Origin of the sequence: Terriglobus albidus (assembly GCF_025685425.1) — a bacterium.
GTDB lineage: Bacteria > Acidobacteriota > Terriglobia > Terriglobales > Acidobacteriaceae > Terriglobus > Terriglobus albidus.
The window spans coordinates 1-461,373 of record NZ_JAGTAS010000057.1 but is presented as its reverse complement, the minus strand read 5'-3'; the positions used below and the strand labels follow the sequence as shown (position 1 = coordinate 461,373).

The following is a 461,373-nucleotide window of genomic DNA, read 5'->3' as shown; positions in this document are numbered from 1 at the left end:
CGGCTGGCGAGAGTCTTGACGCGTCTGTATGCCGAAGAGATGGCGGGCCACATGGAGCCGGCGCAGTTCGGCCTGCTGCAAATGATGGAGCATATGCCGCTTTGTACGCAGGCTGGTCTTGCCCATGCTCTGTGCATGGATAAAACCACTGTCTCGCGCGACATCGCCGTGATGAAAAAACGCGGCTGGGTGGAGGGTGGACGTGGCGGATTGCGCGTCACCTCTGTCGGCCGGCGACTTCTGGCCGACACGATGCCGCATTGGCAGCGGGCACAGAAACGTCTCCGCAAAGCGCTGGGTGACGAGGAGTGGCAGGCTCTGTTTGCCGCAATGCGTGCCGTCAGCTACGAGGCTTCGGCATAGGCTGTCCGGATAGCTCCCGCCAGGCGATTGCTATCGACGTACTTCGGTTTGAGCTCGGCGGTCAGCGTGGATGTCACCTCTTCCAGAGACTTCCCTTGCCGCTTCAGCGCCGTGGTGCGGTCACGCACGGTGGTCAGCAGAGACTGATAGCCGGTGATATAACTCATGTCTCCGATCGGCCCATGGCTGGGAACTACGATGGACGGTTTCAGGGAGGCAAAGGTCTGCAGGCTGGCCAGCCACTGCTTCACGCTGGAGTCGGGGCTGGCGAATGACGGCAACCCCTTCATGGCGACGTCGCCTGAAAACAGGACCCGTTCGGCCGGTACCCAGATTGCGGTGTCTCCGCGAGTATGGTTCGGCCCCATGGCCAGAATGCGGACAGCAACGCCGCCCAGATCGAGATCGTACGATTTGTCGAAATGAATATCTGCGGTGCGGAAATTTGCTCCGGTAAGCAGTTCGGCATTCGTTGTGCTACGGGCGATGAAGGTGTTGGCCATGCTCAGGCCGTACTGGGCAATGTCCTTTTCCTGGTCGACCGAGCGAATCATCTTGGTCTGTGGAGGAAAGGCTTCGGCGCCGAGATCGTGCTCGGGATGCACGTGTGTGGTCACCAGATAAATCTGGTGTCCGGGGGCAAGCTTCTGAGCTTCGGCTGCGACGGTCTTGCCATTTCGCGGACCCATTCCGGTGTCGATGACCAGGACCGCGCGGGAACCGACGACGAAGCCGATATTCGGCACGCCCGGCGTTGTGTCTTTGTCTTCAATCGCGTAGGTATGAGTGGTCAGCTTGCGCGTTTCGCCGCTTGGAATCATCGGCGGTTTAGGCGCACCGGCCTGCGCTATGGCGAAGGAACCAGGGATGCCGCACAGGGCGATACACAGGGAAAGGGAAAAGGGCTTCACGGTGGCACACTCCTGGAACCAAGAGATGCCTGCCATGATAGCCCTTAGAGTTGACTAGAGCCTTTTTCCTGTTGCTGGGTATCCCGGAAGAAGAGTGCAGCGGCGTTTTCATTGCGGAAAACGCCCATAGATGCGGAAGCCCGACACCACACCTACAGGGAAAATGCTCTAGCTGTCCTTGCGGTAGAGCAGGTTCTTGATGGAGGCGCGCCGGGCCTCATTGACTTCGGCCTCGTAGCGGACCTGATCGGCATCCTTCGGGCCTTTGTTGGCTGCAGCCTCTTCCATCTCGAATGCGGTACAGGCTGGGCAGTGGTTCGCGAAGCCGGGCTTGTCGGGCTTCAGCTCAAATTCTTCCTCACAGAGTGCACAGATTTTTTTCGGCCAGGGCATAACGACATCCATGCTAATGGACGTACGAGCGGTGGAAAGGTTGATTGTCCCGCCATTTTGCGATGTCCGTCCCGCGGACCGGCTGCCGATTTGGACCGCATCTTTTCACCCGCGCGCCGGGGGGAGCATCCTAGGTATCTGATGACATGGTCAGTGGAGGTCAGGGGTGGCCGAATTTGATCGGGAGAATGCACTGAAGACGGCCGGCGGAGCCCTGGTGGCGTGGTGGCGTGCCACGACACTCGATGCGCTGATCGTCGGGGCACTGTGGTGGCTCGGACTTACCCTCATCGGGGTTCCGCTGGCTCCGCTGTGGGGTATGCTCGGCGGCCTGCTGCAGTTCATTCCCAACTTCGGTCCGGTACTCAGCGTCTGCGGCCCAGCGCTGGCGCTCCTCTTTACCGACAAGGATTGGTATAGCTACTGCTGGCTGCTTGGTCTTTACGGTGCGATCGCCGCTATCGATGGCCTGTTGATCCAACCCTATCTGCTGAAGCGGACGGCACGCGTCCCCTGGTGGGCAGCCTTTTTCGGGCCGATTGTGCTTGGCATCATCATCCCCTTCTGGGGAGTGTTGCTGGCTCCGCCACTGCTGGCCGTTATCTACGCGTTTCGGAAGCCGAAGGCGAACTAGGCGACTACGCACGCCTTCGTTGTCCCATTCTTCGCAGGTTTTATCGCGAGCGGAGCGAGATTGTTTTTCCTTATGACGACATGGGGAGAGAAGCAGATTTCTTCGCTCCCCATGTCGCTACGAAATGACAAACAAAAAAAGGCGGTTGCCCGCAGCGCGATACCCCACACTAAACCGCAGCGAACAAGTTCGCCGGGGACCCCATTCTTTCGCTTAGCAGCAAAGAATGGCGCAACGAGAGAGTCGACTCTCCTATTTGCTAACGTTTGCGATTCGACTCGCGGATGCGCCGGATCTCCTCCATGCGCTGCGCCAGCAGCTTTTCACGGCCGTCCTGCGTGGGATGGTAGTAGCGGCGGTTCGCGAGAGAAGGAGGCAGGCAATCCATATCGGCCACCTTACCTTCGACGTCATGGGCGTACTGATAATCCTTACCGTAATCGAGCGACTTCAGCAGTGATGTAGGAGCATTGCGAAGGTGCAGCGGCACGGGTTCAGCGGCCGTGCGCTGGATATCCTGCTGTATCGCGCCCCATGCGGTGTAGACGGCATTCGACTTTGGAGCCAGGGCGAGGTAGGTCACGGCCTGGGCGAGTGCAAGCTCACCTTCGGGAGAACCGAGGAAGTGCATGGCATCACGCGCTGAAAGGCAGAGATTGAGCGCTTCCGGCGCCGCCAGGCCGATATCTTCGACCGCCATACGGACCACCCTGCGAGCCACATACATCGGGTCCTCGCCGGCGGCGAGCATTCGGCCAAGCCAGTACAGTGACGCATCGGCGTCAGAGTTCCGCACCGACTTGTGCAGCGCCGAGATCAGGTCGTAGTGCTGTTCGCCGCTCTTGTCATAGAGCAGCACGCGCTGCTGCAGGGCATCGGTGACTAACGCCTCTGTCAGTTCATTCTGTTTACGCGAGGCTGCCAGCTTTGCGGCGACCTCCAGCGCATTCAGGGCATACCGGGCGTCTCCGCTGGAGTAGCTGGCGAGCGTAGCCATTGCCGCATTGTCTGCTGCCAGGCCCAGCTTGCCGAGGCCTCGCTCCTGGTCGTGCAGCGCACGTTGCAGCAGACTGATGATTTGCGGCTGCGTGAGCTGCTGCAGGGTGTAGACACGGCAACGGGAGAGCAGTGCAGCATTAATTTCAAAGGAAGGGTTTTCGGTTGTCGCGCCGATCAGGCGGATAGAACCGCGCTCGACGTAGGGCAGAAAGGCATCTTGCTGTGCCTTGTTGAAGCGATGAATCTCGTCGATAAAGAGGATCGTGCGCGAGCCCATCTGGGCGGCTTTCTCCGCGTCAGCCATCACCTGCTTGATCTCCTTGATGCCGGAGAGCACCGCCGAAAATTCGATGAAGGTGGCCTGCGTCACGCGTGCGATGATCTTCGCCAGTGTCGTCTTACCGACTCCGGGCGGCCCCCACAGGATGATGGAGGCGGCATCGTCCTGCTCGATCTGGGTGCGCAGCGGCTTGCCGGGGGCAAGTAGATGTTCCTGGCCGGTGAATTCATCCAGCGTGCGCGGGCGCATGCGTTCGGCCAAGGGAGCACGTGCCATGCCGGTGTCCTGCACCATCGGAGATACATCAAAGAGTCCCATGCTCTACTGCTCACCCGCGCGTTGCCGCGCTGCTTCATAGAGAAGGATGCTGCCTGCCACGGCGGCGTTCAGGCTTTCTGTCGGCCCCGGCGTCGGGATGGTAATGCGTTCATCGGCGAGACCCAGCATTGCGGCCGAAAGCCCCGCGCCTTCATTGCCCAGAAGAATGGCGCAAGGTTCTACCAGGCCCGCTTTGGTTGCCGGTATACCGTCTGCGGGGACAGCCGCGAGGATACGGACTCCGTTACGACGCAGCAGGTCGATGGTTGCTGTATCCCCGGCAATTATCGGCAGCCGCAGCGCCGACCCGGCGGAGGCACGCAGCGCTTTCTGGTTCCAGGGCGATACGGTTCCCGGAAGTGTCACCACGCCGGTGGCTCCGAAGGCCTCTGCCGTGCGGATCAGAGTGCCAAGGTTGCCTGGATCCTGAAGAGCTTCGGTAATGACGATCAGCGGCTTGCCGCCCAACAGCGCCTCGGGGGAGTATCGGGGGGGAGTAATCAAAGCGGCAACCCCCTGCGGGGTCTCTGTTGCTGAAACAAAAGCATCCTTTGCGACGGTGATGACCTCCAAGGTCGGAGGCAGAACAAAGGATGCAGGAAGGATTCGGTCTTCTCGCAGGAAGATGGACTTTATGTCCAAGCCGCTGCGAAGAGCCTCCTCCAGCAGGTGCTCGCCCTCTATACCGATATATCCGCCTGAGAGCCGGACTTGTCCATCCAGGGCGGCTCGAAGCTGTTTCAAATGGGAATTCGTTCGGCTGGTAATCAGGACAGGCATCAGATTTTAAACATTTTAAAGCCTTGGGGATGAGAGACTAGGGCAACTTTAGACGTGACATTCGACCTACTGCACTCCTCACACGGGAGATTTTTAGTGCGTTTGTAGTTCAAAAACAAAAAGAACACGTCCAAGAAGCTCATGAAGGAGCTCCATGCAAGGAAACAAACTCGCCGTCTCTGGTACGGCGATATCCCCGCGTCCTGTACCTCCCGTGAGGTGGCATGACGACAGTCCTCGCGACGCATACGAAGCGTTCTACGTGGTTCTCCCGCCTTCGGGACAGTTTCGATTCTCCGGTCAGGCTCCTGCCCGCCATCGTCTTCTTTGCTCTGGCGATTCGGCTGATCGTTGCTGTATTCACCGCCGGCGATATTGCCAAACCAACGCCCGATCACGGTGATTTTGGCGCCGAGATGGGATGGGTTGCGCGCAGCCTCTTCTTCGGCCATGGCTTCAGCGCACCCTTCCTTCCGTTGACCGGGCCCACAGCCCTGGTTCCACCTCTCTATCCGTACCTGATGGCCGGTGTCTTTCGCCTGTTCGGGCTCTATACGCTGCAGGCTGCCCATGCATTGCTGGCAATCAACAGTCTTTTCTCCGCGCTGACCTGCATTCCGGTCTATTTCAGTGTTCGTAATGTCGCAGGTCAGCGAGCGGCGCGCTGGGCTGCGTGGGGTTGGGCTCTCTATCCTTTCGCCATCTATTTCTCCGCGTCCCAGGTCTGGGACTACGCTTTAACCTCGCTGCTTTTTGCCTGCTGCTTCTGGGCGGCACAGGTGCTGCATCGTGCTCACCGGTCGATCGGCTGGGCTGCTTTCGGTGTGCTCTTCGGGATTACGCTGCTTTCAAATCCTTCAGTTTTGACTTCGCTTCCGTTTCTGCTCCTGTTTGCCGGCTGGCGTGTACGCCGCGAGGGCGGACCATGGATCCGTCGTATGGCAGTTACGGTGCTGGCCACGATCGTCGTTGTCCTGCCCTGGTCGATCCGCAATCAGCGTGTCCTGCATACGGCCGTGCCCTTGCGCGATGGTTTCTGGCTCGAGTTCTATGCTGGCAACCATGGAGACACCTCGGTTACCAATCCTCCTGCAGCGCATCCGGCAAGTGATGCCTATGAGATGAAGAAGTGGATCGAGATGGGAGAGACGGCATATCTGGCGGAAAAGCACGATCTCTCGGTACATTTCGTCCGTCAACATCCTCGCTATTTCGCGGCTGTCACTGTACGCAGAGCTCTGCGTTACTGGACCAGCTTCTGGAGCTTCGATCGTGCTTATCTGAAGCGCGAACCCTTCGATATCCCGAACTGGTTCTTTTGCACTGGTCTCACGCTGCTGATGGTGCGCGGTATCCGCCGCTGGCTGCGACAGGACTGGCGTTCGGTCATGCCGTACCTCGCGCTCATCGTGCTGTTTCCTATCCCGTATTACCTGACGCATGCTTCGATGGATTATCGTCAGCCCATCGAGCCGCAGATTCTGGCTCTCGTCATCGTAGGCCTGGTAGGAATGCAGCCACAGGAAAGCTACGTGGCCGAAGATGAGGATGCATTCGCCGTCGACGTGGAGCTTCAGCCGGCCAACTGAATCGCTTGTTATCGGTGGCAGAGGAAGGCAGAGAAGTCTTCCTCCGCCATCGCGGGATCAGCTTTTTGAATGCCTGCCGGGTTTTGCTGCGATAGTCTCCAGGTGGGCATACAACGCGGTACGGGCGTCATGAAGAGCATCGAGAGAGCGTTCCAGCCTGGTAATCATCACGCCTCCCTCCAGGGTAGAGATGAGGATGTTCGCCGTGATCTTCGGGGAAGTAGTACTCGCGATCTCCGCGCTGCGTATGCCATCTTCCACAATTCCCATCAGGCGCTGCTGCCAGCTTTGCAGCGTCTTTTTTGCCAGCTCACGCAACGCCGGGTTGCCGTCGTCACAATCTGTGGCGGTATTCAGCAAAGGGCAGCCTCCTGAAACCGGCGCCCGGACTTCAATGAAGTTATCGATGATGTGCCGCAGTTTGCCGAGGGCGGTCGGAACTTCATCCAGTCCTCGCAGACGGGCCTTCAGCACGGCATTCCAGGCGAACTTGAACGATTCCATCGCAAGCTCCTCCTTGCTGCTGAAGTGGCGATAGATGCCGCCCTTTTCCAGGCCGGTGGCCTCCATCAGCTGCGACATGGTGGCTCCCTCGTAGCCATATGCATTGAACACGGGGGCTGCCTGGGCAATGATGCGTTCGCGCGTCTGCTGGCCTTTTTTCATTTGAATCGTTCTCCTGCGCGGCTCCATCTTATCTCTACGCGAGACCGTTCGGTCTCATATTTTTGGATGCCAAAAGAGACCGATCGGTCGCATAGGGGGGATGCAGGCGTGACAGAGAACCGAAGGCAGGTGAATCCATGGGTGGTGGCGCTGACTGTAACCATTGCGACCTTCATGGAACTTCTGGATACTTCCATTGCCAATGTGGCTCTGCCGCACATCGCCGGAGGACTGGGCCGCAGCTTTGACGAGGTGACCTGGATTCTGACGACCTACCTGGTTGCCAATGCTGTCGTTCTGCCGATGTCAGCCTGGCTGAGCCGTGTCTTCGGCCGCAAGACCTACTACATGCTCTGTGTGGCGCTCTTCACGGTGACCAGCTTCTTCTGCGGTATCGCACCAAGCCTGAATGTGATCCTGATCGCGCGTGTGCTGCAGGGAATTGCAGGCGGTGGCCTTGCCCCGGTGGAGCAGGCGATTCTGGTCGACACGTTCCCGCCGGCGAAGCGGGCCAGCGCCTTTGCGCTTTATACCGTTGCCATCGTCACGGCGCCGGCAATCGGTCCCGTCCTTGGCGGATGGATCACCGATAACTTCAACTGGCGTTGGGTTTTCTTCATCAACATCCCCATTGGAGCGCTGAGTCTGTTTCTGACGGAGCGTTTTGTGCACGATCCTCCAGCCTTTGAGGAAGACCGCCGCAAGCTAAAGGCGCAGGGCGGCGGCAAGGTAGATGGCGTCGGTATTGCGCTGATCGGTATCGGCTCGGCTGCGCTTGAGCTGGTACTCGATCGTGGCCAGATCGACGACTGGTTTGGCAGCAGAACGATCACCTGGCTGTTTGCCATTGCAGTAGTTTGCTGGGGCACTGCGATCTGGTGGGAGTTGCGCACCTCAGATCCCATCGTTGAGTTCCATATGCTCGCAAACCGGAACTTCGCGATTGCCTGCGCCTTTTACTTCATCTTCGGTGTAGGCCTCTTCGCAACAACAACGATGATTCCGCAGATCCTGCAAAGCCTGTACGGATATCGTGCGCTCGACGCCGGTCTGGTGCTTGGTCCGGGAGCGCTTGTGATCACGTTTCTCGCTCCCGTCGCTGCCCAATTGGTGCAGCGCGGATTGGTGCACCCGCGCATGATGATCGGCGCCAGCCTGACTGTCGTCGCGGCTTCGATGTTCTATTACAGCCGTCTGACACTGCAGTCTGACTACTTTCATTACGCCTTTGCCCGCGCCTATCAGGGACTGGGGTATGCCTTTCTCTTCGTCCCGCTCACGGTGCTGGCGTACTCACAGCTCAGGCCTGATCAGAACAACAAAGCGTCGAGCTTGACGAATCTCTTCCGCAACTGGGGTGGAAGCTTCGGCGTCTCCTTTGTCACCACGATGAGCGAGCGGCGGCAGAACTTCCATGAGGATCGCTTGTCAGCATATTTTTCTTCATCCAGCGATGCGCTGCAGCAGAATGTGCGGCAGGTTTCAAACTATCTTCAGGTCCACGGCTACAGCGTCGCAGATGCCACGCGCGGAGCATACGCCCAGCTCTATGCACAGTTTGAGGCGCATACCCGCATGCTCGGCTTTATGGACTGCTTTCGTCTGATGGGTTGGATCACCCTTATCGCCGCTCCTTTGGTGCTTCTGGCAAAACACTTCAAGGTGGGAGGCAAGGCGCCGGCCGGGCATTGAGGCCGGGTGAAGTTCTTAAATACGAAAGAGACTCCCATGCGGGAGTCTCCTTCGTATTTTCGGAGAAGAAGCGACTTACATGTGGGAGTCGGCCGTGGTAGTCGAAGACGCAGACTCGCTGGCATGAATGTCAGCGTTGGCTTGCTTGGTGGCCTTCTTCGCTTCCGCCTTTGCATCCGTGCCGGCCGCTGCGGTGTTCTGGATGGCCTTGCCGAGGCTGACGGCGTTCGAGCCGGTCATCTGCGACTGCAGGCTGGCAAAGGGGATGTTGAGGTTCTGTGCAACGTGCATTGCCGCAACGCAGTTTCCGAGATTCTTGAAGCCTGAGCAGGCGGTCTGAAGATTGCCGCCCGGGATCGAGACACCGCTGTGGCCAAGGGCAGAGGTGAGCGACGAGTTGAGATGCGTGTTGGTCAGAACCGTATCGGGCGATTGCCGGGATGCGTTGACGTTCGCGGAAGCTGCTCCGTTCACACCAACATTGGTGTGGCCGGTACCAGCGTTGGCGCCGACCCCTGCGCCTGTACCGGCGCCAAGCCCACCGGCGCCAAGCGCACCGCCTGAGCCGACACCAGCACCCGCACCGCCGCCGAGACCTACGCCACCGCCAATGGGGTGACCGCGCTGCGCAAAAGCGGCAACACTGAAGAGAAACATGAGGGAGAGAGCAAGAGTATGCGTCCGATATGACTTGTTCATTTTTTTAGTTCCTCCAACACTGAGATCGAAATGCGAATCAGGGAAGGCCGGACGACGAGCCGGGAGATGACCGTCCAGACCGTATACCGGTCCTTTCCGGTTGACCTTGAACCAATGTGTTTGGAACACATCGGAACGGGGGGAGCCAACCTGACAGAACCAGACACAATCGGGCGGAGATAGTTGCAGTTATTTGAAAAGAACAGATCTGTAGAAAGCAATATCGGTTACGGAGGTAACAGCGACAGAGCGAAGAGTTTGCTCTGTGGCAGCGTCTGGGCGATGCGTTTTGACGTCTCACAGGCAACCGAAAAACAGTGCTTGTTGTACTCTGAATGAGTTTCAGAGGGACCGTATTGAGCGCTGACGTTGTTCGTATGCATCCGGATGAGCCGGAACCGGAGGTTGTGGCGTATGTCGCCGAACGCCTGAATCAGGGTGATGTGGTCGGTATACCGACCGATACCTTTTACGGGCTTGCCGTGGATCCCGTTAACCTTCGCGCCGTCGAGCGTATCTATGAGATTAAAAAACGCGCAAAATACAAACCGCTGAGCCTGCTTCTCTCTGAGGTTTCCCAGTCGTATGAACTGGCGCGTGATCTCGATACCGCCTTCGATCGTTTGACGGAGAAGTTCTGGCCCGGTCCTTTGACCATCATCGTGAAAGCCGGCGGTAAATTGCCTTTGCGTGTAACCGCCCATACCGGCAACGTTGCTCTGCGCGTTCCGGAGGCAGCGATTCCGCGCGCCGTTGTCGCCAAACTCGGCCTTCCGATTACAGCAACCGCGGCGAATATGTCAGGACTGCCTGAGTGCACGCACGCCAACTGTGTCCGGGAGCAGATCGGCGATCAGATTCCGCTGATTGTCGATGGTGGGCCCACGGCCCGCACGCTGCCGACGACCATTGTCGACCTCAGCGGCGGCGGTTCATCCTGGATGATTCTGCGCGAAGGCGCGGTTCCTACGCACGAGATCGCGCTTGCACTGCAACGGGCCTGATCGTCGATACTTGCCATGCTTCGTATGATGGAAGCACATGCCTGAGCGAAAACGGCACTTCTGGCGATGGTTGCTGCTCCTGGTTCTATTAGCGGCGCTCTCGTGGTGCGCCTGGGTGTATCGCCAGATTGTGCAGGTCGCGCAGGAGGACCAGGCACAACCGGCTGATGCGATTGCGGTATTTGGCGCGGCCGAGTATGGGGGCCGGCCCTCTCCTGTATTGCATGCCCGGTTGGATAAGGCTGTGGCGCTCTATCGTAGACAGATTGCCCCCATCATCGTGACACTCGGCGGAGGTACGGAGAAGGACTCCGGCCGGACTGAGGGCGGTGTCGGCCGGGATTACCTGCTTGCCCAGGGCGTTCCCTACGAACAGATCATTCCGGAGACGCGCTCCATCGATACAGAACAACAGGTGGAGGTGCTGGCGGAGTTGGCACGCACGCAAAACTGGCGGCATGTGGTGGTGGTCAGTGACGGATCGCACCTCTTTCGTATCCGCGAGCTATGCCGTCAGGCTGGCTTAAATGTGTGGACCTCGCCTCGGTCAATCTACGGACGCATCAGCCCCTGGGACTACCGGATGCGCATTGTGCATGAGATCGTCAGCTATACCGCTGTCCGGCTTCACATTCCCGCCAGCTTCGTGCATCGCTGGTGGATCGGCGCAGAGGACCTTTAAGGATACGGACTCCGGGTGCCCAATGTCCCTCGGGGACATGGGGTAATTCGAGCGAAGCTCGAACCGTTTTACCGCAGCAATCCAATCCCTACTGCAGCTGCAATCGCCGCGATCAACGTCGACAAAAAATTCACCAAATCATTCCCCAGCCAGCCCGCCCGTTCCACGGTTGCCCCAAGCAGCGTATCGAAGAAGAGGCCAAGCACTGCAGCCAGGAAGGCAACCGCCGCCACCTTCGGAGTCAGCAGGAGAGCCCACCAGCCGATCCCGGTCACAATTGCCGCTCCGGCGACACCCGCGAGGGTGCCGACCATCGAGATGGCGCCGTCTGTTCCCGGCGGGACGCGGCGAAATCCAAGCCACGGCTCTCCCCCGAAGACCTGTCCGATCTCGGAAGAGATGGTGTCAGCCGTCGCTTCCGCCAACGCTGCCACACACGCGGCCAGCGATGCGAAGTAGCTGAAGGGGTAGGGAAGCTTGAGAAATTTGCCAAGCAGCCATGCGCCAAGCCAGGTGACAATCAGAGCCGCGGTCGCCAGATTGGCGGCGACCTGCGAGGCGGTTCTCCCATGTTTCGGTTCCGCCAGGCCGGCCCGCTCTTTCTCGGTGCGCCTGACCCGCGTCGCCGCCCAGGTCAGAAGGAACAGCGCCAGTAATGGAGTCAGAGCCGAGTGCAGCAGATTGCTGTTGTAGTCACGGGTCCAGCCGATGAGATCGAAGCAGATCAGCGCTCCCATAAGGCAGCCGCCCAGCGTCGCCGACCGTAGAGCGAAGACTACCATCGCGAAGGCAACGGCAATCGAAAGTGGGCCTGCAACGAAGGCGAATCCTGCTCGTCCAAGACTGAAGACAAAGATGGAATAGCAGGTCAGCAGCAGGGAGCAGGCACAGGCTGCGGTCAGTAACTGCGACTGCAGCCGGTCACGCCATGCGGGGATGGTTTTTCCTGTGATGGAGAGTGTGGTCTGGCTCATGCACCTGTGATTTACAATCGGCTTTGAGCATATCGGACCTCGGTCTGCGTTTGGGAGATGGTTTGGCTTCAGAAGTGCGGTACGGAAAGAAAGTGCTGGCGAAGGCCGGTGCAGTGTTGGCGGCGGCGGCAGCGCTGGTTCCGTTGAGCGGTTGCGGCAATACGTATCGCGCCGTTGTGAGCTCTATCAACCCCGTTGGCCCGGCCTCGCAGCCGCAGAAGCTGCTGGCTGTGGTCTCCGATCCTGGCAGCGGACAGCCAGGTCTCATTACGGTCGTCGATTTCTCCGGCGACACGGTTCTGGCGATTGCGAACATTGCGCCGAAGCCAACGTATTTCGATCTGGCTCCGGCGAGCAACGGCGGTACAGGATACTCGCTGCACGCCAGCTCCAGCGGAACAGTGCTGAATAACTTTGACGTCTCGCCTACGTTGAAGACGAACATCGTGTACTCCACGACATTGTTTTCCAACGCGAATGCGAACTCGCTGTTTGCAACCTCCTCCGGAGCGTTCGTCAGCGAGCTTGGTCGTTCTGCCGTCGGTCAGATCGTTGGTGGTTCGCCGGCTTCGCTGCGCCAGGAGTATGACGTTGCGGCCAATCCGCAGTATGTTGTGGGTCTTACCACGGGCACGCGCTACTACGCGATCAGCCAGGGCTCCGGCGCCACGGGTTCTGTGGCTGCGATTGATACGTCGACCAATACGATCTCTACCTCGATCAACGTCGGCACCCAGCCGGTCTATGGTGTGATGACCGCCGATTCGAAGCGCGTCTTTGTGATGAACAAGGGCAGCAACACGGTTTCGGTGATCAACTCACAGGCCAATACCGCTGACGCCGCGCATCCCACCATTACGGTGGGTACTGCTCCTGTGTGGGCTGATGTTGTCAGCTCCATCAACGAGCTTCTGGTGCTCAACCAGGGTTCCACGACCAGCTCGTTAAGCGTGGTCAACGTCCCGCTCTGCAATGCCAACAGCTCGACCAGCAATCCCAACTGCGACACCAACAATCCGGTGGACGCGGCCGATTTCGGTACGGTTGTAGCGACGGTGCCGCTGGGCACCAACTGTACGCAGGTATCGGCGTTGCAGGATGGAACCCGCGCCTATGTCATGTGCAATGACGATCCCACCGCGCCTGATGCCAGCAACGGTCTTGTCTACGTCGTCAACCTGACCACGAACACCGTCACGGCGAAGGTGAAGGTGGTCGGTCATCCGAACTGGATCACCGCGGTCACCGGCACGCCGAAGGGCAAGGTCTACACCACTGCAAGCGATTCACACTTCCTCACGGTCATCGATACCAGCACCGATACGCGTTATACGACGATCGATATTCTGGGCAACGGGGTTTCAGTCCGCCGCAACGCGCAGTAACGCTCACAAGAAATCGAAAGATCAAGAAGAAGGGCGGCCGATGGCCGCCCTTCTTCTTGTCTTCAATTATTCATTTCTTGAATCATTCAATTATGGCTACATGCCGACCATGATGATCGGTAGTGTCGGCACCTGGGATCCGCCGCGGTTCTCGACGGTCACTCCGAATGCCTTCGCGTTGACCCCCTTCGGCACCTCCGGCAGCACAATGGAGGCGTTGCCGCGCTCGTCGGGCAGGAAGTTGCCGGCAGGGATCGGCGAACGGTCTGTCTCCGCGGGGATGATCCACAGCTCATAGGTCTTGTCAGGAGTCACTGGAGCGATGTTGCTGGCCAGGAAGAGCAGCATGCCACGGTCGGCGCGATAGATTACGCGTCCATTTGGTGATGGAGCGGTCTCCGCTCTGGTGAGAGTGACGCGTTGGGTCGTCTTGTCAGAAAGAGCATCCAGAATCTCGCGTGCCCTGGCCGCGTCTTCTGACAGACTTGCCATCTGCGCCGCATTCATGCGCAGGCTGCGCTGCAGCTCTTCGCGCTGGCGATAGAGATAGTAGCCGCCAAAGGCCAGTCCGGCTGCTACAGCCCATCCTGCCCAGCCAAAGATGATGGTGCCGATGCCTGCTTTACGCGGGGCTTCGTCATATTCATCGAAGCCCGACGCTCCATAGCTGGCGAAGGGAACTGAGCCGTCATGAGCGCCTGCTGGACGCAGTGCCGTTTCAGGCTGAGGCACGACTCGTTTTTCACGGCTGACCTGGGTCATCAGGCGCTGACGCGCCACGACAGGCGGCGTCTGCATCTCTGCCGTATGAGCAAAGGCTGCAAGGTCGCCCTGGATAGTTGCCAGTTCACGGCGGCACTCCTGACAGTGACGCACGTGTGCTTCAACGAGAGCCGTTTCCTCGGGCGTGAGGAATTGCATGGCGTAGAGAGCCAGGTCATCGGCCGATATATGCTTGGGCTCGATCATGCCTGGAAGCTCCTGCGCAGCGAAATCAACGCGCTGCGGATGCGGGTTTTTACGGTGCCGAGAGGATCTCCGGTCATCTCGGAGATCTCCATATGGGTCAGGCCATCGAAGAATGCCATCTCAAGCGTCTTGCGCTGCTCGGCCGGCAGGTTCTGGATCACGGTGCGTGCCTTCTCAATCAGCGCGTTGCGTTCCGCCTCGTCGGCAAGGTTGAAGCCGGAGGAAAGAATGACATCTTCGACCGAATCGGTTGGGCGCCGCCGGCGCAGCGCATCGATGGAGCGATTACGCGCCACCACAGCCAGCCACGCACCGAGCGTGCCCCGTGTCTGCTGAAAGATATCCGGATTGCGCCATATCTGCATGAACACGCCCTGCAACACATCCTCGGCGGCGCCGGGATCCCGCAGGACACGCAATGCAACCGAGTAGACAACCCGGGAGTAGCGGTCGTAGAGCGATGCCATCGCCTGTTCGTCGCCTGACTGAACAAGGGCGAGCAGGGATGCGTCATCGCGCATCTGGATTCCGGACTCGCTCTTCACTTCAGGGTCTCGATACATGAACGATTCAGCAGCTCTTACAGATTTACGTGGGTCTAACCCAGGGGTTTCATGCCATGAAAGCGCCATCAGAACGCTGTTCAAGCATGGCACATCCCGCTCATTCTACAGAGATTCCTGTACTACGCGCAGGAGTTGGCTTGAGTGTACCCTGCCAGAAGTGGCAGCCATAGCAAAACTTCGTTTGGACAAACTCTTGATGGAGCGTTCGCTCGCTCCCAGCCGCGAACGTGCGCAGGCCATGATCATGGCAGGCCGCGTGCTCGTGAATGAGCAGAAGCTTGATAAGCCGGGTGCACCTGTCGCCATCGACTCCACGATTCGCATTCTCGGCGATGATCTCCGTTATGTCAGTCGTGGTGGCCTTAAGCTCGAACACGCCTTGCAGCAGTGGAAGATCGATCTGAGTCATTTGTTTTGCCTGGACGTCGGTGTCTCTACCGGTGGATTTACTGATTGCATGCTGCAACACGGTGCGTCGCATGTTCTCGGTGTCGATACCGGCGCCGGACAGATTGCCGAGAAGCTACGCCAGGACCCGCGTGTCGATCTTCGCGAGCGTACGAATGCGCGCTTGTTGCAGCCTGGCGATCTGCCGGCCGGAATCCGTTTCTTTGCGATGGATGTCTCTTTCATCTCGGCTACGCTCGTATTACCGCCGGTGGTTGGCGCATTGAGGGCTGCTGAGGGGGGCTCGTGGAACGGAGAGGCTGTAGTTTTGGTGAAACCGCAGTTTGAAGCGGGCAGAGAAGCTGTCGGCAAAGGTGGCATCGTTCGCGATGAAACAGCGCAACGCAATGCGATCGAAAAAGTGCGGCAATGTCTCGCCGAGCTTGGAGGAGGCCATCTGGAAGTGATTGATTCCCCCATTCTGGGAGGAGAAGGGAACCGGGAGTTCCTCTTACACGTCGTCTTCGGCTCCGCGAAAGGTACACTGAGCTAGCATGCGCAGGGTTGCCCTTATCTCAAAACCGCAGAAAGCTGAGCTGGAAACCATCATGCCGGAGCTTGCCTCCTGGTTGAAGTCACGGGGCTATGAACCCGTTTTTGACGAGCAGTCCGCGGCGTACGCTCATGCTGGGAAAGGAATGCATCGTGACGAGCTGGCCGCCCTCCACCCGGAACTGGTAGTTGTGCTGGGTGGCGATGGAACACTGCTAAGCGCGGCCCGCGCCTTTGCCAAGACTGCAACTCCGATTCTGAGCGTGAACCTGGGCTCGCTTGGATTTCTGACTGAGATTCCGATTCAGGATCTCTATAAGGCGCTCGAGGCCTGGTGTGTGAACTGTTGCGAGGTTGATCAGCGGAGCATGATGCATGCCGAGCTGTGGAGAGAGGGGAAACCTTTCCACGAGTTCGAGGCGCTGAATGATGTGGTCATCTCCAAGGGCGCGATAGCGCGTATGGGTGACTTCACCATCACGCTGAACGGAAAGCTTGTGGCGACCTTCCGTGCAGACGGAATGATCGTCTCTACGCCGACTGGTTCTACGGCGTACTCGCTCGCGGCCAATGGTCCCATCGTCATGCCGGACGTCAATGCCATGATCGTCAATGCGATCTGTCCGCACCTGCTGACGATCCGCCCGATCGTGGTGCAGGGCGACTCCGAAATTCAGATCAAGGTAGAGGGCATCGCGGACCAGACGTATCTGACCGTGGACGGTCAGGAAGCTGTCGCCCTGGAGGTTGGGGACGAGCTCCACTGCCGCCGCTCGCAGCATGCCGTCCGGTTGATTCAGCAGTACGACACCGGGCTCTTTGATGTCCTGCGCACGAAACTGAAGTGGGGCGTACGTTAGAGTCGCCATTCAGGTGCTGAATTTTTCCTTTCGATGAAAACATCTGACCATCAGAATTCGGACTAATGTAGACTGAATTAGGTGGAAAAAGATGTGCCTCAGTGAGATGAAGGTGGGCCAGCACGGTCGTTTGGAGCGGGTCGATTTGCCGGAAGAAGTAGGCGATCATCTCGCTCATATGGGTTTCCTGCCCGGGGCAGGCGTCCATGTCCTGAGGCGCGCGCCCGGAGGCGATCCCACCGTCTATCGGGTTGATGGCATTGAAGTTGCATTGCGCCGTGAGACCGCCCGTCATCTCTTCATGACCCCCATCGAGAACGTTCAATGAGCTCCTGCTGTACCCCTGCGGAATCGAAAGCCGCCGTTCTGACGGCTCCTCCCCTGCCTGCGTCGCACAAGGGACAGATCCGCACAATCGCGCTCATCGGACCTCCGAACTGTGGAAAATCGACTCTGTTCAATCGTCTGACAGGACTTCGGCAGAAGGTCGGTAACTATCCGGGCGTCACCGTAGAACATCATTCCGGAAGGATGAAGGCCATCGGCCGCAGCGATCTCACCCTGATCGATCTTCCCGGGATCTACTCGCTCGCCACTTTTTCCGAAGACGCCCGCGTCGCCGTCGATGTACTGAAAGGCCAGATGCCTGGTGTTCCGGCGCCCGATGCCGTGTTGCTGGTGCTCGATTCCACTCACATGAACCGCCAGCTGATGCTGGCAGCTCCCATTCTCGCGCTCGGCCTGCCCACGCTGGTCATTCTGAACATGTCTGACGTGCTTGAGTCGCGTGGGGGCAAGGTGGATGTGCTTGCCATGGCCCGGGAGCTGGGTCACCCGGTCGCACTGATCTCCGCGGCGAAGGGTGTCGGGCTGGATCGCATTGCGGACTTCCTTAGCCAATACGGCAACTTCGAAGTGACCCGGCCCGGCGCGGTGAAGCTGCCCGTAATTCAGAGCGCTGATAGCTACCGGAAGTGGGCCACCCAGGTCAGCTCCCGTACGCAGTACCAGCAGCCCAATGCTCCTAAGTGGACGCGTCGTCTGGACCATGTGCTTTTGCATCGAGTCTGGGGACCGTTGATCTTTCTTGCGGTCGTGATCGCTGTCTTTCAGGTGGTCTTTGGCCTGGGACAACCGCTGAGCGAGGGCCTTGGGAATCTGCTGACAGGCCTGGGCGTGAAGGTTGCGGCTCTTCTGCCGGATGGCTGGATGCGCGCGCTTCTACGGGACGGTCTCTGGAACGGTGTACAGTCGGTCCTGGTCTTCCTCCCCCAGATTCTTCTGCTCTTCGCGTTTATCGGCATCCTGGAGGACTCCGGATATCTTGCCCGCGCCGCGCTGATCGCCGACCGCGTCATGCGTTCTATCGGTCTGAATGGGAAGGCTTTCATTCCGTTGCTCAGCGCGTATGCCTGCGCCGTTCCCGCGATCATGGCGACCCGCACCATTGAGAACAAGCGTGACCGCTTCGCTACCATTCTGGTTGCGCCGTTCATGACCTGTTCGGCACGCCTGCCGGTCTATACCCTAATCATCGCGGCCTTCGTTCCCGATCGGAAGCTGCTGGGTAGTTTCATCGGTTTGCGGGCCACAGTCATGCTGAGCCTGTATGTACTTGGCTTCCTGGCGGCACTGTTTACGGCCCGTGTGCTGAAGTCCTCATTGCTAAGGGCATCTTCGGCTCCGTTCATCCTGGAACTGCCACAGTACCGCTGGCCTACACTGCAGGGACTTGGCATCCGGCTCTACGATCGTGCGAAGCTCTTCCTGCGCAAGGCGGGAACCATCATTCTGGGAGTCACCTTCGCTGTGTGGGTTCTGAGTGTTCTGCCGGTACATGCCGGCCAGTTCTCTGCGCTGACGGATTCTGTCATTGGCCACGTCGGCCACTGGATCGAGCCCATCATCCGCCCACTCGGTTTCAACTGGAAGATCGGCATCGGCCTGCTCAGCTCCATCGTTGCACGTGAGGTGATTGTCGGCACGCTGGGCACGCTTTACGGTGTCGATCCGGAGACGCATGCACTTGGCTTGCAACAGGCGCTGCGCGGCGATATGACGCTGGGCGGGGCGCTGGCGCTGGTGGTCTTCTTTGCCTTTGCGCTGCAGTGCACCTCTACGATCATCATGGTCCGTCGCGAGACCAATAGCTGGCGTTGGCCTGCAATTCAGTTCACCTATATGACTGTCTTCGCATACACCGCAGCGCTGGTCACCAACCAGATCGTGAATCTGATCGCCCATTAAGCAAAACGCCCAGAGCGTATCATCAAACTCCTTCCGTCAGCGTTGCGAGCGCAAATTTGTTCAGAACAGGCGGCGGAAGGCGGTGGCGGGTCTACAGTCGGCTGACCACGAAGTCTGGGCGAATTTGCGTCCCAACCCGGAGGGCAGGGGCAGATTTTACCGATCTCTTCTGCGCTCGTCGTTCCCGTGGGCCAGCTACGGTTCTTCCCATTCCTAGAACTTGAAAAATCTGCTCCCGGCGCTGGCTCGCAGGAGTTTGATGGCACGACCTGGCTGCGCGAGGCTGTTTCGCAGCATCCTAGTTGGAGCATGAAGACCATCTTTCGCCCTGCACCGATTATCCGCCACGTCGAGCTCGACGTGGCCCATCTGGATGAGCACACTCGCAGCCGCCGGGGGCTCTTCACCGAGTGGATTGTCACCAATGGTCTTGGCGGCTATCTCTCCGGTACCGTGGGTGGCCTGAATACTCGTCGTTATCATGGCTGGTTGATCGCCGCCTTGCCCGCTCCGCATGGGCGCACGATGATGCTGAATGATCTGCGCGAGCGCCTGATCGTCGGTGGGCAATCCTATGCCCTGGACTGCGATGACCTGGTTCATAAGGACACTAGCGATCCCGTCAGTCCGTATCTCTCGGAATTCCGTCTGGAAAACGGGCTTCCGGTCTGGGTATTCCGCTGCGAAGGGAATGTGATTGAAAAACGTACCTGCATGGTGCACCTGCAGAATACGGTGTACATCACCTACACCCTGCTGGAAGGAGAGGGGGGACGCCTGGAGGTGCAGCCGGCGATGCACGTACGGTCGCATGACGGCTCGCTGGCGGGCCCACCACATGAGCAGTACCGTTGGACGGGAGTGGACGACGGTTTCGAATTGCATGTCGGCGACGATCTTCCAGTACTCAAGCTTGTCTGGAATTGCGAACATTGCAGCTTCCAGATGAAGACTGAGCGGCTCGACAAGCTTCGCTATCGCATTGAACAAGCTCGTGGTTATGACTGGGAGGGATCGCTCTGGTCTCCCGGAAGCTTCAGCGGGGAGTTGCGTCCCGGAAAATCGGCTTCCCTTACGGCATCGACTGAGGATTGGGAGAAGGTCCGGTCTCTCTCTCCTGGTGCGGCCTTTGCCACGGAATTGGAACGGAAGCGGCGCCTCCTGCGGACCGCGCCACCCGAAGCGCGGGAAGGATTTCCAGCAGAGCTGGTGTTTGCGGCAGATCAGTTTCTCATCACGCCGATGGGCCGCACTTCAGATCAGGTCCGTGCCCATGCCGTGGGAGATGAGATCCGGACCGTAATCGCCGGTTATCACTGGTTTACGGATTGGGGCCGCGACACCATGATTTCGCTGGAAGGGCTTACACTTTCCACCGGCCGCTATCGCGAGGCCGAGTACATCCTCCGGAGCTTCGGTAATTACATCCACAACGGTCTGATTCCTAACCTGTTTCCCGAGGGGAAAACCAGCGGTTTGTATCACACCGCCGATGCGACGTTATGGTTCTTCCATGCCATCGATCGCTATCTCCAGGCAACAAATGATTGGGAGACGCTTGAGTTTCTGCTGCCGAAGATGGTTGACGTCGCTGAGTGGCATCTGCGTGGCACCGATTTTGGCATCCATATCGACCAGAACGACGGTCTGTTGGTGCAAGGGCAGGATGGGTATCAGCTCACATGGATGGATGCCAAGGTCGGTGACTGGGTAGTGACGCCTCGCCGAGGCAAGGCCGTGGAGTTGAATGCGCTTTGGTACAACGCGCTTCGCCTCCTGGTGGAATGGCTGGAGGCGCTTGAGGATACCCGCGCAGACCGTGCTCGCTATCAGCAGCTAGCAACGCAGTGTCGCGACAGTTTCAATCGCCGTTTCTGGAATGGCGAGAAAGGCTGTCTCTTCGACGTGGTGGATACCTTCGAGGGAGGCGACGATGCGCAGATCCGGCCAAATCAATTGATCGCGATCTCGCTGAAATATCCCGTGCTGGATAAGTCGCGGTGGCAACCGGTCGTTGAACGCTGCATGCGGGAACTGCTTACGCCAGTCGGTCTGCGTAGCCTGGCGCGTGGTGAAAAAGACTATAAAGCTCGTTACGATGGCGACCTGCTGGCCCGGGATGCGGCATACCACCAGGGAACAGTGTGGGGGTGGCTGATCGGGCCTTTTGTGAATGCATGGATCAAGACTTTTCCGGAGCAGGCAGAGAAGGCGCAGGCGTTTCTCCATGGATTCGATCAGCACCTTTATGAAGATGGTGTGGGCACCATCAGCGAGATCTTCGATGCCGAAGAGCCCTTCACGCCACGCGGTTGTATGGCACAGGCATGGAGCGTCGCTGAGGTATTGCGGTGTGAGGTCATGCTGCGTCAGATGCGTTCGGAGAAGGACTCGCAGAAAGAACTGGAGAGCACCATCGGAGGCCGGTAACATACTTCGGCACAAAGCTTCCTGATCACCGCCGATCAGAATCTGCTTCGCTTCGATCTCGCGGCCGCGAAGAAGTGGTGCTCGGTAGGCGCTGGGCCATCTTCAGTAGACGTCCGTCGAAACAGCCCATCCGCCCACGCGGAACCAGCGATAGCCGTATGGCTCCATCTGGATGGAGTAGCGTCCATCTTCTTCCTCTTCGAGGAAGCTGTGCTCTTTCGACAGGATATTGATCAGGGGAGCGCCTGTTTCCGCTCCATCGCCGATGGTGTGTGGAGCTAAACGCAGGTCAATAGGATCGGCGCTGAAGTTGTGCAGCACGAGGGTGTGATTGCCGCGCCAGTCGTAACGGATGGCGAGAACTTCGTTACACCCGGTCTCGATGATCCGAAAGTCGCCCCAACCGATCTCGGGGGTCTCTTTGCGCACACGGATCATGCGTTCCATCCAATCCATCAGCGAGTTCGGATCGCGTCGTTGCTCGGAGACATTCACATGTTGATAGCCGTATGCGCCGTTTCGAATGGTATGTATCTTCGATCGCGGGGCCTGCGTAAAGCCGCCATGATGATCGTTGGTCCATTGCATGGCGGTGCGGGTGCTATAGCGCTCCGGTAGATCCAGGTTGTCTCCCATGCCGATCTCATCGCCATAACGCAGCACCGGGGTTCCAGGCAGGGAAAAGAGCAGGGAATAGGCGTGTTCCAGGCGTCTTCGATCTCCATGCAGCATCGGCGCCAGACGCCTGCGAATGCCGCGGCCGTAGAGTTGCATCTCTTTTTCAGGGCCAAAGGCCTGGAAGACCTTCCGTCGCTGAGCCTCGGTCAGGCGGCCGAGATCGAGTTCATCGTGGTTGCGCAGAAACGTGGCCCACTGCGCTGTTGCCGGACGAGCCTTTGTCTGCATCAGGGATCTCTGCAGCGGGCGTACGTCTGCCGTTGCCAGCGAGTAGAAGAGATGCTGGTTGACGTTGAAGTTGAACATCATCGACAGACGCTCACCGGCCTCACCAAAGTACTGCATATCCGCCGAGGGCAGTACGTTCGCTTCGGCCAGAATGATGGCGTCTCCCTTGCGCCAGCTAAGAAATGCGGCAAAGTTGCGCAGCATATCGTACTGCTCTACCGGACGGGTTACATCGGAGCCTTTGGTCGCAATGACGAAGGGAACGGCGTCCATGCGGAAGCCGGAGACGCCCAGTTGGATCCAGAAGCCCATGATCTTCAGAATCTCGGCCTGCACCGCTGGATTTGCGGTGTTCAGATCCGGCTGAAAGTCATAGAAGCGATGAAAATAAAACTCTTCGGCCATTTCATCGTAAGTCCACGTTGTCTGTTGCACGCCAGGAAAGACCATGCCGCTATTGGCATTTTTCGGCTTCTTCTTCGACCAGATGTACCAGTCGCGATAAGGAGAGTCGGGGGCGCTGCGCGCAGCTTTGAACCACGGATGCTGGTTGGAGGTGTGGTTGACGACTAAGTCGATCATCACTCGCATGCCACGCTGTGCGCAGCCATGGGCAAACTCCACGAAGTCGCCCAGCGTTCCATAACGCGGATCTACGCTGTAATAGTCCGTGATGTCGTAGCCGTCGTCTTTCTGCGGAGAGCTCTGAAAGGGCATCAGCCAGATGGCGGTAACACCCAACCCCTGCAGGTAATCCAGACATTGAATCAGGCCGCGAAAGTCGCCGATGCCATCACCATTGCCGTCCAGGAAGCTCTCGACTGAAAGGCAGTAGACAATGGCGTTCTTATACCAAAGGTCGTTAATCATCCGTTCTGGTTAGATGCCGGCTTTGCCACAAAGCGAAACGGACACCGATCGGTGTCCGTTTTCGAATCTTGATGGTGCGCCCGGAAGGAGTCGAACCTCCGACCTAATGATTCGTAGTCATTCGAGCGTGGGAGAATGTGCACCATTGAAGACCCTTTTCTTTCAAGCACTTGTAATATCCGTTCCTACTGAACGAGAGGTGTACTGTGGCGTAAATTGTGGCGTGAAGCCTCGGCTACGACTTCGGCACGGTCTCGGTTTATCTTATTGATGGCATCCCGGGCTGCAACTGCATCCGGGTGGATGTACTTCATCGTCGTGGTTCCGCGATGATGGCCACCCAGTTGTTGAACGATCTTAGGATTCCCTGTTTCCTCCATGACGTTGGTCAGTGAGGTATGGCGGGCGCTATACAGAACAAGGTGCTCGGGCAGGTTAGCATCCTTTTTCGCACGGTTGAACTGCTTATCGATGGTGGTGAGGTGGCCGGATTGACTAACCCGTCCGTTCTTACCGCTGCTTGGAAAAAGCCACTTAGCATTCTTCGGTAGAGATGCCAGTCGCTTCGCAATCGCTTCGAATACGCGATCTGTCATAGGGACCCAAGTGTCGGATTTCCTGACTTTACCTCGGCGCCGGAAAATAGCCTTCCTGAACATGTCAACGTCGCCACGTTCCAGGCTGATCCGCATCACTTCGCCGGGCCTGAAGCCCATATCGAAAACGACAAGAGCCACATCCGTCAGTGGTTGATTGGCATGATGCAACAAGGCAGCTTCTTCTAAGGGATTGAACGTGCCGGTTCGCTCGTTCTCCACCTTCTTTACCAGGTCTGGCTGGGCGAGAAGATATTTTTTCTTCTTCGCTCGGCCGAGGATGACACTGAGAGTCCGGATTGCTTTGTTGGCGTTAGATGGACCTGCGGGGAAGGAAGTCTCACTGACAATGTCTGCATCGATCTCATCGATCCGCATGCCGGCAATGTCGGTCTCCAGCAGCATGGTTACGCCGCCTTTGTAGTAATTCCTGGTTGCCTTCGACTCGTAGGTTTCGATATAGCTCCGGAACTCCTGCTCAATGAACTCCCGAAGCAGAGGGATTTTGCGGAAATGGACCGGCAGTTGCCGTTCCAGGATCTTCGTTTTTAGTTGGTCTTCAAAGAGCTCCGCTTTTTTCTGATTGCGTAGACGTGTCGACCCACGATACCGGCGTTTCCGGATCGTAAAGTCGTACCACTTGATTCCATTGCGATCAAAGATGGACAAGTCTTGCCTCCACGTTCGCTCGTGCGGAAGGGACGTGTTCACGATCGCGCATGTACTTATGTACATGGTCTTCAGAATAAAGCACCTTGCCCTCCGTTTTGGAATATTTTGGCCCGACCCCGCGATATCGCCACTGGGCCAGCGTGCCCTTTGGTGTGCGGAGAAGCTCTGCGGTTTCATCGGTTGTAAGGTAGCGCGGCACCGGCATGTACCCCCACATCGGTATACATAGGTATATAGCGAAAATCTTTTGAAATTACAAAAGAAAATTTCTTGTTGACAGGCAACCATTCCTCGCCTAAGGTTGCAGTCACCTACTTATGTATACCCACATCAAGCCATTGACTAAGAGAGAAGAAGAACTCCTCCGGGTCGCCTCCTCGTATCAGGCTTCCTATGGCTTCATGCCGACGTATGAGGAGATTGCTGAGTCGATGGACGTGGGCAAGGCTTTCGTCCAAAGCTTGGTGAATCGGCTCACAGGTAAGGGGTACATCCAGCGTCGGCACGGTGCCCGCCGTTCCTTCCGTATAAACCCGGAAGGTCCTAAGGTTCATCCCGGCACGACTCCGAGCCGCGATCGCTTCGTCCGGTGGGTAAAGAAGGTGGGACACAGCAGTCTCGCCCGCCAAATCGGGACTACTCGGTACGTTGTCCATTCATGGACAAACAGCAACGCGGACCGTCCCAAGCCGCCAAGTATGGCCTTCGCCACCAAAATGGTAGAGCTCTCAAGACAGCACCAGCTTCCAGACGGCCCGTTGACCTTCGAAGACATCTACGACGGCACCACAGGCCTCCGTGGCCAGACGCGTTCCGTCGAAGTACCTCCCCCAGCACCACAAATCACTGCAGGGGCCTCCGCCAATGCGTAGCTCTTTTTCTCATCTGCCTGCCCGGAAGATCCTGGGTACCCCGTCGTGGGAACCAGCCTACCGCCGTACACCAACCTTCCGTGATCGCCACCATGTCATTGTTGACGCCGCTCTTGCGATAGCTGGCATGCTCGTAGGCCTCGCCTGCGCCGTCATGGTCACCCTCGGTATCTGGCTGGTTACGGAGACCTTCGGCAAATGAACACCACCCGAACCGTTGGCCAAATCGTGGCGTCCCTGCCGGCAGCGATGATGCGCATGCGTAGCGGCATCCTGATCAATGCCTTTGATCCGGATCCGAACGACATTCTGGTGGAGGACATCGCCTACCACCTGTCCAACATCGCCCGTTACGGCGGAGCCAGCCGGTACGTGGTCGCTCAGCATGTCTGCCTCGGTGCTGACTATCTGGCCAGCCTCGGCGAATTCTCCATGGCTTACGAATTCCTGCACCACGACGACACCGAAGCCATCCTGGGTGACATCGTCGGACCACAGAAGCGTACAGAAGCCTTCGAGATGTACCGGATGATCGAGGACCACGTCGGCACCATCTTTGCTCACCGCTTCGGTCATGCTTTCCCGAAGAGCCGAGTGGTCGACACGATCGACAAAGCCATGCGCGTCAATGAGCAGCGGGACATCTTCGGCATCAATCCGCTGGATTGCTCAGACGGCCGCATAGCTCTCGAGCTCGGCGCACCCATTGAGATCTGGTCGCGGGAGCAAGCAGAGCAGGAATACCTTGCCCGGCACTTCCGGCTCTACCACTCCGCATCGAGGGCCAGCCTGCAGGAGGCGCTTCATGGCTAAGAAGATCGCCAAAACTCAGCTTCGTGAAATCTATGTGGGCGGCCTTCGTTCCCAGCGCTGCATCTGCGGTAAGCCGAAAGCGCGGCGTGAAGCCTTCTGCACGAAGTGCAAGGCAGCACTGCCAAAGCTGACGAAGGCCGGCATCCTCGGCGACAACGTCGACAGCGGAGCAGAGTCCTACTCGGATTCGGTGAAGTGGCTGGAAGAGAATGCTTACCTCGCTGATGGCGCCCATGCTGGGACATTCGGAGGCAAAGCGTGAGAGCGTACACCCATCTTCAGATTATTGGAGCTTCGACGGTTGTCATGCGTGCTGCGGAAAATGCCGTGCGTGAGATAGTCGCCTCGACAGGAAGGCCTCCGGTTCTGATCGACGAGAGTGACAGTGCCTTTGTTTGCTATGAAGGCAATGCTGTGATCGGTCTCGCCGTTGTCCGCTGGTGGGCGGATGAGTTGCTCGGCTACATCACTCTTGCCTGGGTGCATCCTGACTACCGCAAGCAGGGCATTTACAAGGTCCTTCATGGTGCCGTCGTGGTTGGCTGCAAAGCTATGGGATTCAAGAAAATTGGAGCCGGAGTAGCCCTTTGCAATGACGTTTCAAAATTGACCCATGAAGCGCTGGGCATGAAGCAGGTCGCCGTCATGTACGAGATGGAGGTGCCGGCATGAGGTTCTTCCCGCGTAGGCCAAAAATGGCGGAGCCGCACCAGGTGATCGAGTCGATCGAGAACCGTATCGAAGACGTCACGGCGCCGGGCGGCTACCGACTCGTACTCGAAGGTGCAGCCTATGAAGCACAGCGTCTGCGGGTATGGAACCGTGACGGCGGTAAGTGCCGGGCCTGTGGCAAGGAAGTACAGTTGCACGCCCTGAAGCGTAACGGTGTGGTCACTCAGAAGCCGGCAGAGGTCCACCATATCTACCGCCGCGGCATGGGCGGAGCAGACCGCAATGACCGACTCTTCAATCTGATCCTCTTCTGCTGGAAATGCCATGAGGCCGTAGAGCAGAGGCGAATACTGATGGAGAACATCCGTGGCATATACGTCATTTTCTGGCGTGAGGTTCGATGGCTGGCTGCCACAAAGGCAGATGCGATGGAGGTGGCGAATGGATGACGTAAAGAATCCCGACCTTCTACGTGTTGAACAGGTAGTTGCGGCTGTGATGGCTGGACTTGAGTTGGAGTTTGATATCGGGTGCCGGCTCACCTTTGTGATGAGAGACCCGCGAAGTATAGACGCGTACTTGGTAGTAACCAGAGAAAGCGATTTAGACCTCGTGATCGATACCCTCCAGCGATCCAAGGGTCAGCCATCGACCTATATGAATGGAAAGGCGGTATCGAATGGATGACGTGATTGTAGACCGCCGCCTACCGTGTGAGGTGTCTAGGGTAACCCTGAAGGAAATCCTGGACGCGGCGATAGCTGATGGTGAGCTCACCGCAGAAGAGGTCCGACAGAAATACGCGGATCTGGTTGAGGACCGCATGGTCCGGATGGGTACGAGGGTCTGATGCGCTCAACGCTTGCCCAACTCGTACTTGTAGCCCGCATGACCTCGGCTCTACGGCCAAGTTACCGGGCAGTACTGGACGCATTGTGGGAGCGTAAGCCCTTCGGGGCAGATCAAGCGATGAGCTTGGCAGATGTACAGGAGTGGTGCCGGTCACACGGAGTTGAAATCAGTGACCGGGTAGTGAAGGCAGCAGTGAAGGAGTTGATAGAGGTCTACCGGGTACCGATCGGAGCCCGCCGGCAAGCACCATGCGGCTATTACCTGATCGTCAGCCCGGAAGACATTCAGAAGGCGCTTGACCCTTTAGTGGGTGAGATTCGGTCTTTGGTTCAGAGGTGTAAGGCACTCGACCCGGACACGGTCTACATGCGCCAGTTGTACGGGCAGTTGGAAGTTGAGTTTGGCGCTACGGCGCAAGGGATGCAGCCAAGCTAATCGGCAATGGCTGCAAGAGGGGAACGGTTGGGGTATGTGTGTGCAGGGGGATCCTGCAACGGGTTCGTAGGTTACCTCATGAAACAAACCCGAGTGTTCCCGGGAACTGAATGGTCGAGGCATGGTGTGCAGGGAGATCCTGCGACGGCGTTTAGGGCTCATGAAACACCTTGGCCATTCACTCAAGGAAAGGTTCGAAGGCGATGCCGAAGTGGCGGGTTGAGTTTTACGGAGATGTCGAGGTCGAAGCGGATAGCGAGATAGAGGCGGAGATCTACGCCTCGGACAAGTTCCGTCCTGGACAGCATTGCCGGGCAGAGTTGATCGAGGGTGAAGTAGAGCCCGAGTAACCCAACAAAGTTGGCGAAGCAACACCGCTCCGTGGAGCGGACAGGTGAAGTGTGTCTCAACGTTCCACGCGGAACTTTACGTGGAACAGAACGGAGCAAGAGATGGTGGACAGAAAGAAAAAGACGTGCTCGTCATGCGGTGGAGACCGTGACCGTCCAGGTCAGGCACTGTGCCGCAAGTGCCACAAGGCCTACATGAAGGGCTGGCGCCGGAGCCATGTATCGATTTCACGGGAAGAGCTTGAGCGTCTCCGTAGGAGTGCAGCGTAATGGCACTCGGATACTGCATCCCCTGCGGGCAGAAATCAATACCAGTTAGAGCAGTTGCTCTCATCGATGGCGACCCAATGTGCGCCGGGTGTATTCGCACAGTCGGGCAGGTGCCGCGTCCGGAAGAGCCGAAGTCTGAGCCGGAGCCAAAACCGGTGGAGATGTGTACACGCGGCTGCGGTCTGCCAACACATCGCGGCCTATGTAAGGGACAGAAGCACGCACCTCGACCTGCGGCCGTAAAGGTACCGGAAATAGAGAAGCCACAAGAGCCAACACTTGTGGACGGAAAGAAGGTGAAGGTAAGGATGGACATCCTCGTCGCAAAAGAGATCGATATCACCGCGGTTCCTGATACCACTCCCACCGCGCAGCGTGCGCCACAGGGTCGTCTCGGCGAACTGCTTGAAAGGCTGAAGGGTTTGGCACTGAAGAAAGCGCTTGAGGTTCAGTGCCGCGACATCCACCACATCCGCCAAACGAAGCGGGCAATTCAGAAGTCTGCAAAGCGGGTCGGAATGCAGATCGACTGCCGCCAGGGCGTGAAAGCCCTCTACGTCTGGAAGACGGCCGAGTGGAAGGAGGCGCGATAGCCATGGCAGAAATCAACTGCAAACTCTCGCAGGCGTTGCTCCGCAAAGTAGAGCTCGCTCACAAGCTGGCATACCGCTGGGCCAAAGAGGAGATTGAGAGCGAGTGCGCCATGATTCAGACCGAGATTGGTCGCTGGTTCAACCTGGACGACTGCATCTGCGAGTCGGATGAGGCGATTGCCGAAGCTGTCGAATACCTCGAGCTGATGGGTTTGCTGGAACGGCATCCGGAACACCGCAACTTGGTGATTGTAGCGGATGCCGTTCCGGCTGCGCCGACATCGGCAAAGAACTCGTGGATTGATCCGGTGGACGAAACTGCTGCTGAAGTGAAGCGCACAGCGCTGGCTGAGGAGTTCATCTCCACATACATCGCTCCGTCCTGCCTAGACGACGATACGAAGACGCTGGTGGCTGGCAATGTCCGCGGCTTCTTCTCGTGGATCCGCTATCGGGGAGCGTTCGTTGATCGCTTTTACCGCCAGGTGCTCGTGTCGCAGTGGTGCCGGAATGCATTTGGAGTTGAAGCGGCGACCCACCTCCCGCAGCGTGGTATTCGCTTGCTCGAAGAGTCGTGCGAGGCTGCCCAGGCAGCAGGCGTGGACATCTTCATGGCTCATCGCTTGGTGGATTATGTGTGGTCCCGTCCGGTGGGCGAACTTTCGCAGGAATTGGGCGGAGTTGGGGTAACACTCCTGGCGATCGCGGCAGCCGCTGGTATGAGCGCAGATGACTGCGAGGCAAGGGAAGTGTCCCGTGTGCTGGCGAAGCCACTGGAACACTTCGCGAAGCGAAACGCAGAGAAGAACGCCGCCGGCTTCAATGCTGTACCCCTTCAGCCTTAGACCTCAAGAGTTGTAGCACCCCAAACGAAAGGAAGTACCTGCCATGCCTACGCAGCACCATGACGGTTTGCCGGATAGGCTAACTCTCTCCAACATCGCGGACGGCGCGCTGTACGAGTTGCTCGATCGAGAGCTCAAGCGCGTTGCCGAGAACATCAACGATCCCAACACCTCCGAGAAACAGAAGCGGAGAATCACTGTCAATCTCGAGTTTGCTCCGTATCCGGACCGCACTGGTGCTGCTGTGAGCACCAGCATCAAGTCCACCCTGGCTGGCGTGAAGGCCGTGGAGTCGACGATGTACATCGCCAAGAAGAACGGCGAGTGGCTCACCTTCCCGAAGAACACGAAACAGACGGAGATTCAGTTCGGCATGGCCGACGCCGTCACGGCGGACGAAGCCACCAAGGCGAACTAAGCAACACGGGCCCCTCACCCATAACCCGCAACGCGCCGCGTGCGCAGAAAGAGCAAGAGCATGGCAGACGTAACAGCAGAGTTTGTACAGAAGATTCTCGACCTGGCACCAGTCGAGCGGTTCACCATCCATGGACTGGAATACTCCGACACCAAGTTGAATCTGGTGGCTCCGCCCACCATCGACAACATCGCCATTGGCACTCTGAAAGGTTTTGTTGACCTGCTGGAGGCGGACTTCGAAGGCTTCCAGAAAGATGCGGTGCTGATCCACGTTGTCTCTCACGACAAGGTGCGGTTCATCGCGAAAGGCAGCGATGGCTATGGTCGCCGGCAGACGTTCATTGAAGCCACGGCGCAGAAGGGGGAGAAGGAGTTCAAGTTCGACACGTATTACTCCGTCGAAGACTTCAATATCTCTCTCCGCGCCCTCTTCGTGCAGTCTCCGGAGCTGGACGATCTGATTTCACTGGCGTCGAAGATCACACAGGCCGACGAGAACCGGATCGACGATGACGGTATCTCTCAGAAGGTGACGGCCAAGACAGGTGTTGGCCCGCTGGTTGGAGAGCGTGTCATCAAGCCCACCGTGAAACTGAAGCCTTACCGGACCTTCCGTGAGGTCGATCAGCCTGCCAGTGAGTATGTCTTTCGCGTAAAGCAGATGACCAACGGTGCCATTGGCTGCGCGCTCTTTGAGGCAGACGGAGGCACCTGGAAGTTGACGGCAATATCCACCATCGCCGACTGGCTTACCAACCGCATCAAGGGCTCCACCACACCTGACCTCAGCAGCATCCCGGTCATCGCGTAACCATCGCGGCCCGGACACAAACCGGGCCGCTTCACATCGCAAGGGATCTATGGCTACCAAAGACACCAGCCTGTTTGTGAAGCGAGATGCGACATTCTCGCCATGCCGCCGGTACCGCTACACGTTGACGATTGTGTGGGACGACTCCAAGCCGTTGGCCGCGTTTATCGGCTTGAATCCTTCCACGGCCGACGAGGTGCAAGATGATCCGACGATACGCCGTTGCCGGGACTTCGCCGCGCTGTGGGGTTGTGGCGGCATGGTGATGCTGAACCTCTTCGCATTCCGCGCCACAGATCCCAACGTTATGAAGGCCGAGAGGGAACCGATAGGCGAAGGGAACACATTAGTCGAGTTGGTCACAAAGTTTGGTGTTACCGGCCCACTGGTCGCCGCATGGGGTAAGCACGGCCGTCATCTTGACCGCGGTGCGCAGGTGAAGACTCTGTTCTCGCTCACTGGACGTGATCTGCAATGTCTCGGGCTGAATAAGGATGGCTCTCCAAAGCACCCGCTGTACTTGGCGAAGGTGACCAAGCTGCAGCCCCTGGAGGTAGTCCTTTGAGACAGCTATCTCCGTTTGTGCCATTCCTTGTCGAGTGTAACGTCATCGATCTCCGCACTCTTGAGAACGGCGTACACGATACCGACAGACACACCAGTTGGCGTTTCTGCCCGTTCAGCCAAACCCATGTTATAGGCATCGAAACCTCCCACACCCCGGTTTGGGTACCACTTGAACCATTCCCGCTTGGTTCCATCAAGGGCGATGGCCTGCAATTCCGCGCCGGGCGGATTGCTCTGCACTTCCCCGAGTTTGAGCGCGACTTCAATTTCCATGGCGGAAGCCTATCACCCCAGAGGGCGAAATGAGCAATATCGAGTGGACAGGAGAGACCTGGAATCCTATCGCCGGCTGCACGCCGATTAGCCCCGGCTGTGTGAACTGCTACGCCAAGAAGATGGCCCATCGCTTGGCGCTAATGGGGCAAACGAAGTATCAGGGCCTAACGATTCTCCAGGGAAAACACGCGTACTGGACGGGAAAGATAGCGGAAGACCGCAAAGACAAGCTCGTGGGACCGCTGGCGCGGAAGAAGCGGACCATCTACTTCGTGAACTCTATGTCTGACCTTTTTCATGAGAGCGTCACGGATGAGCAGATCGATCGCATCTTCGCGGTGATGGCGTTGACTCCTCAGCACACGTATCAGGTGCTGACAAAGCGGGCCGATCGGATGCTGAAGTATCTGAGCCTCGAAAATCCCAGATACACCGCCCGTAGGGTGTTTGATGCGGCGGAGAAGATCAACCCGCGGCAAGGGTACCGTTTCGACTGTGATATCTACTGGCCCCTGGATAATGTCTGGCTGGGCGTATCGGTTGAGAACCAGCACTATGCCAATCTTCGCATTCCAGATCTGTTGCGGACCCCAGCGGCGGTACGGTTCATATCGGCCGAACCACTGATTGAGCAGATCAACCTAGACGAAATAGAGTTGCCATCCCAGTACAACCTCACAATTACAGTGCCGGGAACTATCAGTGCCCTTACACGGGACCATGAGGATCGTTTCTACCAGGCACCATCCTCCCTTGACTGGGTCATCGTCGGCGGGGAAAGCGGGGTTGGAGCTCGCCCGTTCAATGTTGAGTGGGCATACCGCATCGTGCAGCAGTGCAAGTCGGCAGGTGTGCCGGTGTTTGTGAAGCAGATGGGGGCCAAACCATATCAGACGCATGGCGAGAAGCCCTACGGGTTATGGAGTGGCATCCGCACAAAGCCTGTGCGCCTAGAAGATCGACTCTGCCACACAATCGGCCTGAAGCATCGGAAAGGTGGCTTGATGTCGGAGTGGCCGGAAGCGTTCCGTGTTCGGCAGATGCCGGAGGTAGCTCGTGGCTGACGCCCTAAGTCTCCCGCACAACCTTTCTCGCGTCCTTATCGTGCCGCATGCCGGCGAAGGTGACATGCCGCAGGTGCTCACTCTCCGTCCATTCCAGGAACTCAATCTGAGCGACAGCCTCGGGCCTGAGCCAGACACATTCCTTCATCTTGGCAGCGGTGAGACCATCACCCCATCTTCCAGCAGCCTTCTCCGGCAGGTTGGTGAATGGACAGACGTCAGTGCGAAGCCCCTTGAGCTCAGCAAAGACCTGCCGGCGGCTGGCCGGGACAAAGCCATTGCGAACCCGGCCGCAGTAACGCAGTTTCCCGCCTCTGTAGAAGCCAATGACGAGAGCATCAATGCCGTAGTCGCCGGGAGTGTATCCTCCGATGACAAACTCCTGCGCCAGGGTGATGCGCTTCTTCTGCCATGCGCCAGTGCGCAAGCCTGCCTCGTAGGTGCTGGAGAGTCGTTTTGCGACCACGCCTTCAAGAGAGTGTTTCCGAACAAGGTCCAGGACTATGGCGAGAGGGAGACGCAGTCCTTCAGAGAGTTGAAGGTGGCCCGTGGATTTGATGAGACTCTCGAGCCCCGCCCGCCGTTCACCAAGCTTACGTTTGAGAAGCGGGCTGTAGTCCAGATACAGCAGGTCGAAGGCGTAGAAGACGGTCGGAGCGTTCACACTTCCCCGATTCTGAAGCAACTGGAAGCTGGGAATACCTTTGTCAGTCAAAGCACAGAGCTCACCGTCGATCACACAGCCGAAGGGCAGGCTTTCAGCTGCTCTAACAATGTCGGGGAACTGACTGGTCAGGATCTTTGCGTTCCGAGAGAGGATTCGAACGCCTCTGCTGTCGTGACTGATCTGAGCCCGGTATCCGTCCAGCTTGACCTCGTAAAGCCAGTCGTCTCCCTCGGGGAGGGAAGCAGCGGGCATGCACTCCATGGGAGGAGTGAACGGGATGAGGTATCCGGCCATCGTTGGGTCGATGCGGCAAAGGTAGCACAGCGCTTCCGTGAAACTCCGATTGATGTGCTGCGGGAGCTCATTGGCCATATGCAGGCTGATGAGCTCCAGGTGAAGGTGTCGGCGGACGTTACCGGCGGCCTACGCGGTGATTCTGTCCGCCTGGTGCTGACCGTGTCAGAGAAAGAGCGGGTGCGCTGATGCCGTCATGCAACGCGCTTGCCCAGCGCCCTACGGACGGCATCAGCCGAGACGCCATGCAGCTGTACGAGATGACGCAGCCTGTCTTCGGTAACGCCGAGTTCTTTGGTCCAGTAGCGAACCTCCCAGTCTTCATTGACGTTGATCCGGGTTCGGTCCTGTGGGCCTCGATCTTTGAGATTGTCTGCCATAAATCACCTCGACTACTGGGATGGATGGCAAGTTGTGAGGGTTGGCTAAACCTGGTCCTCTGTGTTCGCAAATCGTTAGATAGAATCCGGTTCAGCGGCAAGCTGCGCTGGATTGGAGGTGAGTTTTAGATGGGCGATACGGAAATAACTATGACGTTCTCGCAGTTGGAACTGGACGACATCTTCGGGCTGTTGGTTGATGAATTGGCTACCAAAAAGGATGAAGCATCCCGCTCTCTGGCTGAAGAGCATCGGTTTCATTTATTGCTAGATAAGCTTCATGGCAATGTTTCGACAGGTGCGCAACTGTACTTCGACGAACGCTTCGGAGGTGCTAAGTGAGCAGCTCCGCAGATATCTGGATGCCCCTCTATATAGGGGACTATCTGGCTGATACGCAGCACCTCACTGCCGAGGAGAGCGGGGCATATCTGCACTTGCTCATGCACTCCTGGAAGAATGGGCCGCTGCCGGCGAGCCTAGATGTTCTCCGGCGCATTGCGAAGGTAGAGAAAGATGCTTGGAGCAATGCTTGGAGCACTCTCCAAGCATTCTTCAAGCAATGCCCGGACGGTACTTACATACAGGAACGGCTGGAAAAAGAGCGGGCTGAGTGGAACTCAAAGAAGCTGAAATCCGCCGAAAAAGCGCAAAAAGCGGCCAATACTAGATGGAAAAATGCTCCAAGCATTGCTCCAAGCAATACACAAGCAATGCCCGAGCAATGCCCTTCACCATCACCTTTACCAGTAAATCTCCCTCCTAACGGGGGAGATTTACCGCACGCGCGCGGGGCGCGTGAAGAACTCCCCCCTTCGCAACCGCTTCCGGCCATCAAGCCGCCAGAGCAACGCACCCAAGCTGAGACCGACAGCCTTGAGCCGCCGCAGGTAGCCCACGCTCTGGCAGAGAAACTATCCATCCCGCTTGTGGGCTCCACGCACCACGTTGTCTCCGAGGCTGTGCGCCTGTTCGCCGCCGAGACGAAGACGACACCGCACGCGGCCGGCATGGTGATCTACCGCGCCGCCCTGGAAGCGAGAAAGCGAGCGGTGGAGGTAAACCGGTTCTGGTTCGAGGACGGCAAGTGGCGCACACCAACAGCAAGCGGAGAGCCGATAGTCGGCATGCGACTGGCCAAGCCATCGGCAGAGGAAACCGCCGAGAGAATGGCACGCCAGGCCGCAAACGAACGCGTGCTTGAGGGAGCCGATCGCGCAGCTGGTCTATCCGCATGGCAGCAGGTGAGCGCGGCATTGCGGCAAGAGGCAAACGCCCAGAGCTTCGCAACTTGGGTGAAGCCCCTGCGGCCAGAGGGCGTGAAGGAAGGCCGGTTGATACTCCGTGGTCCAAACGAGCACTTCGGGCATGTTCCGCAGCAGTTCAACTTCGAGCGGTTCCTGCCGCAGGGTGTCACGGCAGTGCAAATGATCTTCGGGGAGGCAAGCGCATGATCTTAGCGGGATTCGCAGCTATCGCGGTTACAACGGCTTTTCTTTTGATGATTCTGAATCCGTCCGAACGACCACCTACTTCTAGGCAAAGAAGGAGATGCCCCTTATGTCTCCGAACAGATTGCATCGCCGGAGATTGGGACGCGGAATGCCGTTGGAGGGAGAGCGCATGAGACCGAAAAAGAATGTCCTGCTGTTCCACCCAAACCCAGCAGAGGCCGGCAGGCTTCAATTCATCTTTGAGACGCGCCTCTTCGTGCTCATGACGCTGGTCTCCGATGTAGCCACACTCGCGAGCTTCCTGCGGCGTGAGTATGACTCCGAGTACCACTGGCTTGTCATGGTCTACCGGGAAGGCGCCGACCTTTCCGCGCATGTCGAGCTCATTGCCAACCGGCCGGAGACGCTGAAGCTTCTGGAAGTCTTGCCCGAGCCGTGCGCGTTTGAACTCCCGACCAGGCCGGACCGGGTAGCCGTTTCAAGGGACATGGCTGGCATTCAGCTGGCAATGAACACACTACTGGCGCGTAAGCGTGGACCAAAGAAGCCGATCCTTATGCCGGTGCCACCACCAACAGCAGCGATCGAGGAAAGGGCAACAGCGTAATGGCGGCAAAGGGACAGATAGCAATAATTAAGTTGGACGAGGGTACGTATTACGACCTGCGGAAGCTGGCGCAGTTGGCGACGAACGCCACGGCAAAGCGTCAGCGGTGGGTGCGGGATGTCGAGACGCATGTCCTTCACCGGCTGACGACAGGAATCTTGGAGCAGACCAATGAACAGTTCCGGGAACAGAACAAGCGCAAGCTGGCCGCCGAAGGCTTGACGCAGCAATTCGGTAATGGCGCGCCCGGAAAATCGCGGCAATAACTTATTTCGATTTTGAGAGTTTGTTCACTGTGTCTACAAATCTGCGCCGATCCGATATCTCCGCCTGTAGGTTCTCAAAGACGTAGGTAAAAACCGTCCGTATCTCATCAGCGATCGCAATACATTCCAGCTCGCTCAATCCATGTAAGCCCTTGCTCACATATCTGAAAAGAAGATCCAAAGGGTTGACATCCCCAACTCGGAGGTTTTTAGGGAATACAGAACCTGCGATTTTTAGCTTTGTTTCATACGGCGTGTACTTGTCGGCATCGATAGCCTTCCGCATCTTTGCCACTGTTTCAGATTTAACGTGGTGTGCCTCAGCGAAGGCGGCAGCGACTTCGATCAGTTCGTTCGTTTTATCTTCCACAATACGGCGCATGTATCCAACAGCTGCCAACCCAAAGCCAGAGTTTCGGCATATCATCGCCTTTCGATATAACTCGACGGCATCTTCACCAAGATTTTTCTCGAGCTTTTGGGGAATAACGATACGAGGAGCAGGGAACTGTCCCACCTTCATAACGTCGGTGAGCACGGGGATAGTTGGAACCTTGAAGCCGCGGGAGAAAGATGACGGTACTGTTGCTACTGGTCGTTCTTCCTTACCTATTTCCCTATAGACAACTGTCAATGTCATCTTTCTGCACCGAAAACAGTGATAAGCGACGGATTTGATCGTTTCGTCTGGCGGGGTCCCGCGACTCGCTCCCGAGCCCAGCGGAGTCTCTGAATAGACCAAGAACCAATCAGTTGTAGCTTTGCACTCACCGGAACAGTGGAAGGCAATTCTGTCTGGAACCTTGAATTCCTCGGTCTTCACGGTGACAAAAAGAGGGGAGGTCGTCAAAAACTCCTCCGGGGACAAGCGTTTCGGATTCTCAGTTTCCTGGGTGCTAGGTTTTTGCTTGTTTCGATCTTCAGTCATGGGATGGCAAATAGTATGCCGCGTGGAAGGCCGTAACAGCAATCTCCCTGGGACCAGGCAAAGACCATCCGTATGCGGAAAGGTGGGGCGAGCTAGTGATGTCTCCGCGGTGGTTCATCACCCGGGACACGCTTCACGCTGATGCCGCGCTCGAGATCAAATTCCCAGTAGTCCCGATCTATCGGATCTAGTGTCTGCCAGAAGGCATTGGCATCTTCCAACAGGTACCGCACATACTCGCGGTCGGACATGCCTTCCTTGCGAAGGAGCCTCTCAGCCACCATTGCGTTAGCCTTTGCGGTGTTATGAATCATCTGCATTGGGCCGGGGACCTGGCCGAGAGGTAAACCGAACATTTCGTCGAGCACTTCATCCCACACCTGCGCGGGGATACCGAATGGCTTCAAGGGCTCATAGACAGTCGCGTAGGTTTCGACAGTTCCGGGCTTACGCTCTTTCTTTGGTTGCAGACTCTCGAAGGTTTCCCGGCACGTCGGGCAGTACACCATGTGAACCTGAAGGAGCGCCCACTCCTCTTCTGAAAGCTGCTCTACCGGAACGGAACAGAAGTCTAAGAACGATTTGTGCATCGCTTCAGTGACCATCGTTGCCTCCTGCGGGTGGTGTGAGCATCTCAGGTCCATTGTTACGCACGTTGTTCACTGCGGGATTGGCCTCGTGCATCTCCATTCCCTCCGACTCATAAGGTCGGAGCAGGTCCAAGGGAAGCTGCTCCGTCTCTCCGCGGTCGAGCCAGCGATCATAGTCCCGCCGGTGAAGAATGACTGGCATACGGGAGTGAATCTGTGCCATGAGCTCGTTTGCATCCGTCGTCACAATGGCGAACGACTGGAGCCAGTGATCCTCTGCATCCTTCCAGGCATCCCAGAGGCCTGCAAAGGCGAACATGCTGGCGTCCGTGGTCTCAAAGACATATGGCTGCCGCGGCTTCGGAGCGTTCTCTGGCCACTCATAAAACGCTGATGCCGGAATAAGACAACGGCGTTTTTTGAAGGGTTCGCGCCAAGTCTTAGATTTCGTGATGCTCTCTGCCCGGGCGTTGATCGTACTCAGCCCTTTGATATCTGCCAGATCCTTTGTGAAGAAGGGAATCAGGCCCCACCGAGCCAGAACAATCTCTCGCTCACCCGTATCTCGGTTCTCGCGGATGATGGGCTGGTGAGTGGTCGGCGCGACGTTATAGTCGGCATCTGGCATGGGGAGTTCGCCCGCCGGCTTCGCATTGAAGGCCTCGGCGATTTTCTGTTTCCCGGATTTCCTCACATAACGGCCACACATAGGACGGTAGCTACTCCTCCTTGAATGGTGGTGGATATTTGCGTTGCAACTCTTCAATTTGCTCCGCCGCTCCGTCTGCGATCCATGTGGTTCGAATCCTCGTCTCTTCTGGAGAAAAACGCGAAGACTGATAGACTTCCTGTTCTACGGTCTTCAGCCGATCCGGAGGGATCGCAGCTTCCGTTTTGCCGGAGAACATGTCCGATGTCTTTCCTTTTACCCATCCATTGGGTGTCAGATGGTACTCCCAGATAAATCGATCGACTGCCATTTAGACCTCACAATTCATTGCAGTGCGGACATTGTCCGACGTGGCGAGTATAAGCATTCCAGAGTGGATCTGCTGCAATGAACTCGTCTACCTGGTCAGCCCATGCCAGTAAGCGCAAGACGTGCGCGGCAATCTCCGGATGGGCATCGGAGAAGTGCTTCAGGAGCTCCATGCCGGTATCGCACGCCGGCAGCTCCTCGATCGACCATTGATCGTTGAATTGGTTCTGCGTCATTTCTTCTCCAGCTTATCTGGGACTTTACGGAACACTCGATTGAAGATCTCGTGTGCTAGATCCACGGATTCATCAATGGCGTGGCTGGTGGGAAGCACCCGGACGTTCACCTGCTTTTCCCTAGCCAATCTAATGCCAGCAATCAGGCAGGCGCCGAGGTAGATCATGCCTCGGTTGATTCTCGGAAGGTGGGCATCCGGATCGAACACGAATTCATTATAGGCGAAGTAAAAGCGAAAATTAAAATAGTGAAAAATCCACGGATGAGTGATATAAGTTTCGTCATATGAAGAGCTTGGATGAGATTCTCAACAATTTCGAAACGTCCCATGCTGAACTGACAAAAGCACGCGCACAAGAAAAGGAGGCGAGGGAGCGAAAGCTAGATCGCTTCGAGTGGGCTCTCCAATCCCTCCAAACGAATATTGCTAACGCGGTAAAAGGCCGTACGGCAGGTGGACATGGATTCGCAACCAACCCGCCACCGAACTGGTATGTGAGCCTAAACTATCTCGCTCTCAAGATAACCTCACACGATGCTGGTAACGCGATCGCAAGAGTCGCGGTTGAGAGCACTATTCGCCAACCCGCTGCATCATCCACTAAAAGCATATTTCTGACTTATGACGGCGACCAATGGGACTTTCAGGATCATGAATATCCTGGGCCTCTACCGTCCGGCGAAATGGCGAATGTGTTGATTGAGCACTTTCTGACCTGCTATTTGGAAATCCAAAGCCAACGGCCGCTTTCGTAAGCCTGTCTTTTCACAAAAGACAATAGTTTCAGGCTGATGCGCTACCTAGTATGGCGGCATGCAGCTTGGGATCAGTGCCGACACAAAGGGGTTTGAGCAGACTCTGGAAGGCTGGGAACGTGACAAGTTCCCAGCCGCCACTGCTAAGGCCCTGAATGGTGTTGCCGTGCTGGTTCGCCGGGCTGACCGGGCAACGATGGGCGTCAGCTTCGATCGGCCGACCCCATACACAATGAACTCGGCCTACTTCCAGGCCGCGACAAAGACAAACCTCACAGCGACCGTCAACCTGAAGAGTGTCGCCAGCAAGGGTGTGCCGCCATCGACCTATCTCCTGCCGCAGGTGGAAGGCGGCAGCCGTGCCGCCAAGCCTAGTGAGATCGCATTCCGTCGTAAAGGCATCCTGCCCGGCGGGATGTTTTGGGTGCCAGGCTCAGGCGCCAAACTCAATCGATATGGCAACATTCAGCCGTCGCTGATCACACAGATCATGAGCGCGACTGGTTCGCATTGGAAGGCTGGCTACGACGCCAACCGCACGACGCGATCGATGCAGCGCAATAAAAAGCAGATTGATATCTTCGTTGGCCGGCCAGGTGGTGGGCATGGACCTTTGGGCGTGTGGCAGCGCATGGCTGATGGTGAGCTCAAGCCGCTGCTCATCTTTGTAGACCATGCCGACTATAAGGTGCGCCTACCATTCGGCCAGATCGCACGCGAGGTCTATCAGGCCAACTTCGCACGCCTACTGAATGAGGCGATGCGTGACATGCTGATCCTTAGTCCGTCGCTCGGTGGTGGCCAGTGATCACCATTGTTCCCTGCGAATTGGCTGAGGCGAATGCGTTTGTCTCACAACATCATCGCCATCATGGACCACGCGTCGGTCACAAGTTCAGCATTGCGGCGGAGTGTGATGGAAAGGTGATTGGCGTTGCTATCGTCGGCAGGCCAAACGCAAGAGCGTTGCAGGACGGATTCACTCTTGAGGTCACGCGCTTAGCCACGGACGGTACTAAGAATGCATGCTCAAAGCTATATGCGGCTGCATGGCGTGCTGCCAGAGCAATGGGCTATCGCAGGCTGATCACCTATATCTATGCCTGTGAGCCTGGCACAACACTCACAGCATCTGGGTGGAAGCTCGTAGGTCAGGTGACAGGTAGATCATGGAGTTGCCCATCACGCCCGCGAGTGGATACAGCACCGTTGCAGGACAAGCTTCGATATGAGGTGAGCGTATGAGCACCTCGCCAATAGAGAAGGTGTCCATGGACAGACGTGTCCGTGGACGGGCGCCTTGCCTAATAATCGGGGGTCCTTCCGGCGACCGCTCGATTTCGGGTAATTCGAACCCCGACATACGTCTAGACGAGAACCAAAAAAGTGAGGCTTTAGTTTAGTTTCGCGAGTTGTGAATGATGGAAAAGTCAGCAAAACACGGATCGGAACGGCGCCATGGCGGCCAAAAAGAGGAGCGCTAAGGGTGAGAAAAAGGATGCGCCGAAGCTCGTTTCTGTACGAGATCTGTGTTGGCTGCTTGCTGGTCAGGATCAACCCCCGCTCAGCGAGATGCGAATCTCTCAACTCGTCGCCGAAGGTATGCCGAAAGCTGCCCGAGGGCAATACGACCCAATCGTCTGCATGCACTGGTACCTTGGCCGGCTCCGCCCATCGGTTCAGCGAAAGCAAACAGAGGGAACTGATGGAAAGCCTCGCAATCTATCGGATGAGCGTGCCCGCCTTACAGCCGCACAAGCCGATCAGGCCGAGATGGATCTCGCGGAGCGACGCGGACAGACTGTACCGCTCTCGCTATACCGGGAAAAACTCACAACCTGGGCTTCCGTGGTCACGCAACGTCTCGCCGCGCTCCCCACGAAACTCCCCGACAAACTCGAGGGAGAGCCGCGGAAGCGGATGCGCCAGATCCTTGAGGGTGAGATCGACAAGGCGCTCACGGACATAGCCGATGGAATCCCAGCTTCAATCCGAGACCGAGCAAACGATAGCGACGCTCGAAGAAAACCTCGCAGCCGTTGATGCCGAGATCGGCGCACTCTTCCGGCCAGCGAAGAAGATGCTCGTGTCGCAATGGGCCGAAGCTAACCGCATCCTGCCGAAGGGCACGACGGCGAGGCCTGGACCTTATGAGGCTCATTCCTTCCAGCGAGGGATCATGGATGCCATCTGTGATGACGACGTGGAGAAGGTTAGCTGCCTGAAGAGCACGCAGGTCGGTTGGACCGAGATCATGCTCAACATCATCGGCTGGAAGATCGACACCAAGCCTGGTCCGATGATGTACGTCCTCCCTCGCGATAGTGACGCAAAGGACAAGTCTAAGAAGACGATTCAGCCGATGATCGACGCCTGCAAGTCCCTGGCTTCGAAGGTCTTCAAGAATCTATCCCGGAAGGGAGGAAACACCCAACTCCTGAAGCAGTTCTTCGGCGGCTTCCTGAAGATCGCCGGCGCGAATGCCGGCAACATGCGTTCTGACCCGGTCGAGTTGCAGCTGTTTGACGAGGTGGACGGATACGACCAGGTCAACAAGGAAGGTAGTTTCTTCGATATTGCCGAACGGCGCCTCGATACCTTCGAACGCTGCCAGGTGGTTATTGGGTCCACCCCTGCGCTGCCGGCTAAGCTTTCCCCAGCTGCGAAGTCATATGAGGCGTCAGATCAGTCGATGTTTTATGTCCCCTGCCCGTATTGCGGGGAAGAGCAGCCTCTGCTCTGGTTGGATCCGGACACGAAGCAGTCAAACTTCTCATGGGAACTCGATAAGAATGGGAAGCCTATCAAAGAATCCGTACAGTTCCACTGCCGTAACTGCAAGGTGGGTATCAAAGAGCACCAGAAGCAGGCCATTCTCCGGGGTGGTCGATGGATTCCAAAGTACCCCGAGAGAACTACCCACCGCGGCTTTTACATCAACGCAATCTACAGCCCCTGGAAGGACCTCTGGCACAATCTTGTCGCTGAGTGGATCGATGCCCAAGGTGTGCCGGATAAGCTTCGGGCATTCTGGAACCTACGTTTGGGGCTTCCTTTCGAGGAAGCCATCGACACCATTGAGCCGGACGGGCTATTAGCCAGGCGTGAACAGTACGATCCGGACGGCAAGGGCATACAGGTTCCGATGGGCGTGGCCTTTATTGTCTGCACAGTCGACGTGCAGAAGAATCGCATCGAGGCCAAGGTCACCGGCTTCGGCCCGGCGACGTCAACAGGTAACGCCGGTATGACCGGCAATGACGTAGAAGAGTGGCACATTGCACACGAGATCTTCTGGGGTGCCCCGGGCCTGAAACCGGAGGATGCCGAGAATGAGGATGTGGTGAACGTATGGGAGGATCTCGATGCCTTTCGACTTCGTTCCTGGAAGCACGCATCGGGCGCTGAGCTCCGGCCGGTAGTTACGTTTGTCGATAGCGGCGCCTATTCGGATGCTGTCGCTGCCTACGTCATGCCGCGGCAAGACAACCGCAATCGCGTCTATGCCTGTAAAGGTGTGGACTTCCTGAGCCGTCCAGGACTGGTTGATGAGAGCATAGGAAAGAAGCACAAGATGCGGTTGTTCCGGGTAGGCACTCACGCCGCGAAGGAGCGCATCATGTCCCGCCTGCAGGTGAATCGGCCGGGCGCCAACTACATGCACTTTCCGATGGATTGCACGGAGGAGTTCTTCAAGCAACTGACTTCCGAGTGCAAGGTGCGCATTTATGACAAGAGGACACGGAAGTCACGTTTTGTCTGGGCCCTCAACTATGAACGGAACGAAGTACTTGATATGGAGGTATATGCCCACGCCGCCCGCGTTGCCTTGCAGACGATCATCGACCCCACCACTTATGGTGACCTCCTAGCACTTCATGCCAAAGTTTGTGAGGGTGGAGCGGTACCGGCCAGCATCGTCCCCGTCGCATCGCGCCGCGTTGTTCGTTCGTCTGCAGTACAGGTCTAGACCCCTGTCTTTTCACAAAAGACAATTGTTTGGATTTCGACGCGGCCATAACTTCGCGTCATGGCCGGAATCACTCTCGAACAGGCTCAGGCTCAGCTCGATGCTGCTTTGGCAGGGCGGGCAGAGCTCACCGGCGTGCAGGAAACCCAAGTTTCCAGTACTACGGGAGGTCGGAAGACTATCTACCGTACATTGGCGGATGCCAACGCTGATGTTTTGTTCTGGGATCGCAAAGTAAAAGAGCTCAGCAGGGTGGGCATCCAGACCTTCCGGGCGGTGCCGTGTGGCTAAGAACATCGCCAGGGTCGAGCCGAATCTGCTCGACAAGTTCATTACCATCTTGAATCCTGCAGCTGGTCTAAAGCGATGGCAGTATCGCCGGCATCTTGCTCTATCGGGCGCCTATACCGGAGCCCGCTATGATCGTCGCGCCATTCGTGACTGGTATGTGGCGAACGGATCAGCCGACGCCGATACATTGCACGACCTTCACATTCTGCGTGTCCGTTGCCGGGATCTTCGTCGCAATAACGCGATCGCCGGCGGTGCAATCGACAATCTCGTTCGTGACGTAGTCGGTACCGGACTATCGGTCCACCCGAAGCCTGATTTCAAAGCTCTGGGCATGAACGAGGATGAGGCCTCTACCTGGGCAGAGAAGACCAGCCGCGAATTTGAGCTCTGGGCGGGTTCGAAGGATTGCGATATTACGCGAACCGAGAACTTCTACCAGCAACAGAAGTTGGCAATGCGGTCAACGCTTGAAAGCGGTGACACCTTCATTCTTTTACCCTCCGTCGCGGTCCCCGGCGGCCTCTATAAGACTCGTATCCAGATTATTGAGGCTGACCGCGTCGACTCGCCCAACGGTGAAGGCGTTCCTGTCAGCTATCAAGCATCGGCGGATTCCACTGCCACCGAGAGCAGCCCCATCTTCGGCGGAGTCGAGTGTGATGCCAATGGCGCTCCGGTGGCGTACATCATTTACGACGAGCACCCCGGCGCCCTTGGCTATACAGGAAATCGGAACAAATGGAAGCGATATGCGGCATTCGGAACCCGTACCGGCCGTCGTACCGTTCTCCATCTTTTCAACCGCGAGAGGCCGGATCAGAAGCGGGGGGTTCCATATCTGGCGACGATCGTTGAGTTGCTGAAGCAGCTGGGTCGCTATACCGATGCCGAAATTATGGCCGCGGTTGTGACCTCGATGTATACGGTCTTCATTGAGAGTGAGGCCCCGCAGCACCAGGTAAGTGAGCCCTCGAAGCCGGGCAAAGCCAACGACATCGAGCTTGGTGCCGGCCTGATCAATGTCCTCGCTCCTGGAGAGAAGGTGTCGTTCCCGAATGCGATGCGGCCGAACGCTGCATTCGATCCCTTCGTTCTGGCCATCCTTCGGCAGATCGGAATGCGTCTCGGCATCCCCTATGAAGTGCTCATCAAGCACTTTACAGCTTCATATTCCGCGGCTCGCGCCGCACTGCTGGAGTTCTGGAAGCTCGTAAAGGACTTCCGCAACTTTCTCGCCACCAATTTCTGCGAGCCAGTCTATGAGACGTGGCTTGATGAAGCGGTCGCTCTGGGCGTGATTTCGGCACCCGGCTATTTCACCGATGCGCGTATCCGCAAGGCCTATCAGCGTTGCGAGTGCGTCGGTGATGCTCCTGGTCAGATTGATCCGGTCAAGGAAACTGAGGCTTCGAAGCTAAAGGTTAGCGAGGGATTCTCGACGATCGAACGCGAAGCAATGAAGCTGGAAGGTGTTTCTTGGCTTGAGCTTCACAATCAGCGGCGTCGGGAGCATGCAATGCGGGTGGAGGCTGGTCTCGAGCCTGCTATCGCGAACGCGACAGCTACCGAAGCCGTAAATCCGCCGACAACGAAGCCGGAGCCCAATCCTGACGCTCCTGATAACGAAGCTCCGGAGGCCGCGTAATGGGTAAAGTCCGCATTTTCAGCCCGTATGAGAAGCCGCTGGCGCTGACGCCATGGAAGCTTACGCAGATCTGCGATGTCTGGGACCGTCATCAGGCTGGCGTCAAGATCGATGCCTCGTCTCTCAAAGCGGAGTTCGGGTCAGAAGCGGAGGACCTACCGACACGTTTCTTTGCGGCTGGCGCGAACATCACACGCCGTACTGCAGATGAGACCGGCGGAGCGGGTTATGTGATTCGCGATGGCGTGGCGCTTATCGCTATCGAAGGCGTCCTCGGTAAGCGGATGGACATCTTTATGTGGTTCTCGGGCGGTACAAGCACCGAGGATCTTCAGAAAGATGTCATTGCCGCGGTGAATGACTCAGCTGTGACTGCGATCTGCTACGTCGTCGACTCGCCCGGAGGCGATGTTGATGGAACGCAGTTGGCCGCGAATGTGATTCAGGCGGCGGCGGAAAAAAAGCCGTCCGCCGCCTGGGTTACAGGCCTCGGCGCATCCGCAGCCTACTGGCTTGCCTCGCAAACGAGCGTCATCTATCTAGCCGACGACACGACGACCGTGGGATCGATCGGTGTGGTCTACCAACATGTGGACCGCAGCGGTGCTGACCAGCAGCGGGGCGTAAAGCGGACCGAGATCACCGCTGGCAAGTACAAACGCATTGCCTCTGATACTGGGCCACTCACCCAGGAAGGCACGGATTACATCAAGGAAGGCGTTGACCACGTCTACAGCGTGTTCGTGGACAACGTTGCCGATGGCCGCGGCGTTAGCTCGGATCAGGTACTGACCGATATGGCTGATGGCCGGGTGTTCATGGGCCAGAAAGCCATTGACGCTGGTCTCGCCGATGGCATCGCCACGCTCGATCAGGTGATCACCATGCTGAACGACGGCAAGGTGCAGAAGGTAAGCAATACGGCGGCTTCGGCCTCCGAAACTCTCAACACAGGAGAAGCTGCAATGCAATACACGCAGGAGCAGTATGACGCGGCCGTAAAGACGGCACGCGAGGAAGGTCATGCCGCTGGCGTGGCTGAAGGAACAAAGAATGGCGCGGCAGCCGAACTTGCTCGTATCAAGGGTGTCTCTGAGCAGGCTCTTCCTGGCCACCAGACATTGATTCAGACCCTTATGTTCGACGGCCAGACATCCGCCGGCGAGGCCGCCATCAAGGTCAATGCCGCGGAGCGTGAAGCCCGTAAGAAGGCTGGTGAGGACATGCATAACGACGCTCCCACGCCTGCACCTGGCGCCGTCGTTCCCACGGTCACCGCTCCGGCTCCGGAACAGCCCAGTACTCCCGAGAATGCCGACGCAAAGGATCCGCAGGTTCTGGCGGACAAAGCCTCTGCCTACCAGGCCGAGCAGGCCAAGGCAGGTAACAAGATCAGCCTTTCTGAGGCTGTCGAGCATGTCTCGAAGCAGAAGTAACCCGGCAGTACAGCAGTAAAAATCACGATTTGGAGAAGCAGAAATGAACCAAAACACGATGATTCCCAAGACGGCAACAGCGTCGGTCGGAAAGTACAGGATCGTGAAGCCGGGTACCAATAACGGTGAAGCCGTCCTTGCTTCCGCAGCCACAGACAAGATCGTTGGCGTCAGTGACAACCTCGATGTTGTCAGTGGCGACCGTTACGACGTTGTTGTCGCTGGCTATGCTCCCGTCACCTATGGCGGGACGATTGCCGCCGGAGATCCACTCACAAGCGATGCCAACGGGGCAGCTGTCACCGCGGCTCCGGCGGTAGGCAGCAATGTTCGCCTTATCGGCTTTGCCCATTTTGCCGGTGTAGCCGGCGACGTGTGGCCCATTCAGGTTGCTCCCAGCGTAATGCAGGGATAAACAACGGCGCGGCCCCGAAAGGGGCCAAGCACTTCAACAAGAGAGGTCTCGACAAAGTATGTCGGTTACGTATCCCACACTTCCGGCGCCGTTTATTACCGATGTTCAACACACGGCGATCGCCATCGCTTACAAGAATCCGGCTTTTATCGCAGAGTCGGTTGTGCCAACCGTTACGGTGGATGCTCCAACGTTCACCTGGAATCAGTTCAACCAGAAGGATCGCTTCACTCTGCCTGCCGAGGGTATCGAAGTAAGCCGTCGCGGTCTGGTCCCCGAGGTTGATTTTTCGGCAGTCGAGCAATCCGCGGTTACGAAGGATTATGCCCTTGACGGTGCCGTTCCTCGCCGTGACCAGATGGCCAAGCCCAGCATGAATGCTCTCAACCGCACCACGGAGCAGACGGCTGAGCTTCGCGATCTGGCCCGCGAGAAGCGCACCTCTGACATGGTCTTCAATACCGCCAGCTATGCCAGTGGCAACTCCACCACCCTGAGCGGTACTTCGCAGTGGTCGGATAAGACCAATTCCGATCCCATCCTGGCGATGCTGACTGTGATGGACAGCATGCTTGTTCGTCCCAATCAGTTGGTCCTCGGCCATCTGGTTGCGACCCAGCTTCGCACGCACCCGAAGATCGTTCAGGCCTTCAACGGTACCACCGGGCAGTACGGCCAAGTGCCCCTCGCGTTCATCCAGGAGCTTTTGGAGATCGACGAGATCGTTGTCGGACGGAGCGTCTATAACGCCGCCAACAAGGGCCAGAGCACAAACCTGACTCGCCTGTGGGGCAAGCATGCCGCTCTGCTCTATAAAAACCCCATCACGGCCTCCACCGAGGATTTCACCTTTGCCGTTTCCGCACAGTGGGGCCGCGGTCTTGCCGGTCGCTACTTCGACGAGAAGAAGGGTGCATACGGTAGCGATATCGTGCGCGTCGTCGAGTCCCGCAAGGAACTCGTTCTGGCCAATGACTGCGGCTACTTCTTCCAGAACGCTATCGCCTAACCCCAACCCGGTGGTGGAGTTCCACCACCACCGGGAACACCATTCCCGCTTACGGCGGTGAGAAACGAGACCAAAGGTCATGGAAGAACAGATCAAAGAATACCGGGTGCTCTCCCGAATCGATGGCGATCGGCGTTACGAAGCGGGCGACACAATCAAGCTGAGCGACAAGGATGCCGCTCCATTACTTGCCACTCAGGGGCCGTGCATCGAGCCTCTCGATGGTGCCGTAGCTGGCGATACCACCGGCGGTACGGATCAGGGTGCACCTGTGGACCTCCAGAGCCTGAAAATGCCGGAGCTGAAAGCAATGGCGACAGGCTACGGTCTGACGTTCGCTGGCAACATCTCCAAGGTTGACCTGATTGCCCTCATTGAAGCTTACGAGGAAAAGCAGGCCGCCAATGAAGAGGCTGGCGATACCACCGGCGGTACGGATCAGGGTGCACCTGTGGACCTCCAGAGCCTGAAAATGCCGGAGCTGAAAGCAATGGCGACAGGCTACGGTCTGACGTTCGCTGGCAACATCTCCAAGGTTGACCTGATTGCCCTCATTGAAGCTTACGAGGAAAAGCAGGCCGCCAATGAAGAGGCTGGCGATGCCACCGGCGGTAACGATCAGGGTGCACAGCAGTAATGACTCTCGACCAGGAGATCGATATCGGGCTCGCCGTCACCGGGGACTTCATCCTCGTTGACGGTGACCCGGATCCTGCACCCTGCCAGGTGCAGGAGTTCGACGAGGTGCAGACCGCCGAGTCTCCATCTCCTGGTCTGATCATCTCTGCAAAGTCCGCGCTTGTAAGGCGGTCGCGGTTTCCGGCGATCGCTGAAGGCACAAACGTAACGGTTACACCCAACGGCATGGCACCAGCGCAACACGGGATTCTCGAAGTACGGAAGATTCAGGACGGCAGAGTGTTGGAGCTCTGGTTAGGCAAAGCAAATGGCTGATTCGATCAAGAAACAAATCCGCCAAGCACTGATGGCCCGTTTGTATGCCGCTGGTGCGCCGGCGGGCATTACGTCTGACACGGTTCTCGCGCAGCGTACACGGCCAAAGGCGATTACATCATTGCCTTCCTACTCCATCTTCTTTGCTCATGAAGCAGACCCTAAGCCCGTTGGCCATCCCCGTCAGCCAGTGCGTCTCGATCGCGTAATGACCATCGTGGTGCGTATCGCTGTCGTTGGTGAAGACGATGCGATCGATGTGCACGAGCAGTGGGTGGTGAAGCAGTTAGCCAGCGCCTGGCGCCTGGTTTCCGCTCAGTATCAGCACGGTCTGATTATGAGCATTACCGAGGGCGCTTCGAAGTGGAACGCCGTCGAGGATGCTTCAGCCACCATAACCGAGTTGGACAAACAGTGGCACGTCGAGTACTCCACGTTGCCTGACGACATTACGAAAACGGGGAGGGACTGATGGCAAAGGCAAGTCGTGCACAAGGTGACATCATCCTGTTTCATTGCCCCGGCTGTAAGTGTGGCCACGGAATACCTGTGGATCCGCACCCGAAGGCTTGGGCATGGAATGGAAGCCTGGAATCTCCAACCTTCTCCCCTTCCATACACGTTATTCCCTGCGAAGGCGTGATCGGATGCCATTCGTTCGTCACCGATGGCAACATCCAATTTCTCCCAGACTGTCAGCATGAACTCGCGGGACAGACGATTCCGCTTCCGGAGTTTGACTAGCCATGACCATTGAACGCAAAGCCCTGATCGTTCTCAGCATCGTTCTCGCGGTACTCGCGGTGATAGCCGGCCGCAGCATCTGGGTACAGCATGACGAGCTCATGAAGGCAGACCAGACCGTTGCCCTGCGGGATCAGCAAATTGAGGTACTGAAAGGGGCAATTGCCAGCCGTGATGCGGCTGATGAGGACCAACAAGCCGCTGCGCATAAGGCTCAGGCGGCAGTCCAGACTTCCACCGATGCGGTGAAAGTCATCACGAAGCTGGTGACAGTGCCTGGTGCCCCAGTGGATGTGCCGCAATCAGTCGTTGCCCAAAAAGAAGAGATCGCCGATGTGGTCCGCGAAAGGCTTCCTGAGTCGCCTGACTATGTCGTGCAAACCGCGGCTGTTGCGGAGGAGACGGCGAAGAGGCTAATTCAGTGCGAGGCAGACCGGAAGAGCCTACAGGCCTGTAAGGCGGACAAAGCTGACCTTCTGGATATGTTCGGGCTGGAGAAGCAGAACGCCAACATGTATCAGAAGGTGGCAAAGGGCGGCAGTGTGGCCAAACACACTTGGGACATCGCGAAGTGCGCATTGGTATCGGGCGGCGGTGCATGGGCGGCCTACAGCCTAGGCAAAGATTCACGCTCTGCGGCGATCGGCGGCGCAGCGGGCGCAGTAGCTTGCAAGTTTATTTTTTGACACACCACAGCGAGGGAGAGACGCATGACCACAGCAGCAGATTCAACAAAAACTTTCATCGGATCCGGGAAGCTATATTTTGACCGGTTCGACGCCGCCGGCAATCCGACCGGCCTGCGCTTCCTCGGCAATGCGAGGAAGCTAACCATCACCCCCAGCGTTGACTCCGTCGATGTTGTCGACTACACCAAGAACTCCCGTGGTGTGCTTGCCAGCATCACAAAGTCTCAAACACATGCGATCGAGTTCGAGCTCATGGAAGTTACGGGCAAAAACCTTGCACTTGGTATGAACGGCTCATCGACAGCCTTCACCCAGACCGGCGGTACCGTCACGGACGAAGTGTTGGCCTCTACGACCCTAGCAGGCAAGCCACAGCCTGTGGTAGATATCATCCTGCAGACGGCCCAACGCAACATCTCTGTTGTGACCGTAAAGGCGACAACCAGCACGACACCGACGACGCTTGTACTCGGTACGGACTATGAAATCGAGGATGCAAGCACCGGCCTCATCCGTATCCTTCCCGGCGCCACGCTGCCCGGTGGCGTCACAGGAATCACGGCAAGCTACACCGCCGCCGCTGTGCTCTCGTCTGCCGGTAAGAACCGCGTAGCGGGATCGACGGTACCGCAAAGCACGGGCCGCATTGTCTTCCTCGGAGATCCTGTCTCCGGTGTTGCGCAGGATCTGGAAGCATGGCGCGTCCGCATCGCCCCTTCAGCGGCGATCGACATGATCTCCGACGACCCCACAAACCTTACACTCAGCGGCACCATTCAGAACGATGCGGTGAACCACGCAAGTGAACCTTACTACCGTCTGACCGACCGCTAAACCAAGTTTCGTGCGTTGCCTCCACGTACCGCCCGGGCCGGGAGACCCGGGCGTCTTTTTTGAGAAAGGAACCACATGCAGACCATTGTTGTTCGTGGCCGCAAGTACAAACACATTGGCGAGAGCACGCTCCGCCACGACATCTTCACCGAAGCCCAGATGCTGAAAGCCGGCGTAAGCCGTATGGAGTTGATGCCAGGCGAGTCGGCCGACGAGTTCGCACAGCGGCTGTTGCGAACCGCCTACGCCAATACAGATATCTTCCTGCTGTTGGGCTGCCTACTCATCCCGGAAGAAATGAAGTCCCTGGACTGGACAGAGGAGACGGCGAAGGAAACAGCATTATTTCTCGGTGCTGTGGTCGACAAGGAAGACAAGCTGACGGTGCGGGCCCAGGTGGTGTCCGCCTTCCAGGGTTTTATCGAAGCCGGGCTCGTGTCTTTGACGCTTTCCGCGAGTGCTTCATTGGCGGAGACGGCGGCGCCCGGCGTACAGACAGAGGCCTGAAGGATGTCTATGGCGACTGGTGGGAGGTGGTCTTTGCTCTCGCCGGTGCCGACGCGGAGAAAGCCCGCCGGATTCTGGATTGGCCACTGCGGGAAGTGTTGATGAGCTTCCTTTGCCTATTGAAGCAGAAGGCTGAGGAGGCGCATGCTCTGAACCTACAGGTATGGGCGGCGAAGACAGCGTTCGCTGGCAAAGTGAAGGCTCCGGAAATCCCTAGCATATTGGGGAAATAGTCTGCGATCATTGGTGATGTGAGCAATCCCTGGAAACCGGCACTGATTCTGACAGGAATCTATTCTGGGTCTTTCATCATGATGATGGTGGCCGGCTTTGGTGGTGGCCATGGAGCCTTGGACTTGCCGATAGGCATATTGGCAATGCCGTGGATCTTCTTGCTGTCTTTGCTCCCTGAATCGTTTTTGACCAACGACCTCGTGCACCTAATCATTTTCCCGTACGTGATGAACATGATCGTGGTCTACAGTATCCGGGCGATCATTATCTTGTGGAGTGATCCAGAAGAATCCTACTAGCCTGGATTGCGATATCCCTGTCTTTTCACAAAAGACAATTTCCCTGAGAAATCACAACGTTTAGCTTCGGGCCATGGCCACTGGTCCCGATATTTCCGTACGTCTGTCCGCCCAGGGCGTCTCTGATGTCATCAACGCTTTCAAGCGTGTGCGGCAGGAAGGTAAGGATATGGGCTCGGCGCTATCTGGGATAGGGTCGAGCCTAAAAGAACTTATCCCGGCCGTTTCGGTAGGTGCTGCGGTCGGCGCGTTTACGCAGCTCGTCCTGAAGGTACGCGAGAACGAGGAGAATATTGGGAAGATGGCGGAAAAAACAGGTGCTTCTGTAGAGAAGCTATCTGTTTTGGCCATGGTCGCGCATGACAGTGAAGTTGGAATAGATGAACTGAGTGCAGGTATGGTGAAGCTAGCCAAAGCTCAGGTGGCGGCGGCTGATGGTTCTGCCAAAGAAAAGAAAGTCTTCAGCGACCTCGGGATTTCCCTCAAGGACTTGAGAACGTTGGATCCAGCAGGCCTATTCGTAAAGGTTTCGGCCTCCCTCGACAAGCTTCCCGCTGGAGCTCAAAAGACGGCGGACACGCTTGTGTTGTTTGGTAAGGCAGGTGCTGGCCTTATTCCAATGCTAGACAGTCTTGGCGATAAATTTGGCGAGGCTGACGACAAGGCGAAGCGTCTCGGTATCAGACTTTCGCAGGACATGGTCGATTCTGCGCGTGCGGCGCAGGACTCGATTCATGAATTAGAGGACATCGCAGCCGGCGCTGCTACCCAGTTCAACAAGGGTTTCATGCCGGAGTTTACTCATGCCGTGGAACAGTTTGCGGAGTCAGTCTCCGCCGCTGGTACGAATGGCTTTGAGGCGATGGGTCAGATCCTCGGTCGTACAGTCACAGGCATTGTCGATCTATTCCGTGCTGCAGCCGCTATCATCGCCGGCATCTTGCAGACCGATCTCCAGATCATTCTGGGTACGGTTGACGTGGTCAACAGTGCGATCGATGGATTCAAGCGGAAGGGATTCACTGGCGCCGTCGAAGGTGTAAAGACCGCCGGCTCAAACAATCTTGGCATCATCGGGTCTATCTGGAAGGAGACCGGATCCGACCTCAATAAATATTGGAATGACACAGTAAATCCTAAGTTCTCCGCGCCCATAGCACGACCAAAGTCTGGTGGCGGCGGTGCCACCGGTACTGGAACTTCGACAGAGGAAGCAGCTAAGGCGGCAAAGGCATATTCCGACCTGTTGCAGGCGCGTGCGGATAATGAGCTCGCCATTTTGAAGGCGCAGAGTGCTGCGGAAGAGGCTTCAGACAAGCGTAAGTACGACCTGGGGATCATGACCCTGGATCAGTACTATGACGCCCGCGAAAAGCGCATCAATCAGGCTGCCGAGGCCGAGACCTCCATCATTGATGACAAAATCCTGGCGGCGGCCAAGCTTCCCGAACAGACCGAAGAGCAGCGCCTCAAAAAGCAGCAGGAGTTCGAGAAGATCAATGCGCAGTATGCTCAGATCTCTATCAAGCGTGAATCGGACATTGCCGCGGCAGAAGATGAGCGCGCAAAGGCCCGTCACGATGCCAATCTGAGGGAGTTGCAGGAGCAGCAGCAGCTAGCGCAGATGGCTGGCGATAAGAGCACAGCTCAACAGAAAGCTCTCGAGATCGAAATTCAGCAGTACACGGAGCTCCTGCAGAAGCAGGGTAAGAGTGCCGACGAGATCGCCCGCGCAACCGAGGAATACCAGAAACGTGCATCCGCAAAGATTTCATTCGGAAATGCCTCTGAGGCTGGTTCGATTGGACTTTCGAGCCTCGGTTCTGATGTGCAGACTATCGAGGCACAAGCGGGCTCTGGCGTCATCTCCCAAGCTCAGGCCACCGCTCAGATTGTCGCGCTGGAGAGGCAGCGGTTGGAGGGTCTGAAGCAGATCGGTGCCGAGATGGCGCATGAAGCGGAACTCTCTGGGGATCCGCAGTTGATCGAACAGGCCCGGCAATACAACGCTCAGCTCACGCAAATGGAGTTGAGCCTGAAGAATGTCACCACCGCCGCAACCTACTTCTCCAATGCCATGCTTCAGAGCATCGGAAGCTTCGCCGACAGCTTCGGCGATGCGATTGCCAGTGCAGAGTCTTTCGGTGAAGCGTTTGGCTCGATCGCGCAGGACTTCGAAAAGCTAATCTCGCGCATGATTACCCGATTGTTCCTCTTCTACACCTTGGAATCCATCCTTGGATGGGTGGCGCCTGGCTCTTCCTGGCTGTCTGCCCTGGATAAGGCTGGACCGTTCGGATTCGATGAGGGTGGCTGGACGGGCGGCAAGCGTGGACAGGTCGCCGGTATCGTCCATGGTGAAGAGTTCGTCGTGAAGGCTGGCCCCGCGGCGGCAAACCGCGCTCTCCTCGAGGCGATGAACGCCGGTAGAACTGTGCCAGCCTTTGCCACGCCGCAGAGCTACGCAAGCACGAGCGACAACACGGCAGCAGGAGATGGCTCTGGAGTCTCGGTCGGCAGCAATGTTGTCGTGCAGGTGATCGACGGCAGTGGCCAGAAGGTGACCACCAGCAAGTCTACTCAGTCCGATGGCTCCCAACTTATCAAGGTAGTCCTGGGAGAAGTCGCTAAGGACATCGCCAACAATGGTGTCATCGGCAAGACTGCCCAAACTACATTCGGCCTCACGCGGCAGGGGAGGTAAGCAATGCCTGACTATCCACGCTGGCCGGAGGAACTCCCACAGGTACCTTTCGGTGACACGCCGCCAGAGTATAAGCCTCAGAGCAACGTCATTAGCACGGCCCAGGAAGCAGGTCCCGCGAAGCGGCGTCGGCGCTTCACTGGCCGTATCTATGACGTGACGGTCGGACCTATCGACATCACCAGCGCACAGCGCGATCGCCTGGACCAGTTCGTCTCTGACGAGATCTGCGATGTGAAGCCGTTCCTCTGGACAGACTTCCGGAGGCCAGCCACTGACACACAGGATGCAATCTACCGGCTCCCTGAAGGTATGGCCTCGATTACGCAGAAGTGGAAGGGAACGGACCAGTCTGGCGTGGAGTGGTGGACGGTAACCATCCAGATGGAGATGAAGACCGTATGAGCCGTAACCTAAGCCCGCGTGCGCTTCAGTCGATGCTTGCGGAGGAGACTGAAGAGGTCTACCTGATGTGCGAGACGTTGAGTCATTCCTCGTTTGAGGATGACTACCGCCTGGTGATGAACAACGAATGCATCCAGCGGGCTGCCGGCGAGTTCCAGCCTTTCGCATTTCAACTGAATCTGCCCGCAGAGCAAGACGACTCTGCCCCGCAAGTACAGCAGACAATCGACGCCGTCGACACTGAGATCCTGAATGCCATCCGCACGCTTCCGGCTGGCGAGCGCGTCAATGCCAAGGTTGAGATCGTCCTCGCATCGCAGCCGGACACGGTAGAGGTCGGCCCTATTGACTTCAAGATCTTGCAGGCAGACGCGGATGCTTCGCAGGTCACCGCCACGCTGGGGTTCGATGATGACTTCCTCAATGCATCTTTCCCCGCAGTGCAGTACACGCCCAGCAATTCCCCAGGGATCTTCGCATGATCCAGATTCCAGCATGGGTGGATGAGTACGTCGGCAAGCCATTCCAGGAGAAGGGCCGCGGCCCTGGCTATGACTGCTGGGGTCTGGTGCGCGAAGTGTTGGCGCTGGAGTTCTCCGTCCTCGGACTTCCCGACTACGTCGGCGCCTACTCTTCCGCCTTCGACAAAGAGTCCGTTGCCGCCGCGATCGAGAAGGGCTTGTTGGACGGCTGGAACCAAGTTGAGAAGCCGCAGGCTGGGGACCTCGTGATTCTGCGCTTGGCAGGAAAGCCATGGCACTGCGGAGTCATGGTCTCAGAGATCGACATGCTGCACATTGTCGCCGGAACGAATGCCTGCCGTGAGCGGTTGGACAGCCTGACATGGCGAAACCGGATAGAGGGGTACTACCGCTATGCCCGCTGAACTGATTGAGATGCCGAAGTCGCAGGTCCTGGTGAAAGCGCGACCGCACGTCATGAAGATGGACACCTATGAATGCTATTTCCCTCAGGGATCCACGATCAGGGAGATGGTCGGTCCAAATGCCCGGGCGTGCCGGGTGGAGATCGGCGGCATTGTGATTCCTGAGGAGATGTGGGCAAACGTGCGACCCACGCCAAAGGTTGCTGTGGTCATCACGCGTTTCCCGGAAGGCGGATCCGCGAAGACGATCTTTCGATTGGTCGCGTTTGCGGCGCTTGCCATAGCGGTTCCGGTGTTGGCGAGTGCTTTGTCGGGTGTGACGCTGCCAGCACTGTTGGGCGGGATAACACTCTCACCGACAGCAGCATTCGCAGTAGCTGGAGGCATTGGTGTCCTCGGCATGCTGACCTTCAACGCCCTGATACCGCCCCAGAATCCCGGCGCCGGGACATCTGGTGAGTCTACAGACCTGCTGAAGTCCATCACCGGCACTCAGAACCAGTTGAACCCTTTCGGCTCCATCCCTGTGGTTTTGGGGACCGTGAAGATGTTCCCGCCATACGCTTCAAAGCCTTTCACGGAGCTCAGCGGCGATGATCAGTATCTCCGGGTGTTATTCGACCTCGGCCAGGGAGACCCGATCCCTTCGGATATGAAGATCGGCAATACCGATCTTGCCGATTACACCGACGTTGAGACAGAGATTGGCGAGAACCCGTCATTGTTTCCGGCTGACGTAGAAGAGACATCCCTCGGAGTTACTCTCAATACGGACGGCAACACTGCAACCCGTGGCGGGCCGACCGGAGCCGTTGAGAGCTCTCTCGACCTTGCCTTCGCTAGCGGCCTGTTTGGCCTGGATAGCACCGGCAACGTGTTGAGCACCACATGCCGCGTGAAGATTGAGTACACCCTGCATGGCGGTAGCTCGTGGAACACCGTAGGCCCGTCGACAACCGGACTCACACTCAGTAGCTCTGCGGCAGTGGCGAATGTCGACGGTACGATCCATGTCACCAATGCCGCACGCAAGGCGGTGCGCATCGGTGTGCGCTGGAAACATCCGATTGGGCAGTATGACTTCCGTGTGACCCGCGTGGATACCAATTGGGGCGGTGCTGATGCAGATGCGCGTGTCGGTGACCTTACTTGGACAGTAGTGCGGGCCATCCGCTCTGGCAGGGTATCCACGACTGGTACGAAGAAGCTGGCACTCCGGATCAAGGCGAACGATCAGCTCAACGGCACGATCAACCAGTTTTCCTGCATCGTTTCGCAGCCCATACCGGTATGGAACCCTGAGGCCAGCGCATGGGATACACAGGTATCCAGCAACCCCGCATGGCTCTATCGGTGGATTATGCGCGATTGCCCGGCGACAAAGAAGAAGGTGCCCGACTCCAGAATCGATGACGAGTTCATCAAGGCCTTTGGCGCGGAATGCGATGCCGCTGGCTTCGGCTTCAATAGTGTTATCGACCAGCCGACGACGATGTTGGCACTGGCGAAAGACATCCTTGCCGCCGGCCGCGGCGCCTTCAATACCCGCGACGGGAAATACTCCGTTGTGCGAGACATCGACCAGTCGACCCGTGGCCAGGTGTTTACGCCTCGGAACTCGTGGGGCTTCAAGTTCTCGCGTACCTTTACCGATGCCGTCCATGCACTACGGGTGCAATTCATCAATCCAGAGGCGGACTGGGCACAGGATGAGCGAATCGTTTACGACGACGGCTATGGAGATGCCCTGATGGTCGCCGCCGATCCTACGCTCATTCTTGCCACCAACTTCGAGACGTTGCAGATCCGGGGATGCACCGATGCTGACCAGGCGTGGCGGCTCGGGCGGTACCATCTCGCGGATGCCCGTCTGAGGCCAACCACATATACGCTCAATGTGGATCCGGAGTACCTGGTCTGCAATCGTGGAGACCGCGTCGGTTATGCCAGCGACGTTATCAAGGTGGGAAAGGCCTATGGCCGAGTTCTGGACGCCGACTATGTCGACCCGGCCGTCGAGAATCCCATAGCTGCGGGTTTCAGCGTGGATGTGCAGGTGACGCCGGAGGACGGAAACGACTACGGCGTCACCATCCGTCACAGTGATGGCTCGCAGGTCACAAAGCGGGTCACGTTTACCAACTTTGGAGAGAGGACGAACTACTTCCAGTTGACCGATGGGCCTATCGCTGGAATCGCAACCGGGGACCTGGTGATCTTCGGTGTCATGGGTAGCATGGTGCTCGATCTGCAGGTGGTGAAGATTGAGCCGGGACAGGAGCTTACGGCCGTGCTGACGCTTCGGGACGATGCGCCGGCGGTACGCACAGCTGCCGCTGGAGTGGTACCGTCGTGGACTTCACAGATCAATGGACAGCCGTGGGACGAACCGCCGGCGGCTCCCAGCGATGTAACGGCCACATCCTCGCAGGCATTGTCGCCTTATGACGATGGCGGCATCACGAAACCAGTAATGATGATTGCTGTCTACGGTCCATGGTCTGGAACCCGATCGACAGGACATACAACCGTTGACCATATCGAGATTCGTTACCGTCAAGCGGACCCGGTAGGGCCATGGACGCTGATCACTTTGCCGTACGGAGAGCGGAGCACGACGATCCCTGATGTAGCGCGCGCAAAGGACTATCAGATTGAGGCTCGAGCCGTTGCAGCATCAGGGGCTGCTAGCCCCTGGACGAGCGCTGACCATACGACGGCTCTGGCAACGCTGGCACCTGATACGCCCACCGGAGTCTCCATAGTCACTGGATATCAATCTGCCGGTATCCAGTGGTCTCCTGTGCCTCAGGCCGATGTCACATACGAGGTCGGAATTTACACCACGACAACCGGCGATCCCGCGCCGACTGACGAAGACTATAGCTATTTTGGCGTGGGCGGAGCACTGCAATGGATGACGAATGTTCAGCCTGGTACCACCACATACTTCCGGGTCCGAGCCCGCACCTATTCGGGAGCCGTATCTGATCCGACTGTCCCAGTCTCATGGGATGAGCCGCCGGTAGGTCCATAAAGCCTGTCTTTTCACAAAAGACAATTGTTTGAGCCAGCCATGAGCCCTAACTTCGGCTCATGGCTGACACGCCTCTCACTGAGATATCTGCGGATGATGTGAAGAGCATAAGAGACCTTATCGGGCTCTTGCTTCGTATGCACCGCGAGAACCTGGACGACCGCGCAAAGGACCGCGAGGCTGTAACCCGCGAGATGAAAGCCCAGCGCGATGAGCTGATGGCACTTTTGACAAAGCGCGAAGCTGAGCACGTCGAGTTGAAGCAACGCGTCGAGACTGAATCAACGCTGCTGCGGTTTGTGGCGGGCGACGGGTCGGAAGGCAATCAGGGATGGATTGGTGAGATCCGCAGCCAGGTGGAGCAGTTGAAGCAGTTTCGCTGGCAGCTTATAGCCGGCGGCGCAACACTTCTGCTCGTCCTGGACAAAGTGTGGCCACTCGTGAAAGGTCACTGATGGCAAACGTCCAGGCCGCAATCGAATTTGTTCTGAAACAGGAAGACGAAAAGCTCTCGGGCATCGTCACCAAAGCAAATGCTGACAAGGGCGGAATGACCCGGTTCGGTATTTCGGCGAAGTATCACCCAGATCTGGTGAGGGCCGGCTTCTATCAGTGCCATCGTGATGAAGCTCTAGGGACGGCGATCGAGGTTTACCGCAAGGAATACGCGGAGCCGATCATGCTCGACAAGGTCTGGTCCGACGTTATGGCGTGCGCGATGCTCTCATTTTCCATCCTGGAGAACTGCCCGCCAGCGATCATGCGCTTACAGGAGTCTCTGAACGAACTCGGTTCTATGTTGAAAACCGATGGCTCCATGGGACCCAAGACGCTGGCGGCGCTGAATGCGGCTTCGCCTTCGAAGCTACTCCCGCTCTATGTCGAACGTAATCGGCAGTTCCTCATCGGCATCACCGTTTCAGATCCCACCCAATTGAAGTGGAAGAACGGATGGCTGAATCGGTGCAATAAAGTCCTAAAGCTCATTGAAAGGCCTACAGTCCAATGAACGAGATACTTTCTCAGGTGCAGAATACGAAGCTGTGGCAGGTGTTCAAGAGTCTTGCCATCCAAGGCGGTGCCAGTTCCACTAAGTGGGTGTTCCTGCGTACAGCAGAGGTGGTAAGCGTTGCATTCCTCGCCCTCGTCGCATCGGTTGCGCGGCAAATCTGGCTCGGGCATTGGCCTGATCTTCAGACGTGGGCTGGTATCACAGGTCTTGCAAGTATGCTCTTCGGATTCGCAGCTAAGGCCCAGAACCACAAGGCAGTCCTTGACTCACAGTCCGCCACCGGGAAACCTGCTGTTGTGGAGGAGGGCGTATTGTCGTCGAAGACTATCGTAGGTCTGCTGTTTGTTGCCCTGATGCTGTTGCCCGGGATGGCGCATGGCCAGACGATGACCGATGTGGCAACGACGCTGCCATGCATCGCTGACGGGTCCGGATCGGTGATGCAGTCTGGTAAGTTCTCTATCCGCGCCACAGATGGCAATGACAACCCCGTACCGTTCCGCGCCGGCGGCAGCGGCGCAATTCAGGCGGTGAATGAAGAGGTCACCCGGGCGATCGTCAACGGGCAGCTGGCAAGTCTGAGGGTGGGAGACGGCCTAGCCGGTTCGCCCAGGATCGTCTATCGCGTCGTCATCACGAATAACAAGACTAAGCAGGTAACCACCTACCGCAAAGTGCCGGTCACCGGAGCCACGTTCAATTGGTGCGACTACAACCCAGCGCAGAACCTGCAGTTCGTATCTACGACCACGGTGGCAGGTCCGAAAGGGGATAAGGGAGACCCTGGATGCGTTGTAGGCTCGACCGGGTGCCAGGTATTCGACTACGTCGATGTCTGCGCTACGGCGGCGTGTGACGGAACCACGGATGATACAGGGGCCGTGCAAGCATTGGTCAGCAGTAGCAGTTACCTCCGAGTGCAGTTCCCGGCCGGGAAGACGGTCTATATGGGGCCGGTAGATGTTTCAACCGCTCACACCATCCGGGTCGATGGAATGGTGAAGTTGAAGAGTGGAACCTACTCGTCTCTTGCAGGCCTCTTCCAGGTCACGGGTGTTTCCAATGTCACTATCACCGGAGAAGGAACTCTCGACGGTAATGGACAGTCGGCTAACGTGGCCGTCGTCTATGGCCACGGCGCCACGAACCTGAATACCAGCAATTTCAAGGTCATCAACGCCGGGGAAGGAATCAGGTGCTATGCCTGTACCAACTTCAAAGCCAAAGGCCACACGCTGACGAGCACCCATGCCAATGCAATCAAGTGCGAGAGCTATGACGGCGCCAGCCGCGGCTGTGACATCGAAGACAACACGATCGAGATCACGGCAACACAGAATGGCATTTTCGTTTGGGGTGACACTGGCTATGCGATGTCGGATGTGAAGGTTTGTGGAAACAAGATCCACAACGCAGGCGATATCGGGATTGAGATCAGCCGTGCCAACTCGGTAACGCTGTGCAACAACCGGGTGTTGGCCGATACGCCTGGCAGCTCCACGGCGTACTACTTCCGCGGGACCACTGGTCTTACGAGCTCTGGCAACTATGGCAACGGAACTAACAACGGCTGGGTGGCGCAGCAGGTCACTGGCTCGGACTCAGACCCGCAGCCGGCCGACATAACGAGCAGCGCGGATGTCATGGAGCACGTAAGCGGTAAAGGCTTCATGGCCGATAAGAGTCTCAATGTGACCATCACAGGTGCCACATCTCAGTACAACGGTACAGGGTTCTTTGTGACGCAGAGTAAAGGCGTGAAGATCTTCGGCGGGACAGCTCATCACAACCAGATGGACGGAATCTCGGCGGAGGATACCGACTACCTGCAGATCGACGGCGGCATGTACTACGACAACGTCCAGGTCGGAACAACCGGCGATCTCAGCGCAATCCGTTTCGCGAAGAATACCGGCAATGGAGTTCGCTACTCCTCCATAAAAAACACCACGCTCTGGGATGATCAGACGACCAAGACGCAGAACTACTGCGCAGCCTTCGAGGGCACAGACTCCGTTACGATGGAGGGCAATTACTGTCCGTCCTCGAAGTCTGGCCTCGTGACGTACTCGACAGGCGATACGGCCAACCCGAACTTGTCGACCACGAACAATCCCCAAACGATTTCGCAGCGGGCCAAACAGGGAAGCGTGAGCCAGGGAAGCCTCTCAATGGATGCGACTGGCGCCGGTTCTGGTTTTGATTTCCCAGGTGGTTCGGACCCTGCAGTCGGCATCTCTGTCCCGATCGCTACTGTCGGCGACTTCGTACTTGTCTCTAGTAGCCAACCGCTAATTGGTGTCCAGGCACAGGGCTATGTATCTCAGAATGGCATTGTGAAGATCCGGATTCAGAACTACACCGCAGGTGCTCTGGTATACCCGGCGGCCACCTGGAAGGTTCAGGTAATCAAGACGCCGTTCTTCCAATGAGCTCCTGTCTTTTCACAAAAGACAATTGTTTGAGTTTCTGATCGGTCCTACTTTCGGACCATGGCCGATCAGAAATTCGACATTGGACCGTTCACCGCTATCAACCAAGTAGTGATTCAATCTTTGGTCGGTTCTGCGGCGACCTTTATCGGAACGCCGGCGGCGTTTCCTATCCATCACACATTTCAGCCCAGGGTCAGCGGGAGCCCCGCAAACTGCCGGTATCAGATCTGCGGCACAACGAAGTACATCTCTGAGAATCCTGTGTTCCCTGATGACTTCGCGTTGCTGAATGACGAGATCGATGCGCTCGCCTCTGACGGTGGCGTGATCCATCTCAACTACCGGGCATGGGCAACGATCGCCATCAAGGTCACCGCTTTGGACGGAGGAACGTCTCCGAGGCTTGTTGTTGGTTATTTGGGGGTACGGAAGGCGTGAAGAATCTTGTTTCCTGGCTGCTCGTCTATTGCCTGGTGTTAGCGCCAGGCGCTGCTATGGCTCAAACTGCCACCCCGCAATCTGTCGGCTTCTCAGGCGGAGGAGGCACAACGATTACCTGCTCTGGCGGCGGCGCTAATCGTCTCGTCTACTACACCGGCTCCGGAGTGGCATGCGCAACCGTTCCAACAGCGGCGCAAGTGCTCCTCTTCAATGCGTCCGGGGTGCCGACTCCGACCACAATTAGCGGTGATGTGAGTCTTTCAAATACCGGTACTGCAACTCTCACAAAATCGACGCTCCGCAATGTATCTGGATCAACAGACACGCTCCTGTCGAGCGACTGTACGGCGATCGGAAATACGGTTGCCTATACGAATGCCGGCAATGTGGCAGTGACCTTGCCGCAACCTGGAGCATCCTTTCCGGCCGGCTGCCAAGTACGTTTGAAGAATGTGACCGCGTCGGGCTATAACCTGACTCTTACTCCCACAAGCAGCACTATTGATGGCAAGACTTCCGCGCAGATCGCCTTTCCATCAGATGGATGGATTGTCTCCGATGGCACCAACTGGCGGACCATGGGAGCGAACGCGCTTGGCTGCGCAGGCCTCAATTGCTATTACGGCATGCCGCGGTTTAGGTCTGCAATTGAGAGAGTGCGGCGTGGGGTTGGCAATGCCAAGATCGGATTCCTCGGTGATTCGCTGTTTTTCGGAACCGGAGCAGATACAGGCCTTCCCACTTCTGTCTCGACCGATACGATCACCAATAACCTGCCCGTCAACCTCTGCACGATCATATCGAAGGACCTCAACGTTCCATGCCAATGGCAGAGTTGGTTTGGACAGGGAAACTCCACAGGTATCGGCTATGCCAACAAGGATCCGCGTATCTCTGTCGGATCGTCATGGACAGCGGATAATGGTTTGGCGCGTAGCTTTGGTGGTGTCCCTTGGGTGGCCACTACGTCGACAAACGCTCTCACGTTTACGCCCGCAACCAACTATGACACCGTCGAAGTGTATTACATTCAGCAGCCGGGGGGCGGCATTCTGAACGTGGTTATCAACGGCGTAACAACGCCGATCAATACTGCCGGAACGGCAGGTCTGGCTAAAACAACCATCACAACGACACTCGGAACGAACGTGATCGCCCATACCTGGGCGAGCGGCGGTCCGGTAGATCTTGTTGGTGAAGTCGCCTATGATTCCACTACGCCTTCCGTCCTTGTTCTGATGGCTGGCATGGGCGGATCAAAGGAGTCGGACTGGGCTGCGCAGACTTCTGCGTGGAGCACCGGCAATGCGGCACCCTACATCGTGGCTAATGCTGATCTGTGGCTCCATGAGGGTGGTGACAATGACGCGCTGGCCTCCGTAACACCGTCAACATTTGCTTCGCAGGCTCAGACGATCGTTTCCGCGATCCTCTCCGCCGGATCTGATGTTGCTCTGGTAACGCCAGTGCCACCGAATCCAGCTCAGATCACAACATCAACGATGAGCGCGCTGATGACGTCCTTCCGTGGCGTTGCAACGGCTAACTCGAACAACTATTCGTCGGGAACCCTTCCGTTCTCGGACACGATCACCTCCTGGGGATCATATTCGGCATCGAACGGCATTGGCCTGATGTCGGATGGTCTGCATCCGAATGCCCCCGGCTATAAGATGTGGGCTCCGAAGCTCGCCGCAGATATCTTCGGAATCAGCACCGTCTCTGGTAGCCGGACTTCCGTGGATTGGTTCTTGAGCCCGCACACGAGCGGGTCCAATCTGATCTCAAATATCACGCAATTCGTTCCGACCGTGAAATCCGGAGCGTATTCCCTTACATGCCGTGATGGATGGGTCTTTGACAATACCGGAACTGTGACTCTGCCGAACCTCGGCAGTGCATATAACGGATGTCACGGCGTAGTCCAGAATTATGGCGCCGGAGTGATCAACCTTTCGGTCGTCGGAACGAATGTCAATGTGCCGGCGCAGTTGGGAGTCAATTCGTCGATCCAAGTTGGCTACCAAGCTGGGAGCTGGTACTGGCTAGGTGGCAACATGACACTGACAGGTACAAGCGCCAGTATTGGGGGTTCCTCTCTTCCGGCCGGTACCTGTACGGCTGAGACGGTGGTCAGCGTCGTCGGTGTGAACGCATTTACTCAGGTCCCAATCGCAACGCCCACCACCTATGGCGCTCCGGGTGATGGCATGCGAGCTGAGGCTGTCATCAAGGCGTCTGGCCAGGTCGGTCTGAAGGTCTGCAACTACACTTCAGGCGCTCTTACGCCGACTGCCTCCACATACGCTGTCCGCGTTCTACAGTAACCACCCACAGTGAGGAGGTTCCATGATCAACCCGAGCCCTATCGATATGATCCCCCTCCGGTTAGAGGGGTATGCGGGTGACGCACTATGCCCGTGCAGATATTTACGGAAGTACGTCTGTACTGATGGTAGTGTCCCCGCATCAAAGGTAGGTGAAAAGCTCGGGCGTGATGCGGCAGGCCCCAGCAATGGGAACGCATGGGGGTAATCACGATGGCCGTGATTCCATGCGCCCTGCCGCTATCGGCCAGGATGGCAGTGCGGTATGATGGCCGCCATGAAACCATGGATAATTTTTTGCGTTGTCCTGGGACTCTCTGCGCCAGCATTTGCCATTCGTGATGGCCATAAAGTTTCTGATTCGATCGACAAGTACTCCGGTAGCAGGATCGTTAGTCTGACCGGAGTCCCTTCAAAAGCCTGCCCTGGTGATAACTCTCTCGTGTATGGAGGGGATGTTGTCACCCTCGAGTTCGTTTTTACCCAGAATAAAGACGGCTCTTCAGCCTACAGCGTTGTTACCAGGGTAGTCACTGACGTTCCCGTAATGATGATGCCCGGCGATACGATGGACATGCTTATAGACAATAGGCCGATCCAGCTGAAGGTCTCGGAGTCGACGCACACCGAACCGTTCAAGCTAGATCCCTTGGGTCAGATGTTATTCGGCGGACCCCGCGGTAAAACAGGGCTGATATATGAAATCACCACCTTCGCGCTAGACTCGAAGGAAATTGATGCCATAGGCGGCGCTGCCTCTCTTCAATTCCGAACCAATGGAACTACGAAACGAGAGCGCTGCGTTGGTGGAAAGAATTTGAAATCAATCCTGGAGCTCCAGCAGGCCATAGGTGGGCAGCACAAATGAAAAGCTTGCTAGCTGCAGCCCTTATGTTCTCAGCCGCCGCTCCGCTCACTGCTCAAGAGGGAACAAGCATCCTCACGTTGTTTCGGGACGGGCAATCGTCGTTAGGGCTAAAGTACAACGATGCGGACCGGGCTACCGGCTTTATGCGTTGGCCGATATTCGTGGATGGGAAGAAGGTGATGACCCTTCATCCCGGTCGCTTCGTTTCTCTTGTGATCCCATCAGGAAAGCACGTTCTTAGCTTTGGGTACGTAGATTCGATCGAGATCGATTCAGAGGCTGGAAAGCGTACCTTTGTGAGGCCGTTCATTGCTTTCACTGGCGGCCGCCTGGCCGGACAAACCCATCTTGCCGTAGTTCCATGCGCCGATGCATTGGAAAAGGGAAGGTCCACTGGACCAGCTAAAGGTAAGGATGTGGATTGGCCAGACACTCTTACCGAGGTGAGATTCCCAACAAGGTGTGAATAGGATCAATTTGGGATATCTCGCGTAACGACATCCAGCAGCGAGCTAGGTGTGACTCCAAGTGCTGCGGATATTTTCACCAGAGCCCTTATCCCCATTTCCATCTCTCCGCGCTCGTAATATCCGATTGAGACTTCTGGGACGCCCGACGCCTCTGCAAGGTCGATCTGCCTCCAGCCCTTTTCTTTCCTCAATTGCCGGATCCGCTCGCCTAGCGAGACGCAGATGTCACTTGCCATCTACCCACATTAGGGCGTAGGCTCTGTGTCAAATCTATAGAAAAGTATAGCTGCTATTGTCGGGGAGTGTGCGCCTTGTACGGCTACTCAGCGGAGAACTTCCCCCGCTTGACCCAGGACTTCAGCCCCACCTTGCCATCAATCTCGCGGAGCTCGCTCTCGTCTGGGTGTGAGAGGTGCCATCTAAATGAGTCCTTAAGATTTAGCTCCCTGCGTGGCTTCGCCGCCTGGAATCCTGATTGAAGAAGAGTCTCAATGATGAATTCCTTTGACTGTGGCTTTCCAGTCATCCGGAGATAAGCCTTGATGGCGTCGTAAGCGTTGTCGGTGATTGGAAGGCCAGCGACTGGCTGACTGATCTCAACATGCTGCTTTTTGTAGGCAGATAGAGCCGCCTGGGCAAGCAGAAGCTGCTTCGTCTCTTCCGGCGCCACTCTTTCAAGTGCGCTGACCGCGTTGCGAACATGCTCCTCGAGTATGTCGCCGAGGCTCTGAACTGTCTTAGGCATCGAAATAACGCTCGTAGATAAAGCTAAATGGCCTTGGTCGGTAGATCAAGGACGGTGTCAGTCCGAGAGGCGATGACTGCGGACAACCTGATGGCATACTCCAAGTGAATTGACGGGATCGTAAGCGGATAGCGAACTACCGTGTTTACTGTTTTGGTAATGAACATCATGAATCCTGATACCAGGATCAAAATGCCCAGGGAGTAGTACGCGGCTTTGACATCGTCGTCTATCTTGGCCGTGTATCCCTTGCGCTTTAGAACGGCCTCCATGGTCTCAAGGCGGCATGCCGCATCATGGTGTAGGTCAACGATGCCCTGGAAGCCGCCGATGGACTGCCAAAGAATCGCTCGTTTAGCCTCGTCGTCCTCTAACCATGCCTGGAGACTATTGTTTGCAAAGACGATCGTTTCTGCGAGAGTGAGGTCTGCGTGCCGAACGTCTTTGATCGCATCTTCGCCCCGCCTCTTCAGGCGCCGGCGCGAGGTCATGAACCAGGCAATGATGATCAGGAATACAAGTCCGATCAAACTAAAAAATGCCAGCATATGGATAATCGATCCCCGTCACAACTCTTCAGGTAGGGATACCCTCGAGTGCTACTTCGTCGGCGTCAGAGACATCGGTGGCCTCTGATTCTTCCGATCGCTGGTTGTGGTTGTAGGAGAAAGCGTAGAGCCATAGGGCGAAGATGACGCAATCCATGATCTGGATTGCGATGCGGGTGATATCCCGCGAGTGTAGGTTTACGTTTGGAAGCAGCGCACCTGAGACGAGGCTCTCCAGCATCCCAAGTGTGAAACCACCCAATGTCCAGACCGTGAATTTGTCCCACCTGAACGCCATGGCGGAGCCGATGGCTAACAAGCACATTAGGAGCATCGCCTCACTCGTTACCAATCCCCGCTCGGCGGCGAAGGTAATCCGAAGGATCTTGTTTTGATAGCGGGATGGTACTTGTATCGCTACATACCAGCAAACGCTGGAGGCAGAGAGAAGGAGCACCATAAACGCTGTTCTGAAATTCTGGTTCAGGTATTTGATGCCGGTCAGAACCGGATCGAGCAGGGAAGCGAGTGCCCAGCATTCAAGCCCGAAGATTGCGAGCCGTCCATACCAGTAGAAGTAGAAGTACAGATGTGAGTGGGTAGCGCGATCGATGAAGAGAAGAGCGATATTCCAGGTGAAGTGGACTGCCAGATATATGGAAAGAGGTAGAGACCGCGTCTTCGATCGGATAGAGGTTAGAAGGGCGGCCGCCTCGACAACACAAGAGACCGCCCATAACTTGCGAATGAGGAGCTCGGGGTCGATCAAGCCGCACCCCTATTCCGGCTAAACTTTACTGGCAGTTTGGATCCGGGCAGAGCGGAGGATCGGTATCCCCGCCAGGTCCACCGTTCATCTGCATATGGGCTACCGTCTTGGCAGATGCCTTCGACGAGTGAGAGGAAGCGATGAATAGGCCCATGAGGCAGGCAAGAGCAACCAGACAAAGAAGGCGGAGTGAACGCATCGGAACGTATCCCTGAGCGCAGTAGCGCTGGGACCACGGTAGCCCGTTCAGCCTGGCCGTGAAAGGCTGAAATCACGTCACTTGTGTGCATTATTGGGAGAAAACTATCACACAGGTTTACAGGCAGGCAATCGATTTTCTTGCTCATCACTGTGCCGTAACGATTGTGACGTGAGAAAAAGGACTGTGTCACAAATGTGCCACAACCACTGTAAATCGGTGTAATTTCCTGTAACTTTTGGTGGGCAGACGCGCTGCCCCTTCCGCACGAGCGATTGTTGTAAATCGTTGTTGTTGAAGGGGCTTCGCTAGGAGATTGATGGTGCGCCCGGAAGGAGTCGAACCTCCGACCTAATGATTCGTAGTCATTCGCTCTATCCAGCTGAGCTACGGGCGCATCCCGCACGCTGTCATGCAACCAGCGGCAACTTTTCTAAGATAACACAGATCGTTGTCACCCGCGACCTGCAGTGTGGATTAGAGCATTTCCACTGTTGCTGGGTATCCCTGAAGAGGAGTTCAGCGGCCCCTCATTGCGGAAAACGCCCATAGATGTGGAACCCCTGCACTGCACCTACAGTAAAAATCCTCTATGCCTTTGCCGGGGCAGCCGCCGGTTGTGCCGGGGGCGGAGGTGGCGGCGCGGGAAGCACCAGCGTCTCCGGCTCTGCAATCTGCAGGCCGGCGCGGCGCAGTAACTGACGGACAACCGGCTCGCCGAAGCGCGTCGCGTCATACTCCACGCGCACTGTCTTCGCGGCTTCATCGATGGTCAGGCGGCGAATGCCATAGACCTCACGCAAGTTGTTCAGGGCCAGAACCGCGGCCTCAGTAGGAGGCACGCTGTAGCGGTAAAGAGCGTCGACCGTGGTCATATCTTCAGGGTACAGGTGCGCGTCGCGAGGTTCAAGCAGGATGGCAGGCGTTCTCACCCCAGATCATCACAGTTTGGACAGGTAGTCGATCATCTCCGGATTGGTCCAGTCCTGTGCCCCGATCAGTTTGCGGCGGATCACTCCTTTGCGGTCGATGATGTAGGTCTCCGGAAAACGATAGGAACCGTACAGAGCATTCGACGTCTGCTGCGCGTCGCGTACTGTCAGGAACAAGATGCGATGCTTGTCGAGGAAACGCTTGTAGGCTTCTCCGTCCTGATCGGTAGAGACAGCGAGTACCTGGATATTCGGCATCTGCTGCTGCAGCGCCTGTAATGACGGCATCTCTTCCACGCAAGGCCCGCACCACGACGCCCAGAAGTTCAGGACTACCACCTTGCCGCGGAAGTTCGATAGCTTCGCGGAGTGGTCGCTGTCAGTAACGGTGAAATCGGGAGCTACTCCGCCAATCTGCCCAGGTTTTACATTGCGCTCACAGGCGGTGAGCAGGAGCGACGAGGCGAGCAGGGCTGAGGCAAGAAGCTTCATAACGGGTTGCTTCCTATAATACGAGTGCTGGGGAGAGATGATGGAACTTACCGTGATGGTGCCGGCGCGGAACGAAGAAGCCTGTCTGGAAGCCTGTCTGCGCTCGCTCACGGCTCAAAGCGAACCTGGTTTTGAGCTTGGCCGCCACTGGGAGCTGATTGTCGTCGACGATGGTTCCACGGATGCCACGCACAGCATTGCGGAGAGCTTTGCCGGTGTGACGGTCATGAATGCTCCGCCCCTTGAGAGCAAGCTGGGCCGCAAAGGGATGACCGGCAAGAACAACGCTCTGTGGGCCGCGGCACAGCAGGCAAAAGGCAAATGGCTGTTGTTTACGGATGCGGATACCCGGCACGCCTCCGGCAGCCTGGGCCGGGCAATGCGCGAAGCAGAGAAGTATGAGGCATCGCTGCTCTCTTATTCGCCGAAACAGATTGCTACGGGTTTCTGGCAGAGGGCGCTGATGCCGTTGATCTTTTCGGAGCTCTCGATCGCATATCCGCCGAAGAAGGTCTCCGATCCAGCAAGCCGCATCGCGGCCGCCAATGGGCAGTTCCTCCTGATTGATCGCGAGACCTACTTTGCCGTGGGCGGCCATCAGGCGGTCGGCGACAAGGTGCTGGAGGACGTAGAACTGGCCTGGAAGGTTAAAGCCTCGCGGCGACGCCTCCGTTTCCGCTATGGCGGCGAAGCGCTGGAGACGCAGATGTACCGCACCCTGCCGGCGATGATCGAGGGCTGGACGAAGAACCTGGCCATCTTGTTCCTGCAGCCGCTGGCGCTGGCTGGTTTTCGCCTGATCGATTTTGGCCTGTTGCTCAGCCTGCCGGTGTTGATGATCGTCCTGCCGCAGCACCTGTTATTGCTCTGGTGGCAGTGGGCGGCTCTTGGTCTGTTGTGGATTCGTGTGCTGTGGCGCTATCTCGCGCGTGTCCGTAAGAGCGAGTTTCCCTGGATCGACTGCGTGCTCAGTATTGCTGCTCTTCCGATGCTCGCCTGGCTGCTGTGGCGAAGCTGGATGCAGGTGAAGCTGAAGCATGAAGTGTCCTGGAAGGGCAGAGTGTACAAGGCCTGAACCCACTGGTTCCCCAATCATCGCGGTAGCGATGATTGGGATTCGGGCGAAGTTTGAACCAGTTTTTTATTTGTCATTTCGTAGCGACCGGAGGTCGCGGAGAAATCTGCTTTTCTGCCGATTTTTCTTTGGTGCCTTTCCTTCGGATTACTTTTCATCAGCCCGGAGGAGATCGGTAGAGAAGCAGATTTCTCCGCTTCGCTGCGAAATGACAAAAAGGGGCAACAGCGATCTCCTCAGTGCTCGGTAGACATATTTTCGACACCTGAACTATATTGGTCGGCGCGACGCAGGTCCTGTATCGCAGCCACTTCAAATGTTCAGGAAAGCCCATCCGATGACGTTTCTTGCTACCCGCCGTCAGGTTCTCCGCGGTCTTGCCGCCAGCGCCTTTGTCTCTGTCGTTCCCCGCGCTCATGGGCTTTTCTTCGATTGGCAAAGACGGAACGGTCCTATCAAGATCACCGATGTCGAGATCTTCGAGATCCGCGGGTCCTACTCCGTTCCGGCGGGAGTGAACGGGCAACAGCAGGTGAGTCCTCTCGATGTCTACGACGACCTCCGGCCGCCGGTCTACGCCGACCATCCCACCGGGAAGGATCGTATTGCTAAGCCTTCGGCGATGTATATCCGCATCAAGACTGACCAGGGGCTCGAAGGTCTGTACGGTCCCATCGAAGAGGACGCCGCGGTCATCGTTCAGCGCGACCTGCGGAAGTTTCTTATTGGCAAAGACCCATTAGCCGGAGAGCTGTTGTGGGACGAGATGTATCGTTCCAACCGTCAGTCGCGGGCCTCCATCTTTATGATGGCCATCAGCGCCTGCGACATCTGCCTGTGGGATCTTCGCGGCCGCTACTTTGGCGTTCCAGTCTATCGGCTGCTTGGCGGTCCTACACGCAGCTCGGTTGAGTACTACGCTTCGTGCCTCGGTTTCTCGCTGGAGCCAGAGGCAGTTCGTACGCGAGCAGCGGCTCTCAAGAAAGAGGGCTATCGCAACATGAAGTGGTTCATGGCGTATGGGCCCGGCGCAGGGCCGGAAGGCATGCGTAAGAATATCGAGCTGGTGAAGGTTCTGCGTGAGGCTGTGGGAGACGATGTCGAGATCATGTTCGACTGCTACAGCGGCTGGGACATGACCTATGCCCTCGAATGGGCTCGCCAGGTGGAGCAGTATCGCCCGCGGTGGGTGGAAGAGATCACCATGCCGAACAAGATTGAAACCTTCGCCCAGGTGCGCCGTAAGATCAACTTCCCGGTCGCCTCAGGGGAGCACTTTTATACCCGCTGGGACGTCGAGCGTTACCTGCAGGCCGAGGCCATCGATGTGGTTCAGGCCGACCCCGAATGGTGCGGCGGCGTTTCGGAGCTGGTAAAGATCGGGACCCTGGCTGCATTGCACGACGTTCCCGTTCTGCCACATGGCCACTGCCTCCACGCTGCGCTTCATGTCATCGCGAGCCAGCCTCCCATGACCTTCCCGCTGGGCGAGTACCTGGTCAATAAGATGGCGCATTTCTATCACTTCGAGAAGAATCCGCTTTTCCCGCACAACGCCAGGATCGCTCTTCCGCAGGGACCGGGTTTTAACATCGAGCTCGATCCAGCCAAGATCGAGTCCCAGAAGACCATGGAGTGGGAGTAGGTTTCTGTACCTCCGGGGCTTTCGACTCATCTAAACTGAATAGATGGTTCAGTTAACCCGTAAAGCCGAGTTCTCCGCGTCCCATTTCTACTGGGTCGATTCCTGGTCACCGGAAGAGAATCAGCGTGTCTTCGGTAAGTGTGCCAACCGCAATGGCCACGGGCATAACTACACACTGGAGGTGACGGTTCAGGGAAAGGTGGATCCCGTCACCGGTTTTGTCGTTGACCTGAAGCAGTTGAAGGACATCCTCGAAAAAGAGGTCGTTGGTGTTTATGACCATCGCCATCTGAACCACGAAGTCCCCGAGTTTCGGACAATGCAGCCGACCAGCGAGAACATTGCCATCGCCGTTTGGCGGCGTCTCGAAGGGAAGATTCCCGGGGCAGATCTGGTGAAGGTTCGTGTCTACGAGATGGAAGACCTGTACGCCGACTATATGGGGGAAGCATGAAAGCCTACCTTGGTCGCCGCTATCGCTTCAGCGCTTCACACCGTCTCCACGTGGACGGCTTCAGTGACGAGCGTAACCGTGAGGTCTTCGGGAAGTGCAATAACCCCTTTGGCCATGGACATAATTATTGGCTGGAGGTCGTTCTCAGTGGAACGGTCGACCCGACGACAGGCATGCTCTGCAACCTGGTTGAAATCGATGAGTTCGCTCACCAGCGTCTGATCGCGAAGTTCGATCATCAGAACCTGAATACCCTGCCGGAGTTTGATGCTCTGGTTCCTTCTACCGAGAATCTGGCCATTGTCATCTGGGAGATTCTGAAGGGTTTCACCGCGGCAAAGGTAGAGAAGATTCGTATCGAAGAAACGCCCAACAACTCTTTTGAGTACAGTGGCGAGTAGGGAAGCACTATGAGCACATTGACAGACAGGCCGCTCAGCGAAGCCTCCACGGAAGAGATCTACCGTGAGCTTTTGCTGCGCTATGACGAAGACCCCACTCGCGACGGTCTGCTGAAGACGCCGGAACGCATGGAGAAGGCGATGGCCTTCCTGACGAAGGGGTACAAGCAGGATCCCACGGAGATTCTCCGCGGGGCGCTCTTCGACGTGGACTACGACGAGATGGTGATCGTCAAGGACATCGAGTTCTATTCGCTGTGCGAGCATCACCTGCTGCCGTTTTTCGGGAAGGCGCACATCGCCTACATTCCCAATGGCAAGGTCATCGGCCTTAGCAAGATGCCTCGTCTCGTGGACGTTTTCTCGCGCCGTCTGCAGGTGCAGGAGCGTCTCACCCGTCAGATCGCCGATGCTATTGTCGATGCTATTCGTCCGCAGGGTGTGGCGGTCATTATGGAAGCGTCGCACCTGTGCATGATGATGCGCGGTGTCGAGAAGCAGAATTCAGCGACCGTTACCTCCGCCATGTTGGGCGTATTCAAAGAGCAGCAGCAGACGCGCAACGAATTTCTCTCGCTGGTCCGCTCAGGTAAGTTGTAGAACGTGAACGGACTTTTAGTACTGGATAAACCCGCGGGGATGACCTCGCATGACGTTGTCAATCGTGTTCGCCGCGCGACGGGCGAGAAATCCATTGGCCATCTCGGAACGCTTGATCCGATGGCTACCGGCGTTCTTCCGCTTCTTCTGGGAAAGTGGACCCGTCTGGCGCAGTTCTTTTCCAGCGCCGAGAAGGCCTATACCGGCGCGATCCGGTTCGGCTTTGGGACGGATACATACGACGTGGAAGGCGAGCCGGCAGCGTTACCGCAGCCGTTGACGCAAACCCTCGAAGAGCTGCGCGATCTGGCGTCGCGTTTCCGTGGCGAGATCGAGCAGATGCCGCCGCCCTTCTCTGCAAAGAAGATCAACGGCGTGCCGGCGCACAAACTGGCACGTGCCGGCAAAGAGGTTCCGGTGAAGGCGGCCCGCGTTACGGTGAATCGGTTTGAGCTCACCGAAATGGAAGGAGAGACCGTCGGTTTTGTCGCGGAGGTCTCCGCCGGTGGCTATATCCGCTCGCTGGCGCACGATCTGGGGAGATTGGCAGGTTGCGGTGCGCATCTGACAGAACTCCGCCGTACTCGCGCCGGCGTGTTTACTCTCGATCAGACGATGTCTTTGGAGACGATGGAAATGCTCGCTTCACGAGGTGAGTTGGAAGCAGCTCTGCCGCATCCGCGCACCGTCTTAGCAGAGATGCCGTCGGTGACAGCCGATCTTGCAACAGCAGGTCGTCTGCGCAATGGTATGGCTGTGAATCTGCCGGAGTTCTCCAGTGCTCCCCTGGTGAAGATCTTCGAAGGTCAGCGCCATCTGATTGCGATAGGCAAACGTATCGCAGGGACATTAATGCAGCCGATCGTTGTGATTGGCTGAGGCCACATTTCCTATAGATGATGGACGACGGCGCTGGTCCACTGTTCCGCCGCATAATGCTTGGCGGCGACGTCGTCTTCGGCGATACCGAGCCGATTGCACGACTCGATCATCCTGCCCCAATCGCCGCGCTCGTACGCAACCGCAAGTGAAAGCGCATGCGCATGAGCCTCTTCGATTGCTGGGTCGGTCAGTGCTGCAATCACCTCTTCCCGCAAAGGAAGATTGGCGGCTGCATCTTTAACGTCCATCTCTAACATGGGCAGGACCGCAGAGAGCATACCCATCAAATAGAGCTCTTCACGAGGGCTGTTCAGATCTGTCGCCAGCAGCTCACAGAAACGTGCCCGCTGGACACAGCGTTCCATTGCCTCGATCCCAGATCCTCCCGTGAGTTCGGCGGCCAGCGTGGTACGGACGATTCTGCGGCTTTCCTCTTCGCCGATCAGCATAATGGCATGTCGCAAATCTGTAACGGTACGGCGCAGACCGACGGCAGCGGAGTTAACGTAGCGGAGCAACCGATAGCAGATGGCCGGTTCAGAGCGCAGAATATGAAGAAAGTTTTCCAGGTTCAGGCTCGGCTTGCAGATTTCAGCCAGCAACTGCAGTTGATGAATGGACTTTCCCGGACCGCGCCGTGCAGTCATGAGGGGTTTCATGAAGAAATAGCCCTGGAAGAAATCAAACCCTTCCGCAACAGCTACCTTCAATTGATCGGCGTCCTCGATCCTTTCGGCGACAAAGCGCATGCCGCCTGGCTTCAGCCGCTTGATCGTCTTTTTTCTATCCTCGGGGATGGTCTGGGAGAAATCGATTTTGACATATTGCACAAGCGGAAGAAACGGTTCCCATTGCTCGCGGAAATCATAGTCGTCCAACGCCAGTGCGAATCCCTGACTGCGGTAGTAGCGGCACGCTTCCAGAACCTCCTCGTCCGCCTCGACGTTCTCCAGAATCTCAAGAACGGTTCCTTTGGGCAGCAGCGTAGCGCATCGGCTTATCAGCAGTGCGCGAGTGCAGTTAACAAACGGTTTGGCTTCACCTACTAACGATTCGAATCCGTGGGTAACGGCCCAATCCACGATGCTGTTTGAGGCCGCTTCGCCATCACCGCTAAAACGGTTCTCCCACGTGGCGCGGAACAACAGCTCATACCCAATTGTCTTGCGCGCCGCTGTCATGATCGGCTGCTTGGCCAGGAAACGCATTGAGCCGTCTGCCGCTGCGGCAGGCGCCTGCATGGTTGCTGCGGGGCCCTGAGGTGTGATGTTGCGAACTGGCGCCGAGAGTTGCACAGTACCTTTCGTGACCATGGCCGATAAGGTGTTACTGCGACTTTATCGGCCCACTCACGGTGTGCTTTAGCGCACTCTCTGAATAGGGAGAAAAGGTAACAAGTCAGGTAGTTACGATAACGGCTAGAGCGTTTTCTGCAATGAAAACGCCACTGGACTCCTCTTCCGGATACCAGCAACAGGGAAAATGCTCTATCGGCGGCAACGTCTCGTTCTTTACTGAAAAAAGTTATCGTTTCAAGTTCGGTTCCACAAGGGGAAGAACATTCTTCACGATCAACTGGCTGCCAAGAGCTGTTGGATGGATCCCATCCCGCTGAATCGCACCCCGGATCCCGTATACATCCTTATAGAGGAACGGGAAGAGCGTGAGTCTGTACTTCGTCGCCATCAATGCATAGGTCTCGTTGAACTGGTCGATGTAGACCTTGCCGTACTGCGGCGGCAGAGTAATGCCCAGCAGGATGACCTTCGCCCCGGTGGCTGTCAGTTTCGCCAGAATGCCGTCAAAGTTTGCTCGCGTACTGGGAATAGGGATGCCCCGCAACCCGTCGTTGCCGCCGAGTTCTACCAGGATCACGGCAGGATGCAGTGCAATGGCGTCTTCCACACGGGCAAGTGCGTCTTTTGTGGTGTCACCAGAGATGCCCTGGTTGACGACATGGTACTTGTACCCCTTTTCATCCAGAGCTTTCTGCAGGTAATCCGGGTAACTTTCGCCGGCATCAAGGTTATAGCCGGCAGTAATTGAGTCGCCGAAGCATAAAATCACAGGACGTTCGTCTTTGGTAGTTGAGGTTGCCGCCGGGGAGGGGTTCTGGGCCATTGGCTTGGCCGGGCGGGTGTCGCGGGAGTAGTCTTCGGCGCGCCTGGCGCCATCGCTGGTTTTGCATCCGGTAAGGGTGAGCGACAGGGCGAGGGACAGGGCGATCCGCGACAGGTTCACGCAAGCAGTGTAGCGAATTGGGGAGAGCGAATTGAACGAAGCCATGATCGAGGTAACCAATCTGACGCGGTCTATCCGCAACGGCCGGCGGACTGTCGAAATTCTGAAGGGCATCGACTTTGACGTCGCCCACGGCGAGTTTGTCGCCATCATGGGATCTTCCGGCTCCGGAAAAAGCACGCTGCTCGGCCTGCTGGCCGGTCTGGACACGCCTACGACCGGCGATGTAAAGATCGCCGGAGAGAGCATCAGCTACCTGCCCGAAGATCGGCTCGCCCAGGTGCGAGGCAAAAAGATAGGCTTTGTCTTCCAGTCTTATCAACTCATTCCAACGCTCACCGCGCTGGAAAACGTGCTTCTGCCCTACGAGCTCAATTTAGGCTCTGAAGGTCTTGCCCGCGCGAAGGAGCTTCTTTCCAGCGTCGGTCTTGAAGCCCGCATGGACCACTATCCGGTTCAGCTTTCCGGAGGAGAACAGCAGCGCGTGGCTATTGCTCGTGCATTCATGCTGCGACCGCCGGTGGTGTTGGCTGACGAACCGACCGGCAATCTGGACTCGGCCAACGGGACCCACGTGTTGGAGCTGCTGCTGGAGATGAACCGCACCTCGGGCACCACCCTGGTGATGGTGACGCACGACCCCAATATCGCCGCTCTCGCCGGGCGACGCATTCTCCTTAAGGATGGTCTTATCGTCGCCGATGAGCGAAAGGCGGTCGAGTAGATGCCGTCACTCAGTTGGACCTCCGCCCGCCGTATCGCCTGGCGTGAGATGCGCTCGTCGAAGGGAAAGTTCGCCTTCGTCATTCTCTCGGTTGCAGTCGGTGTTGCCGCGCTTACCGGCGTTCGCGGCTTCAGCGGCGCCTTCCGCACAGAGCTGCTCGTGCGCGCACGCTCCATCATGGCGGCTGATCTGGCTGCCCGCATGTTCGCCCAGCCGACTCCTAAAGAGCAGGAAGGCCTGCAGGCGATGGAGCGTGAGGGGCTACGTCTGACGACCGTCACCGAGATGGTGGCGATGGCTTCCGCCGAGCACTCGCTCGACCCTCTCCTGGTCTCGCTCAAGGCGATCGACCCTGCTGTTTACCCGTTCTATGGAACAGTGGATCTTGCGCCGAAGGCCATGCTCCGCAATGTACTGCATGACAACACGATCGTCGTCGCCGAAGACCTTCTGATCCGTCTGAATCTCAAGGTTGGGGATCGCGTGAAGATCGGCGACGGTCTGTTCGCCATCGCAGGTGTTGTGACGAATGAGCCGGACCGCCTTTCGGGATCGTTCGCGGCGGGTCCGCGTGTCATCATCACGCGTAAGGGATTGGAAGATGCCGGTTTGATCGCCGAAGGGAACCGGTCGAATGAGCGCTTTCTCTTCGAGCTCCCGGCACGAAGCTCCGAGCAGCAGGTCGCGGCCTGGAAGGAGCGCCTGGTCGCGTTGCTGCCTGAAGCACAGGTCACTGACTACCGCGAGACCAATCCCGCGCTGACGCAGGGGCTGGACCGGGCCACCGGCATTCTGAGTCTGATGAGCCTGGTCGCCCTTGTCCTTGGAGCCATTGGTGTTGCCATGGCCATGCGTGCCCATCTGCAGCAGCGCATGGACACCATCGCCATCATGAAGTCGCTCGGCGCCGGGTCTTCGCAGATCATGCGTATCTATCTGCTGCAGACGATTTTGCTTGGTGCGCTCGGCGGTCTGCTTGGTGTCACCATGGGCACTGCTGTGCAGCGATTCCTGCCGGTACTGCTGCGCCGCCTCATTAATGTCGAACCGCCCTTCACACTCGATTGGCGTGCCGTTGGCACCGGACTGGCCGCCGGTCTGCTGACGACCCTGCTATTCACGTTGCCGCCTCTGCTGGATATCCGCAAGGTGCGCCCCATCCTGATCCTTCGCCGCGCGGTGGAGCAGACCGATGAACCGATTCATAAGGCGTTCTGGGGGCGATTGCTCTCGAACTGGGCGCAGCTTCTAGCCACCCTCGTGATCCTGCTCGGCCTCGCCCTCATTGCCGCCACCTTGAGCGATTCAGCGCAGACCGGTAGGACCTTCGCCGCCGGTCTTGGCGGGGTTCTGGTCGCTCTTCTCGCTGCAGCCGCGATCTTACTTGCTGTTCTGCGCCGCTTTCTGCGCGGAGCCGGACTAAGATTGCCCTCGGCCATTCGCCACGGTCTGGCCAATCTCTATCGCCCCGGCAATCCATCGGCGGCTCTGCTCGCCGCTGTCGGTCTGGGTGTCATGCAGATTACAACTGTCTTTCTCATGCAGCAGGCGGTGGTCCGCGAGCTACGTATTGTCTCTTCGCCGAAGATCCCAAATATCTTTCTGGTCGATATCGCCAACGCCGAGGTTGAAGGCGTACGCAAGGTGTTGACCAGCCAGCCCGGAGTTACGGCTGAACCGGAGCTGATCCCGGTCATCAGCTCGCGCATCACCAACGTGAACGGCGTTGCGGCGAAGGACCTGCGGCTGACCAATTTCCCGAAGCGGATGCTCCAGTCGATCCAACTCACCTGGTCCGACGAACTTCCGCCCGGCACGACGGTACTGCAGGGAGAATGGTGGAAGCCCGGAACTACGGAGCCGCAGGTGGCAATCGGGCAACGTATGAGTCAGCGCCTCGGTGTCAACCTGGGCAGCCACATTGTTTTCTCGGCACAGGACAAGCCGATTGATGCCGTCGTGGCTGCAATTATTAAGTCCGACGGTCAGCATGCGTACTCCCGTGCAGAGTTCATTCTGCCAAAGGCTCCTCTGCAGGGCTTCCCGGTCGTCTGGTATGGCGGCGCACATGTCGATCCGAAGAAAGTTGGGCAGCTCGAACGCGCTATGTTCACCGCCTACCCCACGGTTACGGTGATCGATGTGGCGCAGGCGCTTGAGACCATCCGCCAGGTCGTATTGCAGATCACCGTGGTGATTCAGTTCCTCTCGGCGTTTTCCATCTTTGCGGGCATGGTGATTCTGGCGTCCTCGATTGCAGGCACACGCTACCGCCGCATCCGCGAGGTCGTTGTACTCAAGACGTTGGGAGCGACCCGCTCGCGCATCGCGACGGTCTTCTCAATCGAGTTCGCCGTTTTGGGCCTGGTCGCCGGTTTCACGGGAGTCATTTTTGCCACGGTGGTCGCCCGGTTTATGCAGCGCCAGATGAATATCGAGTTTCATCTTCCCTGGATCACCGATCTTGCCATGATGGCGGGCACCGCAGTCATGGCAGTGGCTACCGGCTGGATCGCCAGCCACCGAGTACTCGGCCAGAAACCGCTGGAAGTCCTACGCGAAGAGTAGACGCTGTTGACAGGTCTCCTTTTTGTATGTCATTTCGTAGCGACCGGAGCAAGCGGAGAAATCTGCTTCTCTCCCACAGAATTTGGGGCGCAAAATCTCACCCATTCCAATGGATGGGCAACCTAGTATGCGTGCCCGAACCACCCTCTTCTGAAACTATTTCGATATCGAAGCATCTATTCCTCTGTATGAAAATCGGAATTGACAGCTTCGTGGACTACACGCCGGATGCCGGCGGCAATCTCGTTCCTGCGCCGCAGCGCATGGCGGATCTGATGGAAGAGATCGCGCTCGCTGACAGAGTCGGGCTCGCTGCCTTTGGTATTGGCGAGCATCACCGGCCCGACTATCTGGCCAGCTCGCCCTCGACTATCCTTGCGGCGGCTGCAGCCGTCACCAAACAGATCCGTCTGCAGAGTTCAGTCACAGTGCTGAGTTCGGACGATCCGGTACGCGTCTTCCAACAGTTCGCCACCGTTGACCTCATCTCGAACGGACGGGCGGAGATCGTTGTCGGCCGCGGCTCGTTTACCGAGTCTTACCCGCTCTTCGGCTTCGATCTCAAACACTACGACGAGCTCTTTGCCGAGAAGCTGGATCTGCTATTGAAGCTGCGTGAGCAGGCCAACATCACCTGGGAAGGGAAGCATCGTTCGTCGCTCCACGGTGAAGGAGTCTATCCGCGCCCGGTGCAGCAGAAGCTTCCGGTCTGGCTCGGAGTTGGTGGAACGCCACAGTCATTCGCCCGTGCCGGCGTGCTGGGGCTACCGCTGATGGTGGCGATCATCGGCGGGGAACCACACAGATTCCGTCCATTGATCGATCTCTACCGCAAGATCTATCTCCAGGCAGGACATCCAGAGCAAGACATGAAGATTGGGCTGCATGTGCTTGGATTCCTTGCGGATACAGATCAGAGGGCTGGGGACACAATGTTTCCCGTCTGGCAGCGCCAGTTCTCCAAGATTGGAGCAGAACGCGGTTGGGGAGCACCGCAGACTCGCGCTCAGTTCGACGGCAACACCGCGCCGACAGGAGCGTTCTTCGTGGGAAGTCCTGATACGGTTGCGGCCAAACTGAAGTATGTGAACGAGGCGTTGGGCGGTGTGGACCGCGTGAATATCCAGCTGACCTCCGGCACATTGCCGCATCAGGATGTGATGCATGCGATCGAACTGCTTGGCTCAGCGGCTGACGCTGCAACGAAATAAGCAGGAACAGGAAGGGCGCCGTTCTTCGGCGCCCTTCAGGAATCTCAACTATCCCTCTGAAAAGGAGGGAGATTTGACCTGAAGCCTTCGAGGCCATACACTGACTTAGGTGAGTGGTGGCGCGGTAATAAGCGCGACTCTCCCGGCCAATCTAAGTATTGCCCTCTCGTTCAATGGTAGGACAGTCGGCTCTGAACCGATCAATCGGGGTTCGAATCCCTGGGGGGCAACCAATACCTTACTTCATAGGACCTTAGTCCCCTCCGCGGGACCTTCGGAATGTTTGTTTTCAGCGGTTTATGCAAATCTTGGTGCGAGAATGAGCGCCGATATTTAAGACCCAAACTGCATTTAAGACAATAAGACGACAATCGCCTGACAAACTTCTGACAAGCGCCTCGCGAAAGAGCGTATACATCCGTATACACAAGTTGTCTTTTTCAGACCGTGGAGGCCGCTGGCGTTGAGCCAGAGTGACTGGCCGGCCGCCGACGGGAGCGTTGGCATCACGTCCTCAAAGACGATGGACGACGCAGAAGCAGCTGGAAGAGCAATCGATGTTGTTCCAACTTCTTCCTGTTTTTCAGCTCGGAGGAAACAGGGCACCCCATGCACTGATGTTTGGAGCAAGTTTGCTCGTTCGCACTCTGTAGTGCGGAGGTGAAAACATGAGAGTCATTGACGTACTTCGTGTCTCTGCAGCGGCTGCAGTACTGACGGTCGCTGTGTGGGCGCCCTTGCATGCAAAGCACGTCCAAAAGGAGTCTCAATTTCTTGGAAGCGCCCAAGACAATTCAAAAGAATTGATTAATCAGGGCCGCCAGATCTTTCGATTCGATACATACGGTGACGAGGTGTTCTGGACTGGCCAATTACACATTGAACAAGCTGTTTCGCAACTGACGCCAGTGACTGCGCTCGGGCTCGGGCTGAAAGTCGATTCGGAGGCGCTGTCTCCTTCGGTTGGCGAGGCCATCAAACAGGGGAAGATCAATCTCAATGATCCTGCTGTAACGATTGCGCTTATCAAGCAGAACGCGGTGCTTGGTGTGGTTGGAACTTTTAGCAACAACACGCTCGAGAAAGTAGGGTTCACGTGTGCGCTTTGCCATTCAACCGTGGACGACTCTGTTGTACCGGGAATTGGGAAGCGAATCGACGGATTAGGGAATCGTGACCTGAACGTGGGCGCGATCGTAGCTGCGGCTCCAAATCTGCAGCCTGTCGTCAATCTGCTCCAGCTTGCACCACAGGACGCGGGCATCACAGTCCAGGACGTGCGCACTGTACTCAACAGTTGGGGACCGGGCAAATTCGATGCCGAGCTGTTTCTGGATGGCAAAGCCTTTAATCCAGAGCAGATGACCAACGGCATGATAACGGCAAACATGGTATCGGGAGCCACGCTGATGCCCAATGCGCGTGGACTCTCCGGTCATAATCTGCACACGTGGACCGGCGGTTGGGGCACGGTGACTTACTGGAATGCGTTTGTTGCGGTAAACGAGCTGCACGGAATCGGAACCTTCTTTGATGAGTGGTTTGATGATGCGATTCAGTTTCCGATTGCCGCTGCCGCCAAGCTAGGCCATGTGTCGGTCGATCCTGATAGCGATCAGGTAACGGGAAAGCTAGCCGCGCTGCATTTCTATCAACTTGCCTTACCGTCTGTGCAACCTCGTCCGGAATCGATTTTGATGCGGCAGCGGCAGCGCGCGGTGATGAACTATTTAGCGGAAAAGCGAACTGCAATAGCTGCCATCATGAGCCACTCTGGACTGAACCGGGCTGGAATCAGCACACCGCGCAGGAAATGAAGATCGACAGCTTCGAAGCAGATCGCGCTCCGGGGCACGCGTATCAGACGATGAACCTCGCAGGCATCTTTGTCCGCGAAAAAGGGCTCTTCATGTTTCCACAGAACAGAGGGCGCTTTTACCACGATGGACGATTCCGCACGCTTCGGGATGTAGTCAATAGCTATAACGACCGGTTCGGATTGGGACTCACAGAACAAGAGAAGGATGATCTTGTCGAATACTTGAAGTCGCTTTAGAGCATTTTCACTGTTGCTGGTATCCCGGAAGAGGAGTGCAGCGACCTTTCATTGCGGAAAACGCCCATGGTTGCGGAAACCGTACACTACACCTAAAAGGGAAAATGCTCTATTGCGTTCCCTGACGGGCTGCGGCTTTGGCGGCTCCCTGGAGCGCTCTTCGGCGGCCGGGGGCATTCACCAACGCGGTCGCGAATGCTTCGGAAGCTGCCTTCGGGTCAGTCTCCAAAAGCAGTTCTCCTAACTGCTCCCGAGCGGGAATGATCGGCCCCGGAGTTACTGGGAGTTTCTCAATTCCATCCTCCTCGTCGGCCGCACTGCGTAATATGGCAATGGCTTTTTCGGGCTCATTCGCTGCCTGCGTGGACCAGCCCATGACCTCACGTTTCATGATGTCGACCTGGGTTGCCCAGTATAGGTTTCCGGATGACCGGAGCCGGTCTTCGAGCTGTCGCAGTGTCTCGGCTTCCTGGTCAGCGGCGCGAGCATTGCCGGTATGAGCAAAACCCAGCCCGCGTGCCCAGACCGCAGTAGCCACAACATACGGTTGAGCACTTTCCGACGGGTTACGGATGTTTTCCGCATCGCTCCACTTCTGACGTTCGATGATGTAGCGGATCGGCATCGCGGTTGCAGCGTATCCGATTTTGAAATCGCCTATACGCAAGTTGTCCATTTTTTGAAGCTGCTTGATTACCAGGGCTGCGTCCTCGTCGTCTCCCTTCTGCAAGTAGGCGTATACCAGGTAGTCCATGGCGTGGAGCGCTTCGCCGGTGTCACCCTGATGCAGAGCGGCGTCTCTCGCGTCCAGGTTGGATGTGATGGAGTCGCTCCATAGACCAAGACGGGTAAAGATGTGAGACGGCATATGGAGCGCATGCGGCGCCGAGGGAGCAATGTGGGCATAGGTTTTCGCTGCAGCGAGCCCTCTTGGCGCGAGCTCCTGGTTGTCGCAGGCGTGGATGAAGTAGTGGGGAATTCCCGGATGATCCGGGAATGAGCGAAAGAGCGGTTCCAGTAAACTGGCCGCCTCCTTTTGCTTTACATGTTCCCGATCGTACGGAGACGCATTCGAAACGAGTGCGAGTGCATAAAAGATCTGTGTTTCAACATCTTTGGGCATGGAACTGGCAAGCTGGCGCATCGCGGCCTCATAGCGCAATGCTCGTGTGCTGTAGGGAACGGTAGAAGCATCCTGGAAGACGAGATTCAGGGCCTGGATGAAACCGCGCTCGCGCTCGGAGGTTCCTCCGAGCCGGAGAGCCTGATTCAGCTCCTGCCGGGCAGCTGCAGTATCCTCCGACGAAGGAGGTAGATCCCAGAGTTGGTGGTAGTGCGTCATCGCCTTGCCCCAATGGGCCATGGCGCAATGGGGGTCTTGCTGAGCGACGCTTTGGAATGCTTCACCAGCCTCTTTATAGGTAAACGAATGCAGGAGAGCGACTCCGCGGTTGAATTGGGCCTGTACTTCAGGTCTGCAGGAGACAGGAAAGGATACGATACCCAGCTTTTCGGGGGAGGGGTGATCGTGCAGCTCCTGAGCGGCTGCAAAAGCCAGCGGCAGGAAAGCCAAAATCAGGGCCGTTTTCATCGTGTCGGCCTCCGGGAGTTTTATAACCGTACTCTGTTTGCCGGGATTTTGCGAAGAGTTTTGCTATCGGAAGCGTTGAAAAAAAGGTCCTTCACGATCACCCCTGCGAACAGGTTCCTTGGCGACTCGGTTCAGGATGACAAAATTTATGACAAGAGCTTCTGAGACACCACACTGGGAACTCTTTCACGCTTCAAGCGGTGGCCCGATCTTTGACATCCGCTGAGGTGGCGAGTCTGGCACAGTGAGCGCAACAGAAGAACTGCGAACCAACTTCAACTCCGTGCCCAATGACGCGGCAACGGCATTGTTCGCAAATGGGTGCGAGTAGCTGAATTGCGCATTCAAAGCTATCGAAGGTGTGTCGTGCCCCTGCGGCTTCGATCGTGAAGGCTTTGTCGTATTCATTTCCACAAACTTCGCAAGTTGCCATAGTGGTCCTCCTTCAGTGAGGAATGTCCTTGTCGACGTTCGAAATTCTTGCGATGGTCTTCAACCGTATTTGATTCGGGGGGCGGCGACGATCAACTTGGGTCCCATGTCGAGACTGGACTCGCTTTTGGCCGCGCGAGGGACACGCTTGATATGCTTTCCGTCTCCCGCTGTGTGGGTCTTGCAGGGGACAAGCTAGGCCGGAATAGGCGGATTGGTGGTTGAGATGCGAAAGATACAGAGCACGTTTGTTTGAAATGTGAGTAGCAGCCTTAGACTGGCGACTGATCCGCTGTACTGTCCGGCCAGAATCACCAGGGAAATCGGCCAACCAGAGCATTTTCCCCTGTAGGTGTAGCGTAGGGCTTCCGCATTTATGGGCGTTTTCCGCAATGAACGCCCGCTGTATTCCTCTTACGCTCCCCAACCTTTGTCTCTTCGGGGCGGTGAGGCGTCGACCGTTTGCACTTGGCGCAATTTGGTCTGAAGGTCGCAGGGCAACCCCTGAAAACAAGCTGCCTTCTCTAGAGCAGACAGTCGGCGTTCAAAACCGAGTGTCGACCTGGCGCTTGTCGCTTGCCAGAACCTCAGTGAACGATCTCACCGAAATTCGGAGTCGAGCCATGTCTGAGATGTTTGCCATCGTCACCGGTGCCTCCAGCGGCATCGGACTTTCTCTTGCCAAAGAGCTTGCTTCGCGCGGATATGACCTTGTGGTGTGTTCGGCAGGGCCAAGGCTCGCGGAGGCAACGGCCGCGATTCGCAGCTACGGCACGGAAGTCGTGGAATTCAATGCGGATCTCGCAACCCGCGAAGGCGTGGACGCCTTCTGGAACAAAGTGGTATCCGTAGGCCGGCCCGTTGACGTCGCCTGTCTTAATGCCGGCATCGGTGTGGGTGGGCAGTTCTGGGAGACGGATCTGGAAGAAGAGCTGAGGATGGTTTCCTTGAACTGCACTGGAGCCGTACAGCTTGCGAAATACATCATTCGGCAGATGCATGAGCTGAACGCCGGCAAGATCCTGTTCACGTCATCCATCGCAGGTGAGATGGTGGCGCCTCGCGAGGCGGTCTATGCCGCGACCAAGGCCTTCTTGCTCTCGTTTGCGCACAGCCTGCGCTATGAGCTTCGGGATACCAATGTCACGGTAACCGCACTGCAGCCTGGACCGACAAATACGGACTTCTTTCATCGCGCGGGCATGGACGATACCCAGGTAGGAACGGAGGGTAAGAATCAGAGTCAGCCGGACGACGTCGCCCGCGAGGGGCTTGATGCCCTGTTCGATGGAAAAGACCACGTCTATTCCCACTCATTGACCACGAAATTGGAAGGAGCGGTCGCGAACTTCGTTCCTGGAGCGGTGAAGGGAGCGATGCACGAGAAACAGGCAAAGCCGCAGAGCGAAAAATAGCGCAATTTTCAGATCACATTTTCAGCCAGGAGCGACACATGGTGAACTTCAACGAAAAGCCGAATGCCGAGCCTTTGCCGCGCCAGAGCGGCGCCTCGATCATCCTGGATGGACGATATCTGCCGCCGCCCGAGGATAAGGACGGCAAGCTATGGGTACGTACCAGCGCCCTGGTGCAGGGTTCGCCCCAGGATCTATATGCCCTTTGGCGAAAGACGGAGCTTGCGCCTCTTTGGCAGGAAGAGATCGAAGAGGTAGTTCTCACGGGAGAGACAACCTCCCGTTGGACCATGCGATCTGATGACACCGTCATCACATGGGACTCCGAGATCCTTGCTGATGAACCGGGTGAACGAATTGCCTGGCGGTCCATCGGCGGCGACTCGGATAACGCCGGAGAGGTGATCTTTGAGAAGGCTCCCGGCGGACGTGGCACCTATGTCATCGTGCTGCAGGAGTTTCGCATGAGTAAGCTCACCAGCGCGTGGGAGACTTTGTCCGGCCGTAATCCAAAGCAGGCTGTGATTGAAAACCTGCGGCACTTCAAAGCGCTTGCCGAGGCCGGAGAAATCCCGCGATCGCAGGAGGCGCCGCATGGGAAACGGGGATTGATCGCCCGCTTCAAACGATCCCTCTATGGGGAGAATGTCACGACTCCTCCGGGAACGAAGGTGGCTTGAATAGATCTGACACGAGGTGGAGTGATGAAGGCTATTTGTTGGATGGGAAAGTATAAGGTCGAGACGCAAACCGTACCCGATCCGTCGATCATCAATCCGCGCGATGCCATCATTCGCATTACGCGTACAGCAATCTGCGGTTCAGATCTGCATCTCTATGACGGCTTCATTCCCACGATGGAGTCGGGCGATATCATGGGCCACGAGTTCATGGGAATTGTTGAAGACGTCGGAAGCGGAGTTGGTAACCTCCGGCGCGGTGATCGTGTGGTTGTACCCTTTACCATCGCATGTGGAAACTGTTTCTTTTGCAGGAAGAAGATCTGGTCCGCCTGTGACAACTCCAATCCCAATGCGCATCTGATGGAAGCTGCTTACGGTTATTCCGGGTCGGGACTCTTCGGATATTCGCACATGATGGGAGGTTACGCCGGAGGACAGGCACAATATGCGCGTGTTCCGTTTGCGGACGTAGGTCCTTTGAAAATCGAAAGTGATCTCAGCGATGAGAAGGTTCTCTTTCTCTCCGACATTCTTCCCACAGGCTATATGGCGGCCGAAAATGCACAGATTCAGCCTGGAGACACGGTTGCTGTATGGGGATGCGGCCCCGTCGGGCAGTTTACGATTGCCAGTGCTTTTATGCTCGGAGCTGGACGGGTGATTGCGATTGACCGATATGAGGAACGACTGGCTCTGGCTCGTGCTCTCGGCGCGATTACGGTGAACTATGCGGATGAGGACGTCAGCGTCCTGACCGCGATCAAAGACCTGACCGGCGGCACCGGTCCGGATTCCTGCATCGATGCAGTGGGTTTGGAAGGGCATTCCGCGGAGTTGCAAGGCATCTACGACACGATCAAGACAGCGTTTCTCATGGAGACGGATCGTCCGGTAGTGCTTCGGCAGGCCATTCAGGCCGTACGCAAGGGAGGAACGGTCTCGATTCCGGGTGTCTATGGCGGGCTTCTGGACAAGGTTCCGTTTGGAGCCGCGTTTGGAAAGGGCATCACCATGAAGATGGGCCAGACCAACATGCACACATATATGAAGCCCCTGCTGGAACGAATTGAAAAGGGGCAGATCGATCCGACCTATATCATTAGCCACCGCATCTCGTTGGAGGAGGCCCCTGAGATGTACAAGGTTTGGCGAGATAAACAGGAAAACGTCACTAAGATCGTCATCGACCCCTGGTTGGACCGGGCAGCGTGATGGCATGGTGCTGAGACGCAGCGGCAGCCTCAGCACCCTAAACCTCGTACAGTTGGAAGGCTTCAGTGCGAAGGACTCCTATCCGCTGAATGCCTCCGCTCCCGCTTCCGCGACGGCTTGGTCCTGTTTCCCCATGCCTCCGCTGACGCCGATTGCGCCGACTACGCGCCCGTCGCGTTTCAGAGGAACACCGCCGGCGAAGATCATGACGCGTCCCTGATTGGAAGCGTGAATGCCGAAGAACTGATCTCCGGACTGAGAGAGTTCGCCAAGAGCTTTGGTTTCGATATCGAAGGCGCGTGCCGTCCATGCCTTGTTAATGGCGATGTCGACCGAGCCGAGCCAGGCGTTTTCCATCCTTTCGAACAACAGAAGATTGCCGCCTGTGTCGACAACCGCAATATTCATCGGCATACCGATCTCCTGAGCTTTTTGCTCGGCGGCCGCAACGATGGCTTTTGCTTCCAGAAGTGTAACGCTCATAAGTGTTCTCTCCGCGGTAGTGTGGGTGTATGGATCTTTCAGTGGAGCCGCTCCAGATAGGCGGCGATCCTGTCAGCATCCTGCTGCGTGAGATGCATCTCAGGCATAGCTGAACCCGGATGTACAGACTGTGGATGTTGTAGCCAGTAAGAAAGGTTTTGCGGATTGTTTGGAAGAATTCCGGCGATATAGGTTCTATTGCCGAACCGGTCCAGAGGGGGACCGACATAGGAGTGGGCGCCGGCCACACCTGGAATGGTATGACATGAGGTGCATCCATAGGAGCGCATCGACGTCTCCGCCTGCCGGTCAGAGCTGGAATGGCAACCTGCGAGGAGGGAAGCACAGGTAATGAGAAAGAGAACATTTTTCATGCAGCCTCCTTCCGGGCAGAAGCAGGAGCCATCGAGGTATGGAGGAGCCGTCTATCTGAAGTGTGAAGCCACTTCGCGAACAGGAGAACCCCTATCGCTATGAAGACGAGTCCGGACGGAACCCACATCAGCAGGCCGCCTAACTGCTGGTCTTCGAGAGCGGTAAGATGCCAGATCTGCGTGCGTTCTGTGTAGATGGGGTACCAGAGGACCGTTGAGAAAGTAAGCAACGCCCCCAGTGCACTGCAGTGAACGGCGGTGCCGAAGGTATAAAGCGTGGCCATGCCATAGCTCATGGAAGATCGGCCTGCACCATACAGGGCCGACCAGAAGATCAGACCAGTCAGAAAAAAAGTCAGATGTTGTACAGCGTGAATCACGTCGGAACGCACGGTTGCCTGGTAAAGCGCAGGGATATGCCATCCCCACAGGGCGGCCGCGTGAATCAGCCATGCGGAGAGCGGAGCCGTGAGAAGGCAGACCAATGGATTGCGCTCGATACCAGAGATGAGAGCTCCAACACGTTTGCGATGCATGCGTGGCAAGGCATACAGAAAGGTCACCGAGCAGTGAGAGGCGGCAATGAGCGGGGCTGCAATCAGGATAAGAATCTCGTGCTGCAGCATGTGTGCACTGAACAAAGCATCGCCTAGCTGATGGAGAGGCGAGACGAGGGCGAACACCAGTGAGAGCCAGCCAGAAGCGAAGGCAAGGTGACGCCAACGAAGAATCGAATGATTACGGCGGCGCAGCGCTCCCCTGAGATACCAGCTCCCCATGAGGAGCAGAGGCAGGATGATGGATAGCTCGAAGGTCCAATGGTGGAGCGCCCAAAGATCATCAGGAGCAGGCAGAGCCTCTGCGCTGTTGCCGTCTGCGTCGTGCATAGCGTGCAGCAGAAATACGAACGCGCCGATGGAGGATGCAGGCATCACAGGTCACAGGCTCCCAGGATGAGTGTCGAGAGGGTCCCTGCAAGGCCAAGCAGGGCGAAACCGGCTGCAAACCACAAGCCGAGACAACGAAGGAAGAGCCGTGAACTGCGTAGCGTGACGGGCGGATCATCGGATCCTGCCTCGATCCGTGCGCGTGTCGGAGACAGCATCAGAGCCGCTAAACCACAAACGCCGAGAGACAGCACATTGACCAGCATCACCAGATGCCGGTTATGTACGTTGCAGTCATACGTGCTGACGATATATCCGACCACGATATTCACTCCTCCGGCCAAGGGAGGAAGGAGCATGCCGGTCCAGAGGCGGAGGTTGAGGCCTTCGTCTTCAGAATGGCGCAGGATATTGACTGGGCTTGGCATGGTTCAGCTCCTCAGCCAACGCGGAGCCCAATAGAGCACCAGGTAAATGGGTATCCAGGTGAGCACGACAAAATACCAGTAGCTGGCATTCTCTTCAGCATCGACGAATCGCTTGCCCTCAATGTGAGGCGAGTAAAAAAGCACGGTCAGGACGATAGTTTCCACCCAATCGGTAAGCAGATGGGTAATATGAAGTCCCATGAGGAACCACACGGCAGAACCATAGGCCGTCTGGCTCCAATCACAGTTGAGGTGACGAAGCTCCAGGTAGCGAACGCCCAGGTTTGCCATACCCACGAAAGTCGCGATAACGAGTCCGAGCCGGACAGCACCGAGATCACCTTTATGTGCGCGGCGCCGATACCACTCCGTCGGGATCACGCTCAGGATGAAGATGAAGGTATTAACTGTGCCCCATGTAAGGTCCGGCGGAAGAACTCCTGGAGGCCAGTCCTGGGAACGCGAGTGCAGATAGAAGTATGCCGCGATGACCAGAGCAAAGACGCCGGCCTCGATCGCCATCATGCCCATCGTCCCCCACCACGTGAGACTTCTGTCGGCAAAGGTTACGTTTGGCAGCATCGAGACATCAAGAGTTTGCCGACCGCGCGTTAGCTCTTCTGCCATATGTCCCTCCTTCTCCGGCGTTCCGACTCCTCCCTCGTGGGCCAGAACCATCCAATGAGAGCAATGGCGAGCGGAATGGCTCCAATCGAAACGGCGATAGGACGGAAGATACTGCCGATAAAGAGGGCAGTGGTGACAACAGCTGCTATAAATGGCCAGATACTTGGCTCGGGCAACTCGTCGCGCCCGTCCGGCTCGGCATCATGAATGCGGGTGGTAACAATCTCGCGTACATCCTCGTGAAGGCCAGAGATGACAGGCTGATCCGGCAACGCATCCCACAGCGCTTCACTCCCGTTGACCGTAGGCAGGTTCAGAAAGTTATAGGCACGAGGCGGAGAATCTGTTGCCCACTCCAGACCGCCTGCCTGCCATGGATTCGGCGGTGCGGCTTCTCCGCGGCGAAGAGACGTCCAGACATTCCACAAGAAGAGAGAGACGCCGGCAAACAGCAAAAGGTAACCGCAGGACTGGATCTGATTGAGTACAGTCCAGCCGGCATCTGCGGGATAGGTGTAGACGCGACGCGGCATTCCTCGCAAACCGAGGATATGCATCGGGAAGAAAGTAATGTTGAACCCGATGGTGAAGAGCCAGAAGCTCCACATACCGATTCGTTCGGAGAGCATACGGCCGGTAATCTTTGGGAACCAGTAAGCGAAGGCGCCAAACAGGGGAAAAACGGCCCCTCCAATAAGCACATAGTGGAAGTGGGCGACAACGAAGTACGTGTCATGAACCTGGAGATCGACCGGAACAGAGGCCACGAAGATACCGGTCATGCCGCCGATGATGAAGACAAAAAAGAAGCCAAGCACCCACCACATAGGTGTTTTGAGCACCGGCTTTCCGGTCACGATGGTTGCCAGCCAGCAGAAGATCTGGGCCCCGGCTGGAATGGCAATCATCATGCTGGCGGCGGTGAAGAAGGCTTCGCTCATCTGTGGAATGCCTGTGGCAAACATGTGATGCACCCACAACCCGAAGGCAACAAAGCCGGTGGCGATAAGCGAGAGCACCAGCGCCATATAACCGAAGACATGGCGACGAGAGAAAGTGGCGACAATGGTGGAGACGATAGCCGTGCCCGGTAGAAAGATAATGTAGACCTCCGGATGACCGAACCACCAGAAGAGGTGTTGAAAGAGCAGGACGTCGCCACCGACGGCTGGATTGAAGAATTGTGTCGAGGCGGTACGGTCCAGCAGAAGCATGGTGCTTGAGACAACGACCCCAGGCATTGCGAAGATCACCATGAATGCGACGACGACCTGGCCCCAAACGAAGATGGGGATACGGTTCAGCGACATTCCCGGAGCACGGAGTTTGAAGACGGTGACGATCACCTCGACGGCGACTGCAAGGGCAGAGACCTCGGTAAAGGTAATGAGCTGCGCCCAGATATCTGCTCGCTTGCCGGCACCGTAATCGGGTCCGGAGAGCGGAACATAGGCAAACCATCCACGGTCGGGACCTGAGTTCACAAAGAAGAAAGCGAAAAGCATCAGCCCGCCGAAGAGAAAGAGGTAATAGCTGAAGGCATTCAGGCGAGGGAACGCGATGTTGCGAGTGCCCACCATAAGAGGGACGAAGTAAACAGCAAGAGCCTCGAACATCATGGGCACAGCAAAGAGAAACATCATGATGCTGCCGTGCATGGTGAAGATCTGGTTGTAGAGGTCGGGGCTCATGAGGTGGGATTCAGGAAAAGCAAGCTGCAGGCGCATCGCGCCTGCGAGCAGGCCTCCGGCAAGGAAGAAGGCAAACGCGGTCACCATATACCGTTTGCCAATGGTGGTGTGATGAACCGCCTTGAACCAGCCAATAAATCCCTTCGGCTCTGCCCAGATGCGCTCCAAATTGCGAGCGCGTTCGGCTTCCTCAGCAGTGGAGATTGTCTGTTCGATCAATGCAGCTCTCTGCTCACTCATCGCAAGGTCTCCAGATAGGCAAGCAGGTCGTTCAGGTCAGAAGAGGGCATGGGATTTGGCGGCATGCGTACCCCAGGCTTGATGCTTTGCGCATTGCTGATCCAGCCCGCGAGATTGCCACGCGTGTTCTTTAATGTCCCCGCGGCAATCATGGAGCGACTTGCAAGATGCGTAAGGTCGGGGCCCACGGTTGCGCCCGCCGTCGTTCCGCGGATGGTATGGCACATCACGCACGCGTGCGTGAGAAAGACCTCGCGGCCATGAATGGCTTGCGATGAGGCAGGTTCTGGGGCCGGAGAGAGTTGTTGCTCGTACCAGCGGTCAAAGTCTTCGCGTGATTGCGCCACAATGTCGAAGGCCATGTGCGCGTGTTGCAGGCCACAGAATTCAGCACACTGGCCACGCCATGTTCCGGGCTGATCGACCTGAATCGTGAGGTCATTCTCATAGCCAGGGAGCAAATCTTTTTTCCCATGAATATTAGGCGCCCAGAAGCTATGGATGACATCACGCGAGGTTGCATGGATGGTAACAACCGCTCCGACTGGCACATGGATTTCGTTGGCCGTACGAACCATGCGATATGGCTGTTCGTTGATTGGATATTCCACCTCCCACCACCACTGGTGACCGTAGACATCGATCTTGATCGCCTGTGCCTGGGCCAGTACAGCGGTGCTGTGACTGGTGTAGAAGCTTGAGACCATCATCACCAGCAACAGGATGATCGTGAGCCCCAGGGCCGCTCCGACGATCCAGGTTGCCTTACGCTCGATCTCCGGATCTTCAACCAGCGTGTGCGGCACGAAGCCCTCGCGTGCATGGTTGCGGACGACTCCATAGGCAAGCACCGCGATGACGATGACGTAGACGATGGATGTAATGGAGAAGATCAACAGCAGATTGTGTTCAATGTGCCTCGCCTGTGGTCCGACAGGCGAAAGCGGGGTCTGGTGGCCAGGGAACATCGGCGAGATGAATGAGAAGATCATCGCGATGGCTCCGAGACGACAGGCTGAGGATGCTCCGCGCCTGGATGCTCCTGCGGACGCGATTGTTCGGGAACAACCATCGGCATGTGATCAGAACGCGAGGGAGCAACATCAGAGGGAAGTTGTCCACTCATCGATCTCACATAGGCGGCGATCTCCCATACCTGATAGTCAGGAATCTTTCCGGCGTAGCTCGGCATTCCATTGGGGCGGCCCTGCACGATAGTGGAGTGGATCTGTTCGAGAGAGCTGCCGTAGATCCACTCCGAGTCCATCAACGCCGGACCAATGGCGCCACCGCCATTTGCATGGCAGCCGACGCAGTTGTAGGCCTGATAGAAGCGCTTACCTTCTGCGACGGCGTAAGCGCTTTCAGCAATAGGATTGGGCTGATTTCCTTTGGGCGGCTGTTGACCGGCGGCGACCTCGCTGAGAACGGTACCGTTGGCCGGCTGTGAACCGGCTGCTCCGGGATCGAAGACCCGCTGCTCGCGCTTGCACCCGGTCAGCAGACTGCCGAGAAGCAGGATGGAAACGAGCATAGGCCTCATAGCCCACCTTCCTTCTCTTCGAGTTGAGGCACGTGATACGAGTTCAAGATGTGCCGGATCTCGGATAAGTTCTTTTCGATAGCCCGGTTCAGAGCGTCAGCGAGTTGCAGGTCGGAGGAATGGACTGCGATAGCAATGTCATACCGGAAGGGAATGCCATCTTCGATCGCTGGGCTTACAGCATGCAGTGAAAGCGGGACGTGCTCACGCGACGCGTAATATCCGGCCACAGGTCCCCAGACAACTGCAAACCCGACCTTGCGGGAAGCTACAGCGTGGACAATCTCGCCCGCTTCAGATCCAAACGATCGATATCCGACGAGCTGCGAGGCATGCCCATAATGGATGAGCGGAAGCGAAGGTGGAGAGAAATCCTCGTCCAGAATCTGCAGACCAATGCGCTGTGATCCGATGGAAGGATCGCTGAAGCTGGAAAGCTGCCAATGATCTGCGGTACGGGTCACGAAGACATAGCTTGACTGGTAATACGGTCGCGTCTGACGGACTCGCTTAAGCCCATCAGGAGTTCCCATCAATAAATCGCAATCGCCATGATTGAAGCGTTCGCGAAGAAACCCTCGCCTCGCCCGTGCCCATACGAATTCGGGTTGGCGGCCAAGATCCCGAATCAGAAGTTCTGCGATGCGATTGTCGAAGCCCGTACGCGCTTGATTGGAAAATGGAAGATTATCGGGATCTGCGCATACACGCAGAACCCGTTGCGCATGGCATACCGGCGGCAGTGCAAGAGCAGCGATGAGAACACTACGGAAGAGAGAAAACATACAGTGTCCCTCCTGCCGTAACCTCGTTGCGGATGTTGGGAAGCGCCTTTCCCCACCCGTTGGCCGCAGTTCCATCGCGGGTATCGAGCTGGCCGGCAACGATAGAGCCCGGCCAGCCGCCGATCCCCGAGAGGATCGCAATATATTGCTTTCCATCAGGGCCGCGGTAGCTCACCGGCTGACCGATAATGCCGGAGTCAGTCTTGAACTGCCAAAGGATATTCCCAGTCTTTGCGTCGGCCGCTTTGAACCATCCATCCATGGTGCCGAAGAAGACCAGGCCTCCGGCGGTGGTGACGGTCCCGCTCCAGATCGGGTATTTGTCTTTGATTGTCCAGACAGCTTTACCGGCGATCGGATCCCACGCAGTAAGCTCGCCCATGTGGCCACCTGGACCCGCGTAATACTGCACAGAAGACCCGACATATGGAGTTCCGGCGATATAGCTGACCTCTGTCCCTTCTTCATCCATACACATGTTCTGGTGGGGGATATAAAGAAGACCCGTCTGCGGCGAGAAAGACGAGGGTTGCCAGTCCTTCGCTCCGGGAGCGTCAGGGCAGATATTCCGTACCACCTGTCCGGTTCTGGGTGCTTTGTCAGGAATCCGCTGCAGAGCTCCCGTCCGAAGATCGACGCCGGTCGTGGTGTTCGTATAGGCGAATGGATTCGCAGAGAGCACCTGTCCGGTTGCCCGGTCGATCACGTAGACATGCCCATTGCGGTCAGGACGGAGGAGCACTTTTCGAAGCTGTCCCTGCCAGGGAAGATCGACAAGCACATCTTCATTGATGCCGTCCCAGTCAAAAAGATCATGCGGAGACATCTGATAGAACCAGACCGCCTCGCCCGTATCGGGATCGCGTGCGAACATGCCGGCGGTCCACTTGTTGTCGCCGGGCCTGACCTCTGGATTCCACGGACCCGGATTGGCAGTTCCGTAGTAGATCAGGTTGAGCTGAGGGTCATAAGAGAGAAATCCCCATACGGTTCCACCACCGATCCGCCAGGCGTCTGGAGGCCAGGTCTTTACACCGAGGTCGGAGCCTTTGTCTGTCGCGTAGTAGGGATGAAAGCGAGAGCCGATAAGCACTTCGTTATCGGGCCCTGTGCTGTAGGCCTTCCAGGCAAGTTTGCCGCTGGAGGTATCAAGCGCCGCAAGCCATCCCCGAACCCCGAACTCTCCTCCGGAGTTGCCGACAAAGACATGATTGCGCACGACCATCGGCGCCATCGTGATGGTCTCGCCATTGTTGAGATCGGCGAGATGCGTTCTCCAGAGCTGTTCTCCGGTATCGGCATTCAGAGCGATGGTGTACCCGTCGAGCGTATTGAAAAAGAGCTTTCCGTTGTCGAAGACGGCGCCGCGAGTCACCCAATCGCAACATGCTTCGCCCTTCGCGGCCGGCGAAGGATGGGGCTCATATTTCCATTTCAGAGGTGCGCCAGGCTTGGTGAGGTCCAGTGCGTAAAGCACATTTGGCCACGGCGTAGCGAGATACATCGTGTTATTCGCCACAATGGGAGCGGCTTCCTGGCCATGAGGCACTGTCGTCGCAAACGTCCAGGAGACGCGAAGCTGTGCGACATTTTGCGCCGTAATCTGCGAAAGGGAGCTGTAGCGGGTATTAGCGAAGTCCTTGGTCGCGCGGACCCATTGACCATCGTCCTTTTCCATCTCCGCGGTGTAGGGGTGTATCGAACCGCCTGTGGAAGCAGACGTCGAGGAGGATTGTTTGTGGCAGCCCAGCATGAACCAGAAGCCAAGGATGCCAAACAGTACAAGCCAGAGGGTTCTCGATCCCGTACTTTTCATTGTCAATCCACTCGCCGGTGAACCTGTGTTCTTCGTGAGACAACGATCTTCGTGTCTTTATTCGAACAATGCTGATGGCGGGCGGAGTAGAAGAGTTGCCCGCTTCCTCTCTGACGGCCTTCTATGGCACATCACGGCGTCCTCCTGACTTCGTGGATCGAAGACACACATACGGAGGCATGACCAGGTAGAAGCGAGGATCATCCATCGTGAGCACGATGGGGCTCTGGGACATGAGGGAGACTTCGGAGGACTCCCAGCGTTTTGGGAGACGAGCGGTTAATTGAGAGTGACGATACCGCGTGAGATCGCGTATCGAGTCAGTTCCGCAGTCGTGCGGATTCCCAGTTCATTCATGAGGGCGCTTTTATGAAACTCCACGGTCTTCGAAGAGATATTGAGTGATGCTGAGATCTCTTTGACGGATTTTCCCTCGGCGACAAGTTGCAATACCTCGCGCTGACGGGGCGTGAGCGTGTCAGGAAAGATATCGGATGCCTGACGGAGATCCTGCAGTGAGAGCGAAGGCAATGACGCCTTCAACAGCGATGTAACGTACGGCTTTCCGGCCGCGGCCCGACGCACTGCAGCGAGAATCTCTGTAGATGCCGATTGCTTTGCACAGTATCCAATACCACCGGCGCGAAAGGCCGCCCGGAGGTATTGGACATCGATTTGCTGCGTTACAAAAACAATCTGGGCTGAAGGAACCAGCTTTCGGAGCCGGCGGGCGGCTTCGATACCATTCAGCTCAGGCATCGCGATGTCCAGCAGTACAATATCCGGTTGAAGGCGGATCGCGTCCGTCAGTACCGACCTTCCATTCGACGAAATACCAACGACCTCGTACTCTGCATTGAGGAGCTGGCGAAGGCCTTCCGCGACCAGCGGGTGGTCGTCAGCGATCAGAATTCGGATTCTTCGCAAGGTGGGCTCCATTAGGAACGGTTACGGTAATTGAGACGCCCTCTCCGAGAGACGAGAGTATTTCAAAGCTGCCTCCCGCGATGCGGGCCCGCTCCTTCATTGAAATCAAACCAAGGCCATGCAAAGGGTATTCAGATTCCTGATCGAATCCGATTCCGAAATCTCGCACCGATAAGCGGATAGTGTGATCCTCACCGGTCAACATTACCTTAACGTGAGTCGGTCCGGCATGTTTGCCTACATTCCGAAGTGCTTCCTGCGTAATCCGATAGAGTGAGGTGCTGATAACCTGGTCGAGCTTTTCCGGAATATCCGATTCTGCGAACGTAGCCGGCATCTTTTCCCGCTCGCGAAAGTCGTCGACCAAAGCACGTACGGCAGCGGCAAGCCCGAGGTGGTTCAGGATGGAAGGATGCAGGCGGTGAGAGATGGTACGGATATCGTCGTTCAGTGCATGAAGCTGATCGTGGAGCGATGCCAGGTCCCGCTTTTCTTCCGGATTATTGGTTCGGCCTCGCCACGTATCACAAAGAATCTCCAGCGCTGAAAGCCGCTGGCTGATATCGTCGTGTAACTCACGGGCCACATACTGCCGTTCTTCTTCCTGTACCGAGAAGAGATGGGCCGCCAGCTCTGAAAGTTGTTCGCGTGCCTGCAATAACGTCTTTCCAGTCACTTCGACCTCGTTCTGAAGAGCTTCCTGCTGCTGGTTGAGTGCACGCTCAGCCTCTTTGTGGAGAGTGACATCTTCCAGCGTGAGTAAAAGAATCCGATCACCATCGGTTGATAGAGCCTGTGCTTTGATACTGATGGTCTTTCGCTGGGCGGTCGTGGATTCGTGTTCCAGTTCAATCGCGGTCCCTGCTGCGGATTTTGCGAGCTCGTGCAACTGCTCCGTAAGGCCATTGACACCCCAGAAGAGGTTAGCCAGATCAGGAAACGACCTTCCGATGAGGTCGCTATCCTTCATCTGTGTCAGCTCACGGAATGAGTTATTTACACTCCTGACGGTGCAATCGGCTTTGAGCACCACTACCGGGACGGGCACGCTTTGGACGACCGTATTGGCGAAATCGCGTGCTTCACGGAGCTCTTGCTGGCTGCTTCGGAGCTGATCAATATCGACCAGAAGAACCACCAGGCCTTCAATTTTGTTGTCCGTGGTGCGATAGGGGCGAACCCGCAGCAGATACCAACGGCCCTCGCGATCCTGTACTTCCACTTCGCGGGTTCCTAATGTATCAAGCACATCGAGCAGAATCGGTTCGATGTCGTCGATCGAGAGCTGGAGACGAAGCTCTGAGATCGAGCGGCCGATGTCGGAGGCCCGGACATTGAGGAGTCGCTCCATCGGCGGAGTGAACTGGCGGATGTGCAGGTTCTCCGTCAACATGAGCAAGGGCATATTGACGCTGGTCAGCAGGTTGGTGAGGTCATTGCCGGTCTGGGTTAGAACGGCATTCCGCTGCTGCAGCTCCTCATTGACAGTCTGCAGCTCCTCGTTCGCGGACTGCAGCTCTTCTTTGGTCGTTTCCAGCTCTTCGTTAGTGCTCTGGAGTTCTTCGTTGGCTGACTGAATCTCTTCGTTTGCCGAGACGAGCTCCTGATTGCGGGCATCTCGCTCTTCGATCAGTGACTGCAAATGAAACCGCGTCGAAGTCAGATCTTGACGCAGTTGCGCGATCAGTTTTTCCTTATCGTCGATCGACAACACCGGAAGTGCAGCCTGGTGGAAGGCCTCCGATTTGGATTTTGCTTCCGGAGTAGAAAACAGAATCAGAAAGCAGCGTGTTCTCGCTGTTGCGCTGGTAATTGGCAAGACATCGAGCTGCAATAACATCTCGGTGCCCTCCTCACTTCGCATCGGAATGGTGCTCGAGACAGGGATGTTTTCCTGAATGGAACGTTCCGTTGCCACCTTGACCTCTGCGGAGATATCTTCTCGAAGCACCCGCGAGAGGTTCCAGCTCACGGCGCCTGAGGCCAGTTCGACGAAGGGAGCTGTCTGTCCCCGTGCCTGCAGAACGTTCAGTCGATCATCGACGATCAGACCCGGAGGGCCGTAACGCGCGAGGACGATGCGATCGGCGGCTCGCTGTAGCTCCAATTCCGTCCAGCCCTCATTCATGAAAGAGCCGATGGACTCACGCATACCCATCGAGATATTGGTTACGGAAAACGCCTGGGTCAGGCTGTAAGGCCGCTGGGAGGAACCTCCGACTTTGGAGTAGATCTTGTATTTCCGGTCGACGGCATTAAACAGATCCGTGTAATCGCGCAGACTTTCCGACATGCCCAAGAGCATGTACCCATCCGGCTCGAGCGCATAGTGAAAGGTCGACATGACCTGTTTTTGCAGCGTCTGATTGAAATAGATCATGACATTCCGGCAGCTCAGGAAGTCGATGTGCGAGAAGGGTGGATCAATACACAGATTCTGGCGGGCGAAGATGCAGCAATCCCGCACTCGTTTGGAGACCTGATATCCGCTATCCACTTTGGTGAAGAAACGGCGCAGGCGCTCTGGCGAGATCTCCGCAGCGAGCGTCTCCGGGTAGATTGCCGTACGCGCCTGCTCAATCGAGTGTTCGCTGGCATCGGTGCCGAAGATCTGAACCGCGGTATCCATGCCGTGGGAGGTAAGGTATTCGAGCAATGTAATCGCCAGGGAATAGGCTTCTTCGCCTGTGGAGCATCCCGCGCACCAGATGCGCACCGGCTTCTCCGGCGAGCGATTCTGAAAGAAAGTTGGCAGGATATTGGTGCTGAGGGACAGCCAGAAATCCGGATCTCGGAAGAAGCGCGTCACGCTGATAAGGACATCTTCCTGCAGGACGCGCAGTTCGTCAGTCCGTATTTGAAGAAACCGGAGATATTCCGCGAGTGTTTCGATACGCAGCAGGATCATGCGCCTGGCAATGCGGCGGCGGATGGTCTCCGGCTTATATTGCCGGAGCTCGAGTCCAGACTGGCTGCGAAGCAGCTGGAGAATGCGGTTGTAACTCTGTTCGTCGGTGGGTGGCGCCTCGCCGGTCTCCAGGGATCGGACCTCGGGGCGGAAGAACTGGTGGGCCAAACGGGCCAGCTCTATGCCTAACTGCGCCGGCGGGACAATGAGGTCGACGTGGTCTGCCGCAATGGAGCTGAGCGGCATACTGCCCTGTTGCGCGGTTTCAGGCGACTGCACCAGGGCGATACCGCCTTCCCCTTTGATGGCCTTTAACCCCAGGGCTCCGTCGGAGTCTGCGCCTGAGAGCACCACTCCTATCGCGTGATTTCGCTGGTCTGCGGCGATCGAATAGAAAAACGCATCGATCGGCAGATGATGCCGTTCCCGGAGACGCTGCCTTTCGTGCAAATGGATCACACCATGCCGTAACTGCGCGACCTGATTCGGCGGCAGAACGTAGACGTGGTTGGGTTCCATCTTCTGCCCGCTATGCATGGCCTGGACCGGCATCTCAGTGTGCCGGGACAGGATTTCCGGCATGAAGCTCGGCTGGTCGGGGGCGAGATGGGAGATCACGGCGAACGCCATGCCCGTATCTTCGGGAAGGTTTTCGAAGAGTGAGACAAATGCCTGCAGTCCGCCGGCTGAGGCGCCCATGGCAACGACCGGGTACGGCAATGCCGGAGCCTGCTGCTCCTCACTGTTCTCAACGACCACGCTTACCTGAGGACCGCTTTCGCTGTCGCTGCTCGTGGCTTCGTCGGGGCCATCACTTACCTGCAAGGTATCCTGAACGAGTTCCAGATCCAGGTTCTGATCCTGCTCCGCGTGAGGGGCTTTTTCGTGAGCTGGTGTGCGCTGGGAGGTGTCTGCCATAAGAAATTCCTTTTGCTGTCAATAAATAGTAGAGGCAGGAAGGCACGGATTGCTGGCGTCACGTGACGCGTGCGTCCAAGGGACGTCCCTAGTCCTGCCAGCGTCATTAGAAGTGTATGCTCATTCGACCTCGGTGTGCGGACCACCATCAGGACGAGGATGTTTTCTTCGGTTTCGCCTTAGAGACGGAGTTGCTCAATTCCCGGAGAAGGCGAGTGACAGCCTCACCCGCATCCAGGTTTTCAAGGACGATGGGTATGACTCCGCGGCTGCGTAGAACCGCTTCCTGTGGGAGATCGTGCTGGTTCATCACAATGTAGGATAGTGGCCGCTGGTTGCCGTAAACGGAGTTTCTCCAGAGCTCCTGCAGGCGAAAAAGCAAATAGCGTGTATTGATGTCGTGAAGGCTGTAACCGATAAAGAGTATTGGACGGGCCAGACTGTCTGATCGTAGCCGCAGATCCAGCGGGCTCTCAAAGAGCATACGCTGGAAATAGCTCGACTCTGTGAGGACCAGCGACTCGTCATCTTCGAAGTCGCCGTGGAACTTGATAATCTCCGTCGCACCGGCTGCATGCTGAGTCAGGTCCGCCACGTTGGCTATCTTGTGAAACGGCTTTTTATATTGTTCGAAGGCCCGTTCCAGCCAACGGTCATAATTGGTGGTGTAGATGGTCGAGAACCCGATCTCTACAATGAGCCGGTGCAGCTCAGAATCTGCAATCGAAACGCTGTTAGGGTGCCAGGTGAGGTCCATCCAGCTTCTCAGAGGACCAAGTTTGCCATGTTTGAGAAGATACGCTTCCGCGATGATGGGATAGTCAGGGTATGCTAGCGCCGGTTGTTCTGTCCCGAGTTCCTGCGCCAGGTGCTTTACCAGTGCGGTAAAGTCCGGCAGGCCGAGATTCTGTGACGCGCCTCCGCCGACAAAAAGAATGAGTCGTTTCTGTTGCACGGCTTCGATGAGTGGTTCGAGTCCTTCCAGAAGCGAAGTTCCTGGTGAAGCGCGGCGCACAGTCTCTCCTCTCCCTCTGCATTCGGTACCGGTTCGATGCCAGATTGCAGGAAAGATGTTGCCGGATCAGTGGGGCGTCCGGATCGGTGGGGCGCATAAAGGCTACTAATTCGTGCCGGAGCCAAAGGAATGCACGTTTCCTGCATCCAAAGGTCCTCAGGACGTGACCGCATGTCATACAAGCTAGAAGAAGGTACTCCGACCCGGCTAGGGGCGTTATGGGATGGCGATGGAGTGAACTTCGCCTTGTTTTCTGCCAACGCGAGCAAAGTTGAACTCTGCCTGTTTTCGGAAGATGGGAAGACTGAGCTTGAGCGCATTGAGCTGCCCGAACACACGAACGAGATCTGGCACGGATACCTCCGTGGCGCCGGTTTCGGACAGCGTTATGGGTACAGAGTGTACGGTCCCTATGAGCCCACATCCGGATACCGTTTCAATCACCACAAGCTGCTTCTCGATCCGTATGCCTATGCGCATATCGGTGAGGTGGTGTGGAATCCCGCGATCTTTGGCTACAAAGTGGAATCGGGCGACGATTTGACGTTTGACGAGCGCGACTCGGCGCCATATGTCCCGAAGTGTATTGTCGTAGATCCCAACTTCGACTTCAGCGGAGAACGTCGCCGCAAGCGTATTGGATGGAGCGAGACCCTCATCTATGAGGCTCACGTGCGCGGACTCACCAGGAGATATCCCGGTATGCCGGAAGAGATCCAGGGAACATATGCCGGCGCCGCGGATCCGCAGGTGATTGCATATCTGCGGTCGCTGGGAATTACCTCGGTCGAGTTTCTCCCGATCCATACCTTTGTTGACGATAACTACCTGCTGGAGAAAGGACTCCGTAATTACTGGGGATACAACACCATTGGTTTTTTCGCACCGGATCCGCGTTATGCCTCCAATCGGCCAGACACGCTCAAAGAGTTCAAGGAGATGGTGGCCCGTTACCACGAGAATGGCCTCGAGGTCATTCTGGATGTGGTCTATAACCACACTGCCGAAGGCAACGAGAAAGGGCCCACCCTTTCGTTTAAAGGTATCGACAACGCCAGCTACTACCGCCTGGTGCCGGATCAGCGGCGGTACTATCTCAATGAGACGGGGACGGGAAACACGGTAAACGTGAGCCATCCCCGCGTCCTGCAAATGGTCATGGACTCGCTCCGTTATTGGGTCGAACAGACAAATGTCGATGGCTTCCGGTTCGATCTGGGTACGGTGCTGGGAAGGGAAGCGACGGGATTCGATTCCGAGGGCGGCTTTCTCAAGGTTTGTTCGCAGGATCCGGTACTTGCGTCCGTCAAGCTGATCGCTGAGCCATGGGACTGCGGTCCTGGGGGATATCAAGTCGGTGGTTTTCCTCCGGGATGGGCGGAATGGAATGATCTCTTCCGCGATACAGTACGGGATTTCTGGCGCGGAGAGGCAACGGCAGGAAAGATTGCTCCTCGCCTTACCGCTTCGGGGGACCTGTTTAATCACGGCGGCAGGCGGCCATGGGCCACAGTTAACTTCATAACAGCGCACGATGGATTCACCCTGAACGACCTTGTGACCTTCAATGACAAGCACAACGAAGCCAATGGCGAAAACAACCAGGATGGCAGCAACGATAACCATTCCTGGAACTGCGGCGTTGAAGGGCCGACGGAAGACCAGAAGATCAAAGATTTGCGACTGCGGCAGATGAAGAATCTGCTCGCCACGCTGTTCTTCGGGCAGGGAACGCCGATGCTTCTCGCCGGAGATGAGTTCGGTCGTACACAGCAGGGTAATAACAATGCCTATTGCCAGGACAATGAGATCTCCTGGATCGATTGGGAGATGCGAGACAAAAATCAGCAACTCCTGGAATTTGCAAAGTACGTCATCGGTCTGAGAAAAAAGTTTCCAGCTCTTCGTCGCCCGAGGTTCTATGTCGGGCAATATGACGAGGCCTTTGGCAGCAAAGATCTGCAGTGGCTTCACCCAAATGGTCAGGAGATGCAGGCTGAGCATTGGGATGACGCCGGCATGAAGTGTGTCGGCATGCTGCTGGATGGTCGAAGCAGGACCACAGGATTACAAATGGGGAGTGATAGCACGACGCTATTGCTGATTCTGAATGGGAGTGCCGATGCTGTCCCGTTCAGGCTGCCCGAGTGCGGCAGGAAAGGCTGGAATCTGTTGGTCGATACGAATCTCACAGTCACCGCCGGGCAAAGCACCCACGCACCCGGTACGGAATACGAGGTGACGGCACGTTCGCTCCTGCTGTTCTCTACTGAGCCGCAGGAACACTGAGAGGAACAGTGCTTCCGCGGAGCTGGGACTGCATCGTGGTAGGATCCGGGCCGAATGGGCTCAGCGCGGCAGCAGTGCTGGCACAGGCTGGCTATAGCGTGCTTGTTCTGGAAGCAGCGGAGGAACTTGGCGGAGGCGTCAAAACTCTTCCGCTTACCGTGCCCGGCTTTGCGCATGACGTCTGTTCTTCCATCTTCCCGCTCGCTGTCAGTTCACCTGCGTTTCGCGCCATGCCTCTGGAGAGCTTCGGATTAGAGTGGGTGCATCCGGAGGCTCCCCTTGCCCATCCCCTTGAGGGGGGACGGGCTGTTGTGCTGGAGCGGTCGCTGGAGGCAACTGCCAGGTCTCTCGAGGAGGATGCCGACGCTTACCGGAAGCTCCTTGGCACAACGGCAGAGAACTGGGACCGGTTGATTGGCATTATGATGGGCCAATCCGGCAGCTTGAAGACGCCCGGTGGACTGTTTCGTTTTGGCGCGTGGTCCACCCGTTCACAGACTCGTCTTATAGAGACGTTTCGCGCCGAACCGGCCAGGGCGCTGCTTACCGGCATCGCAGCTCATGCGAATCTTCCGATGACCGCTTCGCTCAGTGCCGGTTTTGGACTGCTTCTGGCTGCAAGCGGACATGGAGCAGGCTGGCCATTTCCTCGCGGGGGAGCAGGAAAGCTTGCCGCCGCACTCGTTGGCTATTTGAAGAAGTTCGGCGTCGCATTGCAGACAGGTTCCCGGGTTAACTCCGTCGATGAATTGCCGAAGTCGCGCCTTGTGCTTTGCGATCTTTCTCCGCGTGAACTGCTGCGCATCGCCGGTCACCGTTTCCCTGAGGGGTTTCGCCGGAAGCTGGCTGGATATACATACGGTCCAGGAGCCTTCAAGATGGACTGGGCACTTGACGCGCCTATTCCCTGGGAAGCCCCATCCTGCCGGCGGGCCGGGACGGTACACCTGGGCGGCTCTGCGGAAGAGATTCTGGCTTCAGAAGAAGCCGTGCAGCAGGGAAAGATCCCGGAACGGCCATTTGTCATCGCAGCACAGCATTCCCTCTTTGATTCTTCCAGAGCTCCGGAAGGGAAGCATACGGCCTGGGGATATTGTCATGTGCCGAACGGTTCCAATACTGATATGGCGGATCGTATCGAAACACAGATCGAACGCTTCGCTCCTGGGTTCAGAGATCGGATCCTGCGGCGCTCTGTTCGCGACCCAACCCTTCTGGAAGCGGATAATCCGAACTTCGTTGGCGGGGACATCGGATGCGGGCTCCATTCAGTGCGGCAGATGATTGCACGGCCATCATGGAGGGGCTATCTGACTCCCGATCCATCGATCTTGATCTGCTCGGCGGCAACGCTGCCCGGAACCGGCGTCCATGGAATGTGCGGCTACTTTGCCGCCCAGTTTGCCCGTCTGCGACTGCGCAGCAAATGAGTTATGACGCAGATATACCGTTGTCAACAAAATGGTGCGGCACCGCTTACTAAGGCTGTTCACGATTCCAGAATCATCTTCCATTCGGTGTCCAGGAAGATGGGTATCCAGGAAGGATGGGTGTCCCGGAGGAGCGAGCAGCGGCATTTTCATTGCGGAAAGCGCCCATAGGTGCGGAACCATACTCTAGACCTACAGGGAATGCTCTATCCGTCTCGTCTGTCATTTAGTGACAAAACTAGGTATATCCCTAGTCGAAACACTCGATTCTGAGGCGTATAAAATAAATGAACTCAAGGCTTGTAAGTTTTAATAAGTTATTGCTATAAAGATCGCGCTCTGAAGCACGTACACCAAAATTTCTCCCTACTGTAAAGGTGTCAGACGATGAGTCAGATTCTTAGCTCTTGGAAAGAGATCGCCTCTTTCTTTGGAAAGGGCGTTCGAACCGTACAACGTTGGGAACACAACCTTGGATTACCCGTCCATCGTCCCGAAGGTGCATCCCAGAACATTGTTTTAGCGCACCCTGATGAGCTTTCAGCATGGCTGAATGCCGGGCATAAACATGCCATGAAAACAGTCCTTCTGGTGGAAGCTGATCCCACGCAACGGACATTCATCGAAAGTTTTCTTTCGCTTTCGGGCTACGATGTGACCGCTTGCCAAGGTGCGGAAGAGGCAATGACCAAGTTGAATGAGCTGGAGCGGCTTGATCTCCTCTTGACCGGCCTGGACATCCCCGGAATGGACGGGATGGATCTGGTAAGACGTATTTGCGAAGCTCGCCAGCAGCTTTCCGCTATTGTCATGAGCACCGATACCGCACGGATCGAATCTCTCCGCCAGGACAAATCGAGCCGCTGTGAATTCCTCTGCAAGCCTTTTAATTTCACGGAATTACAGAAAACGATCGACTTGTGTCTGGGAGATAGTTCGCAAACCTCTGTCCGGAGGGTCCTGCACTTCCCCTCAGAGAATGCCTCTGGTCTTAGAACTGCACAGGCATCGTAACTCGAGCGCCTTTGGCACCCCATCCTGGGCGTCACCTTACGACATTCGCCCGTTTCCGAGAGCTTCGCCACAACCATCAAAAGGTATTTACCTTCCTAGGCAAAAGTAGAGCAATGAAGGAATGTATGCCTTCGTGGCGCTCAAGGAAGGTTGCGCGATGGTGGATTCGATCGTTCTCTGGAACGAGCCCAATAACTTATCTCACTGGAACTTCCATCTTGATCCGGACTGGCGGATCTATGCCGAGACAGTGCGATGCGCTTCGGAGGCTATCAGGGAGATTGCTCCAGATTTGCCGGTCGTCCTGGGAGGGGTGTCTTCCTGCGACGTCGACTTCCTTCGCCTGATGAAATCGTATGGCACTCTGCAGCATGTTGATGCTGTCGGTGTCCATGGCTTTCCATTGGATTGGAATCACTGGCGGATTGAAGAATGGCCGCAGAGGCTTCTGGAAGCCGGAGAGGTCAGCGAGCTACCTGTGTGGGTCACCGAGGTCGGCGCTTCCACCTTCGGTGCGGAAGAGATCGGCACCTTTGGGCTGAAGCGGACTCTGCAGCTACTACATGGCGCCGCAAGAGTCTATTGGTACTCTCTTTTTGATCTGCCTCCATCCTGGCCGGCGGAGACGCGGCACAAAGAGGCCGAAGGGTCCGCATACTACCGCCATTACTATCTCGGGCTATTACGTCACGACGGTTCTCCGAAGCCGATGCTCGAGGCATTTCCGGCAGATGGAAGCATTGGGATCTGCCAGTGGTTTCACTTTGAAGATCCGCGGCTGGAGAATGCCGTTCATTGGATGCATCGCCTCGGCGTGCGTCATTTGCGGACAGGCTTGAGCTGGGCGGATTTCTATCGACCGAATGCGGTTGCGTGGTTCGATCGCATGATGGAGGCGCTGGCGCCATTTGAGGTGGCTGTGACGTTGTGCTTCACACCTGGCCATCTCGGACTGGAAGAGCACCATACGAGCCCACCCAGAGACCCTCGGCAATTCGCTGAATTCGCGGCCTGGGCAGTAGAGCGCTATTGCCTTGCATCACCGGAAAAATCACCTGTCGAGGAGGCATTGGCACGCGCATGAGCAAACATGTGTTGATTACGGGAGGGGCGGGATTTGTTGGCTCGCATTTGGCAGACGGCCTGCTTCAGGCAGGGCATAGAGTGCGTGTGCTGGATAACCTGACTCCACAGGTCCACTTGGGAGGAGTTCCGGAGTATCTTTCGCGGAATGTGGAACTAATTCGGGACGATGTGCGAGATGCAGATGCGATTCGGCGAGCGCTGCGGGGAATCGATGTTGTATATCACTTTGCAGCCGCCGTCGGCGTAGGACAGTCGATGTATGAAATCAGCCGCTACATGAGCATCAATACACAGGGAACGGCCGAGTTACTGCAGGCCATTCTTGATTCCAAGCAAACATTGGAAAAGGTTGTGGTCGCTTCGTCGATGTCGATCTATGGCGAGGGGCGTTACAAATGCCTCGAGTGCGGCATGGATGCAGCGCCGCGGGTTCGATCCATCGATCAGCTGAGGTCTGGGGCATGGAACCCCCGCTGCTATCTTTGCCATGCGGTACTGACACCGGTTCCGACCAATGAGAGCAAGCCATCCGAGATCAATTCGATGTATGCCCTTTCAAAGCGTGATCAGGAAGAGATGTGCCTCATCTTCGGAAGAACGTACGGTGTTCCAGTGACCGCATTGCGGTTCTTCAATATCTACGGGACGCGCCAGGCGCTCTCAAATCCTTATACCGGAGTTGCTGCCGTCTTTGCTTCGCGCATGCTCAATGGCAAACAGCCGCTCATTTTTGAAGATGGTGAACAGATGCGTGATTTCGTGCACGTTCAGGACATCGTGAGAGCGAATATGCTCGCCATGGAAAGGCCCGAGTCCAACGATCACGTGATCAATATCGGTTGTGGTGTCCCGATTACGATTCGGCAGGTAGCAGAAAAACTCGCCCATGCTCTGGGTAGAGAGATCCTGCCGACGGTATCTCACAAATATCGAGCCGGTGACATTCGCCATTGTTTTGCCGACATCTCGAAGGCGAGGAAATTACTGGGCTACGAGCCGAAGATCTCGCACGAGTGTGGCTTTGCGGAACTTGCGGCGTGGCTGGCGCACCAGGAGCCTGAGGACCGCGCCGACAAGATGTTGACCGAGCTGGCTGCATTCGGGCTGACGGCATAAGACTAACTGCTGCGGTAACAGAGAAAGGCAGTAAGGGATGTCAAAACTATCCTCAAGACCGGTATTGATCACTGGTGGCGCCGGCTTCATCGGCTGCAATCTGGCGGAGCGTCTGCTGACAGAAACCGATCTCACTGTTCGTATCTTTGACAATCTGTCTCGTTCAGGTACGGAACGCAACCTTAAATGGCTCCGAGCGATTGCTCCCCAGGGAAGGCTGGAATTCGTTCATGCCGATATTCGCAATCAGCACGCGGTGACGGAGGCTGTTCACGGCGTTGGAGAGATCTATCACTTCGCCGCTCAGGTCGCCGTAACCTCATCGATCGATGATCCGGAAACCGACTTCGCGATCAACGCCCAGGGAACATTTCACCTCCTTGAGGCGGCACGGCGCTCAAAGATGAGCCCGCTTCTATTGTTTACCTCAACCAATAAAGTCTATGGAGCCCTGCGCAACGTGCCCGTAGAACGCCGCGGCTCCCGCTACTGTGCCGCCATCCCAGGATTCTGCGGAGTGAACGAGGAGCAGCCCCTGGACTTTCATTCGCCGTACGGCTGCTCCAAAGGCGCGGCGGATCAGTACGTGCGTGACTATGCCCGTATCTTCGGGATTCCTGCTGTTGTTTTCCGCATGTCGTGTATTGCCGGGAAGCGCCAGTTTGGCAATGAGGATCAGGGCTGGGTCGCACATTTTCTTTATTCCGCACTGACAGGCAGCCCAATCGCTATTTACGGCGATGGTTGCCAGGTGCGCGATGTGCTTGATGTGAGTGATCTTGTGAATGCGATGTGTGCTGTTCGGCTGCATCGCGACCGATGTGCGGGCGAAGTCTACAACGTCGGCGGGGGACCATCCCGTGCGATCTCTCTAAGAGAGCTGATCGCGCAATTGGAGAAGATTACAGGAAGTCGCCTGCGTCTCGACTATCGGGCTACCCGTGCCGGTGATCAGCCCCTTTATGTTTCCGATACCTCCCGACTCTCGCGAGACACAGGGTGGAGGGCACGGGCATCACTGGAAAAAACGCTTCGCGATATTCATCTCTTCTGGAAGGAGCATCTCTCTCCCGCTCCATCGGAACTGCCAAATCTACCGTTCGAGGTGAAGGTGGCATGAAGTTTGCTCTGGTAAATCCGCAATGGTCCTTCGCCGGTTCAACCTACTTTGGTTGTGCCGAGCCGCATTTTCCGCTTGAGCTGCTTTCGGCTCAGGAGAATCTCCGCCAGGCTGGACATGAGGCTTTGCTGATTGATGCGAACATGGAGTTGCTGAATCCGTGCGAGGTACGCACACGTCTCGACCGGTTCAACGAGGACTTCCTGGTAGTACCATCAGCACCTTCATATCTGTTCTGGCGTTGCCCTCAACCGGAACTCAGAGTGCCGCGCACCTGGATCGCAGAGCTGCGGAAAGAGTCCACAACGGTGCTGATTGGACCGCACGGTTCGGCAACACCCACGAGTGCAATGTCCAAAACCGGGGTGGAGATCATCCTGCGGGGAGAGCCGGATGAGACGCTTCCACTGCTGGCCTCCATGCCGTGGGAGATGGTACCCGGGTGCTGCTGGCGCGACGAGCTGGGACGTATGCGCATGGCCGAAGGGCTTGGTGTGACAAATATGAAAGACCTTCCGGCTCTCGACTACGCGGCGTATCCCGTGGAGCGGCACCATCATCTTCACCACGTCTTTCGCGGCAATGGAGGAGACCACCTCAAGCTTGGCGCCGAAGTCGAGTTCGCCCGTGGCTGTCCTTATTCCTGTAGCTTCTGCAACAAGACCCTGTTTCGCAATAAATTCCGTGAACGCGATCTGGCCGCCGTCCTTGCAGAAATAGATCAGCTCATTGGCCGGGGCGTGGATTACATCTACTTCATCGACGAGATCTTCGGTGTGGGCAAGCAGGTACGCCACCTACTGGAGGAACTTTCCACGCGGCCGCTCGCGATCGGCTTCCAGACTCGTATCGATCTTTGGGACGAGGAATCTCTGGATCTGCTCCAGCGAGCTCACTGTGTCTCTTTTGAATGCGGTATCGAATCCATTACTGAGGAGGGAAGGGACGAGCTCAATAAGAACTGCCGGCTTTCCACCGAACATATTCAGCAGCTCCTGGTCTGTGCCAGGAAACACATCCCCTGGGTTCAGGCGAATCTCATTGCAACGACGAAAGACGATCCTGCGGCCGTCCAGAAGTTTCAGGCATACTTGAAATCCGCGGGAGTGTGGGTCAGCGAACCTGTCCCGATGTTTCCGTTCCCCGGAAGTCCCCAATACGTCCATACGTTTGGAGCTCCTCCTGACGACGGCGCCTGGGAGCGAGCACATGCCTTCTATCTGCAGAACTTTGCGGACCGCGGCTATAGCGACATCCAGGAACAACGGCCTCTATCGCTGAGGGAGCTCGAATGCGCATCCTGATGACTACCGATACGGTCGGCGGCGTCTGGACATTTACTCGGGAATTAGTGCAGGGATATCTTGAGGCGGGCTGTGAAGTTCTCCTCGTCAGCTTTGGCGGCCGGCCGTCTGCTCTGCAGATGGTGACATGCGAAGAACTTCTCCATAAAAGCCATCGTCGTTTTCGCTACATCCCGTCGGAACTTCCGCTGGAGTGGATGACGGAAAACGGTTTGGTTCAGGATCAAGCATTCCCTTTATTGCGATCTCTGGCGGAGGACTTTGGTCCGCAGGTAATTCATAGCAGTCAATACTGCTTCGGCGGGCTCTCGGACATGGTTCCAACGATAGTAACCGCGCATAGCGATGTATTGAGCTGGGCAGCAGCTTGCCGAAAAGAGGAGCTTCCCGCTAGCGCCTGGCTGCACAACTATATGCATTTAGTCGAGCACGGTCTAAAAAAGGCTACCGCGATTGTGGCGCCCACGTACTGGATGGCACAAGAGTTGGAGCGCCGATTTGGATATGGTTCCGAAGCCGAAGTAATCACAAACGGACGTTTGCTTGAGTGCGACTGCGCTGGCCCTAAAGCAATGCAGATGATAACAGTGGGCAGGATATGGGACGAAGCAAAAGGAATTCATACTTTGAACGACGTCACTTTTCCTATCCCCTATGTGATCGCTGGATCAAGGCAGCATGAGAGCAACCGGCTGCAACGTATTCCGGGAGGCGCCACCGTATTGGGCCCGATCTCCGCGATGGAGATCATAAAGCTGTTTTCAATGAGTTCCATTTATCTTTGCAGCTCGATCTATGAACCCTTCGGGTTGGCTCCGCTGGAGGCCGCTCTTTGTGGGTGCGCGCTTTTACTGAGAGATATTCCAAGTTTGCGTGAAGTGTGGCAGGATGCGGCTACGTACTTTTCAGACCCCTCCGAGCTGCCCGCGCTCGTCAGCGAATTGTCGAGCGACATCGAGAAGCTCCAGAAGTTGCAAGATGCAGCGCGAAACAGAGCACAGCTATTCAACCGGGAGCAGATGGTGAGGGGTTATCTCCAGCTGTTCAACAAGTTCGTTTCAGCAGCGCAGGGTATTCGCCATGCAGCGTAAATTCCGCATCGCGTATTTCGCGCATTCAATCCGCTCGGACTGGAATAACGGCAATGCCCATTTCCTTCGGGGGCTGATCCGGGAGTTGATAGCCCTCGGTCATGAAGTAGTGGCGTACGAATTGTCGGAGAACTGGTCGATCCAGAATCTTGTTCTGGAGAGCAAGGGACGCAGGTCCGTGAATGACTTCCACCATCGATTTCCAGAGATCGTCGTGCGGCTCTATAGCGATCAAACCCTCAAGGATGATGCTCACTGGAAGCATGAATTGAGGGATACGGAGATCGTGATCGTGCACGAGTGGAACTCTCCTGCCCTTACACAGATGCTACTGGCGCTTCGTAATGAGCTAAGGTTCAAGCTGCTGTTTCATGACACTCATCATCGCGCCTCTTCTGATCCTGAACAGATTCACTTGTTGGGTGTTAGCCGGTTTGATGGTGTCCTGGCATTTGGTGAAAGTCTTCAGCATCTCTATATCGAGACGCTCGGGATGAGAAATACCTGGATCCTTCACGAAGCAGCGGACACGAGCGTATTCCATCCACTCTGTTGCCCGGAAAAGAAACATGATCTCGTATGGATCGGCAATTGGGGCGATGATGAGCGGTCGCAGGAGATCTGTGAATTCCTGGTCCGTCCAATATCCGAGCTGCAGCTGGTTTCACCGGTGGTCTTCGGTGTGAGGTATCCGGAACGGGGAATCTTCGCGCTTGAAAACGCCGGAATCACATTTGGGGGATACCTTCCAAACCTGGATGCGCCGGAGGTCTTTTCTGAGTCGCGGCTGACGGTCCACATTCCTCGCCGGCACTATGCAACTGCCATGTACGGCATTCCCACGATTCGGGTGTTTGAGGCCTTAGCCTGCGGCATTCCCTTGATATCAGCCCCCTGGCAGGATATCGAACATCTGTTCCGGCCAGGCGATTTCCATTTCGTGCGAAACGGCGAGGAGATGCGCAAAACGATGGCACACCTGTTGAATGATTCCGCTGCGGCAGAAGAACAAGCCTTGAGAGGTCTGGAGACGGTGTTACAGCGTCACACGTGCAGGCATCGCGCTGAAGAACTGACGGCAATCTGCGAGGAGGTCTCGCGATGAAGATCTTCGCCGTAGGTTCCAGCATTTTATCGTCCTACTGGAATGGGGCGGCCACGTACTATCGCGGGATCTATAAATATCTGGCGAAGCGCGGTCATGAGATTGTCTTCGCGGAACCCGATGCATTTGGTCGCCAGCAACATCTCGATGAGGGAGATTTTTCCTATGTCCGCTCGATCGTGTACCAACCTGGAACGGAAGAAGAGGTGATAGATAACAGCAGTGATGCAGATATCGTCATCAAGCATAGCGGAGTCGGGACTCATGATGTGATTCTTGAGAGATTGGTCGCGAATCTCGCCGAGTACAAGCCATCGTTTTTCTGGGATGTCGATTCTCCAGCTACGATCGCTCGTCTCACAGCCGATCCTGCGGATCCGTTTCTTACTCTGATCCCGTGCTTCGATGCCATACTCAGCTACGGCGGCGGACCGGAGAGTTGTTCGGGCTATTCGAGCTTTGGCGCGCAAGCCTATTACAACGTTTATAACGCGCTCGATCCCGAGACTCACTATCCTGTTCCTCCAGTCCGGTCCTATGACTGTGATCTCGTCTTTCTCGGCAATCGCCTTCCCGACCGGGAAAAGCGAGTGGATGAATTATTTCTAACTGCGGCGGAGCAGGCTCCGGAAAAGCGGTTTGTTCTTGGAGGTGAGGGCTGGGCGGATAAGACAATCCCTCAAAACGTCCGCTGGATCGGCCACGTCCCCACCGAAATGCACAATGCAGTTAACTGCTCTGCTGGGTTTGTCATGAATATCAACCGGTCTTCCATGGCGTCGTTTGGATTCTCGCCCCCAACCCGCATGTTTGAAGGTGCGGGCGCCGGAGCCTGCATGATCTGCGACGACTGGAAAGGGATCGACGACTGTTTCGAACCAGGGAAAGAAGTTCTTGTCGTACAGACGGCAAGCGATGTCGTGAAGGCGCTTCGTGAGACCTCTCCGGTGGAAAGACGGCAGATAGGGAAGGCAGCGCTGCAGCGAGCCTTGCGGCAACATACCTATGCCAGGAGAGCGCAACAGGTAGAGAAAATCTTTAGGGAACATCTGCATCAAAGATCTCAGACGATCAGAAAGGTCCCGGCATGAAGATCGTAATCTTTGGTCTGACAATTACATCGTCCTGGGGAAACGGTCACGCGACGACATATCGTTCTCTTGTGAGAGCCCTTGCGGCGCGTGGTCACACAGTGCATTTCGTGGAGAAAGATGTCGAATGGTACCGGAGCAACCGCGATACGGCGGAGTTTCCATGGTGCACCGTTCATCTCTACAGAAGCTGGCAAAGATCGCGTCGCCGATTGCTCCAGCTTGCCCGCGATGCGGACAGCGTCATTGTTGGCTCATACTTTCCAGATGCAATCGTTGCGACTCAGGCTCTGCTGGAGCATGACTGCCGGCCGCTGCTCTTTTACGACATCGATACGCCAATTACAATCGCCCGGCTTCGTGCATACGGCAGGACTGATTATCTTGAGGCAACGTATGTCCCGGCCTACGATGCATATCTGTCGTTTTCGGGAGGGCCAATCACGAATGAGATAGAACGCAGGTTCAAGTCTCCCAGGGCGATTCCTTTTTACTGCTCGGTCGATCCTGAGATTCATCGCCCCCGGAAGACCAGGGAGAGGTTTCGCTGTGATCTGAGCTATCTCGGGACCTATGCGTCCGATAGACAGCAGAAGCTCTCTGCCTGGCTTGATGGAACCGCCAGATCAATGACGGATATGAAGTTCATCGTTGCGGGGCCTCAGTATCCGACGACCCTTGAGTGGTCCAAGAACGTACGACATATCAACCACGTAGCGCCCGCGCAACATCCCGCGTTTTATTCCTCTTCGCGGTTTACACTGAATCTCACGCGAAAGGAGATGATAACGGCAGGCTATTCTCCGTCGGTACGTCTCTTTGAAGCAGCCGCGTGTGGCGCGGTCATCATCTCCGACAGATGGCACGGTATCGAGGAGTTCTTTACACCCGCGCGGGAGATACTGCTGGTCGATAACGAGAGGGAGGTCGTCGATGTTCTGGCCAGCCTCTCTGAGGAAGAACGGTTGCGCATCGGCAGGGATGCGCGAGATCGCATTCTGAGCGAGCACACTTCTCTGCATCGTGTTCTTCAGTTTGAACGGATCATTGAGGACTGTTCTGCGGGCAAGTCTCATCCCATCAGGTCAGAAAACGAATTCAGGCAGATCTCGGGGCTACAGGCAGCAAGCTCTACGGCGGAAAAGATGCCAGTCGCTACCGCTAATACAGGGACGTGATGATACTTCGCTGCTTCGATATCGGCAGGTGTATCGCCTACGATGAGGATCGACGTGTCTTTCCCCATGTCTTCCCGTACTCGTGCGAGTGCCTCCGCGAACACGTCCCTGCGAATCTCGTGACGATCGCTCCAGGCGGCGAATTGAAAGTACTCGAATAGTCCTGCGGATCGCAGTTTGATTGTCCCAATCGCTTCGAGATTACCGGTAGCCACTCCGAGATAGGCCCTGCGGCTCCGAAGGTGTAGAAGCGCTTTGTGGATGGCTTTATGCGGTCGGGCGCATACCTGCTCGATTCGCGCATTCACATAGGTGGCCATCTGGCTTCGCATCTCCGCTAGTCGATCTCTCCACATCTCATCCGGCAGACCCCCTTGTCGCAGAGCGTCACGAAGGATGCCTATGTCGGTATTTCCATGGGTGGTTACTCCGTCAAGATTCATGGGACGGCCTGCGATAGTTGTGAGCACATCGCAGAACGCGAAATAGTGGACCGCGTCTACACATTCGAGTAGTGTTCCATCGATATCGAACAGGTAAGCGTCGAAACGATCCCAATTCTCTCTCATGCGGCCATGATCTCCTTCCTTCGATCTCGGAGCGCAGCTTCCACGGCCCTGATCACTGGCTCCCACGTCCCTGGGCGATGTTGGCGAAACAAACGGACGGAGGAATACCAGGGGCAATCGGAGCGGGAAACCAGCCAACGCCAGTCGGCTGCATGTTGCAACAGCACCCACGTAGGGATATCGAGGGCGCCGGCCAGATGGGCAACTAGTGTATCCACGGTGATGACGAGATCGAGGTGAGAGATTACCGAGGCGAGCGAGAGCAGTCCATGCTCGCAAGCGCGGCAGTCTCGTAGGCGGCCCTGAAAGGGAAGCTCGCTCCACTGACGCCTTGCGGGGCCCCCCTGCAAGTTCCAGAACTCAAGACCATCCATCTCAAATACCGGCAGAAGCTGATGCAATGGGATGCTTCTTGCGCTGTCCCACGAGCCCGCCTGCCACACGACACCGATACGTGGTCTTCGCCTGGGGCCTAGTTCGAATAGGGCCGACTCGATGGCCTTGTGTGGCAGAGGAAGATAAGGCGCTGGAGGAATAGAATCCACTGTGGACCGAAAGAGGTAGGAGAGTTCCGTCACCTCCACCTGCACATCCCAGTAAGGTTCTGGCTGATGCGGGGTAATCCAGGAGATCACATTGTTGTCACCCGCCACGCAGGCTGCGAGTTCCATCAGTTCTGGAGGGGTTTGGACGATGACGTTTTTTGCCCGCATACGCAAAGGGGCGATATAGCGGAGTTGCTGTACCGCATCTCCCAGGCCGTGCAAACACCGTACGATGACCCGCTGCTCCCGAATATCCTGTCCTTGCCAGAAGCGATGCGGGTCCGGGATACCCCGGGAACGAATGGCGTCGCTCTCTTCCCATGCGTGTTCGAACTCACCCAGAAGCATCCACGCGAACCAGCGACCGCAGGCACATCGATCGGGATCAGCACCCATACGCTCCGCCAATGTGAAGCAGGCGAGCGCATCATCCAGCGATCGCAGCTCCAGATACTGCTCTGCAAGCTTGAGCGTGGAATGGATGATGTTCATCGAGTCACATCTTTCGCAGGAAAGACACAGTGCGGTCCGTCGGGTGGGACAGGAATCTCCCGCCGGCTACATACATAAACCTCCTCTTCGGGGTGACTAAGGATATTGAAGCCTGCCGAGCGTAACATCGCCTCAACGCACGCACGATTCGGAACCCACCAGTTTGTCGGGTCATGGGCGTAACTATGCTCAATGAAATGCATCCGCGGATAATCAGGGCGATCGAACAGGCCGGTTTCGGAGAAATCGTAATCCTTTGCTGTCTGGACGATCTCATTGCTCCCTCGCTGAAGACTTTGAAAAACGAGAAGATCTTTTGCGGCGAATTCGTGAATCAGATCCAGAGCAAGCAAAGGATGACGAAGATGATAAAAAACTCCCATAAACAGGACGAGATCGAAGCGTTCCTGAAGAAGAGCGATATCCCAGACGGATAGATTTTGGAAGTCGATATCGACATCTTCTATCTCAGCGGCGAGCTTCGCCTGCTCCAGATAGCGCTCGTCAGAATCGATGCCCAGAACGCGAGCTGCGCCACGACGTTTCATCTCCAGCGAGTAGAATCCCGCATTGCACCCGATATCGAGCACTGACTTACCACTCAGGTCTTCCGGGATCGCTGCACGGAACCTCTCCCACTTCACGCTCGGATAGTCGCCAAGAAAATGAGCGGGAGCTGTTTCTACGCCCGCGAGGCGAAGGTTATGGAACCACGGAGCAAGCTCAGAGATCTTCGATTGAATCGTTTGCTGTGTCTCGTTGTTCATCGCCACCGGTAACTCAGCTCGTGGAAAGGCTTGTTTGAGCTAAGTGCATCTTCAGACGTAGCGAAGGGTGCATCTGTTGGTCAGCCGCCAAAACGTGTGTACGTCAGATTGCGTCACAAATCTCATGGCGCCAGCCTAATCCAGCCATTTGTTTTATGTCGCACGTCTGCTTCGCTTTTTTCGGCAGGTTCTATATAGATCCATCTACTTCCCGCATCTGAGTACTGTGTATCGGCGCTCGGAAGTGTGCCGGATATTCAATCTCACCTGCAGGAAACGGCCCATGCGGATCATCATATTCGGGCTAACCGTCTCATCATCGTGGGGGAACGGCCATGCCTCACTGTGGCGGGGAATGCTGACAGCACTCGCCCGCCAGGGACACGAGGTCGTCTTCTTCGAGAAAATTGTGAGTTACTATGCCGATACTCAGGATGCATGGCCAATTCCAACTGGTGTTGAGTTGCGATTTTATGATGACCTTGACGATATAGCAGAGAAGCTGCCGGCCGAGATGCATCGTGCCGATGTTGCGATGGTTACCAGCTACTGTCCTTCGGGCGCCGAAGTTTGTCATCTGGTTATGGAGCACGCCAAAGGGTTGACCGTTTTCTACGATATGGATACTCCGGTTACGTTGCAGAGTTTGCGCCGGGGTTCAAAAATGTTCTATCTGCCTGAAGAGGGACTTGGAGCCTTCGATCTGGTCTTGAGTTTTACTGGCGGCAGAGCTCTCACCGATCTTCGATCGCGGCTCGGCGCAAAGCGGGTGCAGCCTTTATATGGCTGGGTCGACGGCCGCTTCTATCACCAGGTTCAGCCCTGCGCTGAATATTCCTCGGCTCTCAATTATTTAGGGACATATGCGGCGGACCGTCAGGAGGCGTTGCAGGAACTGCTGCTGAAACCTGCGCAGCGATGCCCCGGTCAGCGGTTCTTTATCGCAGGCGCCCAATATCCGGCCGATTTTCCCTGGGCGGCAAATATCCATTTCGTACGGCATCTTCCACCTGATCTTCACCCAGCATTTTTCTGTTCCGGACGCGCTACCTTGAATGTCACACGCGGTGCGATGAAAGAGTTTGGATACTGCCCGTCGGGAAGACTGTTTGAAGCCGCTGCCTGTGGCGTGCCGATTGTGACAGATGTATGGGAAGGGCTAGAAGAGTTTTTTAGACCCGGCATAGAAATTCTTCCGGTCGAAACATCCCAGCAGGTAACCGAGATGCTTGAGATGAGTGACCGCGAGCTCCGACAAATTGCTGGTGCCGCGCAGACGCGTGTCATGGAAAACCATACGGCTGAGAGCAGGGCATGCCAGTTGATTCATATCTTTGAGGACTGTCACGGTACCACCGCCAAGTCTTCCATAGCTGCGTGAATAGAGGTGAGAGATGTGGGGCATTATTCCAGCCGCAGGCAGTGGCAGCCGCATTCAACCACTGGCCTTTTCGAAGGAACTCCTTCCTGTGGGTAGCAAAATGCATAATGGGCGCGAATCTCCCAAAGCCGTAAGCGAATATCTCGTAGAACGAATGATTCTCGCCGGAGCCACAAAACTTTGCTTTGTGATATCCCCAGGGAAGGCAGATATTCTCTCTTATTTTGGGTCACGAGTATGGGGAGTCGATATTGCTTATGTCGTGCAGCAGACTCCAAACGGACTTTGCGATGCTGTATTTCGTGCCGCTCCCCTGGTGTCTCCCGATGAACCCGTGGTGATCGGCCTCCCCGATACGATCTGGTATCCCATGGACGCGCTCGCATCCTTGCCAGATGATAAGTTTTCTCTCCTCCTGTTCCCGGTGGATGACGCGAGTCCCTTCGACGCGGTCATCACCGATCTTGAAAACCGTGTCACATGTATCGAAGTCAAGCACCCCACACCCGGCTCCAACTGGATTTGGGGTGCGATGAAGATCCCTGGCCATATCTTTCACACCTTGCATCAGTTGTGGTGTAAAGCCGAGCGTCGCGATGAGTATTTTGGAACACTGCTAAATGCCTGGATCACTCTGGGAGGAGAAGTCTTCGGTTCCCACACGGGTGAGGAATATGTAGACACGGGAACACTGGATGGCTATCAACGCGCTCAGTTCATGTTGAACCAGAAGCGGGAACCCGATAGCGTTCCACTCAATTCTTCTATCCTGCATCACGCAGCCGGATAGGTCTCCTTGATCTGTTGCGGGGCTGGCAACGTAACGAATTTATGGACATCTAAATCATTTTCCCTGTTGCTGGGTATTCCGGAAGTGACGTGCAGTGGCGTTTTCATTGCGGAAAATGCCTGGAGATGCGGAAGCCTACTCTACACCTACAGGGAAAATGCTTTAGTCGCATTTTCCCTGTAGCGGGGTATCCCGGAAGAGGATTGCAGCGGCGTTTTCATTGCGGAAAACGCCCATAGATTCGGGAGCCCTACGCTACACCTACAGGGAAAATGCTCTAACGCGCGCAGAACGACGATCTCATTTAGGAAGAAGGTGCTCAAATATGCCGCTATCGCACACAACACAGAATCATGACGAAATTCGCAAATGGGCCGAAGCCCGGGGTGCTGTTCCAGCCGAAGTTAGCTCAACGGAATCAGAAGGAGAGCCGGGAATTCTTCGGTTTATGTTCAGGAAGGCTAAGAATAGAAAAGACGACAACCTGAAGGAGATTTCGTGGGACGCGTTCTTTGAGAAGTTTGATGAAAGTGGCCTCACCCTTGTGTACCAGGAAAAGACGGCAACTGGAAAATCCAGCAATTTCAATAAGCTGGTGCGCGCCGATGCGAAGACAAGATCGAAATCCTCGCGCGCTGCATGAGCTTTCTTCTGACGGCTCGATGCGTTTCGGATACCACGCCATCTTTGCAGATGCAGCGTCGCTGACTTGTTCCCCGTAAATTATGCGGCCTCAGTTGATTCTCGCAACGGCCAAGATGCCATTCAAACCATTGCAGGGGATAGACGTGCGGCTTCTTTCCGCTTCAATGAACCCACGGACGGTAGCCAGTGACTTTCAAACCAATACGATAGATTGCGTCACTCGTCGTCAGGTAGAGTGTCTTACCGTCTTGGCCGCCCCACGCCACATTGGCGGTTGGCTTTTCGGTGAGGATCGTTCCCAGGTGCTTGCCTTCTGGTGTGATGATCCATACGCCGCCCGGACCGGTCGCGAATAGATTTCCTTGCGAATCCACCTTCATGCCATCTGAAGTTCCTGTGCCTTTTGCTGATGAGGCGTCCAGAAACACCGTGCCTTGTCCCACTGTACCGTCGCTCTTCAGCGGATACCGCATCCACTTCTTTTGCTGTGAGTCAGCGACATAAAGCCACTTGTTATCCGGTGAGATCGCGATGCCATTCGGCCGCGGTAAATCGCCGATCAGCAACTGCAGCTTCGCGCGATTCGGAGCCGATCCAGCTTTGACTGCTGTTGCGTTCGGAATGCGATACACGCCATTCACCTTTAGCTTCTTCGACGGGTCATCATCCTGCTGCGTCGGAAGACCGTAAGGCGGATCTGTGAAATAAAGCGAGCCATCCGGACCATACACAACATCGTTCGGGCTGTTGAGAGGCTTGCCCTCGTAGCTGTCGGCCAGAATTGTCTTTGTCCCCTTGGGGTCCATCGTCTCGAACCGAAGAATGTTACGTGCCGCATGGCCTGCCACGGTCAGGTGCAGCTTGTCATCGAGCGTCATCCCATTTGTCCCCGGCTCCGTGCCGCCAAAGGGCTCTTTAGCTATATAACCGCTCGGTTGCAGCCAGATCGTAACCTTGCCATCCGGGGCCATCTGCCGAATGCTGTTGCTCGGAATATCCGCAAACATTAGCATGCCCGGCGGTACCCACACCGGCCCCTCGGTCCATGTGAATCCCGTGGCCATTTTTTCGAGCCTGGCTCCGTCAGGGATAATCGTGGATAATTCCGGACTTAGCTGTTCGATATCTGCGGTAGTCTTCGTCGACTCCAAAGGAGCCTGCATCGTTGTTTGCCTGCCCTTGCAGCCGGCTTGAGAGAGCGTCAACAGTGACGCCGCGCCGAGAGTCAGGGCGCACATGCAACGGTTCATAGCGAAGACCTCCTTCAATGTCCCAACGATTGTAGCGATTCTTGCGAGGAGTGTTCGCCAGGTTACCGGAAATATGTGCGAAAAAGGAATTTCTAAGTGAACACCGCAGGTTTCCCAGGTAGGAGTTGTACCCCAGGATTTAGAGGAATTGTGGGCGTTGTCGTTAGATCATTTTCTCTGTAGGGTAGTCCAAAGCCTCCGCATCATGGGCGTGTCCGCAATGAAAATGTCGCTGCACGCTCTTCCGGGTTAGCGGGCAACAGGGCTATAGCGCAATCTCTCCTGTGCTGTCGCCTATCTGATGAGCGTCGACGCCAAGTCGACGCACAACCGTGAGAAGAACATTGGCCATTGGCGTATCGGCAGGGCAGACCACGTGCCGATTTCCTTGCAGCGCTCCGTTCGCCTTGCCCGCAAGAAATAGAGGAAGGAACCGATGCTCATGCACATGCGAGTCGCCCATCGGGCTTCCGTAGAGTACAAGGGAGTGATCGAGGAGGTTGCCGTCCCCATCTTTTGTCCATCGCAAATTGTCGATAAATTGGGCGGCTTTGCCGACATGATATTGATTCAGCCTGGCGAACTCCTCTATCTTCTCAGGGGATTCACGGTGATGCGAGAGTGTGTGAAACGGAGTTGTAACGCCACTCTCGGGGAAGATGCGCTGGCTCCGGTCGGCGCCCATCTTGAACGTAATCACGCGGGTCAGGTCACAGGTAAGGGCAAGAAGCTGGAGATCGAACATCAGGTCGACATGATCGTTGAAGGAGTCAGGTACGCTGAGAGGTTCGCTGCTCTGAGTCTTCGGAGCCGTTGCATTGCGACGTTCAATCTCCTGAATGCGCTTCTCAATCGCACGGACATCATCCAGATAGTCGGCCAGGGTCGTCCGGTCTCGAACACCAAGCCGCCGCTTGGCACTCCTGACGGCATCGGAGAGCGAATCGAGGATGCTGGCTGCTGTATTGGTCCCAGTCGCTTGTCCGTTCCCCGCGTCTGGCGCGAACATGCTGTTAAATACACGTCGAGGAGAACGTTCCATGGGCAACGGAGTTGTAGGAGATGCCCAGCTGATGGTGTGCGTGTAGCTGCAGCTGTAGCCATAGCCGCACTCTCCTGCGACGGAGTTGTCTTCAATACAAAGTTGCATCGAGGGTAGCCAGGTATCGCGGCCGACCGCCCTCGCGTAGATTTGATCGATAGAAGGTCCGGCATGAATGTCTCCGCCTGCGGTTCTCCTGGGATGCGCGGCGGTCAGAAAGACAGCAGAGGACCGGGCATGATCCGCCATCGGCCCGTCTTCTTCCGGCACGAGTGACATCGCATTGTGCAGCTCTGTATTGCTGACGACGGTGATGTAGTCACGTAGCGGTTCGAGCGGCTGCAATGACTTCGTGAAAGCGAAGTCTCTTCCTTCCTGAGCCGGCGACCAGTAGTTCATGGATCGCCCAATGGCAGTGCTTCCGGCAGCGCCGTGCACCATCTCAATTGCTATAAACCGCGCCTTCGGTGCTGCGGCGGTCAGGTGCAGTGGCGTTTGAGCAGGAACCATCGCGTCCAGAAAGGGAAGGCCCAGGGTGACACCCAATCCCTGCAGGACGGTCCGCCGCGAGAGGTAATTTCTGGTGATGAACATTGTCTTTGTTCCTCCTCTTGCCTGTAGTGAAGTTGCCACCGGCGAGCTTATTGATCGCCGCTTTGACGCCTTTCTACAGGATCATCCTCCTCTCAAATCATGATGTCGCAAAGAGGTAGGTACGGCATAAAATGCGGATTATGCGTCATCCTTTGCTTGTGAAGGAAAATGATCCTGGCCCGGGCATTGCCATTGCCACGCATGAGCGAGAGTACCCACGCAACTCGCACATCGCGCTCCATTCTCATGGCGCGGACCAACTTGTCTATGCAAGCCGTGGAGTGATGGAGATTGCTTCCGGGCAGAATTTCTGGCTATTGCCGCCCCACTTCGGTCTCTGGATTCCTGCATACACGCCGCATAGCATTCGAATGCCTGAGCATGTTTCCATGCGCACACTCTATCTGCGTCCCGGACTCCATACAGCGTGGGCTACCTGCACGACGTTCCATGTAGTCCCGTTTCTTCGCGAGCTGATTTTTCAGATTGTCGGCATGGGGAGAATTCGAGTACGCAGCCGTTTGGAGTGCGCCTATCGGGACATACTCATAGCCCAGCTAAAGCGTTCGACTCCAATTCCGACCGGTATTGCTCTTCCGCGAGATACACGAGCTCTTGCTGTCGCAGAGCAAGTACTCAACGGGCTGGAAGACCGGCATTCGGTAGCGGCAATGTGCGCCTCGGTGGGTATAGGCGTCAGAACCCTGCAGCGGGTGTATCAGCGTGAGGTGGGGTTGGATTTCGAATCCTGGCGAAGGCAGGTCCGTTTGATGAAGGCCGTCCAGTTACTGGTGTCCGGCCTGAGCATCAAAGAGGTCTCTTATGCCGTGGGGTACCAGGAGCCAAGTACTTTTATCGATTTGTTTCGCTCCGTCTTTGGACGCACACCGAAGTCCTGGACCCGGGAACTGGCTGCATTGTCATCTCGATTCGAGTTCTCTCCGGGGTCATCGGTTGATGTCGCTCGTGATAGTGAATAACTGGGCGAAGAGTCGTAGCTCAACCCAGTTGGGTCGTGTGTCTTGTAGACTTGCTGCGGAGGAGAAGTATGAATCGACGGCAACTCTTGACTTCCATGACTGCATTGACCGGAACGGCTATGATCCCCGACGTTCTGGCGCAATCTGGACCGCAGATTACTCATGTGGATACCAAGACCAACGGTCCATTGCTTCAGAGCAGCGTTGTGAAGGTAGAGAGCCTGCAGCCGGAGGGCGCCGCACCCGGCGCGAAGGCTTACGTGCACTTCAATGGGCCGACAAAACAGCTTGTGGCACTAGCCTCCGGCCTTGTGACCTTGGAGCCAGGAGCGCAGCCACATCCCCCGCACCAACATCCCGAAGAAGAGATCATGATTGTGGGTGAGGGAACAGGTGAATTCTTCCTCAATGGAGTGGCTTCACAGGTAAAGGCAGGCGATATGGTCTTCGCCGAATCCAATGTGCTGCATGGTGTTCGGAACACTGGTCAAACGCGCATGACGTTTTATTTCATCAAGCTTATGGGTAAGACCACTTCCTGATGCGCCACCGGAAATCGTTGATCGGCATTCACTGCTGCCTCGCGGGGTTCTTGCTGCGGGAAGCGCCCAGACGTAGGTATTTTGACCGAGTTCGCCTTCAGGGAGACCACCTATGATGACTCTATCCTCATGGGCACCCTTCCTTTCTGCATTCGCTCTCTCGCGGCCGGAGCCCTGGCCCTCATACTTCCTATTGCCGTCGCGCAGACTCCGAAGAGCTATGACTGTAAGCGCACGGCAAAACCGCTGGTCATCGATGGCAGACTGGATGACCGCGCCTGGAAGTCAGCTTCCTGGAGCACTGATTTTGTAGATATTGAAGGCGATGCCAAGCCGCTCCCGCGTTTTCGTACGCGTATGAAGATGTTGTGGGATGACACCTATCTCTACATTGGCGCCGAGATGGAAGAGCCCGACATCAAAGCGAAACTGACTGAACATGATTCGGTCATCTTTCATGACAACGATTTCGAGCTGTTTCTGAAGCCTCTCACCGGCTTGCCCGGCTACTTTGAGTTTGAGATTAATGCGCTGAATACTTCCTGGGACCTGTTCCTTAACAAGCCCTACCGGCACGGCGGCAAGGCCGATAACTCCTGGAATATCCCGGGCCTGAAAACAGCGGTTTCGTTGAAAGGCACCCTGAACAAGAGCGATGACACCGACAAAGGATGGACTGTCGAGATCGCCATTCCATGGGTGGCATTCACGTCACGGCTTCCGGTAGAGCCGCCTAAGCCAGGCACGGAATGGCGCGTCAACTTCAGCCGTGTGGAGTGGAAAGCAGGCCAGTCCAGTGAGGACAACTGGGTGTGGTCTCCGCAGGGAGCGGTAAACATGCACATTCCAGAGATGTGGGGTTACCTTAGATTCCGGTAACCATCTATCCCATCACTAGACATCTAAACCGCTGAAAATGCTCGTTCGTCTTCTTCGCGGCCAATTTACGATTTACGCATCCGTCAAGCATCAACGCCGATTTGCGAACTGCACGTTGAGCTGGCAGCTACCCTGATGTTCACCGCATCTCATCGCGCATGATGGCCCCTGGAAGTTCGATGGCGCGATCTGATTTGCTGGAGGTGCTGTGCCGCTCCACCGCAATAGAGCATAAGCATGGTGCCGATCCGCGAGCTTTGCTTGTGTTCGCCCATCCAGATGATGAGACCATAGGGCTGGGTGCACGCCTTGAGAATTTTTTGTCATCACGCTTGATCCATGTCACCGATGGAGCTCCCCGCAACGAACAGCACTATAGGGACTGTGGATTTGCGACGCGTGAAGAGTACAGAACAGCCAGGCAACATGAGCTGAACCAAGCGTTACGAGTAGCAGGCGTCGCCAAAATGCACCATGAATGCCTTGAAGTGCCTGATCAGGAAGCAAGTCTGCACCTGGTCGACTTAACCGGGAAGATCCTGTGGCTGCTGCGGCAGGATAAGCCGGAAGTGCTTTTTACCCATCCGTATGAGGGAGGGCATCCCGACCACGATGCCTGCGCATTCGTAGTTCACTGTGCAATACAACAAATGCGGAACGAAGGATATAGATATCCGGTCATTGTGGAGCCCGCTTTTTATCATCAGGGCCCGCATGGTATCGAGACAGGCTGTTTTCTCCCCGACGGAAACGATACTCCGGAGGTGCTTTATCGTCTGACTTCTGACGAACGGCAGCACAAACGCGAGCTATTTGCGTGCTTTGCAACGCAACAGGAAACTCTGAAGTATTTTCCTCTACAACATGAGGCCTTCCGTATTGCGCCCGAGTATGACTTCGCTGAGCCTCCTCATCGGGGCCGCGTGTTTTATGACCAGTTTTCCTGGGGTATGACGCCCCGGCACTTCTGCGAATTGGCTCAGGCTGCCCGACGAGAACTCAACCATGTCATGGAAGTTACATGCCACTCACTGTATTAAGCATCGCCTATCCGTTTGCTCCTGTACACGCGGCTGCGGTTGGAGGGGCGGAAAAGATTCTGAGTGATCTGGACCGCGCCTTGGTACAAAACGGACACTGCTCGATCGTTGTGGCATCAGAAGGCTCCGAAGTCCGTGGAACACTGGTCCCGGCCCCATTGCCGGGAGCTTTCACCGAGGACGATCGCTCCAGGTGCTGTAAGCAGTTTCAGTCCGCAATTGACCATGCCCTTTCTACATATCAGATTGACGTGATTCATATGCATGGGATCGATTTTCATGCCTACACCGTGCCTGATGAGGTGCCGACACTTGTAACGCTGCATATGCCTGTTTCCTGGTATCCGGCGGAGATATGGATGAAAAGGCGGAATCTCCAGTTCTGCTGCGTCTCCGAATGGCAAAGACGGAGCTGTCCACCTGAGCTACGCAATTGCATCGTGATTCCTAATGGAGTGGATCTGCCTCCAGTGGACCTGGAGGCTCAAAAGGCTGATTTTGCGCTCGCTATGGGGCGTATTTGCCCAGAGAAGAATCAGCATGCAGCCCTGCAGGCAGGCACGCTGGCAGGAACATGCGTGCTGCTGGCTGGGCAAGTGTATCCATATGAGGCCCACCGCCTTTATTACGAGTCCGAAATTCGGCCACGCTTGAACGGGGCTACCGGGCCGAGGCATAGGATGCTGGGTCCTGTTGAATCCGAGAACCGCCAGCGACTGCTGGCCGAGGCGGAGTGCTTGCTTCACCCCACTCTCGCGCCCGAGACGAGTTCCCTTGTGGCTTTGGAAGCGCTCGCCGCCGGCACTCCCGTGATCGCGTATCCATCCGGCGCACTTCGGTCCATTGTCCAGGATGGCGTGACAGGCTTCCTGGTTAATAACCCGGAAGAGATGGCTGAGGCAGTGCATCGCGTCTCTTCCATCTCACGCTATGTATGCAGGCGAGCGGCCGAGCGCTTCGGGAGCGGACGAATGGTACAGGTTTATCTGGAAGTCTATAAATCGATGGCAAAGAATCGCCGCGCGGAGCAGCTCTGTGCATGAAATTTTGCGCAGCACCGAAGAGTTGGAGGCCTTTGCCCCGGAATGGGAGAGCCTATGGAAGGCAGACCCGCAGGCTACACCATTCCAGAGTCCCGCATGGTTGATACCGTGGTGGAGAGAGTTTGGTCAGCCCGGCCTGCGCTGCCTTTGTATCCATGTAAATGGAAACTGTGAAGGGTTTCTTCCGTTCTATATCTATCCCAATGCAGAAGAGCGCCAACTTCTTCTCCTCGGAGCGGGAACGAGTGATTACCTGGACGGTGTCTTTTCTTCTTTATGCAAAGTGGAAGATGTGCGGCAGGCTCTCGAGCGACTCATGGTGGATCAAGACTGGGATGTAATGATACCCACTCAGTTGAGGCCGGAATCGAAACTGCTGCAGGCAATGTCTCGACTCGTGGCTGCGGGAAGATTCGATGGGGAAAGCTGCGGCCGCATGCCTGCAGTCGCCATAGCGGAGTTGCCGCGGAAGATTCGGAGCAACGTCAGGTATTACCTGAACCGTGCGATGCGTGAAGGTTCTGTGGAGTTCATAAGTGCGGATCGGGAAACGTGCGCCGATACCTTTGAAGATATGCGGCAGATGCACACCGCACGCTGGCAGGGAAGCGGGCTTCCCGGAGTGCTGGCAGACGAACGCGTGCTCGCATGGCATTCCCAGGCGCTTCCTTTGCTGGCAGCAGCGGGAGTCTTACAACTATGCACCTTGAAGTTGAACGGTGAATCTCTGGCTATCTTGTACTCCCTGATAGATCCGCCAACACGATCCGAACGATGCCAATACTTCTACCTGACGGCATATTCCATTGAGCACGCAGCTCTTAGGCCTGGCACGTTACTGCTGGCCTTAGCCATAAAGCAGGCCGCCGGTCAGGGGGTGCAGACGATCGATATGCTCCGCGGAGAAGAGGAATACAAGACACTCTGGCACCTGGAACGAAATCCAACCTATGGTTTTGTTCTTCGCAGGGATGCTGAAGAACCAGCAACAGCGGGGAACGCCAGGCGGTTCTATGACGGTTTCTAATTCTGATCGTTTGGCGATTCGTTGGACTATTGGCAATGTACATGCGCGCGGGTTTGAGATGCTGCGTCTCTCCGTCGCATGCGCCGCGCGGCTATTTGGTCCTGGCGCCCGGTACGTGGTTTGTGTTAACAGCGTACCCCTGCCCGAAGCCCAGCAGCGAACAGCTGGTCTTCCGGCGGACGTGGAATGGCGCGAGACGACACTTCTTGACGCGCCCAAGGTTCTCCTGCAGCACACGAAAGAAAGTTTGATGGAAGGGATGGGGTGGAAGCTGGTTCCGCTACGCACTCATCCTGAACGATACGAACTCGCCCTGGATAACGACTGTATCCTCTGGACAATGACGCGAGGTATCCAGGCGTGGCTCGACACGGTGGATGGATATCTGTTTGCCGAAGATGTGGACCGCTGTCTCGGCAGCTTTGATGCGCTATGTCCCCCGGGTTCTTTTAACGCAGGAATTCGTGGACTGCCACCGTACCACGATCTACAGAGTTCGCTCGCTGCGGTATTGGAAGAGGTGGAACATCGTTCCGGAAGCCGCGCCGACCTGACTTCTGAGATCGAAGAGCAGGGGCTGCAGGCGGCAGCCATGCTGCGCAATAGCCCTTTATACCTGGTGAAGACTTCTGAGGTTAGTATCTGTTCTCCATTCTGGCCTCGTTCGCCGGAGCTTGGCCGCTGTGGCGCCCACTTCGTTGGCATGAATGCCAAGCATCTTCCTTGGAGTTACTATGACCGGCCGGCGGACGAATGGCTCGCAGAACACTGGGAGCGATGTCGCCCGGCACTGTATCAGAAGGCCGGACTCCCATTACCCTGAATTCCTTGCAGCTATAACGCCCCTGAATTTTGCCCCACGGAAGAGGTGGAAATTGATATGAACTCTTTCTCTCCGGCGGTATTTGGGGGCAACGGGCTGATCATTGCCTCTCTCTAAATAGCATCCTTCCGGGTGACGTAGACGTTTTCCGGTATTGAGCCGCCGCTACTTCCAAAATTGCCGATGTGGCGTTCTCGTATCACCTCTCGGAAGCCGGTTATGACATTCGCGAACCACATCGGCCGGGCAGCTCAGTAGAGGAGACGTTTCGATATGCCGGAGTATCCAGCGAGTCTTTGGAACGCGATAGGCAAGCTGCCGGGGAGTTTCAGTTTCAGGAAAGGAGATTGTTGATGATCACGATAGTCACAAAGCGAACGTGCAGCAGGTTTCTCCTGTGCACGATGTCCACGCTGCTGGCAAGTACGATCGCTATCGGCCAGAACCAACCCGGTGCTTCCGGCCAGCAACAGCCCAACATGCCTAATCAGCAGCCTATGAATTCAGGAGGGATGGGGCCTGATGCCAACTCCATGAATCAGCAGGCGACGACTGACAAGGACTTCGTCAAGAAGGCGCTTGAAGGTGGAACCGCCGAGGTGGAATTGGGACAATTGGCACAGCAAAAGTCGCAAAGCGAAGATGTAAGGCAATTTGGTCAGAAGATGGTAGACGACCATACACAGCTTGGTGACCAGATAAAACCGATAGCGCAGCAGATGGGAGTCAAAGAGCCTAAGGAGCCATCAAAAAAGGATAAGCAACTCATTGCGCGGCTCGGAGCGCTTTCCGGCAGTCAGTTCGATGAAGCCTACATCCAGGCAATGGTGAAAGATCACAAACAAGACCTGAAAGAATTCAAAGATGAAGCACAGTTGACGCAGGATCCAAACGTTAAGCAAGTTGCGCGTCAGGGCACGGGCGTAATCTCCCAGCACCTGCGTCTCATTGAGCAGATCGCACAAAACCACAATGTCGCAGTCGACGGTAAGTCGAAAGCGTCCAGCAGTGCAAAATAAAGACGATGGAGTTCTGGGCGATACGACAGGAGAATTGCTCTAGGCTGGGCTGGAGGGCACGGCGTTGCTCTCCAGCAGCCGTATCTCAATCGAGTTCACGGCCATGACGACTACATCAATGGGCGCCGTCGTTCGCAAACTATTTATTGTTTTCCAGTGACCGAATCGGAGTTAAGCCTTGCAAGAAGATCTTGCGGGTGGACAGGTTTGGATAGCAGTTCCAGATCGTATCCCGCTCCCTTCGCTTCCTTGAGCAGGTTGTTTGTGGCGGCCTGGCCGGAGAACAAAAGAACCTTACACTCAGGAAACTTTTGGCGAAATTGGATCGCCAACTCGATGCCATTCATGTCCGGCATGACGACGTCGGTCAACAGAAGGTTGGGAGGCAATGCCTCAGCAGCGGCTAAAGCCTCTTTTGCAGACCCGAATGCCCGGGCATCGAAGCCATTCTGGGTGAGAATGATCGCGAGCGTCGTGGCAATTACGTGCTCGTCATCAACGACGTAAATTCGCTGTCTATTTCCAAGGCGATCTTCCATAGCGTTCGAAGCAAACCACTCCATAGCCGTGGCCTACTTGGACCCCCAGAGAGAGGGCGACTTTGTAAACTATGGCCCGGACGTGTATCACTTTTAACGTATCGAATGGCGGCATTGCAAGAGGGCAGATGAGAACACCCTTAAATAAAGCATCGAAATCGACTCTATCAATGCCGGCTGGGGCGTGCACTTGCAATTTCCAGTTCTGTGAACTGTGCGGTGGCTGACAGTTCAGAGAGTCGATTAACCTGGGTTCCTTAAATCAGAGCGATCAGGCTCAGGCTGGAGGCATTTTCCCTAATCAGAGCGATCAGGCTCAGGCTGGAGCATTTTCCCTGTAGGTGTAGTCCAGGGCATCCGCATCTATGGGCGTTTTCCGCCATGAAAACGCCGCTGCACGCCCCTTCCGGGATACCCAGCAACAGGGAAAACGCTCTAGAATATCCATATCGGACCAGATCTCTACCTCCCGGTTTCTCCCCGAACCCGATAGTGTATGTCTGCATCGTTCCCCGTTGCGAAATGACGGTATGGGCCTTTTAAATTCGGACCAGCGAAAACTAGAACTCGTCGTCCAGTCAGGGCTACTGCTAGCCAAAAACCTTGACCTGCAAGCGATCGTGCAAGCTGCAACCGACGCAGGGCTGGAATTATGTGGCGCTCAGTTTGGCGCTCTTTTCTACAACGTCATTGACGATCAAGGGGAGCGTTATTCCCTCTATACGCTTTCGGGCGTCGCCCGAGAGAAGTTCGCAAAGTTTCCGATGCCCCGCAACACCGACGTGTTCGCGGCTACCTTCGAGGGGACCGGGATCGTTCGCTCCGCCGACATCACCAAAGATCCTCGTTATGGGCACAATGCCCCATTCAAAGGAATGCCGGACGGGCATCTGCCCGTTCGCAGCTATCTCGCTGTTCCGGTCAAGGCGAGCTCCGGCGAAGTCCTAGGAGGTCTCTTCTATGGGCACGAACAGGTAGGAATCTTCGAGCGGGACTGCGAAGATCTGCTCGGTGCCGTCGCTGCTCAGGCCGCCGCTGCTATTGAGAATGTAAGGCTTCGCGAGCAACTTACTCGGAAGATCGCGGATCTGGAAAAATCGAAACTTAACCTCATGAACGTGGCAGGCCACGTAGCGGCCCTCGCCGCTATCGTGGAATCGTCCGATGACGTGATCCTGAGTAAAGATCTGCAAGGCCGCATCACAAGCTGGAATCAGGCAGCGGCGCAAATCTTGGGTTTCACTAAGGAGGAGATGATAGGAAGGCCGATCTTTGACCTCGTCCCTGAGCATCTCCACGAAGAGGAAAAGGCCATTCTCGGCCGCATCCGCAATGGCGAGAAGCTTGAAAACTATGAAACGCTTCGCTTGACGAAAGACGGGCGCACTCTGCACGTGGATCTAGGTATCTCTCCCATTCGTGACAGCTCCGGCGCAGTCGTCGGTGCATCTTCCATCGTGCGCGATCTGACCCGCCGGAAAAATATAGAGAAAGCTTTGATCCAGGCTGAGAAGCTGGCGGCTGCGGGGCGAATGGCCGCTACGATCGCTCACGAGATCAATAATCCTCTTGAAGCGGTGCTGAATCTTGTCTTCCTCATCAGATCGAACGCCGCGAATTCTTCTCAGGTTCTCGCCTATGCGGAGGATGCAGAGACAGAGCTAGTACGCATTGCCCATCTCGCCCGGCAGACGTTGGGCTTCTACCGAGAGCACTCGGCCGTAGCTCTGATCTCGATCTCGACTCTCGTGGCAGATGTGCTCCGCATCTATGGGCCTCGCTGCAAAACTATTGGAATACGCGTGAAAACCAGTCTGAACTCGGAAGCCAGGCTGGTGCTGCGTACCGGGGAGATGATGCAGGCCATCTCGAATCTCATCATTAATGCAATCTACGCCATGCCGGATGGTGGAGATCTCAACGTCACCGTGGATGACCTGGTGCAGGAAGATGGACCCGCCGTCCGTCTTTCCATTAAGGACACTGGCTGCGGGATTCCTTACCACGATCATGCGCGCATCTTCGAACCGTTTTTCACGACGAGGCATACCATCGGCACAGGGATCGGGCTGTTTATCGCCAGGCAATTTGTGGAAGGACATGGCGGAACGATCGAGTTTGAAACCTCAACTGATCCTTCCGAGCATGGAACCTGCTTCTCCATTGTTCTGCCACAGCAGACGGTATATGCCGATGTTTTGCCGGAATCGCAATTGAAGACCTCTGCACGATCCTGAAGATGGGCTGCAATTCCAAATGTCACGGCGGAGTCATGCAAGCGTTTATGGTAGCGAGCTTTATCAGCGGTTAAGCCGCTCATAAAGCACAACAGCATCGTTATGTTGTTCGTCTTTTGCCGCGTATACCAGCGTCACCACTCCGTCCCTGGCCTTTTCTCTGATCTGATCGATTTCTACTCGTTTTTCGCGTAGTTCCGCCAGGTAGCGAGAGCGGAACTCTTTCCATTTGGCTGGATCATGGCCGAACCATGTCCTCAACTCCGGGCTCGGAGCAATCTCTTTCAACCAAAGGTCAATATGGGCCTTTGCCTTGGATAACCCTCGTGGCCACAGGCGATCGATAAGGATGCGGAATCCGTCGGACGGGGCAGCCGGTTCATAGGCTCGTTTAATCTGAATATTCATGGCCTTCTTGATTGGATCGTCTAAATCACAGCTGGGTGGCCCACGCCTTTTTGTTTTCATCACGGACGGGTGGCCCATATCTCGGCATTGCCGAGATGTGGGTTTGCAGAAATCTAATGACGAGATAACGTTGCGACCAATGCCGAAGCTCCATTCCATGTAATCTGCACGCCGATGCAAAGAAGTATGAATGCCACTACCCGCAAGATACCGTGGGCGGTTGAGGCCGGGATTCGCTTCGTGAGTTTCGCGGCATGTGCATAGCACACAAACACCAGCAGGCTGACCGCGACAATTGCAAGGAAAAGCGCCAGATGGGCAAGGATGACCGCGCTATCGGGGCCCTCGGAAAACCTGGCGCTGAGGGTGAGCAGAACGACCAGCGTTCCGGGGCCGGAGGTGACTGGAAAGGTGAATGGGTAGAACGCCTTTTCTTCCAGGCTGTGCAGTTGGTTTTCAGGCATGATGTGGGCTTCTTCCTGTTTATCCTTTGCCGCGGCCTCGGAGTCCTTCTCGTTGAGAACAGACCACCCAATGGCGGCAATCACGAGACCGCCCGAGACCTGCACGATCGGGAGAGAGATTCCAAAGAACTTCAGGATGGTCGAGCCCAGGAGTTCGAAGATCCCAAGGAAGATCACATTATTGAGCGCAATCTTCCGCGCGAGACTTTTGTAGACCGGTTTAGGCGCGTCGCCGGCAAGGCCGAGAAAGACCAAAGCTGAGCCCAGTGGGTTGATAAGCGGCAACAGGGCACTGAATGCCAATAAAAATGAGTGCCAAACCAGCATGCCTTCCACTCCTTGTGATCGATTGCCAGCCGCTACGAAGTCTAAATCAGAAAAATCCCTGGTAAACGCCCGCTTCATCCGAGTGGATTGTTGTGCCTCAAAGATGAGAGGATTTGAGTGCTTCGATAACGAGAAAATTGGCATGCAAAACAGCTCCCTGAACAGGCCCTGGCAAACTATTGCCGTAACGATGCTCGGATTCGTTCCCGGTGTTCTCCTGGCGCAATCCGCAAAGCCGCACACTGATAAGGCGCACACAACCTGGCGGGAGTATGGCGGCGCCGCGGATGGCGCTCAGTACTCAGCCCTGCGGCAGGTCAATCGCACCAATGTGAAGCAGTTGCAGGTGGCTTGGAAGTATTCCACCAGCGACAATCGCAAGTATCTTTTCAATCCTCTTGTGATTGACGGCGTGATGTATGTGCTGGCGAAAGAGAACTCCATCGTTGCGCTGGATGCAGCTACGGGCAAAGAGCTGTGGGTGCATCCCACGGATCCGAAGGCGACCCTGCTTACGTACCGCGGCCTGAACTACTGGGAGAGTGCTGACCGATCGGACCGCCGGCTTCTTTTTGCCGTGAACAACTCTCTGCAGGCGATCGACGCGCGCACGGGCAAGAGCATCACGACCTTCGGTAAGAACGGTTGCGTCGATCTGCGAGAGGGGTTGGGGCGCGATCCGCATACGCTGACGCTGGTGCAGTCGGTCAATCCTGGCCGGGTCTACGAGAATCTGCTCATTCTGGGTTCTGCCACGAATGAGGAGTACAACTCGGCGCCGGGCGATGTGCGCGCCTATGACGTGCTGACGGGCAAGATGGCGTGGATCTTCCATACGATTCCGCATCCAGGGGAAGCAGGTTACGAAACCTGGCCGAAGGATGCCTGGAAGACGGCCGGCGGAGCCAATGCCTGGCAAGGCATGGCGCTGGATGAGAAACGTGGCATTGTCTATGTGCCTACGGCCAGTCCGAAGTACAACTTCTATGGCGCAAACCGGCTCGGCAAGAACCTCTATGGTGATTCGCTGCTCGCCTTGAACGCGCGTACCGGGAAGCTTGTCTGGTACTACCAGATGGTCCATCACGACATATGGGACTATGACAATGCCACCACGCCCATGCTGACCACGGTGAAGCATGACGGCAAGATGGTCGATGTTGTTGCGCAGCCGGGCAAGACGGGGTTTCTGTGGGTCTTCGATCGGGCAACCGGCAAGCCGCTGTGGCCTATTGAAGAACGGCCGCAGATGAAGTCCGACATGCCTGGCGAGGAGACCTGGCCGACGCAGCCGTTTCCAACCAAGCCGTTGCCTTTTGCACGGCAGAGCTTTACTGCGGACGAGATCAATCCTTACCTCGATGCTGATGAGCGCGATACATTTCGCAAACAGATGCTGGAGGCGAAGAATCACGGCCTCTTTACGCCACCGGCGACACAAAATACCGTGCAGATGCCAGGCAATAATGGCGGAGCGAACTTTGGCGGCGCGGCGGCTGATCCTGCCGGGATGGTCTATGTCGTTTCGAAAGATCTGCCCGCAATGTTGAAGCTTGAGCTGTCGAATGATGTGGATCGGTCCGGACCTCCGGTAGCGCAGGGCCGCGATCTTTATAAAGCAAATTGCAGCATCTGCCATGGTGCGGATCGTGCGGGAAAACCGCCCCTCATCCCGTCACTGGCCGACGTCAGGACGCGGCTATCAGACGAGCAGATTCGCGAAGTCATGCAGTACGGGAAAGGGCAGATGCCGGCGTTTGCAAAAATTTCGGAAGTGGATGCGGGCAACGTCCTCGCCTATCTTGCGCAGCCGGATCTCGCGCCCGCCGTGGATGTGGATGCTTCAAAGCCGAAGGTTGTGGATCCGACGACGGCGCACTATCGCAGCGGGTTTGGATTCATGGTGGGACGGAATGGTCTTCCGGCGATTGCTCCTCCCTGGACGTCACTTACTGCATACGATCTGAACACGGGCGATATCCGCTGGAAGATCGCGCTTGGCGAAGTGCCTGAACTTGCAGAAAAGGGCATAAAGGACACCGGCTCGCAGATGCCGAAGGTCGGCCCGGTTGTGACAGCGGGCGGCCTTATCTTCACGGGCACGCGCGATCATAAAGTGCGTGCACTGGATTCATCCAGTGGCAAGGTCCTCTGGGAAGCTACTGTTGATGAGGCTCTTGAAGGTATCCCGGCTGTCTATGAGATCGGCGGGCGGCAATACATCGTTTTCTGTGCCGCCGCTGCGTCAACATACTTTGGCACAACGACTCCGAAGATCGTGCATGGTTCTTATGTAGCCTTTGCTCTCCCCAAGGTCGAGAACGCGCCGAAATAGGCGCTCCATGGACGGGTAGCCCACTTCTTGGCGCCGCCGAGAGGTGGGTTACAGCATACTGACGACCACGGATTTCGATGCAAATGCCGGATGGCTGACCGTGAGTTGAACAGATCCGTGTTGCCCAGGCACGCCTCGAACCCAAACTGCTCCTACCGCACCCGAGTCGGTGAGATCGAAAGTTGTATCGCCGACCATCTTGCCCGGGCCATTAAGTGTCACAGTGATCACTCCATCGGCAACGGGCCGTGCGTTCCCGAACTCATCTTCTACGCCGAAAGCGACCCGTGTGCTGTCGATTCCATCTCCTGCAATTGCGGCATCGTCGGCTGTAACCCATAACCGGTCGTGAGTGCGGTCTCCGGTGAAGGAACGCGACACAACCCGTTTCCCCCGGATATACCCATCGATCCGCAACACGGACGTTCCTGCTTGTTCCCAGGGGAGATCCGTGATGAAGGGCGGGTAGGCAGTCTTCGGATAGTTTGTAATATCGGGTTGTAGCGTTGCCTGATGTTGATCGTTCAGGAAGACTCGGAGCTCGTTGCAGTTTGAAAAAATCGCCGCCGGTCCCGTACTCACATGCAGTCTGGCGTCCCAATAAAAGCTGGGTTCAAGGACCACCCGTTTCGCCGGATCGACCTGCGCCATGTAAAAGGAGGCGCCCAGTTTCGGAATCCGGAAAGTATCGACAACGCCGGGACACTTGACCCCGTTGTAGGCATTCATCGGGCTGGCGTAGTCATAGGCGCACCATGCAATCACTCCGGCATTTCGCGGATCTCTTGCCGCACGATCATGAGCCTGGGCGTGAAGCAATGCCTGCGCATTCTGCTCCTCCGGGATACCTGCCCGCCGGTATCGCCTAAGGAAATTTTTGGCTGTACCGTAGGAATACTGTCCAACCGCCTCGGCAAGCATGTAGGGCACCCCCGGCAGGGCCGGATCGATACCTACGCTGCCGTCGGAAGCGGCATGATAGTCGTCGAAGGCAAACGTGTCCTCATGCCAATGTTCCTTCCAATCGGAACGGGATGACGGCGTCATACTGCCCGACGTCGGCCGCGTGGGATCGAGCTGCTTCGCAAGATCGTGCGTGCGTTGATAGAACGCGGGATCGTTCGCCGACTCGTTAATGCGAGTGCCCCAGATGATGATGGAAGGGTGATGACGGTCTCTCCGAATCATCTCCTCAACGTTTCGAAGCGCAACATCCTTCCATGCCGCATCGCCGAGATACTGCCAGCCAGGGATCTCTTCCCAGACCAGAAGTCCCAGTTCATCGCAGGCGTCGAGAAACGCAGGAGACTGCGGATAATGTGAGCAGCGAACCATGTTGCAGTTGAGAATATTGCGAAGGTAGGCTGCATCCCGCCGCATGGAGCGTTCCGAGGCGGCAAATCCGACGTACGGAAACAGTTCATGACGGTCCAGACCGAAGATTCGGGTTTTCTTTCCGTTCAGATAAAAGCCGTCAAGCTCGAAGCGTGCATCCCGAAATCCGAAACGAATCGACCTGGTGTGTACCGTTCGGCCCTTGATGAGAAGGGAGGTCTCCAGTCGATAGAGGCTGGGAGTGTCGGGACTCCAAAGTTTGATTCCATGGAGCGGCTCCATTACCAGTGTCGCTATCTCTATGCCGGCAACTAGTTTTTGAGGCTGCCTCTGGGAATGAACAAGCTTGCTTTCATCGAAGAGTCTGGCGGCGAGGATCGCATCGGAGGTCGTGTCCGCGTCCACGCTGACTAGAACTTCGAGAGTTGGGGAATCACTCAAGACCGCTTTGGATTGTGCCCAAAGGTCTGTAATCGCAGTTCGCGGCTGCGTCCGTAGTGTGATGCGGCCGTTGATGCCGCCTGGAAGATAGTAGTCTACGGAGGCGACTCCCTTCGGAGATCCGGAAGGCGGAACATTCAACCATCTTGAATCAAGCTGGATCTCAATCTGATTTGTCCCGGTGCGTACTGCGTCTGTAATCTCGCACTCGAAGGGAGTGAAACCTCCTTCGTGAGATCCGACCGGGCGCCCATTCACTATCACCTGTGCGCTGGCCAACGCGCGCTCGACGGAAAGAAAAAGCCGTTCTTTTGACAAGAGATTCGGCAGGGTTACGTTTCGCCGGTACACCCACACTTTTTCCCAGGAAGACGATTGCCATTGATGCCAGGATAGAGCTACCGGGGAATGCGGAAGGTTGATTGCCCGTTGAGCGATCTCTCCTTCAGCATAGAGATCCCATTCCGTTGAAAGGTCCCGATCACGCGTCAGATTGGATACTGGTGCGGCCGAAGTGAACTGAGGCCCGGTGGTAGCCAAAAGAGTAGCGGCAGCACTGTAGGTAAAGGCTCTGCGGGTGATCGTCATACGCGACATCCATCATAGGCTTCTGGATATCGTTCGTTCTGCCATTGCGAGAGCCCTCGGCGCCCGCGATCCCCGGTGCACTTCAACGCCGCGAAGGAGTATTATTCGGGTTCGAAACTAAATCCCATGTCGCATGCTACAGCATCGTGATCGACTCTACTTTCTGAGGAGACCTATGAAGATCCGCACCAGGCTTGCTTTGGCTGCGTTTAGCGCAATCGTCGTTACTGGCGCCGTAGTGGGCCAGATGCCTTCTCCGGAGGAGCGGGCGCGCATTGAAGCGGGCAATGCCGCCGAGCGCAATCGAGAGCTGAAACTGCTGGGCATTACGGCGATGCAACCGGGCGTGACCGCATACGATATCGGCAAGCCGGGAAATGCGAACTACGACGAGTCCAAGGCGAATCCCTTTCCCAAGCTGCCGGAGTTGATGACACTGCAGAACGGAACCAAGGTAAAGACGCGAGCGCAGTGGGAGCAGCGGCGCAAGGAGATCAAAGCGCTGTTTGACGACGATATTTACGGCAAATTCCCCGCGACGATCCCATCGGTGAGCTGGACGGTTGCCGGCACAGAGGAGACGGCGGTCTCTGGCGTCCCGGCGGTTGTGAAACATCTCGTTGGGCACACGGATAACTCGGCGTATCCAGCCATCACTGTTGATATCCACGCCGACTTGGTGACACCGGTGTCAGCAAAAGGCAAGAAGGTGCCCGTTATCATCGGCGGTGGATCGACCCGCCCACGCCCAGTCCGTCCGCCAGCGGCAGCGGGCCAGCCGGTGCATATGCTGTCCATGCCGGAGAATCCGCCGGACTCCTCGGAGCTTCTGCTGAAGCATGGATGGGGTTTTGTCAGCCGCGTCTCGAACGAAGTGCAGGCCGACAACGGCGCGGGCCTGACCAGCGGCATTATCGGTCTGGTGAACAAGGGGCAGCCCCGCAGCCTGGACGATTGGGGTGTCCTGCGCGCGTGGGGATGGGGCGACAGCCGCATCGTGGACTATCTGCTGACTGATCCAGATGTGGATGGCACGAAGATTGGCGTCACTGGTCATTCGCGTGGAGGCAAGGCTGCGTTGGTTGCCATGGTTGACGATCCGCGCATCGCCATCGGGTACATCTCGTCTTCGGGCGCAGGCGGAGCCAACCTTTACCGCCGCAACTATGGCGAAGCGATGGGTAATCTGGCGGGCAACTCAGAGTTTCACTGGTTTGCAGGGAATTTCCTGCGTTATGCCGCCGCAGGTCACACGACCAATGAGATGCCGGTGGATAGCCACGAATTCATCGCTCTGGCTGCTCCACGCGCTCTGTTTATCGGTGGAGGAGCCTTCATCGAAGACCCGAAGTACCTTCCCGGAGATGCCTGGCAAGATGCTCAGGGCATGTTCATGGCAGCCGCGGCGGCTAGTCCGGCCTGGGAGGTCTATGGAGTGAAAGGATTGAATACCAGCACCTTTCCGCCCATGAATACGTTCGTCAATACCGGCAGAATCGCATTCCGGCAGCACCAGTATGGCCACACTCCCGCACCAAATTGGCCGTACTTTATTGAGTTTGCCGATCGCATCTTCCAGGGAAAGTAACGTCGAATCTAACAAATCCCTCTTCTGTCGAATTGCACGCAGGCTATGGACGTTGCGCCAGTATGCGCTGCAGGTAAAGCTGGAAGAACTGCTCTTCATGGGCCGTGAGGCAGACCTCTACGTTGGGCCTTCCGGAGGATGGGACGGTCGATCCTTTTTCGTCGACACTTACCTGCATCGGCATGGTCGGGCAAACATCCGGCTGCAGCAGTGATGCGATGGTCATCGCATCGTAAAGGGTGGGCGTCTCTTGACCCCACTGATAGTAGAGTGCCGTCAGCATATAGGTAAGGGGAGATGCATGACGGAAGATGGTCTTCCGTTTCTCCGGATCGAGTCTCAAGCGAGTGGAATTGAGAGGGAACACCGTCATGGGAACCCCGGAACTGAAGACCTTCTGCGCCGCAGCGATGTCGTTCTTGATGTTCCACTCTGGCGAAGCTTTTTCGGTCTCGGTTGGGATATCGCCTCCCATGATCACGATTCTCTTCAGAAGGTGAAATGTCGCGGGATCTTTGTCAATCATGTCTGCCAGATTGGTAAGAGGGCCAATCGCCACCAGTTCAATCTGACGTGGATGTTTACGAATCTGCGCCAGAGTGAAGTCAACCGCGGAAGGAAGGCGAACTCCTCGGAAGTCTACGTCTTTGGCAAAGTCTTCCTGAGTGAGCGTTGTAGGCGGGCGTGTCGCCCGCCCTGGAGCCACCGGGATAGAACCGTGTCCAGACTCGCGCAGCATGCGAAGGGCAAGCTGGGCACGGGTCTGTGTATCCCCGGTGGCGGTTGTAACGCCGAGCAGGCTGATTTCTCTGCTCTGAAGTGCAAGCGCCAGGGCAAATGCATCATCGATGTCGTCGCCGATGTCAGTATCGAGGATGACCTGGTGGCTGGCAGAAATGGGCGCCGCTGTCTGGCTATGTGAAGGCTGCGCCAACAGGCAAAGTAGTATCGCGAAGCAATAAATTCGTCTGATGCTGTGCATCTTCTCCACCACCTTCCAGAAAATCCTGCCCCAATCTCGGCAAGCCGTTACGCTAGAGCATTTCACTGCAGGTGTACCCAGAGGATCCGCATCTATGGGCGTTTTCCGCAATGAAAACGTCGCTGCACGCCTTTTCCGGGATACCCAGCAACAGTGAAAATACTCTATTTCGTGAATAGCGTCAGATCGATGGAATCGGCCATGCCTTTCATTCCCGCATCGTTCGGGTGTAGGTGATCGCCGCTGTCGTAGGTGGGAAGAAATGCGTCCCGCTTTGCGGAGTCGGATGTCGCTTTGTCGAAATCAATGACGCCATCAAATTCGCCTCCTGTCCGTATCCACTGGTTCAGTGCAGCACGCACCTGCTCTCCCGCGGGCGAAGAGTATCCGGTAGGGAGGTATGGCGTAAGTGTTGCACCGATGATCTTCAGTCCGTTTGCGTGAGCGCGTGTGATCAGCAGACGATCTGCCGCGATGAGCTCCTGAACCGATACATGATCGTAGGGATTCTTCTGGTCATAGCTGTGTCCGATGTCGTTAATACCTTCCAGCAGAACGACATACTTGACGTTCGCAAGCTCCAGAACATCGCGGTCGAATCGCGACAGCGCACTTGGGCCGGTTACATCGTGGAGAACGCGATTGCCGCCAATCCCAACATTCATCACGGCCATGGTTGCCGTTGCGGGATTGGCCGCCAAACGCTTGGCCAGTAGATCAGGCCAGCGCTGGTTCGTATCGACAGTACTTCTGGAGCCATCTGTGATGCTGTCGCCAAAACAGAGAACAGCTCCCTGGGAAGGAGAGGAGACCGCGACAGATTTCAGGTAGCGGAAGCTCATCAACTTCGTTGCGTCTGTCAGGGTAAGGGCGGATACTTGGTTTCCCGGAGCCAGATAGTTGGTTGCATCCGCAAAGTTATGTTGAGAGACGAAGGTCATTGGCTGCGTGGGGATAAACAGGCTTACGGCAACGTCGCTCATCGCAGGGAAGGGCAAATGAACCGCATCGCTCCAGACGAACTTGCCGGGGGGAATCACAATGCTCGCCTGCCCCTGAAAGGACAAGGCAACGGGTGTGGACACTGTATTGTCCGTCTGTCTGAGGGCGATGGTGGCGGCGCCTACGGTGAGCGGTTCAATCCCGAACTCATTGGTCAACTGCACACTGACGGTGTCGGTTGATCCAAGGGAAACGTGAACGATGTTGCGAATCGTCTTATCACCGGTGTCGGTGGTTTTGGTGAGCGCCTGGACGGGCGCGGTAGCCCAGGTTCCCGTCATCACCATGGGGGTCGCAGTCTGAGCCCCTGTCATTGAGATCGTTGTAAGCAGAAAGCCAATCGCACACCATTGCTGAACACGCATTGAGAAAACGCTCCGAGGTAAAAAATCAATAATGCAATCGATGGTGCCAAACTTGGGACTCTTTGGGCAAGGCTTGACTCGCGGACAGCAATGCACACAGGACACTAGACCATTTTCACTGTAGGTGTAGAGCAGGGCTTCCACATTTATGGGCGTTTTCCGCAATGAAAACGCCGCTGCATACCTTTTCCGGAATACCCAGCAACAGTGAAAATGCTCTAGTATGTTCTCGCTGCCGATAGTCCAAAACGGTCACGAGCAAAGGCTGAATAAAAAAATGGCTTTGAATCGAGGTCAACTGCACATGGCGCGATGACAGTTCCCTCTGGACCTGGGCTGGGTGTCGACATCGATCCCGCTTATATTGCGAAGCACGAAGCCGTCAGAGTTAAGTACAGCAGGCTTATGGTTGAGAGCTTAAATGAGACGACCTCGTACTTTTGTACGAGGTCGTCTCGTTTGGGCGCTGCTGAGTTTTAGAACTTCAGGATCGCGGCCAGTTGCAGTGAGCGGCCGCCTCCCGTTCCATTCACACCACTGCCACTGCCAATGGTGCGGGTGATCTGACCGAAGGTTCCGCCGGTAATGTTCGCAACATCCGGACCAGTGCTGGTGGTTGGAGTTGCAAATTGTGGAGTATTCGACACCTGGAAGACGTCCATACGGATATCCAATGTGGTGCCTTCCTTATAGACCGGGAACGTTTTGAAGATCGAAGCGTTGTTCTGCACAAATCCAGGTCCGCGGAATGCGTTGCGCGCCGTGTTGCCGACCGTTGTGCCCGAGTTCTCCGAGCAGACAGCCGTGCAACCTGCCGGCTGCGAGAAGACCGAGGTATCGAACCACTTATGTCCCGGTCCGCCACCCAGCTTGGTGAACTTGCCAGTGAGGTTGGCCGTCTGGGTCCAGCCCGGCGTATTGAGATTATTGTTCGCGGTTACGGTGAATGGGGTACCGCTCACAACCGAGACTACGCCCGACAGCTTCCAACCTCCGACGGTGTAGGCCCCAATTCCATGATTGAAGAACTTTTTGCCTCTACCGAACGGAAGCTCGTAGGTAAACGCCTCCTGTAGGTTGAACTTGCGGTCGTAATCGGTAGGAGCGTAGTTGCGGCGAATGTTCTGATAGAACATGAAGCCACCATCGTCTCCATTGAAAAGATTCAGCCCTTTGCCATAGGTGAACGAGGTGATGTTGGAGAAGCCGTGCGTGAAGCGACGGTTCAACGATACCTGAAGCGAGTTGTAGTTGGTGGACGTGCCGATGAAGTACTGCGTGACTGCTGCCGTCCTTCCGAAGGCGATATTCAATGGCAGGTCAGCATTGCCGCCGCCAAGACGCGAAGAGAGATTGATGTTCTGTCCTGCACCCATCCCCACGCCGTGATTGCCGACATAGCCAACCGACAGCGAGAAATCCCATGGCAGAGCCTGCTGCACAAACAGGTTATAGCTCTCTACGTATGGATTGCGATAGTTCAGCGGAATATAAGTATAAGAAGAAGAGTTCAGAGCGGTACCCGGAGCAATCGAGATGATGCCGTTGGAGGGAACCGTCACCGGCACGGGAGCCGGGAAGCCTGCCTGGAAGGTCGCCGGTGTCGTGTTGTCGGCCAGCACGGCAGGACCGTAGCTGTTCTGTAATGTGGATTGGGAATACGCGTTATTGGCGCGTACCGGATAGTTATAGGCATAGCTGTTGTCTTCAAACGGCATGTAGCTCATGCCAAAGCCGCCACGGACCACCAGCTTGTCATTCACGCGGAAGGCAAAGCCTGTACGGGGAGCGAAGTAGCTGTATCGCGTCGTCATTCCCAGGTTGGAAGGGTTGCCGCCGATTCCTGCGATTACCAGCGTGTTATTCGAGGGGTTGTAGTTGGAGAACTGTCCTGCCTTGCGAGCTGTGGCCGGCGGATAGAACTCCCAGCGCAGGCCGTAGTCCAGCGTTAGCCTTGATGTGGCATTCCATTTATCGCCTGCAAAGGCAAAGAACCACCACTGACGATAGGTGGGGAAATAGGTGAACAGGTCACGGCCGGCGGCACTCGGCAGGCCAAGCAGGAAGGAAGCAAGATCGTTGTGAAAGTCAGTCGCAGGGCCGCCGTTCAATCCGGTCTGATTCTGGCCGAAGGTGTAGAGTCCACGGGGGCTGTATGTCTGGCCCTGAAGCAAATCATCGCGCACCCGGCGAAGATCTACACCGAACTTGAACTGATGGTTGCCCATAACCTTCGTCCAGTGATTGACGAAGTCAATGTTTGCCTCTGCCCGGATCCACGGCAGAGAAGCGGAGTAGCCGATGGTCGGCTGCGAGAAGCTGCCAAGATTGATGCCCACCTGGCCGGAGGTCAAGGCGTCAAGATTCACACCTGGAACGCCAATAGTGGTTGCATCCTTGTTGCCGTAGTCAGAAGGTTGCGCGTCGTTCCTGTAGTGAGCCACGCCCAGACGGACCTCGGTGAGGAGTGTGGGCGAGAAAGTGTGCGTGTAGTTGCCGCCTGTGCTCCATGCTTTCTGAACGCCGCGCCCTGCGAAGCCTCCGTTCGGAGAAGGTCCGCCGGCAAAGTTGCCGAAGATTGGCGCCTGAAACAGGTTGTTCTTTTGATAGCTGAAGCGGCCGCTCAGGCGATCCGTGGCCCTGATCTGCCAGTCGACCTTGCCGTCATAGTTGTCCGAGGTCTTCTGAAATGGAAGATTGATGAAGTAGTTGTTGCTGGGTGAGCCAGTTGAACTGAGGTTTGTATTGGGCGCCGGCATCAGCGCCAGCAGAGCTGCGCTGACCGGGTTCACGCGTCCGCAGGGAATGAGGTTGCCGGCAAACGGCGTACGGCCCCGGCCGGTGTTGCTGCCGCTCTGAGTGCCCGTTGAAGGGTCATAGACCTGGCCCTTACCGTTTGCAGTATAGCCATCGCTCAGATCGTAGAAGCCACCGACGCAGGTCGTCGCCTTCTTGAACGGAATCGTTACCGTGTTGCTATTGGCTTCATGGTCGGAGGTGCGGAAGTAATCGCCATAGAAGAACAGCTTGTCCTTGATGATGGGACCGCTCAGGTTGCCGCCGAAGTAGTTGTAGGCAACTTTGCCTACTTTAGTCGAGAAGTACGAGCGCGCGTTGAGGTAGTCGTTCTGTAGATACTCTGAAGCGCTGCCGTGGAATGCATTGCTTCCAGATTTCAACGTCACATTCACTACGGCGCCGACAGCGCGCCCAAGCTCCGCTTCGTAGTTGTTGGTCGACGTATCTACCGTCTGAATTGAATCTGCCGGAGGAATGAGCACCTGCAGCAGGCCGGTACGTTCATTGTCGTCAATACCTTCGATCTGATAGACGTTGCCCATGCGAGGCAGACCGTTCGCTTCTGTCTGCAGCGATGCGCTGGCGTTGAAGAACTGTGAGTGCTGGAACGTCGCCGGCGTCGTGCCGGGTACAAGATTAAGCAGAGACTGGAAATTGCGGTTGGTCCCCACGGGCAGGTTCGCGAGTTTTTCCGCTTCCAGCTTGGTGCTGACGTCCGCACGGTCTGTCTGCAGCAGCGGAATGGTATCCGTGACAGTAATCTCTTCAGTCGCCGCACCAGGGGTAAGGCTAAAGTCCACGCGCGAAGTTGTGTTTACGATCACATCGACGGATGCGCGGGTCTCTTTCTTGAAACCCTGCATCTCGACGGAGATGGCGTAGTTGCCCGGGGGAATATCAGAGAACGTATAGTTGCCGCTATCGTTCGTGATGGCCTCCCGCAGTGCGTTGGTAGAGGTTTCGCGTGCGACTACCCGGGCGTTTGGCGCGGCCGCGCCGGTCTTGTCCGTAACAGTGCCAACCAATGTGGCAGAGACGGTCTGTGCGTTTGTAATGGACGGTAAGAGAAGAAGAAGGAACAGAACAAAGATAAAACGCGACATTCCGAAATGTCGTAGCAGGCTCATCGCTGCCTCCAAGAAAAGGTGCCGAAACACCGCAGTTAAAGAAACTCGACTCTAGTGACACCCAAAGATGTCTATTTGGGCCACGAGAAAACTAGAAGAGCCTGAGAGAGGCTGTCAAGAAAAGAGATTGCATGAAGATTGAGCTTTATACCATCAGTAACCAGATCCTCGATCTTTTGAGACCTATCGGTATCCAATAGATGGGATTGAACTTGCTCGTCAGCGAGCTCAATCGTCATTCGATATCGTCTGGACGACATTCTTCAGGCTGTCGCTTCGGCCGATATTTTGAGCGATATCGCAACTTTCTGTCTCATGAGTAGGTTTCAAGCCGCAATGCGCGTAGAGAAATAGGCCGCAAAAATTATATTTAAGTCCAAATTTTGGACTATAGTGTTAGGCAAATGGCCAGCTCACTTCGCGAACGGCAGAAGGAACAGACCCGCATGGAGATGGTGCGCGCCGCCTACGATCTCTTCATCCGGGATGGATATGACGCGGTTTCCATGGACGCCATCAGCGAGGCCGCGGGCGTCTCGCGTGCGACCTTGTTCAACTACTTTGCGCGCAAGGAGTTGATCCTCCCTGAGATTGCGCGTTTACGTGTAGAGCGGCTGAAGGAATTCGCCGGGCAGATGGAGACAGCCGCCCACCCTGCCACACGGGACGAGATACTTGCCTTCATTCTGCGGATTGCGCGAGAGCATGAAGAGATCGCTCGCGGGCATCGCAAGCTGATGATGTTGGCGTGGTTTCAGCCGGCGTCGTATGGCTATCTGCTGGAACGGCGTGCAGAAGCAGTGGAAGTCCTGAGTGGTTTGATCGAGCGGATGTCACGCAGGAAAAAGCTATTTGCCCCGCGTATGGTAGCTGAGACGATATTCGCCGTCTTGATGGCAACCATGCTCGAATGGATGGTCAATGAAGAGCTGCCGGTGAACTGGCTTTCGCATACGCTGGAGCAGCGGCTGGGTGTCGCGTTTGCGGGGGTCGTATGAAGCGGACCGCAGTGATCGCGGGTGGCGGCGTAATCCTGGTGACGATTTTTGTCCTGTCGTACTGGCTGTTACGCAGACCGAAGGCGTTGGTCTACTCCGGTACGGTGGAAACGCGCGAGATCGAGGTTGGATCGAAGGTCGGTGGCCGTGTGACCGACGTTGCCGTCGAAGAGGGCCAGATGGTGAAAGCCTCTACCACGCTGGTGCGCTTTGAGGCGGATGAGCTGAAGGCACAGTTAGCGCAATCGCGGGCCTCGGTGGAGCAGGCCGAGGCAGATCTTGCCAAGTTGGAGCACGGTAACCGTCCTGAAGAGATTGCCCAGGCCGAGGCTACGGCACGAGCACAGCAGGCAGCGTACGAGGCCGCGAAGAGCGGGCCGCGCACGCAGGAGCTTGCGCAGGCACAGGCTGACTACGACGCAGCACAGGCAGATGCGCTCAACGCGGAGGTGACTTTCAACCGTATGGCAATGCTGGTGCGGGGTGAGACGATCTCGCGGCAGCAGTACGATGACGCATTGGCGAAACGCGATGCGATGGCGCAGAAGGCGGAGTCCGCGAGGCAGCGGTTGAAGCTATTGCAGGCCGGTACGCGCAAAGAAGATCTGGATGCGGCCGAACAACGGTATCTACAGGCCAAAGCTGCGGCTACGCTGACGCAGCGCGGCTATCGCAAGGAGGATATCCAGGCTGCGCGCGGGCGGGTGGCACAGGCTAAAGGTCATGTCGAAGAATTGCAGGCGCGACTGCGCGAAGCAGAACTGACGGCCCCGGCAGATGGCTTGATTGAGACGGTAAGTGTGCGCAGCGGAGACTTGGTTCCCGCTGGACGCATTGTGCTGACGATGCTTGAGAGCTCGCAGCTCTGGGTCAGGATCTATGTCCCTGAGACGGAGATGGCCAAGATAAAGGTAGGCCAAGAGGCAACGGTCACGTTGGACTCCTTTGGTGGCCGCAGCTTTACCGGACACGTGATGCAGGTGAATGCTTCGTCCGAATTTCTACCGCGGAATGTGCAGACGCGCGATGACCGCCAGCACCAGGTATTTGGTGCAAAGGTAACGATTGATAACCCCGACGGCGTGCTGAAATCGGGCATGGCAGCAACGGTGCGCCTGCCATGACTCCAGCGATCACGGCAGAGGGCATGACAATCCGCTTTGGCAGTTTTACGGCCGTGCAGGACGTGAGTTTCCAGGTAGGCAAGGGGGAATTGTTTGGATTCCTTGGACCAAACGGCTCGGGGAAGACGACGATCATCAAAGCCTTATGTGGTCTGCTGACGCCAACTGAAGGCACGGGCACCATCCTCGGAATGGATATCCGCAAGCAAGCAGCGGAGATTCGCCGCCACGTCGGATACATGTCGCAGAAGTTCGGTTTGTATGAAGACCTGACGGTGGCGGAGAACCTGACGTTCTACGCCGGTGTGTATGGCATCAAAGGAACGCAAGCAGAGCAGCGCACGAAGGAGTTGCTTGCGTTGACCGGCATGGAGCCGTATCTGCGGCGACGTGTAGGTGCACTCTCAGGCGGATGGAAGCAGCGACTGTCGTTGTGCTGTGCCATCATTCATTCGCCACAGGTGGTCTTTCTGGATGAGCCGACGGCCGGTATCGACCCCGTAGCGCGGCGGTCACTATGGGATCTGTTCTTTCAGCTTTCGGGACAGGGCGTTACTTTTTTCGTGACGACGCACTACATGGATGAAGCTGAACGCTGCGGCCGTGTCGGCTATATCTATCTTTCAAAGCTGGCGGCGATTGGCACCGTTGCCGAATTGCAGCAGCTGCCTGCGGCTAATCCGAAGGGAACAGTGCGGGTACAGATTGAAGCGCCTGATGCTTCCGTGGAACTGACGCGTCTGCGATCGATGAGGGGTGTTCGCGAAGCGACGATCTTCGGACGCTCGATTCATGCCCTGGTGGAGCAGCATGATCTGGAAGCTATTCGACAGCAGCTCAGTGGGGCATCTGTAGAGCCAGTTGTTCCATCGCTTGAAGACGTCTTCGTCACGTTGACCTACGAGATCATGAAGGAGCGGTGATGAAGGATCTCTTCTACGGTCTATGGCCCATCTGCCGCAAAGAGTTCACGCATATCCGGCGCGACCCGACAACTCTATTCTTTACGTTGGCTGTGCCGCTGATGCAGTTGTTCCTGCTTGGCCTTGCCGTGGACACGAACGTGCGCCAGATTGCGACGGCCATTCTGGACGAGTCTCATACGCCGCAAAGCAGGCAGTTTGTCGACAAACTTGCGGCGTCAGACTCATTCCATATCGTGGCTCACGTAGACTCCGCGGATAAGCTGGATAGCGCCATTCGTGCAGGCAAAGCAAGGGTCGGCGTGCGGATTCCATATGACTACGCGCGCCGCTTGCAGGAAGGCAACACCGCCAGCGTGCTGGTGCTGATGGATGGCTCGGACTCATCGGTTGCCGGGCAGGCTACAAATGCTTCCACCGGTGTGGCGATGCAGCTCTCGCTTACGCAGTTACTGGGCAACTCGCCCATGCCGGTAGAAGTGAGGCCATCGGTTCTCTACAACCCCAGCACACGTTCAGCGAACTTCTTTATCCCAGGTCTGATTGCGGTATTGCTGCAGATGATGGTGATCCTGATGGTGGCGTTGAGCCTGGTGCGTGAACGGGAGCGCGGCACGCTGGAGCAGTTGACCATGACGCCGGTGGCTCCGCTGGGGCTGATGGTCGGCAAGATGATTCCGTATGGCGTCATGGCCTTTGCGGAGTTGTGCGTGATCCTGGCGGTTATGCGCGTGGTCTTCCTGGTGCCGGTGCATGGAAATGTGCTGACGTTGCTGGTTCTGTCGGTGCCTTTCCTGCTGACGGTGCTTGGCCTCGGGCTGATTATCTCCACTAAGGCGCAGACACAAGCAGAGGCCTTTCAGCTTGCGATGGCGACGATTCTGCCTTCAGTCTTCCTCTCCGGCTACATCTTTCTGATCGAGAATATGCCGCCCTTCTTCGCTGTGCTCAGTAAGCTGGTTCCGACTACGTACTACATCCGCATCTTGCGCGGTGTTGTGCTGCGCGGCGCCGGCCTTCAGGATCTGTTGCTGGATGCGATGATTCTGCTTGTGATGGGCTGTGCGGCAACTGGGATTGCGGCATGGTTGTTCGTGCGCCAACAGCAGCATGCGTAGATCTGATTAAAAAAAAGCGCATTCCTCGGAGTCGGGGGAATGCGCTAATGCAATCTAGCGGAAGAATATATATTGGTTCGCTCAGGACTGGCGCCACCAATTCGAAAAAAATAGATGCGCTGGTCCCTCAAATGGTTGTGTGAACTTCTGGACCGGTGGGCGCAACATAAAGGGCGCCGCGATGCGGCGCCCGATGTCGACATCCTCGACTACCAATACGTAATACTCAAGTTATCCAGCATGGTTGTATAGGGAGTCTGGTTATAGTTGCCATCCATCTGGTAGTTCACCGTCATGCCGTACCAGCCGCTGGGAACGGCGAACGGAGCAACGGTCTGATTGATGTTGTAGGTGGCGCCGTTCACCGTTATGGTTTGGTAGGTCAGGTCGTTATTCGACTCGCGTTGGACCTGGAAGCTGACATGATTCCAGCTTTTGTCGTTGAGCGTGCACGGAATGCTGGTATGGACCCACTGTACATTCACATTGTTCCAAATGTCCCACACATTGCCATTGAGATGGTTGCACTCCATCCCAAACTCCATGCCCACACCGTACATAAACAGGTTGACGTCAAACTCCAGGTCCTGCGTAACCGCAAGATTGCTGACATAGACATCTGTGTCGTAGACCATGTGATGAATGGAAGGCAGGATGGTCTGATTCGTGTCGGGCATGTTCTGGGTGGTGCCCTGGCCGATCAGCTTATTCGAAAAAAGAGCATCGGAGTAGGGGGTAGATCCGCCAACCCAGAAGATGGTGCCGTTGCCGCTCAATGAACCGGAGCTGACATGCTGCGTCATCGACCAATCCACTCCGGAGCAGGGAGCACTGCAGATGTCATAGACGGGCGGGAGCTCACCCCACTGATTCCAGCCGTTGGTCGCGTGAATATTGCTGATCTTCGTCCCTGCGGCGACATTGACTGTGACGGGAGTCTTCGCAGCTCCACCACAGTGATCCCATGCTTGAACGACTGTATTTTGCGTCCCGGCGGGAAGGGTAAGGTTCGTATCCAGTGACGATCCGCCGACTATGTAAGCCAGAGAGTCATTCACGTAGACTCCCATCGCGCTCACTCCGCTGGGGCAGCTTGTGGATGCATTCGCAACGTAATGCGTCTGGGCGCTCACAGTGCTGTTATTTGCAGGAGAGCTGACCGAGACTCCTCCTTGAGAGGTTGCCGTAAGATTCAGGATCGCATTGGTGGATCCACCGCAATAATCCCACTCCTGTACCGCGACCCGATGGGGGCCAGCCGAAAGGTTTAGGGTGGCATTCATCGATGAGCCGCCCGCCTGATAGATCAGGCCATTGTCCACATAAACGCCCATAGCGGAAACGCCACTTGAGCAACTGGTACTTCCCGATGCTACAAACTGAACGCTGGTACCGACAGTCGATCCGTTTGCGGGAGAACTGACAACGACCGTCGCGAATGCCGGCCACGAGATGAAGAGAGAGAGTAAGAAAAAAAGACGGAAGGTCTTCATCAAAAATCCTAGTAGTAATGTCGCGCACCGCCCCCGGGTGTTCTGCAAGGGTCGACAAGTTGTTGGCGATGCTGGCAGGCAAAAAGGGAAAGCAATCGTTCTGATTGCAAAATGTGAAATTCGCGATTGCGCCGTTGCTTTACTCTCAGCCACAGGCACTCCCCCGGCTGACTTGCAAGTCTGCAAACGTGCTTTCCAAATCCACTACTGGAATAACCAAATCCTAACGCCCTGTTTCGAGAAAACGCAATACGTATTCTGTTTTCTTGGCAACGTATTTTTGATGAGCTACATCTAAGCGCAATTTGTTCCCAGGTGTCGGCAATTTTTACCAGGTATTCGGAACTTTTTTGCCAAGAGGTATAAAGGGTTGGACGAGCCTTCTTTGACTGGCAGTCGGCAGATGAAACGATTTGAATACGGTAAAAAAGAGCCCTCCGTATGGGAGGGCCTTTTCATCGCTCGCTTCGCTTCTATTTACCAGTAGATCAGGCTGAGGTTGTCGACATAGCTCTTGATTGAGGTCTGGTACTCATCACCATCCATCTGGTAGTTCACGGTGACGCCATACCAGTTAGCAGGGACGTAGAACGGTGGAACCGTCTTGTTCAGTGCGATGGTCTTGCCGTTCAATGTAATGGTCTGGTAAGTCAGAGTGTTGTCGTCGTTCCTTTTGCCGCTGATGGTCACGTGGTTCCAGGCATCCTTCAGGGGATTGCATGCGATGCCGGTAGCTTCCCAATGCTTGTCAACGTTGTTCCAGAGCGCCCATTCATGGCCTCCGTGGAGGCGGCACTCCGTACCCCAGGTCATACCGAAGGAGTTGAGGAACCAGTTGATGTCGAACTCCAGTGCCTGGGTGTGCGCCTCATCATAGCTGGTGACATAGAAGTAGGCATCGTAGGTGAAGTTCTTGGTTGCAGCGATGAGAGTGTGATCGACATCCGGAAGCCCCTGCGAGGAGTACGCACCGATCAGGTGGTTCCAGAAGAGCACATCGGAGTAAGGCAGTGTGCCCCCAAGATTGAACTGCGTCGCAGACCCGCCGAGGGACGGATTGGCCATGTTTCGGTTGAAGGAGTAGGTAATGCCGGCGCAGGCGTTTGCCTCAAGATGGTCGACACAGTTGTCGTAGTAAGGGGACTTCTGGCCGGACATCTTCCATGCTGAGCTCATCTGCAGATTATTGAAGGTATTCGATGCTCCGAGAACCGTAAGGTCTACGGGAGTCTTGGCGTAGCCACCACAATTGTCCCAGGACTGCACAATGGTGCGATGTGCACCGGGAGTCAGAGTCGCCTGGTAATTGAGGGCATTGCCATTTTCGACGTCGACCAGCTTGTCATCCACATAAAGCCCGATTGCAGCCACGCCGGAAGCGCATGTCGTTGTGGCGGAGGCTACGAACGCCGGCTGCGGGCCCGACTTACCGGCGGCAGGAGAGTTCACCCAGACGCCTGCCTGGCTCTTGGCTGTGATCGGCACTGGCAGATTTGATGAACCACCGCAGAGGTCCCATGCTTGCACGACCGTATAGTGCGATCCCGATGAAACCGGCAGTGTTGTGTTGAGAGAAGCCCCCTGAGCTACGTATGCGAGCGTGTGGTCAACGTAGACGCCAATGGATGCGATACCACGGCTGCACGTCGTTGTGGTAGCGGTAGCGGCGAAGGTTACGTTGGTGCCGGTGGTCTGTCCGATGAAGGGCTGTGAGACGAGAACAGTAGCGTGTGCTGAGCTGGCGATGACCAATGCCGCGACAAGGCATACGAGTGCGGTGAGCTTCCGCATGGGAACCTGCTTGACCACGAAAGTGCTGCTGCCCTGAATCTCCCTGAGCTTGAGCAGTTCTCGTGGGGGGATTTGCTTGCTTTGTTATCCAGAGAGTAACCCGGTCCCTCAGGAATTCAGCTACGACTTTCGAGGAACCGGAAGAAGTGATGCCGATTTGGGATTAAAGACTCTTAACGCAAATCAGCCCGGATATTGGCCCGTTTCAGCAACCCGGGTCGCCAAAGCACGCAGAAGGAACATCGCAGCCTGTTAATCGTGAATTCACGACTTTATTACAGGAAGTACAACCTAATACTCAATGCAGCGCTCTCATGATCACGCCTGGAGTTTTGTTATGTTGCGGTATACCTTTCTCCGTGATCGTTCTGTATTGAACAACCTTCATCCCCCACCATCCCGCTAGAGCATTTTCCCTGTAGGTGTAGTCCAGAGCATTCGCATCTATGGGCGTTTTCCGCAATGAAAACGCCGCGGCACGATCCTTCCGGGATACCCAGCAACAGGGAAAATGCTTTAAACAATCCCATCACAACTTGTAAATAAGCTCACGCCATAAGAACTATGCCAGTGCGTACCGAACATTTCATGTCTCGTTGATTCGCAGGAGGTTCTCCCAGTCATGCTTTCACGACTTGTTGTAGTCGCTATCGTGGCCATGTGCACGTCACGGCTTTACAGCCAATCACCGCTTAGTTTCGAGAGCTATGGAGATAGGTCGAACGGGGGCAGTGGTCCGTTGATCGCAGCTGACTTTGATCATGACGGCAAAGTTGACCTGGTCCAATGCTGCAGTCCAACGCAACGTTTGGTCTTTCGAGCCGGCAAAGGAGATGGTACATTTCAGCCGCCAGTAACAGCATTTGCTGATGCTCTTGCGCTGCAGGGTGGCGTTGCATCGGATGTCAATCATGATGGCAACCTTGATCTGGTTACTGTCGCATCCCAGAATCCACCCTCTCCTCCGGCGTCAGGTACATATGTGCTGAGTATCTTTCTGGGGAATGGGGATGGCACGTTTCGGGTACCAGAGGTCTATGCAACCACTCAAGGTCCTGGGCAAGCCGTTGTCGGAAATTTCTTCAATGATGGTTATCCGGATATTGCAGTTGGCGAATCGTATGGACTGATTGAGCTATTCCGTAACAGTGGAGATGGAACATTTGTCTTTGCGGGTTCCATATCGGTCGGTACTGGAAACTTCAGCCCCGTTCAAGTGGTAGCAGGGAGTTTGAACGGCACGGGAATCTCTGACCTTGCGGCCCTTGTTCTGAATTCCAATGACTTCGCAATGCCATCGGAACTGAGTGTCTTATGGAACAACGGTAGTGGGAGCTTCAACCGGCAGGTGCTCGGTCAATACTCATGGCCGCAAATCACAAGCGCTCAGATAAACGGAGACATGAACGCAGACATCCTTGTCAGCTATCAGTGCGCTCTTCCGGCAGGATCCAGCTATTGCGTAGGGTTTGATGGTTTCTATGGGCAGGGAGAGAACAGGCTTTATAAGAGAACGCTGGTCAATTCGACGTCAGGCTTAAATCCCGGAGATCTTGGGAAGATTGCAGGCGTCGATGTGGATGGAGATGGTTATATCGATATCGCCGCGATTGGCGCTCTGCAGTGTGATAGCTCCACCGGAGAGTGTAATGATGCACCGCAGGGCCTTTCGATCTGGCGGGGAAATGCCGACGGATCATTTCTCCAGACTCCAGAGAACTTCTTCACCTCGCGGAATGTGCAGGTGGGCGCAGCCGTTATGGCGGATTTCAATCGCGACGGAAGGATGGACTTTGCCCAGACGCAACCTGGAGCCGGCGGGCCGACGGAGTTCTATCTGAACGCGTCGCGGCGAGAGAGTTGCGGGACCTATACGATCAGTCCCTCTGTAACGGTGTGTGCCCCGGTAGACAATACCTATTCGCGGGGCTCCGTGCGTGTTCATGCCCATAGCTACGACACGGCACAGGTGACCGCTCTTCAAGAATACGTCGACGGTGTGCTGAAGTTTTCTGAGCCGGTAACGAGCTTCGACCAGAGATTCCCGGTGGGCGAGGGTCCCCATCTGTTTGTGACCAAAGGCTGGGATGCAAGCGGGGCGAGCTTCATGTCCTCGAGGACAATAACGGTGTACGACGGGACGCCCGGAGCCACCTGCTATGCGGCGATGAACACCGCCAGGCTTTGTTTGCCAAAAGGGACGAGTAGCTCCGGACCTGTTTTGATTGTGGGCAATGGGAATACCGGGACAAGCCTCACAACCTCTGCACAGCTTTATATCGATGACAATCTGGTCGTGAACAATGAAGCCTCTTGCGGGGTAGCCTGTTATGGCCTCAATACGATGGTACAGACGGAACAGGCCCTATCGTCCGGATCGCACAATCTCGTCTTCAAAGTGTGGGACCTTGCGGGCAATGTATATCAGGACCAGAAGACAATTTACGTAGAGTAAGCCTTGGAGCATATCGAGAAATTCGATTGAGTCAGCGCTCTTGTTGCCACATTCATCGCGGCTTTGTCGCGTGGTGGCTCAGAAATTCTTGTCATAAATGTTGTCATCCTGAACAGAGTGAAGGACCTGCTTTTCACCGTTCAGGGTGACAAATGCTTTTCTTGATTTATGTAGCGAACTTTAGATTCAGGACACCAAAGTAAGAAAGCATCGCTAGAAAAGCGGATTTCTCCGCGGCGCTAAGAAATGACAAGCAAAGGTCATGATCATAAGGACCAGACGTACGCTCAATATCGGCCTGGAGCACGCCCAGGTCTTGGGGTTACCAACCGCGGCTGGAGTATTTCCAGCCGCAGTCGAACTATTGGACAGTAATGGTCTTATCAGCGCTGTAGATGTTCCCAGTGGCGTCCCATAATTTGAAGACCAGGTCATGGCTACCGCTGGAGAGGCCTTGATAGGTATCAACAAGCGATGATCCGCCGGGGCAAGCCCCATAGTTGTTGCAGCTTGTGTTGTTGATGACGAGGTTGCCGTCAATATAGAGCTGCGCTGCGGTTGGCACATAGGAGGTATAGCCATTCGCAACGATATGCACGGGGGAAGAGGCGGTCGCGCCGGAGGGAAGGCAGATCTCTGCGGTTCCCAGCGCAGCCGGGCAGACAGACCCTGGTGTCCCGTTATAGAGCGTCACATGCCGGACCGACCTGAAGCTCAGACCGGTATAGTCCCATGCTTTAGTGACGAGATAAAAAGAGCCTTCTCCGAGCTGGAAGGTTTGGGAGAAATCAGTGACCGGTTGCGAGTAGGCTAGGGAACCATTGACATATAACTGCATTGCCGTCACTTGGTTTGAGTCATACGCATTGGCCTCTACCGTGATCGTGGGAGCGGGAAGATAGGTATTGTCCACAGGCTGGCATACTGTGACCGCCGGATTGATCTGACTCGTCGCGCAGGGAGCCCGGTTGGTCGCATTTAGATAGATCTGGGTCTGTGCATCTCCGGGAAGAGCTTGTGCGACGTCGATCATTCCATCGCGGTTGAAATCGGCCAGGACAAGTTGGCCCGCACCGTTCGAGGTTGCGATGAAGCGGTTTGCACGCTGATCGAAGGAACCATCCGGGTGGCCGAGCCAGACGAAGAGCCCTGTCTGGCTGCCGTTCTGGTCAGAGGTGCCGGTGACAAGATCGCCGATGCCATCGCCGTTTACGTCAGCGGCCCATAGATATCTCGCGGCTCCAACTGTATCCGCGGTGATGATGTGGCGAGCGAAGGTCTTCTGCTGTCCTTGCCCATAGAAGACATCGACACCTTCGCACGTGGAGATTGGCCCTTTGGCGCTAGGATTCTGGGGGTTGGGGTTGCAGTCATAGGAGATGAGGATGTCTGCCATCCCATCCTGGTTAAGATCACCGACGTTGAGTCCGGCGGGGCTGGTGTAAGCGGTCAGGGCACTCTTCCTGAAATTTCCGTGTCCGTCGTTCCAGAGGACATAGGCGGAATTAGAGGTGAGCACCGCAAGATTCGTGATTCCATCGTTGTCGAAATCGCCGGCCTTCACATTCAGGATGCCCCTGGTCGGATCGATCGGAACTGTGTTGCTCAACACAAAGTTTTTACCGTCTGTATTGTTGAAAATCTCGACCGAGCCTTGCGTATCGCCGATCGCCAGGTCAGGGCGATGATCTCCGTTGAAATCGCCTACCGCCATGGCACGCGGAGAACCCGCGGTAGCCGCTGCGACCGCAGGCTGGAAAGTTCCGTCTCCATTGCCGAGGAAGACATCGAAGGTGCCTCCGATACAAAGAACGATGACATCCAGCTTGCCGTCCTGGTTGAGGTCGGCGGCGGCTATGTCTTCCACCTCTGAGCTGTCCGCCTGTCCTACAGTGATCGGCGGCTGAAAGGTCCCGTCGCCATTGCCCAGGCGCAGCGTAATCGTGGTAAAGCTGGAGCCACCGCCGAAGACCATGTCGGGCTTGCCGTCGCCGTTGAAGTCACCTTGTGCCATGGCCTCGACGCCGAAGGCCATGTAGGTATCGCGACTCAGTTCAAAGCTTAGATTGGTTTGCGCCGGAAGAAGGGAGGTGCTGGCTAATAGAAGTGGGACAAAGACAAAAGGGAACCGCATGGGGGACTCCTGAGGGCGAGCCTTGTGATTGAAGTGCGCACTAAAGGAGTCTTTCGTTAGCCGGATGGTTGCTCGATTTTCAAATAATTCTCGTACAGGAACAAAAGTCTTCCCATACCTCGGATTCAAGTGTGTTGCCGAGGCCTGAGAGTGATTGGTTATTTGGCGGATGCAACAGGCAATGCTTTCGCCAGATATCCATTTCTTGTTCGTACGGTGAGCTTCTGACGTCCCGCGAATGCATCAACGTGGACTGTGCGATAGCCGCCATTACTCGGCGGGTTGGTTGATCGGTACCCAATGGTGTATTGGGTCCTGATATCTTCTGCTACGGCTGAAGCAATGGTATCCACTTCCTTGAGGGATTTCGGGAAGAAGGCGGCTCCACCCGTCTGTTCGGCAACCTGCTCGAGCAGGGCCCTCGCCCGTTGTGCTTCCGCCTTATCGATATCATCGCCGAAGAGAAGGCCAACGCAATAGATCACCGGACCTTCCAGACTCTGTACACGTCTGATCATGTCTCTCAACGTCGTTCGCGAGGCGTTGTCGTCACCGTCTGTAATCAGAACAAGAACCTGTTTGGTGTTCTTACGGTGTTTCGACATGTATTCGGCAGACGCCATCACCGCGTCGTAAGCCGCGGTACCTCCAGTGGATTTCACGTAGCGTAAGCCCTGCTGCAGCTTGTCCACCGAGGAAGTAAAGTCCTGATCGATATAGGCCTTCGAGCTGAAGTCGACGAGAAAGGCTTCATCTTTCGGATTGGAAAGGCGAATAAGGTCGAGAGATGCTTTCTCAACCGCCGCGCGCTTGTCATACATGGACGCCGAACTGTCGATCAGCAGGCCGATTGAAACGGCTGTGTCCTCATGGCGGAAGCTGGTGATGGTTTGCGGCACGCCATCTTCTGCAACTCGGAACATCTCCTTTGTAAGATTCATCGCCGGCCGGCCTGAAGGATCCAGCACGGTTACGTTGAGCTGTACTTCATAGGCATCAGCTCGTAACGTGTATCGTCCACCAGCATCTTTCTGGATTGGACCGGTAGGCGCCGCAGAAGCTGGTTCCGGCTGAGCCGGAGTAACACTATCAGGATCGATAGAAGGCGCCGGATCACGATCCACACTTAGAGATCGTGATGATTGTGGCGCAGTCTGCGCAAAACCTGCACGCACACACATCACTGTCAAAACCGAGCAGATCAGAAAGGAAAGGCGAAGCCGCATAGATACCTGGTCGAACGAAGATCCGTAGGATTCCGATTGAGGTACTGCCACAATCTTCAACGTACGCTTGGTTGGATGACAACCGGGCCCTTCAACGTTGTTTGTCTATTTAGGAGGAGCGGGGTTTCCCTTATTTTCCTTCTCCTGTGACTCGTACATCTGTTGCAACTTTCGGTCGCGGAGATACGTGCGCATCTGGGGATCGTCCACGGCCTCTGGTGGAGGATGTGCGATTGCGCCTGGGCCGAGCTCGACTCTTTCGGCGTTGTTCTGGATGATGGTCTGCGGAGGAGGAAGAGAGGGACCGCTACTGCGATCAGTGAGTAGCAGTTGCCGCGGAGCGCCTTGCGGGCCGCCGCCAACTATCAGGATGTTGTAACCCTGGCCGGCCAGGAGTTCGGTGAGAACCGCCGATGGCTCTCCTGGACCGTAGCTGCCAAAGATCCGCGCATCTCTGATCTGACCCTGAATCGCCATGCCACTCTCTCTTGAGATGTCCTGCAGGACTTGGCGGAGCTCGGAGTTATTCGCATGGACGGTCAGCATTCCGCCATTGAGGTGGACGGTTGCGGGACTAGCCGCCGGCGCAGGTGCTGGAGCAAGGCTGACGATCTTGGAATTCGGCTTCTCGCGAGACCGTACATGACTCTTTGTGACCGCGGTTGACTGTGGAGTCGTTTGTGCCCAACAAAGGGAACCTGCTACTGACATGATGACGAGCGCAAACGAAGCCAAAGTTAACTTTGCAGCCTGATCTTGAAAGCGATTTTTGATATTTCTCTGACGCATGGGAAAGCTTTTCGCCGGCGCGTTCAGATGCCGCAAAGATCGGACGAAGCTACTCTGTCATTGGCGTTCGCTGCTAGGATTCTAGAAGCTTCGGGCATAAATTGCATCTCGCACGAGCCCCGTTATTAGTAATCACTATATATATGGAAGAATAGGAAGAAACTTCAGGATAGGACGGAATTATTTGCTTTTGCGCTGGAAATAATTGCCGATAGCCCCCGGCTATCGAAAGATGCATGCCTGTGGGAACTTCGTTGCCCGTCACTAAGGTTTTTTTCTCATATACTCAAGTTGCCAAGGCGAGCACTCCTCGGCACTCCCCCAGGAAAAAAGCGGTCGCTTGCGACCGCTAAGTTAGTGTGAATGAACGTCTTTGTTCGTTTGATGTTGTTCTTTGGCTGCGCCATTCCAGCGCTTGCTACAGTTGCAGTTACTTCACCCACCAACAACACGACCGTCGGACCATCTGTCCGGGTCACTGCGAGTGCCACGACGTCCTGCTCCAAAGGGGTCGCATCGATGGGCATCTATGTCGACCATGCCTTACAACGTGTCGTAGACGGAACCAATCTGGACTCATCCATTTCTCTTAGCCCGGGCAAACACCGTGTCGTGGTGCAGGAATGGGATTACTGTGGCGGCGCTACCTACACATCGTTGGATCTGACCTCCTCCTCCTCCTCCGGTGTAAACGTAGCTTCACCCGCAAACGGCAGCAAGGTAGGAACTCCGGCGATCTATGTCGCGAGTGCCACAACCGCTTGTGACAAGGGCGTTTCTGCTATGGGCATTTACGTCAATCATCAGCTCGTTTATAAGGTCGCCGGTTCAACGCTCGCCACGCCAATCACCATGGGACATGGGCGGCAATCCACGGTCGTTCAGGCGTGGGATAACTGTGGAGGAACCGCGACAACGCCCATTGATGTCACCGTTACGGGAACCAGGCTCACAAATCTACAGGCCGCTCCCGGATGGAATCAGTGGGGACAGTTACCGCCTGTCTATGACATCTGCGATGCACCCTGTCCGGGAGTCAACTGGTCGATGATACAGAACCAGAAGACGCCTTCGCTCAGTGGAAACGCAACGCAGTTCTATCTTGGAGGTACAACTCCCTATTCGGACGTTCTCTTCTCCAACCCTGTCATCGGGCATGGGAACAAACAGGGATTGACGGACGAAAGCCACACTCTCCTGCCGACATTGCATGACTTTCTCTATGACACCGACGTATATGTGAGCAATTGGGCGGTTACGCAGGTGCTTGAGTTCGACCTGAATATGTACGCCGGTGGAGTTGGTATGGAATGGGGAACTGAGTGTAACCATCTGAACGGCAATGTCTGGGACTATTGGAACAACGTTGAAGCCCGATGGGTACCGACGTCTATCCCGTGCACGCTCAAAGATGGGTGGAACCACGTAACATTACAGGCTCATCGTCAGGCAAACAATGATCTTCTCTATCAGTCCATCACCGTAAACGGAGTGGTTTATCCGCTGAATATCACTGTCGCTCCAAAATCAGTTCCCTCTGGATGGTGGGGCATGACGGTCAATTATCAAATGGATGGCAATTACAAGATGGATGGCTATACCACCGCGCTGGACAACTTCCACTTTACGTACTGGTAGAGACCGGGCCGGAAAACAATCTCTCATCCCCATGCGATTCATGCCCTGACTTTCCTTCGGAGAGCAGGGCATGTTTCTTTTCTTCGACGTGGCGGCAGATCTCACAGTGTGCATGCTCCGCGTTTGAGGGGGGAATTACCGTCATTCCCGCAATCTCAGCGAGACGGAGATACGCCATGCGGTTCGAGCGCAGAAACTGCAGAGGATATTCCGGCTTGCGGGCGAACGCTGCGTCGGGATCGGCGTCCAGGACAAAGGCAAGATCCGGCTTTGGAACAAACCGTAGGATTGCGTGGACATACAAGCGCTGAAGAGGACGGTCCAGCCGCAGGTTGGCAAGCTCGTCATAGAGGAAGCGATCGAAGATTACGACACGATCTTCCGCCGCTCGAACGAGCTTCTTTACCGTTCGGCGCAACGATAGAAGATCCAGCGCGTAGAGTGCCATCCGAATACAGGAGAGCATGGGTGATTGAACGTTCTTGTCCCGTCGATGAATGGGAGCTTCCGGAGAACCGACTCCGCGGTCGCCTTTGAAAACTTTGTGCCCCACATCTTCCCGGAAAGACTTAAGCGCGACGACATCGTCCCAGAAGGTAACCACCTGGACCTGTTGTCCCGACAATCGCAGAACGTCGCGGAGCAACGCAATCTGGGTGCTCTTTCCGGCTCCATCGATACCGGAAAAGCTTATGAGGAGCGGCCTCTTTTCAGGCAAAATCCGTTTCATCTTGCGGCTCGCTTCAGTTGGAAGGCTTTGCTGATGTAGCAAGGGATAGTCCGGCGACGGTTCCCACAGCGATTACAGTTCCAACGACAAGAGCCGTTCTGATGGAGAATCTGCGAACGCGTTTTTGTTTCGCCGGCGCAATGGCTGCGCCGGATGGAGTGGCTGCAGGCACTCCATCGACGCGGGTATCAGGAGCAGCCGCCGTACCCCTGGGTGGAGGCGCCTTCTCCTGCGGTTGTGAGGGCTGCTGAGGGAGAGCTTGGGAGCTGTTCGGAGTGTTGTTGGGTTGAGAGTTGGGCTGGGAACTGTTCTGGGAACTGTTCTGGGAGCCGTTTTGGGAGCCGTTCTGGGATGCACCCGCAGACTGCGGCGCAGGAACGCTGGAATCCTTGCCTGTCGTGGCAGGCTCGGTATTTTGGGTACTCCGCTGGTCTGTTGATGATGTCTGTTGCGCATCGTCATGGCTCGCTGAGGCATATGCTTCGAGCGGCAGAACCAGTGAAGCTGCAAGGCATAAAGATAAGGATTGTTTCAGAAATCGATTGCGGGGCATTCTTTCACGCTCCAGGCTGATGTTGCTGCGCCAATTGAGACCTGCTAGAGGTTGGATGCTTTAGGCCGCGTATTCGCTGTCCTGGTGCGTTTCGGCACTTTCTGTGTACAGGGGCGCCATGCTTGCTGGACGAACCTGATAGCTGTGGATTGCGCTTTCGATCGATCCATAGATTTCAAACAGTCGGCTGATTCCGGCGTTCTGTAGTACGGTACGAGCTTCCGGCGTCACTGTGGCAAGTCTGACATCACCGTTATGTTTCATAACTTCTTCCAGACAGCAGAGAAGAAACTGGATCTCTTCCGTACCCATGGTTTCAATCTTCGAGCAATCCAGTACGAAACGGGGATGCCCGTTTTGAGCGGCTGTCTTAAGGCGGCGAAGCATGTCTGCATGACTATTGACGGAGATTTGGCCTGGAAGTTGAAGAATATTTACCGCTCTTTTTCTAATAGACATCGGAATCATCCTTTTTTAGTTGAGGACGTATGGATGGACGAACGTGCTTACAGCACAGGGGGAGGCGGAACTTCATCAGGAAGCGTTCCCGAACTTTCACATAACTGCAGTACTTCTGTGTTTCGTATCTCCAAAAAAGCTCTGAGAAGATTGCGTCCATACCTGAGCAGATTGAACAAGCTGGTTTTGTACCAGCAGCACTGCGCCATGCTGGTTGACAGGCCGCAGACAAATTTGAGGCGTTCCACTTTTTGTTCCAAAACACCCGCGACAAAACGGTGGTTGCCGTCAAGAATTGTCAGCGGGTCTGACTCCGTTTGACCGATCAAAATAATTGGTCCTGAATCCAGGGTGTCCGCGGTGAGCGCACCACGGATTTCACTGATCTTGCGCACGAAGGTGTCTTCAGGAGCGAGCGGGCGGTTCTTGATGCGTTCTGCTACCGCTTTGATCGCAAAGTTGCCACGGGCGGTTCTCGCCCATTGTGCCCTTGGGAAGACTCGGATCTGATTCAATTCTGCCGCGCTGATCTCGACCTCGTACCATTGGGTATCATCCGGGAGTTCCCGCCAGAGAGCTCGATGTCGAAGTTCCAGGAGTGCTCGGCGAACGGCGCACTCCGCGGCATCCTGGAGGTCAGGGGTTAGGAGAATGTTCCGCATTCTCTCCTCGTACTCGGCGTAAACGCCCTTTCCGAGCTCGCTCTTAAGGAAGCCTGAGATCACTTCGTCTTCGCTCATCCGCCGCATTAGCCGAAGCTTACGACGCTCCAACAGGAAGCCGGCGTTGTTCAGCATGTCCAGGAAGAATGGGACGGCTACCAAAATCAGAAAACAGGCGAGTAAAACGAGCTGCACCATGATCACCTGTTGCAGTGAGCCGTGATATTTGCAGATGCCGGCGATCAGAACCCCGCTGAAGATGAGCTGGAACCAGGCGGTGTTCGCAATCTTGTATGACATCTCATACGTCATCACCACCACACTCAGGCAATAGACAACCGTAGTTGCGGCATACAGCGCGAGGAGATATGGAAATCCGTGGGGGCCGAGAATCTTGAATTCGGAGCCGAACAGAATAGTCCATAGCCAGTCTGGTGTGATCGCAAGGCCGACAGAGACTGCCATGCCTACGGCCAGCACCGAAAGAAGTGCTGTTCCGATCAATGACAGGCTCTTTCTCTCTTCAGCCTTCGACCCTGCGACGACAGGGAACATGCTGTTCACAATCGCCTGAGACCCCGAAAAGATCACGCGCCCCACCATGGCAATTGCGGCGTATAGTCCTGCGTCCTGAGCAGGCAGAAAGTGTTTGACCAGAACAATGTCGGAGTTGTTGATCAATACCTGCCCGGTAAAGAACACGGTAGCGTGCGAGATCTCCTGAAAGGCTGCGCGGAGCGTTAGCGGGTTGATCGCGGTCGAGTTGAGCTTCGGGGCAATAGCGAAATAGGCGACAGCCATGGCCACTGAGTTCGCGACAATCACTCCCTCCACGCCGAAACCGAATGAAATCATGAAGAGCGAACCAAGCAGCCGCATGACGCCTTCAAGCACCAGGTTCGTGGCCAGCTTGCGGAATCCATAAGCCCCTTGGATGTATCCACGGCGAGATCCCAGGGGAACATAGAAGGCGGCTCCCACGGCCAGGATCGTCACAAGGTTCGTGCCCGGAAGATCGAGATATGCTGTGATCTGATTTTGGAAGGCGAGGAGTAGGATCGCTACCAGCAGTCCACATACCCAACTGCCCCGATGCAACGTCTGGTATGCCGCGTCGCGGCGGGCTTCCTCACCTTGCTGTGCGACAATCTTTGCGGTAATGATCTGGAACGAAAGAGTAATGGCAGAGATGAGCGTCAGAATTGTGTAAAGCGCATTTGCGTTTCCAAATCCCTTTGGCCCAAGAAAGTGGGCGACAGAAACGTTATAGGCAAGATTGATGACAACCGAAAGAGTTGAACCGGAAAGGAGAACCACGCTTCCGGAAATAATTCGCGCCCTTAGACTTTTTTCGACCGACCCCGTAAACACAGTAAAAGTCCTTGCTACCGAGCGAGACGCACTTGTCTCCCCGAAATGAAGCGTTCGTATTGGGGATATCGATGCAGTAAGCTTTCATTCCCGTTGCCCGCTATTCATCCAATATTTGGAGCGACGCAATGCTCTTCTACCTTACTTCACAGTAGTTTGACCCATTCACTTCGCTTGGAAGACACCATGCAACCGGATGCTCCGTGAGGGCCTCTAACGAGGCATGTCGTTCGCCACGAGTTTCTCTTGTTTATGCCTTTTTCTTCTGTTCCGTGGTTGCGGTACAACGCGGGCTGTCGAGTTGAAGCATAAAGCCACCGGAAATGCGCCGCAGATGCTGGCCGTATATGAAGCGTGGTTCGGCCAGCCCAAACATATCTCTGTAGGTTATTCGACCAATAATGCTCAGACGGTACGTACCCAGATGCGCAAGGCGAAGGCAATTGGGATCACGGGATTTGTGGTCGACTGGTATGGAAACCGCGAGCCGTTCATCGATCAAAGCTACGCGGTGATTCAAAAAGCTGCCGCGAAAGAAAAGTTCTCGGTTGCTCTGATGTACGAGGAGGCTGATATAGATGAGGGAGCGACGGATCAGGTGATTGCCGACCTCACGTCCTTTCATGACAACTATCTACTCCCGAACTCCCCGGGGCACGAGGCCTACCTGACATACAAGGGGAGGCCGGTCATCTTTGTTTTTCCAAAAGGCAACCATACCGATTGGGCGCAGGTACGGACTGCGGTGAATAAGTGGAGTTCGCCCCCATGGCTGATGCAGGAAAACCTTCCTGGCCCTCATCCCGAAGCCTTTGATGGTTTTTACCCGTGGGTGAATCCCGGTCCGGATGGGTGGGCTGCTGACGGAAGCCACTGGGGAGATCGCTATCTCAGAGACTTTTATAAAAACATGGCCGAGAAGTACTCCGACAAAATCGTCGTAGGGGGTGCATGGCCTCAGTTCGACGATTCCAGGGCCGCATGGAGCCTGAATCGCCGTATCTCTGCACGGTGCGGACAAACGTATCGTGATGCTCTGGAGTTATGGAAAGAGTATTTTCCAGCCGGGCAGGTCATTCCGTTTATGTTGGTCCAGACGTGGAACGATTACGAAGAGGGCTCACAAATCGAAACCGGTATTCCGAGCTGTACGCAGGGATCCGGAAAGAACCTGAGCAGCGGGCAGAGTACGACCATTCAGTAGAAAAGATCACGGAGAAATCTCAATGGCGGTCGCTTGATGCGATCGCCATTGCTTTGGGACAAGGGCGTCAGAATATTTTCCCTGTAGAGGGGTAGAGTAGGGATTCCCATCTGTGGGCGTTTTCTGCAATGAAAACGCCGCTGCACTCCTCTTCTGGAACACCAGCAATTGGAAAAATGCTCTAGTCGAGTCCAGCTTGCAGGATTCGGACCTGCCAACGGACTTCAGAAGGAGTCAGAACAACAAGATAGCGCCGGCGGACCACTGTCGTGGCTAGAAGCTTATCCTTTTCGAAGATCTGCTGCCGGTATTCGACGTTGTCGGTCATCTGGATCGACAGACCCTCCGGCGAATAGAAGACGATCTGCAGATCGTGGGAAAGATCCTGGTAGTGCGTGTGTATTCCCATCCGGCTCTGCGCTTCGACGGTATCGCCCAGCTTATCTCTGGCTACGCCAACAAAATCCCGGTCGAGTTTGCCGGCCTGGTTGTGATCAAGCGCCTCCTGCAGGCTCTTCCATGACTCCAGATAGTTGCGGATAACCGAGGACTCGGTCTGCTGCTCCAGCGGCCGGGAACCCTGAAGCTGGGGAGGAGCCACGCGCACCGCGGGTTCCTCTGCGAGCAGAGTCGCCGAGAGCAGGAGAGCCGAAGTCAGACAGGCAATTGGCTTCATCAGCGGCCACCATCCCAATGAATTTCGTTTCCTGCTACGGCGCCACTAGCGGCAGATATCTTCGATCCTTTGTTCGCTGGCATGACCACGCTGGCGATGCCTTTCTTCAGTGGTACATCAACTGTGGATTGGGAATTACCAAGGGTTTCGATAAACGTGACGATGGTGCCATCGGGGATCGTATTTCCGCTGCAATCACGCACAGGCGCCGTCTGTACTTCCAATTTCGATCCGTTGGGTCTGGCGCTGATGGAGATGGAACAAGGTTCTCCCGGGACCTGATTAATGATGCGTGTGCTTGAGATATCTCCAACGCGCGCTGTGAAGCGTGCTGAGCCCTCTTTGGTGGCTGAGTTCATCGTGGCCCACGCCAGTCCGTTGCGCGTCGTCACCGTGCGAGTGAGTGTTGCTCCACCCGCGATGGACAGCTCAAGGGTTGCAGGCATTGGGGTGGTGATGAGGTTATGGTACGAGTCGAAGACATACATCGAGCCACTTATGCCATTGGCCACATTGACCGGCAAACGAGAGGGCTTTGCAAGAAATCCCAGCGAGCCGGGCTGCGTTGCGGGCAGCACATCAAATTCCGCGTTTTTCGCCGAGGACTCGGTTGCCAGTACGGCTGTGTAGTGTCCAGCGCTGTATAGCTCCCCTGTGGCAAATGAGACACGTTCTCCAAGCTGGAGGTCCCGGCGAAGTGCCTGTCCTGGGCCGACAATGTACAACACGGCCTTTCCGCTACCAGTGGTGGTGACGGCGAAGGCGCTCCCGGCCGTCACCGTGCTCGGGACCTGCATTTCCTGAGCAGGCATCTTCGATAGCGGCAGAGCAAGAGTAAGTAAAAGCAATACTCGCGGTTTCACTAGGAATTCCCCTGAATATAGGTAGAGACCACGGTGCGCTCGCTCTTCACCTTTTCTGCGAGATCCTGAGGTACGGGAACGCGGAAATCCACAGGAGCCTGCGGCTGCAAGGCTCGATCGATATATTGCCCGCCAACCCAAACCACCTGGCCGTTGGCGTCATAGAACGTCGACAGCACGTGGGAAACGTTGACCGTATGTCCGCTCTGGTTTGTAAGCTGGCCCGTGACAGCGGCGCCGGCACCCTCGTGGTATTGCTGGTTTTCGATCTCGACCACCGGGTCAGCTGATGCAGATACAAGTACGGAAGTTGGTTCCATACGAATGGTAGACACCTTGGCGAGATCTGCTCCCGGAAAATGAATGATGAATGGTGTGACCTGTTTCGGCAGCAGGGTATGCGAGATCATGTCAAAGGCGCCTTCGCTGTCCAGCGTCTCTCCTGATTTGGTTACGAGTGTGGCTTTTACTGAGACGAACGCGGGAACAACGTCCTCGTTCAGTAACTCACCCATGACCACCACCCCCTCAGCGCGGCTCAGAGGGTGCATGTCGACGATGCGGACATGAGGGGCTTCCACGTCCTGGCTTCCCCAGTCGTCGCCCGCACCGCGGTAGATGACGTCCCAGCGCAGGTAGTTCACCGGAATCACCTGGGGCGGTACAGGCGCTTCATGCTTCAACGGCCAGTTGAGCGCCCAGTGGTTACCCACTCTGACGGCGTGAACATCGCGGGTGTCATCAAAGTTGCCGACAACGGAGGCCCAATGCATCTTCATTGTCAGATCGGCGTCAGTGTTGGATTGATGGAGAGGGCGTACTTCGACGCTGTCGAGCGTGGCATAGGTGCGGAGACTTAGCCCGGCACCAAGCAAGTCACGCTCAAAGTCGGCTTCACTGAACTCGGCCTTATTGGCAAGACTGGAATACGCTTTGGCCAGTGCGTGCAGCTTGAGTTGCGCGGTAAGGTCATTTACCGCCGCCTCTGGAGTTGAGGTGGAGCTGAGTATGCCCTCCGTCTTGCCCCCGGCGTAGGAGGCGGCGATCGGGGAGGGCCAAAGTGTGCCTGCTGCGACCAGCAGGCCCGTTGTGACGGCAATCGCGGTAGCGAGAACTCTTCCTTGGCTCACGACACCATTCCTCCAGAGACGAGATCTTCCCGGACATAGGCGGCGTCTTCGACATGTACTGGACGCAATCGCTTTTCCGGAAGAAGGACGACAAGCATGGCAAGAAGACTGAAGCCGACAGGAAGCGTGCCCCAGATAAGACCCTGGAAGTGAGTCGGCATCTCCGCCGCATTCATCGGAACCGCAGGAGGCACACCATCTTTGCTCCAAATGGTGATCGTTTTGTCGTCAAGAGAATCAACCTGGCGCCAACCGGCGAAGTAGAGCAGGGGATCGTAGTAGGAGTCACGGACGATGACGAACTTAAGTCCATACCTATCAGCATGATTCAGCATCGCTCTCAGCGAGTCCAGACCGGGTTTGGAGAAGTACTTGGCGCTGGTAAGGGCTGCGCCCCCAAACTGGGTAAGCTCCGGCAACATGCGCGCTGAATTGGATTCTCCGTCGACGCTGTTGGCGTTTGTCTGGATCGCCAGGCGTGACAGCTTGCTCCCAAACCCCAGTGTGATGTAGCGATAGCGGTCATGGCCGTCCCGGTTAAGCCACAGGGCTACGGAATCGACATTGAAATTGGCGGCGTCGGCCGGCTTATACGTCGACCACGCTGCGGCCAGCGCGCATGTAGCTGCTGCAAGCGATGCAATCGGGATAAGTGCCTTCAGCCGGAACCGGTCAAGGCTCTCCACGATCACCTGGCCAAGAATGGGCAGGCAGAGCAAGGTTGCCCAGTAGCTGAAACGCTCGAAGGTCAAAACATTAAAGGAGCGTCCCAACAGAACCGGAGCCACAGGGGTGGTGCCACCCAGTCCAAGCAGGAATGTGGCCCAGAAGCCGAACAGCAGCGGCCGAAGCCGACGGATGGAACCTCCGCGAATCACGATGAACGGTAATGCCAGGATCAGGGCGCCGTATGGAACGACGAAGTAGTTTATTCCATGCTCCGGGCTCAGCAGGAAGTTAGCGCGGCTGGGGTGGGGAATCGGTGTCTGGGTTACTGGATAACGGATCAACCCGATCCAGAAGGGAAGTAGTACAACGGCGATCGCGGCTCCGGTCACAAGGGCGATCGAGACAACGCGTACTACCAGGGCTGGCATGGAGACCTTATCCGAGTCTTCGTTTTCTCTACCATCCATCCAGGCGAGAGCGATGACTGGCAACGCAAATAGCACCGAGCCAAAGATCAGCGTGACGTGGTGGGCGGCGGCCGCCGTTACCAGGAGTACAAATGCTTTCAAAAAAGATCGCCAGCTCCCATGGCGGAGCCATTGGAAGAGAAAGGGAAGGGCGTTCAGATAGATGGGGGCGGCAACGGTTGTACCGAGCTGGCCTGCCGTATAGACAAGGAAACCTTCAGAGGCGATGAAGACGGATGCCAGTGCGGCGTACGATGCCGCGCGTGGTGAAACCCAGAGCTCCGCGAAGCGGTATACCCCTACAACCAGCAGCAGGATTCCAATGAACTGTACCGCCATATACGCCATGTTCAGTCCCAGGACCCAGGAAAGAATTGCTGTCCATTGTTGCGGCAGGGGCGGGTACGTGGTCTGGGAGAAACCGGCAAACCACTTGGGGTTCCACGGATCGAACCAGTGTTGCGCGTAGTGCGAGGCAAAGAAGATATGGAAGTTGGTGTCGTACGACTTCAGCGGTAACTGCATCAGCAGAAGAGGCAGATGAACGGCTGCAGCTACCATGAGGATGAAGCTCATGGGAATCGGTCGTGCGGATGGATATGCGGAAGCAGAATTTTGCAAGGGACTTCCCTCTTGTCTTTCCTTGAGATGCGCTTAGTTCTTCTCTTAGTTGCTCCCCTCAAAGCCCCTTCAATTGGTAAGTTCTCCGCCACGCGAGATAGAGCCCCGGACAACTTTCAAAGCCTCTGCCAGCATCCGAAAGTGCAACTTCGCTCGCCTTGGGAGCCCTACTCCTTGAATGCGTTCAAATAGATTTCTGCCGGTGACGTGCTTTGAACATTCGTATTAAGTTTCGATCCGTTTGGTGTGTTGCTGCGCTTATTCTCGCCAGCAATGGTGTCGCTCAAACCTATCAAGTCGGACCAGATGCCGCTGGGCAGCCGGCGACGAAACAGTCCGAAGGGCAACAGAATCTCGGCTGGGGATCAAACATCCAGAATGCACGTCTTGCCAGGACGGCCGAGCTTGCGTTGCAGCGTGGCGATCACGCCCAGGCCTTCAGCTATGCGCAGCGTGCCGCACAGGCAGCTCCCAACGATCCGCAGCTCTGGCTGTTACTGGGATATGCCGCCCGGCTAGACGGCAAGCTGGGCGCCTCCCTGGATGCTTATCAACATAGTCTTCGCCTGAATCCGTCGTCCCTTGATGGGATGTCTGGACTGGGGCAAACCTACCTTGCCTCCGGCCGTACCGGTGAGGCTGAACGCCTGCTGAAACAGGTTGTAGCCGCGGCGCCTCAGCGTAAAAACGAGCTCCTGATTCTCGGCGATTTGTATATTCGGGCGGCAAACTATCAGGAGGCAACGGTCTGGCTTGAAAAGGCCGAGCACCTGGAGCCGGCAGCGCAGACAGAACTTCTGCTGGCGATTGCGTGCCAGCATCTGAAGCAAATGGACCAGGCTGCCCATTATCTGGAGCTGGCAAAAGGCCGGGCTCCGAATAACCCTGACGTGCAGCGGGCATTTGCGGCCTTCTATCGCGACACTGGCGACTACGATAAAGCCGTCTCGTCGCTGCTGGGAATCCGCAATCCCAAGCCCGATGTCGTAGCCGAACTCGCTTTCACCTATGGTCTCGCCGGTCGCCCGGAAGAGTCCGCGCGCGCCTACGCCCAGGCGGCCGACGCTCTGCCGCGTGATCTGAATCTGCAGCTTTCCGCGGCACAGTCACAGGTAGGTATCGCATCCTTTGACCGCGCGGAAGAGTTTCTGCAGCGGGCATCCAGGCTTGACTCGAACTATTACCGTCTGCACGCAATCCGCGGCGAGATCGCCCAGATTCAGGATCGCGATGAGGATGCTGCCCATGAGTTCAGCGCCGCGATCGCAGCCCTTCCGGCTGCCCCGATCGAAGGTCCACTCTATGGCATCCAGCTCCACATGAATCTCATCCCGCTCTACAAGAACATCAATCAACCTGAACAGGCTCGCCAGGAGCTGACAAACGCTCAGAAGTTGATTGGCAGTCTGGATGAGCGCGGAGCAGATCGTGCTGCATTTCTTCGCCTGAGAGCTGTGATTCATTCCGAGGCAGGAGAGTACGAGGCGGCTCTGAGTGACATGAAGGCATCTCTCACGCTCATGCCGAACGATCCCAATAGTCTTCAGCTCAATGGAGACGTGTTGGTCAAGCTCGGCCGCACCTCCGAAGCGATCGCGGTGTTCCAGCAGGTTCTCAAGATCGATCCTCATAACCGTTTCGCTCTAACATCCCTCGGATACGCGTCGCGCGCCAAGGGGGACGGTGCTGAAGCGGAGAAGTACTTCAATCTTCTGGCCAAAGAGTATCCGTCGTCCTATGTTCCGTACCTCGCTCTCGGGGACATGTACACCGATAATCGCGAGTACAAGAAGGCAGAAGAGGCGTATTCCCACGGATACAAGCTTGCTCCCCAGAATTCCATGATTGTCGCCGGGGGAATGGACGCAGCAATCGAGTCACATAATCTTCCTCTGGCCGGGATCTGGCAACAGCGGGTGACCGAGAAGATGGCGGGGGTTCCCCAGGTGCTACGGGAGGAGGAGCGCTATTTCAACTTCATGGGAGACTATCGGCGCTCTGCAGACCTTGGCCGTCAAGCCCTCAAGCTGATTCCCCGTGACCGCGAGGTCATTGTCTACCTCGGATATGACCTGCTTCATCTGCAGCTCTTCGACGAATTGCAGACGCTTACGACAAACAACCTGGATGTACTCCCCAAGGATGCTGATGTTCCGCTTTTGGCCGGGTATGTCTACAAGCACAATGGTCAACGCGAGGAGGCGGTGAACAGCTTTACCGAGTCGCTAAGGCGGGATCCGAAGGTTGCGACAGCTTATACAAACAGGGGATTTGTCTATAACGATCTACGCAAACCTGCGCTGGCGGCGGCCGATTTTGAAGCGTCGCTCAAGATCAATCCCGATGATGCAGAGACGCACATGGGCCTGGCGTTTGCGGAGCTGAATCTTGGTCATCCGAAGATTGCCATCGAGCAGACGCAACTCGCTGAGACGATTGCGGGTGATTCAAAGTTGATCCACGTCGTGCGGGCAACGGCATATGGCCGGCAGGGAGCGCTCACCAAATCTGCACAGGAGTACCAGGCAGCTCTCCAGTTCGATCCGGACGATGGTTCACTGAACCTTGGACTAGCCAACATTCTGATGGCGCAGAGGCGTTATCGCGAAGCTTTGGCGGAGATGCAAAACGCACGGGAGCACCTGCCGAAAGACGCCTCCCTCTACGCCGTCATGGCACGGGCCAATGCTGAGCTGCACAATCGCGACGAAGCAATGCGTGACGTCGATCTGGCCGAGCAGTATGCTGTCGCGTCTGGCTCGCCGGATAAGACAAATGCAGACGATCCAGATGCACAGGATGCACTTGCCAATATCTATGTCTCCACGGGAGAGGCTTTGAGTCTGCTTGGAGAGCAGGATGCTGCCATGAATCGTTTCAGTAAGGCACTCGAGTTGCATCCGAAAGACCGCGTGGGTGTGCGTCTGGCTGTCGCCCAAAATATGGCGAAACAGGGGCGAACTGACGATGCGGAGCGCCAGATCGCTTTGGCACAGATGGAAGTTGACGCGAAGGATGCCGAACCTCCCAACGGGGAACAATATATCGCCATGGCAAGCGTGCTCCAGCAATTGCATGAGTACGAGCTCTCTGAGACGTATCTCGAACGCGCCAAGGCCGCAGGTGCGCCGGACACCTCTGTGCGCATCACTCTCGCGAACAGCTATCTGGCTCTGGGAGAGACGCGCCGCGCCGCCGCTGAACTTGCCGCCGTCAAGCAGGTGGAAGACAGCGAAGTGGATTATCAATACCTTCTGGCGCAGGCGTCGCTTTACCAGCAGGAACACCGGAGTGCGGAGACGTTGTCGTCCTTCGCCGCGGCCGCTTCTGATGCCGGAGAAGACCCTACGGCGGAGCAACGTCTTCTCGAGGCTGGGGGAACGGAAGGCTACCGGATAAATCCCAAGGTAAGCCTGCTCTCCAACCTTATTGTGCAGCCCATCTTTGAAGACAGTACCGTCTATGTGCTCGATTCGAAATTAAACAGCCCTGCAGGTCCGGTGAACGCTTCCGATGTTGCGAACTTGCCACCGCCCCGATCCTCGGTAGAGACCAATCTGCTCAACTCCTTCAACCTGCACCTGGCATCGCTTCCGACGACAAGCGGATTCTTCCAGGTCCGAAACGCACAGGGCACCATTTCTGTCCCGGCGACGCGATCCGTGGTGCATCGCAACACAACTGACTACGCTCTCAATTTCGGGATTGACCCTACGCTGCACGTGGGCTCGAACGTTGTCTCGTTCAATAGCGGCATACAGGGGACGATTCGCCGCGATACGCGCTCTCCGGTTCAGATGAATCAGAACCTGTTTCGCGTCTTTACGTATGGGAGCACCAGCTCGTTCTTCAATGCACTCTCCGCAGATGGTTTCTTCTCCGCCGAATTTGGCTCGTTTACCCAGACGCCGATCACCGAGCGTCTCCTTTCGGGCGCGCTCAATTTCCGTGTCGGTATGCCCTGGGGTAAGACTGCATTAATTACGGGCTGGAATGCGACCGACCAGCGGTTCAACTCTTCCCAATTAGGGAATAGTCGAAATTTCTACACCTCTACATACATTGGTCTGAGCCGGCGCTTCTCGTCGCGTTTTAGCGCACAAGCAATTGCTGAAGATCTTCGTGCGTGGCGGAGCCAGCCTTATTCTCCTATCCACTCGGCCATCTCGCAGGCTCTTCGACCTGCTGCTTCCATTCGTTACTCCCCAACCACTCGCTGGGAGATGCAGGCATCGAGTTCCTATGAGCTGACGCGTGGGTTTCATGTCTATGACATGATCCAGAACTCATTTACGGTTTCCTACGTTCGCCCGCTCGAACGCAACTTTAATGAGAGCACGGGGGCAGTACGTCTGAAGTATCCCATCCGTTTGGCGGCAGGTGTTCGCACACAGAACTTCCCGAACTTTACCCAGGGTTCGAGCCAGAAGCTGGTTCCGTTTTTCAGTCTCACCATCTTCTAGGGAAGTTCTGTCCTTATAAATGGAAGCTGTTTTCATCCTGCAAAACGCTTTGATCCAGCGTGGTAGCGGTTACTTAAGTTTGAAGGATTGGCGCGCGCATTAGTACGTTCCTCTCTCAAAAAATGGCTTTAGCCAATACATCCAATTAGTCATTACAACTCTTCTAAGTACCATGATTCGAATCTGCCTAGTCGCGGCGTTTCCTCCAAGTAAGGGGCCGTTGAACGAATATTCCTACCACATCGCAAAAGAGATTCAGCGTCATGAAGGCGTAGAGCTGATCGTTCTTGCGGATGAAATCGAAGAGTACAAGTTCGTCACAGATGCTCATGGCAAAACCCTCTCTTCGGAAGAGGTGTCAGGTCTTCCAGGGGTGAGGATCGTGCGTTGCTGGAAGGTCGATAGCCTGGCGAACCCTGCAAGGCTTCTTAAAGCAATTCACGAATGGAAGCCGGATGTCGTATGGTTCAACCTGGTATTTTCGAGCTTCGGAACGCCGAAGAATCCAATTGCGGCGTTTCTGGGGCTGTTTGCTCCGGCTCTTACCCGGGCAGCCGGATTCTATACGCACATCACGCTCCATCACATCATCGAGCACGTTGACTTCAAAAGCGCTTCTATCGCTAGTCTGCAGCGGGAAAAGCTCCTGCGTACAGGAACGTATGTAGCAACCCGTGTTCTGTTGAAGGCGAACTGGGTCACCGTCTTGCTATCCGACTATCGAAAGACACTCGAGAGGAAGTATGCCGCTCGAAACATCATGATCGGTACGCATGGCACTTTCACGACTATCTCAGAGGGACCCGACCTAAGTCGGCGCGGAAACCCGGAGCACCGCATTCTTGCGTTTGGGAACTGGGGAACCTACAAGAGGCTCGAGAAGTTGATGGAAGCCTTCCCGGCCGTATTGGAGAAGATCCCAAATGCCCGGCTGATCGTGGCCGGAGGAAATCATCCAGCTGCCGCGGGCTATTGGGAGTCTGTGCGCGCTTCGCTGCCGCCTGAGCTGCCGGTCGATTTCCTCGGCTATATCCCTCAAAAGGATGTTCCAGAGCTCTTTCGTACCAGTTCTCTTCTGGTGATGCCGTATGACTCTTCCACTGGGTCAAGCGGTCCGGCACATCAGGCCTGTGAGTACGGCCTTCCGATTGTGTGCTCGGATATCCCAGACTTTCGTTGCATGGGGAGAGACGACGATATGGCCATCCTGTTTTATAAAACCGGTGATGCCACGGATTTCGCCCAAAAAATTATCCAGGTTCTTGAATCTCCCCAACTCCAGTTGGAGATGTCAGAGCACAACTATCAGGCGGGCGTCCAGATGGCGATGGCGAATGTGGCTCGCACCTATCTTCGTTGGTTTGAGCTGCACAAGCTCAAGCGGATTGTGGATGCCAAAGGATTGGCACGGCGTTTGCGTCCGTGGAGCGTGTGGACTCGACACGTTGGCGGAATGCCTGTGCAGCACATTTTCAGCGGTGGATATGCTGCCCGGGAAGAGACGGTGGCGCCGCACCGCGATGTGCCCGGTCCAAGTCCAGTGCCGCTTGAGACCGCACCCTCGACAGCGATGAATGGCTACCCAGAACAGGTTCTTTAGTTGTATGCATCACGAATATGCAATGGAGTTTGAAGTAGCAGAGCTTTTGGGTTCTTGGTTGTATCTCTGATGTTTGCGGCACATTCCACTCCCCAGTGGGATAGGAGAAATACAGTGCTCGGTGCTGTCCTCAATTGGCGTGCCCTGCTAAGGGCGAAGTGGGTCGTTTTCCTATCCTTACTGTTGATGTTGAGTGGATGCGGTTCTGGCATGTCAGGTAACCCGATTGTCCTGGTCACCTTGAGTGCCAATCCGAATTCCATCTCTGCTGAGGGGACGGCCGTCCTGACCGTAACCGCAACGAATGCTACGCATATCTCCGTAACAGGAAGTGACGGGAGCAGCTATACGGTGTCGCCGCCGGGCGGGACCCAGAGCGTATCTCCATCTGCGACAACCACGTATACAGCCACCGCAACGGGGCTTGGAGGGGCGAGCGCCACCGCTACTGCAACCGTAACGGTAGGTGCAGCGGCCAACCCGCCCACGGTCACCTTGAGCGCCAATCCTACGTCGGTGGCGCCTGGCGGATCGTCGGTACTTACAGCAACCGCGACGAATGCGACGCAGGTTGTGATTACTGGCACAGATGGCAGTCGCTATACATTGTCGCCGACCGGCGGTACCCAGAACGTGACACCGTCTTCAACCACCACTTATACGGCGACAGCCACCGGTACAACCGGTGGGACAGCGACGGCCACCGCAGCGGTGGCAGTCACGGCGAATGCCGCAACGGTGACCCTGAGTGCCAACCCTACTTCCATCTCACCCGGCGGATCTTCGGTCCTCACCGCGACTGCGACGAATGCGACGAAGGTTGTTATTACGGGGACAGACGGCAGCAGTTATACGCTTCCGGCGACGGGCGGGAGCCACAATGTCACACCGTCTGCGACCACGACCTATACGGCAACTGCCACGGGCGTCAGTGGCGGCGCAGCTACCGCCACCGCAACTGTGACAGTGACGGGTAGCCCGGCAACGGTCACTCTGAGCGCCAATCCTACTTCCATCTCACCCGGCGGATCTTCGGTCCTGACCGCGACCGCGACGAATGCGACGAAGGTTGTCATTACCGGGACAGACGGCAGCAGTTATACCCTGTCGGCGACCGGTGGAACCCAGAATGTGACGCCGTCTGCAACCACGACCTACACCGCCACAGCAACTGGCTCAAGTGGAGGCAATGCAACTGCTACGGCAAAAGTGACGGTGACAGCGGATTTGCAATCCATTCGCCATGTCATCTTCATGCTGCAGGAGAACCACAGCTTCGACCAGTACTTCGGCATGCTGAATCCCTATCGTCTGGCGAACAACTGGAACGTCGGTGACGATGCAAAGACCTACGATGTCGATGGTATCGATGACAAACTATCCAAGATAAGCAATCAGAGCGATGAGGGAACATCCTATTCTCTGTTCAAACTGACCAGTAGCTGTGTCGAAGACGAGACATCCTCATGGCTCGAAAGCTATGGTGATGCCAGCCGGTATGACTTCACGCTTGGCAGGTCAATCCTGATGGATGGCTTCGTACATACGAATGAAAACTATGCAAAGAATTGTCAGGCGGCAGGTAAAGGATGTGCCGGAACCTTCAGTGATTTTACTGGGCGTCGCGCCATGGGGTATTACGATCAGGGTTTCCTGAACTATTACTACTACATGGCGTCTCAGTTTGCCTTGTCCGATCGCTGGTTCTCGCCTGTATCCAGCAAGAGCATCCCGAACCGCATCGCGACCTTTACCGGAGGCACGACCCAAGGGCTTGCTCTGGACCCCGGTAACGATGACGGCCTGCCACAGTTGCAGATTCCTACGATTTTCGCCAAGCTGACTGCCGCGAATGTCTCCTGGAAGCTTTACTACACAGTGACCCAAGGGGGGTGTCTCGATCCTGACGACTGCCAGAGCGGAGGAGCATCCGCCACGTATCCGGCAACAAACTTCTCGCAGCTTGCCGACTCCTATACCTACCTTCATTCGAATCCATCGGGAGGCGCCTGTGCCGCCCCGACCCAGCCATCGAGCGTGGTTGGTGACTCGTCGAACTCGTTTTGCATCGATCCGACACACATCGCACCCCTGTCGTCGTACTACACCGACCTGGCAAACGGAACATTGCCGAGTTTCGCATTTATCGAAGCCGGCTACGGGATAAACGATGAGCATCCTGGTTCGGGACAATCAATTCTCGTCGGACAGCAGCAGGTTGCGAAGATCGTAAATGCATTGATGACAAGTTCTTCCTGGATGAACTCTGTCTTCTTCCTGGCCTATGATGAGGGCGGTGGTCCTTACGATCACGTGCCCCCGGTTCCCACACATTCGAATGACTATACCGATTCAATGGTTGGCGACATCTCTGTTGCAAGCATTCCGGATATAGGGACGATCGCCGTGAACCCGGACACATACTATCCCTGTGTGCCGCCAGGAGGAACTCCAACCCAGCATTGCGACCTGAGACCATCACAGCCCGGTGCGAACGTCAACGATGCGCCGGCTAAATTGGGCTTCGCCGCGCAACTGGGTTTTCGGGTGCCCAATATGGTTATCTCTCCATACGTCCGGAAGCACTATGTCTCGCATATCCCGATGGATCACACGGCAATTCTGAAGTTTGTTCAGAACCGCTTCCTCGGAGCCTCGGAGCACCTCACCGAACGCGATAAGGCTCAACCGGATCTGACGGATTTCTTCGACTTCACCGCTACACCCTGGGCCACACCGCCGACACCTCCAACCCCTGTGTCCGACAACACACTCGGATACAACTCCTGCACACCTACGAACTTTGGGCCGTAGGCGTTTTCCGCGATGGAAACGCCGCTGCACTCCTCTGCCGGAATACCAAGCAACAGTGAAAATGCTCTAGTCTCAGGAAAGTCGCAAACCAGAGAGGGGGCCGGACTATCGGCTCCCTCTGATTTTTCGAAGATAAGGATTTTCAACAGAAGAGAAGATTGTGATCAGCCCAATAGGGAATGTTGAGGTGGGTTTACTGAGTCAGGATATCGGTCGCGTTGTAACGGGTTCCGTCAAATCGGGCCGTGACTTTTACTAATCCGCCCTGATGTAGCTGCCGGCCTACTTCGAAGCGGGAAGGATCAAACGCGATATCCATCGGGGGATGGTCTGAGGTTGTCGCGATGGACATTCTTCCGGCGCGAAGGTCCACAGATAAAAGTTCACCACGGAAGATGAACTCTGCGCCCGGAACGGCAAGAACATCGATCCGATTCGCCTGCCCAATGCCGTCTTTTCCGGGCTGAAACGCAACATCAACGATCGCGTCTGGGACCAGATCGGCGAGGCCGGGGCTTGTTTGTGCAAATGCCGCCTGTCCGGTCCGCGCGACTGGCGTTCCGGCAGGTACTGCGATGGTTACGGTGTTATCGATGTTTGTCCCGCGGATCTTCAGCTCGCCCTTGCCGGCGTTATAACCGACGACCTGGCCACGTAGCTGTCCGTTGGGCGCGTTGGAAAGAATGTGAATGCGGACCGCAAAGATGGAGGTGCCGTCCAGTCTGGTCTCGATCGAGGCATGGTCGGCGGGATGCAGGTGCAATACTGAAATCTTCTGTCCATTTTGATAGACCTGCGTCCGCTCGTCGAAGAGGATCTTGATGGTGTGGCTACTGCCGCCGCCTGGCACCTTCAGGGCAAATTGGTCGCGGATAAGGTCAACATTTTCGATTTGCCCGCCCATAACGGTGCTGCGCCCTGGCGGTACAGATGGCAGGGTCGTCCTCGAAACGGCTTCAGACGGAGGGAGCAATCCTTCCGGAAGCGCCTGACCGGAAGCGGCAGTTGCACAGAAAGCCAGCAGACCAAGACACGAAACACGCATGACGGTGAGATGCTTTGGCGGGCTCTCAGGGTGCCTGGAAGGGAACCTTGACCTATACGTGTACTTACAGCATTTCCCGTGTTACTGGGTATTCCGGAAGAGAAGGCAGCGGCGTTTTCATTGCGGAAACGCCCATAGATGCAGAAGCCCTACTTTACACCTACAGGAAATGCTCTAATCGCATTTTCCCTGTTGCTGGGGTATCCCGGAAGAGGAGTGCAGCGGCGTTTTATTGCGGAAAAGGCCCATAGATGCTTTACACCTACAGGAAAATGCTCTAGCAGAAAACCAAAATACCTTGCGTCTGAATCTAACTCCCCAATTGCCGACGTGTATCGGTTACCCGAAATTACAGGTCATCCTAATGAATCGCAAATATCTTTTGACTGCGCTCGCTGGTGTTCTAGCCTCTCCGCCTCTTTCTGCGCAGTACATTCGAATCACAATTCCGCGGCGTGCCGAGTTGACTCCGGTGCAACGGCTCAACCGGGAAGGTGTGGACCACGTCGTAAAGCATAAGTATGAGAAGGCAGAGGCCCTGTTTTACAAAGCCTATCTCTACGACCCTTCCGATCCGTTTACCCTGAACAACCTCGGTTATGTATCCGAACTCCAGGGCCAGGTCGATCGGGCCGCCGAATATTACCGGCTTGCGGTGGAGCAGGGATGCGAAGCCGTGATCGACCGCAGCAGCGATAAAGACCTTAAGGGAAAACCCATGATGGATGCTCTCGGCACCATCAAGAACATGCCGATGAGGATCAATCGCATCAATATCTATGCGATGCAGTTGTTGCAGCAGAATCGGGCTTTCGATGCGGAAGCCGTGTTGAAGCAGACTCTTCCTCTCGATCCGAACAATCCGTTTACGCTGAATAATCTCGGTATTGCTGAACAGGCGACGGGGAATCTCGAAGACGCCCTCAAGTACTACGACGCAGCAGCGAGGACCCATTCGACGCAGAAGGTGGTGGTAGCGCTGGAGAAGTCATCGCGGGGCAAGTCGATCAGTTCGCTCGCTGCTGAATCCGCCGAGAAACTTCGCGCACGCATGGCGGAGATGGATATCCATCAGATTCGCGCCCACATGTTCACGGTAAGAGGTGTGTCCGCCCTCAATAAAGAAGATTGGGCAACCGCCCGCAGCTATTTTGAGCAAGCCTATGCCGCGGACCCCAACAGTGCGTTCTCTCTCAACAATATCGGTTATCTGGCAGAGCGGGACGGCGACCTGGAGACGGCTGTTTCTTACTATGCACGAGCCAGAGCTGCGAAGGATGCCGGGGATGCTGTTGGTATGGCGAGCCGTTCCGAGGCCGAAGGCCGTCGCCTCGCCGAAGTAGCACTTCAGAGCCGGCAGGATGTCTACCAGGAATTGAAGTCCCCGAAGCCAGCTCCTGCTAACCCTAATGAACCCGTTGAACTCATACGGCGTGATGGCAGTCCGGAACCGCCGCCGTCTCAACCCGAAAATCCAGAGCCGGCGCCTTCCAGTGCACCGCTGCCTCGCTAAATGTAATCACGACGAATCAAAGGATGCTCCCCGGAATGCCAAACTCCCATCTGCCCGACACCTCAGCCGACACTATGGACATACTCTCTCGGCTGGTCCTATCCCCAGTGGCCGGTCTCTCTCCTCTCATTAGCCGCTTGCAGCAGATGAGTACGGCGCAGTTCGATGAGCTCGTGTCGCTGGCGCATAGCAACCATGTGGTTATCCGCGGGATGGAGGCGTACCGGAGCTTGATGCTCCAGGCGAACGATCGTGAACAGGTTCGGTGTGCCGATAATGTCATCGCAGCCGAGCGTGCCCGTATCGCACATGCTGCGACTTATCTGCAGGCGATCTGTACCGTATTCGCTAACGCCGGTTTAGACGTAACCGTCATCAAAACCCTGGATCACTGGCCTGACTTTGGGAGCGATATGGATCTATATACGAATGCGGCCCCTGACCTCGTGGTTGCCCTGATGCAGCGACAGTTCGATGCCACAATTGCGTCGCGTAGTTGGGGAGATCGCTTGGCAGGCAAGTGGAACTTCGAGATTCCCGGCCTGCCTGAAGCTGTCGAGATCCACATGTGTCGCCTTGGACAGACGGGGGAACATCTGACACTGGCAGAGAATATTCCGGCGCGATCGCGAGCACTGGAGTTTGAAGGAAAGGTGTTTCGCGTGCCATCGCCTTCGGACCGGATCATGATTTCAACCTTGCAGCGCATGTATCGCCATTTCTACTTCCGCCTGTGCGACATTGTCGACTCTTCAGGACTGGTAGCCTCCGGCATCCTGGACTATGAGGACTTGAGGCGTTCAGCACAACAAAGCGGAATCTGGGAAGGGGTTGCAACCTATCTCGTGCTGGTCTCGGATTACGTGTGGAAGTACACCGGCTCCCATCTTCTACTTCCTGAGTTTGTGCGAGATGCCGCCCGCTTCGATGGGAAGGTCATGTACTGCGGGAAGAACTTTCTCCGCGTGCCCATCATGCCGCAATCGGCAGAGCTGTACAGACTGCAATTGCTGGATACGTTCAGAAAGGGAGAAATCAGCAGCGGCGCCCGCCTGGGGCTTTTACCGTGGCTTGCGACGGCTGCGGCAATCGGACACAAGATCACCGGTAGCGACAAGGGAATCTGGTGAGCTCTTCCTGTGTGATGTGCACAACCTTGTGCAGACATGTGGCAACCAATAGTGCACATGTTTTTGTGACATGTGTGGTCTACGGCAAGCAGTGAAGCTACGTGGGGCACACAGGTCATCCTTATGGAACGTTAATTTCCTGTCTGGAGTTGGGCGATGTCCCATCCGCATCTCAGCATAGTAATTCCTGCCTACAACGAAGCTAACCGGATCGATAACACCCTAAGCCTCACACTGAAATGCATTGAGGCGCGTCAATGGGACGCGGAGTTGCTGGTGGTGGACGATGGTTCCACGGATCGTACCGTTTCGATTGTTGAAGCGTGGATGCAGCGTTACTCGCGGTTACATCTGATCAAGAATCTCAGAAATCGCGGTAAGGGATACGCTGTCCGCAATGGCGTTCTGCAGGCCGCAGGTGACATCGTCATATTTAGCGATGCTGATCTGTCTGCACCGATCATCGAGGCGGAGCGGCTGATTGCTGCGCTTGGCGCCGGGGCCGATGTAGCCATTGGTTCTCGCTGGCTTGACCGGGCTCGGCAAACCGTCCGGCAGCCGCTGTACCGTCAGATATTCGGCCGTTGCTTCAACTACGTTACAAGAGCTATGACGGGCCTCTCTTTCAAGGACACGCAGTGCGGGTTCAAAGCGTTCAAGCGTGATGCGGCACAGGTAATCTTCCGCCTGCAGACAATCGAGCGTTGGGGATTCGATCCGGAGCTGCTGTTCATTGCCAGCAAGCTTGGCTACCGCATTGCGGAGGTTCCTGTGACATGGGGACATGATGACCGTAGCCGTATCAGTTATCTCAGGGATGGCGCCAAGATGTTGGAGGAGATGGCAATCATACGATTCAATGCGGCTGCCGGGCGCTACAGCAAGGCAATCGCGATGATGAGGGATACCAGCAATCTGGTGACTGCCCCTTCTCGTCCTATCGAGAGATCGAAACAACCTGCAATCGCCCAATAAAGAATATGAGCTACTACTCATCCCCCCTCACGTATCCCTATTCGCATGCACGCGGGCATTCTTCCCCATTCCCCGCGCATCGGAGCACTCATGAGAAATGGCAATGCTGTACTCGAATTCCGAAGGAAACACTCCTCTCCTTCACCGCATCCAAATACTCGAACGACATCCTGCGATAGCGGCAGAAAAACTGAGGATGTAACTTTCATGGGAATCTCGCAAACATTACCTGCCTTTGATCGAAAGCAACCCCTCGCAAAAAATTCTCAAGACTACAAGATCTTGAGTGGCGATCTCTCTCAGGTTACCGGGAAGGGCGTGCTTGCTTCTCTCATGGAGGGCCTGCACGATGTGATTGCCCCACCGAAGGCTCCTCCCCTGCATACAACATCCAAACCCATTGTTTTGCCCGACCGCATGGCAGTGAAGCGAGACCCTCGGGCGACTGGTCTCGCGATTGCGATCAACTGCGTTGCACTGATGGCTCTTATCTGGCTTGGTAGTCGGAAGATAGTTGCTGTCGTGACTCCGAGACCGGCCAAAACGGTGACCCTGGTTGATCCTTTGCCGCCTCCCCCAGTACTCCCCATCGCTCCTCCGAAGGCGGTGGCGATGAGCGGCGGTGGAGGGCAGCACACCCCGATTCCGGTCTCACGTGGGAACCCGCCGAAGTTCGAGCCGAAACCAACCATCATGCCGGCTGTAATGCCGACTGCGGCTCCGAAGATCACGATGGCCGTCCAGCCGACGATTAATGTTCAGGCGGATCTGAAGATGGCCAAAGCCGATGTGCCCAACCTGGGAATATCAAGTGCACCCTCGGTCGTGGTATCAGCAGGAAACGGGGCAGGTGCAGGACTCGGTGCGGGCTTTGGAAACGGACTGGGATCAGGCTCTGGAGGGAACTTCGGTGGCGGTGTCTTCAAGGTCGGCGGGGGTGTCTCGGAGCCACAGGTAATCTCTGCACCCGCTCCAGGATTTACCGAAGAGGCCAGGCGGGCGAAGGTCTCCGGCAAAGTCATTGTCTATCTGCAGGTAAGCCCCGACGGGCGCCCCATGCATGTACGTCTTGTGCGTGGCCTGGGGATGGGATTGGATGAAAAGGCTCTGGAAGCTGTTCGCCAGTACAAGTTCAAGCCGGCGATGAAGGACGGACACCCCGTCACGGTTGAGATGAACGTAGAAGTGAACTTCCAGATCCTGAGCTAGATTCTGCGTCATTGGAACTGCTTTGGTAAGAATGCAAGGATGACATTATGAAGCGATCGATGAAGCGGAGCTTTTGGTTAACATTCTGCACGGGAATGTTGCTGACTCTTCCTTATCAGGTTCGTGCTGAAACGTGTACGACGCAATCAAAGATGCAATCGGCTGAGAGGAACGCGCTGGCGGATGACTCATTGGCATTGGCGCGGAAGGTCCAGGCAAACGATCAGGCTGGAGTACAGGCGGCGACGATCCCGGAGTTTGCCTCGAACTTCAGTGGCATCGCCAGCGCCATCACTACGGTATCTCCCAAGCTGGCAGGGAAGAGCGCTGAAGTTGAGCAGGTATATATACTCGACGCCAGTAGTAACACTCGTAATGCCGACGGTACCTTCCCAAACGCCGAATTTTTCTGCACACTCAACGGTGGTAAAAATGCTGAGGCGGACTTCAGCATTCCAGGGCTACCGCCAGGCCGCTACGCGTTTGCGATGGTGGATTTTGTAGGCTCTTCTCCCTGGACCCTCTCCATGCTGTTGCGGCAGGATAGCTCAGGTAGCCCTTGGAAGCTCGCGGGTCTCTTCCCGAAAGAGGACTCAGCAGCCGGACATGATGGTTTATGGTACTGGCGCCAGGGTCGGACCATGGCGGCCAGCAAAGAACCGTGGGTAGCTTATATCTACTATCAGCAGGCCAGGCAGCTACTTCAGCCTGCCGTCTTTGTTTCCAGTACTCATCTGGAAAGCCTTCGCTCCGAATCTTCGAATGCGCTGCCTCCGGAGCTTGCCAATGGAATCAGCGCGGACTCACCGCTACTCGTCAAAGGAGACGATGGTACGGCGTACCGCTTCTTTTCCATCGCTCCGGATAATGGCCTCCACGCAGATAAGTTGGATATCGCGATTCATATGCAGATGGATCCATCCATCACGGATCCGGCGGTGGCGGAGAAGCGTAACCGCGACGCTATGAGTGCATTTCTGAAGCAACATCCTGCACTTCGGCAAAACTTTCGAGGAGTGTGGGTCTTTGCCGAAGCTCCAAATCGGCCGCCGGTAACGACCGTAGCAGCCATGAACGAGATCCACTAGAGCATTTTCCCTGTAGGTGTAGAGTTGGGTCTCCGCATCTATGGGCGTTTTCCGCAATGAAAACGCCGCAGCACTGCTCTTCGGGATACCCAGCAACAGGGAAAATGCGACTAGAGCATTTTCCCTGTAGGTGTAGAGTTGGGTCTCCGCATCTATGGGCGTTTTCCGCAATGAAAACGCCGCAGCACTGCTCTTCGGGATACCCAGCAACAGGGAAAATGCGACTAGAGCATTTTCCCTGTAGGTGTAGAGTTGGGTCTCCGCATCTATCGGCGTTTTCCGCAATGAAAACGCCGCTTCACGCCCTTTCGGAATACCCAGCAACAGGGAAAATACTCTCATGAGATCTTGCGCCGATGAGTAATTCTGAACTGACCCAGGTTCTCCTTCTTCTTTTGCTGTTGGCAGGATTGGCCCAGCTGCTGGGATGGGTCTTTGTCAAACTGCGGCAACCGAAAGCAGTTGGTGAGATTCTCGCCGGCATCCTTTTGGGAGATGCGGTGGCCGGTCGAATCCCGACTGTCGCGCACTTCATTGACAGTGCAAAACATCAAGGGAATGTACTCGATTTCGTCTATTGGCTCGGTCTTCTCCTCCTTATGTTTCTTTCGGGCGCGGAGACCCAGCAGCTCTTTACTCATGAAGAGCGACGCGAGGTCGGTTGGCTGACAATCGTCGGTACGGGCCTTCCATTCCTGCTGGGGCTATTCTTTGCCCCTTGGCTGATTAAGCCATCATTGCTGGGCCCGAATGGCAATCGAATCTCAATCACAATCATTCTGGCTGTAGGCGTCGCCGTCACTTCGGTGCCGGTTGTCTCTAAGATCTTTGCCGACCTGCATATCCTTCACACGCGTTTCGCTCGTTTGGTTCTAGGGGTAGCGGTGCTCGAGGATATCGTTCTCTGGTTGGCGCTGGCGGTTGCTACTGCAGCCGCAGGGAAGGCTGCATTGGATGTCCGGGGGCTGTCGTATCACCTTATCGTAACGGTGACCTTCTTCATTCTTGGACTCAGCCTGGCGCCGCGCCTGGTCAAGCGGTTTAACAAGGCCAGCTTCAACGTGATGGCAAAGGCCTCACCGACCGGTTACGCCGTTGCCGTATTGCTTGCTTACTGTGTCGTAGCCGGAGCGCTGCATATCAGTATGGTTTTCGCTGCCTTTCTCGCCGGTTTTGCCGTCGTCCATAAAAAGCGCCGGCTCTTTGCGGATGCATTGGAAGCGATCGGCAAGGTCTCCTTTGCGTTCTTCATCCCGGTTTACTTTGCGATCGTTGGTTTACGGCTCGATCTGATTCGAGGAATATCCTTCTGGATGCTGGTTGCCTTTATTCTTGGGACATCCGCGGTGAAAGTGTTGTCTGTTTCCTTGGCCGGACGCTTCGCGGGGTTCCGTGGACTTGACCTTATCAACCTCGCCATCACCACGAATGCACGCGGAGGTCCGGGGATTGTCCTCGCCAGCGTTGCCCTCGATGCAGGCATCATCAGCGCGCAGTTCTACACGACGTTAGTTGTGGCTGCTGTGGTTACATCGCAGATTGCGGGCGTGTGGCTCGATATGGTCGTGCATAAAGGCTGGCCGCTATTGGCGCCGAAGCCATTGGCCGGGCCGGCGGAAGTAGCCCTTGTCTCCACCTCGGAAACCTGAGAAATGTCGATAGTGTTTACGTGCCTTTCGTATCCTGGTCGGGCGCGACAACCACGAATGGCCGCATCATATCGTTGTCTTCGTGCTCCAGCATGTGGCAGTGAAAGACGTACTTGCCCGTATAGCCTTCAAACCGTGCAAGGATAGTCAGAATGTCGCCAGGATTTACCGTGGCAGTATCTTTCCACCCCTGCTCATTCGCGCGTGGTGGTCTCGGTGAGCCTACAGGCTCAATCTTTCCGTTCATGCGGTAGGCGCCCAGGTCGAAGCCTTGCCGGTGCAAAATCTGAAACTGGACAAGGTGCACATGCATGGGATGTGCATCATCGCTGGTATTAATAAACCGCCACTTCTCCAGCGTACCTAGCGTCACCGTTTCGGTAACAGGATCGTGATATCCCTTTCCATTGATATGGAGGCCGATCGATCGGCCTTGTGCGTCCATCTCCTCGGTAAGGATGAAGTCACGTGTCTTTATGGCTTCTCCTTCGTTCAGCTTCGTAAAGGTTACGTTCTCTGGAAGGCTGAATGAGCGTGCCGGCCCGGCAGGAAGGGTGACCCGGAACTGCATGAATTCCAGCAGAATTGGCCAGGTGGCATTCATCACATTCCACCCTGGATATGGAGCGGGAGCGTCGTTGCTGAGAGTCACTGTCTTCCCAGCGAGCGACGAGAAGTCGACGATGAGATCTGCCCGTTCTCCTGGCGCCAGTTCCAGCTTTTCGAGAGCAACAGGTTGCGGCATCAATCCACCGTCTGAGCCAATCTGATGGAACCTGATTAATTGAGGGATATCCGTCGGCCGCTTCGCCAGATTCAAATACAGATTCAATACGCGAGAGTTGCAGGAATTCAGCAGACGAATCCTGTAAAGCTGCGGCCGGACCTCCACATAGGGATAGATTGCCCCGTTGACCACCGGAAGCTCTCCGAAGAACATCGGCCCCCAGACTCCTTTTGGCAGGGGAACAGCATCGTCTAACGTAGGGGCATAGAGAAGCTGGCCGTCTTCGTCCAGTGTGCGGTCCTGCAGGACGAGAGGAATTTCGTATTCGCCGGAAGGCAGGTGCATGTTCAGTTCTTCATCATCCCGCAACAGGTAGAAACTCGACAGGCCGGCATAGACGTTCAGCCGCGTGATACCGATGGCATGATCGTGGTACCAAAGCGTCGCGGCGCGTTGCTGATTGGGGTAGTCGTAATGCACCGAGTGTCCCGGCGTGAACCATTTCTCCGGAAGGCCATCGCTCGAGGAGGGGACATTGGCTCCATGCAGATGAGGCACAGTTCTGACTTCAGGTGCTGGAGGCATGGCCCCATGAATATGGGGATCAATCGGCAGGATATGCCGCATCGGAAGCCTGTTCTCCCATTGCACTTCAATAGGCCTATTTCGGCGGGCCTCAATCAGTGGCCCGGGATACTGTCCTTCGTACCCCCAAAGGCGTGCCGGAGGAAGCTGGGAATGCAACGGACGAGTGAACTCCACCATCCGGATGCGGTACAGGTCTTTACCTTTCCGATGTCCATAGGGCGACAGTTGCGACAGTCTCGGTAAAGGGTCGATGTATCGCTCGATGGTCGCGGGCTTCCGGTAGCCAACCTTCGGTGAGCTCGGTTCTTTTTTCTGGCCGTGTGCCTCGTGCTCCAGAAAAAGCCCAGGCATGGACGCCGCCCATAGCTTCAGGAACTCACGTCTGTGTCTTTTCCCCATGTCTCCTCAAACCCGTTAGAGCATTTTCCCTGTAGGTGTAGTGTAGGGCTTCCGCATCTATGGGCGTTTTCCGCAATGAAAACGCCGCAGTACTTCTCTTCCGGGATACCCAGCAACAGGGAAAATGCGACTAGAGCATTTTCCCTGTAGGTGTAGTGTAGGGCTTCCGCACTTATGGGCGTTTTCCGCAATGAAAACGCCGCAGCACTGCTCTTCGGGATACCCAGCAACAGGGAAAATGCGACTAGAGCATTTTCCCTGTAGGTGTAGTGTAGGGCTTCCGCATCTATCGGCGTTTCCGCAATGAAAACGCCGCAGCACTGCTCTTCCGGGATACCCAGCAACAGGGAAAATGCGACTAGAACATTTTGCCTGCAGGTGTAGTGTAGGGCTTCCGCATCTATGGGCGTTTTTCGCAATGAAAACGCCGCAGCACTGCTCTTTCGGGATACCCAGCAACAGGGAAAATACTCTAGATGCGCCAAAAGACGACCATATCGTGTGTGGCAGCTTTTCTGTCGCGGGGCTGCGACGCATCAAATGGTGGAAAGGGAGTGCGGTCAGATGGCGAAAACAGAAGCGGCCGAGGTTCTCTCGATCGATGGGCACGAAGTACGTATTACCCATCCTGAGAAGCTCTATTTCTCGAAGGATACCCGTCTCACCAAACTTGATCTTGTCCGCTATTACCTCTCCGTCGCATCTGGCGCACTTGGCGGAATTCGGGACCGTCCGCTGGTATTGAAGCGCTTTGTGAATGGCGCCGAGGCGCCGGCTTTCTACCAGAAACGTGCTCCGGCGGATCACCCCACATGGATGCAGACGGCCACGCTTTCTTTCCCTTCTGGAAGAACTGCCGAAGAACTGGTGGTCAATCATGCTGCCGGTTTGATCTGGGTGGTGAACCTTGGCTGCATCGAACTGCATCCCCACGCCATTCGGGTAACCGATCTCGACCATCCGGATGAGTTGAGAATCGATCTCGATCCCGGTCCAGGCATTGGGTGGGACGAGGTTCGTAAAATCGCGCTCGAAGTGCACGCATTGCTTGAGGAGATCGGGCTCCGGGGATGGCCCAAGACAAGCGGCTCCCGAGGCATGCATGTCAATGTCCGCATAGAGCCACGGTGGACATTTGAAGAGGTGCGGCGTGCCGCGCTGGCATTGTCTCGCGAGATCGAACGTCGCGCGCCGTCTTTGGCTACATCCAAATGGTGGAAAGAAGAACGCCACGGAGTCTTTCTCGATTACAACCAAAACGCGAAGGACCGCACGACAGCTTCAGCCTATTCTGTTCGGCCACTTCCAGATGCCCGCGTATCCATGCCTGTGTCGTGGAATGAGGTGCGAGATTGCGAGCCTGCCGATTTCACTGTGTTGACTGTGCCCAGGCTGTTTGCCGAGCGAGGGGATGCACATGCCGATATGGATGCCTACGCTGGGTCACTGGAAGGGCTTTTAGAGATGGCTGCGCGAGACGATGCCGCCGGCCTTGGGGACGCACCCTGGCCACCTCATTTCCGCAAGACGGAAGGAGAAGGAACTCGTGTGGCGCCCTCCCGCGCAAAGCAGCCCCGGGTGAAAATGCCGCTTGTAACGGTCGCCAATTCGCCGGACAAAGATGCTGCTCTGGCTGGACTCGAGCGATGGAAGACGCGACACGCAAAAGCGGCTAGCTATTTGGAGATAGACGATGTGCTCGTCGATTCCATGCGCGGGCGATCATCCACATGGACCAGGATTCGGGTGAACCTTCGTCATGTGCCTGAGGCAATGCGGCCAGCCCAGGAGACTCCGGACCCGGACGACGATCCGACTCGCAAGGCTGGCAGATCGCGACGGCAGCCGGCAAAAGGCTGATTTAGAGCAGTTTCCCTGTTGCTCGATATCCCTGAAGAGGAGTGCAGTGGGGTTTCATTGCGGAAAACGCCCATAGATGCGGAACCCCTGCACTACACCGACGTGAAAATGCTCTATTGATTCTCTGGAAAGATCGCCTTCAGCTCTTCCGGTGGCACGACCTCAAGCTGTTCGTACGTACACTCCTCCGGCTTTTTATCAAAACGCCAGCGGCGAAACTGCGCCATGTGGCGAAAACGTCCACTCTGCATGTGCTCATAGGCCACTTCGGCAACAAGCTCCAGGCGAAGAGGCTCCCAGGAAAGGTCTTTGCCTTGACTCCAGCGACTCTGGCCTCCGGGTCTGCGATGCCCGCCGCCATCTTCCGTTTCCTCGTCCAACTGCCCCTTCCAGGGATGATTCGCGAGAGCATCCTTCTGATAGGGCTTCAGGTACTCGACAAGCTCATATCGTTTTTTGAGAGGAAAGCTCCCGCAGACTCCGACGTGCTGCAGTACTCCGGAATCGTCATAGAGACCCAACAGCAGGGAACCAACTGCCGGCCGGTCACCTTTGCGATACCAACGAAACCCGGCAACGACGCAATCACAGTCACGTTCATGCTTCACCTTAAACATGGTTCGCTTGTCGGATTGGTAGGTGCTGTCTTTTGCCTTTGCGATAACGCCATCGAAGCCGGCGCCTTCGAAACGCTGGAACCAGTCACGCGCTAACTCCGGATCGTCTGTGGCTGGTGTGAGGTGAATCGGCGGCTTTACTTTGGAAAGCAATGATTGCAGCTTAGCCCGCCGTTCTCGAAACGCTGTCTCTCTCCAGTCACGGTTACCCTGGGCCAACAGATCGAAAAACACGACCGAGGCAGGTGTCTGCTGGCTAAGCAGCTTTACTCTTGATGCCGCCGGATGAATGCGGAGCTGTAAAGCATCGAAGTCGAGAGCTCCGTTTCTCGAGATCACAATCTCGCCATCGAGAACGCATCTCTCCGGGAGCTGCTCCAGGAGGGCCTGGACAAGCTCCGGGAAGTATCGATTCAGCGGCTTCGTATCCCGGCTCTGGAGCAGAAGTTCTTTTCCATCACGAAACACCAGCGCACGAAACCCATCCCACTTCGGTTCATAGATCCACTCGGAACCCACGGGTAGTTGATCGACGCGCTTGGAAAGCATGGGGAGTACCGGTGGATCGACGGGAAGATCGAAGTTACGTTTCTCTTTCACGTTGACCCACCTGAGTTGGTGCATGTCGTTTCATGCACCGTAGGATGCTTCGGGCAAGAACTACGTTCGCCCTCTATCTCCTACTCCTCTATTGGTTGCCGAGTACCGCAACTATTGGTTGCCGAGTACCGCAACACCATAGGCAGGCAGACTGACACTCGTGACGGATTCGCCGTTGTGCAGGATGTCCTTGCGTGCGCCTGGCAGCGTAATGGTCTTTGTCTCAGTGCTCAGATTCACCAGGATGGCAATCTCCCGCTGATTGCTCTCCCGAAGAGACAACTCAACGCCCTCGGGCATCACAGGCCAGGCGCTCTTCACTCCACTGGTGTCCAACATCCAGTGCACGGCCTTCTTGGCGGTGTTTTCGTCCAGCCACGCACCGATATACGTAATACGGCCCTTGCCAACCTTCTTCGTAATCGCCGCCGGTTGCCCATCGAGCCAGCCGTTGCTCTTGCCATAGCGCATCAAAGTTTCGGTATCGTCCTTCGCGCTGAGTTGCTCCGCCCAGATGGCTGAGGTCCCGTTGCCCCAAGCACCCTCAACCGGAACAGGAGCCAGGAGTGCATAGTATTGCTCCACGCGTCCTCCCAGAGGTGCGGCGAAGGGACCCGGCTGGCGTGCGGGCTGTAGCGAGTTATCCTCGTCTTTCATTACAGAACGCTGGCCAAATACAAGGTGACCGCCGTGTTCTACATACTGCATCAGGTTGGCCGTCTGTTGAGGTGTGAGCAGGTTCATTGCAGGGGCAACGACCAACTTGTAGGAGTCAAGCGGCGCCGAAGGCGACACGATATCGACCGAGTGTGCCTCTGCACGAAGCGGCTGATAATAGCTGACCAGCGCATCTACGGGATCCCATTGGCGGTTATGCCTCTGCCAGTTGATGGCCCAGCGGCTCTCATAGGATTGCAGTACCGCAACCTGAGACTTGACCGTGGTGCCCATCAGTTCGTGTGAAGCGGCGGTGAACTCTTTACCCACCCGAGCAACTTCGTCGTACAGCGGAACGGGCTCGCCATCGGCGCCAACCAGGGTCCCGTGGTACTCCTCCTGCCCATTCAACGCAGAACGCCACTGCCAGTATTCGACCGCATCGGCGCCATGACCAATGTCGTGCCATGCCATGGCACGAACTTCGCCTTTGTCGAGCGCGTTATTGTTTGCGTGCCAGTTCACGAATCCCGGCTGTGTCTCCATCACCCAAAAATTCTTGCGTAGAAAGCCGCGGGTCAGATCGTGGGCTGCGCCGTTGCGTGCTGCGTTGAGATGACCGCTTCCGACATAATCGTCCCACGATGCGAGATCAAGGTCCTGGCTGACGGTGTAGTGGTCATACTCATCAAACCATCCCATCATGTTGGTGGTGATCCATTGGCGACGGTCTGCCTTCGTCCGAATGACATCGAGCTGATTCTTCTGATAGCTGCGCCAGGTGTCGGAAATAAACCGCTTCCAGCTCAAGAGCAGACCAGGATTTCCGTACTTCGTCTCAATGGGAATCTGTGACCAGTCGCTATAGGTCTGGCTCCAGTAGCTGGTGGTCCAACGCGCGTTCAATGCATCGAGCGTGCCGTAGCGTGTCCGAAGCCAATCCTGAAACATCTTTTTGGTCTGTGGATCGTAGCTGACTTCCGCGTACTCGTTATCGATCTGCCAGCCGATAACATTAGGGTCATGGCCAAACCGCTCCGCCATGACTGACGCCATCTTGGCGGAGAGCTCACGATATTTGGGATTGGCCCAGTTGAACTGCTGACGGTTGCCGTGTTCCGCGCGTTTTCCATTCTGGTCAACCCACAAGGTCTGGGGATATTTCTGCGTCAACCATGCGGGCGGCGCGGCACTCGGCGTACCAAGCACTACGGCGATGCCGTGTTTCTCCGCCAGGCGAATCGCTCGATTGACCCAGTCCAGGTCGTAGTGGCCCTCGCTGGGCTCCATCGCGCTCCAGGCAAACTCGGTAATGCGGACGAAGTTGATGCCTGCTTGCTGCATGAGCGTGAGGTCGCGTTCCCACCGGCTCTCGGGCCACGCTTCCGGATACCATGCCGCGCCAAGGTAGAGCTTCGTGGCATCCGTTGCCGGCGCCTGGGACACCAGCGGATTGGCGAAGAGAACAGTAGCCAGTACAGCAGGAAGGATGCGCTTCATCAGAATCTCCTGGATGTCGGCATTCACGGGAAATGCCTGATTCAGGCGGAGGTCCCCAGACAACGGGCTCTCGCGCTTGATGCAACTCTTCGGAAGAGTACACGCATGATTTGTTGACCGTCATCTCGTCGATAGCCGAAGGAGAGTGCGAAAGGGCGACGCGCGTTGCATGCCGTGGAGCGAAGCCTTGGCTGCTTGTGCCGTTTCCGCTAAGAAAACGGCACAAGCAGATTATCTAAGGTGACGTTATTGGGTGAACTGCTCTAAAGGTCGCCACGCTTCATCTGTTTCACCGCATAGTCGCATGCTCGTGCCGTCATCGCCATGTACGTCAGCGACGGATTCTGGCACGCAGACGACGCCATAAACGATCCATCTGTTATGAAAAGGTTCTTCACATCGTGCGCCTGGTTCCACTGGTTCAACACGGAACTCTTCGGATTGCGTCCCATGCGGGCACTTCCCATCTCGTGAATGCACTCGCCGGGTAGCGACGGTGTATTCATCTGCGTGATATCTTTCGCACCCGCCGCCTCCAGCATCTCGGCAGCGGTTGTCGTCGCATCCTTGAAGATGGCCAGCTCGTTTTCGCGCCACTTGTGGCTGATTCTCATGGCAGGAATCCCCCACGCATCGACCTTGTTCTTATCAAGAACCATGCGGTTGTCCGGATGCGGAAGGCACTCGCCCCAGGCGCCGAAGGTGAATCGCCACGGCCCGGGCTGCCGCAGCTGATGCTTGAAGTCCACGCCGAAGCCCGGCATGTTGCTGCCACGTCCCCAGTCCTCGCGTGCGGCGCCGCCCTGATAGCCATAACCACGGACGAAATCCGGATGCTTGTCCTTGACATTGCGGAAGCGCGGCATGTAGATGCCGTTCGGCCGGTTGCCTATCTGCTGACGATCCTCGTGCCCCGGCATGATGCCGCTCGCCCCGGCATGGAAGATGTGGTCCATCAGATTGCGTCCCAGCTGGTCGCTTGAGTTTGCCAGACCGGTCGAGAACTCCGGCGTCGCCGAGTTCATCAGGATACGCGCCGATTCCAGCGTCGATGCACACAGAAAAACAATCTTGGAGTGAAACTCGAGTGTTTCTTTCGTCTGGGCATCGATGACCCGAACGCCTGTAATCCGGCGCGTCTTCGAGTCGAAGATCAGACTATGCACCACGCTGAAGGGGCGAAGTGTCATCCTCCCTGTTGCCTCCGCCGCAGGCAGGGTCGAATGGATACTGCTGAAGTAGGAGCGCGTGATGCAGCCGCGCCCGCACGGTCCGCAGTAGTGGCAGGCTGCACGTCCGCGGTGGGGTACGGTCAGGATCGCTGTACGTCCGATAGTCAGGCGACGATCGGGAAACTTCTTCGCCACGATGTCCCGCATCTCCAGCTCGGCGCAGTTCATCTCAAAGGGCGGAAGGAACTTACCATCCGGCAGCTGCGGCAGGTTCTCGGCCTGCCCGCTGACGCCGATGAAATCTTCCACGTAGTCATACCACGGCTCGATGTCCTTATAGCGAATGGGCCAGTCTACGCCGTGACCGTCTTTCAGGTTTGCCTCAAAGTCAAGATCGCTCCACCGGTAGCTTTGACGTCCCCACATCACCGAGCGTCCACCGACATGGCGTCCACGCAGGAAGAGATACGGCTGATCGGCAGGCGTGGTGTACGGGTTCTCAAGATCGTCGACGAAGAACTTGGAGTTCCATTCGTCGGCGATATACCGCTGCATCGGCTGGTGGACCTTCATGTACTGCCGGTCCTGCATGCCGCGAAACTTCAGATCCCACACCGGCACATGCTCCACATAATCTTGTTCAGGAACAATCGTCTGGCCTGCCTCAAGCACAAGGGTCTGGAGGCCTTTTCCGGTTAGCTCTTTCGCCGCCCAGCCGCCGCTGATGCCCGAGCCCACAACAATTGCGTCGTACGTATTTGCTTTGTTAGTAATGACGTTCACTTCGATGCCTCCGCCAGTGGTGCGCAGCCGGCGTGTCCCGGCGGGATAATCGATTTACCGAGCTCTTTCGCAAAGCCGATCTCGGAGGTGTAGTAGCTGGCCAGGGTCAGCTTCTTCATCTGGTAGAAGAAGTCCATCGGTGGCGGCGGCGCCGCAGCCTGTGCCGCCTCTTTTTGCCTCCGGACGAAGTGCATAGCCGCGGCATCGAGTTCCTTCAGCAACTCGGTACGTTGTGCTTCACTGCAATCGACAAAGCTGGCGGAGAACCGCGCACGGCTTTGCGTATCCACCTGATCCAGTCCGGCGAGGAACTGCTTTGTTTCTGCAGGCTCGAACCATTCGCTGAGCAGGAGGTCGATAAACGCGTTTACCTTCGCTCCCTTTGCTCCTGGAGTATCGGTCTCCGGGATAATCATCTCGGCAATGCAGATGACGGTTGCATCCTGGTGCGCACTAAGCGTCTTCAGCGCGTTAGAACGCACAGCCGCTGTGTTGGTGGCTTGCGTTAGCATAGCGAGTGCTTCTTGCGGCAGGGCCGAGATGGCGGCGGCTGACCCTAGAAGCTTCAAGACGTCACGTCGTTGCATTCAAAACTCCTTTTCGTTGGACCGTCTTCGTTGAGCGTCGTTTTCCCCGCCGCCTGAGAGCGGATATTTTTGGGGATGACGGCAGTTCTTGCATATCCTTGCGCCGGCGCTCATGTTCATACTCTTCCATCAATCTGACGTGACAGGCCAGCGGAAATCGTTTGAGACGATTCATTTCGCTCAGAGTGCTCTATTTAAAGGTGACCTGTCGCAGAGGCTCCATACGAGATTACACATCTATTCCCGGTATCGTGGCGGTATCGATTTGGTTCTCGATGTTCAATAGTTTTTGTTGCGAATTCGCGGAACAGCGCTAAACTCTCTCTTCTGAGATACGCCGTGTCTCAGAGAGAGGAGATTGCGATGCAGATCAATGTAGCCGATAGCCGCTGGACAACCTGGTTCTCGATTCTTCTCATGCTCTTGATCTGTGCGATCTGGTCAAGCTGCCAGTAACAAAGGCATCGCGTAGTCCTTCGGGAAAGGCGCAGCTTCGCCCAGCGATCGAGTTCGTGAAGAATCCCGAACTCCGCACTAAGCCTTTAGGAGAATTGCTCTAATCGGTAGATCCGGCCAGAACCTTCTTTACACTCTCCGGCAGGGGAGTCTCACTCACCGCCAGCAGATTTGCTACCTCCCACTGCTCCCGATCGCTCAGGACGTGCTTGAATGAGGGCATGGCGGTCAGACGGACGCCGTTCTCGATGAACCAGTGATATGACGCGGCTCGATCAGCCAGATCGGGTGGGTTGTTGCCCACGGCGTGATGACGAAAGAACTGCGGTGTCTTCGGAAATGTATTGACTCCCACTTCTGACTGAACAGCAGGAACGCCGTGGCAGAATGCGCATTCGCTCATGTAAATGGATGCGCCTTCCCGCAAGGTAGCTTCGTTGATGGGGATGGGATTACTCCTGGGGCGTTCCTCATCGACACGAGCGAGTAGCGTGGAACGTGCGATCCGCTCCTCACCGGGAAGCATTGGATCCGCTACCGCAACGGGTGGATGGCCGAAGTGCAGATAGAGCCATCCGGCTGCCGGAACAAGAACAATACCGAGGATCAGGAAGAGGAGTGCAGTATGTGCGCGCTTCATCGTGAATATTACCTCAATCGGTTTTGAGCTTTCTCGGTCGGGATCGTCATCTCAACGATCGCGTTTGCACCTTCGGTGCCCTTAAAAATTTGATACCGTTGCTGGCCTTCTGAACGGAGATATGCCGAGAAATGGCATTGTGGAGACGAAGAAGTGACAAAGTTCTTGAGATCACACTTCATCACTGAGAAACAAAGAGGCTCCCGCTCGAACGGGAGCCTCTTTGTTGTTGTTTTCTTGCTGTTTTTTTTAACCGCGGCTCGGTGTGACGACGCGATAACTTGCACCACCGTTTGACCAGACCAGGAGTAGAACTTTCTTTCCGTCTGGGGTTGCGCGAAGGCTGTTTGCCGCTTGATCGGCTGATGCAACAGGCTTGCGATTTACCTCGAGTACGACATCGCCGGGCTGAAGACCGGCATCTTCAGCAGGGCTGCCAGGCCGCACCTGCTCAATGGCGGCGCCTTTTACGTCAGAGGGGATATTGAGCTGCTGGCGCAGATCCGGTGTCAGCTCGCCCAACGCGATTCCGATTTTGCCGTTGTTTCCGCTTGGCTGTCCGTTGTTACTGTCGTCGGAGGCCATTTCGGCGTTCTTCTTGTATTCGCCCAGCGTGACATTGACTGTTTGTTCACTACCGTTACGCAGGATACCGAGAGCAACCTTCGTTCCAGGCGTCATCTGTGCAACCTGTAACTGCAGGTCACCTCCATTCGCGATGGGACGGCCGTTGAGGGTATAGATGACGTCGCCATTCTTCAGGCCGGCCGATGCAGCAGGAGATCCGGCTGTGACCTGAGAGATGATCGCACCGCGCGCATCTTTAAGATTGAAGAACTGTGCATTCTCAGGCGTGACGTCGTTCATCCCTATGCCGAGATATGCGTGATGCACCGAACCGGTGCGGATGATCTGGTCAGAGATCGCCTTGGCTGTGTTTGCCGGAATAGCAAAGCTGGCGCCGGCGAACGATCCGCTATTGGTGGCAATCATCTGGTTGATGCCGACCAGTTCACCGTGAGCGTTGACCAATGGACCGCCGCTGTTTCCAGGGTTGACGGCAGCATCCGTCTGGATCAGACCTCCGGGCGTGCGCGCATCGCTGGAGAACGGCGCTGGACGATTTACGGCACTGACAATGCCGCGAGTGACGCTGAACTGCAGCACGCCGAAGGGGCTGCCGAAGGCGAGCACGTTCTGACCTGGTTGCAGCTTCGAGGAATCGCCCCAGGTGATCGCGGGAAGATCGTGCGCATCGACTTTGACGACGGCGATGTCCGTCAGCTTATCGGACCCGATGACCTTGCCGGTGAGCACACGACGATCATGGAGCGTGACCTTGATCTGTGTAGCACCATCGACTACGTGATGATTGGTCACGATATAACCATCGGGCGAAATGATGACGCCCGAACCGACTCCGTGACGAAGCGGTTCCTGTTGTGGCATGCGGCGGCTGCCAGGACCTCCGAAGCCGAAGAACTGACGGAACTGCGGTGGAAGGTCGTTCGGATCAAGATCGCCCTGTATGTGCGTCTGCACGTCGTCGTCATCGCCTCCCTTGCTGGTCACGGCCACGTTGACGACCGCCGGGGTTACACGAGCTGCAAGGGTTTCCATGTCGCGATCGAGCGCGAGCAGAGAAGAGACGCTATTGTCGTCGAGCGCAGAGGCGGTAACTGCCGCGGCATGCACCTCATGCTTGTGCGTCATGAGTACAGCGCCCGAGGCGCCGAGAGCGAGAACGCCGGGCAGGATAATGCGGCGAGTCAATTTGTTGGTAACTAATGAATTAGTTTTAGCGGACATGGGGTGAGTCTTCTCCTATGGTGAGTGTGACTAGAGTTGAATGACGAGCCAGCCGTCCGGTACCGGCACGGCGAGCCACGCAGGTGTCAGCACGACAGCCGGAGCAGTATGTTCAGGTGTTCTGATGCTGCCGTCAGAGTTTTGCAAAGGTGTTGTATCGGTTTCCGCAGTGGTACGGAGGAACGTCGGAGCATGTTCCACGCGTTGCATCTCGGCGCGCTTGATCTTGATGGAATCGCGGCCGGGTTCTGGAGTAGAAGTTTGCTTTAGCGGCGCATGCTTGCGGCTGTGTTTATGTATAGCTGGTTCCGGCGTGTCTGTCGTAAACGATGCGGGAACAAACCGAACCGGCATTACGGAAGGCAATGTCGGGGCTGTGGGCAAATTCGCAGCAGCCACCTCCGATACAGGCGTTGCGACCGCGACAAGCTGCGGTACGCGAGAGAAACCGGCGGCTATTGCCAGCAGCACGACTGCGCTGGCAATAGAAGCAATTGCGGACTGTCGCGTCGTCCAGTTCTTTGACTGTTTAAGAAGAGCATGGACCCGTTGGGCAAGTTCGGAGCGGCGTCCCCATGCAGCCAGTGCCAGGCGAAGTGAATTACGTTCGAGGTGTTGTTCCGCAATACGCGTCAAGGACGCGGCATAGGCCAGGGGCTGTGCAGTTGCCGCGACGACGGCGGCATCGCAGGAGAGTTCGCGTTGTACGCCGATGTGGCGGTTCAGCCATGTCAGCGCCGGATTCAACGGGAATAACATCAGGCCGATCTGCAACAGTAGATTTGTCCAATCGTCGCCGCGCCGCAGGTGCTCGCATTCATGAACGACGATCTGGCGAAGCTCGCCGACGCTAAGCTGAGGGACGAGCCACTCAGGTAATAGAAGCACCGGGCGGAAGAAGCCAACGATGAGCGGCGACTCCACCGCCGAGGATGTTCCCACGACCGTCCGGCGGCGCGTAGCAAGCGGCAGATCAAGAGCGAGTGGCTGGGCAGAACGGCGCACATCACGGAGATGCTTCCAGGCGATGACCAATAAAGTAGCCCGGATCGCCGTGGCCACCAGCCAAATAGAGGCGATCGTTGCCGCCAGCCACTGGGAAAGCATGAGTGCATGGGCCGTTACGCCATTCGCCTCGCTGTGGCCAAGCGGGAGCCAGGGAAGGATTGCGCTCAGCAGAAAGAGCGCCAGCAGCAGTGTGTGGCGAAGGGTCGCGGAGGCGCGAGGCATCAGACGGAGAAGCGCGAAGCCGATGAGGGAGAACGCCGCGCCTTCCCATAGACTCGCAACCCAGGTTGTGGCCAACAGTGATGAGAGCTTCAGGAAAGACAGAGACGCAGTCATTGGCCGGACTCCTCCTCACCTTGCTCTGCAGATCGTGCCGCAACTTCGGCGTCCGCAATGGCCTGTTTGAGCCGGGCAAGCTCTTCCGCGCTGACCTGGCCGTCTCCCAGAACCGCGAGCATCAGCTTCTCGCGGCTGTTTTCAAAGAAGCGGCCGATCACATGACGCACTTCGCTCTGCTGCGCATCGTGTTCGGCGACGACCGCTGTATAAAGGAAGGCACGGCCATCCTGACGGTGTTCGACGTAACCCTTGGATTCGAGAATACGGATCGTTGTCAGGACGGAGTTGTAGGCCAGCCGCCCATCGGCAGGCATGGCCGAGACAAGATCCTGAACGGAACATTCACCCAGCCGCCAGAGCAGGCGCATCAGCCTGAGTTCGGCTTCGGTGAGCGTATTGGAGCGGCGCGGTGGCATAGCGTCTCTGAAGGAAGAGACGTTCAACTAATGTTTTAGTTAGCTGCGGCGGGCAAAAATCTCAAGCTTCGATGGATTTGGAGCTTAAAACGGCTCCAAGCTATGCAGTCTGGCCGAACAAGCTGCGCCGGACCGCCGCTTCCAGATCCTTCGTGTCGATCTGCGGGGTCTCGACCTTTACGCCTGGAGCGGCTACAGGAGACGGTTTCGAGACGAACACCGGCCGATCGGGGATCGCCGCAGCCAAAGCTCGAGGTGACTCCACGGTCGGCTTGCGGCGGGGAGTATAGGTCCGCTTCTCTTTCGGGGGGAGTACGACCACCGGAGGCTCAACCTGCGGTGAGGTCCTTTTCTTCGAGGATGTCTTGTTATTCGAGGATGTCTTGCGAGCCGTCTTGGGCGCTGCGTCAAGCGTGTTGGACAGGTTCTCGACGAAATCGCGGATATGGCGAAGCCGTTCTATTTCTGTGTCGATTTCGCGAATGATCCAGTCAATTTCCATATCTCAAGAATAGCCGACGATTCGGTATATTTTCGCTGTGTGTATTTGTTGATGCCGATTGAAAGTAACGCAAAGGTAATTGGATTCACTCTCGCCCGTGAAGGATACTTGACGACGTGGGTGTCCACCGCAAAAGAATTGTCCTGGTAAATAGCGCGCTTTCGGTGAGTATCGTGCCGGAAGAGGGTGGCCGCATCAGCTCCCTGGTCTCGCGCGTCACCGGCATCGAGTTCCTGACGCAGTCAACGAATGAGGATCTCCATCTTAACCCGGGTTACGATACACCATTTCAGCACGGCGCCTGTGCGGGAATCGAAGAGTGTCTGCCGACAGTAGGTATTTGTGACGACACAACCGACGGCGGCCGCGTCCCCGACCACGGCGATTTCTGGCAACTTCCCTGGCAGGTGACCGCACAATCGGAAAACCATGTTGCCCTTGCGGCGGCTGGATTCAGTCGGCCTCTGGTATTTCAGAAGTCGATATCTCTGCAGGAGAGTGGCCTCTCCATTCGCTATCGTGTTCAGAACGTCGGCCAAAGTGATACTTCGTTTCTGTACGCCTGCCATCCTCTTTTTGCGATCGAAGCCGGCGACCAGGTAGCGCTCCCGTCTGAGGTGGAGACCTTGCAGTTGACCTACACACGCACGGGAAGAATGGGACAGCCCGGCAATCGGGTGGACTGGCCTGGTAGCGGGCTCGACACGGTTCTTCCAGCCGAAGCAGGAGAGGCAGAGATGCTCTACAGCAGTAAATTGAGCACTGGCTGCTGCGGTCTGTTTCGATCAGTGGGGAGGCAAGGGCTGATTCTGTCGTTCTCGCCACAGAAGCTGCCGTACCTCGGTCTCTGGCTCTGTTATGGAGGATGGCCCGGGGGATCGGCGCCTCAGCAATATGCGGTTGCCCTGGAACCCACAACAGCTCCATACGGCACTTTGAAGCAGGCTCAGGAGAAGGAACTCGCTTTCCAACTGGCGCCCGAAGAGGGCTTCGACTGGGAGCTGGGATTCCATCTCACGTCTCCGGGAATCACCTGGGAGGCATTCCGGGAATCAGTCGATAAAAGGTAGCTTCTTTTAATCCAGGTCGTCTGACTCGAGCTCGCTCTCGTCCTCAGCCTCGGAGATACGGCTGGCAAACAGTGGTAAGTTGCTTCGCAATACAATGTGAGGCGCGAGCTGCACGACTGGCGACTCAAGATGGCCACGGGTGAGATGGGCTACGAGGTTTTCAAAGGCCACCTTACCCTGCGTGAACGGCCGTTGATAGAGCGTTGCCAGAATTTTGTTGGCCTTAATCAGCGTAGCCAGCTCCTGAAACAGATCGGTCGCCACCACCTGAACCTTGCCCAGCAGTCCCAGCTCTTGCAGGGCTTCGATGACGGCCATGCTGTTGGCCGTGCTGAGATAAAGCCCCTCGGGGCGATCCTTCTGTCGCATTAGCGTAAGCGCCTGACGGTACGCCTCCTTAGGCTTCTCGTGACCTTCCAACGTAGGCAGAAGCATCAGATGCGGTGCCTGGATCGCCAGTGTCGCTGCAAATCCGCTTAGCTTCTCTGCATGATCCAACGTGGACAGCTCTCCTGTCAGGATGGCTACGTTGGCTTTGCGGGGCAGCTTGTGGGCCAGCAACTCTGCCGCAATCGACCCGCTGATATAGGCATGTGCGGAGACGGAACCGACGCGTCCAGTGTCGGGAGCATCGCTGCCGACACACATCATCGACGTGCCGCTTCGCGAGATCTTGCGGATCAATGGACTGAATCTCTGAATGTCACCCGGAAGAAAGATCAGGCCGTCATGCTTCCGTGCATGTGCCGCTTCCAATGCCTCAATGTCGCCGCTGCCGATGCGGGGATATTCGTGAAATTCGAGGGAGATCTGCGAACCCATGGCCGCGTTGGCGGCGGCGCGAATGCCCGCGCGCAGCGGATCGAAGAAGTAGGAGATGTGCTTGGGCAGGACGACACCGATCGAAATGCGCCGATTCAGCTTCAAGGCCTGGGCCGCGAGATTGGGCTTATACCCCATCTGCCCGGCCATCTTCAGAACACGGGCTTTTGTCTTTTCACTTACACCGCGGCGTCCGTGAAGGGCGCGGTCCACGGTTCCGATCGAGATATCCAGAGCCTCGGCAATATCTTTAATGCTGACACTCTTCGGTTCATCGTTCATGCAGGCTTTGATCCGTTCCTGGGAATACGAGCTATTCTCTCACTGAAAAACACGGGGAACTGCTGCGTTTTCAGCCCTGCAGAACTCCTGCCTCAATCTCCTCAAGACTGCGGCCCTTGGTCTCTGTAACCGATGTTGCAACCAGAATGCCTCCAAGGATACAGATCGCGCCATATCCGGCGAAGACCCACGCTGTCCCCAGACGGCGATTGAGGATGGGAAAGCTGTAGGTCAGGACGAAGGAGGCGATCCACAATGCGCTGACGGCAATCGAGACACCCTGTGCCCGCACACGTTGGGGAAAGATCTCTGAGATGAGAACCCAGGTCACCGGCGCCAGCGTCAGTGCATAGCAACCGATAGCACTCAGGGTAAGCGCTAGAACCGCGATGCCGCCCATTCCCGCTCGATACGCCATTGCGCACAGAACATGAGAGATGGCGATACCTGCGCAACCGAAGATCATCAGCCTGCGCCGCCCTACCCGATCGATCAGGAAGACGGCCGCGATGGTAAAGACCAGATTGATGGTTCCGGTAATGACGATGTTGAGGAAGATGTCATTGGCGCCATAGCCGGCATTGCGGTAGACCTCTGCCGCATAGTTGAATAGCACATTGATCCCCGTCCATTGCTGCAGGACAGCGAGACCGATTCCAACAAGCAGAATGCGGCGAACGGCAGGAGCCGCCAGCTCCTGCCAGAGGCTGGTCGCAACCTTGTGTTCAAGGCTTAGCGTGCGGTCAATATTGGCCAACTCTGCCTGGGCGTAAGCCTGGCCGCCAACCCTCGCGAGCGTTCGCTGCGCATCCTCTTGACGTCTACGGGCCGCCAGCCAGCGCGGACTTTCCGGAATCCATGAAGCGGCAAACGCAAAGATCGCGGATGGAATGACGAGCGCGGTGAACATCCAGCGCCAGCCATACTGGACATTCCATGATGCAAAAAGAATGTCCGCGGAAGCATGTTCCGGAATAGGCTTTGCCACAAGCCAGTTGACGACCTGGGCAAGGAGAATTCCGACCACGATCGCGAACTGATTCAGGCTCACGAGGCGCCCGCGAAGCGATGACGGACTGACCTCAGCGATATAAAGAGGCGAGACGTTGGAACTGAGTCCAATCGCCACTCCTCCGGCGATTCGCCACGCAATGAAGCTCGTAAATGAATATGCCCAGCCCGTAAGAATAGACGAGACAGCGAATAGCAGGGCAGAGATCAGCAAGACTGGCTTTCTTCCAAACCCATCCGCCAGCGAGCCTGCGATCAAAGAACCGGCGAGACAGCCTACCAGCGCGCAACTATTCGCCCATCCCACAAGATTGGCGGAGGTGAGATGAAAGTAAATCTCATAGAACTCTCGCGCGCCGCCAATCACCACCCAGTCATAACCGAAGAGCAGGCCACCTAACGCTGCTACGATTGCAATACCCCACACATACGTCGTCTTTTCTGCTTCGGCAGAACTTCCTGTTGTGGCAACCTCTATCGGACCGTGCATGATTCACCCATAACCAGCCTGCGCATATCGATGGCGCCGCTATGACTGCGATCCATGGCTTCAACCTGATCGAGAAGCTCTACCGCGCGTTGCCGATCTCCCATTCCGAATGCCGCCTGTGCTTCGAGGAAGCGGGCAGTGATCGTTTGGCGCTCCTTCAGGTCGACCTCGAACAGCAGCATTGCGGGCAATGATGTGGCGAAGTAATCAATCTTAGGTGTCTGGTGCTCCAGGACGGATGCGTACGTCTCAATCGTGCGGAAAAGATCAGTTGCTTCCTGTTCCTGTCCCAGCTGCCGTAAGGCCATCGCGCTCCAGTAGGTCATCTCAGAGACGGGCTGCACTTGCATCTGTTGGAAGTCGCCTGTATACCGGGCCGCTCGTGACCAGGATTCCTGGGCTTTCTTCACGTTGCCGAGTGCCGTATAGACAACCCCGTACCAGTAATCGATCATGCTTAGGTTCATCAGCAGATGCTTCGCTTCGCTGAGGTTGCGGGGAGGGGAGCTCGCGGCATCGAGAAACTCCAGAGCTTTCTGTGGCTCTGCGGGAAGCGCATCCTGCGCCAGAAGCACGTTGGCGCGGACATACTCTGAGAGCACCAGCCCCTCTCCACCTTCCCACGGCTGGAATTGCCGCTGACGAAGAATCCGTAGCGCTTCTTCAGGTCTGCCGAGACTGTTGTGCAGCGAAGCCAGTTCTAGGGAGAGATCGTCGCGCTTCTCGACCAGGTCGGGTTCATCAAGAAGTGCTCTCTCGCGCGCTGCGAGTGGCGTCCCTGTGCGCTTGCGAAGTTGATCCAGTTCGTAAAGAAGCCGTGCATCGTCCGGAGCGCACCGACGTGAGCATTCAAAGGCATCAACAGCGCTGCGGCTGTCGGAGTGGATATTGAAGTATGCGATTCCGAGATTTCGCCATGCGACCGGGAAGTCAGGCTCTGCAGCGACACTCTGTTCCCAGCGCGCAATGGCCTCGCGGTGTCTCCGGCGATCGTATAAAAGATTGCCCAACGCGTAAGCCGCACGTGCGTCCTTCGGATTGATCTCCAGGGCCTGTTCAAGAACAGCCAGTTCTTCCAGTCGATCCGGGAACAGATAGTCGGGATCTCCCTCGGAAGCGCGACGATACGCTTCAGTGCTCTCATTTGTTCTTCCCATCTGTCGCAAAACGTCGGCGCGCGCATATCTCACCATCGTAGATGTGGCATCGGCAGGTAGTGCTCGGAGAGCTTCTTCGAAGAGTCCGGCGCGTGTGAGGTCAAAGCCAAGATCAAGCTGCATCTGGGGATTATTGGGTATTTCCCCATGCCTCAGGAAACGGGCGAAGACATCGAGAGGGTCGAGGGCCTGCGTCTCATCCAGAAGCCGCTGCGCCTCTTCGTTTCTCCCCAGCCGGTTCAACACTATCGTCTTCAAATCGCGTGCATTCAGGTTGTCTGTGTCTGCACAGAGGGACCGGTTGAGGTGATCGAGCGCTTTCGGCCATTCTCCGCGTAGGCAATCGATCTCCGCCAGGCAGTGATATCCCGGGCCACGCCAGGCAGCATTCCACGTGCACTTGTAGAAGGCGTCATAGGCGTCGGCAACTCGCTGCTGATATCGCAGGGTGAGTCCGAGGTTGTAGTGCGGTTCGCCGTCGTAAGGATTGGGGTTGCGACGGGTCATGCGGGCGATGGCGGTGCGCAGGTGCTGCTCCGCCTTTTCGAACTCTCCCCGCCGCAGGTGCCACCGTCCCAGCATGTGGTTGCAGCGGCTGTCCCCGGCATCGCGTTGGATAGCTTCAAGCCAATAAGCTTCAGGGCTGCGCGTCGGATGGCGATATTGTTCGAGATGAAGACCGGTGAGGAACAGCTCATCCACGCTCTCGACATCTTGCGGCAGCGGCGGCTCGGTTGCCACCTCGGGAGCCTGAACCGGAACCGTCTCGTCGGGGGCATAACGCAGGAGCGTCACCTCTCCGGCCTGTACGCTTACTTCAAGGCCTCGCAGCGAGCCACTGTGCTCAAATTTTCCGGACCATGTCGTCTCCGGCGTCAGAGCTCCTGACCAGCGGCCGAGCTCGCGGGCCGCTGTCCGCGCCACGACCACGCAATTCTCCTTCGCTGTGGCCAACTGAACGTGCACGATGATGGCTTCAGGATCACGTTCGACACGGAGGGCTCCCTGGACATTCGCCAGGTTCGGAACTCCGATCTCTCCGATGGGATACCAGAACTGGCTGAAGGTCTTGGTCTCACCCGGAGCCAGGAACGAGAAATCCGGTTGATTGTCGGTATAGACACCGGACATAAGTTCGACATAAGGACCATCACGGTCCGTCAAGCTGCGGTCCCAGGCGTAGCCGAACTCGTGATTGCCCCATGTCCACTGCTTCTTGCCGGGAGCAACATGGTGATTGGCGACAGCGACGGTTCCTGCCTTGCGTGCGTGATCATAGCCACCAAAGAAGTCACCCTGCGAACCGACGATCATGTAGCTGGTCGGCACAGGAATGTTGGCATACCAGCCAAGGTCATTGGCAGGGTAGGAGCCGTCGGGCACAAAGCAGGATGGCATCTCTTCTGGAGGAACCCCCTCAAGCGCGCGCTGCTTGTAGTTCACACCGTAGTACGTTCCCTGGCTGAGGGGATACTCCGTAACCGCCCGCTTTGCGTGGTCAGCAACGAAGCGAACATCTTCCGGAAAGAACGATTGGTATTTCTCATGGACCTTGGTCGCAACATTGGCCCACCAGAGAAAGGTCTGCGTATCCTGCGTCCGGTTATATAAGCGAACCTTTACTTCCACTACCGCAGACCCTGGCCGCAGGCAGATGCCATGCATTCCCTTCAGATGAGACATAGGGTCATGGTCCGAACACCAGACGGTAATGCTGCCGTCGGATGCACGCTCCACGCTGACCTCTACGGGCATAAAGGTGGCAGGACGATGATGCTGAGGCCAGTTGAATTCCACGCCGCCCGAGATCCATGGTCCCGCAAGTCCCACGAGAGCGGGTTTGATCACATTCTGGCGGTAGAAGAAGTCGTATCCCGTCCGCTTGTCGAGACCAAGGTGGATCCGTCCACCAATCTCTGGCATGACCATCAGGCGTAGATATTCGTTTTCGAGATGGACTGCTTCCCATGCTTTGGGCTTGGGCTTTGTAGCGATGTAATCGATCACCGGCAGCGGGTAGACCCGTCCGCTGCTGCCCTGGTAAACACGCTTCTCTAGAAAGAGGGGATTCTTGTCAGGCGCCGCTGGCTCATACGTCAGCATGGTGACGGCCTCGTTCCAGACCTTTACCGGACCGGTCTCAGAGCTGGGCGCTTCTGGCAGAACCAGCTCTGACTGGGAGTGCGGCGCCAGGTGCGGGTCTGAAATCGACTCGTAAGCCATAACAACTACCTCGTGGAAAGTTACCCGGTATTGCGGATAAACGCAAAGATTTCGTGAACGTTACCGTACCACAGGAGAAAACAATTCTCATCTGGATTTTGGTTTGATTTCTGTATTTCTACAGGATTCACTTTGACTCTCCTTCGCTTTGAGTGCGTTAGGGATCCGCCGTTCAATCACCGTTTCCAGCGACTATTTATGGAATTTGACATACGTTCACGGCTTGTATTAGCGTTACCGGCGCTTCATACATGAGTGCTATTACGTGTACGAACACGTTTTTCAATGAGACTAACCGGACGGGTTCAGTAAAGGAAGGCCAATATGTGCGTCTCGAAGCAAAATATCTGGGTGCGGTTACGCCCGCTTATCGCAATCGTCGGACTTGTCTTCGGGCTATCTCTCCGCCAGGGAGAAGCCCAAATGGATCAAGGAACCATCACCGGAGTTGTAAGTGATAACAGTGGCGCAACGATTCCCAACGCAAGGGTCACGCTCAATGCCACTGACACTGGCCTGAGCTTAGAACGGCGGACCAACGAGAGCGGGATCTATGTCTTTTCTCCGGTGAAGATCGGCCGCTACTCGGTTACGGTGACGGCGGACGGTTTTCAAACATCGAAGCGCGACAACCTGCTATTGAATGTCCAGGCCCGCCTGGGCATCAACTTCGAGTTGAAGCCCGGTGCAGTCACTGAGAATGTCACGGTGGATACGGCGCCGCCTCTTCTCGATACCCAGACCGGAGCGGTAGGGCAGGTTGTCGATTCCAGGACTATTAATGAAACCCCGCTTAACGGTCGCAACTGGGTCTTTATCGCACAGCTCTCAGCCGGAGTCGCGCCGCCTCAGGGACAGACGCGTGGCTCAGGCAAGGGAGACTTTGTCGCCAACGGTCAGCGCGCAGAGCAGAACAACTTCATCCTCGACGGCGTGGATAACAACACCAATCTCGTCGACTTCTTGAACGGTGCGACCTTTGTCATGCGGCCGCCGCCGGATGCCCTTGCCGAGTTCAACCTGCAGACCAGCAACTACAGCGCGGAGTTTGGCCATTCCGCAGGCGCCGTCCTGAACGCGAGTATCAAATCCGGAACCAATGCTATCCACGGAAGCCTTTGGGAGTACTTTCGTAGTGACAAGATGAATGCCCGTAACTGGAATGCGCTGACCGTTCCGGCATTCCATCAGAATCAGTTCGGAGCCACGCTGGGATTTCCCATCTTCAAAAACAAGCTCTTTTACTTCGGAGACATTGAAGCCAACCGCGTTTCCTTTGGCAGTCCCGGGGTCTTTACTGTGCCGACAGCAAGAATGCGTACCGGAGACTTCACGGAGCTTCTGAACCCTTCGCTGACCGGTTACAGCGGACCCATCAACCTCTATCAGCCCGGATCACGGGGTACCATACCTCTCGGCCAGCCATGCGGCCGTCCGCAGAATGTCTTCTGCTCCGCGGACATCAATGCGACCGCGCAGAACATTCTCAACCTGTATCCATCGCCGAACGTCAACAACGGCAAGACATACAACAACTACAACACCAACATTGGCAAGCGCGATAACACTATCCAATGGGATCAGCGCCTCGACTGGAACATCAGCTCGAAAGATCAGCTCTACGGTCGCTACAGCTATGCTCACGAGATCATCAACAACGGTTTGCCGCTCGGCTCGATTCTCGACGGCAGCGGTTATGGCGGCGAACGGGACACGAATCTTTCTCAGAATGGGATGTTCAGCGAGACTCATGTCTTCGGCCCCTCGCTAACGAATGAGTTCCGTGCCGGCTACAACTGGGGCGTCTTCCGATTCCTGCAACCGAACGCGAACAACTCGACGCTGGCTTCCAGCCTTGGCCTGGGCAATGTACCCTTCAGTCCCTTCCAGGGCGGACTTCCACAGGGGCAGTTGCAGGGAACTGTTGGTGCAAGCTACTGGGGATCGGTTGGTACTTCGAACGAGTCTCAGAACGTCTACCAGATCCTCGACAACATCACGAAGATCGCCGGCAACCACTCCATGAAGTTCGGTGTTGCTTTCCAGAATGTGCGCTTCTACTACACCTACGCGGAGGCTCCGCGTGGTCAGTACAACTTCAACGGCAGCTACACCTCTGTCCCCGGATCCAGCGCAACCAGTGGCACCGCAGACTTCCTCGCGAACCAGATGTCGAGCGCGTATATTTCCAATGTTCCCGCTGTGCACGATCAGCAGTGGTACGACTCCGCCTACTTTCAGGACGACTGGCGCGCCACGTCGAAGCTGACACTCAATCTCGGACTCCGTTGGGACTGGTATCAACCCTATGCGGAGTCACGTGATCAGCAGGCGAACTTTGTCCTCACCGCCCCAGTGGGGCTCAACAGCTCCGGCGTTGGCACGGGAAGAGCGGTGTATCAGCTACCGGCAGGAGCCCAGCGTTACTCATTAAGCCCGGCATTTGTCTCTCTGCTGGCGGCGAATAATGTTGCGGTGCAGTACGTCGATAACGCTCGCTTGCTCGAAGCTCAAAAGGTGAACTTTGCACCGCGCTTCGGCTTTGCCTATCAGCTCAGCCCGAAGTCGGTCATCCGCGGAGGCTACGGGATCTTCTACGGCGGCCTGCAGAGCCATGGCAACGGCAACCTGGGTGCAAACTATCCCTTTACTCTGAACTCGAGCTATAACCAGCCCACCTGCAATGCCATAAGCTGCAGCCCGCTTCCGTATACGCTGCAGTCGGGGCTGCCGGCGCTGAATGCAAGTGCTGTTCCAACGCAGCCGGGATTCCATGCCACGGATGCAAGGATCAAGACGCCATATACGCAGAACTACAGCCTCTCATTTCAATACGCGCTTAACCCTGACTTTGTGGCTTCCGTCGCTTATGTCGGCAATGTGAGCCGTCATCTCTCCACCTACTGGGCGCCCAATTCGTCCCTGGCGCTCACTACGGCAGGAACGAATACCAACAATCTCAACCCCTTTCCCACCCTTGGATGGACCGGTCAGATTCAGTACAGCGGTGTCAGCGATTACAACTCGCTACAGACCAAGCTGGAGAAACGGTTCTCGCACGGGCTCTCCTTCCTGGCAACCTACACCTGGGCGCACGCGCTCGATAACTCGAGTTCCGCCGGTGGTCTCTCGAATGGCATCGGTGTGCGTTCGTACTATCTCCTTGGCCTTGGCTCGGAGTACACGAACTCCTCTTACGACATCCGCAACCGCTTTACCTTCAACGGCAGTTATCAGCTTCCTTTCGGACATGGGCGTAGCTACCTGAACAACTCACGCTGGCTCGATCTCGCGGTTGGAGGATGGCAGGTCAGCGCTACCTTTACCGGCCAGAGCGGTCTTCCGCTGGGTGGCATCAGCCCGATCGGCTCTACAGCGTCGGGCGGTTCTGCTCGTGCCGTCCGCGTAGGCGATCCGTTCAAGGCGGGAGGCACGCCTCCCACAGGTGGCGCCAGCTCCTGTCCATCGCAGGTGCGGACCAAAGACAACTGGTATAACCCCTGCGCCTTTGCCAACCCACTCCCGGGGAATACCATCCCGGCAGGAACCCTTATCACCAATCCGAGCCAGGTGCTCGCCTATCTCGGCGATAAGCAGAACCTGATCTATGGTCCGGGCTTCTGGCGCGCGGACTCGTCCCTCTTCAAGAACTTCACCACCTTCCGCGAGCAGTTCCTCCAGTTCCGCGCCGATGCCTTCAACCTCTTCAACCACCCGACACTTGGCAGCCCATCTAACACCAGCAACGGAAGCAATGGCGGCCAGATCACCGGCCCCAAGAATCTTCAGGCAAATGCACCTGACGCTCGCTTCCTTCAGCTCTCTCTGAAGTATGTTTTTTAGGTAACTGAATATGAGGAACAGAGCGGGGCTCGTCACTCTGCTCTGTTCTTCGTTCGATGGAGTCTGCCGGATGCAATTGCGTTCTATCGCCCCCGTTTGTGCCGCTCTCGCTCTAACCGTCGTTACACCAGTCCTCGCGCAAGAGTCGCCCTCTGTGACATCTCCCGATGGCCGCCTCAAAATGACCTTCATCTTGAAGCAGGGAAAAGACGCTCATGAAGGCGCCGGCGCCCTCGGCTATTCGGTTACCTTCAAGGGAAAGCGCGTATTGAATGAGTCGGCGCTCGGTCTCGATCTGGATTCCGGACCGATGCTCGGATCAGAGGTACGAATCGAAAGAGCGGAGCCGTCATCGGGTATCGACGACTACGGTCTGCGCAATACCAAGACAAGCAAAGTCCACGACCCGTATAACGCTGTGGTCGTTCATGCAGTAGAGGCTGGCGGTACCCATCGGAAGCTCGATGTCGAAGCGCGCGCCTATAACAGCGGCATCGCATTTCGCTATCTTGTTCCCGCCCAGGATGGCTTGCAGGATCTCAAGCTGAAGTCGGAAGGAACCGAGTTCCGATTCGCCGAAGATGATACCGCCTGGGTATTGGCCCTGCCGAACTATCGCAGTAGTTATGAAAGCGAATACGTCCGCCTGAACCTCTCGGCCTTGAGCAATCAGGGCGGCGTCTCCAGTAACTTCCTGATCGGAACCCCGGTCCTGCTGCATCAGCCAGGTGTGGCATGGCTGTCACTGATGGAGGCTGATCTCGAGACCAACAGCTCCATGTATCTGACCAACCCATCGGGAAACTGGGCCGGCCACTATCTTTCAGTCAAGCTCTCTCCGCGCTGGGATGATCCCCAATACGCCGTCCTCGGCACACTGCCGCATCACTCCGCCTGGAGAGTGCTGGGTATTGCTGACGATCCCGGACCGCTGGTCGAGTCTAATCTGCTGACCGATCTCAATCCTCCGTCGCGCTTGACGGACACAAGCTGGATCCATGGCGGCAAGGCCAGTTGGAACTGGTGGGTCGACAATGTCAGCAAAACAGGACACTCCGCTTTCACTACTGAAGTAATGAAGGAGTACATCGATTTTTCAGCAGCGAACGGGCTGCCGTATTTCATGCTCGACGCCGGCTGGTCAAAGTCCGGAGATATAACGCAGTTGAACGGCAAGGTCGATGTTCCAGAACTGGTTCGCTACGGCGCGACCAAAAACGTGAAGGTCTGGATCTGGCTCTATTCCACATCGGTGATGAAGCAGATGCAGGAAGCATTTCCGCTCTATGAGAAATGGGGCGTCGCCGGCTTGAAGATCGATTTCGTCAACCGCGATGACCAGCAGGGCATTCAGTTCTACTACGACGTTGCGAAGCTGGCGGCGGAGCACCACCTCATGGTCGATTTTCATGGATGTCACACGCCCTGGGGCCTCCTCCGCACTTATCCGAATGTTCTGAGCTATGAGGCTGTCTTAGGGCTGGAAAATAACAAGGTCGGGCGGCGCGATAGCCCAGTCGACCGCACGACCTTTGCCTCTACTCGTTTGCTCGCCGGGCCAATGGATTTCACCGCCGGAGCCTTCGACAATGCAACCGAAGATAAGTTCGTTGCGCGGAACGAAGCTCCCATGGCCATGGGAACCCGGGCACAGCAGCTCGCGCTCTATGTTATCTACGAGACGCCTTTCCCCATGCTCTCCGACAGTCCCCAGAACTACACCAACCAGCCTGGTTTTCAGTTCCTGAAGGATGTCCCTGTCGAGTGGGACGAGACCCATGTGTTGTCGAGCACGCCCGGAGAAGAGGCTGTGATCGCACGCCGTCACGGTGACGACTGGTATCTGGGCGCCATGACCAACTGGCAGGCAAGAACATTACAGGTACCGCTTAGTTTCCTCGGCAATGGCCGTTACGTGGCACAGATGTATGAAGATGCTCAGGATACAGCGTCAGAGCCAAAGCATCTCAATATCTCGTCCAGATCTGTATCGAGCAAGGAGACCTTCTCGCTTCGGTTGGCGCCGGGCGGGGGAGCCGCGATTCGCTTCAAAAAGGAGAACTAGGGATCGAGATGTTCGTTCTCGACATAAAGAAGAAGAGCAGCTCAATGGGCTGCTCTTCTTCTTTGTCGCTAGAGCATTTCCCTGTAGGTGTAGTCCAGAGCATCCGCATCTATGGGCGTTTTCCGCAATGAAAACGCCGCTGCCTCCTCTTTCGGGATACCGAGCAACAGGGAAAATGCTCTAGTGAGTTTCCGTGGAAGTCAGGTTGCCGACATCAGCTCCGTTATTCGCGGAGAAGATGGCTTGCAGATGGTACGTATCGTCATCGTGGCAAAGCGGCGACAAGACAACGGGCATGTTGATGCTGCGTGTCGATCCGGTGGAGATGCTACCCACAGGAAGTGGCGTCGGAAGCAGTGGTTTGGCATAGCATCCTGTGCCGGCGGTTAAGGGAAACAGCATGAAGCTATTCAGATGAGCGTTCTGTGCGGTGGCATTGCCCGCATTCGTGAGCGAAAGCTGCCAGACGCGGAGCAGGTCCGGGCCGGTCTTGTTGGTAATCGCAGCCGTCAGATTGGATGAACCGACGATCGGTCCAACGGTAATACTGTCGAGACCGGGAGCGTATCCACCGGAGTTGGGGTTGCCGATAACGATCTTGTTACTGCCCGCATGCAACTGCACCGGGAGCAGGACGGGCACGGGTGAATCGAAGGTGCTGCCGTTCACTTCCAGTGGGGTCGCCGGGCCGTCGTTGACGGAGATGTAGAAGGTGCGCAGACCGCTGGTAGTGTAGTCGATCTCAAGCTGATAACTGCCTGCTTGCGCGACAGTGACATTAGGGAAGGTGACCGCGTTCTGGCTGCCATCGCCGTAGTTGCCGACATAGGCTCCGCCGGAGCAGAAGCTGCATCCACCAACACTGGCCGTGCCGCTGAGCTGCGCGGCTTCTGCTTCGTAGGTGGTGAAGTCCGCTGGAATCGCATTGCCGTTGCCGGAGATCACGATGCGATCGAGATCCGCGGCATAGGTTCCCGGATTGCCGAAGGTTATGGTGTTATTACCAGCGAGCAGCGTCACCGGAACCGTTGTGGCCTGGGGCAGGTTGAAGCTGCCTCCACCCATGTTCAGCGTCGCAGGATGGCTTCCATTGACGGTATAAACCAGGGCGCGGGGCCCTTGCGTCATGGCGTCCACCTCCATGCGATAGGTTCCTGCCTCCTCCACGTAGACGTTGAAGGTCGCATTGTTCGTCGTCGGCGAAGCTCCGAGATAGCTTAGTTTCGCGCCGCCGGAGCAGGCAGAGCACTGCGAGACGTAGGTGGAACCGCTGAGGGTTGCGGATTCAGCCTCATAAACACGGCCGGCGGGTGCGGAGACCGTCCCGAAGGGTGTCACCTTCAGCAGGCGTGAACCGTGACCGAGAATGGTTGTGGTGAAGACGGCCGGAGAGGCCCCGAGGTCAATGCGATTCCATACATCACGCACCGCTATCGCACTGCGGAAGCCAAGATCACTCCACCGTACGGTGATCTTGCTGGGCAATCCGTTCAGGTTATAAAGCGCGACATAGATGCTGCCGTCTGCCTGCTTTGACATCCACACCGGCTGCGGGCCTCCGGTCACTTGTACTGCGGGCCGCCCGGACTGATCGACGGCGATGAGCTCATCGTTTGTGAAGGCAGACTTGGCGAAGTCGTCGAGCTTGGTGAGGTCGCCGCCCAGATACATGGGAGAGCTCGCCACGGCCCAGATGGTGATCGCGGTCTGCTTCTCATCATCGGAAAGACCATCGAGCGCGCCATCGCCTACGTCGAGCGTGTCCATGTCGTTCCATCCAAGTGTGGCGCCGGTCTCATGCTGCCAACCCACATTGTCGTATTCACGTAACACGATACGCGGCCAGTTAGTGAGCGTTGCGCAGCGGCCTTCGCACTCCACGTCGTCGTCGATGCGGCGCGCGTTGGACCACTGCTGCCAGACAGAGGCATAGTCCTGTGAGAGCTGCCAGGAGACCGTGAGCCAGATCGGTCGACCGGTTTTGGCGATCGCCTTGGACCACGCCTCGACGTCAGCGCGGTTATCGATGGAGAGATCGTTGGAGTAGGAGCCAGGTGTCACGGCATCCAGCTTAATGAAGTCGAAGCCCCAGGAAGAGAAGAGTGCGACGACCGAGTCGATGTACTCCTGCGCGCCCGGCTTCGTGAAGTCGATCTTGTCGTGGTAGGGATTCGGCGGATTCCCAGCGAATGCATTGCCCTTGGCGAGCGGCGTTACGACTATGTCCTGTGTGTGATATTGCGTGCCGAGGATTGGATAGTTGCCGTCAACGGCAGGCTGCTCGATACCGGGAATCCAGTAAAGGCCGGCCTTTTGTCCATTGGCATGGATGTGATCGACAAGCGCCTTGATGTCGGGGAAGGTTGTCGTGTTGGGAATCGGCCGTCCGTTCTGATCGAAGCTGCCCTGCCAGCCGGAGTCGAGATTGATATAGACGAAGCCATGTTCCTGCAGCCCCGATGTCTTGAGTGCATCGGACTGGGCGATCATGTTCGCCTGCGTCAGAAAATTGCCGTCAAGGGTCTGTTGACTGAAGCTGCTCCAGCCAAGGTAGGGTTTGTGCCCTGAGCCGTTGACCTGTGCGCTGGCGTGGGGAAGGAGGGTAGTCAGTCCTGCGAGCAGGACAAGAGAGGGGAGGGAACTACGTCTCATGCGATCACTTCCTCTATTACCGATATATGCCTCAGCAGACGAGGGAGAGGTTGTTGGATCAGTTCGACGTGCCGGATTCTCAGGCCGTCGATAGCGGCTAACATGAAAACGTGTACGATAACGTGTTGTCAATATATTTTCTCCTATTTGTTCGTTGAATATATTGCGTGTACGAAAGCCAAACCTTTCTTGATCCAGTTTTGAAGGTTGAATCGAGCCCTTCGCCCCAGGATGGGATGAAGGGCGCATCGCTAGAATCAGGTGTTATGGCGAAGCAGTTTCCATCCATGGAGCCGATCCATCGCGAGTTCATCGGAAAGCAGCGAATCTTTTTCACCGCATCGGCTGCGGCGGACGGGCGCGTCAATCTGTCGCCAAAGGATGCCGCTGCCTTACGCGTAGTTGATTCCAATACTGTCTTCTATCTGGACCAGACGGGCAGCGGCAACGAAACTGCAGCGCATCTCCTTCGCGATGGCCGGCTCACCCTGATGTTTTGCGCTCTGAATGGGGCACCAACGATTCTGCGGCTCTACGGAAAGGGACGCATCATTCCGCGCGGATCGAAAGAGTACCGCGATCTGCTCGCCCTACATTTTGCAGGTTGTGAGCGTTCCGGAGCGCGACAGATGATCATGCTCAGCATTGATACGGTGCAAACCTCATGCGGGTATGGCGTCCCCAGATTTGAGTACCGCGAAGACCGAACTACGTTAACTCGCTGGGCGGAGTCTAGAAGTGAAGCTGAGCTTGAGGAGTACCGCAGGCTCAAGAACGCCCGTAGTATCGACGGATTTCCGACCGGAATCGGCGAATAGCGCGGCTTTCCAGATCCTGGGAAACACGGACATCTCGAGCGCCGAAAAATAGTACGAAATAAAACTAAAGCCTGGAGCAAAGCCGCCGATACGTACGTAAGCGGTAACGTTACGGCTCGGAATGGTTCCTGTGGGAAACGTTTTCAACAGAAAGATCGAATTATGGCAGCCAGATACGAAGTTCGCATGACGATGGGGGAGTATATCGCCCGATTGCTTGAAGCCGAAGCCAGTCAAATGCCTCCTGCCGAGCGTCATGAGGCGGAGCAGTTGCGGGATCTGGCGCGTGTGCACCGTCAAATTAAGGATGCAAAGTCAGTGCATATCAAGGCTGCCTAACGACCCGGAACTCTCTTCCGCTCGCCAATAGATAAGGGCGGGTAGTAGCGGGAAGTACAGCGCCAGAATGATCGGCGTCTCTGGCCCTAACTGCGCACGTTTCGTCTGGGCATACTCCACCATCTTGGGCGCATACAGTTTTTTCTGCGCGGCAAGGAAAGCGGCCACGTCGCTTCCAGAGTTTTCCGAAGATTTGAAGTCCACGATCCAGAGAGTCTCTTCTCCTGGACCCAATGGAGAAGTACCGGCAAAGAACGTCCGGTCGGTCCGCAAATGTCTTCCGGTCTCGTCCTCCAGGGCCGACTCGCTTGCCGCCCCGACATGTGGTTGCAGCAGCCAGCGACCTTCAGGATCCATCAGCATCGTTTCCAGGGCTCTCACTACCTGCTGGGTTTGCTGCGGCAGATCTCCCGGTGCAATGCCTTCGGTACGCAGCAGCGCGTATGCCCGAGGATGCCATTGGGTGACATCCGGTTCTTCTCCCCTCGCGATGGTGCTCGCCATGGATTCGACGAGCAAATGAACGACATTGCCGAAAGCCCTTGCTTCGATACCACCCTGAGGGCGCTGGTAGCTCGGCTCCAGCGGTATCCCCGGCTTACCTGTCCGGGCTAACCATTCCATCGGATTTAACGATGCAGGCAGCCGAAGGAGTCGGCTTCCAGTCTCGCCGATAGAGGTTTCCAGTTCTATTTCATCGAGCGTTGGGAAGGGAAGCTCAGGATCGAGTACGGGAGCAAAGTGCATCTGTGCAGCCGGCCATGCGGCCTGAAGCAGGGTCCCAGCCTGGGGTTCAACTGTATTCTTCGCGCTCGTATGGGTAACTGCGAACAGATGCAGGCTTTGCTTTGCTCGAGTTGCAGCGACATAGAAAAGCCTTTTTCTTTCAGAAGCTTCTCGCTGATTGTGAATGTTTTTAATCCAGGATGTAAGGGCGTCCTTCTCCTCCTCCCGAGGAGCAATTGGTGAGAGCAGAACCAGGTGGCTGTTCGACTCCAGCTCCAGCCAGGAGAGCGCGCGCGAGCCGGTAATACCAGATCTCCGCTCCAGCGCAGGCACGAAGACCACATCCCACTCCAGTCCCTTGGACTTGTGGATCGTGAGCAGGTCGACCGCGTCGGGCCGATGCTCCGGTGTCGCGTAGAGCTTCTGCAGACGGTCGGGCAACGTCGTCAGAGATGCTCCTGTCGACTCCAGGTTATCGAGTAGACGAAAGAAGGCCTCGGCATTCGTCAGAGCCTCTGGCGTCAGGCCGACATCTCCCCCCAATGACCTCCAGGCTCGTTCGACCCAGCGGGAGGTGGACTGAGTTCCACGCTCCGCGATGGCGGTTTTCAGCACCTCCCAGGTCCGCTGGGCACGTGCGCCGGCATCGGGAGCCAGGAGCGCGATTCGCTCGGCGAGGAGCCGGGGAACCGACATATGCCGCCAGGAGTGATCGTCCTGCCCGGCCAGCAGATGCATCTCAGGCAGCGACAGACCGCACCACGGAGCGCGCAGTACCGCGAACCATGCGGGGCGATCCGCTGGGTGCAGCAGGGCCCGCGTCAGGGCGAGCAGATCCAGAACTTCGATGCGCTCGGCCAGCGAGTCGATCTCGACCGCGCGGTAGGGGATACCCTCGGCTCGGAAGGCTGCGATGATCTCCAGCAAATGCTTGCGGTCGCGGACCAGGACTGCCTTTGATCCGGCCTCATCCCGTGCCAGAGTTGCAATCTCCCTGGCAAAAGCGCGGGTCTGTTGCCGTGCCTCCCGTTTGCCCTCGGGCGAGAGCTGGGTTGCTGCGCTTACCCAGGCATGCCAGTGGAAGGGATCCTTGCTGTTGGCCTCAAGATGCGGCGCAGCCTCTGTGTAGGCGATGGCGTCTTCTGCGAAGATCGGCGTGAAGTGGCGATTGAACTCCTTGACCAGATGATGCTGCGATCGGAAGTTCGTTGTGAGCTGAACCACCTCCAGCGGGATGGTTCCCAGCTTCTTCTGCTGCATCGTCTCCAGGAAGCGCTCCACGCGTGCCTGGCGAAAGAGATAGATCGATTGCTTCGGGTCTCCAACCAGAAAGAGCGTTTGGCTGGCGCCGTCCCAGCCCTCGGTCAACTTCTCCAGAAGGTCGTACTGCGAGGTGGAGGTGTCCTGCATCTCGTCCACCAGAAGATGCTGCAGCCGCATGCCCAGTCCTGCCGCCAGCGAAGCCGCTTCGGCATCCTGATCCAGTGCGGCGCGTGCCGCCAGCGAGAGCTCAGAGAAGTCGCACTGTCCGCGTTCGGCGAAGAGCAGCCGCAGCTCCACCATCGCTGCTCGCAGCAGACGGAAGAGAGCCTTTGCCACCTGCCATTGATCGTCAGGATAGGCCGCATCGGGAAGCCGCAGCACGGCTTTGAACTGGGGCAATAGGGCATCGTTCCGCGATACATCCGCTAGAAGATACTGAAACTGCTGCTGTAGCGGCTTCGAAGCCGCTACCTTCATGTTCTTTCGGTTGAAGCTCGATCCGGAGCGCCACGCCTTCCCTTCGCCCGTTGTAAACATGCTGGCGAAGGTCTTCCAGTGCTCGACGGCATGCGGTAACGCCTCTGGATGTCCGGTGAGCCCGAGACACAGAACGTACGGATTGGGGATCGACTCATACGCCGGCTCGTCGCCGAAAGCAGCAGCCAGTCGGGCAATCCGATTCGCCAGCTCGCTGCCAAGCAGCTCCAGTAGCTTGCTCAGCTCCTGGCAGATCAGGCGTTCGATCGCCTCTTCCAAACGGGGACGGACCTCTGTATCCAGAGCCTCATCGGTCAGATCACCTGTCAGCGGAATGATGTGTCCCCACTGTTCACGGAGAGCCAGCATCTCTGCCAGCAACGCCTCGCAGTCGGAGAGATTGCCGTCGCGGTGCAGCAGCAACAGGCGAATGTCATCGTTGAGTACGGTATCTTCACCGCCCAGCTGGCGCAGCGTGCGTGACCCTGCCTCACGATAAAGCGCTGACGCATCATCGACGGGCTGCTGCAGCGCGCCGGCTCCGGCCAGCACCGGCAATGCTCGCGCCAGCTCCGTGCAGACGGAATCGATGGTGCGGATATTCAGCCGTCCCGGATGGTCCAGCAGATGCCATCCAAGCTGCGCATCACGTTCCAGCACCTGCATCGCGGTGCGATGTACCTGCGCCTTGTGCTCCCACTCCTCGGCTTCGGGTTCCGGCCCAGATTGCGCAGCCGCCAGAGCTCCCAGCACCCGAGCCTTCATCTCTGCCGTTGCTTTCCGGGTGAAAGTGATGGCGAGTACCTGCTCCGGCTGCTCGACGGAAGCATCCGCCAGCAGCTTCAGATAGCGCAGAATCAGCAGACCGGTCTTGCCGGAGCCGGCAGGCGCTTCCACGAGCACGGACGCGCGCGTATTCAGCGCCGCCTGGCGCTGCGCAAAATCCGAAGGCCGCTTACTCATCCTCGTCCTCCGTTGCGTCTTCTTCGTCCCGGTCGAGGTTTGCAGGGTTCAACCGGCAGAGAAGCCGCTGTTCACAGAACTCGCAGGTGGCGGGATAGTTTTTCGGATTCACCTCGGCGTGTCCGGCATAGAATTCCTCGGCCAGTCGCAGCAGGATTTCTTTCCACCCGGCAAGCGTCTTCTGGAAAGGCTCCTTTGGCTGATCTTTGCTGTGCTTCGGCAGTACATTCGCGGCGATCTCAAAGCCCGCGAGCTGTAACTCTTTGCCGGTGCGCAATGTCGCGAAAGCAACTGCTGCAACAGGCTCTTCCGAAGGAAGCGAGGCATAGAGAGGAAGCTGCGGCTCGTCCGGGCGGTTTCCCAGCCAAAACTTCGGTTTCGCCTGACCGGTCTTGTAATCGATGAGTACCAGACCCGCTTCTGTGCGATCGATACGGTCGGCACGAAGGGTCAGCTCCAGTGGGCCAAATGCGACGTTCTCGCGCTTCTCTTCGACGCCGGCGACGGTGAAGTCACTCCGCTTCTTCTCGTATTCCAGCCACTGCAATATCAGCTTCCGCAATCGCTCCTGCTGCACGTCCAGATAGGCGAGGTTCCAGGAAGAGGCATCGGCCGCGATCTGCGCAAAGGCCTGGTCGATGGCCTGATCTACACGCGCCGCAAGCTCTGTAGCGGACATCGTCTTCAATGCCGCCTGGCTGAGAGTTTCTTTCCAGAAGTGCTCAAGCACCGCATGGGTCACATTGCCTCGGGAACGTGGCGTCAGTCCAGGCGAGTCATCGTTAATGGCGCGCGTATGCAGGCGTCCCTCGGCAAAGGCGCGAAATGCACATGCTGCCTGGTTGCGCAGAAGGCTGCTGCCGCCACGTAGCGGCCCATGTGGAACGGGGATCGGTTCCGTGTCGTCAACCGGTTCCATCTTCACGTCAGGCGATGAGATCGGCTGTGGTACAGCGTCGACTTGCGGCAGATGGCTAAACAACGGAGAGGGAAGCTGCTCCCCCTCGGCGAACTCGCGAGCATAGGTCACTACCACCGTAGGAGCACTGCTAAGGATCCGAGCTGTGATGCGCTGTGCCTGAGCGATATCAGCTGCAGCATCGGCTCCGGGCATGGTGTTGATGCGTTGCAGCGCGAAGGGCAGAAGAGGATGTGCGGAGACTGGCGCAGGCCATGCCGTATTGGTTGCGTTCAGGAAGAAGATCGCATCGAAGGTGCTGCCGGCGGACTCAAGAGCGCCCATGATCTGGATCGGCGCATCAAGCGAGCGCAGCGAAAAGAGCGTGTTGTGCGCGGCCTGTTCCAGGGCGCCGAGCATGTGGCTGAAGCTGTACGTTCCGCCAATGAAATCGAGGCTCGTCAGATCGTCGAGCAGTTCCTGCCAGCGTTCTATGAGCTGGAAGCCGGCCGAGTCCAGCGAGCGGTCTCCCGGCCAGCCGCAGGCCTCAAGCAGGGCACGAAGACTGGTGGACCATTGGGAGAAGCTGCGTGCGCGCGTACTTGAGCGACGGACGGCCTGGAGCACCTCTTCCAGGCGATCGAGCCGCGGAGCATGCCGTGTCCGGATCAGTGAGAGCAGGCGGTCGGCGGACAGTGTCGGTTCCACCAGAGCCTGTTCATGCAGGACACGAGCATCGAAGTCGGCACGCGCCAGCAACTCTTCTTCGGCTCCCTTCAGGAAAGGAGAGCGCAGGAGACCTGAAACTTCGTCGAGCGGCAGCGGCCGGTTGGTCCAGCGGATTAGCCGCAGAGCGGCAATGATCGCGGGCTGTTGGGCAAGTGGTGTGCCAAGCGTGAACTCAAAAGGGGCGGGAGATGTGTTGCCAACACGGTTGAGCCAGGGAGCGACTGTATTGCGGAAGGCGCGTTCAACAATGGAGCGCTGGGACTGCAGATCGGGCACGATGACGGCAATTCGCGCGTCAGGCTCCCCTGCATGTCGATCCCGCACCTGTTGCGCGAGGTAACGCAGTTCATCGTCGGGGCTGTTGGCCGCATGAAGCGATGCCTGCGCGGTGGTTCCGGTAGGTGATGTCTCAGAGAAAGTGGCTCGTGCGTTCAGCGCATCCAGCAGCGCCTGCTGTGCGGGCGTCAGGCCATCGAAGCCATGCAGCAGATACTCCGGGACCAGACGAAGGTTGCCGGCCTGAGTGAGAAGGGTAGTTTCAAGCTCGGCCGAGGAGAGACAGGCATCTGTGCGGCAAGTACGTTCGAAGGCATGGAGCCAGCGAAGAAAAGCCTGTTGGTCGGCATTCAGATCATGGAACTCGAGATTGCGCCGGGCACGATGGCGATGCAGCAGCGTGTGGGCTCTCTGCGCCAGCGGAGCCAGAGATACTGCAGATTGCAGCGTGGAAAGCCGCTCGTCATCAGCAATGATCCGCCGCCACAACTCCGACTCCTGCCACGGATTGAGCAAAAGGCGGTGTTCATGACCATCTACAAGAAGCTGCTGCCACAGAGTACGTGTCCAGGCCGACCACGGAAGAATGACTGGCGCCTGCCACGCACGCAGGCCTTGCGCACGCTGATGCCGTGCAAACTCGCGCGAAAGCGAACGGGCAGCACGCTGGTTGCCCGTCAGAATTGTCGCGCCGCGCTGCAGCGCTTCCAGAATCGCGGTGAAAGGCACTGGTTCTAGCTTAGATGGTTTCTAACAGTCTTGCCGACCTAGGGAGAACCCCAAACCTGTCATTCTGCGCGTAGCGAGATTGCTTCCCGGCGCTATTTGGGAAACGCTTTTTGAAGCGCTGAAGGCGCGTTCTATACCAACCTGGGGCAACGCCCCAGGTATGAATACAAGTGAAGAATGGCGGGCTGAAGGCCCGCGCTATAGAGCTGTCGCAAGGAGTGGCACTTATTCTCGCAACGCCCAGGCAATCAACGTAGGTCCACGTTTGCCTGTCTTTTGTTCATACTGCGCGTTGATCTCTTCTTCCAGTGACAGGAACGTCGGATCTACCTCCGCAGCTGCAATCTCCTCGGGAGTCGCTGTCGTAAAACACAACTCACATACAGCAAGACCATCATCTTCAGTACGCATCGGAGGACCAAAGGTCCGGCAAGGGATCGGGCGAGCTTCGTAGAGATCGCAGGTCCCGGTCGCCGGATCGAGCACCGGACAGGGTTCATCGTTGCCAAAGTCCTCAAATGCAGGATCGTCCGGATCGAGCAGGCCGGTCGCCGCGTCTCCCGGAAATTCGGGGCTCAGGCGAACAATAGCATCCCGCACACGCGCTTCGATCACTGCTCGCTTTGGAGACGCCTCATACGCCACACGCAGACGATGCGCATCGAGTTGTGAAATGGGAAAGACACCGACGCAGCACTGATGACATCCAGGACGGCATGCAAGACGATGTCCTGCCCGCTGCGCAGATGAGGCCAGCGCCGCCGTCGTAATCTGGATGAGTTCCTGGTCAGTCACGGGATTGCCTGTTACCAGTTTAAAGCCAAAGGCCCGGCATCTGCCGGGCCTTCGTGGATGCCTGAGCAGACTTACTTCTTCGTCAGCTTCGCGGAAGGCAGAACAGTGACCGCCTCACCCTTCTCGGCCTTGACAGTAAAGTTCTCCGCCGTGACGGTGGCATCGCTGATGCGGAAGCCCGCGCCGCCCTCCAGATGCACATTCTTCAGCACCACGTTCTTCACCGGCGATTCCGGCAGGCCGATGATGACGCCAGTAGTCTTGGCATTGGTTGCAGTGACGTTTTCGATGGTGATGTCGTGGAAGAGCGGTGTCAGGCGGGTTACCGGCTGGGCCGAATCGCCCTCGGGCGGAAGCACCTTCGGGTAATACTCCGAGATCAGGATGGCCATGCCGACGTTCTTGATATCGATGTCCTTGAAGACGATATTCGAGACATCGGCTCCGCGGTCGCGGTTGGCCTTGATGCGCAGCGCCTGATCGGTGCCATCAAAGTGGATGCGCTCGGCACGGATGTTTTGCGCGCCGCCAGCGATTTCGCTGCCGATCGAAAGCCCGTGGCCGTGCATGAAGGTGCAATCAGTGATGGTGATGTTCTTCGATGGAGCATCCGGACCGGGCGAGTTCACCAGGCCGGACTTGATGGCGATATTGTCATCGCCCACATCGGCGTATAGGTGATCGATGATCATGTTCGAGGTCGAGAAGGGATCGACCGCGTCAGAGTTCGGCGAATGCTCCGGCGCAAGGATGCGGACGTTGCGGATGATCACGTCGTCGCAGTAGTAGGGAACCACCTGCCACGAGGGTGAGTTCTGGAAGGTGATGTCCTCCATCTTGATGTGCTTGGAGTAGTTGAAGACCGCCAGGCGCGGACGGAAGATGGTATCGCCGCCAACGAAACCGGCGTTTTTGGTCGCTCGCGCTTCCTTCCACCAGCTCTCGCCGTTGCCGTCAATTATGCCGCCGCCGGTAATGATGATGTTCTCCGCGTGATCAGACGAGATCAGCGACTGCCGGCCCGCGGCGCGCAACACCTCGATCTTCGGATAATCCTCGTGGTCCGCGGATCCCAGCAGCGTCGCGCCCTTCTCCACGCGGAAGGTGATATCGCTCTTCAGCACCAGAGGACCGGAGACAAAGGTTCCACCCGAGAGCACAACCGTGCCCTTCTTCGCAGAGCAATCATCAATGGCCTTCTGAATCGCGGCGGTGTTCTTCGTCGTCCCATCGGCCTTCGCGCCGTACTGGGTCACATTGCAGACCGGGGCCGCATACGCAGCTCCCGTCATCAGAATTGGTAGGGCCATGGCCAAGAGAGATTTCGACATGCGGAGACCACTTTCGGGAGAATTGGATGTTTCCGCAGGAAATCCTATCGGCTCGAATGGTCGACAGTCAATAAGTGGACTGACCAATTCTGGCAGTTGCCGGTGGACTAGCGATGCAGCGTCGCGTTGCCTGGCTGGTTGTGTCGAAAATGCATAAACCGCGCATGCAGTACCTCGTCAACTGGAAACTGTTAACTGGCAACTGCTTTTAAGCGTATTCGTTCAATACCCGTTCAAAGATGGTGTCGACATTCGCGAGTTGCCGTTCGAACGTGAATGCCAACGCAATCTTCTCGGGCGATAGACGTTTTGTAACCTCAGGATCGGCGGCAATTCTTTCCTTGAAGGTAGGTCCTTCGCCTTCGCTCGCCCATGCGGCCATGGCGTGCGATTGAACCAGCTTGTATGCATCCTCGCGTAGCATTCCGGACTCGGCCAGATCCAACAGGAGTTGGCCAGAGAAGACGAGGCCGCCCGTCAATTCCAGATTTTTCATCATGCGGTGCGGATAGACCAGCAGCTTGTCGATCAGGTTAGAGGTCTTGTCCAGAATGTAGTCCAGCGCGATGGTCGTATCGGGCAGAATGACGCGCTCCGCTGATGAATGCGAGATATCCCGCTCGTGCCACAGGGCGACGTTCTCCAGCGCTACCTGCGCATTGCCGCGGATCACGCGGGCCAGGCCGCAGATGTTCTCGCAGGTGATTGGATTGCGCTTGTGCGGCATGGCGCTCGATCCCTTCTGCTTGGCAGAGAAGAACTCCTCCGCTTCACGCACCTCGGTGCGCTGCAGATGACGGATATCGAGGGCGATCTTGTCCAGGGTGCTGGCAATGACGGCCAGAGTAGCGATGTAGGCCGCATGACGGTCGCGCTGCAGCACCTGGGTCGAAACGGAAGCAGACTGCAGGCCCAGAAAGGCGCAAATGCGCTCTTCGTGTTCGGGTTTCAGGTGGCCAAAGCTCCCCACAGCTCCGGAGAGCTTGCCGATACGCATATCTTCGGCTGCCGCGTCGAAACGCTTGAGGTTGCGATGCATCTCGGCGTACCAGAGCAAAAGGCGCAGGCCATAGGTCGTCGGCTCTGCGTGGACACCGTGGGTGCGGCCAACCATCGGCGTGTGCTTGAACTCAAGCGCGCGGCGTTTCAACACCAGGATCAGCTTCAGGATGCCTTCGCGGAGAATCGCATTGGCGGACGCCAGTTGCAGCGCCTGGGCGGTATCGACCACGTCGGTCGAGGTCAGGCCATAGTGCAGCCAGCGCGAAGCAGGCCCCACGTTCTCGGCGACGTTGGTTGTAAACGCAATGACATCATGGCGCGTGTCCAGCTCGATCTCACGAATGCGGGCGACATCGAACTTCGCCTTGGCGCGCAGCTCAACCGCTGCCTCTTTGGGAACAATGCCGTGCTCGGCCAGTACATCCGTGGCCGCCAGCTCCACCTTCAGCCAGGAGGCAAACTTATTCTCGTCAGACCAGATTTTGCCCATCTCCGGGCGGGTATAGCGCGCGATCATTTCTGTGAATTTCTCCCTGAAAACACTAGTTTACCGGAGAGCCAGTTGCCAGTTGGACTAGCGAGGTAGCGTCGGGTTGTCTGATTGGGTGTGTCGAGAATGCATAAGCCGCCCATCCAGTACCTCTTCAACTTGCAACTTGCAACTTTTAACCTCTTTTGTATCGTGTTACGATATAAATATGAACGCACATCGCCTTGAACGTCTGGTCGAGTTCCGTCACACCCTGCGGGGCTTTCTCTTCTTCAGTGAGGAAGCCGCTGCTGAAGAGGGAATTCATGCCCAGCAGTACCAGCTTATGCAGGTTGTCTTTGCGGCAACGGAGCCAACGATCGCCTACGTTGCCGAGCGGATGTACTTGAAGCACAACTCCGCGGTGGAGCTGGTCGGCCGCGCCGTCGAAGAAGGGCTGTTGCTTCGCAAGCGTGATCTGATTGACGCCCGCAGGGTTGTGTTAAAGCTAACACCGCGCGGAGAAAGGATCCTCATGCGTCTTGTCGATCGGCACCTCCTGGAACTTGAACGCGTCGGACCCCAGATCAAGGTGGCTTTGGAAAAGGTCATGAGCAAATAAGTCCGGGACGTGGCGTTGTCATCCCGATGAGCGTCCTAAGGGTAAGATTGGGCAGCACATGGATGAAGCCCTGGTAAATGTCGAGAAGTTCCGCGATCTGACCGCTGCCATGATCGCGCGCAGCTTGCTGGAGAGCGATGGTATTCAGTGTTTTCTGCAGGATGAAAACTTTGTCCGGATGGACTGGGGCTACTCACAGTTCATCGGATGGATTCGGCTGCAGGTAGCGCCTGCTGACCTCGAGCGGGCGAGGGAGCTGCTGGCTGCACCTATTCCGGAATTGCTAGACGTGGCGGATGGAGAAGATCCTGAACCGCAGCCTCGGTGTCCGCAGTGCGGTTCTCTGGATGTCTCCCATCCAGGCATCCGCAAAGGCTGGAGCTATTTCCTGCTCTGGCTCGGTTTTCCGGTGCCCGTCCCCAGTGACCGCTGGCATTGCGAGAGCTGCCGCGTGGAATGGATCGATGATGGCAAAGAGCCCGAACTTAGCCTGTAACGCCGAAGAGTTCTGACATCTCGTCGTGCAGGAAACCTTCACCCGGGCGATAGGGCTGGATCCACTGTCCATTGAGTACGAACTGTGGAATGGCGCGTTTACCGACATTGCGGATCACTTCGTCAGAAGCTCCAGGTGTGCTCTCGATGTCAATCTCGGTAAAGGGAATATTGTGCTTGGTGAGGAAGCGCTTGGCTTCGCGGCAGTCCCGGCACCAGCCGGCGGAGTAAACAGTAAGCTCCATACTTTCAGTGTACTAAAGCATTTTCCCTGTTGCTGGGTATCGGGAAGGGGCCGTGCAGCGGCGTTTTCATTGCGGAAAACGCCCATAGATGCGGAAACCCGACTCTACACCTGCAGGGAAAATGCTCTAGTGAGTGTCTAATGCCGGGACTTGCGGGGGCTACTCTACCCAGCGCAAAATATTGGCCACGCGGAGGTGCGTATGATAGCTCGTCGACTAGCGGTACTGGGCCTGGCAGCAGGATTGACGCTGCCTGCGATGGCTGTGAAGCCGGGGGAGACCGCTCCGGACTTCAAGGGAACGGACTCCAACGGCAAAACGCAGTCGCTCTCACAGTACAAAGGCAAGTGGATCGTGCTGGAGTGGCATAACCAGGGATGTCCGTTCGAGAGAAAGCACTACGAGAGCGGCAACATGGAAGCCCTGCAGAAACAATGGACGGATAAAGGTGTGGTTTGGCTGAGCATTATCTCGTCCGCTCCTGGGGAGCAGGGATATGTCACCGCCGCGCAGGAGAATGACTACATCAGGAAGATGAAGGTTGCTGCATCGGCAGTCGTTCTCGACCCATCGGGCTCAATCGGCCACCTGTACGACGCCAGGACGACTCCGCATATGTTTGTGATCAATCCCCAGGGGAAGCTCGTGTATATGGGAGCGATTGACGATAAACCATCACCCGATCCGGCAACGCTGAAGGGTGCGAAGAACTATCTCAACGATGCCTTGACGGCGGCAATGGCGGGCCAGCCGGTTGCTGTAACGTCGACGCGGCCCTATGGATGTGCCGTGAAGTACGTGAACTAGTTGCTGGTTGCTGGTTCCTGGTTGCTAGTTGAGGCAGGCGCGGAATGCCGTTGTTCTTCCGGTTGTTGTTTGGAGAGAAGTTGTTTTTTGGCAACCAGAAACTAGGAACTAGGAACTAGGAACTAGCAACTGAAAAGCGGCCGGAAGGCCGCTTTTCTACGCGCTGAGCTTGTAGCGGGTCTCCGCAATCCGGTAGATCGGCCGCCACAGCAGGCGATTGATGGTGACGACAATCAACGCCATCACGATGGTTGCCCACAGCAGAACCGGGAACTGGCCGGCATCCGTCGCTGCGGAGATCTGCGCTCCCAGGCCGAACGTAGATAAAGTCTGATTCTTCAACCGGAAGTACTCGGCCACGATGGAGGCATTCCATGCGCCGCCGGACGCTGTCACCAGACCGGTAATCAGGTAGGGAAAGATCGACGGCAGAATAATCACCTTCCATTTCTCGACTGTGGAGAAGCGGAACAGGCGGCCTACCTCGCGCAGATCGCTCGGAATAGCGATCGCTCCGGCAATCACGTTGAACAGAATGTACCACTGGGTTCCCAGCAGCATCAGTGCGATAGATCCGATACCGAGTCCGCCGCCCGCCTTCACGATCGCAAGCAGCAGTACCGGAAAGACGGCCGTCGCGGGCACGGATGCCGCGATCTGAGCCAAGGGTTGGGCGATACGGGCCAGGCGCGGATGCAAGCCAATCGCTACACCGGCCGGGATGGTCCAGGCGGACCCGATCAGCAGTGCAGCAAAGACGCGCAGGAAGGTCGCGCCCGCGCCGAGGAAGATCATGCCAATCTGACGCAGCCGCACCTCTCGTAACAGGACGATGGCGTGGGTGGCAGCAAATAGCACGATGCCGATAAACAAACCTGCAGCGACATAGCGCAGCATCTTCTGCACCCTGGAGTTCGAAGCAGATTGCAGGTGCTGTGCTGCGCGGCGTTTGTGCGACGTGCGATAGAAAAGTTCGCTGATCGGACGTAGCGTACGCTGCCGCAGGTGACGAATTGCGGAGGAGTGTTGCAGCAGATGGAGTAACGGTGAGGAGACGCGGTTCGAGCTCTCCGTCTGCTCGAACTTGAACTTATCGCTCCATGCGATCAGCGGTCTCCACAGAAGCTGATCGGTGGCGACGATGATCGCAATCATCGTGAGCAGGCCGTAGGTGATGGCGCGGAAGTCGCCATTCGCTGCCGCTGTCTGCAGATAGGATCCAAGGCCCGGCAGGCGGAAGTCGCGGCTGCCGAGGATGAACATCTCGCAGGCCATCAGGAAGAACCATCCCCCTGCGACTGAGACCATCGAGTTCCAGATCAGACCGATGGTGGCAAACGGCAGCTCCAGATGGAAGAAACGCTGTATCGGAGAGAAGTTGTAGATGCGTGCCGCCTCAGTCAGCTCACGTGGAATCGACTTGAGAGATGCATAGAAGCTGTACGCAATGTTCCACGCCTGTCCTGTGAAGATCAGGATGATCGCGCCCATCTCAATTCCGAGCTGATGACCTGGAACCAGCGCCACCATCGCGAGCATGACTCCTGGCAGGAAGCTGAGTACCGGGATCGATTGCAAAATGTCCAGGCACGCCAGCATCAGGCCCTCGAGCCGCGGTGTGTAGGCAGCGATATAGCCGTAGATCAGCGCGAAGGCGAGCGATAACACATAGGCAAAGCCGATGCGCACAATCGAGAAGAAGGCGTACATCGGCAATGCATGCGGCGAGAGGGAGATGGCGAAATCCGTACGTGGAGACGAGTTCCAGTAACGGGCAACCTGCACGATGGCATAGAAGCAGGCCAACAGAATCCCTGCAACGCATAGGTCAAGGAAGACCGGCCAGCTGCGGCGGACAACGACAGAGCGAGCGAGAGTCTCACGCCGCAGATGGAAGCCGGCGGGCAGCTGGATCATAGACCGGTCTCCTGCTTGTCTTTCTCCTCCTCTGCCTCGGAAGCATCGGCGAAGGCGCTCTCCGGCTCGGCCAGAGCCGACTCGGGAAGGGTAAAGCGGCGGCGCGTCGAGTCGAAGTCGAAGATCTCCGCATAACGGCCCCAGTTAATCGCGGTTTCCAGTTGCCGGACAGTCTCCTCTTCAGAAAAGACCTCGTCGAGCGTGTCATGGAAGAAGTCCTCCGGCACGGTGTGGTCAGACTTCGATTGCAGTGCGCGAACGATCTGCCGTAACAGCAGCACGTTCTCTACCGCGGCTTCACGGAAGATCTCTTTCTGGCGAAGGATCTCCGCGTTGGCATACTCGGCGCCCAAAGAGGTGATGGCGGCGTCGCCTTCGGTTACCGTGAGGAACTTCAGGATCGATGCAGCTTCGACGATGGGCAATAGGTCATCGATTTCGAAGGCAAGATCATCGGCCAGGCGATAGATATCGGATTTGCCGCCGTGGTCGAGCAGAAACTCAAGCAGACCCGCGATGCCGCCGGGACGTGCGTGCGGCAGCATCTGGTACTTCATCTCGCGCTGGTCGCGAACACGGCGGCCATTGATATTCGGAAGTGCCGGCGCGGGGGCCTCAGGTTGAGTGAGTACCTTGTAGATATAGTCGACAAGCTGTGTAAACGCGGCTGCCTTGCGGTCGCGAGGGTGGGCCAGATTGACGCGGAAGTCCGTACGGATATGGCCCGGGTTACGGCCAAGCACGATGATGCGGTCTGCCAGCAGGACCGCCTCTTCAATGTTATGGGTCACAAGGAAAATCGACTTCGTCGGGATCGTCTTCTTGTGCCACAGTTCCAGCAGTTCTGAGCGCAGGTTCTCCGCCGTAAGGACATCAAGGGCGGAGAACGGCTCATCCATAAACAGGACCTCGGGCTCAACGACCAGGGCACGGGCAAAGCCGACGCGCTGGCGCATGCCTCCCGAAAGCTCCTTGGGATAAGCTGCCTGGAAGCCGTCGAGACCAACGGTATCGAGGATCTTGATAGAGCGCTTGCGGCGTGTAGCCGCATCGACACCGCGTGCTTTCAATGGCGCCTCGATGTTTTCGAGAACCGTGAGCCATGGAAAGAGTGCGAACGACTGAAAGACAATGCTGACATTCACGTCAGCGCTCTGGATCGGCGCTTCGTGCCAGTACACTTGCCCGGCCGAAGGCGTGGACAGACCGGTGAGCATGCGCAGCAGGGTCGACTTGCCGGAGCCTGAAGGCCCAAGCAAGGCGATGATCTCTCCCTGGACGATGGAGAGGTCCGTCGGCGAGATAACCTGGATGCGGTTCTCGCTCGGTTGGGAATAATATTTCTCGACGCGCTCGGCGCGAATGATGGCTGGCTGCATGCTTCTTGATTTTTAATGTTGAGTTTGATAAGCCGTTTGTTGCTGAAAATTCACAACTTGCAAGCGGCAACGCTGCGGACAGCGTATCATTGTTTCAGCGGGCGCGTCAGACGCTTTTGCGCAGATAATAGGTTGTGCAAGCTGCCGGTGGAAATTTTTTGACTTTGAGGTAAGGACTCACCCCATGACAGAGACCACAGGGAATCAGCCACGCGCCAAGGTGCTGGTAGCGGACGATGAGCAGGTGATTGCGAATACGCTGGCGATCATTCTCAACCAGGCCGGTTTCGAGGCAAAGGCTGTTTATAGCGGCGAAAAAGCCGTGGAGGCGTTGGACTCTTTCCGCCCGGACATGCTGATCAGTGATGTCATTATGACCGGGATGACTGGTATCGAAGCGGCAATTGAGACGCGTATGCGTCTTCCTCACTGCAAGATTCTGCTTTTCAGCGGACAGGCCGCCACGGCCGACCTGTTGGACAAGGCACGGAGCCAGGGACATGAATTCGAGATTCTGGCAAAGCCCGTGCACCCCACCGACCTGCTGGCGAAGCTGCGCGGCTGACGCGATCGGAAATCAAAAATCTGTAGAAATTTTCGTCTTGGATGAGGAGACGGTTTGCGGCCTTCGGTAATTATCCTGGCGTATAACTCCGCCGACTCGTTGCCAGCTACGCTGGCCAGCGTGTCCGCGTTGACAGATGACATTCACGTTGTCGACTCCGGAAGCACTGACGGCACACCGGACCTGGCAAAGGCTGCCGGCGCCCAGGTGCTCTACCATCCCTTTGAAAGCTATGGCGCCCAGCGGAATTGGTCGATAGCCAACTGCCCCATTCGATATGGCTGGCAGCTTCACCTGGATGCTGACGAACGGCTGACGCCTGAACTGGCCTCAGAGATCGCCGCTCTTCCTGAAGAACAGGCGACGGACGGCTTCTTTTTGCCGCGTTACCTGCAGTTTCTGGGTCGTGTGTTGCGTCACGGCGCCATGTCGCCGACCTGGCACATGCGCCTGTTCAAGTCGGGCAAGGGAAGCTGTGAGGTACGCGAATACGATCAGCACTTCATCTGCACTGGCACCACGGCGCAACTGAAGTATTCCATGATCGACGATATCCGGATGTCTCTCTCCGAATGGACCTTCCGCCATAACCGCTGGGCCGATGCCGAGGTCCGCGAGCAGTTGAAGGGAGAGACTGCGGGACGGGTAGGCGCAAAGTTGTCCGGCAACGTGATTGAAAAGAAACGTGCCCTGCGGCAGATGTATAACAATCTGCCGTACTTCGTCCGTCCCTTCGGCCTTTGGTTCTACCGGTACGTTGTCCGGCTCGGGTTTCTGGATGGCATGGAGGGCTTTATCTTCTATACCCTGCAGACTTTCTGGTTCCGGTTTCTGATTGATGCCAAGCTATGGGAAGCCCGGAACCTTCGCCGCGAATAGAGCCTTTTCCCTGTAGGCGTAGTGCCGGCTTCCGCATCTATGAGCATCTTCCGCAATGAACACGCCGCTGCAAGAAAATGCTCTAGATCATCCCCCCTTTTATGAGGACGCTCATCCTGACCGAAGAGAGAGAAGGACCTTTTTGTCTCGCTTACTCGATCTCGGACAGGAAGTTTCTGCGTTCTTTTACCTTCACCGCAGGCGAGCCGGCATAGATACCCCATGCCTCAAGGTCGCGAGTTGCCGTTGAGGCAAGGCCGAGGATGGCTCCTTCGCCGACATTGACGCCGGGACTGACATTGGCGCGAGCGCATATCCAGGAATACGCGCCAAAGGTCATACGGTAACTCAGCAGGGGAAAGTTCTTATCGTCATAATCATGTGTTGCTCCGCAAATGTATCCCTGCTGCGAGACGATAGCATGAGAGCCAAAGGTAATGATGGAGGGGTTGTAGACCTCGGCTCCATCCCCCAGAGTGACCTGTTCCCCGCAGACCAGGTTCCACGGCGCCCAGACCCGGGAACCCGGATAGAAATGACAATTGGGGCCGACCTTCGCGCCGAAGAGGCGAAGCAGCAGGCTGCGCCATCCATGGAACGGGCGTGGAGATGGGCGGTAGAGCAACAGCCAGGTGATATTCCACGTCAGGCGCATCAGGCGATTGCTGAGCGAGAAGGAAGGCCGCAAATACGGATCGCCGTTCTGGTCTGCGGTCAGCGCCGTGGTCGATTTGTAATCGAGCTGTCGAGCCATGTTATTTGCCTGAGCTGTCGCGTGAACCATTTGTCCGCGCATCTTCGAATAGACGCAGGATTGTCTTCGCGTTTTCTTTCATATCGTACCGTGTACGAAAGGTGACCGGTGCTTGCGCATACATCCGCGCTCGTTCTTCCTGAGAAAGGCCGTGCCAGCGGCGAAACAGGTTTAGGGTTCCTTCCAGGGTGTCCGGCTCTACCAAGCCGACATTATCGGCTTTGATGTCAGGGGCAATGTTCACCTGATCGGAGAGCAGCACGGGCTTTCCACAAGCGAGGGCCTCTGCGACAGCAATCCCAAAGTTTTCCTGGTGCGACGGCAGAATAAATGCCTCGCAGGCATAGAACGCGCCCCATTTGAGCGCTCCTTTGAGCATGCCGGGCCAGTGGACACGGCTGGTCAGACCGGCTTTGTCAATAACGGTCTGCAATTCCTGGCGCCATCCCACCTGGTCCGGGCCTGCAATCACCAGATGCAGATCCGGATCGAGAGCCGCAGTCTTGGCGAAGGCCTCAAGCATAAGATCCACGCCTTTTTTGGGGTGAATTCGACCAAGGAACAGGAGAAAACGCTTGCCTTCAAGATAGGGTGCGGCTTCATAAAAAGCCCGGAGCGCTTCCGATCTCTGGATGTGCGGATGATCGGCGCCGTAGGGAACGACGTGCGGATTCCAGCGGTAAATCGGAAAGGTCTTCTCGGCGAGATCTTTTTCCGCGTTCGAGGTGAAGAGGACGTAGTTGGCCTCTTTCAGTACCCGATACTCGGCCGAAAGCCAGTAGCAGAGCTTCTTGAAATGTTTGAGCGGATATGCCGCCTTGAAGTAAGGGTCAAGCATGCCGTGGGGAAAGACAACATACGGAATCTGGCCGCGGAGCGCCTGGTACGCGGCAATTCCCCCGTAGTTCCAGAGCCCGTTGACGACCGCGCCGTCGAAGCGCGAGGCATTTTTCTTCAGCCAGGGAATCATCTTTGCGGTATATCCGTAGGTGGAATGGACCGGTCCCAGCGCATGCACGGGGAAGTTCAGTCCTTTCAGGTACGGCGCATCCGGGGCATCCTGTGTAAGGACCTCTCCCTCATAACCGAGATTCTTATAGCTGATCAGTGTACGGACAGCCTCAGCCGGTCCTCCAGCTTCGGGATTGATCGTCCGGATAATGTGCAGAATGCGCATGGTCTGGCAAAGATTCTCAGGGGATAACAGTAATAAAACAGTTCAGGCAATAAAGTTGCCGGTAACATGCGCGAGCGCTTGCCGCAGTCCCTGCACATCTTCTTCAAAACTCCAGTGGTTGATGCGTTCCAGAGCAGCTCTGCCCATTGCCGCGGGCGTGTCTGGTGTTGCGAAAACACGCCGCAGAGCATCGGTCAGTGCATCGATATTACCAACCGGAAAGACGCATCCTTCGACACCGTCGGTTACAAGGTCCGGTTGAGAACCCACATCGGTCGAAACGATCACTGCCCGTCCCGCATTCATAACCTCGTTGACAATCAGCCCCCAGGGTTCATGGCGTGAGGGGAGGACGAAGACGCTGGCGAGATCGAAGAAACGGGGCAGTTCTGTCTGGTTGCGGAAACCGGCAAAGCGGACACTAGTGCATCCGGACTCTTTGACTCGCGCTTCCAGTTGCGCCCGCTGTTCTCCGTCTCCGACGATGACGAAGTAGGGATGCGGATCAGCTCCTTGCCCTGGCGAAAGCCGGAGGTAGGCTTCCAGCAGATGGTCACAGTGTTTGCGTTGTTGCAGTTTGGAGGCGAACAGGATCACCGGCCGCGATGGATCGAGGTTGAACTCCTGTTGTAATTGCGCTCGATTCTCCCGGGCGGGAATGGCGCGCTGCTGGAAATAACTGTTATCGACCGCATACGGGAAAAGGAACTGAGGAACATCCTCCCCGAAGTAATAGCTCCAATACTGGCTATTCAGCGTTCCGATCGGCAGGGTCGCATCGATCAGATGCGACAGAACCGCAAAGTAGGCTTTCTTTACAGCCAGCTTCCATCCGGCTCTTGGCCGGTCCGCCAGCCATGGCTCGGCCCGTAGCAGGACCGGTACCCCCAGCGCCCTTGCAGCCACCATGGCATGGAGAGCATTTACGCTGGAGTACCCATGGGTCCAAAGGACGTCATGCCGGGCGATTCTGGAGAAAAAACCTCGATTCAGGGGGCGCAAATGACCTGGTGAAGCGACGTTGTCGAGAATCCGGGGTAGGAATTCGTATTTATAACCCTCGAGCAGAGGAACGTCCCATTTCACCTCGACGCCGAACCCCTGGTCTTTGTAGCCACGAACCGAGAAGTCCGAACCGAAATAAACAGTCAGGTCGATGTCCGGCTCCTGAGCGATACGGCGGAGCAACGGGGCCTGATATTGGATCGGATGCGTAACCAGGTATGCGAGCCGGAGCTTGCGCCTGGAGGACACTTGACGGTCACCCATCATGCGGACGTGGAACTCCTTTCCTGAATGAACGTCGTGGTGTTTAGCGCTGGTTGAGGGTGATATACGACGAAAGCTGTGCAACACCCATCAGAGTAGCGATACCGCCTGCTCGAATTGCGGCCTTGAGGGCGCTTGTTGGCAGGTAAAGGATGTCATCCGGTTGCAGGACGGGGTCGGGATCCTTACCTGCAATCACACGAGCCATGTTGACCTTTACCTCAATGCGGCGTGTTCCCTCTGTGCGGATAATGCGGGTATCCTCACGCTTACCTTCATAGTTCGGACCGCCTGCAATCGTGATTGCCTGCAACACCGTGAGAGGCGAGTTGCTGACGAGTGGAATCGCACTTTGCGACTTGAACGCTCCAAGAGCATAGACCACGCCAGTTCTTGCGAGGACAACAGTGTCACCCGCGAAGAGGGGCACATTTGCCATGGCGCCGTTCGCCGGGTTATTGCCGAGATCGATCACCAGAGGCGCATCCTGGCCGGGGCGCAGAACGGTGACCACATGGCTTGCTGTGGAAGGAAGCCCTCCGGCTGCTGCAATAACATCAAGAAGACGCCGTCGTCCCAATGCCGGCACGATACCTGTGGGACCCTTCGTCTCACCGGTAACGGTAATGATCTGATTGGGAGTTTCCATGACCTGGATCGAAACTTGCGGGTCAACATACATCCCTCCCGCAACCAGGTGCTCGGCAATAGCGTGTTCAGCCTGGCTCAGCGTTAATCCCTGTATGCGGATGACGCCGGCCAGAGGAAGGGCAATCGAGCCATCCAGGGAAACACGAGCTGTCGGATTGTAGTCCGTGGCTCCGTAGATATGAACCATCAGCAAATCGCCGCCGGCGATCGTTGGTTCGCGCTCCGGGGGGAAGAGGAGAGCTGGGTCCGTAGTGATCTTTAGCGGATGATTCACACCGCTATCATTCCCGGGTGCCGGGCCTGCGAATTGTGCGCGAGTCGAGGGAACCGCTGCGGCCATGATGATAGCCAGCAGAAGCGGAGATCCGATCTTAACCTTGAGAAACGGCATAGTCAGTTTCACTCTCCTTCCCCCTGACGCTTCTTGGGTGTGGCTGCTGCTGTCTCCCACGTGTCAGAGTCGAGGTTCGCGTAGGAGTAACCCGAGTAGCCGTAGTAGCCATAGTATTCAGGCGAGTTGATATCGACTGCGTTCAACACAAAACCAGTTACTCGGATACCAGAACGGATGAGAAGGTCTCTTGCGCGCCGAACGACCTGTTTGCTTGATTTGCCGTGGCGAATGACGAGTACGGCGGTATCCGTCTGGCGGCCAAGGATTACACCATCTGTAACGGAAAGAACCGGGGGAGAGTCGATGACGACATGGGTGTATTTCGTCTTCGCGTCCTCAATGAGATGCGTCATGCCTTCTGAGCTGAGCATCTCGGTCGGGAAGGGAGGAACCGGGCCGCTGGCCAGAATGTCAAGGTTCGGTACGTCAGCCACCTGTTGCACAGCTTCATCCAGGCTGGTCGCTCCACTCAGTACCGTAGAGAGACCGACCTTGCCATTCAACCCAAAACGATGATGGACGCTGGGACGCCGAAGGTCGGCATCGATTAGAAGCACCCTGGTCTCGCGTTGAGCCAGAATGCAGGACAGGTTTGTGGAGCAGGTTGTCTTGCCTTCCGACGGCGTAGCACTGGTAAACAGGATCGTACGGGGAGGATGAGACGTGTCGGCCAGCAGGATAGAGGTTCGAAGCGAACGGAAGGCTTCAGCGAACTGAGATTTGGGCATGGTGAGCACGCCCATATTGAGTTGTGAGACGCTCATACCGGCAGGTAATTCGCTGACGGTGCGGCGTGACCGCGGGATGATGGCCAGTGCCGGCAGTTCGGTGATGCCTTCTACTTCAGCAATCGTACGCAGGCCTGTGTCGAGGCTCTCAAGCAGGAAGGCAATGACGATGCCACCGAACAGGCTGAACAGGAGCGTCACGATAATGATGGTGGTTGCTGACTGCAGCGTAGGCGCTGCCGGAATCAGCGCCTGGTCGACGACGTCAATCTCCAGGGATTCGAGACCCGCCTGAATACCCGCCGCACGCAAGCGCTGCAGCAGGCTGTCATAAAGCTGTCGTCCCGATTCGAACTCACGCTGACGCAAGGTATATTCGACCAATTCGTCGCGTAGTTTGTAGGCATCGGCCTTCTGCGCTTCGAGTGCGGCCTGGGTCTGCTCTTCGGTGGCTTTGGAGGCGAGATACGTTTGTTTTGCCTGATTGAGCAGACGTCCCTGCTCGGTATTGATCTCGGTGCTCAGCTCATCCATCTGCGCTTTGGCTGCCTTGACCTGGGGATGGTTCGGACCAAGCTGCGATGTCAGTTCCGCAAAGTGCGCACGGGCTGTAGCAAGCTCACTGCGCAAACTATTCAGCGGTGCCGGCTGGATGCTGGGGGTTGCATCGATCAGACCTTCCATCGAAGCAGGGTCCGCCTGGGCCAGCGCGCGATAGCGAGACTCCGCGATGATGCGATTGATGCGTGCATCTCCGGCTGCTTTCGTGAGGCTGTCGATCAGGGAGGTAATCTCGCTTTGGCTGTGAGTCGGATCGATGCTTACGCCTACAGAACCTAGGCGGCGTTGTAACTCAAGAAGCTGTTCCTGTGAAGTCTCTACCTGCTGTTTGAGATCATCAAGCTGACCGGTGAGCCACTGACTGGCGTGTTGCGCTGAGTTAAACCGGGTCTGGTAGCTACGCTGGATATAGTCTTTGATCAGCGTGTTGACGATATTAGCCGACAGGTGCGCGTCGAGACTGCGATAGTTGATCGTGATCAGGTTCGTATGGGTCACGATCGATACTGTGAGATTCGCCTTTAACCGGCTTAATGTGGCCTGACGGATCTTCGGCGTATCGAGGGATGTTACAGGTACGGGGGGACGCACTCCTAGAAAAGCCGGTTCGTTATTCAGGTTCAACTCGCGAGCAACCGTTAGCAGCAGGGTTTCGCTGCTTAGGATGGACGATTGCGTGGTGAGATGACTACTTGTATCCGTAGAGCTGATGGTCGTGAGCCGGTACTCGTTCGAGGCGCCCGAACGCACCTCAATACGGCCGGTAGCCACATATAAGCGGGGTTGCGAAACTGAGCGGTAAATGCCATACATTAAACCAACTGCAATGGCAATGAGCAGAACCCAACGGCGTTTTCGCAGTACGAGGATTGCTTCAGAAAGCGATGCATCCGTTGGTGCAGACGCAGCAGCACGGTAATCCGTCGTCGGCGGGAGAGGTTGCTGAGGATTTTGCGGACCCATGTGTATTCAGTCTAACCGAGACCCTACGTTCATGGAATTTGAAAAGTACTGCATCTAGTGCTGCAAATGATTAAAAAAGCCCCGCCATGCCCTAGACTGGAGCCAGTAGATCAAATTTTGATAGGGAGCCTATGGCGCAAAACGTTCGCATCGCAGTAGTCGGTTCAGGGTATGTGGGGCTGGTGGCGGCGGTCTGTTTCGCTGAGATCGGGCACTCGGTCGTATGTGTCGACAACGACGAGCGCAAGGTGAAGGCATTACAGGGCGGCGACACGCTGATCCACGAAAACCACTTGCCCGAACTGCTGGGTAAGTATCGAAATGACCGGGTCACCTTTACGACCGACCTGGGAGAAGCCACTAAGAACTCGGATGTCATATTTGTTGCTGTAGGAACGCCGCAAAGCGAGACGGGCGACGCCGATCTTTCCTATGTCGAAGCTGTTGCGGCTGAGATCGCACGTTCCATCAATGGGTATAAGGTCATTGTCGAGAAGAGCACTGTGCCTGTTTACACTAATGAGTGGATCCGTCGGGTCATCGAGCGCAATGGAGTGGATAAGCACCTCTTTGATGTCGTATCAAACCCCGAATTCCTGCGCGAAGGCACTGCGGTTGAGGACTTCCTCCATCCAGACCGGATTGTCGTCGGTTCTGACAGTCCACGTGCGGCCGAGCTTCTCAAAGCCATCTATGCTCCTCTGACGGAAGGCGCCTATTACAAGCAGGATGGGCACATTAAAGGTATCTGCAATACAGAGGAACTCCCCCCGATTCTTCTTACTTCAACCAAGAGCGCGGAGATCATCAAGCATGCCTCCAATGCCTTTCTGGCGTTGAAGATCAGCTTTATCAACGCAGTGGCCAATATCTGCGAGGAAGCTGACGCAAATGTCGAGCAGGTAGCAAAAGGCATGGGGCTGGACGCGCGTATCGGACCCCGCTTCCTGCGGCCTGGCATTGGTTACGGCGGCTCCTGCTTCCCGAAGGATGTTTCGGCATTCCGCTCGGTGGCTGAGCAGATGGGCCTTGGTTTTAATCTGCTGGCAGAGGTCGAGCGGATCAACGAGCAACAGAAGAAGCGCTTTATCGCCAAGGTTCGTTCTACCCTTTGGACGTTGCGCGGCAAGAAGCTGGGGGTGCTCGGACTTGCCTTCAAGGGGGACACTGACGATATCCGCGAGAGTCCGGCGATTGATCTGGTACAGACGTTGCTGGCCGAGGGCTGCTCGATTGCGGCATTCGATCCGGCTGCCATGGGCCGCGCTAAGCTTGAGTTGCCTGAGGGGCCGAACTGCAAGTATGTGTGCGATCCCTATGAAGCGGCAAACGATGCCGATGCACTATTGATCCTTACCGACTGGGCGGAGTTCGGCCAGCTCGATCTGGCGCGGCTGAATAAGTCGATGCGCTATTCCATCATTGTGGACGGCCGCAATATGTACGAGCCGGAAGCGATGGCTGAGGCTGGTTTCCACTACACCAGTGTTGGACGCCCCTCGGCTCATCCAGCCCACTAAACCTCGAACGTAACGCGCACAAGGAGAAGACCCAAAAGCATGGGCAAACGCCGCATTGTTGTCACCGGAGCCGCAGGATTTCTGGCATCGCACCTATGCGATGTGCTTCTGAGCGAAGGGCATGACGTGCACGGCATCGACAACCTCGCGACCGGCAAGATGGCCAATTTGGCCCATCTTGCCGGCGAGTCACGGTTTTCTTTTGCCGAGCAGGACATCTGCCAGAGCTTCGATCCTGGCCCGTTCGACTACATCTTCAACATGGCATCGCCTGCCAGCCCAGCCGACTACATGCGTCTCGGCATCGAAACGCTGCAGGTTGGTTCTGCCGGCACGCTTAACACACTGGAACTGGCGAAGAAATACAAGGCTGGATATCTTCATGCCTCTACCTCGGAGTGCTATGGAGACCCCATTGTGCATCCACAGGTAGAGACGTATTGGGGCAACGTCAATCCAATTGGCCCGCGCAGCGTATATGACGAAGCTAAACGCTTCAGCGAGGCTGCCGTTGCTGCGTACGAGCGCTACCACGGCGTCAATACGCACCTGGTGCGTATCTTCAACACCTATGGTCCGCGTCTGCAGGCAAATGATGGACGTGTCATCTCAAACTTCATGATGCAGGCACTTCGCGGCGAGCCACTCACGATCTACGGTGATGGGTCCCAGACGCGCAGCTTCTGCTATGTCTCCGACCTGATCGACGGAATTGTTAAATTGGCATGGAGCGACGAGCACCTGCCAACGAATATCGGCAATCCGGTGGAGTGGACGATCCTGGAGTGTGCCAAAGAGGTGTTGGCTATTACGGGCTCGAAGAGTGAGATCAGCTTCCAGCCACTTCCTCAGGACGACCCCAAGCAGCGCCGTCCGGACATCACCAAGGCAAAGACATTGCTGGGGTGGGAACCTAAGGTGATGCTGCATGAGGGGCTTGGACTCTCGCTGCCGTATTTCAAAAGCTGTGTCGAGGCCGAAAAGGTCGCAGCTTCTATCTAACGTAAAAGAAGAAAGGCCCATGCACTTCATGCGCGTGGGCCTTTCTGTTTAACCATTTGTCTATCTAGTGCATGCCGAGTCCCTGACGCAGACGCGGATACCAGGTGAGCTGGAACTGGACCAGTGTATTGTTCTGCTGGCCTTGCTTGTAGACGGGCGCCTTCCAAATCTCGTGCTGCAAGGTCGCATTCAGCTCCACTTCTTTGGCAAAGCGCTTGACGAGATTGACGGAAAATTGATTCTGGGTCGTGCCGCCGGGGACAAAGTCTTTAGCGGTTTTCTTATTTAAGTACTGCAATTGCAACCATTCATTGCCGGAGAAGTGCCATGTAAGCCATGCCTGGCCTCCTTTGGCTTCACGGCCGATGGCGTCTCCCATAATGAAACCTTTGTTGGTGTAACCCTGACGCTGAACAGTTTCATAGTACATAAACTCGCCGTTTCCGCTGTTGACGACCGGAGGATCGGTGCTGACGCCCTCGAGACGCAGGTCAAGCTTAGGGAGATAGGGAAGCTGCGCCAGATAAATCCCCGGACGGATTGCAGAGCGATGCGGTGCGCTTATCGGTGTGACGTCATCGTGCACCATGGAATCGAGATAGAAGGTCACGAGGTGCTTCGGAACGGGAAGGCGCCACGAGACCGTAAACATGCTGAAACGAGCTCCCGGATCGGAGCGGGAGAATTTTTCAGCGTCATTCGTATCCTGGAAATGGAAGAAGCTCTTAAGGAATGTGTGGATGGTGATGGGCGTATGCCCTTTACCTCCCCAGATCGCGGTACGGGAAAATCCAAACTGGAAGTTCTTCGTGGGCGCGAAGCTGAAAGTAGTGGAATGGACCCACGGAGAATTCGGATACGTGTGTCCCTTCAGGCTGCCGACAAAGATGTCATAGCGAAGAGGTCCCAGGACATTGCGGATGAATGGAATATACATGGGCTCGACGCGGTTGATGCGGAAGGAATAGATATTCTCGGCATTGTTGGTCCAGGAGAACGCACTGCCTAGCCCCGGACCGTTCCAGGCATCGGACTTTCCGAACGAGAACTCGTGCTTGGCAAGGTGAAACGAGAGATTTGCTTCCTGAATTCGAAACGTATTCGTTGCGGAGATAGGACCCTCAGGAATCGTGCTTTGGGGGCGATTGAATCCGTTGTACGGAATCCTGTCGATCGCCGCGAGCTGCTGCGCCAGCGCGTAGCTGTATCCATCTGCGGACGGCGCGTGCTGGTACTCTCCGCGCACCGACAGCGAGAGCCGGCCGATCTCATTGACCGTAGAGAATCCAATGATGTTGTTGAAGCCGCTCTGGTAAGGACGTCCATAGTCATTGCTGACGGTCTGGCCCAGATGAAAGCTGTCGCGGAGGACAGGCCCGGAGATATAACCGAGGCGGGTGTACGCCGAATAAAGTCCATTCACCGCGCCGATTCCATCAAAGTTCGCGGCTAGCTCCGCATCGAACTCATGAAGCAGCGAATCCAGAATAGCCTTCGCTTCTTCGTTGTCGCTGGCGCGAATGTCCTGCTCTGAATCAACCAGCATGTTGATCGCGCTGCGCCGGGTCCATGGCCGCATACTGATGAACGCCGTGTTCAGATATCCGAATGTGTGCAGACGCAGCATGGCTGGGTAGATCCAGCTATCGACCGGGATGTAGACCGATCCCAGGAAGTCGATCTTGCGGATCGTTGCCGGTGGCCCATACTGATTGCGCGCCGTGAACGGATGTGTCTCTGTTGGCTGTGGCGCAACGACAGGAGGAGATACCGGCTGAGGTTGTGGGAGCGCCGGGACCTGCTTCTGATCGGGATTATAGGGAGGAAGAGCCGGCGGATTGGTCTCCTGTTGTTGTTTGTAGCCCGGTTGTTGCGCAGGAAGGGTCTGCTGCGCCGGATCATTCTGCTGCGCACTTGCGGAATATAAAACGACGAAACCGAAAGCGAGGGAGAGTGCTATAGGGAAGCGGCGCATGCTGCTCTCAGTTTACCCGTGCTCACGAACGCGCCAGCAGGCCTTTGGCCTTAAGATAGGCGCGCATTGTGTCGAGAGAATCTTCATGACCAATCTGCTGGAAGCTGATCCATGTGGGCAGATGCAGTGTACGAGCGCGTGTAAACGCCTCCTGTGCCACGCGGTAACATGCGACCGCATCGTGTACATCAACAGGAATAACCGGGATCTTATGCTTCGCCACGGAAGGATGAGGGTTCTGTCCTGGAAGCTGGAGATACAGCACCGGTAACTCGCGCTTCGCAGTCATTTCAATGAACCTTTCACATCCGGCAGGGAGTGCGCTATCCAGATAGAGCACAGCCACAGAGCCGGGAGTGAAGTGCATGTTCGCAAAGGCGGCGCCATGTGCAGCGGCGAACTGTTGCGCGGCATCCAGCGTGCTGGGTAGAAGATTGCCGCTGCTTTGTTGCACGATGCCGACAGCCGGTGCCAGCCCCGCGGAGGCAGCGATCGTGTCCTGCGGCCGCAGGTGATTCGCCGTAGCCGCGATGCCGGCCTCCAGGCCGCGCGTACGTTTGCTGCCGGAGCGCAGATCGCGCATGGCATTGTAGAGCTGCTTGAGACGCTGATTAGGAATCAGTGGGTTTTCAAAAGTAGCGGCAGACATTTCGACCTGTTTCTCTGCAAGGTAGCACACACCGCCAAAAGAGCAAGATGGTGCTTGTGCATGGCAAGCAAAAGCCCGGCGACAGCCGGGCTTTTACCGATGATAGTGGATCTCAGGCGCGAGCAGCGTCCTTCTTCTCGGTGTTGATACCGAGATCAGCAAACGCCTTGAGCGCGGTTTTGGCTTTCACCTTGCCGTCGCGAACGAGCTTGGAGAGCGCAGCGGCGACGATATCCTTGGCGCCGATCTCGAAGTGCGCACGCAGATACTCACGATTGTCAGAGCGGCCAAAGCCGTCCGTCCCAAGAGCGACTAGACGCTGGCCAAGCCATGGCGCCAGAGCATCCGGCATGACCTTCATGTAATCCGAGGCAGCGACGATCGGACCCTGGGCGTTGCCGAGAGCCTCAAGCAGATACGGTTTCTTTTCCGGTTCTGCTGGGTGCAGGCGATTCCACCGCTCAATCGCAAGTGCATCGCGGCGAAGCTCGACATAGCTGGGCACGGACCACACGTTTGCCTGGATCTTGTACTCGTCGGCAAGAATCTGCTGTGCCTTGACCACCTCGTTCAGGATGGTCCCCGAGCCGAAGAGCTGCACCGTAGCTTCGCCGGCAGCAGGCTGGTACAGGTACAGGCCCTTGAGGATACCGTTGATGTCCAGATTTGCCGGCGCTTCAGGCTGAACATAGTCCTCGTTGTACATGGTGATGTAGTAGAAGACGTTCTCGCCCTGTTCGTACATGCGCTTCAGGCCATCCTGAATGATGACCGCCATCTCGAAGAGGAAGGCAGGATCATAGCTCAGACAGGTGGGGACGGTGCTTGCCAGCACGGGAGAGTGGCCGTCCTGGTGCTGTAGACCTTCGCCCAGCATGGTGGTGCGTCCAGCCGTCCCGCCCATCAGGAAACCTTTGCCGCGAGAGTCCGCAAATGCCCAGGCCATGTCTCCGACGCGCTGGAACCCGAACATCGAGTAGTACATGTAGAACGGGATCGAAGGAATGCCGTAGTTGGAATAGGCGGTTCCCGCGGCGGTGAAGCTGGCCATCGAGCCCGCCTCGGTAATGCCTTCCTCAAGGATCTGGCCATCCTTCTCTTCGCGATAGCTCAGAAGCATGTCTGCATCGTGCGGCGTGTACTTCTGGCCTTCACAGGCATAGATGCCTACCTGCTTGATCACAGACTCCAGACCGAAGGTGCGGCCTTCGTCAGGAACGATCGGCACAACATACTTGCCGAAGTTCGGCTCCTTGAGCAGGGAACGGAGCATGGAGACGAAGCCCATCGTGGTGGAGACCTCGCGGCCCTTGCTGCCGGCCATCCACTCTTTGAAGAAGTCGAGTGTCGGTGCCTTGAAGTTCAGTGCCGGAACTTCGCGAACCGGCAGATAGCCGCCAAGTTCTTTCCGGCGAGCCTGCATGTACTGGATCTCCGGAGCATCCTGTCCGGGGTGATAGAGACCGGCATCCTTGGCGGTCTGCTCCGATACAGGAATATCGAAACGCTTGACGAAGGCCGCCAGACCCTCATCGGTGAGTTTCTTCTCTTGATGGCTCGCATTACGAGCTTCTGTCGTTCCCAGGCCATAACCCTTGACGGTTTTGGCCAGGATGACGGTCGGGCCGCCGGTGTACTCGGTCGCGCGTTTGTAGGCGTTGAAGATCTTCGCCGGGTCGTGACCGCCGCGGTGCAGGCGGGCAAGCTGCTCATCCGTCTTGTCGGCAACCATCTCCAGCAGCTCCGGATATTTACCGAAGAAGTGCTGGCGAAGATAGGCGCCACCCTTGGCTTTGAAGGTCTGGAAGTCGCCGTCGACACACTCTTCCATACGTTTGAGCAACAGGCCCTTGTAGTCGCGGGCAAAGAGCTCATCCCAGTCCGCGCCCCAGACCACTTTGATGACATTCCAACCGGCGCCCCGGAAGACACCTTCCAGCTCGTCGATAATGCGCTTGTTGCCACGGACCGGACCGTCCAGGCGCTGCAGGTTGCAGTTGACGACGAAGATCAGGTTATCGAGCTTCTCACGGGAGGCAAGACCGATTGCGCCCAGGGTATCCACTTCGTCCGATTCGCCGTCGCCGACGAAGGCCCAGACCTTACGGCCGGTCTTCTGGATCAGGTTGCGGTTCTCCAGATAGCGCATGAAACGCGCCTGGTAAATGGCGTTCAGCGGGCCGATGCCCATGGAAACGGTGGGGAAGTTCCAGAACTCCGGCATCAGCCATGGATGGGGATACGAGGATAGACCAGGCTTGTCGCGGAGCTCGTGGCGGAAGTTCTTCAGGTGGTCTTCGCTCAATCGCCCTTCGAGGAAGGCGCGGGCGTAGACGCCAGGCGAGGCATGGCCCTGGAAGTAGATGAAATCGCCGGGCTGGTCGCCGTACTTGCCTCGGAAGAAGTGGTTGAACCCGACTTCAAGCAGCGTGCAGAGCGAGGAGTAGGTCGAAATATGACCGCCGATGCCGGCATCCTTCTTGTTCTGGCCGTGCACCATGGCCATGGCGTTCCAGCGGATCAGGGCCTCGACGCGGCGCTCCTGACTGCGATCTCCGGGATAGGGAACCTCGTCATGGGCGGGAATGGTGTTACGGTACGGGGTCGTCAGTTCACCGGTAGCAGCCACGCCGGCTTCAGCAGCGCGCTGTTTCAGCGCAGACAGCAGCTCGGCGGCGGGCTCATGACCTTCGGCGACGACGAGCTCGTCAAATGCTTCAATCCACTCGGAAACTTCAGCCAGGAAATCCGGATTGGCGGTCGCCGGTGGGTTATCAAGCTTCGTGGACATTCGGGGCACCCCTATAAGTAGAAGTTTGGGCGGATATCAGCCTGCCGCCTACCACGATAAACCGTTACCCATACGCGCGTCACCGTTCCCGTGCGATCACCGCACGGATGTGCGAAGTTTTGGGGTACTTACAGGAAGAAGGGAAAGATGAGGTCCGCTCCCGGGTTTCCGGGAGCGGAGTGAGGGGAATTACTAGGTGGAGTAGTCGGCGTTGATGCTGACGTACTCGTGCGTGAGATCACAGGTCAGGAAGCGAGTCTCGGCCTGGCCGGCATTGAGATTCAGCAAGATGGTGTACTCGCGCTGCAGCATGACGGCATGTGCGGCAGCCTCATCGAAATGAGGAGAGCAGGTGCCTGCTTCAAAGACAGGCTGATCGCCGATATGGATCGACGCTAGCGCAGGGTCGAAGATGACTCCCGAACGGCCTGCAGCCGCGATAATGCGTCCCCAGTTCGGGTCGCCGGAGGACCAGGCGGTCTTGCAGAGCGGAGAATTGGCGATCGTGCGAGCGATCGCCTGGGCATCTGCAACCGAGGCAGCTCCGGTGATGTGCAACGTCACCACATGTGTGACGCCTTCGCCGTCGTCGACGATCTGGTGAGCCAGATCCTGGGTGACCCGGTTCAGAGCACTCCGGAAGGCATCCGTGGTGTCGCAGTCCAGTGTCAGACCACTGGCGCCGGAGGCAAGCAGGAGCACGGTGTCGTTTGTGGAGGTATCGCCGTCGATCGAGATCGAGTTGAAGCTGGCTTCTACCGCCGGTCCCAGGGCTTCGCGGAGCTGAGCAGGCGTGGCGGCGATATCTGTAAACAAGTACACCAGCATGGTGGCGTGCGGCGGCCCAAGCTGAGGGCCAATCATGCCTGCTCCCTTGCAGACTCCGAAGATAGAGGCTGACTTGCCCTTATAGATCACTGTGGCGCGTGCCGACTTCGGTTTGGTGTCCGTCGTCATAATGGCGCGGCGGAAGCTGTCTGCGCCCTCTTCGGTTCCGGCAAGAGCAGCGAAGGCGGTGGGGAGAGCGGCGGTAACCTTCTCGACCGGGAGGGGAACCCCGATGATGCCGGTGGAAGAGGGAAAGACATTTTCGCTGCCGCAATTGGCGAGAGCCGCCAGCGTATCGCAGGATGTGACGCAGGCATCCAGCCCTTGTTGGCCGGTAGCACAGTTGGCATTGCCTGCATTCACCAGCAGCGCCGTGACGCGGCCATCGGAGGCGGCGATATGCTGCCTCCCAATAACAATGGGAGCAGCGACTACCTGATTGCTGGTAAAAGCTGCGGCTGCGGTCGCGCCTTCGGGCGCTAGAGCCAGGGCCAGATCGGGATTCCCGGAGGCCTTTATACCGGCTTTCGTGGCAGACCACAGAAAGCCGGCAGGAAGTGAGGAAGGCTGTGATTCGTTCATTACTCGGTTGAGTTTACCTGTAATTCCATTCATCTTCGGTAAACGGGATGGAACGCTTTTCCGCGCTGCTCTGGCGGGCCAGTTCGAGAGTACGGATGATGCGCAGGCCATGAATAGCTGAAATAGTCAGCGGAGCCTTACCTGTGATGGCATCGCGTACATTTGCGAAGAACAGACGATAGTCGCCGGTCTCAGATGGAACAGTTTCAGAAACCGTACCGCCGGATGCTGGATCGGCAAGAACCAGGGTGCCCCAGGCCGATTCCGGTTCGCAGAGCCATTCTCCGTCCACTGTGGGCTGCTGGCCCGCGAGCAGGGCGGGCTCCTGCGGATCGAGACCATACTTCACGAAACTGCCATCCGTACCGTGCAACAGAAAACGCGGCGAAGCGGAGGCAGCGATCATGCTCGACGAGAGATGAACCGTCAGGCGTGGATAGTCGAGGCGAATGTCGAAGGCGTCCTCAATCGCAGAATTGTCGCGGTCTGTACGGACTGAGCCGGTGACGAAGTCCGGTTTACCGAACAGTGCAAGTGGCTGATCGGCGAGGTGAGGACCGAGATCGAAGAGCAGGCCGTTGACTGGGGCGCCGCTCTCTTTCCAGGTATTCGGACGAATGCCGGGGCGGAAGCGGTCGAAGTGAGCGCGGAAGGTAACCAGGCGGCCGAGACGGCCCGAGTCCAGAATACGTTCGACTGTACGGAAGTCCGCATCAAAGCGCCGGTTCTGGAACGGGGCGAAGATGAGGTTCTTCGATTCGGCAAGGTCGATAAGCTGCCTCGCTTCCTCGGATGAGGTCGTAATAGGTTTGTCGATGACGACGTGCTTCCCGGCGGAGAGTGCGGCGTGGCATAGAGAAAAGTGAGATTCGTTCGGCGTAGAGATGACGATAAGGTCGAGCTCCTCAATGGCAAGGAGTTCTTCGACGGAGCTGACGATGCGGACGCCTGGATACTGTTCTGAGGCCGAGGGGAAGGATTGCTTCCACGGGCCGCGCTGCACAACCGCGGTAAGTTCCATGCCGGGGGTAACGGAGATAAAGGGCGCGTGAAAAACACGGCCGCCGAGGCCAAAGCCGATGAGTCCGGTGCGAATCATGGGTATAGGGTGCAGGGGAAAGGGGCCTGTGTGCAAGATGCCAGGTTGGTATGTCAGAGGGATTCGGCGGAATGGAAGGTGAAATGCAACTTTTTTGAAGCGTTCGGCGCAGGGGGCTGCATCCAAAGGAAAGAACAACCGTTCCAGTCGTAAGAAAAGGCCGGCGGATCAAGACCGGCAAGGTGTGAGGTGCGGTTGCGATTAGCATGAGGACAATGGCGCAGAGAAAGATCTTGATTTTGCCGGCGATGCTCCTGGCTGGAGCCCTCGGTGCGCAGCAATCGCGCAGCGGCGTGGCGCCTTCAGGTAGCGGTAATACTTCGCCGGGTTCCGGCGCCGCGGCGGTGCAGACGGCACAAGGTGTGCTGCAACAGCAGTCGCGGAGCACGACAGGGACGAGCGGGCAAGACAACTTCAAGGGCTCAGTCGTCGAAGGGAAAGCCACTGACGGGGTGCTCGATTTGAGCCTCGGTGACGCTATCCAACGTGGACTGAAGACCAACCTTGGACTGATTCTGGAAACCTCTTCGGTGAAAGAGTCCGGAGGCAAGCGGCTGCAGGAGCTGCAGGCTCTGTTGCCAACAGCACGCGGTGAGGCGACTTATAACGTGCAGCAGGTTAACCTTGCGGCGTTCGGCCTGAGCTTTCCCGGTGTGAGCCCGATCGTCGGACCATTTCAAGTCTTCGATTTCCGCGGATACTTGTCACAGTCCGTGATCAATGTTCAGTCGCTGGAGAACTATCTGGCTGCGAAGCATAACTTCGCGGCATCGAAGCTGAACGCGGAAGATGCCCGCGACATGGTCACGCTGACGGTAGGCAATGCGTATCTGTTATGCATCGCGGATGCCTCTCGCGTGGAGAGCGTGCAGGCCCAGGTGGACTCGTCGAAGGTGAGCCTGGATCAGGCTACAGCTGCCCACGATGCCGGTACGAGCCCGAAGCTCGATGTTCTGCGGGCCCAGGTGGACTACCAGAACCAACAGCAGCAGCTGATCTCGGCGAAGAACGATCTGGCAAAGGACAAACTCGCTCTCGCACGCACGATCGGCTTGCCGCTGGAACAGGAGTTCCGGCTTACGGATACCGCTCCGTTCGCTCCGCTGGAGAATCTGAATGCAGATGTAGCTTTCCAGCAGGCGTTGAAGAACCGGAAGGATCTGGCGGCTGCTGAAGAGACACTGAAAGGTGCGGGGGCCCAAAAGACGGCAGCATGGGCGCAGCAGCTTCCGGCTGTAACTGTGAGCGGTGATTATGGCGACATCGGACCTACGCCAGGCCACTCACACGGGACCTATACGGCGAGCGGCAATGTCAAGGCTCCTCTGCTTCAGATTGCGAAGACTCACGGCGATGAAGAAGTAGCCGACGCGAGTTACCAGACGGCACGGGCTCAGCTTTCCGATAAGGTGCAGCAGGTCAATCAGGACATTCGCACGGCGATTCTGGATATTCAGTCCGCGGCGAAGCTGGTAGAGGCGACGCATACCAACGTGCTTACGGCGAATGAGGCTCTGAGCGAAGCTCAGGAGCGGTTCAAGTCCGGAGTGAGCGATAACCTTGCGGTGTCGCAAGCGCAGGCACAGTCCGCGCAGGCAAACGATCAGTACATCAGTGCGCTGTATCAGCACAACCTCGCCAAGCTGGAGCTGGCGCGTGCTTTGGGTGTAGCGCAGACGAACTACAAAGATTACGTGGGAGGAAAGTGACCGTGGCGGGACAACAAACTCAGGAACAGCAGAGGATTCAGCCGCCGGCTGTGCAGGAGCGCAGCGATGACACAGCGCCCGAGCAGCCGGAAAAGAAGGCCAAGCGGCGCGTCATTGTAATTGCGGTGCTGGTGCTGCTGGCACTGGCAGGCGGCTTGTTCTACTGGCGCAGCACCTTCACCGAAGATACCGATGACGCCCAGGTAGACGGCGATCTGTACCAGGTGAGTTCGCGTGTGACCGGCCAGGTCATCAAGGTCTACGTGGAAGACAACCAAACCGTCGAAGCCGGCAAGGTGCTGGCAGAGATCGATCCGAAGGACTACCAGGTAGCACTGCAGCAGGCCGAGGCGCAGTTGGCAAATGCTCAGGCCTCCTATGAGCAGGCAACGGTGAATGTACCGATTACCAGCCTGGATGTTCGCACTCAGACGTCGACCACGAGTTCGGATGTACAAGCGGCCGTCGCCGGTGTGGCGCAGTCCCAGAAGCAGGTAGCTGCTGCCGAGGCACGCGTGGAACAGGCGAAGGCTAACCTGACCAAGGCTGATCTGGACGTGCAGCGGTATACGCCTCTGGTGGCTAAGGATGTGATCTCGAAGCAGCAGTTCGATGCGGCCGTAGCAACCGCTGCCGCGCAGAAAGCACAGTACCTCGAAGCTCAGTCATCCCTGGTAGCCCAGCAGGAAGCTGTCCGGCAGTCCCAGCAAAAGCTGGTGCAGGCTCAGGCCAGCGCCACGCAAGCCGCCAAGAACGGTCCTCAGCAGGTCAAAGTGCAGGAAGCTCGTGCCTCTGCTGCCGCTGCCGAGGTCAAGCAGGCCCAGGCCCGGGTCGATCAGGCCAAGCTGAACCTGAGCTACACCAAAATCGTGGCTCCGGTAACTGGCATCGTAAACAAGAAGAACGTCCAGGTGGGAGCGAACCTGTCCATCGGACAGAATCTGCTGACGATTGTGCCGCTGGAGAACCTCTGGGTGACTGCAAACTTCAAGGAGACCCAGCTTGAAAAGATGCATCCCGGCCAGAAGGTCGTGATCAAGGTTGATGCTCTGGGGGGACGTGAGTACCAAGGTAAGGTATCCCAGATTGGCGGAGCTACCGGATCGCGACTGAGCCTCTTTCCGCCCGAGAACGCAACGGGAAATTACGTAAAAGTAGTGCAGCGTATCCCCGTGCGCATCGACTTCACCAACCTGAAAGAAGAAAACAAAGACCTCTCCCTCCGTCCGGGCTACTCGGTAGTGCCGGAAGTACGGATCAAGTAACGGCAATCCCGAATTGGGGAAGCCCGCATCCTAAGCAGGATGTGGGATTCCCCAAGGAGAGATAACAATGGCTGTTGCTATGAAGAAGGTTGAGAACAAAGACCTGATCACGCCCCACTGGCATGAGAAGGCAAAGGAAATCCAGAAGTACGGTTCGGTGGTGAAGGATCTTCCGAACGCTCTGGAGTCCGATGTTCGTGAAGCGATGTGTGCCAGGTTGAACCAGCTTCTGGCAGACTCGATCACCCTCCGTGACATGTATAAAAAGCATCACTGGCAGGTGGCGGGACCTACTTTCTATCAGCTTCACCTTCTGTTTGATAAGCATTTCGAAGAGCAGGTGGAGATCGTCGATGTGATCGCCGAGCGCATCCAGTTGCTGGGCGGCGTCACCATTGCGATGGGAGCCGATGTCGCCGAGGTATCGCAGATTCAGCGTCCGCCGCGTGGCCGGGAAGAGGTTCCAGTGCAGATCTCACGTCTGCTGGATGCCCACCGGGTCATCATCGAGGAGTGCCGCAAGCTGGCCGAGGCTGCTGATGAGGCGGGTGATGATGGCACCAATGACCTTGCGGTCAGCGATGTGCTCCGCCCGAACGAACTGCAAAGCTGGTTCCTCAGCCAGCATCTGGTAGAGATGCCTTTGACCTTCGCGGAGTAAACCTCACCCCGGGAGCTATAAAATGTGAGAGCCCGTCCCTGCCGGGGCGGGCTCTTTTTGCTGCTTTGCACCTTCGTTACCCATCCAGACATCTAGTGAGTTAGGATGTAACCTCCTCCGGGGCCACTCTCATGCCTATCGCCATCGAGTTCTTTGTGCAGTACGCCTACGTGATCCTGTTCACGTGGGTCCTGCTGGAGCAGCTCGGCATACCCATTCCGACGACGCCCGCACTGCTCACTGTGGGAACCCTTTCGGCTGCCCACAAGCTGCATGCCTCCATCTCTTTGGCTGCAGTGGTCATAGCGTGCCTTCTGGCGGACTCTGTCTGGTGGTGGCTTGGACGCCGGTTCGGGGGCAGAGTAGTAAAACTGGTCTGCCGGCTGAGCCTGGAGGCAAGCGCTTGTGTCAAGAAGACCGAAGGATACTTCGGCCGCCGCGGCGGCGTGACCCTGCTCTTCGCCAAATTTGTACCCGGCCTGAATACCCTGGCGCCACCCGTTGCCGGGCAGACCGGTATGTCCTATCCGAAGTTCCTGACCATGGATGGACTGGGGGCACTGATCTGGGGAAGCGCGTACATCTTTGCCGGCCGGTTCTTCGGCGACATCGCCAAGAGGAATGCAACGTTCTTCCATTGGATGGGACGGTTCGCAGGGGTTCTGTTCGTGCTGCTGGTTATCGGTTTCCTCGTGCAGAAGGTCTGGAGGCAGCGCAAGTTCCTTTTGAGCGTGCGCGAACTCCGCCTGGACGCTTCCGAACTGAAAAAGATGATCGACACTGCTTCGGAAGACGGAACGGTGGCGCCGTTCATCGTGGATCTCCGGCATCCGTTGGACTACCTCCCGGATCCTCGGGTGCTGCCAGGCGCCGTCCGCATTCAACCGGCAGAGCTGGAGAAGCAGCATAGCCAGATTCCGCGGGACCGGGACGTAGTGCTGTACTGCACCTGCCCAAGCGAGGAGACCAGTGCGAAAGTGGCGCTACGGTTACACAAGCTGGGCATCTACCGCGTCAGGCCATTGAAGGGTGGCTTTGACGGGTGGAAGCAGGCCGGATATCCCCTGGAAGAATACGTCGAGCCGGCTCCCACCGGATCAAAGCTTGCAGTGAGCGCTTAAAGCCAGTTGCGAGTTTGGACAACCAATACAGCGATGGGTTGCCTCCTCCGGGTGTGTTGCTGATGTTGCTCACGCTATGCCGTACCTCGTCAACTGGTAACTGTTAACTGGCAACTGTTTTTCTAGCTGCCCATAGTGAAGTTGATAGTGATAGTGGTTTGTACTTCCGTTGGGTCTCCGTTCAGAAGATAAGGCCGATAGCGTGCGGCGCGGATGGCGTCGAGCGCTGCGCCGCGCAGCATCTCTGGTCCGCTGACAACCTGCAGGCTTTCAATCATTCCCGATTTTGAGATCACGGCAGTTACGATCACGGTGCCATGGACTCCCGCCGCACGGGCGATAGGCGGATAGACAGGAGTGATCGGCTTCAGCAGAAGGCCGCGCGTGATGCCTTCCGAGACAGGTTGGGCAGCAGGTTTGGGCTTTGGCACGACGCTCACAATGGAAGGTGTTGGGCCTGTGTCCCGGAGGATGCCGCCGATGACCTCATTTGTGTTACCGGGTGTCTTCATTCCCATATCAGAAACCCCAAGTTTCGCTACACCTGGATCAGGCGTCGTGTCGATAGTCTTCGGAATGCTTGGCGGCGCGGTAAAAGCACGGTCTATCGTCGGTGTCGTTTGCGACACGGCTCTCGCCGTATTCTGTGCAACGACCAGAGGCGCTTTGGCAAGCATCGGCGGCTGAAGCGGCAGCGGTGTCATCACCGACTTGGGAAGCGCCTCGGGGTAGAGCAGCGGATAGCTGATGCAGGCTGCTCCAAGAAGAACCTGAAAACCGATGGAAGCGATGGCGGTATAGCGGCGGGCGGTGTGAATGCGTCCTGTGGATTCGATCAGGGCAGACTCAAGCATGGTGGCACTCTCCTTCGTGTGAGTGCGCATCCAGCGAGGAATGCGTACGCTGCCATAGACACTGCCGGTTCTAAGTTTGTTCCTTGCTCTCCAGTTCCTTGTACTCCTGTTCCAGCATCGACATCAGCAGCAGCGAGCTATAGCTCCCGTTGTGATAGTGGGCTTCTCGCAGAATTCCCTCCTGGCGGAAGCCTACGGAACGGTAGAGCGCTTGTGCTCGCTCATTCTCTATGGCGACATCCAGCCATAGCCGATGCGCACCAAACTCGTGAAAGGCACGCCGCATGGCTTCGAGCAGCATCGGACGGCCCAGTCGCTCGCCTGGGTTGCGGACGGCAATGCGGCGTAGTTCGACGATGCGGTGCGGCGAGCGACGCCCAGCCATGATGACGTACCCTGCAACGTTACCAACCGCATCACGCGCAACAAGGTAGGCCGTGTTCGGATCATCGAGTGCGGCGAGATGTTGCTCCGCCGGTTGCACGGTGATGTATGCGGGGTAGAGTGACTCGATCGCACAGATGGCCGGGATATCGTCACGCAGGGCGGGCTGAAGGAGCATGCCTTCAGCGTAGCGCAGGGTAGGATAGGGGGTGGTAAGGGAGAGTCGAAGTGGCATTTCGAGATTTGCGGGATTGGATCAGGGCGTTGGAGCAGGCTGGGGAACTTGTGCGGATCCGGGAGCAGGTCGATCCGATCCTGGAAATGGCCGAGATCGCCGACCGCGCGGTCAAGAATGATGGTCCGGCGCTTCTCTTCGAGAACGTGAAGGGACATCCCGGAAGCCGCGTTCTGATGAACCAGTTCGGTTCGGAACGCCGCATGATGATGGCGCTGGGTGTGAACTCGCTCGATGAAGTCGCCGGACGCATTGAAGAGCTTCTGCATCCGCCCATGCCCGGTGGCCTGATGGACAAGCTGAAGATGCTGCCCAAGCTGGCAGAGGTAGGCCGGTTCTTCCCGAAGGTTGTCAGTAGTAAAGACGCTCCGTGCAAAGAGGTGATCCGCCGCGAAAACTTCAACGTCCTGGAGTTTCCGGTGTTGCAGACCTGGCCGCAGGACGGCGGCCGCTTTATTACACTGCCCCTGGTCACCACGAAAGATCCCAAGAGCGGCAAGCGCAACCTTGGCATGTACCGTATGCAGGTTTATGACGGTCAGACGACCGGCATGCACTGGCAGCGGCAGAAAAATGCAGCAGAGCATCTGCGTGAGTTGTTGCGTCATGCCGCCGGTAACACCCCCGATGCGGTGAATGTGATGGCCCTGACGCAGGGGGGAACGGCAGCGGCTGCCGATGTAAGCAGCGTGCCACAGCAAGTGCTGGCGAAGATTCGCGGCAGCCGGATGGAGGTCGCGGTAGCGATCGGCGCCGATCCGGCGACGACCTTCGCAGCGATTGTGCCCGCTCCGCCCGAGGTGGAAGAGTATCTGATCTCCGGCTTTCTGCGTCAGCAACCGTTGGAACTGGTGAAGTGCGAGACCGTCGATCTGGAGGTGCCGGCACATGCGGAGATCGTGCTGGAAGGCTATGTAGACCTGACGGAGCTGCGTACCGAGGGGCCGTTCGGAGATCACACCGGCTTCTACACCATGAAGGATGAGTATCCCGTATTTCACATTACGTGCATCACGCATCGCCGGGACCCCGTGTATGCTGCCACTGTAGTCGGCAAGCCTCCAATGGAAGATGCATGGATGGGGAAGGCTGTAGAGCGTATCTTCCTGCCTTTGATGAAGCTGACCTGTCCCGAGATTGTGGACGTGAATCTGCCGCCAGAAGGTGTCTTCCATAACCTGATGATCGTCTCCATCAAGAAGAGCTACGCCGGACAGGCGCGCAAGGTGATGAACGCCATCTGGTCGATGGGGCAGGCAATGTTCACCAAGATCGTAATCGTGGTGGATGAGGACTGCGATGTGCAGGACCTGGCCGAGGTGGCGCTGCGGGTGACCAATAATATCGATCCGGAGCGCGATATCCAGTTCACACTGGGTCCTCTGGACTCTCTGGATCACGCATCACGCCTGCCGAACTACGGCAGCAAGATGGGAATCGACGCAACGCGGAAGTGGGCCGCCGAAGGCTTCACCCGCGAATGGCCGGAAATGCTGGAGATGCCGTCAGAGATAAAGACAAGGGTCGACAGTCTCTGCCGCAAGCTGGGGTTCAACTGATCGAATGAAGCGCTGGTTCTTACGCATTCTTGGAAGTCTTCTGCTGGTGGTTCTCGTCGCTGGAGCAGTATTTTACCTGCGACCCTTGTGGGTGAGCGATCAACTGCTGCGCTACAAGATGTGGCGGCAGGGCGTACGCAGCCATTACATCGAGCTTGACGGCCATCGGATTCACTACGTCGAAGCCGGACCTGGGAACGGGAAGCAGCTCTTGCTGGTTCACGGCCTGGGAAGCCGTGTCGAGGACTGGGCCGAGTTGATTCCTCGTTTCGCCGGTGAGGGGTATCACGTCTACGCTCCGGATCTGCTAGGCTACGGCCGCTCCGAAAAGCCGAAGGACTCCGACTACTCCATCGTTGAGGAAGAGAAGATGGTGGCGAAGTTCATGGATGCCATGCACCTGGCGCGGCCCGACGTGATCGGCTGGTCGATGGGTGGCTGGGTTAGCATGCGCCTCGCCGTCGATTATCCGCAGCGCGTCCGTCGTCTGGTGCTGTATGACACCGCAGGGCTCTATTTCCAGGTGGATTTCTCGTTCGACAACTTCACGCCGAAGAGCATTGACGAGGTAACCGAGCTTCTGCGTGTTCTGGAGCCGGTGCCGACACGCCTGCCGGACTTTGTGTCTCGCGATGTCGTACGGCGTGCCGCCGAGAACGGCTGGGTGACGCAGCGGAGTATTCACGCGATGACCATCGGACGAGAGCTGATGGACTTCCGCTTGAACGGTCTGAAATTGCCAGTACTGGTCGTGTGGGGAAAGATGGATCGTCTGATTCCGCCCGTGACCGGAGAGCGGCTGCAGCAACTAGTACCGCAGGCCCGGTTGGAGATTGTGGATGGCTGCGGACACCTTGCTCCGCGCGAATGCCCTGTGCCGGTCTTCGCCGCGACGAAGGAGTTTCTCGCATCAGAACCAGCAACTGCCGGTGGCCGCAGAGAATGGCCCAAGTAAAGCGAGTTGCTGGTTGTTGGGGCGGATTCGATAAATGACCACTGAACTGGGTGCCCCATCCATTGCGTAGCAATGGGTGGGATCTGAAGCCCCAATCGTCTACTGAAGTCACAAAAAGCAGGTTCGAGCTTCGCTCGAATTTCCCACTCACGCTATGCGTGAATGGGGCACCCAGGGCATGGGCTCTCAAATTTGGTCGATGTACCTATTGCTGTGTGTTGTCTATTTGGACAGCGCGATGCTGCCTTACTCTTCCGCCTTCCATTCATACGCCCCAGCCTGCGGCAGACCGATATGCGCCAGAACGCGATGAACAAAGTTGCGAGCGATATCCTCGACGCTTTGCGGATGGTTGTAGAAGGTTGGAATCACCGGATAGATCGTCGCACCGGCTTCCGCCGCGAGCTGCATATTCCGCAGATGGATGCGGTTGAACGGCGTCTCTCGTACGCAGAGTACCAGCGGACGGCGCTCTTTCAGGGTGACATCCGCGGCACGTTCAATGAGATTTGAGGCCAGGCCGTTAGCGATGCCCGCCAGGGTACCCATGGAGCAGGGAAGCACAATCATGCCGTGGGTGAGATGACTTCCACTGGCGATTGCTGCGCCAATGTCGTCCTGTCCGTGATGCACGATCTTCTCTGAGCTCCGCTCCAGAAGACGTTCCACGAGTTGTGTGCGGCCGGCGAGTTGTAGCTCTTGGGCAAAAACACGAAGGGCGGCATCCGACGCCATCAGGTGGATGCGGCGAACGCGAGCGTCGGCATCCAGCATCTGAAGAGCCAGCCGTGCGAAGATCGCACCGCTCGCGCCGGTGATTGCAAGGGTGATAACCCGTTCTTGCGCAACAACTTCGCTCACAGCAATCATTATCTCAGGCGATACGGGTAACGCATCCTATCGCGACTTTTTTCTGTTGTAACGGTCGAAGCCTAAACAGGTTGTTTGCATTTGCATCGAAATAGATACGGGACTGATGAGCTTACCTGGGAATTTTTTCCGTTGGGGACTGTATGCGGCACTTTTTTTTGCCTCTTTTGCCGCGCAGGGCAGTGTCGCACTGCTCGTGGAGGAACCTTTTGGCCGGTTCGGAGAGATGAATCCGACTGGCCACGCTGCCATTTATCTTGACCATGTCTGCGCTGAAACGCCCGTGAGCCTTCGGAGATGCAGGCCTGGCGAACTGGGAGTAGTGGTCAGCCGCTACTACAAGGTGAATCACTACGACTGGGTAGCCATTCCCTTGATTCCATATCTGTACGCCGTGGAAGACAAAAGCGATATCCCGCTAGCGGCCACAGCTCAGCTGGAGTCAGACCTCCGGGATGCATATCGGCGTCGCCACCTGCGTGAGATCGTGCCGGATGAGGCGGATGGAGGCACACCGGAAGGCGACTGGATCCAGATGGTGGGATCTTCGTACGACCGCAAGATCTACGGCTTCCAGGTAAGAACCACGGCTGCGCAGGATGCGGAGCTGATTACGGCATACAACGAAGGTCGCAATCGTAGCCACTTCAATCTGTTGTTTCAGAACTGTGCTGACTTCTCGCGCAAGCTGCTGAACCTGTACTTCCCGAAGGCGGTTCATCGCAATTTTTTGGCGGATGGTGGTGTCACCACACCGAAACAGATTGCAAAATCCTTCGTGAAGTATGCCCGCAAACACGATGAGCTGGAACTGACGACCTTCGTCATTCCGCAGGTGCCGGGCGATATCCCTCGCAGTACACGAGTGAACGGGGTTGCCGAGTCATTGGTGAAGTCGAAGAAATATCTGCTTCCTCTAGTGGTCCTGCATCCGGAGCTGACGGCGGGTATTGTTGCTGCCTATCTGGGCTCGGGACGATTCGAGCCTCCGAAGGAAACACATGTCTTCCGTATCGAGGACCTGGAGGCCACGCGGGAGGCGGAGATTTCTGGGGAGCTTTCAGCGGGCAGCCGATAACGCTTTGGCATGTCCCTATTCTTCCGAACTAGCAAGGCGGAAAGAGAACAGCAACAGGCTCACAGCGACAGCGAGCGGAAGCAGAAAGGCCATACGTAGTGAGCCCGCCTGCCGTGAAACAACTCCCATAAGCCATGGCAGAAGGGCTGCTCCCAGGCCGGAGGCGGCAAGGATGATTCCTGCCTGCCGTGGAGATGGTTTGCGGCCTAGGATCAGGGCGAAGGTCACGGGAAATACCGGACCAAGCGAGAGCCCCAGAACGATAGCCGCGGCAGTGATTGCGATGGTAGTGTGAGCAAACAGCAGCGCCAATGTACTGATCACCAACGCCACCAGCGCAACACGCTGCAGGAACGTGTCCTTCACACGCAGAAGGACCGCCGAAGAGAGGGGACGGGCGCAGGCGAGAGCGACCCAGAACGCAGAGGTCACGGCCTGGCTTTCAGAAAGCGAACGCCCTCCATAGCGGAGCATGTAGGTAGTAAGCCAGACGTTGAGGCTGCTTTCATACGCTCCGTACAGCGCAAGCAGAAGCGCGAAGAAAAGGAAGAGAGGAAAACCGACCGATGGAGCGTCCGAGGCGCCCGCGGAGGTGCTTTCTGCGACGGCGATGGGACTCCGGCCGCGTTCGAATCCAAACAGCAGCGCTGCAATCGCAAAAAGAGCCGCGAAACCCAACAGCATCGATCGCAGAGGCATGTGAGGTGTGAGCCAGGAGGCGAGCAGCGGAGACAGCAGCGCACCGGCGCTGAAGAGGGCATTGAGCAGCGTGAGGGCGGAGGCGCGGTTCTGGGTATAGCGTGAGCCTGCAATCACATTGGACGAGGCGATCATCTGGCCGATGCCCCAGGCTCCGCCAAAAAGCACAGTCATGAGGATCGGAAGAGCGGGCGAGATCGCGAAAAGAGCAAGCCCAGCGGCAGCAGCCAAGGCTCCGGCTCCGAAGCTGTATTGCGGCCGGCGAAGGACCGTCATGCCGCCGACGGTAGCGCCCAGAAACTGTGCCAATGGCAGCAGGCCAACGGAAGCGTCCGAGAGATGGTGTCTGGCTGCAAGCAGGGGAAGGATGGGGCCCAGCAGAGCCGTGCCCAGGCCGGTCAGTAAAAATCCATAGGCGAGCAGTGGAAGTGAAGGTGCCTGAGCCATAGAAGGTTTTCCCTGTGGGTGTAGTGTAGGGTTTCCGCATCTATTGACGTTTTCCGCAATGAAAACGCCGCTGCGCTCCTCTTCCGGGATACCCAGCAACAGGGAAAATGCTCTAGAACGCACCTCTCCAGTGTGTCACGCAGGACGGCAGGGGCCGAGGACTATCATGAAGATGTGAGAAAGATTTCCTTTGCGATCCTGCTGGCTGTCGTGGTCTGCATAGCCGGGTGCAAAAAGCCCCCGCAACCCTCGACCGCGGCGAAGACGTTTGACGTTCGCGGTAAGGTGATCGAGACGAATCCCGCCCGCAGCGAGGTGACTCTGGATCATGAAGCTATTCCAGGCTTTATGGAAGCCATGATCATGCCGTACAAGGTGAAGGATCCTGCGGTACTGAAGGAACTTCATCCGGGGGACCGGATTACGGCAAAGCTCTTTGTTGAGTACGACGGTGAGATCTACAAGAACGCCAAGCTCGATCAGATTGTTGTAATCGCCCAGGGGAAACCGGACTATAAACCGACGATGCAATTTCATGCACCGGCGAAAGGCGACGTCGTTCCGGACTTCAAGCTGACCAACCAGAACGGTAAGGCGATTCACCTGAACGAGTTCCAGGGCCGGGTTCTGTTGATCACCTTTGTCTACACCCGCTGCCCGCTGGACGACTACTGCCCGAAGATGAGCCGCAACTTTGCGGAGATCGAGAAGACGCTCGCAACGGATAAAGACGCTGCGGCAAGGACGCACCTGCTGAGCATCAGCTTCGATCCGGCCTTCGATTCTCCGAAGATATTGAAGAGCTATGGCGAAATCTATGCCGGGAAGACGGACTTCCGGCACTGGGAGTTTGCAACACCCTCCCAGAGCGATCTGCGGCCCATGGAGGAGTTTTTCGACCTTGGAGTGACCTCGGACGACAATAAATCGTTCACTCATTCGTTATCTACGGTAGTCGTAGACAAAAGCGGACGTGTGGCCGAATGGTATCCGGGGAATGACTGGACGGCTGCGCAGGTCGCAGCACGGATGAAAGAGCTGGCCCGTGCGGCCTGAGAGGAAACATTGATGGCAAATGTAACAATTCGGTTTGGCGTGTTGCTGATTCTGCTTGGAGCGATCTTCTTCTGGATCACCGGACACACCGCGTACACGGCACTCATCCCGGCATGGTTCGGAATTGCGCTGGCGATCCTGGGAATGGTCGCCCGTACAGAAGATGCCAAGATGCGCATGATCGTCATGCATATCGCGGTGACGATCGGTCTGCTGGGCTTTTTGTTCCCGGCGATTCGCGCCCTGAACGCCTACCTGGCTGGTCCGATCCTTCGTCCGTTAGCGTTTCGCGAAGAGGTCTTGATGGCAGTGATCTGCCTGATTTACACGCTGCTGTGTGTGCGGTCGTTCATTGCGGCACGCCGTGCACGGGTAGCGTAGCGTCGATTTTCTGAGGTACGGCCGTGGCTGGTGTGGACTACTGCGGCAACAGCGGAGTGGAGCGAAATATGGGCGGTATATCGTCATTAGGAGCACCGCGGATGCACGCCGGCGATCGGCCGGTCCGCGGTCATAAGACTCTTTCAGGAGGAGAGAAGAGGCCGAAACCTCCTCTGAAGAAGGTACTGCCGCAGATCTGGGCTCTGTTTCGTCCGCGGCTGGGTCTAGTCATTGGCAGTTTTCTGCTGATGGTCATTAACCGCGCCTGCGGCCTGGTGCTTCCCGCTTCCTCTCGCTACCTGATCGACAATGTGATGTACCACGGGCAGTCATCGCTGTTGCCGAAGATCATCGGTATCGTCGCGGCAGCAACCATGATCCAGGGCATCACGACCTATGCGCTGTCGCAATTACTTTCCACCGAAGGCCAGAAGCTGATCGCCGAGTTGCGGCGGAAGGTGCAGGAGCACATTGGCCGGCTTCCCGTGGAGTTCTACGACCGTAACCGCACCGGAGTGTTGGTCTCGCGCATCATGACGGACGTGGAAGGCGTGCGCAACATTATCGGTACCGGGCTGGTGGAATTCGTCGGCGGACTGATGACGGCATTGATTGCATTTATCGTCCTTATCCGTCTGAGCACGCGGATGACGCTTCTGACCTTCTCGATCCTCCTGATCTTTGCCGTGATCCTGATGCGGGCCTTCAGGACGATTCGTCCCATCTTCCGCCAGCGCGGGGCCATCGCTGCGGAAGTAACGGGGCGTCTGACAGAGTCTCTGGGTGGCGTTCGCGTGGTGAAGGGATATCACGCGGAGGAGAGCGAGGCAAACGTCTTTGCCGGGGGAGTGCAGCGGCTGCTGACGAATGTGCTTAGCTCATTGCGGGCACAATCACTGATGACGCTGTCGAGCACCATGGTGCTTGGTGTGGTCGGTGGCCTGGTGATGTACCTCGGCGGCAGGGAACATACCGCGGGACGCCTGACCGTCGGTGGATACGTGGAATACACCATGTTCCTGACCTTCATGATCGCTCCTATGGTGCAACTGGTCTCGATCGGGACGCAGTTGACAGAAGCTGCTGCCGGACTGGACCGGACCAATGAAGTATTGGCGGAGCTGACGGAGGACGCAGGTTCGAAGCGCAAGGCGGAATTGGGACCGCTGCGGGGTGATGTCCGATTCGAACACGTCAGCTTCGAATACGAAGAAGGTAAACCGGTGCTGCATGACATTGACTTCGTGGCCAGGCCCGGGACCTCGACGGCGCTGGTGGGCTCGTCCGGTTCCGGCAAGTCGACCATCATCAGCCTGGTGTGCGCCTTCCATACCGCACAGCATGGCCGCGTAGTGGTCGATGGCGTCGACCTGGCGGAAGTGAAGCTGAGCAGCTATCGCTCGCAGCTAGGTGTGGTGCTGCAGGAGACCTTCCTCTTCGACGGCACAGTGCGGGAGAACGTGTTGTTCTCACGCCCTGAGGCAACGGAAGAGCAGTGGAGAGAAGCCTGTCGCATCGCACGTGTAGACGAGTTCGTGGAGCGCTTCCCAGAAGGCTATGAGACCATCGTCGGCGAGCGGGGCGTGAAACTCAGCGGGGGCCAGAGACAGCGGCTCTCGATCGCACGCGCCATCCTTGCCGATCCTCGCATTCTGATTCTGGATGAAGCGACCAGTTCGCTTGATTCGGAGAGCGAGGCCCTGATCCAGGAAGGTCTGAACTACCTGATGCGGGGACGAACGACGTTCGTCATTGCTCACCGGCTCTCAACTATTCGCAGGGCAGATCAGATCCTGGTTGTAGAACAAGGCAGCATCCGTGAGCGTGGACGCCATGAAGAACTGCTTGCGCTTGGCGGACGCTATTACGAGCTCTACATGCGGCAGCATGGCGTAGAGATGAATATGTTCCTGGCTCCGGGCGAAGGCGACAAGCTCGAGGAAGAGGCAAAGGCGTAGGCATTCGAAATTACCGCACTCAATAAAGAGAGGGGGCGAATGCCCCTCTTTCATTTTCCGGAAATTGTAGGTGGGTCTACATAAATTTGGGCGCCCACACTCTGGGTGCCCATCCATTGCAACGCAACGGGTGGGATATTCGGGGTCCCGGCGAGCTTAGTTCGCTGGGGTCAACTATTCGAGCGAAGCTCGAACCGGGTGGGAGCTGTGGGTCAACATAAAAATGGGCTTTAAGCCGATCTACTTTTACGCTTTTATCAGCTTGGCTGAAGCCGGCTGCTCCCACCAGTTTCAGTCAGCTTTGACTGCGTCAGATCCGCCGAATTCGTCGATACCTCCTAGCCTTACGGCTCATCGTGATAGATGCTGACCTGAGCCTTGCCACCTTCCGCCAGCCTGGCGCGATACATCCCGGGAGTATTGAAGCTCCATGCCAGTTGTCCATCGGGTGTGATCGCGATGATCCCACCATCACCCTTGAGGGCAGTAAGACGCTTCTGAATCACCTCGTCGGCTGCCGCCTGTAGCTTCATTCCCTTGTACTCGACCAGCGCGCAGATCTCGCGGGCGACCGTAAGGCGAATGAAGTATTCGCCTGTGCCCGTGGCAGAAACAGCGCAGCTCTGATTGGAAGCGTACGTACCCGCCCCGATGATGGGCGAATCGCCGACGCGGCCATAGAGCTTCGCCGTTGTGCCTCCGGTGGAGGTGCCGGCAGCCACATTACCATCCCGGTCGAGAGCGACGACCCCGACAGTACCGTACTTGTGTGTCTGGTTCTCATCAGGCCACGCCGCGGCAGGCAGTTCATCGGGTTGCAGGAAAGAGATAGGTTCCTTTGGCTCAGGAGGAGCGCCTGCAGGGCGCGGAGGAATCGGTTTGCCCTTGGCCTTGAGCGCCTTCACAAGCTGTTGCCAGCGGCGCTCGGTGAAGAAATAGCTAGGATCGACCTGCTCAAGGTCCCGCTCGGCGCCGAACTCATCTGCTCCGTTGCCGATCAGCATGACGTGCGGAGACTTCTCCATGACCGTGCGTGCCAGCGAGATGGGGTGCCTTGTGCGGGTGACTTCAGCAACTGCGCCTGCGTTCAGGGTCTTGCCGTCCATGATGGCAGCGTCCAGTTCATTGCGTCCGGCCGCGGTAAAGACGGCGCCCCGGCCGGCATTGAACAGCGGATCGTCTTCCATCAGTTTGATAGAAGCTTCAATGGCATCGAGGGAAGATCCGCCTTTGGCCAGAACGTCCGCGCCGGTCTGCAGTACCTTGTCGAGGGCAGCGCGGTAGGCCTTTTCGGCTTCAGGGGTCATATTCTTTCGTTCGATGACGCCGGCGCCTCCGTGGATGACGATGGCCCATTTGTGAAGTGTCTGTGGTGTTTGGGCAAGTGTGGTCATGGAGATCATGGCAGCCGCAGCCAGCGCAAAAAGTGCTCTCTTTCTCCTCATGGTTTTTCAACTCCCAACTGGGTCAGCAGGAAGGCATAATCGAAGGCGATCTCCTTCAGATAGTCATAACGGCCTGAAGCTCCTCCATGACCCGCGTCCATGTTGGTCTCAAGCAGAAGCGGCGTGTCGTTCGTCTTCAGGGTGCGCAGCTTGGCGACATACTTGGCCGGCTCCCAGTACATCACCTGCGAATCGTTCAGGCTGGTTTTCACCAGCATTGCCGGGTAGCCGCCCGGTTTCAGATTGTCGTACGGCGAATAGGCGTGCATGGTGGCAAACGCTTCCGGCTCGTTCGGGTTACCCCACTCTTCATACTCGCCGACGGTGAGCGGAAGCGAGTCATCGAGCATGGTGTTCATCACGTCGACGAAGGGCACATGCGAGAGCACAACGCTGAAGAGATCAGGACGAAGATTGGTGACAGCGCCCATCAGCAGGCCTCCTGCGGAGCCGCCTTCGATGGCGACCCGTTTCGGATCGCCATAGCCTTCAGCAACGAGATGCTCGGTCGCGGCGATGAAGTCCGTAAAGGTGTTCATCTTCATCTGCATCTTGCCGGCATCGTGCCATTTGTCACCAAGATCGCCGCCGCCGCGGATATGTGCATAGGCCAGTACCAGACCGCGATCGAGCAGCGAAAGACGGTTCGGGTTGAAGCCAACGGGGAGTGCGTAACCGTAAGAACCGTAGCCGTAGATATACAGCGGATTCTCGCCGTTGCGGACGAACTCATCGCGACGATAGACAAGGGAGATCGGGATCTTTGTCCCGTCGGATGCTGTCGCCCAGATGCGCTCGGAAGCATAACGGGAGCGGTCGAAACCGCCGGGGACCTCCTGTTGCTTCAACAGAGTGGACGAATGTGTCTGGACATCGTAGCTATAGACCGACGATGGTGAGACCAGTGACTGATAGCTATAGCGGAAGCTAGCCGCGGCGAACTCCGCATTGACGTGCAAACCTGCAGAGTAGGTCGGCTCAGGGAAGGTTACCTCTTCCGATGTGGACGTCAGCTTCTCGCCACTCCAGCCAAAGACGCGAAGCCGAGGCAGGCCGAGCACGCGGTCGGAGGCGACCGCAAAGTCGCGGAAGAGATCGAAGTCTTCGAGCGGATACTCTGGATCCTCTGGAAGCTCTTCGGTCCAGTGCTCGCGTCCAGGAGCAGCCACCTCCGCCGATACCAGACGAAAGTTCTTGCCGGTGTCATTCACACGGATATAGAAGCGGCCGTTGCGATGGTCGGCGTAGTACTCCTGATCATTAATGCGCGGAGCCAGCAGAGTGAACATCGTCGGGTTGGAAGCGAGCGCGAACCGTACCTCGGTTGTTGTGTGACTGCCGGACTCCATGAAGATGTACTTGCGATCACGGCTGCGTCCAGCGCCGAGATTGAAACGTTCGTCCGTCTCCTCAAAGATGATGGTGTCCTTTGTCGTGTCCTCCCCGAGCGTATGACGGTAAAGGCGATAGTGACGCTTAGTCTGTTCGTCTTCCACGGTGTAGAAGAGCGTCTTTGAGTCGTCGGCCCATACCAGGGAACCCGTGCGCAGCGCGGTATCCGGTAGGTCTTTTCCGGTGTCCAGGGAGCGGATGTGCAGCGTGTACTGGCGGTAGCCGGTGTTGTCAGTCGAATAGGCCAGCAGTGTGTTATCCGGCGAGACCGCAAGGCCACCGATGGCCATGAAGGGCTGGCCTTTGGCCAGCTCATTGACGTCAAGAATGACCTGCTCTGCGGCATCGTCGTTATAGACGGCGTTCGGGTCGTCTGGAACGGGTGATGGCTTGCGGCAGTAGATGGGGTACTGCAGGCCTTCGACCGTGCGGGTGTAATAGAAGTACCCGTTCGCGAGGTAGGGGACCGAGACATCGGTCTCCTTGATGTGCGACAGCATCTCACGGTAGAGCTTGTCCTGTAACTCTTTGGTGGGCTCCATGAAGGCGTGGGTGTAGGCGTTCTCGGCCTTCAGATACTCGATTACATCTTCTGAGTCCTTATTGCGGAGCCAAAAGTAATCGTCTTCCAGAGTGTGTCCATGAATGTGGGTGGGATTCGGCTCGCGGCGGGCGACAGGTGGTTGCATCTCTTGATTCGGCTCCAAAGGTAGAGGATACAGGCAACCGCAGATCAATGTTGCCACCCTAAGAAAGAGTGGAGTATTGTGCCTCGTCGTAGAGATCGTAGAGCTACAGGAGGGCCCGAAAAGATGCGAATATCAGGCGTTTCAGCCTTTGTGGTGATGTTGGGATTTGGTGCGGCAACTTTAGCCGCACAGCAGGACACGAGCGGCGGTGTCTACAACACCAATCCAACACCGCAGCAGCAGCGGCAGGAGAAGCCGGCAGGTGTTGGTGTTTCCAATGCACGACCGGAAGATACCTCGGCCCCGCTGGGAGATACCGGCGAACGTATGCGGGACCGCTTCTTTCTGAAGACGGCGGCTCAAAGCAGCAGGGGAGTCGTACGCATGAGCCAGCTTGCTTTGGCGAAGTCCAGCAACGACGATGTGAAGGCGTTTGCGCAGAAGATCATGACCGACCATGCCGCACTCGCGCGCACCTGGAAGCCGCTGGCGCAGGAGCTCGGCGGTCCTCCAGCCCGGGAACTTTCCAAAAGGGACCAGAAACTGTATGACCGGTTGAGCGGTCTTTCAGGAGAGCAGTTCGACAAGGAGTACATGATGGCCATGGCAGAAAGTCACCGCGAAGATCTGAAGCTCTTCCGCGACACCATGGTGGCCACCTCAAATAACTCACTCAGAGACGCTCTCGACCGCACCATCCCTGTCATTCAGGACCACATCATGCAGGCCGATTCGGTCGCGCGTAAGAACGGTTATCTTGCAATGCAGTAAGGTAAGATGCTGGAAGACAAAGGCGGGCGCGAAGGCCCGCCTTTGTCTTGCCCTGCGGAACCTTTGGCAGGGCGAAAGCGTAGAGCATCTTTCCTGTAGGTGTAGTGCAGGGCTTGTGCATCTATGGGCGTTTTCCGCAATGAAAACGCCGCCTTCCGGGATACTTAGCAACAGGAAAAATGCTCTAGAATGATGACAGATATGGGCCGATGGGCCAGATCGTGGATGTGGGCGCTGCTGATCGTGCTGGCGCCCTTGGCGGCGGTGGGAGAGAAGGTAAGCGACCTTCCCAAGCCGACGGCTTACGTAACCGATCTGGCGGGCGTATTGTCCGATCCGGCCAAAGCACAGATCAATCAGTATGCAGGCGAGGTGGAGCGGCAGGCGCACGCGCAGATTGCCGTGGTCATCATCAAGTCCCTCGACGACCGTCCCATCGAAGACTACGCGAACGATCTCTTCCATACCTGGGGCATTGGACCTAAGGATCCGAAATACAAAGATCGTGGCATCCTGTTGCTGTTTGCCACGCAGGATCGCAAGCGGCGTATCGAAGTTGGCTTCGGTCTCGAAGGGATTCTTCCCGATGCCAAAACTGGCGATATCGGACGGGCGATGCGGCCGCTGCTGCAGCAGAACCAGTGGGACGAAGCGATTCGTCTCGGTGTGACAGAGATCGGACAGATAATTGCGGACGACGCTGGAGTCACGCTCAATCCTCCGCAGACAGTACATACCTATCATCGTGCGACGGTACACTCCGGTGGCGGCATCGGCATCGGTGTTCTGGTCGTTGGCTTTATCCTCTTCCTGATTGTTGTGAGCATTCTGCGCCGTATCTTCGGGGGCGGTGGTCCTGGTGGTTTCGGCGGTGGTGGCGGCGGTGGTTGGCTGCCCTGGCTAATTCTCGGCAACATTCTGGGCAGCGGCGGTGGACGCCGTGAGTGGGGTGGCCGAGGCGATGGTGGTGGCGGCTGGGGTGGTGGCAGCGATGGAGGCGATTCCAGCGGCGGCTTCGGTGGTTTTGGTGGTGGTGACTCCGGTGGCGGTGGCTCCAGCGGAGACTGGTAAAGATTTTCAGAGTTGGCCGGAGGCAAGCCTCCGGAGAAACAGGAGACGAGGCAAATGAAAGGTTTTCTGATTGGGCTGGTAGCCGTTGTACTGATTGTGGTGTTGGCATTCGGCAGCTATACGGGCTCCAAAAACACGATGGTGCAGAAGAACGAGGAGGTTACAGCAGCCTTCTCTGAGATCGATGTGAACCTGCAGCGCCGCGCTGATCTGATCCCGAACCTGGTGGCGACCGTGAAGGGTTACGCCAAGCAGGAGCTGGACGTGCTGACGGCGATCTCCAACGCACGCGCCGGCCTGCTGACCGCAAGAACACCCGATGAAAAGCTGGCGGCGAACGACCGTTTGAGCGTGGCACTGCTGCCGTTGACCCGCCTGCAGGAGACCTATCCGGAGCTGAAGAGCAATGAGCAGTTCCAGCGCTTGGAAGATGAGTTGAGCGGTACGGAAAACCGCATTGCCGTTGCGCGCCGCCGCTATAACGATTCCATCAAGGACTACAACGTGTACATCCAGCAGTTCCCGCACTCCATCTGGGCGGGTATGGCCGGGTTCACTCCGAAGACGGGTTACTACGCAGCCGATCCGGGCTCGAAGACCGCGCCGAAAGTGGATTTTGGCAAGTAGCGCCGCTAGATCAATAAAACAGAAAGGCCGCCCGTCAGGGCGGCCTTTATCGTTGCGTCAGAGTCCCAGTGCAGATCAGGGAACCGGCTACTTCGTGAATGAAGCGACGGCCGAAGCTTCATCGTCCTTGACGTCGAAGACGGTGTAGAGCTTCGTGATCTGGAGCAGGTCGTGGACCTTCTTGGTCAGGTTCAGCAGTTTCAGCTCGCCACCGGAGTTCTTGACGGTGGTGAAGGAGCTGACGAGCTCGCCGATACCCGAGGAGTCGATATAGCTGACGTCGCCCAGGTTCAACAGAACGCTCTTATTGCCCTTAGCGAGCTGGTCGCGGATCGCGTCGCGCAACACGACGCTGCCTTCTCCGAGAGTGATGCGGCCGCTCAGATCCAGGATAGTGACGCCGTCTACCTGGCGGGTGCTGACTTTCATGCTCACGTGGTGATTCCTCCTAGTTAATTGCCCGCTGGTGCGGGAGTGCGGTGTTTGATCAGGGTCAGTTCCGTCCCGGGATGGGTCTGCCGGAAGTGTACCTCATCCATAAAAGCGCGGATGAGGAAGATACCTCGTCCCGATCCGCGCAGGATATTCTCTGGCGCGAGCGGGTCGGGAATGGTGTCAGGGTCAAGTCCCGGCCCCTGGTCAGCAATCTTGATGACCAGATCCGATGAGGTGGTTTCAAAGGACGCGCTTACATGCTTCTCCGTGCTGTAGTTATTGCCATGAAGCACTGCATTCACTGCGGCTTCACGCACGGCCATCGCAATGTTGGGGATATCGTCCTCGGAAAATCCTGCACGCTGGGCGAATTGCTCAGCCTCCAGCTCGAGCCGATTGACGGTGTCGAGCGTCGAGTCGAGGGTGAAGCTGGCGCGGCTTGTTATCGAGTCGGCCAAATTACTCCTGCAGGCGAGGTGCTGATTTTGGAGCCGCCGACGCCAGAGGAGCCGGAGTTTCGTCCAAGGTGCTTGCAAAGGCAGTTTGCTTCCCAGGGAAGCAAAAGTCAAGAAATTGGAATCGGAGGGTCAATCAACCCCAGCAGGGAACCTTCCTCTCCGGGGGAGCGTATGCCCTTTCACCGCGATAGAGCATTTTTCCTGTAGGTGTAGCGTAGGGTCTCCGCATTTATGGGCGTTTTCCCCGATGAAAACGCCGCTGCATTCCTCTTCCCGGATACCCAGCAACAGGAAAAATGCTTAGGATGAAGTGTCTAAAAAGGAGAAAGAACGATATGCGTTTGCGCTTTGGTTTGGCGGCGGCATTGTGGTGTGGCTTGGCAGGTGCAGTTTTTGCGCAATTTCCAGCCGCGCAATCGACATCGCTGAAGCCTTTGCAGGCGATGCCGTACTCCCCCAGCTTGAATGTCGCCGATATGGATAAGTCGGTCGATCCGTGCGTGGACTTCTACCAGTACTCCTGCGGCGGATGGATGAAGAGCAATCCGATTCCAGCGGACCAGGCCGGATGGAGCGTCTATGGCAAGCTGGCGCAGGACAATCTCCAGTTTCTGTGGGGCATCCTGGTGGATGCCTCGAAGGCCGGCAATCGCACACCCAGTCAGCAGAAGATCGGCGATTATTTTGGCGCCTGCATGGATGAAGATTCCATTAACAAGCGCGGTCTGGGGCCTCTGAAGCCTCTGCTTGCCCGCATCGATGGCTTGAAGACGCGTGAAGAACTGGTGGCCTATCTTCCAGTGCTGCATCACGAACAGGTAGGGAACTTCTTCTTCGGCTCCGGCTCGGGGCAGGATCTTGGCGACTCCTCGCAGGTGATCGCATTTATCGCTGCGGGAGGCCTGGGATTGCCCGACCGCGACTACTACACCAAGACCGACGCCAAGAGCGAAGAGACCCGGGCAAAGTATGTCGCCTACATCGCACAGCAGTTGACGCTTGCCGGAGAACCGAAGGCGGCGGCGGAGACTGACGCTGCCGCGATTATGAAGATCGAAACCGCTCTCGCAAAGGCCTCGCTGACCCGCGTCGAACGCCGCGATCCATACAAGGAGTACCACAAGATGTCGGTCGAGGATTTGGGCAAGCTGACGCCCTCGATCGATTGGAACCGCTATTTTGCAACGCAGAATGTCCCGACCGTGACGTCGCTGAATGTGAACCAGCCTGACTTCCAGAAAGCACTCCAGACCGAGCTGACAGCGGAGCCGTTGCCGGCCTTGAAGGCGTACCTGCGCTTCCATGCGATTACCGCCGCGGCTCCCTCACTGTCGAAGGACTTCGATGAAGCTCAGTTCAACTTCTATTCGAAGTATCTGCGCGGCGTGCAGCAACAGCAGCCCAGGTGGAAGCGCTGCACCCGCCAGGTGGACAACATGCTTGGCGAAGCTCTGGGACAGGAGTTTGTCCGCCGGACCTTCGGTCCGGATACCAAAGCCAAGACGGTGAAGATGACGGATGAGATCGAGCAGGCCATGGCTGGAGAGATCAAAGGCTTGACCTGGATGAGCGATGCCACCAAACAGCGTGCGATCGAAAAGCTGCACCTGGTCCGGAACAAGATCGGGTATCCGGACAAGTGGCGCGACTATTCCAAGCTGGAGGTCAAAGCCGACGATTACTTCGGCAACATGCTGCGGGCCTCTCTTTTCGAGGACCAGCGTCAGTGGGCCAAGGTGGGTAAGCCGGTGGACAAGAACGAGTGGGACATGACGCCGCCGACCGTCAATGCCTATTACAACCCCCAGATGAACGACATCAACTTCCCGGCCGGTGTGCTGCAGCCGCCGTTGTATGACGCCAAGCTCGACGACGCTCCCAACTATGGCAATACAGGATCAACCATCGGCCACGAGCTGACGCACGCCTTTGACGATGAAGGGCGACAGTTCGACGGAGCAGGAAACCTGAAGGACTGGTGGACGAAGGAAGACGCCGAAGGTTTTGAAAAGCAGATCAATTGCCTGCGCGATCAGTTTGCTACCTACACCATCGTGGACGACATTAAGATCAACTCGAAGCTGACCAGCGGCGAAGATGTAGCTGATCTGGGGGGAACGCTGATCGCGTATATCGCCTGGAAGAAGGCGACAGGAAATCAGCGGCTTGCACCAGTGGAGGGATTCACCCCTGACCAGCGGTTCTTTATCGGGTTTGCCCAGTGGGCCTGCGAGAACCAGCGGCCGGAAAACCTGCGGGTGAGCGCGATTACCAATCCACACTCCCCGGGTTATGCACGTATCAACGGTATCGTGACGAATATGCCCGAATTTGCCACAGCCTTCGGATGCAAAAAAGGCCAGCCGATGGTGAAGGAGACGGTCTGCAAGGTGTGGTAGAGCATTTTTCCTGTAGGTGTAGCGTAGGGTCTCCGCATTTATGGGCGTTTTCCTCAATGAAAACGCCGCTGCACGCTCCTCCCGGGATACCGAGCAACAGGAAAAACGCTCTAACGCACGCCTGAATCTCCAAAAGCCGGCTCTCTTTTCGAGTGCCGGCTTTCTCTTTTTGGTTCTATTACATAGCACTGGTGGTGCGCATCTGAATGCTTGGGTAGACTGCGAACAGGATGCACGCTCCTCTCCATCTCCGGACCAGTGCCGCAGCCATGATCGGTATGCCGGTGAAGAATGCCCATGGGGGCGTTCTGGGAAGGGTGCGGGATGTGGCCGTCGATCCGGCAAAAGACACCAACCATGTTGCGGGTTTCGTCCTGCGCCGCGCCGGGAAAGAACGGGCGCCGGGATGGGTCTCCATTGAATCTCTGGAGAGGACCGAGTCTGGGGACCTGCGATTGCGTGCAGGGGCCGAGGTCAGCCCTATCGGTACCGATCATGAATATCTGCTGCTGGACCGCGACCTGCTGGATCAGCAGATCATTGACGTGCACGGCCACAAGGTCGTCCGTGTGAATGATGTTGACCTCGCATGGGAGGGGGAAAACGGGCACGGTCCATTGCGGCTGCGCATCGCCGAGGTAGAAGTCGGTCTCCGTGGTGCTCTGCGCCGGCTGATGAAGGGGCTGCCGCGGCCTGTGGTCTCGTTGAGCGAGCGCGCAGTGGCGCGGATTATTCCCTGGGAGTTCGTGGATCTGATCGAACGCGATCCCGCTCGCCGGGTGCGCCTGAAGATCGAGCAGAACCGGCTTGCAAAGATGCATCCGGCCGATATCGCCGACATCCTGGAAGAGCTTGCCCCGGCAGAGCGCGAAGCTGTCTTTGCCAGCCTGGATGAAGAGGTTGCTGCCGAGGCCCTGGAAGAGGTCGATCCAAAGCTGCAGAAGGCCCTGCTCGAAGGCCTGGACTCGGAGCGTGTCGCTGACATCGTCGAAGAGATGGATCCCGGAGCCGCAGCCGACCTTCTGGCGGAACTTCCTGAGGAGCGTTCCGAAGCGATTCTCGAAGAGATGGATCCCGAGGAGCGGCAGGAAGTGGAGGAACTCCTCGAGTTCCCGGAGAAGTCTGCAGCGGGCCGCATGACAACGGAGTACATCAGCGTCTCCGGTGATGCCACAGTGGCTGACGCAATTGTGGCGTTGAAGGGGTTCGAGGGAGACATCGCCTCTGTGACGGATATTTACCTCACCAATGAGAACGAAGAACTTGAGGGTGTGGTTGGGCTGGCGAGATTGTTGCTCGCCCCGAAAGATACGCTTTTGAAGGACCTGGTTGAAGGCCGTCCGGTATCTACGACAGCGGATGCGAACGGCAAACACGTGGCGGAGCTGTTCGATAAATACAATCTGCGGTCTTTACCGGTTCTGAACGAGGAGAAGAAACTGGTGGGCATCATTCTGGCGGAGGAAGTGATCTCCCTCCTGCGTGAGGATCGATAGATGAAGATTCTGTATGTCGCGCAGATATCAGAAAACGATACGACGCTATACCGGCAGTGGGCTCTGGAACGCGCCGGTCAGCACCTGTTTCCCATCAATCTCTACGACTACGGTTTCAAGCAGCCTCTGCTCCACAAGATTGAGTTTCGTTTGGCGGTGGGGCCTGAGGTGATGCGCCTGAATCGAGAGGTATTGAAGCAAGCGCAGATCCATCAGCCTGATGTGCTCTGGGCAGATAAGGCTCTTTGGTTATGGCCCTCCACCCTGAGGAAGTTGCGGAAGATGGGCATTACCACCGTCAGCTATATGATCGACAACTTCTTTGGCCCCCGAAAAGATCCCGGCTGGCGCTTGTATCGTAAGAATCTGCGTGAGTATGACCTGCATGTCACTCAGCGCGACGCGAATGTGATCTCATACCGTGCGGCCGGTGCGCGTGACGTTCTGAAGATCCAGACGGCTTATGAACAGACACTTCACTTTCCTCCACCGGCAGGATGGAGCGACAAAAATCGCGATCGCGAAGTGTCTTTCATCGGTACACCGTACGATCAGCGGGCGGAGACACTCACTCGTCTGGCTCGGGAGTTTGGTGTGCCGGTGGTGATTTCCGGAACCCAGAGACATTGGGCAAAGGCTTTGGATGCAGATGCCATGCGGACTCTATACCGGGAAGGCGAACTTTACGGTGCAGCGTATCGAGAGGCCATCTGGAGATCGAAGATCAATCTGAGCTTCATTACGCACTCTAATCAGGACGAGTTTGTGCACAAGAGCTTTGAGATTGCAGGTTGCGGCGGCTTTCTACTCGCGGAGCGATCTCAAGGACACCTGGAACGATTTGTCGAGGACGAAGAGGCAGTTTTCTTCGACGGATTCGAGGAGCTGCTGGCGAAGATCAGGCGCTGGCTCCCGGATGAAGCGGGAAGGGCGCGCATCGCTGCAGCCGGACGTCGACGTGCCGAGGCCGGCGAATACCATAACGACGGCCAGGTCAAAAAAATTCTGGAACGCCTGGAATCGATTGTTCCGAAGGTACGGGCAGAGGCGGCCGCCGGATGAAGAAGTTCAGTCTGCGCACAAGACTGTTGTTGTTCCTTGCCGTGCTCGGGCCAGGCTTCATCACCGCCAATGTCGACAACGATGCAGGTGGCATCCTGACCTATTCCCAGGCAGGGGCACAGTACGGCTACAAGCTGCTCTGGACGATGATCCCCATCACGCTGGCGCTGATCGTGGTGCAGGAGATGTGCGCACGCATGGGAGCGGTGACCGGCAAGGGGCTGAGCGACCTGATCCGCGAGGAGTTCGGGTTAAGAATGACCTTCGTGATGATGGTGCTGCTGGTCATCGTCAACTTCGGAAATGTCATCGCCGAGTTCTCCGGTATCGCCGGCAGCCTGCAGCTCTTCCACCTGAGCAAGTACATCAGTGTGCCCATTTGCGCTGTGCTGGTATGGGCTCTGGTGGTGTTTGGCGATTACAAAAACGTGGAGAAGATCTTTCTTGCGGCCAGCGTGTTCTATATCGCGTACATCATCGCCGGCGTGCTCGGCCGCCCGGATTGGCACGCAGCGATGGTTGAAACGGTGAAACTCCCTGGACGAGAGGTCTGGAGTGACCGCAACTACATCTACATGACCATCGGTGTGATCGGTACAACCATTACGCCATGGATGCAGTTCTATTTGCAGTCGTCGATCGTTGAGAAAGGTGTCTCGGTCAGGCAGTATCGCGCGTCCAGGCTGGACGTGATCATCGGCTCGATCTTTACCGATATCGTCGCGTGGTTCATCGTGGTGGTGTGCGCCGTGACGCTCTATACGCACGGTATGCGGGACATTCAGGTGCCGGCCGATGCTGCGGAGGCGATGAAGCCTGTCGCTGGCGACTACGCATTCATCCTGTTTGCCGCCGGGTTATTTAATGCCAGTCTCTTCGCGGCGTCGATTCTGCCTCTTTCCACGGCATACACGGTGTGCGAGGGCCTGGGGTTCGAGAGCGGTGTCGATAAGAGATTTGGCCAGGCTCCGTTCTTCTACTGGCTTTATACGATCCTGATTGTGGCGGGAGCCGCGGTAGTGTTGATTCCCAACTTTCCGCTCGTGCCGATGACGATTCTGTCGCAGGTGCTGAACGGTGTGCTGTTGCCGATCGTCCTGATCTTCATGCTCAAGCTCATCAACCGGAAGGAGCTGATGGGGACCTGGACGAACAATCTATGGCTGAATCTGGTTGCGTGGACGACAGCTGTAGTTGTGATCGGACTGACCGCTGTGATGCTGTGGAATACGATCCGGGGGCTGTTCTAAAGCAGCTTGCCGGAGGCGAGGTCCTGGATCAGAGTCAGATCCGCGGCCAGAAAGTCGAACTCCGGTAGCCGGGATAGCAAAGTCCACTGCATGTCATTGAAAATAAGGTTCTCCAGCTCTCCTTTGAACTCATGGACAGCAAAGAACTGAAGGTCGACGGCCCCGCCGTTGCGATAATTGTGACGCAGGCGGGTAATACGTGGGCCGATGACAGCCTCGATGCCGAGCTCTTCGTTCAGCTCGCGGCGCAGGGCCGCCTCGGGAGATTCGCCGGCCTCGATCTTGCCGCCGGGGAACTCCCATTTGAGGGCCATCGCCTGTTCCGGACGCCGCTGACAGACAAGGACTTCGCGGCCCGTCTCCGTCTCGCGCAGGATCAGCGCGGCGACTACGAGACGAATCTGCTTCGCAGCTTCCTTGGCTGCATGACGGCGTCGGCTTTTTTTCGCGGCTCGGCTCACGTACACACAGGTTAGACGCCCGAGAGGGTCTCTAAGCCTCAGAGAGTTCTGACGGCAGCCGGATAGTAAACGGCCCAGCCATTTGTATGGCTTATCTCGGCCAGGGCGGCGGTTGGGTTTACGGGATACGGCTTCTTCGCGATCTCAAGCATGGCCGCATCATGGACCGAGTTTCCGAAGACAGCGTCAGGCTGGGGAAGGCCGACACGGCGCAGAGAGATGGCTTTGTTTTCATCCGATGGGACATCCCGCAGGGAGCGTGTTGCAATACCGCCTTTGACCTCGACACAGGCCGCCAGAACGCGTTCGGGCGGAATATGAAAGCGGCTGGCGCCCTCTTCCACCACCCAGTCGCATGTGGAGGAGACAGCCCAGATCTCGGTTCCGTTCTTTTGCAGCTCCGCAACCAGGTCGAACATCTCAGGGAAGATAAAGGGTTCGATCTCGGTACGGAAGAACTCGGCGGCGGAGGAACGGATAGCCTCCTCGCTCAGCCCCTCGTAAACCTGTACCATCTCGCCGCAGATCGTGATTTCGTCGACTTCGCCATTACGATAGGCAGCGTGCCGGCCTTCAATCCATGCGCTCTGTTCCGGAGAGAAGAGGCCGGTTTGAGTGCTCCAGCGCATGAAACCCGAACCTGAGTCCGGATGCCACAAGGTGCCGTCGCAGTCGAAGACAGCAACTTTGGGCGCGAGTGTGCGGATAGAGGCGAGAAACTGGTCCGTGCTGAGTGATACGGGCATCTCTCTATTCTGCATGATCGCCCTGCTATCCACCTTGGTTCCTCCATGGCAGGCCGGCGTACACGTCGCCGGATAATGACAAGGATGAGCGACGCCGCCCGCAATTCGGCACTGCTGCGCGAGTACATGACGTACCTCAGCGTGGAGAAAGGGCTGCGCCCTCTCTCCCGCGAAAGTTACCTGCGGGACCTGGAGCAGCTGGCGGAGTTTCTGGAGACGACGCACACCTTGCTGCTTTCAGCAACACAGACGCAGGTGAGTGCGTTCATGGAGGATATGCGGTCGCGCCATGTCGAGTCGCGTTCCATTGCGAGGAAGCTGAGTTGTTGGCGTGGCTTCTATCGCTGGCTGCTGAAAGACAAGCGTATTCAGCATGATCCGACTGTCAACCTTGAGACACCTGCCTCGTGGAAGGTTCTGCCGAAGTCGCTGGCCGAGGCAGAAGTGGGTGACGTCCTGACGCGTGCGGCGCAGATGGCGGCCCATCCGCAGGCTGAGCCACAGATGCTGCGCGATTACGCCATTCTGGAACTCTTGTATGCGGGAGGATTGCGGGTCAGTGAGATTACGACATTGCGCGAGGCTGATCTGCATCTGGATCAGGCCCGTGTCCAGGTGCGCGGCAAGGGCGATAAAGAACGCATCGTGCCTCTCGGGGTTCCATCGATCAAAGCTCTGGAACGTTATCTGAAAGAAGGCCGTCCGGCGCTATGCGGCAAACAGTTTGAGCGCACGCTGTTTCTGAGTGTACGGGGCAAGCCGCTGACACGTGACTGGGTATGGACGATGGTGAAGAAGTGGGACAAACGCGCCAGCCCGCATATGCTGCGGCATAGCTGCGCTACGCACATGGTGGAGCATGGCGCTGACCTTCGCAGCGTGCAGACACTGCTGGGCCATGCCGATATCGCTACGACCCAGGTCTATACGCATGTGGCTCTGGGGCGCTTGAAACAGGTGCATCGTCTCCATCATCCGCGCGCAAAGCGCCGTGAAGGGGCTGCCTCATGAGTTTTGCGGATCTGGCGGAAGAGTTTCTACGGGTGATTGAAGGTGAACGTGGCGCTTCGCCGCATACCCTGCGGGCATACCGCCGCGAGTTGAAGGACTTCGCTGCGTATCTGGCGGAGACATTCGGCGAGCAGGGAAGCATCCTCAAGATCGAGCACACGCACATCCGGAACTATCTCGCCGTCTTGTTTGATCGCGGCTTGGGAAAGCCATCAGCCGCGCGAGCCCTCGCCGCCATTCGATCGTGGTTCAAGTGGCTGGCGAAGGCGGGTCACGTGCAGCAGAATCCGGCTCTCCTGGTTTCCACTCCGAAATTGCCGAAGCATCTACCGCGTGTGCCCAGCGTAGAAGAGGTTAATCGCGTTCTGGACTCAATGGATAACGATGAAGAGGCTGCAACCTGGCCGGCGCGTGAGCGCATGATCTGGGAGCTGCTCTATGGCTGCGGCATCCGTAACTCCGAGCTGGTAGGCATGGATCTCGCGGACATTCAGTGGAAGAACGAAGTCATTCTTATCCGCGGTAAAGGACGCAAGGAGCGGTTTGTTCCCCTTGGAGACGCTGCCGCAGAGGCGATTCGTGCCTATCTTCCGGAGAGGGAGCAGCGCTTGACGGCTGCCGGAAAAGGAGCCCTGGTAGAAGAGGGGCCACTTCTTGTGAATGCGCGGATTCGTGGGGCAGCACGACTGACCACGCGCAGCATCGGCCGTATTGTGAAGGCGATTGCCGTCAGCAAAGGTTTGCCCGCGGACGTCCATCCACATACCCTGCGCCACGCTTTCGGGGCGCATATGCTGGAAGAGGGCGCCGATCTGCGCGCGATTCAGGAAATTCTTGGCCACGAACGGCTCTCGACGACCCAGCGTTATACGCAACTTACGGTCAACCAGGTACAGCGCGTCTATGACGAGACACATCCTCGGGCGCGCTAGGGATCCAGAAACAGGGAGCGTTTTAGTAGTAAAGTTGCGCGTATGCGTACCTTGCATTTCTTTCTGCTGCTGATGTGCTCTGGCGCTGTGATGGGCCAGGCGGCCAGCTCCCAGACCAATCCGGACGATGCTGTTGCCCGGCCAGTGACGAAGTACGACAGCGCCGCGGCGCCACTAAATCCGGCACTTCCAACCATCTTCATCGTGGGGGATTCGACGGCGCAGAACAAGACAGATCTGGGCTGGGGCGACCATTTCGCTCACTACTTCGATACCTCGCACGTCAATGTAGCGAACCGGGCCCGCGCGGGTCGCAGCAGCCGGACATTTATCCGCGAAGGCGCGTGGGATGCCTTGCTCTCGCAACTCAAGAAGGGGGATTTTGTCCTGATTCAGATGGGACACAACGATGGCGGCCAACTGGATGGGGAAAAGCCGCGCGGCACGCTGAAAGGAATCGGCGAAGAGCAGAAAGAAGTGACACTGCAGGATGGATCGAAGGAAATTGTCCATACCTACGGTTGGTATCTGCGGAAGTATATTGCCGATACGCGCGCCAAGGGGGCGACGCCGATTCTGCTGAGCCTGACGGTGCGCAATATCTGGACGGATGGCCGAATCGAGCGGGATATGGGGTATGACGGCTTTATCCAGCAGACCGCTGAGGCGGAACATGTCGCATATTTGGACATGGCGACGGTCGAGGCCGACAAGTTGGAAGCGATGGGTGCTGAAAAGACAAAACTTTTATTTCCCATCGATCACACGCACACCAGTGCCGAAGGCGCGGAGCTGAATGCTGGCGCCGTGGTTGAGGCGCTGAGGCGCGCAAACTCGCCGCTGATGACGTACCTCCGGTAGAGCGCGGGCAGAAGCTTTCGTCTAAACTGATAGATGGGCGCATTGCGCCCGAGGGACAACTCGTTTTGATCAATAACGTTCTCGCGAAAGTCTTCGGCACCAGTAATGAACGTGCCGTGAAGAAGCTGCTCCCGGTGGTGGAGCAGATCAATGCCCTTGAGCCGTCGGTTGCGGCGCTGTCGGATGAGGCGCTACGCGCCAAGACGGTGGAGTTCCGTGAGCGGATCGCCGCCAAAACGAATGGAATCGAAGACGCTGACGCCTTGTACGCTGCCGAGAAGGCCGCTCTCGATGAGTTATTGCCGGAAGCCTTCGCTGTGGTGCGTGAGGCAGGCAAGCGTGCGGTTGGCATGCGCCACTTCGATGTGCAGTTGATCGGCGGCATGGTGCTGCACTCCGGCAAGATCTCCGAAATGAAGACCGGCGAAGGTAAGACGCTGGTCGCCACCCTGCCTTGCTATCTGAACGCTCTCGCGGGCAGAGGCGTGCATGTAGTTACGGTGAACGACTATCTGGCCAAGCGCGACGCCGAGTGGATGGGAAAGATCTATGGCTTCCTGGGGCTGACCGTCGGCGTGATTGTGCACGATCTGGACGATCGTCAACGGCGCGAAGCCTATGGCGCGGATATCACTTACGGAACGAATAACGAGTTCGGCTTCGACTACCTCCGCGACAACATGAAGTTCGAGCTGACCGATCTGGTGCAACGCGGGCACTACTACTCCATCGTCGACGAAGTGGATTCCATCCTGATCGACGAAGCGCGTACACCCCTGATCATCAGCGGTCCTACGGACCAGACGACTGACAAGTATGCCCGCGTGAATGTAATTATTCCGGAGCTGGAGCGCGGTGAGCTGACAGAGACGATCGAACAGAAGATCTACACCGGCGACTATGTCGTTGATGAGAAGCACAAGGCCATCACCGTCACCGACGAGGGCTGGGAAAAGATCGAGAAGCTGCTCGGTATCGGAAACATCGCCGATCCGGAGAACTGGGACCTCAAGCATCACGTGGAGACCGCGGTTAAAGCGCATACGCTGTACCGCCGTGATGTCGAGTATGTGGTGAAAGACGGCGAGGTCATCATCGTCGACGAGTTCACGGGCCGCCTGATGCCGGGCCGCCGCTGGTCTGATGGTCTGCACCAGGCGATCGAGGCCAAGGAGGGCGTTGCGATCCGCAAGGAAGACCAGACGCTGGCCACCATCACCTTCCAGAACTACTTCCGTTTGTACAAGAAGCTCTCCGGCATGACCGGTACCGCTGAGACGGAAGCCGCCGAATTCGACAAGATCTACAAGCTCGAAATCGTCGTTATTCCGACGAATCGGCCGATGCGCCGCCTGGAACATCAGGACGTGGTCTACCGTACGGCGAAGGAAAAGTACTTCGCCGTGGCAGATGAGATTCAGCGGCTGCATGCCAATCATCAGCCGGTGCTGGTGGGTACGACATCGATTGAAAAATCGGAGCTGCTCTCGCAGATTCTGCAGAAGAAGGGCGTCCGCCATGTGGTTCTGAACGCTAAGTTCCACGAACGAGAAGCGGAGATCGTAGCGCAGGCGGGCCGTCTGGGAATGGTAACCATCGCCACCAACATGGCCGGGCGCGGTACCGACATTCTGCTGGGCGGCAATGCGGAGTTTATAACGCGTCAGGAGCTGGTAAAGAAGGGTTTAGCGCGCGCGGTAAGTGCCGCTGAAGGAGCGATTTCGCCGACTGCCGGACCGGGCATGACGCGGTTCTACTACCAGGGGCAGGAGTTCGAAACCTCACAGCAGCAGTGGGACTCTGTCTTTGCCGACCTCGCAGCCAAGGCGGCGGAGGAGCGTGCCCAGGTAGCCGAGGCCGGCGGTCTGTTCATCATCGGTACCGAACGGCATGAATCGCGGCGTGTGGACAATCAGCTCCGTGGCCGCGCTGGCCGCCAGGGCGATCCCGGTGCGTCAAAGTTCTATCTGTCGCTTGAGGATGACCTGATGCGCATCTTTGCGCGTGAGTGGGTCAGTACATTGCTGCAGCGCCTGGGTATGGAAGAGGGCGTGCCGATCGAGAGCAACATGATCACGCGCCGTATCGAGGCAGCGCAGAAGGCCGTCGAAACCCAGAACTTCGAGAGCCGCAAGCACGTTCTCGAGTATGACGACGTCATGAACAAGCAGCGCGAGGCCGTCTATGGCCTGCGCCGCGGCCTGCTGGAAGGCGTCGATCAGAAAGAGCTGATTCTCGATGACTACCTGACGACGGCTCTGAGCAGCGCTCTGGATGCGAACGCGCCGGCAGATGTGCATCCGGACCAATGGAAGACGACAGAGCTCTTCGCTGCGCTCGCCGATGTCTTTGGACCGGGGTTGGAGAAGGAGATCGATGCTTCGCAGTTGAACCGGCATGAGTTGGGCGAGGCTATCTACGAGAAGCTACGCGGCCGTTACGAGTTCAAAGAGCAGATTCTGTCGCCCCAGGGCATGCGCTATCACGAACGCGTCATCATGCTGAGCGTGCTCGATAGCCTGTGGAAGGACCACCTTCTGGCAATGGACCACTTGAAGGAGGGAATCGGTCTGCGTGGCTATGCGCAGCAGGATCCTCTGGTGGCCTATAAGAAGGAATCCTTCGAGATGTTCGAAGCGATGATGCTGCGCTTCCAGGAAGATACCCTGCGCACTCTTTTCCGCATGCAGATCATTGGACCGGATGGCACGCCGATCGAGACACAGGAACAGATGGCAGCGCTGCGTCCTGCAGCTCCGCCGGAACTGGAAGCGGCTGCGGTCTCTTCAGCCGAGAATGCAGCCCAGATCCCACAGACCATGCGGGAGATTCCGATTCCGACACGTGCTCCGCAGACGACGATCGATGAGCTGGAGCGCGAGTTTCAGCGGCGTAAGGAGCGTGAGCTGAATGCGGCTCGGCAAGCAGGCGGAGACGCTGCTGCCGAGCCCGCCGCGCCGCGCCGTGCCGGAGAGAAGGTCGGAAGGAACGATCTGTGCCCGTGCGGCTCCGGCAAGAAGTACAAGAAGTGCCACGGCGCCGAAGCCTAGAGCATATTCCCTGTTGGTTTAGTCCAAAGCATCCCCATCTATGGGCGTTTTCCGCAATGAAAACGCGCTGCACGCCCTTCCGGGATACCCAGCAACAGGGAAATACTCTGGGGCCGTGCAACGATTCTTTGTTGAAGGTGAGTGAAGCTCCTTTGGGAGCTCCGCCTAGATTTCCCTTCAATTATTCAATTTATTTGATCATTCAATTACTCAGCGCACGATATCGTCGAGCAACAGCTTGGCTTTGGTTGTCAGCGTATTCGCTCCATCCAGATCGCCGGCTTTCAGCGCCTCCCGCGCCTTTGAGAGGAAATCCTTAATCTGGTCCACGGCAGTCTTGTGAGAACCCGCCACTGTGCCGGAAAGGCCGTCAAGACGCTTTTGCTGCGCCGCGATGAGCTCGGCTGCCTGCTGCCGGGCCTGTGCCGAGGTATCGCCGCCGGTAGAGAGCTCTCCGATCACTGATGCGGCATCTGGCGCAGGCGTCCCTGTGCTCGCGCTCTGAGTCGGAGGTGGAGTCGTGGCGGGTTGCGTCTGCGTCTGCGTCGGCGGCCGTTGTTGCCGGCGTTGCGTCCGGGCGGGATGCTGCGGCTCTTCCTGTTTCGGTGGCGCCGGTGGCGGAGGCGCAGGGACATCGGCTTCCGCGCGGCGTTCCGCGTCCCGGACAGTAGCCGGAGGCACCTGGATCGGCGGGGCCGTGATTACGGGAGGCGTGGCCGCCTGAACGGCCTTTGGGGAGTGCTTGCAGCCCTGGGTCACGATGCAGGCGGCCGCAAGTGTAAGCAGCACTGGATAGCGGCTTGTCATACGCGGCTCCTTTCGCCCGGTACTCCGTGGCTCAATGGAAGCAAAATCGTGAAGGTGCTTCCGCGGTCCGGCGCACTCTGGTTCGTGTTCGATATTACGTCGATCGAACCACCGTGCAATTGCAACATGCGATACGTCATGGCCAGACCAATGCCGCTTCCTTTTGGCTTGGTAGTAAAGTACAGATCGAAAACCTTTGGCAGAAGTTCAGCGGGAATTCCAACTCCCTCATCCATAATACGCAGTCGCGCGTCGCCATCGTTACGATCAAGCACAATACGCAGGGTACCGCCCGCAGGCATAGCCTGTGCACCATTTAAGACGATGTTCAGCACAGCTTGTTGCAGCATCTCCGCATCAACCAGAACCATCAGTGGCGTGGAGGGCAGTTCTTCAACCAGGGTGATCTTCTGGTGCGAAAACGACTCGGCGGTGAGTGCGCCAACCTTACGCACAATCTCACGCAGATCGTAGTCATAGAGACGAAGGTCGATCGGCCGGGAGAAGTCCGCCAGGGTCTGTACGACACGATCCAGGCGCTGCATCTCCTGGGCAAGAATATCGACGTGTTTCTGCGCGCTGTCATCGGTCGCCTCTGCGAGTTTGCTGCGCAGCAGCTCCAGATGGACCACCATGGCGTTGATGGGATTTTTGACCTCGTGGCCCACACCGGCGGTGAGACGTCCGATTGCCGCCAGACGGCGCGAGACCTCAATCTCCTGCTCCAATTGCTTGGCGGAGTGAGCATCATGCAGGGTCAGCAGGGCGCCCAGGCGTTCCCCATTGCCCGTCTGCTCGCCGTGGATGAACTGAAGAGAAACCTTTGCTTCACGGCCGTCTTCCAGTACGACCGGCTCTTCAATCAGATTGGCATGCATGGCGAAGCAATCGCGGACGGCCTGTCCCAGCACTGTTCCACGATGGAAGATATCTTCGGCGGTACTGCCCAGAATGGCGTCACGATCGCGCCCGAGAAATCCTTCAACGGCTTCAGAGACCATGACGGCACGCCGGTCGGCGGTGAAAAGGATAACGCCGTCGCGCAGGGTCTCCAGCATCTGGTTCAGATTGGTCTGTAGCGCGGAATAGATCTGTTCGGTGGTGCGAATCTTTTCTCCGAGCTTGGCGATACTTTGCGAGGCACGGACCACGGCGTCCGGTTGATCACGCGGAGCTTCGATCAGCGGTGTCGACGAATTTGCCAGCATGAGTTGTTCAAGCTGCTGGTTGATGCGCTCGATAGGGTGAAGGGCGAGACTGGAGAGCAGAGCAGCGATCACGACACAGGCGGCAAGCGCCACCAGGGCAAAGATAACCGCGGCCTTCAACCAGGGTGCGTAGCTGCTGCGCAGAAACGTCGAACGGACCCCCAGATGGATCGTAAGGAACGGCTGGCCGTTGCGATCCAGAGGAAGGGTGACATCCAGCACCTGGGGACGGCCAAAGACGGTCCGTGCCTGTTCCAGAACACCGCCTCCACTAATGCGGTTGAAGGGCGAGCGGTAAGGAAATTGCTGATCCAGCAGGGTCGGATCCGTCGAAGAGAGAACCACGCCATGGAGGCCGGTCACAGTGACGTCCTGTACCGGCGGAGAGTAACGCACAATAGCGTTCATCTCATCCGTCAGGGGCTGGTATCCGCGAATGGCGTTGGCCACAGCGCTCTGAAACGCTTCGTCGGAGTTATCCGTAGGGGGATGCTCCCGCAGGCCGGTCACGAGCGCCTGGCGGGTGCTGAGGGTTACCTCGCGTACCAATACATCATTGCTGTCGCCCGTCTGCGTAATGCGTTGGCGCAACAGTTCGCCCAGAAAAACCAGGCACAACACCAGCACGACGGCGAAAGTAAGCGCGGTAAATGCGAGAACGAGCTTGGTCTTCAGGCGCATGTCGATCGGGGGAGGGGCTACGCCTCATCGCCCGCACTGGCGTATTCCTTCAGCTTGTTCTGCAGGGTCTTCGAGCTGATGCCAAGAATTTCGGCGGCGCGGGTCTTATTGTTGTTCGTTGACTCCAGTGTCTTCAGGATAAGTTGGCGCTCGGCCTCATCAACCGTCGTGCCGACCTCTAGTTCTACGATATCGTTTCCTGCCCCGGAGGCGGATTCCCGGAATGGCGGCGGAACCTGCGGTACAGGCTTCTGGAATGCCGTGTGATTCGGAGGAATAAAACCATGTTCTCCGAAGTTCGCCGGCAGATGCTTCATATCCAGAGCGCCGCTGCCGGCAAGAATCACCGCACGTTCAATGGTATTGCGGAGTTCGCGGACGTTGCCGGGCCAGGGATAGTGCATCAGCCGGGCCATGAGCGTATCCGTCAAGCCGGAGACAGTGCAGTGGTGGCGATTGTTCATGTCTTCGATCATCGACTGGGCGATTGCAGGGACATCGCTGAGATGGTCGCGCAGCGGAGGCATGTGAATGTTGAAGACATTCAGACGATAGTAGAGGTCGCCCCGCAGCTCGCCGGCGCTGACTGCCGCCTGCGGGTCTTTGTTGGTCGCGGCGATAACACGGACGTCGACCGGTGTCTCAGCCTTTGCGCCCAGACGGCGGAGTTTGCGGTCTTCCAGGACGCGCAACAGCTTGGCCTGGGTTGCCGCCGGCATCTCGCCGATCTCATCAAGCAGCAGCGTGCCTTCCTCCGCCAGCTCAAAGCAACCCGCACGGCGTTCCTGCGCGCCGGTGAATGCGCCTTTTTCGTGGCCGAAGATCTCGCTCTCGATCAGCGTCTCCGGAATGGCGGCACAGTTGACCGCCACAAAAGGTTTGGCTCTGCGAGGGCTGAGGTCGTGCAGGGCCCGGGCAGCCAACTCCTTGCCCGTCCCACTCTCGCCCGTGATGAGGACTGAGACATTGGAGGGGGCAATGCGCTCGATCAGCTCGAAGATGTCCTTCATGCTGTTCGAAGAACCGATGAGCGGGCCAAGCACACCGGTCTCTTTCAGGCGGCGGCGTGTGATTTCCAGCTCGATGTCCGCACCCACCTGGCGGCTTGCATTCTGCAGAATGGTACGCAGACGAACGGGATCAATGGGTTTTTGGATGAAGTCATAGGCGCCAATGCGCATGGCTTCAACAGCGGACTCGATCGATCCCTGCGCCGTCACCATGATGACGGCGACCTTCGTTTGCAGTTCCGAAATGCGATCCAGTAATTCCAGACCATCCATCCGCGGCATGCGCAGATCGGTGATAACGATGGAAGGAGCCCACTGCTGGATCTTCTCCAGACCTTCCAGACCGTCTCCGGCTACGTCCGTACGGTAACCCCAACTGGCTACCAGTTCCGCGAGTCCTGTGCGAGCGTTCGGCTCGTCTTCAACAATAAGAACCTTATTCACAAAAAAACTATCCTAGCTAAAAGTGTACGAGCGTTTAGATGCAAAATGTTCACCATTACAGTGCGGAAGAGCAGGAAATGCGCGCACAGGGTATCCTTATGATATGGATTGGGAGATCTCCGTCAGCGAGTACGCAAAGTTAAAACAGCAGCCGGCAGCCCCCGTTCTGGTTGACGTTCGTGAGCCGCTTGAAGTACAGCTCGCCAGTATCGAAGGTGCGGTTTTGATGCCCATGGGCGAAGTGAAGGCTCGTGCCCACCAGGAGTTGGACCCGGACGCGCACATCGTGGTGCTCTGTCATCACGGGGCACGTTCCCTTTCAGTGACGGCCTGGCTTCGCCGTGAGGGATTCGAGAACGTGCAGTCTATCGCGGGCGGAATCGACGCATGGTCGCGCGAACTTGATCCCACTATTCCCCGATACTAAGAGACATTCTAAAGTATTTCCCTGCTGCCAGGTACCCCGGAAGGGGTGTGCAGCAGCGTTTTCATCGCGGAAAATCGCCCATAGATTGCGGAAGCCCTCCTCTACACCTACAGGGAAATGCTCTAACGTCTGGGCAGCGCATATAGGGCGAGAAACGCCTCAGCGATATGCCGTTCCAGGTGAGGTGCGAATTGACCCTGGCTACCGGGTTCGCGCTTGTGAAAGATATTGCGATAGAGCAGTGGTCCCATAAGCAAAGAAATCGCCGACTCTACATCGATCGTTGGGACCAGCGTTCCACGCTGCTGCTCGCGCTGTATCCATTCCTGCAGGGCAGTGATGACAGGGGACATGGCGCGCGCCCGCCAGGCTCTGCCGAATTCCAGGTTCCTGGAGGCATACGCAAGGACATGGGGCATAATTCGCTCGCGCAGAAGAGCACGGTCCGGGGCGGGTTGATAGCTCAGGCGTGCAATGAGATCAGCACGCAGATCTCCGGTATCTGGTACGGGAACCTTGATATCACTCCCGACAAGATAGCTCAGAGCTTCCAGGCAGAGCGCATCTTTGTTCGGCCAGTGCTTGTAGATGGTTGCTTTGCTGACCCCCGAGACCTCAGCGATGGTGTCCATGCTGGTGGCATCGAGGCCGCGCTCTGCAAAGAGCGAGATTGCGGCCTCGATGACCTTTTGGTGCGCTATCTGACTTCGCGTGCGTGCCACTAGACTTCGATCTTAGAAAACAGGTAAGCGCCCAGCAAGAGGAAGGCCCCCGCGACCACCGTCAGGACCATTAGGTTCGTGGATGGTGTGAAGTGCCACACATTGGTGAGCATTCCTCTCAACCCGTCGACTCCGTATGACAGTGGATCAATCTGATTCGCGATCCTCATGCCGATCTTCTGATTGTCGAGAGGGAACAAGGCTCCCGACAGAAAGTAGATAGGCATGACCAGAAAATTCATCACGATCTGGAATCCCTGCATGTCTTTGATCGCCGAGCCGAGCGCTGTGCCCAGTGCGGCAAAGACCAGGGCAATGAGAAAGAGGAAGAGAAACGCACCTGGCAACGCCAGCCAGCTTTGCGGGCGGAAGCCGGCCAGAAGGCAGACGCAAAGGACGATCGTTCCCTGAATGATGGCCACTGTCGCACCTCCAAGCGTACGGCCGATCATGATCTGTAGCCGTGAGACAGGTGCTACGAGGGTCTCTTTCAGGAAGCCGAACTGGCGGTCCCACAACATTGCGATTCCTGAAAAAACAGCAGAGAAAAGCACTGTCATAGCCACGACGCCCGGAGCCATGAATTGCAGGTAACTGCCGCGGCCAGCCTGCCGAAAGACAGCGCCAAATCCAAAGCCGAATGCGAACAGGTACAGACAGGGTTGCGCCAGCGAGGCGACCACCTGTACCCGGGAGCGGACATACCGCTTCAATTCGCGCAGCCACAGAATGTAAATTGCTCCCATTGCTATCGCCTCCACATCTGCGCCATCTGGCGCAGCCCTGCTTTTGCATCGGCACTTTCATTTCGCAGAGACGAGCCCGTCAGCGCGAGGAATGCAGCCTCAAGTGAGTCCGTGGATGTCTGTTGTTTGAGCTCAGCCGCGGTGCCCTGCGCGACGATGGCGCCGTGATCCATGATGGCAATGCGATGCGCCACTTTTTCGGCCTCGTCCATGTAGTGTGTCGTCAGGAAGACAGTAGTCTTTTCGGTCTCGTTCAATGCCTTCACATGCGTCCAGAGCTGATTGCGGCTCTGCGGGTCAAGGCCAAGTGTGGGTTCATCGAGAAAGAGAATCTTCGGCGTATGCAGCAGTCCGCGTGCGATCTCAAGCCGCCGCTTCATGCCGCCGGAAAAGGTCTTAACCAGTGAGTCCTTACGGTCCCAGAGCTCAAAGGTCTTCAGTAGAAACACAATACGCGTTGCCCTTACCTTGCGAGGTACGTGATAAAGAACGCCGTGGAGCTCCATGTTCTCCCAGGCAGTCTGCTCCTGGTCGAGGCTGGGATCCTGAAAGACGATGCCAAAGCGCTGACGGGCTTCCTTCTGATGGACATTGGGGTCCATGCCGTCTAGCTGAATGGCGCCGCTGGTCGGCCGCAGCAGGGTAGTCAGCATTTTGATGGTGGTGGATTTACCCGCCCCATTGGGGCCAAGGAAGGCAAAGATCTCGCCCTGGGCGACATCGAAGGAGATCTCTTTGACTGCGGTGAAATCTCCAAATCGCCGGACAAGGTTACGGACACTGATCATGCAGATCGCTCCTCCGGTTATAAATACTGAACGGTTTAGTTTATTTATGTCAACACCGAACTTCGGCCGTGTATATGATTGACCTTTCGGGAAGGCCCCTCAAGGGAGTCTCAGGATTGGGAAGGTCGCGCGTATGTCCAAGAAAGCGTTAGAGTTCGCAACGAAGAATCAGGGGAAAGCATTGGCGGAGCTGAAAGAATTTCTTCGCATTCCCTCCATCTCTACACTGCCAGATCACGCCGGGGATGTTCGCAAGGCGGCTGTATTTCTTGCAGATGAGCTGAAGCGCATCGGGCTGGAGAATGTACGCCTGATTGAGACTTCGGGCCATCCCCTGGTCTACGGCGACTGGCTGGGAGCTACGGCAAAGCCAACGGTGCTGTGTTACGGACATTACGATGTACAACCGCCCGATCCTCTGGATGAGTGGCTATCGCCTCCCTTTGAACCAGTGGAGCGTAATGGCAACATCTATGCGCGTGGCGCCGTCGACGACAAAGGACAACTCTGGATGCAGGTGAAGGCTCTGGAGGCGCTGTTCCATGAGTACGGCGGCAAGTTGCCGGTGAACGTAAGGGTGCTTTGCGAAGGGGAAGAGGAGGTCGGAGGCGAGGGAATTGCAGAGTACGTACAACAGCACCCTGAGGCGTTGAAGGCGGACGTGGCGCTGGTCTGCGACACCGAGATGTTCGCACCGGAGCTGCCCACTCTGTGCGTTGGACTGCGCGGCATGATCTATACCGAGATCGAGGTCCGCGGAGCCAAAACCGATCTTCATTCGGGCATCTATGGCGGCGCCGCGCCTAATCCCTTTGTCGCGTTGGCGCAGATTATTGCCGGTTTGAAGGATGCAAACGAGCATATTTGCATTCCAGGCTTTTACGACGATCTCCAGCCGCCGACAGAGGACGAACTCGCCGCATGGAAGCGTCTTCCGTTTGACGAAGAACATTACCGTCAGACCGAGGTCGGCTCTCCGGAACTGGTCGGAGAGAAAGGGTATTCCGTCATTGAACGTGTCTCAGTCAGGCCTACGCTGGACGTACACGGAATGCCGGGAGGATTCACAGGAGCTGGAGCGAAGACCGTGATTCCGGCCAAGGCTGTAGCGAAGGTCAGTATGCGGCTCGTGCCGAATATGACGTCAGCCGGCGCGTATGAGAAGTACGCCGCATATGTCCAGCAGCTCTCGCCCCGGGGCGTAACGGTGGAGACGCGCCTGATCCATTCCGGGGAACCGGTGGTGATCGGTACGGATAATCCCTTCGTGCAGAAAGCCGTCAAGGCAATGCACGAGATCTGGAAGAAGGACACGGTCTTTGTCCGCGGCGGCGGTTCGATTCCGATTGTCGGAGAGTTCGAGCGCCACCTGAAGGTGCCGGTGATCCTGATGGGCTTCGGTCTGCCAGATGACAATCTGCATGCGCCCAATGAGAAGTTCCATATCGCGAATTTCTATCGGGGAATCGATTCCATCATTCTGTTTCTGGAAAACTGCGGGGTATAGCGCGTGGAACGGCTTGCAGGATGCGTGCTGGCCGGCGGCAGGAGTACGCGGATGGGGCGTGACAAGGCGCTACTGCGGGTCGGTGGCAGAACGCTGCATGCTCTTGCCGTGGACAAACTGGCGGCGTGTACAACCTTGCTGTACACCTCCGGGGAACAGGTCGATCCAGAAGAACGGCGTTCTATCGTATTGAAGGATCCATACTCGTGCGGTCCAGTGGGGGGCATCGTTACGGCTCTCGAAGCATCCGAAGCAGAGTGGATGTTGTTTCTTCCGGTAGACATGCCATTGGTCCCAGAAGCATGGATGCGTCACCTGGCGCAGATGACGGTGACATCCAACTCAATGGCGATCGTGACCCGGACTCCGGAAGGCCCGCAGCCACTGGTTGCGGCATATCGGCGAGGCGTGCTGCCTGAGCTGCGGCGGGCGCTTGAGGTGGCACAATACAAAGTGATGGCTGCTCTTGTGTCGCCGGTGCAGTGGGTGGAAACAGGGGAAGAATTTTCCGGGCAGTTTCGCAATCTGAATACTCCTCAGGAAGTTTCTGACCTGCGCCGGTTAGGCTTCAACGTCTCATGGGGGTAGAGAGAGATGATGCACGAAAGGGAACCAGAGGTACCTGAGGAGATTCCTGGAGAGGATGCGCCGTTAACGGCGGATGTATCCCCGGAGTTGGCCGATGTCGTAGAAGAGTTCATGACGGAAGCCGCTGAGCAGAACGAAGCGGCAAAGGAATCGGCGGTTGTTCCGGGCAAGCCGTTACCCTATATCTCATTTGAGAAAGTCTCCAAGTCGTTTGGCGATGCTCATGTTCTGCAGAAAGTCAGCTTCTGCGTGCTGCCAGGCGAGACCCTTTGTATTCTTGGCCGAAGCGGCGTAGGAAAGTCGGTTGCCTTGCAGATTCTGATGGGATTTCTGAAGGCTGACAGCGGCAAGGTACGCGTGGCCGGGGAGGACATTTGCGGGTTCACGGAGCGCGAGATGCAGGCGATCCGGCGCAAGGTCACGATGGTCTTTCAAAATGGGGCTCTGTTCGATTCGATTACCGTGGGCGAGAATGTTGCCTTTCCTCTACGTGAGCGCGGCGATCTTGGAGAGGAGCAGATCAGCCAAGTGGTCAAAGGATTGCTTGAGATGGTTGGAGTAGCAGGGATGGAAGACCTCCTTCCATCAGACCTGTCTACCGGGATGAAGCGGTCCGTGGCGATTGCCCGGGCATTGGCATCGCAGCCGGAGGCAATTTTGTATGATGAGCCCACAACCATGGTGGACCCATTGATGGGACAACTTTTGGGCAACCTGATCGAACGCTTAAAGCGTCAACTTCACCTAACCAGTATTGTTGTGACACACGACATGAGGTTCGCCAAAAAACTGGCAGACCGCGTGGTATTCCTGCACGAGGGAAAAGCGCAGTTCTTTGGGACGATTGAGGAGATGGAGAGAACCCAGGATCCTGTCCTGCGGGAGTTCCTGGCGCTTGATGAACTTGTTTTGCCTGTGTAAGGCAACTTTCATCTCTGGTTTGTGTTATCTAACGGAGAAAAATAGACTTACGAATGGTACCTAGCAGCATCTTGGGGGTTGTTCTGAGAGATGCCGCAAGGTTATCCTGTCAACAAAGGACTTAGATCCAGACGCTGTAGTCACTTCACCTTCAGAAGGCGATATTGTGCAGACGGTATCGGTGCACTGAAGGCTCACAAAACCTTTGTTTAGCCAGGATTAGGCGAGTTTCGATGGCGGCACCTGAATATCTGCAACAGGCGGTAGTGGCGGGCAAGCGCGGGCGTTCTGCTGCGCGCCGAGCCGGCCGGGGCGCTGTGCTGAGTAGTTCTGCGCCTGCGCTCATGTGGGCATCCGTAGATTATTTAACCGCTGTTTTATGCGGCGTGATCGCGTTCCGGATGCGATTCCAGGGAACTGGCTTGCCCAGCACCACTCTCTATCACGAGATGTTGCTTCAAGCGATACAGCAGCAGTTTCTTTGGTACCTGCTCTCATTCGCATTTTGCGTGGTTTTCTTCTCGCGGCTTCATGGGCTGTACGCTCCAATCCAGCATCATAGTGGTCTCCATGAACAGCGAGTGACCTTCGAGTCTGTGCTGACAGCCGGGCTTCTGTTTTGCGGATTCCTCTATTTGACGCATGGCGAGAGTATCTCGCGGGTTGTGGTGCTGCTGACTGTAGCCTTTACCCAGGTAGCGCTCTCGATCCGTCGTGTTGCGTGGCGCAGGATGGTGTATTCGCGTTATCGCGAGGGGCTTGAGGTTCGTAACGTTCTCATTATCGGAACAGGTCGTGTAGCCCAGGCTCTCCGTAATCACCTGGAGACACTGCAACATTTCGGTTTCCGCTTCAAAGGCTTCGTCTCGTTGACGCCGGAGGATGCGCTGAATTCGAACCGGGAGATTGTGGGCGATCTCCGCAATATCGTTCCGCTGGCGCGCAGTCTGTTTGTCGATGAGGTTTTCTTTTCGGTACCAGCAGAGCGGAATATCGTCATCGGTGTTGTTGAAGAGGCGCGGTCCGCGGGAATTGACGTCCGCGTTGTGCCTGACCTGTATGACGGCCTGGCCTGGAATGCGCCGGTAGAGTACATCGGTCAGTTCCCAACGATTCCTCTGCATCGCCGTGAGTTCCCGATCGGGGCTTTTATGGCGAAGAGAATCCTGGATCTCGTCATTTCATCGCTGGCTTTGACCTTGCTGTCGCCGCTGATGCTTCTGATTGCCATCATGATCAGGGCCAATTCGAAGGGGCCCATCTTCTATCGTGCAGAGCGTATTGGCCGCAAGGGACGTAAGTTTGCATGCTTCAAGTTCCGCACGATGGTGCCGAACGCCGACGAGTTGAAGAAAAAACTGGCTCATATGAATGAGCGCGACGGCATTCTCTTCAAAATCAAGCATGATCCGCGCATTACGAGCGTTGGCCGCGTCCTGCGGAAGTATTCCCTGGATGAGCTGCCGCAGTTATGGAATGTACTTCGAGGGGACATGAGCCTGGTTGGCCCGCGGCCTCCACTTGCCGCGGAAGTCGAGCGTTACGATATCTCACACCTTCGCCGCCTTGATGTATTGCCGGGAATCACAGGGCTTTGGCAGGTGGAAGCACGTCAGGATCCGTCGTTCGACAACTACATCTCCCTCGATACGGCATATGTCGAGAACTGGACCTTTGGCCTGGATCTCAAGATTCTGATTCGCACCATCAGCGTGGTCTTCACCGGCACCGGTACCTAAACGCCGGTCGGCGGTACACTGGATCTGTGAAGATTGCTCTGGCGCAGATTAACCCTACGATCGGGGATTTCTCCGGCAACCTCAAGAAAATTCTGGACTTCACCCAGCGGGCGGTCGACGCAGGGGCTGACCTGACCGTCTTTCCGGAGCTCGCAGTCTGTGGCTATCTGCCTGCTGACTTTCTGGAAAAAGACGCCTTCATCGCTCGCGCGAGCGAGACTTTGGCAAAAATCGCGGAACAGACGACCTATACCTCCGTCCTGTGTGGTTCCGTGCTGCCGTCCGGCGTGATTACGGGTAAGAACGTGCGCAATGTGGCGGCTTTATTGACCGAGGGACGTGTGAGCTTTCTGCAGCAGAAGATGCTGCTGCCGTTTTACGACGTCTTCGACGAGCAACGTTACTTCGAGCCGGCTCAGCAGCAGACCATCGTTACGTTGAAAGGCCAGCCGATCGCTATCACGATCTGCGAGGATGCGTGGAATGACAAGCTGTACTGGCCGCGCCGGTTTTATCCGATAGATCCGGTCGAAGAGCTGATGAAGAAATGGCCACAGCAGAGCGATACAGCGCGCATCATTCTGAATATCTCAGCGTCTCCTTATTGGCACGAGAAGCGACAGATGCGCAGTGAGATGTTGGCAGCACTCGCCCGCCGCCACCATGCGGTGGTCGCCATGTGCAATCAGGTCGGAGGCAATGACAGCCTTCTGTTCGACGGGACTTCGATCGCATTCGATCCGGAAGGCTGTGTGATCGCCCGGGCAAAATCGTTCGAAGAAGATCTGCTACTCTTCGATACCGCCGATCGCAGTACTCCCTGTGTTCCCGTCGCGCAGGACGATGAGGTGGCTGGCGCCTGGCAGGCACTGGTAATGGGCACGCGCGACTACGTCCGCAAATGCGGATTTTCAAAGGTCCTGGTCGGCTTGAGCGGAGGCATCGACTCGGCGCTGGTTGCAGCAATCGCTACGGAAGCCTTTGGAGCGGAGAATGTGATCGGCGTTGGCATGCCCAGTGAGTTCTCGTCATCTCACTCGATTGAGGATGCGCGAGCCTTGGCTCAAAACCTGGGGATTCGCTTCGAGCTGCTTGCCATCCGCGAGATCTACGACCAGTTCACCCAGGTGCTGCATCCGCTCTTTCAGGGAACACCGTTCGGGCTTGCCGAGGAGAACATTCAGCCACGCATCCGTGGAACGCTGCTGATGGCGCTATCGAACAAATTTGGTGCGCTGGTGCTCACGACCGGCAATAAAAGCGAGATGGCAGTTGGCTACTGTACGCTTTACGGCGATATGGTAGGCGGCTTGGCGGTGATTGGAGATGTGGCCAAGACACGCGTCTATGAGCTAAGCCGCTATGTCAATCGCGAGCGCGAGATCATTCCTGTGGCAACGATTGAGAAACCACCGTCAGCGGAGCTACGGCCGGGACAACTGGATACGGACTCGTTGCCGCCGTACGATATTCTCGATCCGATCCTTGAAGCCTATGTGGAGCGCTACGAGAGCGCCGAGCAGATAGCAAAGACACAGGGCGTTGACCGTTCTTTGGTCGAACAGGTCTTACGATTGGTCGAGCGCAGTGAATACAAGCGGCAACAGGCCGCGCCGGTGCTGAAGGTGACGCGCAAATCTTTTGGCAACGGCCGCAGGTTCCCCATTGCAGTAAAGGTTCAGGTTTAGAAAGGCTACCCTTGAATAAGAAAATGCTTGGTTTAGTTCTCGCGGCGGCGCTTACTGGCAGCGCGGTCGCCATGGCGCAGACAGCGGACGCTCCTTCCGCGGCACAGGCTGATCCGTTGCCGCAGCCCAATCCAAAGTTCTTTACCGCTGAGACACCAACGGTCGCGACTGTGAACGCCTTTTTGAAGGCGCAGTGGGGTTATGACACAAATCGTATCTGGCGTGTCATGGCAATCCAGAAGACGATGGCGCCGGGAATAAGCCGCGTCGTGGTCTTCATTACCCAAAAGGGACAGGCAAACCAGCAGCCGCAGTCCCTACAATTTCTGACGACGCCTGACGGCAAGTTCGCTCTGACTGGTGACCAGGTGATGCCATTTGGCGAAAAGCCGTTCGCGGCGCTGCGATCAACGCTGCAGCAGCGGGCCGACGGGCCGGCCAAAGGAGCCGCGGGGAAGGATCTGCTGCTGGTTGAGTTCGCCGATATGCAGTGCCCGCACTGCAAGGAATCCGAAAAGATTTTCGATCAACTGGTGACAGACTTCCCGAATGCGCGTGTCGTGTTCCAGAACTTTCCTCTGACGGAGATTCATCCGTACGCCTATAAAGCAGCTTCTTATGGAGTCTGCGTGGCACAGAAGGGCAATGATGCTTTCTTTACCTTCTTGCATGAGGTCTTCGCAAAGCAGGAGGCGCTGACACCCGAAGCCGGTGACCAGACTCTGGCTGCCGCAGCAACTGCCGCCGGACAGGATCCGGCTGCGATCGCTGCCTGTGCGTCAACGCCGGCCACAAAGGCGAAAGTGGATGCACAAATCAAACTGGCGGAAGATTCCGGAGTCGACCAGACTCCGATGATCTCCGTGAATGGACATCTGATTCCCCTCGGGAATGTCCCCTACGAGGTCCTGAAGCAGATCGTCGCATTTCAGGCGGTGCAGGACGGCGTTCCGGCAGGAACACCGTCCAAGTAAGCGTCAGGCGCAGAGTAAGCGTCAGGCGCAGAGTAAGCGTCAGGCGCAGAGTAAGCGTCAGGCGCAGGCAGTTTCTTCACGCGGGGAGGGCAGTGGCCCTCCCCGAAGTATTTTCCGGCCCCGGTAGAGATAGCTTTTGAGTGCCGGGATTGTATGTCCCTGGAGCTCCGAAATCTCGCTCAGACTCATCTCCGAGAGATAGTGCATCGTGACGGTTGCCTTCATATTGGCTGGCAGAAGGTCGAGCCGGGCCATGGTGCGCCGGAACATCTCGCGTTCGATGCAGATGTGTTCCGGAGACTCATCCTCGGTGGTGGTAAGCGATTCGACGGCAAACCGCATCTCGGGTTCGGTGTCGATCGAGCCGGCCTGGCGAACTCGGCGGCTGCGCAGCATCTGCAAGGAGTGATTGCGGACGATCATGCAGAGCCAGCCGAGCAGTGCCTGCTCGTCGGCGAGCTGCTCGATGCGGTTCATGGCCTTGTAATAGGCCTCCTGCAGGGCATCTTCTGCGTCTGCTTCGTTCCTCAGGATCGAGTGGGCTATGCCCTTCAGAAGTGAGCGGCGGTTAAGAAACAGCTCTGTGAGTGCGACAATGCGCCCCGTTGGGCAGGGGGTATGATGCTGATCCATCTAGCTTCTCCAGTGAAGGCGATGCCGAGGCAACGCAGCCATGGAAGCGCTCATGAGAAATATGAGCGAGGATGAGCTAGCGGATGCGGGGAGGAGGTCGAAAGAAAAGCTGAGGCTGTTTCGCGATAGTGGCCGGACGCGGCGGCGTAATCCAACTACGGGCCACGCGGTGCATCTGTCTGGGAGGTTTCAGCGCTGCCAGCCAGGGAAGAACTGCCAGCGCAAGAACTGCCGTGCCGATGGCCCGTTTCATAGGGCCGTCGGACGTAGTGCCCATCTTCACATGCGGAAATGTGGGACCGTCAACAGTGCGATAAAGCGAAATCTTATAAGCCGTTCCCCATGCGAATACCGCCACCATCACGATGAGACAAAGCAATGCGAAGGCCCACGAGACCCGTAAGACAGGTTTCCCGGCATTCGATGCTGCTCGATGGGAGGTTAAGCGCATGATTATGGTCAGTATAGACCGCTTGTCAACATCTCAACCTGCGGCGAGATAAATAAACCTGATCAGAAAGACGGTCGCCAGCAAGTAAAGTAACCAATCCGACTTCTTCGCGCGACCGCTAAACAATCGTAGTGCGGCAAAAGCAATGACACCGAATCCTAGTCCGGTGGCAATGGAATAGGTGAGTGGGATGGTAATAAGCGTGAGAAATGCCGGAATTGCAACCAGCGGATCATGCCAGTCGAGCTCTCCGATGCTGCCGAGCATGAGTGCTCCGACGATGATGAGCGCTGGTGAGGTCGCGGAAACCGGGATTGCCCCAACCAGCGGAGCGACGAAGATGGATGCGAAAAACAGCAGGCCGGTGGTAATGGCAGTGATGCCGGTACGGCCGCCGGCAGCGACACCCGCGCTGGATTCGATGTAGGAGCAGACGGTAGAGGTTCCGGCCAACGAACCTGCCACGGTGGAGATGGCGTCGGCGAAGAAGATGCGCTGCACCCGCGGAATCACACCAGAGGTAGGAATAAGGCCGGTCTTCTGTGTAACGGCAAGGAGGGTGCCGATATTGTCAAAGAGATCGACGAAAAGAAACACGAAGACGATCTCGACGGCGTTAAGCTTCAATGCTCCAGGAATATCGAGATGAAGGGCCGTTTGACGAATGGCGGAAAGGCTTGCGTGGCCGGGCTGCCAGTGCACCTGGTGGAAGATGAAGCCAGTCAGCATGGTTCCGGCGATGCCGATGAGAATCGATGCACGCACCCGCAGTACCTGCAGCACTGCAATCAGAATTAGACCGAAGAGCGAGAGCGCTGTTTGTGGAGAGCGCAAATTGCCGAGCGTGACGGCTGTTGCAGGATCACTAACGATAATGCCGGCATTACGCAGCCCGATAAACGCGATAAACAGACCGATTCCACCGGCAACGGCGGCGTGAAGCTCACGGGGAATTGCGGAGATAAGCAACTGGCGGATGCCGCCAAGTGTGAGCAGAAGAAAGATGATGCCGGAAAGAAAGACGGCGCCAAGCGCCGTCTGCCATGGCACATGCATCTTCAGGCAGACGGTATAGGTGAAATAGGCATTCAACCCCATACCGGGCGCCAGCGCCAGCGGATAGCGGGCCAAAGCCCCCATCAGGATGGAACCAAAGGCCGCGCAGAGGCATGTGGCGATGGTCACCGCCGCAATGGGCATACCGGTCTGCGACAGAATGGACGGATTCACGAAGATGATATAAGCCATGGTGACGAAAGTAGTCACCCCGGCCAGAATCTCCGTACGCCAGTCGGTTCCCAGCTCATGAAACTGAAAGTAGCGTTCGAGCGCAGCTCGCATGCGGGCGGCGGTACCTCTTGAGAAAACATTTATGGTGCGATGCGTTCATCATATCGGACGACGCAAACGTGGCCGGTGCTACAGAGCTTTCAGCTCTGCGATACGCTGCTCCACAACCTTCACGAACTGATCGATCTCCCCCGGTGAATAGTTTCCGGCGCGGAATGCATCTACAAGTTGCCGGTGGCTGAGCCGTCCCAGCAACGTGCCGATCCAGTGGGCATCTTGACGAGGAATATCGCGTCCGATCCAGACCATGCCGTTGCGGCGGAGATATTGTTTGATCCCGAAACCGAGCGTCTCGAAAAGGAGACTTGGTGTGCGCGACGGAGTTGCGAAATCAACCGTAGTTTCCGTCGTACGCAGGATGAATTTTGAAGCGACATAGGCCTTCACATTGTCTTTGGATGGCCCGTTAGTAAAGTGCAAGCCGGTCCGACCGAAGGTGGTTCCTATATCGCTGATGAGAAAGATTTGCCGGTCATTCTTCTCGTCGTAGAAAATTGCGTTGTTTTCGTCCTTCAGGTCCCAGCTATTCAGCAGGGCCATCATCACGCGCAGGCCATTCAGTTCGCGCGTACCGATAAATGGATTCTCTTTCCAGCGCCACGTATACACCTTCTTCTGGCCTGAAGGTTTGCGGGCAAAGCGCGCGTCGGTGATTCGTTCTCCTTGAATGTATTTCTTACCTCGATGCATGTGAATGCCGGAGATTTCGGCGGAGGGAAGCACATAGTCATCGCTGGCGAAGTATCCTGCTGCCCACAGCAGGCGGGACGATACGACCTCGGGCCGGGCTTCGTGTCCCAGCTTGACACGCCACTTTTTTCCGCGTGCGTCACGAGCGTCAAATTTTGGTGTGCTCTGCCTGCGGATCTCTTTTTCAAAAGTAAACGGAGCGGCAGGCTGCCCCTTCTTTCCCCCCTGTCCGAAGAAGAGATCGAGTGAGGCCATATCGCCCGGATCGTGCCAGAGGATGGGGTTGTGTATCTGTTCCGGACGGACGAGGGCGTCGTTGTCGTTACTGTCAGCTTCTTTTGCAGTAACAGGCGCGTCTTGCGCGAACGTACGCAATGGGACCGTAGAGAACAAAAGCAGAAGAAGCAGGGCGCAACGGAGATGGCGACGCGGCAAGAATTCCTCCACGAGCTACTGCCTTTGATAGGCAGCATGTCACGTGTTGGATGCGCAAGTGGTGATACATCGTCGTTTCAGCCATCCACCACGATGCGAAAGCGGCGGATGATCCAGAAGGGCGCCCGAAGCAGTGGATATGCAAAGGTAAGCCATGAAGTCGGCGAGCAGGGCCGCAACAGCGGATAACCACTTCGGGCGGCACCACCCATGGTTTCCACCATGCACGATCAGACGCGAACAGAAATTTCGATGGAAGTAGGGACGAGGTTAACGGGCCGGAACTGTATCCAGGGCAATCTCTTCAAAGGTGAGGTTTTCTGCTGGATGTCCGGTCTGTTCTTTCCATGAGAGAAACAGTCGGCCATAGCTGTCCGTAGTTGAGTCCTCTGCCGGAATCCCCAGGCCGGCGAGCATGGTATCGATCCAATCGGGAGAGCCCTCCAGCTCTGCCCAGGTGCCGATCGGAGTCTCATCAATCACCACGTGGCCTCCGCTCTCCGTATGCAGCCATTCCTCCCGGTATTTCTCGTACCGGAAGGCAGGCAGATATCCCAGGTGCTCGAAGACCTCACCGAGAGCGGGCCCATTGGCTATCTCGGTTTCCGTCTCGTACCGCAGTTTGAAGCGCAGGTCGAGCAGGGTGTCATCAGCTGAAGGACGTTTGTAGGTTAGCGTCCATCGGCCGTTATAGCTGCGAATGCGGAGAATCTGCTTTTGCTCGCGCAGCGAACGATCTGGCGTGTCGTAAAGGGTATTCTGCTCAAGCGTACAAGGAGTAAGCAGCGTAAGGCCAAGAGATGGAAGTTGGGCACGGAGCTTATCCGAAGAACGGACAGCAAACTTCAGCTCGATCTCGGCTGAGGACATGGTGGAAGTATAGGCCCGTTTGTCCGCCGGACGCTAGGATGATGAAGTGGATTTTGTAGGAACAACAGAACGGCTTCAGGAAACCGCCGGCGGAATCACCCGGGCGGCGGAGATCCTGCGTCAGGGCGGGACCGTTGCTTTGCCGACAGAAACGGTCTATGGGTTGGGAGCGAATGCTCTCAATCCAAAGGCGGTTGTGAGGATTTTTGCGGCCAAGGAGCGTCCGGAGTGGGATCCTTTGATCGTCCACGTGGCCGATGAGGCGATGCTGCGGCTTGTGGTTCGCGAGATACCCTCCGCGGCGCTTCGGTTGATGGAGGCTTTCTGGCCGGGGCCGCTGACACTGCTGCTGCCGAAGTCCGATGCAGTTCCGGACCTGGTGACAGCCGGCCGGTCGCTGGTGGGAGTCCGGATGCCGCGTCATCCGGTAATGCTGCAGGTGATTCGGGAGGCGGGCGTTCCGGTAGCTGCCCCGAGTGCCAACCGCTTTGGAAGAACCAGTCCGACGAGTGCCGCGCACGTGCTTGAGGACCTGGAAGGCCGCATCGACGCTGTTTTGGACGGTGGTGCAACCGAAGTCGGCGTGGAGTCGACGGTCGTGGACCCCTGTCAAACTCCGATTGTGGTTTACCGGCCAGGCGCGGTGACACTACAAATGCTTGAGCAGACTGCTGGTCCCGCCGTGCGCTATGAGCCTCCCGCGATGACCCAAAAACCTGAGAGTCTGCCGTCCCCGGGGGTGGGAATCCGTCACTACGCTCCTCGGGCCAGGGTCGTGCTGGTAAGGGATCAGGCGGAGTTGCAGGCAAGAGTGGCCTCTCTGGGACCGGAGCGGACGGGTGTGCTGCTCCCCGCAGGATGGACGTCCGGAGGACAAATTTTTGATTGGGGGCGCACGCCGGAGGAGATGGCACAGCGGCTCTTTGCCGGTCTGCGCGATCTGGACTCTCGCGGGGTGACCTCCATCGTCTGCCCGCTGCCACCGGAGCATGGAGTCGGAGCAGCTCTTCTGGACAGACTGCGGAAGGCAGCCCGGGTTAGTTAGAGTGCCTAAAGGATTTTCCCTGCAGGTGTCGAGTAGGGTCTCCTCATGGATGGGCGTTTTCCGCAATGAAAACGCCGCTCACGTCCGTTCCGGAAACACCCAGCAACAGGGAAAACGCTCTAAAGCAGGGTCGACGTAGGAACTTCGCTGGCTTTGTAGATGTACTTGACGGACGACTTGTAGATCAGCACCCGCTGCCTTGATGTGGTGCAGAGCTTGATGACGCCACGGTCGTACCACTCGATCTGTCCATCCAGCCGTTCACCGTCTTCGAGTACGACAACCATCTCGGTCTTTTGCTGAATCTGCTTCTGAAAGTAGAAAGCTTCGGCGTGACTGCTTTCGCCGGGAGGATGATTCTCCTGCAGCGCTGCATTCGAGAGTGGTTCTTCATGACGCACGTTGCCGCGGCGCAGCATACGGCCTACCAGGGAAGGGCGTATCAGCTTGCGATTGCCATTGAAGGTCTGATCGACGGTCGAGATGGGGGGGTGATCACTCATGAAGCAGCAGATTCCAGAAATACAGCAAGCGAACCCTACGGGTCAGCGCGTCCGTACAAGAGAAACGACTAAATGGAGCTCTTAACGATAGGGATGCGTCTAGTCTAACGAAGGTCGCATCGATTGGTGATTTTTTGTACGTCACCGTACCACGAGTTGTGATGCGAAGGCGTCCAGGGAGAGTGAACGCAGCAGGTTGCGCCGCATGCCGGACTGTACCTGGTCAAGCGCGCGGGAGGCTCCTTCGATCCATTCGAAAGGAACAGCTGCTGCGGTTCGCTCCAGTTCGGCCATCAGATCGACATTGCGAATCATCTCCGGTGTTCCTGCCTGTAGCAGCAGCAGGTCCTCCAGCAGCGACGACAGGGCGCCGAGCAGATCCTGTGTCTTTTGCTGACCTTCTGCGCCTGCACGATAGGTTTCCGTCATTTTAAAGAGAGCCGTATGGTCGGGATCGCCTACGGCATTCCGCAGAACGACGAGCGCATCCTGGCGGGCGGCAGTGAAAGCGCCAAGATCAAAGTTGAGGGCACGGCCGGCGGCTCCCTGTGCCAGACGGGCGACAAGCTGGCGCTGGGCTGCCTTCCAGTCCGGATGCTTTGCGGCCAACAGACCTTCGATCTCATGCGGAGGCAGGGCTCCGAGGCGGACCATGGCGCAGCGAGACCGGATCGTAGGCAGAAGTTCCCCCGGGTTATCTGCCAGCAGAATCAGATGTGCGTAGGCGGGGGGCTCCTCAAGAACCTTGAGAAGGGAATTAGCCGCCTCTTTCATAAAACTGGAGGCCGTTAGGATAAAGACCTTACGTTTGGCTTCGGCAGGAGCGCGATATGCGGAGTGGATCAGCGTGCGGATCTGACCGACCTTGATCAGTAACTGAGGAGGATCCGGAGGAACAATGAGTAGGTCCGGGTGTGTCTGAATCAGGACGCGTGTCTCTTTTTTATCCGTTTCCCGCAGCTCTTCTCGGGCCGCTACGGCTTCGTCGACCAGAGTGTCGAGTGGCATTGCCGCGGCAATGCGAGTGCAGTTGGCACAGGTTCGGCATGCGAGCGCTGCCTCTTGACCATTGCCAAGGGTTTCACGTGGCTGGTTCTGGCAAAGCAATGCCTGCGTCAATAAGATGGCGAGGGTGTACTTTCCGGCGCCTTTTGGCCCGGCTAGGATCATGGAATGCGGAAGGCGTCCTGCGGCGATAGCAGCGCGGAGCTGATCGACAGCGGGTGCGTTTCCAATAAAGCTGGAGAAGTCCACTTCCAAATTTTATGTCACCTTTTTCCGTCACCGGTGACGGAAAAGGTTTACCTCTGCGAAGTCACCAGAATGGGATACCTCGGCCGAAGTGTGATCTTCTCCTGTACGTCGATGCGCTGATTCGGTACGAGATTCAGCTTCCATTGTTGTGCAATGGTTGCCACGGCAAGGATTCCTTCCATCCACGCGAAACTTTCACCGATGCACTGGCGGGAGCCTCCTCCGAACGGAAAGTAGGAAAACCGCGGACGCGCTGCTTTGGCCGCTTCGGTATGGCGCGACGGATCAAACTGCAATGGATCCGGAAAGAACTCCGGACTACGATGAATGATCCACTGGGAGAAGAAGACGTGCGATCCTGCGGGAATCCGATAGGGCCCGAGCTCGACATCGACCGCGGCTTCCCGCCCCATAGCCCAGACAGGCGGATAAAGTCGCATAGATTCGGAGAAGACCTGTTGTGTGTAGGTGAGGTTCGCGTAGTCAGCCAGCGTTGGCTTGCGGCCTGCCAGAACTTTGTCCAGTTCACCATGCATCTGCTCGCGGGCATCAGGATTTTGTGAGAGTAGATACCAGGTCCACGTGAGTGCGTTCGCAGTCGTCTCATAGCCGGCGAGGAAGATTGTCAGCATCTCATCGCGCACCTGTTCATCGGAGAGGGCATTGCCATCCTCATCCCGTGAAAGTAGCAACATGGAGAGAAGGTCGTGACGATCGTCGGGATCTTCACGGCGTTCCCGGATAATGCGATAAACAACCGAATCGAGGTGACCCCGCGCTTTTCGGAACCGGGTCACGCCGGGCAATGGCCAATGCAGGTAGCTTTCGAGCCTTGGCAGGATGACCAGCAGGTTGTAGAGACGCATGATGGCATGGGTTTCATGGTTGATGGCCCGGACATCGTCGGTGACCTCGCTGGCAAACAGCGTCCGGGCCACAATCGAAAGCGAAAGCTCCATCATGGCTGCACCGATGTCGATCGTCTGACCGGATTTCCATCGTTCGGCCATCGCTGCGGCTGAGCGTACGATCTCATCGGCATAGGCCGCAATTCGCTGGCGATGGAACGCAGGTGCGACAATACGGCGGTGTTGCATGTGGACCGGATCATTACTTGTAAGCAGACCCTCACCCAGCAGGATCTTCATACGTCGCAGAGTGCGCTCGCGGATGAAATTGCCGCTCTGGGTGACGAGCACCTCCTGGACGAAGTCCGGGTGATTGAGGAAGAGGATGTCAGTGCCCATCATGCGATAGTGGGTCGCAGGGCCATAGGTCTTCGCCAGGTGCTCGAAGAGCAGGATAGGACGCCCGACCCGCGCCCATGGCTTGCGCCCCATATAAAAGGGCAGGTTGTAACGCAGGCCGGGAGGGAAGCGATACGCTCCGCGCTGGACGACCGGGAGTGTGGCTGGATCGTTCATCTCAATCAGGAAAAGAGCCGGGTCGTGACTGCCTCAAGGATGACCGCATGCACTTTATCGATGGAGGCATTTCCTTCGACAAGGACGACACGCCCGCACTCACGGGCGGCGATAACCTTGTAGGCGTCCCATACACGCCGAAAGAAGTCGTTGTGCTCTTGCTCGAAGCGTGACTCATCGCCGTCTCGGCGTCGCGCCCGGGCAAGCGAGGCATTGAAATCCGGCAACAGCAGAATCGTAAGGTCCGGTTGCAGGTTGCCGCAGAGCAGACGGTGCAGCCCGAGGATGGTTTCGCTGCCAAGGCCGCGTCCGCCGCCCTGGTAGGCCTCAGAGGAATCGGTATAACGATCACAGAGTACGACCTCGCCGCGGTCAAGAGCCGGACGAATGATCTCGGCGATGGACTGAGCGCGATCAGCGAACATCAGGGCGAGTTCCGTGAAGGAGTCGATAGGGCCGACTGCCGCCTCTCCCTTTGAACTGACGATCAGCTCGCGGATGCCTTCGCCGAGTTTTGTTCCCCCAGGCTGACGCAGGGTTGTGACAGTATGGCCCTGCTCGGCCATCCATTTGTGTAACAGCCGGAGCTGCGTTGTTTTTCCGGAGCCGTCCAGCCCCTCAAAGGTAATAAAAAAGCCGCGCGGCATGGGCCAAGTGTATTCGATTCCGGAAAAACATACTTGCGGCGAACCGCCGGGATACCAGCAACAGGGAAATGCTCTAGTCCTTGTAGTCGCGTGTCTTTTTGTGCCGGCGGCCGAGTGAGTCAAAGTTGAAACGATACTCTACGCCGGCCGTGACTGACCTGGAGTAGATTGATCCGGAGCCGGTGACTGGAACACCCCAGCGCTGGTACTGGAAGTCGAGTTTGGCCGACCAGTGTGAGTCGAGGGAGAAGTCGATACCGCCTCCGGGAGACAGTACGGTACCGGAAACATACTCATATAGACTGCCGCCGTAGGTCTTATTGGGGAAGTTGATGGAGCCGCGGCCGGCGAGGAAGTCAACGTATGGGTGGACGGAACCGAACTCTCGCGTGAGTTTGATGCCTCCGAGGATATTTTTCTCCGCGGCAATGTTGCCTTTCCGGAATGCGTACGTTCCACGGACCTCAGCCGATGGCACGAACCCCGCGAAACGGCGAAGAATAAAATCTCCACCGGCCGTAAAGCTTGTGTTCTGGCCTTGTATGCCGGTGTACACCTTCGAAACCCCGCCGAAGAGCTCAAGGTTTGAAGTCGCGGACGCCGTGGCGGTTGCCTGTGCTGAAGAAGACGTTGTGAGTACTGTGCCGGTGAGAACAAGACAGAGAGCAAGACGGTGGAGCTTCAACAAGATGCGCGTGTGTCCTTTACAGCGAGGTACACAGTAAGACCGCGAGTTATCGAGCATGGAGTACAACCGAGGGACAAGACGATGACTTTTCAGAAAGCAACGACGGCATGGCGAGGCGAGTCTTATAAACAGGATGATTTTGGGGAGGTGTTGCCATGCTTTTTTATGGCTTCATTATGTTAATTCCGATGTTTGCGGCGCTCTTCCTGCTGTACATGTTCATGACCAAGCAGAGCGATCATCCGCATATGAGTGGGAATGCGGGAATCCATCAGCGGAGACGGCAACCGCGGGCGCATGGGCGCGAAGTCTAATGGACGCAAGGGGTCTAATGTACATAAGGTCTAGTGGACGCAAGGTCTAACTAGCGTCCTTTGACAGAGGTAAAGGCAAAGGTAGGGTCAGCATTTGTTCGAATGTGGATGGCGAGCTGACCCTCCTGGCCTTCTGAGAGTGTGGGGCCGTTGGCGTGCATCTCCTGCCGGTCAGTCGTTAACCACGTCATCTTCACCAGACCGGAACCTTGAATCTTGAAGCGATAACTAAATGTCTGCCCCGGAGCGAGCGACTGCGTACCGAAGCTGGCTGAAGGGTAGTCGACCTGTACGACGCTGACGGGACTTGCTGTGTCGTTTGTAATGGTCGCTGCGATGTAGCGAGAGCGGCAGCCGGCGAGGGCGATGAGAAGAAAGAAAAGGGCTGCTGCTTTCTGAAACTGCATGGGTTGAGTATAGCTACTTGAGACTCGGATGGGAGTCAGGCGACGCCGTTGGTGATAGACCCACGTTCCAGAACTCGCGCCGTTAGAACAACTCCGGTCTCTCCCGAGTGGAGGGTCATGGGGAAGGCAAGAATGGACCACGTTCCCGGTCGCTCGTCAGGTTTTGGAACAGAAAGCAGACCGCGGCGAGTGCGGTCGATATATGTCTCGCGTGTGGTTGAGACAGTGGCAATCACTCTCCGCCAGTCGCGCAGCAGATTGGGCATCTCCACAAACATGTTACGGCCCGGAAACCACTCGCGCGGATGGGCGAGGTAGTCTGCTGCTGCTTCGTTGACATACTGCCATGTCCCGTCGTTATCCAGGATCTGCACCAGGATGTCATTGCCCAATGCCATAGAGATGCGTTCGTAGAAGAAGTCACGTGCATCCACAACGACGGGCTTTCCCCGCCGCTTTGCTGAAAAGGAAGCAAGGGCATGCAGAAGGTCGTCAACCGAAGAGTAGCCCTTGAGCAGATGCATATCTTCTGGCCCGCCGAAGCGGTGTTCCAGTGTGGCCGAAAGAATGACGATTGGAACTTCGGGCCGGCGCCGGCGCAGCTCAATGGCGACTTCTGTGCCAAATTTGCCATGGCCCAGGTGATAGTCCAGTACGGCGACATCAATCTGGTCCAGGAGCTCGTTGGCCTCCTCCACCGTTGAGGCAGGAAGGCAGTGGTACCCGTTCTTGCGAAGAATAGCGGTACGCAGCAGAAGATTTGCCGGTTCGTCATCCAGCAAAAGTACGCGTACCAGAGTGGGCGCGGAAACGTCCTGCTGGAGTTCGTCCATTGTGTCGTTGGCCATCGGTGTCTCCCTTCCTTAGAGACCCGGTGTTGCTTACTGGTTGCCGGAAGTTTCTTTCTTTCCCCTTAGTTCTCGGATAATTTCGGGGAGCTTGTTGAAGATCGCGGCAGATTTCAGCCATTGCCGGTTATCGATGGCTGGATATCCGGAGACCACTTTACCCGCCGGCACATCGCTCGGAATACCGGTCTGTGCGGTAGCGATGACATTGTCGCCCACATGGAGATGGCCTGCAACACCTACTTGGCCTGCAAGGATGACATTTTTTCCAACGGTGGTGGAGCCCGCAAGACCAACCTGGGCACATAGCAATGTGTGCTCTCCGACTGAGGAACCGTGGCCTACCTGTACCAGATTGTCGATTTTGGCCCCGGTTTTAATGCGGGTTTCACCGATTGAAGCGCGGTCAACCGTAGCGTTCGCCTGGATTTCGACGTAATCTTCCACGACCGCCGGACCTGACTGCAGAATTTTGTGCCAGTTCCCGGCGCTGTCTTTTGCGAATCCAAAGCCGTCGGCGCCCAGAACTACGCCGTTTTGCAGCGTGACATGGTCACCCAGAACACAATGTTCCCGTACGACGGCGTGCGCATGGGCAAAAAAGTAGTGACCGATCGTTACACCCGGATAGATCACCGTATGGGGCAGCAGCGTGGCGTGGTCGCCGATGGTGACATCGGCTGAGACGACCACGTAAGCGCCGATATGCGCTCCTTCGCCGATGGTCGCGGTTGGATCGATGACCGCAGTAGGGTGAACTCCCGGCGCATAACGAGGAGGGTTGTAGAAAAGCTCGATTGCGCGCGCGAATGCGTAATACGGGTTTGTAGTCCGCAGAGTGGCCGCTTCGATCTCTGGAAACTTGGGATCGACCAGCACGGCAGAGGCATGGGTGGTGCGGGCAGCGGAGGCGTATTTCGGATTAGCGACGAAGGTCAGATCGCCTGGACCGGCTTCTTCAATTCCTGCCAGACCGGTGATCTCGACGTTGCCATCACCGACAAGCGTGGCGTTAAGCGCCTCTGCAATGGCTGAGAGTTTCATGCTGGAAATTGTAGAAGTTAGGCGAAAGGTTGGATAGAGCGATTCTCCTAAAGGTGTAGAGCGGAGTTCGGGCTCCCCAGCGAACTTGTTCGCTGGGGAGAGGTTTTGGCTGTTTGCGCCGTTTTCCCGCGAAGAAAACGGCCTTCGCAGATTTATCCAACGCTACAAGTATTAAGAGAATTGCTCGAGTGGAAGTAGTCTGCGAATTTTGCGATGGGTTCTGCCTTTTGGACCGCTGTGTAGACCAGCAAAAGGGAGTGATCCATAGGATCACCCCCTTTGTCTTGAAAACGCGATACGCCTAGAGCATTTTCACTGTTGCTGGATATCCCGGAAAGGGCGTGCAGCGGCGTTTTCATTGCGGAAAACGCCCAGAGATGTGGAAGCCCTGCACTACACCTACAGTGAAAATGGTCTAGCGGACGCGGTTGCTCTCGTTGTCGCTGGCGATCTGGCCGTCACGGATAGTAACGATACGATGCGCGAACTCGGCAATATCGGGTTCGTGCGTGACCAGAACGATCGTATTGCCGCGAGCATGCAGCTCATCGAACAAGGCCATGATCTCGTCGCCGGTTTTTGAATCGAGGTTGCCGGTCGGCTCGTCTGCCAGGATGATGGAGGGTGAATTGACCAGGGCTCGTGCGATAGCGACGCGCTGCCGCTGACCGCCGGACATCTCGTTCGGCTTATGGTCCATACGTGTACCCAGGCCGACAGACTCCAATACCTGCTTGGCGCGTTCAATGCGTTCCGCCGCCGGGGTGCCGTTGTAGATCAGCGGCAGCTCGACATTATGGAGTGCCGTGGCGCGAGCCAGCAGATTGAAGGTTTGAAAGACGAACCCAATCTCTTTGTTGCGGATGCGTGCCAGCTCATCATCGTCGAGCTGAGAGACATCATGTCCGTTCAGCCAGTAGCGGCCTTGCGTCGGAGAATCCAGGCAACCGATCAGGTTCATGAAGGTCGATTTGCCCGAACCTGAGGGACCCATAATCGCAACGTATTCGTTGTGACGGATACGGAGATTGACGCCGCGGAGGGCATGTACTTCCTGCTCACCCATGACGTAAGTCTTCCAGAGGTCGTCGGTAACGATGACTTCGCCGGCGTGTGGACCGTCGGCGTTTGGGGTCAGGGTGGGTTCCACTCGGGTCTCCGTGAGCATGTGGTTACTCTCCAATCGTCGTATGCGTGCTTGTACGCTGGCAAGAGGGGAATGGTTCCCCCAATTTACCTACGAGTTACCTACGAGGCGCTCTCGGTGGCCGTCTCTGGAGTATTGTCTCGCTTTACGGTCATCCCTGACTTAAGAGTTCGCAATACTTTGAAGCGCCCAATCACAATCTCCTGCCCTTCTTTGAGACCGGAGAGTACCTGAATCTCGGTTGCACCGGTAACTCCGGTGGTGACTGGAACAAAGCGCACAGCCGGCTTGCCATTCTTAGGCTCCAGAAGGTAGACCCCCTGGATCGGGTTGGCCTTGATGCCTGCTGCTTTGGTTGCCGCCTCGGTGGTCTTCTTTGTGGCGGCGTAGATGTTTTCAATGGCCGGGTCACGCTGTACCAGAGCCTGGATCGGCAGGCTGAGAGCGTTCTGCACCTTGGCCGTTGTGATCTTGGCGGTGCAGGAGAGACCGGGCTTCAGATCATCGGAGACCTCGTCGAGGGTCACAACCACCTTGAAGTCTTTGGCTTCTTCGGTACCGGTGGTCGACTGCGAGGTGGCGATACCGGTGGTGCGTAGCAACGCTTGGTCGCCGACCTCGGTAACGTGACCTTTAAAGCTGCGGCCGGGCAAGGCGTCGATCGTCACATTTACGGGCTGGTCCATCTTGACGTTCACGATGTCCGTCTCATCGACCTTAACCTCCGCGGTGATGACCGACATGTCAGCCAGAGTCATCAGCGTGGAACCGAGGGCGTTCTGAATGCCGGTAACCATCGTCTCGCCCTCGCGGACCGGGACATTGGTGACAAGAGCGTCGAAGGGGGCACGGGAGACGGTCTTATCCAGCGTGTCGAAGTTGGCGCGCTGGTTGGCGACCGCCTGCTGAATCTTGCTGGCGGAGGAATCCGCCTGTGCCTTCGACTGGTTCAGCGCGGCTTCGCGCTGTGCTACGGTCGCAGCGGCTACTTCGAAGGCAGCCTTTTTGGCGTCGTAGTCCTGCTTGGAGATGAGCTTTTCCTGATAGAGCTGCTCGTACCGGGTGTAGTCGAAACGCTTTTGCGTCAGGTCGGCTTTTGCCTGCACCAGGTTCGCCTCGGCGGTCTTAATCGCTGCTTGCGAGGAGCTGAAATCGGTCTTCGCGGCAGCAATATTGGCTGTTTGGGCAGCTACAGCCGATTCGGGCTGAACGCTCTCAATTGCCGCCAACGTCTGGCCCTTCTTCACGTGATCGCCTTCCTTCACGTAAAGGTGCGTGATACGGCCGAAGGCGGTGGCGCCGACGTTTACATAGGTCTTCGGTTTTATCTGGCCAGTGCCGCTCACGATAGAGACCAGTTCCTGGCGGGTGACCTTCGCTGTGGCTACCGGCGTTACGCCGGAACGGCTTTTCGCAATGGAAGCGACGACGACAGTCGCAAGAACAAGGACAACAGCAAGGATGGCAACGATTTTTTTGGCGCTCATGGGCGATTTCGCGGGAACCTCTGCAGAGCTTCATTACGCAGCCGAATGCGGATTGGTTTCATGGTTTCGCAAAAAGCTCCATGTACAAATCGCGGTGCCGGTAAGGATGGTGACCATCATAGCAGTCGGGCGTCCAACGGATATACCCTCGGCAGGTTGAGTTCGGTCGAAAACCGCACTAGAGCATTTTCGCTGTGGGTATAGAGTAGGGCTTCCGTATCTATGGGCGTTTCCGCAATGAAAACGCCGCTGCACTCCTCTTACGGGATACCCAGCAACAGGGAAAATGCTCTAGAATGGGGCGTACAACTCTCGGAGTGTTGTCATCGTTATGAAGACCTGTGGTTTCCTTCTGCTCGGCGCAAGTTTAGTTTTTTCTGCGACAGTCGGAGGAGCAGTCGCCTATGGACAGGATGCTCAGTCCGGTGACAGCAACAGCCCTGCTGCCAAGCCGCAGGTCGTGGAGCATCCCGACCCGTTGAAGCGTCGCCTCTCTGACCGCGAGCGCATTCAGCAGCAGAAGGATCTCCGTAAGGAAATCAAGGGCGAATACAAGAAGTGGCTCGATCAGGACGTCGTCTGGATCATTACGGACGAGGAACTGCAGGCGTTCAAGCAGCTCTCGAATGACGAGGAGCGCGACGCGTTTATCGAAGCCTTCTGGCAGCGCCGTAACCCGAATCCGGACTCACCTGACAACGAGTACCGCGAAGAGCATTACCAGCGCATCGCCTATGCGAACGAGCACTTTGCCGCCGGTAAGCCTGGCTGGAAGACCGACCGCGGCCACATCTATATTGCTTACGGCAAGCCGGACAGCATCGATTCGCACCCCTCGGGCGGCCAGTATGAACGTCCCATCGACGAGGGCGGCGGTTCCACCTCGACGTATCCGTTTGAGACTTGGCATTACCGCTATCTCGAAGGTATCGGCGACAACATCGATATCGAATTTGTGGACACCTGCATGTGCGGCGACTACCACATGACCATCGACCGTTCTGAAAAGGATGCTCTGAAGATGGTCCCCGGCGCCGGTCTCACGCTTTACGAGCAGTGGGGGCAGGGAAGCAAGACGGACCGCTTTACCCAGGGCGGCCTGGAGCAGCTTGGTCTTGGACCGCGCAGCTCCATGAATCAGTCCAAGCAGTTCGACCGCCTGAATACGTATGCGAAGCTGATGGCTGCTCCGCAGATCAAGTTCAAGGATCTGGAACAGTATCTGACCAAGTCGACGATTCTGAACGGACCTCCGTTCCTCTTCGATGTACGTACGGACTACGTAAAGGTGACGAACGAGACGGTGCTTGTTCCCCTGACGCTTCAGGTGAAGAACCGTGATGTGACCTTCTCCAATAAGGATGGTGTGTCGACGGGTACGGTCAACATTCTTGGCCGCGTAACCAACCTGAACCACAAGGTGGTACAGACCTTCGAAGATACGGTCAGCATCCAGGTTCCCAGCGAGCTGCTGCCGAAGACGCAGGACAACGTTTCGGTGTATTGGAAGTCGCTGCCGCTGAAGCCGGGGCTATACAAGGTGGATATCGCGATTAAGGATGTCAACAATCCTGACCACATCGGCACCTGGAAGCGCAGCGTAAATGTACCGAAGTTCGACGACGACCGTCTGGCGGCCTCCAGCCTGATTCTGGCTGACAAGATGGAGCGGGTCAGCACCCACGAAATCAGCACCGGCAACTTCGTGATTGGTAATACCCGTATCCGCCCGCGCGTGTCGGCTGGTTCCGGAGTCCCGGTTACCTTCAAGCGCGACCAGAGCCTGAACTTCTGGATGCAGGTCTACAACCTCGGTATCGACGAGAAGAGCAAGGTCAACAGCGCCAAGATCGAGTATCAGATCACCGATCTATCGAATAATAAAGCACTTCTGGATGCGACAGAGGAGACAGCGAAGCTGAATCCGCATGCCGACCAGGTAACGTTGGAGAAGAGTGTCCCGCTTGCCAGCCTGCAGCCTGGCAAGTACCAGGTAACCATCAAGGTGGATGACGGCGTCTCAAAGCAGCAAATTGCTGAGTCAGCACCGTTTGTTGTGGAGTAAGATTGCAGGGCAGGAAGCCGGAAAGCTGCATAGCTGAGCCGAAGGAGCATCGGCGGCAGAGGCAACCTGAGAACGCTGTCCAGGCTGTTGTGCAGGGACGCGGATTTTCTGGAATTGGCTGGCGCAGTGTTTCGTGTGCAAGCGCAGTGAAGCGAGTCCGACTCCAATCCGTATCGTTGCTGCTGGTATTGATGCCGGTGGCGATTAGCGTTGCCGTCGCGCAGCCTAAAGGTGCTGCCGTGTCGGGCATCGTGCGTGATGCTCAGGGAATTCCTCAGATGGGTGCCCTCGTACAGGCACTTCTGCCAGACGCCACTCCTGCCGGAATGGCTGTGACTGACCTGAAGGGTCACTACGTCATCCGAAATCTCACTCCTGGAAAATATCAGGTGCGCGCAAGTGCGGCTCTGTTTTTGCCGTCGATGCGGGGCGATCTCCGCCTTCGCGCCGGAGCCCAGGCCATCGTTAATCTGACACTGACAACTCTCTTTGAAGAGAGCCGTTGGCTTCCCGCGGAGCGTCGCCAGCCGGATGAACCGGCGGATGAGTGGACCTGGTCGCTGCGCACGGCGGCGAACAGGCCGATTCTGCGCCTGGCGGGCGATCAGGACGTCGTGTTGATCTCTCCCGGACCGGAGGCGCCGCGGCGTGTCAGTCATACGCGGGTTGAAGTTGCCACTGGAGACGGTTTTGGCGGTGGCGGAGTCAAGAACACCGTTACCTACGGCACGGCCGGCAGCGACGGGCACGGTACTCTTGTGCGAGCAGGCAGCAGCGCCGTAAGCGGACCCTATGCGATGGGTGCGGCCACGGAAGGTTCGGTGGTCTATCAGCAGCCGGCCGGCATGTTCGGTTATACCCGTACCCGGGTCTCATTCCAGGACCATCCTGAAATGATGGGACAGGGAGGCGCGAGCGGATACCAGGCATATACGGTTGATTCCGCTGAAGTGATGAATTTTGGGGACATGCTTTCCCTGGAAGTCGGTAGCTCTCTGCGGGCTGTACGTATGGGGGCAGCTTCGGTGGAGGCCCGTCCATTCGTAAAGCTGGCGATGCATCCAAGCGACATGCTCGTGCTGAGCTATCGCATGGCGCGCTCCCGCGAGACGCAGAGCGCGGACGATATTGATGCTGCCGATGCTCCTCTTCCGGTTGCCGTGCTGCAGGGAGACCGCATGCTTCAGGAGCGCGGTACCCACCAGCAATTTGCCGCGACGCTTCGGAACAGTAAGGGAAGTATCCGTACGGCTTACTACCGGGATTCGATCGATCGTCCCATGGTGGCCGGTATTGGGCCCGTTACCGGTTCTCAGTTGGCGCATGGAACCATGCTGGCGGATGCAACGACAGGAACTGCCCGAATGATGGGGGATGCATATACCTCCGTCGGTTGGAGCGTTTCTGCCGGTGAACAGATCGGTCAGAAGCTCTGGACGACACTCGAACTGAATACTGGCGATGCCTTGTCGGTGGTCAATGCTCCTCAGACGCCGTCTCAGACCACCACCAGGTTCCGTGCAGGCCGTACGAAATCAGCCGCAGTCGGAATTAGGGCGCTGATGCCAACTTCGGGGACACAGCTTCGCGCAAGCTATCGCTGGCAGGATGAGAAGACAGTTACTCCTGTGAATCTCTTCTCAACCATGAGCCGGCAGCCGTATCTGAGCTTGTCAGTACGGCAGCCGCTTCGCGTCCGCCGTTTCCGGCTTGAGAATATGGAGGCGTTCCTCGACGTCACCAACCTGCTGGAGCAGGGCTATCAGCCATATCTCTCCTCTGATGGCAGAACCCTTTATCTGGCGCAGTCGCCGCGTATGCTCCAGGCAGGACTAGCGTTTACCTTCTAGGTAGATCATTTTTCAAGTTCGTTGTTCGTAAAGAATGAAGGGCGAGGCCGCTGCCCTCGCCCTTCGTGTATTCGTACCTGAAGATCAGGCGTTGTAGGTGCTCGAGGAGACACGGCCGCCGCGGCCGGTCCAGTTGGTGTGGAAGAACTCGCCGCGGGGCTTGTCGACGCGCTCATAGGTATGTGCACCGAAGAAGTCACGCTGGGCCTGCAGCAGGTTTGCCGGCAGACGATCAGTCCGGTAGCCATCATAGAAGGCCAACGCAGTGGAGAACGCCGGAGTCGGAACGCCGCTCTCGATTGCGTGAACCAGAGCCTTACGCCACGACGCGTGGTACTCGTTCAGGATCTTCGAGAAGAAGTCATCCAGAAGCAGGTTATCGAGCTTCGGATTCTTGTCGTAGGCGGCTTTGATGTTGCCCAGGAAAACCGAACGGATGATGCAACCACCGCGCCACATCAGTGCGATGCCGCCCATGTTCAGGTTCCAGCCCTGTACCTTTGCAGCCTCGCGCAGCAGCATGTAACCCTGCGCATAGCTGATGAGCTTCGAGCAGAAGAGTGCGCGGCGAACGTTCTCAATGAACTCTTTCTTATCCGCAGCATTGCCTGCTTTCTTGGGACCCTGCAGCACCTTCGAAGCGGCGACACGCTCTTCCTTCAACGCGGAGAGGCAGCGTGCGAAGACGCTCTCACCGATGAGTGTGACCGGCATGCCGTTATCGAGGGCGTCGATAGCGGTCCACTTGCCTGTGCCTTTCTGGCCCGCGGTGTCCAGGATCTTGTCGAGCAGCGCCTGGCCGTCATCGTCTTTCTTGGCGAAGATCTCAGCGGAGATCTCAATCAGGAAGCTGTCAAGCTCACCCTTGTTCCACTCGGCAAAGACTTCGTGGAGTTCATCGGCAGTGAGTCCCAGGCCATCCTTGAGCAACTGATAAGCTTCGCAGATCAACTGCATATCGCCGTACTCGATGCCGTTGTGGACCATCTTTACGTAATGGCCTGCACCGCCTTCACCCACCCAGTCACAGCAGGGAGTTCCATCCTCGACCTTGGCTGCGATGCCCTGGAAGATCGGCTTTACTGCCGGCCATGCTTCAGGATTGCCGCCAGGCATGATTGACGGGCCGAAACGCGCGCCTTCTTCGCCGCCGGAGACGCCGGTGCCGATGTACAGAATGCCCTTGTCGGCAAGGTCCTTGGTGCGACGGTTAGAGTCGGTGAACAAAGAGTTACCGCCATCAATGATGATGTCGCCCTTCTCCAGGAAAGGCACGATGGAATCGATGGTCTGATCGACAACCGCGCCGGCCTTCACCATGATCATGATGCGGCGGGGCCGCTTCAGCTTGGAGACCAGCTCCTCGATGGAATGAGCGCCTTCAATAGGCGTACCCTTCGCTTCATTCGCCAGAAACTCATCTACCTTCGACGTGGTGCGATTGTAGACAGCGACCTTGAAACCGTGGTCGTTCATGTTGAGAACGAGGTTCTGACCCATGACTGCAAGGCCAATCAGGCCGATATCGCATGTTGCTTCAGACATTTTCTTCTAAAACCCTTTCAGATCGCTTCTGTGTGCGGGGGATCGTTGTTGCATACAAGCATAGTCGAAAGGCCTTGTTTCTGGCCGAAAAGTGTATGAAAGAAGGACGGTCAGAGGTTGCGTTATCGATTGCGAAGCGCTTTTTTATCAGAAATAACCACAACCCGCCGGTGCGATTAGCGTCTCAGTCAAAGAACCCCAAAGAGGAGCATCCCCCAGTGAGCCTAGGTATTCGTCTACTTGTCGCGATGTCTTTACTGCTTTCAGCCTTAGAGGGGCAGCAGCCTCAACAGGATGCCCAGCGGGCACAGAGCGCCCAGCCGTTGACCGCCTTGACGGGGAATGGGCAGACCGTTCAGGTCGATGCTGCCAGTACGATCAATGCGGCAAATATCCGCCGCTTCCATCAGACCCATATCATGGCTCACGGACCGGGAATCGAAGCGCACGAGATGCATGACGTCCCGTATGACGTTCCTGGTGTATTTGCTGTTGGGCAAGGCATCGGTTACGGTGAAATGCTGCGTTGCGTGCAGAATGCGACGACTGCCAAGGGAGTCGGTAGATATTACTGTAATGCGTTGCTCAACCTCGGTGATCAGACGGGCATGAGTCTCGGAAATCTCGGCGGGTGGATGACCAGCAGTCTATTGCATCTGACGAACTTTACCTCCTACGCGGGCATCTCGCAGGTTGTGACGATAGACCATATGCATAGCGGAGTTGGTGACAGCTCCATGGTCTATGGATACCCTCTTTGCGCGGGAGGTACGACAGCCGGATCCGATGAAGGATGTGCTCATTGGAGTTCAGTCGGTGGCCAATACAGCCAATACTTTTCGGGAAAGTTTATGCAGGGAACGATTACCGGTCAGACGGTATTTCCCGACTTCGACGCTAAGAACGGCATCTGCTATAACCCGGCGAGTCAAGGAAACCGCTATTGCTACGGACAGGGAGAGTATCTGATCGACAGTAGCGCACCCATCGCTCAGGGAGCGTTACTGTCGGCAACAGTGGAGTCGGGGAATGCGCCCGCTTTACTGGCCGTAGAACCTGCGAATCTAACACCTGTCCCTACCTGGGGATATATTCCCGCACCGCCGGACATTCCTAAGGTAAGTACCGCAAACGTTCCGAAACCTACGGGAAATTTGACTGTGACGATTGTGCGTGGCGCCGGCTTTCAAGCCGGCGACGCTGTGTGCTTCATGGGCAGTGTATTTCCAGAGAACTCGACCGTGCTGTCAGCCACACCTCTTGCAGGAGGGACCCAGACCATTACATTGTCGCTGCGTAAGCCAGAAAAGAATGGTGTGACGCATTTCATCTACAAAACACCGGCCTGCGGACAGCTAAGCCCAATTGCCGAAGAACAGCAGACCGGCTGGCCGGCAGGTTACTTTGCTGTTCCTGTCGATGCCGGCCACCTTGCCTGGGCGTTTTACAGTCATGGAAGTCGTCAAGAGGTTGCCCCGCCGTTTGATGTAAAAGGCAGAGTGGCTGAATCTCCTTTCGTGCTTCCGGTACAGGAGCGCGGGGTTATCTTGAAGCGTGCACCCGATGGCACCGTGGTTGCGACTGGGCGGGGCGGCGGTGTGGAACTCCACGACTTTGCACATTACCCTCGTGTAAGCGTCAGTGGATGTCAGGATGCGTCATTCAATGAGATGATCGGCAATCCAATTGCTTCGACAGATGTTTCAAGTCTCACCTATCAAAGTGCAACGAAATCGGCGGGCACCTGCAATTCCGCAGTCCTGAACATCGTGGGCACAAACGCTTACGCGCTCTACTACGGGGCCGAGATCATCTCTACAAGTAACCCCGATGCGCCAGGTGCTGGAGCAAGCGGATATATAGAGGTTGAGCAGAATAGAATTCCCTGGCAACCTGGCCACCTTGCAAAGGTCGGACATGTAGAGTCTTTCAACGGGTCTGCATTGCGCCTCTACCAGACGCAATTGACGCCTGGCAATGGGTTCACCGGTAGCGGAAGTATTCTGCACGCTGGGGTGAGCGGAATGGCGTCGGGCTGTGCTATCTGTTTAGAGAATTTCGTGCCGGCAAATCACTACTCCGGACTTGGTGGATGGCAGCGGCTGCCTGACTTCCTTTTCTGGAAAGGGCCGATCGGGCGGATGCTCGATTCACAATTTGCACCGCGGACCATTCTTTATGCGGGACATTCCATTGAATATCCCCAAGGCAGTCCGAACGAGCCGGACTACCAGGTCGCATATTTACGTGGATACAAAGGAGACGGCGCGATTACGGCATCTCCTTCGGCATTTGGAAGTCCGACTGCGCCCTCGTGGACATTCACCGGAGCATCCAGGTTTGTTGGGAGCGTCATTAGCAACAACAGCTTTTTCCTGGATAGCGGACATAACACGGGATGGACGATGCAACTGGGACAAGGCGGAAGGTCCTGGTCGTTGCACGATGTTGCACGCAATAGCGATGTGATGACGGTGGAGTCGAATGGCAAGATCTCTTTTTCAGAGCCTGTCACTGCGCCGAACCTTCAGGCCGCACTCGAGGGCGCTACATCTCCGATAGGAGGAACTTCGCTGACTGCCGGCATGTGTGCCACGGGAAATGCAAGCGTCCCTGGTGCTGTTCCAGGGCAGCCGGTCGCGGTCTCTGCTACTGATGGCAGCCTTCCTCAGCCGATGATCCTGCTGTCTGCTGCAGTTGTTGCCGCCGATACAGTCAAGGTTCAGCTTTGTGCCGTCACCGCCATGACACCACCGGCGAAGGCATACAACGTGAGAGTGATTCCCTAAAGAACGGATGCATTTCTTGGCCAGGTGCTCTTGTCTGTACTCGGAAAAGATGAAGATGTCCGCGATGATTGCTAGCGAGTCGTATGATTCCGGGCGGCATTTTCCGAACAACTGCGGGGTATACTCAAGAGCCATAGAGCATCCTCCCTGTAGGTGTAGGCCAGAGCATCTGTATCTATGGGCGTTTTCTGCAATGTAAACGCCGCTGCACGTTCCCTTCGGGATCCCCAACAACAGGGAAAATGCTCTAGACAGGATTGATGGTGCTGCATAGGGTCTTCAACGCGCTTGGCAACCTCCCCCTCCGGTTGTCTTTTTGGAGTGAAGTAGCTCTCGGAGCTCTGGTTGCATGCATTCCATTTGGCCTGAGTCTCATGATGGCTCCCAATCATCGGTCGCCTTACCTGCTGTCATATCCTGCAGTGATCCTGAGTGCCTGGGTGCTTGGCTTATCAGGCGCGGTAGCCTGCGCTGTCGTCTCGGGATGTGGGATTGAGTACTTCATCTTTGCAACGCATCGTATCAATCTGGCGCCTGATCCCAGTGGCTGGTTCTTCCGCGAGTGTGTCTTTATCATCGGGTCGATCTTCGTGGGCAGCCTCACGCGTATTGCCGCACGCGAGCGCGAAGAAGCGAAGACACTAAAGCTGGAACACGAGCTTACACTTTCGCGAACAGAAAGCTATCTTGCGCAGGAGCAGGCTCGAGCCAGTGAGCTGGCCCGAGAGAATCAGGTTCGCATCGAGATGGCGCTCGATGGTGCGAATGCCGGCGTGTGGGAATGGGATATCTCGTCCGATCATGAGATATGGTCGACTGGTTTCTATCGTCTGCATGGTATCGATCCATCGCTTCGGGCGGCTAATGAGCTCTGGCGGCGTAGTGTTCATCCTGATGATGTGGGGCAGGCTGAACGGGAGCTCGAGCTTGCCGTCCAGCGGAAAGACTCCTGCTATACCGAATACAGAGTGGTTCTTCCAGACGGCGGCATTCGATGGATTGCTTGTCAGGGAGTCACACAGCTTGATGAGGCCGGAGAGGTTCGCGGAATCACAGGATACTGTGGAGATGTAACCAGGCGAAGGCTGACCGATCAAGCACTTTTGAGAAATGAAAAGCTCGCTGTTGCCGGCCGCCTTTCGGCGGCAATCGCTCATGAGATCAATAATCCGCTGAACGCAGCTATGGGATTGTTGTTTTTACTGAAAGACAGCGGCATAAGTCCGGAACAGACGCGGTATGTTGAAGAGACCGGACAGCAGCTCGAACGGGTTGTGGAGATCACGCGGCAGACGCTTCAGATGTCGCGGAGCACTTCAAAGTTCGTGACGGTAAAACCGGCGGAGCTAGTCAGTGCAACCATACGTTTGCTTTCCCCAAAGCTGCATCTTGCCAAGATCGAGTTCGATACCGAGGCTGAAGGGAACGCAGAGGTTCTTGGATCGCCCGGAGAGCTACAGCAGGTACTTACAAATCTCATCAACAACTCCATTGAGGCAATGCCGCACGGTGGACGACTTCGTGCCAGAGTACGTCCATCCTGTCACTGGAAAGACCGGCTGCTTCGCGGCGTTCGTATTACAGTTGCGGATTCAGGTTCTGGTATGCCCCCTCAGGTCTATCGGCGAATGCTTGAGCCGTTTTTCACAACGAAGGAAGAGACTGGCACCGGCCTCGGCATGTGGGTCGTTTCAGAGCTCCTGGCAAAACACCATGGTGCGTTGAGTATACGCAGCAGCATACGGCCGGCCCATCATGGAACAACCTGTTCTATCTTCATCCCTTTTGTGCGTACGCAGATTTGAGTTGTCTCGGTTCGAGACAAGGCGAACGATTGCTTAGAGCATACGGCGGTAGAGCTGTATGCTCGCTATGCTGCTGTTCTATTGCCGGCCTGCCACAAGTATGATCGGTGCGGGAGGGAAGGATCGATTGGTGACAACGAGCCTTGCCGCTGAAACCGATACGAGACTAGGTGTATCGGCGCACGCTCTGCTGGCATTCGCCGGCGGGTACCTCGATGCATTTACTTACATCGGGCACGGCCACGTCTTCGCGAATGCAATGACTGGGAATGTCGTCCTGCTCGCGATTGATCTGGTGACGGTTGCCTGGCAGGATGCGGGGCGTCACTTCCTGGTGCTGGTGATGTTCCTGTTTGGTATTGCGGCAGCAAGGCTGGTGCAGCATGAGTACATTGCCACCGCTGTTCGCGTCCCAGAAGCTGCCGTACTGACGCTAGAGATTGCAATCCTTATATGCCTGAGCTTTTCTACAAGCTACGGTGCGTCTCTCGGGATCTCTATGGCAATCGCATTTGCCGCTTCGCTACAGGTAGCCACGTTCCGCCAGGTCAACAAGCAGAGTTACAGCTCGACATTTACGACCGGAAATCTGCACACAATGATGAGGAGTTGGCTTGCTTGGCTCGTTGCCGGTCGATCCCCAGAAGACCTGCAACAGGCAAAGGTTTTTGCTCAAATCTGCGGGATGTTCTTTTTAGGCGCTGTGCTCGGGGCGTACTGCACGCCACGTTTTCATAACCACGCGCTTTGGGGCGAGTGTTTCTTTCTGCTGGTCGTGCTGGTAAGGGTCATGCTGGTGAGAAGCAAATACCTCGCATCTAGTTGACTTCACCAGAGGGTGGAAACTCCCCCTACAATTTACGGTCAAGGTAGCAGATGTCCTCAACTTCACCGGCATCAGGGGTTCTCGGTCGCGATTGCGGCGCCGAGGGTTGGCGGGGCATTCACTTTTATCGCATAACTGCTCGCGAAGAAGTACCAGGTAATCCAGGCGGGAGCGGTCCAGAGGTAAGTCCACGAGTGCATCGAAACTCCCAAAAGCGTCTGAATCTCAATCGCTGCACTGATGAGGGCAAGGAAGGCGATCATGCTGCGAGAGGAGCTGAGATAGGCGGCCGGGAGCAACGTCGCAATCAGAACCGCTTGATCCGTAAACCAAGCGTAGGGAGCGAGCAGAACCGAGACCAGAAGCAAGAGCCCTACGTGTTCCGTCCATGAGTGCTTCGAGAAATAGAAGACAGCCCAGATAGAGCTAAGCAACGCGGGTAAGTATTGAATCCACGGCGAGTGCAAAGCGAATCGGAGGGCGACACTAAGGCAAGGGATGAACTCGCCTTCCAGTTCGTGGCCGTGCATCATTTGGCTGTAGTGGTTCCATATCGAAGGGTCGAAGTACAGAGCAACTGATGAGCTAACTGCAAGCGCCAGGACTGTGCCGGCGAGGAGTGAATATCGTTTCTTGATAAGACTCGACAGGATAAGCGCGACTGCAAACGGTAGGAACAGGTGCGGCTTGAGGGCGCATAGCCAGAGAGAGCAACCGGCCAGGAAGTATCGGGTTTCATGGAGACGCAGAAAGAGAACGAGACCAAGCAACACAAGAAGGGAGGTTTGCCCAGCCAGCAGACAGGCTAGGGCGGGAGCAAAGGTGTAGCCGAGAAAGCCGAGGCGGCCTTTTGGGCGGAGCAGCCGGACGGAAACTACCAAGCAGGAAAGCGAAAGAAGCGACCACAGCAGAGCGGCTGTCCGCAAGCTCACGAATCCGAGAGGAAGAGTCAGCAGAAGTGCCGACGGCGGATTGCGCATGATGAGAGCCTGATAGCCGACAGGGAAACCGGCAGAGTGTTCGATCCGCAGAATGGCATCAGCATCATAGGGATTTTGATGATGGATAAGTTGCTGCCCAGCGGCCCAATAGGAGATGAAGTCATGGTTTCCCGCCGAATTTCCTGTGAGCAGCAGCGTGCATATTCCGATGGCAGTCAAAGCAAAAGCAAGGGTGCATATCGCCACAACAAGAAACTCAGCAGCTCTGCGCATTGCAACGCCCGCTCTTTCCATGGAGGGTCTACCAACCTACCACGCGCCACCCCAAATTAAAAGGAGAAAATACATGATCTAACGCTTGGAAAGTTGTTAACACTGAATGGGCCAGATGGTGGACGCGGAAGGAATCGAACCTTCAACCTGTCGATTAAGAGTCGAATGCTCTGCCAATTGAGCTACGCGTCCGATGGGTTGTTCTCAGCCCTCGCCGATGTGCTGGCCAGCGCTGAACACTTTATTGACTATAGCACAGATCACGCGCAAGTCGAATCGACCCTGTTGAGAACACGGTGCTGATGAGGGTGTTTGTAAAAACAGCGATCCGTCGCTTAAAGCATTTTCCCTGTTGCTGGGTATCCCGGAAGGGGCGTGCAGCGGCGTTTTCATTGCGGAAAACGCCCATAGATGCGGATGCCCTACTTCTACACCTACAGGGAAAATGCTCTAACCGCATTTTCCCTGTTGCTGGGTATCCCGGAAGAGGAGTGTAGCGGCGTTTTCATTACGGAAAACGCCCATAGATGCGGAAGCCCTACACTACACCTACAGGGAAAATGCTCTAGGCCTCCAGCATCCGGTAGAGCGTCGAGCGGCTGATGCCGAGCAGCTCCGCTGTGCGTACTTTATTGCCTTCGCACTGTGCCAGCACACCACGAACGTGGCGGGAGATCAGATCATCCAATCGGACAGGCAGCGAATCTGCTTTAACTGGAGACGCCACTTCCGGGAGAGAGATCGTATGAATAACGTTTCCTTCCTGCTGCATAGCTGCGTTGCTCAGAACGCTTTCGAGTTCGCGAATGTTTCCTGGCCAGGAGTGGCCGCGAAGTGTTTCCATTGCCTCACTCGAGAGCTCCATTGTCGGCTTATGATAGCGCTCGCCCGCGAACGCGAGAATGTGCTCCACAAGCAATGGCAGATCTTCCATGCGCTGCCGCAGCGGCGGCACCTCGATCTCAACCGTTGAAAGGCGGTAGTACAGGTCTGAGCGGAACTCACCGATGGCGGCCTGATGCCGTAGATTGCGATACGTAGCAGCGATAATGCGGGTGTCCACCATACGCATCAGACGCAGCAGCTTCGCCTGAACGGGGGACGAGGTATCGCCGACCTCATCCAGGAACAGCGTTCCACGAGCCGCTGACTCCAGCGATTCTTCAATGGTTGTAGCGGGGTCGTAGACCAAAAAGGGCTCGTTCGCGGCAGGACTGAGCCGGTGCAGGATACGCGCTGCAAGTTCTTTGCCGACGCCGGGTTCACCAGTCAGCAGAATGGTGCGGAAGTGCGGCCCAATGCGCTCGAGTTGTAATCTCAGCCGCTCCATGGCTGGACTGCTGCCAAGCATCTCGAAGAACGTGGGCTGAGGGATGTGTTCCATAACAGACATGGCTCACTTTCTCCATCGGCGGATTCAATGGAAAAGTGAGCCAATCTGTAACAAAGAGTTTTCTAAGGATTTACGCGGGAGTCTTAGCGCAGTAGGTGTCGAAAGCCCGCTGCAGCTCCTGGGCAATGGCCGGGGCGGTCGAGGTTTCGATCGCCGAGCGCTGCATCAGGTAGACCAGCTGTCCGTCACGCAGAATAGCGATCGACGGCGAGGTCGGCGGGTGTCCGCCAAAGTAGCTGCGCGCTTTCTCGGTGGCTTCGCGATCCTGACCGGCGAAGACAGTAATGGACTGGTCCGGGAGAGTGGGGTTCGACAGGGCCATACGGACGCCGGGCCGCATCTTACCGGCAGCGCAGCCGCAGATCGAATTCACAACCACCATGGTGGTGCCAGGCTTGGCCAGGGCTGTGTCCACTTCGGCCGCGGTGCGAGCCTCTGCGATGCCTGCGCGGGTCAACTCCTCGCGCATGGGGATGACCATGATCTCTGGGTACATTGTTCGGATTTCCTCCAGACTCTATTGTAAATGGTCTACAGCTCTACCGGTTCCTGCTCCAGATGGATGCCGAACCGGGCTTTCACACCAGCCCGAAGATGGTCGCGCAGTAGCAGAATCTCGCCCGCCGTCGCGCCGCCACGGTTGGTCAGGGCCAACGCATGTTTGGTGGAGAGTCCAGCCTTGCCGAGAGTAAAGCCTTTATGGAAACCGCTGGCCTCCAGAAGCCACGCCGCTGAGAGTTTCACACCGCCGGGAGCAGGCCAGTGGGGCACGTTGCCATGAGTAGCTGCGATTGATTCGTAGAGCTCTGCCGGAACGACGGGATTCTTGAAGAAAGATCCGGCGGACTGAGTGTCGGCATCGCCAGGAATCAGGACCATGCCTTTGGCCGCACGAATCTTCCGGACTTTGGTCGCGACTTCCATCAACGTAGGCGTTTCACTCGGCAGAAACGCGCGTTGCAGATCGGCGTAAGCCAGCGATGGGGCGCCGCCGGGCAGCAGCCGGAAGCTCACGGCCGTGACGATATACCGGTCAATGTCCTCGTGGTTGAAACGGGAGCGGCGGTAGGCAAAGCCGCATTCTGCATTGGTAAACGTGAGCGGGGTGAGCGTTGCCCGATCAATGGCACGTACCTGGGTGATGGTCTGCGATACCTCCTGACCATAAGCGCCCACATTCTGGACAGGCGTCCCACCAACTGTGCCGGGAATACCTGCCAGGCACTCGATACCCTGCAGATTCCGCTCAGCGGCAAGCTGTACCAGCACATCCCACTCTTCTCCTGCGGCTGCTGTCAGAGTGTTGCCCTGCTGCGCGATCCCTTTCATTGCGATGCGAATCACCAGACCGTCGAAACCGTTGTCACCTACAAGCAGATTCGATCCGCCTCCCAGGACAAACACTGGAATACGCTCTTCCCGCGCGAAACGAAGCGCATCAAGGATCTCGGTTTCGCCTCCTGCCTCGACGAAGAGACGAGCCGCCCCACCAACCTTGAATGTGGTGTAGGGAGCGAGCGGAATGTTTTGCTGGATATGCACGGACAGACTACAGAGTAAAGGTTCGTGATCCATCGAGACTGCGCAACAGCTGAAGGCGTTCCTCGGCGAGCACCTCCTGCGCCGGCCCTTGGGCGACGATGCGTCCCTCATGAAGCTTGATCACCTCAGCTTCCAAAAGAAGCGCCTCAGTGACATCATGCGTGACGGAAAGAACGGGGAGTCTGTGCTCGCGTGTCCATTGCTTGAGCGTGAGCAGAAGCTCATCGCGCAACGCCTGCTCCAGACCGGTAAACGGTTCATCCAGCAGTACCAGGCGCGAGTACCTGGGCATTAGCGCTCGGGCTACACTGACGCGTTGTGCCTGGCCGCCGGAGAGTTGAGCCGGATAGCGGTCCAGTAACTCGCCAATACGGAACACGCGAACCAGATCCTGAAACCGCTCGGCATGGAGCTCCTGTTCGCGCTTGAAATCTCCCGCTGGGAGCTCCCGGCCGAACTCGAGATTCCCCCTGACCGTCATATGTGGAAACAGCGCAGCCTGCTGCGAAGCGAGAGGGATATGCCGTTTCCAGGCTGGTGGGCCTCCGCGTAATCCGGCGATGCTGCGAAGGATGGTCGACTTGCCGGAGCCTGACGGTCCGAAGAGCACTGTCCAGGGCGAGCGAAGTGCCACAGTGACGTCAATCGTGATTGAGTCCAGCTTCGCGGTGACATGTTCGTATAGAAATGGCTCAGACAAGACGCGTGCTCCTTTGCCCGGCTCGCCAGTGCACAAGCAACAGTGAGACAAACGAAAAGGCCAGCAGCAGAAGAGCCGTGCGATTGGCTGCGGCGAAGTTGAAATCGGCAACCTGATCGTAGAGCGCGATGGAGAGGGTTCGCGTTGCGCCCGGGATGTTGCCGCCCAGCATCAATACAACTCCGAATTCGCCGACGGTATGGGTAAAGGCCAGAATTCCGGCGGTCAGCAACGATGGACGTATCAGCGGCATGGTCACCCGCACAAAGACAACGGAAGGCCGTGCCCCCAGCGTCGCTGCAGCCTCCCGCAGCTCCGGCCCGACCGCCATCATGCCGCTTACCAGGGGCTGTACGGCGAAGGGAAGGCTGTATAGCAGGGAACCTATCAGCAGCCCGGTAAATGAGAAAGCAAGCGGATGTCCGAGGGTCTTTGTGATCACGCGTCCGACCGCGGTTGTGGGGCCAAGCAGCACCAGGAGATAGAAACCCAGCACAGTTGGAGGCAGTACCAATGGCAGAGCGACCAGCGCCTGCGCCAGCGGACGCAAACGGCTTCGTCCGTAGGCCAACCATGCTGCCAGTGGCAGTCCAAAGCACAGCAGGATGGCGGTCGTGGTGAAGGCCAGGCGGAATGTCAGCCACAGAGCATCGAAATCCATCGGTGAAGGACAGTGTACCGGGGCCCTGTGGCCGGGCTGGACTCACTTCACCGGCGAGAGTCCCAGGTCCGGCAGGTGCGGCTGAACCTCGCTCGAGAGAAACCAGTTCAGGAAGGCGTGTGCGGCATCGCGCTGCGCTGAACTGCGCAGTACGACTGCCGTTTGCGTGATAGGGGTATAGCTGGAGAAAGGGAAGAGCACGAACGTTCCTGATTGTTTGAACTTCGAGGAGACCGCCAGAGTCTTCGAGATGATCGCAAGTTCGGCGTTCCCGGTGAAGGCAAACTGGCCGGCTTGGCCTACATTTTCAGCACGCACAAGGTGATCTTTGACCTTGTCCTCGAGTTTGAGCCTTTTCAATGCTTCCATCGCAGCACGGCCATACGGGGCGTGCTCGGGGTCGGCGATAGCCAGAGATTTGAGGTTGGCTGACTCCAGTGCCGCCAGTTGGAGAGGGTTGAATGGGGATCCATTCCGCGTCCATAGAACCAGGGTGCCCTTGGCATAGGGAATTGGGCTGCCGGTGTCCGCCAAATTGGCTGCGACCACCTTCTCCGGAAAATAGAAATCGGCCCCCATAAACACGTCAAAGGGACCTCCCGGACCTGCCGAGATGATCTGGCTGGCCAGGACGGAGGAAGCTGCATAGGAGACCAGCAGGTGGACGTTTGACTTCTTCTCATAGACCGGCCCCAGGACCTCAAGCACGGGCTGCAGATCTGCTGCCGCTGCAAGCCGCAATTCCACCGGCTTTGTCTGTCCGAATGCTGGAGGAATCAACAAGAGGAGGAGCAGCGCTTTGAGCATGGCAGAAAGTTTACGGTACCCTAGAGATACCGATGAAAGAGAAGTCACACGAGCTTAGATGCACAGGGTGCGGTGCGCGCATTGCCGGTACAGATGCGACCTCCAACTTTCGCTGTGCCCAGTGCGGTGAGCTGTACGAAGTGGTTTACCCGTGGTCGTCCGATGGCGCCAACCTTCCCAATGCGGGCGCGCTGCGCTGGCTGTGGCAGGAACGCCGCTCTTCCACCCTTCCGATCGATCAGAGTGGTGTCTGGCGTTTCCGCGACCTGCTGCCGATTCTCGATGATCCATCTCATGCCGTGACTCTCCGCGAAGGCAATACGCCTTTGTATGAGCTGCCTCGCTGCGGGAAAATCGCCGGTGTGGATTGGCTGTTGGCCAAGCACCAGGGCATGAATCCGACGGGCAGCTTCAAAGACACCGGCATGACAGCCGCCCTGTCGGTCGCCGCCGAGCGGGGCTTCAAGGTGGTCGCCTGCGCCTCTACGGGAAATACCTCGGCCGCCATGGCAGCCTATGCCGCGCGCGCCGGTTTGACCAGCATCGTGTTTATTCCCGAAGGCAAGATCGCCTGGGGCAAGCTGTCGCAGTCCATGGATTACGGTGCATTGACCATCCAGCTTAAAAGCGATTTCGATGGCTGCGTCCGGGTCTTGAATGACCTGGTCAAGCGCCTGCCGATCTACATGCTCAATTCAGTGAATCCCTATCGCCTCGAAGGGCAGAAGACACCCGCTCTCGAGATGGTGGAGCAGATGGACTGGCAGGTGCCGGAGCACGTGATCGTCCCCGGCGGCAATCTAGCCAATAGCTCCGCGCTTGGCAAAGGTTTCGAAGAGATGAAGCGCCTGGGACTCATCAGCCGTGTTCCGAAGATCTCTGTCGTCCAGGCCCACGGTGCAAATCCGCTTTATCGGGCAATGCAGGCAAGTGCCGGGGAACAGCTTTCGCCTGTTGTCGCGGACACCCGGGCAACCGCAATTCGCATCGGCAATCCCGCAAGCTGGAGGAAGGCTGTGCGCGTCATCCGCGCAACCGGCGGATGGGTGGAGGAGGTCTCCGAGCAGGAGATCGCTCAGGCCAAGGCTGAGATCGGGGCGGAAGGAATCGGATGCGAACCGGCTTCTGCCGTCACCCTGGCGGGGCTGAAGAAGCTTACCCGGGACGGACGCGTCGGCCGCGAGGAACGGGTTGTCCTTCTGCTGACAGGGCACACCCTGAAGGACCCGGAGTACACCATCGATTTTCACCGTGGAACTCTGTTTTCGGACCAGGAGGCCTCTTCGCTACGTAAGCCGCCGGTGGTACTGGAAGCGCAGACCGACGCGGTGCTTAAGGCGCTCGAGAGCAGCATTCAGTTATGACCGTATCTGTAAGAGTCCCTGCAAGTTCTGCCAATCTCGGGCCGGGATTTGATGCGCTGGGCATGGCGCTGGCCATGTATCTGGAAGTCGATGCGGAGGTCGCCGAACAGACCTCGGTTGACGCTTCAGGCCGGGACGCGCTTCTGTGCGGGCGGCTCGAACATAACCTGATCCTTGAGACCATTGGCGATCTTCTGCGGGCCTCGGGACACCCTGTTCCGGGTCTGAAACTGGCGCTCAGGAATGATATTCCGTTAGGGCGGGGTTGCGGCTCCTCGGCGGCGGCCATCGTGGCTGCGGTGCTTCTTGCCAATGAGATCGGTGGATTAGGCTGGAACGAAGCCCGTCTGTTGCGCGAAGTGACTCGCATCGAGGGACATCCCGACAATGTGGCCGCGGCGTTGCTGGGTGGCGTCGTAGCATCTGCCATGCAGCCGGACGGCGAAGTCGCGGCGGTTAAGATCGCTGCTCCTGCTGACTGGCAGTTCCTGGTGGCGATTCCGGGAAGCTCGCTCTCGACGGCAAAAGCCCGTGGCATGCTGCCGGCAGAGTACTCAAAGGCCGACGCGATCTTCAACGTGCAGCGCAGTGCGCTTCTTATGGGCGCCTTCGCGGCAGGCCGGGGCGATCTGCTGCGGCTGGCCATGCAGGACAGAATGCACCAACCATACCGTATGGATGCCTGCCCTCTCCTGAAGGCTCTGCTGCCCCTTTCTGGCGTGAATGGTGTGTTAGGTGTCGCACTCAGCGGCGCAGGGCCGTCGGTCCTGTTGGTACTCGACAAGGATGCCGATCCGGAAGAGGTGATCGCGCGGGCAAGATCGCGAAGCGAAGATCCGGGACTCGAGGTTATTCTCACTCGCGTGGCTGAGGGCGCTAGCGTGTCCACGAAGTAACCTATTACCGCGGGTTACTGAAGATTGCTTTACAAGTTTTGATCTCACCAATACTGTCATCTCGTGGGCAGTTCTGGGGGAGGGCTGCTCCGGCGCCCGTTGATCTTTATAGATCCGGGCGCTTCTCCTTTTAAGCTGAAAAATAACAGGGTTTCCCGCCCAAATCAGGGGTGTGAATCGCGAGGCAGGTTTCAGCATCCTATAATGCGGAGAGAAAAAGGGAGGAACGATGGCAAACGTAGCAGATGTAAGCGATGCGACATTCGAGAGCGAGGTGCTGCAGTCGCAGCAACCCGTAATGGTTGATTTCTGGGCCGCATGGTGTGGTCCTTGTCGAGCGCTTGCGCCCATCGTTGATGAAGTGGCCACTACTTACAACGGACAGTTGAAGGTAATGAAGATGAATGTGGACCAGAACGCACAAACGCCTGCACGTTATGGCATTCGCGGCATTCCGGCGCTGCTGATCTTCAAGGATGGCAAGGTCGCCGAGCAGATTGTCGGTTACGTGCCCAAGGACACCATTGACAAGAGCGTGACCAAGGTTCTGGCCTAAGCCACTTTCCAACAAGGTTGCTAAGAGCCCGCTGCGAAGGCGGGCTCTTTTGCGTTAACCTCGGTTTATTTTCGGTTTACGCGGTTTTAGAAATAGTGCGCCAGATGGGAAAAGGCGGGGAGTTGCAGAAAGGCCTGGCTCGATGGAGGCGGAAGCAGCTCTTCATGTTCCAGCATCCAGGTGTTGTCGTGCGGAATAAAAATGGCATTCAAACCCGCCTCAAGAGCCGGGTTGACATCGCTCTTGGGTGAATTTCCGATCATCCACGTGGAAGCCGCTTCGCAACGATGACGATCGCGCAAAGTCAAGTAGGCTTCGCTGTGTTTTTCCGGTAGAACTTCGATCTCATGAAAACACGGCTTCAGGCCGGAGCGTTCCAGCTTGTCGCGCTGTTCCCAATCGTCGCCTTTGGTGACGAGAATGATGCGATGGCGTGTCGTCAGCTCAGCCAGCGTATCGGCAACGCCTGGTAGGAGCTCAATCTCCTGGGTTGCAATGGCATCGGCAAAGCTGGAGATCTGTTCGTGCGTCTGCGGAGAGACGGGTTCTGGGGAGAGCTGTTCAAAACAGTTCACCAGCGACTGACGGAAGCTCTTCAGGCCATAACCGCGCTGACGGATGGTCTCGCGCTCGCACGCATTCAGGTGATGGCGTATCTCATCGGGGCTGTACGCGTGGTGGCTAAGCAGCGAGATGAAGCTTGCGATGGCCCGTTCAAAATAGATGTTGTTCTCCCAAAGGGTGTCATCCGCGTCGATCAGCAGCGTTTGGCCCAGCGGCAGGCGTTGTATGGGGGTATCGGGCATACGCTTTCATTGTATCGACGGGAGGTGGCAGGAAAAGCTATTCGCAGCCCGGCAAGGACGGGGTATGATGGACGCACTTTCACAAGTTAGTTTGGTGGTTTCTGCCGAAGTGCCGCGGATTGCGATGTTCTGGATATGAGTTTTGAAATTGGAAGTTTTATAGGCCCGTACCAGATACTCGGGTCTCTTGGACGCGGCGGTATGGGGTCGGTATTCCGTGCTCTGGATACCCGTCTTCACCGCGAGGTCGCCTTGAAGGTGTTGCATGAAGACCTCTCCATGCCAGGGATGCATGAACGTTTTCTCCGTGAGGCGCGTGCCGCCTCGGCGTTGAACCATCCGAATATCCGCACGATCTTCGACATCGGCGACCATGACGGCGATCCCTACATGGTGATGGAGCTGCTCGATGGCGAGACACTACGCGACGCCATCGACCGTGGCCCCATGCCTGTGGCAGAGGTGCTGGCCTACGGCATTGAGGTCGCCGAGGCGCTGGCCGCGGCGCACGCGAAGAATATCGTCCACCGCGACATCAAGCCCGCAAATGTTTTCCTCGTCCCGCGTCCCAGCGGTGCCTGGCAGGCAAAGGTTCTGGATTTTGGTCTGGCGAAGATCGAGCGTCTGACAGGGCATTCTCAACACACGCAGGATCTGACGGTCACAGGATCAACGGTTGGCACCGTTGCGTATATGTCGCCTGAGCAGGCGCGTGGGGAACAGCTCGATGCGCGGTCCGATCTCTTTTCGCTGGGTGTGGTCCTGTTCGAGATGGCGACCGGGTGTGTGCCATTTGATGGAGCAACCAGTGCCGTGATCTTCGTCAACATCCTGAGCCATGATCCGCCGACGATGAAGAGTTTCGGTGCAAATGTCCCGAAGGATCTGGAGAAGGTCATCCTTAAGCTGCTGGCGAAAGATCGCAAGAATCGGTACCAGAGTGCCGGGGAAGTTGCCGCAGCGTTGGCAGAGGTTCGTGACGGAGGCAAGAAGGCTCCGTGGATGCAGCGGTCCAAGCCGCCGGTGAATGATCCTGGCGATCCGCGGTCCGTCGATCGGCGGATTCGCCGCATATCGAGCCCACCGGTACCTGGCGGCCGCCGTGAGAACGATTTGCCGGAACGCGCCTCCCAGCCGTTCATCCCTCCTTCCAGGATGGGTGTCGCGGCCGCGCAGCCGGAGCCGGCTCGAGCCTCTGGTCCAGCGGACCCTACGGAGGTCAATATCCCGGCGGCAGGCTGGCGTCCTCCAGCTCCCCATTCGTCGCAAGCCGCTGCCCATCATTCGGAAGACAGGACCGCCGCTGTCGCTGTGGCGTCAGGGCAAAGATCAGCACAGCGGATGGCCGCCTCCGGCTCGGGTATTGTGGCCGCACGGCCGCATGTTGCGTACGAGAGCGATGCCGAGGCTGCGCCGGAGCAAAAGAGCAGTAAGACGCTGCTGTTCGTGGCTGTCGCGGTTCTGGTGATTGCTGCCGGGACATTTGCGTTCTTCAGGTTCCGCAACAAGAGCGTGGTCTCCGATGTTATGGCGCCGGGACAGGCCGTGATGGTGACCTCGATTCAAAACGACACCGGTGACAGCACGCTCGATGACTGGGTTGCCACGGCTGTGGCTATGGAGTTGTCGCAGTCGCCGGCGATCGCCTACCGCGGCCCTGAATCCTTCCACGCTCAGCTCTCGGGAGACGGCGCTGCAGACCAGCCTGTGGATGAGGCAAAAGCGCGACAGATTGCAACCGACTCCGGTGTGCCTGTTTTCCTTTTCGGCAAGATCTCAAGCAGCGGAGCCGGCTATGACATTGAGCTGACGCTGCACGAAACGACTTCCAATCGTACTCTGGCAACGTTTACCGACAGGGCTGCCAGCAAGGAGCAGATTGGCGTCACCCTGGATCGCCTGGCTCAGCCGCTGCGCGCTGCTCTGGGAGAGTCGAACGCCGACATCCAGAAGACAAGTGTCTCCTTCAACAGCCTGGCCAGCTCATCGCAGGAAGCCTTGCGGGAATATGCTCGCGGCGAGATGGCACTCAGCTTGTGGCAGCCGGCACTGGCTATACATGCCTATGAGAGTGCTGTTGCTGCCGATCCGGCATTTGTGCAGCCGGCGTTGAAACTGGCTCTGTTGTATGACGCTGTCGGCGCATATGACGCAGCCGCTTCGGCGGCGCGGTCTGCCGGTGCTAACGCCGCCAAGAGCGGACAGCGGTTGGCCTCTCTGTCGGCGCTGACTCAGGAGCTCTTCGCTTCCGGCAACCTTCCGAAGGCATCCGAGCTGGCAAAAGCGTATCTCACGGCCTTTACCAGCGACCTCGATGGGTTCCGCCTGCAGGCGGTATTGGATCGAAAGATGGGACGCTGGGCAGAAGCCGGTCAGGCGGCCCAACAGGGCCTGAAACTGAATCCAGGCGACGGCAGCCTGTATCGCGAAGCTGAAGTCGCGATGACGGCGCAGAACCGCTATGAGGCGGCCCTGGAACTAGAACGCCAGGCAGTAAAAGTGGGCTCGAAGCACAGCGATCAGGAATTACTGGCAGCCTATCTTCAAGGGAAGGATGACCTTCTCGCTGCACAGATTGAACTGGCCCGGCAGCAGCCCGACGCGTTGACGGTGGCTCCAGCATATGCAACTTATCTCGATAACACCGGAAGATTGCAGGCCGGAGCAGCCGTATGGCGCCAGGCAATTACATCGGTATCCCAGAATCCAAAACTGGCAGCCGTAGCTGCGACCTTTGCCGGACAGGCAGCGCTGGATCGAGCTCTGCTCTCAGATTGCGCCGGTGCGAAGAGCTTTCTTCCTTCCGCAACATCGACCTCTCCCAGAGCGGCCTACTATGCGGGTCTTGCAGCCGCGATGTGTGGCGATGAGGCAGCAGCGCAACAACATCTCAGCGTATTGAACAGCCAGCAGGGGACGGTGGCGAAGGAATATTTCGCGCCAGTAGTCACCGCGGCGATTCAGTTGAAGACGGGCCAGCCCACAGCAGCGCTCGATCTATTATCGAGGGCTAAGGCCTATGACACGATAACCATCGGAGCCTACCTGCGCGGCCTGGCACAGGTTGCGACCGGTAAGCCTCAGGTCGCACTGATCGATCATCAGATTCAGTTGCAACATCGTGGCCAGTCACTGCTCACGGGCGGTACTGTCTATCCGGCGGCGCAGATCGGCCTGGCCCATGCATACGATGCCATGGGAGATCACAACAACGCCGCGCCAGCCTATAAAGCGTTTGCGACGCTCTGGAAGGACGCAGATGCAGGTTCACCGCTGCTGACGGAAGCGAAGGCTAAGGGACGATAGAGCAACAGGGAAAATGCTCTAGAGGCTGCAGCAATCACTTAGGAGCGAGTTTCTCCACGGCGATCGTGGTACCGCAGCTCGATCATCGTGCAGTCGTCCGTCGGAGGTGCTCCGTTCATGAAACGTTGCACGGAGTCAAACATCTCGGTCATCGACTCAAACTGAGATGCGGCGCCCTCAAGCCGGTCATCGCCAAAGAACTCACCTTCGGGATTTTCGGCTTCGGTGACTCCATCCGTCACCAGGATCAGGCGGCTGTTCTGCGGCATCTTCAGATACGCGGTCTCGTACTCGGCATCGGGAAGCAGGCCGACGGGAAGATTGGTTGCGGTAAGTTTCTCAACCGCTCCATCTCCTACCAGGAGGGGCATGACGTGACCACAGTTGATGTACTGCAGGTTGCCGCTCTTGGTGAGCTTCAGCACGATCATGGTGGCGTACTTGCCGATGTCCTTCGCGCAGATGAAGCGGTTGCACATGCGTGCCACCTGCTCCAGCGGCTGCCGGGCAGCTAACTGGGAGTACACCAGTCCCTGAAGGGTAGAGGCTAGAAGTGCCGCGGAGACGCCTTTGCCGGAGACATCCGTGATGACGAGCGATACGCCGTCTTCATCGACCACGACATCGAAGAAATCACCTCCGACATCTTTACAGGGAACGTTGCGGGCGTTGATGCGGGCATACGGGATGTCCGGAATCTGCACGGTCATCAGGCCCTGTTGAATCTGTGCCGCGATGTTCAGTTCTTCGCGATAGCGGCGGGCCGCCTCTTCCGCGCGGGCAAGCGATGCATTTTCAATCAGGGAGGCTGCTTCGCCGGCGATCGTCTCCAGCAGGCCGCTATCGACCTCGTTGAGAGTGCCTGCCTTCAGACGGCTATCGAGATAGAGGACGCCGAGGATCTCTCCACCGAACTCGGGCTTACTGTCTTCGTCACTGCCAAAGTCTCCGTGACGGCTGCGCAGCGGAATGCAAATCACCGTGCGGATGCTGCCGGCAACCATGGAGTCAGAGAGGCCGCCATCGAGTGAGAGCGTATCAGTGACGATGTATTCGGCGGCAGTGCGAGTCGCCTGCTGGATAGCAGACTGGGCCACCCCACGGTCATCGGCTAGTTTCTCCCCGGCAAGCGTGAGTCCCACAGCCATGGACATCTCGCCAGTCGCCGTATCACGCAGGTAGACATACCCGCGTTCCATCTGCGTCAAATCGAGCGTAATCTCGACGAGCGACTGCAGCACCTCTTGTACAGCGCCGACGGCGTTCAGCTTCCGCGCAGCTTCCAGAAACCAGCGCAGCTTCTCCAGGTCCGAGCCCTCGCTCGGCATCGCGATCGACTGCATCTGGCCCATCAGATCTTTCAGGCTGGCTATGTCGCGGTTCGGTTTGCCGAAGCGGAGCAGCGGACCGTCGGAGGAGCCGAAGCGAAGCTTGTCTCCCGCGTTGAGTGCCTGTGGGCCGGCCATCGGGTCCAGACGGCGGCCGTTCAGATAGGTGCCGTGGGTACTCCGGAGGTCCTCGAGGAAGTATTGTCCGTCAATAAAGTTGATCTGTGCGTGCGAGCGCGAGATGAACGGGTGGTCCAGCACAAGCGAGCGGTCCGTGAGACGCCCGATGGTGAAGGGCACGTGGTCCAATGTGCGGGGAACGCGGTTACCGCGATCTTCCAGCAGCATCTTCATGGGAACAAAGGTGCTCTCAGCGATGGTCATTGTGCTTGAGCCGCCAGTGTAGCAAAGCTTAGGGCGCTTCGGTTGATCGAGTTCGTACCGCCTGCTGTGGAGCGCTTGCCGGCGAGGCCTCCGGCGGAAAGGTGTACCAGGCCGGGGGACGGTTCAGGGAGCGATGGACGGTGTGCAGCAGCTCGGCATCTGAGGTGTCTCCACTCAGCTCCCAGATCATCACTCCGCCAAGGCCATGTTTCGCGGCGTACGCCGCCTTGTAACTGAGCGAGGCGGTGTCTTCGAAGGTAAAGAACGTATCACCGTCATACAGCCAGGGAGCGTGCGAGACGCGATCACGGTAGAGAATGTATTTGCCCTTCATGTTCCGGATCCGGTGATAGGGGTAGTCTTCGCCGCGGATGCCTGGTCCTGCCTGAAAGAGACCGTGATTGTCGCCGTCCGGGACCTTCCAGCCATATCCATAGAAGGGCATACCCATCAGCAACATGTGTGCCGGAACACCGGCGGCGATGTAGTCATTCATGCCGCGGTCGATACTTCCGCCGGGATGTGCCGGATCGCGGAAGAGTGGTGCGATGAAACCGGAACGCTGCATCCAGGGACCGACATAGTCATAATTCATGACGCCTACCTGGTCGAGGTAGGGGATGATGGATCGAAAATCGACTCCGCCGAGCATGCGGGGCGACGGACCTACTGCGATGGAAAGCCGGAGCCCTGGCCGCACAGCATTCATCTGCTCCCGGAACTCGCGTAGCAGTTCGCGGAAGTTTTCCGCGTCTTCCTGGTGAGGCGACTCCCAGTCGATGTCGAAGCCATCGAAGAGACCCGGCACATCGATGCCATCCGCGAAATGGCCGTGGAGGAATGTATCGATACAGGAGCGGACAAATTGTTTGCGGACAGCGGGTTGAGCATCCGCAGCGAAGTCAGCAGCTCGGCCTTCCAGGGAGATGAGCAGCCTCAGGCGTGGATACTTTCGTTTCAACTCTTGTATCTGGTGAAAGTAGCCATGGAAATGCGATGAGGGGTCGTCAGCGATGCCATTGACACTATTTTCAGCGCTGTAGATAGTCTTCAGATCAGCATTGGGATCGGCGACCGAGCAGTGACCGTCTTTGACGAAGCCCTGTGCGTAATTGATCTGGTCCAGCAGCCTGGCGCCGCCGCTCTGATCAAGGGCTTTTACGGAATAGGGTGTATCGGCATAAAGCTGCCACTGCGGAAAGTAGCCAACGACGATGGGCCTGTGCGGTGTGACCTTGTGCCGGTGTGCGGACGCGGCATGAGCGAACGGCAGCAACGCCCCGACAAACAGGATGACCGCGACAAATGGACCCGGAGTACGCACTCTTCCATCAGACGCGCCGTGGCGGATTTCGGCAACATCGCGATGTTAAAAAGAACGGCCTGCGTGGATGAGACGCAGGCCCCCATGGTGAGGCGTTTGTGGTTAGAACTCGTACTTGACCGCGAACTGAATCAGACGCGGCTGGTACGACGGAAGTGTTGAAGTAAGGGCTCCCAGGGTGGTTGTGGAGCCGAGTCCGGTAACAGGGTTGCTGAAGTTGGCTTGGTTGGCGATGTTGAATGCTTCCGCGCGGAACTGCAGATGCGTTTCACGGTAGACCGTGAACTCTTTGAACAGCGACATATCCCAGTGCCGGAAGTGCGGACCGTGATATGGGTTACGGCGTTCATTGCCAAGATCACCGGCATTCTGGGCAACGAAAGCAGATGCCCGGAAGAACTGCATCGCTCCCGAAAAGATTGGGGTGATGTTCTGGAAGGGGTCTCCACTGACATTCGGGCGGTCTGCCGAACCGCCGGGGCTGGTGCCGCTGACATTGGTGGAATTAAGAACGGTGAACGTCATGCCGGTTGACCAGAGATAAAGAACGTTCGTGCGCCATCCCCCGAGAAGCGCACCACGAAGCCCATGCGCTCCTTTGCCGAAGGGAAGAGCATAGTTGCCGGTAACGACAATACGGTTCCGCACATCGAGGTCGCCATTGCCGTAATCATCGAACTTCTGCGTTGCCAATACCTGGCCTACGCCGTTTCCGCTTTGGCCGTTGATATTTGGAGCATTATCGAGCAGATGGGCCCATGTCGTATTGACGTTGAATCCCAGACCGTTGTGGAAGCGGCGTTCGAAGACAGCCTGCAGCGAGTGGTACGACGAAGCACCAGTGGCGTAGGTTCTGGTGATTGTCGTAACTCCCGGCAATACCGAGTAATAACGGCGCAGCGTTTGTGAGCCGCTCTTATTTCCTAACGGCGCACGATTGATGTCGAATCCAGTGGAAAGATGGCGGCCCAACTGTCCGACATAGGAGACAGTCAGAGTGTTGCCTTTGAAGTCTTTCTGCGCGGTGAGGTTGAACTGTTCCAGATAGCCGGAGCGGAAGTTGTAATCGACGGTTGCAGGAATGGAACCGACGAGCGCCGATTGAGCCGTGCTCGGGTTCTGGTTCGGCGACGGCATGCCTTGATTGAACCGGGTAAAGGCTGTATTGCAACCGCTGGTTCCGTTCGCGGCCTGAACTGACGAGCAGTTGCCGTAGATCGCGATGTTTGGCGGGTTCTTCAGGTTTACCGGAGACATGTAGTTGCTGGGGAAGAACGCGAGGCCAAAGCCGCCGCGGATGACCAGGCTTGGAGAAGCCGTCAACGCAAAGCCCACGCGAGGTGCAAAGTTGGAATAGTCAGTTTTGACGTTCGCCGTGTTGCTCACGCCATTGACGCCGGCCTGCACGATGGTCGCGGTCGCCTCATCAAAGTTGGAGATGTGATTTTTCTTCTCGGTGAAAGGTGTGTAGATGTCGTAACGAACGCCGAGGTTGAGGGTAAGGTTCTGACGTACGTGCCAGTCATCCTGGACATAGACGCTCGGCTCCCACGTCAGGTACGTAGGCGGATACAGGTTGTTGTTGCGGGTAGCCGCTGAGAAGATGCCCATCAGCAGGCCTGGAGCCCCCATGCGGAAGGTCCAACTGCCTTCACCCTGATTGTCCTGCAGGTTCAGCGCGATACGGCGAATGCCTGCCGCACCAATGCGGAAGCTGTGGTTGCCGCGGTTATAGAAGATATTTCCATTGAGCTGATAGCTGTTGTCCTTGTTCTGTAGTGGCACGAAGTTGCTGCCACCGCCGAGGCCTGTTAAACCAGTAGGCAACGCAACCGCGAGGCCTGAGGTAAGTTGGCTGATATTGACGTTCGGTTGGCCGAGTTTAGTGTTCGGGTTTACCCCATAGTTCAGCGGATACGATGCGTTGTTGATATGTGTCCACGCTGCACCAATATTCATCAGCATGTTTGAAGTGAAGGTATGCGTGTAGATCACTGCGGTGTTGCGTGCGATCTGTGGAGCAGACCCGAATCCATTGCCAGTTTGTGGATCGATGGCGAATCCGTTTGCACTGGAGATCGGCAGAGCTCCAGGAGAGAACGTGAAGATATCGTTGACAATGTACTTGGCAAAGATCTGGTTGTTGGTGTCGAAGTGATAGTCGACACGAACGTCGTACACCGTGGAGTACTGCTGCTGGTTTCGCGTTCCGACGTATCCGTTTTTACCCGTGTTCGGGGCGGGATAAAGCTTGAAATAAGCGAGTCCAACCGGGTCGATATAGCTGCTCGGAACGATATTGCCGGCGACAGGACTACGAAGATAACCAGGTGACGCCGGGTTTGGATCATAGACGCATCCGGTGGTGTGCGACTGCGTTGGATCGACAACCGAGGCCGCAATGGTGGCGCATCCGGACGCCGGAATGGCGTCGGAGAAATCTCCAGGGTGCGCGAGTTCATATGCGGTAGGAACCGTCAGGTTGCTTGGCAGGCCACCCTTGATCAGACGGAAGAACTCCGCATCGCCGTGGAAGAAGGCTTTGTCTTTGAAGATCGGTCCACCAAGGCTGCCGCCGAATTGATTCTGCCGCAAACGTGGCTTTGCAGCATGAGCGCCGAACTGGTAGGCGTACGCGTTCAACTTGTCATTGCGGAAGAATTCATACAAAGAGCCATGAAAGTTATTGGTGCCGCTCTTGGTGATGACGTTGATCAGACCGCCACCCGCGCGGCCTCCGTCAGACGAGAAGCTGTTGGTCAGAATGCGTACTTCCTGGATGGAATCGATCGACGGGCGCACGCCGATGGTGCCGATGACACGTTCGTTGTTGTCGAGACCGTCAACGAGCTGGTCGTTCAGAACTTCAGATTGGCCATTGATGGAAATAGAGGAGGAGGGGCGGCGGTCATCCGGACGATTGCCGCTGTTGATGCTATTCGGTGCGCCCTCGGTCGCTCCTGGCATGACTTGCACCAGGTTGATGAAGTTACGGCCGTTCAGAGGTAGATCCTGTACAGCGCGTTCCGTTACGTTGCCTCCAACCGAGGACGCGTCCGTCTGCAGGATCGGCGCGGCCGTAGTGATCTCCACTGTTTCATTGACGGCGCCGACCACCAGCGCCGCGTCGGCGCGCCGGCGATCACCCGCTGCGACGGTGATGTTCGGAATGCTGACGGTTTGAAAGCCTTGCACCTTGATCGTGATGCTGTAGGTGCCGGGGATGAGGTTGGGAACGGTGTAAGCCCCGGATTCCGTTGTTTTGGTATCAACGGCGATGTTCGTCTGCGTGTTAGTTACGGTGACGTCTGCATTTCCGACTGCGGCTCCGGATGGGTCAGATACGGAACCCAGGATGGTGGCCGTTGTGTCCTGCGCGGTCACCTGCGTCCCGCCGAAGACCACCATCACTGCCAAAAGCAGGGTGATCCATACAGCGTTCGTTTTCATGCGGATAGGAAGAGATCTCCTTGATATATCAACTGGCCGAAAGAGGTACAGGTTCATCTTCAGGTGCCCCCGAATGGGTTGGTTTTTTTTGCGGGGAGAATAGAAACATCTATGGAAGACACTTTGCAAGAATATTTTTCATTGAAATTGTTTTGATGGGTTTAAACGAAGGTATTTCTTGTGAATTGATTTATATAAAAATCAATTCAACCGGAATACACTTTCGCGCGTCTTCTCCTGTAAGGGGGAGTTGGCCTGCGGCCATTTTCTGCGGGCCAGAGATTGTTGCGACTTGCTACAATTCCGCCGACCCGATTTCTTCTTCCAGAGACCAATCAAGATCAATACTGAAACGCCATAAATGGAGATGTTTTTCCGATGAACGGATTCAATCGCAGGGATTTCTTTCGCACCGCGGGCGCCATGGGTATGATGGGCGGCTTCGCGGAGATGGGACTGGCACAGCCCGTCGGAGCCGGGCCGGTACTGCACGAGGTGGCCGCTCCGGCTGCCTGGGAAAACGAGGCTCCGAAGCACTCGATCAACTTTGCTGTATGCGGTATGAGCCACGACCACATCTATGGCATGACGAACGCCATCATCCGCGGCGGAGGCAAGCTCGTAGCGTTTTATGGAGCGGAGCCCAATAAAGTTGCGCGCTTCAAGAAGCAGTATCCGGATGCGAAGCAGGTGGAGTCGGAAGATGCGATCCTGCACGATCCCTCCATCCAACTGGTGCTGAGCTCCGCCATTGCGAGCGAGCGTGCTCCGCTGGGTGTCCGTGCGATGAAGGCCGGCAAGGACTTCCTCTCCGATAAGCCCGGCATTACGACGCTGGAGCAGCTTGCGGCCGTCCGTCAGACGGTCAAGGAAACCAAGCGGATCTACGCCATCATGTACAGCGAGCTGCTGGAGGTGAAGGCGGCAATCAAAGCTGGAGAATTGGTACGGCAGGGAGCCATCGGCCAGGTGATTCAGACGATCAATATCGCTCCCCATCAGATCGTGCAGGGCGGTGGCGGCGCCAATGGTGGTGCCGATCCGCGTCCTGACTGGTTCTGGGTTCCGGAGCAGTACGGCGGCATTCTGTGCGATATTGGCTCGCACCAGGTTGACCAGTTCCTGTACTACACCGGCAGCACCAGCGCGGAGATTGTGGAGTCGCAGATTGCCAACATCGCGCATCCGGAGCACCCGAAATTCCAGGACTTCGGCGACATGGTGCTTCGCGGCAACAAGGGCTTGGGCTACGTGCGTCTCGATTGGTTTACGCCGGACGGCCTTGGCACCTGGGGCGATGGCCGCTTGTTCCTTCTGGGAACCAAGGGCTACATTGAGGTGCGTAAGTACACCAACGTCGGCGTTAATAAGACCGGCAATAACCTGTTTCTGGTGGATGGACAACAGCAGCGCTATATCGATTGCAATCAGGTATCGCTGCCGTTTGGTCCCCAGTTTGTGGAAGACATCATCAATCGTACGCATATCGCGCAAGACCAGGAACAGGCGCTGCTGGCGGCTGAACTCGTGATCAAGGCGCAGATGCAGGCCAAATGGGTCAAGCTGACCTAAGGAGATAAGGACAAGAATGAAGTCGACACGTCGCGATGTTTTGAAGATGGGCAGTTTGGCCGCCGCGGGTTTGATGGCTCCGCGGATGGCGATGGCAAAGGGCCCCGCCCCTCTGAAGCTGGGAATTGCAAGCTATACCTTCCGCAAGTTCAAGCCGGAAGAGTTGATCGGCTTCATGAAGCAGATCAAGACGCCGTATCTGAACCTGAAGGACGTTCACCTTCCCATGACGCCGGAAGGCGCCGCTGCCAAACAGGCGGAGGCATATCGTGCGGCAGGCCTCAAGCTTACGGGTGCCGGCACGATCTACTTCCCAAAGGATGAAGACGAAGATATCCGGCAGAAGTTTGAGTATGTAAAGTCCGCCGGCATCAAGCTCATTATCGGTTCGCCGTCGCATGCTGCTCTGGAGCGCGTCGAGAGCTTTGTAAAGAAGTACGACATCAGCCTCGCCATTCACAATCATGGCCCTGAGGATAAGGAGTGGCCGTCGCCGCACGACATCCTGAAGCTGATCGGAAAGATGGACAAGCGTGTCGGCTGCTGTGTCGACGTCGGTCACGCTATGCGCGCCGGTGACGATATTCCTGCGACCCTGCGCGAGGTCGGTCCGAGACTCCTCGACATTCATATGAAGGATCTGGCCGATGGCAAGAAGAAGGAGAGCCAGTGTGATGTAGGCGATGGCGTGATGCCCGTGCGTAAGATCTTCGAGACCCTGATTGCGATGAAGTACCAAGGCGATGTGGATCTGGAGTATGAGATCAACGGCGACAATCCGCTTCCGGGTGTACTGAAGAGCTTTGCGTTTATGCGTAAGACGCTGGGCGAGATGGGATACAGCGCTTAGCGCGAGGGAAAAGAGATGCTGACACGTCGTGAATTTTCGAAGTTAGTTACTACAGCCGCCGCAGGTGTTGCGGTGAGCTCAACAGCAAAAAGCTATGCTCGCGTAATCGGCGCGAACGAACGGGTGAACTTTGGTGTGATCGGTCTGAACAGCCGTGCCTATGCCCACTTGTCGGCGCTGACCACCAACAAAGCAAACGCGGCCATTACTCACGTGGCCGATGTGGACTCGGTGATTCTGCAGAAATTCGCCGGAGAGACCGAGAAGTCGATGGGAACGGCTCCTAAGGCAGATAAGGACTTCCGCAAACTGCTGGAATCGAAAGATGTCGATGCGATCACCATCGCAACTCCAGACCACTGGCACACACCGATTGCCATCCTGGGCATGCAGGCCGACAAGCACGTCTACGTCGAAAAACCCTGTAGCCACAATCCGCACGAGGTCGAACTCCTGGTTGCCGCCCAGAAAAAGATGGGCAAGCAGGTGCAGATGGGCAATCAGCAGCGTTCCTCGCCGCACTCGATCGAGATCATCGACAAGATTCACAATGGCCTGATTGGACGCGCGTATTACGCTAAGGCCTGGTACTGCAATACACGTAAGTCGATGGGAACAGGCAAGGTAGTTCCGGTACCGGCGACCCTGGATTGGGATCTGTGGCAGGGACCGGCTCCGCGCCAGCAGTATAAGGACAACGTTCACCCTTACAACTGGCACTGGCTGCGTATCTATGGCACCGGCGAAACCCTGAATAACGGTACGCACGAAGTGGATGTCTGCCGCTGGGCGCTGCAGACCGTCTGGCCGGAGCGCATCACTGCATCCGGTGGACGCTATCACTTCAAGGACGACTGGCAGTTCTACGACACCCTGGTGACCAGCTTCGAGTACGACGACAAGATGATCTCCTGGGAGAACATGAGTACGAACGGCATGCCTCTCTATAATCGCGACCGTGGCTCCGCCATCCACGGGACGGAAGGGACGGTTATCCTGGACCGCGATGGTTATGAGGTGCATGATCTGAAGGGCAAGCTTGTGAATGAGTACAAGATCCCCAAGGACAAGAAGACGTCGAGTGCCGACCTGGTCGGGCGCGACTCAATGACGGACCTGCACTTTGCCAACCTCATCGACGGTATCCGTACCGGAGCCAAGCTGAATTCGCCGATCTGGGATGCCAGCACCTCGGTCGCGATTCTGCTGATGTCGAACATCGCGTGGGAGCTCAACCGTGAGCTGAAGCTCGATACGAAGACGGGCGCGTTCGTCGGTGATGCTGAAGCGACGAAGATGCGGAAACGCGAGTACGAGAAGGGATGGGAGCCGCACATCTAAGCAGTGTGTGGCTTCTTCGAACAGCGTAAATAGAAACGGCCCGCGACTATCTCGCGGGCCGTTTTCTTATTGCTTGCGGAGCTTAGCGCGCCAGCCAGCTTACCTTTACAGGAGCGTGCAGCCGCTTGGATTGGCTTGCGAGATAGCTGTTCCAGGTCGCGAAGTCAGGCATGTCATCCTGTGACCAGCCGGAGCCCGCGTAGTAGTCGATCGCAACGCCGGAACGCGCGGTAAAGAGCAAAAGCGCATCACCGGGTGTTTTGCCCTGCATAGGCACATTCTCGTAGCGATAGGGCTGCTTGCCCGAGAGAACAATGCCGGTAGCAAAGCGCCCAGCTGATGCGGTCTGTGGCGTGTCCCATGCAGAGAGTGCCGAGATTTCAGGAAGCTGTTTGATCTCGGTATCTTTGTGCGTGCCCAGACCTGCGGCAGCAGTAATGGTTCCACCGCCGTCGAAGGTGAAGGTCGACCGCATATGGTTCAGGCGCGTGCCGGCGTCGAGCGTAACCCGCTTGCTCTCGCTTACGGTCTTAGTACCTGCCTGCCACGGAGCGTATTCAAGAATGAAGTCGACACGAATGGGGCCCGTGGCCAGGATCTTCGAATGAGTAAAGTTCTTCGAGTTTGCCAGCTTGCCATCAACCCAGATACCAGTCCCACCGCAACCGCGTGAGGGGCCAACTTCATAGGAGTCGAGACCATCGCCGTTGTCATGGTGATAGGACAGGGCAGAGTTGTGCGTGCGCTGGGCTTCCTTATCGCGGGCATACCATGCGGTGCTGACGAAGTTCGGTACACGCTTGGACCAGACATCGATGCCTGACGTGATCTCTCCCGTCGCCTGCAGAGCAGGGCCGTAGACGCGATGAGCAACCAGGTTGTTCTCCCATACGAAGTCATCCATACGCTCGGGAACGTCGCGAGCCGTCACCCTGGAGGCCATTGCAGGGGCATCTTCTTCTGTGGCGAGATCGATGCTGGTGGCGGCTCCGGGAACGACGTCGTCGAGGATCAGAAAGCGATCGGGTGTGCCACCAGGCAGGGAGGCATAAATCTGAGTGAGAAGGCGCTTGCCGGTGAGACGGTCACGCGCGACGAGCTTCGCCGGATCGATCGCGATATGGCGCTTGACCTCCGTAAGCGGAAGGTCAAGCACTTCATCCCGACGAGAGTCGCTGGTCGGGTTATTGATCTGGAGCGTAGCGTGGGTCTTGGCTGCCGGTGCATACCGCACCAGCTCCGAGCCGGCGAGGAGGAAGGCGCCCACACCGTACACATAGCTGGAGGTGGCGGTGAACTGTCCGGGAGCCGCACCGATGGGCTGAATGGCGCCCAGCCGGCCGCTCTCAAAGATGTGCTTCACCATCGCGGCCCATGCGCGCTCGACCACAGGACCATATTTGGCGCGAGGCAGCAGACCTTCGTTGATGCCCCAGGTCATGGCGTAGGTGAAGAAGCCGGAGCCTGAGATCTCGTCCTGCTCATACGCGGTTTGGTCCAGCAGACCCGTACGCCACAAGCCACTGGGCTGCTGCAGGCCGGCAATTCGTTCCGACATCTCCTGGAAGAGCTTCACGTACTGCGCGCGGGAAGGATCATTCTTCGGTAGCGCCTTCAGGACATTGGCGGTACCTGCGAGTACCCATCCATTCCCGCGGCTCCAGAAGAGCTTCTTGCCGTTCGCTTCCTTCTTGTTCAGGAAGGTGCCGTCGCGGAAGAAGAGACGTTCCTCGCGATCGTAGAGGTGCTCTTCGGTGAGCTTCCACTCCTGGTTCATCTTATCGATGTAGCGATGGTCTCCGGTGATGGCAGACATGCGGGCCAGTGCAGGAGGCGCCATGAAGAGAGCGTCACACCACCACCAGAGGTCCTTTGCCGGATCGGCCGGACGCTGCAGCAGGCGATCGAAGGTGGCGCGTGCATCGGCAATACGCTTCGGGTCGGCGTGCTCCTGATAGAGCAGCTCGTAGGATTGCGCGATCACTTCATCGTCAGCATGGAACTGGCGATTGGCCCAGAGCTTCCACTGAAACTGATTGAAGAGCGTTACCAGGCGGTCGTGATATTTGGCATCACCGGTGATGTCGGTGGTCGCAAGCAGACCAAGATAGAGCGGGCCATAGGTCCAGTCCTGGTTGTACTTGTTCTCGGAGTATGAGAGCTGCCAGTCAGCAACCTTGCGCATCGCCTTCTGAATCGCAGGCCGCGTCACGGCGCCGGAAAGATCCGTTGCCAGAGGCCCGGCATCGGGAATCGTATCGCCTGCAGCGGCGGAGATCGCAGGGCCGGTCATGGGCTTCTCCTGCGCCGCCACCGAAGTGCACAACGTCGCTGCAAGCATTGGGGCTGCGAGCAGTGCCGCAGCGGTTTTATTGAGATGCATCAATGTGTGTTCTCCAGTGTGAGGAATGCGGATTCAATACCTTCGGCATGAACTGAGGCGACGACCGGACCGGTACGCCGCAGACTGATCTCTGCGCGGCCGTTATAAAGCTGCACGACACGCGATCCATTGGGCGTTCCAAGGTTATCAATCAGAGCACCATTCCCGGCAAGCGAAAAACGAACAACGGCACGAGAGTCAAGGCAGGGAACCCCGGTTGTGTCCAGCATGCGGGCCTCGACGGTCGCGCGGTCGGGTGTGCTTTGTACGATTCGCAGCGCCAGCTTTGCTGGCTTTGACCATGCCACTGTTTGATACTGGAAGCGGATGGCATCGCTCACCGTTGAGGAGCCGCTCTTCGCAACGGCACGAAGCTCATTCTCTCCCTCCCGGAAGGCGAGATCCCAGCGAAGACCGCTGCAGGGAAAATCTCCCGCGGTCCGTTTCTTCACACCGACGGACTTGCCGTTAAGCCAAAGCTCAACCTCGGCACAGTTGGAGTAGATCCGGACCATGCGTTGTTGTCCAACTTTGCCCCAGCGAATCGGCCAGTTGTGTCCGTAGATGCGGACCATCGGCTCTTTGGTCCAGTAGGACTGGAAGACGTAATAGCCTTCCTTGGGTGTGAGGTCGCGTGTAGTGACGCCCTTCTGATTGACACGAGGAACTGGGTTATCGACACGCAGGGGCGTGGTGAAGTCCTTGAAGACCCACTGCGCAGTGCCGGTAAGCCAGGGTAGCGACTCCTGCGTCTGCAAGTACCAGTCGAAGAGATCGCAGGCGTAGGTCTCACTCCACTCGCCATCGCGTGACATGCGTGGCGCGCCTCCGGTGAGCTTGTAATCGAAGCCCTTCTCAGCGGTGCCGCGGCCGGTAAGGATGTGCGCCAGCATGGGATCGGGATCTTCCGCATGACGGCCTGCATGGCTGTCCGCTCCCCACTCGGCGTGGAAAAAGAAGGGGGTCGCTGTCCGCGCCTTTTCCAGCGCATCGCGATACTCGACATAGCTGCCGCTGTACCATCCGGCCCAGATCGAGGGCGAGTAGACATCGGGAATGTCCTTTGCGAAATCACAGCGCCGGAAGGACGTAAGACGTGAGGGATCCTGTTTGTGCGCGAGGTCACGAAGCTCGGTCATATACGCGCGTATCTGGGTGTGGTCTTCTCCTCCCGGCTCACTCGGCCAGTCATCTTCATTGCCTAATCCCCACAGCAAGACAGAGGGATGGTTGCGATGTTGATCGATCATGATCCGCATCAGGTCGAGGCCGCGCTGACGGAATAGAGGACTGGTGATGCCGCTGCGGCACCATGGAACCTCTTCCCACACCAGGATGCCGAGCTCGTCGCAGAGATCGAGAACAAGCCGCGACTGCTGGTAATGCGCCAGCCGGATGAAGTTTGCGCCCATTCCTTTGATCAGCTCGAACTCTTTACTTAGGACGGACTCCGGGGTTGCCGCAGCATAGCCGGCGTGGTCTTCGTGTCGCTGCGTTCCACGCAACAGCAGACGTTCGCCGTTGAGATAGAAGGGACCGTGTTCCTCGAAGCGAGTATGACGGACGCCAAAGCGATGCGAAGCGGATGCCGTTCCAGAAGGAGACTGCAGCGTAATGTCACAACGGTAGAGGCGAGGTGTGATCGGTGCCCAGGTTTGTGGGGACGACAGATCGAAAGAAGCCAGCTCAGTCTCGCCGGCCCAGACAGCGCGTTGCAGAGATTGCCGATGCACGGTCTTACCGGCAGGATCGACGACGGCGAGACTGATATCAAACGGACCGGAGATCGGCTGCGGTGCATACAAGCGGGCCGTAACCGAGACATGCGCTGCTTTGCCAGGCTCGAATGCAACGGCGGTATGGACAGCTTCCAATGAGACTGCCGGCACGTAGACGAGTGAGATATCGCGATAGAGACCGCCATAGAGTGTGAAATCGCTCAGGTCAGACGGCATCCGGTCGAGATCGCGTCCGTTATCGCAAAGGATTGCGAGCTGAACCGCATTCCTGTCTTTCTGGCGGGAACATGCGTCCGTGATATCGACCATGAACTCGTCATAGCCACCGACGTGTTCGCCGACACGCTCCGTACCGATGTAGATCGCGGAGCTTTGACCGGCGCCTTCAATATGCAGAAGCGTTCGCCCTTGGGGATAAGGGTTATCTACGGCGAGCTTTCTGCGATACCAGCCCTGTCCGCGATAAGCGGGCGTATCCGGGTCGCAGCCGTCATAGGCATTGAAGCAATGGGGAAGCACAACCTTCTGCCAGCTAACCAGCTCCTCGCTGTGCCACACCTGAAACTTCGGATCGAGCGGACCGCGATAGAACTCCCAGCCGTCGGTTAAACGCTGGGCAGTTGTTTGTTGTGTATGGGGGGCCTGCAAAGCAGAGGCCAGCAGAGGAGTCTTCATGACTCCGAGGCAGGCAGCGCCTGTGAGAAAGGAGCGTCGCGTAATTGTCATTCGTTCTTTTGTGCCGTGTCAGGCTTTTTTACGCTGTTGCGACGGAAACCAGAGCAGCGGCTGCCGTACGGGATAGTTGCGGATGATCTCGGCGTCAGATGGGTCAGGATTCAGAGTCTTCCAGAGAGCGATGTACTGGGGCTGATTGCATTCGAGCCCTGTGAAGAGCAAGCCCGGGGAGCGCACAGGAAGAGAATCGAAGTGCTCGACGTCCTTCTTGTAAGGCCATGAAGACTTGTCCTTCAGATAGGGATAAAGAAACTCCGCTGCCTTGCAGATTCCCCGGCCGTCTGCCAGCTTGAACTCGTAGAGATTTTCGCTGCTATCACGCAACGACTGGCAAAGCATCGCAGCCACATCGAAGTTGAAGATGGAGTAGCTGTATGGCTTGGTACGCGCCAGCTCCTTCGGAAAGCTGCCATTCGTGCCGAGTTGATCAGGCATGAAGACCGTCTTGTACTGCTCAGCGACTTCCTGGCGGGTCTGCTGATCGCCGATCAGGCGAGCGAACTCCGCAGCCTGCAGCGCCCAGCAGACAGCGTGATTGTTCAACGTCTTCTTTTCGGCGATTCCTTTTTCACTCGTCTTCAGCCAGCGCAGATAATCGCGGAACCACGCGTGCAGCGCCTGCTGATCGGCTGTGCTCATCACCGCCGGAGCAATATGTGATGCGGCCCGGGCCACCTCAACCAGGTGCAGTGTATCGATGATGCCGAAGTTGCGGCCGGTGGTCACGCCGTGGACGCCCTGCGAGTATTCGAGGTTGGTATTCATGCGCGTCTCAGGTGTGATGAACCAGGCGCGCAGGTGAGCCGCGGCATGATCGGCATAACGGCGATCGCGCGTGAGCAGCCACGCTGCCGTGAGCGCGGGCACCTGAATCGAGAGCGCGATCATCGCTTTGCGATGGTCGTTGAAGTTATTCGGATTGCTCTGGCCGTCACGATTGATGTACGGCCCATTCGGATCGGCCGGGTTGGGCCAGAAATAATCAGCTTCCGAGAAGAAGTCGTGCGGTCCGCCCGGGCTTCTGTCCGAAGGGAAGGATGTAATGGTTGCGGGTTTCAGAGCAAGGTAGTTGCGGGCGGCCGTCATAATGCGCTGACGGTCGGTGCTGGCCACCAGATCGTAGCCGGCAGCGTGATGCTGTGCCCAAAGCCGGGCCGGCGGCAGCTCAAATAGAGCCGCCGCCGTAGCGCCGGTGCAGAAGGCACGGCGGGACACTTCCATGATTGCGTCTCGCACGTAATTGCTCCCTGTGGTTAGAAGAGGATTCGTCCGCCAATCTGAATCTGGCGAGGTACGCCGTAAGCCCCGGTGATCTTACCGAAATTGCCGGAGTTGAGCGAGGTCGTCGGATTGCCAAGATTGACGAGGTTGAAGACATTGTTGACCTCGGCACGAAGCTGGAACTTCACCGCCTCATAGACGCCGAAATCGCGGAAGAGCGCGGCGTTGATGACACGGTTGCCAGGGCCGAAGAAGTTGTTGCGGCGGGTTGTGCCGTCCAGTCCAGCAGGTCCGACGCCCGCGGGGCAAGTAGCCGTGCTGCCGGTATAGGAGCAGAAAGCAGCGGGGTTGAAGTATGCGTTGGTCTTGTCGGCCCGCGAGCGTCCGCTGGTGATACCCACATCGGCTTTGCCCGAGAGGTTAGCGCGATCAGAGGTGTAGCCGTCGAAGTTGTTATCCACTCCGGTGGTCACGCTGAACGGTGTGCCCGCGTTGAGTTGTGCAATGCCGGAGATCGTCCAGCCGTTCACCACCTCACGCACATAGCGCGGCGAGCTGGTGAGGAAGGCGGGCTTCCAGATTGCGGCGATATTCGCCTGGTGACGCAGATCGGTATCGCTGCTGCCGTACTCATCCTGCATACGGTTGAAGTCCTGTGCGGTGCCGATGACAGCGCCGCTGTTATTCACCGAGGCGCTCGACAGCGTCTTCGACCAGGTATAGAAGGCCTTGACCGAGAACTGATGGCTCAGACGCTTCTCGCCCGTGATCTGCAGACCGTGATAGTTGGCCCGCTGCTTGGACTGGATGAGGTTAATGATGCCGAGACCTCCCTGAATGGGACGCCGGGAATCATAGTTGTTGGTGGTGCTCGCCGTCACGCCATTCACTGGATTCGTGACATTGGCATAGAGCGGGTAGTTGATATCCGGAGCAAAGGGAACATCATGGCTGAATGAACCGACATAGCTGACGGAGACAGCGATCGAGTTCGTCACCTGCTGCTGGACGGAGAAGTTGGTCTGATAGACGTACGGCCACTGGTAATCCGGATCGATACCCTGAACCTGTGCCGGAGTGATGAACGGACGCGGGTTCTTCGGATCATAGACATAGGGATATGGATTGCCATTCGGAAAAGAGCGCGGATCGCCATAGATGTCCGTCATCGACTTGATGAAGCTATAGCGATTGCGGACAGCGAAGGGCTGGAAGTTGGAGACGCCATTCCATTCATTACCGGAGACAGAGCCGAAGAATAGGCCGAAGGCTCCGCGAACCGCCGTACGGCCGTTGCCGAATGGATCCCAGGCAAAGCCTACGCGAGGCGAGACATGATGCCAGCGGGTCGCAACGATGCCGCGATCGACTCCCTTATCGCCAACGACCAGCAGACCGGTCGGAGCCGTGGGATACACCGTCGATTTCTGTCCGGCGATGAAGGTTGACTGACGGTCCTTCGGATCGGTCGGCGATGTCTGCACATCCCAACGAAGACCCAGGTTGAGGGTAAGGTTGCGGAAGAGGCGGTAGTCGTCCTGAGCGAAGATGCCGCTGAACCATGAGTTATCAGCCGCCTGAACAGGGGAGTCCTGATTCATCGTGGCCGGAAGACCGGCGATGAAGTCAGAGATCTCCGCATTGGTGCGTGCGTTCGTACGCTGGAAGGCGAATACACCGTAGTTGTTCAGGTAGGTGTACTGCAGATCCTTGTTCAACGAGGTCTCGGCGCCGAACGAGAAGGTGTGTTTGCCGCGTGTGACGCTGACAACATCACGCAGCGAGTAGAAGTTGGTTCCGGTAACAGGACCGCTGATGGCCTGAGCAGCGGTGAAGTATCCGCTGACGGTAAGCTGTGGCAGCATGGACGCGCCCTGAATACCGAAGCTGGAGCCGAAGTCAGCCAACGACAGTTGCGGCGTATTGATACGGCCACCGATCATGCGGGTGTAGTTCAGCCAGATCTGGTTGACGACATTCGCCGACGGTGTCCAGGTATCGGAGAGGTTGCCGTTCTGCTGGCGATAGACGAAGTTCTGGCGTGACCAGTCAATGTTACCGCCCGGGCTCTGCTGCTGATTGCCGGCCGTGTTGAAGTACATCCCCTGCAGGCGATGAGTGCCAATCTGGTGGTCGACCTTGATGAGAAACTCGTCCGTATTCAGCGTGCTGGGAATGATGCCCTGCCAGCGATAGGTCGTACGGCCGGAGGCGGTGTCGATACCAGTCGCATTGGGAAGGGGAATACGGGCGAGAAGGCGCTGTACTGTGGGATCAAGTTGGCTGGCTGCCAGCTTGTTGCCTGGGCGGGGTGTGCGGGTGACCGGGTCGCAAACGACAAAGACGACGCTCGACGTGTTGCTGGGGCAGCTCGTCGGTGTTCCACTTGCAGGCAGGTTGGCGCTGAAGTCACCGGCGCGCTGGGCAGCAGTCGGAACCAGAGCGCTGTTGTAAGTGCTCGATGTGATCTGGCGCAGACCGGCGTAGGAGCCGAAGAAGAAGGTTTTGTCCTTCCAGATAGGACCACCCAGCGTTGCTCCGAACTGGTTCCGATGCAGCGGAGCTTTCGGACCGGGGGCACTGAAGGCCGGAGCCGCCGCGAAGTTGGTCTCGCGATGGAACTCGAAGATCGATCCGTGGATCTTGTTGGTGCCGCTCTTCGTGACAACGTTGACCAGGCCGGAAGACATACGGCCGTAAAGGGCGTTGTAGTTGTTGGTCTGGACGTTGAACTCGCGTAGCGCATCCGGGTTGGGCAGCACGTTACCGGTGTTGCGGATGAAGGTCATGTTCAGTCCGCCATCGAGGTAGTAGCTGACAGAGCCGACAAAGTTATCGGTTCCGCCGTTCATGTAGACCACCTGCTGCGGATAACCCAGGGTATTGACGTTGGAGTTCGCCTGGACGCCCGGGGTGAGGGTGAGCAGGTCGTAGACGTTACGGTTAACGATCGGCAGGTTATCGACTTCCTGGTTGGTGACCGTACGGCCCAGGGTTGCGTTCGAGGTCTCAACCAGCGGAAGCTCGTTGGACGAGACGTCAACGGTCTGTGTCGCCTCGCCGATATTCAGGCTGGCATCGAAATGGACCTCTGCATTCAGCGTCAGCACGATCCCTTGCTGCTGCTTGCTCTGGAAACCGGCAGCCTCAATCTTGAGGGAATAGGTGCCGACCGGAAGGAAGTCCAGACGGTAGGCTCCGTCGGAGCCGGATGTGACTCGCCGGGTGAACTGTGTTTCCTGGTTGGTCGCTGTGACCTGGGCGCCCGGGATAACCGCACCGGATGTGTCCTGGATATTGCCGACGATCGTCGCCGTGGTGAGCTGCGCCTGGGCCATTCCTGCAACCAGCAGGAACAACAGCAGCAGTCTGCCGAACATTCTCATATGTACCTCCTAAAAGCGCCTGGCGTTTGAACCTGTGCATGTGCCAGAGCCCTCCGCCACGCCGCGGAGCCCGCCTCCTCACCTGTTGTCAGGGTGTATGGGCAAAGCAGCGCTCACCATCGTTTCCCGTAGGAACGACTTGCAAGTGACTCACGGTTTGTATCCGGTGGGTGGACAGTAAGTCTTTTGTATGTAATGAGATGGATATATTGTTGCAGCTTGTTTCAAACGTCGGGACGCGCCGTCTGTGATTGCCGTATGATGAACTCTGCCCCGGAATATGAGCACCACAAAGACAGATTGGGCGGCTTGGCAGCCGGTCACCGCGCAGGAAAGGGAGACCGTTCTGCGGGAGATGGAGTCGATTCTCGCCAGCCCTCACTTCTGCAACAGCAAGCGGTATCCGGCGTTGCTGCGGTATGTGGTGGAGAGCTCACTGAACGGAAGGGGAGACCTGAAAGAGCGAACGCTGGGCATTGAGGTCTTTCAACGTCCGGCGGACTACGATACCAATGCGGATACGATCGTCCGCTTTACGGCCGGTGAGGTTCGGAAACGGCTGTCGCTCTACTATCGCGACCATCCGAACGATCGTCTGCAGATTGTCCTGCCGACAGGGTCGTACACACCGGAGTTTCTTCTTTCGGAAGAAGAGCCGGCCGGCGCTCCTGTATTAAAGGAGGAACCAGCTACGGCTCTTCCGGCGGACGTGCTTCCAGAACTGGACGCCGTAGCTGCCGGGGAGACTGCATCGTCTTCTTTCAGACATCGCCGTCGTAACTGGATCGCGGGCATCAGCCTGTTGCTATTGGCGGCAGTGGCGGTCAGCCTATGGCGGTTCCGGCCGCACCGTGCAGATGTGGTCGATCAGTTCTGGCGTCCGATTGCAAGTGAGGGGCGCAGCACGCTGCTCTGTCCCGGAGGCGTAGTCTTCGCTCCCGAGCGAGCATCGGGTGTGGCCACCGCAGGCAAGGATATTCAATATCCGTTTGTCTCGATGCAGATTGCTACCGCAATCGGACAACTCGGTGGCCTGCTGCAGCGTGAGGGTGTCCGGTACGAGGTGCAGTCGTCGGTCGCCCTGCCGTTGAACGAGCTGCGAGACCGTCCGGTGGTTCTGCTCGGTGGATATAACAACGACTGGAGTATCCGGCTGCTCTCAGATCTGCGCTATCACTTCAGCACGGAACCGGAAGGGACGATTCTGGACGCGCAGGACCCTTCAAAGCACTGGGAGCGTGACCCGACTCGTTCCTACTCGAGTGCCGATGACTATGCTCTGGTAGCGCGTTTCCGCAATCAAACTACTGGGAATATTGTCGTGGTGCTCGCAGGACTCGGGAGAAACGGTAGCGAGGCGGCGGCAGAGTTTGTCACCAACCCCGACTATCTGGAATGGCTTAAGCAGCGAATCGGCGACGGCCTCAGCCAGAAGAACATCGAGGTCGTGCTGAAGACCAGCGTGATCGACGGAAAGACCGGAGCGCCGTCGGTCGAAGCCTTCTATAGCTGGTAGCTCAGAGAGTATTTTTTGTCATCCCGAAGGCGTGAGTTGATTCTCGTATATTGCTGTTTTGGAAGAAGTTAGATACGCACTTTTTGGCTGTGCAGATGTTGTGCAGGCCATTTGTGCGATTTCATTCTTTTTGGCCGCAATGTCGCTCTCTAAGTAGTGGCCAAAAGGCTGCTCGTCGGCCATCAACGCAGCACATGAACATAACGAACCGGCCTGCCAGACTGCCTCACGAGAACTGGAGATTGTCAGGAATAAAGGGGCTCTACAGAGGGCTGAGGAATTGAGCGACGACTTGGCCGTCGCCCATCGAAGAGATCCTCTAAAGTTGCTCGCGTGAGAACTCTGAATTACGTGGCGTTGACTTACGGTCTCATTTGGCTCATGATCGTTTAACGATGTATCGATAAACGATATGCCAAGACGAAAACTCGACCCGCTGCCGACGGTTGCGTTCCACATCCTCCTCGCCCTGGCGAATGACGAACTCCATGGCTATGCCATCATGCGCGGAGTCGAGGAGCAGACCGGGGGGCGGATGCGTCTGGGCCCCGGGACTTTGTACGGGTCACTCAGGACGATGCTGGAGGCGGGTCTCATCGAAGAACTCGACGACCGTCCCGACGAAGAAGACAGCAAGGAGCGTCGTCGCTACTACCGGCTGACCGCCGCCGGACGAAAACGTGCACAGTTAGAAGCTGAGAAGCTCGTCGATCTGGTTCGTCTTGCCCGCACGAAGCGCATTCTGAGGGGGCTGCATGTCTGAGAAGATCTACGCTTGGCTCCTAAAGCTTTATCCGCGTCCCTTTCGCAAGGAGTATGCTGCCGCCGCTCTGCAATTGTTCCGGGATCGAAGTCGAGTGGAGCGCGGCCCGTTAGCCCGCTTGCGCTTGTGGGTGGATATCTTGATGGATCTCGCCCTGTCACTTCCCAGAGAACACTGGCGGCGAGAATCCGATTGGACGGAAATGGAAGGAGCTTTCCATCTCTCCGAAGAGGCCGTCTGCAGGCTAGCCAAACGGGACCTTTTACACTCACTCCTTTTTAGTATTTTCATTGCGCTCGGCATGACGGCGGGCTGGTTTGGAAGCGCGAACCGTGTGTGGCTCTTTAGTGTGTATCTTTCACTCGCGATGATTGCGATCTGGAGACTAGTCTGGATCCCGCGGAATGAGCGGCGGTGGCGGGCCTATCGGCTCATTGTTGGCACCGATCGCCTTCAGCAGATGCAGTATGGCCATGACGTCACCATTTTCAAAAACCAGATCATCAAGATTAACGAGGACCAGTATGGCTTGCGCATTTTCGGACTTCGCGAAGGCAGCCAAACCGCGATCACCTTCCCACTTGATCATCACCGCATTCGGAAGACTGCTTCATCGATCTGGATCCCCGTTGGGTTGGCAGGTTACGAACAAGCCAGAGCCAGGATCTTCGAGTGGACGAATCGAATTGGCAAGTTGAGGGCGCCGTGGTTTCAGGATTTGAAGCCGGTCTTCTTCTGCGCTGCAAGCCTTCTGCCTGCAGTCCTGCTCGTGCATCTGACCTCATGGTTCCTCATAATTGCCGTGGCTTACTACGGGCTTGTGCTGTTCGCAATGGGAGCCGATTTCATCAGACCTCTTCGACGGCCGTCCGCGCACGAGCGGCGAAATCTCCTCTTGTCCTGTTGTAATCCACCATTTCTCGTTCTTCTGGTTTTGCCGATGGTTCGGATATTTCTACCGCTGTAGACACCAGGCAGAATCAATTGCCAGGTTCACTACCCCGGCGGGCATTACCGGAGCCGCGTCAGATGCTTGAAACCTCTTCGGAATTGCAGCGTCTCTCGATGGCGAAGTTCATCGCCGCGCCAAAGATGGACATCTCAAAGCGATGGCATTGGAGAGATGACCGTTCGCTGATCAGCTTCCTGCGTTCCTTGTAACCCTGTATTCTGCGCCGGCGCACAAGACAACCATTCACGCTGGCTCGCCGACATTCCACAGATGATCAGACAAAACGCACATCCCGACTCGCAGATGTAGAATGGCGTCGTTGAGAACCGAGCCCGAAAGGAATGCCCTATGTTGAGCTTTGCCTTCGCATTACTCCTTGCGCAACCATCCGCCCCGACGGCGAAATGCGTATCTCGTGTTCGGCTAGAAGAACGGGTTATTGACGGAAAGAGATCTCTCTTGTTGTTCAATCGGTCGAAAATTGGGATCGTTGGCTACGTCGTGACCCTGCCAAACAACCCCGCCAATATATTCTCGGGAAAATTTGGCGACCCATCCCAATTGGCGCCAAATAGCTTCGTCAAACTCGGGGTGCTAGCAGATGATCAGTCGCCTTCCTCCGCAGGAATCGATTATCTTCGTTTCCGCGACGGCTCTACCTGCGGCCCAATGGCTACCAAAGACGCGAAAGATCTATTTTCGGCTCAATCTGCCCGATAGTCCGGATACCCGTGCGACGCCTCTCAATCATTGCCGCGCTGTGTTTGGCAACGGCGGCTTTTGGCCAGGATGATATCGCGTTGCAACAAGCAGCTTGGGAAAAAGCCGCTGAGGCCCGGCAAGATGCGCTAGTGAAGCTCTGGGGAGACGGTAGTAACCCTGTACTTCGCAGGAAGCTAAACGCGATGTATCTACGCGATCAGGACGCACGTAAGTTCATGATGGCACTGCCGCCGGATCAGTGGACCGATTCTCAGGAAAGACGACGGCAAGAGACGGACACTGCATTGACAGTGCAATTGAAAGAGATTGTGAAAACATTCGGATGGCCCACCTTCCGGTTAGTTGGGATGGATGGGGCGAGCCAGGCATTGCTAATCCTGAACCATTCCGCAGACCACGAGTGGCAGCGCGAGATGTTGCCGCAGTTGGAAAAGCTTGCGGAGAACGAGGAGATCCAGGCAGCCGATTTCGCGATGTTGCTTGATAAGACTCTTGTCGCCTCTGGCAAGCCGCAGCGCTATGGCATGGACTTCAAATTTATCGATGGGAAGATGCAAATGTACACGGTGGAAGATCTACAGCATCTTGCGGATCGGCGCGAGCACGTTCATCTCCCACCGCTGGCCGTTTACAAACATATGCTGGCGGAGATCTACCATTTAAAAGTGACGGATGAAGTTGCGCAGCCGGAACCGCTAAAACCATAGCTTTAGTAGGACTTCCTTTTCGACGGCTTCAATCCACCCGGAGTATCCGCGTTGGATGTGCATAGCTGGAGTTCGAGAAATTACGACGGCAGGAGAAACCGTTCGCTGACGAGACGTCGACTTCCGAGGAGTTATCGTAGCAGCCGCGAGACTGAACGTCAGGGGTACCCTCTTCAATGAACGTGCCAAATGCAGCGGCAATGATTGTCATTCTGCTTGTGTTCTACGTGGGCACTCGCTACTGCGCGAAAGTGATCCGCAGGGAAATTGCGCCTCGTATCGCGACATGGTTGATCTTCGAGGTGGGCGTGCTTATGAGTTTGGCAACCTACCTTTCAGAGAACAACCATAGCCTTATCAAGGCTGCGCTCAACGTGGCGGACAGCCTTCAGGTCACCGTAATCCTGCTAGTGCTTTTGGTTGAACGCAGAGGCCAGAGGATTCGATTCACTCGAAACGAGCTGCTCTCCTTAGCGATCTCCTGCGCTGCGGCAGTCGTCTGGATGATCACGAAGACCGGATGGATCGGCTTTATCGGATTCCAGTTAGTCATGTTCGTAGCCTACTTCCCGACATTTGAGAGTTTGTGGCGATGGAGGCCAGGTCCCTCGCCGGAACCCATGGAAAAGTGGAGCATCAATGTACTCATCACACTCATTGGAGTTGTCGTTGACATCACTGGCCGACGCGACTATCTGGCAATGGTTTATCCGCTTCGGGCGTTCATTCTCTGCATCGCCGTCGTAGCCCTTATTCTTCGATGGAAGCGCAAGAACAGCATTCCTCGTAGGCGGTCGCTGTTAGACTCGCGAAGAGTTGAGCGAGGTGTCCGATGAATTTGGTGACACGAGTCTTAATTGTGAGTTTTGTTTTAAACATTTACTTGTGTCCAATTCATGGTGAACCGGACAGTCGAAAATATACTTTCGATGAAATCTCGATTAAGAGAGAAGAGCCGAACAATGGTGGCCTACAGCTTGAGATAACAAAGGCTGGAAGATTCAGAGCTACCCATCTCACCGTAGTAGAGTTGGTGCAAATGGCCTTTGAATTGCCAGCGCCTCTGGTCGTCGGCGGCCCTAAATGGCTCACGGAGGAACGCTTTACGGTCAACGCGGTAACTGAAGACGCGGTGGCCGAACGGCTCAATGCCTTGAGTAGAGATGCTAGAAAGACGGCGCAACTAGACATGCTGAAGGATCTCCTCCAATCGAGATTCGGATTCAGGTCGCACTGGGAGCGGCGAAATCTCAGTCACTATAAGCTGATTTCTGGCGTTCCCAAAGGGCAGATCGAGACGACTACGACCGGATATTCCGTTGATGGAGGGCAGGACTACGTTGATATAGAAAGCGCTCAGGCGATGGCTACGCTGGCGCGCTTTCTGACGGATCGATTGCACGTCTTGGTTGTTGACGAAACAGGCATCAAAGGCGCCTACAAACTCCATCTGAAGTGGGGAAAGCCAGAAGGGGATAGCAAGAACCCTGGGGACCCAGAACTCATGGAACTACCTGCAATCAAAGACGCATTGAAACAGCAGTTAGGGCTCATTTTGAAACATGACAGCGGTGCTGTTCGAGCTCTGGCGATAGACGACGCATCGATTCCATCCCCGGAATAGGCGTTTCGGCTTCATTCATTCACGCGTTCGACCACTGGCAATTCGATCCAACATGCTGATCAATAGTCACCAAGTGAAATTGCGGGGTTACCTACCAATCGCTCGCTGACGTGCTCACCAATACGGTCCGCGAAGCTACCTTGCGATCCGATGCCGGTGTTTAGCAAAACGACGGCAGCATAGTCCCTCTGTGGATTGAAAAAGGCATAGGAGCTGAACCCACCGGTGGCTCCATTGTGCCAGTAGTTTCCTGATGACGGATCGTAAAGCCAAGCGAGTGCCACCTTCTGCGGCCCCATTGCCTCACCACGTAGTTCGTGATCTTGCGTGATAGCACGCGAGATGGTTTTCGCCGCGGCCGACCCGTTGGCGGGCTTCACTCCTCCAGGATGCAGATTGGCTTCGAGATAGATCAGCATGTCGGATGCTGTTGACCGGATTGCCCCTGCTCCCGCAAAGGCATCCAGGTCCCATGCATGTGCGGGAGCATGGTCGCCGGTATGGCCAGGCAGGAAGCGCGCCTGTTGTTCAGGTGAAAGCGCAACCGTCGTGTCATGCATCCCTAGCGGTTCGAGCACTTCATCTTTGAGAAGCTCGGGATAGGATCGTCCTGCACGAACCGAGAGTGCTTGGCCCAGTAAGCCAAAACCATAGTTGCTGTAGACGAATGCAGTCTTCTCAGGCTTTTCCACCCCATGCTTTGCGAGAAAAGCATACATATTTGCGGCATGGTAATCGGCGTAAGGATTGCTCTGGTTAGTTGGCGCGAAATTATCTGGCATCCGCGGCAGCCCCGAGTGCTGTGTCGCGAGATCGAGGAGCGTGATCTCAGCTCCAGCCGGCTTCCCCACCGTGCCTGTCGGCAGCAACTCGCGCACCGGATCTTCCAATTTCACTTTGTTCTGTTCCACCATCTGAGAAAGGATCAGCCCGGTAAAAGTCTTAGTGATCGAACCGATCTCGTAAATCGAATCCTCCTTGGCTGCACCGTAGTAGAAGACCTGCCGCACTCCGTGGTCCACGATCGCAATCGCGACACCTGCTCCCGTTCCAGGAGCAAGCTCACCTGATTTCAGCGCGGCAGCGAGATCGCGATCAAGTACGGATTTGAGATCCGGTGCTTGGACTGGAGCCATCGCTGCATCGAACGCCGGTGGCGGAATGGGCTTGGCCGCGATCTCCTCCTTTTGCCGCGCGAGCGTTAGCGGCCGGACGTTGTTGTTCTGGCTCCACGTACCTGCAAGCACGTTTCCATCCGGGGAGAGTTTGCCTGCGTAATGCCCCTTCACAACCGGGATATCGAAGGTGAAGTCATCGCCACTGAATGTCACCGCACTGCAATCAAGTCCCGTGGCATGCTGATCAAGACTGTCTAGAGAGCAGTACTCCTTTCCGCTCCTGTCACTCTTAACCCGCACCTGGATTCGAAGCGATGCGCCGCCCGCCTGCAAGTTGCCTAGCCAAGTGCCATCTACGCTCGAGGGTTTCTCCGCAGGGACGAAGGTATCGCTCGTGAATACCAGGGGCATGGGATTCCCCTGGTCCCATGTGCCCGTCAGGACTTTGCCGTCGACAGAGATGGTCCCCCTCCATGTGCCATGCACACTCGGAACCGAAAAACTAAGTGCTTCATCTTTCCGTTTGAAATCTGTACAGGCAATTCCGTTTGCTCCTTGATCGGGGCTGTCGATCGTTCCATCAAGCCCCCCCGAAGCATCAGATTTCAGATGAAGCCGGAGATGCAGAGAACCGAGTGTTCCGATGTAATCACCAGAGACAAGCGGAGAGGCCGTCTGCGCCTTTGCACTAAATGGCATCGTTATGACCAAGACGCTCGCCAGCAATCCGATTGCGGTTCGACGAGGAAGTGAAAGGATATCCAGGGTTGTAAACATAAAAGGCTCACCTCTTCTTTGCTGATTGCAGGAACTCGACAACATAATTCTTCAAGATGTTCGAGGGATTCTAGGGACGCGAATCTCCGTTATCACCGAGGTCGTTCAGCTCGTCGATTTGAGCCTGAAGCCTTGCGGCGGCCCTCCGGTTCAACCGCCAGGCAACTAAGAAAACAGCGGCCATGATAGCGGACGGGCCAAGAGAGTTGAGGATAAGGTGCTCCAGGTTTTCCGGATGTGCCGCCCACCGATCGAGTATCGATCCCACGACAAAGACCGTAAGCCCCGGCACAAACGGAAGCAGGTACCAGGACCAGATGGTCTGCAGTGCATCGCGCTGACGTTCCAGGGTCTTCCTGTGGAACTCGATGCAGGGACTCAGGCCCATGTCCGCAGGAGCAGGCCGTAAGGACGCACGCCGATGCAGTTGATACATGACATAAAGCGTTCCCGCAATGATGAGTCCTGAACCCAGGCGCACCAATAGCCCGTGAAACTTCCATTCGTAGCGCGTGAAGGCCGCGATCACGACCGCGCCTGCCGCGTACTCCCTTACGTTTCGCCAGAATATTCTGCGCTCGAACTTGCGCATCTTTTGGCGAAAATCCCCCCGACGGATTCCATACGGGTCCGAAGGCTGGCTTTGCCAAAGGTTTTTCAGATCTTCGGATTCATCGGCCATGTTCGCCTCCTATGTGAAAACGGCGAATGAGAATGTTCTTGATGCGATGAATCTTCGTGGCGACGTTGCCGGGCGAGAGCCCTGTCACTTCGGCGATTCCACCCGCGTCGACGCCCTCTAGAAACAGCAACATCAACTGCCGGTCGAGCGGTTTTAACTCGCGAATCAACTCCATCAGACGCTCAATCGCCATGCGTCGATCAGCAACGCTTGCGGTATCAAACCCTTCGTCCGCCAGATCAAGCCCGTCGATGCTGACAGGCTGGCGCGCCTTTGATCGGCGATCGGCATCAACATGGGACGAGGCAACGTTATGCGCCACCCGGTAGATCCAGGTGCGGAGAGAGCAGCGCGCATCAAATGATTCAAGGCTTCGCCACAACGCAAGATGAATCTCTTGCAGCAGGTCGCGCCGTGCTTCAGGGTTCGCTTCGTATGCCCGCGAAAGGCGATCGAGCGCTGGTCCGTGTGTGCGAACCGCCTCCTCGTAGAGGTCTTCGCGGCTTGCCATAGTCTGAGATTTCCCTTCTGTACAAGGTAGTCGGCGGAGTGGCCAATTTCTTACAGACTTTGAAAGAAAATCGTCGACGGATAATGCCAACGAGGTACGACGATATTCGTTGACATACGACACAAGTCGTACTAGTCTCCGATCTATGAGTCCGGCCCTACGTCTATCCGGACTGCTGAATCAAGAGTGAAGGCCAATCAGGATGCCTCATTGTAAGAAGAGTGAATGTACGAATCTTGATGAGGAGGTGAAGAGGTTCTATGGCAAAGGGAATCTTGGCAGTTTTGATTTATGGAGTCATTGGAATCGGGGTTATACCGTCCAGAGCTGAAGTACATTTGCAGGCTGCCGTGGGTAGTCATTCGATTCCACAAGAAACTGGCAAATCAGCCCGCTCCGCCTTTGATGTCATTTCAGTTAAGCCGAGCGATGCTTCTGATATGCGTTTTGGCGCCAGATTCACTCAAAACGGATTCGAAGCCCGAAACATTACTCCGCTAATGCTTATCCGGATGGCGTATGGCCTGTTTACCTCGAACGATGACAGGTTCAGTGGCGTGCCTGGCTGGGCAAAGACAGACAGGTTTAACATTTCCGCAAAAGTCGCCGACGAAGGCGCAGTTGGTTTCGATAAGCTGCCGCTTGACGAGCGTAGTAAATTCGTACAGTCCCTACTACGAGACCGTTTTCATTTGGTATCGCATTTCGAAGAGAGAATGAGTTCACTCCTAATCCTAGAGGTGGATAAAGCGGGTGCAAAGATTGAGGAGTCACCGGGCGACGTCAAGCCGGTTCCCATGGAAGTAAGCCGCGGTCATTTGGTGGCTCACGGTGTTCCCATCTCCACATTAGCAACGATATTGACACAACAGGTCGGCACTACCGTGGTAGATAAGACGAATCTGAAGGGGAAATACGATTTCACACTTGACTGGACGCCGGAGAGCTTATCCCTGTCACCTTCAGATTCTCCAGGAGTATCCATTTATAACGCACTCAAGGAACAGTTGGGGCTACGGTTAGAAGCGCAGAAGGGAATATTGGCGCAGCTGGTAGTAGATCATCTGGAACGCCCAACTGAGAATTAGCTTAGGCTATGGTGACTAGCTGGAAGTAAGGTGTAGTGCGTACTACAGCAAGGTCGGCAAACGTGTTTGCTCCGCTCGCAATGCCTGTAGCGGATACAGACCTTCCGCGCCGCGCGCGGGCAAATAACTTGCCTTGGAACTTAACTCCTGCCGTACAGCCGGAAACGCTGCTGAAGCGGGAAGAGGGTCGCAGGGAGAAACCGGCAAGGTTTCTCCCTTCAGCGGTTCAAAGCCGAAGAGAGGGCGGCGAACCGCCATCCTCTTCGATCAGCCGCGAATCGACTTATCGGTGAAGGCTCTCAAAAAGCCCTGCAATCTGAGGTTGGTATCCCACATGTCGGCAAACCACTCATGCCGCGCGTGCAATTCGGGAAGGGCGATGTAGTGACCATCCACTATGCGACGTGACCATTGCTCGATCGCTACGTAATCATTTCTCCAGAGGTAGGAATCGAGGCTGGCTGGTGCCCCACTCAGGGGACGTATGACTTCGAAGCACATCTCCGGATCGCGCATCAGGTCTCCATTCTGCTCGCCATAATGCGCGACCGAGATTGCAGGCAGTCCAAGCGGCCCTGGCTCCGGCACAGCCTCGATGACCAAAGCCATGTAGGGCTGATTTTCGATCTTGAGATAGAGGCTCGGTCTCCAGCCTCCGGCCTTATGAAGGATTTCGAGTATGGTTTTCATGCCGCCACCTCCACAAGTTCCGCGCTCTCGATACGCTCTGCTGTCTTGCTCGTCGCCTCGAAGCTCTCGCCAAGGATGCAATCGGCGGCACGTTGCGCATTCGCGGCGGCATGGATGACAAGGCGGTTGTCTTCCTCCAGCTTCGAAATCCAGTTCTGGATGTAGGCGGTGGTGTTGCGGTCGGTGTGTTCGTTGGCGATTCCGGCGATGGCACAAAGGAAGGCTGCACCCATTTCGGCTACCAACTCCTCTTTGCTGTACAACTCATCACCAAAGCGGTCGCCAAAGGTGCGATTCAGGCGGGTTTCGTGTCCGGTGCTGTGGATCAGTTCATGGAAGAGGGTGCTGTAGTAGTGGGGCGCATCTACGAAGCGACTTCGCGCGGGCATGTGAACGGAATCCGTACCTGGCCGGTAGTAGGCCCGGTACTCGGTGGGGTTGGTCAGATGGAGGGCGGGCCGCTTCTCCCATGCCGTCACTATGCCTTCGCAGAGTTCGTCTTCATCGATTTCCGGCGCGGTTGTGGGTTGCTCGATTTCAGGCAAGCTGAGGCCGTCGCACTGCTCTACGTTGAACACGGTGTAATGGCAGAGGATGAACGGGACGCGGCCGTCTTCGTCTGTGCCTTCATCTTCGGGCTTGGCGTGTTCGGGAAGCTGCTTGTAAAAGACAATCGGCGTTCCGCTCTCGCCTTTGCGGACATGTCCTTTCAAGTCGTGCGCCTGTTTGAAGGTGAGCCAAAAAGGTGAGCTATAGTCACTCGACCAAAGCAAGAGGACATTGATACCCCGATAGGGCTTGCCAGTGTAGAAGTTGCGCGGGAACGGGCCTCCTGCAAAGCGAGGTGTCTTCCACGGTTTCTCCCACGGAATCACGCCAGCCTTGAGGCTGGAGATGATGCGGTCGGTAACGGTCTGGTAGATACTTGGTCGGTTGCTGGTGATTGGCTTCTTCATCGCTTCTGCTCCTCGGTTTTTGCTTTTGCACGTCCGCGTTGAAACGCGGCATGTACATGCCGAACGCCTCCTGGCGAAGGCGGGGCGGCAAAGCACAAGGGAGGGGTATCTCCCACCCGGAGCCAAGCGGAGGGCGGAGCGCAGCGACGGTCTGCACAAGCGAAGGGCGGAAGACTGTTGGGAAACCCTTGTTGCTGCGCCAGGGCGGAGCCCTCAGCGAAGGTTTGGTTTCCATGTTTGTGCGCGCGTGCGCACAGGATTTACAGGGAGGGCGTTGCGGGAGGGGCACAGGCCCGCATGGTTGGGAAACGGAAACCGCCGGAGTCTTTCGGCGGTTGCAGCGCGGGAAGGGCAGCGCATCCTTCCCGGCGATCAAAACGCAGGCGGTACATCATCATCCGAACGATTGAGACGAATGAGTCCAGGGAGATTGAGTTTAGAAAGGGATAGCGTAAACGAGGGGACAAGGTGATAACTGTCACCTATCCCTGTATCTCTAGCAGGAACTAGGTGGATGAATTGTTTTGCGAGTGATTCGAATTCATCTTCGCTGGCGCATGCTCCGGAAGGCAGATCCAGGTGGCGGTTTGTCCGAAAACAGGAAGATTCGGCAACATAGGTTCATCGCCTACGATAAGCTTACGGGCTTCGCCGATGTCATCAAGTAGGCCTAATCCAAACAGCACCTAGACGGATCACAGCTCATGACTCGACAGGAAGCACTCAACCAACTTTCAATTTTCAAGGGCAACGGCCATCGTATTCTGCGTCTCCTCGATGCTTGGCCTATTTCGCCGCAACAAGAAGCCGAACTGCGAGAACTGGCGACGCCCTTAACGAAGGCATTGCAGGAAGAGTATGAGCGAGTGACCGCGACCCAGAAAAACATGACCATCTTTGAGCTAACGTTTTATTACCAAATCGCGTAAAAACCAGCAGCTAGGGGCTTCGGTCCCTAGCTTTTTTGTTTTGAGTGAGATATCGCATAACCCTTTTGAAACCGCTAATTTACACGTACCGCGTCGTGCAAAATAACGAGTTTGCGATACATGCCATACTTCCGGTCTTTGCATATATTTGCAGCTGTATCGTAGGACCCAATCGTAGGACCGTAGGACCGCATGGTCGGGCCTCTGTGCGGCGCTCCCTGGCCGGGTACTAGGGTTTTCCCGCCGCAGGCGGCCTTCAACGTCACACAGGCCCACGTGGCGCGATTGTGAGGCAACCTACGCGGCCTGTGCGCTGGCTGATTTTTGGACTAATTTCCGAACATGGATTGAATCACACTAAGGGGAAACGGCCTCGCTTTGGTCTGGAACGCCCAGTAAACGTCAAATCCCTTCACGAGCTGATAAGTCCAAGTTTCCTTGCCGTCGAAGATGTTCACCTTACAGCCCGGCTGGTCTTGGTTTGTCTTGTGACCTGCTCCAGTCACCGCTCTTGTGTTGAGGTCGATCGTGAATAGCTCAGTGGCACATTCATAGTCTCGCCTCATGACGATTGCGTCCGGGGTCCAGCTCTGTATGTCGTAGGTAACGAGTTCGGCCATAAGAGTGGATCGGCTGACCGATGCAAGAGCCTCCGTACATCGATTTTCGTCTTTGTGGCACTCGATCTTCGATGTTTGCAGCGGGGACGCAATCGTGTCACCGATTAGGTCTGTCCTCTTCCACGTGCCAGAGACATAGACGTGATCGCCGTACTGGCTCAGGTCAAGGGAAGTGCTCATGCCGACCGGCACCTGCGAATCGACGTACAGCTTTTCAACCCACACAATGCTGACACCAACGACAACCAAACAGAAGACCACGCAAAGAGCGACGAACCCTCTTTTGCGGGCCGATAGAGACTTCCACGGTACAACGGCGCGAAAGCCTACGATCTGAGCACGGACAACATATAGCAGAATGAACGCGGCAAGCCAGGCAAACGGGATGGGGCCCAAAGCCAGAAAGACGGCGGACACATTGCTGCCGCTCATCTGGATCGCCCTAGACTCTTCGCGCTTGGCTACGCAGCTCGACAGGTCTTTGTCGCGGGTGACCTCTTTGCCATAAGTGCAGACTTTATAAGCAAAAGCACCAGACCAGTTCGCCTGTTCAACATCGCTTCTGTAGCTGTAAACGGCGGCAGCAACGGCCCAGATGACCGATGCCAGTAGGCCGACCCATACCCAACGATTTAGCTTCAACGTGCCCTCGCCTTCCCAGCCACGGCAAGTTGGGCAAGCTTTTCGCTGCACTCGACGAAATCTTTTTTACGGGTTTCCGCATAACCAGCTCCATGCCCGCGTGTATATCCGAGGGAATATGAGGCTGAATGCTTGACGGAAGGGTCGCTATTGAAATCGTTTCCGTATTCGGCTGCGTGTTCTGCAGCAGCTTTCGACGCAGCGTCCGAGTAGCCTTTGCGATAGGAACCATAGGCAAATAGGCCAAAGACACAGAGCAGAGCTGCCAAAAGAACAGGTTTTCGCATAGGGCGGCAGTCTAGCAGCCCGCTGTCCATCCCGAAAGGAAAATCCCTGGTGGACGCGCCCAGACCGTCCCACGTCGGTGGCGGGTGTGTGGGTTCGCTCCGGGCTGCTATCTCACCTTTTACGAGGTGGAGGGCCCTGTACCATCGTCTTATGAGTGATCCAGTTAGCGCAGAACCAGACCTCATCAAAGATCTGCTTACGAAACCGGTACCAGAAAACCTCTGGCACTACACCACTTACAAAGCTTTTCAAGGCATCGTCGAGTCGAAGCAGATTTTTGCTACCGACCTCCGTTACCTCAACGATAGTCAAGAGTTCGTTCACGCCAACGAGTTGGCCGAGAAACTTGCCGACGAGGTCGTAGGTTCGTCCGTCGCTGGTATGACGCTGGACGGAGTGCTCAAGAGAGCCGTGAACTTAGCGTTCAATACCGGGCCCCTTCGTGCAGATCGACTTCAAGTTATGGTTGCCTCATTTTCCCATGCGCGAGATCAGCTAAGTCAATGGCGAGGCTACTCGGGAGCGTCAAGCGGAGTGAGTATATCGTTCGATCTTTCGAAGATCCGACCATTGCGGGACGACGCTGTAGTTGTATTCGCACCCTGCGTCTACGAACATTCGGAGAAGAATGCGCTTCTACGGCGTGCGCTCTCTCACATGGTTGATGCTGTAGCTGAGTGGGTGCAGGACGTTGAGAAGGCGATGCAAACAGACCCCCAGCTTCTCACCAAAATTAAGACGCGAACAGAACTTGCCTACTTCCCTGGGTTTCGACTTGATGTCCGTCTTCAACAGGCCATGACGAAGGTCAACTTCGATCTTGTCCGTGTTTGTCCGTTGCTGAAAGATTCTTCATTTTCAGAGGAGCGAGAGTGGCGTCTGGTAGTCCCGATTTCGATGGGCACGCATTTGCAAAATCCAGTTCCAATAAAGTACCGTCCCACCAGCGACACCCTAGTTCCATATATCCCGTACCCGTTATGCGGGCCTAATGAACCGGCACCAGTAAATGACCTCATCCTCGGGCCGGGAAGCCACGCCGAGGCAAAAGCGGCAACGTTCTCATTTCTCCAGGCCAATCAGATAAGGGTCATGCCTGAGGTTTCAAAGGTTCCTTATCGTGCTTCTTAGACATGGCACTTGAGTTCGGGGCAGCGTGTCAGAGAGCCGCGAACTCCGTCGCCGCCTTGGCCAGCTTCGCCATCTCGGCCACGAACGCCTTGCTCTCGTCATCGCCGTCGTCTTCGAACGCAGGGTCGTCCTCATCGTCCGGAACGTCGTACAGGGCCTTGAGGTGCTCGTGGATGGCCTTCTGGTGCCGGTCTATGGCCTTCCGGTGATCGCCGATCGCCTTGAGATGCTTCGCCCGGTCCGCATCGGACACGCCCTTCACGCTGGTCACCATCGCGGCTTCGTTCATCGGAAATGTGGCTATACTCACCTCCCACAATCGAAGTTCTTTGAGGCGGCGAACTTTCCCGTCCATCGCGTCCTTGATCGTGTCGTATCCGATGCTGAGACCTTTGATGACGCAGCCTTCAACAGCGCGTAGGCGTTCTTGGCGGTCGGCAGCTCAAGCAGCAATTGCCCTTTGACCATGAGGCCCTGCGGCGTCTCCGATGCCTCCACGGCGCCGATGGGATTTGAGGGATCATGCTGCCAGAGCAGTGGAAATTTTTTACCGGCACTCAGGGTTTTTGAAAATGCAGACGGCTCGATCAGGTCATTTCCGAGGTCCACAGTGTTGAAGACTGCACGGTGAGTTGTTCGATGGCGCGACCGACAATGTCGATTTTGTTCCATCCCGCAGTGGGAACGAGGAGGCCGGTGTTGAAAGCCGACGCCTGGGGGATGATGCCGTGCAGATTCTCACCGGTGTTATCGCCCGAGAGCAACTGAAGTTCCTCTTCGAGGTTGACGTAGTAGGTCAGGCTGGTTTGGAGGAAGCTGGCCAATTCCGTGAAGTCGTCAAGGATCTGCTTCGTCGCGGGAATCCATGTTGCGATGGTGCGGATCTTCTCACTCGAAGAGGTGAAGGTGACGGCGTTCTCCGGCTTGGTCGATGCCTCCGCCACGGGCGATGCAATGCCCATCGGCGAAGAGACCTTCCATAACCATCTCTAGTGCGAGGTCCGGCGATGTCCCAGTAGACGAAGCAAGCGGGATTTGAGAAAGGGCGGCTGAAATCTTCTTTTTCATGTGCTCCAGATCTTGAGGCGAGTCTGGATTCTCAGAACGACGGCTGACGGCTCGTTACGGTCACTGTGACGGTTTTCGCGGAGAGCCACTCTTTTCCCGAAGCAGCTTCATAGTGACTGGGAATTTCGGGAGGACGATTCGGCTGCGTCATACCGCTAACCGTTGCGAGGATGATGAAGAAACCGAGCAATACAACATTGTTGCGCATACAGGCTCTCCGTTTATTTAGACTACCCCCGTTCTCTAGTTTTGCTTGACAGTAGAGGGCCTTCTCATGGCCCGCTTAGGGCCGACGCGTCTCTGGATCCCGATAGAAAGGTACTTCATAGTGGTCATATCTCGATCATTGGGTACGTGCGTACCCAAGACCCCCGCATCTTGTTCGGTGAACGCGTCCGCGAACTGCGGATGGCTAAGGGCCTCTCCCAAGAAGAGTTGGCCGAGCGAGCCGATCTTCACCGCAATTATGTCGGCGGCGTCGAACGCGGCGAACGCAATCTCGGTCTCGTGAACATCGTTCAGCTTGCTCATGCTCTCTCTGTCAAGCCATCGAAGCTACTGGAGACAATTCCTTAAGTCAGCTTACAAACCAGGATATCTGGGACATTCTCCCGCGCATGGGCAGATCGCAGCAGGGTCATCGCCTACTCTCTGCAAAGCGATCGAATCGATCCGTGTCTTGATGCCTTCACTGGTTCTAGCTCCCCCTGTGTGTTACGGGCGAGATGGGTAATACCGAACAGCGGACGACACTCCACCTCGATCAGGATTTCCGTATCGTCATCAAACTCAATCGATAGATAAATTTCGTGGGATTTCGGGTAAGGTTCTGCCAGAGACAATCGGCGGATTCGTTTCCCCATCGCCTCGTCCATCACCAACACGGCACGTTTTGGTTTATTCATCATTTTGCATACCCTTCGTTTTCCCCAAGGATCTCGTCCGCACGCTTGTACATAGAGTTCCAACCCAGAGCACGAGCAACTCGATCCAACCTGCGGATCGTGTAGGTTTGTGTGGAGTTGATTTGACTCCAACCTTTGAATCCACAGAACAGAGCCATCCGCCTGCCGGGCGACTTCGCATCATGCCCAAACCCTTATCCGTTCTCAGCTCTTCAACAGCCACACCGAGCAGCTACGTTCCTGACTGTAACGTTCGAACGCGGCGGCATCTGTCTGTTCTTCACTCAATTGGAGCGGCGTTGGTAACCGGTCTGCCTGTATTTCTCGGCGGCAGTTCGATCGGTTCGCTTCTTCATGGAACCTCGCCTCTGCCGGAAGTGGGTTCCTTCGTTTGAGTTTGATTCGCAAGCTCGCTAAATTTCTGCTGGGCGAAGAATTGCAGCCCATCGTAGAGATTCTTCACGAACTTAGCCTCATTTTTAAAAGGGACCGATTTGCCTGAGAGATCGATGCGTTCACTCCCTGCCCAGGTATACGCCGCGAAAACCATAAGCTGCCTTGCTCGCTCGCCACTGATGCCGCGCCGAGCCCCGATATCTCGCGCGGACAAGCCACCATGTACCGAGTCGACCAGCATTTCGTAAGCCCGAGCGAATCGAGCTCGATTTTCAGGGGTGTTTTCTCTCTTGCGCACACGAAAATGAGCACCAAACCAAAGCGGAGGCGTCTCCCTTGGGAGCCGGTCGGCGTATATAGATCGGATGACAGCGATAGGCGATGGCCTGGAGGGAACACCGGCAATGCGCGAATATTGACGAAACTGTCGGTGAGCCCGACTCACCATCCAGTTCGCAGCATCCTGATCGGGTACATGAAGACCGAGAGAAGCGGCCCAGGCCCGTGCGAATGAATGGGCACCAATGCGGAGAGCTTTGGCGATCTCTTTAAACTCCCTCTCCGTCAGATAGCTTTTCCCGGCAATGTAGCGTGCCAGGCTGCGTTCACAATTGTCGCCTAGCCTCTCGCTCAGCTCCCGATGCGAGATGTCTCCCCGCAGCATTTCGATTTGTAGGAGCAGGTGATGACGAAAATCCCATTTCATGCCAGACCTCCAGGGGGAGAGACCTATTTAGAAACAAGGGCTTGCATGGGCGCACGAGAGTGCGTCGTCGCGGCTATAGTGGAACCGTGACCGTTACTTGAAAGGATGGTAGCCAAAATAGGTGTCGAAGTCAACCATAAATAATGGAGAAATTCTGGACGACTGGATTTCTCAGGCCGAAGCTGCGCGGATACGGGGAGTGTCCAAGCAGGCTATCGCCAAACTGATTGCGCGGAAGCGTTTGGCGGGTCGCGAAATCGCTGGCCGTATGCTCGTGATGAGATCCGAGGTCGAGGCTTTCACTCCGATGCCGATTGGACGGCCACGGAAGAGCACCCTCGCAAAGAAAGCGGCCCCCAAAAAGAAAGCCGCACCTAAGAAAAAGGCTGATTGAACCCCTAGCACCAATCCAGAGAGAATTAGGGCATTTGGAGTAATAAGCTACATCGAAATGCCGTGGCCATATTCAATTTGTTGCTTGGCTTCCGGCTGAGCCGCGAGACTATTTTCCAAGTTCACCTTGGGCTCATGGGCGCTCTGCTGTGACACTTCATGGCCGAGTGCAGCTGGTAGTTTCTCGCGATCGTTGGTAAAGATCTGCGCATCGTGCGCTCCTCGTGAAACGGCCACATAGGCCATACGGTTATTAAGCAGGTCTTTGGCTCCGAGCTCGGTATCGACGTGGACCAGCACTCGCTCTGCCGTCTGTCCTTGGCTGGAGTGACTAGTGACCGCATAACCATGATCTAGATGTGGATTGCGTACCGGGTCTATCTCCATGGAGCGGCCACCGTCCATCCGTAAGCTCATCCGGCCTTCGTTGATTCGCTCTACTGTGCCCATTTCGCGGTTGGCGATCTTTAGATCGTTGTCGGGCGCAGTGAACTGGATGCGATCCCCTACGGAGAACGCCCGCTCCTCCTCGCGGTAGACCGACACACCCTGCTGGCGGCGCGGATCATAGCTCTGATTCCGACCATCGAATAACGCAACCGTGATCTGGTTGCGCGCAGCATCGATGCCGATCACGCGAGCGTATTCGCCTTTCCGGATTCCGGTTTCCTTCGAGCCCCGGCTGTAACGCAAAACATCGCCGACCTCATACTTTTCTGCCCAGGTGCGGGCGGCTCCGGTGAGGTCCTGGCGCGGCGCTAACGTCTGCACCCGGTATTCTTCCGGGTTCACCGAACCACGCTGCTGCAGCTCGGCATGGATACGGCTATTAATCTCCGTGCGGGAGCGGTTGTCAGGCGAGACCACCAACGTGCTCTCGGGAGCCTTTGCATATTCCTTCGCGATGGCGTCGATCCGCTTCTCACGGCCCCTGAACTCATGCACGCGGCCCTGTTCGTCCAGCTTCTTGACCGCAGCGCCAACCTCGCCACGTGCTAGTTGCTCGACCACATTGCGCAATTCCGGATCTTTCTGGCGCACGATTTGATCGAGCGAGACAGTCTTCATCCCCGCCTGCTGCAACTGCACAAAAGGCCTTCCAGCCTGTACTGCTTCATGCTGCCTACGATCACCCACCAGCAGAACCCGGTCGTTCAGATGCAGGCGTGTTAGGAACTCATGCATCTGCTTTGTGGAAGCCAGCGAAGACTCGTCCAATACGTATAGGCGTCTCTCGCCGGTATCGGGCTTATGCCCACGCGCCAGATGCATCTGTAGCGTGGAAGTCTCAATCCCGGCCTCGCCCAGCTTTTGCGCCGCACGGGACGTGGGCGCAAAACCCTCCACAGCATAGCCCTCACGTTCGGCGCCTTCGCGGATAACGGCCAGCGTCGTGGTCTTGCCCGCGCCGGCAACGCCGTCCATCCCCACGATCTTTTCCCGCGCCGCGAAAATGTCCTCCACAGCCTGACGCTGGGAAGTATTCAGTTCAGGGTGACGGTCAATCGTATCGAACCGCTCGCGGCCTTCCAGCAGCATAGGACGGTTCTGTCCATTGCTCTGATGAAGGAGGCCGACGATCTCTTTCTCCGTGCGGATCATCTCGGCGGTGGTGATCTGCGGGCCACGCACGGACGCGGGAGCTTGCCGGAACTCGCCTGACTCAAACCTTCGCTCGACTTCCTTCCGCACCTGGCTGTACGTCACCTCACCCATGCCACGCTGCAGGGCAGTTTCATAGAGAGCGCGCCGGTCCTGAACAGCGGACTTCTCGAAAAGATGATCGCGGGCGTACGTCACCGCCCGCTGGGCGGCTTTCTCCGGTTCATGGCTTTGATGCCGGTCATGTGCCCTGGCCTGAGCAACAACACGATCCGCCTGATAGCCATACTGCGCAGCCAGTTCGCGATGCTGTCGCAGTACCTCATTCGGTGACAACAGCTCCTTACTGTCACGCGTATGATGCGCTGCTACCTGCGCGGCACCCGCTCCATCGAGCCCCTGCTCACGGAGATGATCCTTGATCTGTTCGCGGCGCGGGCTTGAGGCTTCGAGATACTCCTTCGTGTAACCCTTAATCTCAGGCTGTCCGTACCTGCCGGATTCAATCTCATAGCCCAGCCCCTGCAATCGAGAAGCTAGCTCCGCTCGGTAGATCGATGTGGCATAGTGTTGCGAGGCGTACAGCTCGTGGGATTGCACGGAGCGTGTCTGTCCATTGTCGCGCTCAGTGACGTTGAAGATGACCGCATGAGTGTGGAGCTGCGGTGCGGCATAGCCTTCGACGGGCCGCGCAGTATCGTGCTCGAAGGTCGCGGCCACAAACTTGCCCGTTGTCTCCGGTGCATGGACGTTTCCAATCCGCGCCTGCGTGTACCGCTCCAGTTCCTCCAGAGCTACGCGCACGCTATCACGGTGCGCCACTCGGACACGTTCATCACCGCCTACAAGTGCAGTTAGTGAAACTGACTTCGGAGCTGAGAAGGTTGCATCCCATCCAGCGCGATGCTCTACGCTGGTGACTTCCTTGCCGTTTTTCCCCTCGTAAGTCCGGGAGACCTGATGGCGCACAAGTTGCTGTTCGGTGAATGGATGCTGGCCTTCGGTCAATCTCGCGAAGTGTTCAGAGCCGACTTCGCCTCGCAATCCCCACTGCTCGGCCAGTTTACCTTGCCACTCGCTATGCCCCTGCTGGTCTCGGCTCCAGTAGTTTTGCCGCTCGGACGCAAACTCCCGCTCATGGTACGTCCGTACCTGTCCCGCTGACAGCGGCTTGGAGAGCGTCAGCATAACGACGATTCTAATGCCGAAGTGAATGCAAGCCGATTTTTCAATACCGAACCTTCCACATGGCGATTTTCAAAAAAAAGCTCACTTTACGGTTCAATTTGCCGTCGAAAGCAACATGATTTCCACCAAGCCGCTAAAAACACTTGGGCAACTACTGTTTCTGTGTCTTCTCTCGCCTGCCGTCTGCATCTCTCAGGCAACGCTCGACGTTCCCGCTATAAGCCCAAAGCAGCAATTTATTTCAGTTGCACCGGGCGTGAAGCTCGAAGTCTTGGATTGGGGTGGCTCTGGACGTGACCTCGTGCTGCTTGCGGGCGGTGGCAACACGGCCCATGTATTTGCAACTCTCGCACCCAAGCTCGCGAGGCACTTCCACGTATTCGGTATCACCAGGCGCGGTGCCGGAGCTTCTTCCACACCTCCGAGCGGATACACCGCGCGGCAATATGGGGATGATATCGTCGCGGTGTTGGATGCCCTCCGTCTTACCAATCCCGTACTAATCGGGCACTCGATAGCTGGTGAGGAGATGAGCGCGGTATCCAAATATCATGAGGGTCGAGTAGCAGCGCTTGTCTACCTGGACGCAGGTGGTCCCTTTGCTCTTTATAACCCCGAGCACGGAGACATTGATACGGACAGAATTGAGTTGCAGGAGGATCTCGCGAAGCTCGGCCAAAACAAGTTTGACCATACCCTCATTGTAAAAACGCTTACCGACGAGACTCGCTACCGCCGCAATCTTCAAGACCTTCGCGACGAAATAGAAGGCGCTGAGGCTCCATCACCCTCTGAATTGGACCGATCAAGTATCGCGGCATTCCAGAACTACTTCGTTGGATACTACGGCGGCATTATGCCGGAGGACGAAATCAGACAAAAGTATCAAATCGCTGCAACAGGTGCAGTCGGAGAGCGGATCTCGCATGCGTCTCCGAACAGAGTCGCCGAGCTGGAAATGGAGAGATTCAACTCAGTCGAAACACGGGCGCTCGTCGTCATTCCTTCTCCGGAGGGCCTCAATCGAGGTGTCACCCGAGATCCCGTGAAGCTGGCAGCCTATAAAGCACAAGAAGTTAGCCGGAAGCAGGGACAACTCGAGATTTGGCGCAAGCAGAAGAGGGCACAGATCGTAGTCATCCCGAACGCAATGCATTACGTGTTTCTGTCGAATGAAGCCGAAGTAATATCGCTGATCACCGGTTTTGTAGATCAGTTGCCTTTCTCGAAGACACTCGAGTAACGATAAACGCGTTTTGGCCAGCAGGCAGGGCGTTGTGAAAGCCGACTTCGCGGTACCAATCCGGTGTCGGCGAGCGCATTGGCGATAATGCACGTATCTGACCAACAAGGTATGTTTCGAATAGCTAAAAAGGGGTCTAAGATCATCTTGGCCACCGGTTCATCTCAAACGGTCAAAATTGTGCCTGATTCAGGTCTGGGACTCGTGCTATAGCACGCGGTCGGAACGCTTCTTGGTGGAACGACCATCAGAATGGGATATCGTCGTCTTCATCTTCTTCCTGCTCCTCGGCCTGCGCACCTTGCCATTGTTCCGCGACATCTTTCCACCTGGCAGGGCGAAGAACTACGTCGCCTGTATCATCTCTCCCTGTCCAAACATTCCAAAAGTCAGGGTCATCCGATTTTGGCTGATGTGCAACTGGCAGGTCATTCATCTTTACTAGGAGAGGCAATTCGGATGCCCATCCGAGGAGTATCGCGTATTGGGATGGAAGAGAAGGAAGCTCTCGGAGCAATCCTTTCAGATTGTCCGGCACAAGGCTATGGATCAGCTTCTGATCGTGATCGTTACTGATGCGATGCAACAGAAATGAATTGCACTGAGAAAGTACGGTAGGAGAAAGTTCCGACGGTCGTTGTGATGATAGAACCAAACCAAGTCCAAACTTTCTTCCTTCCCTAGATATACGTTCAAAAACCTGGCAACAGACTGACGCTGCATCATAGCTTTCTCCGTCAGTCTTATAGCGTTTGATGAACGTATGCGCCTCTTCCATCACTAAAACGGTTGGCAAAACTGTTCCATGTATTCGGCGATACCTCTGAAGCCCTTCGAAAATCATTCTGGCTACGACAGCGGTGACGACGTGGATGACCTCAGTCGGAACTAAAGACAAGTCGAGTACAGACACGCAACCGGAGTCCAGATCTTCAGAGCCGATATATTCTTCAAGCCATCCTTGCAAGGTCACTTCGGGCGAATCATTCATAATTGACCGCACAATGATGCTGCTGAGAAGGCTTCGGATGCGGATCAACAGCGTTTCTGTGTGTTCAGAAACATTCATCATTTCCGCCGACGCTTCTACACTACGCAACAAACTTTCACCGCTGAACGGAAGAGGAGCGTCCACGTCAAGCGGTTCGGCGTCAGTCACCGATCCTCCAAATGCCGAATGCGCCACGCTTGCGAGCCGAATGAGATCTTCAACTTCGAGCCTTGAGAAATCAGCATGAGCGTGAGGGATTGAGCGCGGGCTTATAAGTTCATCCAAGCGATCCACAAATGCACTCAAAGCATCATGTTGCGCTCCAACTGTACCCGTCAGATCTTGGTTGAGTGTGTCGCGCCATTTCTTAACTTTCTCGAGAAAATTCTTGGGCTTTGGAAACGAACCCCATGGTACCCCCGCGTTCTTTTCTAATGTCAGAGTCGAGACAACCGTACGCAGGAAACGTCTCCTATCCTGAGTGGCGTCCGCTGCTGGTTCAATATGTCCGTCACGAACAGAGCGGAGTGCATGGATGAGAACAGGCCGTTGCGTTCGACTACTTGCTTGTGTGAAAGAGCTCCATTCAGAACTACTCCAAAACCACAATGGGATATGTAGTGGTTTGCAAGCACTCCCTGCAGGAGGGTTGACTTGGAAAAGCTTTGCCTTTAGCGGCGGCTTAGTATCTTCGAACGCTCTGGAGTATTCACCATTGGGGTCGAGAACCACGAACCGAGCATTCGGAATCTTCCCACCTTCCTTGTGCGCCTGCTCAACAGACCATCTGATGAGTCCAGCAACTGAACAGGACTTTCCACTCCCAGTGTTTCCAAGTACGGCAAGGTGTCGACCAAAGAGCCTGTCTGGATCAACTCGAACCTCAGCATTGCTTGCCAGAGGACTGGTCCCAACTTTAACCCGTCTTCGAGCCCCAGACTCTACGATGGACTTGAGTTGATCTTCTGTGGGCAGTAACACTGCATTTCCTATTGATGGAAGAGCGTCGGCACCTCTTCGAAAACTGAAGCTGGAGCTATCAGTGGGTTTCGCCGAAGTGTTTCGAAGCATGCCCAAAGGATTGAGGCTCATCTTGCGCAATGGAAACGGCAGGTCTATCAGACCGAAGTCCTGCATACCGCGTCGCTTCGGAAAAGCAGATCGTTCCACAGTGATCCATTCGATCTGCCCCACTAGGTAAGCGTCATCGACCGGAATCAATACATAACTGTTGACCCTCGGGAATGGACGAGGCACTCCGACATTGAGGGCCATTGATTCAGGTGCTTCGATGTCGAGGGACACCTTGATCTCATCCGGAGAAACAAACTCGACAGTTCCAATTCTCAGACTCTCTGCGTATTCGTAAGGGAGATTGCTCATCAGAATGAGTCCTCGCCAAGCGTCCCTTCAGCACTCGAAGGAGATTTGACAGTCCATCTAGCCTTCAGTAGATCGGCCATGCGGAATGTCGTTCGGTCGATAGAAGGCTTAGGTAGATAGTTGTCTACTAAGCTCCTGAAATCGCCCAGATGATCTCCGATCATCAAAGTGATTTGCGCGGGACGCCCCATCTTCTCGTATAGGGCAATAATCCGCCTAAGAGGATCGCCATGAGAGATCACGACCAGGTGCGTCGACGGTATCGTCAACATGTCTTCCAAGACTCTGTTGATATGTTCGTCGCCAAAACTGTATCCAAAACAGACTACGGTGCTATTTGGACGCACCACGGACGCTGCGAGGTCACGAAATAAATCAACGTAAGGGTACGCAGCCGTCTCTCTGTCCTTTGCGGAGTTCGGGAAGATCATCAACTGACGGGCTCCGGACGCATCTACTCCGGGGATTTTCAAGAAGGGCTCAACGGAATCAGAGCCAAACGGCAGGGCGATTCTCCTAATGCTCTGTCCCGTATCAAACCAATCAATAGACCCATGGAGTTTAGTGATCTTAGCCACGCCCTCAAGATACCGAGGCTCTCCACGTATTCCAGGTGGGTTGTAGTGGATATCTATATCTAGTCGAGACGAACGAAAAATCGGCGAGAGAGAGCCAACAAATCGATCCATAAGATTTAGCCCCGCAACCTCTGCCCCCACCTCTATGAAACGGTCATAGTTGGTCGTAAAAATGTGAAGTCTGTCCCGAGTGCCAGTTCGACTACCGAAGCTCATGAGAAAGCTGACGAGGTAGTTGAATGCCTCTTCGGCCTTATCGGAGGAGGCAGAGATGAGTCCCTTCTCTCCTTCGATGATTGAATTCGCAAATACAAGAAGCTTCGCAGACACTTCCTTGTAAAGAGCTGCTGCCTGAGCTTCTAGAGTAGGCGATGAAGGCGCGGCTATTTGGAGACCTCGGAGAAGTTCATTTGCAGTCCTTAACTGATCCTCAATGTTCCCCGCCTCACGTCCAGACAGTTTCGCTGACTTCGCCGCCTCGGCGCCGATCTCCTTGCCGAAGGTACTAAAAGATGTCTGGCTCATTCCGGGGAGAGGTTTCGCCGTGGCAATGTCGTGAACTGCGTGGGCCAAACCGGACCCAACCAGAAGGGCCAAGTGCTCAGATTGAAACAGTGCTGTGAGCCAGGGTTCAAGGCGAGTACGCAGTTGCGAAACAGAGATAGATTCGCCCGCGTCGAGCCAACTGGACGACGATTGATCAGCGACTTTGAAGCTCTTTTCCTTTTGATCGTCTGATTGGACAAGGAAAACCGGAGCCTTGTCGTCGCGTGACTTTAGTATTTGCTCACCCTTTTGCATTTTGAAAATGTCTCCCTGGGACGCACTGGAAGTTTACCCGGCGAACGTAAAGATTCCCAATCCCTCGAATCACAGGAATTTCAGCGAGAAACTGACGATTGCGATTCTCTGAGCGTAAATAAGCAGCTCATTTAGGGGAAACTTCATTAGCCGCGACGTACCAAGGGACCCGGCGCTTTGGATGCGCAAACTGACGAAACGATATCGACTTCTGATCGGAGAAACTTGCTTTCTCACGAATCTGAGGCACCATACCCGACGCGGTCGGTTTCAGTCACGAAGAGCGTCGATCCGCTTCAGGAATCGCTCGCCGTCTTCGCTCAGCCTGTATAGGACCGAAACCGGGCTCGCTGCTAATGACGTTCCCTCCGCTCCGTAGATGAAACCAAATGACTGCAGCCTTCCCAGAGAGCCCGCCGCCGCTCGAAGGCTTCGATGTGGATGTCTGACGGTGAAATTGCGCCAGTACTCCTGCCACCACATGAAAAGATATCCCGACGCTTCGGTGTATGTGGACTCGCATTCGCGGACATCATTCAGGAGTTGGATATCCCACTCTGTAAGCTCAACGGCAGCCCTCGCAAGGTCGTCGATGGTATCGGGCTCGATCTCGCCAGCTTCAACAGAGTTCGCCAGAATCAGTGCCAATCTATTCAATCTGGCTCTCTGTCGAGTGCGCTGGGTCTGCAGAATCGCTGCTTCTAGGCTCGCGGCAAATTCTGGACTGCTATATCGGTCGGCAATCTCTTGCACACTCACACCCTGGGCATCGATTCTGCGCTCGACCCTAGCTAAAGCTTCCGCCGTGGCACTCCCAAGGTACTTGACGTTCTCTTCGACAGAAGAGGCACCCAATTCCATCATGATCTTTGATAAGCCGATGGCGTTTGCTATGGGGCCGGCTCCAGGCACGAGAGAGATCACATTCTTCACACCAGTAACGATCTTGCCTCCAGGTGTCTTAGCCAAATCCTCAAATTCACGTCGTTGGTTGTCAGCAGCGACTTCGTTTTCCGGGATTCCCATATTGCTCCTCTTTTCTGTCGCGGTTACTCCCGGTGAAGTATTTGTCCGATGATACCGCGGGCCCACCCTCGAATGCGGAGAACGCAAGATCGTGAATGCGCAACCACGAGTGCTGTCTGCCGACAAGTTTACGGCAGTCAGCGCTTTGGCCAAGTTGTTTCTCGAATATCGATTTCAGGTCAAAGCACTCATCGACAGCTGAGGTCGTGCGAAAAACTGCTCTTGGAGACGCGCTTAACGGAAACGGCCGGTTGAAGAAGTCACTGCGCCCAGCGCTATCCGGCGCCGTCCTCCTCCATTGTTCGCGATGCTCTGACCAATCGGATCTTTGGTCAGGGGAAATACTTCCGGGCCAGCGTGAGGAGGCGAAGAGCTTCCTGCGTGTAGATTTTAAAGCAATAGGATAGTCCGTCGCGCGCCTGGATGTTCGATTCTGGCGCTGACGCGTTCGCCTACGAGCTGTGCGCCGCGATTGCGAAGCCGCCGAGGGATCCAATGGCCCTAGACCTGCCCACTTATTCCGAACGCAGGGTCACCATCGGCTCTACATTGGCGGCTTTCTGTGCCGGCAGCAGACACGCGGCCACTCCTGCAATCATCAACACGCCAACCGAGAAACATACCATCCCTGGGTGATACGGACTCACCTCGAACAGCAGGCTCTTCGCGACGCGCGCCATTGCGAACGCAATCACAATCCCCACAACGGCTCCTGCGATGACCGGAAGCAATCCTTCGCGCAATACCAGACGATAGATGTTCTCCCTGCGGGCACCCAACGCAATGCGCAAACCGATCTCCCGTTCCCGCTGCACGACAGAGTACGTGACGACGCCGTATATCCCCAGACCTGCGAGCAGCAGGGCCGTCACTGCGAACAACAGCAATAAGTCCATCTCAAAGCGGCGGTTCGCCACCGAGTCCTCAACAATGCCGTCCATGGCCCGCACCGCAGGTACGGCCACTGCGGGATCGACACTCCACACTGCTCTGCGAATCGCATCGGCCATCGCTGAGGGGTCCTGCCGTGTCGTCATTACGACAGCTCCGCCATTATCGGCACGATACCAGTACGGCACATAGACGATCATCGGGTCGGCCATCGCCAGCGAGAGGGTGCGCGCATCTTTCACCACGCCAATCACCGTGAATGGGTCCTCGGTCGTACCTCCCCGGGTGAAGGTCTGGCCCACCGCCTCTCTGCCCGGCCACATCGTCTTCGCTGTCAGCTCGGAGATCAGCACGTACCGCTTACCTCTGTCGCCGTCACTCAGCGTGCGTCCGGCCAACACCGGCAGATGTATCGCCTCGAAATAACCAGGGCTCACCTCGCGGAAATGCGCCGTCGGAAGCTGCATCGGTAGGCGCCCGTCCCCGGGTACGCGGAGCAGGTCAATCCATTTATCGCCGCTTAGCGGCAGTAGATTTATGAACCCTGTATGCTCCACTCCAGGCAACTGGCGCAGGCTTGCGGTCACGCGCTCGTAGAGTGCTTGCCGTTGCTCCGTCTTCGCATAGGAACCGCGCGGTAGAGCGATCTCCGCCGTCATCGTCCGCGTGCTAGCGAAGCCGCGATCCAGACTCATCATCCGCATCAGGCTCAGCGTCAGCAGACCCGTCATCAGCACCAGCGCCACACTTACTGCCACTTCGCCAGCCACCAACAGGCGTTGTACGCGCTTACTTGAGCGCGACTCCGACGCCAGCTTCGACTCCGAATGCAGCACCTCAGCCGGTTGGGTGTGTGAACCCATCCACGCGGGCGCTGCTCCTGCAACAAGAGTCGCAATCACTGCCAACAGCGCCGCGCATCCCGCTCCCACCCAGTCCAGACGGAGCGGCCCTCGAAAATCAAGTGCGGGCGGAAGATATCGCTGCATGAAGGGCATGATGCAGTAGGCCAGTAAAACGCCAAGCATGCCTCCCGCCACGGCCAGCAGGACTGTCTCACGCATTGCCAGACGAACCAGCTCGCCTGCCCGCGCGCCGAGAGCAGAGGCTACTGCCATCTGCTGCCTGCGGCTCGTCGCCCGCGCCAGTAGCAGATTAGTGATATTCACGCACCCTACGATCAACAACCCCACCACCGCGCCAAGCAGGATCAGCAAAGGCTTGCGGTTCGTGCCTACTAGCTTCTGCTGAAACGGCAGCAACATCGCCGACAGTGTGGACTTCTCCTCACCTACCAGGCTGGATGTAATCGTCTTCTGCAGGGCATTGATCTCTTCATTCGCCTGTGCGACTGTGACGCCGGGCTTCAGCAATCCCAGCCCAATATAGTTGAAATCGCCAACTTTCTCTCTCAGCTCATCAGCCGAAAAGCTACGTGGGACGATAACCGCAGCCTGCTTTGTGCTTCCCGCACCGAACTGCGCGATGCCTGCGGTCACGGGCAGACGAAAGCTCTGCGGCATGACACCGATCACAGTGTATGGAAAGCCGTTCAGGGTGATTGTTCTGCCAACGATGTCAGGATCGCTCTGAAACTGGTCGCGCCAGGTAGCATTCATCAGAACCACAACATGGTCATGGCCTACCTGCGCCTCCGACTGAGTGAAAGCACGCCCCAGCGATGGCCAGGCGCTCAGCACGGAGAACAGCCCCGACGTCGCGCTCAGGACCTGCACCTCTACCGGATGATCGCCTGCACCCATCGGCATAGGATTGTCCTGCATCACCGCCATCTGCTCGAAGCTGCGGCTGTTTTTCCTCCACATCTCAAAGTTGTGTGCATTCATCGGCACCGTGGGATAGATGTCGCGATACTCCGCTACGATCTCCTCCATCACCACCAGCCGCTCAGCATGCGGATACGGCAGAGGCCGCAGCATCACGTCATACACCAGAGTGAAGATCGCTGTCGTAGCTCCAATGCCGAGAGCCAGTGTTAGTAGAGCCGTGACCGCAAACCCCGGCGACCTCCTCAGACTCCTCATTCCATGCCGCAGATCATCCATCATCGATGCCATCGCTACCTCGCCGCTCAAAGGACTACCAGACATGCAAGCACGATCGATGCCTAAACACAATCGCGCAAGACATTGATTCTAAAAAGCGATAGCTGGAGGTCCACCGCTGTGACGTCCATTTTTCAGAGTTACCGTCCACTATTGAACACAAGTTAACCCGACTTGCTAACGAAGATGGTGCTAATTGGCAGAGGGCACTTCTACATGATCGATCACCAGAGCTTTCGCTTCCTCCTTGGTAGGAACCAGCTTCAATCCCAACTGTTCTTTGATCGCGGTGTAGAGATCCGGCGGAGCGTCAGGTGTATCCCTTGCTGGTGAGTCGTCAGGAGTCCACTTCAGCGTGAAGTCATAACGGTCTGTGAGGCCAGTGTGATCGACTACCGGTCTGTCGAGGAAGCTCGCCTGCATGCCGTCCGCGAGAGTAGCCATGGAAGCATTCTTTGCTGTTAGAACGATCTGGTTCGTATAGGAGAAATTGGTCCCATCCTGCGGCTGGCGAGAGGTTCGGGTGAGCCTTGGCCCTCCCTTATCAAGAAGGAGAGCATAGATGGGTAGTTCTCTCTGCTCATAGTGAAAAACCAAATGAAACCGATCCGCAAGTAAAGCTCGAAACAACTGACGTTGTTGATCCCGATTAGGTCGCCCCTCCATCGTGGGCACGCCATCAATGTCGTACCTGCTCGTATCCAGCCATCTGGGACCGTTCACGATTTGCTTTGGGTGTAGCCCATACGCAAGCGATAGCAAATCGAAGAGGCTGACATTTACTGCGAGGACATGGCGACCCTGAACTCTGAAGTATGTGCCACCCGACAGATTCGGATCGCTCGGTTTGATCGTCACTGCTTCGAAAGCAAGCGGGTTATCGCTGATTGGTGGAGGAGCAGCGTTCTGCCAGATTGGGAGAATAGCTGCTGCTTTAGCGGGATCTGAAAAAGTTGTTAAACACCCGACTAGGCCTACGAGGACCAGTCGCTGAACTTGCACTCGAACCACGTTCATACAGCGATCCTTTCAATCCTTCGTTAATACTTCTAACTCGGTTTCTCGGAAGTAGATGTTCCAAACTGGCGAGATCAGGGGCAAAGCACTCATCGACGCCTGGGTCGAGCTAAAAAAATGCTCTGGGGACGCCCTTAGCCGAAACGGCAGGTTGGAGAAGTCACTGCGCCCAAGCGCTATCCGAGCCGTCCTCCTTCATTGTTCGCGATGCTTTGACCAAGCGGATCTTTGGGCAATGGAAATATTTCCGGGCAAGCGTTTGATTGATGGACCGCGACTCATGAACCTCGAGAACCGCCGCGCGAACGAGACCGACGGAAAGACGGGTATAGCGCAAACCCTGATAGCGCAAGGAAATTTCGAGCATTGCTAATGAGCTAACAAGTCGCTGGGCGCAGCGGTACGACATGAAAGTCTCGGCAGACGACACGCGGCCAGAAAACCTATTCCGCGTATCCGTTGGGTCAGTTGGCGGACGGCCAATCTACATGGTCAACTACAAAGTACTGGACAGGCCCGTTCTCCGGTACCAACCGCAAGCCAAGCTGTTCTTTGAGAGCTGTGAAGAGGGAGGGCCTATCACGCAACTCTGTAAGCAAGTGATCATCATTACTATTTGCCGCCTGCTCCGGTAGGAACGAGAGCATGAAGTCAAACGTCCCTGTCAGCCCCGTGCGGTCGATCACTGGACGTTCCTTATCCTGAGTTAGCTGGCTGAGAAACCAGCACAGGTACGGCATGGAGACACCGCGCCCCTGATACTCGCCGATTCCAACTGGTGTAATTGGGATGTTCATTCCCGGGCCATCCGGATTTCTTTGCATCTTAGTTGCTGTCCCGTCCAGTTGCAGGGAAAACACTTTTCCTTCTCGCGAGACCTCGCGCATCTGCAAGCCGAACCTCTCAGTCAGCAACGTGCGGAACATGGCCTGCAACTCATCTTTGCTGTGTACGCCATCGGCGTGGGCCTCGATGTCAAAGTACTCTTCATCCAGCCACCTAGGGCCACCCTCTATCTGGCGTGCAGGCACTTTATACATGAGGGCAATCATGAGTCGAACCGGAAAGTTCTTCGCAATATAGCCGTTGCCCCCAGGCAACGGTCGGATCATCCGCATGACGGAGCGTCCCTCGGGGGGAGACGGCTTGATGACAACTACTTCGAAAGCTGCCGCTATCCCACCCGTACTAGTCGCCTGGGCCGCCGAGGCGGACACTAAGGTCAAAGCACCCAGGAGTGTAAGGCAGAAACTTCTGAAAGAGATGTGCGGCGTCTTTGCCATAGAACACTCCGGAACCTTCGAAAGAGGCGCGTGCTAAGCAGCTGGACATTGGGAAGCCCATCGGCTTGCTTCCGGTAAGGTTACTACCAAGAAACTCGCAAAGCGTCACTCGATCCCATTACTCTCATCCCAACTGAACCCTTCTTGCTTCACGACAGGCGTTTTCTCCAGAGGCAAAACCTGTTCCACAGGCTTTTTCGCCTCCGGCATTTTCATACTGGTCGGAGCCTTCGCGGCCTCCGCTTCGCGCGGCGACGCCTGTTCTCTCGTCCGTTCCAAGAACTCCGGCTCTTTGTTATTTCTCTTTGCCAGCCGGAACCTTGCGGGCACGACATGATTCTCGAGCTTGATAAAACCTGTCAGCGGCTGCAGGCCCGCGATCTCAGATGCCATAACGAGCGGTTTGGTGGTGATCTCCATCGCAAAGCTCTTCTTCGATCCGAGTAGCCTCATGGTGCGGGATTCCTTCAAACGCTCGACCTCGATCTCACCGATCGCCTCGGAGATCCACTTAGCCGCACGCGGTTCGGATGTTTTCAAAAAGATCTTCGTTGCAGGCTGGGAGAGCATAGCCTCGGCGTCCTGGCCATAGCGCTTTTCCATCTGGCTTCGCCCCTGCACGCCCATGACGACGGGATTGCCATACTTGCGATTCTCGGTCACAGCGGTGTGGAGCTGCGGCAGCTTGTTCAGGCTGGCCAACTCATCCAGCACGAACCAGACTGGCTTTACCGCAGGGTCTTCGCAGTAGCCCATCATGCGCAAGATGAACAAATCGAGCCATACCGAATGCAGCGGCAGTACCTTCTCCCGGTAGGCAGCAGAGGAGGTCAGGAAGACCCAGCGTTTGCGCTCCGTATACCATTCCTCCGTCGCAAAGGTCGGCCTCGTGTGCTCCCACTCGGGCAACAGCTCCAGGCTGTCGGCCACCATGTTCAGGCTGGAAAGCACTCCCGCCCGCTGCGCAGGGGCACCCGAATCGAGCAATGCCGCCAGTGGCGTTCCCTTGACTGCCGCCTCTATATAAGAAGGGTCAGCCATCATTCGTAGGATGTCCCTTGGCTGCGGCCTGTTCCTCAGCAAATGGGCCAACACCCGGCGCGGTGCATCAGTGAAAAACGCCTTCTCATATTCCTTTTCCGGCAGCATCGCTACGGCGATGGTGGTGGCCGTTTCGGGCCGGTCAATCTCCTTTCCCAAGCTCCAGTATGGGCAGCGCCGATCGAGCGGATTCAAAATCAGATCGCCTCGCTTTGGGTTGTAAAACTCACCTACGAAGTCCATCGCAGGGTCGTACACCATGGCGCTCTCACCCCGGCCTTCAACCTGGCGGAGCAGTTGCCGGATAGCCGAACTTTTGCCGGAACCGGTGTCGCCCATCAGCAGAATGTGGCTGGCCTCTAGACGTCGCGGGATGCGGAAACCACGGGCCGGAAGGAATCTGCTAAGTGTACCCTCGCCTTCCATCTGAAAGCGGATACCGCCATCACGGGAGCGTAGTACCGCCGTCAGCTCGGGGCCTTTGGTGCGCCGTCCATGGCGTTGTTCCTGTTTCCGACTGACCCGAAGTTTATGGCCAAAGAAGAGCCACGGACCATACAGAAACAACACTACTGCGGCCAGATAAAGAATGGGCCGAAGGTAGATCAGCCATGCGCTGTCGTCGTCATAAACCGTCTCCCGCAGGTACGCTTCCAACTCCCTCGCACGGACCTTGCCTGGCGGCATAATCATCACTCCGCGCCAGCCTTCCGCGAGCGCCTTCGGGCTGAGAGCGATAGGATGCTGCGCATCCGGTCCCTTCACCGCATCCTCGGGCAACAATGGTGCCGGCTTCCGTCCCGGAGCCGTTTTCTCGACGTAGCGAACGGTAGTCAGTGTTCCTGGGTAACGGCTCAACGTAGAGCAGGCGGCATAGGTTCCGAGGTAGTGGATCTGGACCGGATTCATCGTCCAGTTGAGCCAAAACATGCCCGGAAGAATCAGCAGAAATGGGCCTACGGCCAGGAGCAAAATCAGCCACAGAAACCACCGGCGTCGGCTGGGAAAACTCATCGGTTCCGCGCTCACTTCTGTCCTCCGGTTTCATCCTTCCCGGCAAGGAAGTCGGTGAGCAGTTTGCGCGCGTCGGCCAGCTTCCGGGCCTCTGCCTTATCGCGGATTTTGACGACAGATTCCGGCAGCAGATACTTGCCTTCAGCCTGGGCCGTGGCCGACGCATGGAAGAGATTTAGGAGGATGTACCGGAGCGCCATGACCTCGGAAAGCAGCAGCTCCGCAGGGTCTGCAGGCCTCTCCCGCGCGGCGTTCAGGGCAAGTTCGCGCAGCCACACCGCGAGCGTTTTGCCGCTCTTTTCGGCAGCCGCTTCGACCTCCCGCAACTCCTCAGGAGTGATCCGTGTGGCGATGGTTTTGGTGCGGAAGCCAGGTTTTTCCTGCGCGGCTTCAGGCGCGCTGGAAGCAGTCGGTGTGCCGTTGACGAGTGTGCTCATCGGTGAACCTCGCCTTAGAAACAGCTTGCCCCTGTCCGTGCGACACGTCAATCGGCCGATTTCACCAAAACGACTGAAGCTTCTGCGAAATCAACGTGTTTACGCCGATGCAGATTCTGCGTTTACGCAGAGCGCCCTCAAGCGCTCCCATCAAAGCGGAACCATTCCGTGCAGAGCGGAACGCAACAGATTCTAAAGCTGTTTACCGGCGTAAACAGAAAGACTGCCGCGCAGGATTCTCGCAGATCCCAATTGGGGGTGACGTGTCGTAGCGCCAACCCGATGCGTAAGCATCGTGCTCTTCAACGCAGTAGCAACCAGATTGGAGGAACATGATGTAGACCGCATCTCGCCGGCAAGATGTAGCGGATGCAAGAGCCGTACGGTGAAGGCCCAGCGAGCCGCATCGGCTCCGAGTCATACAGGCGTGGTCGCAAGGCCATATCCGAAGCGTTGACAGGAGGAATTACGGGCCAGGATATTGAACCGCGAAATACCCCGAACTTCAGGACGCCGACGCTCTGACACGGGGCGGAAGGCAACATCCCGAGGAGCGCTTTCGCAAGCTCCAAAGGAGTCCTGCGCGGTCTCTGACCCTGGCACGCAGGGACACATCTTGCATGGAAGCTTGTCCAGAGAGCGGCGGTGGAGGTACTCAAGAAACGAGTGGCTGGTCCGGTTCCTCCAGCATCGATAGCGGACCGGCGCGTGGTGCGTCTCATCCAGAAAAGGCTGAACGCGGGCGTGCTGGAAGAGGCCACACAACCATGCCCATCAGGATCGGTATTCGAGAGCGGATTGTTCCGCACATAGCTGTAGAGATTTAGGCTCTGAGGATTCTCAAACTCCCCATAGGTAACGCCGTCGGGATCGTCGCTCCGGTCTGGCGACATAAAGCGTCCCATCGTACTGCTCATGTAGCGAGCGCCGAAGTAATCTAAGCCGCTTTCTGTGCCCCGTTCATTGCCGACTGAGCAGATCTCAATCCGACAGCTGCTTCCATGCGAAATTCTTCCCGTTCCAATAAAGAAGTCCGCTTGCCGACTCTTTGACTTCGAGCAGGATCGTATCTCGATGAATACCCGGCGGGTGAGAAATAGATGGACTGTTCTTAGGAATTATGGACCATGCATCGAATCGCCATGGTGTCGATGATGGCCACAACACTGAAGATCCGGCTCCGAGTAGAATCGGATGCCGAGTACTCAGACACATTAAAAGTCCATTGTTTGAAGCCCGCTGTACTTGAACAGCGAAGTCAAGATTTCCATCGCCATCAAAATCGCCACTGAGATAGAACGGATTAATACTTCCCCGGATGGTCACCCCTCCAACTGATTTAATACATGCTTCCACCTCTTTTGGAACGTTGTATTCGTCAATCGCCATAGTACGTTCTTGCGACCTCATCGATAATGACAGGCATAAAAACATGATCAGACAAGAGGTGTTTCGCATTGGTATTCTCATTTCTTTGGTGGCTTCGGATTCGGAATTGATATGTGCCAATGATCCTCATGAGGGCTTGTCGATGGTCGGTGCGCAAAGTCTCCCCACTTGGTCTCGTCTCCTGCATAGATTTGGGTCAGCCCTGCCGCTTTTGACATTCGCATGAGATCCCACATGCGGTCCGAATTGGCGGAGTCGTAGGCTGTCTTCCCTTGAACAGGTTTGCCCGCATCGTCCACATAACGCAAGTCGATCTGCATCCCATCTTTATGTGACTGATGACCGGGAACGGAGGACCCGTCCCATGCTCCAGCCTCGGTTATGTAGAGGTTAGGAGCATCTGAGTAGTTGGATTGGTAGTCTTGCAAAAAATTGAAGAGATTCGCCCCTGTTTGGGCATTGACGTAGGTGTAGTCGCCAACTTTGACATCAATAATTGCGTCGTGTTGCGCACTGATGTCTTGCAAGTCGATCATGCCATGCTCGTTACCATCTAGCTTGGTAATGTCGGTTGCACCGTTGGATCCATACATCGTAAGCGTACTACCACTAGATGTCGCAACTGCATTCACACAAGTCTGGCCAATTGTGGGAGTGTTCATCCAATCGTAAGTTCCCACACCCGATGGTGCCGCAACCCAGCACATTCCGGTGGGATCGATATATTTCAACGGATTGTTAAGCGTGTAGCTGTAGCGGTTCCATGATTGTGGATTGCGAAGAGCCACGCTGTCCATAGACGGATCTGGCGACATGAATCGCCCCACCGTATTGCTCATGTATCTTGCTCCGAAGTAGTCGAGCCCTGATTCCTGGTCTCGTTCTTTGCCGGTGAACTTGTAGTGATTCGAATCGCCCGCAACCGCTGGCATCTCTGTGCCGAATGGATAGTAGCTGGAATCGCTCTCGATTACATTCGATGTGCTCAGGACAAGGGAGGTCGTTCCAAGGTGGTCTGTGATGTAGTAGTGAACCGGCGGAACAGCACTGATGGAGTAGTTCTGAGCTGAAGCCGTCACATCCCATTGGCCAACCACCACATTGTTTATCAGAAGTTGCATGTGTGGATAGACATTGTAATCAGGTGAACCATAAGCGTTGACCGTGATTGCCTCACCGTCTGCGCCGCTTAATGCGGCCATATCACCAGAGCACGTGAGCCATCCTATTCCATTGTTATTGTGGTTCTGGTTGCACCCCGACGTCACCGGATACGATATGGCGGAATCGCCAGGAAGGAACACCTTGTTGCCGATCGTAATGGAGTTCACGTAGAGGTTACGGTCGCCTCCACCCACAGAAGTCCCACCGCAAGACGAGCAGGAATCATTCGTGAACCTCACTGCTACCATAGAAGTCGTGCCAACAGAATAATTCTGAGCGGAACCAGTCACATCCCACTCACCGACCACTACGTTGTTAACGAGAACTTGCATGTGTGGGTAAATGCTGTAATCGGGCGAGCCATAGGCATTAACCGTGATTGCGTCACTGTTTCCGGGGTTTCTGACGGCCATATCACCAGAGCATGTAAGCCATCCTATTCCATTGTTATTGTGGTTCTGGTTGCACCCCGACGTCACCGGATACGACACGGTTGAATCTCCAGGAAGGAAGGTCGTATTTCCGATCGTGATTGACTTCACATAAAGATTACGGTCGCCTCCACCCACTGAAGTCCCACCGCAAGAGGAGCAGGAGTCATTCGTGAACCTCACACTGACCGTTGAAGGAGCGCCAATCGAGTAGTTCTGGGCCGAACCGGTTACATCCCACTCACCAACGACGATGTTGTTGATGAGGATCTGCATGTGGGGGTAGACGTTGTAATCAGGCGAGCCATAGGCATTAACCGTGATTACCCCACCTCCGGCATTCGTCGCAGTCATATCTCCGTTGCAGCTAAGCGTTCCGATGCCACCGTTATTTCCGTTCTGGTTGCACCCTGATGTAGCAGGATACGAGACCGACGGATCTCCAGGCAGGAAGGTTGTATTGTTGATCGTGATCGAGTTTACATAGAGATTACGGTTGCCTCCGCCTACCGAAGTCCCACCACAAGATGAGCACGAATCGTTTGTAAACCTCACCGTGACCATTGTCTTGGGGTCGATTCGAGCAATCCTCTGGCCGTTGGCAAACACGTAATCACTCCAACTGCCGTCCCCATGCTTTTCGGCAATCGGCTGACCATTGAAGTACGCATATTCCGTATAGGTACCGTCCGCGTCCTTGCGCGCCCGCTTTCCTTCGGCATCGTAGCTATAAAACCCGCTTCCGGAGTTGACCTTGAAGATTTTGCTTTCGGCGTCGTAGTTGTAGGTGGAAGTTGTCACACCATTGTTGAAGCTTACGATGTTACCGGAAGGATCGTATACATAGCCGCCGGAGATGATCCGGTTATTGCTATCAAAACTGAGCTGCGAGGTCATGGTCCCCGTTTGGCTCAGGTTTCCAAAAGAATCGATCGAGTAGGTTTGGCTGGCGTTCCCGGTGGTAAATGATGCGATGCGATTCAGGTTGTCATAAGTGAAGTTCTGGGTTCGGCTGCTATTCAAAAGATCTGAAATTTGGTCGACATTCCCGTTGTTCTTTCCAGAGGTATTGCAGATATAGCAATACTGCTTGCTCATCAATGTGGACGTTCCCGCTGCTGTTGTGCCAACGGCAGTGATCGACGAGACCTGGAGCCGGTTGTTTTTACCAATTGTTTCAGTCAGACCACTCCCGTATGTCATGGCTTGCAGAGAGCCATCTGGGAAATAATTCGAAGACGAAAAATAGCTATATCCTACTTGGGCTCCATTCAGTCCTCCGTCGGTCACGCTCAGAAGACGGCCAACGCCATCCCAACCCGGCGTAATCTTCCGCCCATCGGGATACGTGAGGCTGATCACGTTGCCAGCCAGATCGTAGCCTATAGATGTCTCGTGATGCGTCCAGGGGCGTTCAGACGGGAACTGTGCCCCGATATAAGTCTGCCTTCCCATTGCGTCATACTGATATGTCTCGGCGCTGCTGGTGCAGTACGCAGGGTTGCCGTTCGCAAAATTGTAGTTTGATGTCGGAGAGGTCTGAGGAACGCAACTTGGCGCCGTCCCATTTCCGAAGTAGCGCGTATCGGCATCGGTATAGATCCCGCTCAGGCGTCCTATAGAGTTATACGTCGCTCCATTAGCATCATATTGAAAGTGCTGCCCAGGAGTTTGGTCATTAAACGTTTTGTCGGTCAAGCGATCCAGTGAATCGTAGCTGAAGGTCACTACGAGTCCACGGGCATCCCACTTCGATTTGAGGTTTCCATTGTCATCGTAACTGTAGCCCATGCTCCAGTTCGTGCCGTCGCATGTCTTGTTCGCGTAAATGCCCTCTGGATTACACGCCCAGATCAAACGGGAAAGCAGGTCATATCGGAATCGTCGTTTCAACTGTACTGTCGACGAATTCCCGTACTGGTCTACATCGAGGAGGTTATCGAGGGCATCATATCGATAGTGAGTCTTCAACTTCAGTCCATCGGAATCTTCGATAACTTCAACAAGCCGTCCTAATCCATCGACGGTCCTCTTCCACTTTTTCCCTGCCTCATCAGTGAACGTAGTCACAGTTCCCGAGTAGCTCCACTGAAGAACATTACCGTCCGGTTGCGTTTGCTGCCTCTTCCGGCCTAGACCATCGAATAGAGATGTCGTAGTTCCGTCCGTAGATGTCACGATTGAGAAATAAGGATTTGAAACTCCAGAGAGGTGTCCGTTGGAATCATAGGTATAGCTAACAGTTGCACCACCCGTTATAGACTCTGTCGAGAGCCGTCTGAATCCGTCAAACACTCTCACCGTGACAACCGATGGACTTGGGGTCGCGGTTTTGGTTTCGGTAATGGTGAGAGGATTGGCGTAGTTGCCGTAGTCAAGTGTGGTGCTTCCACCGTCCGGGTTAGAAATGGAAATCAGATCCCGGCTTGAGTTGTAGGAATAGCTCGTAGATCGCGAGGCAGCGATGTCGTTTGCATCTTGTTCGCTCGTCAAAAGACCGGTACTACAGTCGTAGCCGTACCGATGCTTTTGCTGCAATGCGTTTGTTGCCTCATAACGTCGCAGTCCGGAGCATTGATACGTGAATGTGCTCGAATTTCCTCTCGCGTCTTTGATCGCGGACACTGTTCCATCGCCATTGAACGACGTCCACGTTGTTGTTGTTGTAAGCGGGTTGTTTGGATCGATCCACCTCTTGACCGAAGTCTCCGCGCCGTATGTTCCGGCTACTGAGAGGTGAGCGCTATCGTCATACCCGTACGTTACCAGCGAGGCCTGAACTCCATTGACATCCTGGACCTGCACTGTGTATGGAATGTGCAAAATATTATTACTGAAATATGTGGTGGCGCCGGGTCCGCTTAATGCCATATAGGTGGTGTTTGTTTGTCGCAGAAGTGCACTCGGGCCCCCTACTCCGGAGTCGTATTCAAACTCTGCTTGGGGCTGTCCAAGTGGTATGGCCAGGTACACACTGTTAGAGTTATCCCACGTTTGCAAGCCGGTACCAACGGTAGAAACGCTCGTCCCACACGGACGCTGAGCGGCCGGGACGTCATAGACAATGCAGCGGGAGCTGACTTCTCCATCGGGCCAAGTCGTAGTGATTAGAGCTGGAAAAACCCCGACTTGAGCAAGCACAGAGGTGTAGGCGAAATTCGGGTTTCTCCCAAGGTGCGTATATTGGGTTTCTGTGGTTTTGAGCTTCGTGCCATCGGCACCATATTGAACCACTTTCGATTCGTACCCGAACGGAAAAGGGTCGCTGTAGCTTATCGATACTCCGTTATCCCCGGCATTGAAATAATGATCTGCATAGTCGCCAGAGGGCTCCGTCACGCGGGTCGACTGATCAGAATTCGAATGGTATTTCCAGGTATGTGCCTGTGAGGAATCCTGGGGCGATGCATTCTCGGTTCGTTTGATAACTGTCGCGGGGATGCCAGGCTCAACATATGTCGCGGTGTAAGGGGTGTCAGTTGCGGGATTTCCATAGACATAACTCACTTGCCCGCCGGTGGGAAAAGTCACCGTACTCAGATTACCGAGATTGTCGTATTGGAATTGCCATTGCTTCTGATTTGGGAGCGTAATGCTCGACAACAGAACAGCCGTCCCCGAATAGGGATGATACTGGACGCCCTGTGTCGGAGGGTACGATGCCGGATGGGACAGGCTGTACGTGCTATAGCAGAACACGTACGGGGCGGTACCGCCGCCGAATTTCGGATAGTTCGTTGTCAGACAGCCTGGTTGTGCATTTCCGAAGGGGCTCGGTGTTCCAGGCTCCGGTATGCTTCTCTGGATGCTGTCGGTCCAGCCTCCAACATTCCATCCTCCAGCAAACTGATCCATTTTGTTACCGAAGACGTCGCGGATCTCCGTCAGATAGGAATTAGGTGATGCCTGCGACATATAGCGGGTTCCGTTCGCGTCATAGAGCGTGCTTGTCGATGGAACCCATTTAGCACCAGAGCCATCCAGGGCGTGAAACTGGCCACCTCCAACATCATAGAGTTCGTGAAGTGAACCGTCGGGAGCTGTGGCACCCCAAAAAAAACTATCCGGAAAATTCGGATCCTGGTCATAGGCGTCGACAGTGATATCCGTACTCAATTGGGGGAGCACACCCTGGACTCCTACCGGACCCCAGTAGCATTGCAAATCTCCAACCGTATTGAGACATTCCATATGCCAACGAGGAGCGTTGTACGTGAGTACCAGTTGGATGGATGGTAATTTCCCAAGCTGGTCATAGCTCAAAAGTGGAACATGCAGAATCACATTCTGCGAATACACATTGACGCTGTCCGTTCCAAAATGAGTATAGGACTGTGACGGGTCGTATCCTTTTCCGTACATGTCAGCTTGCCCGAAACAGCGGCCCAACCAAACCAGAGAAAGCAGAGCCAAGTAAAGCGAGCTATTTTTCATTTCTGCACTCCTAGCCCCTGTGTCGCAGCCGAATCGACAGTGATCGCAGAAATGCTTAGTCGTCGGATCTTTTGTTCTCCGATTCGAAGCTCGACAATTGCAGGGAATGGAAGCACGTCGCCGCGTTGAATGGACGACAGTTGGGCTTCGATTTCTACTCCCCCACTATGGAACTCGTGTGATTGTGTCCTGTACTTCACAGCGATGGGGAGCTTACTCATGGAATCGAAATACCAGATTTGACAACTCGGATTATGAAGGCTCAGGTCCTTGCCTTTGCATATCCGAATTTTCTTCTGAGAAGTGCTTCCAACTTGCACGTCGGGAAGCGATTGAAGTGCGATTTCCGTATTTGAGATCGCGTCTCCGAGCGACTCAAACGCGAGCATAGGCAAAAACTGAAGCTCGCCTGACTCACGCGATGTGAAACTCTGGGATGGGCCAGAAGTGCGAGACGGCTCAATGACCTGCTTCGTTGCACCAGCTCCAATTTCCAAACTGGTTTCCTTGCCGACTCGATTCCATCGATACGGAGTTCCTTCATCATCTACGCCCTTAATGGTGATGCCATCCAACTTGGTGGCGGGCGATGCAGACAACGCAGCGAAGGCATCCCGGATCACTCCCAGGGCTCGATCGTCACGGGTCACCGATAAAGTAGGATCTTTCCGATCCTCCGCACCAACAGCCTGCAAGGCAGGCGCTTTGGATACGGTTGCGATAGAGAACAGGACAACGCAGCACCACGCCGCGAAGCGTTGTATACAGACACCAGAATCCAGGCAGTTCAAGAAAGTCCTCCAAGAGGACCCGGGAAGAAGAAGGCACTGCAAGTTCAGGGAGCTTAGGCTCTCAGAATATTTTTTTGTTCGACGGAGGCATTATGGGATTGTTGTTATCGACAACAACAGCAACGATCGACGGTGGCGGCATCCAAATGAGGGAATGCAGTTTGTTGGACCGGGATCATAGGCGAACCATAACAGCGCCCCGATGGGGTGTCAATCGAAGTTTTGAGAGCTTGATTCGCTTCTCTTACACCTCTCACGTCGCCGCTCCAGCTCGAACCTGCCTCATCAGGACGACGCAGGCATGAGTAAGGCACAAATAGATGAACCCAAAGAAGCCGACTGGAATCAGAAACTTACCACAATCCAGGCGGGAGGAGCAGCCTTTTTCACTCTTTAGTCAAAGACGAGACCCAAACAGAACCAACCACTAATAGCAGCGTCGCCGCAGCATATGCCACTGATAAAGCTCGTCTGTACGTTCTGCCTTTCTTTAGCCAACCAATCTTTATAGGATTTGAGAATCCATTTCCGAAATTCCGCGACGCTCATCGCGACGCTCATACTGCGCCATGTGTTTCTGACGGCTCCCCGTCTCTTACGACTGAGGTCAGGGGTCGGAACCGGATTGTGGTGCTATTCCGTACGACATCAGACACTCACAAGGATTCTTGCCGCAGCCAACACAAAGACCCGCCCCCGCCGTTTACGTGCCTTGTACCTTGCGATGCTCATGCCAACCATCCTCTCAGCAAAGGCAAGGGCGCGCTATTTGTTTTTAATGCTGTGAGTTTCGGGATCTGGAAGAGGTGTTGTATCGTAGCGCCAACCCGATGCGTAAGCATCGTGCTCTTCAACGCAGTAGCAACCAGATTGGAGGGACATGATGTAGACCGCATCTCGCCGGCAAGATGTAGCGGATGCAAGAGCCGTACGGTGAAGGCCCAGCGAGCCGCATCGGCTCCGAGTCATACGGGCGTGGTCGCAAGGCCATATCCGAAGCGTTGACAGGAGGAATTACGGGCCAGGATATTGAACCGCGAAATACCCCGAACTTCAGGACGCCGACGCTCTGACACGGGGCGGAAGGCAACATCCCGAGGAGCGCTTTCGCAAGCTCCAAAGGAGTCCTGCGCGGTCTCTGACCCTGGCACGCAGGGACACATCTTGCATGGAGAGCGGCCAGTGCTCGCGGGGACACATAGGGAATTTTAAGAACTGGAGCCGATGATGAACGAACACGGGAAATCGGACAGACTCGTAGTACCGAAGAAGTCTCCGATCAAAGATGGGCAACCAGCGGCGGAGGAGATGGAGGGAAGGGATCTGGCCAAGGGGAATCTGAGCCAGCAAAACGCGTTCCGGACTCAGGGCCGGGTAGATGCACCAAGCGCGCCGTCCCTTGCCGCCGAAGGATGGCAACGTGGCGAAAGGAAACAACTCTGGCCAATCTTCATTTCGTTTTTTCCTACACTTACTTCGGTCTGCTAGGCATCAGCTAGACGCTTAGTGGTGAGGACATGTAGGCATAGAGCCCTCTACGCCAATATGGTAAGCTGTTGCTCCTCCCTTCAATCGTCGCCCCAAGGAGCCGTATGATAGACAAATTTTGTGCAGAACGTCTCGCTGAGGCCGAACCTCGTCGGCTTTATGTTGGTTCTAGGATGTTCATTTCTACGCTATCTCTTATTCGCGATACCCGATTTTCGGTATCTAAGATCGACATGCAGCAGGAGCCCAATTGAGTCTTCACGTTAACTACGAAATCCGCTGGAAGAACTATCGAGCCTTCAAGGACACCAATTGGATTGTTCTAAAGCCGTTAACAATATTCATTGGCCCAAACAATGCTGGTAAAACGAGTGTCGCAAGCCCATTGCTTCTAATGGACCAGACAATCTCCTCTCGTGAAGCGATTGTCCCATTAGTAACGCGGGGCCCCGTTATCGATCTGGGCTTATACAGAGACATCGTTCACAATTGCGACACGACCGAGAAACTTACTCTCGGATTTCGATATCACAGACACACTGATCCCCCCAAGAGACTCGGAAAACTCGGCTCATATCCGCCAGGTGCGATCGAGGCAACGCTCTCTTCTCTACGTCATTCGGAAGACCCGCTGCTGTGCCAGTTCGCGCTCAACGATCTGTTTGATCGCAAACTATTCTCTCTGAACCTAGGGGAAGACGGAGAATACCGATTTGAGAGCCAATGGCTAAAGATCAAAGATGCCAAAGAGCTCCAAGCAATTGAGAAAAGCAGGCCTGTTAATTTTCTTTTTTCTCCAGCTAGCGCCCTGCGAGGCTTGCAGCTCGTGGGCGGCAGAGAGAAGACCTCAGAAGCGAGATTCTCGAAACCTTTCCAGATGTACCTTCGCTCTCTCGGCTTCATGTTCGAAGAGTTACTAGATGTATTCCGAGATCTAGCCTATATTGGACCGCTACGAGATCGACCTCGTCGATACTACGAAATCTCCAATGACATGCCGGCATCTGTCGGATCGCATGGAGAGCACATGGCGACACTTCTGCGTAGGCGTTTGCCCCACATCCGCACAAGTCTCAATAAATGGATTCGCGAATTTGAATTCGGACGCGAGCTGAGGGTCAAAAGCACCCCCGATGGTCAGCTCTGTTCATTGGCTTTTGTAGATGCGAATGATTCCCGTGAGATAAATATCGCCGACTGCGGCTTCGGTGCGTCGCAAGTTCTGCCGCTCATTGTGCAGGCACTGACGGCCCCCTCACAGAGCATCACAATCGCAGAGCAACCTGAAATCCACCTGAACCCCCGCCTCCAATACACACTGGCCGATCTTTTTGTCGAGATGGCCAACAATGACAGGCGTGTCATCGTAGAAACACACAGCGAGCATCTATTATTGAGACTTCGTCGGCTCATTGCACAAGGACGTATCGCCCCAGATATGGTGTCTTTATACTTTGTCGAAAGAAAGGATGGTATCTCGACGATCGAAGATATCCCCCTTCTTTCTGATGGCAGGATAGAACAAGACCGCTGGCCTAAAGGATTTTTTGAAGACAGCCTTCGTGAGTCGTTAGCCTTGGCTACAGAGCAAGTAAAGTCGAACGCAAAGAGATTAAAGCGACGGGGGACGAATAGGCCTTAATGCTTGACGATATCGTAATCGACACAAATGTCATGCTTCATGCTGAAAATCATCAAGAGCAGCGACAGAAGGCCGCACAAAATCTGGTTGAGTTGCTGTACCGCGCAACAACTAAGCTCTGTGTGGACGCTGGATTCGACATGGATCCAGCGAAAAACAGGAGCATCATTGGGCACGAGTACATCAGTCACTTGCGAGCTGGCTCACTAGGCTACATTCTTGTCACGCATCTAGCTGCGTCAAATAGAGTATCGATAGTACCGAAAACTGTTCCGACATCAGTTGGACGTCACATAAGGCAAGTACCAAAAGGGCCAGACCGTACCTACGTCTGTGTCGCGCACAATGCAAGCGACAAGACCCTGGTCTCTCACGACTTTGGTGATATTCCCGCGTCCGTTAGAGCAAGGCTCAAGAACGGAATAGCTGTTCGGGTTCTTGACGCCAGTCAGGCTGGGGGGCTTCTTTAGCATGCGAAGCGCGAGTCCTTTACAGGCATCTAATCGCTATATTCACAAGAATATGAAAAATACTAGCGGCAAATCAAAGCTCGCTCGGTTTTTTAAGGCCCTGAAACAGATCGTATTATGGAATCGTTAGTTACGAAGGAATAGGCGCAGAATTATGGACTTCTGCCGCGATAATGGCTCATCAAAAGATCCCACGGATTTTAGAAGGGATTGAAGAAACGGCCCGTGCTGCTATACACGGTGAAACGTCCTTTTAGACGGAGTCCTGGTGGATAAAAATGGCAACACTCGTATTGGATACAGCCCCCAGACATTGTCGGGATCTACTCGGTCTCAAGTCAGCGATCCCGAGCATATCGTGGAGCAGAAATTTCACGTGCCATTCGCCGTATTCAGTCTGCTAAAGAAGTTGTGACGTACAACGGGGAAAATCGCGATCTTTGCGACCTCGGTCGCTTTGCTGGATTGGACGGGGATCTTTCTCTCTCCCGAATCCATAGCGACATGAGGAGCGTTTGCTGGAGCGACCGAATTTGGGGAAGCAACTTGACGTCGACATACTCAAAACATTTCTCCTCATGTCCCGATTTTGCCGCTTCTTATGAGGGGGACAATCGGCGCGACGTCTATTTGTGACCTAAATCGGGACATGGTGATACAGCCTTTTCCGGGAGACCTGCTCATCCATTTTCTCAGGATCGAGACACTAGAGTGGAAATTTTGTCGTATTATCGTCGCATTTAGGAGACAAGATGGGCGATGACCTGAAGTGTAAGAGCGCGGACGAGCTGAGGAAATGGAGTGACTCTCGCAAATTTTGGGCAGAAACATGCCGCACCATGATACTTGGCGCCGTGGGAGCCTTTCTCTCGTTGAAATTTATTAGTCACGTCGATGACCTCGATAAGGCCCTGATCGGGACGCAGATGACCTTACGATCCAACGCTGTAGAAGCGTTCATCGCCGCTTCTCGACAATATAGCGTTGCAGCTGGCGATTTCTGTGCATTTAACAGAAATCGCGACAAATTCGAAAGCGAAAATGTTGATGTTTTCCGAACATCTTTGACACGTATCCAAGCGTATTATGCCAAACGACCTTTGATCATAGATCAGACAAACGTGGCTCGCGGCCTAAGTGACGAACTGTTCAAGAAGTGCAACGGCAATCCAGATAGCTCTACGAAAGCACAATGGCACGATTCAAAAAAAGCCTTGGATGATGCCAATACAAAATTAGCGTCCATGGCTCTAGAAGAGCTGGGACAGTAGGGTAACTACCTGTATCTCTTGTCGGGGCAGGCCGAGCGGATATAGTCCCGCATCGTTTCAGGTTGGCACATTAAGCGAAAGGCTTATGGCTGCCTAAAAACTGCCGCCTGCGGCGGCACGTGCGCTTAGATTTGCCGCGACGAACTCCCCAGCAGGGCGAGCGGCAAATCAGAATCATCTTTGGTAGGTACGCCGGGCTCCATGATGGCGACACCATCTCCCTACGCCAGCCTTTCCGCCAAAGAACGGCTCCGATCGGTTCACAGTCAACGCAGCTTGTTGCGCGGATCTCTTTTGAATTTATTGCGGGTCTCTGCTGCTTTGGACGCCTTACCCTTGGTATCGCCCGGTTTCCGGTTGCGGTATTTCCCGTCCTTCCATGCCCTGCAACACGCGGTCCGCATGCTTGATGGCGTTCACGCGCCGATAGTGAGTTTCAATCATCTGCACTGATGTTCTCATCCGAGAATACACGTCCACGGACTACCCGGTACGAATCGCCGCGCCGGAGTCATGCAGTCAAAGTGCCGCAGTGAAAAGCAGTTTGCATTCGGCTGTACCAGTGCTAGAGTTTCCGTCGAATCTCCTTTACCCCCGGGCTGCAACGTTGCAAAGTTCTGATGATCTCATCTCCTGGAGTGCACGCATGCGCGTCTACCTGCCTTTGACCTGCGTCGGACCAATTCTCCGCGCTGTTGAATCCCAGAACCCTAACGATTCGCCGGTTAGTCGACGACTCCGTACGGAGCCGATGCATTGGATCCGTCGTGCTGGGAACAAGTTCGCTGTCCGCATGTTTTGGTTTCTGCTTTTGCTAACGGTTCTGTACGGCGGAGCTATGCAGCTCCAGTTCAGCTGCTACGTGTCACAGCCAAGCCATCTCGGAGTAGTGATTCCGGAACAGTGCGCGCACAAATCCGGGCCTGATCTCATTCAGCTTGAACTGAGTCGTGATGCAAGATGCTTCACGAACGCAATTGCGGCCGAGACAGATACAACGAATCAGACGAGGGCCGATCGCACCAATAATCTTCACCTAGTCACTGCCAATACCAGACTCGATTTCGGCTTCATAGCCCTGTATTGGCTCACGTTTCTGGCCTTGGCAAGCCTCTATGCTCTTGAGCAGCCCAAACGCGCGGCCCGACTACTCTTCACAGGCGTCGCAGTAGCCATCTCCGTCACGGCCGCTTGTGATATCGCTGAAGATTTCTATCTTTTGCGCGCGCTGTCCGCAGTCGAACTTGGACGCCAGCAGTTCACTACACCCGGAACGATCTCCACAGTGAAGTGGTGCATGCTTGGCGTGTCCGCGGTTCTGCTGGGTTTCTATCCCATTGGGGACTCGAGGTGGCGCAGGAGGTTGCTAGGCGGCCTGTTGATCATAGCCGGCGCAGTAATCGTTTGGGGAACACTGGCACAAGCTAACCCGAGCGTCGGCATGTTCCTGCTCACGCTCGCTCTCGTACTGGCGATTGTCCTTTATTCTCCCGGCAACTTGCAGCGCTTCATTCTGTATGCGTACCTGCTGCGTTTCCCGGTCATCACCGCGCTCCTGCTTGCCGTTATTCTTCCGTCCGGCTATTTCTACGCGCCGTCCATCTTCTACGGGCTGTTCGATGCCATAGCCCGAACATCCTTTTTCCTCATCTGCTATGCCTCTTTTCTGCTTGCGCTGATCGTCATGATCACGGCACGGCTCATTTTGGTGTACGCGCCCGAACGGTTTCCGGACCTCAGCGATGCAAATCCTTCACTTGGCGCATCATGGTGGCCTACCACGTTGTTTTCGCTATTAGCTGCGCCGATGATCGCGATGACCTGGGTTGGCACACAAAATGCGCTCAGCATCGAGACGAAACTGCTCGCGGTCCTACTGGCGGCGCTCGGCGCTCTGGTTTTTCTAGTGATCACCGCCTTGATTCATGCGCTGGTTGAAGACCCCGATGGAACGAAGACCGTGTGCGCGCTATATCCACCGCTCCCCTTTGTCCAGCCTCGCGGCGGCCCTCCTTGGCTGCCCTCTAAAATCGTTGCTGCGGTCTTGGCAAGAGCATTGCCCAAAAGCCTACAGACAGGGCTGCTAAGGAAGCAGACGGTCGGCGAGGTGCAAGTAACAGTGCTCCGGTCGGGCCATCGTCTCGCAGGAACGGCCCTTCTAACTACGCTGGCCATCTACCTTGTCATCGGAATAATGACTTCGCCCACGAAAACCGATGATCCTCCGGCAGCAATGGTCTATGTCATCCTCCTTCTTTGCCTGTTCGCATGGTTCTTTTCTGGAATATCCTTTTTCCTAGACCGGCTGCGCATACCTGTTCTTACGACCGTATTTGTCTCCTCTATGCTGCTCGCCACGGCCGGTGGAACGGACCATGTATTCGAGCTCAAGACCCACCAAGCAGTCACCGTGCTGCCTCCCGACCAGGTAATCAAGAGCTGGGCAACTCGTCGCAGCGAGGGGAAAAACCTGGTCGTTGTAGCTACGGCTGGTGGAGGCATTCGCGCTTCGGCGTGGACGGCCCAGGTACTCACAGGTTTAGCAACTGACTGTACCGTCGGTTCTACGAATCGTTTTCTATCTTCAGTCGTACTTATCAGTTCAGTTTCTGGCGGGAGTGAAGGTGCAATGTACTTTACCGGGCTATACGACGGCCAAAGCATTGATGCAAACATGCTGAAGTCGATCAATCGGGAAGCCCGCGCATCGGACCTGGGAGCTGTAGGCTGGGGACTCGTTTATCCCGATCTGCTGCGTACCGTACCCGGGTCCAACATGCTTAACCTCTTGCATATATGGCCGACCGGGCAATATATCGACCGCGGTTGGGCGCTCGAAGAGGAGTGGACAAAGCACTGGGCTAGGCGCGAGCAGACACCCACGTTAGCCGCTTGGAATGACGACGTCGCTCACGGAGCCAGGCCCGCCAACATATTCAACGCCACCGTGTCCGAGACGGGCAATCGGTTCATTGCTGCCACAACGGGACTCTATGAGCAGCCCGACAGGGCCGAGGCCGCAACCCTCCAGTTCTTCTCCTTCTTCCCAAGCTACGACCTCAGTGTCGCGACAGCAGCGAGGCTCTCCGCAACGTTCCCATACGTATCGCCCATGGCCCGTGCCGAGACGGACAGAAAGTATGCCCAACTGCACTTCGGGGATGGTGGGTACTACGACAACTCCGGAATGCTGAGTGCAGTGCAATGGCTCATGGGGGCCGGTGCGGCGCTCGATCAGTACGATGTGTACCTGCTCATCATCGATTCCGCATCCGAGGACAAGTCCAGCGGAGCTCCATGGACGTGGCAACGGCAGATCCTCGCGCCAGTCGGAACGCTAATGTCGGTGCGCACTAGTTCGCAGCAAACGCGCGGCAAAATCGAGCAGGATCTCCTCCAAAAAGCGCTCAACCGTGTTCTCAGCACCAACAGCCACACTCACCTGATCCCTGTTCGAGTGCCCTATCGCGAGGAATCGACGACGCCCCTCTCATGGCATTTGAACCCTGAACAGACACTTGAAATTGATACGCAGTGGGCGGATCAGGAAAGGCAAAACACGAAATTGGATTCGTTCAAGGCAGCACTTGGTTGCAGACGAACGCTCGAGCCCAATAAATAGGGCACTCTGTCGCGCCGCAATTCCAAACGCAGCCACCACATGCCGTTGGCTTTGAACTCACCTACTCCGGCACTGACACCGGTTCTTCGCTCCCGATACGTCCAGGTAGTCGGCGAGCAGGAGCATTCAAGCTGGCCCGGCCAGATCGGGTAGATTCAACAGTTCACGCTGGACTAGAGAGGCTCCCAAGCACTAATTCCTCATCTTGGAGCTGGCACGGCCGCGCGGCAAGTAGATCAAATTGTGGGAGCTAAGATGGCTTGCTTCGCGAACCAACTGACCCCACACGCATTTCAGGCGTGTGGCTTCAACTTTTTTCCTCTTGACGTGCGATGACATCACGGAGACGATGGGAACGCTAGGAATAGGTAGGCTGGTTCAGCGCTCACGGCACAAGTATTAGCTGTCATTGGAAAATTGAAGGGCCCCGTAACGAACTAGAAAAATTGGTTGTGGAGTTAGATTTTCTGGAACAGGAGCGCCTTGACGATGGATACGCCTCATCAGCAGTCACCCTATATTGCCGAAGAATCTGATCTCTACCCAATTCACTCGCTCAATAGAGCGCAATGGCAACTCCGCATTTTGCCATTCATGACGTGGTTTGTAGCACTGGTCTCCGTGATTTTGCTTGCCGTCAGCATCTCCGACATGGTGCTCGTGCGTCGTGATATTCAATCTCCCGACGTAACTACCATACGGGCACTGATGGAGCGCACCCTTCCCGAGAACGCTGTCAACTCAAATCCAAATCAACAAATCACTCGTAGCCTGCTCTTGCTGGAGGCGGATGCACTGGACAAGCGGTATCACCAGGCGAATGCCCTCCTGATGTCGCGAATCTGGACAAAGCACCTTGCCTTCATCACCGGCGAGATCATGGCTCTTCTCGGAGCGGTCTTTATTCTCGGCAAGTTAAAGGAAGATCCCGCGAAGATTGGCGGCGGTGCTACAGGTTGGCGTGTAGATATAGCGAGCACATCTCCGGGTATCGTACTAGCGTGTTTCGGAACAATTCTTCTTATCGTTGCCGTGACCTCGCAGACCCGAATTACTGTCACCGATCATCCTGTATACATCGCACCCCATGTTCTTCCCGGAGCCACCGTCGCTGGCAACAAAACGGAGACGGTGACACCGCCGAATACGGAGATCATCACAGAATCAAAATCTAAGCACTGAGTGAATGGGGAAGTAAGGTGAGAAGGTCTTTATTGCTGGCGCTTATATGCTCTGCCTTCTATTGCTGGAATGGTTCTGCTCAAAGCCTTTCCTCTATCGAGAAGGAATGGGCAACACAGCATTACCCTGACCCCGGCAACGACGCCGTTCGGAAAGAACTCTTGAAATATTGGAATGGGCCCGGAGGGAGGAAATGGGAAGTCGCTTACATGATAGGCACTACAGAATGCCGGATGGCTGGCCTCCAGCCTGATGGTCAAAGGATGCTCGGTCATGCCCTTGACCGTGGTCGTCTAACAGACAAACAACGGGATGTCATTCAAAATGAGATCGATCGATGCAGAGTTACATCCGGAATCCCACCGACACAACTTCCTAGCTCTGGCGCGAACGGTGCGGCTGAGTTGACGGCTGGCGTCACAGGCTACAGCAAAAGCGGGTACCTCGTCTACAGCAAGAACAGTAAAGCTAGCTCAGTTATCATGACATCTCCGATCTTATCGGATGACCTGTTGGCGCGAAGGATCCCGGTTGGGAGCGACGATGACAGGAAGTCAATCTTGGCCGACCTCGCCCTTAATCACTCCTACGATCTGCTTCGCCCCATACGGAGCCAACATTTTCAGCTAGGACATGCTCAAGTCGATCAATTCTTGGTTTTCTCCGATTTACCCGACAACGCTGTAGCAATGCGAACAGGTGTATGCCTCGCTCCGTACAAGTCCAGCCTGATTCGCGACTTCAAGATGGAGCTTCCGAACGATATGGTGCTTGTGTACGCTCTCCCAATCGTCGGATCGGTGAACGAATACGCCGAGGCCCTTCATCGCCTTCAATTGCCGCCCGGAACAGTCGCATATTCGGTTTACGAGGATCTCTCAATCGTAGGAATGGGAGGAGAAGAAAGCTGTGGCACACTTGCTCACGAGTTGACTCACTTGATGATCCGGGGCAATTTTGGAGATGCACCGGCTTGGCTTGAGGAAGGACTCGCTTCAGAAATCGCAGTCGGAATTCCCAGCGTCAATTCGTTCCTCTTCGAGAAGAGTTGGCGTGACGAGATGTTGCAAAAAGAATGGTCTCAGCGGCCATCGCTCGCTACTCTGATCGATGGCGGATGGGACATGTATCAGGCAAAGAGCCAAGATGATCTTCAACGCGCAGCCGCAGTGAATGCGATGGCCGCATGTTTCGTTCGATATCTCGATAAGCAGGGCGTTCTCCGGGAGGTATATTCGCAAATCAAAAATCAGGGGTCAGATGCAGAACAAACTCCGCAGGTGGACCAAAAAGAGATCCTGCAGAGCGCACTGAGGAAGCCTTTTGCTGAAATCGAGCAGAACTTTTCCGTTTGGTTTAGCGACGAGATGAAGCCTGCGCCGTCAAGACCTGCGGCGGCCCGTCATTCCGCAAAGCCGAGCGTTTCACTGAAAGGAACAGGGGCGCTGCACTAATTACAGCCGCCAGGGCAGCACGTGCGTGGAGATTCGCCGCTAAGAACGCCCCAGCGGGGCAAGCGGCAAATCCAGAAAGATCCCGTCTAAGAGCGTCCGGGCCGGACGACGGGATCATATCTCCCCTGCGCCAGCCTCCGCCAGCGGCTCCGGCCAAAGACGGCTTCGGAAGGTTCCACGATCAGCCTGCCCTGCGATGCTGACCTCGCTTGGATTTATCGTGCGTCTCCGCCGCCTTCGACGCTTTGGCCCTGGTAGCGTCCACTTCTGGGTGTGGCAGCTCCCATCCCGCCATGCCTTGCAATACGCGGTCCGCGTGCTTGACGGTGTTCACGTGCCCATAGTGGCTCTCAATCATCTGGACGGAAGTTCCCATCTGCTCAGCGAGGAAATACACATCCACCCCTTCCTGCAATCGGAGCGTGGCATACGTGTGCCTGAAGCAATAGGTCGAGCGCGGCACGCCCTGCGTGCCTTCGCGCAGACTCGCCTCATCCAGAAGATCAGCAATCAAAGTGCTGTAGAGAGTTTTTGCGGGAGTGCCCGTGACGTTGGTAAAGACGCTGTCATCCGGTTTAGTGGCTTTGGAGATAACCCGGATGCGCTCCAAATAATCTCCGACACTCTTTGGAGCCACCAACCTGCGAGACTTGCCCTTACCCTGGACGAACAGCACGACAATCTCGCGCCCCTCGCGATCTTTGGCCGGCATGATGTCGCGCCAGCGTAGATTCTTCATCTCTGCCGGCCTCATCCCTGTATTGCAGGCAACCAGAATCATGTTGTACGTAACGGTCCGATTCCAGACGCTTGAAGGCTTATCTGCCTGCGCAATCCACTTCCTTCCGACCGTATGGAGCTTGCGGTACTCCTCCAGCGTGAACTCGTCGCGTCGCATGGTCTTGAGCTTGGGCCGCTCATCGAAACGCTGGCTGGTCGGCACATACCGTTTCTTGATGGCGTAGTTCATCACCGCGCCAAAGATGGACATCTCGAAGCGGATGGTGGAATCGCTGATGAAGGGAACCGCCCGTCCCTCCGTAGGTTGGACTTCGATCGGCTTCAAAACCCTGATGCCTCGGGTGTGCTGTACCTTGGTGCGGCGTTCGGCTTCCTTATTCGCAAAGGCTTGCGCCATGTCGGCAGTGATCTCCCGAACGCCGTTACGCCTGTTCCGCCCCGCACCGTTCTCCCGTCGCCATGCCGGATAGCCACCCCAGAGCTCATCACCGATCAGGTGGACCTGGGTCGAACCGACATATCGGTCTAAAGCGCCTTCGATGATGGCCCGCATTTTCTTTGGACGGGCTGCGCTTATCTCTCCGCGTTGCGCCCGTGCCTCCTGTGTCAGCAGATACTCTCTTCCTACCTCGCGGAAGGGATGGTTGAACACAGGTACATCGTGCTTTAGACGGAATCGGATGTCTGCATCCTGATCGAAGGCGCGCTCACGCGCCGCATCGATGTCGGTCGTTTTGAGCGAGACGGTCTTGTAGCGGTCGGCCTTCGGTATCTTCATGCGGCAATACCACATGCGATGATCCACGTCGCCGCGCCGGAAGATAATCAGACCCGGCTTGAGTTCCGCTTTGTCGGTGACGAATGCCACGTTCGCCCCTCCGTCCGCTTGACTCGTTCTGTGCAGATTCTGTGTAGATTTTTCTGCTAATCCTCTGATTCTTCGTAGTTGTGTAGGAGTTGTATGGGGATTGCTCAAAAGATAACTGCTGTATTTTTATATATTTACGATATATTTCTCATCCCGAAGGGATCTGCTTCATCTGTTCTTTCCTTCTCCGAAGCGTTCCGATTACTACGAAATGACAATGAGAATCCCAGCCGCCGGGCAAGGGACAATGTTCACATGAGATACGTCACAAACGAAAAGGGCCACCGCGTCGCGGTGGCCCTTTTCGGTTAGCAGTTACGCTTAGAAGCTGAACTTCGCTGCCGCCTGGAAGATACGGGGATCGTAAGCGGCAGTGGCGTTGCCGAATGTCCCCGAGCTCAAGGTGGTGGTGAAGCCAGATCCGCCTGAAGTGCCGAAGAAGGGATGGTTGAAGACGTTGAAGCCTTCGAGGCGCATCTGCAGCTTCAACCGTTCGTATAGCTGGAAGTTGCGGCTCAGTGAAAGATCCAGGTTGTAATACTTGGGGCCGCGGAAAGCGTTGCGGCCGACGTTTCCGAAGGTCCCGACGGCATTTTGTGTGAATGCTGCTTTGTTGAGATAAGCCAGGTTTGCCTGCCGCTGGATGTGGTTGTGGGTATAGACATCTACACCTGGGACGTAATTGGGACGGTCACGTAATTGACCATTTCGTGAATTGTCGATGCCGCTCATGATGTCCATTGGAACGCCACTCAAAATGCGAATAATCGGAGAAAGTTGCCAATCGTTCACAACGGCGCGGGCAATGGGGTTGAGTGATTTGAAATTGCTGGAGGCGACGATGGACGTGTTGAAGATATGCCGCACATCGAAGCCGCAATTAGCGCGGTCGCCGCGAGGATAGTAAGGATTCTGGTTGACAATACCCGCGACGTCACCGGGTGCGTCACCGACCGAGATGCAGTGCGACCATGTGTAGTTGGTCAGCAGGCTAAAGCTGTTCGACATGCGGTGTTGGATAGCTGCAATAACGCCGTTGTAATTGGAGTCGTAGCCATCGCTGATGAGTGTCATCGTGGGGCTGAAGTACGCTCCTTGCGTCGGGCTGGAGAGCGCCAGAACAGTACGCTGAGCGGCGTTACCGGTCGTCGAGCAGGCGGTGCCGGTACCAGGAGATACCGTTAGAGCTCCGCATGATCCGGGGCCGGTCCACGTACCCGGAATGTATGTAGCCGGGTTGATTGCGCGGCCCAACCAGAGGTGGGCGTTGTGGTTGCCGAGATAACTGATGGACATCATCCAGCCCCGGCCAAGGTCCTGTTGGACAGATGCAGTCCACTGGTAGATGGTTGGGGTCCTGATGTTCCGCGGAAGCAGAACGTAATAGGCATTGGTCGGGAACGTCGCCGAGGCGTCTGGCGGGAAGGTGCCAGGAAAGGGGTTGCCGCCCTTATAGTTCGCATACGGGTTAGTCAAGTCCACCGGCCCGGTAACAGCAATTTCGTTGACGAACGGCGGGCTGGAGGTCAGGCGCTGTGAGGTGAACAGGTTGGGAGAGTCATACATGATGGCTGAGCCCGCGCGGAAGACGGTCTTGCCGTTGCCGATGGGGTCATAACTGATGGAGAAGCGCGGCGAAAAGTTGTTCCAGCGGTTGTTCGTGAAGCTCTTCGGCACGCCGTTATCACCGTAAAAGAAGACTCCGGCCGGCGCGTTCGGGAAGACCGTGCTGTGCGTGTTCGCATTGAAGGCTGCCTGATCGAAGGTCGAGCCACGCCCGTACTTGTCGGTCTGGTACAGCATGGGTTCGTACCGCACACCCAGGCTGAGCGTCAGATGCGAGTTGAAGTGGAAGGTGTCCTGTGTGTAGAGCGAGAAGATGTTCTGGCGATAGCTCGTCTGCTGCTGGCGGCTCTGGCCGAAGCTGTTCTGCTTTCCTGTCAGGAAGTCGATCATCGGTTCACCGGCGCTGGTTGCAGCGCCGCCGCCGACATATTGTCCGCCGCTGGCCGCGCCGCTGAACGAGAAGTTCCCATTCTGCAGATAGCCGGAATTGGTGTTATCGCCGGTACGGATGTACTCGCCACCGAAAGCGATCTGGTGCTTGCCTTTGATCCAGTCAACATCATCCGAGAAGGTTTCGGTGTTGACGTTGAAGAATCCCGGGGAGCAGGTACCGCAACCCACGGAAAACTGGTTCGTTACAGACAAGCGCAGATCAGCAGGGACATAAGTAAAGATGTTGACGCCAATTGTGCGAGCATTGATACCGCCTGCGGTCGGTCCGCGATTATTACGGCGGCGCGTATAAGAGGCGTGCGCGCTGTTCACCAGGTGGGGCGTGAGTGTGAGCGTATCACCCAGCGTATACGCCATAACTCGTTGATCGTTACCGGCAGTTGTGGTCAAGAGTAGATTCGTGGGTGAGAAGTAGGCCGGGGCGTTGTAGTTGGTGATAAACGTGCGGAAGAAGAGATTGTGATTGCTGTTGATGTTGTAGTCGAATCTTCCAATGTACTGGTCTTCGGTGAAGTTTGCCGGAATTGCGACGCTGATGGCGCCAGTGGTCGGATTGGCCAGTGGGGTGGGAAGATACTTCACCAGGTTCAACGCCGTCTGTGAAAGGCTGCTGGTGGGAATCTTCCTGTAGTTTGCCAGATTCGGATTGGTGTTGATCTTCGAGTTTGTGGCAGGGTCATACAGATTGCCGTTGTCCGCGATGGCACGGCCGCACTGTGCGCCGACTGCGGGCATCTGACTGAAGTCGCCCGCCAGCTCTGCTGTTGTGGGGATGCAGGAGTTTGTCGCTGCGCTTACCTGACGATTGCGAGTGCCCTGGTAACCGAAAAAGAAGAATGCCTTATCGGTGACTACCTTGCCACCGATGGTGCCGCCAAACTGATTGCGTTTTACGGTGTCTTTGATACCAGAGAAGAAGTTGGTCGCATTCACAATGTTGTTGCGAATGAACTCAAAAGCCGAGCCATGCCATTGATTCGTGCCGGAGCGAGTAACGGCGTTTATCAGGGCTCCAGGGTGAAGTCCATTACGCGCCGGCAGTGAATTCGACTCGACCGAGAACTCCTGCAACGCATCCGGGAAGGGGAACGGAAGGTTCACGTTGGTAAAGTTGTCGGTATAGCCACCACCGTCGAGCAAGTAGTTGTTGTAGTTACCCTGCGATCCAGCGACCGAGATCACGACCGAAGTGATGTAGTTTTTCGAACCGACCATGTCACTGCTGGGCGCAACCACAGATCCGCCGGTGAGCAGAACCAACTGCGTCGCCTGACGGCCGTTCAAGGGCAGCTCGGTAATGCGCTTCTGATCGATGACTTGTTTGTATGTCGCAGACTCTGTTTCGATGGCGACCCCGGATGCTGCAACTTCTACAGTTTCAGTAGAGGTACCGACACTGAGCGAGGGGTTAATCGTGATGCTGCTGCCGACTTCGAGTTGAAGACCCGTCTGTGAGTAGCCCTTGAAGGATGTTGCAGCGACCGTCAGGGTATAGGGTCCCGGTGGAATGTTGGGCAGCGAATAGCGCCCCTCGGAGTCTGTGATGGTGTTGCGCGCGACTTTCGTGTCGTTGTTGGTGATCGTGACATTCGCGCCGGCGATGGCTGCGCCTGTCGGATCGGTTACTGCTCCCTGAAGACTTGCGGTCCCGCCGGTCTGTGCAGGAAGTGTGAGTGCAGTCACGAAGAGAAGAAAGAACGCAAAAATACACGTTATCCCACGTCGTTGGCCTAAAGTCATACAAAACTCCTTCACGATATTTGGTCAGACCAATTCGGAGAACAGGATTGATCGCTGCCAAAATTTGGAGGGAACTATAGGGGTCTGAATAGACGAGGGTCAATGAAAATTTCGTCCCTCTATTGGATTTTTTCCATTGATGAAACGATAAGAAAAGAAAGATCTTGGAAAACTTTGAATTTATCGGGGAAACACAGTCGGTGATGGAGAGTAATGCTCGATCAGCGGCGAACCTTCTCACATCTCAAAAGGCATGACCAGCGATGTGTCGGGTGGCGATCTAAGGTCTAACCAAAGTTCGAGACCAAGAGAAAATCAACCGACTTCGTTCGAGCTCCGCCCTTTTTTCAAAGAGAGATGCCTTCGCTTGACGTGGATCAGTCTGAGCTCTAGCATCACCTTCATGATGCGTCGCCCCGATCAGCGTTGTTGTTGCTCCCGCTAAGCCTTTTTGGCTTCCAGCAGGTTGAGCGCACGCGTTGTTGAGCGGCATCTTTCTTCCTGACATTTGAGTTGTTGTGTCTCTTCAGCGATGCCGTGCGCAACGCCGCCTGGAAGCATCACTCTGGCCCTCTAACTTTGATTTGTTGTTTGAGAGGAACGTCATATGTCTTTTCTGCAGATTCGTACCCAGATGCGTTTCGCCGTTGCAACCGCCGTTTTGTCCGTTGGATCGTTGAGTGCTTTTGCAGCGCAGGTCTCACTGAAAGCTGATCTGGCAGGCTCCCATGAAGTGCCGGCAAAAGATGTTGCCGGTACTGGCACGCTGACAGCAACCCTGGACACAGACACAGGTGAGTTGAAATACCGCGTCAGCTTCAAGGGTCTGACCGGCCCTGTCACGGCAGCACACTTCCACGGACCGGCAGGGGAGGGCGTCAACGCAAAGCCACAGGTTCCCGTCAACGCAAACCCGATCGAGAGTCCATTGGAAGGTACAGCAACCTTATCCCAGGAACAAACGAAAGATCTGCTGGATGGTAAGTGGTACTTTAACCTCCATACCGCTGCGAATCCAGGTGGCGAAATTCGCGGACAGGTCGTAAAGGAATAAACGGACAGGCCGAGTAAGGAAGTAGCAGGCAAGGAGAGAACCGTGTACCGGTTACATCTGCTGCAGCAGGATCGATCGAGGCGTTCGTTTCTCAAGGGCGCATTTGCTTCCGCGGTTGCGGGCTGCTCGTTGCCGGCACTGGCGGTTCCGGCGAAGATGTCGTCTGCACAGACTCGCAACGAGTTATTGCACGGCGCCATGGAAGCTGCGCGATGGATTCGCGCCGGAGAGATGAAGACCTCGCAAGGGAAGTATTGGTTGCCCGAACCAATTCATCCCAGCCGCGAGCTCTCTGCAGCGCAGAGCAGAAACATCCGCCGCGGAAGCGCGGGGATTCTCCTTTTTCTTCTCGAAATGTATGCAGCTACCGAAGACGCCACTTACCTCGAGGATGCGGTAAGTGGCGCTCGCTTTCTCTCCACTACGTGGCCACAGATGCTGCGGTCTCCGGAGGTAACTCCCGGAACTCGGCACTCGTTCTACGATGGTCTGGCCGGTGTGGGCTTTGCACTAACAGAGACCTGGCGCATCAGTCAGGAAACAACGATTAAGCATGCGGCAGACGCCATCACTGGTTATCTAAGCGAGTCAGCCGTTCGCGACAGCGATGGTGTGAGCTGGTCAGAGACATCGAGCATCGCGGGCGACAGCAGCGTCATCCTCTATCTGCTGTATGCGGCGCAGATACTGGATGATTCCGGTTATCGTCATGTAGCAGCGCAGGGAGCCGACAGATTAGTGGCGTTGCAGGATTCCGGTAACTCAGCCCACCTGAGTGAACTTCCATCACGCACGATCCAGCGAGCAGATGGAACGTATGTCCCCAACTTCGAGTACGGCGCCGCAGGTATCGCTTACACCCTGGCTCGAGCGTATGAGGACACCGAACAGGCTGACTATCTGCAGGCAGCGCGTGAAGGTGCGCTTCGGATTGAGCGCCTTGCATGCCGGCAGAACGAAGGCGTTCTGATTCCGTACTGTCTGCCTGCGCAATCGACGAGCTTTCAGATCGGTTTCAGCCAAGGAGCCGCCGGAACCGCGCGTCTGTTTTATCAGCTGCATAAAGTTACTGCCGATAACGCGTTCTTCCAGATGTCACAAAAACTGGCTGACGGCATCCTCGGCGCCTTGCAGCGTCCATTGACGACAATGGCGCCGAAAGAAAATGCGCTCTGCCAGCACTCGGGCAAAGCCGGTGTGATGGAGTTCCTGTTGGGGATGGGAAAGGTGACACGGGACGCACGATACAGGGAAGCGGTAGATCGTATCGGGCAGGAGACCATCCAGATGATTGACTTTTATGGTCACCGCAGCCGCTGGTATGACAGCTACAGCCACGTTCCCGCTCCGTTCGATACGTGGGAGACAGGATATTCGTTTGGAGCTGCAGGGATCGGAAGTGCTTTGTTACACGCTGCTCTCGGCGGTTCGAGCGGCTGGCAGCCGATCACGTGGCCGGATAATCCATTTCCATTGAGCTCACGGCGCTAGCGGTGGGGCAATGTATTCAAGCTTTGCTCGATTTTTGTCATTTCGGAGCGTTCGGGGTCCCCGGCCAGCTTCGCCGGCTAGGGTGAAGCGTAGCGGAGAAATCTGCTTCTCTTACCGCCACTTTTCCGGTTAGTGAAAAAGATGGGTCGCGCGTAGCGCGACCCCATTCTTCGCGATAAAACCGCAAAGAATGGGGCAAAAACAGATTTCTCCGAGATCGCTGCGAAATGACAAACAAAGAAAACCTATATGTCGATACCGCTAGGCCGTTATTTGGTCTTGCAGCCGCGCTCGTAGACTTGCGGTTTCTTCCACTCTTCGTTCGTGGCAAGCAGGATGCACTCCTGGCCGGTCTCAGTGTCGATGCGGTAAGTGATATTGCCCTGACGATAGACCTGGTATTTGCCGGAACCGGCAAATCGTGCGCCATTTACGGCATTGGGCTGCTGGGAGTCCGTCAGAGGTGCTGATGGCTGAATGATGATCGGCTGGGTGGCGGAAGAAGGCGCAGCAGGGGTGGCGGTCGTCGTCTTCGGTTTTTCTGGCTCGCTTGCGGCAGGTGTCGATGTCTGCGTATTTCCTTCGTTGATGGAGGTAATTTCGCCGTTCGCCATGGAGTGCGAGTTGCGCCAGTTGGTATAGGCGACGTAGCCAAACCACAGAAGAACAATTGCAACCGCCGCGGCGATCAATTTGCGGGCCATAGGTATCCGTTCCCATGATGCCAGAGGGCAGGTGCCCTTTGTCCACGGGGGAGAACCTACTTGAGGACCTCTTTTCTGCCACTTGTGCTCGCAAGGCTGACGTCAGGGGGCAGATAGCAAGCCCTGATTCGGCAGAGGCCGTCTCAAAGGCGTAAACTACCAACGTGCCTAAATACTCTGTCGTCGTGCCGTTTCACAATGAGGAAGAGAGTGTCACCGCGCTGTATGACCGTCTGAAAGCGGTGATGGAGCAGGTCGGTGACAGCTTTGAGCTTGTCTTCGTGGACGATGGTTCGCGCGACCGCACTTACCGTCTGCTGCGTGAGGTGGCCGCGGTCGACAGCCGCGTTGTTGTGATTAAGCTGCGACGTAATTTCGGCCAGACCTCGGCGCTGGCTGCCGGGTTCGATCATTCGCAGGGAGACTTCATTCTCTCCATGGACGGCGATCTGCAGCATGATCCGGCGGAGATCCCGCTCTTCCTCGCCAAGCTGGAAGAGGGATACGACGTGGTGAGTGGATGGCGCGCACGCCGCCTCGACAATGTCGTCATGCGGCAGATTCCGTCACGTATCGCCAACTGGGCGATGGCGCGCCTCAGCGGTGTTGAAATTCACGATTTCGGCACGACCTTCAAGGCATATCGCCGCGAGTTGATTCAATCCATCCCGCTCTATGGCGAGATGCACCGTTTTATCCCCGCACTTGCAAGCTGGTATGGAGCCAGCATCTGCGAACTGCCGATCAAGATCAGCAATCGCGAGCATGGTAAGAGCCACTACGGTATCTCACGCACGATCCGCGTCTTCTTCGACCTGCTGACGATCCGTTTCCTGTTGAAGTACATGACCCGGCCGCTGCATTTCTTCGGCCGCATCGGTCTGGCGGGGTTTGTCACCGGCGGAGCGATTGCGCTCTGGCTCGCCGTGCTTAAGCTTTTTCTGCACCAGCACATCATGGCCGCACATGGACCAGCGATGGGTTTCGCCGGTGTGCTTGTCCTGGCCGGCATTCAGATGATCGGAATTGGCCTGCTGGGCGAGTTGCAGGTGCGCCACTTCCATTCGACGCAGCATCGCGCACCGTACGCCGTGGACCAGGTTATTCGTTCGCGCTCGTCTGAAGAGTCTCTGATGCAGTAGTGGACAGGATACGGACGGCGTAGTTGCCGTCCACTGCCACGACTTCTGCTTTTGCGATCTCTTTTCCGCCGGCAAGAATGCGGACGGGTTCGTCGAGCGTCCGTTCCAGAGAAAAGACGTCGCCCTGGGTGAGTTCCAGCACCTCTCCCAGCGGCATGTGACGTGTGCCGAAGCACAGGGTCAGCGGCAGTCGCAGATCATGAAACTTTTCCCTCATGTATGCTGCGCTCCCATCTGGAAGCCGGAGATACGGACGCCAAGCTGGTCTCCCACCCGTTCAAAATCCACCATCGCCAGAAATACCTCACCGGCGCTTAGAGGAACATCATGGTTGGTTGGCCAATGGCTGACCAGGATCTGGCCCGGGGATAGTGCCATCAGATCGCCCAGAGAGATATGAGGGAGAGGGATCGAGACCGAGAGTGGTACCGACAGGTGCGCCAGGGAATTCCACTCTTCCGGAGCCGGGTTCTGCTCGCTTGCTCCAGGTTCGGGGGAGCCGGGGTGTGCGGTCTCGACTACGCTTTCCATGCCCGGTAGTGGAGCATGTGCGGTGCCATTCGGCCGATTCGGGTCTTAGGGGTCCTTAATAAGAGATCTCTCAACTTCCCGCTCCCGACTTGGCCCTTCAGATGTATCGATACGTGGCATGGGTACGGCACACTCCCCAACAACACTTAATCTGGCAACCCGGAAGACGATTACGAAGGCGCAGATGCAGGCCCTTCAGGAGCTGAACCAGGCGTTTTCAAGAACATTCAGCCTGAGTCTCTCCGCATGGTTGGGAGCCAACGTTCAGATCAGCATGACCGGCGCTGAGCGCCAGGTCTTTACCACGCTGCTCGAGAACATCGATGTCGAGAACACCTATTTCTCGTTCTGTCATTTTGCCCCGGTAGAAGGAGCTGCCATCATTTCGATGGAACTGAAGTTGATTGCGCCCGTGATCCACCTTGGCCTCGGAGGCATGGACCTGGAACAAGAGATTGAGGAGCCTCGTGAGCTGACCGACATTGATGTCGCCATCATGGACATCCTTATGACCCGCCTGTGCGGAGAGTTGAATCAGCTCTGGACTCAGTGTGGCTTGCGCAGTGAGTATGGCCAGCGCATTCTTCCCGCCACACTGGGAAGGCTTTTTCCCCGTACCGAAGACATGCTCTGCGTCACCTACCGGATGCACATCGGCAACATGAGCGGTGTGATGCAGATTGCTCTGGCAACTGCGGTCAGTGAGACGGTGCTGCGCGAATTGGTGCGGCAGGACAGTAAGAGAGTACAGAATCCGGCGACGCGGCAGATTTTGCGTTCGCGTCTTTCCAACATGAATATCGAGGGGGCGCTCGAGACCCTCCCCTTCAAAGTTACTGCTCAGGAAATCGTCGGGCTTGAGCCGGGCGCTATCGTGCGCACCGGCATCAATGAAGGCACAGACTTCCTCTTTGTCATCTCCGGTGAAAGAGTCTGGACAGCCAATGCAATTGCTGTCGGTGAGCGCCGAGGCGCTCACCTTATCGACCGGCGGACCGAATAACCGTCTTTGCGGTTGCTACGTTTTCAAACCGGTCGTAGATCCTCACCGCTAAGGTGTGTTCAGATGCTGAGCCAGTTACCGGCAGGGTAAAGTCGTAGCGCTCTGTGGGCGAGTCCGATAATTTGCCCGCAGGTTCCAGATATCGCCATGGTCCCGCATCGAGAGAATACTCAGCGTGATTGATGGCTGAAGTGGCGTCGGTCGCTTCCAGTGTGGCGTGAATCTGGTTATTCGCCATCGTTGCTGTCAGCTGGCCTGGAACGGGAGGCGTGGTGTCGACCTCGAAACGTTCACTGACCCGTTCTCCCGTGAGCGTCTCAACGGGATTATGGCTAGGCGCGTCGGATGCGACTAGCTTCAGCGTATAGCCTCCATCCGGAAGCTGCGCCGCCTCCCATGAGTAGTACTTCTCGTTGATCTGGTCTTTCAACAATCGCCAAGTCGTTTCGTTGTCTCCTCGGTAATAGACCGAATACATCAGGTCGTCGCCGTTATCGTCGTGGGCGGCCCAGCGAGCGGTGATGGAGTTCTTGTCCTTCTGGGCGACCAAGGGAGGGTTCGCGTCCTGAGGGATGACGAAGCCAGGATTCGCACTTGCGCGCGGGAAGGTGATCTGTACCGTCTGGCCTTGGCCCGCAGGTTGCGGATTCATCCGCGCACCCGCCTGCACAACCAAGTCATCGACCATTGGGGCCAGGTTCTTGGGAAGGTAGTTCAAGGTAACCGAGTCGATTTTGGAATCGGGGCCAAGTACAGCCTTCCATTGGGCATAGCGAGCATTCGTTAAAGTGGAGGGCTTCGTATTGGGAGTGACCTTTATCCAGTCGGTCCAGTTGATTTCAGGGTTCTCGACATTCCCCGAGCGGAGGTAAAGTTCCGTCGCCTGGGAGCCTCGCAGCTCGATTCGGCCCCACTGCGAAAAGACGCCGGCATCAAAAACATCGGAAAGATAGGTGTTGTTTGTTGCAGGCTTGTCGTCCAGACGGAACAGCCGGCCGGAGTTGCTGGTCGCAAGATAGACCCCCGTTGCCGTTGGTGCGAAGGCCATGGCCTGAGAGGCGTCGAGGTGCGCGATATCGGTGAAGACGCCAGGAATTGTGGGATCCGTGGCGTAGATACGTCCGCGATTCCCGGTGGCAATGAGCAGTTGGCCGCTGCGCATTGTGAGGGCGTAGATCACATCTTCGCGCAGCGCCAGCAAGCGGCGTGGTGTTCCATCTGGAGCGATCTGGTAGATCTCTGATCCGTCAGGAATCAGGGTATTGGAGGAGGCAGCGTTGGCCGAACCCGGAAGAATGGTCACGGAGACGGCCTGATTCCCTTGTACGGGAAGGGGAGGAAGGCTGGGACTGCGCTTATCGCCGACGCCTGCCGCATAGAGCATGCCATCAGGCCCCAGAGCCAGAGCTGTAATCTCGTGCCGCGGTGCGTCATAAAGTGCAAATGGCTTCTCGCCCGGCTTGATGCGGTAGATCACGCCCGCGCCATCGGAGCCGGCATAGAGCGTTCCGTCGGGGCCGAGCAGCAGGCAGCGGATATGCTGGTCGCCGGACTTGAGCAACAGCTCAGGTTTCCCGCCGGCAGTCAACCTGTAGATTGCCGCTGGAGCGCCGGTCGCGACATAGATCTCGCCTTTCGGAGACAGAGCGATATCCCACAAGTACTTAGGTTTCTCGGGAAGACTTGCCGTATCAAGGATTACCGACGACTGACCTGGGCCATCGATCCGATAGACCTTGCCATCTGGCGAGGTGGCGGCATAGAGCTTTCCGTTTGCCGCGATGCGTAGCGCCTGGATAGCCATCTCTTTTGTTTCGAAGAGTTTTTCGGACTTTCCTTGACCATCTACTTTTAGAACGGCCGCGGTTCCGCCAGACAGAGCTCCGCTCCCCAGATAGGCATTGCCCGATGCATCCACCGCTGTGGTCCAGAGGTAGTTGCCGTCACTGGTAAAGACGAGGCGATTGGAGGGAGCCGGCAGCAGGCTGCCATCAGAACGTATGGCGACTCCGTTCGGTTTACCGCGTTCGAATTCGTCATAGCGTGACTGCGTCCACTGACGTGTTCCTTGAGCACTAAGTGTCGCAACAGCAGTAATTTGCAGGAGAGATAGAATCTTTAGCTTCATTTAGCGGATATTCAGAGTCAGAACCTGGGACCCGGTCAGGGCATTATCGATGGGGGCTGAGCCGGCTTCGTGCAGGCTTTCTCCGTTGAGGTTCATACGCCGCGAGTCCTGAAGCGGCTGGTAGATATTGGCAATGGAGAGTGGGACCTGGGGTAGCGCCTGCGCATTGACGACCGCTTGAGCTGCGTGGTCCAGCACTGTCACATAAACCCGATCATTCGGGTGCCGGTCATTGAGCTGCGTAATAGTGTCCCGCAGGGATAGGGACGAGGGCAGCTGCTGGGCAAGCAGGCGGTCGAGAGTCGCTCCATCTGAGACCAGAATGCGCACCGGGCCGGGGTCGAGGGTGGAGGGCAGCTTTACCGGGATACGAATGATCCTCGCGGCACTCTGGTAGGGAGTGACGGTCGTCTCGACGGTGATCTCGTCGCCGGGGGAGGCTTCAACAACGCTGAGGCGCGCCGCTTCGAGCTGGGCTGTGCGGCGGCCGGGAAGAGCCTCCACCTTTAGATCGAGAGAGGTGATCGTTGGCTGCTCGGCCGGAGAGTTGTAGATGGGCTGGAAGCGGTCATTGACGGAGAGAGCCGCGACAATCGCGGCGGGCGCGAGTTCTGTCTGTGCGGCAACAGTCGAGAAGCTTACCGGCGGATAACCGGCCAGGCTCATCGTTCCACTCACCCGATAAGAGAGCTCCGACGCGTAGGCATTGGTGCCATGAATAGCCTGATAGACGGAGGCCAGCAGCGCCTGAGGAGTGAGTTCCCGGTTGTTGAGGACCCGGAAGTGCATTGGTTTGCCACCATTGACCGCCACGGTGACGGGAATCATCTCTGCCGTCTGGCCGAACTGACCGAGGATGGCTGATGCGCGATCCTGGGTGAAGGCGCCAACGGTCTCCGTCGTATTCACGATCTTGAAGGAGTTCAGGGGCGACGAGAGTGTAGCCAGCACCTGAGCCTTGGTCATCGGCATGGAGATATTGCCGTACTGCGTGATCGGGTGACCACAGGCGAGCAACTGCTTCGGGTCGACGTAGGTGACAGTGCAGGTGCCGGCGATAGAGAGATCGCCATCGACCAGAACGGCGGAGACGGCCGAGCCGGGCACAATCGGCTCCGGCTGTTTCTCTCCAGGCGACGCCGAACCGATGCCGGCTACCGGGTTCAGGCCCAGCGCAGTGAAGCGGTCCCGGAAGAGCGCCACCGTATCCTGCGAGAAACCCGTGAAGACGAGCGAGGTCTCCATTGGGACAATCTCACCTGAGGTGGATGTTGGCCGGGGAGTAGCATCCGCGACTCCGGAGGTGGCGGCTGGTGTCGCTGGAATCACGGGGAGAGCGGAATTGCGCACCTGCAGCATCTGCTCAATAGGTGTGATTCCGGCAATAGGCTCCTTACTGAACTGGCCGATCCGGTAGCTGAGCGCACCCAGGAGCTTGCCATCGATATACACCGGGGAGCCGGACATACCCGCGACGACGCCGGTGTACTCCGGTTTTGTCCCATGCAGCCGTGCGAGGATCATGTCCTGTCCCGGGCCGATGGCGTTGCGGAGCAGGCCGAGGATCTCAACATCCATTGGCTCAGGAGTGATGCCCTCGAAGACCGTCCATGCGGTGGCATGCTGGCCGCGGTGGACCTCTTTGAGCGGATAGAAACTCGCGGACGCAGGCGGGGCAGTGCCCGCTGATTGGCCAATTGCGGCCAACGGGAGAGTCACCAGGACGAAAGCTAGAGCGGCGCGAAGCATCTGTTTAACTTAAAGAGCAGTGTACGAGATTCGACGCATCGTTTTTCGGCCAGTTAGCGAAGAAGTGTCATCGGTAACTTGGCGGCGAAGTGTAATAGGTAATGCTCCTCTGCGTCTTTACCGGTAGATACCGGGATAAGCCCCGAAGGAAAGGAGAGCCCAATGCGTCTGAAATGTGACAATTGCCCCTGCGGAAGCACCTGTACCTGCCCGATTTGTAACTGCGTCGGCCGTCGTTAAAACCGAACCGCGGAGTGGTTCCTTCCTCCGCGGTCCTAAATCCAATATTTGTGATGACCGAGACAAATCTGAATACGCTTTTGTTGCATAGACAGCAGTTTCTGGGCTTTGTGCGCCGCCGCGTCCAGGATCAGGCGCTTGCTGAGGACCTGCTTCAGGGCGCCTATCTGCGGGCTCTGAAGTCGGAGGGGACACCGCGGGACGAAGAGTCCGTAGTGGCATGGTTTTACCGGATCCTCCGCAATGCCGTCATTGATCAATACCGTCGTAAAACGACGGAGAACAAGGCGCTTTCGGCTTGGGGGAAGGAGATGGAAAACGAGGTGGTTCCCGCTCCAGAACTCCGCAATGAGATCTGCGCCTGCCTCACGAAAGTACTGGACGAGCTCCCAGCGAATTACGCTGGCCTGCTGAAATCGGTTGATCTGGAAGAACAGCCATTGCAACAGTTCGCCGCCGAACAGGGAATCTCGGCAGGGAATGCCGCAGTAAGAGCTCATCGGGCAAGGGCATCGCTGCGGAAGCAGTTGACCAAAACCTGTGGCGTCTGCTCCGAGCATGGCTGTATAGACTGTACCTGTCGTAATCAGAACATTTCCGTTTAAAGCTCGTCTACACAGATGGGACACTCCGTTGCCTGCGGTACACCTTTGAGCGGCGAGTGGAGTAGAGTCGATATCGATGAACATGCGAGATCTCATCCGTTTGGCAGTTGCTGCAGTTCTTGGAATTGTTTTGTCTGCAGGTACAGTCGTAGCGCAACAGCAGCCGACAACGCCGGCGCCCTCCGGAGATGACAGCGGCCCGGTACAGCAGAACGACAGCATTGTGTTGAAGAAAAAGCAGCCGAAAGACGATACTGCGCCCCCGCCTCCTGCTCCCGCGGAAGAGAAGATCAAGAATCCAAAAGGGATGGATCTTCCGGTCATTCGTGTCAATGTGCCGGTGGTGACCGTAGACGTAAGCGTACTGCTCGATAAGAACCGGCAGTTCGTTCCCGGGTTGAAGGCAGGGAACTTTCGCGTGACCGAGGACGGCGTACCGCAGCCGATCAGCGATCTGCGGACGATGAAGGCTCCCATTACGGCGGTGATGCTGCTGGAGTTCGCTGCGAACAACTGGTATTTCATCCAGGACATGCAGAATACGGCTGCGGCCTTCTTCCGCTCGTTGAAGGAGGACGACTATATCGCCGTCGTCACCTATGACCTCCGCACTCGTATCCTGACTGACTTCACCAAAGACAAGATGATGACGCTGCAGGCGCTGCAGACGCTTACGATTCCGGGATTCAGCGATACCAACCTCTTCGACGCCCTCTACGAGACTCTGGACCGTGTCAGCCGGATTGAAGGACGTAAGTACATCATTTTGGTGGGCAGCGGACGCGATACGTTCTCCAAGATCAATCTCGATACCATTCTGAAGAAGATCAAGGCAACGCCCAATGTCACCATATTCGCCATCGGCACCGGCCAGTTAGTGCGCACTATGGCGGAGCCCGGCATGGGCGGCATCCAGCGGCTGGACTACCTGCAGGCCGACAACCAGATGAAGACCTTCGCCTCGATGACAGGCGGCCTGTCGTTCTTCCCGCAGTTTCAGGGAGCGCTTCCGGATATCTTTGCGTCGATCAACGATTCCATTCGCAATCAGTACGTGCTGAGCTACAAACCGTCCAACCCAAAGCAGGACGGCACCTATCGCAAGATCAAGGTGACGCTGGTCGATAACGAAGGCCAGCCGCTGAAGATGGTGGATGAGAAGGGCAAGCAGCTCAAGTACTCCATCATTGCGCGTGATGGTTATACGGCACGGAGAGAAGTTGAATAGTGGAATGGTTGAATAGTTGAATAGTGAAGCGGTGTTCGTTTAGGGCCGAACGCGAAGCGACCATTCAACTATTCAACGAATCAACCATTCAACCTCTTTTACCGTTTTCTCGGCATCGTGAGATCCAGATCGGTCGCTGCCATTTGCTTGGTAAGCAGAATGATCTGACCGGTATGCTGCTGCAGGTGACCGACAACCAGGTAGATGGCTTCCAGCTTGGTTACGGCGCCCCAGCTACCGCCTGGCTGCGGGTCTGTCATCGTCATCAATTCATCGTGCGGTAATTCCGCGATGACGCTGCGTGCTTCTTGCAGCGTCGTGTCGAAGATGCGCAGCACAGCCTCCCGCGGCAGACGAACCGTGAGCGAGAACTCTTCGTCACGCTGCCGGATGTCTGGATGTCCAGCAACGCCATGCATGATCCATTGACGGATATTACCGGCCAGATGCAGCAGCAAATTGGCAACGGAGTTTTCGTGGTCGCCGCCGCGCTGCCAGAGCTGCTCATCGTTCAGCCGGGCGATGCAATCGTGAATGTTCTTCACCGCAAGGTCCATGCGGCGTTCTGAGAAGGAGAGGAAGGTACCAGCGAGATCCTGTGCCATACCTTCCATTGTGCTTCATACAATGTGGCGGAGCAGATTGCGTGCCAGCTCCAGGGTGCCTCCATAGACAACGTGAGCGGCCCAGTGTTGCAGGTGCGAGCCGGTTGAAGTCATGTTGGGCGGTGGAGAAAGCTTAAAGGCGGGTACGGCGATCTCATCCGCACCCAGGAAGAGCAGCGTACCGAAAGCGGTTCCGCCACCGGTGGTCACCTCCGGAGCGAACTCTGCCGCAACGCCGTAAACCACTCCCATCAGCGTGCCGAAGGTGTAATGCACCGCCTGTCCTGCCTGCTTCTTTTGGTTATGTGGGAGCGGAGTACCCACAGCCTCCGATATATGGCGGGCTACCTTTTCGGTGGAGCCTTCCTGCTGCTGTTCCTGTTGTTCCTGCGCTACGCGTTCATGCGCAATCGCCCACTCCGACTCTCCTTCCGCAAGCTTCTTTTGCTTCTCGATTGCTTTCTGCCCGGCTTCCGCAAACTTTTGAAACTGATCCATGACAAGGGTTGCGGCAATACCGGCAATGGCGCCAATAAGAAGTCCTCGGCCAAGGTTAGGTCTATGCGACATAATCCATCTCCTGCGGGAGATGAGAGGGCAGAACCGTGTGGCGGGTTGCTAAACGGCCCCAGGTTCTAGTCAGGACCATAGATGGCGTCAAGCAGCTCTACCGTGAGTTTGCGGAGGGGCTTCATCAGCGGAAGAGTGGAAAGCTGAATAAGTCTCGTAACGATAGGTAGAGACTTCTCCAGAAGCCTGAACGTGCGCCGCTGCCCAGGACTCTGATCGTAGACCCAGTAAAGGATGATGCCCATCTGATAGATCCAGAGCACAGCCGGAAGGTGCGGCGCCAGGTCGGCCGGGTATTTCACCTTATCGGCATCGAGCGCCTGTTGAAAGCTTTGAATGTCACGCTCCCGGATAGCGCGGGAGTCTTCGCTGAAAGGGGAGAGCGAATGACCGGGATCGGTATGGGCTGCCAGGGCCGAGAGCAGCGACCGGTTCGGTTGGAAGTACTCGAGCTTGGTCGTGATGAGGGCATGCAGACGTGCCTGAAGGTTTTTATGTTTGCGTGCAAGCACCTCGGCAAGCAGCGGCTCGAGCTCCGCCTGCGATTGAGCATAAAAGGCAAGAACGAGCGCGTCTTTAGAGGAGAAGTAGTAGTAGGTGGCTCCCAGGGCGACATCCGCCTCAGCGGCGATCTCGCGCATGGTGGTTTTCTCAAAGCCCTGCTCGCGAAAGAGCGCGAGCGCCGTGGAGAGGATCAGCGCCCGCGTCTCTTCGGATTTTTGCGTCTTGGTGGTCATAGTGTATTGGTCTGAGGCTGCGCTTGTTGCGGTGCTAAGCGTTGAGCGTAGTATGCCTGTTCCGCAGGTGTTTTGGGATGGCGAGCCGCCTTGCGTGCGCGGTTGAACAGAAAGATGTTGAAGAAGTGCATCAAGCCCAGGATAAGGAGAACAGTTCCGATCTTTGTGCTGATCAGTTCAATGGCCTGCTGCATATTCGTTACCGGATTGCCTTCCCGAAGAGCGAGCGTCACGTAGCCGATGTTAATGAGGTAGAAGCCCACAACGAGGAGATGATTCACGGAGTCAGCCAACCCGGTGTTGCCATGAAAAGCGTCGAGCAAAAAGACGCGGCCATTCTTGTGAAGAGTCCGTGCAACCCAGATGACCGTGACCAGGCTGAGCAGCAGATAGGCGATATAGCAACCGACGAGATACATGATTTGGTTCTCCTTTCGGCGCGCCTTACTGAACGCGTTCAGTTTATAGATGCAGCAAGAGGATGCTATCGTTGCAACTTTTTTGAACAAGTTCAGGATTGCAGGGTGGCGCGGTAGGTGGGGACGTGAACCCACTGCATTCCTGCGGCTTCGGCGGCCCGGATTCCGGCATCGGCATCCTCGAATACCAGGCAATCTACCGGCTCGACATTCAGCCGCGCGGCGGCGGTCAGGAATGGTTCGGGATTGGGCTTGCCCTGCTTATAGTCTTCCGCGCCGACGATGACGGGGAAGTAGCTCAGCAGATTGAGCGTGGTGAGTGTACGGCGGATGGAGTCGCGCGGAGATCCGGAGACGATAGCGAATGGGATTTTGCCGTATTGCGCGTGGACATGTTCGAGCACAGCAGCTACTGGTGTGACCTGGTCCAGCATGCTGAGGTACAGGTCTTCCTTGCGATGGGCGACCGCAGCCGGATCAAGCTTATAACCGAAATGCCGATTCAGATTCTCTACTACTCCGAGGAGGGGAACGCCGCCCCAGGCATAGAAGAGATCTTCCGGGAAGGTGCCGCCGGCCTCTTCCACTGCTTTTGTCCAGGAGACAAAATGCAGCGGCATGGTATCGGCGATGGTGCCGTCCATATCGAAGAGGTAGGCTTTGAAATTTCCGGCCGGGAGAGCGAGAGAATTCGTGTCCATACGTTATTTTGCCGTACTGAGTAGATCCTCCAGAAGATGCGCGACGCCCTCTTCCGCATGAGAGGGCAGCACGCGCCATCCGTGCCGGTGCGCGAGAGCAAGTAGATCCGGTGGCGCATTGGCCATCAGCGCCGCGCTGCCCGCAGTCTGCAGCATCGAAAGATCGTTCCAGTTATCGCCGACAGCGAGCGTCTGCCCCATGGGAAGACTCAAACTGTGGGCGAGCCGCTCCAGGGCAATACCCTTGGAGCATCCGGCGGGAAGAATGTCGACGATGCAGAGATCGCGCTCAGGATATTCCGTGCGGTGGATCGCGACACGAGCAGTATGCAGCCGTTCGAGAGAATCGTGATTGGCGGAGTACACATGCTCATGTGCAAGCAGGTGAGCTTCCGCCTGTTGCATGTGATCAATGGTGCCGCAGAGCATTGCCTGAATAGGAGAATCGCCGGTAAGGGCATCCTCGATCGGGTTGACGTGGGAGATATAAGGCTCGTTGGCAACCATCCACCGGTTGATGGACTGATGCAGATGGTCGAGATGCTCAACCACGAGGGCGCCGCGAGCATCTTCGCCATCAGGTCCGACAAGGTCAAAGGTGAGAACCAGCGTGTCGCGGAAATCGGCGAGATGCTGTGCCAGCCAGAGTGACGTATCGCGGGCAAGCGTGGAGCGGTGCAGCAACTCATGGTTGAAGTTGCGCAGCACGGCTCCGTTGGAAGAGATAAGAGTATTGTGCGGCGCCAGACCGATCTCACGAAGCACGCGCAGGGCATAGCAGTGCCGCCGGCCGGTAGCAATAGCGATGTGAATGCCGGCTTCCTGGGCGCGAAGCAACGCATCGATGGTACGTTGCGTGACTTTGCCCTCCGGCGGAAGCAGGGTGCCGTCAATATCGATGGCGAGGAGGCGTGGTGATTGCTGCAAGGGAACTCTCTACGTAGGGATGCAGTCCGGCTCTTTGACGCGAGCCCTGGACTTGGTGGTAAGTGTGATGGCGGCCATGAGGATCAGCAGGCCGCCTGCGATGCCGGTCGGTCCTAACGTCTCTCTCAAGAGAGTAACGCCGAGGATGGAGCCCATGAGCGGTTCCATGTTGAGAAAGACGCCGGCTTGCGATGCGGGAATATGAGCGATGCCATAGTTCCACAGGAAGGTGGAGGCAGCCGTACATAGGAAGCCGCTGGCAGCGAGGGCAAGCCAGGCCTTCAGCGATATGCCATGCGTCGGAGGCAACCCATACATGGCAGGAACAATCACGCAGAGCATCAGCATGCCGCTCATTAAGCTGTAGGCGGTGATCACCAATGCAGAATGGTTTCCCATGAGCCGTTTGTTACAGAGAACCCAGAAGAGGGCGATCAGCAGTGAAAGAACCACCAGCAAGTCGCCGGCAAGCGTAGGATCACCCGCTGCATGACTGTGGCGTCCTCCTGTAGCGATGAGTGCCGCACCGGTCGTCGAGACCGCAAGAGAGGTCCAGCCGATCCAGTCGAGACGTTCGTGTGCAAACAGAGTAGCCCCAACAGCCAGGATGACCGGCATCGTGCCTACCATCAGGGCGGCATGGGAGACGGTGGTGAGCGAAAGCCCCTTGAACTGAAGGAGGAATTGCAGCGGAATCCCAAGGAAGGTGCCAAGCAGCAATATGCCCCATTCGGAGCGCGAAAGCCCTGGCCGCCGGGTCAGCACGACGGGAAGCATCGCCAGGGTGGCGAACAAGAAGCGGTAAAAGACCATGTGGCCCACGCTCATCTCGGCCAGGGCAATCTTGCCAAAGTAAAAACCCATGCCCCAGAAGGTGCCTGCAGTGGCGCAGGCCAGAAATCCTGAGGTTCGGCTGTGTGAAAGGGCCATCTCTTCAATGTCGCACACCTGAGGGGAGTGGCGGGTGAGAGCGTCGTTATGAAAGAGTGGGAGTCACACGCAAGATGCAGATACGAGGGGCCAATGCGATCTGGGGATTAGCCATGCTCTGTGTGCATGCGGCTTTGTTTGCGCAAGCTCAGATTCCATTGCCGTCGCCAAAGCCGCAGAAGACATCGCCCTACCAGCTACAGGTCCCAAAGACTCAAAAAGCGGATCTACGAATTGATGTGCCGGGCGTGATGTTGCCGCAGGCCAGGTTCCTTCTGGATCGCACCGTGTACCAGACCATCGACTTTGTTGACGAGAAGCATCTGCTGGTGACCTTCCCGGTCAAGGAGCTGCTGCCGCGTATCGTCGATGACCCTGATACCGATGAAGACCGGATGGTAAAGGCACAGCTCATCGAGCTTCCCTCGGGAACTGTTGTTGGTGAGACAAAGTGGCGCCTGCACGATGGATGGCGTTATCTCTGGCGCCTCGGCAGGGGACAGTTTCTGTTACGAATCCGCGGACGGCTTTCGACCTTCTCTCCTCTTGAGGCGCTGAAGGCGGACAGACCGTTCGTTGATAACGAGCTCCTGATTGCAGAAGGGGCGTTTAAAGGGATTGGTATCAGCCCGGATGGGACCTTTCTCCAGATCGAGATGCAGGAGCAGCCTGATTCGCTGAAGGGTGACCCAGGCAAGCTGAAACAGCGGTTGAAGACGAAGGCCATCTTTGCGGAACAGGTGGAGAAGGATGGATCGATCGTCTATCAGATCCGCGGAGATGCAGACTTTGCCGGGGCCGCTTCGGTTCCGATGCTCTCCGCCGGGCTTTTGGATCTGGTGCGAGAGGACAACCAGCACTGGGGATTTGAGTGGAAGCCGTATGGTGGAGGGCAGGCCATAGACCTGGCGGGTCTGGAGACCAGTTGTCCTCCTGTGGCTGCGTTTGTCAGTGGCTTCGAGTTTATTGCCCTGGGTTGCCGTGGGGACGTGGCGCACTCCGAGATCGGCGCCTTCGACCTGGAAGGGAAGGCGCTATGGGTAATGGTGTTGGCCGGGGAATCCAACTCGCCGTCCCTGAAAACTGCCCCCAAAGCGGGACGTTTCGCCTATAGTCGCCTTTTGTCCATGATGGGAAGCGGCGTTAGCTCCAACACCCCCGAGACAGTACAGGGTCAGGAGATTCAGATCTACCAAACCAGCAGTGGACGTCCACTGGCGAAGATTCTTGCTGTTCCTCCGCAGCAGGCCGGCCTGAACTTCGATTTGTCACCCGATGGCTCGCGCCTGGCAGTCGCGGAGGGCCGGTCGATCGAGATCTTCAACCTGCCGCCGCCGACGGCGCAGGAGAAGAAGGAACTCCAGCATGCCCTGTCCGCGGCTCCCAGGCCAGGAGAGGCGCGGATCCACCTCACCAGCGGCGATGGAGATAGATAGGAAATGCAAAAGCCCGCTCCAGAGAGCGGGCTTGCAGAGAGAGCGAAAAGGCTTAGGCCTTCTTGGCAGACTTCTTCGCGGGCTTGGCCTTGGCGGCAGCAGCCACGGGAGTCGTGGTAGCCGCAGTCTTCAGGCGAGCGGCCAGACGGCTCTTATAGCGGGAAGCGGTGTTCTTGTGCAGCACACCCTTCTGGACGGACTTGTCGAGCACCGAAACGGTGGCCTTGAACTGCTCAGCGGCGGCAGTCGCGTCGCCAGTGGCGAGGGATTCGCGAAGCTCGCGCAGAGAACCACGCAGCTTGGACTTGTTAGCGCGGTTGACCGCAGTCTTGCGCTCCGTCTGACGTGCGCGCTTGAGAGAGGAGACGTGATTCGCCATCGATAAACCTTTTCTTTCAACCCGGTTGTCGGGGATTTGGGAGAGGCTGCGGCTACTCACGCGCCACATTCCCTACGAGGTTTAAGAATACGGGAATTTGATATAAGGTGCAAGGACTAGGGTGTTATCAGTGCTTTAGAGCATTTTCACTGCAGGTGTACCCAGAGGATCCGCATTTATGGGCGTTTTCCGCAATGAAAACGCCGCTGCACGCCTTTTCCGGGATACCCAGCAACAGTGAAAATGCTCTAGATGGAGAGGGAATCGCAAATGGTGCGTGTCGGGGTGCAGGCGGATCTGCCGGAGGAGTTGTCGGGGTTCTTTCCAAGTGGTATTGAGCTGGTAAAGATGCCGAAAGATCTGAAGGAGGCGATTGAGATCGAATTCTGGGTTCTGCCCTTTAACCGCGTCGAAGCCGAGGCACAGATGCCGCTTGTGCAGGGAGTGAAGGTCATGCAATCCGCCATGGCCGGCGTCGACTGGGTCCTGCCGTGGAGGCGCGATGGCATGACTTTGTGCGACGGACGCGGCATCCATGATGTCTCGACCAGCGAATGGGTAATGACAGCCATCCTGGCCTCACTGAAGTGGCTGCCGGTGTACGCCAAGGGGCAGGAAGAGAGAAAGTGGATCGGCGACTGGAAGTTGCGCAACCCCTTCCTCAGTGAGAGAACCCATACCCGCGGTCGCTATCGCGTGCTCAGCGAAGAACTTTGGGGCCGGACGGTATTGATCGTCGGCTACGGATCGATCGGAGCGGCGACCGAGGAAAAGTTGAAGGTCTTCGGTGTGAAGAAGGTGATCCGCGTCGCCCGTTCAGCGCGGACAGAGCCGGTGGAAGTACACGCTATCAGTGAGCTGGATGCTCTGCTGCCGCAGGCGGATATCGTGGTGCTGTTGCTGCCGCTCACTGCGGAGACTAAGGGCATGTTCGGACGGGAACGTCTGGAACGGTTACGGGATGGGGCTCTGCTGGTCAACGCCGCCCGCGGACCGATCGTGGTCACCGAAGACCTGGTGGCGGTGCTGCAGGAAGGCAAGATCCGCGCCGCGCTGGATGTGACGGACCCGGAGCCTCTGCCCGAAGGGCATCCACTATGGAGCGCGCCCAATTGCCTTATTACGCCGCATATTGCAGGGCTGACGCCGAACTTCATGGAACGTGCGTTCGGCTTTATTGGAAAACAGATTGAGCGCTATCTCAACGGCGAGCCACTGGAAAACGTTGTGAACAACGCCGGGTATTAGATCAACGCATGGAGCCATTGCCCCATTCTTTCGCGTGAGCGAAAGGGTGGGGTCCCCGGCGAACTTGTTAGCTGGGGCTTAGCGTGGGGTATCGAGCGAAGCGAGACCGCTTCTTCGTTTATCATTCCGCGCGATTGGCGAAGCTAGCTTTCAGCACGAGCCGGAAAACAATCACGTCTATGCAATATAGTCTTCCGGTTGCGTCTGATCCGTCCCCTTGCATAGCCCCAGCGCGTTGAACAGCGGGGTGAGAGCTAAGGCAAGAGCAAGATTCACCAGCAGCGCCGGAATGGCGGCATAGATGGTGTATGTCTGCCCGAAGAGATGCACCGGATAAGCCGAGCTCTTGAGCTGTAGTGACCACGCCATCCAGGTACCGGTGATCATGCCTGCTCCCCATCCTGAGAAGAGAGCCCAGGGGTGAAGTTTGCGGGTGAAGCAGCCGAGCACCACGGCCGGAAAGATCTGTCCAATCCAGATACCGCCTAGCAACTGCATCTCGATGGCATAGGAAGAGGAAGCCAGGAGCACGAAGATCAGCGCTCCGAATTTGATGACCAGAGAGACGATCTTGGCTGTGTTGGACTCCTGCGCGGGAGTCAGATGACGGCCAATGATCTCCGCCAGCAGATTGCGGGTAAAGAGATTGGCGGCTGCGATCGACATGATGGCCGCAGGTACGAGAGCGCCGATGCCAATGGCTGCAAGGCAGAAGCCGGAGAACCAGCCAGGAAACATCGACACGAAGAGCGTCGGGACAACGGCGCTGCTATCCAGTGTGCCGGCAGCGGTCTTCGGCGCAATGCCCGCGGTCAGTGCGACATAGCCAAGCAGCGCGATTAGTCCCAGAAGGAAGCTGTAGGCAGGCAGCAGTGCGGCATTGCGGCGCACGACATTGGCGCTCTTCGCTGAAAGCACACCGGTGGCGGTATGGGGATAAAGCATCAGCGCAATGGCCGATCCGATCGCCAGCGAAGAATAAGCCAGATACTGCGGCGGCTTCAGCAGCAGTGATCCTGCGGGCTTATGGGTTGCAAGCGCTGCCGCGGCTGTAGAGAAGATATGCCCATAACCGCCGAGCTTGAGCGGAAGAACAATGATGGCGGTAAAGACCATCACATACAGCATGATGTCTTTCACGATGGCGATCACTGCCGGCGCACGCAGACCCGAGGAGTAAGTGTAGGCGGCCAGGATGATGAACGCCGCTACCAACGGCCATTCGCCATGGACACCCATGGCGGCGATCACCGCCTGCATACCGACGAGTTGCAGCGCGATATAGGGCATCAGTGCCAGAATGCCGGTGACGCCAATCGCGATCGTCAACGCGCGGTTTCCAAAGCGCCCGCGAACAAAATCGGCGAATGTGACATAGCCGTGGCGATGGCTAACGGCCCATAGCCGAGGCAGGACCATCATCATGTAGGGATAGGCGATAATGGCATAAGGGACGGCGAAGAAGGCCATAGCGCCGCCACCGTAGAGCGCCGAGGGAACGGCGATGACGGTGTAGGCGGTGTAGAGATCGCCACCGATAAGGAACCAGGTGATCCATGTGCCGAAGCTGCGGCCGGCCAGACCCCACTCTTCCAGAGAATGAATGCCGCCATCTGGACGCCGCCAACGGGCAGCCCAGAATCCAGCGAGCGTAACAAGGACGAAGAAGGCGCAGAAGACGGCCAGGGCGGTCGTATGAATAGTCGCAGGCATGGGTACAGGGTTCAGGGTGAGGGTACAAGGTGCACGCCCGGCGGTGCAAGCAGCCGATCAGAGATCGATAGCTTCTCAGAGCTCTACAGCGTCACCACCCCAGCTCGCTGGATCGATATCCTCAATCGTCTGCGTAAAGTCCCAAACCTGGCCGAAGGGATCCTGCAACGTACATTGGCGTTCGCCATACATATGTGTTTGAGGATCTCGTAGCGCAACCGCTCCATGTGCGATGGCGTTTGCAAAGAGTTCATCGATCCGGTCGGTACGAATCATGATCGAGGTGCTCCGCGACGGTTCCACCTCCGCCTGATGCAGGATGATGTGACCTCCCGAAGCATGCATCTGGATGCGATGGTTTCCCCCAACGCGCAGGCGTTCGCGAAACCCGAATGCCTGCTTCAACCACGCTGCGACAGTCACGATATCGGGATAACGGAGGACCGGAATCACCGAAGATGGCGGAGCAGATCGATTGGTCATAGTTGTCAGTGGGATGAGCTGCCCGATGTATTCCACTCGTTGATGACGATACCAAGCTCGTTGAGGGTCTGCATGGCCTTTTCCATATTGCGGCGAATGGTCGGCCGCACGGCGAGCGGGGCGTCATGGGCCTCCTCGATGGCGATGACGCGGCCATACGGCCAGGCATCGCGAGGAATGGCATTGAGCGCAGCGGGAAGATCCGCAACGCGGATGGTGAGTTCCTGTTTGCGTGCGGCCACCGGCCGGATCATCGTGCCCTTACCGTATTCAGATGGATTCGCGTCCGCCATGAGTACATGCAGCGAAAGCATGTTCTCCTGCACGGTGATCGACGGGTTCTCCCAGTTGGAGAGATCCTGGATCGTCAGATAGCGATTCTTTGTGGGCGGGGGAATCTCGCGATCAAGCTCAACCCGGATCTCTTCCGTCTGCTGATGATTGAGCGTGCTGCCCATGCCGAGACTACTGGCGGAGGCACTGCTGCGGCAGCCATTAAGGAGAGGCAGGGAGAGAGAAACGGCGAAAATGGCGAGGAAGGGCTTCAACACAGTATCTAGAATACCAAGGCCGTACAATAGAGCCTTATGATCAAGGGTTTGACGCTGGTGCGGAGCGTGCCTTCCGCCAAGGATTTTGAGCGGTTGATGAGCCTGTTTGAGGCGCTTGGATTCGAGCCCGGCAAAGGCTGGGAGCTGGACGGAGGCAAGGGCGCCCCGTTCCGCGCGCCGCTGGGGAACGTTGAGTTTGTGACCGGTAGGGAGCCCAAGGCCCCTCCTCTGCTAGTTGAGGTAACCCAGGTTGATGGCGTCTACGAGGTTGTGAAAGCCTGGGCTGCGGCACATGATGCGCCCGCGCCCACCGAAATTGCTCTTCAGCCCTGGAAGTCGCGCCTGTTTACCGCCGAACCCGTTGCCGGTATGACGATTGGCTTCTGGGAGTGGGATGATCCGGTGAAGGGCAAGCCGGCCGCTATTGAAGGCGACCTGATTGCCACCGGGATGAAGTTCGCCATCGTAGTCGCACGCTGGAATGCTGTCATTACCGATCGCCTGCTGCAGGGCTCGCTCGATGCGTTGCTGCGTAGCGGCGTCGGCCGCAGTGATATCGAGATCGTTCGCGTGCCGGGCTGCTGGGAGATTCCTTCGGCTGCACGTACCCTGGCGGATCAGAAGCGTTTTGACGGCATCATTACGCTCGGTCTGCTGTTGCGCGGCGAGACCGCGCACTACGAGGCTATCTATAACGAGGTGGCAAGGGGAATCGGCCAGAGCCAGCAGGAGACCGGCATTCCGCATGCTTTCGGCGTGCTGACCTGCGAGACGCTGGAGCAGGCTCTGGATCGTGCCGGCGTCAAGGCGGGCAATAAGGGATTTGAAGCAGCGATTGCTGCCATTGAGATGGCGTCGATCCGCAAGAAGGTGGGTGCCTGATGGCAGCAGGAACACGTCGTAAGGGCCGCGAGATGGCGATGCAGATGCTCTATCAGAGCGATCTGGGCAAGCAGACTCCGGAACAGGTCCGCAAGGTCTTTTGGAGCTCGCGCGAAGAAAAGGAAGTCGATGAAGAGGCCCGAGGATTCGCCGAAGATCTCTTTCGCGTCGCCACGGAACGGCAGGACGAGATCGACAAGCTGATTGAGGGACACTCAGCGCGCTGGAAGCTGGAACGCATGGCTGTTGTTGATCGCAATCTTCTGCGGATGGCTACCGGCGAACTGCTGGCTTTTCGCGCAACGCCCGCCCCAATCATCATCAACGAAGCACTCGAGATCGGACGCAAGTACTCAGCTCCGGAGAGCATCAACTTCCTGAACGGTGTGCTGGACGCAATCGCAAAAGAGGTTCTGGAAAAGCGCTTGCAGTAAAAAACGGACGGAAATGTTTGGAGATTCGGTCATAAATAAGAAACGCCCGGAAGGTTCCGGGCGTTTCTTATTTGGAGCATGCTCCTGGTTATTGGAAGGTACGCGGCTTGGCAGCGATAAGGTCAGGCACAGCGTAACCGCTGCCGCTGAAGGCCGGCAGCTTGGGATCGAGCTGCCGGGTATCGCTGTAAGCTGTGGTTCCTTTGCTGATGAGGTGCACCTGGTTGTCGCCTGCCGTGCTGACAAAGAAGGTTGCGTCATCCGCGCTGAACACACCGCTAACCGGTGCGGTCGGCGCTGACTTACCGGAGGTTGTGGCCAGGGCAATGTTGGAGACCGTGTTGGTCGACGGGAAGTAGGCTGGAATGACAGCCGATCCGGTCGTCCCTGCCGAGTAGGTCACAAACGCCACCGTTGAGTTCGAGGCCGGAACGATGCTGGTGACAGCGTTTCCAGTAGCGGTGGTGTTATAGAACGTCGCGGCTGATTTGAGGGTGAAATCAGGAACGGCTCCACTGGCCGTAGGGCAACCGCCCGTCGGCAGAGTTACCGGAATATCCGTAATCTGTGGCGATCCACCGACCATCCGCGCGCCCAGGATATGAGCACCATCGTTCGTTGCCGCAATGCGGTCCAGAGGCGCTGAAACCGTGCTTGCGGTACCGCCGGCAATGGGGAAGTACTCGATGGAACTTACGGAAGTCCCGGAATAGGTCGTCTTGTGGCAGTAGGTGTGGCCGACGGTGGCTGTCGACCCGGCGAAGTAAGCACCGAGCGATGGTACCGTAACGGCAACATCGTTTGCTGTCGTCAGATTAGAGTTGTCGATCACGTGCCAGCCGGCAGGCGTGGAATACGTGATGAGTTGGTTATCCGCTGTGGTGATGTAGACAGTCGTGCTGTCGGTCGACCAGGCAGCGCGAGTCGCCACACCGCCATAGGTAGAGCTGACGACACCCGCCGAGGTGTACAGGTAGATGAGCTTCCGGCTTGGATCGGTGATCACAACCGTGCCTGAGTCCGGCGAGACCGAGATCACCCGGCCAGAGATGGACGTATCTTCCTTGGTGATGGCATTCGAGGTGGCATTCAGCGTGATGATCTCGTTGCTGGTACCAAGGTACAGGGCCGCGCCATCGGTAGAGAGCTGCATCGAGTTCGGCACATAGGGCAGACGGAGAGTCGCGCCCAGATTGCCGGTCGTCATGTCGACCTGGGTAACGTATTGCGATTGTGTGCTGGCCAGGTAAAGATAGTTGCTGCTGAGGCCGGTTGTCGTGACGTTGATGTTATTTGAAGCGACTGGCTTTCCATTGCCGAAGAGGCCTACGCGGTCCGTCGGAGACGGATTACACGTCGGTGGAAGGCAGAAAGCTGTAATCGCGGCGGCGCCGGGGAAGGTCGGAGTTACAGAACCCGAGGCCGCTGGAATCGTGCGGGGTGTGGTCGAAACGTAGGTCAGCGTCAGGTTGGTGAGTGTCGTCCCGTTCTTGTCGAGCACCGTCGCCGTAATCGGCTGTGTAGTGTTCGGGTTTACGTTGACGCTCGTAGAACTGCTGCCCGGGATATTCAGGGCGATGCTGGTCGGGGGGCAGGTGGAGAAGTAGCCCGCAGTCGAAGTCGCATTCGAGATGCTGGCCGTAATAAGAGTCGATCCCGGCTGAGCCGCGGTGGCTACGCCGTTTTCATCGATGGTGACGATGCCGGAGGTTTGTGCCGCAAAGGTGAATTTACCAACGATGCTTGGGTTGATTGCATTGCCGGAGGTGTCGAATGCATCGGCCGCAAGGGTGATCGCTTTTCCTTGGGATACACAATCCGTCTGAGATATCCCCGTCAGGGCAACACTGCCAATGATGGGATGAACGTAAACGGTGACCGTATTGCTGGTGGCTCCGCCGGCGCTGGCCGTGACAGTCGCGGTTCCGGTGAGGCCGGTGCTGTTGCAGTAGGTGAAATCTGCAATGCCGCCGGCGCTGTTGCGATTCCAGCTTCCGGCGCAGAGGCGTCCGGTGGACGGATTCACATCGACCAGGGTGTGGGTCGTATCGGAGCTGGCATACGTGAAGTTGCTGACGCTGACACTATTGCCCTTGCAATCCGTGGCGCTGGCCGTGCCAACGCTGCCCATCTGTCCACTGGAGAGAGAGACGCCGGTGAGGCGGGGTTCAAGGTTAATGGTGGTGATCTGGCCGGTCAACATACCGGAATCGCCGCCGTTGCAGTAGACGGCACTGCTCTTATTGCGCGAGCATCCCGTGATCGAGACGCTGACAGGAATAAAGAACATCACCAGAAAAGCAAGAAGAACAAACCGCCGCATTCAACCTCCCCGTTCGGCAGGAATCTGCGCCGAACGGTCCATACCGCCTTTGCTTGGAATTCCTAAGCTTCAGTGTAAAAGGTGACGGGTAGAGCGGCAAATGGTAAGCAGCAGGTCTTCTTCTTGAAAACATTGCCGCGATCAGTCTTTACCGCAATCCTTCGCACCCGTGTTGACGCAGTGCGCGATAGATATCGCGATGCGCCGGAAACAAAGAGAGGAAGAGGCTCTCCGCTCCCGCTGTTCGAATCAGTTTTGCGCGGGCATCTTTTCTTCAAACCAGCGAAGGGTGCGCTCCAGCCGGTCGGTGTTGTGTCCCGCATCGGCGAAATGATGGCCTTCACCGGGGTAGACGATGAGCTGCGTAGTCACTCCAAGGTCGCGCAGTGCGTGCCACATCTCAAATGACTGCGGCATGGGGCACTCACCGTCCGAGTCTCCCACGATGATCAGGGTCGGAGTTTTTACATTCTTGATGTAGTTGATCGCCGAAGACCTGGCATACACCGCCGGATCGTCATAAACCGATGATCCAAAAAAGGGAATCATCCACTGGTCGATGGAGTTTTCGCCATAGTAGCTCTGCCAGTTGGAGATCCCGGCGCCAGCGACCGCGGCTTTGAAGCGATTGGTCTGGGTGATGGAGAACATCGTCATAAAGCCGCCATAACTCCAGCCCATGACACCGACGCGATCCGTGTCGATGGGAAATCGCTTTTCGACGGTATCGAGACCCGCGAGGATGTCGCGCAGATCGCCGTATCCGAAGTCCTTGCGGTTGGCCTGGGTGAATGACTCTCCCTGGCCGTAGGAACCGCGCGGGTTGGGCTGGAAGACAAAGTAGCCCAGGGCCGAGAAGAGCGCCGGCTCACCTCCGTAACGGGAGGTGATCTCGGAGGAGGGGCCGCCGTGGATGGAGACAATAAGGGGATACCTCTTACCCGGATCGTAGTTGGCAGGCAGCGTAAGCCAGCCCTGTACATCGAAGTTCTCGTTCTTCCACTCAATGGACTCGGCCTTACCGTTTAGGGGCTTCAACGTGTCATTGAGGTGCGAGATCTGCTTCAGGTTTTTCATTTCGCCTGCCCAGACCTCCGGCGCCATATTCAGGGATTGGCGGATTACCGCCATCTTCTTGCTCGGTATGGAGACAGAGACCGACATGGCCGATTGACCGGAGCCGATCGACTCCGGCAGCGTAAGGTGGTAGATCGGCATGTCTGAGCCGGAGGTGGAGAGGATGCCCAGATGAGCCTTTCCGCGCTGGTGTTCGCTCACCACGAGGTGGGTGTTGTCAGCCCAGTCGATCCAGGCGGGAGTCGATTTGCGCCCCTCCGTGATGTTTCGGGCGTCTCCACCCGTCGAGGGAACGAGGTATACATCGCCTCCGTTCGAGCCTTCGTCGGACATCAGGCCGCCAATAAAGGCGATCGTTTGCCCGTCGGGCGAGAAACGGGGAACTGCGATCTGGAGTCCATGGAGCGGCCCCGAAGCCTTTTGAGGGTCGACGATGACCGAAGGAGGAGTGTAGTAGGCCCTGCATCCTTGTCCATCGCAGGCATCTCCTGCCTTTTTGACAGACAGGGTATAGAGCTTGGCGACCCACCAGTTGTTTTCTCCGGGAGGATTGGCCCCAATAAAGGCGATGTTTTGCGAATCGGCAGACCAGGAGAACTCATAGACATGCAGATTGGCAGGCGTGACGCCGGACTGCAGGTTGTGGTCGGCAAGATCGACCTTCTCGATTCGCTGGATCTCGATGCCATCTTCGCCGATTACACCGGCGGGCGGCTTCATGGCTGATGTGGCGCCTGCGGCTCGGGTCGCGTTCTCGACAAAAAGAAAGGCGACGGAGTGTCCATCAGGAGAGAAAGCCGGTTTGGCGAGTGCTCCCTTTAGAGTGGTGAGCTGCTGAAAACGATTGTCAGAAGCGGTCCAGAGATAGAGCTCCCACTGTTTCTGGCGCTTTCCGTCTGGCGAACAATTTGAGAGAAAGGCGAGTGTCTTCGAATCCGGCCCCCAGGTCGGGCTCTTGCTGGCGCAGGCGGGCTTGAGTTCATTGCCACCGGGAGAGAGAACGCGGTCTTCTCCGGCGCCATTGGAGCTGGAGAGGTGCAACTGATCGCCCGCCGTACCAGGCGCCACCCAGGCGACATAGTTGCCGTCGGGAGAGAGGATGGAAGCCGAAGGCGTCCGGACCTTGGCGAGATCCGCAAGCAGTTCCGGGATACGGGAGCTCTGCTGCGCCGGCAGAAATGCGGCAGAGAACAGAATGGCGGCGGCGATGGAACGCATACGTCTCAGAATAGTGGTTGGGAACCGGGAGTGGAATGGTTCAGATTCCGGTTTAACAAAGAGAATCAGTTTGGCGCTTCCAGCGTCTGTTGAGAAAGAGGAACTCCTTTTTGAAAATATCTCTGGCACGTTGTACCCGATTCGTAGTTTCACTTGTGCTTGCGAGCGGTGTAGCCCTTTCCCCTGTGATCAATGCCGAAGAGACGCCTTCTTCGTTGTCTCTTCCGGACTCTCCCCAGCCACAGCAGCAGGCAAAGGTGCATCCCGATGATGGTCAGCAGACCAAACGCATTCTTGGTATTCTGCCCAACTTCCGCTCGGTATCGGCAGATCAGGTGCTGCCGCCGCTCTCGCCAAAGGAAAAGTTCAAGCTGATGGCGCAGGACAGCTTTGACTATTCGGCGTTCGCCTATGTCGGCATTCTGGCCGGGGTCGGGATGGCGCAAAACTCCTATCCGGAGTTTCATCAGGGCGCCGCAGGGTACGGCCGTTACTACTGGCACAGCTTCGCCGACAATGTGGGCGGCAACCTGATGTCGGAGGCTGTAGTCCCGGCGATCGCGCGGCAGGACCCGCGGTACTACACCCTGGGTCATGGTGGACTGATAAAGCGCACAGGCTATTCGCTCTCACGGTTGGTCGTGACGCGTACGGATAGCGACCATCGCAGTTTTAATTTTGGAGAGGTGGTTGGCAATGGCGCCGCATCGGGAATCGCCGATTTGTATTACCCAAGCCGGGAACGGACCTGGACCAAAACAGGCCAGCGCTGGGTGACTGCAGTCGCCCTGGATGGGGTGAGCGATCTGGTTAAGGAGTTCTGGCCAGACGTCAACCACGCGCTCTTTCACTCTCACTAAAAGCTGTGCGATGGCCAAGCATTTCCGATGCCAAAGAATTGACTCTTTTCATACTTCTTGGTATTGTTTGGAGGTTCCGCGTATTTCCGGAACTCGTCCGCGTGTGGGCAGAAGTGAGCTCCCGGCGGCGGGTAGGGCAGAAAAGCTCTGTGCGGGAGGGATCACTGGGGATAACCAGTGGAAAACCCTGTGCGAAATTCCGGATAGAATAGAGATATCGCAATGTTGAGGCCGATGGTCTTAGCGGATGCGAACCCCTCGATCGAGCCTGCGACACCCTCCTCCCGGGATGGGCTATGTGGGCCGGAACAGCGAAACGGAGTCGGGCTGGTCTGCGGCTGCTCTGAGTGAAAAGCTCAGGGTACGTTTGTGGGCGTGAGAGACCTGGCCACCGTCGACTGTTATTCGCTTGGCTGGTTGGTGGTGCCCTGTGGCTGCTGGATGGGCCGTGGGTAAAAGGAATGCGAAGCTATGGGCTTCGTCCAGGCGCCTGGAAACGGTGTCTGGAGATTTTGCGCGAGTGCGCAAGGTTTTGGTTAGGCGGCGGTTCTGGGGCTTATTGCGGGCTCCGGGCTTGCCGTAAGTAGTTTGGAAGCGATTTGCAAGGAGTTTTAGAGTGCCTACGTTTCATCAGCTCGTGAAGAAGGGCCGCACGGCGCCCCGCTACAAGACGGCCAGCCCTGCGCTGCAGGGTTCGCCCCAGCGTCGTGGAGTCTGCACCCGTGTGTACACCCAGACCCCGAAGAAGCCGAACTCGGCTCTGCGTAAGGTGGCTCGTGTCCGCCTGACGAACGGAATCGAAGTGACGACATATATCCCTGGCATTGGCCACAACCTGCAGGAGCACTCGATTGTGCTGATCCGCGGTGGCCGTGTGAAGGATCTTCCGGGTGTGCGTTACCACGTCGTGCGCGGCACGCTGGATTCGGTTGGCGTTGCCAATCGTAAGCAGAGCCGCTCGAAGTACGGCGCCAAGCGTCCGAAGGCCGCTGCGAAGTAGTCGTTGAGTGATAACTGCTAAGGGCTGCGGATGCGGTCCGAGGCAAAAGCCTGGTTGCTTGAGAGGTCGACGGCTCCAGGGGAAGAAGAGGAAGAGAAGGAATGCCACGTAAAGGTCATATCTCGAAGCGGGAAGTTGCTCCGGATCCGGTGTACAGCTCCACCCTGGTAACGAAGTTTGTGAACAGCATGATGTGGGGCGGCAAGAAGTCGACTGCCCAGAACATCTTCTACGAGAGCATGAAGAACCTCGAGGCCAAGGGTGGCGATGAGGCGATCAAGCTGTTCAAGAAGGCCGTGGAGAACGTGAAGCCCCTGCTGGAAGTGAAGAGCCGCCGCGTGGGCGGCGCCAACTATCAGGTGCCGATCGAAGTGAACCCGGAGCGTCGTACTTCACTCGCAATCCGCTGGCTGGTGACCTACAGCCGTTCGCGTGGCGAAAAGGGCATGGTCGATAAGCTGACCGCCGAGCTGCTGGATGCGGCTAACGGTCGCGGCGCCGCGATGAAGAAGAAGGAAGACGTTCATCGCATGGCCGAGGCGAACAAAGCCTTCGCTCACTATCGCTGGTAGTTTCGTCCGCGGCGGGTAGTACCCGCCGCGGGCAAGGGTAAGAGTCGTACCGGTGCAGCAATGTGCCGGAGTCAAGTAGGAAGCAACCGCGAGCGAAAGCTCGCAGAAGAGAAGAACTAAAGTGGCACGCACGATCTCGCTGGACAAATGCCGCAACATCGGCATCATGGCCCACATCGACGCCGGTAAGACGACAACGACGGAGCGCATCCTGTTTTACACGGGTGTGAACCATCGCATCGGTGAGGTGCACGAAGGCACTGCGACCATGGACTGGATGGAGCAAGAACAGGAGCGCGGTATTACGATTACCTCGGCCGCGACGACCTGCTTCTGGAATAAGTACCGCATCAACATCATCGATACCCCGGGCCACGTGGACTTTACGGCTGAGGTAGAGCGCTCGCTGCGCGTGCTGGACGGCGCAGTAGCCTGCTTCGATGCTGTTGCCGGCGTACAGCCCCAGTCGGAGACGGTGTGGCGTCAGGCTACCAAGTACCGCGTTCCGCGTATCTGCTTCATTAATAAGATGGACAAGAACGGCGGTGACGCCGAGCATGCAACCCAGACCATCAAGGATCGTCTGGGAGCCAAGGCTGTCATGCTGCAGATTGCCATCGGCGCCGAGGCAAACTTCAAGGGTGTGGTTGACCTGGTTGAGATGCGCGCCATTCTGTGGCACGACGAGACCATGGGCGCCAAGTACTCCGTCGAAGAGATTCCCGAGAACCTGAAGGAGAAGGCGACTGCCTTCCGCAATCAGCTGATTGAGACGGTTGCCGAGAGCGATGACGCTCTTCTGGAGAAGTTCCTGGAAGGCCAGGAGCCGACGGTGGATGAACTGAAGTCTGCCATCCGTAAGGCTACGATCGGCATGCATATCTTCCCGGTTCTGATGGGTTCCTCCTTCAAGAACAAGGGCGTACAGACGCTGCTCGACGCTGTGGTGGATTACCTGCCGAGCCCGCTCGATATTCCTCCGGTCGAGGGTATCGATCCTGACAACCCGGAAAAGAAGATCATCCGTAAGTCGGATGACAACGAGCCGCTGGCTGCTCTGGGCTTCAAGATCATGACCGATCCGTTTGTCGGGCAGTTGATCTTCATCCGTGTGTACTCGGGCGTTCTGAAGGCCGGTGACACGGTACTGAATCCGCGTACCGGCAAGACTGAGCGTATCGGCCGCCTGCTGAAGATGCACGCCAACAAGCGTGAAGAGATCACTGAGATTCTGGCCGGCGATATCTGCGCCGCTGTTGGTTTGAAGAATCTCGTTACGGGCGACACGATCTGCACGGAAAAGAACCCGATCGTTCTTGAGTCCATCGACTTCCCGGATCCGGTTATCTCGGTTGCGGTGGAGCCGAAGACCAAGAGTGACCAGGAGAAGATGGGTATGGCGCTGGCCAAGCTGGCGCAGGAAGATCCCACCTTCAAGGTGCACACTGATCCTGATTCCGGTCAGACCATCATCTCGGGTATGGGCGAGCTTCACCTCGAGATCATCGTTGACCGTATGATGCGCGAGTACAAGGTTGAGGCGAATGTTGGTAAGCCGCAGGTGGCCTACCGTGAAACCATCCGCCAGGCTGCTGAGGCGGAAGGTAAGTACATCCGCCAGACCGGTGGTTCGGGTAACTACGGCCACGCCAAGATCCGTATCGAGCCGAACGAGCCTGGCAAGGGCTATGAGTTCAGCAACGATATCAAGGGCGGCGTGATTCCGAAGGAGTACATCAAGCCGATCGACCAGGGTATCCAGGAAGCGCTGCAGGGTGGTGTTCTTGCTGGCTTCGAAATGGTGGACATCAAGGTCTCGCTCTTCGACGGCAGCTATCACGACGTTGACTCGAACGAAATGGCCTTCAAGATCGCTGGTTCCATGGCGTTCAAGGAAGCCGCCAAGAAGGCTAAGCCGGTGCTTCTGGAGCCGATGATGGCTGTCGAAGTGACGGTGCCCGAGGATTACATGGGTACCGTGATCGGTGACCTGAACTCCCGCCGCGGACGTATCGAGGGCATGGAGATGCAGGGTGGCCAGCAGGTGATCAAGGCGACGGTGCCGCTGTCGACCATGTTCGCTTACTCGAACAACCTGCGTGGATCGACACAGGGACGCGGCAACTTCTCGATGCAATTTGCACACTATGAAGAGGCTCCGCGCTCGGTATCGGAAGAGATTATCGCCAAGGTACAGGGCAAGCAGTAAGCCGGAAGTCAAAGACAGATTCAAGAATTCTTAGAAGCTAAGGACGGAGAAGAAGATGGCGAAGGAGAAATTTGACCGGTCGAAGCCGCACGTAAACGTGGGAACGATTGGGCATATCGATCACGGTAAGACGACGCTGACGGCAGCGATCACGAAGGTACTGTCGAAGCACAATCCGAAGAACGCGTTCCGTT

The 461,373-nt window shown here is 56.6% G+C and carries 396 protein-coding genes, 3 tRNA genes and 1 pseudogene (1 of these 400 only partly in view); 203 read left to right on the top strand and 197 right to left on the bottom strand.

Going from position 1 to position 461,373, the window contains the following annotated elements; translation table 11 throughout:
* Window positions 1-363, top strand: partial view of a MarR family winged helix-turn-helix transcriptional regulator gene (locus OHL21_RS18305; RefSeq protein WP_263418734.1) — the 3' portion only. The gene continues 45 nt to the left of window position 1, outside the view; only the last 363 of its 408 coding nucleotides appear in the window; its start codon lies beyond the left edge, outside the window; the stop codon is at window positions 361-363.
* Here OHL21_RS18305 and OHL21_RS18300 read toward each other — a convergent pair.
* Both OHL21_RS18300 and OHL21_RS18295 read right to left on the bottom strand, forming a co-directional pair.
* The gene (locus OHL21_RS18300; RefSeq protein ID WP_263418733.1) at window positions 345-1,274 is read right to left on the bottom strand and encodes an MBL fold metallo-hydrolase; all 930 of its coding nucleotides are present in this window, start codon (window positions 1,272-1,274) and stop codon (window positions 345-347) included. The two genes, OHL21_RS18305 and OHL21_RS18300, sit on opposite strands and share 19 nt — an antisense overlap.
* Window positions 1,275-1,442: 168 nt before the next feature.
* A complete protein-coding gene (locus OHL21_RS18295; protein ID WP_263418732.1) occupies window positions 1,443-1,667 on the bottom strand; it encodes a hypothetical protein in 225 nt (74 codons plus the stop codon).
* A gap of 166 nt (window positions 1,668-1,833) precedes the next feature.
* On the opposite strand from OHL21_RS18295, the gene OHL21_RS18290 reads away from it, so the two are divergent.
* On the top strand, window positions 1,834-2,301 hold the full coding sequence (locus OHL21_RS18290; RefSeq protein WP_263418731.1) for an AI-2E family transporter: 468 nt from the start codon (window positions 1,834-1,836) through the stop codon (window positions 2,299-2,301).
* 259 nt (window positions 2,302-2,560) lie between these two features.
* On the opposite strand, the gene OHL21_RS18285 is transcribed toward OHL21_RS18290, so the two are convergent.
* Window positions 2,561-3,898: a replication-associated recombination protein A gene (locus tag OHL21_RS18285; protein ID WP_263418730.1), complete on the bottom strand. Its 1,338-nt coding sequence runs from the start codon at window positions 3,896-3,898 to the stop codon at window positions 2,561-2,563.
* A 3-nt stretch (window positions 3,899-3,901) separates the two neighbouring features.
* Window positions 3,902-4,642, bottom strand: coding sequence for a TrmH family RNA methyltransferase (locus OHL21_RS18280; protein ID WP_263418729.1), 741 nt, complete (start codon window positions 4,640-4,642; stop codon window positions 3,902-3,904).
* A 260-nt stretch (window positions 4,643-4,902) separates the two neighbouring features.
* On the opposite strand from OHL21_RS18280, the gene OHL21_RS18275 reads away from it, so the two are divergent.
* Complete coding sequence (locus OHL21_RS18275) at window positions 4,903-6,267, top strand: ArnT family glycosyltransferase (protein WP_263418728.1); 1,365 nt, start codon at window positions 4,903-4,905, stop codon at window positions 6,265-6,267.
* A gap of 57 nt (window positions 6,268-6,324) precedes the next feature.
* Here OHL21_RS18275 and OHL21_RS18270 read toward each other — a convergent pair whose 3' ends face one another.
* Window positions 6,325-6,933 (bottom strand): TetR/AcrR family transcriptional regulator, encoded by a 609-nt coding sequence (locus OHL21_RS18270; RefSeq protein ID WP_263418727.1) that lies wholly within the window; start codon window positions 6,931-6,933, stop codon window positions 6,325-6,327.
* Window positions 6,934-7,041: 108 nt separating this feature from the next.
* Between OHL21_RS18270 and OHL21_RS18265 the strand changes: the two genes are divergently transcribed.
* On the top strand, window positions 7,042-8,625 hold the full coding sequence (locus OHL21_RS18265) for a DHA2 family efflux MFS transporter permease subunit (protein ID WP_263418726.1): 1,584 nt from the start codon (window positions 7,042-7,044) through the stop codon (window positions 8,623-8,625).
* A 75-nt stretch (window positions 8,626-8,700) separates the two neighbouring features.
* Here the strand turns inward: OHL21_RS18265 and OHL21_RS18260 are convergent, their stop codons facing one another.
* Window positions 8,701-9,324: a hypothetical protein gene (locus OHL21_RS18260; RefSeq protein ID WP_263418725.1), complete on the bottom strand. Its 624-nt coding sequence runs from the start codon at window positions 9,322-9,324 to the stop codon at window positions 8,701-8,703.
* Window positions 9,325-9,701: 377 nt separating this feature from the next.
* On the opposite strand from OHL21_RS18260, the gene OHL21_RS18255 reads away from it, so the two are divergent.
* Together OHL21_RS18255 and OHL21_RS18250 are read left to right on the top strand one after the other, a co-directional pair.
* Entirely contained in the window at window positions 9,702-10,328 is a 627-nt protein-coding gene (locus OHL21_RS18255) for an L-threonylcarbamoyladenylate synthase (protein ID WP_399258949.1), read from the top strand.
* 37 nt (window positions 10,329-10,365) lie between these two features.
* On the top strand, window positions 10,366-11,010 hold the full coding sequence (locus OHL21_RS18250) for a YdcF family protein (protein WP_263418723.1): 645 nt from the start codon (window positions 10,366-10,368) through the stop codon (window positions 11,008-11,010).
* Between the two features lie 68 nt (window positions 11,011-11,078).
* Here OHL21_RS18250 and OHL21_RS18245 read toward each other — a convergent pair whose 3' ends face one another.
* Window positions 11,079-11,984, bottom strand: a complete 906-nt coding sequence (locus OHL21_RS18245) for a DUF92 domain-containing protein (protein ID WP_263418722.1) — start codon at window positions 11,982-11,984, stop codon at window positions 11,079-11,081.
* A gap of 62 nt (window positions 11,985-12,046) precedes the next feature.
* On the opposite strand from OHL21_RS18245, the gene OHL21_RS18240 reads away from it, so the two are divergent.
* Entirely contained in the window at window positions 12,047-13,369 is a 1,323-nt protein-coding gene (locus tag OHL21_RS18240) for a YncE family protein (protein ID WP_263418721.1), read from the top strand.
* 96 nt (window positions 13,370-13,465) lie between these two features.
* Here the strand turns inward: OHL21_RS18240 and OHL21_RS18235 are convergent, their stop codons facing one another.
* Complete coding sequence (locus tag OHL21_RS18235; RefSeq protein ID WP_263418720.1) at window positions 13,466-14,338, bottom strand: anti-sigma factor; 873 nt, start codon at window positions 14,336-14,338, stop codon at window positions 13,466-13,468.
* Complete coding sequence (locus tag OHL21_RS18230) at window positions 14,335-14,901, bottom strand: RNA polymerase sigma factor (protein ID WP_263418719.1); 567 nt, start codon at window positions 14,899-14,901, stop codon at window positions 14,335-14,337. The genes OHL21_RS18235 and OHL21_RS18230 overlap by 4 nt, the downstream gene beginning before the upstream one ends.
* A gap of 169 nt (window positions 14,902-15,070) precedes the next feature.
* On the opposite strand from OHL21_RS18230, the gene OHL21_RS18225 reads away from it, so the two are divergent.
* From OHL21_RS18225 to OHL21_RS18205, 5 genes are all read left to right on the top strand, one after another.
* On the top strand, window positions 15,071-15,844 hold the full coding sequence (locus OHL21_RS18225) for a TlyA family RNA methyltransferase (protein WP_263418929.1): 774 nt from the start codon (window positions 15,071-15,073) through the stop codon (window positions 15,842-15,844).
* Between the two features lies 1 nt (window position 15,845).
* On the top strand, window positions 15,846-16,703 hold the full coding sequence (locus tag OHL21_RS18220) for an NAD(+)/NADH kinase (protein WP_263418718.1): 858 nt from the start codon (window positions 15,846-15,848) through the stop codon (window positions 16,701-16,703).
* Window positions 16,704-16,794: 91 nt separating this feature from the next.
* Window positions 16,795-17,031, top strand: a complete 237-nt coding sequence (locus OHL21_RS18215; protein WP_263418717.1) for a FeoA family protein — start codon at window positions 16,795-16,797, stop codon at window positions 17,029-17,031.
* Window positions 17,028-18,950, top strand: a complete 1,923-nt coding sequence (gene feoB, locus OHL21_RS18210) for a ferrous iron transporter B (RefSeq protein ID WP_263418716.1) — start codon at window positions 17,028-17,030, stop codon at window positions 18,948-18,950. The genes OHL21_RS18215 and feoB overlap by 4 nt, the downstream gene beginning before the upstream one ends.
* A 309-nt stretch (window positions 18,951-19,259) precedes the next feature.
* Window positions 19,260-21,380, top strand: a complete 2,121-nt coding sequence (locus OHL21_RS18205) for an amylo-alpha-1,6-glucosidase (protein WP_263418715.1) — start codon at window positions 19,260-19,262, stop codon at window positions 21,378-21,380.
* A 102-nt stretch (window positions 21,381-21,482) separates the two neighbouring features.
* Here OHL21_RS18205 and OHL21_RS18200 read toward each other — a convergent pair whose 3' ends face one another.
* The 3 genes from OHL21_RS18200 to OHL21_RS24555 form a co-directional block, all read right to left on the bottom strand.
* The gene (locus OHL21_RS18200; RefSeq protein ID WP_263418714.1) at window positions 21,483-23,156 is read right to left on the bottom strand and encodes an alpha-amylase family protein; all 1,674 of its coding nucleotides are present in this window, start codon (window positions 23,154-23,156) and stop codon (window positions 21,483-21,485) included.
* 185 nt (window positions 23,157-23,341) lie between these two features.
* On the bottom strand, window positions 23,342-24,157 hold the full coding sequence (locus OHL21_RS18195) for a tyrosine-type recombinase/integrase (RefSeq protein WP_263418713.1): 816 nt from the start codon (window positions 24,155-24,157) through the stop codon (window positions 23,342-23,344).
* 250 nt (window positions 24,158-24,407) lie between these two features.
* Entirely contained in the window at window positions 24,408-24,629 is a 222-nt protein-coding gene (locus OHL21_RS24555) for a helix-turn-helix domain-containing protein (protein ID WP_399258875.1), read from the bottom strand.
* 112 nt (window positions 24,630-24,741) lie between these two features.
* On the opposite strand from OHL21_RS24555, the gene OHL21_RS18190 reads away from it, so the two are divergent.
* The 15 genes from OHL21_RS18190 to OHL21_RS18120 all read left to right on the top strand — a co-directional run bounded on the left by OHL21_RS18190 (window position 24,742) and on the right by OHL21_RS18120 (window position 31,922).
* The gene (locus OHL21_RS18190) at window positions 24,742-25,296 is read left to right on the top strand and encodes a LexA family protein (protein ID WP_263418712.1); all 555 of its coding nucleotides are present in this window, start codon (window positions 24,742-24,744) and stop codon (window positions 25,294-25,296) included.
* The gene (locus OHL21_RS18185) at window positions 25,289-25,498 is read left to right on the top strand and encodes a hypothetical protein (RefSeq protein WP_263418711.1); all 210 of its coding nucleotides are present in this window, start codon (window positions 25,289-25,291) and stop codon (window positions 25,496-25,498) included. The genes OHL21_RS18190 and OHL21_RS18185 overlap by 8 nt, the downstream gene beginning before the upstream one ends.
* Window positions 25,495-26,109 carry a hypothetical protein gene (locus tag OHL21_RS18180; RefSeq protein WP_263418710.1) on the top strand — a complete coding sequence of 205 codons (615 nt, stop codon included), beginning with the start codon at window positions 25,495-25,497 and terminating at the stop codon, window positions 26,107-26,109. Before OHL21_RS18185 ends, OHL21_RS18180 begins: the two co-directional genes overlap by 4 nt.
* Window positions 26,102-26,371 (top strand): hypothetical protein, encoded by a 270-nt coding sequence (locus OHL21_RS18175; protein ID WP_263418709.1) that lies wholly within the window; start codon window positions 26,102-26,104, stop codon window positions 26,369-26,371. The genes OHL21_RS18180 and OHL21_RS18175 overlap by 8 nt, the downstream gene beginning before the upstream one ends.
* Window positions 26,368-26,781: a GNAT family N-acetyltransferase gene (locus tag OHL21_RS18170; RefSeq protein WP_263418708.1), complete on the top strand. Its 414-nt coding sequence runs from the start codon at window positions 26,368-26,370 to the stop codon at window positions 26,779-26,781. The genes OHL21_RS18175 and OHL21_RS18170 overlap by 4 nt, the downstream gene beginning before the upstream one ends.
* Window positions 26,778-27,230, top strand: coding sequence for an HNH endonuclease (locus OHL21_RS18165; RefSeq protein WP_263418707.1), 453 nt, complete (start codon window positions 26,778-26,780; stop codon window positions 27,228-27,230). The genes OHL21_RS18170 and OHL21_RS18165 overlap by 4 nt, the downstream gene beginning before the upstream one ends.
* A complete protein-coding gene (locus tag OHL21_RS18160) occupies window positions 27,223-27,468 on the top strand; it encodes a hypothetical protein (protein ID WP_263418936.1) in 246 nt (81 codons plus the stop codon). Before OHL21_RS18165 ends, OHL21_RS18160 begins: the two co-directional genes overlap by 8 nt.
* A complete protein-coding gene (locus OHL21_RS18155; RefSeq protein WP_263418706.1) occupies window positions 27,461-27,631 on the top strand; it encodes a hypothetical protein in 171 nt (56 codons plus the stop codon). Before OHL21_RS18160 ends, OHL21_RS18155 begins: the two co-directional genes overlap by 8 nt.
* A complete protein-coding gene (locus OHL21_RS18150; protein WP_263418705.1) occupies window positions 27,631-28,068 on the top strand; it encodes a hypothetical protein in 438 nt (145 codons plus the stop codon). The genes OHL21_RS18155 and OHL21_RS18150 overlap by 1 nt, the downstream gene beginning before the upstream one ends.
* A 203-nt stretch (window positions 28,069-28,271) precedes the next feature.
* Entirely contained in the window at window positions 28,272-28,418 is a 147-nt protein-coding gene (locus OHL21_RS18145; protein ID WP_263418704.1) for a hypothetical protein, read from the top strand.
* Between the two features lie 551 nt (window positions 28,419-28,969).
* Window positions 28,970-29,281: a hypothetical protein gene (locus OHL21_RS18140; protein WP_263418703.1), complete on the top strand. Its 312-nt coding sequence runs from the start codon at window positions 28,970-28,972 to the stop codon at window positions 29,279-29,281.
* Between the two features lie 2 nt (window positions 29,282-29,283).
* Window positions 29,284-30,126, top strand: a complete 843-nt coding sequence (locus tag OHL21_RS18135; RefSeq protein ID WP_263418702.1) for a hypothetical protein — start codon at window positions 29,284-29,286, stop codon at window positions 30,124-30,126.
* Window positions 30,127-30,169: 43 nt separating this feature from the next.
* On the top strand, window positions 30,170-30,544 hold the full coding sequence (locus OHL21_RS18130) for a hypothetical protein (protein ID WP_263418701.1): 375 nt from the start codon (window positions 30,170-30,172) through the stop codon (window positions 30,542-30,544).
* A gap of 60 nt (window positions 30,545-30,604) precedes the next feature.
* Window positions 30,605-31,357 (top strand): hypothetical protein, encoded by a 753-nt coding sequence (locus tag OHL21_RS18125; RefSeq protein ID WP_263418700.1) that lies wholly within the window; start codon window positions 30,605-30,607, stop codon window positions 31,355-31,357.
* A 49-nt stretch (window positions 31,358-31,406) separates the two neighbouring features.
* Window positions 31,407-31,922: a DUF1643 domain-containing protein gene (locus OHL21_RS18120; RefSeq protein ID WP_263418699.1), complete on the top strand. Its 516-nt coding sequence runs from the start codon at window positions 31,407-31,409 to the stop codon at window positions 31,920-31,922.
* A 5-nt stretch (window positions 31,923-31,927) separates the two neighbouring features.
* Here the strand turns inward: OHL21_RS18120 and OHL21_RS18115 are convergent, their stop codons facing one another.
* Window positions 31,928-32,197, bottom strand: coding sequence for a hypothetical protein (locus tag OHL21_RS18115; RefSeq protein ID WP_263418698.1), 270 nt, complete (start codon window positions 32,195-32,197; stop codon window positions 31,928-31,930).
* A gap of 29 nt (window positions 32,198-32,226) precedes the next feature.
* On the opposite strand from OHL21_RS18115, the gene OHL21_RS18110 reads away from it, so the two are divergent.
* A complete protein-coding gene (locus OHL21_RS18110; protein WP_263418697.1) occupies window positions 32,227-33,264 on the top strand; it encodes a DUF5131 family protein in 1,038 nt (345 codons plus the stop codon).
* Window positions 33,265-33,268: 4 nt separating this feature from the next.
* On the opposite strand, the gene ligD (OHL21_RS18105) is transcribed toward OHL21_RS18110, so the two are convergent.
* Both ligD (OHL21_RS18105) and OHL21_RS18100 read right to left on the bottom strand, forming a co-directional pair.
* On the bottom strand, window positions 33,269-34,303 hold the full coding sequence (gene ligD / locus OHL21_RS18105) for a non-homologous end-joining DNA ligase (protein ID WP_263418696.1): 1,035 nt from the start codon (window positions 34,301-34,303) through the stop codon (window positions 33,269-33,271).
* Between the two features lie 116 nt (window positions 34,304-34,419).
* Window positions 34,420-34,605 (bottom strand): DUF3606 domain-containing protein, encoded by a 186-nt coding sequence (locus OHL21_RS18100; RefSeq protein WP_263418695.1) that lies wholly within the window; start codon window positions 34,603-34,605, stop codon window positions 34,420-34,422.
* Between the two features lie 129 nt (window positions 34,606-34,734).
* Here OHL21_RS18100 and OHL21_RS18095 point away from each other — a divergent pair, with 129 nt between their 5' ends.
* The 5 genes and pseudogenes from OHL21_RS18095 to OHL21_RS18080 all read left to right on the top strand — a co-directional run bounded on the left by OHL21_RS18095 (window position 34,735) and on the right by OHL21_RS18080 (window position 36,932).
* The gene (locus tag OHL21_RS18095; protein WP_263418694.1) at window positions 34,735-34,947 is read left to right on the top strand and encodes a hypothetical protein; all 213 of its coding nucleotides are present in this window, start codon (window positions 34,735-34,737) and stop codon (window positions 34,945-34,947) included.
* 20 nt (window positions 34,948-34,967) lie between these two features.
* Window positions 34,968-35,198, top strand: a pseudogene (locus OHL21_RS24550) (YdaU family protein); the annotation flags it as partial.
* A 336-nt stretch (window positions 35,199-35,534) separates the two neighbouring features.
* Complete coding sequence (locus OHL21_RS18090; RefSeq protein ID WP_263418693.1) at window positions 35,535-36,059, top strand: DnaA N-terminal domain-containing protein; 525 nt, start codon at window positions 35,535-35,537, stop codon at window positions 36,057-36,059.
* 169 nt (window positions 36,060-36,228) lie between these two features.
* Window positions 36,229-36,666, top strand: coding sequence for a hypothetical protein (locus tag OHL21_RS18085; RefSeq protein ID WP_263418692.1), 438 nt, complete (start codon window positions 36,229-36,231; stop codon window positions 36,664-36,666).
* Window positions 36,666-36,932 (top strand): hypothetical protein, encoded by a 267-nt coding sequence (locus tag OHL21_RS18080; RefSeq protein WP_263418691.1) that lies wholly within the window; start codon window positions 36,666-36,668, stop codon window positions 36,930-36,932. The genes OHL21_RS18085 and OHL21_RS18080 overlap by 1 nt, the downstream gene beginning before the upstream one ends.
* Window position 36,933: 1 nt before the next feature.
* Here the strand turns inward: OHL21_RS18080 and OHL21_RS18075 are convergent, their stop codons facing one another.
* The 6 genes from OHL21_RS18075 to OHL21_RS18050 form a co-directional block, all read right to left on the bottom strand.
* The gene (locus OHL21_RS18075) at window positions 36,934-37,782 is read right to left on the bottom strand and encodes a hypothetical protein (protein ID WP_263418690.1); all 849 of its coding nucleotides are present in this window, start codon (window positions 37,780-37,782) and stop codon (window positions 36,934-36,936) included.
* Between the two features lie 170 nt (window positions 37,783-37,952).
* Entirely contained in the window at window positions 37,953-38,465 is a 513-nt protein-coding gene (locus OHL21_RS18070) for a hypothetical protein (protein WP_263418689.1), read from the bottom strand.
* Entirely contained in the window at window positions 38,455-39,159 is a 705-nt protein-coding gene (locus OHL21_RS18065; RefSeq protein ID WP_263418688.1) for an SOS response-associated peptidase, read from the bottom strand. Before OHL21_RS18065 ends, OHL21_RS18070 begins: the two co-directional genes overlap by 11 nt.
* Window positions 39,160-39,169: 10 nt before the next feature.
* The gene (locus tag OHL21_RS18060) at window positions 39,170-39,430 is read right to left on the bottom strand and encodes a hypothetical protein (protein WP_263418687.1); all 261 of its coding nucleotides are present in this window, start codon (window positions 39,428-39,430) and stop codon (window positions 39,170-39,172) included.
* Window positions 39,431-39,437: 7 nt separating this feature from the next.
* Window positions 39,438-39,665 (bottom strand): hypothetical protein, encoded by a 228-nt coding sequence (locus OHL21_RS18055; protein WP_263418686.1) that lies wholly within the window; start codon window positions 39,663-39,665, stop codon window positions 39,438-39,440.
* On the bottom strand, window positions 39,662-39,832 hold the full coding sequence (locus OHL21_RS18050; protein ID WP_263418685.1) for a hypothetical protein: 171 nt from the start codon (window positions 39,830-39,832) through the stop codon (window positions 39,662-39,664). Before OHL21_RS18050 ends, OHL21_RS18055 begins: the two co-directional genes overlap by 4 nt.
* A 119-nt stretch (window positions 39,833-39,951) precedes the next feature.
* Between OHL21_RS18050 and OHL21_RS18045 the strand changes: the two genes are divergently transcribed.
* The 27 genes from OHL21_RS18045 to OHL21_RS17915 all read left to right on the top strand — a co-directional run bounded on the left by OHL21_RS18045 (window position 39,952) and on the right by OHL21_RS17915 (window position 67,567).
* A complete protein-coding gene (locus OHL21_RS18045; RefSeq protein ID WP_263418684.1) occupies window positions 39,952-40,422 on the top strand; it encodes a hypothetical protein in 471 nt (156 codons plus the stop codon).
* Window positions 40,423-40,480: 58 nt separating this feature from the next.
* Window positions 40,481-41,230: a hypothetical protein gene (locus OHL21_RS18040; protein ID WP_263418683.1), complete on the top strand. Its 750-nt coding sequence runs from the start codon at window positions 40,481-40,483 to the stop codon at window positions 41,228-41,230.
* On the top strand, window positions 41,227-41,667 hold the full coding sequence (locus tag OHL21_RS18035; protein WP_263418682.1) for an XF1762 family protein: 441 nt from the start codon (window positions 41,227-41,229) through the stop codon (window positions 41,665-41,667). Before OHL21_RS18040 ends, OHL21_RS18035 begins: the two co-directional genes overlap by 4 nt.
* A 727-nt stretch (window positions 41,668-42,394) precedes the next feature.
* On the top strand, window positions 42,395-44,392 hold the full coding sequence (locus OHL21_RS18030; protein ID WP_263418681.1) for a phage terminase large subunit family protein: 1,998 nt from the start codon (window positions 42,395-42,397) through the stop codon (window positions 44,390-44,392).
* A 283-nt stretch (window positions 44,393-44,675) separates the two neighbouring features.
* A complete protein-coding gene (locus OHL21_RS18025) occupies window positions 44,676-46,331 on the top strand; it encodes a phage portal protein (protein ID WP_263418680.1) in 1,656 nt (551 codons plus the stop codon).
* The gene (locus OHL21_RS18020) at window positions 46,331-47,767 is read left to right on the top strand and encodes a S49 family peptidase (RefSeq protein ID WP_263418679.1); all 1,437 of its coding nucleotides are present in this window, start codon (window positions 46,331-46,333) and stop codon (window positions 47,765-47,767) included. The genes OHL21_RS18025 and OHL21_RS18020 overlap by 1 nt, the downstream gene beginning before the upstream one ends.
* Window positions 47,768-47,810: 43 nt before the next feature.
* On the top strand, window positions 47,811-48,182 hold the full coding sequence (locus OHL21_RS18015) for a capsid cement protein (RefSeq protein WP_263418678.1): 372 nt from the start codon (window positions 47,811-47,813) through the stop codon (window positions 48,180-48,182).
* A gap of 58 nt (window positions 48,183-48,240) precedes the next feature.
* Entirely contained in the window at window positions 48,241-49,191 is a 951-nt protein-coding gene (locus tag OHL21_RS18010) for a hypothetical protein (RefSeq protein WP_263418677.1), read from the top strand.
* A 79-nt stretch (window positions 49,192-49,270) separates the two neighbouring features.
* Window positions 49,271-49,828 (top strand): hypothetical protein, encoded by a 558-nt coding sequence (locus OHL21_RS18005; protein WP_263418676.1) that lies wholly within the window; start codon window positions 49,271-49,273, stop codon window positions 49,826-49,828.
* A complete protein-coding gene (locus OHL21_RS18000; protein ID WP_263418675.1) occupies window positions 49,828-50,145 on the top strand; it encodes a hypothetical protein in 318 nt (105 codons plus the stop codon). Before OHL21_RS18005 ends, OHL21_RS18000 begins: the two co-directional genes overlap by 1 nt.
* A complete protein-coding gene (locus tag OHL21_RS17995; RefSeq protein WP_263418674.1) occupies window positions 50,138-50,617 on the top strand; it encodes a hypothetical protein in 480 nt (159 codons plus the stop codon). Before OHL21_RS18000 ends, OHL21_RS17995 begins: the two co-directional genes overlap by 8 nt.
* Window positions 50,617-50,889, top strand: coding sequence for a DUF6527 family protein (locus tag OHL21_RS17990; RefSeq protein WP_263418673.1), 273 nt, complete (start codon window positions 50,617-50,619; stop codon window positions 50,887-50,889). Before OHL21_RS17995 ends, OHL21_RS17990 begins: the two co-directional genes overlap by 1 nt.
* Before the next feature lie 2 nt (window positions 50,890-50,891).
* Entirely contained in the window at window positions 50,892-51,575 is a 684-nt protein-coding gene (locus OHL21_RS17985; RefSeq protein WP_263418672.1) for a hypothetical protein, read from the top strand.
* Window positions 51,576-51,599: 24 nt separating this feature from the next.
* On the top strand, window positions 51,600-52,412 hold the full coding sequence (locus OHL21_RS17980) for a phage tail tube protein (protein WP_263418671.1): 813 nt from the start codon (window positions 51,600-51,602) through the stop codon (window positions 52,410-52,412).
* 75 nt (window positions 52,413-52,487) lie between these two features.
* A complete protein-coding gene (locus OHL21_RS17975; RefSeq protein ID WP_263418670.1) occupies window positions 52,488-52,919 on the top strand; it encodes a hypothetical protein in 432 nt (143 codons plus the stop codon).
* Between the two features lie 251 nt (window positions 52,920-53,170).
* Window positions 53,171-53,452, top strand: coding sequence for a hypothetical protein (locus OHL21_RS17970; RefSeq protein ID WP_263418669.1), 282 nt, complete (start codon window positions 53,171-53,173; stop codon window positions 53,450-53,452).
* A 73-nt stretch (window positions 53,453-53,525) separates the two neighbouring features.
* Window positions 53,526-56,156, top strand: coding sequence for a P1/P2 acidic ribosomal protein (locus OHL21_RS17965; RefSeq protein WP_263418668.1), 2,631 nt, complete (start codon window positions 53,526-53,528; stop codon window positions 56,154-56,156).
* A 3-nt stretch (window positions 56,157-56,159) separates the two neighbouring features.
* Complete coding sequence (locus tag OHL21_RS17960; protein WP_263418667.1) at window positions 56,160-56,561, top strand: hypothetical protein; 402 nt, start codon at window positions 56,160-56,162, stop codon at window positions 56,559-56,561.
* Entirely contained in the window at window positions 56,558-57,043 is a 486-nt protein-coding gene (locus tag OHL21_RS17955; protein WP_263418666.1) for a DUF1833 domain-containing protein, read from the top strand. Before OHL21_RS17960 ends, OHL21_RS17955 begins: the two co-directional genes overlap by 4 nt.
* On the top strand, window positions 57,040-57,447 hold the full coding sequence (locus OHL21_RS17950; RefSeq protein WP_263418665.1) for a C40 family peptidase: 408 nt from the start codon (window positions 57,040-57,042) through the stop codon (window positions 57,445-57,447). Before OHL21_RS17955 ends, OHL21_RS17950 begins: the two co-directional genes overlap by 4 nt.
* Window positions 57,437-60,484 (top strand): host specificity factor TipJ family phage tail protein, encoded by a 3,048-nt coding sequence (locus OHL21_RS17945; RefSeq protein ID WP_263418664.1) that lies wholly within the window; start codon window positions 57,437-57,439, stop codon window positions 60,482-60,484. The genes OHL21_RS17950 and OHL21_RS17945 overlap by 11 nt, the downstream gene beginning before the upstream one ends.
* Window positions 60,485-60,612: 128 nt before the next feature.
* On the top strand, window positions 60,613-60,939 hold the full coding sequence (locus OHL21_RS17940) for a hypothetical protein (RefSeq protein WP_263418663.1): 327 nt from the start codon (window positions 60,613-60,615) through the stop codon (window positions 60,937-60,939).
* On the top strand, window positions 60,939-61,493 hold the full coding sequence (locus OHL21_RS17935) for a putative peptidoglycan-binding domain-containing protein (protein ID WP_263418662.1): 555 nt from the start codon (window positions 60,939-60,941) through the stop codon (window positions 61,491-61,493). Before OHL21_RS17940 ends, OHL21_RS17935 begins: the two co-directional genes overlap by 1 nt.
* Window positions 61,490-63,928, top strand: a complete 2,439-nt coding sequence (locus OHL21_RS17930) for a hypothetical protein (protein ID WP_263418661.1) — start codon at window positions 61,490-61,492, stop codon at window positions 63,926-63,928. The genes OHL21_RS17935 and OHL21_RS17930 overlap by 4 nt, the downstream gene beginning before the upstream one ends.
* 60 nt (window positions 63,929-63,988) lie before the next feature.
* Complete coding sequence (locus OHL21_RS17925; protein ID WP_263418660.1) at window positions 63,989-64,369, top strand: hypothetical protein; 381 nt, start codon at window positions 63,989-63,991, stop codon at window positions 64,367-64,369.
* Window positions 64,366-66,699 (top strand): SGNH/GDSL hydrolase family protein, encoded by a 2,334-nt coding sequence (locus tag OHL21_RS17920; protein ID WP_263418659.1) that lies wholly within the window; start codon window positions 64,366-64,368, stop codon window positions 66,697-66,699. Before OHL21_RS17925 ends, OHL21_RS17920 begins: the two co-directional genes overlap by 4 nt.
* Before the next feature lie 265 nt (window positions 66,700-66,964).
* A complete protein-coding gene (locus tag OHL21_RS17915; RefSeq protein WP_263418658.1) occupies window positions 66,965-67,567 on the top strand; it encodes a hypothetical protein in 603 nt (200 codons plus the stop codon).
* Between the two features lie 472 nt (window positions 67,568-68,039).
* Here the strand turns inward: OHL21_RS17915 and OHL21_RS24545 are convergent, their stop codons facing one another.
* From OHL21_RS24545 to OHL21_RS17885, 7 genes are all read right to left on the bottom strand, one after another.
* Complete coding sequence (locus OHL21_RS24545; protein WP_399258858.1) at window positions 68,040-68,273, bottom strand: helix-turn-helix domain-containing protein; 234 nt, start codon at window positions 68,271-68,273, stop codon at window positions 68,040-68,042.
* Window positions 68,274-68,356: 83 nt separating this feature from the next.
* The gene (locus tag OHL21_RS17910) at window positions 68,357-68,782 is read right to left on the bottom strand and encodes a hypothetical protein (RefSeq protein WP_263418657.1); all 426 of its coding nucleotides are present in this window, start codon (window positions 68,780-68,782) and stop codon (window positions 68,357-68,359) included.
* A gap of 23 nt (window positions 68,783-68,805) precedes the next feature.
* A complete protein-coding gene (locus tag OHL21_RS17905) occupies window positions 68,806-69,330 on the bottom strand; it encodes a hypothetical protein (protein ID WP_263418656.1) in 525 nt (174 codons plus the stop codon).
* A gap of 28 nt (window positions 69,331-69,358) precedes the next feature.
* Complete coding sequence (locus OHL21_RS17900; RefSeq protein ID WP_263418655.1) at window positions 69,359-70,099, bottom strand: hypothetical protein; 741 nt, start codon at window positions 70,097-70,099, stop codon at window positions 69,359-69,361.
* A gap of 519 nt (window positions 70,100-70,618) precedes the next feature.
* Window positions 70,619-70,695, bottom strand: a tRNA-Arg gene (locus OHL21_RS17895).
* Window positions 70,696-70,888: 193 nt separating this feature from the next.
* The gene (locus OHL21_RS17890; protein ID WP_147648934.1) at window positions 70,889-71,173 is read right to left on the bottom strand and encodes a hypothetical protein; all 285 of its coding nucleotides are present in this window, start codon (window positions 71,171-71,173) and stop codon (window positions 70,889-70,891) included.
* A 66-nt stretch (window positions 71,174-71,239) separates the two neighbouring features.
* Window positions 71,240-71,722, bottom strand: a complete 483-nt coding sequence (locus OHL21_RS17885) for a TlpA family protein disulfide reductase (protein ID WP_263418654.1) — start codon at window positions 71,720-71,722, stop codon at window positions 71,240-71,242.
* A 37-nt stretch (window positions 71,723-71,759) separates the two neighbouring features.
* Between OHL21_RS17885 and OHL21_RS17880 the strand changes: the two genes are divergently transcribed.
* From OHL21_RS17880 to truB, 6 genes are all read left to right on the top strand, one after another.
* Entirely contained in the window at window positions 71,760-72,797 is a 1,038-nt protein-coding gene (locus OHL21_RS17880) for a glycosyltransferase (protein WP_263418653.1), read from the top strand.
* Window positions 72,798-73,134: 337 nt separating this feature from the next.
* Window positions 73,135-74,442, top strand: a complete 1,308-nt coding sequence (locus OHL21_RS17875; protein ID WP_263418652.1) for an enolase C-terminal domain-like protein — start codon at window positions 73,135-73,137, stop codon at window positions 74,440-74,442.
* Window positions 74,443-74,485: 43 nt separating this feature from the next.
* Window positions 74,486-74,896 (top strand): 6-pyruvoyl trahydropterin synthase family protein, encoded by a 411-nt coding sequence (locus tag OHL21_RS17870; protein WP_263418651.1) that lies wholly within the window; start codon window positions 74,486-74,488, stop codon window positions 74,894-74,896.
* A complete protein-coding gene (locus OHL21_RS17865; RefSeq protein ID WP_263418650.1) occupies window positions 74,893-75,297 on the top strand; it encodes a 6-carboxytetrahydropterin synthase in 405 nt (134 codons plus the stop codon). Before OHL21_RS17870 ends, OHL21_RS17865 begins: the two co-directional genes overlap by 4 nt.
* A 9-nt stretch (window positions 75,298-75,306) precedes the next feature.
* Entirely contained in the window at window positions 75,307-75,897 is a 591-nt protein-coding gene (gene folE / locus OHL21_RS17860) for a GTP cyclohydrolase I FolE (RefSeq protein ID WP_263418649.1), read from the top strand.
* 3 nt (window positions 75,898-75,900) lie between these two features.
* Window positions 75,901-76,776, top strand: a complete 876-nt coding sequence (truB, locus tag OHL21_RS17855) for a tRNA pseudouridine(55) synthase TruB (protein ID WP_263418648.1) — start codon at window positions 75,901-75,903, stop codon at window positions 76,774-76,776.
* Window positions 76,777-76,787: 11 nt separating this feature from the next.
* Here the strand turns inward: truB and OHL21_RS17850 are convergent, their stop codons facing one another.
* Both OHL21_RS17850 and OHL21_RS17845 read right to left on the bottom strand, forming a co-directional pair.
* Window positions 76,788-78,020 carry an EAL and HDOD domain-containing protein gene (locus tag OHL21_RS17850; RefSeq protein ID WP_263418647.1) on the bottom strand — a complete coding sequence of 411 codons (1,233 nt, stop codon included), beginning with the start codon at window positions 78,018-78,020 and terminating at the stop codon, window positions 76,788-76,790.
* Window positions 78,021-78,303: 283 nt separating this feature from the next.
* Window positions 78,304-79,065, bottom strand: a complete 762-nt coding sequence (locus tag OHL21_RS17845; protein ID WP_263418646.1) for an arylesterase — start codon at window positions 79,063-79,065, stop codon at window positions 78,304-78,306.
* On the opposite strand from OHL21_RS17845, the gene OHL21_RS17840 reads away from it, so the two are divergent.
* The 6 genes from OHL21_RS17840 to OHL21_RS17820 all read left to right on the top strand — a co-directional run bounded on the left by OHL21_RS17840 (window position 79,064) and on the right by OHL21_RS17820 (window position 85,579).
* Window positions 79,064-79,744 carry an ABC transporter ATP-binding protein gene (locus tag OHL21_RS17840; protein ID WP_263418928.1) on the top strand — a complete coding sequence of 227 codons (681 nt, stop codon included), beginning with the start codon at window positions 79,064-79,066 and terminating at the stop codon, window positions 79,742-79,744. The two genes, OHL21_RS17845 and OHL21_RS17840, sit on opposite strands and share 2 nt — an antisense overlap.
* Complete coding sequence (locus tag OHL21_RS17835; RefSeq protein WP_263418645.1) at window positions 79,745-82,312, top strand: ABC transporter permease; 2,568 nt, start codon at window positions 79,745-79,747, stop codon at window positions 82,310-82,312.
* A gap of 188 nt (window positions 82,313-82,500) precedes the next feature.
* Complete coding sequence (locus OHL21_RS17830) at window positions 82,501-83,523, top strand: LLM class flavin-dependent oxidoreductase (protein ID WP_263418644.1); 1,023 nt, start codon at window positions 82,501-82,503, stop codon at window positions 83,521-83,523.
* A gap of 159 nt (window positions 83,524-83,682) precedes the next feature.
* Window positions 83,683-83,756, top strand: a tRNA-Gln gene (locus OHL21_RS17825).
* 504 nt (window positions 83,757-84,260) lie between these two features.
* Window positions 84,261-85,340: a hypothetical protein gene (locus tag OHL21_RS24540; RefSeq protein WP_399258849.1), complete on the top strand. Its 1,080-nt coding sequence runs from the start codon at window positions 84,261-84,263 to the stop codon at window positions 85,338-85,340.
* Window positions 85,337-85,579, top strand: a complete 243-nt coding sequence (locus OHL21_RS17820) for a hypothetical protein (RefSeq protein WP_399258848.1) — start codon at window positions 85,337-85,339, stop codon at window positions 85,577-85,579. The genes OHL21_RS24540 and OHL21_RS17820 overlap by 4 nt, the downstream gene beginning before the upstream one ends.
* 109 nt (window positions 85,580-85,688) lie before the next feature.
* On the opposite strand, the gene OHL21_RS17815 is transcribed toward OHL21_RS17820, so the two are convergent.
* On the bottom strand, window positions 85,689-87,170 hold the full coding sequence (locus OHL21_RS17815; RefSeq protein ID WP_263418643.1) for a tetratricopeptide repeat protein: 1,482 nt from the start codon (window positions 87,168-87,170) through the stop codon (window positions 85,689-85,691).
* A 1,055-nt stretch (window positions 87,171-88,225) separates the two neighbouring features.
* On the opposite strand from OHL21_RS17815, the gene OHL21_RS17810 reads away from it, so the two are divergent.
* The 3 genes from OHL21_RS17810 to OHL21_RS17800 are packed head-to-tail and all read left to right on the top strand — an operon-like array spanning window position 88,226 to window position 90,912.
* Entirely contained in the window at window positions 88,226-89,017 is a 792-nt protein-coding gene (locus OHL21_RS17810) for an SDR family NAD(P)-dependent oxidoreductase (protein ID WP_263418642.1), read from the top strand.
* A 38-nt stretch (window positions 89,018-89,055) separates the two neighbouring features.
* The gene (locus tag OHL21_RS17805; RefSeq protein ID WP_263418641.1) at window positions 89,056-89,697 is read left to right on the top strand and encodes an SRPBCC family protein; all 642 of its coding nucleotides are present in this window, start codon (window positions 89,056-89,058) and stop codon (window positions 89,695-89,697) included.
* Between the two features lie 42 nt (window positions 89,698-89,739).
* On the top strand, window positions 89,740-90,912 hold the full coding sequence (locus tag OHL21_RS17800) for a zinc-dependent alcohol dehydrogenase (RefSeq protein WP_399258845.1): 1,173 nt from the start codon (window positions 89,740-89,742) through the stop codon (window positions 90,910-90,912).
* Window positions 90,913-90,990: 78 nt separating this feature from the next.
* Here the strand turns inward: OHL21_RS17800 and OHL21_RS17795 are convergent, their stop codons facing one another.
* From OHL21_RS17795 to OHL21_RS17735, 13 genes are all read right to left on the bottom strand, one after another.
* Window positions 90,991-91,395 (bottom strand): GlcG/HbpS family heme-binding protein, encoded by a 405-nt coding sequence (locus OHL21_RS17795; protein ID WP_263418639.1) that lies wholly within the window; start codon window positions 91,393-91,395, stop codon window positions 90,991-90,993.
* A gap of 38 nt (window positions 91,396-91,433) precedes the next feature.
* Window positions 91,434-91,769, bottom strand: coding sequence for a c-type cytochrome (locus tag OHL21_RS17790; RefSeq protein WP_263418638.1), 336 nt, complete (start codon window positions 91,767-91,769; stop codon window positions 91,434-91,436).
* Window positions 91,766-92,701, bottom strand: a complete 936-nt coding sequence (locus tag OHL21_RS17785) for a cytochrome c oxidase assembly protein (RefSeq protein ID WP_263418637.1) — start codon at window positions 92,699-92,701, stop codon at window positions 91,766-91,768. Before OHL21_RS17785 ends, OHL21_RS17790 begins: the two co-directional genes overlap by 4 nt.
* A complete protein-coding gene (locus OHL21_RS17780; protein WP_263418636.1) occupies window positions 92,701-93,084 on the bottom strand; it encodes a hypothetical protein in 384 nt (127 codons plus the stop codon). Before OHL21_RS17780 ends, OHL21_RS17785 begins: the two co-directional genes overlap by 1 nt.
* Window positions 93,085-93,087: 3 nt before the next feature.
* Complete coding sequence (locus tag OHL21_RS17775; RefSeq protein WP_263418635.1) at window positions 93,088-93,711, bottom strand: cytochrome c oxidase subunit 3; 624 nt, start codon at window positions 93,709-93,711, stop codon at window positions 93,088-93,090.
* Window positions 93,696-95,642: a cytochrome c oxidase subunit I gene (gene ctaD, locus OHL21_RS17770; protein WP_263418634.1), complete on the bottom strand. Its 1,947-nt coding sequence runs from the start codon at window positions 95,640-95,642 to the stop codon at window positions 93,696-93,698. Before ctaD ends, OHL21_RS17775 begins: the two co-directional genes overlap by 16 nt.
* Window positions 95,639-96,634 (bottom strand): cytochrome c oxidase subunit II, encoded by a 996-nt coding sequence (coxB, locus tag OHL21_RS17765; RefSeq protein WP_263418633.1) that lies wholly within the window; start codon window positions 96,632-96,634, stop codon window positions 95,639-95,641. The genes ctaD and coxB overlap by 4 nt, the downstream gene beginning before the upstream one ends.
* Window positions 96,631-97,185: a c-type cytochrome gene (locus OHL21_RS17760; RefSeq protein ID WP_263418632.1), complete on the bottom strand. Its 555-nt coding sequence runs from the start codon at window positions 97,183-97,185 to the stop codon at window positions 96,631-96,633. Before OHL21_RS17760 ends, coxB begins: the two co-directional genes overlap by 4 nt.
* Entirely contained in the window at window positions 97,182-97,970 is a 789-nt protein-coding gene (locus OHL21_RS17755) for a quinoprotein dehydrogenase-associated putative ABC transporter substrate-binding protein (RefSeq protein WP_263418631.1), read from the bottom strand. Before OHL21_RS17755 ends, OHL21_RS17760 begins: the two co-directional genes overlap by 4 nt.
* Entirely contained in the window at window positions 97,951-99,786 is a 1,836-nt protein-coding gene (locus OHL21_RS17750) for a PQQ-dependent dehydrogenase, methanol/ethanol family (RefSeq protein WP_263418630.1), read from the bottom strand. The genes OHL21_RS17755 and OHL21_RS17750 overlap by 20 nt, the downstream gene beginning before the upstream one ends.
* A 279-nt stretch (window positions 99,787-100,065) precedes the next feature.
* On the bottom strand, window positions 100,066-100,713 hold the full coding sequence (locus OHL21_RS17745; protein WP_263418629.1) for a response regulator: 648 nt from the start codon (window positions 100,711-100,713) through the stop codon (window positions 100,066-100,068).
* Window positions 100,685-104,539 (bottom strand): CheR family methyltransferase, encoded by a 3,855-nt coding sequence (locus tag OHL21_RS17740; RefSeq protein WP_263418628.1) that lies wholly within the window; start codon window positions 104,537-104,539, stop codon window positions 100,685-100,687. The genes OHL21_RS17745 and OHL21_RS17740 overlap by 29 nt, the downstream gene beginning before the upstream one ends.
* Before the next feature lie 148 nt (window positions 104,540-104,687).
* Window positions 104,688-105,554 carry an SIR2 family protein gene (locus tag OHL21_RS17735; RefSeq protein WP_263418627.1) on the bottom strand — a complete coding sequence of 289 codons (867 nt, stop codon included), beginning with the start codon at window positions 105,552-105,554 and terminating at the stop codon, window positions 104,688-104,690.
* Window positions 105,555-105,725: 171 nt separating this feature from the next.
* Here OHL21_RS17735 and glgX point away from each other — a divergent pair, with 171 nt between their 5' ends.
* The 11 genes from glgX (at window position 105,726) to OHL21_RS17680 (ending at window position 119,378) form a co-directional block, all read left to right on the top strand.
* On the top strand, window positions 105,726-107,843 hold the full coding sequence (gene glgX, locus OHL21_RS17730) for a glycogen debranching protein GlgX (protein WP_263418626.1): 2,118 nt from the start codon (window positions 105,726-105,728) through the stop codon (window positions 107,841-107,843).
* 35 nt (window positions 107,844-107,878) lie between these two features.
* Window positions 107,879-109,273, top strand: coding sequence for a phytoene desaturase family protein (locus OHL21_RS17725; RefSeq protein ID WP_263418625.1), 1,395 nt, complete (start codon window positions 107,879-107,881; stop codon window positions 109,271-109,273).
* A 387-nt stretch (window positions 109,274-109,660) separates the two neighbouring features.
* The gene (locus tag OHL21_RS17720; RefSeq protein ID WP_263418624.1) at window positions 109,661-110,287 is read left to right on the top strand and encodes a response regulator; all 627 of its coding nucleotides are present in this window, start codon (window positions 109,661-109,663) and stop codon (window positions 110,285-110,287) included.
* Window positions 110,288-110,444: 157 nt separating this feature from the next.
* Complete coding sequence (locus OHL21_RS17715) at window positions 110,445-111,371, top strand: glycoside hydrolase 5 family protein (protein ID WP_263418623.1); 927 nt, start codon at window positions 110,445-110,447, stop codon at window positions 111,369-111,371.
* Window positions 111,368-112,489 carry an NAD-dependent epimerase/dehydratase family protein gene (locus OHL21_RS17710; RefSeq protein WP_263418622.1) on the top strand — a complete coding sequence of 374 codons (1,122 nt, stop codon included), beginning with the start codon at window positions 111,368-111,370 and terminating at the stop codon, window positions 112,487-112,489. The genes OHL21_RS17715 and OHL21_RS17710 overlap by 4 nt, the downstream gene beginning before the upstream one ends.
* 37 nt (window positions 112,490-112,526) lie before the next feature.
* Window positions 112,527-113,609, top strand: a complete 1,083-nt coding sequence (locus OHL21_RS17705) for a GDP-mannose 4,6-dehydratase (protein ID WP_263418621.1) — start codon at window positions 112,527-112,529, stop codon at window positions 113,607-113,609.
* Complete coding sequence (locus tag OHL21_RS17700) at window positions 113,606-114,913, top strand: TIGR04295 family B12-binding domain-containing radical SAM protein (protein WP_263418620.1); 1,308 nt, start codon at window positions 113,606-113,608, stop codon at window positions 114,911-114,913. Before OHL21_RS17705 ends, OHL21_RS17700 begins: the two co-directional genes overlap by 4 nt.
* The gene (locus OHL21_RS17695) at window positions 114,901-116,004 is read left to right on the top strand and encodes a glycosyltransferase family 4 protein (protein ID WP_263418619.1); all 1,104 of its coding nucleotides are present in this window, start codon (window positions 114,901-114,903) and stop codon (window positions 116,002-116,004) included. Before OHL21_RS17700 ends, OHL21_RS17695 begins: the two co-directional genes overlap by 13 nt.
* Window positions 115,994-117,109 carry a CgeB family protein gene (locus tag OHL21_RS17690; RefSeq protein WP_263418618.1) on the top strand — a complete coding sequence of 372 codons (1,116 nt, stop codon included), beginning with the start codon at window positions 115,994-115,996 and terminating at the stop codon, window positions 117,107-117,109. Before OHL21_RS17695 ends, OHL21_RS17690 begins: the two co-directional genes overlap by 11 nt.
* Window positions 117,106-118,200, top strand: coding sequence for a CgeB family protein (locus OHL21_RS17685; protein ID WP_263418617.1), 1,095 nt, complete (start codon window positions 117,106-117,108; stop codon window positions 118,198-118,200). Before OHL21_RS17690 ends, OHL21_RS17685 begins: the two co-directional genes overlap by 4 nt.
* Window positions 118,197-119,378, top strand: a complete 1,182-nt coding sequence (locus OHL21_RS17680) for a CgeB family protein (protein WP_263418616.1) — start codon at window positions 118,197-118,199, stop codon at window positions 119,376-119,378. The genes OHL21_RS17685 and OHL21_RS17680 overlap by 4 nt, the downstream gene beginning before the upstream one ends.
* Here OHL21_RS17680 and OHL21_RS17675 read toward each other — a convergent pair.
* Genes OHL21_RS17675 through OHL21_RS17665 form a run of 3 tightly spaced genes read right to left on the bottom strand, consistent with a single transcriptional unit; the run spans window position 119,273 to window position 121,751 of the window.
* Complete coding sequence (locus tag OHL21_RS17675) at window positions 119,273-119,947, bottom strand: HAD family hydrolase (protein WP_263418615.1); 675 nt, start codon at window positions 119,945-119,947, stop codon at window positions 119,273-119,275. The genes OHL21_RS17680 and OHL21_RS17675 overlap by 106 nt on opposite strands.
* Window positions 119,944-120,984: a glycosyltransferase family 9 protein gene (locus tag OHL21_RS17670; protein ID WP_263418614.1), complete on the bottom strand. Its 1,041-nt coding sequence runs from the start codon at window positions 120,982-120,984 to the stop codon at window positions 119,944-119,946. The genes OHL21_RS17675 and OHL21_RS17670 overlap by 4 nt, the downstream gene beginning before the upstream one ends.
* The gene (locus OHL21_RS17665; protein ID WP_263418613.1) at window positions 120,981-121,751 is read right to left on the bottom strand and encodes a TIGR04290 family methyltransferase; all 771 of its coding nucleotides are present in this window, start codon (window positions 121,749-121,751) and stop codon (window positions 120,981-120,983) included. Before OHL21_RS17665 ends, OHL21_RS17670 begins: the two co-directional genes overlap by 4 nt.
* Before the next feature lie 355 nt (window positions 121,752-122,106).
* Here OHL21_RS17665 and OHL21_RS17660 point away from each other — a divergent pair, with 355 nt between their 5' ends.
* The 3 genes from OHL21_RS17660 (at window position 122,107) to OHL21_RS17650 (ending at window position 124,565) form a co-directional block, all read left to right on the top strand.
* The gene (locus tag OHL21_RS17660; protein WP_263418612.1) at window positions 122,107-123,132 is read left to right on the top strand and encodes a CgeB family protein; all 1,026 of its coding nucleotides are present in this window, start codon (window positions 122,107-122,109) and stop codon (window positions 123,130-123,132) included.
* 13 nt (window positions 123,133-123,145) lie between these two features.
* Window positions 123,146-123,922: a nucleotidyltransferase family protein gene (locus OHL21_RS17655; protein ID WP_263418611.1), complete on the top strand. Its 777-nt coding sequence runs from the start codon at window positions 123,146-123,148 to the stop codon at window positions 123,920-123,922.
* 325 nt (window positions 123,923-124,247) lie between these two features.
* Window positions 124,248-124,565: a hypothetical protein gene (locus OHL21_RS17650; RefSeq protein WP_263418610.1), complete on the top strand. Its 318-nt coding sequence runs from the start codon at window positions 124,248-124,250 to the stop codon at window positions 124,563-124,565.
* 163 nt (window positions 124,566-124,728) lie between these two features.
* Here OHL21_RS17650 and OHL21_RS17645 read toward each other — a convergent pair whose 3' ends face one another.
* Window positions 124,729-125,817 carry an SMP-30/gluconolactonase/LRE family protein gene (locus OHL21_RS17645; RefSeq protein WP_263418609.1) on the bottom strand — a complete coding sequence of 363 codons (1,089 nt, stop codon included), beginning with the start codon at window positions 125,815-125,817 and terminating at the stop codon, window positions 124,729-124,731.
* A gap of 265 nt (window positions 125,818-126,082) precedes the next feature.
* The gene (locus OHL21_RS17640; protein ID WP_263418608.1) at window positions 126,083-127,453 is read right to left on the bottom strand and encodes a DUF1552 domain-containing protein; all 1,371 of its coding nucleotides are present in this window, start codon (window positions 127,451-127,453) and stop codon (window positions 126,083-126,085) included.
* Between the two features lie 140 nt (window positions 127,454-127,593).
* Between OHL21_RS17640 and OHL21_RS17635 the strand changes: the two genes are divergently transcribed.
* The 8 genes from OHL21_RS17635 to OHL21_RS17600 all read left to right on the top strand — a co-directional run bounded on the left by OHL21_RS17635 (window position 127,594) and on the right by OHL21_RS17600 (window position 134,806).
* Window positions 127,594-128,433: an AraC family transcriptional regulator gene (locus OHL21_RS17635; protein WP_263418607.1), complete on the top strand. Its 840-nt coding sequence runs from the start codon at window positions 127,594-127,596 to the stop codon at window positions 128,431-128,433.
* A 68-nt stretch (window positions 128,434-128,501) separates the two neighbouring features.
* Entirely contained in the window at window positions 128,502-128,975 is a 474-nt protein-coding gene (locus OHL21_RS17630; RefSeq protein WP_263418606.1) for a cupin domain-containing protein, read from the top strand.
* 129 nt (window positions 128,976-129,104) lie between these two features.
* Complete coding sequence (locus OHL21_RS17625; RefSeq protein ID WP_263418605.1) at window positions 129,105-129,854, top strand: carbohydrate-binding family 9-like protein; 750 nt, start codon at window positions 129,105-129,107, stop codon at window positions 129,852-129,854.
* Between the two features lie 179 nt (window positions 129,855-130,033).
* The gene (locus OHL21_RS17620; protein WP_263418604.1) at window positions 130,034-130,894 is read left to right on the top strand and encodes a PIG-L deacetylase family protein; all 861 of its coding nucleotides are present in this window, start codon (window positions 130,034-130,036) and stop codon (window positions 130,892-130,894) included.
* The gene (locus tag OHL21_RS17615; RefSeq protein WP_263418603.1) at window positions 130,876-131,937 is read left to right on the top strand and encodes a glycosyltransferase; all 1,062 of its coding nucleotides are present in this window, start codon (window positions 130,876-130,878) and stop codon (window positions 131,935-131,937) included. Before OHL21_RS17620 ends, OHL21_RS17615 begins: the two co-directional genes overlap by 19 nt.
* A complete protein-coding gene (locus OHL21_RS17610; RefSeq protein ID WP_263418602.1) occupies window positions 131,930-132,964 on the top strand; it encodes a GNAT family N-acetyltransferase in 1,035 nt (344 codons plus the stop codon). Before OHL21_RS17615 ends, OHL21_RS17610 begins: the two co-directional genes overlap by 8 nt.
* Entirely contained in the window at window positions 132,951-133,787 is an 837-nt protein-coding gene (locus OHL21_RS17605; RefSeq protein ID WP_263418601.1) for a hypothetical protein, read from the top strand. Before OHL21_RS17610 ends, OHL21_RS17605 begins: the two co-directional genes overlap by 14 nt.
* 404 nt (window positions 133,788-134,191) lie before the next feature.
* Window positions 134,192-134,806 carry a DUF4142 domain-containing protein gene (locus OHL21_RS17600; RefSeq protein WP_263418600.1) on the top strand — a complete coding sequence of 205 codons (615 nt, stop codon included), beginning with the start codon at window positions 134,192-134,194 and terminating at the stop codon, window positions 134,804-134,806.
* Window positions 134,807-134,949: 143 nt separating this feature from the next.
* On the opposite strand, the gene OHL21_RS17595 is transcribed toward OHL21_RS17600, so the two are convergent.
* Window positions 134,950-135,345, bottom strand: coding sequence for a response regulator (locus OHL21_RS17595; RefSeq protein WP_263418599.1), 396 nt, complete (start codon window positions 135,343-135,345; stop codon window positions 134,950-134,952).
* 530 nt (window positions 135,346-135,875) lie between these two features.
* On the opposite strand from OHL21_RS17595, the gene OHL21_RS17590 reads away from it, so the two are divergent.
* Window positions 135,876-137,582, top strand: coding sequence for a sensor histidine kinase (locus OHL21_RS17590; RefSeq protein WP_263418598.1), 1,707 nt, complete (start codon window positions 135,876-135,878; stop codon window positions 137,580-137,582).
* Between the two features lie 63 nt (window positions 137,583-137,645).
* Here OHL21_RS17590 and OHL21_RS17585 read toward each other — a convergent pair whose 3' ends face one another.
* Together OHL21_RS17585 and OHL21_RS17580 are read right to left on the bottom strand one after the other, a co-directional pair.
* Complete coding sequence (locus OHL21_RS17585; RefSeq protein WP_263418597.1) at window positions 137,646-137,990, bottom strand: DUF488 domain-containing protein; 345 nt, start codon at window positions 137,988-137,990, stop codon at window positions 137,646-137,648.
* A gap of 113 nt (window positions 137,991-138,103) precedes the next feature.
* Window positions 138,104-138,859, bottom strand: a complete 756-nt coding sequence (locus tag OHL21_RS17580; RefSeq protein WP_263418596.1) for a MarC family protein — start codon at window positions 138,857-138,859, stop codon at window positions 138,104-138,106.
* Between the two features lie 64 nt (window positions 138,860-138,923).
* Between OHL21_RS17580 and OHL21_RS17575 the strand changes: the two genes are divergently transcribed.
* Entirely contained in the window at window positions 138,924-141,116 is a 2,193-nt protein-coding gene (locus OHL21_RS17575; protein WP_263418595.1) for an outer membrane protein assembly factor BamB family protein, read from the top strand.
* A 48-nt stretch (window positions 141,117-141,164) separates the two neighbouring features.
* Here OHL21_RS17575 and OHL21_RS17570 read toward each other — a convergent pair whose 3' ends face one another.
* Window positions 141,165-143,489 (bottom strand): glycoside hydrolase family 2 TIM barrel-domain containing protein, encoded by a 2,325-nt coding sequence (locus OHL21_RS17570; protein WP_263418594.1) that lies wholly within the window; start codon window positions 143,487-143,489, stop codon window positions 141,165-141,167.
* 166 nt (window positions 143,490-143,655) lie between these two features.
* On the opposite strand from OHL21_RS17570, the gene OHL21_RS17565 reads away from it, so the two are divergent.
* Window positions 143,656-145,068 (top strand): alpha/beta hydrolase family protein, encoded by a 1,413-nt coding sequence (locus OHL21_RS17565; protein ID WP_263418593.1) that lies wholly within the window; start codon window positions 143,656-143,658, stop codon window positions 145,066-145,068.
* Between the two features lie 43 nt (window positions 145,069-145,111).
* Here OHL21_RS17565 and OHL21_RS17560 read toward each other — a convergent pair whose 3' ends face one another.
* From OHL21_RS17560 to OHL21_RS17550, 3 genes are all read right to left on the bottom strand, one after another.
* Entirely contained in the window at window positions 145,112-146,050 is a 939-nt protein-coding gene (locus OHL21_RS17560; protein WP_263418592.1) for a nucleoside hydrolase, read from the bottom strand.
* Between the two features lie 164 nt (window positions 146,051-146,214).
* Window positions 146,215-147,417: an SGNH/GDSL hydrolase family protein gene (locus OHL21_RS17555; RefSeq protein WP_263418591.1), complete on the bottom strand. Its 1,203-nt coding sequence runs from the start codon at window positions 147,415-147,417 to the stop codon at window positions 146,215-146,217.
* 476 nt (window positions 147,418-147,893) lie between these two features.
* Window positions 147,894-151,343: a TonB-dependent receptor gene (locus tag OHL21_RS17550; RefSeq protein WP_263418590.1), complete on the bottom strand. Its 3,450-nt coding sequence runs from the start codon at window positions 151,341-151,343 to the stop codon at window positions 147,894-147,896.
* Window positions 151,344-151,747: 404 nt separating this feature from the next.
* On the opposite strand from OHL21_RS17550, the gene OHL21_RS17545 reads away from it, so the two are divergent.
* Genes OHL21_RS17545 through OHL21_RS17530 form a run of 4 tightly spaced genes read left to right on the top strand, consistent with a single transcriptional unit; the run spans window position 151,748 to window position 155,506 of the window.
* Window positions 151,748-152,341: a TetR/AcrR family transcriptional regulator gene (locus OHL21_RS17545; RefSeq protein ID WP_263418589.1), complete on the top strand. Its 594-nt coding sequence runs from the start codon at window positions 151,748-151,750 to the stop codon at window positions 152,339-152,341.
* Window positions 152,338-153,465 carry an HlyD family secretion protein gene (locus OHL21_RS17540; RefSeq protein WP_263418588.1) on the top strand — a complete coding sequence of 376 codons (1,128 nt, stop codon included), beginning with the start codon at window positions 152,338-152,340 and terminating at the stop codon, window positions 153,463-153,465. The genes OHL21_RS17545 and OHL21_RS17540 overlap by 4 nt, the downstream gene beginning before the upstream one ends.
* Complete coding sequence (locus OHL21_RS17535; protein ID WP_263418587.1) at window positions 153,462-154,388, top strand: ABC transporter ATP-binding protein; 927 nt, start codon at window positions 153,462-153,464, stop codon at window positions 154,386-154,388. The genes OHL21_RS17540 and OHL21_RS17535 overlap by 4 nt, the downstream gene beginning before the upstream one ends.
* On the top strand, window positions 154,388-155,506 hold the full coding sequence (locus tag OHL21_RS17530) for an ABC transporter permease (RefSeq protein WP_263418586.1): 1,119 nt from the start codon (window positions 154,388-154,390) through the stop codon (window positions 155,504-155,506). Before OHL21_RS17535 ends, OHL21_RS17530 begins: the two co-directional genes overlap by 1 nt.
* A gap of 209 nt (window positions 155,507-155,715) precedes the next feature.
* On the opposite strand, the gene OHL21_RS17525 is transcribed toward OHL21_RS17530, so the two are convergent.
* Both OHL21_RS17525 and OHL21_RS17520 read right to left on the bottom strand, forming a co-directional pair.
* Window positions 155,716-156,999 carry an Ig-like domain-containing protein gene (locus OHL21_RS17525; protein ID WP_263418585.1) on the bottom strand — a complete coding sequence of 428 codons (1,284 nt, stop codon included), beginning with the start codon at window positions 156,997-156,999 and terminating at the stop codon, window positions 155,716-155,718.
* Window positions 157,000-157,476: 477 nt separating this feature from the next.
* Window positions 157,477-158,790: a hypothetical protein gene (locus tag OHL21_RS17520; RefSeq protein ID WP_263418584.1), complete on the bottom strand. Its 1,314-nt coding sequence runs from the start codon at window positions 158,788-158,790 to the stop codon at window positions 157,477-157,479.
* 622 nt (window positions 158,791-159,412) lie between these two features.
* Between OHL21_RS17520 and OHL21_RS17515 the strand changes: the two genes are divergently transcribed.
* Window positions 159,413-161,245, top strand: a complete 1,833-nt coding sequence (locus OHL21_RS17515) for an FG-GAP repeat domain-containing protein (protein WP_263418583.1) — start codon at window positions 159,413-159,415, stop codon at window positions 161,243-161,245.
* 361 nt (window positions 161,246-161,606) lie between these two features.
* Here OHL21_RS17515 and OHL21_RS17510 read toward each other — a convergent pair whose 3' ends face one another.
* From OHL21_RS17510 to OHL21_RS17500, 3 genes are all read right to left on the bottom strand, one after another.
* Window positions 161,607-163,379 (bottom strand): FG-GAP-like repeat-containing protein, encoded by a 1,773-nt coding sequence (locus OHL21_RS17510; protein WP_263418582.1) that lies wholly within the window; start codon window positions 163,377-163,379, stop codon window positions 161,607-161,609.
* Between the two features lie 158 nt (window positions 163,380-163,537).
* Window positions 163,538-164,503, bottom strand: a complete 966-nt coding sequence (locus OHL21_RS17505) for a VWA domain-containing protein (RefSeq protein WP_263418581.1) — start codon at window positions 164,501-164,503, stop codon at window positions 163,538-163,540.
* Between the two features lie 207 nt (window positions 164,504-164,710).
* Window positions 164,711-165,394, bottom strand: coding sequence for a hypothetical protein (locus OHL21_RS17500; RefSeq protein WP_263418580.1), 684 nt, complete (start codon window positions 165,392-165,394; stop codon window positions 164,711-164,713).
* A gap of 363 nt (window positions 165,395-165,757) precedes the next feature.
* Here OHL21_RS17500 and OHL21_RS17495 point away from each other — a divergent pair, with 363 nt between their 5' ends.
* The gene (locus OHL21_RS17495) at window positions 165,758-167,032 is read left to right on the top strand and encodes an Ig-like domain-containing protein (protein ID WP_263418579.1); all 1,275 of its coding nucleotides are present in this window, start codon (window positions 165,758-165,760) and stop codon (window positions 167,030-167,032) included.
* On the opposite strand, the gene OHL21_RS17490 is transcribed toward OHL21_RS17495, so the two are convergent.
* The 4 genes from OHL21_RS17490 to OHL21_RS17475 are packed head-to-tail and all read right to left on the bottom strand — an operon-like array spanning window position 167,019 to window position 170,753.
* A complete protein-coding gene (locus OHL21_RS17490; protein ID WP_263418578.1) occupies window positions 167,019-167,762 on the bottom strand; it encodes a nucleoside/nucleotide kinase family protein in 744 nt (247 codons plus the stop codon). The genes OHL21_RS17495 and OHL21_RS17490 overlap by 14 nt on opposite strands.
* Window positions 167,763-167,775: 13 nt before the next feature.
* Window positions 167,776-168,315 carry a hypothetical protein gene (locus OHL21_RS17485; protein ID WP_263418577.1) on the bottom strand — a complete coding sequence of 180 codons (540 nt, stop codon included), beginning with the start codon at window positions 168,313-168,315 and terminating at the stop codon, window positions 167,776-167,778.
* A gap of 60 nt (window positions 168,316-168,375) precedes the next feature.
* Window positions 168,376-168,774 (bottom strand): STAS domain-containing protein, encoded by a 399-nt coding sequence (locus OHL21_RS17480; protein ID WP_263418576.1) that lies wholly within the window; start codon window positions 168,772-168,774, stop codon window positions 168,376-168,378.
* A 47-nt stretch (window positions 168,775-168,821) separates the two neighbouring features.
* Complete coding sequence (locus OHL21_RS17475) at window positions 168,822-170,753, bottom strand: lipopolysaccharide biosynthesis protein (RefSeq protein WP_263418575.1); 1,932 nt, start codon at window positions 170,751-170,753, stop codon at window positions 168,822-168,824.
* Window positions 170,754-171,108: 355 nt separating this feature from the next.
* On the opposite strand from OHL21_RS17475, the gene OHL21_RS17470 reads away from it, so the two are divergent.
* Entirely contained in the window at window positions 171,109-172,011 is a 903-nt protein-coding gene (locus OHL21_RS17470; protein WP_263418574.1) for a glycoside hydrolase family 71/99 protein, read from the top strand.
* Window positions 172,012-172,192: 181 nt separating this feature from the next.
* On the opposite strand, the gene OHL21_RS17465 is transcribed toward OHL21_RS17470, so the two are convergent.
* The 4 genes from OHL21_RS17465 to OHL21_RS17450 all read right to left on the bottom strand — a co-directional run bounded on the left by OHL21_RS17465 (window position 172,193) and on the right by OHL21_RS17450 (window position 176,392).
* Complete coding sequence (locus tag OHL21_RS17465) at window positions 172,193-172,687, bottom strand: hypothetical protein (protein WP_263418573.1); 495 nt, start codon at window positions 172,685-172,687, stop codon at window positions 172,193-172,195.
* Complete coding sequence (locus OHL21_RS17460) at window positions 172,687-173,484, bottom strand: hypothetical protein (RefSeq protein WP_263418572.1); 798 nt, start codon at window positions 173,482-173,484, stop codon at window positions 172,687-172,689. Before OHL21_RS17460 ends, OHL21_RS17465 begins: the two co-directional genes overlap by 1 nt.
* Window positions 173,485-173,549: 65 nt before the next feature.
* Window positions 173,550-174,680: an FxLYD domain-containing protein gene (locus OHL21_RS17455; RefSeq protein ID WP_263418571.1), complete on the bottom strand. Its 1,131-nt coding sequence runs from the start codon at window positions 174,678-174,680 to the stop codon at window positions 173,550-173,552.
* Window positions 174,677-176,392: a hypothetical protein gene (locus OHL21_RS17450; protein ID WP_263418570.1), complete on the bottom strand. Its 1,716-nt coding sequence runs from the start codon at window positions 176,390-176,392 to the stop codon at window positions 174,677-174,679. The genes OHL21_RS17455 and OHL21_RS17450 overlap by 4 nt, the downstream gene beginning before the upstream one ends.
* Before the next feature lie 257 nt (window positions 176,393-176,649).
* Here OHL21_RS17450 and OHL21_RS17445 point away from each other — a divergent pair, with 257 nt between their 5' ends.
* The 3 genes from OHL21_RS17445 (at window position 176,650) to OHL21_RS17435 (ending at window position 185,314) form a co-directional block, all read left to right on the top strand.
* Window positions 176,650-180,900, top strand: a complete 4,251-nt coding sequence (locus OHL21_RS17445; protein ID WP_263418569.1) for a tetratricopeptide repeat protein — start codon at window positions 176,650-176,652, stop codon at window positions 180,898-180,900.
* A 220-nt stretch (window positions 180,901-181,120) separates the two neighbouring features.
* On the top strand, window positions 181,121-182,500 hold the full coding sequence (locus OHL21_RS17440; protein WP_263418568.1) for a glycosyltransferase: 1,380 nt from the start codon (window positions 181,121-181,123) through the stop codon (window positions 182,498-182,500).
* A 210-nt stretch (window positions 182,501-182,710) separates the two neighbouring features.
* Window positions 182,711-185,314 (top strand): alkaline phosphatase family protein, encoded by a 2,604-nt coding sequence (locus tag OHL21_RS17435; protein WP_263418567.1) that lies wholly within the window; start codon window positions 182,711-182,713, stop codon window positions 185,312-185,314.
* A 193-nt stretch (window positions 185,315-185,507) separates the two neighbouring features.
* Here OHL21_RS17435 and OHL21_RS17430 read toward each other — a convergent pair whose 3' ends face one another.
* Window positions 185,508-186,359, bottom strand: a complete 852-nt coding sequence (locus OHL21_RS17430; RefSeq protein ID WP_263418566.1) for a hypothetical protein — start codon at window positions 186,357-186,359, stop codon at window positions 185,508-185,510.
* Between the two features lie 364 nt (window positions 186,360-186,723).
* Between OHL21_RS17430 and OHL21_RS17425 the strand changes: the two genes are divergently transcribed.
* The 6 genes from OHL21_RS17425 (at window position 186,724) to OHL21_RS17400 (ending at window position 193,923) form a co-directional block, all read left to right on the top strand.
* Complete coding sequence (locus OHL21_RS17425; RefSeq protein WP_263418565.1) at window positions 186,724-187,872, top strand: tetratricopeptide repeat protein; 1,149 nt, start codon at window positions 186,724-186,726, stop codon at window positions 187,870-187,872.
* 35 nt (window positions 187,873-187,907) lie between these two features.
* Window positions 187,908-189,002, top strand: a complete 1,095-nt coding sequence (locus OHL21_RS17420; protein ID WP_263418564.1) for a hypothetical protein — start codon at window positions 187,908-187,910, stop codon at window positions 189,000-189,002.
* A 156-nt stretch (window positions 189,003-189,158) separates the two neighbouring features.
* Window positions 189,159-189,977: a dolichyl-phosphate beta-glucosyltransferase gene (locus OHL21_RS17415; protein ID WP_263418563.1), complete on the top strand. Its 819-nt coding sequence runs from the start codon at window positions 189,159-189,161 to the stop codon at window positions 189,975-189,977.
* Between the two features lie 207 nt (window positions 189,978-190,184).
* Window positions 190,185-191,186: an energy transducer TonB gene (locus OHL21_RS17410; protein ID WP_263418562.1), complete on the top strand. Its 1,002-nt coding sequence runs from the start codon at window positions 190,185-190,187 to the stop codon at window positions 191,184-191,186.
* Between the two features lie 152 nt (window positions 191,187-191,338).
* Window positions 191,339-192,274: a protein kinase family protein gene (locus OHL21_RS17405; RefSeq protein WP_263418561.1), complete on the top strand. Its 936-nt coding sequence runs from the start codon at window positions 191,339-191,341 to the stop codon at window positions 192,272-192,274.
* A gap of 356 nt (window positions 192,275-192,630) precedes the next feature.
* Window positions 192,631-193,923: a cation:proton antiporter gene (locus OHL21_RS17400; protein WP_263418560.1), complete on the top strand. Its 1,293-nt coding sequence runs from the start codon at window positions 192,631-192,633 to the stop codon at window positions 193,921-193,923.
* Between the two features lie 16 nt (window positions 193,924-193,939).
* Here the strand turns inward: OHL21_RS17400 and OHL21_RS17395 are convergent, their stop codons facing one another.
* Window positions 193,940-195,637, bottom strand: coding sequence for a multicopper oxidase family protein (locus OHL21_RS17395; RefSeq protein ID WP_263418559.1), 1,698 nt, complete (start codon window positions 195,635-195,637; stop codon window positions 193,940-193,942).
* On the bottom strand, window positions 195,607-196,056 hold the full coding sequence (locus OHL21_RS17390; RefSeq protein WP_263418558.1) for a hypothetical protein: 450 nt from the start codon (window positions 196,054-196,056) through the stop codon (window positions 195,607-195,609). Before OHL21_RS17390 ends, OHL21_RS17395 begins: the two co-directional genes overlap by 31 nt.
* Before the next feature lie 145 nt (window positions 196,057-196,201).
* On the opposite strand from OHL21_RS17390, the gene ligD (OHL21_RS17385) reads away from it, so the two are divergent.
* Window positions 196,202-197,497, top strand: a complete 1,296-nt coding sequence (ligD, locus tag OHL21_RS17385) for a non-homologous end-joining DNA ligase (RefSeq protein WP_263418557.1) — start codon at window positions 196,202-196,204, stop codon at window positions 197,495-197,497.
* A gap of 113 nt (window positions 197,498-197,610) precedes the next feature.
* Here the strand turns inward: ligD (OHL21_RS17385) and OHL21_RS17380 are convergent, their stop codons facing one another.
* The 9 genes from OHL21_RS17380 to OHL21_RS17340 form a co-directional block, all read right to left on the bottom strand.
* On the bottom strand, window positions 197,611-198,714 hold the full coding sequence (locus tag OHL21_RS17380; RefSeq protein WP_263418556.1) for an ATP-dependent DNA ligase: 1,104 nt from the start codon (window positions 198,712-198,714) through the stop codon (window positions 197,611-197,613).
* Between the two features lie 111 nt (window positions 198,715-198,825).
* Window positions 198,826-200,871, bottom strand: a complete 2,046-nt coding sequence (locus OHL21_RS17375) for a beta-galactosidase (RefSeq protein ID WP_263418555.1) — start codon at window positions 200,869-200,871, stop codon at window positions 198,826-198,828.
* A 263-nt stretch (window positions 200,872-201,134) separates the two neighbouring features.
* Window positions 201,135-202,826 carry a GMC oxidoreductase gene (locus OHL21_RS17370; protein ID WP_263418554.1) on the bottom strand — a complete coding sequence of 564 codons (1,692 nt, stop codon included), beginning with the start codon at window positions 202,824-202,826 and terminating at the stop codon, window positions 201,135-201,137.
* Window positions 202,823-203,413: a gluconate 2-dehydrogenase subunit 3 family protein gene (locus tag OHL21_RS17365; protein ID WP_263418553.1), complete on the bottom strand. Its 591-nt coding sequence runs from the start codon at window positions 203,411-203,413 to the stop codon at window positions 202,823-202,825. Before OHL21_RS17365 ends, OHL21_RS17370 begins: the two co-directional genes overlap by 4 nt.
* A 556-nt stretch (window positions 203,414-203,969) precedes the next feature.
* Window positions 203,970-204,509: a c-type cytochrome gene (locus OHL21_RS17360; RefSeq protein ID WP_263418552.1), complete on the bottom strand. Its 540-nt coding sequence runs from the start codon at window positions 204,507-204,509 to the stop codon at window positions 203,970-203,972.
* Window positions 204,510-204,758: 249 nt separating this feature from the next.
* Window positions 204,759-206,318, bottom strand: a complete 1,560-nt coding sequence (locus tag OHL21_RS17355; protein ID WP_263418551.1) for a trypsin-like peptidase domain-containing protein — start codon at window positions 206,316-206,318, stop codon at window positions 204,759-204,761.
* A gap of 30 nt (window positions 206,319-206,348) precedes the next feature.
* Window positions 206,349-207,662 carry a M56 family metallopeptidase gene (locus tag OHL21_RS17350; RefSeq protein ID WP_263418550.1) on the bottom strand — a complete coding sequence of 438 codons (1,314 nt, stop codon included), beginning with the start codon at window positions 207,660-207,662 and terminating at the stop codon, window positions 206,349-206,351.
* Complete coding sequence (locus OHL21_RS17345; protein ID WP_263418549.1) at window positions 207,659-208,081, bottom strand: BlaI/MecI/CopY family transcriptional regulator; 423 nt, start codon at window positions 208,079-208,081, stop codon at window positions 207,659-207,661. The genes OHL21_RS17350 and OHL21_RS17345 overlap by 4 nt, the downstream gene beginning before the upstream one ends.
* A gap of 100 nt (window positions 208,082-208,181) precedes the next feature.
* Complete coding sequence (locus OHL21_RS17340) at window positions 208,182-208,583, bottom strand: hypothetical protein (protein ID WP_263418548.1); 402 nt, start codon at window positions 208,581-208,583, stop codon at window positions 208,182-208,184.
* 116 nt (window positions 208,584-208,699) lie between these two features.
* Between OHL21_RS17340 and OHL21_RS17335 the strand changes: the two genes are divergently transcribed.
* Entirely contained in the window at window positions 208,700-209,653 is a 954-nt protein-coding gene (locus tag OHL21_RS17335) for an aldose epimerase family protein (RefSeq protein WP_263418547.1), read from the top strand.
* Window positions 209,654-209,659: 6 nt separating this feature from the next.
* On the opposite strand, the gene OHL21_RS17330 is transcribed toward OHL21_RS17335, so the two are convergent.
* The 3 genes from OHL21_RS17330 to OHL21_RS17320 all read right to left on the bottom strand — a co-directional run bounded on the left by OHL21_RS17330 (window position 209,660) and on the right by OHL21_RS17320 (window position 215,638).
* Window positions 209,660-210,757 (bottom strand): LacI family DNA-binding transcriptional regulator, encoded by a 1,098-nt coding sequence (locus OHL21_RS17330; RefSeq protein WP_263418546.1) that lies wholly within the window; start codon window positions 210,755-210,757, stop codon window positions 209,660-209,662.
* A 70-nt stretch (window positions 210,758-210,827) separates the two neighbouring features.
* Window positions 210,828-212,258, bottom strand: coding sequence for a sugar porter family MFS transporter (locus OHL21_RS17325; RefSeq protein ID WP_263418545.1), 1,431 nt, complete (start codon window positions 212,256-212,258; stop codon window positions 210,828-210,830).
* Window positions 212,243-215,638: a DUF5107 domain-containing protein gene (locus OHL21_RS17320; protein ID WP_263418544.1), complete on the bottom strand. Its 3,396-nt coding sequence runs from the start codon at window positions 215,636-215,638 to the stop codon at window positions 212,243-212,245. Before OHL21_RS17320 ends, OHL21_RS17325 begins: the two co-directional genes overlap by 16 nt.
* Window positions 215,639-215,962: 324 nt before the next feature.
* On the opposite strand from OHL21_RS17320, the gene OHL21_RS17315 reads away from it, so the two are divergent.
* Together OHL21_RS17315 and OHL21_RS17310 are read left to right on the top strand one after the other, a co-directional pair.
* The gene (locus OHL21_RS17315; RefSeq protein WP_263418543.1) at window positions 215,963-219,481 is read left to right on the top strand and encodes a carboxypeptidase regulatory-like domain-containing protein; all 3,519 of its coding nucleotides are present in this window, start codon (window positions 215,963-215,965) and stop codon (window positions 219,479-219,481) included.
* A gap of 70 nt (window positions 219,482-219,551) precedes the next feature.
* Window positions 219,552-221,546: a glycoside hydrolase family 97 protein gene (locus OHL21_RS17310; protein WP_263418542.1), complete on the top strand. Its 1,995-nt coding sequence runs from the start codon at window positions 219,552-219,554 to the stop codon at window positions 221,544-221,546.
* A 180-nt stretch (window positions 221,547-221,726) separates the two neighbouring features.
* Here the strand turns inward: OHL21_RS17310 and OHL21_RS17305 are convergent, their stop codons facing one another.
* Complete coding sequence (locus OHL21_RS17305) at window positions 221,727-224,198, bottom strand: alpha-galactosidase D (protein ID WP_263418541.1); 2,472 nt, start codon at window positions 224,196-224,198, stop codon at window positions 221,727-221,729.
* A 266-nt stretch (window positions 224,199-224,464) separates the two neighbouring features.
* On the opposite strand from OHL21_RS17305, the gene OHL21_RS17300 reads away from it, so the two are divergent.
* Window positions 224,465-225,016, top strand: a complete 552-nt coding sequence (locus OHL21_RS17300; RefSeq protein WP_263418540.1) for a pyridoxamine 5'-phosphate oxidase family protein — start codon at window positions 224,465-224,467, stop codon at window positions 225,014-225,016.
* Between the two features lie 162 nt (window positions 225,017-225,178).
* Window positions 225,179-225,355 (top strand): hypothetical protein, encoded by a 177-nt coding sequence (locus OHL21_RS17295; protein WP_263418539.1) that lies wholly within the window; start codon window positions 225,179-225,181, stop codon window positions 225,353-225,355.
* Here OHL21_RS17295 and OHL21_RS17290 read toward each other — a convergent pair.
* From OHL21_RS17290 to purB, 5 genes are all read right to left on the bottom strand, one after another.
* Window positions 225,332-228,784 carry a UvrD-helicase domain-containing protein gene (locus OHL21_RS17290; RefSeq protein ID WP_263418538.1) on the bottom strand — a complete coding sequence of 1,151 codons (3,453 nt, stop codon included), beginning with the start codon at window positions 228,782-228,784 and terminating at the stop codon, window positions 225,332-225,334. The genes OHL21_RS17295 and OHL21_RS17290 overlap by 24 nt on opposite strands.
* Window positions 228,777-231,416 carry a PD-(D/E)XK nuclease family protein gene (locus tag OHL21_RS17285; RefSeq protein WP_263418537.1) on the bottom strand — a complete coding sequence of 880 codons (2,640 nt, stop codon included), beginning with the start codon at window positions 231,414-231,416 and terminating at the stop codon, window positions 228,777-228,779. Before OHL21_RS17285 ends, OHL21_RS17290 begins: the two co-directional genes overlap by 8 nt.
* A 225-nt stretch (window positions 231,417-231,641) precedes the next feature.
* Window positions 231,642-232,211 (bottom strand): YkgJ family cysteine cluster protein, encoded by a 570-nt coding sequence (locus OHL21_RS17280; RefSeq protein ID WP_263418536.1) that lies wholly within the window; start codon window positions 232,209-232,211, stop codon window positions 231,642-231,644.
* A 71-nt stretch (window positions 232,212-232,282) separates the two neighbouring features.
* The gene (locus OHL21_RS17275) at window positions 232,283-233,521 is read right to left on the bottom strand and encodes a glycoside hydrolase family 28 protein (RefSeq protein WP_263418535.1); all 1,239 of its coding nucleotides are present in this window, start codon (window positions 233,519-233,521) and stop codon (window positions 232,283-232,285) included.
* 229 nt (window positions 233,522-233,750) lie between these two features.
* Window positions 233,751-235,061, bottom strand: a complete 1,311-nt coding sequence (gene purB / locus OHL21_RS17270; protein WP_263418534.1) for an adenylosuccinate lyase — start codon at window positions 235,059-235,061, stop codon at window positions 233,751-233,753.
* Window positions 235,062-235,242: 181 nt separating this feature from the next.
* Between purB and OHL21_RS17265 the strand changes: the two genes are divergently transcribed.
* Complete coding sequence (locus tag OHL21_RS17265; RefSeq protein ID WP_263418533.1) at window positions 235,243-235,635, top strand: MarR family winged helix-turn-helix transcriptional regulator; 393 nt, start codon at window positions 235,243-235,245, stop codon at window positions 235,633-235,635.
* A gap of 58 nt (window positions 235,636-235,693) precedes the next feature.
* A complete protein-coding gene (locus OHL21_RS17260; RefSeq protein ID WP_263418532.1) occupies window positions 235,694-236,131 on the top strand; it encodes a putative signal transducing protein in 438 nt (145 codons plus the stop codon).
* Here OHL21_RS17260 and OHL21_RS17255 read toward each other — a convergent pair.
* Complete coding sequence (locus OHL21_RS17255) at window positions 236,121-236,375, bottom strand: glutaredoxin family protein (protein WP_263418531.1); 255 nt, start codon at window positions 236,373-236,375, stop codon at window positions 236,121-236,123. The genes OHL21_RS17260 and OHL21_RS17255 overlap by 11 nt on opposite strands.
* Before the next feature lie 201 nt (window positions 236,376-236,576).
* On the opposite strand from OHL21_RS17255, the gene OHL21_RS17250 reads away from it, so the two are divergent.
* Window positions 236,577-237,182: a redoxin domain-containing protein gene (locus tag OHL21_RS17250; RefSeq protein WP_263418530.1), complete on the top strand. Its 606-nt coding sequence runs from the start codon at window positions 236,577-236,579 to the stop codon at window positions 237,180-237,182.
* 156 nt (window positions 237,183-237,338) lie between these two features.
* On the opposite strand, the gene OHL21_RS17245 is transcribed toward OHL21_RS17250, so the two are convergent.
* Together OHL21_RS17245 and OHL21_RS17240 are read right to left on the bottom strand one after the other, a co-directional pair.
* The gene (locus OHL21_RS17245) at window positions 237,339-239,099 is read right to left on the bottom strand and encodes an ABC transporter permease (RefSeq protein ID WP_263418529.1); all 1,761 of its coding nucleotides are present in this window, start codon (window positions 239,097-239,099) and stop codon (window positions 237,339-237,341) included.
* Window positions 239,096-240,478, bottom strand: coding sequence for an ABC transporter ATP-binding protein (locus tag OHL21_RS17240; protein WP_263418528.1), 1,383 nt, complete (start codon window positions 240,476-240,478; stop codon window positions 239,096-239,098). Before OHL21_RS17240 ends, OHL21_RS17245 begins: the two co-directional genes overlap by 4 nt.
* A 184-nt stretch (window positions 240,479-240,662) precedes the next feature.
* Between OHL21_RS17240 and OHL21_RS17235 the strand changes: the two genes are divergently transcribed.
* Window positions 240,663-241,043: a response regulator gene (locus tag OHL21_RS17235; RefSeq protein ID WP_263418527.1), complete on the top strand. Its 381-nt coding sequence runs from the start codon at window positions 240,663-240,665 to the stop codon at window positions 241,041-241,043.
* Between the two features lie 54 nt (window positions 241,044-241,097).
* A complete protein-coding gene (locus tag OHL21_RS17230; RefSeq protein ID WP_263418526.1) occupies window positions 241,098-241,922 on the top strand; it encodes a glycosyltransferase family 2 protein in 825 nt (274 codons plus the stop codon).
* Between the two features lie 151 nt (window positions 241,923-242,073).
* Here OHL21_RS17230 and OHL21_RS17225 read toward each other — a convergent pair whose 3' ends face one another.
* From OHL21_RS17225 to OHL21_RS17205, 5 genes are read right to left on the bottom strand one after another with little or no spacing between them, the layout of a single operon-like run.
* Window positions 242,074-242,676 (bottom strand): LbetaH domain-containing protein, encoded by a 603-nt coding sequence (locus tag OHL21_RS17225; protein ID WP_263418525.1) that lies wholly within the window; start codon window positions 242,674-242,676, stop codon window positions 242,074-242,076.
* A gap of 1 nt (window position 242,677) precedes the next feature.
* A complete protein-coding gene (locus tag OHL21_RS17220; protein ID WP_263418524.1) occupies window positions 242,678-243,853 on the bottom strand; it encodes a glycosyltransferase in 1,176 nt (391 codons plus the stop codon).
* A 42-nt stretch (window positions 243,854-243,895) separates the two neighbouring features.
* Window positions 243,896-245,125: a glycosyltransferase family 4 protein gene (locus OHL21_RS17215; RefSeq protein WP_263418523.1), complete on the bottom strand. Its 1,230-nt coding sequence runs from the start codon at window positions 245,123-245,125 to the stop codon at window positions 243,896-243,898.
* A gap of 40 nt (window positions 245,126-245,165) precedes the next feature.
* On the bottom strand, window positions 245,166-246,164 hold the full coding sequence (locus OHL21_RS17210) for a polysaccharide biosynthesis/export family protein (protein WP_263418522.1): 999 nt from the start codon (window positions 246,162-246,164) through the stop codon (window positions 245,166-245,168).
* Window positions 246,165-246,172: 8 nt separating this feature from the next.
* Complete coding sequence (locus OHL21_RS17205) at window positions 246,173-248,227, bottom strand: GumC family protein (RefSeq protein WP_263418521.1); 2,055 nt, start codon at window positions 248,225-248,227, stop codon at window positions 246,173-246,175.
* 323 nt (window positions 248,228-248,550) lie between these two features.
* Between OHL21_RS17205 and OHL21_RS17200 the strand changes: the two genes are divergently transcribed.
* Together OHL21_RS17200 and OHL21_RS17195 are read left to right on the top strand one after the other, a co-directional pair.
* Window positions 248,551-249,939, top strand: a complete 1,389-nt coding sequence (locus tag OHL21_RS17200) for a UDP-glucose dehydrogenase family protein (protein WP_263418520.1) — start codon at window positions 248,551-248,553, stop codon at window positions 249,937-249,939.
* Window positions 249,940-249,978: 39 nt separating this feature from the next.
* Complete coding sequence (locus tag OHL21_RS17195) at window positions 249,979-250,941, top strand: UDP-glucuronic acid decarboxylase family protein (protein WP_263418519.1); 963 nt, start codon at window positions 249,979-249,981, stop codon at window positions 250,939-250,941.
* A gap of 64 nt (window positions 250,942-251,005) precedes the next feature.
* Here OHL21_RS17195 and OHL21_RS17190 read toward each other — a convergent pair whose 3' ends face one another.
* The 5 genes from OHL21_RS17190 to OHL21_RS17170 form a co-directional block, all read right to left on the bottom strand.
* On the bottom strand, window positions 251,006-252,916 hold the full coding sequence (locus OHL21_RS17190; protein WP_263418518.1) for a capsule assembly Wzi family protein: 1,911 nt from the start codon (window positions 252,914-252,916) through the stop codon (window positions 251,006-251,008).
* A gap of 22 nt (window positions 252,917-252,938) precedes the next feature.
* The gene (locus OHL21_RS17185) at window positions 252,939-253,565 is read right to left on the bottom strand and encodes a thiamine pyrophosphate-dependent enzyme (protein WP_263418517.1); all 627 of its coding nucleotides are present in this window, start codon (window positions 253,563-253,565) and stop codon (window positions 252,939-252,941) included.
* Between the two features lie 112 nt (window positions 253,566-253,677).
* Entirely contained in the window at window positions 253,678-256,356 is a 2,679-nt protein-coding gene (gene aceE, locus OHL21_RS17180; RefSeq protein WP_263418516.1) for a pyruvate dehydrogenase (acetyl-transferring), homodimeric type, read from the bottom strand.
* Window positions 256,357-256,548: 192 nt separating this feature from the next.
* Window positions 256,549-257,766: a bifunctional glutamate N-acetyltransferase/amino-acid acetyltransferase ArgJ gene (argJ, locus tag OHL21_RS17175; RefSeq protein ID WP_263418515.1), complete on the bottom strand. Its 1,218-nt coding sequence runs from the start codon at window positions 257,764-257,766 to the stop codon at window positions 256,549-256,551.
* Between the two features lie 13 nt (window positions 257,767-257,779).
* Window positions 257,780-258,865 (bottom strand): Gfo/Idh/MocA family oxidoreductase, encoded by a 1,086-nt coding sequence (locus tag OHL21_RS17170; RefSeq protein ID WP_263418514.1) that lies wholly within the window; start codon window positions 258,863-258,865, stop codon window positions 257,780-257,782.
* Between the two features lie 215 nt (window positions 258,866-259,080).
* Here OHL21_RS17170 and OHL21_RS17165 point away from each other — a divergent pair, with 215 nt between their 5' ends.
* The 4 genes from OHL21_RS17165 (at window position 259,081) to OHL21_RS17150 (ending at window position 263,621) form a co-directional block, all read left to right on the top strand.
* Window positions 259,081-260,574, top strand: coding sequence for a TolC family protein (locus tag OHL21_RS17165; protein WP_263418513.1), 1,494 nt, complete (start codon window positions 259,081-259,083; stop codon window positions 260,572-260,574).
* Window positions 260,575-260,576: 2 nt separating this feature from the next.
* Window positions 260,577-261,839, top strand: coding sequence for an HlyD family secretion protein (locus OHL21_RS17160; protein ID WP_263418512.1), 1,263 nt, complete (start codon window positions 260,577-260,579; stop codon window positions 261,837-261,839).
* Window positions 261,840-261,906: 67 nt separating this feature from the next.
* Complete coding sequence (locus tag OHL21_RS17155) at window positions 261,907-262,500, top strand: Dps family protein (protein WP_263418511.1); 594 nt, start codon at window positions 261,907-261,909, stop codon at window positions 262,498-262,500.
* A gap of 131 nt (window positions 262,501-262,631) precedes the next feature.
* Window positions 262,632-263,621 carry a VTT domain-containing protein gene (locus OHL21_RS17150; RefSeq protein WP_263418510.1) on the top strand — a complete coding sequence of 330 codons (990 nt, stop codon included), beginning with the start codon at window positions 262,632-262,634 and terminating at the stop codon, window positions 263,619-263,621.
* A 122-nt stretch (window positions 263,622-263,743) separates the two neighbouring features.
* Here OHL21_RS17150 and OHL21_RS17145 read toward each other — a convergent pair whose 3' ends face one another.
* Both OHL21_RS17145 and OHL21_RS17140 read right to left on the bottom strand, forming a co-directional pair.
* On the bottom strand, window positions 263,744-264,475 hold the full coding sequence (locus tag OHL21_RS17145; RefSeq protein ID WP_263418509.1) for an energy transducer TonB: 732 nt from the start codon (window positions 264,473-264,475) through the stop codon (window positions 263,744-263,746).
* A 70-nt stretch (window positions 264,476-264,545) separates the two neighbouring features.
* A complete protein-coding gene (locus OHL21_RS17140; protein ID WP_263418508.1) occupies window positions 264,546-265,037 on the bottom strand; it encodes a GNAT family N-acetyltransferase in 492 nt (163 codons plus the stop codon).
* Between the two features lie 50 nt (window positions 265,038-265,087).
* Between OHL21_RS17140 and OHL21_RS17135 the strand changes: the two genes are divergently transcribed.
* The gene (locus OHL21_RS17135; protein ID WP_263418507.1) at window positions 265,088-266,653 is read left to right on the top strand and encodes a UbiD family decarboxylase; all 1,566 of its coding nucleotides are present in this window, start codon (window positions 265,088-265,090) and stop codon (window positions 266,651-266,653) included.
* Between the two features lie 4 nt (window positions 266,654-266,657).
* Window positions 266,658-267,608 carry an alpha/beta fold hydrolase gene (locus OHL21_RS17130; protein ID WP_263418506.1) on the top strand — a complete coding sequence of 317 codons (951 nt, stop codon included), beginning with the start codon at window positions 266,658-266,660 and terminating at the stop codon, window positions 267,606-267,608.
* Between the two features lie 246 nt (window positions 267,609-267,854).
* Here OHL21_RS17130 and OHL21_RS17125 read toward each other — a convergent pair whose 3' ends face one another.
* Window positions 267,855-268,469: a UbiX family flavin prenyltransferase gene (locus OHL21_RS17125; protein WP_263418505.1), complete on the bottom strand. Its 615-nt coding sequence runs from the start codon at window positions 268,467-268,469 to the stop codon at window positions 267,855-267,857.
* Between the two features lie 235 nt (window positions 268,470-268,704).
* Here OHL21_RS17125 and OHL21_RS17120 point away from each other — a divergent pair, with 235 nt between their 5' ends.
* Window positions 268,705-269,556 (top strand): hypothetical protein, encoded by an 852-nt coding sequence (locus OHL21_RS17120; protein ID WP_263418504.1) that lies wholly within the window; start codon window positions 268,705-268,707, stop codon window positions 269,554-269,556.
* A 15-nt stretch (window positions 269,557-269,571) separates the two neighbouring features.
* Here OHL21_RS17120 and OHL21_RS17115 read toward each other — a convergent pair whose 3' ends face one another.
* The gene (locus OHL21_RS17115) at window positions 269,572-270,702 is read right to left on the bottom strand and encodes an MFS transporter (protein ID WP_263418503.1); all 1,131 of its coding nucleotides are present in this window, start codon (window positions 270,700-270,702) and stop codon (window positions 269,572-269,574) included.
* A gap of 174 nt (window positions 270,703-270,876) precedes the next feature.
* On the opposite strand from OHL21_RS17115, the gene OHL21_RS17110 reads away from it, so the two are divergent.
* The 3 genes from OHL21_RS17110 (at window position 270,877) to OHL21_RS17100 (ending at window position 274,097) form a co-directional block, all read left to right on the top strand.
* On the top strand, window positions 270,877-271,758 hold the full coding sequence (locus OHL21_RS17110; RefSeq protein ID WP_263418502.1) for an SCO family protein: 882 nt from the start codon (window positions 270,877-270,879) through the stop codon (window positions 271,756-271,758).
* A 12-nt stretch (window positions 271,759-271,770) separates the two neighbouring features.
* Window positions 271,771-272,139 (top strand): hypothetical protein, encoded by a 369-nt coding sequence (locus OHL21_RS17105; protein ID WP_263418501.1) that lies wholly within the window; start codon window positions 271,771-271,773, stop codon window positions 272,137-272,139.
* Window positions 272,140-272,240: 101 nt separating this feature from the next.
* Window positions 272,241-274,097 (top strand): ABC transporter ATP-binding protein, encoded by a 1,857-nt coding sequence (locus OHL21_RS17100; protein ID WP_263418500.1) that lies wholly within the window; start codon window positions 272,241-272,243, stop codon window positions 274,095-274,097.
* 344 nt (window positions 274,098-274,441) lie between these two features.
* Here OHL21_RS17100 and OHL21_RS17095 read toward each other — a convergent pair whose 3' ends face one another.
* Both OHL21_RS17095 and OHL21_RS17090 read right to left on the bottom strand, forming a co-directional pair.
* Window positions 274,442-275,542, bottom strand: coding sequence for an isoaspartyl peptidase/L-asparaginase family protein (locus OHL21_RS17095; RefSeq protein WP_263418499.1), 1,101 nt, complete (start codon window positions 275,540-275,542; stop codon window positions 274,442-274,444).
* Window positions 275,539-277,623, bottom strand: coding sequence for a S9 family peptidase (locus tag OHL21_RS17090; RefSeq protein WP_263418498.1), 2,085 nt, complete (start codon window positions 277,621-277,623; stop codon window positions 275,539-275,541). The genes OHL21_RS17095 and OHL21_RS17090 overlap by 4 nt, the downstream gene beginning before the upstream one ends.
* A 123-nt stretch (window positions 277,624-277,746) precedes the next feature.
* On the opposite strand from OHL21_RS17090, the gene OHL21_RS17085 reads away from it, so the two are divergent.
* The 3 genes from OHL21_RS17085 to OHL21_RS17075 all read left to right on the top strand — a co-directional run bounded on the left by OHL21_RS17085 (window position 277,747) and on the right by OHL21_RS17075 (window position 280,092).
* Window positions 277,747-278,394 carry a DUF4142 domain-containing protein gene (locus OHL21_RS17085; RefSeq protein ID WP_263418497.1) on the top strand — a complete coding sequence of 216 codons (648 nt, stop codon included), beginning with the start codon at window positions 277,747-277,749 and terminating at the stop codon, window positions 278,392-278,394.
* 189 nt (window positions 278,395-278,583) lie between these two features.
* The gene (locus tag OHL21_RS17080; RefSeq protein ID WP_263418496.1) at window positions 278,584-279,465 is read left to right on the top strand and encodes a TPM domain-containing protein; all 882 of its coding nucleotides are present in this window, start codon (window positions 278,584-278,586) and stop codon (window positions 279,463-279,465) included.
* A 54-nt stretch (window positions 279,466-279,519) separates the two neighbouring features.
* On the top strand, window positions 279,520-280,092 hold the full coding sequence (locus OHL21_RS17075) for a LemA family protein (RefSeq protein WP_263418495.1): 573 nt from the start codon (window positions 279,520-279,522) through the stop codon (window positions 280,090-280,092).
* An 87-nt stretch (window positions 280,093-280,179) separates the two neighbouring features.
* Here OHL21_RS17075 and OHL21_RS17070 read toward each other — a convergent pair whose 3' ends face one another.
* Window positions 280,180-280,527 carry an STAS domain-containing protein gene (locus OHL21_RS17070; protein ID WP_147648700.1) on the bottom strand — a complete coding sequence of 116 codons (348 nt, stop codon included), beginning with the start codon at window positions 280,525-280,527 and terminating at the stop codon, window positions 280,180-280,182.
* A gap of 17 nt (window positions 280,528-280,544) precedes the next feature.
* Window positions 280,545-280,985, bottom strand: a complete 441-nt coding sequence (locus OHL21_RS17065) for an ATP-binding protein (RefSeq protein WP_263418494.1) — start codon at window positions 280,983-280,985, stop codon at window positions 280,545-280,547.
* Window positions 280,986-281,320: 335 nt separating this feature from the next.
* Here OHL21_RS17065 and OHL21_RS17060 point away from each other — a divergent pair, with 335 nt between their 5' ends.
* The 4 genes from OHL21_RS17060 (at window position 281,321) to OHL21_RS17045 (ending at window position 287,192) form a co-directional block, all read left to right on the top strand.
* On the top strand, window positions 281,321-283,384 hold the full coding sequence (locus OHL21_RS17060; protein ID WP_263418493.1) for a M13 family metallopeptidase: 2,064 nt from the start codon (window positions 281,321-281,323) through the stop codon (window positions 283,382-283,384).
* A gap of 230 nt (window positions 283,385-283,614) precedes the next feature.
* The gene (locus OHL21_RS17055) at window positions 283,615-284,880 is read left to right on the top strand and encodes a magnesium transporter MgtE N-terminal domain-containing protein (protein WP_263418492.1); all 1,266 of its coding nucleotides are present in this window, start codon (window positions 283,615-283,617) and stop codon (window positions 284,878-284,880) included.
* The gene (locus OHL21_RS17050) at window positions 284,881-285,942 is read left to right on the top strand and encodes a CgeB family protein (RefSeq protein ID WP_263418491.1); all 1,062 of its coding nucleotides are present in this window, start codon (window positions 284,881-284,883) and stop codon (window positions 285,940-285,942) included. It abuts the gene before it with no gap.
* Entirely contained in the window at window positions 285,939-287,192 is a 1,254-nt protein-coding gene (locus tag OHL21_RS17045; RefSeq protein ID WP_263418490.1) for an Nramp family divalent metal transporter, read from the top strand. The genes OHL21_RS17050 and OHL21_RS17045 overlap by 4 nt, the downstream gene beginning before the upstream one ends.
* On the opposite strand, the gene OHL21_RS17040 is transcribed toward OHL21_RS17045, so the two are convergent.
* Window positions 287,189-287,659 carry a (deoxy)nucleoside triphosphate pyrophosphohydrolase gene (locus OHL21_RS17040; protein WP_263418489.1) on the bottom strand — a complete coding sequence of 157 codons (471 nt, stop codon included), beginning with the start codon at window positions 287,657-287,659 and terminating at the stop codon, window positions 287,189-287,191. The genes OHL21_RS17045 and OHL21_RS17040 overlap by 4 nt on opposite strands.
* A gap of 32 nt (window positions 287,660-287,691) precedes the next feature.
* Window positions 287,692-288,414, bottom strand: coding sequence for an HAD family hydrolase (locus OHL21_RS17035; RefSeq protein WP_263418488.1), 723 nt, complete (start codon window positions 288,412-288,414; stop codon window positions 287,692-287,694).
* A 69-nt stretch (window positions 288,415-288,483) separates the two neighbouring features.
* On the opposite strand from OHL21_RS17035, the gene OHL21_RS17030 reads away from it, so the two are divergent.
* From OHL21_RS17030 to secA, 4 genes are all read left to right on the top strand, one after another.
* On the top strand, window positions 288,484-289,410 hold the full coding sequence (locus OHL21_RS17030; protein ID WP_263418487.1) for a tyrosine recombinase: 927 nt from the start codon (window positions 288,484-288,486) through the stop codon (window positions 289,408-289,410).
* Entirely contained in the window at window positions 289,407-290,342 is a 936-nt protein-coding gene (locus OHL21_RS17025; RefSeq protein WP_263418486.1) for a tyrosine-type recombinase/integrase, read from the top strand. Before OHL21_RS17030 ends, OHL21_RS17025 begins: the two co-directional genes overlap by 4 nt.
* A 42-nt stretch (window positions 290,343-290,384) precedes the next feature.
* Window positions 290,385-291,203, top strand: coding sequence for a rhamnogalacturonan acetylesterase (locus tag OHL21_RS17020; RefSeq protein WP_263418485.1), 819 nt, complete (start codon window positions 290,385-290,387; stop codon window positions 291,201-291,203).
* A 65-nt stretch (window positions 291,204-291,268) separates the two neighbouring features.
* On the top strand, window positions 291,269-294,253 hold the full coding sequence (gene secA, locus OHL21_RS17015) for a preprotein translocase subunit SecA (RefSeq protein ID WP_263418484.1): 2,985 nt from the start codon (window positions 291,269-291,271) through the stop codon (window positions 294,251-294,253).
* A 210-nt stretch (window positions 294,254-294,463) separates the two neighbouring features.
* Here secA and OHL21_RS17010 read toward each other — a convergent pair whose 3' ends face one another.
* From OHL21_RS17010 to OHL21_RS17000, 3 genes are read right to left on the bottom strand one after another with little or no spacing between them, the layout of a single operon-like run.
* Window positions 294,464-295,060 carry a hypothetical protein gene (locus tag OHL21_RS17010; protein ID WP_263418483.1) on the bottom strand — a complete coding sequence of 199 codons (597 nt, stop codon included), beginning with the start codon at window positions 295,058-295,060 and terminating at the stop codon, window positions 294,464-294,466.
* Window positions 295,057-296,949, bottom strand: a complete 1,893-nt coding sequence (locus OHL21_RS17005; RefSeq protein ID WP_263418482.1) for a sensor histidine kinase — start codon at window positions 296,947-296,949, stop codon at window positions 295,057-295,059. The genes OHL21_RS17010 and OHL21_RS17005 overlap by 4 nt, the downstream gene beginning before the upstream one ends.
* 17 nt (window positions 296,950-296,966) lie before the next feature.
* Window positions 296,967-298,403 carry a sigma-54-dependent transcriptional regulator gene (locus tag OHL21_RS17000; RefSeq protein WP_263418481.1) on the bottom strand — a complete coding sequence of 479 codons (1,437 nt, stop codon included), beginning with the start codon at window positions 298,401-298,403 and terminating at the stop codon, window positions 296,967-296,969.
* A 103-nt stretch (window positions 298,404-298,506) separates the two neighbouring features.
* Here OHL21_RS17000 and OHL21_RS16995 point away from each other — a divergent pair, with 103 nt between their 5' ends.
* The gene (locus tag OHL21_RS16995; protein WP_263418480.1) at window positions 298,507-298,830 is read left to right on the top strand and encodes a rhodanese-like domain-containing protein; all 324 of its coding nucleotides are present in this window, start codon (window positions 298,507-298,509) and stop codon (window positions 298,828-298,830) included.
* Window positions 298,831-298,952: 122 nt separating this feature from the next.
* Here the strand turns inward: OHL21_RS16995 and OHL21_RS16990 are convergent, their stop codons facing one another.
* From OHL21_RS16990 to OHL21_RS16980, 3 genes are read right to left on the bottom strand one after another with little or no spacing between them, the layout of a single operon-like run.
* Window positions 298,953-299,552 carry a TetR/AcrR family transcriptional regulator gene (locus OHL21_RS16990; RefSeq protein WP_263418479.1) on the bottom strand — a complete coding sequence of 200 codons (600 nt, stop codon included), beginning with the start codon at window positions 299,550-299,552 and terminating at the stop codon, window positions 298,953-298,955.
* Window positions 299,552-300,298, bottom strand: coding sequence for an ABC transporter permease (locus OHL21_RS16985; protein WP_263418478.1), 747 nt, complete (start codon window positions 300,296-300,298; stop codon window positions 299,552-299,554). The genes OHL21_RS16990 and OHL21_RS16985 overlap by 1 nt, the downstream gene beginning before the upstream one ends.
* A gap of 2 nt (window positions 300,299-300,300) precedes the next feature.
* Window positions 300,301-301,086: an ABC transporter ATP-binding protein gene (locus OHL21_RS16980; protein WP_263418477.1), complete on the bottom strand. Its 786-nt coding sequence runs from the start codon at window positions 301,084-301,086 to the stop codon at window positions 300,301-300,303.
* A 133-nt stretch (window positions 301,087-301,219) separates the two neighbouring features.
* Here OHL21_RS16980 and OHL21_RS16975 point away from each other — a divergent pair, with 133 nt between their 5' ends.
* The 6 genes from OHL21_RS16975 to OHL21_RS16950 all read left to right on the top strand — a co-directional run bounded on the left by OHL21_RS16975 (window position 301,220) and on the right by OHL21_RS16950 (window position 308,503).
* Window positions 301,220-302,593 carry a dipeptidase gene (locus OHL21_RS16975; RefSeq protein WP_263418476.1) on the top strand — a complete coding sequence of 458 codons (1,374 nt, stop codon included), beginning with the start codon at window positions 301,220-301,222 and terminating at the stop codon, window positions 302,591-302,593.
* A gap of 3 nt (window positions 302,594-302,596) precedes the next feature.
* A complete protein-coding gene (locus OHL21_RS16970; RefSeq protein WP_317889993.1) occupies window positions 302,597-303,181 on the top strand; it encodes a molybdenum cofactor guanylyltransferase in 585 nt (194 codons plus the stop codon).
* 6 nt (window positions 303,182-303,187) lie between these two features.
* The gene (locus OHL21_RS16965) at window positions 303,188-304,102 is read left to right on the top strand and encodes an ABC transporter ATP-binding protein (RefSeq protein WP_263418475.1); all 915 of its coding nucleotides are present in this window, start codon (window positions 303,188-303,190) and stop codon (window positions 304,100-304,102) included.
* A 233-nt stretch (window positions 304,103-304,335) separates the two neighbouring features.
* Complete coding sequence (locus OHL21_RS16960; RefSeq protein ID WP_263418474.1) at window positions 304,336-305,841, top strand: sugar transferase; 1,506 nt, start codon at window positions 304,336-304,338, stop codon at window positions 305,839-305,841.
* A 26-nt stretch (window positions 305,842-305,867) separates the two neighbouring features.
* Window positions 305,868-307,529, top strand: coding sequence for an NAD+ synthase (locus tag OHL21_RS16955; RefSeq protein WP_263418473.1), 1,662 nt, complete (start codon window positions 305,868-305,870; stop codon window positions 307,527-307,529).
* An 11-nt stretch (window positions 307,530-307,540) separates the two neighbouring features.
* On the top strand, window positions 307,541-308,503 hold the full coding sequence (locus OHL21_RS16950; protein WP_263418472.1) for a DsbA family protein: 963 nt from the start codon (window positions 307,541-307,543) through the stop codon (window positions 308,501-308,503).
* Window positions 308,504-308,560: 57 nt separating this feature from the next.
* Here the strand turns inward: OHL21_RS16950 and OHL21_RS16945 are convergent, their stop codons facing one another.
* The 5 genes from OHL21_RS16945 to OHL21_RS16925 form a co-directional block, all read right to left on the bottom strand.
* The gene (locus OHL21_RS16945) at window positions 308,561-309,136 is read right to left on the bottom strand and encodes an RNA polymerase sigma factor (protein ID WP_263418471.1); all 576 of its coding nucleotides are present in this window, start codon (window positions 309,134-309,136) and stop codon (window positions 308,561-308,563) included.
* Window positions 309,137-309,212: 76 nt separating this feature from the next.
* Window positions 309,213-309,587: a hypothetical protein gene (locus OHL21_RS16940; RefSeq protein WP_263418470.1), complete on the bottom strand. Its 375-nt coding sequence runs from the start codon at window positions 309,585-309,587 to the stop codon at window positions 309,213-309,215.
* A gap of 33 nt (window positions 309,588-309,620) precedes the next feature.
* The gene (locus tag OHL21_RS16935) at window positions 309,621-310,928 is read right to left on the bottom strand and encodes an NCS2 family permease (RefSeq protein ID WP_263418469.1); all 1,308 of its coding nucleotides are present in this window, start codon (window positions 310,926-310,928) and stop codon (window positions 309,621-309,623) included.
* A 78-nt stretch (window positions 310,929-311,006) separates the two neighbouring features.
* Window positions 311,007-312,062 (bottom strand): hypothetical protein, encoded by a 1,056-nt coding sequence (locus OHL21_RS16930; protein WP_263418468.1) that lies wholly within the window; start codon window positions 312,060-312,062, stop codon window positions 311,007-311,009.
* A 270-nt stretch (window positions 312,063-312,332) separates the two neighbouring features.
* Window positions 312,333-312,932 (bottom strand): class IV adenylate cyclase, encoded by a 600-nt coding sequence (locus tag OHL21_RS16925; RefSeq protein ID WP_263418467.1) that lies wholly within the window; start codon window positions 312,930-312,932, stop codon window positions 312,333-312,335.
* A 46-nt stretch (window positions 312,933-312,978) separates the two neighbouring features.
* On the opposite strand from OHL21_RS16925, the gene OHL21_RS16920 reads away from it, so the two are divergent.
* A complete protein-coding gene (locus tag OHL21_RS16920) occupies window positions 312,979-313,977 on the top strand; it encodes an L-threonylcarbamoyladenylate synthase (RefSeq protein ID WP_263418466.1) in 999 nt (332 codons plus the stop codon).
* Between the two features lie 119 nt (window positions 313,978-314,096).
* Here OHL21_RS16920 and OHL21_RS16915 read toward each other — a convergent pair whose 3' ends face one another.
* From OHL21_RS16915 to OHL21_RS16870, 10 genes are all read right to left on the bottom strand, one after another.
* Window positions 314,097-314,480, bottom strand: coding sequence for an Hfq-like protein (locus OHL21_RS16915; protein WP_263418465.1), 384 nt, complete (start codon window positions 314,478-314,480; stop codon window positions 314,097-314,099).
* A gap of 141 nt (window positions 314,481-314,621) precedes the next feature.
* Complete coding sequence (locus OHL21_RS16910) at window positions 314,622-315,734, bottom strand: DNA polymerase III subunit (RefSeq protein WP_263418925.1); 1,113 nt, start codon at window positions 315,732-315,734, stop codon at window positions 314,622-314,624.
* A gap of 47 nt (window positions 315,735-315,781) precedes the next feature.
* On the bottom strand, window positions 315,782-317,158 hold the full coding sequence (locus tag OHL21_RS16905; RefSeq protein WP_263418464.1) for a cytochrome P450: 1,377 nt from the start codon (window positions 317,156-317,158) through the stop codon (window positions 315,782-315,784).
* A 5-nt stretch (window positions 317,159-317,163) separates the two neighbouring features.
* Complete coding sequence (tmk, locus tag OHL21_RS16900) at window positions 317,164-317,805, bottom strand: dTMP kinase (RefSeq protein ID WP_263418463.1); 642 nt, start codon at window positions 317,803-317,805, stop codon at window positions 317,164-317,166.
* A gap of 73 nt (window positions 317,806-317,878) precedes the next feature.
* Complete coding sequence (locus OHL21_RS16895) at window positions 317,879-318,493, bottom strand: hypothetical protein (protein ID WP_263418462.1); 615 nt, start codon at window positions 318,491-318,493, stop codon at window positions 317,879-317,881.
* A gap of 364 nt (window positions 318,494-318,857) precedes the next feature.
* A complete protein-coding gene (locus OHL21_RS16890; protein WP_263418461.1) occupies window positions 318,858-319,214 on the bottom strand; it encodes a cupredoxin domain-containing protein in 357 nt (118 codons plus the stop codon).
* 35 nt (window positions 319,215-319,249) lie between these two features.
* On the bottom strand, window positions 319,250-320,062 hold the full coding sequence (locus OHL21_RS16885; protein ID WP_263418460.1) for an ATP-binding response regulator: 813 nt from the start codon (window positions 320,060-320,062) through the stop codon (window positions 319,250-319,252).
* Window positions 320,063-320,095: 33 nt separating this feature from the next.
* On the bottom strand, window positions 320,096-321,106 hold the full coding sequence (lpxD, locus tag OHL21_RS16880) for a UDP-3-O-(3-hydroxymyristoyl)glucosamine N-acyltransferase (protein ID WP_263418459.1): 1,011 nt from the start codon (window positions 321,104-321,106) through the stop codon (window positions 320,096-320,098).
* 415 nt (window positions 321,107-321,521) lie between these two features.
* Window positions 321,522-322,274: an ABC transporter ATP-binding protein gene (locus OHL21_RS16875; protein ID WP_317889992.1), complete on the bottom strand. Its 753-nt coding sequence runs from the start codon at window positions 322,272-322,274 to the stop codon at window positions 321,522-321,524.
* Window positions 322,275-322,354: 80 nt separating this feature from the next.
* Entirely contained in the window at window positions 322,355-323,740 is a 1,386-nt protein-coding gene (locus OHL21_RS16870) for an efflux RND transporter periplasmic adaptor subunit (RefSeq protein ID WP_263418458.1), read from the bottom strand.
* Window positions 323,741-324,071: 331 nt separating this feature from the next.
* On the opposite strand from OHL21_RS16870, the gene OHL21_RS16865 reads away from it, so the two are divergent.
* Both OHL21_RS16865 and OHL21_RS16860 read left to right on the top strand, forming a co-directional pair.
* Entirely contained in the window at window positions 324,072-325,805 is a 1,734-nt protein-coding gene (locus OHL21_RS16865) for a GWxTD domain-containing protein (RefSeq protein ID WP_263418457.1), read from the top strand.
* 146 nt (window positions 325,806-325,951) lie between these two features.
* Window positions 325,952-327,655 carry a carboxypeptidase-like regulatory domain-containing protein gene (locus tag OHL21_RS16860; RefSeq protein ID WP_263418456.1) on the top strand — a complete coding sequence of 568 codons (1,704 nt, stop codon included), beginning with the start codon at window positions 325,952-325,954 and terminating at the stop codon, window positions 327,653-327,655.
* A gap of 84 nt (window positions 327,656-327,739) precedes the next feature.
* Here the strand turns inward: OHL21_RS16860 and gnd are convergent, their stop codons facing one another.
* Entirely contained in the window at window positions 327,740-329,200 is a 1,461-nt protein-coding gene (gene gnd, locus OHL21_RS16855) for a decarboxylating NADP(+)-dependent phosphogluconate dehydrogenase (protein ID WP_263418455.1), read from the bottom strand.
* Window positions 329,201-329,418: 218 nt separating this feature from the next.
* Between gnd and OHL21_RS16850 the strand changes: the two genes are divergently transcribed.
* The 3 genes from OHL21_RS16850 to OHL21_RS16840 all read left to right on the top strand — a co-directional run bounded on the left by OHL21_RS16850 (window position 329,419) and on the right by OHL21_RS16840 (window position 334,620).
* Window positions 329,419-331,989 (top strand): hypothetical protein, encoded by a 2,571-nt coding sequence (locus tag OHL21_RS16850; RefSeq protein WP_263418454.1) that lies wholly within the window; start codon window positions 329,419-329,421, stop codon window positions 331,987-331,989.
* A 260-nt stretch (window positions 331,990-332,249) separates the two neighbouring features.
* A complete protein-coding gene (locus OHL21_RS16845) occupies window positions 332,250-333,794 on the top strand; it encodes an ATP-binding protein (protein WP_263418453.1) in 1,545 nt (514 codons plus the stop codon).
* A gap of 130 nt (window positions 333,795-333,924) precedes the next feature.
* Window positions 333,925-334,620: a YoaK family protein gene (locus OHL21_RS16840; RefSeq protein WP_263418452.1), complete on the top strand. Its 696-nt coding sequence runs from the start codon at window positions 333,925-333,927 to the stop codon at window positions 334,618-334,620.
* A gap of 71 nt (window positions 334,621-334,691) precedes the next feature.
* On the opposite strand, the gene OHL21_RS16835 is transcribed toward OHL21_RS16840, so the two are convergent.
* The 8 genes from OHL21_RS16835 to modA all read right to left on the bottom strand — a co-directional run bounded on the left by OHL21_RS16835 (window position 334,692) and on the right by modA (window position 340,937).
* Complete coding sequence (locus OHL21_RS16835) at window positions 334,692-335,834, bottom strand: glycosyltransferase 87 family protein (RefSeq protein WP_263418451.1); 1,143 nt, start codon at window positions 335,832-335,834, stop codon at window positions 334,692-334,694.
* A 116-nt stretch (window positions 335,835-335,950) separates the two neighbouring features.
* Window positions 335,951-336,026: transfer RNA gene (locus OHL21_RS16830), tRNA-Lys, on the bottom strand.
* 373 nt (window positions 336,027-336,399) lie between these two features.
* The gene (locus tag OHL21_RS16825) at window positions 336,400-337,227 is read right to left on the bottom strand and encodes a sigma 54-interacting transcriptional regulator (protein WP_263418450.1); all 828 of its coding nucleotides are present in this window, start codon (window positions 337,225-337,227) and stop codon (window positions 336,400-336,402) included.
* Window positions 337,228-337,297: 70 nt separating this feature from the next.
* Window positions 337,298-337,723 (bottom strand): BrxA/BrxB family bacilliredoxin, encoded by a 426-nt coding sequence (locus OHL21_RS16820; RefSeq protein WP_263418449.1) that lies wholly within the window; start codon window positions 337,721-337,723, stop codon window positions 337,298-337,300.
* Window positions 337,724-337,758: 35 nt separating this feature from the next.
* The gene (locus OHL21_RS16815) at window positions 337,759-338,769 is read right to left on the bottom strand and encodes a UDP-N-acetylmuramate dehydrogenase (protein WP_263418448.1); all 1,011 of its coding nucleotides are present in this window, start codon (window positions 338,767-338,769) and stop codon (window positions 337,759-337,761) included.
* A gap of 7 nt (window positions 338,770-338,776) precedes the next feature.
* Window positions 338,777-339,469 (bottom strand): ATP-binding cassette domain-containing protein, encoded by a 693-nt coding sequence (locus OHL21_RS16810; protein WP_263418447.1) that lies wholly within the window; start codon window positions 339,467-339,469, stop codon window positions 338,777-338,779.
* Window positions 339,462-340,130, bottom strand: coding sequence for a molybdate ABC transporter permease subunit (modB, locus tag OHL21_RS16805; RefSeq protein ID WP_263418446.1), 669 nt, complete (start codon window positions 340,128-340,130; stop codon window positions 339,462-339,464). Before modB ends, OHL21_RS16810 begins: the two co-directional genes overlap by 8 nt.
* A 42-nt stretch (window positions 340,131-340,172) precedes the next feature.
* On the bottom strand, window positions 340,173-340,937 hold the full coding sequence (gene modA, locus OHL21_RS16800; RefSeq protein ID WP_263418445.1) for a molybdate ABC transporter substrate-binding protein: 765 nt from the start codon (window positions 340,935-340,937) through the stop codon (window positions 340,173-340,175).
* A 32-nt stretch (window positions 340,938-340,969) separates the two neighbouring features.
* Between modA and thrC the strand changes: the two genes are divergently transcribed.
* The 3 genes from thrC to trxA all read left to right on the top strand — a co-directional run bounded on the left by thrC (window position 340,970) and on the right by trxA (window position 343,753).
* Entirely contained in the window at window positions 340,970-342,301 is a 1,332-nt protein-coding gene (gene thrC / locus OHL21_RS16795; protein ID WP_263418444.1) for a threonine synthase, read from the top strand.
* Window positions 342,298-343,197, top strand: a complete 900-nt coding sequence (gene thrB, locus OHL21_RS16790) for a homoserine kinase (RefSeq protein WP_263418443.1) — start codon at window positions 342,298-342,300, stop codon at window positions 343,195-343,197. The genes thrC and thrB overlap by 4 nt, the downstream gene beginning before the upstream one ends.
* Before the next feature lie 229 nt (window positions 343,198-343,426).
* Window positions 343,427-343,753: a thioredoxin gene (trxA, locus tag OHL21_RS16785; RefSeq protein ID WP_263418442.1), complete on the top strand. Its 327-nt coding sequence runs from the start codon at window positions 343,427-343,429 to the stop codon at window positions 343,751-343,753.
* Between the two features lie 86 nt (window positions 343,754-343,839).
* Here the strand turns inward: trxA and OHL21_RS16780 are convergent, their stop codons facing one another.
* A complete protein-coding gene (locus OHL21_RS16780) occupies window positions 343,840-344,559 on the bottom strand; it encodes an HAD family hydrolase (RefSeq protein WP_263418441.1) in 720 nt (239 codons plus the stop codon).
* 135 nt (window positions 344,560-344,694) lie between these two features.
* On the opposite strand from OHL21_RS16780, the gene OHL21_RS16775 reads away from it, so the two are divergent.
* Entirely contained in the window at window positions 344,695-347,865 is a 3,171-nt protein-coding gene (locus OHL21_RS16775; RefSeq protein ID WP_263418440.1) for a protein kinase domain-containing protein, read from the top strand.
* A 38-nt stretch (window positions 347,866-347,903) separates the two neighbouring features.
* On the opposite strand, the gene OHL21_RS16770 is transcribed toward OHL21_RS16775, so the two are convergent.
* The 3 genes from OHL21_RS16770 to OHL21_RS16760 form a co-directional block, all read right to left on the bottom strand.
* The gene (locus tag OHL21_RS16770; protein WP_263418439.1) at window positions 347,904-349,577 is read right to left on the bottom strand and encodes a SpoIIE family protein phosphatase; all 1,674 of its coding nucleotides are present in this window, start codon (window positions 349,575-349,577) and stop codon (window positions 347,904-347,906) included.
* A 28-nt stretch (window positions 349,578-349,605) separates the two neighbouring features.
* Window positions 349,606-350,901 carry a glycoside hydrolase family 18 protein gene (locus OHL21_RS16765; protein ID WP_263418438.1) on the bottom strand — a complete coding sequence of 432 codons (1,296 nt, stop codon included), beginning with the start codon at window positions 350,899-350,901 and terminating at the stop codon, window positions 349,606-349,608.
* A 102-nt stretch (window positions 350,902-351,003) separates the two neighbouring features.
* The gene (locus OHL21_RS16760) at window positions 351,004-354,351 is read right to left on the bottom strand and encodes a TonB-dependent receptor (protein WP_263418437.1); all 3,348 of its coding nucleotides are present in this window, start codon (window positions 354,349-354,351) and stop codon (window positions 351,004-351,006) included.
* Between the two features lie 378 nt (window positions 354,352-354,729).
* Between OHL21_RS16760 and OHL21_RS16755 the strand changes: the two genes are divergently transcribed.
* The 3 genes from OHL21_RS16755 to OHL21_RS16745 are packed head-to-tail and all read left to right on the top strand — an operon-like array spanning window position 354,730 to window position 358,114.
* Complete coding sequence (locus tag OHL21_RS16755) at window positions 354,730-355,923, top strand: Gfo/Idh/MocA family protein (protein WP_263418436.1); 1,194 nt, start codon at window positions 354,730-354,732, stop codon at window positions 355,921-355,923.
* A 16-nt stretch (window positions 355,924-355,939) separates the two neighbouring features.
* A complete protein-coding gene (locus OHL21_RS16750) occupies window positions 355,940-356,773 on the top strand; it encodes a sugar phosphate isomerase/epimerase family protein (protein ID WP_263418435.1) in 834 nt (277 codons plus the stop codon).
* 15 nt (window positions 356,774-356,788) lie between these two features.
* Window positions 356,789-358,114, top strand: a complete 1,326-nt coding sequence (locus tag OHL21_RS16745; RefSeq protein WP_263418434.1) for a Gfo/Idh/MocA family protein — start codon at window positions 356,789-356,791, stop codon at window positions 358,112-358,114.
* Window positions 358,115-358,196: 82 nt separating this feature from the next.
* Here the strand turns inward: OHL21_RS16745 and OHL21_RS16740 are convergent, their stop codons facing one another.
* From OHL21_RS16740 to OHL21_RS16725, 4 genes are all read right to left on the bottom strand, one after another.
* Window positions 358,197-360,497, bottom strand: a complete 2,301-nt coding sequence (locus OHL21_RS16740; protein ID WP_263418433.1) for a glycoside hydrolase family 88 protein — start codon at window positions 360,495-360,497, stop codon at window positions 358,197-358,199.
* The gene (locus tag OHL21_RS16735; RefSeq protein ID WP_263418432.1) at window positions 360,497-362,911 is read right to left on the bottom strand and encodes a glycoside hydrolase family 2 TIM barrel-domain containing protein; all 2,415 of its coding nucleotides are present in this window, start codon (window positions 362,909-362,911) and stop codon (window positions 360,497-360,499) included. The genes OHL21_RS16740 and OHL21_RS16735 overlap by 1 nt, the downstream gene beginning before the upstream one ends.
* A gap of 69 nt (window positions 362,912-362,980) precedes the next feature.
* Window positions 362,981-364,207, bottom strand: coding sequence for an alginate lyase family protein (locus OHL21_RS16730; protein WP_263418431.1), 1,227 nt, complete (start codon window positions 364,205-364,207; stop codon window positions 362,981-362,983).
* Window positions 364,208-364,224: 17 nt separating this feature from the next.
* Complete coding sequence (locus OHL21_RS16725; protein WP_263418430.1) at window positions 364,225-367,578, bottom strand: carboxypeptidase regulatory-like domain-containing protein; 3,354 nt, start codon at window positions 367,576-367,578, stop codon at window positions 364,225-364,227.
* A 280-nt stretch (window positions 367,579-367,858) separates the two neighbouring features.
* Here OHL21_RS16725 and OHL21_RS16720 point away from each other — a divergent pair, with 280 nt between their 5' ends.
* The 7 genes from OHL21_RS16720 (at window position 367,859) to OHL21_RS16690 (ending at window position 373,863) form a co-directional block, all read left to right on the top strand.
* Window positions 367,859-369,094 (top strand): hypothetical protein, encoded by a 1,236-nt coding sequence (locus OHL21_RS16720; RefSeq protein ID WP_263418429.1) that lies wholly within the window; start codon window positions 367,859-367,861, stop codon window positions 369,092-369,094.
* 412 nt (window positions 369,095-369,506) lie between these two features.
* Window positions 369,507-369,857, top strand: coding sequence for a PadR family transcriptional regulator (locus tag OHL21_RS16715; protein ID WP_263418428.1), 351 nt, complete (start codon window positions 369,507-369,509; stop codon window positions 369,855-369,857).
* A complete protein-coding gene (locus OHL21_RS16710; RefSeq protein WP_263418427.1) occupies window positions 369,850-370,824 on the top strand; it encodes a hypothetical protein in 975 nt (324 codons plus the stop codon). Before OHL21_RS16715 ends, OHL21_RS16710 begins: the two co-directional genes overlap by 8 nt.
* A 62-nt stretch (window positions 370,825-370,886) precedes the next feature.
* Window positions 370,887-371,018 (top strand): hypothetical protein, encoded by a 132-nt coding sequence (locus OHL21_RS16705; protein WP_263418426.1) that lies wholly within the window; start codon window positions 370,887-370,889, stop codon window positions 371,016-371,018.
* 522 nt (window positions 371,019-371,540) lie between these two features.
* On the top strand, window positions 371,541-372,239 hold the full coding sequence (locus OHL21_RS16700; RefSeq protein WP_263418425.1) for a DUF6624 domain-containing protein: 699 nt from the start codon (window positions 371,541-371,543) through the stop codon (window positions 372,237-372,239).
* A 176-nt stretch (window positions 372,240-372,415) separates the two neighbouring features.
* The gene (locus OHL21_RS16695) at window positions 372,416-373,075 is read left to right on the top strand and encodes a hypothetical protein (protein ID WP_263418424.1); all 660 of its coding nucleotides are present in this window, start codon (window positions 372,416-372,418) and stop codon (window positions 373,073-373,075) included.
* Entirely contained in the window at window positions 373,072-373,863 is a 792-nt protein-coding gene (locus OHL21_RS16690; RefSeq protein WP_263418423.1) for a TIGR03435 family protein, read from the top strand. Before OHL21_RS16695 ends, OHL21_RS16690 begins: the two co-directional genes overlap by 4 nt.
* Before the next feature lie 59 nt (window positions 373,864-373,922).
* Here the strand turns inward: OHL21_RS16690 and OHL21_RS16685 are convergent, their stop codons facing one another.
* The 3 genes from OHL21_RS16685 to OHL21_RS16675 all read right to left on the bottom strand — a co-directional run bounded on the left by OHL21_RS16685 (window position 373,923) and on the right by OHL21_RS16675 (window position 376,951).
* Complete coding sequence (locus tag OHL21_RS16685) at window positions 373,923-375,680, bottom strand: serine hydrolase domain-containing protein (protein WP_263418422.1); 1,758 nt, start codon at window positions 375,678-375,680, stop codon at window positions 373,923-373,925.
* Window positions 375,681-375,828: 148 nt separating this feature from the next.
* Complete coding sequence (locus OHL21_RS16680; protein WP_263418421.1) at window positions 375,829-376,350, bottom strand: hypothetical protein; 522 nt, start codon at window positions 376,348-376,350, stop codon at window positions 375,829-375,831.
* Window positions 376,351-376,429: 79 nt separating this feature from the next.
* Complete coding sequence (locus OHL21_RS16675; protein ID WP_263418420.1) at window positions 376,430-376,951, bottom strand: RNA polymerase sigma factor; 522 nt, start codon at window positions 376,949-376,951, stop codon at window positions 376,430-376,432.
* A 260-nt stretch (window positions 376,952-377,211) separates the two neighbouring features.
* Here OHL21_RS16675 and OHL21_RS16670 point away from each other — a divergent pair, with 260 nt between their 5' ends.
* A complete protein-coding gene (locus tag OHL21_RS16670) occupies window positions 377,212-378,039 on the top strand; it encodes a TIGR03435 family protein (protein ID WP_263418419.1) in 828 nt (275 codons plus the stop codon).
* A 42-nt stretch (window positions 378,040-378,081) separates the two neighbouring features.
* Here the strand turns inward: OHL21_RS16670 and OHL21_RS16665 are convergent, their stop codons facing one another.
* The 3 genes from OHL21_RS16665 to OHL21_RS16655 are packed head-to-tail and all read right to left on the bottom strand — an operon-like array spanning window position 378,082 to window position 379,685.
* On the bottom strand, window positions 378,082-378,297 hold the full coding sequence (locus OHL21_RS16665; RefSeq protein ID WP_263418418.1) for a hypothetical protein: 216 nt from the start codon (window positions 378,295-378,297) through the stop codon (window positions 378,082-378,084).
* A gap of 9 nt (window positions 378,298-378,306) precedes the next feature.
* The gene (locus OHL21_RS16660) at window positions 378,307-378,729 is read right to left on the bottom strand and encodes a DUF6908 domain-containing protein (protein ID WP_263418417.1); all 423 of its coding nucleotides are present in this window, start codon (window positions 378,727-378,729) and stop codon (window positions 378,307-378,309) included.
* On the bottom strand, window positions 378,726-379,685 hold the full coding sequence (locus tag OHL21_RS16655) for an ArdC family protein (RefSeq protein WP_263418416.1): 960 nt from the start codon (window positions 379,683-379,685) through the stop codon (window positions 378,726-378,728). The genes OHL21_RS16660 and OHL21_RS16655 overlap by 4 nt, the downstream gene beginning before the upstream one ends.
* A gap of 704 nt (window positions 379,686-380,389) precedes the next feature.
* Between OHL21_RS16655 and OHL21_RS16650 the strand changes: the two genes are divergently transcribed.
* Window positions 380,390-380,614: a hypothetical protein gene (locus OHL21_RS16650; protein ID WP_263418415.1), complete on the top strand. Its 225-nt coding sequence runs from the start codon at window positions 380,390-380,392 to the stop codon at window positions 380,612-380,614.
* Window positions 380,615-380,943: 329 nt separating this feature from the next.
* On the opposite strand, the gene OHL21_RS16645 is transcribed toward OHL21_RS16650, so the two are convergent.
* The gene (locus OHL21_RS16645) at window positions 380,944-381,876 is read right to left on the bottom strand and encodes a hypothetical protein (protein ID WP_263418414.1); all 933 of its coding nucleotides are present in this window, start codon (window positions 381,874-381,876) and stop codon (window positions 380,944-380,946) included.
* A 438-nt stretch (window positions 381,877-382,314) separates the two neighbouring features.
* On the opposite strand from OHL21_RS16645, the gene OHL21_RS16640 reads away from it, so the two are divergent.
* Window positions 382,315-383,295, top strand: coding sequence for a DUF2971 domain-containing protein (locus OHL21_RS16640; RefSeq protein WP_263418413.1), 981 nt, complete (start codon window positions 382,315-382,317; stop codon window positions 383,293-383,295).
* A 28-nt stretch (window positions 383,296-383,323) separates the two neighbouring features.
* Here OHL21_RS16640 and OHL21_RS16635 read toward each other — a convergent pair whose 3' ends face one another.
* The 4 genes from OHL21_RS16635 to OHL21_RS16620 all read right to left on the bottom strand — a co-directional run bounded on the left by OHL21_RS16635 (window position 383,324) and on the right by OHL21_RS16620 (window position 384,571).
* Window positions 383,324-383,650: a hypothetical protein gene (locus OHL21_RS16635; protein ID WP_399258774.1), complete on the bottom strand. Its 327-nt coding sequence runs from the start codon at window positions 383,648-383,650 to the stop codon at window positions 383,324-383,326.
* The gene (locus tag OHL21_RS16630) at window positions 383,602-383,904 is read right to left on the bottom strand and encodes an HK97 family phage prohead protease (RefSeq protein ID WP_263418411.1); all 303 of its coding nucleotides are present in this window, start codon (window positions 383,902-383,904) and stop codon (window positions 383,602-383,604) included. The genes OHL21_RS16635 and OHL21_RS16630 overlap by 49 nt, the downstream gene beginning before the upstream one ends.
* Window positions 383,883-384,257 (bottom strand): phage major capsid protein, encoded by a 375-nt coding sequence (locus tag OHL21_RS16625; RefSeq protein WP_263418410.1) that lies wholly within the window; start codon window positions 384,255-384,257, stop codon window positions 383,883-383,885. The genes OHL21_RS16630 and OHL21_RS16625 overlap by 22 nt, the downstream gene beginning before the upstream one ends.
* Window positions 384,258-384,394: 137 nt before the next feature.
* The gene (locus OHL21_RS16620; RefSeq protein ID WP_263418409.1) at window positions 384,395-384,571 is read right to left on the bottom strand and encodes a hypothetical protein; all 177 of its coding nucleotides are present in this window, start codon (window positions 384,569-384,571) and stop codon (window positions 384,395-384,397) included.
* Window positions 384,572-384,771: 200 nt separating this feature from the next.
* Here OHL21_RS16620 and OHL21_RS16615 point away from each other — a divergent pair, with 200 nt between their 5' ends.
* On the top strand, window positions 384,772-384,939 hold the full coding sequence (locus tag OHL21_RS16615; protein WP_263418923.1) for a helix-turn-helix domain-containing protein: 168 nt from the start codon (window positions 384,772-384,774) through the stop codon (window positions 384,937-384,939).
* Window positions 384,940-385,007: 68 nt separating this feature from the next.
* Here the strand turns inward: OHL21_RS16615 and OHL21_RS16610 are convergent, their stop codons facing one another.
* Window positions 385,008-385,271, bottom strand: a complete 264-nt coding sequence (locus tag OHL21_RS16610; protein ID WP_263418408.1) for a hypothetical protein — start codon at window positions 385,269-385,271, stop codon at window positions 385,008-385,010.
* 349 nt (window positions 385,272-385,620) lie between these two features.
* The gene (locus OHL21_RS16605) at window positions 385,621-386,370 is read right to left on the bottom strand and encodes a hypothetical protein (RefSeq protein ID WP_263418407.1); all 750 of its coding nucleotides are present in this window, start codon (window positions 386,368-386,370) and stop codon (window positions 385,621-385,623) included.
* A gap of 121 nt (window positions 386,371-386,491) precedes the next feature.
* Between OHL21_RS16605 and OHL21_RS16600 the strand changes: the two genes are divergently transcribed.
* Window positions 386,492-386,764, top strand: a complete 273-nt coding sequence (locus OHL21_RS16600) for a helix-turn-helix domain-containing protein (RefSeq protein WP_263418406.1) — start codon at window positions 386,492-386,494, stop codon at window positions 386,762-386,764.
* Window positions 386,765-386,811: 47 nt separating this feature from the next.
* On the opposite strand, the gene mobF is transcribed toward OHL21_RS16600, so the two are convergent.
* Complete coding sequence (gene mobF, locus OHL21_RS16595) at window positions 386,812-389,553, bottom strand: MobF family relaxase (RefSeq protein ID WP_263418405.1); 2,742 nt, start codon at window positions 389,551-389,553, stop codon at window positions 386,812-386,814.
* A gap of 25 nt (window positions 389,554-389,578) precedes the next feature.
* Between mobF and OHL21_RS16590 the strand changes: the two genes are divergently transcribed.
* Entirely contained in the window at window positions 389,579-390,796 is a 1,218-nt protein-coding gene (locus OHL21_RS16590; RefSeq protein ID WP_263418404.1) for an alpha/beta fold hydrolase, read from the top strand.
* 247 nt (window positions 390,797-391,043) lie between these two features.
* Here OHL21_RS16590 and OHL21_RS16585 read toward each other — a convergent pair whose 3' ends face one another.
* The 12 genes from OHL21_RS16585 to OHL21_RS16535 all read right to left on the bottom strand — a co-directional run bounded on the left by OHL21_RS16585 (window position 391,044) and on the right by OHL21_RS16535 (window position 411,533).
* Window positions 391,044-393,170: an ATP-binding protein gene (locus tag OHL21_RS16585; RefSeq protein WP_263418403.1), complete on the bottom strand. Its 2,127-nt coding sequence runs from the start codon at window positions 393,168-393,170 to the stop codon at window positions 391,044-391,046.
* Complete coding sequence (locus OHL21_RS16580) at window positions 393,170-394,549, bottom strand: SIR2 family protein (RefSeq protein WP_263418402.1); 1,380 nt, start codon at window positions 394,547-394,549, stop codon at window positions 393,170-393,172. The genes OHL21_RS16585 and OHL21_RS16580 overlap by 1 nt, the downstream gene beginning before the upstream one ends.
* Before the next feature lie 270 nt (window positions 394,550-394,819).
* Complete coding sequence (locus tag OHL21_RS16575) at window positions 394,820-395,575, bottom strand: hypothetical protein (RefSeq protein WP_263418401.1); 756 nt, start codon at window positions 395,573-395,575, stop codon at window positions 394,820-394,822.
* A 515-nt stretch (window positions 395,576-396,090) separates the two neighbouring features.
* Window positions 396,091-398,577 (bottom strand): ABC transporter permease, encoded by a 2,487-nt coding sequence (locus OHL21_RS16570; protein ID WP_263418400.1) that lies wholly within the window; start codon window positions 398,575-398,577, stop codon window positions 396,091-396,093.
* 147 nt (window positions 398,578-398,724) lie between these two features.
* Entirely contained in the window at window positions 398,725-399,549 is an 825-nt protein-coding gene (locus OHL21_RS16565) for a TIGR03435 family protein (RefSeq protein ID WP_263418399.1), read from the bottom strand.
* 464 nt (window positions 399,550-400,013) lie between these two features.
* Window positions 400,014-400,832 carry a TIGR03435 family protein gene (locus OHL21_RS16560; protein ID WP_263418398.1) on the bottom strand — a complete coding sequence of 273 codons (819 nt, stop codon included), beginning with the start codon at window positions 400,830-400,832 and terminating at the stop codon, window positions 400,014-400,016.
* Between the two features lie 105 nt (window positions 400,833-400,937).
* Window positions 400,938-402,887, bottom strand: a complete 1,950-nt coding sequence (locus OHL21_RS16555) for a type IV secretion system DNA-binding domain-containing protein (protein WP_263418397.1) — start codon at window positions 402,885-402,887, stop codon at window positions 400,938-400,940.
* Window positions 402,888-402,898: 11 nt separating this feature from the next.
* Entirely contained in the window at window positions 402,899-403,324 is a 426-nt protein-coding gene (locus OHL21_RS16550) for a plasmid mobilization protein (protein ID WP_263418396.1), read from the bottom strand.
* Window positions 403,325-403,626: 302 nt separating this feature from the next.
* Window positions 403,627-404,304: an RHS repeat-associated core domain-containing protein gene (locus OHL21_RS24535; RefSeq protein ID WP_399258945.1), complete on the bottom strand. Its 678-nt coding sequence runs from the start codon at window positions 404,302-404,304 to the stop codon at window positions 403,627-403,629.
* Window position 404,305: 1 nt separating this feature from the next.
* Window positions 404,306-404,713: a hypothetical protein gene (locus OHL21_RS16545; RefSeq protein ID WP_263418395.1), complete on the bottom strand. Its 408-nt coding sequence runs from the start codon at window positions 404,711-404,713 to the stop codon at window positions 404,306-404,308.
* 77 nt (window positions 404,714-404,790) lie between these two features.
* Window positions 404,791-410,742 (bottom strand): carbohydrate-binding domain-containing protein, encoded by a 5,952-nt coding sequence (locus tag OHL21_RS16540; protein ID WP_263418394.1) that lies wholly within the window; start codon window positions 410,740-410,742, stop codon window positions 404,791-404,793.
* Entirely contained in the window at window positions 410,739-411,533 is a 795-nt protein-coding gene (locus OHL21_RS16535; RefSeq protein WP_263418393.1) for a hypothetical protein, read from the bottom strand. The genes OHL21_RS16540 and OHL21_RS16535 overlap by 4 nt, the downstream gene beginning before the upstream one ends.
* Window positions 411,534-413,271: 1,738 nt before the next feature.
* Between OHL21_RS16535 and OHL21_RS16530 the strand changes: the two genes are divergently transcribed.
* From OHL21_RS16530 to OHL21_RS16510, 5 genes are all read left to right on the top strand, one after another.
* The gene (locus tag OHL21_RS16530) at window positions 413,272-414,663 is read left to right on the top strand and encodes an AAA family ATPase (RefSeq protein ID WP_263418392.1); all 1,392 of its coding nucleotides are present in this window, start codon (window positions 413,272-413,274) and stop codon (window positions 414,661-414,663) included.
* A gap of 1,222 nt (window positions 414,664-415,885) precedes the next feature.
* A complete protein-coding gene (locus tag OHL21_RS16525; RefSeq protein ID WP_263418391.1) occupies window positions 415,886-416,404 on the top strand; it encodes a hypothetical protein in 519 nt (172 codons plus the stop codon).
* A gap of 889 nt (window positions 416,405-417,293) precedes the next feature.
* Window positions 417,294-420,026, top strand: coding sequence for a patatin-like phospholipase family protein (locus OHL21_RS16520; protein ID WP_263418390.1), 2,733 nt, complete (start codon window positions 417,294-417,296; stop codon window positions 420,024-420,026).
* Between the two features lie 483 nt (window positions 420,027-420,509).
* On the top strand, window positions 420,510-421,208 hold the full coding sequence (locus OHL21_RS16515) for a hypothetical protein (protein ID WP_263418389.1): 699 nt from the start codon (window positions 420,510-420,512) through the stop codon (window positions 421,206-421,208).
* 560 nt (window positions 421,209-421,768) lie between these two features.
* Window positions 421,769-422,662: a hypothetical protein gene (locus tag OHL21_RS16510; protein WP_263418388.1), complete on the top strand. Its 894-nt coding sequence runs from the start codon at window positions 421,769-421,771 to the stop codon at window positions 422,660-422,662.
* Window positions 422,663-422,843: 181 nt separating this feature from the next.
* On the opposite strand, the gene OHL21_RS16505 is transcribed toward OHL21_RS16510, so the two are convergent.
* Complete coding sequence (locus OHL21_RS16505) at window positions 422,844-424,271, bottom strand: tyrosine-type recombinase/integrase (protein ID WP_263418387.1); 1,428 nt, start codon at window positions 424,269-424,271, stop codon at window positions 422,844-422,846.
* A gap of 321 nt (window positions 424,272-424,592) precedes the next feature.
* A complete protein-coding gene (locus tag OHL21_RS16500; protein WP_263418386.1) occupies window positions 424,593-428,030 on the bottom strand; it encodes a TonB-dependent receptor in 3,438 nt (1,145 codons plus the stop codon).
* A 607-nt stretch (window positions 428,031-428,637) separates the two neighbouring features.
* Here OHL21_RS16500 and OHL21_RS16495 point away from each other — a divergent pair.
* Together OHL21_RS16495 and OHL21_RS16490 are read left to right on the top strand one after the other, a co-directional pair.
* Window positions 428,638-429,084 (top strand): CHRD domain-containing protein, encoded by a 447-nt coding sequence (locus OHL21_RS16495; protein ID WP_263418385.1) that lies wholly within the window; start codon window positions 428,638-428,640, stop codon window positions 429,082-429,084.
* Window positions 429,085-429,126: 42 nt separating this feature from the next.
* Window positions 429,127-430,575, top strand: a complete 1,449-nt coding sequence (locus OHL21_RS16490; RefSeq protein ID WP_263418384.1) for a lanthionine synthetase LanC family protein — start codon at window positions 429,127-429,129, stop codon at window positions 430,573-430,575.
* A 269-nt stretch (window positions 430,576-430,844) separates the two neighbouring features.
* On the opposite strand, the gene OHL21_RS16485 is transcribed toward OHL21_RS16490, so the two are convergent.
* Window positions 430,845-431,279, bottom strand: a complete 435-nt coding sequence (locus OHL21_RS16485) for a hypothetical protein (protein WP_263418383.1) — start codon at window positions 431,277-431,279, stop codon at window positions 430,845-430,847.
* 164 nt (window positions 431,280-431,443) lie between these two features.
* Here OHL21_RS16485 and OHL21_RS16480 point away from each other — a divergent pair, with 164 nt between their 5' ends.
* Window positions 431,444-432,421 (top strand): glycosyltransferase family 2 protein, encoded by a 978-nt coding sequence (locus OHL21_RS16480; RefSeq protein ID WP_147648619.1) that lies wholly within the window; start codon window positions 431,444-431,446, stop codon window positions 432,419-432,421.
* Here OHL21_RS16480 and OHL21_RS16475 read toward each other — a convergent pair.
* Together OHL21_RS16475 and OHL21_RS16470 are read right to left on the bottom strand one after the other, a co-directional pair.
* The gene (locus tag OHL21_RS16475) at window positions 432,381-432,638 is read right to left on the bottom strand and encodes a FliM/FliN family flagellar motor C-terminal domain-containing protein (RefSeq protein ID WP_263418382.1); all 258 of its coding nucleotides are present in this window, start codon (window positions 432,636-432,638) and stop codon (window positions 432,381-432,383) included. The genes OHL21_RS16480 and OHL21_RS16475 overlap by 41 nt on opposite strands.
* The gene (locus OHL21_RS16470) at window positions 432,635-432,952 is read right to left on the bottom strand and encodes a FliM/FliN family flagellar motor C-terminal domain-containing protein (RefSeq protein WP_263418381.1); all 318 of its coding nucleotides are present in this window, start codon (window positions 432,950-432,952) and stop codon (window positions 432,635-432,637) included. The genes OHL21_RS16475 and OHL21_RS16470 overlap by 4 nt, the downstream gene beginning before the upstream one ends.
* A 118-nt stretch (window positions 432,953-433,070) precedes the next feature.
* Between OHL21_RS16470 and OHL21_RS16465 the strand changes: the two genes are divergently transcribed.
* A complete protein-coding gene (locus OHL21_RS16465; protein ID WP_263418380.1) occupies window positions 433,071-433,955 on the top strand; it encodes a flagellar motor switch protein FliM in 885 nt (294 codons plus the stop codon).
* Here OHL21_RS16465 and OHL21_RS16460 read toward each other — a convergent pair.
* A complete protein-coding gene (locus OHL21_RS16460) occupies window positions 433,933-436,083 on the bottom strand; it encodes a WD40 repeat domain-containing protein (protein ID WP_263418379.1) in 2,151 nt (716 codons plus the stop codon). The two genes, OHL21_RS16465 and OHL21_RS16460, sit on opposite strands and share 23 nt — an antisense overlap.
* Window positions 436,084-437,832, bottom strand: coding sequence for a SpoIVB peptidase S55 domain-containing protein (locus OHL21_RS16455; protein ID WP_263418378.1), 1,749 nt, complete (start codon window positions 437,830-437,832; stop codon window positions 436,084-436,086).
* 293 nt (window positions 437,833-438,125) lie between these two features.
* Between OHL21_RS16455 and OHL21_RS16450 the strand changes: the two genes are divergently transcribed.
* Together OHL21_RS16450 and OHL21_RS16445 are read left to right on the top strand one after the other, a co-directional pair.
* Window positions 438,126-438,677, top strand: coding sequence for a sigma-70 family RNA polymerase sigma factor (locus OHL21_RS16450; RefSeq protein ID WP_263418377.1), 552 nt, complete (start codon window positions 438,126-438,128; stop codon window positions 438,675-438,677).
* Window positions 438,678-438,807: 130 nt separating this feature from the next.
* Window positions 438,808-439,905 carry a VWA domain-containing protein gene (locus OHL21_RS16445; RefSeq protein ID WP_263418376.1) on the top strand — a complete coding sequence of 366 codons (1,098 nt, stop codon included), beginning with the start codon at window positions 438,808-438,810 and terminating at the stop codon, window positions 439,903-439,905.
* 98 nt (window positions 439,906-440,003) lie between these two features.
* Here the strand turns inward: OHL21_RS16445 and OHL21_RS16440 are convergent, their stop codons facing one another.
* The 7 genes from OHL21_RS16440 to OHL21_RS16410 form a co-directional block, all read right to left on the bottom strand.
* A complete protein-coding gene (locus OHL21_RS16440) occupies window positions 440,004-440,510 on the bottom strand; it encodes a DinB family protein (protein WP_263418375.1) in 507 nt (168 codons plus the stop codon).
* Window positions 440,511-440,525: 15 nt separating this feature from the next.
* Window positions 440,526-441,080, bottom strand: a complete 555-nt coding sequence (locus OHL21_RS16435; RefSeq protein WP_263418374.1) for a DUF1440 domain-containing protein — start codon at window positions 441,078-441,080, stop codon at window positions 440,526-440,528.
* A gap of 65 nt (window positions 441,081-441,145) precedes the next feature.
* Window positions 441,146-441,817: a TetR/AcrR family transcriptional regulator gene (locus tag OHL21_RS16430; RefSeq protein ID WP_263418373.1), complete on the bottom strand. Its 672-nt coding sequence runs from the start codon at window positions 441,815-441,817 to the stop codon at window positions 441,146-441,148.
* Window positions 441,814-442,236, bottom strand: a complete 423-nt coding sequence (locus OHL21_RS16425; RefSeq protein ID WP_263418372.1) for a hypothetical protein — start codon at window positions 442,234-442,236, stop codon at window positions 441,814-441,816. Before OHL21_RS16425 ends, OHL21_RS16430 begins: the two co-directional genes overlap by 4 nt.
* A 92-nt stretch (window positions 442,237-442,328) precedes the next feature.
* On the bottom strand, window positions 442,329-442,937 hold the full coding sequence (locus OHL21_RS16420) for an HAD family hydrolase (RefSeq protein WP_263418371.1): 609 nt from the start codon (window positions 442,935-442,937) through the stop codon (window positions 442,329-442,331).
* Between the two features lie 3 nt (window positions 442,938-442,940).
* Window positions 442,941-443,864: an HAD-IIB family hydrolase gene (locus tag OHL21_RS16415; protein ID WP_263418370.1), complete on the bottom strand. Its 924-nt coding sequence runs from the start codon at window positions 443,862-443,864 to the stop codon at window positions 442,941-442,943.
* Between the two features lie 9 nt (window positions 443,865-443,873).
* On the bottom strand, window positions 443,874-444,794 hold the full coding sequence (locus tag OHL21_RS16410; RefSeq protein WP_263418369.1) for a DMT family transporter: 921 nt from the start codon (window positions 444,792-444,794) through the stop codon (window positions 443,874-443,876).
* A 74-nt stretch (window positions 444,795-444,868) separates the two neighbouring features.
* On the opposite strand from OHL21_RS16410, the gene OHL21_RS16405 reads away from it, so the two are divergent.
* Window positions 444,869-446,230 (top strand): hypothetical protein, encoded by a 1,362-nt coding sequence (locus OHL21_RS16405; protein ID WP_263418368.1) that lies wholly within the window; start codon window positions 444,869-444,871, stop codon window positions 446,228-446,230.
* Window positions 446,231-446,282: 52 nt separating this feature from the next.
* Here the strand turns inward: OHL21_RS16405 and rpsT are convergent, their stop codons facing one another.
* Window positions 446,283-446,609 (bottom strand): 30S ribosomal protein S20, encoded by a 327-nt coding sequence (rpsT, locus tag OHL21_RS16400; RefSeq protein ID WP_263418367.1) that lies wholly within the window; start codon window positions 446,607-446,609, stop codon window positions 446,283-446,285.
* A 270-nt stretch (window positions 446,610-446,879) separates the two neighbouring features.
* On the opposite strand from rpsT, the gene OHL21_RS16395 reads away from it, so the two are divergent.
* Complete coding sequence (locus OHL21_RS16395; RefSeq protein ID WP_263418366.1) at window positions 446,880-447,857, top strand: 2-hydroxyacid dehydrogenase; 978 nt, start codon at window positions 446,880-446,882, stop codon at window positions 447,855-447,857.
* A gap of 177 nt (window positions 447,858-448,034) precedes the next feature.
* On the opposite strand, the gene mctP is transcribed toward OHL21_RS16395, so the two are convergent.
* The 3 genes from mctP to OHL21_RS16380 form a co-directional block, all read right to left on the bottom strand.
* Window positions 448,035-449,570: a monocarboxylate uptake permease MctP gene (gene mctP, locus OHL21_RS16390; RefSeq protein ID WP_263418365.1), complete on the bottom strand. Its 1,536-nt coding sequence runs from the start codon at window positions 449,568-449,570 to the stop codon at window positions 448,035-448,037.
* 75 nt (window positions 449,571-449,645) lie between these two features.
* Window positions 449,646-450,053 carry a VOC family protein gene (locus OHL21_RS16385; RefSeq protein WP_263418364.1) on the bottom strand — a complete coding sequence of 136 codons (408 nt, stop codon included), beginning with the start codon at window positions 450,051-450,053 and terminating at the stop codon, window positions 449,646-449,648.
* 5 nt (window positions 450,054-450,058) lie between these two features.
* Window positions 450,059-450,604 (bottom strand): hypothetical protein, encoded by a 546-nt coding sequence (locus OHL21_RS16380; RefSeq protein WP_399258757.1) that lies wholly within the window; start codon window positions 450,602-450,604, stop codon window positions 450,059-450,061.
* Window positions 450,605-450,640: 36 nt separating this feature from the next.
* Between OHL21_RS16380 and ribH the strand changes: the two genes are divergently transcribed.
* Together ribH and nusB are read left to right on the top strand one after the other, a co-directional pair.
* Entirely contained in the window at window positions 450,641-451,486 is an 846-nt protein-coding gene (gene ribH, locus OHL21_RS24410; protein WP_317889991.1) for a 6,7-dimethyl-8-ribityllumazine synthase, read from the top strand.
* A complete protein-coding gene (nusB, locus tag OHL21_RS16370) occupies window positions 451,486-451,920 on the top strand; it encodes a transcription antitermination factor NusB (RefSeq protein ID WP_147648599.1) in 435 nt (144 codons plus the stop codon). The genes ribH and nusB overlap by 1 nt, the downstream gene beginning before the upstream one ends.
* A gap of 88 nt (window positions 451,921-452,008) precedes the next feature.
* Here nusB and OHL21_RS16365 read toward each other — a convergent pair whose 3' ends face one another.
* Both OHL21_RS16365 and OHL21_RS16360 read right to left on the bottom strand, forming a co-directional pair.
* Entirely contained in the window at window positions 452,009-454,243 is a 2,235-nt protein-coding gene (locus tag OHL21_RS16365; RefSeq protein ID WP_263418362.1) for a hypothetical protein, read from the bottom strand.
* Between the two features lie 249 nt (window positions 454,244-454,492).
* On the bottom strand, window positions 454,493-456,538 hold the full coding sequence (locus tag OHL21_RS16360) for a S9 family peptidase (RefSeq protein WP_263418361.1): 2,046 nt from the start codon (window positions 456,536-456,538) through the stop codon (window positions 454,493-454,495).
* A 110-nt stretch (window positions 456,539-456,648) separates the two neighbouring features.
* On the opposite strand from OHL21_RS16360, the gene OHL21_RS16355 reads away from it, so the two are divergent.
* The 5 genes from OHL21_RS16355 to OHL21_RS16335 all read left to right on the top strand — a co-directional run.
* Window positions 456,649-457,398 (top strand): hypothetical protein, encoded by a 750-nt coding sequence (locus OHL21_RS16355; protein ID WP_263418360.1) that lies wholly within the window; start codon window positions 456,649-456,651, stop codon window positions 457,396-457,398.
* A 616-nt stretch (window positions 457,399-458,014) separates the two neighbouring features.
* A complete protein-coding gene (gene rpsL / locus OHL21_RS16350) occupies window positions 458,015-458,398 on the top strand; it encodes a 30S ribosomal protein S12 (RefSeq protein ID WP_147648595.1) in 384 nt (127 codons plus the stop codon).
* 101 nt (window positions 458,399-458,499) lie between these two features.
* Window positions 458,500-458,970 carry a 30S ribosomal protein S7 gene (rpsG, locus tag OHL21_RS16345; protein WP_147648594.1) on the top strand — a complete coding sequence of 157 codons (471 nt, stop codon included), beginning with the start codon at window positions 458,500-458,502 and terminating at the stop codon, window positions 458,968-458,970.
* A gap of 121 nt (window positions 458,971-459,091) precedes the next feature.
* Window positions 459,092-461,179: an elongation factor G gene (fusA, locus tag OHL21_RS16340; protein WP_263418359.1), complete on the top strand. Its 2,088-nt coding sequence runs from the start codon at window positions 459,092-459,094 to the stop codon at window positions 461,177-461,179.
* Between the two features lie 55 nt (window positions 461,180-461,234).
* A partial coding sequence (locus OHL21_RS16335) for a GTP-binding protein (protein ID WP_263416718.1) occupies window positions 461,235-461,373 on the top strand: 139 nt, incomplete at its 3' end.

Coding starts and splice junctions, on each gene's coding strand:
- OHL21_RS18295 (WP_263418732.1), bottom strand. CDS start 1,667: ATGCCCTGGCCGAAAAAAATCTGTGCACTCTGTGAGGAAGAATTTGAG.
- OHL21_RS18285 (WP_263418730.1), bottom strand. CDS start 3,898: ATGGGACTCTTTGATGTATCTCCGATGGTGCAGGACACCGGCATGGCA.
- OHL21_RS18275 (WP_263418728.1), top strand. CDS start 4,903: ATGACGACAGTCCTCGCGACGCATACGAAGCGTTCTACGTGGTTCTCC.
- OHL21_RS18270 (WP_263418727.1), bottom strand. CDS start 6,933: ATGAAAAAAGGCCAGCAGACGCGCGAACGCATCATTGCCCAGGCAGCC.
- OHL21_RS18260 (WP_263418725.1), bottom strand. CDS start 9,324: ATGAACAAGTCATATCGGACGCATACTCTTGCTCTCTCCCTCATGTTT.
- OHL21_RS18255 (WP_399258949.1), top strand. CDS start 9,702: ATGCATCCGGATGAGCCGGAACCGGAGGTTGTGGCGTATGTCGCCGAA.
- OHL21_RS18250 (WP_263418723.1), top strand. CDS start 10,366: ATGCCTGAGCGAAAACGGCACTTCTGGCGATGGTTGCTGCTCCTGGTT.
- OHL21_RS18245 (WP_263418722.1), bottom strand. CDS start 11,984: ATGAGCCAGACCACACTCTCCATCACAGGAAAAACCATCCCCGCATGG.
- OHL21_RS18235 (WP_263418720.1), bottom strand. CDS start 14,338: ATGATCGAGCCCAAGCATATATCGGCCGATGACCTGGCTCTCTACGCC.
- OHL21_RS18230 (WP_263418719.1), bottom strand. CDS start 14,901: ATGTATCGAGACCCTGAAGTGAAGAGCGAGTCCGGAATCCAGATGCGC.
- OHL21_RS18220 (WP_263418718.1), top strand. CDS start 15,846: ATGCGCAGGGTTGCCCTTATCTCAAAACCGCAGAAAGCTGAGCTGGAA.
- OHL21_RS18215 (WP_263418717.1), top strand. CDS start 16,795: ATGTGCCTCAGTGAGATGAAGGTGGGCCAGCACGGTCGTTTGGAGCGG.
- feoB (WP_263418716.1), top strand. CDS start 17,028: ATGAGCTCCTGCTGTACCCCTGCGGAATCGAAAGCCGCCGTTCTGACG.
- OHL21_RS18205 (WP_263418715.1), top strand. CDS start 19,260: ATGAAGACCATCTTTCGCCCTGCACCGATTATCCGCCACGTCGAGCTC.
- OHL21_RS18200 (WP_263418714.1), bottom strand. CDS start 23,156: ATGATTAACGACCTTTGGTATAAGAACGCCATTGTCTACTGCCTTTCA.
- OHL21_RS18195 (WP_263418713.1), bottom strand. CDS start 24,157: ATGCTGCTGGAGACCGACATTGCCGGCATGCGGATCGATGAGATCGAT.
- OHL21_RS24555 (WP_399258875.1), bottom strand. CDS start 24,629: ATGCCGGTGCCGCGCTACCTTACAACCGATGAAACCGCAGAGCTTCTC.
- OHL21_RS18190 (WP_263418712.1), top strand. CDS start 24,742: ATGTATACCCACATCAAGCCATTGACTAAGAGAGAAGAAGAACTCCTC.
- OHL21_RS18185 (WP_263418711.1), top strand. CDS start 25,289: ATGCGTAGCTCTTTTTCTCATCTGCCTGCCCGGAAGATCCTGGGTACC.
- OHL21_RS18180 (WP_263418710.1), top strand. CDS start 25,495: ATGAACACCACCCGAACCGTTGGCCAAATCGTGGCGTCCCTGCCGGCA.
- OHL21_RS18175 (WP_263418709.1), top strand. CDS start 26,102: ATGGCTAAGAAGATCGCCAAAACTCAGCTTCGTGAAATCTATGTGGGC.
- OHL21_RS18165 (WP_263418707.1), top strand. CDS start 26,778: ATGAGGTTCTTCCCGCGTAGGCCAAAAATGGCGGAGCCGCACCAGGTG.
- OHL21_RS18160 (WP_263418936.1), top strand. CDS start 27,223: ATGGATGACGTAAAGAATCCCGACCTTCTACGTGTTGAACAGGTAGTT.
- OHL21_RS18155 (WP_263418706.1), top strand. CDS start 27,461: ATGGATGACGTGATTGTAGACCGCCGCCTACCGTGTGAGGTGTCTAGG.
- OHL21_RS18150 (WP_263418705.1), top strand. CDS start 27,631: ATGCGCTCAACGCTTGCCCAACTCGTACTTGTAGCCCGCATGACCTCG.
- OHL21_RS18145 (WP_263418704.1), top strand. CDS start 28,272: ATGCCGAAGTGGCGGGTTGAGTTTTACGGAGATGTCGAGGTCGAAGCG.
- OHL21_RS18135 (WP_263418702.1), top strand. CDS start 29,284: ATGGCAGAAATCAACTGCAAACTCTCGCAGGCGTTGCTCCGCAAAGTA.
- OHL21_RS18130 (WP_263418701.1), top strand. CDS start 30,170: ATGCCTACGCAGCACCATGACGGTTTGCCGGATAGGCTAACTCTCTCC.
- OHL21_RS18125 (WP_263418700.1), top strand. CDS start 30,605: ATGGCAGACGTAACAGCAGAGTTTGTACAGAAGATTCTCGACCTGGCA.
- OHL21_RS18120 (WP_263418699.1), top strand. CDS start 31,407: ATGGCTACCAAAGACACCAGCCTGTTTGTGAAGCGAGATGCGACATTC.
- OHL21_RS18115 (WP_263418698.1), bottom strand. CDS start 32,197: ATGGAAATTGAAGTCGCGCTCAAACTCGGGGAAGTGCAGAGCAATCCG.
- OHL21_RS18110 (WP_263418697.1), top strand. CDS start 32,227: ATGAGCAATATCGAGTGGACAGGAGAGACCTGGAATCCTATCGCCGGC.
- ligD (WP_263418696.1), bottom strand. CDS start 34,303: ATGGCCAATGAGCTCCCGCAGCACATCAATCGGAGTTTCACGGAAGCG.
- OHL21_RS18100 (WP_263418695.1), bottom strand. CDS start 34,605: ATGGCAGACAATCTCAAAGATCGAGGCCCACAGGACCGAACCCGGATC.
- OHL21_RS18095 (WP_263418694.1), top strand. CDS start 34,735: ATGGGCGATACGGAAATAACTATGACGTTCTCGCAGTTGGAACTGGAC.
- OHL21_RS18085 (WP_263418692.1), top strand. CDS start 36,229: ATGAGACCGAAAAAGAATGTCCTGCTGTTCCACCCAAACCCAGCAGAG.
- OHL21_RS18080 (WP_263418691.1), top strand. CDS start 36,666: ATGGCGGCAAAGGGACAGATAGCAATAATTAAGTTGGACGAGGGTACG.
- OHL21_RS18070 (WP_263418689.1), bottom strand. CDS start 38,465: ATGGTCACTGAAGCGATGCACAAATCGTTCTTAGACTTCTGTTCCGTT.
- OHL21_RS18065 (WP_263418688.1), bottom strand. CDS start 39,159: ATGTGTGGCCGTTATGTGAGGAAATCCGGGAAACAGAAAATCGCCGAG.
- OHL21_RS18060 (WP_263418687.1), bottom strand. CDS start 39,430: ATGGCAGTCGATCGATTTATCTGGGAGTACCATCTGACACCCAATGGA.
- OHL21_RS18055 (WP_263418686.1), bottom strand. CDS start 39,665: ATGACGCAGAACCAATTCAACGATCAATGGTCGATCGAGGAGCTGCCG.
- OHL21_RS18050 (WP_263418685.1), bottom strand. CDS start 39,832: ATGATCTACCTCGGCGCCTGCCTGATTGCTGGCATTAGATTGGCTAGG.
- OHL21_RS18045 (WP_263418684.1), top strand. CDS start 39,952: ATGAAGAGCTTGGATGAGATTCTCAACAATTTCGAAACGTCCCATGCT.
- OHL21_RS18040 (WP_263418683.1), top strand. CDS start 40,481: ATGCAGCTTGGGATCAGTGCCGACACAAAGGGGTTTGAGCAGACTCTG.
- OHL21_RS18030 (WP_263418681.1), top strand. CDS start 42,395: ATGGAATCCCAGCTTCAATCCGAGACCGAGCAAACGATAGCGACGCTC.
- OHL21_RS18020 (WP_263418679.1), top strand. CDS start 46,331: ATGGGTAAAGTCCGCATTTTCAGCCCGTATGAGAAGCCGCTGGCGCTG.
- OHL21_RS18015 (WP_263418678.1), top strand. CDS start 47,811: ATGAACCAAAACACGATGATTCCCAAGACGGCAACAGCGTCGGTCGGA.
- OHL21_RS18010 (WP_263418677.1), top strand. CDS start 48,241: ATGTCGGTTACGTATCCCACACTTCCGGCGCCGTTTATTACCGATGTT.
- OHL21_RS18005 (WP_263418676.1), top strand. CDS start 49,271: ATGGAAGAACAGATCAAAGAATACCGGGTGCTCTCCCGAATCGATGGC.
- OHL21_RS18000 (WP_263418675.1), top strand. CDS start 49,828: ATGACTCTCGACCAGGAGATCGATATCGGGCTCGCCGTCACCGGGGAC.
- OHL21_RS17995 (WP_263418674.1), top strand. CDS start 50,138: ATGGCTGATTCGATCAAGAAACAAATCCGCCAAGCACTGATGGCCCGT.
- OHL21_RS17990 (WP_263418673.1), top strand. CDS start 50,617: ATGGCAAAGGCAAGTCGTGCACAAGGTGACATCATCCTGTTTCATTGC.
- OHL21_RS17985 (WP_263418672.1), top strand. CDS start 50,892: ATGACCATTGAACGCAAAGCCCTGATCGTTCTCAGCATCGTTCTCGCG.
- OHL21_RS17980 (WP_263418671.1), top strand. CDS start 51,600: ATGACCACAGCAGCAGATTCAACAAAAACTTTCATCGGATCCGGGAAG.
- OHL21_RS17975 (WP_263418670.1), top strand. CDS start 52,488: ATGCAGACCATTGTTGTTCGTGGCCGCAAGTACAAACACATTGGCGAG.
- OHL21_RS17965 (WP_263418668.1), top strand. CDS start 53,526: ATGGCCACTGGTCCCGATATTTCCGTACGTCTGTCCGCCCAGGGCGTC.
- OHL21_RS17960 (WP_263418667.1), top strand. CDS start 56,160: ATGCCTGACTATCCACGCTGGCCGGAGGAACTCCCACAGGTACCTTTC.
- OHL21_RS17955 (WP_263418666.1), top strand. CDS start 56,558: ATGAGCCGTAACCTAAGCCCGCGTGCGCTTCAGTCGATGCTTGCGGAG.
- OHL21_RS17950 (WP_263418665.1), top strand. CDS start 57,040: ATGATCCAGATTCCAGCATGGGTGGATGAGTACGTCGGCAAGCCATTC.
- OHL21_RS17945 (WP_263418664.1), top strand. CDS start 57,437: ATGCCCGCTGAACTGATTGAGATGCCGAAGTCGCAGGTCCTGGTGAAA.
- OHL21_RS17935 (WP_263418662.1), top strand. CDS start 60,939: ATGGCAAACGTCCAGGCCGCAATCGAATTTGTTCTGAAACAGGAAGAC.
- OHL21_RS17930 (WP_263418661.1), top strand. CDS start 61,490: ATGAACGAGATACTTTCTCAGGTGCAGAATACGAAGCTGTGGCAGGTG.
- OHL21_RS17925 (WP_263418660.1), top strand. CDS start 63,989: ATGGCCGATCAGAAATTCGACATTGGACCGTTCACCGCTATCAACCAA.
- OHL21_RS17915 (WP_263418658.1), top strand. CDS start 66,965: ATGATGGCCGCCATGAAACCATGGATAATTTTTTGCGTTGTCCTGGGA.
- OHL21_RS24545 (WP_399258858.1), bottom strand. CDS start 68,273: ATGGCAAGTGACATCTGCGTCTCGCTAGGCGAGCGGATCCGGCAATTG.
- OHL21_RS17910 (WP_263418657.1), bottom strand. CDS start 68,782: ATGCCTAAGACAGTTCAGAGCCTCGGCGACATACTCGAGGAGCATGTT.
- OHL21_RS17905 (WP_263418656.1), bottom strand. CDS start 69,330: ATGCTGGCATTTTTTAGTTTGATCGGACTTGTATTCCTGATCATCATT.
- OHL21_RS17890 (WP_147648934.1), bottom strand. CDS start 71,173: ATGACCACGGTCGACGCTCTTTACCGCTACAGCGTGCCTCCTACTGAG.
- OHL21_RS17885 (WP_263418654.1), bottom strand. CDS start 71,722: ATGAAGCTTCTTGCCTCAGCCCTGCTCGCCTCGTCGCTCCTGCTCACC.
- OHL21_RS17880 (WP_263418653.1), top strand. CDS start 71,760: ATGATGGAACTTACCGTGATGGTGCCGGCGCGGAACGAAGAAGCCTGT.
- OHL21_RS17875 (WP_263418652.1), top strand. CDS start 73,135: ATGACGTTTCTTGCTACCCGCCGTCAGGTTCTCCGCGGTCTTGCCGCC.
- OHL21_RS17870 (WP_263418651.1), top strand. CDS start 74,486: ATGGTTCAGTTAACCCGTAAAGCCGAGTTCTCCGCGTCCCATTTCTAC.
- OHL21_RS17865 (WP_263418650.1), top strand. CDS start 74,893: ATGAAAGCCTACCTTGGTCGCCGCTATCGCTTCAGCGCTTCACACCGT.
- folE (WP_263418649.1), top strand. CDS start 75,307: ATGAGCACATTGACAGACAGGCCGCTCAGCGAAGCCTCCACGGAAGAG.
- OHL21_RS17850 (WP_263418647.1), bottom strand. CDS start 78,020: ATGCAGGCGCCTGCCGCAGCGGCAGACGGCTCAATGCGTTTCCTGGCC.
- OHL21_RS17840 (WP_263418928.1), top strand. CDS start 79,064: ATGATCGAGGTAACCAATCTGACGCGGTCTATCCGCAACGGCCGGCGG.
- OHL21_RS17845 (WP_263418646.1), bottom strand. CDS start 79,065: ATGGCTTCGTTCAATTCGCTCTCCCCAATTCGCTACACTGCTTGCGTG.
- OHL21_RS17835 (WP_263418645.1), top strand. CDS start 79,745: ATGCCGTCACTCAGTTGGACCTCCGCCCGCCGTATCGCCTGGCGTGAG.
- OHL21_RS17830 (WP_263418644.1), top strand. CDS start 82,501: ATGAAAATCGGAATTGACAGCTTCGTGGACTACACGCCGGATGCCGGC.
- OHL21_RS17820 (WP_399258848.1), top strand. CDS start 85,337: ATGAAGATCGACAGCTTCGAAGCAGATCGCGCTCCGGGGCACGCGTAT.
- OHL21_RS17815 (WP_263418643.1), bottom strand. CDS start 87,170: ATGAAAACGGCCCTGATTTTGGCTTTCCTGCCGCTGGCTTTTGCAGCC.
- OHL21_RS17810 (WP_263418642.1), top strand. CDS start 88,226: ATGTCTGAGATGTTTGCCATCGTCACCGGTGCCTCCAGCGGCATCGGA.
- OHL21_RS17805 (WP_263418641.1), top strand. CDS start 89,056: ATGGTGAACTTCAACGAAAAGCCGAATGCCGAGCCTTTGCCGCGCCAG.
- OHL21_RS17800 (WP_399258845.1), top strand. CDS start 89,740: ATGGGAAAGTATAAGGTCGAGACGCAAACCGTACCCGATCCGTCGATC.
- OHL21_RS17795 (WP_263418639.1), bottom strand. CDS start 91,395: ATGAGCGTTACACTTCTGGAAGCAAAAGCCATCGTTGCGGCCGCCGAG.
- OHL21_RS17790 (WP_263418638.1), bottom strand. CDS start 91,769: ATGAAAAATGTTCTCTTTCTCATTACCTGTGCTTCCCTCCTCGCAGGT.
- OHL21_RS17785 (WP_263418637.1), bottom strand. CDS start 92,701: ATGCCTGCATCCTCCATCGGCGCGTTCGTATTTCTGCTGCACGCTATG.
- OHL21_RS17780 (WP_263418636.1), bottom strand. CDS start 93,084: ATGCCAAGCCCAGTCAATATCCTGCGCCATTCTGAAGACGAAGGCCTC.
- OHL21_RS17775 (WP_263418635.1), bottom strand. CDS start 93,711: ATGGCAGAAGAGCTAACGCGCGGTCGGCAAACTCTTGATGTCTCGATG.
- ctaD (WP_263418634.1), bottom strand. CDS start 95,642: ATGAGTGAGCAGAGAGCTGCATTGATCGAACAGACAATCTCCACTGCT.
- coxB (WP_263418633.1), bottom strand. CDS start 96,634: ATGATCTTCTCATTCATCTCGCCGATGTTCCCTGGCCACCAGACCCCG.
- OHL21_RS17760 (WP_263418632.1), bottom strand. CDS start 97,185: ATGAGGCCTATGCTCGTTTCCATCCTGCTTCTCGGCAGTCTGCTGACC.
- OHL21_RS17755 (WP_263418631.1), bottom strand. CDS start 97,970: ATGTTTTCTCTCTTCCGTAGTGTTCTCATCGCTGCTCTTGCACTGCCG.
- OHL21_RS17750 (WP_263418630.1), bottom strand. CDS start 99,786: ATGAAAAGTACGGGATCGAGAACCCTCTGGCTTGTACTGTTTGGCATC.
- OHL21_RS17740 (WP_263418628.1), bottom strand. CDS start 104,539: ATGGCAGACACCTCCCAGCGCACACCAGCTCACGAAAAAGCCCCTCAC.
- glgX (WP_263418626.1), top strand. CDS start 105,726: ATGTCATACAAGCTAGAAGAAGGTACTCCGACCCGGCTAGGGGCGTTA.
- OHL21_RS17720 (WP_263418624.1), top strand. CDS start 109,661: ATGAGTCAGATTCTTAGCTCTTGGAAAGAGATCGCCTCTTTCTTTGGA.
- OHL21_RS17715 (WP_263418623.1), top strand. CDS start 110,445: ATGGTGGATTCGATCGTTCTCTGGAACGAGCCCAATAACTTATCTCAC.
- OHL21_RS17710 (WP_263418622.1), top strand. CDS start 111,368: ATGAGCAAACATGTGTTGATTACGGGAGGGGCGGGATTTGTTGGCTCG.
- OHL21_RS17705 (WP_263418621.1), top strand. CDS start 112,527: ATGTCAAAACTATCCTCAAGACCGGTATTGATCACTGGTGGCGCCGGC.
- OHL21_RS17700 (WP_263418620.1), top strand. CDS start 113,606: ATGAAGTTTGCTCTGGTAAATCCGCAATGGTCCTTCGCCGGTTCAACC.
- OHL21_RS17695 (WP_263418619.1), top strand. CDS start 114,901: ATGCGCATCCTGATGACTACCGATACGGTCGGCGGCGTCTGGACATTT.
- OHL21_RS17690 (WP_263418618.1), top strand. CDS start 115,994: ATGCAGCGTAAATTCCGCATCGCGTATTTCGCGCATTCAATCCGCTCG.
- OHL21_RS17685 (WP_263418617.1), top strand. CDS start 117,106: ATGAAGATCTTCGCCGTAGGTTCCAGCATTTTATCGTCCTACTGGAAT.
- OHL21_RS17680 (WP_263418616.1), top strand. CDS start 118,197: ATGAAGATCGTAATCTTTGGTCTGACAATTACATCGTCCTGGGGAAAC.
- OHL21_RS17675 (WP_263418615.1), bottom strand. CDS start 119,947: ATGAGAGAGAATTGGGATCGTTTCGACGCTTACCTGTTCGATATCGAT.
- OHL21_RS17670 (WP_263418614.1), bottom strand. CDS start 120,984: ATGAACATCATCCATTCCACGCTCAAGCTTGCAGAGCAGTATCTGGAG.
- OHL21_RS17665 (WP_263418613.1), bottom strand. CDS start 121,751: ATGAACAACGAGACACAGCAAACGATTCAATCGAAGATCTCTGAGCTT.
- OHL21_RS17660 (WP_263418612.1), top strand. CDS start 122,107: ATGCTGACAGCACTCGCCCGCCAGGGACACGAGGTCGTCTTCTTCGAG.
- OHL21_RS17655 (WP_263418611.1), top strand. CDS start 123,146: ATGTGGGGCATTATTCCAGCCGCAGGCAGTGGCAGCCGCATTCAACCA.
- OHL21_RS17650 (WP_263418610.1), top strand. CDS start 124,248: ATGCCGCTATCGCACACAACACAGAATCATGACGAAATTCGCAAATGG.
- OHL21_RS17645 (WP_263418609.1), bottom strand. CDS start 125,817: ATGAACCGTTGCATGTGCGCCCTGACTCTCGGCGCGGCGTCACTGTTG.
- OHL21_RS17640 (WP_263418608.1), bottom strand. CDS start 127,453: ATGTTCATCACCAGAAATTACCTCTCGCGGCGGACCGTCCTGCAGGGA.
- OHL21_RS17635 (WP_263418607.1), top strand. CDS start 127,594: ATGCGTCATCCTTTGCTTGTGAAGGAAAATGATCCTGGCCCGGGCATT.
- OHL21_RS17630 (WP_263418606.1), top strand. CDS start 128,502: ATGAATCGACGGCAACTCTTGACTTCCATGACTGCATTGACCGGAACG.
- OHL21_RS17625 (WP_263418605.1), top strand. CDS start 129,105: ATGGGCACCCTTCCTTTCTGCATTCGCTCTCTCGCGGCCGGAGCCCTG.
- OHL21_RS17620 (WP_263418604.1), top strand. CDS start 130,034: ATGGCGCGATCTGATTTGCTGGAGGTGCTGTGCCGCTCCACCGCAATA.
- OHL21_RS17615 (WP_263418603.1), top strand. CDS start 130,876: ATGCCACTCACTGTATTAAGCATCGCCTATCCGTTTGCTCCTGTACAC.
- OHL21_RS17605 (WP_263418601.1), top strand. CDS start 132,951: ATGACGGTTTCTAATTCTGATCGTTTGGCGATTCGTTGGACTATTGGC.
- OHL21_RS17600 (WP_263418600.1), top strand. CDS start 134,192: ATGTCCACGCTGCTGGCAAGTACGATCGCTATCGGCCAGAACCAACCC.
- OHL21_RS17595 (WP_263418599.1), bottom strand. CDS start 135,345: ATGGAAGATCGCCTTGGAAATAGACAGCGAATTTACGTCGTTGATGAC.
- OHL21_RS17590 (WP_263418598.1), top strand. CDS start 135,876: ATGGGCCTTTTAAATTCGGACCAGCGAAAACTAGAACTCGTCGTCCAG.
- OHL21_RS17585 (WP_263418597.1), bottom strand. CDS start 137,990: ATGAATATTCAGATTAAACGAGCCTATGAACCGGCTGCCCCGTCCGAC.
- OHL21_RS17580 (WP_263418596.1), bottom strand. CDS start 138,859: ATGAAGCGGGCGTTTACCAGGGATTTTTCTGATTTAGACTTCGTAGCG.
- OHL21_RS17575 (WP_263418595.1), top strand. CDS start 138,924: ATGCAAAACAGCTCCCTGAACAGGCCCTGGCAAACTATTGCCGTAACG.
- OHL21_RS17570 (WP_263418594.1), bottom strand. CDS start 143,489: ATGTCGCGTATGACGATCACCCGCAGAGCCTTTACCTACAGTGCTGCC.
- OHL21_RS17565 (WP_263418593.1), top strand. CDS start 143,656: ATGAAGATCCGCACCAGGCTTGCTTTGGCTGCGTTTAGCGCAATCGTC.
- OHL21_RS17560 (WP_263418592.1), bottom strand. CDS start 146,050: ATGCACAGCATCAGACGAATTTATTGCTTCGCGATACTACTTTGCCTG.
- OHL21_RS17555 (WP_263418591.1), bottom strand. CDS start 147,417: ATGCGTGTTCAGCAATGGTGTGCGATTGGCTTTCTGCTTACAACGATC.
- OHL21_RS17550 (WP_263418590.1), bottom strand. CDS start 151,343: ATGAGCCTGCTACGACATTTCGGAATGTCGCGTTTTATCTTTGTTCTG.
- OHL21_RS17545 (WP_263418589.1), top strand. CDS start 151,748: ATGGCCAGCTCACTTCGCGAACGGCAGAAGGAACAGACCCGCATGGAG.
- OHL21_RS17540 (WP_263418588.1), top strand. CDS start 152,338: ATGAAGCGGACCGCAGTGATCGCGGGTGGCGGCGTAATCCTGGTGACG.
- OHL21_RS17535 (WP_263418587.1), top strand. CDS start 153,462: ATGACTCCAGCGATCACGGCAGAGGGCATGACAATCCGCTTTGGCAGT.
- OHL21_RS17530 (WP_263418586.1), top strand. CDS start 154,388: ATGAAGGATCTCTTCTACGGTCTATGGCCCATCTGCCGCAAAGAGTTC.
- OHL21_RS17525 (WP_263418585.1), bottom strand. CDS start 156,999: ATGAAGACCTTCCGTCTTTTTTTCTTACTCTCTCTCTTCATCTCGTGG.
- OHL21_RS17520 (WP_263418584.1), bottom strand. CDS start 158,790: ATGCGGAAGCTCACCGCACTCGTATGCCTTGTCGCGGCATTGGTCATC.
- OHL21_RS17515 (WP_263418583.1), top strand. CDS start 159,413: ATGCTTTCACGACTTGTTGTAGTCGCTATCGTGGCCATGTGCACGTCA.
- OHL21_RS17510 (WP_263418582.1), bottom strand. CDS start 163,379: ATGCGGTTCCCTTTTGTCTTTGTCCCACTTCTATTAGCCAGCACCTCC.
- OHL21_RS17500 (WP_263418580.1), bottom strand. CDS start 165,394: ATGCGTCAGAGAAATATCAAAAATCGCTTTCAAGATCAGGCTGCAAAG.
- OHL21_RS17495 (WP_263418579.1), top strand. CDS start 165,758: ATGAACGTCTTTGTTCGTTTGATGTTGTTCTTTGGCTGCGCCATTCCA.
- OHL21_RS17490 (WP_263418578.1), bottom strand. CDS start 167,762: ATGAAACGGATTTTGCCTGAAAAGAGGCCGCTCCTCATAAGCTTTTCC.
- OHL21_RS17485 (WP_263418577.1), bottom strand. CDS start 168,315: ATGCCCCGCAATCGATTTCTGAAACAATCCTTATCTTTATGCCTTGCA.
- OHL21_RS17480 (WP_263418576.1), bottom strand. CDS start 168,774: ATGTCTATTAGAAAAAGAGCGGTAAATATTCTTCAACTTCCAGGCCAA.
- OHL21_RS17465 (WP_263418573.1), bottom strand. CDS start 172,687: ATGAAGCCAATTGCCTGTCTGACTTCGGCTCTCCTGCTCTCGGCGACT.
- OHL21_RS17460 (WP_263418572.1), bottom strand. CDS start 173,484: ATGCAGGTCCCGAGCACGGTGACGGCCGGGAGCGCCTTCGCCGTCACC.
- OHL21_RS17450 (WP_263418570.1), bottom strand. CDS start 176,392: ATGAGCTTCATCCTCATGGTAGCTGCAGCCGTTCATCTGCCTCTTCTG.
- OHL21_RS17435 (WP_263418567.1), top strand. CDS start 182,711: ATGTCAGGTAACCCGATTGTCCTGGTCACCTTGAGTGCCAATCCGAAT.
- OHL21_RS17430 (WP_263418566.1), bottom strand. CDS start 186,359: ATGCGTGTTTCGTGTCTTGGTCTGCTGGCTTTCTGTGCAACTGCCGCT.
- OHL21_RS17425 (WP_263418565.1), top strand. CDS start 186,724: ATGAATCGCAAATATCTTTTGACTGCGCTCGCTGGTGTTCTAGCCTCT.
- OHL21_RS17420 (WP_263418564.1), top strand. CDS start 187,908: ATGCCAAACTCCCATCTGCCCGACACCTCAGCCGACACTATGGACATA.
- OHL21_RS17415 (WP_263418563.1), top strand. CDS start 189,159: ATGTCCCATCCGCATCTCAGCATAGTAATTCCTGCCTACAACGAAGCT.
- OHL21_RS17410 (WP_263418562.1), top strand. CDS start 190,185: ATGGGAATCTCGCAAACATTACCTGCCTTTGATCGAAAGCAACCCCTC.
- OHL21_RS17405 (WP_263418561.1), top strand. CDS start 191,339: ATGCAATCGGCTGAGAGGAACGCGCTGGCGGATGACTCATTGGCATTG.
- OHL21_RS17400 (WP_263418560.1), top strand. CDS start 192,631: ATGAGTAATTCTGAACTGACCCAGGTTCTCCTTCTTCTTTTGCTGTTG.
- OHL21_RS17395 (WP_263418559.1), bottom strand. CDS start 195,637: ATGGGGAAAAGACACAGACGTGAGTTCCTGAAGCTATGGGCGGCGTCC.
- ligD (WP_263418557.1), top strand. CDS start 196,202: ATGGCGAAAACAGAAGCGGCCGAGGTTCTCTCGATCGATGGGCACGAA.
- OHL21_RS17375 (WP_263418555.1), bottom strand. CDS start 200,871: ATGAAGCGCATCCTTCCTGCTGTACTGGCTACTGTTCTCTTCGCCAAT.
- OHL21_RS17365 (WP_263418553.1), bottom strand. CDS start 203,413: ATGCAACGACGTGACGTCTTGAAGCTTCTAGGGTCAGCCGCCGCCATC.
- OHL21_RS17360 (WP_263418552.1), bottom strand. CDS start 204,509: ATGAAGCGCGCACATACTGCACTCCTCTTCCTGATCCTCGGTATTGTT.
- OHL21_RS17355 (WP_263418551.1), bottom strand. CDS start 206,318: ATGTCCGCTAAAACTAATTCATTAGTTACCAACAAATTGACTCGCCGC.
- OHL21_RS17350 (WP_263418550.1), bottom strand. CDS start 207,662: ATGACTGCGTCTCTGTCTTTCCTGAAGCTCTCATCACTGTTGGCCACA.
- OHL21_RS17345 (WP_263418549.1), bottom strand. CDS start 208,081: ATGCCACCGCGCCGCTCCAATACGCTCACCGAAGCCGAACTCAGGCTG.
- OHL21_RS17340 (WP_263418548.1), bottom strand. CDS start 208,583: ATGGAAATTGACTGGATCATTCGCGAAATCGACACAGAAATAGAACGG.
- OHL21_RS17330 (WP_263418546.1), bottom strand. CDS start 210,757: ATGAACGATGAACCGAAGAGTGTCAGCATTAAAGATATTGCCGAGGCT.
- OHL21_RS17325 (WP_263418545.1), bottom strand. CDS start 212,258: ATGCACGGTCCGATAGAGGTTGCCACAACAGGAAGTTCTGCCGAAGCA.
- OHL21_RS17320 (WP_263418544.1), bottom strand. CDS start 215,638: ATGGCTTACGAGTCGATTTCAGACCCGCACCTGGCGCCGCACTCCCAG.
- OHL21_RS17315 (WP_263418543.1), top strand. CDS start 215,963: ATGTGCGTCTCGAAGCAAAATATCTGGGTGCGGTTACGCCCGCTTATC.
- OHL21_RS17310 (WP_263418542.1), top strand. CDS start 219,552: ATGCAATTGCGTTCTATCGCCCCCGTTTGTGCCGCTCTCGCTCTAACC.
- OHL21_RS17305 (WP_263418541.1), bottom strand. CDS start 224,198: ATGAGACGTAGTTCCCTCCCCTCTCTTGTCCTGCTCGCAGGACTGACT.
- OHL21_RS17300 (WP_263418540.1), top strand. CDS start 224,465: ATGGCGAAGCAGTTTCCATCCATGGAGCCGATCCATCGCGAGTTCATC.
- OHL21_RS17295 (WP_263418539.1), top strand. CDS start 225,179: ATGGCAGCCAGATACGAAGTTCGCATGACGATGGGGGAGTATATCGCC.
- OHL21_RS17290 (WP_263418538.1), bottom strand. CDS start 228,784: ATGAGTAAGCGGCCTTCGGATTTTGCGCAGCGCCAGGCGGCGCTGAAT.
- OHL21_RS17275 (WP_263418535.1), bottom strand. CDS start 233,521: ATGGCCCTACCAATTCTGATGACGGGAGCTGCGTATGCGGCCCCGGTC.
- purB (WP_263418534.1), bottom strand. CDS start 235,061: ATGATCGCGCGCTATACCCGCCCGGAGATGGGCAAAATCTGGTCTGAC.
- OHL21_RS17265 (WP_263418533.1), top strand. CDS start 235,243: ATGAACGCACATCGCCTTGAACGTCTGGTCGAGTTCCGTCACACCCTG.
- OHL21_RS17260 (WP_263418532.1), top strand. CDS start 235,694: ATGGATGAAGCCCTGGTAAATGTCGAGAAGTTCCGCGATCTGACCGCT.
- OHL21_RS17255 (WP_263418531.1), bottom strand. CDS start 236,375: ATGGAGCTTACTGTTTACTCCGCCGGCTGGTGCCGGGACTGCCGCGAA.
- OHL21_RS17250 (WP_263418530.1), top strand. CDS start 236,577: ATGATAGCTCGTCGACTAGCGGTACTGGGCCTGGCAGCAGGATTGACG.
- OHL21_RS17245 (WP_263418529.1), bottom strand. CDS start 239,099: ATGATCCAGCTGCCCGCCGGCTTCCATCTGCGGCGTGAGACTCTCGCT.
- OHL21_RS17240 (WP_263418528.1), bottom strand. CDS start 240,478: ATGCAGCCAGCCATCATTCGCGCCGAGCGCGTCGAGAAATATTATTCC.
- OHL21_RS17235 (WP_263418527.1), top strand. CDS start 240,663: ATGACAGAGACCACAGGGAATCAGCCACGCGCCAAGGTGCTGGTAGCG.
- OHL21_RS17225 (WP_263418525.1), bottom strand. CDS start 242,676: ATGGCTCGACAGCTCGATTACAAATCGACCACGGCGCTGACCGCAGAC.
- OHL21_RS17220 (WP_263418524.1), bottom strand. CDS start 243,853: ATGCGCATTCTGCACATTATCCGGACGATCAATCCCGAAGCTGGAGGA.
- OHL21_RS17215 (WP_263418523.1), bottom strand. CDS start 245,125: ATGATGGGTGACCGTCAAGTGTCCTCCAGGCGCAAGCTCCGGCTCGCA.
- OHL21_RS17210 (WP_263418522.1), bottom strand. CDS start 246,164: ATGCCGTTTCTCAAGGTTAAGATCGGATCTCCGCTTCTGCTGGCTATC.
- OHL21_RS17200 (WP_263418520.1), top strand. CDS start 248,551: ATGGCGCAAAACGTTCGCATCGCAGTAGTCGGTTCAGGGTATGTGGGG.
- OHL21_RS17195 (WP_263418519.1), top strand. CDS start 249,979: ATGGGCAAACGCCGCATTGTTGTCACCGGAGCCGCAGGATTTCTGGCA.
- OHL21_RS17190 (WP_263418518.1), bottom strand. CDS start 252,916: ATGCGCCGCTTCCCTATAGCACTCTCCCTCGCTTTCGGTTTCGTCGTT.
- OHL21_RS17185 (WP_263418517.1), bottom strand. CDS start 253,565: ATGTCTGCCGCTACTTTTGAAAACCCACTGATTCCTAATCAGCGTCTC.
- aceE (WP_263418516.1), bottom strand. CDS start 256,356: ATGTCCACGAAGCTTGATAACCCACCGGCGACCGCCAATCCGGATTTC.
- argJ (WP_263418515.1), bottom strand. CDS start 257,766: ATGAACGAATCACAGCCTTCCTCACTTCCTGCCGGCTTTCTGTGGTCT.
- OHL21_RS17170 (WP_263418514.1), bottom strand. CDS start 258,865: ATGATTCGCACCGGACTCATCGGCTTTGGCCTCGGCGGCCGTGTTTTT.
- OHL21_RS17165 (WP_263418513.1), top strand. CDS start 259,081: ATGGCGCAGAGAAAGATCTTGATTTTGCCGGCGATGCTCCTGGCTGGA.
- OHL21_RS17155 (WP_263418511.1), top strand. CDS start 261,907: ATGGCTGTTGCTATGAAGAAGGTTGAGAACAAAGACCTGATCACGCCC.
- OHL21_RS17150 (WP_263418510.1), top strand. CDS start 262,632: ATGCCTATCGCCATCGAGTTCTTTGTGCAGTACGCCTACGTGATCCTG.
- OHL21_RS17145 (WP_263418509.1), bottom strand. CDS start 264,475: ATGCTTGAGTCTGCCCTGATCGAATCCACAGGACGCATTCACACCGCC.
- OHL21_RS17140 (WP_263418508.1), bottom strand. CDS start 265,037: ATGCTCCTTCAGCCCGCCCTGCGTGACGATATCCCGGCCATCTGTGCG.
- OHL21_RS17130 (WP_263418506.1), top strand. CDS start 266,658: ATGAAGCGCTGGTTCTTACGCATTCTTGGAAGTCTTCTGCTGGTGGTT.
- OHL21_RS17120 (WP_263418504.1), top strand. CDS start 268,705: ATGAATCCGACTGGCCACGCTGCCATTTATCTTGACCATGTCTGCGCT.
- OHL21_RS17115 (WP_263418503.1), bottom strand. CDS start 270,702: ATGGCTCAGGCACCTTCACTTCCACTGCTCGCCTATGGATTTTTACTG.
- OHL21_RS17105 (WP_263418501.1), top strand. CDS start 271,771: ATGGCAAATGTAACAATTCGGTTTGGCGTGTTGCTGATTCTGCTTGGA.
- OHL21_RS17100 (WP_263418500.1), top strand. CDS start 272,241: ATGCACGCCGGCGATCGGCCGGTCCGCGGTCATAAGACTCTTTCAGGA.
- OHL21_RS17095 (WP_263418499.1), bottom strand. CDS start 275,542: ATGAGGAGAAAGAGAGCACTTTTTGCGCTGGCTGCGGCTGCCATGATC.
- OHL21_RS17090 (WP_263418498.1), bottom strand. CDS start 277,623: ATGCAACCACCTGTCGCCCGCCGCGAGCCGAATCCCACCCACATTCAT.
- OHL21_RS17085 (WP_263418497.1), top strand. CDS start 277,747: ATGCGAATATCAGGCGTTTCAGCCTTTGTGGTGATGTTGGGATTTGGT.
- OHL21_RS17080 (WP_263418496.1), top strand. CDS start 278,584: ATGATGACAGATATGGGCCGATGGGCCAGATCGTGGATGTGGGCGCTG.
- OHL21_RS17075 (WP_263418495.1), top strand. CDS start 279,520: ATGAAAGGTTTTCTGATTGGGCTGGTAGCCGTTGTACTGATTGTGGTG.
- OHL21_RS17060 (WP_263418493.1), top strand. CDS start 281,321: ATGCGTTTGCGCTTTGGTTTGGCGGCGGCATTGTGGTGTGGCTTGGCA.
- OHL21_RS17055 (WP_263418492.1), top strand. CDS start 283,615: ATGCACGCTCCTCTCCATCTCCGGACCAGTGCCGCAGCCATGATCGGT.
- OHL21_RS17050 (WP_263418491.1), top strand. CDS start 284,881: ATGAAGATTCTGTATGTCGCGCAGATATCAGAAAACGATACGACGCTA.
- OHL21_RS17045 (WP_263418490.1), top strand. CDS start 285,939: ATGAAGAAGTTCAGTCTGCGCACAAGACTGTTGTTGTTCCTTGCCGTG.
- OHL21_RS17035 (WP_263418488.1), bottom strand. CDS start 288,414: ATGCAGAATAGAGAGATGCCCGTATCACTCAGCACGGACCAGTTTCTC.
- OHL21_RS17030 (WP_263418487.1), top strand. CDS start 288,484: ATGAGCGACGCCGCCCGCAATTCGGCACTGCTGCGCGAGTACATGACG.
- OHL21_RS17025 (WP_263418486.1), top strand. CDS start 289,407: ATGAGTTTTGCGGATCTGGCGGAAGAGTTTCTACGGGTGATTGAAGGT.
- OHL21_RS17020 (WP_263418485.1), top strand. CDS start 290,385: ATGCGTACCTTGCATTTCTTTCTGCTGCTGATGTGCTCTGGCGCTGTG.
- OHL21_RS17010 (WP_263418483.1), bottom strand. CDS start 295,060: ATGACAAGCCGCTATCCAGTGCTGCTTACACTTGCGGCCGCCTGCATC.
- OHL21_RS17005 (WP_263418482.1), bottom strand. CDS start 296,949: ATGCGCCTGAAGACCAAGCTCGTTCTCGCATTTACCGCGCTTACTTTC.
- OHL21_RS16995 (WP_263418480.1), top strand. CDS start 298,507: ATGGATTGGGAGATCTCCGTCAGCGAGTACGCAAAGTTAAAACAGCAG.
- OHL21_RS16985 (WP_263418478.1), bottom strand. CDS start 300,298: ATGGGAGCAATTTACATTCTGTGGCTGCGCGAATTGAAGCGGTATGTC.
- OHL21_RS16980 (WP_263418477.1), bottom strand. CDS start 301,086: ATGATCAGTGTCCGTAACCTTGTCCGGCGATTTGGAGATTTCACCGCA.
- OHL21_RS16975 (WP_263418476.1), top strand. CDS start 301,220: ATGTCCAAGAAAGCGTTAGAGTTCGCAACGAAGAATCAGGGGAAAGCA.
- OHL21_RS16965 (WP_263418475.1), top strand. CDS start 303,188: ATGATGCACGAAAGGGAACCAGAGGTACCTGAGGAGATTCCTGGAGAG.
- OHL21_RS16960 (WP_263418474.1), top strand. CDS start 304,336: ATGGCGGCACCTGAATATCTGCAACAGGCGGTAGTGGCGGGCAAGCGC.
- OHL21_RS16945 (WP_263418471.1), bottom strand. CDS start 309,136: ATGGATCAGCATCATACCCCCTGCCCAACGGGGCGCATTGTCGCACTC.
- OHL21_RS16940 (WP_263418470.1), bottom strand. CDS start 309,587: ATGCGCTTAACCTCCCATCGAGCAGCATCGAATGCCGGGAAACCTGTC.
- OHL21_RS16935 (WP_263418469.1), bottom strand. CDS start 310,928: ATGCGAGCTGCGCTCGAACGCTACTTTCAGTTTCATGAGCTGGGAACC.
- OHL21_RS16925 (WP_263418467.1), bottom strand. CDS start 312,932: ATGTCCTCAGCCGAGATCGAGCTGAAGTTTGCTGTCCGTTCTTCGGAT.
- OHL21_RS16915 (WP_263418465.1), bottom strand. CDS start 314,480: ATGAGTGATCACCCCCCCATCTCGACCGTCGATCAGACCTTCAATGGC.
- OHL21_RS16905 (WP_263418464.1), bottom strand. CDS start 317,158: ATGAACGATCCAGCCACACTCCCGGTCGTCCAGCGCGGAGCGTATCGC.
- tmk (WP_263418463.1), bottom strand. CDS start 317,805: ATGCCGCGCGGCTTTTTTATTACCTTTGAGGGGCTGGACGGCTCCGGA.
- OHL21_RS16890 (WP_263418461.1), bottom strand. CDS start 319,214: ATGCAGTTTCAGAAAGCAGCAGCCCTTTTCTTTCTTCTCATCGCCCTC.
- OHL21_RS16885 (WP_263418460.1), bottom strand. CDS start 320,062: ATGGCCAACGACACAATGGACGAACTCCAGCAGGACGTTTCCGCGCCC.
- lpxD (WP_263418459.1), bottom strand. CDS start 321,106: ATGAAACTCTCAGCCATTGCAGAGGCGCTTAACGCCACGCTTGTCGGT.
- OHL21_RS16875 (WP_317889992.1), bottom strand. CDS start 322,274: ATGCTCACGGAGACCCGAGTGGAACCCACCCTGACCCCAAACGCCGAC.
- OHL21_RS16870 (WP_263418458.1), bottom strand. CDS start 323,740: ATGAGCGCCAAAAAAATCGTTGCCATCCTTGCTGTTGTCCTTGTTCTT.
- OHL21_RS16865 (WP_263418457.1), top strand. CDS start 324,072: ATGAAGACCTGTGGTTTCCTTCTGCTCGGCGCAAGTTTAGTTTTTTCT.
- gnd (WP_263418455.1), bottom strand. CDS start 329,200: ATGTCTGAAGCAACATGCGATATCGGCCTGATTGGCCTTGCAGTCATG.
- OHL21_RS16845 (WP_263418453.1), top strand. CDS start 332,250: ATGGTGCTGCATAGGGTCTTCAACGCGCTTGGCAACCTCCCCCTCCGG.
- OHL21_RS16835 (WP_263418451.1), bottom strand. CDS start 335,834: ATGCGCAGAGCTGCTGAGTTTCTTGTTGTGGCGATATGCACCCTTGCT.
- OHL21_RS16825 (WP_263418450.1), bottom strand. CDS start 337,227: ATGTCTGTTATGGAACACATCCCTCAGCCCACGTTCTTCGAGATGCTT.
- OHL21_RS16820 (WP_263418449.1), bottom strand. CDS start 337,723: ATGTACCCAGAGATCATGGTCATCCCCATGCGCGAGGAGTTGACCCGC.
- modB (WP_263418446.1), bottom strand. CDS start 340,130: ATGGATTTCGATGCTCTGTGGCTGACATTCCGCCTGGCCTTCACCACG.
- modA (WP_263418445.1), bottom strand. CDS start 340,937: ATGCTCAAAGCGCTGCTCCTCCTCTTGTTGATTCCTCCAGCATTCGGA.
- thrC (WP_263418444.1), top strand. CDS start 340,970: ATGAAAGAGAAGTCACACGAGCTTAGATGCACAGGGTGCGGTGCGCGC.
- thrB (WP_263418443.1), top strand. CDS start 342,298: ATGACCGTATCTGTAAGAGTCCCTGCAAGTTCTGCCAATCTCGGGCCG.
- trxA (WP_263418442.1), top strand. CDS start 343,427: ATGGCAAACGTAGCAGATGTAAGCGATGCGACATTCGAGAGCGAGGTG.
- OHL21_RS16780 (WP_263418441.1), bottom strand. CDS start 344,559: ATGCCCGATACCCCCATACAACGCCTGCCGCTGGGCCAAACGCTGCTG.
- OHL21_RS16775 (WP_263418440.1), top strand. CDS start 344,695: ATGAGTTTTGAAATTGGAAGTTTTATAGGCCCGTACCAGATACTCGGG.
- OHL21_RS16770 (WP_263418439.1), bottom strand. CDS start 349,577: ATGACCATCGCTGAGAGCACCTTTGTTCCCATGAAGATGCTGCTGGAA.
- OHL21_RS16760 (WP_263418437.1), bottom strand. CDS start 354,351: ATGAAAACGAACGCTGTATGGATCACCCTGCTTTTGGCAGTGATGGTG.
- OHL21_RS16755 (WP_263418436.1), top strand. CDS start 354,730: ATGAACGGATTCAATCGCAGGGATTTCTTTCGCACCGCGGGCGCCATG.
- OHL21_RS16750 (WP_263418435.1), top strand. CDS start 355,940: ATGAAGTCGACACGTCGCGATGTTTTGAAGATGGGCAGTTTGGCCGCC.
- OHL21_RS16745 (WP_263418434.1), top strand. CDS start 356,789: ATGCTGACACGTCGTGAATTTTCGAAGTTAGTTACTACAGCCGCCGCA.
- OHL21_RS16740 (WP_263418433.1), bottom strand. CDS start 360,497: ATGCATCTCAATAAAACCGCTGCGGCACTGCTCGCAGCCCCAATGCTT.
- OHL21_RS16735 (WP_263418432.1), bottom strand. CDS start 362,911: ATGAAGACTCCTCTGCTGGCCTCTGCTTTGCAGGCCCCCCATACACAA.
- OHL21_RS16725 (WP_263418430.1), bottom strand. CDS start 367,578: ATGAGAATGTTCGGCAGACTGCTGCTGTTGTTCCTGCTGGTTGCAGGA.
- OHL21_RS16720 (WP_263418429.1), top strand. CDS start 367,859: ATGAGCACCACAAAGACAGATTGGGCGGCTTGGCAGCCGGTCACCGCG.
- OHL21_RS16715 (WP_263418428.1), top strand. CDS start 369,507: ATGCCAAGACGAAAACTCGACCCGCTGCCGACGGTTGCGTTCCACATC.
- OHL21_RS16710 (WP_263418427.1), top strand. CDS start 369,850: ATGTCTGAGAAGATCTACGCTTGGCTCCTAAAGCTTTATCCGCGTCCC.
- OHL21_RS16705 (WP_263418426.1), top strand. CDS start 370,887: ATGCTTGAAACCTCTTCGGAATTGCAGCGTCTCTCGATGGCGAAGTTC.
- OHL21_RS16695 (WP_263418424.1), top strand. CDS start 372,416: ATGAACGTGCCAAATGCAGCGGCAATGATTGTCATTCTGCTTGTGTTC.
- OHL21_RS16690 (WP_263418423.1), top strand. CDS start 373,072: ATGAATTTGGTGACACGAGTCTTAATTGTGAGTTTTGTTTTAAACATT.
- OHL21_RS16685 (WP_263418422.1), bottom strand. CDS start 375,680: ATGCCATTTAGTGCAAAGGCGCAGACGGCCTCTCCGCTTGTCTCTGGT.
- OHL21_RS16680 (WP_263418421.1), bottom strand. CDS start 376,350: ATGCGCAAGTTCGAGCGCAGAATATTCTGGCGAAACGTAAGGGAGTAC.
- OHL21_RS16675 (WP_263418420.1), bottom strand. CDS start 376,951: ATGGCAAGCCGCGAAGACCTCTACGAGGAGGCGGTTCGCACACACGGA.
- OHL21_RS16670 (WP_263418419.1), top strand. CDS start 377,212: ATGGCAAAGGGAATCTTGGCAGTTTTGATTTATGGAGTCATTGGAATC.
- OHL21_RS16665 (WP_263418418.1), bottom strand. CDS start 378,297: ATGGCGGTTCGCCGCCCTCTCTTCGGCTTTGAACCGCTGAAGGGAGAA.
- OHL21_RS16660 (WP_263418417.1), bottom strand. CDS start 378,729: ATGAAAACCATACTCGAAATCCTTCATAAGGCCGGAGGCTGGAGACCG.
- OHL21_RS16655 (WP_263418416.1), bottom strand. CDS start 379,685: ATGAAGAAGCCAATCACCAGCAACCGACCAAGTATCTACCAGACCGTT.
- OHL21_RS16650 (WP_263418415.1), top strand. CDS start 380,390: ATGACTCGACAGGAAGCACTCAACCAACTTTCAATTTTCAAGGGCAAC.
- OHL21_RS16640 (WP_263418413.1), top strand. CDS start 382,315: ATGAGTGATCCAGTTAGCGCAGAACCAGACCTCATCAAAGATCTGCTT.
- OHL21_RS16635 (WP_399258774.1), bottom strand. CDS start 383,650: ATGGACGGGAAAGTTCGCCGCCTCAAAGAACTTCGATTGTGGGAGGTG.
- OHL21_RS16625 (WP_263418410.1), bottom strand. CDS start 384,257: ATGGGCATTGCATCGCCCGTGGCGGAGGCATCGACCAAGCCGGAGAAC.
- OHL21_RS16620 (WP_263418409.1), bottom strand. CDS start 384,571: ATGCGCAACAATGTTGTATTGCTCGGTTTCTTCATCATCCTCGCAACG.
- OHL21_RS16615 (WP_263418923.1), top strand. CDS start 384,772: ATGGCTAAGGGCCTCTCCCAAGAAGAGTTGGCCGAGCGAGCCGATCTT.
- OHL21_RS16610 (WP_263418408.1), bottom strand. CDS start 385,271: ATGATGAATAAACCAAAACGTGCCGTGTTGGTGATGGACGAGGCGATG.
- OHL21_RS16605 (WP_263418407.1), bottom strand. CDS start 386,370: ATGAAATGGGATTTTCGTCATCACCTGCTCCTACAAATCGAAATGCTG.
- mobF (WP_263418405.1), bottom strand. CDS start 389,553: ATGCTGACGCTCTCCAAGCCGCTGTCAGCGGGACAGGTACGGACGTAC.
- OHL21_RS16590 (WP_263418404.1), top strand. CDS start 389,579: ATGCAAGCCGATTTTTCAATACCGAACCTTCCACATGGCGATTTTCAA.
- OHL21_RS16585 (WP_263418403.1), bottom strand. CDS start 393,170: ATGAGCAATCTCCCTTACGAATACGCAGAGAGTCTGAGAATTGGAACT.
- OHL21_RS16580 (WP_263418402.1), bottom strand. CDS start 394,549: ATGCAAAAGGGTGAGCAAATACTAAAGTCACGCGACGACAAGGCTCCG.
- OHL21_RS16575 (WP_263418401.1), bottom strand. CDS start 395,575: ATGGGAATCCCGGAAAACGAAGTCGCTGCTGACAACCAACGACGTGAA.
- OHL21_RS16570 (WP_263418400.1), bottom strand. CDS start 398,577: ATGTCTGGTAGTCCTTTGAGCGGCGAGGTAGCGATGGCATCGATGATG.
- OHL21_RS16565 (WP_263418399.1), bottom strand. CDS start 399,549: ATGAACGTGGTTCGAGTGCAAGTTCAGCGACTGGTCCTCGTAGGCCTA.
- OHL21_RS16560 (WP_263418398.1), bottom strand. CDS start 400,832: ATGGCAAAGACGCCGCACATCTCTTTCAGAAGTTTCTGCCTTACACTC.
- OHL21_RS16555 (WP_263418397.1), bottom strand. CDS start 402,887: ATGAGTTTTCCCAGCCGACGCCGGTGGTTTCTGTGGCTGATTTTGCTC.
- OHL21_RS16550 (WP_263418396.1), bottom strand. CDS start 403,324: ATGAGCACACTCGTCAACGGCACACCGACTGCTTCCAGCGCGCCTGAA.
- OHL21_RS16545 (WP_263418395.1), bottom strand. CDS start 404,713: ATGGCGATTGACGAATACAACGTTCCAAAAGAGGTGGAAGCATGTATT.
- OHL21_RS16540 (WP_263418394.1), bottom strand. CDS start 410,742: ATGAAAAATAGCTCGCTTTACTTGGCTCTGCTTTCTCTGGTTTGGTTG.
- OHL21_RS16525 (WP_263418391.1), top strand. CDS start 415,886: ATGGGCGATGACCTGAAGTGTAAGAGCGCGGACGAGCTGAGGAAATGG.
- OHL21_RS16500 (WP_263418386.1), bottom strand. CDS start 428,030: ATGACTTTAGGCCAACGACGTGGGATAACGTGTATTTTTGCGTTCTTT.
- OHL21_RS16495 (WP_263418385.1), top strand. CDS start 428,638: ATGTCTTTTCTGCAGATTCGTACCCAGATGCGTTTCGCCGTTGCAACC.
- OHL21_RS16485 (WP_263418383.1), bottom strand. CDS start 431,279: ATGGCCCGCAAATTGATCGCCGCGGCGGTTGCAATTGTTCTTCTGTGG.
- OHL21_RS16475 (WP_263418382.1), bottom strand. CDS start 432,638: ATGAGGGAAAAGTTTCATGATCTGCGACTGCCGCTGACCCTGTGCTTC.
- OHL21_RS16470 (WP_263418381.1), bottom strand. CDS start 432,952: ATGGAAAGCGTAGTCGAGACCGCACACCCCGGCTCCCCCGAACCTGGA.
- OHL21_RS16465 (WP_263418380.1), top strand. CDS start 433,071: ATGGGTACGGCACACTCCCCAACAACACTTAATCTGGCAACCCGGAAG.
- OHL21_RS16460 (WP_263418379.1), bottom strand. CDS start 436,083: ATGAAGCTAAAGATTCTATCTCTCCTGCAAATTACTGCTGTTGCGACA.
- OHL21_RS16455 (WP_263418378.1), bottom strand. CDS start 437,832: ATGCTTCGCGCCGCTCTAGCTTTCGTCCTGGTGACTCTCCCGTTGGCC.
- OHL21_RS16450 (WP_263418377.1), top strand. CDS start 438,126: ATGACCGAGACAAATCTGAATACGCTTTTGTTGCATAGACAGCAGTTT.
- OHL21_RS16440 (WP_263418375.1), bottom strand. CDS start 440,510: ATGGCACAGGATCTCGCTGGTACCTTCCTCTCCTTCTCAGAACGCCGC.
- OHL21_RS16435 (WP_263418374.1), bottom strand. CDS start 441,080: ATGTCGCATAGACCTAACCTTGGCCGAGGACTTCTTATTGGCGCCATT.
- OHL21_RS16430 (WP_263418373.1), bottom strand. CDS start 441,817: ATGACCACCAAGACGCAAAAATCCGAAGAGACGCGGGCGCTGATCCTC.
- OHL21_RS16425 (WP_263418372.1), bottom strand. CDS start 442,236: ATGTATCTCGTCGGTTGCTATATCGCCTATCTGCTGCTCAGCCTGGTC.
- OHL21_RS16420 (WP_263418371.1), bottom strand. CDS start 442,937: ATGGACACGAATTCTCTCGCTCTCCCGGCCGGAAATTTCAAAGCCTAC.
- OHL21_RS16410 (WP_263418369.1), bottom strand. CDS start 444,794: ATGGCCCTTTCACACAGCCGAACCTCAGGATTTCTGGCCTGCGCCACT.
- OHL21_RS16405 (WP_263418368.1), top strand. CDS start 444,869: ATGCAGATACGAGGGGCCAATGCGATCTGGGGATTAGCCATGCTCTGT.
- rpsT (WP_263418367.1), bottom strand. CDS start 446,609: ATGGCGAATCACGTCTCCTCTCTCAAGCGCGCACGTCAGACGGAGCGC.
- OHL21_RS16395 (WP_263418366.1), top strand. CDS start 446,880: ATGGTGCGTGTCGGGGTGCAGGCGGATCTGCCGGAGGAGTTGTCGGGG.
- mctP (WP_263418365.1), bottom strand. CDS start 449,570: ATGCCTGCGACTATTCATACGACCGCCCTGGCCGTCTTCTGCGCCTTC.
- OHL21_RS16385 (WP_263418364.1), bottom strand. CDS start 450,053: ATGACCAATCGATCTGCTCCGCCATCTTCGGTGATTCCGGTCCTCCGT.
- ribH (WP_317889991.1), top strand. CDS start 450,641: ATGATCAAGGGTTTGACGCTGGTGCGGAGCGTGCCTTCCGCCAAGGAT.
- nusB (WP_147648599.1), top strand. CDS start 451,486: ATGGCAGCAGGAACACGTCGTAAGGGCCGCGAGATGGCGATGCAGATG.
- OHL21_RS16365 (WP_263418362.1), bottom strand. CDS start 454,243: ATGCGGCGGTTTGTTCTTCTTGCTTTTCTGGTGATGTTCTTTATTCCT.
- OHL21_RS16360 (WP_263418361.1), bottom strand. CDS start 456,538: ATGCGTTCCATCGCCGCCGCCATTCTGTTCTCTGCCGCATTTCTGCCG.
- rpsG (WP_147648594.1), top strand. CDS start 458,500: ATGCCACGTAAAGGTCATATCTCGAAGCGGGAAGTTGCTCCGGATCCG.